We start from the raw sequence: 461,373 nt of genomic DNA on the forward strand, positions 1-461,373 counted from the left end.
CTTCAGGTAGGCTTCGGATTCGTTCAGCATTTTAATGATATCATTCCGCTCAAAATCAGGCAGGGTTTCCGCCATTTCCGCAGCGTTGTTTTTATACAGGCCGACCTGCTTGAAATAGGCGGTGTTTTCCTCGACATGTGCTTCATCCCAGTCGGCATACTCCAGAAAAACCTCTGCCACCCGAACAGTCATTTTTTCTTTCTGAATATCGATTCCTCTTTTTTCAGCAACCGTGATCAGCGATTTAAGATTGTCGATTTTGTTGCGGGCAATCTGATCCGGCATGTTTTCAGCCAGTATAATCGATGCGTTTAAAGCCGCAGTCATGATCATCCATCGTTTCATCGGTTCCCCTTGTTCAATTGACGCTGTTCCAAGAGACGCCAGACAAAGCCGAAACGGGATAGCCGATCCTCCAAAACAGTATGCTGATTTTGTCTTTTCGGGTGTGCGAACATGAACATCCGGAAGATAGTCTTTATGGGCTGGAAGTTTCTGGAGCGGGTCGGTTGCAAAACGGTCACAGAGGAGCTCTGCTGTTATCGTACGTCAACGCGTAGCAGCAACACACCTTTGGGAGCCATACTGAACTCCGGCCGGAGCGGTTTACCTGTAAACAGATCGGTAATTTTAAGCGGTCTGCCGTTCTGCAGACCGAGCGTAATCTCGGCATCGTTTTTTCCGAGATTCAGCATGCTGACGAGATAATGTCCATCCTCCTGCTTAATTGAACGCCAGTAAACGCCCTTATGTTTTGTGCCGTTGTTCTCTGTGAGAATAATCTTCGGCCGGCCGGTCTCTATTTCTGCCAATGCACGTTCCCGGATCTGATCGATAGATTCGGATCCGTTGAGCACGATCAGTTTTCCCTTGCCCGGATTCAGGTGTTTTCCATGCGGCTGCCCGTATTCGTTTTTAGACAGACTTGCTGCACTGTCAACCATCAGCGTTCCTCCCTGATCGAGATAGGCCTGAAGAGCGTCTAATTCGGATTCCGTTACAAATTCGGTTTTATAAACAAGGATGGCGTTCCACGAACTGCAGTCCTGTTTCCGGATTATCTTCTCCGTGGCAAAACCCATTGGAAAACCGTCGAAAAAGAACTTTTCATACATCGAAAACTGTTCGGACATATGCGTTTTTTTATTAATGGCCGACGTTTCGGAATGGAACAGGCGCAACGGTCGGCGCTGCCGGCGAAGTTCGATAATTTCTTCGGAAAAACTGTTCAGGTCATACATGACCTGTGTATAGGCGTTGGCAATATGCGGCTGCTGATTGACGGAGCCCGCAAAGGAACCGGCAAGCGCAAGATCGGCGAAATTCAGCTCGCCTTCCAGACGGTCCTCGGGTGAGCCGTCGGGGTCTCTTGCCCAGAACCAGGTCATATTGGCATCCATGCCCAGAAGCGTGGCCAGCCAGTAGACACTTTCCACATATTCAACCGAAGTATCGAGTTTTCTCCAGTGAGCGGAAGAGAGAAAATGCGACTCTGAATTGATGTGGATTTTTTCCGGCGATACCGATTCCATAAAATCGTAGGACATGGCCAGCTCTCCCCAGAAATAACTATAGTGCTCCTCCCATGGCTCTGCTTTTTTGGATAGGCGGGTTCGTGTTTCCCTCGCTTTGGCATCGTCGCCGATCATCGAAGTGAGTTCGGTGAGCGTTTCCAGATCAATCCCATGTGATCGGGCATTATCGGTATAGTGATGTGTGCTGTGTTTGATGTGCGTATCCGCATCCGGGTTGCCTTTCAGGAGTTCCCCCTGAATGAAGGTGAACCAATCGATGGCCCGGTCCATATTATAGCGCGCCCAGTCGTAGTACATCGGCGTACCCTGTATTTTTGCCGGAATCGGGAATTCGATTTCGATCGCATCGAATTCCTGGAAACCGGTTTTCCAGTTGCTGTTCAAGGCATCAAGGTCGCCGTCATATTTCCGCTTCAGCCATTGCCGGAATTTATCCAGCGTGTACGTCGAGAGCTGCTGCATTTCACCGGTTCTGCGGGTCCAGCCACTGGCGATGGAGTGCCAGTGCGGTTCGTTGGCGAGAATATAACCGAGCTGCGTCACTTTTCTGCCCCGGGTCAGTCTTCCGGTTTCGCGGGCAATGGTTCCCCAGACCTCCCGCACCAGCGGATTATCAACATCGAATCCGATAAACGTAGAACGGCCGTAGCAGGCCTGTGGTTCCTGTTTCTTAACCCATTCCGCCATGCCCTGGTTCCAGAACATCAGAAAGCCGACGTTGGTATCGGAAATATCAGTGACCTTGCGCAGCAGTTCCTGATCAAAGGTGCGGTCCTCCTTCAAAAGGAAGGAATTGATTGCCCGGTCATGTTCCGGTTCATACAGGTTTTCGCCGCCGTGGAAAATTGCACCGAGGTGGTCGTTGTAAACCGCGCTGTTTGTCAGCGGCTGACCGACGGATTTCGAAAAATAGTCATACAGAAAAACGGGTTTTCCGTTGCTCAGCAGCATGTTGTCGCCGACTTCAATATGCTGCCAGTCCACTTTATTCACCGGGCGCCGCCGGATCTCTCCGCGGATGACACTGGAAAGCTCTGCAATTCCGTCATCGAGAATTTTAACGACCATCCGTCGCTGAAAGTCAGGAATTTCAGCCGCAAGTTTTTCCTCTTCGCCGGCATAGATGCTGTATCTCCCGAAAAGATAGGCAATCTCTTCCGGGTGATTTTCATCCCAGTCCGCGTATTTCAGGAATTCCCCGGCAAACCAGAGCACTGTTTCCTCCCGGGTGACATCGATGTTTTCGACCTGCGCCTTCTGCATCAGGGACTTCAGCTGATCAATCTTTAACCGGGCTTCCTTGGCGATGGCATTCTCAGCGGTCGCTTCCGTATCCGGGGAAGAACCGAGCTCCGTATTTTCCGTCCCGGCAGACGCAGACCTAACGGATATAAAAACGGCGGCGGCCAATGAAATCAGCATGAGTTTCTTCATCAACATCTCCTTCGTGTGTGGTGTGGCTTATCCCGCTCCTGCATAGGAAATCACATCGAAGAAATAACTTAAACAGTCGATCTTGCATTATTATGGGTATATATTGCACTTCGGAATGATCGGGATTTATGCGAAGAGACGTCGCCGGAACGGCACAGTGAAAAGCCGATCCTGTATAATTAAATGCAGAAATTGTATGATGCAGTACTAAACGCCGTGTTCGATATACTGTTTGGTCACCGCCACCACCGTATCATAACAGCCGCCGCACAAACCGGCGGCATAGGTTTTGGCCATCACGCCTGCGGCATCCGTCAGATTATGGGTATCAATGGCTTTGCAGATATCCCCTTTGGTGACGTGATTGCAGAAACAGACCAGGTCATCGTCCTCAAGTTCGATATCGAGCTCAATGGGCCGTCCAATCGGCGCCAGCAGTTCGCGCGGATGGTCGGGCATTTCGAGCCCTTTTTCAATATATTTGCGCAGACGTTCAAATTCAGAGCATTCACCGACAAGAATGGCGCCGTAGAGTGTTTTCCAGTCTTTGGATATCAGCAGCTTTTTATACACGCCGTTTTGAATGTCCTGATCGTAGAAATAATCGACTTCGCCGTCTTCCGGGAGGTGGATATTTCCGATGCTGGCTACCTGCAGGTCGAGCAGTTTCAGTTTTGAAGCCGGTTTCTGAAGTGTAAAAATTTTATTGATTCCGCCGAGATGGGCCGCGCAGGCTTCGGCCATGGCATAGCAGGGGGCAACGAGACCGAAAAGGGTGTCCTTGTATGAAGCGCATTCCCCAATGGCATAAATGTCGGGATCGGAGGTCTGGGTGGTTTTACAGACCGAAATTCCGCCGTACGCACCACGTTCCAGTCCCGCCTCAATACCGACTTTATCATTCGGGGTAATTCCGGCCGTGACCACAACGAGATCGGCCTCGAACGCATCACCGTTTTCGAGCACCACACGCTCAACGTGCCGTTCGCCTTCCAGAGTCTGGACGTGTGCGCCGAGCTTGAGATGAATGCCTAATTCCTCGATTTTCATGTCGAGCAGCCGGCCGGCCATTTTGTCGAGCTGTTCCGGCATCAGAAATTCTTCGCGTTCAAGAATGGTGGTTTCCAGCCCCAGTTCGCGACAGGCCTCGGCGATTTCCAGTCCCAGCAGGCCGCCGCCGATCACCACTGCATTTTTGGCGTTCCGGGCTTCCTCCCGGATAGCGTTCACATCCTCAACAGTCCGGTAAACGTATACGCCGCTGAGTGCCGTATTTCCAAAAGGCGGAAGTCTGGGACGTGAACCGGTCGCGATTACCAGTTTATCATAGGGATATTCAGTACCGTCTTCCGCCGCGACGGTTTTGGCTTTACGGTCGATCGAAACGGCCCGGGTTCCGAGATTCAGGTCGATTTTATAATAGTCGTACCAGCGCTGCTCCGCAAAATACAGTTCTGTCTGCCTGCGCCCGGAAAAGAGCGTGGAAAGCGAAATGCGATCATAAGCCGGTACCGGTTCGTCTCCCAGAACGGTCAGGGTATATTGATGATGTGCATCATATTCGAGCAGTTTTTCGCAGAAGCGGTAGCCCGCCATTCCATTGCCGATCACCACAACCTGTTTTTTATCTTCCGCCATCTTCATCCTTGATTCGGTACCGAAAAAGTCCGGTATGCATACCCGAGAGAACCCGGAGTGTCCAATAGTTGTTCACTTTTTATTGTTGGCTGCTTAAAAGGGAAAGGCCATCTTCTGCGTTTATGACCGGTCTCTATATCCATGTTCCGCTGTGTGAAAAGCGATGCCGCTACTGTGATTTCTATAAACTGACCCCCGGTGAAATCGACAGCATGGATCTGTATCTCCAATGCCTGGAAATCGAACTCCGCCGGCTTCCGTCCGATTTTGCGCCCAATACGGTATTTATCGGCGGAGGAACGCCCACGGCACTCAGTCCGTCCGAATACCGGAAAATGCTCGAAGCTATCGATCGGCGCATTAATCTGTCGCAGGTTGTTGAATTCACCAGCGAGGCCAATCCCGGAACGCTGACGCCGGACAAGCTGAAGGCGATGCGCGACGGCGGTGTGAACCGGGTATCGATCGGCGTGCAGTCCTTTAACAACCGTGCCCTGCAGCTGCTCGGCCGCATCCACGATGCGAAAACCGCAATTGCCGGTTACCATATGCTGCGCGATGCCGGTTTCGACAATGTGAATATTGATCTGATTCAGAGCATCCCCGGTATGAAACCGGCGGACGTGCTGGCCGATGCCGAAAAAGCAGCCGGGCTGGAACCCGATCATATTTCCTATTACAACCTGATTTATGAGCCCGGCACGCCTCTGACCAAAGCAAAAGATGAGGGCAGGGTGGTTCCGCCGGGCGATGATGAAGAGGCGGACAACTATTTTATGGTGAAGGAATATCTGGAACATGCCGGTTACGGGCATTACGAAATTTCGAACTTTTCCAAAGAGGACCGGGAATGCCGGCATAATGTGCTCTACTGGCAGGGCGGCGAATATTTCGGGTGTGGACCGTCGGGGGCATCGCACTGGCATGGCAGGCGGTTCAGCAATATTCCGGATCTGAATACTTATACGAACCGCCTGCTGAAAGATCAGCGTCCTTTCGACGAAGTGGAACATCTGTCGAAAGAAGACAAAGCCCGCGAAACGCTGGTGATGTGGCTGCGTATGACCGCCGGGGTTGATCTGGATGGATTTAAAAAAGTCACCGGATTTGAGGTATATGATTTATGCGGAGCCGGCATTGAATCGATGCTTGAGGAAAATCTGCTCCAGCGTCAGGATAATCGGATCAGCTTATCCCGCGAGGCGTTGTTTATCAGCAATGCCGTATTCAGCGAGCTTCTGTGAGACCGCAATATGTTGTGTGTTAACATGAAAAAAGGCGGATTTAGTCTTGCAAAGCAGACGGGAATCCTTAGATTAACGCGCTCTTATTGATTAGAGGGAATTTTTGAAACCGAGCAATTGAGGTATTTGAGATGGGTAGAGAATGTGCAGTTACAGGAAAGAAGACCACGGTTGGTCGTCGCATTGTACGCAAAGGTTTATCGAAGAAAAAAGGCGGTATCGGTCTTCATGTGACCAGTGCCACGAAGCGTAAATTCAAACCGAACCTGCAGCGCGTTAAAATCCGCACCGAAAACGGAACGGTTAAACGGGTCTGGGTTTCCACCAAAGCACTGCGTTCCGGTGCTGTGAAAAAAGCCTAGTTTCCATCCAGCTGGAACCGCTGAGATAAACCGTCCTTCATGAGGACGGTTTTTTTGTGCCTATGAAGGAGACGCAATGAATAAAAGTCGGCCGCTTTTATGACAGAGCATTTGAATCTGCATGAATGCGGTTTTAGAAATACAGTCCGTTACGGGCAGCTTAAAATTATCGCCACGGATTTCGCAGTTTCTGTTTCATTTTGTTGACCAACAAAAAACGCTCTCCGGGAGGAGAGCGTTTCGTCTTTCAACAAAATGGATAAAGTTTACCAGCTGGCCTTCGTCATGCCCGGGATCTTGCCTTCGGAAGCCATTTCGCGAAGGGTGATACGGGAGAGGCCGAACTTGCGGTATACCGCGTGAGGACGTCCGGTGACGGAACAGCGGTTCATGATGCGGTTCGGGTTGGAGTCAACCGGAAGTGAGCGGAGCTTGCGTACGGCCGCCATGCGATCTGCCGGTTCAGTCGACGGATCAGCGATAATTTTTTTCAGTTCCTGACGCTTCGCGTAGTATTTGGAAGCCAACGCGATGCGTTTGTTGTTTTTCGCGACTTTGCTTTTCTTAGCCATATATATTCAGTTCCTTTTTGTTGAAAGACCCGTGGATAAAACATATTCAGGGAAGGGGGTGCAATATAAATAGTCGAAAAAATGCACTCGGCCGCACTGCTGAATCTAAGGATTATAAAAGCGGGCAGGTTTTTTAATCTTGAAAGCATATCTCCATACCGTATTTTTACGGCCAACCGAAACGAATTAAGAACGCCAAAAGGAAAATATAATGTCCAAAATTAACGATCTAGGCACAGCAACGCTGACGTACAATAACGAATCTCTTGAGCTTCCGGTTTTTGAAGGAACTGAAAAGGAGAAGGCTATTGATATCCGCGCACTGCGGGCGAAGACCGGAATGATCACATACGATCCCGGTTTTGTGAACACCGGCTGCTGTCGATCTGATGTAACTTATATTGACGGTGAAAAAGGCATTCTGCGTTATCGTGGGTACGACATCAACGAACTGGCCGAGAAGTGTGAGTTTATCGATGTGGCCTATCTGTTGGTTCATGGTGTATTGCCGAGTAAGGAGCAGCACGAGGAATTTTCAGATCATCTGAACTACCACTCACTGCTTCATGAAGACATGCGCCATTTCTTCGATGCCTATCCGGACCATGCCCACCCGATGGCTACGCTGTCGGCTATGGCGGTTTCACTTTCCACGTTCTATCCGGAACTGGAGGATGCAACGCTTCAGGAAAACATCGACTATAAGGTCACGCGCCTGCTTTCAAAAATGCGCACCGCTGCCGCTTTTGCCTATAAGAAGTCGATTGGTCATCCCATTGTTTATCCTACATCGAAACTGAAATACTGTGAAAATTTCCTGAACATGATGTTCTGGACCCCGGTGAATGATTTTGAGGTGGATCCGGTGGTTGCCCGAGCGCTTAACAAGCTGCTGATTCTGCATGCGGACCATGAACAGAACTGCTCGGCCTCCGTTGTGAAAATGGTCGGTTCCGCCGGAGCCAACCTGTACGCATCCATTTCAGCAGGAATCTGCGCGCTTTGGGGACCGCTTCATGGCGGAGCAAACCAGCATGTTATCGAAATGCTTGAACGCATTATCACCGAGGATGACGGCGACGTTAAAAGGGTAATTGCGCGGGCCAAGGATAAAAATGATCCGTTCCGTCTGATGGGCGTCGGTCATCGCGTTTACAAATCCTATGATCCGCGTGCCAAAGTGGCGAAACAGATGTGTAAAGATGTGCTGTCAGCACTGGGTGTAAATGATCCGCTTGTGGATCTTGCACAGGAACTCGAAGATGCTGTATTGGCGGATGATTATTTCGTGGAACGCAATCTTTACCCGAATATTGATTTCTATACCGGACTGACCTACCGTGCCATGGGTATCCCGACGGATATGTTCACTGTGATGTTTGCGATTGGACGTATACCGGGCTGGATTGCCCAGTGGCTTGAAATGCGTGAGGATCCGCACGGGCGCATCGGACGTCCCCGTCAGATCTATACCGGCCACACCCAGCGCCCGGTTGAATAGCAGGATATATAATGAGTAAAAACAGAAACACCTTCCGTCATCAGGCGGTCGAGTTGAGCTTTCTTGAAAAGGTCGCAGAACGTCTGCCGGAGGATGTTGAAATCCTCCAGGCGCTGGCGGATCTCTACACCAAAACCGGAAAATTTCAGGAAGGCTTGAAAATTGATGAAAAATTGAGTCATCAACGTCCGAATGACGATCTGGTCTGGTATAATCTGGGCTGTTCCTATTCGCTGACAAATCAGTCCGATCTTGCATTTGAAGCGCTTACCCGGGCGGTCGAGCTGGGCTATTCAGATTATGACTGGATGAAAACCGATCCCGACCTGAATAATCTGCACGCGGACCCGCGTTTTGAATCGTTGCTCAGCTGGCTTTATACCGCCTGCAACGAAGAGGAATGATGAAGCGAATGCGCCATGTCTGATCGGTTCTGATTCGTAAGAAGCGGGTGGAACGCCCATTCGTGACGATTAGTGATTTTAAAACTGCTCGCTTCTGAGTTACATTTGCGGCTCATTTTCCAGAGGTTGGAAAATTTGCTGCGGAGTTATTGAATGCACTCAAAATCGGATAAATTATCTCAGGGCGTTTATATCGGTGACGAGGTGGATTGTTCCCGAATTGCTTCAGATGCGGTAATTTATCCGGGTTGCCGTATTCGGGGGCCGGAAACCTCTATCGGCCCGGGATCAGTGCTTGGCGCGGAATCGCCGGTCACACTGGACAACTGTCAGTTGGGCCGAGGGGTAAAACTTAAAGGCGGCTTTTTTTCCGGTGCTGTATTTTTCGATGGCGCTAATATGGGCGATGGTGCCCATGTTCGGGCTGGCACCATTCTGGAGGAAGAGGCCGGTGGCGCGCATACAGTCGGATTGAAACAAAGTATTTTTCTGCCGTTTGTGACAGCCGGCAGTCTGATCAATTTCTGTGATGCGCTGATGGCGGGAGGCACAAGCCGAAAAGATCATTCTGAAATCGGATCGTCCTACGTTCACTTTAATTTTACTCCGCATCAGGATAAAGCTACTCCCTCACTGATCGGCGATGTGCCCGACGGCGTTTTTCTGGATCAGAAACCGATTTTTCTCGGCGGTCAGGGCGGACTGGTCGGCCCGGCGCGGATCGCTTTCGGCACAGTAATCGCCGCCGGCGGAATCTGCCGCGAAGATATTCTGAAGCCGGAAAAACTGCATATTCCTGAAGCCCCGAAATCCGGAATCCGCGATTACCGGACCGGAATATATCGCCGGGCGCAGCGAATTGTGACCAACAATCTGTGCTATATCGGCAATATTCTGGCTCTGCGGGCGTGGTATGAAAATGTGCGGTTGAAATGTATACGCGATGAATTTGATGAAGCTGTACTGGAAGGCGGCAAAAAAAATCTGGATCTGATTCTGACGGAACGTATCCGGAGGCTGGATGATCTCTGCCGGAAATTTGAGTTCTCTTTCCAATGGCTGGAAAACAACAACGGGGCGGAGCGGGAAATCAGCGTTCAGAAACGCTTTGCTCGCGAATGGCCTGAGATAAAACTGAAACTTCAGGGCTTAAGTTCTCAGCCGCCGGACGCCTTTTTTCAGGGGCTGTACATTAAAACTTCATATATCGAAACAATTCAGTCGCTGTCGCCGACGGTTCGGGAATCCGGCCGGATGTGGCTGCAGTCGATTGTAGATAAAACAACAGGGCTTTGGGCATAGTTATGGGCAGACTGTTCGGAACAGACGGTGTGCGCGACCGCGCGAACCAGGGAAATATGACCGTTGAAACAGCGGTTAAGCTGGGACGCGCTGTGGCGCTTAAATTTAAACATGAAAATGATCCGGAAGAATGGCCGGCGGTGGTCATCGGCCGCGATCCGCGACTAAGCGGAGCGATGCTGGAGTCGGCACTTGCCGCCGGCGTCTGTTCGGCGGGGGTGGATGCCCATCTGCTCGGGATTGTTCCTACGCCGGCAGTTGCGGCCATTGCGGCGCAGACCGGCGCAGTGGCCGGCCTGATGGTTTCGGCATCGCACAATCCCTATTCTGATAACGGAATCAAGGTATTCAAAGGCGATGGCTTTAAACTCTCGGATGCCGAAGAGGCGGAAATTGAAAGCCTGTTTTTTGAGGAGTCATTGGACCTTCCGGTCGATGACGGCGTCGGAACCGTTTTTCAGCTGGGGAATTCAACAAAGATTTATTCCGATTTCTGTCTCGATACTGTGAAAACGGAAAAACCGTTTGCCGGTTTAAAGCTGGTGCTCGATTGTTCCAATGGGGCTACCAGCGAATGTGCTGAGCATATTTTCACGGAACTCGGCGCGGAAGTGACGATAATTCATAATCAGCCCGACGGCATAAATATTAATGCCGCCTGCGGGTCGCAGCATACGGAAGATCTTCAACGGAAGGTGAAAAAGCTCAACGCCAATGCCGGGCTGGCTTTTGATGGCGACGGCGACCGGCTGATTGCCGTGGATGAAACCGGAAAAGAACTCACCGGCGATCAGATTATGGCTATCTGTGCCCGATCGTATAAAAAAACCGGCGATCTGAAAAACAATACGGTGATTGCCACGGTAATGAGTAATGTCGGCTTCCATGCGGCCATGAAGGCCAACGGAATTCAAACGGAATCTGCGGGCGTCGGTGACCGTAAGGTGCTTGAGCTGATGCAGAAAAAAGGGGCGGTACTCGGTGGTGAGGATTCGGGGCATATGATCTTTCTGGATTGCCATACGACCGGTGACGGGATCATTTCGGGAATCAAGCTGGTGCAGACCTTGAAGCAGTCCGGCAAAAAACTTTCGGAGCTGGCGGAAATTATGACGCCGTTTCCGCAGCAGCTGATTAATGTGGATGTAAAACAGAAACCGGAAATCAGCGAGGTGCCGGAGCTGAAAAAGGCCATTGAGGCGGCAGAGGCGGAACTGGGCGATGAAGGTCGCGTGCTGATCCGCTATTCCGGAACGCAGCCGATGTGCCGTGTGATGGTGGAGGGACCGACGGAAGAGCGGACCCGTGCACTGGCGGAAAAGCTGGCTGAAGTGGTTAAAAGTGAGCTTGGCTGATGGAAAAGGTTCTGGTTGCAAAACAGATTGAACGCACTTACCGGGTCGGGAAAACGTCACTGAATGTGCTGAAACAGGTTTCGCTTGATGTCGCGGCCGGTGAAATGCTGGCTATTATGGGGCAGAGCGGGTCCGGGAAAAGCACGCTGCTGCATGTGCTCGGCGGACTGGATCGGCCAAAATCCGGAACGGTATCATTCCGGGGACAGGATGTGTACAGCATGTCGCCCAGAAAACTGGCCAAGTTCCGTGCCGGGAATGTGGGCTATGTTTTCCAGTCATTTCACCTTCTTCCTGAGTTGGATGTTGTTGAAAATGTGGCGCTTCCGGCGATGTCTATCCGTCCGGCCAAAGAGGCGAAAGAGCGGGCGAGGGAACTGCTGGAGGAAGTCGGACTGGGCGAGCGGATCGATCATCGACCGCAGGAGCTTTCCGGCGGCGAGCAGCAGCGCGTGGCCATTGCCCGGGCGCTGATTAACGAGCCGGATATTATCTTTGCCGATGAACCTACCGGAAATCTGGATTCGACGACCGGAGAAAAAGTGTTGAATTATTTGTTTCAACTACTCGCGGCAAGGAGGCATACTCTCGTGCTCGTTACCCATTCCCAGGAAGTGGCTTCCCGCTGTTCCCGTGAACTTTTTCTAAAGGATGGGATTTTAGTATAGTAAGGATTGAGTTTTGAAATGAAGATTTTTTTGAGTGATAAGCTGGTTGATGAAAAAGATGCGGTAGTTTCTGTTTTTGACCATGGACTGTTGTACGGCGACGGGGTGTTTGAAGGGATCCGTGCGTATAACGGCAGGGTATTTCTGCTGGATGAGCATATTGAACGTCTGTACGACTCGGCTCAGGCAATTGCGCTGAAGATTCCGATGTCGCGCGAAGAGATGACGCAGGCTGTTGTGGATACCTGTAAAGCGAATGATATTTCGGACGGCTATATCCGGCTGGTGGTCACCCGCGGAAAAGGCACTCTGGGACTGAACCCGTATCTGTGCGATAAGGCCGAAGTGATCATCATTGCGGCAAAAATTCAGCTCTATCCGCAGGAGCTTTACGATAACGGGCTTAAACTTGTAACCGTTGGCACCATCCGGAATCACCCGGAGGCCATTAATCCGCGCATTAAGAGCCTGAATTATCTGAATAACATCATGGCGAAAATCGAAGCCATCAATGCCGGTTGCATGGAATGTCTGATGCTGAATCACAAAGGTGAGGTGGCCGAAGCTTCGGGCGACAATGTTTTTGTGGTTAAAAACAGTGTAATTACCACACCGCCGAGCACCTGCGGAGCGCTGGAAGGGCTGACCCGCAACAAGGTGATGCAGCTGGCGCGTGGGGCCGGTTATGAGGTTCGCGAAGCACCGCTGGCCCGGTATGATCTTTATGTGGCCGATGAGGTGTTTCTAAGCGGAACCGCCGCCGAAATTATTGCGGTGGTTGATGTAGATAAACGTGAAATCGGCAGTGGGGAACCGGGAGAAATTACCCGAAAACTTGCAGCGCTTTACCATGAGGCGGCACGATCCGAAGGAACCCCGATCGGGTAAGTTACGTTTCAGACGTACTTTGCAAAACCACGGCGTGCGGCCTTTGTTTCTGCGCGGCGTGGTTTTTACGTTCATCAAAAAGTTTGCACACCGATAATCCAACGAATTACCCTAGAGTTTGTCTTAGAGGAAAACAGGATTTTTTAATGAAATGTGAATGTTGCAATGAGAAAGAGGCCACCATCCACCTGACACAGGTGATTGACGGCGAGGTGAAAAAGCTCAACCTCTGTCAGGCGTGTGCACAGAAAAACGGAATCGATCTAAATTCTCCGATTTCGATTACAGATGTACTTCTGGGGCTCGGAAATCAGCCGAGCGGTAGTACGCCGCCCACGGACGATTCGGTTTTTGACCTGAGCTGCAGCCGCTGTCAGATGACCCGAGCTGAATTTAAAAAACGCGCCCGGTTAGGCTGTCCGGAATGTTACAACGCTTTTATGGGCGAACTCAATGCGATCACCCAGGCTATGCATCACAGCCGGCAGCATGTCGGCAAGATTCCTGCCCGCCAGGGGAATGAAGCGCGTGTTACTGCTCAGATTGCCGCTTTGCAGAAGGATATTGAAACTGCCATTGCCAAAGAAGAATACGAGGTTGCTGCCACACTGCGCGATAAAATCCGGCAGTTGAAGGAGAGCACCGGCATTGCACCCGAAGGAGGCAAATCGTGACGTTGGACGATATGGTAAAACGCCATGGAAGCTGGCTTGAGGCCGGTATTGATGAAGGACCGGTGATCAGCAGCCGTATCCGGCTTGCGCGAAATGTTGATGATTACTGTTTTCCGGGATGGGCCAGCGAAGAGGAAAATTATGCAGTATGGAAACAGGTGTCGGAAATTTTCCGGACCTTGGAACAGCCGTTTCTTTCATGGAACATGCACGACACCGATACGCTGGATAAGGAAATTCTTTTTGAACGGCACCTGATCAGTCAGGAACTGGCCCAGCAGGACGACAGTTGCGGCGTTTTTGTGACGCGTGATGAGTGTCTGTCGATTATGGTCAATGAAGAGGATCATATCCGGATTCAGTCGTTGCAGCCCGGTCTGAATCTGCAGGGAGCCTGGGCCGCGGCCGACAAAATTGACGATGAGCTGGAATCAAAACTGACGTATGCATTTTCGCCTAAACTCGGTTATCTGACTTCGTGTCCGTCTAATGTGGGTACCGGTATGCGGGCTTCAGTGATGCTTCACCTGCCGGCTTTGGTGCTGATGGAGGAAATGGACCCGGTGATTAACGGAATTTCAAAAATCGGTCTGGCGGTTCGCGGCATGTGGGGCGAGGGCACAGAAGCCGCCGGGAACATGTTTCAGGTGTCCAACCAGATTACGCTGGGGCGGCGTGAAGATGAAATAATCGGACACCTTGAGCAGATTGTTCTTGAGCTGATTGAACACGAAAACAATGCGCGGATACGCCTGATGAATGAACGCTCCATTGTGGTACAGGACCATGTGTCGCGGGCATTCGGCATCCTGTCCAACGCCAAACTGATGACCAGTGGGGAGGCGCTTAATCTGCTCTCAACACTGCGCCTCGGACTTGATCTTGGGATGCTCACGCAGTTTTCCCGGCGCGAATTGGATATGATGTTCATTTCCATCCAGCCGGCCCATCTCCAGAAGCTGGAAACAAAGGGGCTGGAGCCGGAAGAACGCGATGTTGTGCGTGCACGGATGTTGCGGGATTTTATGAAAAATGCTACGGATTCCAAATAAACTAAAGGTAGAAGAAAATGGATAATTTTACACCACGGGCGCAACAGGTGCTCCAGCTGGCTCGGAAAGAAGCGGATCGCTTTAACCACGGCTATGTTGGTACAGAGCATATTCTTCTGGGATTGATTGCATTGGGTCACGGTGTTGCCGTGAATGCACTGCAGGCACTGGGTATTGATCTCGCTTCTGTCCGACTCGAGGTTGAAAAGGCCGTCGGTACCGGACCGGAAACTAAAACCATCGGAAACATCCCGTTCACACCGCGGGCGAAGAAAGTGCTGGCACTTTCAGCCAGCGAAGCCCGCGGGCTGGGTCACAGTTATGTAGGCACTGAGCATATTCTGCTGGGGCTGCTGCGTGAAGGCGAAGGGATTGCCGCGCGTGTGCTGGAGAATCTCGGTGTGGATCTGGATGAAACCCGCTATGAAATTATGAAAACCCTCGATCCGGATTACGACCCGGCATCGGAAGGAGAATATGAAGATGATGGCGGCGAACCGGAACCGCCGCCGATGGGGAGTGGACAGGCCCGGGGCAAGGGAAAAACCAAAACGCCGGCGCTCAACACCTTCGGGCGCGATCTGACCAAACTGGCCAAGGATGGTGAACTGGACCCGGTGATTGGACGGAAAGACGAAATTGAACGGGTGATTCAGATTCTCTGCCGCCGCACGAAAAACAATCCGGTGCTGCTGGGTGAAGCCGGTGTGGGCAAAACAGCCATTGCCGAGGGACTCGCACAGATTATTCAGGAAGGCAATGTGCCGGATCTGTTGATCGATAAAAAAGTGATTACACTTGATCTTGCGCTGATGGTGGCCGGAACCAAATACCGCGGACAGTTCGAAGAGCGTATCAAGGCCGTCATGGATGAAATCCGCAAAGAAAAGAATATCATTCTGTTTCTTGATGAGTTGCATACAATTGTCGGTGCCGGCTCCGCAGAAGGTACGATGGATGCCGCAAATATCATTAAACCGGCGCTTTCACGCGGCGAGTTGCAGTGCATCGGGGCCACTACGCTGAAAGAATATCGCAAATACATTGAAAAAGACGCTGCGCTGGAACGGCGTTTCCAGACGGTGAATGTAAAAGAACCGTCTGTCGAGGATGCGGTTGAAATTCTCAAGGGGCTGCGTGGAAAATATGAAGAACACCATCATGCCAGGTTCACCGACGAAGCGATGAAGGCGGCGGTGGAATGTTCTGCCCGTTATCTGCCGGACCGTTTTCTTCCGGACAAGGCCATTGACCTGATTGATGAAGCCGGCGCACGTGCCCGCATCAACAGCATGAGTCGTCCACCGGAGCTGAAGCAACTGGAAGAGCAGATTCTTGATTTTGAAACCAAGAAGAATAATGCTATTCACGAACAGAAGTTTGAAGATGCGGCTAATTTCCGGGATCAGGAGCGGCAGAGCAAAGAGAAGCTTGAGCAGCTGCTTGAAGAATGGCGGAAAACGCGTGATGAAAACCGGTCGGTCGTGGACGATGAGGACATTATGGTTGTCGTATCCAAATGGACCGGTATCCCTGTGATGAAGATGGGCGAAAAAGAGATGGAACGCCTGCTTCGCATTGAAGAGGTCGTCGGATCTCAGGTCGTCGGTCAAGGCGAAGCGGTCAGCGCAATCTCCCGTGCACTGCGTCGCTCGCGGGCGGATCTGAAAGACCCGAAACGGCCGATCGGCTCCTTCATTTTCCTTGGACCGACCGGTGTCGGAAAAACAATGCTGGCCAAAACGCTGGCAGAATTCATGTTCGATGATCCCGAATCGTTCATTCAGATCGATATGTCGGAATACATGGAAAAATTCAATGCGTCACGTCTGGTCGGTTCGCCTCCGGGCTACGTCGGCCACGAAGAGGGCGGTCAGCTGACCGAACGCGTGCGACGTCGGCCGTATTCGGTCGTACTGTTCGACGAAGTTGAGAAGGCCCATCCGGATGTCATGCATATGCTGCTTCAGATTCTGGAAGAAGGACGCCTGACCGACAGCCTCGGCCGCAGTGTGGATTTCCGGAACACCGTCGTCATCATGACCTCCAATCTCGGTGCCCAGGAAGTTAAAAAATCCGGTTCGCTCGGATTTTCTCCTTCGAATGATGAGGCCGATTTTGCCAAGCTGAAGGAAATGATGATCGGTGTGGCGAAAAAGACCTTTAAACCGGAGCTGCTGAACCGTCTGGATGATATGATTGTGTTCCGTGAACTGACGAGAAAAGATCTGGAAACGATCATCAATCTCGAACTGGCCAATATCCAGAACCGGGTTCTTGGCCGGAACATCGAGTTGAAAATCACCAAATCGGCACGTGAGTTCCTGCTGGAAAAAGGATACGACAAAGCCTACGGTGCGCGGCAGCTTCGCCGTACCGTTGAGCGTTATCTGGAGGATCCGCTGGCCGAGGAAATTCTTCGCGGAACCATCGAAAGCAATTCGGTCGTGACGGTTAAGGCCAATAAAGAAGGGCTCACTTTTAAGGGAGTTCCGGTAGTTGAAGAAGCCGCTGCGGACGGAGAGCAGGGCTGAGACAGCCATAGCTGCGACACGACTTCGCTGAAAAATAAGAGCCACCCGCAATCGCGCTGTGGCTCTTTTGCTTTTGCAGGAAAAGCTTTGTCTCTGTTCATCATAACAGATAAATTGTGGCCTCTTTTAAATGGGAGAGAAACCGGATATGCCGACGGAAGCGGATACCAGAGCAATTCCTATGACAAGTCTGAAGGCTTTTGAAATCCCTCTTCCCCCATTGGATAAACAACAACGCATCGTAGACCTTCTCGATGCGTTATCGGCCCGCATCCAGAGGTTGGAAAAACGACGCGCGCTCGCCTCGCTCACCTCGACGCCGCCTTCCGGGGAAAGCTCTGATGTTCCAGGGGTTGGAGGGGCACACTTTGTACCGCAGGCGTCCCGCCTGCCTCGCCGTACCGCCGGCATCCTACCGGTGGCCGGATAAAAAGGAGTGGACATGAGCGATCTTGAAAAACTGAAAAAGCTGCTGACCGCCGGCAATCTCGTTGCCGCGGCGGGCAATACCTATTTCGAGCGCGGCGAGGCCTATTGTTCGGACGGGCTGGTGCATCATCTTCGTTTTGAAGAGGATGAATTATGCGCGGTGGTGGAGGGGAGCAAGCCGTACCGCACATCGCTCTATGAAATCGACGGCAAACTGGAAGGGGAGTGCGACTGCCCTTTGGGCCAGCGCATGAAGTTCTGCAAACACCTGGTTGCCACGGGGCTGGCCTTTGTCAACGGGGATTCAACGGACGGCACCAAACGTATGCCGCCGAAAAAGACGGGGCGATCAGATTCGGAAATCCTGCAGGCCTGGCTCAAAAAACAGAAGAAGGCGGATCTGGTTGCGTTGCTCTATGATCAATGCGTGGAAGATCCCGACTTTTTTGACCGTCTGCTGGTGAAAGCGGCGGCGGCGAATCCCGCGGACCTCTCAGAGATGAAGCGAATGATCCAGCAGAGTTATGCCATCCATGGCTTTGTCGATTGGCGCAACACCCGCGGATATTATTATAAGCTGAATCAGGTGGCGGATTCTCTGCGCGGTCTGCTGAAAAAAGGCGAATCGTCGGCCGTGATTGAGCTGACCGAATATGCCATGAAGCGCTGGGAGACGGCGATCAACCATATCGATGATTCGGACGGCGGCATGGGTATGGCGCGCGATGAGCTGCATGAACTGCACCTTCAGGCCTGCCGGGCCGCAAAGCCCGATCCGTTGAAGTTGGCGGAGCGTCTATTCAGAATCACGCTGAACAGCGAATGGGAAATGTTCTACACGGCGTATGAAACCTATGCACCGATCTGGGGAACCGCCGGGCGGAATCGCTATCGTGAACGGGTGGAAGCGGAATGGAACAAACTGCCGCGCCTACTTGCCGGGGATGACGATCCAAACCGATACGGAAATTCCTGCTGGCTGGAAAACCTGATGCTGACGTTTGCGCGCGAGGACGGCGATTTTGAACAGGAGCTGGAAATCCTGCAGCGCGACCTTTCACATGCTTCCAGCTATTCCAAACTAGCCCGTCGCTGTGCGGAGGAAAACCAGCTCGACCGCGCGGTCCAATGGCTGGAAAAGGGAAGGGCGGCTTCGAAAGGGGCCTGGCAGCTTGAAGAGCAGTGTGCGGAACTCTATTGGAAACAGCGGCGCTATGATGAAGCGCTGGCGTTATACTGGAAGCTGTTTGAACGCCGGCAGATGCTTGAACGCTATAAGACGCTGATCGGGCACGCAAAAAAACGTAAGGCGCTCGACACGTGGCGCGAAAAAGCGCTGTCCGCAATCCGTGCGGATATTGATGTGCGGAAAAAAGAGGGGAAAAAGCGGTACTGGGCGGTGGCCGACCATTCCTTGCTGGTAGAGATTTTTCTCTGGGAAAAGGATGTTGAGCAGGCCTGGCGCGAGGCGGTTGAGGGCGGCTGCTCACAAATGCTCTGGATGCGTGTCTGTAAAAAACGGGAAGCGGACTTTCCGGCCGAGGTCTATCCGATCTACCTCCGGCTCGCGCACAAAAACGCCGCGCAACGCAATAACGATGCCTACCGGGAAGCCGTCAAAAAAATCAAGGCCGCCGGGAAGCTGGCTCTTCAGTGTGGTGAGCGGGAAGCGTTCGATACCGCACTTGAAGCCATACGCAAAGAGCACAAACCGAAGCGCAATTTAATGAAATACCTCACTGAAGCCGGGCTTTAGATCCGATTCAGGATTGATTTTTATGTGGGCGGGAAATAATGTCCGCCTCTTTTTACGGAGTTGAAGATATGCGCGAGTTTGCCACTTTTGAAGAACGTCTGTCCGCCTGGACGGAAGAAGCCATGCAGTCGATTTTTGATCTGAGCGGTGCCGAGGTCAATCTGGGGGTTTCTCCAACCAATAATGAAAAATTCGGTGATTACCAGTGTAATGCGGCGATGGTGCTCTCAAAACAGCTGAAGAAAGCTCCTCGTGAAATTGCCCGGCAGTTTGTCGATTCGGCCGAACTTCCCGATTTTGTGGAAAAGATTGAAATCGCGGGACCGGGATTCATTAATTTTTTCCTGTCGAATCGTGCACTGGCCGATTATATCCAGGCGCTGGAAAAAGATCCGAATCTGGGTGCTGAGCAGGTGGGAGAGGGGAAGAAAGTCATTATCGACTATTCAAGCCCCAATGTTGCAAAATCGATGCACATCGGCCACATCCGTTCTACGGTGATCGGTAATGCTATTGACCGCCTTTTCCGTTTTCTGGGCTATGACGTTATTGCTGACAATCATCTTGGCGACTGGGGCACCCAGTTCGGGCTGATGCTGGTGGGATACCGTGAATTTGTGAATGAAGCAGTACTGGCGGTTTCGCCGGTTGAAGAGCTCGAACGAATTTATGTGGCCAGTTATAACCGCTCGAAAGAGGATGAATCCTGGCGTGACCGGGCTAAAGCCGAGCTGGTGAAGCTGCAGCAGGGCGATGTGGAAAACCGTAAACTGTGGGAAAAATTCATCGAACTTTCCATCGGCGAGTTCAATACCATTTACGACCGCCTGGGCGTCAAATTCGACCTGTATCGCGGCGAAAGTTTTTACAATGATCGCTTGCCCGAAATCATTCGTGCTCTAGAGGAGAAGGGGCTGGCAAAAGAGAGCGAAGGCGCACTGATTGTCGATCTTGAAGATGACGGTATGCCGGTCTGCATTGTCCGGAAAAGCGATGGAGGATACAATTATGCCACCACCGACCTTGCTACTGTAGAGTCGCGCATTGAAGAGTTCGATCCTGATCGGATTATTTATGTGACTGATGAACGCCAGCAACTGCATTTCAAGCAGTTTTTCACAATTGCGGAAAAACTTGGAATGAAGGCCAATCTGGTACACGTCTGGTTCGGGCTGATGCGCCTTCCGGAAGCCACATTTTCCACCCGAGAAGGTAATGTCATTAAATTGTCCGCCATGCTGGATGAGGCCGAGGCCCGTGCGCTGGAGATGGTTAAATCCAGCAGTCCCGAAATGCCGGAAGAACAGCAGAAAGACCTTGCAAAAGCCATCGGCATCGGGGCAGTCAAGTACACGGATCTGAGCCAGAATCCGCAGAGTCTGGTTACTTTCACCTGGGAAAAAGCGTTGAATATGGAAGGAAATTCCGCGCCGTATCTGCAATATGCGTACGCTCGAATTTCTTCGGTATATGATAAATGGAAGGACCAGTATCCCGGCATTCAGCTGGATGACTGTTCAATAAATATTGAACACGAAATCGAGCGTCGGCTTGCGGTTAAACTGACCCGTTTTCCGGCTGCTGTACGCGCTGCCGCCGACAACTATCGTCCCAATATCATGGCGGACTATCTGTACGACCTGGCGCAGATCTACAGCAGTTTTTATCAGAATGTACCTTTTCTTAAGGCAGAGGAAGGCATTCGCGAAAGCCGTATTCGGCTGTGCAGAAACACTGCACGCATTCTAAAACAGGGGCTGGAACTTCTGGGGATCGAAACCCGCGAACGAATCTGATAGAGAACGCATTTTGTGCAAACTAAACCAAACCGGTACTCGTGTGTGCCGGTTTTTTGGTTCTTCTCGGAAGAGCGTCTTTTAGAGGCTTCGCCTTGTCGATAGATTTGGCAGATCGTAGATCTTCAGATGAAGGTAGCGTTCGTCGCGGTAGCCGTAGGCCTGCCGTGTCAGCCATCCGATTTTGTTGTTGAAGCCTTCCTGGCTGGCGCTGGTGAGGCAGCCGTGGTTCCAGTAGGCCAGCAGGCCGTTCATTCGTTGCCGGATTGTTTTGGCCATGGTTTTCAGGCAGGCAATGCCGGATTCTTCGGCCATGGCGCACCATTTCTCAAATGCCAACTTTGCGATGCTTGCCCCCGGAGCCATCCGATAAATATTGCGCAGGTATTCTTTCATGGCGGAGGCGGTACCGAGGTCTTCAAAGCGTTCGCGCAGTTCACCAAGTTCCTCTTTAGCCTCTCTTTTGTGTAGGAGCTTTAGAAAGAAACGACAACCAGCTGTTTATTTCAACTCAAGACGCTCTTCCGTGAAGAGGCGGTTTTTTTGCCTTTAAATAACCCGTTACGTTTTCGCTTAATTGTCAGTAGATTCCCGCTAACGACAATCGGGGCTTTGATAATCTCGCGCAGCTATGCGCTGACACCGCTTTCGTAAGCCTATTTATGACTGAATTTCTCTGCGTCCTAAGCGCCTCTGTGAGGAATCAAATTTATACCGAAGGATAATTTTAACGTTTGGAATAAGAACGCCTAAAAAACGGGGAGGCCGGAGCATTCCGCAAGCCAGTTATCCACAGTTATGCACATTTTTATCAACAATTGCAACGTCGCATAATATATCTTATGTCTATAACGATTGTTTAAAAACATCTATATGTAGCGCTTTAACAAGTGGTTATAAAATATAGCCACTATAATGGTTCCTTGAATTCTGCAAATTTTCAATTCGAGCTGTCTTGAGAATAGCCCGGATGGTGCCTCACTCATTTCAGCTACTGTTTGTCTGGTAATAATGCATATCTTTAGTTTATCAGTTGTACACCGAAGAGCGGAATGAATCAGGAAAGGCCGCTCGAATTTATGAACCAGTTGCACAGTGAATATTTTTTATACGGTCTTTTTACGCTGAGTGCGGCCTGTCTGCTGGCCTCTGTTTACACCTCTTTGAAAGCCACGGGTGACGCCGGTCTCCCCCGTCTGATCGAGCGTGATGCCCGACACATCCAGCTGCTTAAATTCTGGCAGAATCGCTGGGATCTTCTTTGCAAGAGTTCAAGGCTGTTATTGACACTATCAGCAATCGGAACATTCACGCTCAGCTATCTTGCACTACGGGACTGTACGGCGTGGATACAGCTTGGCGGACTGTTTGTTCTTTCGCTGGTTTATATGTTTGCTGCCCGAATCGTGCCGCATGTTCTGTCGGAAAGTTATGCCGACCGGATTTCGATTGCAGTATTGCCGGTTGCCGGAGTGCTTACGCTGCTGCTTTATGTCTTTGTGTGGCCGCTTCAGTTTATTGAAGATCAACTGCTCAGACATGCCATGAAGACGTCGGATGAAGATGACCGCCCCTCAACGGAGGATGAAATCAAAAGTCTTATTGACGAAACCGACGAAGAGGCACTCGAAGAGGAAGAGCGCGAAATTATCCGAAGCGTGTTTGAATTCGGCGATACGGTTGCCCGCGAAATTATGACGCCGAGAATTGATATTCACGGCCTTAAAGACACGCTGAGTATTGATGAATGTATTGCCGAAGTACGGGAATCCCGTTTTTCCCGCTTTCCGGTATACCATGAAAATATTGACGATGTAGTCGGCATGGTGCACGTGAAAGATCTGCTCAAACTCATCTCCTCCGAACATTCCGATGAAAAAATATCCATCAGCCAGCTGGCGAAGAGAATTGAGTATATTCCGGAAACGATGCCGATTAATGACGTGCTGCAGCTGATGAAAAAAAGCCGTTCCCAGATGGTGCTTGTTGTTGATGAGTACGGTGGGACCGAGGGATTGGTGACCATGGAGGATGTCATTGAAGAACTGGTTGGAGAAATCGAGGATGAATACGACCTCCGGGAAAAAATACTTCATCGCCGTCCGGATGGATCGATTATGGTCCTGGCGCGCATGCCGATTTATGAATTGAACGAAGAGCTTTCGGCCCGACTTCCGGAAAGTGATGAATACGATTCGCTCGGCGGCTATATTTTTTCAATGCTCGGCCGTATACCCCGTACAGGCGAACGGCTGAATATTCCCGGATACGAACTCCGGATTCATTCCGCCACACAGCGGCAGATTCAGGTTGTCCATATGATCCCGGCTGAGGGCGTCTGATACTGTATAAAGAATGAGGAAACTTTCAATGAAACAGGGATTTTTTAAATATATGCCAATATTGACACTGCTGTCCGTCAGTGTGATGGCGGCAGATGACCTGAAAACCTACTACGAAAGACAGAAAGCCGAAATGATGACTCAATTCATTGCTCCACAACTCGGCTCTCAGGTTTCATTCCGTATTGCCAATGGCGAACCACGCAGCGGTATTCTGATGAAACTGGGTAGGGATTCAATCACTCTCATGTCGGAAACCGGGGCCACAATCAATTATAAACGAACGGCTCTGCACGAAAGTTCCCGGGCTCAGTTTTTTGCCGCCGATTACGCCCACGTGAAAGCACTTGAACAAACCCGGCTCTACAAAGATCAACTACGCAAAGACTACATGGAACAGCAGGCAGCCGGTGTGCACGACGGGCGGATTTCAGTAACCGCAGATACAGAGAAAAGCTCCCGGAAGGATGTGGAGAAAGAGGAGCGTGAGCTGAAAAACAGCGGTGAAAAACGGGTGTTCACCACAACAACCAGAACCTACACCGATGTAGTGAAGCTTGAAGTCGACGTCTACAATCTGGCGACACATCCGGATACCTTTTCGCTGAAATATTATTTCTTCAGTCAGCGTGTAATCAAAGGCGATGCTCAACAGAATAAACAGAAGACCGATGAGGTTCCACCAGGAACGGTGACGGTGAAAAATGACGGAGTTCGCAAAGTGACGGTTGATTCACGGGAGCGAATAACCGTTGAACTGACTTCAGAACCCTTTATTATTACCAAAACCGAAATTGATAACGGCAGCAACTATTCCTCGAACCGCGAACCGGTCGTCAAAGGCGACGAAACTGCCGGCTGGTTGGTTCTTCTGATGTACGATGGCCGTATACTTGACCGGAAAGCCAGCAGTAATACCTACCTGAGTGACGACTGGATTCGTAAATACCTCTAATCCGTGCTCGACCCGGCTTTCAGTCTCTGGAAAATACGCCCCGGTTTCCAATGAATAGAAACCGGGTTTATTTATGGATCAGTTTCAGAAAATAAAACGTGCCGTGCCGAACCGTCTGCTGCCCTGGTTTGCCGAAAACCGCCGCAGTATGCCGTGGCGCAGCAACCGCACGCCTTACCGCGTGTGGATTTCTGAGCTGATGCTGCAGCAGACGCGCGTCGATCAGGCCACGCCCTACTTTCATCGTTTTATGAAGCGCTTCCCCTCGCTTAAATCGCTTGCGGCCGCATCGCAGGAAGAGGTCCTGAAAATGTGGGAAGGTCTCGGCTATTATTCACGTGCACGCAATCTGCATAAAGCGGCCCGCATTATTGTTTCTGAATACGGAGGACGATTCCCGGCGACCGCTGAGGAGATAATTAAGCTTCCCGGTGTTGGAGGCTACACCGCCGCCGCCATCGGCTCGCTGGCTTTCAATCTTGATCTGGCGGTACTCGACGGCAATGTGATTCGTGTGCTTTCACGCCTTTTCGCCTATAAGAAGGATACCCGCTCAACCATCGCGAAAAAGGAACTGCAGGAATGGGCTGACAATCTGCTGGTACGCGGCCGCGCCGGCGATTTTAATGAAGCCATGATGGAACTCGGGGCTACGGTGTGCCAGCCGAAAAATCCGGACTGCCCTGCCTGTCCCCTCTCCCGCTGCTGTGCGGCTAAAGCAGAGGGTAATCCGCTCGATTATCCGAAAAAAGCGCCGAAAAAGAAAGTGCCGCATATTCTGGTTGGAGCTGCTGTAGTGACCAATTCGAAAGGCGAAGTTCTTATTGCCCAGCGTCGCCCAGAGGATATGCTGGGCGGTCTATGGGAATTTCCCGGCGGAAAACTTGAAGATGGCGAAACCTTTGAGGACTGCGTGGCCCGGGAGCTGAAGGAAGAACTCGGCATTGAAGTGGAAGTCGGTGATTTTCTGATTAAAGTGAAGCACGCCTACAGTCATTTTACGATGGATCTGCATGCCTATTTTGCAACCATCAAAGCGGGTCATCCTCGTGCTATCGAGTGCCAGAATTTCCAATGGCTGGATATTTCGAGTCTGCGGAATGTGCCGTATTCGAAGGCTGATCTGAAAATAATTGAAGCATTGGAAAAACAATGAAACAGCTGTTGATCATTCTATGTTTGTGCGCCTCCGCTCTGGCTGAACCGTTCGGCTTTACACTGGTAGTAACGCGGCAGGATCCGTCGTTGGACTGGTGGTATGCCGTACCGGATAATTTCGAGCCGCAGATCACAAATATTGATAGTGTTCATAAGGGTGAATATTTCAGTATTTTCCCGGTGTTCAGAAATTACGGAACAGATCCCGGCGGATCGGCCGGCATTACCTTTGATCTGAAACTCACCGGACCGGACGGTAAAACCCAACTGGATCTTGAAGCGCTGGAAGGACACGTCGGCCTGGCTTCGGCTCCCGATCCGCTGCCGGCACAGGCGGTGGTGAATCTGAATTTTGATCAGGAGGATGATTTCGGTGAATATACGATTGAAATTACGGCGGTCGATAAAGTCAGCCGCCAGACCAATGTGCAGCATCGGGTGATTACACTGAAAGAATTTGAAGTGGAAAAACTGACAAAACAGGATCGGGAAAATCTGTTTTTCTCCTATCCGACTGCTCCGGATCCCGCAAAGGCCCTGGCGTCATTTCTGCAGATTGAACGATCGTTTTTCAATGAAGAGAAGGAACCGGTCTGGTCCGCGATCTGGTTTTTTAAAACGGTGTTTGAAAGAAATGAGTTTCTGATTCCGCATCTGATGAAGGAATACGGTTTTCTGAACCCCAAACAGCAGAAGGATATTATTTTCCTGATGACGCTGCTCGGGAAGACAGAAAAGCTGCCGCGCCTTTCCGGTGATATGAAGCGGTTCGAGCGCCTGATGGCTGCTGGCCGCATTCCGGATCCGTACGACGGGATCACCATGCCGAAACAGCTGGATATGCTCTGGGCTGAATTTTTCGCCACAGGAACGGTTCGTCCCGTCCGGGAGATTGCCGGCTCACTGGCCCTGGTTGAGCATGTGGGGACGCTGGAGCGCATTCAGTCCGGCGAGCTGGACCCGAATGAGCTTGAGGTTTACCGCGAAGGGATGCTCGAGGCGGTTTTTCAGGCGGCCCTCTGGTCGCTGAAAAGTAACTGCGCACAGGTTCCGCTGGTGAAACAGTATTGCATCGGCCTGCTGCTTTCTGACGAACTTCCGAAACCGGCAGCCACCACACTTGCCCTGTTGCTCCGGTCTTTGGAAAATCCATCCTCTGTTGAAAACGAAAAGGAAACAACCAATGAAACAGATCATAAGCACAAATAATGCCCCTGAACCCATCGGCCCCTATAACCAGGCTGTACAATGTGGAAACCTGCTTTACACCTCCGGGCAGATTCCGGTGAACCCTGAAACCGGCACGAAAGTTGAGGGCGGAATCAAAGAACAGACGATTCAGGTGCTGGAAAATCTCAAGGCGGTTCTGACCGAAGCGGGAACTTCGCTCGACCGCGTCATCAAGACCACGGTTTTTCTGCAGGATATGGGTGACTTTGCTGAATTCAACAGCGTTTATGCCGCGTATTTCGATGAAGAAACTGCGCCGGCGCGTTCGACCGTACAGGTGGCTGCTCTGCCTGTCGGCGCCCGGGTTGAAATTGAACTGGTGGCTGAACTCGGATGACCCCGAAACAGGTCAGACAATCGCTGTTTGCGCTGGTCGTTATTCTGGTGCTGACGATCGGCGGCATGCTGCGTTCAGGAACCATTGAAAACCCCGCTACCGGCGGGGAGACGATGGGCACGGGATACAGCGTAAAAATTACCGGTAAGGTAAAGCAGAAAACGCTGCGGCACATCTATGAACAGATTGAGGCCCGGCTGACGGAAATCAATCGTCAGATGTCGACCTGGGACCCCGAAAGTGAAATTTCACGCTTCAATCATTACCGATCGCTGGACGCGTTTCAGTGTTCAGAAGAATTTGCGCAGGTTGTGCGTCGTGCGCTGGAGCTGAGCGAGGAATCGGGAGGAGCGTTCGACCCCACCCTGCAGCCTCTGCTGAACCTCTGGGGCTTCGGCAGTGAGGCCGACGCGCGGAATGTGCCGGACGATGAGGCCATCCGGATTGTGAAAGAGACAACAGGTGCGGACAAGCTGCGCATTGATGATTCAGCGAGACTCCGGAAAACCGAGCCGGAAATTTCGCTGGCACTCGGTGCCATTGCCAAGGGCTATGGCGTGGATGCAGTGGGCCGGATTCTCAGCGAAGCCGGACTGGAAAACTGGTTTGTTGAAATCGGCGGCGAGGTGCTGGCCCAGGGTGTAAACCCGGATGGCGTACCGTGGCGTATCGGCATTCAGTTTCCGACAACCAATCCGCTGAGCGAAAAGCTGCAGGGTATTGTCCATGTGAACGGCGGTGCCATTGCAACGTCGGGCAATTACCGTAATTACATCAAAGAAAACGGCATGGTGTATTCGCATATTCTCGATCCGCGGACCGGGCGTGCCGTGAAATCGAATACGGCCAGTGTAACGGTCAGCGCGTCGAGCTGCATGGATGCGGACGGTCTGGCAACGGCACTTTTTGTGATGGGTCCCGATGAAGGCATCGCTTGGGTGGAGACACTGGAAAATGTGGAAACCATGTTTCTGATCCGCGATGAAAACGGAAAAATTGTCGAACGATTTAGTTCGGGTTTCAGGCAGGCCACAGGCTATAGTTCTGAACTTTAATTTTGAAAAGACAGGAGTACGAATGAACAGGTTCATTCCGATATTATTGGTTGGTATCATGGCCCTAACGGGATGCGAAAAGGATGCGGGATCGATTGAAGAACGCGAAGAGCGTGATCCGAATGTTCTGTCGGGGCAGCAGTACATGGAACAAGGCAATTATGACGCGGCGATTCAGGAGTTTAAGACAGCGCTTGAACAGGAACCCCGAATGGCCCGGCCGCATCTGGATCTGGCAATCATTTATCAGCAACACAAAATCAATTATATCCATGCCATCTATCATTACGACCGCTATCTGGAATTGCGGCCCAATGCGGAGAAAGCCGACTTCATTGAAGAGCAGAAAATGAAGGTGGCGCAGGCCCTTGCCAACACGCTGGTGAATAATTCGCCGGAAGTTAAAAAAGTGATTCAGCAGCGGAATACATTGATTCAGCAGAATAACGACCTGAAACGGCAGTTGGCAGATGCCCTGAAGAAAAAAGCGGAGGAACCTGTGGTTAAAACGGTATCCGCTGACAAACCGATATCCGCTGACAAACCGGAAAATACTGCTCCGGCACCGTCTCCTGAAACGATCACAAAAACAGCCCCAAAATCAGCTTCCATTGCTCCGGCCGGAACCAGCCAGGTACCGACCAAACCGAAACATCAGATTTATCATGTGGTCGCCGGCGACACGCTCACGAAAATCGCTACAAGATATTACGGCGATTCCGGCAAGTGGGATATTATCTACGAAGCCAACAAAGGTATGATGCGCAGTCCAGGTGACCTGAGGGTGGGACAGACCTTGGTCATTCCCTCCATTCAGAACTGATTTTACCAACTTTCGAAAATTCATAAACGGAGTCCGGATGCGGACTCCGTTGTCTGTTTTCAGACTGCTTTTCCACGTGCCCGGACAATTCAGCATCCGGGTTCCGGTTTGCTGTGAATCACGACGGTCTTTTAGCTTCAACGGGCTTGCATCCCATGAGGGGCTGGGCTATCAAAGGTCTCAGTTGCAAACAAAACATGAAGGGTTAAAAATAAAATGTCACACTTCAAAGACAACATAACCGCTGAACAACTGGCCGAACGGTCCCTCTTCCACCTCAAGTACAGCCGGGGTAAAGATCTGCGCGCCGCCACCACATTCGATAAAATGATGTGTTTTTCCCATGCTGTGCGCGACATGGCTGTGGATGGGTTTATTGCAACTCAACGTCAGTATCTCGATCAGGACGTACGCCGCGTTAACTATCTTTCCATGGAATACCTGATCGGTAAAATGCTTTGTAATAATGTCTATGCATTGGGCATTGAAAATATATACGGCGAGGCCCTGAAAGCCCTCAACATCACTGCAGAGGAAATTCTTGCACTTGATGTCGAAGCCGGACTCGGAAACGGCGGTCTGGGGCGTCTTGCGGCCTGCTACCTCGATTCGCTGGCCACCATGGAGCTGCCAGCCTTCGGATACGGCATCCGTTATGAACACGGTATCTTTCGTCAGGAATTTGATCACGGCTGGCAGAAAGAACGGCCTGATGAATGGCTTGCCCTTGGATACCCCTGGGAACTCATCCGCCCTGAATACACCCTTCCGGTCTGCGTCTACGGCCGTGTAAAGAAAAACTTCAGACCCGGCCAGGGAACGGCGGATGTCTGGGAAGACTTCCAGGTTTTTGAAGCAGTACCCTACGATGTGCCGATTATCGGATATCACGTTAATACGGTAAACATGCTTCGCCTGTGGAAATCGCAGCCTGCCGAAGGATTCCGCCTCGATGTTTTTAATCAGGGCGACTACGTGCGTGCGGTTGAGGAAAAGAACTGGGCGGAGAATGTTTCGAAGGTACTTTATCCCTCCGACTATACCTATGCCGGAAAAGAGCTGCGTCTGATTCAGGAATATTTTCTGGCTTCCTGCTCTGTGCGGGACATCATCCGCCGGTATAAAAAGAACCACAGGGATTACGCAAAATTTGCCGAGAAAAACGTAATCCAGCTCAACGACACCCACCCCACCCTGGCGATCGTTGAGCTGATGCGCGTGCTGCATGATGAAGAGCATATTCCGTGGGATGATGCATGGGACATCACGGTCAATACCTTCTGCTATACCAACCATACGCTGCTGGCTGAAGCGCTGGAAAAATGGACGGTTGATCTACTGCAGCGGGTGTTGCCGCGCCATATGCAGATTATTTTCGAAATCAATCACCGCTTCCTGCAGAAAGTCGAACTCAACCACCCGGGCGACGGCGAACTGATGCGTAAGGTGTCGCTGATTGAAGAAGGGCAGCATAAGCAGGTGCGCATGGCCAATCTCTGCGTGATCGGAAGTAATAAGGTCAACGGAGTATCCGCGCTCCATTCCAACCTGCTCAAAACCAACACCATGCCGGAATTCGATAAAATCTATCCCGGTAAATTCACCAATGTGACGAACGGTATTACACATCGTCGCTGGCTGATCAAAGCCAATCCGGAACTTTCTGAACTGATATCGGAAAACATCGGTGAAGACTGGAAGCTGGATCTTGCACAACTGAAAGCATTCGAGGCTTTTGCTTCAAAACGATCCGTTCAGAAAAAATTCATGGAAATCAAGCGGCAGAAAAAAGTTGAACTGTGCCAGACCATCAGGGAGCTGACCGGCTATCTGGTGAGTCCCGATTCTGTGTTTGATGTGCAGATCAAGCGCCTGCATATGTATAAGCGCCAGCTGCTGAAGGCCATGCATATCATTCACCTCTATAACAAAATCAAGGCGAATCCGAAGACCAATGTTCAGCCGAAAACCTTTATCTTTGCCGCCAAAGCCGCTCCGGCTTATCTGATTGCCAAGTCGGTCATTAAGCTGATCAATACCATGGCTGAAGTGATCAACAATGATGTCGATGTGGCCGGCCGCCTTAAAGTGGTTTTCCTTCCGGATTACAATGTTTCACTTGCTGAAAAAATTATTCCGGCCGCGGACATTTCCGAACAGATTTCCACCGCCGGACTTGAAGCCTCGGGAACCGGTAATATGAAACTGTCGCTGAACGGTGCGCTTACCGTTGGGACCTGGGATGGTGCAAACATTGAGATCGCTCAGAATGTCGGAGAAGATAATATATTCATCTTCGGTAACCGCACTGAAGATCTTGCTGAACTTTCACGCAAGGGTTACAATCCGTGGGCCTACATGGATAAGTCCGAAGATCTGCAGGGTGTGCTGGAAGCGCTTCGGGATAACATCTTTGATCCGTCGGAGCCTGATTTGTTCAAGGATCTGTATAATGAAGTAACCGAGCACGGCGATTTCTACTACTATCTCGCCGATTACGAAGATTACATCAAATGCAACGAAGATGTGGATAAGCTCTACGCCACACCGACCAAGTGGGCGGAGAAAGCCATCCTGAACGTTGCACGCATGGGTTGGTTCTCATCCGACCGTTCCATTCAGGATTATGTCGACGATATCTGGCATCTGGAAAAAACACCGATCGATATGAACAACGATATCTTCTAGCGGAATCGTTTCATTTCATTGGCAACGCGTCCCGGTCGGGGCGCGTTGTTTTATGCATATTCTTTCAGTCGTTCCGCCAGCGTAGTGACACGGTCGCGAGATTCAGCACGGATGATCGCCAGTCCGAGGGCTTTTTTGGTGCCGAGCAGAATTACGAGTTTTCTGGCGCGGGTCAGAGCTGTGTAGATCAGGCTGCGCTGCAGCAGCACAAAATGCTGGGTATGCACCGGAATCACAACACAGGGATATTCGCTGCCCTGGCTTTTGTGGATAGTGATTGCATAGGAAAGCACAAGCTCATCAAGCTCGCGGAAATCGTACACCACCCGACGTCCTTCAAAATCAACCGCCAGCTCAGAGGTTTCATGGTCTATGGCCACAATACGGCCGATATCGCCATTATAAACATCCTTATCATAATCGTTCTCCGTCTGCATCACCTTATCACCCACACGATAGGTCATGCCGAAACGCTCCACTTCATCCCCGCTTGGATTAAGCAGTGCCTGCATGGTGATATTGAGGTTGCGGGCACCCAGTTCGCCCTTCTGCATCGGAGTCAGAATCTGAATATCATCCATCGGCCGGAACCGGAATTTTTTCGGAATATGCTGCTTCACCAGTTTTCCAATAAGATTCAGTGCCTTTTCCGGCTCATCGGCTTCAATAAAATAGCAGTCACTTTGTTCCCCTTCATCAGGAAACTCCGGTGCTTTACCCTGATTGATCAGGTGGGCAGTCGTTACAATCCGACTGCTGGCCGCCTGACGGAACACTTCATCCAGATGAGCGACCGGCAGTGTTTTTGAACCGATAATATCCTGCAGAACACGCCCCGGTCCCACACTGGGAAGCTGATCCGCATCCCCGACAATCACTACAGCGGCATGCAGCGGTACCGCATCCATCAACTGCGCCGCAAGCACTACATCAATCATGCTCGACTCATCCACAATCAGCACATCGCATTCCAGCGGATTTTCCGCATTATGAATAAAGCCGCCGGTACCCGGATTATATTGGAGCATCCGGTGAATGGTGCGCGCCTCCATGCCGGTTGTTTCAGCCATACGTTTCGCCGCCCGACCTGTAGGAGCGCAAAGCTGCACCCGCATCTTCTTGGCCTTAAGAATCATCAACACTGAATTTACCAGCGTTGTTTTCCCTACGCCCGGTCCTCCCGTGATAACCATCACTTTCGACCGTACCGACGTCCGGAGCGCATTGCGCTGAGCGTTAGCCAGTTCAATCCCGCTTTTCTGCTGTACCCACTTCAGCGCTTTTTCAAAATCAATATCCGGACAGGGGTGGCGGCCTTTTTCCAGAGCCCGGAGTTTTTTGGCGAGTTCGATTTCTGCGAAAAACAGCTTCGGCAGATAGATCAGATCCTGTCCTTTCACATTCTGCTTCTGAATCAGGCGCTTATTTTCCAGCAGATGTTCCAGAGCATTATCGATAATATCGAGATCAATATCGAGCAGTTCCGCCGCACGTGAAAGCAGGTCGTTGCGCACATACGCACAATGTCCGTTGGCTGTCAGTTCTCCGAGGCAGTATTCCAGGCCGGCACGCGCACGCAGATCGGAATCCCTGGAAATTCCCAGCTTCATGGCAATCCGGTCCGCAATCAAAAAACCAATACCCTTGATGTCGCGTGCCAGACAGTAGGGATCGCGCTGTACCCGCTCAATGGCTTTGTCGCCATAGATTTTATGGATACGAAACGCCCGCGTTGTGCTGATGCCGTGGCTGAACAGAAAGGACATAATCTGACGCACATTCCGCTGCTCATCCCACGCCTTTTTGATGTTGTCTTTCCGCTGTTTTCCAATCCCCGGAACTTTCAGCAGTTTTCCCGAGGAGTTTTCAATGACATCAAAGACATCCCGACCAAAGGCTTTCACCAGGCGTTTCGCATACTCTTTGCCGATGCCCTTCACCATATCGGAGGCCAGATATTTTTCAATGCCCTCCAGCGTATCCGGTTTAGACATCCGCAAGTGCTGTGCTTTGAACTGCCGCCCATGGCGCGGATCAACAAACCACTCCCCGTCCCCGGCCATCCATTCGCCGGGGTTCACCGCCGGTACCGTCCCCGTCACAGTCACGAGCTCTTTGTGACCACGTACTTTGACTCTTAAAACACAAAAGCCGTTTTCCTCATTCCGGAAAACGACCCGCTCAACCTGACCGTCCAGTTTATCCATTGAATCGTTGCAGCATGCTCTTAATATTTTTTTTCATACTCGCCCCTGCCGAGTTTTTTATAAGTCGTAAAACCGGCATTTTTCGCCCGGTCGTGCAGACCGCTTTCCGATGAACCGACACAGGGTGCCGACAGACTCCTGACAACTTTTCCGCCGCAACGCGGGCAGGTTTTCATTGCAGGCGCATCAATGGATTCAACCTCCTCAAAACCTTTTCTGCAATGTCGGCAGCTTTGTCCGGGATCAACTGCGGTATATTCTCGAATCGGCATGGGCTGTTTCCTTCCAATGATTGGAAAGTAGATATAGCACGGTCGTTACAGCTTGGAAAGTCTGTCACCCGCGTTTCTTTACCGGTTATGGCATCAGTTCAAAATAGGCCATGCTTTTTTGGCGTACGTCAAAAACCCGCTCAATTCTGAAACGGCTTGCGGCACTGTAACCGATCTGCGCCCCCGGATCGGCCGGATCGAGCGCATAGCACGGGCGATTATCAATGTATACGTAGGGTTCCACGTTCAGATCAGAATATTTTCCATCAAAACGTACCAATGCAAAAACATGGTCATCCGTAAATGCAATATAGGTTTTCAGGCCCACAGACTCGAGCAGTGAACAGAGCAGCAGCGTCTGGTCCTCACAGTCACCGCCCCTGAAATAAGTGTCATAATCGGATGTTTGGCATATTCCATTCCGTCATTCGGATCTGAAACATAATAGATCTCGTTGCTCACAAAACTCAGCAGGGCCTTGGCTTTTTTCAATTCGTCATCGCCGGATCCAATCACCTCACGCGTGGCCAGAATGTTAATCTGTTCATCGCGGTAATCCACCTTATTCAGGTAGTTTACATAATTCCCGGCAATCAGCATATTAGCAACATCCTGAATCGGACCAATCCGGAAAAGGGCCTGGCCGCACTGATGAATGGCATCTGTGAATTTCAGCTGGCCGTTAAGAATCATCTCGCGGTTATAGGCTGTCACAAAGATGAATGAACATAGCACAGCCAGCGAAACCACCTGCAGCAAGGCCTTGCGGAAAATTATCAGACAGAGCAGCGTTCCTCCGTACAACGTGAACAGAGCAATCCGGTTATCATCAATCAGACCGCCCACAAAACGGAAAATAAACAGCAACAGGAGCATCAGGAAAAAACTGAGCAGATACGAGCGTAAGGGATGCTTGGATTCCACTTCTTTATGATGCTCTCTGGATGTGAAAAAAGCGGCATAAAACAGAAATCCTCCGCCGAAAAAACCAATAATGCCGGCGGCTTTCAGCAGCAGGATATCCCAATAGATGAATGTGCATACAAAGAATGTGAAAAGATAAAGAGAAAGGATCAGAAAGGACGCCCGCTCATCGGTGGTCAGCGGACGCACTTCCCGGATGCGGCTTCTTTTTTTATTCTGTTTCTGGTCGGTCATGAAAATGAAGAAAAAGCCGCAATGATTGAATGAGGTCAATAGATCTGGTTACGCAGGCGAAGCTCCGTCGGCCCCGGTTTCAGATAAATCTGCTGCTTCAGGTAGGGCTCATCATACTTCCGGATATAATGATTTAGTAAAGTTACCGGCACAATGAGCGGGAAATGACCCGATTTATACGCGAAAATCGTTTCCTGAAGTTCCTGTTTTTCATCGTGGTTCAACTGCTTTTTAAAATAACCGGTCAAATGCTGCAGGACATTCACATGCTTTGCGGTCGTTGCACGCAAACGGAGCGCCGCCATCAGCATTCCAAGATATTCCTCCTGAACCGTCGCCAGCCGCCGACCCTTCATCTCCGCCACAAGTCGTCCCATGGCGCGGTAATGTTGCACACTATGTGCCATAAGCAGGTATTTATGCTGCTCATGAAATTTAACCAGACCGCCGTGCGTACTGTTTTCCTTAAGCATCCTGCGCCATCGCTGCAGCGTAAACACCTGCTCAATAAAGCGCTCGCGAAGAAACGGATCATTCAGCCGCCCTTCCTCCTCAACGGGAATCAGCGGAAACCTCCGCATCAGTTCGGCTGCATAAATCCCCTGCCCTTTGTTTGAAGGCATCCCTTTTGCGGAATAGACCTTCACCCGTTCCATGCCGCAACTCGGCGAACGGCTTTTCAGGATATACCCGCCGAGTTTCTCTTTTTCCAGCCCTGCAACCCGATTTCTGCAGAAGCGTTTCATCGTCTCTGTAAGGTCATCCCTGCTTCTGGTTTTCACCAGTCGCGGATCTTCCGGATTCCCTTCCAGCCGAATAGTCTCACGCGGAATCCCCAGGCCCGCCTCGACTTCCGGACAGACCGGAACAAATTCGAACCAGTTTGAGAGGGTTCCCGTGATATAACTGTCCTGTTTATGCTGCCCGTCAAACCGTACCTTTGCACCCAGCAGACAAGAACTGATCCCAATACGTATTTTTTCCATATACCGCCCCGCACAACGTTGTACTGCCCGATTCCTATTAGTCGGAGTTCGCCAGTCAAACGGCGATTTTACAGAATATTTGCCCGGAATAAAGCATCCACCTGTACGATATTCATCACCAACCCTTTTCCGAATCGGAGAACAGCGTTTTTACAGATCGCGCAGCATTTTCCGATAGCTCCGGGGAGAGACGCCGGTGATTTTACTGAAGAGCCGCGAAAAATAAGCAGAGCTGTGGATACCGCAATCCGCGGCTATTTCCTGAATCGTAAGATCGGTCGAGCCCAGCATCAGCTGCGCACGCTCGATGCGTTTGCGGTTAATAAACTCCACCGGCCGCACATTCATTATTCGAAAGAACAGATCTGAAAAATAGGTGGGCGTCAATCCGGTCAGATCGGCCAGTGTTTCCAGCGGAATGTCGCGTTGCATGTTTTCATCTATATATTGAAGAACCGGTGCAAAACGACCTTCCTGCTCTTTTTCCATCAGTGTTGGTTTATGAGAATACTGCAAAAAAGAAGATGCAATCTGAAGTACAATACCGCGCGACTCGATATTCACTGCAAGCGGAACTGCTGCATTGGCCAGACGTCCGTACGGCTCTGTATGCGGTTCAAGCAGTTCAATCAGGCGTTGAAACAGAAGCACATGATGTCCGGAAGCCTGCAGTGTCGGTTTGCAGCTGCGGAGGCTGAAAAGATCCGTGCCGGTTCCTGTGCGCAATGTGAATCCAACAAAGTACTGAATATGCGATTCAGGACAAAAATAGTCTGCCGTCACAAAACAGGGAACAAGGTGCAGGTCGCCTGCCTGCAGCCGATGCTCGCGGCCGGAATGCCGGATAACGGCCTCCCCCTCTGTAATGAGAAAAATACGTGAAAAAGGACTCGAAACCCGCGGATAGTTCCACTCTCTGGAAAGGCGGGAACATCCGGCTTCAAACAGACTGAGCCGGAGTGATTCGATATGTAGGTCTTCGCTTGTTTTCATGCGGATCCGTGATTAGTTCAAATTGAATAAATAATACATCCCCGAAGGTTTGATAAGGCAAATCTCAATTTTGTATTCTTTAATTGACTCGGTATATACACCGGGAAAATCTAACCACGGGGAACGGAAATGAGTATTGAACGGGCTAGAGCGGCAATCCATGGGGAATTAACAGACCGGATACCGCAATGGGATGTGCCGGACTGTCCGGCGCTGGCTGAACAGCTTTTTGACTATGATGTGCAGGCTGAACCGCATCGCGCATGCATCGATATGCTGAAATATTTTGACATTGATGTAACCATCAGCAGCATTCCGGGAGATTGTGCCGAATGGAATTTTCCACTGGTCCGCTATTATGAAGATGCCACGTTTACCGATGACGCAGAGAATGAACGCTACCGCTTTCTCCCCGCGCGCCCTCCCCACGCCCATACACCTCGATGTATGATGCTCTGGGCATGAAAGCCCACGGGGCATTCTGGGGATTTTCCCCCACACTTACAATGCAGAACCATCCCTGCTCCACACCGGAAGAGGTTCTTGACTTCAAACCACTGGAACATTTTACACAAAACCAGGAGGAGCGCATAACTTTCTTTAAAAACCACTATGCTGAAAAACAGCGGCTGCTCGGGGATTCCACCATGGTGATGGGCTGGTATTATCACACCCTCTTTATGTGGCCGGTTGAACTGTTCGGCTGGGAAAATTTTATGATGGCGGCCATGGACGATCCGAAACGTTTCGGCGAACTGATTCAGCAGTTTCTGGAGATTTCCAAGCGCGATTTTGAAGCCATCTGCTCCTCACCCGACATTGAGCTGGTGGGATGTCATGACGATCTCTGCTCCGCATCGGGACCGATGTTTCCTCCCGAATGGTATGACGAGTATATTTTCCCGCACTATAACGAGATTCTGGATATTATCCATTCAGCAGGAAAAAAGGCTTTTTACTGTTGTGACGGAAACCTGATGCCTCTGCTTGAGCGCATACGGAAATGCGACTTTGATGGTTTGGCGTGCGACGGAAACAATGATCTTGAAACCGTACTGGACGTCTGGAGCGGTAAAATTATTTTTGCCTGTATGAAAGAACCGAACATCATTAACTTCGGCTCAAAAGAAGAAATCCGGGATATGGTTCGTGAAACCGCAAAACTGGCGATTAAAGAACCCGGCTATTTTTTTTCGGCCGGCACCATGACCGGCCGAACCCCGCCCGAAAATATCCTGATTTATCAGGAAGCCGTGCGGAAGTTCGGCAGGAGATAGTTCAGGCATTAATCGGGGATCAAAGGGGAACCGACCGCTGCGAAAGTTTCGGTCGGGTGGGTGTGACCCGGTCCCCTTTTTCATTGAAGTAATGCCGCCGGCCCAGCTTATCCAGCTTATGCCGTATATCGAAGAGGAACGAATGCGATTCTGAATGCTGTACAACAACCCCTCTGGAATCGGTTACCGTGATCAGATAATTTCCGCTGTAACGGACTCCGCGAATCGGCCGATCACCGGGTTTAATGGAGTAGGCCCTTGTTTTAATCGTATCTCCCAGAACCTCGAAAATCCGGCCGGGCTGCTCTGAAGGAATAAACACCTCTTCGTGCTGGTCGAGCATCACCAGCTTATCTCCATCCGTTTCCTTTCCTATGGCATAATATTTCACGGTCAACGGATAATTGTATTCTGCCGGACTCTCCTGTTTAAGTCGTACTCCGAAAGTATTATTCACATCGGGTTCATACGTCACCGCATCCCAGTACGGGGTGACCTCAAGCGCCGGAAGGCGACGGGTTTTTGCAATGAAATCGATATTGAATCTCGGAGGCTGTGAAAGCTCAATAAAGGCCCGGTCTTCTTCGGAGAGACTGCTCATAGGTACTTTTATATTTCTACGACCTTTTACCGGCTTAATCGTTACTGTACCTGCTATATTGGCAACATATTCACCCTCGAAGGTCTTACCATCTGCGGTGCTCCACACCCGCGGTCCTTTATAACTTTCCAGCGAGGGTTCCGGGGCAGGTGCCGGCTCCTCCTCTTTGACATCAGCCAAATCCCCGGAAGAGGGTTCGGGGTCATCAGACGTTTTGTAATCACGGAAGATCGGTCCTGAATCCAGATCAAAATCGCCCTCATACGACCGGGCGATGATTTCATCTTTCAGATCCTGGCTGAGTTCCTCTGTTTTAAAGACCGGCAGACAGGGGCCTCCATCAAACGGATTTTCCGGATACTCCTTACCTTCTTCTTCTACACAGAGAATAAAACAGTTCAGTCCGCCGGAAGGAACCGCAACAATAACCTCCATATTTACAGGCTCACCGGCCTTCAGCTCAATCCAGTCCCCGGCAACTGAAAAGTTTTTATCCAGGGCATATTTGCGGTACACGGAATGGTCGGAAGGATTCCATAGAGGCAGAGTCATTTGCCAAGGCGTGCCTTCAGGATGAGCAACGACCAGGACAATCTCTTTGCCCACCCGTACAATCATCGCATTATCCCCCTGCCCCCAGAAACGGAACTTAATATCTTCCGGATAAACCAGTTCCCCTTTGTAATGCGCAAACCATCCATATCCGGGAACATCCGCTTCTCCGAAAGCCTCCGGAGCCATTGCAGCCGGCATTGTCGGGAAGGTAAAGGTCGTGGCATACAACTTCCGGGGAGACCGGTAGTATTTATTCAATACAGATGGTCTCCAGTCGTTTTTAACAAATTTAATAATGGCCTCGCAGGTCTCCTCAATGCTGATTCCCGGATTTCCAGTGCCGCTCCGCAGACGTTTTGTATCATAAAATGTACCGACAAAATCATTTCCGATACTCTGTGAGGTTCCGAAAATCGTCAGGTCACTCATATCGGGCATAATATCAAACCCGGCGACATCCCCTCCGGCAAGTCCTTCGCCAATGCCGCTCATTTCCGGAAGCTGAATATCCGGCATGCTGGCCTTCTGGACTTTCGTGACAATACGTGTAGTGGATCTCGGCTTGGCCGATTTTTTAACCTTCACCTTCGGTTTCTTCAGTTTCATTTTCGGTCGGTCAATCGGTTTCGGAGGAACAAACTTCTTTTCCTCTTTCTGAACCACAGAGAAAACAACCAGCAAACCAGCCAATGAAAAAGCGGCTGCGTGGATAATCAAACTGAGAACAAACCCACTGGGTGCGCCTTTATTTATCCGGGATACTTTTTTTCTTTTTTTCATCATCATCACCTTCCAACGAAGAGAACGTTAACATCGTCCATGAACATAAATATGTTAACAGGCATACGATGTCAAGTCAGCTGGAAGGTAATGATAAAACAGTCAAGGAAGAATCAATTCCGGTGAATTTCCGGAATTGATTCTTCCTTGCGAATTTTCTTTTGATAGTCGTAATAAATGTGAGGGTTCATCGAGGATGATTGATCTCAGGAAAAGAATATATGTGAACTATTCTTCTCCTGAAAACGGATCAATCCCAGAATTGTTTCGGTCGATCAAAATCATTCGGTCGCGGAGGAGATACCCGGTTGCCGGTTTTGTCAAAGTGCTTCCCAACCGGAAGGAGATCAAGGTAGGGTTTTATATCGATCAGCCAGGTTGGAGAACAGCGATACTGAATGATAACCCCTCGTTCGTCAGTGACCGTGATCAGGTGACCTCCGTATTCCACTCCGCGCAACGGAGCTCGGCCATCATCCCGAATCGCAATAACGCGAGTACGAACCGGTTCTCCCAGGAAAGAAAATTCATGATTTTCCAATTGGGAGGGAATCACGGTTTCCTCCCGGCGGTCCAGCAACACCCAGTTGTCACCGTCCACTTCAGCGCCGATTGCATAATATTTCACCGTTAACGGATGATCATACGGTTCGCGCCCTTTCTGTTTCATCCGGACACCGAAAATATTTTCCTTGTCCGGCGGAAGCGGATCAGCATCCCAATACGGCGTAACTTCGATGGTCGGCAGCTGTCTTGTTGTTCTCCGGAAATCAATAATGAATTCCGGAGGACTCAGCAGCTGCATTTCACTGATCGACTCCTCGGAAAGTTCTGACACCGGCACTTTGATCTGTTTACCCCGGGCCGTTTTGAATACGGCACTGTCACCCATCGTCACGGTATATTCGGCTTCCAGAACTTTGCCGTTTTTCAGCGTCCATGCGCGTATACCGTTTTCCGGAGCAACGGTGGGTTCCACCGCGTCAGGGGGAAGTTCGATTTTTTCATACCGAAGATGTTCCGGAATTTCAGGATGCTCAACTTCAACCCAACCGCCGTTGATGTCATTGAAAACCGGCCCGCCTTCCAGCAACGCATCGGTTTCGTGCAAATGGGCCCAGATCTGCTCTTTCAGATCAAGACTCAGGCGTTCAGTTTTAAACGCATGAAGTTTAGGACCCAGCCCAAACGGATTTTTATCGTATTCTTTTCCTTCCATTTCCACACAGAGCAGAAAACAGGTAATCCCGCCGCTCATTTCGGAAACGATCACTTCCATATCCTGAGGCTCACCCGCCTTAAGATCAATCCAGTCGCCGACGACAGCATAGTTGTTGCCTAACGGATACCGCCGGCTCATTGACGGATCAGGCGTATCCCAGAGACTCAGAAAATGCGATTCCACATTTTCATTATTTCCGTTCCAACCCGGCCACGAAGCCAGATTCACAATCTTTCCGTTGACCCGGACACAGATCAGATTGTCTCCCTGTGCCCAGAAGCGGATGCGCGCATCCTCCGGATAGACCAGCTGACCTTTATAGTGCGCAATCCAGCCGTATCCCGGAATATCCTTTTCCCCGAAAGCCTCAGGGCCCACGGTGGCCGGTACCTGCGGGAACATAAAGGTTGTGGTATACAGCTTTCTCGGGGATTTATAATATTTGCTGAATGCAGAAGGTTTCCATCCCCGTTTCATGAAATTCAGAATAGCCTGAATGGTTTCCTCCCGGCTGATTCCAGCATTATCCGATCCATTACGGAAACGCTTAGTATCGTAAAATGTACCGACAAAATCATTACCGATACTCTGACTCGAACCGAAAATCGAAACCTCATCCAGATCAGGCATGATGTCAAACCCGCCTATATCTCCCGCCAGCCCCGCGCCAATTCCGCTCATTTCCGGAAGCTGAATATCCGGCATACTGGCTTTCTGCACTTTGGTGACAATACGGGTGGTCGATTTGGGTCTGGCCGATTTTTTGACTTTTACCTTCGGTTTTTTCAGCTTCATTTTCGGCCGGTCAACCGGTTTCGGAGGAACGAATTTTTTCTCTTGCTTCTGAACGACATTAAAAACCACCAGCATTCCGGCAAGTAGAAAAGCCGCTGCATGAATTATAATACTGATAATAAAACCGCTCGGTGCACCTTTATTGATTTTAGCGTTTCTTTTTTTCATTTCTCTACTCTCCAGAAGGTGAACGTTAACATAGCAAAGCCGATCTTATTCAGAATCTATCCAAAAGCATAATTTCAGTTTAATGTCACCTGAACCCGATAAAACCGATTGGTGGCATCCTCTCCGTCCACTATTTCAATGGGCTCACCCGTTCCCGGTATCTTTTCCCACCATGTGCTCCAGCCCTCGGTAAGGTCTTCCGAGATATCAATGCTGTACAGCCTGTTTTCAGCGGAGCCGAAAGTCAGCCGGTTGCCACTTCCGGAATCCGGAGCAAGTGCGAGGGTTAAATTAGAGGCATGATTTGCAGGGTCAGAACCGATGATATATTCCTGTCTGCTATCAAATCCGTCATTGTCCGCATCCGCAAACATACTCATAGTCTCCTGCCCAAGCATCCAGTCCCAGAACAGTTCCGGCGGATTTCCGGTGCGAAGGCCCGATATGTCTGCCCGGAAAAATCCGGTACCATGCAGGCACATCCACAGGACATCCGGATCATGCGGATCAGGCTGAATTTTCCGTATTCCGTCCGGCTGACCATGCCGATTATTGATTTTAAACCAGTTCGCCCCGCCATCGATTGTTACGTAGGCCCCGGGATTCCGCCGACTAACCGTTGTATTGTTCTGAACACAGGCCACAATCACATCGGGATCCGCTTCAGAAGCCTCGAAATATCTGAGATACGGCATATCAAACAGTAGATGCCAGCTGGCCCCGCCGTCCTGACTCACATAGCCGCCGCCGGTTGAACCATTGTAATCTCCGCAGGCCATGTAGATATTTCCGTTGGAATGGAATTTAACATTGTTTACACTCCGGATTCCGGCCGGAATGGAAACCGGCTGCCAATTAGCTCCACCATCGACAGTTTTATACAGCCCGCCAGCCTGACCGTTGTGCGTTTCATTCAGTGCGGCAAAAACCGTCTGGGAATCCGCCGGATCCATAGCCATACGATAAACGCTGCAACCGGCCGGAAGTCCGTTGGTAATCATACTGAAACTCAACCCGCCATCGGTGGATTTATAAATACCGTGCGGAAAGTCGTCGGATCCATCACCGAACTGACGTCCGTTATTAACAAAATTACCAGACCAGCGTTCCCACTCGGAAAATGGAATACAGAAATAGATGTTGTCTGCATTCTGATGATCAATCATCAACGAGCGGAAATCCAGAACATCGTTGCTGCCCGGAAAACTCACTGGTGTTGATATTGAACTCCAGGTATCGCCTCCATCATCCGAAAAAAGCAGTTCCCCCCTATAATCCTGCCGGAAAGGAATCATATACACACGATTTCGATTCTGCGGATCGGTAGCGATGGTTGAAATGGAAAGCGCGCTGTTATCGGAAATACTCTGCCCCGTAAGCTGCTCCACCGCAATCGCACCCGGATAAACCAAATCCCCGTCATCGGTATTCCGCCACAGGCCATGCTCTCCGCTGCCCCAGAGATAGGTGCCCGGCGTACCGGTCTCCAGACAGAAGGTTTCTCCGGGCAGATTACTGTTTCCCCGTCCTACCCAATGACCGGAACCTGAATAGGTTTCATCGTCATCAATCTGCATCCAGCTTTCGCCGTGATCTGTTGAGCGCATCATCTGCTGAGCAAAACAGGTATAAACCTCGCCGAGCTGATTGCAGAACACAAAGCGCGGACCGGACTGGGTCTGATCATGTTCATAATGCTCCCGGTGCACATGGGCCATCTGAACATTGGCTCCCATCGGTTGAATAGCCCGGGCATTCCAGTAATCCGAATCCACGCCGTTCACCCAGTACTGCCCTTCACGGGCCGCAGCATACCAGTTGGTGCCTCCGTTTTGCGTCATCCAGATATTTCCCGGCGGGAACGCATAGTCGTGTTTATAGTTATGCGAGAGATAGATCCGGTTTTTATCGGTTGGGTCAACGGCAATCCGGGTGAACTGGCTGAACGTATTCGTAGGCTCATTGTATGCAGTATAAAAATCGTTGTACGACATCGTCAGTTTATTCCACCAGAGCACCGCCCTGCGGAATTTATCGCGATATCCCCAGCTGCTGATCTGCGACATATCAATGCCCAGGTCTCCGGTCAGATTTTCCCAGCTGGTCCCGCCGTCCGCACTGCGGTAAATCCCCCCTGTCGTCTGAATATCCGACCCGACAATCTCATAGCCCGTGACGGCGAGATAATAGAGCAGAAATTCATCGCCACCGTCATAATAATATTCGAGATCACGCGGCGGGTTGGTGGTCAGTCCCCCACCGCTGACCTGTGTCCAGTTCATACCGCCGTCCGAGCTTTTGAACAATCCATACTGACAGCTGGCATAAACGGTATCCGAATTCCGGGGGTCAACAATGATTTTACTGAAATCCTCATCGCCCTGCGGAAAGTTTATTTTTATCCAGCTCTGTCCGCCATCAGTGGATTTCCGGATATAGCCGGCGGAATAATTACCGTCGCTGGAATAATGCAGCCCGTCTTTGGTCCAATGAGTGGATTTGATCATCCAATGCTGACCCGCGCCGATATACCACACCTGATCATTGTTCGGATCCACCGTCAGCACACTGTGCATCTGCGAATTATCGGTTTCAATATCGAGAATAAAATCCCAGTTCAATCCCCGGTTTGTGGTGGAATAAATTCCCTCCTTCGCCATCATCAGGCCGAAATCCGGATTCTGATACGAAAATTCAATTCCGGTAATACCGCCAGGCAGCCCGTTGCCATCGGTATCTTTATACGTATGCCAGTATTCGCCACGATTTAATGTCACGTGCCCATTACCCATATCGAGCTGGTCATACATGCAGTTCGGATCCCCATTATTGATCCAGAATTTATCAATATACCCCGACATCCCCGGCCCAAAGTGCTGCCACTTCACCAACGGCGTGGATAAAACAACCTCACTTTTCAAGGTTTCAAACCAGGCCGTATCCAATGACGGCAACGGCGAAACATCTTCTGCAGCCAGTTCAAAATGAATGTTATCAATATAAAGGTAGTCATTCAGAGCCGCCGCATTCTGATCAATTCCGATAAACGGATGCGCTTCATTCACATCCGTTTCTATAAAATCGGAAATAAGGCCGGTGTATTCAATATGGTGCTGTCCGGCACTCAGCGTTGCCTGACTGAAATCCGTCGGTCCGTTCCCTCCCTCGCCATTCAGTTGAAAACGCGGCTGAATATCACCGACCGCAACCGTCAGTTCTGATGGAATATAGAGATCAAATGAAAAGATATATGCATTGGTGGACGAAAGCTGACTGAAGGTAAGTGTTGAAGAGGATCGCAGCGCAGTAAACGCATTATCCCCCGTTGATAGCCGAAGGAACCGACCCGATGCCAGCGTAAAAGCAGAGGCTGCCGCCGCATCCGTTGTTGCATCCACAATAATGCCACTACCGGTATTTGCGGTCTGCACCACCGTGCCCGCAAGCGTCTGATTATTACCCGCTGTTTCACCCAGCACTGCGCCCTCGAAATCCTCACTCCAGATAACCTGCGCATAGATCTGTGCAGTCAGTAATGTACAGCATATTCCAATCAAACCTGAATTCATCATAAACACTCTTTTCCTCTTTTATCCGCGCGTTGCAATACTGGTATTACAACCATTGTAATGTACAACAATGCTATATCGTGAATATCTATCCGAAAGGATAGATCGATGCCGCGCATTGAATGTCAGTCGGAAATTTTAAGCTCAAGTTTGAAAAACTGCTGATTCTCTATATCCGTAACCGTATTGGTGATTAACTGTATAACAGAATCAACTGTTCCGGTTCCGGAGACCGTATAGCCGGAACTGCTCCAGCTGTCGGAAGTCAGATTGGTTGAAGTCAAAAGTTCATAGTTCAACCCCGCTGTTTCCGCATCAACGCGTTTGCGGTACACATATGCCACCCCGGCTTCACTGCTTTCAACGGCCGGATAGATTTCGGGGTCATCCTCGATCGGATTTCCACCCAGCGCATATTCCGTAAGATTCTGCAGCCCATCCTGATCCGGATCGTCTTCAAAACCGGTTTCACTGCCGATATCCGGAAATGCACCGACCCATGCCGCGTAGTATGCTACCGGATTGGTGGAAAAATGATGCAGCTCCAGATACGGCGCAAACTCTCCGCCATTAAATTCCTTCGAATGGATCTGCATATTCTCCTGTGAATCCGATAGCAGACCGAAGGTAAGCTGACCGTCCCCGCTGATCGAGGAAGTGACATCAATACCATACCACAGGCCTGAACCGGCAACCCGGATACTGCCGACTTCGGCCCCCAGATCATTCTTTGAATTATACGTTACCGTAGCTTCGTCCCATCCACTGGCAGCAGTATATGCCGTAATGGTGGCATTACTGAATGTTTTGCTGTGCAACCACAACACCGCATTACTCACCATTCCGTCAATCTGAGAAAGATCAAACTGGACATAGGCATGGCGCGGAAGATCCGCATCCAGTTTCAGCGCGGTATTGCTCCCGAAGTTACCGTCCGGATCGGTACCTTTCACATCCGCATCATCCATAGCGGCAAACGTTCTCGACCACAGAACACCTGAAGGAACAGCTGCCAGATTCAGAATCGCCCGGCTGCTCTGCCCGTTTCCGTCATCGGCCTGGACCTGACACGTATACATCGTTTCTCCGTCCGCCGGTGGAGTGCCGCTGAGCGTGCCGTCTTCGGCCACATTCAGCCAGTCCGCCCCCCAGACTTTTGAATAGATGATTGCATCCCCGTTTCCATCTGAAGCTTCGCCGGCGATGGAATCCCAATAGGCCGTTCCCGGTTCCAGATTAAACCGCTCAATCACAGAATCTGCAAACTGCGGTGCCACATTGTTCGTATCAATCAGATCAGCCCGCAGCCAGCCGCATCCCTGAGTTGAAACATAATAGCGGTCGCGAACCACCTGATCGATCGCAATATCATTCACCCGGTCCGACTGCGGGTTTCCGGTGTTGATTTTACTCCAGCTCAAACCTCCGTCTTTCGAAAGATAAGTCCCCGGGTTCTGAATATCGGAAGTCCCCTTACTGTTCATCTGAACCAGAATAACATCCGGATCATACACAGCGGTTTTAGTCATACGCGCCCAATGCGTTTTAAAGATCTGCGACCAGCTTTCGCCGTCATCATCACTCATCCAGACCCCGCCTTTGTCGACATCATAATCACTGTGCTTCCCGCATGAGACATACATTTTTCCATCACTGGAAAAATGCAGATCCGACACACTGTAAATCTGTTCCGGCAGCTTTGTATACTTCGACCACGAAGCCGCATTGTCGGTCGAAATGTAGAGTCCTCCATTGTCACCATATACACAGGCATACAGGTTTGAGCTGTTTTCCGGATCCAGCCGCAGAGCAACCACATCCTCCGACGGCAACCCGTTATTGGCCCATTCCCAGCTGAGCCCGCCATCCGTACTCCGGCGTACTCCGGTTGTCAGACTGATCTGCGGATCCCAGGTATAGCCATGCACTGCAGCATCGTCCGGCACGCAGAAAAACATGTAATCGGGATCATCCGGATTTATCGTCAGACAGAGTTGATCGATACTGTCATTTTCCGACTCGCCCGGCGGCCATTCCAGCGCCACACCGTGTTCCACAAAGGTCTGTCCGCCATCGGTGGATTTAAGCAGGTCCCCGGCGGATGCCTGACGGAACTGCAAAGTATAAATAATGTTGGTATCAGTCGGATGAATCGCAACATCCGAACAGGAATATTCAGAACTGCCCATTTCCACACGCCGCGCCGCCTGGTAACCGGAACGCACGGAATCACCGCCCGGTTCAATCACCCAGAAATCATTTTCACCACTGGGCAGAAAAATCGTATCGGGAAAACGCGGGTCCTGTTTAAGTCCGTGTCCCGGCAGATTGCTGTTCTCTGCCGCCACCCAGATTTCCGAACCCGGAGTCACTTCGATTTCATCAATCTCCTCCCAGGTATCGCCGCCGTCCATTGAAACCACCAGCGTTTTCGCCCACTGAAACATCAGCATGGTGCCGTCGGCATTGAACTCAATAGCCGAACCGGCCTTGCGTTCATAGGAATCACGCTGTTCCCACTTTTTCTGGCCACGCAGAAACATATTGTGTTCGGTCGGATTTCCCCGCCCTTCCCAATAGCTTTTATGCGTTCCTTCCCAGGCGGTTCCATTGCGGAGCGTGGCATACCAGTGCGCCCCGCCGTCATCCGTCCGCCAGACCATTCCGCCTCGAAACGTTGTTGAACCGCCGTAGTGTTTATAATCGTTGAGAATAAAGATTTTATCGGCGTCGTTCGGATCAACCCGAACCATGCTGAAATTATTCAGCAGATTTGTCGGATACACAGTATAAACCGATTCCGCATCAGAAATGCCGAACCATTTTTTCAGCGCATTGAAATACGAAGTCTTAAACAGATAATCGGATTTCAGCACCGAAATATCCACACCGAGATCCCCGTTGATATTCTGCCACGATTCCCCTTCATCCAGACTCCGGAAAATGCCGCCGCCGGCATTGGTTACCGTATTTCCGGCATCCGCCCAGATCACCTGATCAACGGCATATAAGGTGATCTCCCCGGAGGATGAATCATAATGCATATCAAATGAACGGATTATATCATTATCGAGCCCGGCGCCCGTTTTATGCACCCAGACAGATCCGCCGTCCGTGGTTTTATACAGCCCATACGTGGTCGCCGCCCAGACGGTATCCGCATCTTCAGGATGAACAATAATCCGGACAATACAGGCATCCGGATTAATTCCCGCCGGGGTGATATCGCTCCAGGTCGCCCCCTGATCCTCGGTTTTCCATATTTTAGCCTCATGCCCGGAAGCGGAACCATAGCCATGAGGATTTGCTGCTGTGAAAAAATATTTATTGCGGTCATTGATGTCACCCGATCCGACATACCAGATCTGATCGTCCGTCGGCGCAACGGCAATAGTATTCAGTCGCTTACCATCCCATATGGATTCGGTCGACGTCATGCGCGTCCAGGTTTTTCCCCGATCCGTCGTTTTATACAGTTTTGATTCCGCTTCGCGGGAACAGAATCCCAGATCCGGATGCTGCCGCGAAAAATCGGGGGAATTGATTTCACTCGGTCCACGGTCATCAAAAGCATGCCCTTTTCCATCATAATCCAGAATACCCTCATACGTGGTGCCCCGGTCCACAGACCGATAGGCATTGCCCATGTTGGGTCCCAGAAAGACAACATCCGGATCGGTCGGATGCCAATAGACCCGGTAATTGTTGCCTGACATACCGGGGCCGAACTGACGCCACACAATCGAAGGATCGGACTCCACCCGCTCCGTCCGCAGCGTTTCAAACCAGGCATCATTGGGGGGCACTTCCAATGAACCGACCTCAAAACGGATATTATCCAGATATAAATAATTGGTCAAAACCGCTCCATCCTGGTCAATACCGATAAACGGACGTGCTTCATCCACATCTGTCGTAATAAAATCGGAAATCAGCCCGCTGTATTCCACATGATGCTGACCGGCACTACCTGTCGCCTGCGAATCATCAACCGGCCCGTTTTCTCCTGCACCGTTCAACCTGAAACGGGGCTGGATATCCCCCACAGGATTGACGACTGCTGAGGGTAGATAGAGATCAAATGACAAGGTATACGTATTGGTGTTTGATACCTGATCAAATTCAATCGGATTCAATGAAGGACGTATTGCAGCAAAAGCATTATCATCACAGGAAAGTCGGAAAAAATTTCCCGAAGCCAGCGAAAAAGCTGCGGCCGCCGCCGGGTCCGTTGCCGCATTCACCACGGTACCGGAGGCCCCATTGGCTGTCTGAACCACGGAACCCGCAAGTGTCTGATTATTGCCGGATACAGCGCCAACTGCGGCCGACTCGAAATCCTCTTCCCAGATCACCGCCGCCTGAATGGAAATACAGGTGGACATCATCAGAGCTGTGTTGATGTGCAATCGCATAAATCACCCTCTTTATTTATATTTATCTACTTAGAAACAAAGTAAATGTAAACGTTCACATCAACAACCTATCCAATGGTCTATAAAAAAGGCGCACAGACATGCCGTGCGCCTCATATATCTCTCCAAAAAAGCTGTTCCTAGGGGTTAAAGGTGCTTTTGGCCTTCGGTTTATAGCCTTCCTTTTTAGCGGCTTCCGGAACAGCCTGTTCGAAAAAGGCATCCCGTTTTTTATGATAATCCTTATAGCCCAGCAACCGGCAGGCAACATTGTCCTCATTCCATTTTTCCCACGCGGCACGCAGTGCTTCGGCACGTTCAGGCTGCTGTGCAAGCAGATCGTTGGATTCGGATACATCGTCGGGCAGATAGTAAAGTCGCGGTCCTTTACTGTCGCGATCCTGCATATGTTTCGTTCCGTCGGAAGCCAGAACCGACCAACTGTTTCCTCCCCGCCAGAACAGTGCTTCATGTGGAGCATCCTTTTTCCGCCCCGTCGCATACGGCAGCAGATTTACCCCCTCCATCGGTTTTCCATACAGGGGATCACCACCGGCGATTTCAACCGCCGTCCGACCGATATCCAGCGAAATGACCGGATAGCGATAGCGTTTGCCTTTCGGAAGTTTACCCGGCCAGTTTGCCATAAACGGCACATGCACACCGCCGTCGTACAAATTACCTTTCCCGCCCCGGAAAGGGCCGTTCGAAGATCCGTTCCAGCCCCCGGTTTTACCGTCCCTCGGCTGCGGACCGCCGTTATCCGCAGTGAAAAACACTAACGTGTTTTCCCGTATACCGTTTTTTTCCAAAGCCTCGATTATTTCACCGATTCCCTGATCCATTACATCAACCATAGCGCAATAAATGCGGCGCTTCCGGTCTTTAATATGTGAATAACGGGCAATATCCTCCTCCGGTGCCTGTTGCGGCGCATGCGGGCAGTTAAACGATACAAACAAGAAAAAGGGGTTGTCCCTGTTGTTTTCTACGAAACGAACCGCATCCCTGCTCAGTGCAGTCGTCAGATAACCATCAAATCCGGCCGGTTGCTTATTGCGCACCAGCCCCTGCAGATAGCCCTCTTTCACCGGAGCCGTCAGGTCAATCCGGAAATAGTCATGTCCACCGCCGAGAAAGCCGTAGAAATAGTCAAATCCACGGTTCAATGGATGAAATCCCTCTGCGGCTCCTAAATGCCATTTACCGATTACACCGGTGGTATAGCCCACTTTCTGCAGGCGCTCCGCAAAGGTAATTTCATTGGGATCGAGTCCCATGACCGTGTTAGCCGGATCATAGGCCGGATTGGTTTCAAATCCGAACCGGTGCTGATACCGACCGGTAACAAACGCCGCACGGCTCGGAGCACAGAACGGATGATTGGCATACCCCTGTTCAAACACAACGCCTTCGGAAGCCAGTTGATCCAGGTTCGGGGTCTGTATCTCTTCCGACCCCGTAAACCCTGTATCTCCGAACCCCATATCATCCGCCATAATGACAACAATATTCGGTTTGTCCGCTGCGTAAACCGCTGTTGAAAGCAACGCTAACAGCAATAATCCTTTTTTCATAATGTACTCCTTAGATTGATGGAATCAGCCGGGCCGGAATATCCAGCTTACGATCATGAGCCCCTTTGGCAAAATCAGTAATTACATAGTCATTCGGATGTTTCCAGTCGCACTCCACCCGGCCGTCACCCAGTGTGATACGCCCCAGTTTATTTCTGAACCAGTCGGCCAGTGCAGCATATTCCGGATCATAGGCTACATTGTTCTGTTCTTTCGGATCCACACGAAGATCAAACAGAACCATTTCAACTTTTTCCCGCGGTGCTTCCAGTGCCCATTTAATATTTACACCCGGTTTATCGCCCCATTTCTCGCCGGGCTTTCCGTTCTTTTCACGGTTGCGCATAGAGAAGGCAAAGTCATCGCACCGCAAATAACAGCGAGGACCGATCACATGGTTCATTTCGCCGATCACATAATCCCGGCTGCTTTTTCCGGAAAGCGTCTCATCCAGCGGAATACCGTCAAGATGCGCATAGGCTGCGTTTTTCAGATCAGCCCCTCCGACCCGCAGAAACGTCGGTGCAAAATCAACAAACTCAACCCAGTCGGTACAGATCTTTCCGGCCGGCCACTTTTTCTTATCGGAAGAAACCGCAATAACCGCACAGTGATTCGATTTATCGTACGGTGCAAATTTTGATGTTCCGCCCTGCTCGCCCAGATGCCAACCGTGGTCTCCGATCACATACAGAATCAGCCAGTCACGACCCTGATTTTCACTGTATTCTTTGAATGCTTCGACCGACTGTCCAACGAGGTGATCGCCCATGGCACAAAAAGCATAATAATCGCGAATCGACTGTTTTTTATCCTCTTCGGCCATATCCGCAAAATTGGTTTTTTTAAACCAAAGCTGCAGCTGCGGCGGGAGTTTTTCAAGTTCCTCTTTACTGAAATCCGGAACGTGATACGGGATTTCCTTCTCTTTTGCTATGAAGAGATCGCGAAACGCTTTTGAAGGAATGATCGGGGTATGAGGAAAATGGAACCCCAGATGAACAAACAGCGGCTTGTCCGAGTCCGGTCCTGTCATTTTCGTTCCATACGGTGGGGTATATTGTCTGCCGACGTTCTGCAGAAACGCCGCCATTGAACCGGCAATGTGACCATCCATCGTATGTTCAGTACTGGAAGGGCTCTGCCCTCCGATAATCAGACCTGAGGTATCCCGCTTATAGGCATAAAGAATATCCAGTTTTTCCTCAGCCTCGTTCTTAACGGCCGCGTTCGCCGCATCCATTTCACCGTTAACCGGGATGTAGTAATCAAGCACCTCATCCTCAAAACGCCAACGCACTCCCGAACCGGTCTTTTTACCCTTCGCCCATTTCGTGTATTTGCTCCAGTCAGCAAGCCCGCTGTCAGTAATATCGCGCAGACTGACGTCATGCTGATAAAAATCGATTTTATCATATTTCCGCGGACTGTTTTTAAAGACGTAGTATCCGGTCTTCCCGAATGAAGCAGTCGTATACCCGAGATCCGCCATCATCTCAGGAACAAACGGCTTACTGAATGCAGTATCACGATGCGACGTTTCAAAGCCGTAATGACCGCTGTGATGCGGATACATTCCGTAATGCATCGACGTACGGCTCGGTGCACACCCCGGCGAATTACAGTAGGCCCGCGTAAACAGAACCCCCTCTTCCGCCAGTTTATCCGTCTCCGGCGACATCACAAACCCCAGAGCGCTGTAAGGCTGCCCTGTTGTCGCCCGGTTATAGGCCTGGACGGAATCCGCCCGGTGATCGTCCGTAATGATCCAAAGTATATTAGGCTGTTCTTTCGCAGCAACAGCTCCGGCAACAGCCCATATACCCAGCGCCATTTTCAACATTGTTCTCATATCGCTCCTGATAGGTTAAACCTGTAAATAGGAAACGATCAAACTGATGGATATCAGCCCGGAAAAACACCTGTCAAAAGGGCTATGTTTTGAACGGATTCACCATCCTTTACGACACCCACCCTGACGACCCGAATAAACCAGCGCTTCTTATAAGAACCGGACTCCCATTCTATTCATTTAAAATTGCATTCAGTTTCCTGAGTTCCACAGCAGGAATTTTCAACACCTTACGATCATAAGTCATGAGACCGTTGATCTCTATCTCAACGTCCGTAGTTTGAGTATAAACCCCCGCCGCAATACCTTTTCGTTTCAGCTCACTTAAAAGCTCTATGGATTTACGATACCGCTCTTTAAATTCCACAATAGTTTTCGGCAGTCCGCCATATCCCCAGTTTTTCTTCTGCTCTTTCCAGAGATGCCCCTTAACAGGCCAGCCCCGCCCGGTCTTCAGTCGGCCACGCTTAAGCCATCTTATAAAACTCTTCCCATCCAGCACGAGCCGGGGGATTAAGCAACAGGTTGGCCTCATCATTTCCGATAAACTGTTTTTTAACAGGATCAAATTCCAGCTCGGTATTCATATATTGCCCGATCGTTCCCAGCGCAAGAACCTGCGACAATTTACCCGAAATACTGAAGGGAGAATTCGTCTGACCCTCGCCCTTACAAGCCCGAACAAAGGAAGAAAAATGTTTCCCGGAACCCTTATCCGCTTTGCTGCCTTCTTTTAACTCATCATAATATCTGATGTGCTGATCTCTTGGAATCAGACGAGGAATATCTGCATGATTTCCCCGCAGAATGGCCAGGTCACCTTCATCGCTGTACAACAGGGTTCCTCCCCCATTCAAGCGCGGCCGCAGCGGTTTCCCATTCTGATCTTTTTCCCAGAATTGTTTCGGCACTTCCGGCCAGCAGTTCGGTCCGTCGTGCCAGGTCATATCAATCGCCGGGCGATTTTTCCCCCGCGCGGGAAAATGCATGGAAAGGTAGGATTCCAGCGGATAAAATATTTTATTATGGTCTTCCATATGGATCGCTTTGATTACTGTAGGCAGTCCCATATCGAGTTTATCATGGGGAAAATCGACAATATGTGCTCCCCAGTCCCCAAGCATGCCCATACCGTATTCATAGAATCCCCGCCAATTAAATGGATGATACAAATCATTATACGGCAGTTTTCTGCGCGGACCGCACCACAGATCGTAGGTATTCAGCGATGCCGGAACCGTACCCTTAACCAGAGGCAGAGAAATACGTTCATTCTTTTTCATAAACCAGAGCCCCGGCGTCTTCCAGGCTGCCATCCGAGTGATTCCGTCGCACAGTCCCATATCCACCATTTTGCTGAACAGGTTGATTCCATTACCCGTATGACCCTGATTACCCATCTGCGTCACCACACCGTATTTTTTTTCGGCACGCATGAGGATTTCAGATTCCTCAAATGTACGCGTCAACGGTTTTTCAACATATACATGTTTACCCATCGACATCGCCAGAATGGCCGCCGGAAAATGGGAGTGATCCGGAATCGCAACACTCACCGCGTCAATATCCTTATCCATGGTTTCGAGCATCACACGGAAATCATTAAATCGCGGAACGTCGGGATAGGCCTTCACCACCGATTTAACAGCACGCGGAAGTTCAAAATCCAAATCACAGAATGCAGCCGGCTGGGCCCCACTACCAGCAAGACTCCGAATAACATTACTGCCGCGCCCGCCCACACCGACACATCCCAGATTGATCCGCTCACTCGGCGGCAGGCGGTCGCCCGGTTTCCTTGCGGCCGTGAGATAGGACGGCAGAAAGGCAATCCCTGATCCTAATGCTGACCGCTTGAGACAACTTCTTCTCGACTGTGTACCTTTGGTTCTTTTCTTCATGACTACTCTCTTTAAGTTTCCTAAATGTACTCAATACATTTGTAATGTTAGTAAATTACAGGTGACAGATGCCAACGTCTTGTAAAAACCCAGCATCCTTGTGTAATTTAAAGATTTCGGATTATCATGACTCATCTCTACAAATTCCTCCTTCAGCAAGGCATTCTATTCAACTTGCAGACCATCAAGCAGGAATGACGAAGGGCTGCGTCTATTTCCTATATAACTGCTCACCCACCGCACGACTGGCTTCGATCAGCTCCGAATAAGGCGTATCGCATACATCCGTGAAACCGATCTGATAATTTTCAAAATCCCACACCCGGCCCGTTGTGGGCGAGTTGACGTATTGAAACCAATGACAACCAATCACGTTGGGATGTTTGACGCAGTCCAAAACATACTGAGAAAACGCGTCAGCCCGTTCCATCTGGTCCGCAACAGGAACCAGACCGCCGTCAAACATACCGCGGTCCAGCGCACCGAAATGAAACTCGCCAATCAGAATCGGTTTATTGCCGGCGAGAGTAAGACGGGAAGCCTTATCAGAAAGATATCGCGCATAAATATTAAAACTCACCACGTCGGCGTATTCAATATTGGCCTGCATGACGACATCATTAATCGCCGCATGAGATCCATGACGACAGCCCAGATAAAGATGATTCGGCGCAAACTCCTCCAAAACATCATGCACCGTTTTGAAATAGGTGCGGACAAATTTTGTGTAGAAGGCTTCCAGATCCGCACGCGCCGCCTCCAGGTCAGGCGCTTCGGTATAATCGAGCAGATCATCCCATGAGGCGTGTTCAGATTTCCAGACTGAATTCAACGCATGGATGTCCCCATACTTTTTTTTCAGATCCGCAATAAAAACCTGTTTTGATTTCTGGTCCGCCGGCGAGCAGAGGGAAGCCACCGCAAGAGAAACCGTGTCGCCGAAACTGAGTTCATTATCCACAAAATACCCGATGCACAGCGGATCGTTTATGGTTTCGGCGATTGGATACCTCGACAGCTGCTTTTTCAGCTTCATCACGAAATCCTCATCAAAAACATCGCAGAATTTACCCCAGTGACCTTGCGATGCCTCCACCCGTTTTGACTGCGGACGAAGATAGGCCACATAAGGCAGCTTACCTTTCAGGTAGACATCCGGTGAGCTCCAGTTTCCCAGCGTATTGATTCCCCATGCCGGCAGTCTTCTGCAGGCGGTTTCGGCAAATTCCTCCTCATAATTTTCTCCATACTTCCTTCTGGCATTAAATTTATGAAAACGGAAAGCCCGAACATCACGATTATACCAATGCGAACGTTTAAGCCCCGGTTTATAACCGAACCAGAATTCAGCGTTTTTGGGGGTGTCCGAAGGAACACATTCGAACCAATGCTCGCGATCATCAAGAATGGTACCCGAAGAAAAACCTACGCCATCAATACCAAGGGAGAAAAAAAGATTTCCGTCGGGATCCACAAAATACCATTTTCCTTCATATTTTTCCGTACGAAACCAGCCCGTTGCTTCAAGTCGGGGGCCGTCTTTCCAGCCTCCGAAACGGTTCCATGACGCAGGACGCCCGGCTTTATTCAAAAAAAGATCTTCTTCAATTCGCGCCTGTTTCAGCTGCTTTAGCGAATGCGTTTTTCCCGGCCAGTCCGCATGCTTAAACTGGCCGAACTCATCGATCATCGGAAAAATTTTCTTGGGAATAACCGCTTTTTTGACCCCGCGGTTTTCGTCGGGCCGCTTATTTTCAAGCTGAATTTTTCCTATTTCAAAACTCCGCGAGACACCATCCTGAATAAGATAAAAAGTAAAGGACCGCAAGTGCTCCAGGTACAGAGCATGCCGGTTGGAAAACGGCTTACCCTGCATCCCGAAAAACTCATCAGGATTCACGCCGGGATAGTCAATATGCGGAAACAAAGGATAACGCATCCGCTTCGTTTCTCCGGCCGCCAGCGTAATGGATTTGCTCGCGGATCTCTGATTTTTATTCCCCTCAACTGCACGGCCTTCACTGTCGATACGCCAGTAGACCGTTAACGGGACGTCGCCCGGATTAGTGATCTGCGCGGTCGCGGTTTTATAGGCAGAAGCATCCACACCTCCTCTCAGATACAACGTAATCCCCGGCCATTTATTTACCGAACCGGTATCTACCCGCACAGCCGCACCAACATTGTTTGTCACCAGAGAAATGGAGCTGCCCTTGGCCTCGGCATTTCTAATATTGTCTGCTTCTGAAAAATCAAACAACAGTTGTTCATCCGCCGAAACCTGCAGACTTCCGACGAACAATACAGTAAAAATCCACATTCCGCATATTTTCATTCTACAGTTTCCCTTTCTGGTCAGACCGTTTAATAGCATTTATTTAAACTGATTATATTCCGGATTTACGTCAGCATGTTTAAACACCGCTTTTTCTTTCCAGAGTTCATAGGTTCCCTGCAGACTGACGGCCGGTTCCGGTTCCAGCCCTTTATCGCCATGCTGCTGCTGCCATTTCTCCAATACAGACCGGTGCTTTTTCAATATATCCGCATATGCCGGCAAAACCGCCAGATTGTTCGTTTGGTGTGGATCCGAGGCGAGTTCATACAGCTCTTCTTCCGGTCTTCTTCCGAACCAGTGTTCTTCCTGATATGCAGTCAGTCCGCCTTCTTCATGGAGACGGTGCATATCTTTTACCACCGGCTGCTTATCGCGGTATTGCGGCTGAGACATCGTACGTTCCGGATGATAGTTCCGGATATAACGGAACTTTTCAGAACGAACCGTTCGGATAGTATCAATCGTAAAGTCGCAACGATCCCGTGCTCCCAGAATATATTCCGCCGGTTTGTAGGCATTGCCGAACAGATTCTGACCGTCATAATAATCCGGTACATACAGGCCTCCCAAGGCAATTGTCGTGGCCGACACATCCAGTAATGAAACCAGTTCAGTACGTACGGTTCCCGCTTTTAACCAGGGATGATTTCCTGCAATTATCAGCGGTACATGCATCCCGCCCTCGTAGCAGAACTGTTTATGACGCAAAGAGGTATTGCTGCCATGATCGGAAAAGAAAAAGACAATCGTATTGTCCAGTTCACCATCTGCCTTCAACTGATCCAGAATCTGCTGCACGCGCACATCCGCCCCGCGGTTGGCATTGTAATGGGTTGTCCAGGCTTTGCGATGCGCCGGTGTATCCGGAAAATAGGGAGGCAGCTCCACATCATAGTCATCAAGCATTTCACCTTCGCGCACATACCGGTTATCCCAGACTTTTCCGCCGTTGATCTGCATCTGACCGAACCAAGGTTGATTTTTATCCGGCCGGTCCGACCAATTTGCAACCGTGAAGGAAATATAATCAACCGCACGGTTTCCCTGCCAGCCATTCATCCCCGCCTTATAATCTTCCATGGTTCCTACGCTGTACAATGCACGACGGTCATAATGAAAATTATAATCGTCTTTGCCCGAATTAAAGGTGAAGTATCCAGCTTCCCGCATTAATTCCGGCAGCGTTTTCATCCCTTCCGGCAGATAGATACGCACCGGTTCCGGAACAACTTCTCCCTCGTTTGCCCTGCTCGACCGGTGATTGTGTGTTCCGGTCGTGGTTTGCATGACTCCTGTAATCAACGCCGAACGACTGGCGGAGCAAACGGGTGCTGTGGCAAAGGCTCTGGTGAACAGCACACCGGAATCAGCCAGCCGATCAATACTCGGTGTGTGCCCTGTATTAACGGGATCGTTGTAACATCCCATAAAAGGAGAAAGGTCTTCCGAAATAATCCAAAGTATATTGGGCTGTTTTGCCGGCTGTTTCCCGCCGGCTAAGCCCCCCGTTGCGCTAATTATCAAAGATAATAACAAACCGATTTTCAGTACGTTCTTCATTTTTAGTTTCCCGTTCTTCTTGATTACAGACCGTTTCGATTTCTCGTTTTCACCGGATAGGATCAGTCCTCCCAGATTACCGGAAGAAACACACTCATTTCGGCGTCACCGCGGTTGCTCCAGGCATAATAAGGAATCAACTGCGTCTTAATTTTCTGCCACTCAGGTTTCTGCACGGTGTGATACAGTCCGTTGCCATGATCCTTACGAATTCCCAGTTCTCCATTGATGGTGGTCAACCCGCCCAGCATATCGGCTTTATATTCCGGATTATACGTTCCATTGTACGGCAGATAAACATCCAGAATGGAAGTCCCTTCGGGCAGATCCGGCGATTCAACACAATAGATGACCGGTCCGCGCTTGACGGCGAGTTGGTTGCGCACCTCTTCGATTCGCGGATGCCCTTCGACAAACCGGACGTCCATCGGCATGTCGATGCTGATAACATCTCCGGTTTTCCATGCGCGTTCAATCGTTGCATAGCTGCCGGCCGAAACATCAACCGCCTTTCCATTGATCTTGACCGTCGTCCCAACGGCCCATCCCGGAATACGCAACAGGATGCTGAATGCTTTTTCTCTGCACTGCTGAATGGTGATATTGACGGTACCCTCCCATGGATAGGCAGTTTCTTGTTTGAGTTTAATCGTGGATCCGTCGAGCAATGCCGTATTCAGTTCATTTCCACCATAGAGATTTACCGCTATGCCATTTTCCGTTTTGCAATAGGCCCAGGCGGATGATTTAGCAATCGTTCGCACCAGATTGGGCGGACAACAGAAACATTTCAGATAGGGCTGGCGCTGCGGAAATTCAGTAACCATCTTCTTATAATTAATGGCTCCTTTAATTTTACGGAGCGGGTTGGAATAATAATAGTGTGTGCCATCAGCACTGATGCCTGAAATACCGCTGTTATACATCACCAGCTCCATGATATCGGCATATTTGGCTTCCCCGTGAATCCCGAGCATGCGGTAACTGAACATCGCATTGCAGATGTTGGCACAGGTTTCATTATAAGCCGTTAGATTCGGCATCATATATTCATCAATGAAACCTTCCTCGATCTTATCCTTTCGCGATGAACGGCCATAATGGGCCTGACCCACCGCTCCGGTAACATACATCTTTTTCTGCGTCACATTGTTCCACAGCCGATCCAATGCATCAATGAGCGCCTGCTCTCCGGTTTCCGAATAAACATCGGCAGCACCCGCATAAAAATAAAGAGCCAGCACCGCGTGCCCGACGGCTTCTGTTTCCTTTCGTAACGGAACACGCTCCTGCACCATATCGCCAATGGGATAACCCTTCGTTGTTGGAATATCCTCCATCTTATATTTACCCCGGCGATTGATAAATATTTCCGCCAGTTCAAGGTAACGCTCATCACCGACCGTGCGGTAGAGCTCCACCAATCCCATAATCTGCGTCTGGTTAAATCCGAAACGAACCACCTCCGGCCGCTCCGGTTTAAAGGTTCTATACAGCATATCCGCATGCTTTATCGCAATATCCAGAAGATTCCGCTGACCGGTTACTCGGTAGTGAATGCAGGCGGTCGTGAAAAGATGCCCGCTGTTGTACATTTCGTGATAACGACGGTTTTCATATTTATCGATATCATCCCGAATAATAGCCGGTGTAGACAGATATCCATCAGCCTGCTGAGCCTTGCCGATCACCGCAATAATTTCATCCAACTCCTCGAGAATCTTTTGATCCCGATTGATGCCATAAATATAAACAGACGCTTCCATCCATTTAAAAAAGTCACCATCATGCCACCACCAGCCTTTGTGATCGCCCTCCATCAGGCCGGCAGCGATTTTAAAATTGTTGTAGCCATGGCCAATATCGCCTTTAAGAATTTCACCCATGTGCGGGACCATGACCGTTTCACACAAGCGCCATTTATCCCCCCAGAAACCATCCGTCCATCGGCAATCCCCGATATCGATACTTTTAAAAGCCACATATGGACTGTCGGCATTATTGAGTATGCCTTTTTGCTGTGCCTGCGTAGAAAATACGAGTGTAAAAATACTGATGGTCAACGTCTGCTTTTTCATGAATTTCCTCGTTAAACATATTGTAAAGGCATCCATGCGGATGCCTTATTCGGGGCTTGCCGGCATACGCAAGCCCGTTTTATTCCAGTGACTGGAAAAATTCTATTCCACTTCAATTTTCAGGAATTTCCGCTCTGCCGCTGTACCATTCAGGTTGGTATAAGCATACATCAACCCATCGGTCTCAGTGACCCGAACCGTTTCGTTGGTTGCCCAGGAATCGATGATCAGATTATCGGTGGACAGAACGTGTGCAACAACCGTGTCATCCCCCACCAGCGAGAAAATATATTCACCAGTTTCAGCATTGAACACCGGCAATATCCCCTGGTCTTCCGAACCATTTGGCGGTACGGGATCGCCTCCGAAAATATATTCACCATAATTATTCAGCCCATCGCCATCATCATCTTCGGTCGCCGTTCCCGTTACCCCTTTTTCGTCGGCCCACAAGGCATAGCTCCAATTAACAGCAGGGACATAGGTTCCGTTAATAATCCGGCTATAGAGATTGTCCAGTTCATAACCGGCAATACCATTAAATCCATCCCTGGATGCCAGCCCGAGATAAAGCTCAGCAGCTTCATATACAATGGCATTAGTCAGATCTTCCGAAAAAGTCCATGACATCTGATTCACCGGGTTGGAAACGGTGAGGCTGCACGCCCAGACATTAACGTTCGTTGTTTTTTCCGCTACATAGATTAAGTGCAACGTGTCACTTTCCAAATCCCCCGCCACATCTGTAATATTGGTAATACCGAGTTCATTCAGGTTGATAACCCCTGCATGTGCCTCTGCGTTAACCGGATCCAGGCGGATCTTCATTCCCCCATCCGGCCAGGCACCTCCGACCCCGGTCCAATTATCCTGTTCCAGACGAAAGCCGAGCTGATAGGCGCCAATGGCTGGATCCAGACCTTCCTCTCCCTGACCGAAACACTGTTCGGAACTGGGTGTCCCCCAATTTCCGGTATAATTATTCGTGGTTAAAATAACATCCACAAACTTCTGATCGGTCACACTGTTTTCTGCGAACATTCGATAATCCATACTGAACTCATACGTATCGGATATATCCATTTCCGGAATCGAATTGGTGAACAGCATACCCCGACGAACCTGATCTCGGTCTCCGGCCCATGCCGCATTGTTCGTTGAAAAACCGGGGCGATGTTCGAGATAGTGATCGGATGAATCCGAAACACCGTTTCCATTGGTGGTAATATGGGCATAAACCCAGGCACGCAAAGGGGCTGTATGATACTGATTCCATATCGGACCCAGCATATCCTGAAAGTCGATATCAAAAATAATATCATAATTGATATACGACCCCTCCATTGAGAAAGACTTGATCACACGGTTTGACGTACCATTCAATGCCGAGCTGACCCCTGAAGAGATACCGGCATAGAGTACTGCGGAATCGTATAGATTCGAGGTCGAAGTCATGGTTCCGCTCAACGCATAAAGAATTGAATTCGAGGTGATGTTTTCCAACGTAATTGAATAGATCCACTCATTCTGAACTCGTCCCTTGGTCAGCGAAAAACCGAAGCCGATTTCATCACTGTCAGGATCCACTGAACCGTTAACTCCAAACAGGTTTTCCGGAAAAAATTTCCACCCATTACTGCTCCCATCATCACTTTTCAGATTAAGCACATATTGCGAATAATTTGCTCTGCGTTCGAGGCTCAACCTGCACGGTGTTTCTCCACTCTTCGAATCATTAATTATTACGTTGAAAATCGAATTATCTCCGTTCGTTTCAACCTGTGTCCAGGAAACGATATTGGAAACAAAAAAACAGTTGTTCGATTCTGCATCGAACGATTCCGACGGAAAAGCGGCGATCCACTGTTGAGCGGGATCATTATCAATCATGATCGAGCCGTTGTCATTTGTATTCACTGAATATGCTTCTCCGCTCCATCCCGCCTGACCGGAAAGGACCCCGTTGGTAAACCCTTCAACTTCAGAAAATTCATAGGTAATCGCTTCCGCTGATACAGAAAACGCCAGCGCAATCCCCCACGCGGCTGTTATTAGCTGCCCCTTCATCATACTGTCTCCTTTAACTGATATTACGCATGTGGCCTATCACATGCGCTGATCCATATATCGTTCTGAAAGTTCTCACGGACCTCATAACGGCACAAGACGGCCAAACGTCCGTCTTGATGACCGAAACCGATCTCCTTAAAAAACATTGTTCTTTAATGGAATACCCTCCAAGGGCAGAATAAACGCATGATTAGTTCACCATCCAGACGGTCCGGTCTCATGCTCATGCTGCTGTCGGGAATTCTTATTCCCCAGAGTGGAACAGCTTTTATCAATTCGGCCGTCTCTGCGACTGAATACAAAATTGCCGATATTCAAAATCGGCTTGAACATCTTCCCGTAACCAGCCACAGCGCATCACCATGGACCATTGGTTATCACTATCTGGATTTCGGAAAAGCCGAGCTTCCGGTGGTGATTGAGTTAACTTTCGCCGAGACTAAACCGGTTGATCTAATCGCGCTGATGCCGGTTACCTATATCAACGAACAGGGACATCATAAACCGGCAGGATTTTCTAAACGATTTACCCTGGAACTTCTACACGCTGACGGCACATCTGAACGGGTTGCCGATTACCGAACCGAAGCCTATCAACTTGAAGGAATTGAACCCCAGCTTTTCCATCCACAGGAAACCAACCGGTGTACAGGACTGCGCTACACGGCCTATGAACTTTCCATAAACAACCGGCTCAGGCAGCTCTCCAGAATGATTGCGTTAAATGAAATACTGGTTTTTTCCGGCCAACAGAACATCGCATTGAATGCAACCGTAAAGGCCCCGGACATCTTCCGGTTCGGAAAGTCCTGGGCCCCGGAATGCCTTACCGACGGATTTATGTTCTTCTCTCATTTGGACCAGCATGAATTTCAAGCAGAATCTTTTTTTCATGCCTATGCCGAAGAGCTTGTGCTTACCATTGACCTCAAAACAGAAAAAACAATCGATGAATTCCGCATCTGGCCGATTCGTTTCAGTATTTTCATTCAACCCCCCACGGTTGACGGAACCAGTTTCCCACGAAACATCCGTCTTGAAAAACTGACTTCTCCCGACGATTCGGCCCCCGAAATCATCTATCAAAGCGGCCCCGAATTACCCCGTCCGGGCTCCACGCCTTTTGAAAAACGAATCGGCCCCGCCACCGGCCGATACTTCAGAATATCCCTATCCGAGCCCCTTCCGGATTTCAGATTATCGGATGTCACACGCATTTCATTAGCCGAAATTGAACTCTGCTCTCAAGGCGAAGTCATTACCCGTGGATTACCATTAAGCGTTGAAGTGAAAAATCCAAGTCCGAGTGAGCAGGCAAGAAACTATATAGCCGATCCCATATATCTTACCGATGGTGACAGCAATGACGGTCATATTCTTCCGCTCCGGGACTGGGTAGAACTGTTCAGGCAACGTATGATTCTGCAACGCGAACTCGCCGCGCTGGAATCGCAGCTCGATTTTGCACGCGGTCAGGACAAACGCCGAATTCAGTATCTGGCGATTGCCACATTATTTCTGATTATTTTTCTCGTCTTAATGATCTGGCTGGTCCGCTTAATTGCACATAAACGCTGGATGAAAATAAGAGATCAGATTGCTGAAGATCTGCACGATGAAGTCGGTGCCAACCTCAGCAGTATTGCTCAATCCACGGAATTAATTACCGAATCTCTTCCGGACGCTCCGCCCCGGATCAAAGAACTGCTCGGAGACACACTGAACACCGCACGTATCACAGCCGCCGAAACGCGCCAGTTTGTCCGCCTTCTGGAAAATCGCGAAACCGCAGCGGACCTTACGGAGCATATTAAAAATACGGCGCTCAGAATCCTCGGCGAAAGGACCTGTCTGTTCGATATCGACGAAACATGTTTTCTCAACCAACTGCCTCCCTCCGCAAAGTGGGACCTGATGTTTTTCATAAAGGAAACCCTGAACAACATCATTAAACACTCAGGAGCCACCCAGGTTGAAATCACATTGAAAAGTGCGGGCCCCTGTCCCCGCCTCACTATATCAGATAACGGCTGCGGCATTACCGCCGCACCCGTTTCGCTGCACCATCTCGAAAACCGGGCCAAAAGGCTGCATGCAGAACTTGATGTTCAAACCGGAAAAAACATAGGAACCACGATTTCACTAACACTAACCCGATGGAAGATGACGTGAACGAACCCGTACAGATAACAATTATTGAAGATAATCAGGCCTATGCTAAATCCCTTCAACAGGTGATTGACTGTACACCCGGTATGAAATTCAAACATCTGTTCAATAGCGCGGAATTATTTGCGGAATACCTAACCAGGAAGGAAATAGAGACGACCGACCTTATTCTGCTGGACCTCCATCTTCCCGGAAAAAACGGACTTACCCTCGTTCCTAGCATACAGAATGCCCTGCCGGATGCAAAAATACTGGTTCTGACCCAGAATGATGACTATCTCACAACGCTGGAAGCCATCCGTCTGGGCGTTCATGGATATATTCTAAAAAGCTCAGCCATTTCCGACATTCGCAGTGCCATTTATGATGTACACGATGGCGGATACATTATTGACCAGCGGCTATCCGGACTGCTGCTTCACACCTTAACCGCTGAAGACGACTGTGAAAACAGAATGCTAAGCGAACGCGAAAGCCAGGCATTAAAGCTGATGGCCATGGGCTATGTCAAAAAAGAGGTCGCTGAGCAGATGGGCGTGAGCTATCGGACTGTCGCACAATATACCGAAAGAATTTACAGTAAACTGCAGGTTCCCAATATCGCCGCGGCAATCGCCACAGCCATTCGAAAAGGTCTGATCTGATTCCGGCTCCGGCGCGTGACTCTGGAGAAAAGATCTTTTTTCTGTGGGAGTCAGCCGGAGCCCTATTTTCTTCCGGGGGTTCGTGCGTATAATTCTCAATTACGTCCCGGAGCGGTCGGCATACCGGACTCGATAATCTTTATGTATTCCCTGAACATTTTTTCAGCAGTCGGTCTGTACTCCGGATTATTCACCAGATCATTTTTTTCGCCGGGATCATCCTTCAGATTATAGAGCGACTTAATTTCATATTTTGTCCGCTTGAAATCGCTTTGAATGATCAGTTTCCAGGGCATCTTCCGATACATCACTTCATGATTGGCCCCGGCCTGATTGACAAAGTATTTCCGGGGCATAAAAGTGCCCTCTCCGGTCAGCAGCGGAAGAATATTATTGGAATCCTGCGCCTGCCCTTCGGGGATTTCCGTACCGACCAATGCAGCAAAGGTTGCAACAAAATCCTGGTTTGAAACCAGCTCATCAGAAACCCCCGGTTTTACCTTGCCCGGCCAAACCGCAAAGGTCGGCACGCGGTGCCCGCCTTCAAGCGGTGAATTTTTTGAACCGTTCCACTCCCCGCCCGGATGATAACCGATCTCTTTAGTCGCTTTTCCATCCAGCAGCCCGCCATTATCCGAAGAGAAAATAATGAGCGTATTTTCAAATTCACCGGCGGCCTTGAGCGCATCCACGATGCGCTTCACCTGCATATCCAAATCAACCACCATATCCAGATGTGCAGATACATTGCTTCCTTTCACTTTCCGTCCGTCAAACTCATCCGTCGGCACATGCGGCAGATGAACCATCGGGGTACAATAGTACAGGAAGAAAGGTTCATCTTTTGCCGCACCGGTGTTAATGAAATCGACCGCTTTTGCAGAAAGTTTTTTTCCCAGCTCCCGTGCATCCCAGTTGGAATCACCAGGGCCGGGGCCCTTGCTGGTTACATCCAGCGGATTGATGGCATTATCTTTGTTAAAAAGCACCAGCTTTGAATCCTCGGCCCACGGATACCACTTTTCATTTTCATAGAGAAGATACAATGGCCCCTGAATGCCGCAGGGCGAAATGAAATCATATTCAAATCCGCAATACTTCGGTCCACTACCGGCCCACTGCGAAACATCCACCTTATCCAGAATATCCCCGGATTTTGCACCTCGATAAATGGTTTTGGTGCCGGGCACATAAAAGTCGCCGCCCAGATGCCACTTCCCGATCATGCCGGTATAATATCCGGCATCCCGCATCACACTGCCCAGCGTCACCTCACCCGGCTTAAAACCGGTCGGAGCGAACGTGCTCCAGATCCCGCCCGGCGAATAACAGCGGTAATTGTTATTCCCGCTCATCACCGCATACCGCGTCGGCGCACACAGCGCCGTCGCGGAATGACCATCGGTAAACCAGAGTCCCTGTTCAGCCAGCGCATCGATATGCGGAGTTTCCGTAAACGGTTTCGTTTTGGTGATATGCTTTGCATAGAAACTCACATCCCCCAGCCCGAGATCATCCGCAAGGATGAACACAACATTCGGTTTATCCGATGCAAACGCGGCGGAGGCAATTAACAATAAAAGCGCGGCTGTTTTTTTCATGGTTATTTTCCCAAGGTCGAATTTACAGTTTCAGTTTTTTATCGTCGGCACCCGGCGCGAAATTGCTATGGGAAACGGCCGTTCCATCTCCTTTGGCATTCCAGAGCACTTCCACGCGGTTATCGCCGATAACAATGTTAAGCAGTTTCTCTTTCATTTTCATCGCGATTTCCTGGTATTCAGGATTAAACGCCAGATTATTCAGTTCGTCCGGATCACGTTCAAGGTCATACAGCACCGGTTCAAGATCCTTATACGAAGCGTTCATGGCCCACTTCATATCTTTTCCGCCCATTTTATTTTTCGGGCGGGACTTGATGGAGAACATGTACCGCTTTGTACGGATGGTAGCACGCGGACCGGTCACCGCATGGCTTTCACCGATGATGTAATCACGCTCCACCTTGCCGGCCGTTACCTGCGCAAGATCAAAACCGTCAAGATAGTCATATTCCTTCTTCGTCAGATCAGCACCGCCGGCCGCCATGCAGGTCGGAGCGATGTCCACAAATTCCGTCAGATCAGTAACCACTTTTCCGGCCGGAAATTTTGTTTTATCGGACGAGACCACAATAATCGGGTCGAGCGAATCGGTTTTCCAGGGCCCGAATTTATAAATCGATCCGTGCTCATTCAGGCGCCAGCCATGGTCGCCGCAGACATACACAATCATCCAGGGCTGTTTCTGTTTTTTTGAGTATTTCACAAAAGCCTCAACGGCCTGACCGATCAGATGATCGCCGTAGGCGCAGAACGCATAGTAATCCTGAACCATCTGCTGCTTATCTTCATCGGAATAGTGATCAGACGCCGCCTTTCTGATCAGCCCCTGAAGCTGCGGCGGCAGTTTGCCGAATTCATCCTTATCCACGTTCGGAATTTCATATGTTTTCTTTGCAAAACGATCCCGGAACGATTTAGGCGGCAGCACCGGGGTATGCGGAAAATCATACCCGATATTGGCAAACAGCGGTTTGTCCGGATCCACACCGGTGTAGGTCTGCGAACCGATCTTCAGCGGCTTGTCCGGATTTTCCAGAAATTTAATCAGTTCCGTCGTGTAACGCCCGTCACGGCTGTCGCCGGCCGGAACAGGACAGACCCCGCCGATGATTTCACCGTAACCGTACTGTTGCTGATCCGGTGAGCTGTACTTACGCAGAATATCATATTTTTCATCAATCATCCGGCTGTGGTTTTCAAGTCCCGGAATTTTATTCAGTGCATAACCGGTATATTCCCAGGTGCCCTCCGGAGTGCGCAGCCAGTCGCAGTGGGTCGGTTCCTCAAGTTTAATGCCGTTGACTTCCGTTACGTTCCCTTTGCTCCAGTCGGTAAAGCCTTCATCAAACATTTTATGAAAACTGATATCCTGCTGGTAAATCCGGTATGTTCCAAAACGTCCGTTCGGATTGGTTGAACGAATCCGCACCCCCAGTTTACCCACATGGAACGTCTGATATCCCAGTTTCGCCATCTGTTCCGGCAATGTCGGTTTCCAATGCTCCACATTGTTGTTAAACCATTCGAATTCATAGATTCCGGAGCGGAAAGGATAGCGCCCTGTATGCATCGACGCCCGGGACGGCGCACACCCCTGCGCATGGCAATAGGTATTGATGAACGTGGTTCCCTGCTCCGCCAGTTTATCAGTATTGGGCGATTCCACATAACCGAGAGCACTCATTTCCTCACCGGTAATCATTTTATTAAACGCCCGGATCGAGTCATACCGGTGATCATCAGTAAGTACCCAGAGAATATTCGGCTGACGCGCCGCGACGGCGGACAGCGATGACAGCACGACCAATGTGAGAACTACAGTTTTTATGATCTTCATGATTTCCTCATTATGTTGCTGAATCTACCCGGCCCCTTGACATTTCCAGGCAGCCGGCAAAACGTCAGATACTACCCGTTTCCACCGGAGCTGCTATGGCTCTAAAAGCCTACTCATGCCCGGATTTCAGGATCAGGAACCTCCGCGTTTTAAAGCTTCAGTTTTTTATCATCCGCACCCGGTGCAAAATTACTTCGGTAAACCTTCGTGCCCAACGCCTTCGGGCCGCCCCAGTCAACTTCAATCCGATTGTCACCCAGCACAATGTTCAACAGCTTCTGCTGCATCGTTTCAGCAATTGCCCTGTATTCGGGATTATGTGCCAGATTGTTAAGCTCCCCTGGATCGGAAACCATATGATACAGAGCCGGATCAAGTTCCTTCCAGGATGCCGTACGAGCCCAGTCCATATTACTGCCGCGTTTTTTATCCGGCCGGGTCTGCATTGAGAATACATACTCCTTCGTCCGGATAAAGGCGCGCGGTCCCGTAACGGCATGACTCTCGCCGATCACATAATCGCGGGGCGGAATCCGGCCGGACACCATATCCGCCAGGTTATACCCATCCAGATAATCGAACCGGTCATTTTTCAGATCCGCACCGGCGGCGGCCAGACAGGTTGGTGCAATATCCACAAACTCCATAAATTCCCGAACCACTTTCCCCGCCGGAAATTTCTTTTTATCGGAGGAGACCACGATAATCGGATTATGACTGTCGATATCCCAGGGAGTAAATTTGGATACGGAACCGTGATCGTTCAGCTTCCATCCATGGTCGCCGCAGACATACACAATCATCCAGGGCTGCTCATGTTTTTCACTGTAGGCAATAAAGTCATCCACTGCCCGCCCCACCAGGGAATCTCCATACGCGCAGAACGCATAATAGTCCTGAATCATAGCCTGCTTTTCGGCGTCGGTAAAATGATCCGAAGCTCCCATCGTAACCGCTTTCTGCAGCTGTTTCGGCATGGATTCAAATTCCTTTCTGTTGGTTTCCGGAACCTTATACATATGTTTCCGGAAACGCGCCCGGTAGTCCGCCGGCGGCAGCACCGGGGTGTGCGGAAAATCATACCCCAGATGGGTGAACAACGGTTTTGACGGATCAACCCCCTGCACCGTCTGCGATCCCACATGAAAGGTCTTGTTCTCATTTTTCAAATACTGTCCGAAAACCGTCGTGTACCAGCCGTCGCGCGTTTTTCCGGCCGGCTGCGAACTCACGCCGGACAGAATGGAACCGCTGTCCGGGCGTTTCGGTTTCTTTGCGTTATAGTGGCGCAGCAGATCATATTTTTTCATTGTTGCTTCCGCAGAACCGGCATATTCCGGAAAGCGTTTTTCCAACTCAAGCGAGGCATATTCAAACCGGCCTTCCGGAGTCACAAAAAAACGGACATTTTGAAGCGGCGGATTAATTTTTTTGCCTTCAAACTCGAAGAACCAGTCTTTCCCCCATCCGGTCAGACCGTCTTTAGCCATCGTCTTGAAATCCACATCAATCTGATAAAGCGGCGCTTTCTTCGTCCCGTTACCCGTAATGGTTTTCTGACGCACACCCAGTTTGCCCACATGAAAGGTCTGATAGCCCAGCGTTGCCATTTGTTCCGGCAGCGACGGTTTCCAGTGTTCCGCATTATTATTATGATATTCAAATTCATAAACTCCGGAACGGAACGGATAACGCCCGTAATGCATCGATGCCCGCGACGGCGCGCATCCCTGCGCCTGACAGTAGGTATTGATAAATGTCGTGCCCATTTCTGCCAGCCGGTCCGTCTGCGGCGATTCCACATAGCCCAACGGGCTCATCTCTTCACCCGTCAGCATTTTATTAAATGCACGGATCGAATCATAGCGATGATCATCCGTCAGAATCCATAATACATTCGGCTTCGCCGGTTTGGCATACCCCTGAACCGCAAATGCTCCTAAAATGACGCATATCATTATCTTCTTCATTAGACGCTCCATCCTTCCGGATTAATAAACCTTCTGATCCTTACGTTTACGGGCATAGTTCGGCCGTTTTTTCGGCTCATACTCTACACCGGGCGCATTGTATGCATCAAAATAGAGATCGTATTCGGGAAGAATCTCCAGCAGCTCTTCATATTCATCGCGATGAGCCTCAGATACCTTGCCCCAGTTTTTAATCTCATTAAAACTGATCAGATCCTCGGGATAGTCCGAAACATCCCACCATTTATCCCGGCCGTCTTTCAGCACTTTTTTACCGCGGATCAGCTGCTCCGGTCCACGCTGCGTATAGAGCCAGTCGCGGTGATCCGGCTTATCCGTAAAGAGAAACGGAACCAGGCTCTCACCATCGATTTTATAGTCGGCCGGAATTTTATATCCAACGAGGTCGGCAATGGTCGGCAGCATATCCGCCACACTCATCAGCACATCCTGCTCCCCGTGCTTTTTCATGCCCGGGGCATAGATGATCATCGGAATATGGCAGCCCTTCTGTTTTTCACCGCTGTTTTTACCATAGCCGCTGGTCCCGTTATCTGCGCAGACAATAATCACCGTATTGTCTGCAATTCCCAGTTCTTCCAGTTTCTGCTGATACAGCCAGATCTGATAGTCGATATAATTGATATGGTTATGAATGCCCGGTTCCGTGATGGTTCCATGTGCATCATACTTTCCTTTATCGCCGGTAATCCGCGGCTCTGTCCGGATATATTTTTCGCCGTCCCATTTCACAATCGGCGCATTGGGCCATTTACATTTTCCCCATTGCTTGTAATCAGGATCCAGCCAGTTGAACGCATCATGACCGAGGTGAGTCGTATGATAGATGAAGAACGGCTTTTTCTTCTGATGCTGACGCTCCAGAAAATTCAATGCAAAATCAAGCTCTACATCAGGCCCATAAGTACTGACTCCGAAGGTCTTTTTTGCTTCGGGGGTATTCGGCCACCAGACGGTTTTTCCCGGAGCACTGGGATCATTCATCAGTTTAACATGCGGATTCCAATACCAGCTGTGTTGCAGGTAGGTTTCACATGGCTCATCGGTATCTGCATTAATCAAAACCCGCTTACCATCAACCTTTTTATATTCGTGTTTAAAGTCCGCATAAGGATTATCCCGGTCGCTCAGACTCCCAGGCGTGAAGCAGCCTTCATCAAACCCGTGTTTTGCATAACTCCCGGCCATCTGCGTTTTACCGGCCCAATACGTGCCATAACCGGCATTCTGTGCCACATGGCCTATCAGCAACGGCGAACTCTGGTAGACCGGCCAGATTCCGATCCTCCCATTTTCATCCGGACCCCACCCTTTATCTTTATTGTTCCACCATTTTGTCTGATAGCCAAAGCGACCGCTCATCATCATGGCACGACTCGGGTTGCACACCGTTGCGGCCCAGGCGGTTTTAATCCAGCACCCTTCTTCCGCCAGCTTATCAATCACCGGCGTTCGAGCCCGATATTTCGGATCTGATGTATTACTGGCATCCGGAGCCGTCCAGACCGAACTTCCATACACCGGAAATTCTCGCGCACTGATATCATCCGCGAAATAGAGTATAATATTCGGTTTATCTGTTCTGGATGGCTGACTACCGAATGCCGATGAATAGGCCGCAAAAAGTGCGGCAAAAATGAAATATTTCAACATGTTCATGTTCTGTTCCTATTTAGCGTAATATGTCTGCGTTTCCTGTCGACTCACCAGCCCATCCCGATTGGTATCCATCTTATTAAAAAGCGCTTTAACCTTTATCGGGTCATACACTTTCCCTTTCTTTTCCATTTCCGCTTTTTTGTAGGCGCTGAATGCTTCCAGCGTTTTACCCCCGGCCCTTCCTCCGGAAGATTTTCGGCCGGACTGCACTTGAGGTTCCTTCGCTTTTTTCACCGGCGGTTTTCGGGAATAACGCGGCCGTTTCGCTGGCTCATGATCCACGCCCGGAGCGTTGTATTCCTCGTAATAAAGATCATATCGCGGCAGAATCTCCTGCAGTTTTTCATATTCCTCACGATGCGCCTCGGATACTCCGCCCCAGTTTTCGATTTTTTCAAAACTGATGAGGTCATCCGGATCGGAGGAAACATCGAACCATTCGTCCCGGCCGTCTTTCAGCACTCTTTTTCCGCGGATCAACTGTTCCGGACCCCGTTGAGAATAGATCCAATCGCGATGCTCCGGCTTATCTGTAAAGAGAAAAGGGATCAGGCTTTCTCCATCAATTTTATAATCCGCCGGAATTTCAAACCCGACCAGGTCGGCAATCGTGGGAAGCACATCCACCACACTCGCCAGCACATCCTGCTCGCCATGTTTTTGCATCCCCGGGGCATAAATTATGAAAGGAACATGACATCCCTTCTGTTTTTCGCCGCTGTTTTTACCGTAACCTGCACTTCCGTTATCGGCAGCAAAAATAATCACCGTATTATCCGCCACACCCATCTCCTCCAGTTTTTCACGATACTGCCAGAGCTGATAGTCGATATAATTCAGATGACTATGCATTCCCGGTTCGGTGACAGTTCCGTGGGTATCATATTTTCCTGCATCACCGGTAACCCTCGGTTCCTGCCGTGTGTAATTTTTACCGTCCCAGGAAACGATTGGTGTACCAGGCCAGCACTGGCCATTGCTTTCCGGATGAAACCAGTCCCAGGCGGCATGACCCAAATGGGTGGTATGATAGATGAAAAAGGGTTTTCCCTCGGCATGTTTGCGTTCCATGAAATCCATTGCAAATTCAATTTCCACATCAGGACCATAGGTATGAAGCCCAAAATTCTTTATCGATTCCGGCGTATTCGGCCACCACTCAATCGGCTTTTTCGATGACGGGTGATTCATCAGTTTCACATGCGGATACCAATACCATCCATGCTGCAGGTAGGTATCGCAGACTTTTCCCGTATCCAGACAGACCACCTTATTTTTTCCACCGATTTTCCGGTACTCATGTTTAAAATCGGTGAACGGATTATCTTTCTGTTCCAGATTACCCGGCGTGAAACAGCCCTCATCAAAACCATGCCGTGCCCAGCTTCCGGCCATCTGGGTTTTTCCTGCCCAGTAGGTTCCATAGCCGGCCTGCTGCGCAACATGGCCCAGCAATAATGGCGAACTCATATAAACCGGCCAGGTTCCCATCTTTCCATTTTCATCCGGGCCCCAGCCCTTGTCTTTATTATTCCACCACTTGGTCTGATAGGCATAACGTCCGCTCATCATCATCGCGCGGCTCGGATTGCAGACGCATCCGGCCCAGGCTGTTTTGACCCAGCACCCTTCGGAAGCCAGCTGATCCAATACCGGCATCTTTGCACGCAACGCAGGATCCGAAGTGTCCTCACGTAATGGCCCCGTCCAGACCGAACTTCCATAGACAGGAACTTCCCGGGCACTGATATCATCCGCGAAATAAACGATAATATTCGGTTTGTTGAGCGACCCGGTTCCGGCTTCCCCAATGGCAGCCGTCAATAACAGCGCGGTTCCAATAATCCATGATTGCTTCATACGTTATCTCCCTGTAAATGAGTCGGTTTGCAGATACATGAAGATAACGCTCTCCTGCCCGTTTTTTGGAACAGAAAAGACCTGACTAAAAGACTATAAAACCGTGCATGACCAAACGCAGAAAGAGAGGCTCCCTCCCCGAGCCCCTCCCTGAACCGCTAATCGATCACCAGCGGTTTTTTCTTTGCGGCTTCTTTATTCAGCTTCTTCCGAAGATCTGCATAAAATTTAAGCCGGGCCTGCTGATAGGCCCCGGCCTGCAGAAATTTATTCGGCTGATTTCCGGCATTCCATTCATTCCATAGCTTTGCCAGTTTCTTCCGCAGTTCCGGTTGCTCATCGACAATATTATTGCGTTCATAAGGATCCCGCTTCATATCGAAAAGCATCGGCTTATCACCGACCTCACTTCGCGGAAGAAGGTATTTAGCCTCCGGAGTACGGACCGCCCAGTACTGTCCATCCTGCATACGCCAAAAGAGGGCGTTATGCGGAGCCTCTTTCTTTTCTCCGGTGATATACGGAATAAGATTCACGCCCTCAATCTCCGGCCCTGAAGTATCGCCCTTTCCCAATGCAACAACGGTTGCTGCAATATCGAGCGAAATTACCGGCAGATCATAGGTGATGCCGCCTTTCAACCCGTTCGGCCAGTGCATAATAAACGGAACATGATTCCCACCTTCCAGCATACTGCCTTTCCCGCCGCGGAAATTACCGCTGTCTCCCCAGTCATGCGATGCCCCCCGCGGCGTTCCGTAAGGACGGGCCTTATCGACAATTCCGCCGTTGTCCGACAGAAAAAAGATCACGGTGTCCTCAAACTTTCCGGAATCTTTCAGCGCTTCAACCACCATGCCGATTCCCTGGTCCATTGCATCCACCATCGCCGCATAAATCCGCCGCTCCCGATGGTCGATGTGTGCATATTTTTCAATCAGCTCTTTCGGAGCCTCCAAAGGCGCATGCGGCGCGTTATAGGCCAGATAAAGACAAAAGGGTTTATCCGATTCGCGAACAAACTGAGCTGCTTCACGACTCAGCTGCGTCGTCAGATATTCATCAAACTCCGCCGTATTGTTGTTGCGCGACAGCGGCCAATAACCGCCTTCATTGGCCGTGTAGTGCGGCTTGCCGTTCTCAAGCTCAAGCGGAAAGGTGGTATTTACGTTTTCCGGGAAATAGGTATGGCCGCCCGACAGAAAACCGAAAAAATAATCAAATCCCCGATTGTTCGGATGGTAAACATGCGACCCGCCAAGGTGCCATTTCCCAATCATTCCGGTACGGTATCCGGACTGCTTCAACCGTTTTGCAAAGGTCACTTCGCTCAGGGGCAGACCGCTGTACTGATCAAAAAAGGCATTGGTTAAATTAATTTCCAAACCGAATCGCGCCTGATACCGCCCTGTGATCAATCCCGCACGCGACGGCCCGCAGTACGGATGCGTAACATAACCGTTCGCAAACTGTACCCCATCATGAGCCAGCTTATCCAGTGCCGGAGTTCTGATTTCCGTTGAACCGGTAAATCCCAGATCCGCATAACCCAGATCATCCGCAAGAATGATCAGAAAGTTCGGCCGCTCCGCAGCATAAACCGAAACCGCACAGACCGTTATCATCATCCATTTCAAAATATGTCTCATCATTTCCACTTTCCTTCATCACATACCGCCTTCAATAATCAGACGCGAAAATGGCAGCAGAAACACTCTGCTGCCATTCGCTTCACATTACTGAAAACAGGTGTTACACCGCAAAACGACGACGGACAACCAGGATACTTCCGCCGAACAAAGCAATCAGGCCCAAGGTCGCCGGTTCCGGAATCACAGCAATATCCACATTATCCAGATAGTATTCGCTTCCTTTGGAAGTTTCAGGAATATTCCAGTGGAACAGAACTGAATTCACAGACCCTTTATCCGTCTGGGGAGTCGTTTCCCAGACCTGGGTTTCTCCTCCGTATTCCGTCAGTGTAATTTTATACGTATCCGGATCAGCACCGTTCGGAGCATATTCACCGGTAAAACGATACCAGGTATCCTCCTTTATCGTATCTGAAAGCATAACATTACTACTGCCGTCATGATTCAGAAACTGATTGCTGTCTGTTCCTGTTTTGTTCTGAAAGAAACTCGTATTGGAACCTTTACCGGTATCCGACTGTATCTGCATATTCGCCAGAGTCGCTGCGTTTGCACTCGGGCTCATAAAATCAAATTGAACCCTCAGGGCTTCTCCGTCACCGACACTTCCGCTGTCCATGGTGAATCTGAGATTAACCTCTCCAACGTCGGATTCATCGTACATCAGAAGCGATTTCCCCGTCGGATTGGAGGCGGCTGTAAATGCGGATTCCGTTCCGGTCGCAGCGGCATACGTATCCGCATCCGCTGTGCCCTGATAGGAAATAACCCACGCGGCATCCATACCGCTGTCAAAATTATCCGTCAGTAGCGAGCCATGCGCCACAACTGCCGGAATAACCATGAGTGTGATCATCCAGTTCTTCATTATTTCTCCTTCTATTCTATGGTTAAAATAAGATCCCCGCCTTGCGGCGGGGCCACTCCGTTAAGGGTGGAGTGTGATGATGAAAATGATCCTGCGCCCGAAGGCGCAGGCCGGGGCACATCAGAGTTCATTAACCTTCAGATCAATGAACTTTGTTGCAGCGGTTGCCGGAATAAAGTTGGTTACGGCCTTCAAATAATAATCAATGTTGGCTTCACCGATTTTCACTACTTCCGCATCCGGTGCAAAACCGGCAGCGACCAGGTTTTCGGTGGTTTCGAGCGAATACTCAATGCCCGGTTCCGGATCGCGCAGCTCAACATTGACGAAGATGAATCCGTTGGTACCCATATATTCGGCTACAGACAACTCCGGCAGCATGCCGGGATTTTCCGGGTCATTCGGATCACCGAGGAAAGCATATTCCTTCAGATTGCTCACCCTATCACCATCTGTATCTTCATACAGATTGGAGATACTGTTATTGGCAGCCCAGTAGTCGAGAGACGGAACAGATCCACTGACATTGACAATCAGCTGAACCGGTTTAAAACGCAGCTGTTCGTCCGAATACCAGCCGACGGCATTGATATCGGTAAATCCAAGGTTTGCCCCCGTATCGAAAGAGGAAGGCTGCCCCATCTCCGAACCGATGGTTACCGGAAGCTCACCGAAGTTCGCCTCGGCAATGTTGGGAATATGCAGAGTTCCAGTGGTGTTCCATGCCCCGCCGGTGCCGTTTCCGGCCGAGTCCTCACTGACATACCAGGTATTGCCGTTGCGGACTGCAATCTGGAACGTTCCCGAAGAAAGCAGTTTGTTCGCAATCCGCACATCCACAGCATTGGCAATGGCATCTACCGAAGCAGTCGGTTCCGCCCAGTCGGTTGACTCCACATACCACAGCAGATCCGCACGGGGAGCCCCTCCGTTCTGTCGATACTCAAAGTTGTCTGTGGTAACGCCGTTTCCGGTATTGGCGTTGTTAAACCGATAACCAATGTCGCCCCGTCCATCTGTAATATCCGCAGCCAATGCGTCCAGCAGAGTATACGCATAGAACGTCGGTCCGTTGTATTCACTGCTGGAAATCAGCGGCGTAACGGTGTTGTCGATGTAGACAAGCGAACCGTTGGTCGTCAGCCCGTCGGTCAGCCCGAAATTAACATTCGCGCTTCCCATGTCCTCATTGACCCCGTCAAATTCCAGCACGGTCACCGATGCAAACGGCGCTCCCGGAATTTCATCTGAATCCGCAATACCCGTATCGAAATAACCGCGAACCGTGTACCAGTTGGTTACTCCGTTGAAACGTGGAGTATCAAGAACAACGGTATCCGTTACATTTGTAACTACAATCTGTGGTCCGCCTTCGGTTTCAGCCATCAATAGGTCATAACTGTTGGCTTCCAGTGCCGCATCCCAGCTGACAGTCACACTTCGATCTCCTCCAACGGCTAACACTCCGGACGGAGGGGTCGGTACCGGAGGATAATTCGTATGGGTTACGCGCAACGATTCCAGCACAACATCCGTTTTGTTGGTATATGTACTATTGCTTTTCCAGGCATTCCTGTAATGCGACATCGTGAATTTAGAGGCGGAGCTGTCATACATGCCCGTTTTTTCCGGGCTGACGACATAGTCCAGGCTCGTATTTGTTGCCGTGGATGAACTGAGCGTAGCCTTTGCCTGATAAATACCCGGTTCACGGGTTTTTCGGATGCTCCAGTCCAGCGTAATCGTTTCTGTGACCAGATCGTCTGCTGATACACCGTCACCCTCTTCATTTTCCGGATCCCAGCTGAGATCTTCACGCTGAAGTTCAGCCAGCTTTGTGGTATTATCTGCATTTTCCGTTGTGAAAAGTACAGCCACATTACCGTCTGCCGCCAGACGTACCAGCATCAGTGCTTTATCGGCATCCCAGGCAATATGCGGGGAATCTTCAGCGGCGGTCGGACCGAAAGATAAGATATCGGAATTTAACAGAGTCGCCACAGACTGACCGTCTGCGGTATATCCCTGGAGCTTGAATTGAATCGTACCTTCCAGCGTATCGTCCGGATTATTATCCATCAGTTTGTCCAGATAGACAGCATTACCGAGGTAATTCGTATCCACAAATCCGTTGCCGACCGTTGAGGCTTCACCGCTGGATGAAGCATTGACGATGTTAAAAGCATTCGGATCAGAATCGGCAGAAGCCTTCCAGCCCTGCTGACCGGCCAGATCGCCGTTGGAATATCCCTCTGCAGCAGTAAAGGACGTATCGATGATCGTTCCGGTGAAGATGGCGGTCGGCGTTACGGAAACTTCTATGGAATTGGTTGAATTTGCAAAACCGTCATAAACTGCCTGAACCGTATAGAAATACTCGGTGTTATTTACCAGACCGGTATCCACCAGATTGGTTCCGGTCAGATTGGTGAACGCAACACCGTAAGACCCGCTCACGGTCGAACGGAATACATCGTAACTGGAAGCTTCGAGCGTACCATCCCAGCTTAACGTAACCTGGGAATCATACGGAAGCGCAACAACATTAGTCGGAGCCACCAAATCCGGAGAAACAATTGATTTCTCCACTGAGAGGCTTTCTATATCCATGTCGATCATGCCATTACCGAAAACAGCGTACTGCGCCGAATACGCATCCGTGTGCCGGCCCATAGCCAGAACAGGATCGGTTGCCGCATAGACTCCGGATGCTTTATTTTTCCCGGCAGTCGATACGACACGCCCGCCCAGCCCGTTTGTGCGCACATCATCGACCCAGGCTCCGGTGTTTTTATTCGATACACTGCCCCAGGCCAGATAATTTCCGTCGGTGGTTTTGCGGATGGTCCACGACAGATGAAGCTCATCAGACTGGCAGTCGCCCGTTTGCGGATTCATACCCAGCACTTCCTGACCCGCCGGCTCTACCCAGGTATCTCCATCAGAAGGTGTCTGAAAAATACGCAGATCCGCATCCTGTTCGGAACAGAGCTGCATATCGAGCCGGTTATTGGCCCGATAGCGCAGAAACAGCACCACATCATTCTGGTCAAACTCACTCAGCCCGTTTGTGGTTGATGAAGTTAAACCGATTGTAAAAAAGTTCGCATTGGGCATGGTGCCGTTCCCAGCATACGTGCCTTGCGGAATACTGAAACTGAAATCCATCTCCCCGGTCCACTCACTGTAAAGCTCATTTCCGGCCGATGCTTCATTCAGATAGACATAACTGCCGTTCGTCGTAACCAGAAAGGCCGCATCACTGGCCGCGTCGTTGATCAGCCAGTCTGAATTATCGACAGTAAATGCATTGGTTCCCAATTGCGGGAGACTGTTCTCATCAAACTGCTGCAGAGCGGTCCAGTTGTTCTGGCCACTGAGATCCCCGGGCGAATAACTGCCGGCAGTACTGTCAAACAGGACCTGACCGTACGAAAGTGCAGCCATCCCCACTGCGCATGCGGCAAGTGTATATTTTCTCATCTTTATCCTCCATTTATGTGCTTAACACTCCCGTTTTCGAGAGCGTTAACATCATTTCTTACATGGAGAATAAATTGTGTCTATCTATCCGATAGTTTACATGGCCGAAAGAATAGGTTTCAGTCGTCCAGATGAAGAATACCGCGTTTATAGGCAAAAACAACGGCCTGAGTCCGGTCAGCCGCACCGAGTTTATCGCGTAGATTGGCAATATGCAGTTTAACGGTAGCCAGAGAAATATTGAGCACATCTCCGATTTCCTTATTGCTGTTGCCGTCTGCTAATAATTTCAGCACTTCCATTTCACGACGGGTCAGATCCGGCTGTTTCAACCGGTTGTCCAGTTTGGCCGAAATCTGAGGAGGAAAATAGGTTCCTCCGGCCGCGACCTCCTGAATCGCTGCGATGACATCGCGAACTCCTCCGGCCTTTTTGGTCAGATAGCCTTTCACCCCGGCCTGCTTGGCCAGATAAATATCCTCTTCGGAATCAAAAACCGAAAGCAGAATCACTTTGGCTTCCGGATCTTCAGCCCTGATTTTTTTTGTGCATTCAATCCCGCTTTCGCCACCGGGCATCTGATAATCCATCGTAATCACGTCCGGCTTTTCCCTACGGAAAACCTCCAGCGCTTCGACACTGTTTCCAGCCTCACCGGCCACTTCCAGCTCCGGCTCGATCCCGATCGCCTCGGTCAGGCCCAAACGCATCAATGCATTATCATCCACCACAAGAATACGAATCATATCAACTCACCAGCCATTTTCTGAGCGAAGGAATCTTCAGACAAATGGAAGTTCCCTTTCCTTTTTCACTCATTACATTCAGTTCACCGTGCAACTGTTCCGCACGTTCTCTCATACCCTGCAAACCGAAATGTCCGAGTTTTACACTGCCCGATACATCAAAACCGATGCCGTCATCCTCTACAAGAATATCCAGCGCGTCGTCCTGATATTCTATCATCACACGAATTACGGAAGGAGACGCATGCCGGGCCGCATTGCTGACAGCTTCTTTAATAAACAGCAGCAGATTCCGCTCTGCTTTCAGTTTCAGACGCACCGGATTCCCCTTGTGCTCATACTGCAGTTCCGCCCCGCATTCCCGGGCCAGCGGTTCAATACTGATCTCCACCGCCGAGAGTAAATCCATTTTTTCCAGCAGACCGCCGCGCAGTTCGAGAATCGTTGCACGCGATTCCTGACTGCAACGCATCACCATATTTTCCACCACTTCCAGCGCACGGGAATTTTTCGCCGCCGCCTTCTCCACCTCAAACCGCTGACGTTCGATCAGGGCACCCTGCCTGTCGTTTTCCATCATCGACTCAAACTGTTCCAGGAACGCCAGCTGCTGCTCCCGGTTCAGTTCGACCAGCCGCTGACAACCGCTCAGCTGAATCGATGCCCCGGCCAGTCCCTGTTCCAGATTATCATGTAGTTCGCGTGCCATACGCGAGCGTTCCTCCATAACCGCCTCCCGCTCCACCTTTTCACTGATAATCCGGGTCTGACGCTCAACCGTTTTACGCAAAGCCGCAATCCAGATCAGAAACAGGGCGGACGATGTGACTGCACTCCCTGAAAACCAGAGCAGTCGGCGGGTATTCCACCACGGAGCCGGCGACAGCACCTCAACATCCCCCGCATCCCGCACCTCCAGCCGGAAACCGACCACATCAAGATACCAACGACGGTCAGGCCGCTTCAGAATATTACACAAACCGGTCAGACGGAGTTCCGCCCCCGGTTCCAGCCGCTCATCATGCTGCATATCGGCAGGAAGCACCACATCGAAAACCTGTTCACCCGCCCGGCATCGCAGCAGCTGCATAGTGGAACCGTCTTCGCTGAAATATTCACTGCTGTAATCCACCAGTTCCGCTTCCACCTGAATCAGGTTAAAATTAAGGCGCGCATCAATAGGATCCTTCTGAAGATCTATGGTAATCGGTTCCAGCGGTCCCGAATGACCCAACACCTCCACTGAACCGGCAATAAAGGCCGGACTGACCGGCTGCGGATCCACAATACCGACCACGGCAACTTCATCACCCGGTTTAACCTGCGTTGCCGGAGGTACAGATACCCGGAGCCCGGCCTTTTCGTTGCGGATAAAGATTTCGCCTTCCGCTGCATGAATAACGGTTCCAAAGGTCCGGATCGGCCGGTTCACCACCATACGGAAACGCATCAGCTCATGAATCCGGGCCTCCATCTCCACATTCATCCGGAATTCGGTTCCCGCCTTTCTGAAATCATCGGCGGAATGTACATAAAAAATGCGATCCACCATCTGCCGGTTCAGGTTGAACACTGTCCCCGCAACGGCATTGCAGTGAACAAAACTGAAAAGATGAGATTCCAGTTTTTTCATATTCTCTTTGGAATAAGGAACCTGCAGATTGAGAATCCGAGCGTTTCGTCGGACCTCCACCTGAATAAATTTAGAATTGGCCGACCGGGTCAATGATAGTACCCGGCCGCGAACCTGAACCCAGGTTGCATCCAGGCCGGTGGAAAGAAAATCATTATTCTGCACAGGGCGCCCATCCGGAACCGGCTCATGCCCCACCACCTCAATGGATTCCGCTCGGACCGCCGGTGCAAACCCACCGGCAGTGGTAACCCCCGCAATCCGGACCAGATCACCCTGCTTCAACCCCTTAACCACAGCGGGGTCCGTCGGCCCCTCCACAAACACGCCCTCCTCTCCATCAAAAATGAAAAGTCCGTTCTGCAGAGGATTCGTACGAACCACCTGGGCCTGCAGCTCAACCGGCCGTCCTTCGGCCGCATTTTCCGGCTTCATCCGCCGCAAACGATATATCGAATCCAGCGCACCCTGTGCCGCCGCACCGAGTGCCAAAAAAAACATCAGAAAAAATCGAACCCCAGACCGTTTCATTGAAAAACTCATAACAGAACAATCTAGCAGGCCGGAATCCGAAGAACAAGGCAGGGGAGGTTCTTCCCCCTCTACTTCCGCCGAATCTTCAGAACATAGGCAAAATCGCAGGGTTTTTCTTTCGGAAATCTGACCGTCAGCGCCTCCGGCGACTGCGTCCATTCAAGAGCCTCCTCACACCCCAGAAGTTCCAGCGACTGAATATCGCCGGGATGCAGCTTTCCGGCAGAACCCAGCACCTGAACCTTAAGCTCTTCCCCGGGCCACCCCAGAACGATGGCATAGAGGATTTTTCCCTTCTGCGTGAAGCGGATATCCTCCGCGCCCCAGTGCGGAATATTTTTATCTTTCCCATCCCAGGTGCCGTGCTGATGATGCCCCGGCGAAGTTTCCTCGGTCGGCCCCTCCCCAAAATAACTCCAGGGAACCGTATCATAAACAGCCTCCCCGTTCAGCCTCAGCCAATCCCCGAGGTCCGTGAGCTGTTTCACCTGATCCTCCGAAAATGAACCATCGGCCATTGGCGGAACACTCAGCAGAAGGCGCCCGTTTTTACTCGTAAGATCGACCAGCAGATCCACCAGATGGTTCGCCGATTTCATCGGATTATCAGGGTTATAAAACCACGGGGTTCCCCATTCCAGATGATGGGCCATATTGATATCCGCCATCCACGGATCATACTGCAGACCGATCAGACTGCCGTTTTCAATATCGCGCATACCGATGCCGGGCGGAATATCAAACGATTTATAAATGAACTCCACCTCGCGCCCATCCGCTGCGGCCTGATTAAAGAAATAAGCTAAATGCTTCTGCTGCCACGGTTCGGGAATGGTACGGATTGCATTATCCTTTCCCGGAAGATGACGCCCCTGAACACTGCGTTTCTGTAATTCCGAACCCACGGTCCCGCCATAGCTTGTATCCACCCAGACCATATCCGGCTCATACTTATCGATCGCTTCCTTCATACGGGCAAACCAGCCCTCCAGCAAAATCTCCGCCCGACGCCCGGCATTTGCCGTATACAGCGGTTCATCTTTTTCTCCCGCCGGATCCAGAACCAGCTTGTTTTCCGGCGAAACCTGACCCCAGATCGACCTGTTGTTATGAAACGACATCAGTACCTTCATATCGCGTTTCCGGAGTTCGGATACCAGCTCACCGACCATATCAATTTTAGGTCCGCGCTTTGCCATCGTCCAGTCCGAGAAATCGCTGTCCCAGTTCAGAATGCCCGATCCATGCCACGCCACCGGTCCGGCAAACTGCGCCCCCGCCTTTTCAAACAGATCGACCCATGCTGCGGCATCAAACTTTTCGCCGCGCCACATCTCAAAAGCCTCAAGACGCGAAATTTCATGCCCTTTCAGCTTTTCCGCAAGCTGAATGGTCTGCGGCCCCCAATGGCAGTAGATTCCAAACTTCATGCCGTCCATCCACTCCGGCGTCTGATGTTTCCGTAACGAGCTCCAATCGGCCTTATACGTTTCTCCGCCCGCAGTCGCTGCACAGATCAGTATCGATAACACAGTTTTGATATTCATACGGTGACTTTCTTTTCAGTTTAGATGACTCAATACACTCAGTTTTAACGTAACAGATTTCACGATTTCGACATCCGGATTAACCGCATTAAAAGCAGCCCCGGTGAAATCAAACACAAACGCTCCCGAAAATAATCTTTATGATAAGCCCCCGGCACCATCAATTCTCTTTTCATTGATCCAATCCGCCATTTTTATCCTGCCCGGGCTTTAAAACACATACCGGAAGGACCTATCCCTCAGGCGACAAAATAGAGCAGGCGCCGCATATCGCACCGGTCCGGACAATCAAATACAGCCAATATCGCCCCGCCTCAGGTTCAACGTCTCATTTCAAAATACTTTTCTCTCAAATAGACGCTGCTGAATTCCGTTTTATGCTCCTTATTTACAAAAAAAACTGCCCCGGAATCCGGGGCAGGATTTCAATAAGAATTATGTTTGATGAGAATGATCCTGCGCCGTGAAGGCGCAGGATTGAATTTATGGAGTTTCTGTGATTTTCAGATCGATAAACTTCGCCGCTGCCGTAGCCGGAATGAAGTTCGTGACAGCCCGGGTATAGTAATCGATATTTCCTTCACCGATTTTCACCACTTCATCATCCGGAGCAAATCCGACACTGACCAGATTTTCGGTGGTTTCCAGCGAATAGCTAATCCCCGATTCCGGATCGCGCAGCTCGACACTCACAAAGATAAACCCGTTTGTACCCATGTATTCAGACGCCGTCAATTCCGGCAGGTTTTTCTGCCCTTCGTCGTTTACCGGATCCCGGTTGAAGGCATACTCCTTAAGATTGATGACACCGTTGGTGTTATCATCCGCCATCATATCTGAAATGCCGTTCTCATTCATCCAGTATTCCGGAGAAGGAATTGATCCTTCAGCATCATAGATAAGCGTTTCAAACCGCTGGAGATCATCTTCCATGCAGTACCAGCCGATGGCATCCACATCGGTAAACGTACTGCTGTCCGCCGTAAACGAAGAAGGTTCAACAAACGGGGTGCCCGGAATAATGGTTACGGCCGCCCAGTTTTCATCATCCACCAGATTGTCGTAGGTCACTTCGACACCGCCGTCAGACAGCGTTTCTCCGACATACCATATGCCATTGTTCCGGATCGCCAGTCGCGACTGGCCCATCAGACTTGAAAAGGTCACAGAGTGTTTCCCTTCAGTCAGATCGATCGAGGTTTTGGGCACGGTCATATCAATGGACCGCACATATTTCAGCTGATTCATGAAGGGAGCACCGTCAAGGCCCTGCAGGTACCACTGAAAATGATCTCCGTCCACGTTGTTTCTGACATTGTACCGCCAGGTATCTCCGGTGTTCATTGTCAGATTGGAATACACACCGCTGTACTGACTCAGACCATACAGAATAACATCGGCTCCGACCCCCGGATAGAGTTCCGGCGAATAGTAGGGGTTCACATCCTCGACATATTCAACCCAGGTCATCGTACCGTTGTTGGTAACGCCGGTATCCTGATCCATCACAACGCCGCTCCAGGAGGCATCCCTTCCGTCAAAGAAAATCTGACGTATGGATGCAAACGGAACCCCCGGAACTTCTTCGGAATCCGCAGACCCGTTTGCATAGTTTGCCCGAACTGTATAGTAATTGGTAATGCCGTTGAAACGCGGCGTATCCACAAAGAACTGATCCGTGATCCCTTCGGCAATAACCGTCTGCGGTCCACCTGCACTTTCTGCGAACAGAACATCATAACTTGTAGCTTCGAGTGCGGCATCCCAGAAAAGCTCAACCGCCCGGTCCCCCCCTTCGGCCACAACACTTTCCGGCGGGTTCGGTGCAGATATATTGTTGGTGGAGTGCGTAACATTCACGGCATGAATTTTAACATCAATCCGTTCATCCTCCCCTTGCTGGGCTTTGTAGTAATGGCCTATCACAAAATTAACCGACGGACTGGAATAAAGCCCTTCCTTGTCATGAATAACAGATGGGGTTACGCCTAATGTGGTGTAGTTTGTCTGTACAAATCCGGAGGTCAGATTGGAGAAGGTGGCTGTGGCCTGATAGGTTCCGATCTGCGTGGTTTTACGAATCTGCCAGTGATAGCGAATAACATCGGATTCATAATCATTTCCAGTGGGATTCGATGGCGACATCGGATTGAATCCGGATTCCTCCCCGTTTTTCAGATAGTCAAGACGGGTTTCATCCGTATCAATGCTTTCGTCTCCGAACATGGCGACCAGATTACCGAAATTGCGGACCTTCAGCGTCATAAGAGCCATATTATCATTATCTTCCAGATGCAGCGGCGCATCTTTATCGGCTGTGATACCAAAGGCCAGAACATCATAGTTTCCGATCTCACCGGTTCCGTCAGAAGTCGCCGAAATGGAGAAGTCAACATACCCTTCCCACGCATCTGCAGCGTTGTTGAGGGTATAATCCGACCAGTAAACGGCATTGCCCGTATTGGTACTGAAATTGCCTGCGGTCGCCGTATCCGCTTCGCCGGTGGACGCGGAATTAATTACGCTGAAGGCCTGGTTTGAACTGCCGGCAACCTGCTCCCAGCCGGCCTGACCGGCAAGATCCGTATCCGAATACCCTTCCGAAGAAACAAAGCCGCTATCAATAAAAGTGCCTGACACCAGATTGGCCGGAAGTTCCACCGGAATGATTTCCAGTTTGAGGTTATCGATCTGCATCACATCCGTATCAGGATCAAAGTTGGCTCCGTTACCCTCGATTTTAATTTTGAACGAAAGTGCGGATTCAAGCGCAATGGCAGCAGTCACACTGTTTGTCCACGAAACATGAACCACATCGCCGACTGAAGCACCTGTAAACTCTTCAAATGCGGATGAAACCAGCGTATTTCCGCTGCCCCCGCGAAGTTCGAGTCCGATACCCGATGTACCGGCAGGCAGGGCCTGAACATACATATCGAAGGAAAAAACAACATCGTCCCCGAGAGTCAGAGATACGGCACGCGGAGCATTATCGGCAGTAAGTTCGCCGAATCCTCCCGTCGGATTATTGGTTGCGGTGGTCAGCTGCAGGACATTTGTACCCGAAGCTGAAATAAAATTTGCGTCCGGAACAACCACTTCCCCGACAGCCATATTATTAAATCGCATACCTGCATCATAAGTTTCGTTGGTCAATGACGCATTAACGCCGAAGGCGTCCCCCTGATTGAAAGCTTCAAAATCTTCCACCAGTAATGTTACAGCAGCCGTTGCATGAACGGCCAGCCCCAGCAATGCCGAAGCCGCAATCCACATCCGTGGTATTTTCATCTCATGTCCTCCAATTAATTTATGTTCATAAAGAAGGCCTGTACCTAAGGATCTTCTTTACTGAGAGCGTGAACATAATGCATCTCATAGAACATGAAATTTGACTATCTGCCTATTTGGGTATCTACCTATATGGGTAGGATCAGAAAAGAACCCCGGAATACAAAAAAAGGCGAACGCACAGACGGCGTTCGCCAGCAAAAATAAACGCTCCCAGCTCTAGATATGCAGAATCCCCTTTTTATAGGCCAGCACAACGGCCTGGGTCCGGTCAACCGCTCCCAGTTTTTCACGAAGGTTCGACAGATGCAGCTTCACGGTTACATCGGAAATGCCCAGAATCTCAGCCATCTCCTTGTTCGTATTCCCTTCCGCCAGTAATTTGAGAATTTCCATCTCCCGCTTTGTTAAATCCGGCTGTTTCAGGCGATCCTCAAGTTTCCGCGCAATGACCGGAGGAAAATAGTCTCCTCCGAGGGCAACATTGCGAATCGCCTCCAGCAGCTCGTCTGCATCACCGGATTTCTTGGTCAGATATCCTTTAACCCCCGCACGCACGGCCTGCCAGACATCCTCCTCGGAATCGAATACGGAAAGAAGGATTATTCTGGCTTCGGGAAGCTGCTCCAGAATCTTGCGGCAGGTAACCACACCGTTATCGCCCGGCATCTGATAATCCATGGTAATTACATCGGGCGTTTCCTGCTTAATGAAATCAAGCGCTTCCTCACCACTGGCCGCCTCACCGATCACTTTCAGGTCCGGCTCGATTTCAAGACTGCCGATCAATCCTCTGCGCATCAGCTGATTGTCATCCACGACCAGAATTCTGATTATATCATTCATATCTATTTCTTCCATTCCTTCAGGGAATCGAGTCGGCCTGTAACCACTGTACCGGAACCGACCGTACTGACAATTTTCAACGTTCCCTTAATACGGCTCATTCGCTCCTGCATACCCTGCAGTCCGAAGTGTCCATATTTTCCGCCTTGTTCCACCGGGAAACCGCATCCGTCATCCGCAATAGATACAGTTAAACCGTCCGTAAAATCCAGCATGACATGAATTGTATCCGGTTCTGCGTGCCGCACTGCATTTGAAACCGCTTCCCGGATCAGCAGTAGAAGGTTGCGCTCCGCAACATGCTGCAGCCGGCACATTTCTCCTGTCACAGAGAGGTCACAGTGAATTCCCTGCTCCTCCCTGATTTTCTCCAGCGTCAACTGGACGGCTTCAACAAGATTCATTTTTTCCAGCAATCCGCCCCGAAGGTCCAGAATTGAAAGGCGGGATTCATTTGAACAGAATTTAAGAATATCCTCTACGACCTTCAGCGCCTTTTTGTTCCGTATCGAATCCGCCGCCAGTTCCAGTTCCAGTTTACGCAAATACTCCTTCTGCTCGTCAGCTCGGTCGCACTCAAGAGCCTGCCGAATCAAACCGGCATGTTTTTCAAAGCCCATTTTCTGCAGACGCCGGCAGCCGCCCAGCTGGAGAATGGAACCGGTCAATCCCTGTTCAAGATTATCATGCAACTCCCGGGCAACGCGCTGGCGCTCGTTCAGAACCGATTCCTGTTCTATTTTTTCAGCAATCACAGCGGTCTGTCTGGTCACCGTGCGCCGCAGCATATTCGTCCAGATCAGAATCAGCACAAAAGCTCCGCCCAGTATGCCCAGCACAAGAATCAGCCGCTCCGCTGTCCACCAGGGTGCCGGAGCCAGAATTTCGATATCACCGGCATTGCGCGGCTGAATCCAGAACCAGTCGACATACAATCGCCACTGCCGCTCCGTACTCCGCAGCAGATTGCATATCCCGGTCACCCTCACTTCAGCTCCGGCTTTCAGCGCATTCATATTCGGAAATTCAGACGGCAGCTTCACGGTGAACAGATGCTTATCCAGCCGGCAGACCAGTGTGTGTTCGATCAACCCGGTCGCCAGGCCAAACGACTCGGAAATATCCACCACCTCGGCCTCCAGCTGAACCAGCTCATAATTCAGATAGGCATCCGGCCACGTATCCCATCGTTGCCGCAACGCGGCATCCAGCAGCATCGGAACCGGTTCCGGCGCCTTCTCCGATTCTATTTTCCGAATCCTGCGGGCCAGAAAAGACGGACTGATCGGACCATGACGGGCAAATCCCTCCAGCTCCACCATATCACCGACCCTCACTTCCGGAATCTCCCGGACGGTCGCCTTCAGACATGCTTTCTCACCACGCAGAAAAATCTGATTCTCACCAATGGCCGTGACGGTCCCGTAGGTCATCACCGGATAACGAAGGTCTACACCGCTTCTCGCCAATTCATGTATCGGCCTCGGCACTCGTCCTTTTTCACCGTGACGATTGTCGATCACCTTAAAATCCTCTGCAGAATCGACATGCAGCGTGCGACCCACCAACTGACGATCGGTATTGTACTGGGTACCGGCCACAGCATTAAACTGCACCCGCGAAAACATCAGCTCCTTAACCCGGTTTTCCGCCGCCTCCGACCACGGAAGCAAAACGCTGAGCAGCGCATTATGAAACTCCAGGTCCAGCACCATGCAGTCATAAATCATTTCCCCGCCGGTTATCCTCCGCATCGAAACAAGACGCCCCTTAATGGAAATCCAGTCGGCATCGTTCATCGGAGAAAAAGTTTCAAATGCATAAAACGGACGGCCTTCAGGCCGTTGCGCGCGTCCTCGCACCGAAATGGTTTCAGCCAGAATCGACGGTGTAAATTCTCCTTTACGGGTAACGCCTTCGACCTCGACCAGCTGCCCCGCGGAAAAGCGGTCAGGATCCAGATTGCCGGCCGGCCGCATCACAAATATACAGCGTTCACCACTGCGCAGAAAAAAGGAGCCCTGTTCCGGATTTTTCCAGACAATCTGCCCTTCAATTTTTACCGGGAGCGCCTTTTCAGCGTGCTCAGGCGGAAGGTTCCGAATCTCCTCGATACTGGATACCGGCACATAGGACAAAGCGGAAGCAGTCACCGACAGCATCAGACTTAAAATTGCTATATACACCATTTCCCCGTTTCAGATTACCGTCTTCCAGACCGGACAGATTCTCTCTGCCGGAAAGACGTGAAACGGAAACTATGCCCAACCCCTTTGAAGTCTGCAATACATTGATGTCCGGATGCAGGAACACCGCCCGGCAATATAAATCCTAATCCGGAGTCAGTTCGCTGCGCTTCAGCGTGATCGAATAGACTTCGCGGCCCGATTCATGAATCAGACGCATTGTCACTTCGGGATCGGCTTTTGCAGTATCGAATTCGAACTCGCTGAATGCATACTCCGCAGCAATACCATACAGCTGCGTGGTCCAGGCCGGATCTCTGGCCGGCGGCCCGATGCGTCCGCCGAAACAGGCCCCGCCGAATTCATAAAACTTAAATCCGTTATTCCGCGGAATGGTAAAACCGCGCGCGCCGTGCCGGTCTCCGGAAATCAGCAGGACACCTCCGATTTTATGCGCTTCAATAAAACGGGAAAGCTCCTCGCGGCCCTCTTTATCATATCTGCCCCAGGAGTCCTTTCCGTTGGAGACATAATCGCTCCACATGGTTCCGCAGGAAAGAATGATAAACGGCGCTTTACTCTCCAGCAGCTGCTGCTTCACCCAGTCCATCTGCGCTTTACCGAGAAAGGAGTTCAGCCCTTTTCTGTGATCCCGGAAATAGCGGTTGTCGATCATAATCACATCCGCCGGACCGATCCGTGTTTTGAAAAAGATACCGCTCCGTTCTTTCTCGAAACCGTAGCCGGGATTAACCCAGGTCTGCGTCCACAGATCCCGGACATTCGACCGATCCTCCGCTGAAAACCTGCCTTCAACCAGACCACCGATATCGTTACCCGCATAATCATGATCATCCCAGGTGGCATAAACCGGGATTTCCGAACAGAATGTTGTCCACCGGGGCGTCAGATCGCGCAGCATCACATCGAAACGGGCCGCACCGGTTTTCCCCCGCCGATCCTGAACCGCGCTGTCTCCAATCATCAGCAATGCACTCGGCTTACGTTTCCGGACCAGATCCATCTGAGGATGCCCCAGCCCCCAGCGGTGCCAGCAGCTTCCCCAGGCAATGCGGGTGGTCCCGGGCTTTTCCGACGTGGTACGTATCACGGTACTTCCGTTAAAATGAATCGGCTTCCCGTCAATCAGCACCCGATATCCCGTCTCGCGGTCCGGTTCAAGCCCATCCACGCGGACCACAGCCGTCAGATCACTTTCCTCCGAACTTTTAACCGGTCCATAAACCCGGCCGGCCGCTTCAACGGTAACCGACGCCGGCTTTAACGTCCGGATCCATACCGATGCCCCCGTTTCTGAAATACACCCCAGCATCGGACCGCCGAGATGGGTCATTCCGGCATCCGCACAACGTTTAACAATTTCCGGATGCCTCATCAGTTCGGCAAACGTCTGATTTTTTTCCGCAAACAGAATAGGATGCGATGCCTTGAATAAATTCTGAATGGCTCTCGGCTGTTCTCCATGAAGGTTGAGAATTCTCAAACTGACATCCAGTGACCCCTTTCCGAGTTTCTGATGGATCGGCAGTTCTTTTCCGGCAACCCGATGCCCGAACAGACCGAACGCCACTGATGCCGTTGTAAATTTTCTCCGATTCACTGCTTCTCCTTGTTCTTTTTTTTCTTCACAGACCCGATACCCGTTTTCTCCGCCCAGTTCTTCCATTGTACCGCCATCTGCTGCAGCCGTTCAGGATAAACCGCGGAAAGATCATTCAATTCCGTCCGGTCACGGGAAAGATTAAACAGTTCCCAGTGTCCGATCTCTTTGGCATAGGAAATCTTCCAGTCGCCATCAATCATTGCACGGTTACCGACCCATTCCATAAATACCGGCTTTGCACGCTCGCGGAATTTTCCTTTCAGCACCGGCAGAACATTCTCGCCATCCAGCGGTTTCTTCCCCTCCGGAATATCATCATCCGGATCAAGTCCGGCAATCGCCATCAGCGTCGGCTGAAAATCAATCATATGCATGATGGAATCGTTCCAGACATTGGCAGGAACGTGCTCCGGCCACCGTACCACACAAGGCGTACAGATTCCGCCTTCATGACCGAAGAGTTTAAATTTGCGAAACGGTGTATTGCAGGCATTGGCCCAGTTTCGGCCGATCGCCCGATACGAACCGCGCGCTCCGATTTCAGCCCCTTCAATATGATCATAATTAAAAGATTCTTTACTAGCCTGATCTATTCACGCGCCCGGTATTGAGTTTGTTTTTTTGCGTTGGATGGATGCTGGCAGGCCGCAAACGATTGATGCCTGCTTGTTTTTTCGGAGTTTGATCGGATTTGGGCAGACCTCCCCCTTACCCCTGTATTTTATTTGCGCAGGGGACCGCCGGTCTGCCGCCTATCCTGTATTTGCGAATACGGATGTTTTCAGGGTCATGATTTCTGCAAAGGCCTGGGGCATATGCAGCTTGATGCGGGTCTTCCCTGTCTCCACCCGAACACCGATTTTGAGCAGTTTCAGGCGGAGGGTTTTAAATTCGGCACGACAGAACCGCGTGCCCTTGAGTCGCACGCTGCGCAGGTGGTGCATCACGACGTAGGCCGCGGAGTGCAGGAACAGGCGAAACTGATTGGCACTGAATCGGTGGCAGCTGGTCCGGTCCGACAGCAGGCCGTTCTTGTGATCTTTGATCATCAGCTCCATCGCGCCGCGCCCGCAGTAGACCGTTTCATAAAGATATTTCGCGCCGCTGTTTTCGAAGGAGGTAATGATAAAACGCAGATCCTCCCCGTTCGCATTGACCAGTACCCGGCAGATCACGCGGCGCGCCCGGCTCCAGGTACGGGCCTGATAAAAGGCGGATGCAAAAACACACGCTTCACGGCCGGTACATTCATGCTTTTTGCGTGCGTCAGCAAGGGCCTGTGCAAACTGTGCTTTTAAACGCGAGTTCGTCTGGAGTCCGGTGACAAAGTCCACTGATTGTGCCTCCAGCCAGTCCATGACCACGGGCTTCGTGTGGTGCGAGTCTGCACGGAAGATCAGGCGGGTGCATGGAAAGGCCGCCCGGATACGTTTTACCACCCGCTTGAGTACGCTGATAATTTCCCGGTCCGTCGGCGTCTTGCCCGGGCGAAGCACTGTGGTGATCAGCTTCCCGCTGAGTCCGTCGTACAGGTGAAACGGCATGAAGCAGTATTCATCCTCGAAGGCATTGAACAAGGCCATCTGCTGCCGGCCATGAACATGGTCGGCGGTGGGATCCAGATCAAGCACGATGGCCTCCGGCGCATGATCAAACGATGCAATGAACTGATCCACCAAGGCATACCCCATCCGGAGCAGCTCCCGGACAGACACGCGGTTTTCGAGCCGCGACATAGTGGGCTGCGAGGCGAGCGCACCGTCTTCGGGAAGACGGCCCGCCGCCATTTTGAACAGCGGATCGTCGCGCAAGGCGTCACAATCATTCGCGTCTTCGTAGCCGCAGCAGATCCGGACAACACGCTGGGTCAACAACTCCTCCATCGTATGGTCGACATACGACGGATGGCGGGGATCGTGCAACGCCCCGGCGAGCGAGCGGATGATTCCGGTCTCTTCGAGCACCTCGCGAACAAGCATCAGCCCGCCGTCCGAGCTGACCAGGGGTTCGTCAAAGACAGCGGAGACTTTACGGTTTTTAAGAGGTGAGAAAGGAAGCTGAATCTGATTATCTTTATCCATTGTCGGCCTTGGTTGTTTTTTGCCGGGAAGCAATTCGCAATGTATTCTATTTGCGTGCATTGCGGCAACCAAGGCCGTTTTTATGAATTATTCAGGCTAGCGCCATTATCAGAAAGGAAAAAGATCAGGGTATTATCTGCTGTTCCCGTTTCATCCAGCAGCTGCAGCACACGACCGATCTGCTGATCCATCCGGTCAACCATTGCCGCATGAACTTCCATCAGCCGCTCTTCCTCCGGATTCCCGGACCAGGCCTTAACTGCAGGATCCATAGGAGCCGGTTTCGTTGACGGATCAATCACCCCGATTTCCACCATCCGTTCATACCGCTCCTGGCGCAAAACCCTCCAACCTTTGGAATAACGCCCTTTATATTTTTCAATATTTTCAGGAGGAGCATGCAACGGATAATGCGGTGCCGTATAGGACAGATGAAGAAAATAGGGTTGCTGAGCATCAATCGACTTTTTCATTTCTTCAAGTGCATGGTCTGTAAACGCATCGGTTGTATAAAAATCATCAGGAAATTCGACGATCCGTTTGTCATTATGACCGAAATAACGCATACCGAAATTGGGCTTATCCGGATCGGTGGGATAAAAAAAGCTGGAGCAGCCGTCAAACAGCCCGTAGCTCTCATCAAATCCACGATCTATCGGCCGGCTTCCTTTATGATGTCCCAGATGCCATTTCCCGCTCAGGATGGTCCGGTAACCCGCCTGCTTCATGGCTTCCGGCAAAGTCAAACAATACTTCGGCACCAAGCCGCCTTTTCCACGGTTCGGATAACGCCCCGACATCAATGAGGCCCGCGTTGTCGTGCATTTTGCATTATTGTAGAAGTGCCGGAAACGCATTCCCTCTTTTGCCAGCCGGTCAATATTCGGTGTTTCTATTTCACCGCCATAACAACCGATATCGGAATACCCCATATCATCTGCCAGAATCAAAATGATATTCGGTTGAACGCCCCCTTGCGAAATACTCCCCAGAATCAATACAGCCAAACCGGTTATCAGTTGCTTCATTTGTCCACTCATTTTGTCACTCTTATAAACAAAAGAGCGGATGCCCCCCCCCTCTCTCCTGGACAGATCTTTTGGCCAGGATGCAAAAAATCCCATGATCGGAATCATGGGATTTCCAAACGTCACACTAAAAAACGCACGGATTAACGGTTCAGTTTAAAAACATACGCATGGGCCTCTGCCACATCTTCCGGCATCCGCACCGACAGACCGGCGGCAGTCTGTTTCCACTCGATATCCACACCGGAACCCAGCAGCGAAACCCCCGCGACGCCATCGGAAGCAGTAACCGATTTCATCAGGATCTGTCCCTCCGGTCGATCCAGCACAATGGCATAAACCGTTTTATGGTCCTTGCTCTGCGTATAACGGATATCCTCCGCCGTATAATGCACTTTTTTCAGGAACCCGCCTGATTTCTCAATCTCAGTCGGCCCCTCGCCGGCTGTATGCCACGGACGGGTGTCATAAATGGCCTCTCCATTCACCTTCAACCAGGCACCGACCGTGCGTAGAATCTCCTTTTCAGATTCCGGAATAACCCCGTCGGAGGTTGGCCCCACATTCAACAGCAGACAACCGTTTTTACTGACAATATCCGCCAGAATATCGATGATATCATTAGCGGTTTTCACTCCGGGACGGCTGGAATGGAACCAGCCCGGCGCAACCGTATCGTCCGTCAGCCAGGGTTTCGGTTCCAGATCTTTTACACGGCCCTTTTCATAATCGACAATGGCCCCGGGCAGATACGGCGAATAGCTCTTCACGGTAGTGGCGACTTCTTTTCCGGATTTTTCGCCGTGATTGTAGTAATCTGCAAGAAACGGATACATCAGATCATTCGGAATATCACGCGTACCCATATCCATCCAGATCATGTCAGGGTCATATTTTTCAATATATTCATCCAGCAGACCCCGCCACCATTTTTTAAAACGCGGCGACAGCGGATCGCCATAGCGGTGCGGCTCAAAATAGAGATCCACATATTCCGGATCTGTTCCGTCATGCCGATACGACGGAATAAAATAGCGCCAGGTATGGCTGTGATGAAAGGAAGCTATAAATTTCATCCCGCGCTTACGGATTTCCCGTTCCAGTTCCTTTGAAGGATCAAACCCGGCCTGCGTCTGAGCATTCCAGCGGGTGACGGAACTGTTCCACATGGCATAGCCATCATGATGGATCGCTACAGGACCGGCAAACCGTGCGCCGGCCTCTTCAAACAGATCCGCCCATTCGGCGGCATCAAACGATTTAGGCTGAAACGTCTTCAGGAGATCCTTCCAGCCGAAATCCTTCGGTTCTCCGAAACGCTTCACATGTTCAGTGTAGGCCCAGTGAGGACCCTCGTTGGTTTCCGCAGGATGACCCATCATGGGCGGATACCGGTTGATCGTCACATCGGCATACATATAGAAAGGATACCAGCCCACACCGGCAATTTCGTTGCCTACGGTCGTCGGCGTCCAGTGAGTGTAGATGCCGAATTTGGCATCCTTAAACCATTCCGGCGTCTCATGCCGATCCAGGGATTCAAACGTGGCCTCATAGGACATCCCGGCCTCTACCTGAGCGGCCAGACCGGCCCCCAGCAAAACAGTACTGATCCACAATCTCATTGTATTTATTCCTTTCTTTGGATTCATGAAATATGTGCAATACCGCCGTAACGGGGAATGTATAAAAATGCCGCATATATGTTAATTATGAACATTTGCAATTACAACACACCCATTTCCTGATAGTTTTCAATATGTTATGAATACTTCTATCACTTTACATTATGGCGTTTATCAGCATATTGCTCCCTACTGGAACGGAACCACCTATTACGGAAACACGTGGCGGCTGTATTACAATGAAACGGCTGGCGCACGGGTTATTACCCGTTATGAAACCGTCGACATGTCGCCCGGCTACATCTACCTTTCGCCTCCTCACCTCTCCTTTCAGGCTATGTCAGAAAATGATCCCAAACAGTTCGGACTCCATTTTTATGCCTCTGAACCCTACGACCGGGTGGAGACCAAAGTCTATGCGATTCCTATGAGTTCACTGCTTCAGGAACTGCTCGACGCAACACTGAACGAAATCCGGCCTTATCCACAGTTTCTGACCGATCGCGGAATGATGTATGCCACTGCTCTTACCGCAACCGCGCTTGCCGGAATACCTGCTGAATATATTCACGTGTATGCTGTGGATGTCCGGATTGCGGAAGCCATGAAATATTTTCAGGACAATATTCATAAATCCATTGATCTGGAACAGGTGGCCGGACGGGTCGGCCTGAGCAAAGGCGCCTTCATCCGTCTGTTTAAAAAAGAGACCGGTTTAACCCCCTACGCCTGGCTCATGGATTCCCGTATCGCCTGGGCGTGCGATCTACTCACCCGGAATACAATTCCCATCGATCTGATTGCGGAATATACCGGTTTCAATGATCGTTTTCATTTTTCAAAAGCATTCAAAAAAAGAATCGGTCTGGCTCCTGCGGCCTACCGCGACCGCGAACCCAGACCAAACCAGCCGGAAGAAAACCATACAATGCTACTGTCCGATGACGACATCAGCCCGGCGCGATAAAGGCGTTACCTGCTGCCGCTGCAGAGCACCATCTGAAAAAACGCATTCAACGGTCGTTCGACCCGGCGCATGCAGCTTAAAATCCACATCCCAGCCTGCAGGCCAGGCGGGCAGCATCCGGATCTCCCGGCCGTCTTTGGCAATCGTCTGCAGACACATCTCCTGCAGACCAACCATCCCGACGGCCCCCCATTCCATCGAGGGCATGCAGCCATAGCCCGGCCCCCAAAAGGCAGGAAACCGTGCTTTAAAGTTGCCGGAGCGAGGATCTCCCTTTGCATCACTCATTTTTTTCACGATATATTCTTTTGCCTCATGGCTCAGGCCCATACGGGCCAGCATAGGCACCTGCTGCCCCCAGCCCCACCACGCCTCTCGCTGAGGATAACCGTTTATACCGAACTCTTTCCCCAGATAGGTATCCCCCGCAGGATCCAGCCCATATTTCCATGTATGAACTGCAGTATCCAAACCAGGCAGCCCCAGCGCATAGATCCCATACGGAAAAACCGGATAGAGCTGAGCAAGCTCCCGGTTGCATAACCGACTCGACGACTTCTCCTCCAGAAGCGGTGAGAGCGTCCGATGTCCGTTGCGCATGCGGAAATTCAACTCAGGAACGCGGGCGGCCCAATCCCGAAACAGCTCTTTCTCCTTTTTGCTGACCCATTTATCGGGAAGCGCAAGAAGAGCCTCCAGATTTTTCCGCAATGCAGCCGCTTCCAGAATCGGATTCGTTCCCGTCTTATAGGTTTCAGTAGCCTGCATCCCTTTCATGACCAACCTGCCGTTTTCATCCCAGTCCCGGCCGGTCCGGCGGCGCTGCAGCATTCTGTGATATTCAAAATGAAAAATAACCGCATCTTTCATAAACGGAATATAGGGCGAAATATCCGCACCGGTGAACCGGTACCATTCATGCATCATGAAAGCAAACTCCAGCTGGGTATGGAAATAGTGCGTGTGATGATACTGCATACCGACCTCATGCTCCGGATTGCGCGTACCGAACGGCGGCTCCCAACCGTAGTGATAGCCGTTCGGCAGTCCTGCACTATTAATCTGTTCCGCAAAAGAACACCCTTTAATGCCGAACGATACCTCATTGCGCAACTGAGCATTACGCAGATTTTTACGATAGAACTCGAACTGAGGGCGCATCATTTCAAAATCACCGCTTTTAAGCATCGGCCAGTGAACCAGCCGCTGGTTCATTCCTGTCCACGCTCCCCCACTTCCGGTAATCCGCATTATAGAATGCGGGATTCATCCCCCGCTTCCCATCCACATAAAAATGGTCATAGATGAAAAGACCGCCATTGAAATGTGTTGGAAATTCGCCGAAGGCATTACTCGCCAGCATATAGCGCATCAGCTGATAATTCCGCCCGACCTGCCAGCCCTTATCATCCGCTCCCCGGCCCTTATTTATGATGATATGACTCCGGGTCCAGAAATCCCTCCACCACTGAACATTCCTCTCCCAGACCCCGGAAACCTCCGCGGTGCTTTTCCGGAGACCGGCCATCCATTTGTCCCTATGTTCAGTCTGGTCGGTATGCAGAACTAGCCGGATATGATGCTGCCTCGCCGGTTTGACACTCTTCAGATTCCACGCCTTATAAGGCGTAAAGACATAGCTCCCGTCCGTAACATCTGATGGCGCCAGATTATTCCCCAGCATCACCCCGCCGAAAATACGGTTCTTCGTCGGCAGATACATCTGATCGATCACCCCGTCGAGACGCTGAAGTGCGATTTCTTTTTCAATCAGATCATCACCGCAGTTCTGATGAAAAAACAATACCCCGCCCTCAGCGAAATCCACCTGATCCGGATAGGAGAATACGTCACCGTTATACGTACAGTATCCATACATCGCCCAGCGATTATAATCCCGCCCGTCTCCTTTCGGAATGAGCTGTTTCTGATTCCGCCACGACTCAAACGATGCCGTGATTTCAGACTTCTTTTCCGTCTTCAGCTCGACATGAACGACCGGGCGACACACCTCCACCCACACCCGGATATCCGCGTTGTTCTCATCTGACCTGCCGGTAATCAGAACACTGCCCGTTTTCAGATCCAACTCCTGTCTGAATGAAAGATCTTTCCCGTCAGCGGAAAAAGGGTTCGGCTCCATCTGAATCCGAACCCTGCCGGTTTTCAGCAGCTGATCGTTTTCATCAATATTGCCACTGCGCTCAATATAAAAAAGCAGATCGCCATCCTCCACCCAGACATTGAGTCCGATATCCCCGCCGCCGCACGGCATAGACTCACTCGGATTTTTACTCTGCGTTTCCCAGAGCACATTAAAATCGTCCAGCCATTGCAAATCCGCACCAGCGGATAAACGGAACAGCAGAACGGATGCAATCAACCAAATCGCTTTCATTTTTTCTTCCGGACCCGGGGTTTAACATAAGCGTTACTGCTGATCACCGTCGCATCGTCGTGTCCTCCCAGGTCATGAATACCGGCAAGGCTCGAACTTTCAAACATCGCATTATTGGCAATCACACTGCCGGAAAGATTTTTCACGATCATACCGTACTTGGGATCCGCATCTTTATAATCATGCTCTTTCCGACCAAACCAGCCCCATAGATTATTCCCGGTAACCACGGCACCCTGCGCGTCCTCCAGCCAGATCTGCGAACTGTTCAGCCCCTCAGCATCCACTCCGTTTGTCCGGATTTTACAGCCGGTGATAGTGTTGGCTGTTGAATGAATCATTTTAATACCCGGCCCGAAATTATGATCAATCGAACAGCCGTTCACCTGCATGGAATTCGAATTTTCAATCATAATTCCGCCCTCGGTATTCCATTCGATCCGGTTAGCCGTCATAGCCACCGACGCGCATCCGAAAAACCCGATCTCCTTTTTCTCCTGCTCGCTCATTCCCTCAGGGGCATCACCGCGGGCATAGAACCCCGCCCCGGTATTGGCCGTCAGCATGGTATCAATAACCCAGCCGTCGTACCCGCCGGTACAATCAATCCCGTGCTGTCCGTTCCACATAATCAGGCACCGGCGGATCGCGAAAACCCAGGCTTTTTCCAGCCGGATACCTGCGCCCGTAAAATGATTAATCCGGCAATCCTCCACCACCAGATGAAGCTCACAGCCTGTATGCCGTGCATAGATGCCATGCATCGACTCTCCCAGCTTATTACCATCCAGTGTCAGGCCGATAATCCGGGTGCCGCGCGCATCATAACAGTCGAGCAGTGCGCGGGCATCGCCCGACAGTGCCTTCAGGGTGGTGCGTCCCTCAAAATCCGAATCCGTACCGGTTTTGTTTTCATAGGCCCAGTTGGAATCGCCTTTCAGCGCAATATGTGACGGCACCTTGACCGGATGTATCATATACGTTCCAGCCGGAATATAGACCACTCCACTTCCAGCCGTCGCCGCTTTCATGGCCCGGTTGAACGCGGCGGTATCATCGTGCCGCCCATCACCGACAGCACCGAAATCTCTGACATTCAAAAATACACCTTCAGTCATGTCCACCGATCTTCCCGTCGCGGCCAGTACCACAGAAAAACCGGCCAGCATTGCGATTATTGATTTTATCATCATTTGATTTCCGCCTTAAACCAGCCGCAGCCCCACGAAGCACACCAGAGTTGGGATTCATCGTAGGGATCCGGCTTCACATCCACGATTTTATCAGGTTGCCCGAGTCCCCGGTTGATCTTCCGCCAGGTTTCGCCCGCATCTTCAGAAAGATAGATCCCGGGATTCATAAACTCATGCGACCGCCGTACAATCTGCCCGGCAGCACTGATCACAATCAGGTCCGGATTAACCGGCGAGGATTCCGCCTGCCATACAAAAGGCGCCTTGAAAATCTGTTCCCACGATTCTCCGCCATTCCTGCTGCGCCATACACCACCCTCTTCATAACTGCCGTTATTTCGACCCGTCGAAATCAGGATATAGTTCTGAGTTCGGTCAATGAAAACATTATTCACCGCCCTGATTACGTCCGGAATGGAAACCGGCTCCCAGTGCCCTCCCCGGTTCAGCGAAACATAAAGCCCGCCCCCGTCATTATTCAATGCGGCAAACAGGATTTCCGGATGATCCGGATGCATGGCAATACGCCTCACGCTCGCGTCGGCCGGAAGCCCGGAATTCATCAATGTCCATGTATAACCGCCGTCTGACGATCTATAAAATCCGTACCCGCCTTTGCTCAGCTCCACACCGGGACCATTATGCACTTCCGAAATCCGCTGATACGTTGCGCAGAAATACATATTATCCGGATCCACCGGATCAATAAGCAGAGAATTCTGTGAAGCCACATTCTGCCAGATCCCGCTGTCAGCATCGAAAATCGTGGCGATATTCTCCCAGGTCTTACCGCCGTTCGTCGTGCGGCGCAGTTTACCCCGGTGCTCCTGCCGCCAGGACAACGTATAAATGGTATCCGGATGACGGGGATGCACGGCCACCGTTGAAATCGAATGCGCCCCGTCGGGATGAACCTGCCCTTCAATCTGTTCTACGGCGACCGCGGATTGATCCCGCCAATTGCCCGAATCCGTGGTCTGCCATAATCCATGTTCACCGCTGCACAACAGCTTCCGCTCCGGAATCCCGGTTTCCAGCAACATAAAACGGCCGGGCAGATTACTGCCGCCGCGCCCGATCCATTTTTCACTTCCCGGTGCCGTTTCAAAATCATCCACCTGTTTCCAGGACTCACCTTTATCAGTCGTTTTGAGCGTCTGCTGATCCAGCCCGATAAATACTGCCCCCGCAGCATTGATACTCATCATACGGTTCCCTGAATATCCCGGATTCGTATCCATATAGGATTGCAGGTGCGCAAATGTTACATTGGTTCCAACGGGATTGTTGCGGGACTTCCAATATGCAGACCCGCGCCCGCTCTTCCAATAAGCCCCATACCGGGCAACCACGCTCCACGTACGCCCGCCATCCAGCGTGCGCCAGACATCCCCGGGACCGAATGTCCGATCATGCTTCCTGTTATAGGTCACATAAATCTCATCCGCCTTATTCGGATTTACCACAATACGGTTAAACGTCGGCAATGCCCGTTTCGGCAGCACATTGAACCGCTCCACCGCCTCCGCTTTGGATAGCCCAAGCCAATGGGCCACGGTTTTATAAAAACGGTCATTCTCCCATGGGCTGTCCACCGCATTCAAATCGAGAAACAGATTGCCGGTAATACTGACCCAGCTTTTTCCGCCATCGGTACTTTTAAAAACGCCCCCAACTGATTCAATGCAGTTTTTTTTCAGCAAATAAACCGTCTGTTCAACCAGATAAAGCACAAATGTTCCGGTAGTTTTATCATAAAAAGAGGTCAGGTCTTTCGGTAGATTATTCGGCAGCCCATCGGCTCTGTTTATCCAGGTAAGGCCACCATCCGTACTGAGCATTATTCCATGAGTCGTAGCCATAATGATGTGCTGACTGTTTTCCGGGTGCACAATAATACGGGCAACATCCAGATCCTCCGGCAAACCGTTTCGGATCTTCCGCCACGTTTTACCGCGATCCGTCGATTTGCAGATATAGCCATAGTCTGCATAATCAAATCGAGTGCCATGGAGATTTGCCGTCGATTTATGATTGGCTTTAATGTTCCAGAAATCACCGGCACCAATGTACCAGATATGATCATTTGAAGGATCCACCGCGAGCTCACTCAGCCGTGTTCCCATCTGTTCATAATACCAGCCTTTTGAAAAAGATTCCGGATCGTTCGGATCAATCCCCACCTCTTTCCAGCTGCGACTGAGTTCCGATGTTTTAGTCCAACTGCGACCACGATCGGTCGTTTCATAAACCCATCCGTTCCAGTCAATCGCCATACCGAAATCCGGATTCTGCCGGGAAAACTCAACGTCCAGAACCCGTTTCATCTCCTGTCCGGTACCATCGGAATCCTTCAGCGTATGCCACGAATCCCCGCCGTCCCACGTTCCGTAACTGACGTGCATATCGGGCCCCATAAACATGACATTGGTATCCGACGGGTGACACCAGAAATTTTCACAATAGCCCGACATTCCGGGCCCGAAGTTTTTCCAGACCACTGAAGGATCGGATTCCACCCGCTCCGTACGGATCCGTTCAAAAAAATCAGTCTCCGGAAATGCATTAGAAGCCAGCATCAGAACGATAGAAATCCACGATTTTACAGTCATATCAAATCAGCTCATTTCGGCATCGGACGATACAGCGTTTTTTTGCCCATGGTTCCCACCGGCCAGTCATCGGTCCGGAACGGTGTAACCGGCAGACTGTTCCGGTCATAAAGATTAACCACCGGATTATCCGCCCAGCCATAGCGTACCGCAACCGGTTCGGGAACTTCATCGGACCAGACCTCTACTTTATTTTTTCCGACAATCTTTGCCTCAGCCCAGTGGAATTTCCGGTCCTCACCGGCAATGGCGAATCCTTTCACTTCCGGCACATCAAAGGCGTACAGATGCGTTGCCACATGATCAAACGTCACCACCGCTTTATCTCCTTTAATTTCCAAGGATTGGAAACGCGGACTTTCGGTCGCAATATTAAATCCATAGTCTTTCCCCAGAGCATGGCGCACCAGGCGAGCCGCCGCAGTCTGCTTGTTCCGATAATGAATATCCCGCGCTTCTCCCAGATCGATCACCACCGCCTCCCCGGTATGCGGGAGTTTCAGCGTCATGGTCTGCGCCTCGCGCAGTTCAGCCCAGTAGCTTTCGCCGGGTTCCGGCTTCTCATCACTATGGTCCGCCAGCTGAATCCAGTAAAACGGCAGATCATCATTATTCCACCATTCCCGCCACTTATTGATCAGTAGCGGAAAAAGCGAACGATATTCATAAGCACGTCCGATATTGCTTTCACCCTGACACCAGATCACCCCTTTAATCCCATATCCAATGGTCGGATGGAGAACCCCATTATAAATATTTGCAGGTCTTTTCTGCCCGGTACGAACATCCCTCGGTTCAAACCGTTTCTTCCCGGGCTTTCCGTCTGCCACCCACTGTTTGTATTCAATTTTCTGTTTTTCCAGATATTCATCGGAATACAGCGACAGATATTTATTCCATTCCGCCAGATATTCATCCTGTCCGGCTTCCTCAAGTACATGGATTGGAAGCCAGGCTTCCAGATCCGAACCGCCCCAGGCATTATAAATCAGTCCGACCGGAACATTCAATGCGTGGTACAGCTTCCGACCGAAGAGAAATCCGGGCGCAGTAAAGTTCTTCACGGTTTCCGGCGTACACTCGGTCCAGACGGCCTCAATATTAAATTGCGGCTCCTGCGTTCCAACCCTTGGAACTGCCAGCAGACGGATGTTCGGATAGTTCGCCGTCGCAACCTCCATATCATAATCGTTGATCGCATTCATCGACCACGCCATATTCGATTGACCGGAACACATCCAGACCTCTCCAACCAGGATGTTGCTGATTTCTGATTGAAGCCTACCGAATGAATAAATTTTCATGCTTCTGGCCTTGAAACTGGCTTCCAAAGGATCAAGTTCAACTTTCCAATGCCCTTTTTCATCCGCCACAGCCGTTTTCTTCTGCCCGGCAAATTCAACGCTAACCCGCTCTCCCGGATCAGCCATGCCCCAGACCGGATTTTTCTTCTGCTGCTGCAGAATCATATGATCACTGAAAATATTCGGCAGCAACACCTCGGCGCCCGCCGTGGTGCAGGCCAGAACCAACAAAGATATGATTTTAAAGTTTTTCATCATCTACTTTCATTTATTGATTTAATATACGGCCAACGAACGATGATCAGCCCGAAAACAGGACATATAATTTGCCGTACAAAAGGCTAATCCATCTGAACATTTACCCGATAAAACGCATTGCTTGTGCCTTCAGGATCAGTCAGTTCAATGAGCGAACCCGTTCCGGCCACTCCATTGGTCCAAACGAACCAGTTTCCGGAAAGGTTATCCGTTTTCTCTACGCTATAGATTCGATTCAGCGCAGAGCGGAATTTAACACCGACGACGCCTGCAACAACCTCACCTGCAAAGTATTCCTGCATATTATTCGGATCTGTATCCGCAATATACTCCTCAATATTGCTCATCACATCACCATCAGCATTGCCTGTTCGATCTGCCAGACCATGCTCCTCCATCCAGTCCCAGAAAAAGGGTTTTGCCACGCCGGTCGTCAGTCCGGAGATATCCGCCTTCCAGAAGCCGGTTCCGGACAGACAACACCAGAGAATCGTCTCATCGTAGGGATCCGCCTGAAGTTCCCGTATCTTTTCCGGTTGGCCGTGACGCCGGTTGATCTTATGCCAGTTATGTCCTCCATCAACCGTCACATAGGCACCGGGATTTAAATCATTTACATCATCATCTTCACCTGCAATCACAGCAATAACCTGATCATTTGCAGCACAGGCATTCACACCCCGGACATTCGGAAAATCAAAAATAAGGACCCATGTCTCCCCGCCATCACGGCTCACATAGGCCCCTCCGATTGAACCATCTCCTTCACGTCGGCCGCATGCGATATAAAGATCTCCGGTAGTTTTATGAACCATCACATCGTTCACGCACGTTACTCCGGCCGGCACGGTCATGGGGAACCAGTTCGCTGCACCATCGACGGTTTTATACAGTCCGCCAGGCGTTCCGGTATGTGTATAGGCCAAGGCGGCATAAATGATCCGTGAATCGACCGGATCCATGAACAGTTTCCAGACACTGGAACCGGAAGGCAGGCCGCTGTTCGGATTTATCCAGGTCATCCCGCCGTCCATTGATTTATACACCCCGTAAACCTCCATATCCGCGGAACCGTTTCCCCGGTATTTACCGGCTCCTCCATACGGCTGCCAAATGCTGTACGGTATTGTAAAATAGAGGATATCGGAATTTTGATGATCCACCATCAGGGATCTGGAGCGAATGTCGATATCCGGAAACGGGCGGGAAAGAGTTATCCACGTTTCACCGCCATCGGATGAATGGCGCAAATGATTTCTTTTATCCTGCCGGAACTGGAGCGTGTAAATTTTATTGGTGTCATTCGGATCCACAGCAATCGTTGTAATAGAAGTCGGATCATCTTTATCAACACTTTGCCCCGTCAACTGCTTCACCGCAATGGCTCCCGGATAAACCAGATCTCCGTCATGCATATTGCGCCAGAGTCCATGTTCACCGCTACCCCAAAGATAGGTCCCCGGTGTCCCGGTTTGCAAACAGATCGATTCTCCCGGAAGGTTGCTATTTCCCCGACCGACCCAGTTCCCGCTTCCCGGTGAGGTTTCATCATCATCCACCTGAATCCAGGTTGCTCCGTTGTCGGTGGAGCGCATAACCTGCTGTGCAAATGCCGTGTAGACATGACCCAGCTGATTCACCTTTACAAAACGCGGTCCAACCGTAATGGCATCATATAATCGGTGGTCCCGGTCAACATGTGCCATAGTCGTATTCATCCCCAGCGGCTGAACAGCCCGGGAATTCCAATAGTCATCATCCAAACCGTTAATCCAGTATGGCCCCTCACGTGCAGCAGCAAACCAGTTGGTCCCTCCATTTTCAGTCATCCAGATATTCCCCGGAGGAAACGCATAATCATGTTTGAAATTATGAACCAGATACACCCGGTCTTTATGAGTCGGGTCCACGGCAATCTGATGAAACTGGCTGAAGGTGGATGCCGGAAGATTATAATTATTGCTGATATCCGATGCGGTTGTTTCCATCCAGAAAGCCACCGCCCGATAAAACCGGTTGTGATAATCCCATCCAAACCTGGAAATCTGTGTAAAATCAATGGCCAGATCACCCGTTAAATTTTCCCAGTAATCTCCTCCGTCGGCCGTGCGATAAACACCACCCGATGTCACAATCTCGCTCCCGACCGGATCATAGTGCGTGATTTCTACGATATAGAGCAGAAACTCCCCGGCTCCACCGTTGGCTTCCGGATCAAAATACGAATCCATATAGCGCGGCTGATTGTAAGGGAGACCATTCCCCGGAACTTTTGACCAGCTCAGCCCTCCGTCTGAACTTCTATACACTCCATGCTGACAGGAGGCATACACTTTATTGGAATCGCGCGGGTCGACAATGATCCGGCTGAAGCTCGAATCTACCGGAAAAGGAGATGAGACCTGAGTCCAGTTTGTACCGCGATCTTTCGAGTACATAATGAACCCCTCAGACATATAGGTCTTCCACGGCGAGGTATTCGTAATTCCGCTTTTCGTATAATGCGCATCTTTAATGAAGGCACCCCCACCGGCGCCGATATACCAGTTGTTATCGTTGGAAGGATCAACTGCAATAACATTATGCCGTTTATCACTGCCGGGAATCGGCTCGCATAAAAAGGTCCAGGATGCACCACGGTCAGTACTCTGGAACAGCTCGCCCCGGTTGGTTTTCACATTACGCCGAACGGCCAAACCGAAATCAGGATCAGTATAGGAAAAATCCATCGCCACGAAGTAGTCAGGATGATAACCGCAGCCATCAGAATCGCGCATGCTTCTCCAGAACGCGCCTCCGTTCAGCGTCACCTGACTGTTACCCATATCCAACGAATCATACATTGCATTCGGATCGCCGTTATTAATCCAGAACATGTCGATATAACCGGACATCCCCGGACCGAAATGCTGCCACTGCACCAACGGGCTGGACTCTATACGCTTACTTTTAAGATCGGCAAACCAAACCGGGTCAATAGGTGATGTTTCCGGCGTTGCTGCCGAAGTCCCGATTTCAAAATAGATATTATCCACATACAGATAATCACTGAGTGCTGTGCCGCCCTGATCAATACCGATAAACGGCCTTGCCGCATTCACATTCGTATTCAGGAAATCTGAAATCAATCCGGAATATTCAATATGATACTGCCCGGCAGTACGCACTGCCATACTTGCGTCGGTCAGATCTTCCGCCGCCGTACCGTTCCAGGTAAATTTCAGCCTGATATCGCCAACCGCCGTGGAAAGTGTGGAAGGAATATAGACATCAAAAGACAGCGTATAAGTCTGGGTCGGCGAAGTCTGAGTAAAAAAGATCGGGTCTGATGATGATCGCAGTGCTGTCCAGGCATTTGCACCGGTCGACAAACGAATAAATTTTCCCGAAGCATATGTAAACGAAGCGGCCGCCCCGGAATCAGTTGAAGCATCGACTATGATCCCGGAAGCCGTATTGGCGGTCTGAACCACAGTTCCTGTCAACGTCTGATTATTTCCGGAGGTTGCACCCAGCGACGCTCCCTCGAAATCCTCACTCCAGATTATCTGTGCACCACTCGCTGTAAGCAAGGTCAGTAACACTGCCCAATAAATGTAATTCCTCATCTGACGGCCTCCTCTTCGCCGGCCCATAATAGACCGACATTATAACCTGAACAGATTGGAATATTCACTGTCCCGTTTTAACTGGCTAAAAGATAACTTTCTCAGATGATACCGGACCGGCCTCACTCTACAGGGACAACATAATCCGGATTGGGCACCGGCATATTGGCATTCACATCCTTCAGCCATTTTTTAAACTTACGTTTCAGCCGCTCCGCCAGTTCCGGGTTTTCTGCCGCGATATCATTCTTTTCGCTCGGATCCGTTTTGAGATTGTAGAGCTCTACCGAATCATCGTCGTACCAGTTGAGTAATTTATAGTCGCCCTCGATAATGGCACCGCCCAGCCGGTTTTTCGCGTGCCAGGCATAATTCGGATAATGAAAATAAAGTGCATCACGTTCTATCCCGCCCGTACCGGTCAGCAACGGAACCAGACTTTCGCCGTCCAGAATAAGATCCGGATCTTTCGATATGCCGGCCACTTCCATAAAGGTAGGAAAATAATCGAGATGCGATACATATTCTTCGCTGACCGTTCCCGGCCTCACTCTGCCCGGCCATCGAACAATCATTGGAATCCGCAGTCCACCATCATATAGCCAGCTCTTGGTCTTCCGCAGCGGCGGAGCATCAGCAACCCCATAGTTAAATCCGCCATTATCTGAAGTCAGAATAACCAGCGTATTCTCCTGCAGTCCGAGCTCATCCAGTTTTTCCAGTAAACGGCCCAGCACCGCATCGGCCGCCTCCACCATCCCGGCATACACCGGATTACCGACCTTTTCACCCGCCGCCTTCCGTGCCTTATATTTTTCAGTCAGTGCATCCGTAGTTTCCAGCGGGGAATGCACCGTGTAATTCCACATAGCAATCAGGAACGGCTTATCTTTGTTTGCCTCCATATACGCCACCGCTTCATTTGCCAGGCGTTCCGGCAGGTATTCACCTTCCGGTCCGTTTGGAAGGTAAGGGTTTTTATAGGGGGAAAACCATCCGCCGGGAGGTCCGCCGTTTCCATTACCGCCCGCATTATTTTCAAATCCCTGATGATCCGGCTGGGTGCGTTCATCCTCCACCCGGTTGCTGCCGTCGGTTTTCTGGCGCGACAAATGCCATTTCCCGAAAAAGCCGCAGGCATACCCGTTATCCCGCAATACCTCAGCAAAAGTAACCACATCCGGCGGCAGTGCCGTCACTTCCGGCGCACTCAGCAAAACCGGATTTTCCGGGGCAAAATGCTGATTGGAGATATGGTTGGTCAAATGCAGCCGGGCCGGTGCCTGACCACTGATCACTCCGGCCCGCGACGGGGTACAAACCGTGGATGCCGCATACGCATGCCGGAAAAGCATGCCTTCTTCGGCCAACCGGTTCGCATGCGGGGTATCCACCGCCTTGTATCCGTAGCAGTTGAGATCATACAACCCCAAATCATCGATCATCACAAAAACAATATTCGGCGGACGCTGTTCTTCACCCGATACCGCACCGGCCAGTAAAATCACCATCGTCAGCAGCATATTCTTCATTATATCCAACTCCTCATGCATTATTCTGCAGGCAGTTTTCAATATATACTGAAGAAGCGATATTGGCCCTTTGGTTATTTATTGTCCGGCACAAAAGCATCAACCGGGCGAATCATAATATAATTATCCCGCTCGCCATGAGGAGCCCGGTCCACAACACCCACCAGCAGCGCAATAACTTCACCCTTATCATTCAGAACTACTTCCGGACGCTCAATCTGGGCCAGCTGTTCGTCAGCTACCCCGCCGGATTTCCTGATCATCGGAAACGGTTCTGAACGCCGCCATACGGCCTGCGGAGAAAACAGCTTATAGTCGATTCCGTTTTTTGACGTAAAGTAAATCACAGACTTCTGCTCACCGGTCACATTCCCCTGCCAGTCCGTCAGAATCACGTTATACTGATTATTCGCCCACCAAATCGTCGGATCTTCATGTTCAAAACCGTACGGCAGCCGGTTTTCTCCATCGCCGACTTCTGTATAAGGCCCCAGATAGGAATCGGCACGATAGGCCTTCAGCGTACGGATAACCTTGTCGCCGACCTTCATATTATCTTTTCCGACGGCATAAGCACGGCCGTCTTCATGCACCCACAACGCAGCATTGCTGCAGGGCAGCACCACGTGATCAACTACCTCCCACGGACCTGTAATGGAATCCGCCAGCGCAAAGCCCGTTGTTTTTGCCGGACCGCGGCTTCCCGACATCGCCAGAAAATGCAAAAGAAATTTATCGCCGACTTTCATAATTTTGGGGTTATGCAATCCACGTTTCCCCCACGCATAGGGGAAACCGGGACCATCCATAACAGTTTCGCGGAACTCATACGGACCGAAAAGTGATTTAGATGTTGCGCGAATGATGTGGCTCCGTCCCCAGTGCGTTCCCTTTTTCCAACGCGAACAGAACATATGCCAGGTATCACCTACCTTGATCACACTCGGGCACCACACCCCATAGCCCTCCATCTTAAAGATGGCTGATTCTGGAACAGGTAATAAAGCATCTCTCAGCGGATTCGATGTGAGATACGAAGCTTCGTACGCATTTTCCTTCCTGCCGATCACATCCTTAACCAGCAGTACCGCCTCCGGCAGCTGCGGACCGTCGGAAACCTCGCCGACACGAAATGTATATTGGCCCGGCGCAGTCAGATTCCGGTTATTTCCCCACATAATCTGAAGAAGCTGCGGATAAACCGGAACGCGAAATTCTGTTGTCGTCCCGGCTTTGCAGTACACGTCCTTCACCTGACGAAGCGGGTTGATTTCATGTTCCGGCGAAAAATCGTACCCCTCTTTCGAGATGTAGATGCCTAACTTTACGGTCTGCGCCTCAGCACCGTCGTTCAATAGCGTAATATTTAAATCCGTAGTTCCATCGCGCGCAATCTCCGGTTTTTCCAGAAAAAGTCCGGTTATCCGGATGCCTGCAGCGGCCTGATATCCCAGACAGCTTAAAATCCCCGCCACAGCCATCCATTTACTCAAACTCACTTTACCCATTATTAACCCCGTCCGAGTTCCGTTTTTTCCGGAGTTTTTCCCGGTTTATTCTGATTATTCCGAAGACCGTTTCGAGTAGCCGACAACGAGTTCGCCGCGTTTGGTCTGACCGATAAGTTTACCCACAAAATTTTTCTCGGTAAGACCGTTTTTCCCGCTGAAAACAAGCACCAGACCATCCTCATGCGGTTCCGTTTTCAAAACTTCAGCCCCGCCGCCGAAATTAACGGTTTCCGACCCGCCGTACCGAAGAGACTCCACATCCAGATCGTTCCGGGCATTGAAGCCCTCTTCAGAATGAATCAGTACACGAATCTCCTTCGTATCAGCAGTCACCTTTTCTTTGTTCAGCATGGTCAGACGCTTATAAACTGTCAGCGGAATAATCAGATGCTTTGAGCTATGGCGGTCATTCCCGTAATCATCGGCCTTCGGCACATCAATTGCGGCCAACTGGAGATGCGTGGCCCGCCCGAATTCATCCTGAATCACATTCGGCCGTTCCACTTTATACCAGAAGGTACGGGTTCCGTCTTCATAGACGGTACAGCTCGGCGTATAGGCCAGACCGTCTTCATATTTCCAGTGAATTCCATCCGGCGAACGCAGATAAATCGCCCGGTAATCCAGAAAAGCATTAATCATCATATGATACTGCACTCCGTCATACCACATAGTCGGATCTTCATAATTTGAATAACGGTATTTCTCAGGAATCGTCTCATTCTCCTGTGTAATTCCGCTTACCACCTCATAAGGTCCCAGAATTCCCTGTGTACTACGAATCATCGCCCCGGCTTTAGTGACAAAAAGAAAAGAGCCGTCAACACACTGCACACCGGAAAGATTCCGTTCCAGCCGGTAGGCATTCTTATAGTTGTCGGGAACATTCACCTTCATTTCCCCCAGCCTATTCCAGGGTCCCTCCGGAGAATCCGCAGTAAAGATGGTCGCCTTCCAATCCACAAGCGAATACATCGCATAGGTACCGTCGTTCAGCGGAATAATATTGGCGTTATGACCCAGCCCTTTTTTATAGTCATACGCCAGATCCCGAACCACCTCATACGGCCCTGTCGGATGTTCAGCCACCGCATAGGCCACCGTAGACTCCGGCCAGGCCCAGTGCCCTTTCCGATGCCCTTCCGGCCAGCGCACAATATTCAAATGATAGATCCCATTCTCCTTAACCGCTTTTCCGCCCCAGTAGCTCCAGAACGAATCCTCGATCCCGTTATCCGGGTCACGCGGACGAACCGGATCGGCACCCCATACATCATTACGCAGCCGCTTATGGATCGGCATCGGCTGAATCAGATCACTGAACGAAGCCCCGCGAACCGCCTTCACCCGTGCGGCAGAAGATGCGGACAACGGCCCTTCATTTCCGCTGTGATCCACCGCCTTCACTGCATAGCGGTTTTCAACGCCTTTCACCGGCAGCATATCTTCAAAACGCTCTCCTCCAACATGCGGCGCAATACATTGCATTCCATCGCCGGTATCACGATAAACGCGATAAAAAGCAACATCACGATCGTTTGTTTTCCAATACAGATTCACCACCCACTCTTCACCAAAGGCCTTAAGATCAAAGGGAGCGCCGGGGGGTACTGAATCTGTTTTCCGAACGCGGCAGACCTCCGAAACGGCATCCCCGTATTTCAGCGTGTAAAAGTAGGTCCGCCCATTGATAATCGAAGCATCCGTCCAGCGAGGAACCGCAATCCCTTCAGCCACCTTAACATAGCCGCTACGTTCATTTTCACTGCGGTAAATATCGACCTCAGTGGCCGAATCCCAGGTTAGTTCAATCCCGTCGGAAACCGCATTGGCCGCCAGGTGAACAGGGTCTGATTCCAGGAGCTTCAGATCCACCCAATGGACATAAACAATAATTCCGTGTGTCGATTCCAACGTGAATTTAATCCGGGGCATACCCCGCCCGACATCCGCCTGGCTCACGGTATAATATCCTTCATAGATTTCAGGTTCACTCGGCCCGTTCGGCACCTTTACGCGGTCGGCCACAACCCGTTCGTTATCCCGAATTTCAGAGCCAGCGTAACCCGGCCGTCGCAGGGATATTCCGTGTTCGAAGAAAACCGCCAGTGCAGCACATCCCCTTTATTCAGCGACTTGACCGCAGTATGATCCAGTACCCGGCTTTCAAAAGTGGCCGATGAAAGACCGCTGATCATCATCGAGCGTTCCGCAAAACCGGCCTTTCCTCCGCCCTTCACACTTTCAACGACCCAGTCGGGCGACGGCTCCGGCCGCCGCCAGTTTGCGCGAAAGGCCTCGAAATCACCATCCATCATACTTGCACAGGGAATATTACTTCCAACAATCGGAACATCTGCCACAGCACAGAGTCCCGAAACCAACAGCATCGCCGTACTGATTTTTTTCATCACCACACTCCAGCAAATTGTTCGCGTTAAAAACAAATCAGGTCATCACAGTTCACGGATCCGGATGTTCCGATACCAGACTTCACCACCATGGTCCTGAAACCAGATTTTCCCCTTCATTTTTCCAAACGTTTCAGGATTTTTAAATTTGCTCTTAGCAAAGGCTTCTTTCCATTCCGGACTATCGACTTCCACATCCACCACTTTCACACCGTTAAGCCAGTGCTGCAAACGGTTTCCTTTGGCCACAATTTTTCCGGTATTCCATTCCCCGGCAGGCTTATAGCAGCTGTCATCGGAACGGCCGAAAAGGTCATAAAGTGCCGCCGCCCGGGAGACCGGCCATTGACCGCGCACATGTTTTTCATCATCCAGAATCTGATATTCCGGGCTTTGGCCTTTCGCCCGGTAATAGACCCCGCTGTTACCTCCTTCGGAGATTTTCCATTCGAACTGCAGTTCAAAATCCAGAAAAGATTCCCGGGAAGACAGCGACCCACCCTTTACACCGGCCGGAAGATGAACCGAACCGTCCGCTTCCATCACCCATCCAGCTGACGGATTTTTCTGCCACCACTGATCGAGATTCCCGCCCTCCAAAAGATTCCTCCACTCTCCTCCGGCCAATACTCCTCCGACCAGAAAAAGGGTGGAAATCATTATACGTTTCTTCATCACAAACTCCTACTTCTTCTTATTCATTCCCCGAACCAATTCGTCATACTCAGGAATCCGCTCCGGCCGGCACCGGTCAAAAAAGTCACCGTTGCCAGACATCCTTGGATCACCCTGTTCAGTCAGGGCCTCAAAAAGTTCCTTTTTCATCCTGCTCTTCAGCTCCGCATACTCCGGATTTTCAGCCAGATTCTGCATGCATTCCGGATCGCTTTTAACATGGTAAAGTTCTTCCCGCGGACGCTTACCGAAACACAGCTCCCACGCCTCGGATCCTTTATATTTATACATGATTTCCGACTTGGTCGGGCTCCAGTCCGTATCCCGGAAACCCGCCTCTTCCGTACCGCACGGCCAGCGGTCCGGCTCGAAATTATGCATATACACAAAGTCACCCCGGTGCAGACTGCGAACCGGATAACCCCACCCGTTCGGGCGGCACATATCGTTGCGCTCCCGGCCAGTCAGCACACTATCGCGCCTCTCTACTTTATCGGCAAAGAAATCAGACAGGCTCCGCCCTTCAACCGGCTGCATCCCGCAGTGTTCCATATCAATTCCGGCAGCTTCCAGACAGGTCGGGGCAAGATCGATCAAACTGGCGAACTCCCGGCAGGTTCTTCCGGGATTTTTAATATGCCCGGGCCACTTTACAACGAAAGGAATGCGCGTAGCAAATTCGTGTGGATGCCCTTTATAGCGAGGAAAAGGCATGGCATTATCCGACGTAGCGATGATCAGCGTATTCTCTAATTCACCCGATTGTTCTAACGTTTGTAAAATTTTACCAAGATGCCGATCGAAATATTCCACTTCAACCGCATAGTCGAGAATATCATGCCGCACCGCCTCGGTATCCGGCCAGAACGCCGGAAGAAACTCCAGCGATGACAGACTTTTCCCCGCCTTTACTCCCGATTTATATTCATATCCCCGGTGCGGCTCCTTGGCGCCGTACCAGAAAAAGAAAGGCTGACCGTCCGGCCTTTCAGCCATAAAAGCCTCAAAGTTGGCAGAATAGTCATACGGAGAAACTTTCAGAGACGTTGGTTCAATACGATGCTGATTATATTCCTTTCCGGTAAGGTTCCGGCCCTTCGGATGAACCCCCGGATTCCACCCCTTTCCGGTGAAACCGGTAAAATAGCCGTTCTCTGTCAGCACCTCGACAAAGCTTATAAATTTATCCGGCCACACCGGCTTATGATTCGCCGCACCTTCAAGCTGCCATGGATTTCTGCCCGTCAGCATCACTGCACGCGATGGAGCGCACTTACTGCTAGGCGTATACATCCGCGTAAATTTAAGCCCTTCTTCTGCAATCGAATCAAAGTGCGGTGTCGAAACAAACTGATGTCCGTAACAGCTCGCATGCGACATATCATCGGCACACACAAACAAAATGTTGGGGCGTCCTGCAAATGCTGAACAGCAAAACAAACCCATGTATAAAATAAAAAGAAGCGGTTTCATTATTCCCCTTGTAAGAAGTCCGAGCTGCAGAAAATAAAAGACCGCAAGTCTGAATTTCTGTCTGAACATACGACCCTCTACCTTCCGTCAGTTCTTACATATTATAGTACTGTTCCCAACCTTTACGCGGCGTATCTTCAAGAAGACTGTTAGCGAGGTCACTGTTTTTAAACCGCTTGGTTTCGCGATCAAACTCCAGTGTTTCGCCTTCATTTCCGATCCGCTGTGCAATGGATCCGAGAATCAGGAACTGTGAAAGCGGTCCCCCGATAGAGAAGGGCGAACGAGCCTTTTCTGCTCCTTTGCAGGCCAGCAGGAAGTTGGCGTAGTGATCGGAGTTCCGTCCGAAATCCTTCGGCAGTTTCCCGGCTTTCAGCAGTTCCCGGTACCGATCGTAAGGAATCACCTGCAATGGATTGCCGTGGTGTTTGCCATAAAACACCAGATCATCGCTAAAGATAAACTTGCCGGGATCTTTATGGAAATTGTGCTCACGTCCTTCAAACTCTTCCGGAATCGGCGGCAGGTTTTTCCAGCCGTCATAATAATCCACCGTCACGGCCGGAAGGCCGTTTCGTTCCGGAAATTTAAAACCGAGCGTGGATGCTTCACAAAAAATAAGATCATGTTTCCCCTGCAGCTTTTTCACTTCGATCGATTCCGGCAGACCGAATTCCAGGAAATGATGCATCGTATCGAAAATATGCGCACCCCAGTCGCCGAAAGCACCGGTGCCATACTGCTGCCATCCACGCCACTTGTTTCGCGCGTAGAGTGTACTGTAGGGATGAACCGGTGTCGTCCCCAGCCAGACATCCCAGTTGATGTGCTCGGGCATCGGATCCCCTGCAGGCCAGCCGGTAATCGCTTTGCTCTTGTCGTAGTGATGCGGATACCAGGCAAAACCATTGTTGATGAAGGCATCCACATGACGGACGTTTTTAATAATTCCGGCCTCTTTCCAGGCCTTGAACTGAAAATAGTTATCACCCGAAAATCCCTGATTGCCCATCTGATTGACAACACCGTATTTATCGGCAGCTTTGATCATCAGGTCAATTTCCTGAAAAGTGCGTGCCAGCGGCTTTTCGGTGTAGACATGTTTGCCCAGCGCCATCGCCGCCATCGTGACCGGGAAATGCGAGTGGTCCGGAACCATCACCATCACCGCATCGAATTCATTGGCCTTTTCATCAAACAGCTTGCGCCAGTCATCATAAAGATACGCTTTGGGAAAGCGGGCCTTGGCTTCATCGACATATTTTGACTTGAGATCCACATCACACATGGCCACAACATTCATCAGCCCTGAACGCTCGAAATTACTCAGCAGCCGATTGCCGCGCCCGCCTACGCCGATCCAGGCGATATTCACCTTTTCGTTTGCGCCTAAAACTTTACCGGGAATAAGAGAAACCGCGGTTGCAGCTCCTCCCGCAAACAACCCCGTACGTCTTGAAAACTTCATCATAATCTCCTTTTAAAACAAGCACACTGAACGAACGATATAGAACGGAAACATTGTACACGGAACAAACCTATCCAATAGGTTTATGCCGCCTGCATCTCAGGCGGATTTTCCAACGCCCGGCAGTCAAAAGGCCCGGTATCCACCGGGCCTCAAACTGCACTCATTTTCTGTGCGGATTCACATCATAAAACGACGGCGGATTAAAATAATACCTCCCCCGAAAGCTGCGACCAATCCAAGCGTGGCCGGCTCCGGGACCACTTCCAGCCGGATGTTATCCATATACAGATAATCAAAGTTTTCCTGCACCAGCTTTCCGCCGTCCTGATCAATACCGATGAACGGCCGCGCTTCATTCACATCCGTGTTGATGAAGTCGGAAATCTGCCCGGTATAAACAATGTGATACTGACCGGCATCCGCCACCGTCTGACTCGCGTCTGTCGCGCCGTTTCCACCCGCTCCGTTCAGCTTAAAGCGCGGCTGAAAGTCGCCGACGGCTTTATCGAGCGTAACCGGGATATAGATATCGAAAGACATCGTATAAGTGGCATCCGCTGAAACCTGCGCAAAACTGATTGGATTGAGCGCGGAACGAACTGAAGCAAAATCATTCGAGCTGGCTGAAAGACGGATAAAGTTTCCGGATGCGAGTGTGAAGGCCGCTGCGGCAGTCGGATCAGTTGTGGAATCCACCACAATGCTTGATGCCGTATTGGCTGTCTGAAGTGTAGTTCCGGCAAGAGTCTGATTGTTCCCGGAGGTCGCACCAAGTACGGCTCCTTCGAAATCCTCAGACCAGACCACATCCGCTGTGACCTGCATAAACAGGCCGGTTGCAATTAGACCGGCAGTCAGTATTGTTTTTCTCATTTTCTTCCTTTCTTTTTTGGGGTCATCAAATCTCCCCGCCCGAAGGCGGGGAGGCTCCTGAGAGCGAGATGAAAAAGTTCTGCATCCGAAAGTGCAGGAGAATTGTCCTAAAGCTCGTTAACTTTCAGCTCGATGAATTTGGCATCAAGGTCCATCGGGATAAAATTGGTAACGGCTTTATAATAATAATTGATATTTTCTTCCCCGAGCACCTCAGCTGCTGCATCAGGTCCCCAGTTTCCAGGAATCGTCAGATTACCGGATGTTTCCAGTGAATATTCAATGCCCGGTTCGGGATCGCGCAGCTCAACACTGACCACAAGGAATCCATTGGTTCCATTGCGGTTGACCGGGATATACTGAGGGAGCGCCCCGCCATCGCTGAAGACACCTTCCGCAGTCGGGTCACCGCCGAACGCATACTCTTTGATATTGGAGACTCCGTCACCGTCGCTGTCTTCATTCAGATTGGTCACACCGCCGTACTGTTTCATCCAGTAATCCGTAGACGGGGTTTCCCCCTCAACGGTAACTTTAAACTGGCTCAGCCCCAGATAGGCGATTTTATTACCGAACCATCCCATTGCAGTGATATTGGTCAGGACGGAGTTGTCAGCCAGAGCAGATCCCGGCGCCATAAGTACATTGGGCTGAGGATTCAGTTCATTCCACGTCTCGGCCATAATATCGGCAACAGTGTAATCACCGAACCCGGTCTTAATACCCTGCAGTTTTATGCCTCCATCACCAACATACCATTGATCTCCGTTGCGGATGGCCGGATATACGTAAGCCGCACCGACTCCATCAGAGTAGGACCGGACTGCCAGATACATGGATGCATCGTCACTGGTTGCATCAATATTTTCCGGAATGGTGCCGTCCCAGTCCATATCATCGATTTCGATGTAGGCCAGTTGCTGTGGTGAATTTGCATCCCAGCCGGCGCCCGCAACCAAACGCTGTCCGGCACTCGCACTGTTTTCAATCTGGTAGCTGCGGAAGGAGTTTGTCTCCGGAAGCTGAGTGAGTCCATACAGCGTATATCCATTGTACGTTACCCCACCGCTGACTTCTCCGTTTGCGATCATTGGAGAGGAGCCTGTGCGGTCCAGATAGACCAGCGTACCGTTTGTCGCAATCCCCGCCTGACTCAGGTAGAACGTATTTGACGTAGAATCAATCCAGTCATTCCGTGTCCCATCCATATCGATTATCGTGAAAGAAGCAACTGCAGCTCCGGGAACTTCATCGGACTCGGCACTGCCGGTAGTATAGTTTGCGCGAACCGTGTACCAGTTGGTCTGTCCGTTATAACGCGGCGTATCGACATATTCGGGATCCGTCAGGCCGCTAATCAGCTCAATCCGATCACCGTTCGGCTCCTCGGCCATGAAGACATCATAACTCATGGTTTCCAGCGTCGGTTCCCAGGAAAGCGTAACCGTACGGTCTGAACCGACAGCAACAATGCCGCTCGGCGCAATCGGTGCAGACACATTGTTGGTAGAATGGGTTACAGTGAGAGCACTGAGCTCAACATCAATACGTTCCCGCAAACCGTCCCAGCCGTTAATCTGAGCCTTATAATAATGACCCATGGTAAAATGAACCAGCGGGCTGTTATACAGGGAATTCTTTGTTTTCAGTACAGAGGTTACCGTATTCAGTCCGTTGGAATGGCTGACCCCGGTGGTCAGATTGGAAAGAGATGCTGTCGCCTGATAGGTTCCGAACTCGGTTGTCTTACGGATCTTCCAATGATAACGAATCAGATCGGATTCAAAGTCGCTCTCAAAATCCCACCCCGCCTCCGTTCCGGGAAGCATCGCATCCAGCCGGCTTTCATCCGTATCATTGGCGGTGTCAGCAAACATCGCCACAATCCGACCGTCAGCACGAACTTTTACCGTCATCAATGCCATAGCATCATTGGTGGTCAGATTCAGAGTATTTGTCGTATCCGACGTAATGCCAAACGCGAAAACATCCTGATTATAAATAATTCCGGCACCGTCCTGGGACATCGTCAGTTTAAAGTCCACATAACCTTCCCAGGCATCTGCGGCATCATTAAAAGTCGCATCCGACCAGAAAACCGCATTACCGGTGTTGGTACTGTGATTACCGGCAGAGAGCGTATCCGCTTCACCGGTTGTTCCTGAATTGATCACACTGAAGGCATTCGGCGCACTCCCGGCAGTCTGCACCCAGTTGCTCTGTCCGGCCAGATCTCCATCCGTATATCCATCCGCAGCAGTAAACCCGGTATCAATAAAATCGTCTGTCACAACATTCACCGGCGGAACATAAGGAATGATCTCAAAATGAATGTTGTCCATATACATCATGTTTTCTACGGCCACACCGTCCTGATCAATGCCGATGAAAGGACGAATGGTGTCTGCCGGAGGGTTCCCGTTGATGATGTCGGCGCAAGAGCCTGTATATTCAATATGGAATTGCCCGGGCCCGGTTTGAACCATCGTTTCCAGCGTCACTCCGTTGCCGGCAGTCCCCGAAGCTTCCAGACGCGGATTGAGATCGCCTACCGCTTTTGAGAGGGCTGTTGGAATATAAATGTCAAATGAAAATTTGTATGAATCAGCCGCATTCGCCGAAAAGCCACTGATGGTGGAAGATGACCGCACTGAACAGTATTTGTTTTCTCCGACCGACAGCAGAATACAATTGGTCCCTCCATCAGCTGTGGAAAGTGTGAATTCCGGTGGTGCACTGGTTACCACGCAGGATGCGGCATTGGCCGTTTGAACAACGGTATTATACAGAGTCGCATTGTTTCCCGATGTCGCACCATTTGTAGTGCTTTCAAAATCCTCCTGCCAGATCACCTGAGCGGAAGACGTAAGCGCTGAAACCAGAACAGCACCTATGTATACTGAACTCCATTTTTTCATCTCTGTTTCTCCTCGATGTTCTTTTTACCGCCGCACGCTGCCCAAAGAGATGGGCACAGACCATGCGAGACAGTTAACATAAGGAGATATATCAAAACCTGAAATTACGCATATCTATCCAAAAGATAGACTAAAGAATAGGTTGCCTCAATTCCGGCTTTTCAATCAGAAAAAACGCCCGATCTTAATTAATCCAGATGAAGAATGCCCTGTTTAAAGGCATGCACTACCGCCTGGGTCCGGTCAGCTGCTTTAAGCTTTTCACGAAGATTGATAATGTGCAGCTTCACCGTCGGCAATGAAATACCCAGCCGATTCACAATCTCCTTATTACTGCAGCCTTCAGCAAGCAATTGAAGCACTTCCATTTCGCGCGGCGTCAGATCATCCTTTTCTTTACGACCTTCCAGTTTCGCTGCAATAGCCGCCGGGAAATAGGTCCCTCCCTTGGCCACTTCCTGGACGGCTTCAATGACCTCTTCCACTTCACCGGCTTTTTTTGTGAGATAGCCGCGTACTCCGGCCTTATACGCTTTGAAAATATCCTCTTCCGAATCAAATACCGAGAGCAGCACCACTTTGATATATGGGAACTCGGCCAAAATCTTCCGGGTGGTTTCAATACCGTCATCCCCGGGCATCTGATAATCCATCGTAATCACATCGGGCTTCAGACTCCTCACCAGCTCAATCGCTTCGGCTCCGTTGGCGGCCTGACCCACCGGTTCCAGTCCCGGTTCAATGTTGAAGGTCTCGGTCAAACCCAGCCGCAGCAGTGCATTATCATCCACCACAAGAATTCTGGTATTCTCTTCCATGCTTACACAGGCTCCCATTCCGCCGTTGATGAAATACGTATCTTCACACATGTACCTTCTCCGGGTCGACTTTCAATTTCCAGCGTTCCTTTCAACTGATTCACCCGTTCCCGCATACCGAGGAGACCGAAGTGTCCAGCTTTAGAAGCAGATGCTGGATCAAACCCGGAGCCATCGTCCATTATCCTTATGATCAGCCCGCCATTACGATAATCCAGAATCAGATCAATTTTATCCGGCTCCGCATGCTTCGAGGCATTGGCCACCGCCTCTTTAATGATCAGCAGCAGATTACGCTCCGTCGCCTGGTTCAGTTTTCTGACCTCTCCCTCCACCTTCAGTTCAAACGACGCCCCGCAGGCGCGGACCATGGGTTCCAGCGTCTCCCGTAATGCCGGTATAAAATCAAGCCGCTCCAGAATGCCCCCACGCAGATCCATAATCGATGTGCGCGATTCCTGACTGCAATGGGCCAGCATCCCCTGCACCACCTCAATAGCATGGCGGTTTCGGTCGGAATCGGAAATGACCTCCTTGGCTTCCTTCTCGAGATGTGCTTTCACCGCCTTGTTTTCCGAACCGATCCGGTCCATCAGAGAACGAATGGAGGAGAGCCTTTTTTCCCGGTTCAACTCCAGCACACGTTGCGCTCCCCGCAGCTGAATCGCCATACCGGCCAGACCCTGCTCCAGATTATCATGCAGCTCCCGGGCAATGCGCTGCCGTTCCTCCGAAATACTTTCCCGCGCCACCTGATCCGCAATAACCCCCGTCTGTTTGCGCACAGTTCGCCGCAATGCAGCCACCCAGATCAGAATCAGTGTAATCAGACCGCTGCTGATCCCCAGCACCCAAAGCAGCCTGCCTGCGGTCCACCAGGGCGCCGGAACAAGCACCGTGACATCTGATGCCCAGCGCAACTGAATCCAGAACCAGTCCACATACAGCCGCCAGCGCCGTTCTTCACTGCGTGTCAGATTACAGATGCCCTCCAGGCGAATAATCGCTCCCGGTTTCAGATCTTCACTCAGACCGGCATAATGCGGGATCTTCGCTTCAAAAAGATAGGAGCCCTGACGACAGAGCAGAATTTTTTCCTTGTACCCGGTCGTCAGGCCAAACGATTCCGTAATATCCACCAGCTCGGCATCCAGCTGCACCAGCTCATAATTCAGCGACGCTTCCGGAAAATTGTCCCACCGGGCTCTCAGTTCATCATTCAGAATCAGCGGAACCGGCTCCGGTAAAATCCCGGTCCGCTCAACCACCCGCACTTCACGGGCGGCAAAATCAGGACTGATCGGCTTCGGGAGAACCACCCCCTCAACTTCGACGCGGTCACCGGCTTCAACGGCTGGTTCGCCGCGCAGCTTCACCTTGATACAAGCCTTTTCCCCTCGCAGATAAAGGTGAGTATCAGCAACATACGTCACAATACCTTTGGTACCGGTCGATAAACGGTGATGCGCACTGCCACTGCGCAATAACTCATGAATTTCCTTAATTTCAACCCCTGTACCGGGCCGGTAATTATCCACCAGTTCAAATTCATCCGGGGAACTCACAAAAAAAGTGCGCCCCACCACCTGCCGGTTCATGTTGAACTTTGTACCGGCTACTGCTCTGAATTTCACTCGGCTGAACATCAGGTCATCCACCTGCTTTTCCGCTGTTTCCGTCCAGGGCAGCTGAACATCCACCGGAACACTGTTCACAATGAGCCCCAGCGTCAGACTGGCTCCCGAATTGCCGTCCAGCTGAACCGATTTGGAAATAATCCGGCCCGCCAACCACACCCAGTCACAGTCAATCTGGCTGGAATAGAGCTCAAACGTGTAAAAAGGGCGCGCCTCGGGCAGCGGTTTATTTCCAAGCCGCTCGATACGGTCCGCAAAAATCGACGTAGAGAAAAAACCTTCATTGGTTTTACCTTCCACCCGAACAATGTCTCCCGGAACAAAACGGCTTAACGCACCGGCTTCCCGCGGTTTCTGGGCATAAATTCCATGTTTCCCATCATTCAGAAAAAAACCGCTTCCCGTGGGATGAATCCACATCACCTGGGCTACAACCCGGACCGGAAGTTCCTGCGCAGCCCGCTCTGGCGGCAGGGAACGCAACACGGTAAGATTGGTATAGACCAGCTCTGCACGAACAGTCGTAATGCAGCTCAACAGCAACAGAAAGCATTTAAATACAGTTACGAATCGGCGCATGCGTAGAATTATAGCCTAAACAGATGGATATTCCAAGAACAGGAAGCTATTCCCCATTGTTCATCCAGATCAGGTCATCCCGGTATTCACTTTCAAAATACGGCTGATATTTATAATCAAGCCCCGGCGTTTTCGGATTCCGGAAACGATAGTTCAGATTGAAATACTTCAGATCCTTCAAATGATCGAGATAATGCTCCAGTAACAACTCAATATGCCACGTTCTCGCCGTTTCGTCGTGATCGTACCATCCCTCGAACCGCCCCCAGCCGGATTGCTCAATCCATTCCTCCGCCTTCAACGCTTCACGCACATGCAGCAAAGCCTGATAGGCATCCAGCTGGGCCTTATGCCACTCCTTATTAAGATAATGTTCAAGCGATGCCGTAAAATCAACGGCCATCCCCGTCAGATGGCGCATTTTCAGCGTGGGATACACCAGATCCGCTTCATAGAAATCCAGCACATTACCGCTCAGGAAACGCCGGCAGTCATAAGCCCGTTCCAGTGCAACCTCCCAACGGCCTTCCGATGAACTAAAAAGATCCGGTCTCATCAGTTTCCGGTCCACCTCGTTCTGATAGGCGGCGTTGAGCATCTGCTCCACATAGTAGAAAAAATATTCATCCCCGGAGTTTTTCCGATCCTCCGAAAAGACGAATTGGCTCTCAAAAAAATCGCGATACGAATCAGCAACCGCAGAAACCTTTGCTCCCAGCACACGCTCCGCATACCAGTCAAAATACCAGTCGCCGTTTTCACAGGACTTAAAATCCTCAAACCGATTCATGTAATTCACCATCTGGCGAATGCCGAATATCTTCTCCTTGAAATTCCCCACATTCAGCACAATCGCATTGGTCATTCCATATTCAACCGCACGGCCCATTTCACGTTGGAATGTATCCGGATGAATCGCATTAATACGCATATGCGTTTTTCGGTTGTGATACGAAACATGCTGATAGATTCCCATCTTCAGATCGCACTTTCCCGCCAGTTTCCAGTTCCAGTCGCCCATCACACCGTGCCCTGAATCGGAAAACAGCAGTATCGTATCCTCAGGATATTCCAGCAAACCGGAACTGTACAGCCGGCTCAACTCGCCCCACAGATAGCCGCAGATCACCGGATGCTCTTCGCCGGTAAGCTCCTTCAGCAGTTCATACTGCGTGCGGATCACATCATTCACCACCCGGGCTTTCTCTTCCATCGAACTCTCGCGTGACATCGTCGGATCATCATCCCAGAACGCACGATCCAGCAGTCCGCGGAAATTCAGCGTCCATATGACTTTTTTCCCCTTCTGCCGCTTAATCGCATCTGACCAGAAATCAATAAAATGCTCCCGGTGCGTCGACCACGAATAAGGAATATTCTTCGGCCAATATAACGGCACACTGCCCAGCGGTTCCGCATGGTGCTGGTTGATATAAAGACCCATATCCGAAGCAAGTACCAGATGCGGCTCATCCGGCAGAAGCAGTGTCGATGGAATCACTCCGGTCATTTTCAGACGAAGCATGGTTTCAAAAAGTTTTTCCATGAACTCCATGTTCATCCCATACGACTGCTTCTCCATACGAAAACCGATAATCAGGTCTTCGTCATTCACAAACATCGCACGATGTTTAAAGGTATACGGCTTCGACTCCGTCACCCCGTTCGGAACATCCAGAGATCGAACCCGCTCCGGGACAATCCCCGTAAAATAAATGCACGGATCAATCCCCAGCACCTCTTCCGAAAACGAATAAATTCCGTGAATCAGACCCAGCTCATCCGACCCCGTAATAACAACACCCGAATCCGACACCTCAATGCGGTGCCGGTCAGATACCTTCCAGTTCTCGGAAATCCGGAATGTAAAACGGGCCGCAGCCACTCCCCGAGCCGGGAACCCGAATTTCCGCTGCAGATCTTTTTCAAATGCCTTTACCGCATAAACCACAGCCTCCGAGCCGGACTCATCGCGAAGCTCCACATTCGCAGTAAGCGTCAGCCCGAAAACCTGCGATGCCGCAAGCATTCCAAGAACCGGAAGAATCTTTTTCATCGGACGTTTCTCTGATTTTCGTAAAGTTCCTTCTGGTGTTTCTTATGGTCCGGATAATCCCAGAACTGATAGCGAATATTATCCTTATTCCATTCATCCCAGTCCTGCTGAAGCTGGTTCACCATCTCAGCCTGCTCCGGAGAATGATACAGATCGTTCTGTTCGCCGGCATCCTTCCCCAGGTTAAAGAATTCTTTCACATCATTCGTCCAGTCGGCCTTCACCAGCTTTCTGCCGTCTTTATGAATAATGGCCCAGGCGGCTCCGTCACGGCGGCGAAAATAAATATTTTCATGCGGCGCATCCGTTTGTTCTCCTGTCATAAACGGAAATAGATTTTCTCCCTCCATATTCCCTTTTTCCACACCCGCCAGTGCCGCAATAGTCGGAGCAATATCAATTGAGATCACCGGCCAGGTAAACGTAGAACCGGCCGGAAGTTTGCCGGGCCAGTACGCCACAAACGGTACATGTATACCACCTTCATAAACCGCACCTTTGCCATCGCGGAACGGACCGTTGTCTGTCACCCGTCCCGGTTGCGGACCGCCATTATCACTCAGGAAAAAGACCAGTGTATTCTTCTGCAGCCCCTGCGATTCCAGCGCATGCAGAACCCGCCCGATCCCCTTGTCCATTTCAGTCACCATCGCCGCATAAATCTGCCGCTGTTTGTTTTCAATATGGGAAAACTTTGCAACCGCTTCTTTCGGGCCTGCCATGGTGCATGCGGTGCATTGTAGGCTAGATACAGAAAAAACGGATCATCCTTGCTCTGCTCAATAAACTTCAGGGCCTGCTCCGTCAGCTGATCCGTCAGATAGCCTTCCACATTGGCGAATTTTTTATTATCAATCAGCGGCAGTTTATAGCTGTCCGCCAGATCAAGGGAATTCACCTCAAAATAATCATGTCCACCGCCCGGAATGCCGAAAAAGAAATCAAAACCGCGATTCAACGGATGCTGCACCTTACTCATCCCCAGGTGCCATTTGCCCACCAAACCAGTTTTATATCCCGCCTTTTTAAGCCGCGTGGCAATCGTGGTCTCCGAAGCCGGCAATCCCGATTTTTCATCCAGCGGCGCATAAGCCGGATTCGTCTCGAAACCGAAACGCTGCTGATAACGCCCCGTCATCAATCCCGCCCGCGTCGGCGCACAGAATGAATGGCTGGCATAGCCGTTTTCAAAACGAACCCCTTCACTCGCCAGCCGGTCGATATTCGGCGTCCGGAAATCCGTACAGCCGTTAAAACTAACATCCGCAAACCCCAGATCATCCGCCAGAATCAGAACAATATTGGGTTTCTCAGCCGCAAAACATGAAGCCGCAGCCAATCCCAGCAATACAGCTGTTTTTCTCATCATTTTCTCCATTCGTGTCCTATCTTTCCACATTAATACGCGCCTCTATTTTTTGACCGCTACCCGCAGTACAGCAGAACCGACCGCACCATCGTCTCCATCCGGAAAACTCACTTTCACGGAATTAATGGATTTCAACATCGTCGGATCCACATAAACCAGTTTGGTCGACGCATATTCCTTATCCGTATACCGCCCGGCCGAATCCTCCAGCGGAACCGCAAGCGCGCGACCGTTCAGCTCAATAACCGGCTCCACGCTTTTTTCCGGCGAACGGGTTACTGCCACCCGCAATTGGGCATAATCGATTTCCCCAAGGTCCGGAATTATAATTTTAAACGTCGCGTCCGAAACCGGAACCGTCACTTTGTCCCCATAACAGACCACTTCATTCACCGCCCGCGTCGGTTTAATCGCTTCACCGTAATCCGCAACCAGCATCACCGATTCCCGGCCCGCAATTTCCAGCACATCAGGGGTAGCGATTTTCTTTTCCACATACGACATCGTGAAATCCGGATTCCGCCCAAGGCGCCGCACTTCAACCGATCCCGTTTCAATACCGTAGAGATCAATCTTTTCCGGCTTAAAACTCTGATTATTGATGGCCAGATACAGCTTATTCTCATGCACAAAAGCACGGGTCTGCAGATCCGGATCGGAACACAGCGCCTTCACGCGGTGCCCATCAACACCCCGGAAAAACCGGTAAAAATTCAGGGTATCCTGCTCCACCCATTCACTCTTATCCGTATAATTTTTCGCTACATAAAGCTGGGCATAATATTTCGGCCCCCAATTCCAGGTCGTGGAAAGAATAAACGGCACCGCTTTCTGTACCGTATGGGGATGGTCGATAAATGCCAGCGTGTTGGCGATAATGGAACTCACATGCCCGAAGCTGACAATCGACCGCTTCTTCATCTCCATTTCCCACGAATCATGATCGGCATGCGGATACGCATTGCTCAGAATCTGTGAAGCCACCAGCTCACCGTCAAAATCGCCCTTCGGCGCTTCCCCGTTATAACCGCCCTGCTCACTCACCACAATATGGGCGGATTTACCAAATTCATTCATAGTATAATTGGGCACAAGGTCCAGCGTACCTTCCAGCGGCAACCCCGACTGCAGACGCCCCTTATACTCCCCGTCCCGCCAGCGCAGATAGTCATAAACATGGAAGGAATAAAAATCCATTTCACCATTAGTATGGTCGATAAACTGTTTCATTCCCTGAAAACTTCGATAGTTGTTGCGATAAAAATAACAAACCGACATACACAAACCGCCCACCTGTACTTCCGGTGTCGCCTTCTTCACCATCTCATGAGTTTTCAGGTGCCAGTCCGCCAGATGCTGATCGTTGAAAAACGACCAGTGCGGTTCATTCACCAGTTCATAATACCGCGGCCGGGTAAAATCCGTATAATTAAACTTCAGCACTGCCGCCGCCAACAAAGCTGCGGCATCGATGTTTTCCGGAATATACTGCGGATGCTTGGCATCCCGGACTGAATCCGCCGTTTCATGGCGTCCCATATATTCCGGATAGGCGTTATGCGCCCCATGCATCGCCACATCCAGATTATCCCCGAAATCGGCTTTCATTCGGTCTGACCCATCCTGTGGCTTACCAGCCATCAACGGCTTCAAATCAGCAAACCCCGGTTTCTCCGGATCCTCCTTCAGCTTTGATGCCGGATATTTCACAAGCCCCAGCGACCGACCGAAATTAATCCCCAGCTCATGCACCAGATAATCATATTTATCCTCCGGTACACGCCGGTCAAAATTAACTCCGCCGTCCGCAATGCTGAAATACCGCTTCCGATCCACCCGGGTCACGCCCTCAATCGCCCGCGCCGTGCGTGGCTCAACCACAATGTACGGTTTATTCCAATCTATGGAACGAGGCTTCTTTACAGCTGGGAAGGATACCGTTGCATTTCGATCTTCACCATCCGCAGCCAGCTCCGGAACGGCATTATCTTCACGTCCCCCAGAACCGACACCTCGTCTACGGCACTGACTTTTTCCGGAATATCTGCCGTCCGCTCAGGCCCTGACGTTTCCGTTTTCTGCTCAACCGGATTTTCTTCCGGCACACATCCCGCACACAACAATATCACCGCCAACATCGGGCCGGCATTCAGAATCTTCATACAACAACTCCTCCATGAGAACCTAAACATTTAGATAAAGAACGCTGCCGAAGCAAGAAAAGGACACATTAGATGCATGATAACGCGTTTTTTGATCAGAAAAACCGAAGAATAAAACAGGAGATTTCCTATACCGGAAAATCTCCTCTCTGTTTTTGAAACCTGTTGCTTACAGTTGCTCTACAACAATGCGCAGGTATCGCTGTTCCGGCGAATCGCTCCCGGCCCGGAATCGGTACTGGATCAGGTCATGTTCCGGTTTTTCCGGAAGGTCGTTGGTGAACATGCCATCCGCAAGCAGTGGAACCCATACATCTTCTGTAATGTCGGTGCAGACTTCAACCATGTACTGCATACCGAATCGTTCAGAACCTTTCAACTGCGGCACAAACAGATGGCCGTTTCCATCGGCAGTAAAATCCAGATAGAAAAGACCGGTGTCTGCCGGATTGGTGGGATTCGACCCCAAGGCAAATTCAAGGAAATTTTCCTGTCCGTCGCCGTCATCGTCACCCTCCATACCGCCCGTCAGACCGTATTGCGCCTCAAAGTTCGAAAAGGCATCCGCAACCGGCAGATTCACGGTCACGGAATTGACCTGAAAGGCATTAAGCCCGGAATTGTTGGCGGCCGGATTGATTCGCTGAAAAAACAGATAGGCTCCCGAGCCGGCCAGGGCATTGTACACATCGGTACCGATTCCCGCGTAATCGACTCCCGACACTCTATAACCGGATACCGTACCGGTTCCTGTGTCCGTGCCGTCAGTCAGGTTCTGCAGCCGCACAGTATAGAAAGTGTCAGCCGCTGTAGAACCCATGGTGAGTTCATAATCAAGTTGCATCCGGTCGCCACCGTCCGGATCGCCGCTGGAAACAGAACCCGCACCGGAAGGTATCGCATAATTATTGAGAAGCCGGTATTTCCCGTCAGTCTGCAGCTGAACATTCACGTCCGGCTCATGTCCGCCGGTGGACACACTCCCGGACGAGGCATCGGCTTTCAGTCCGGAGAGCACCGTATAGACAAAACCGGTGGGAACAGCATAGGTTCCGCTGAATTCAAAATCCATGCTGTAGGCAAACGTCTCTCCCGGTGCCAGCCTGATCGGAAGGTTCAGCACCGCCAGGCTGTTGTTTGCCGTGGTGACAGCAGAGCCGCCGTCGTTCGTATTCACAATCCAGCCGTCTTCGGCGTTCCATCCCACCTGACCGTCAAGTTCACCATTGGCAAATCCGCCATCGGCCTCGAACCCTATTATCGAAATATGAACAACCTCCACTGTAACCTCGTCATAAGCGGTATTGTTTTCGTCGTCCATGACGGTCAGACGGAAAACATAGGAACCCTGCACCAGCCCGGCGCCGGAAAGCACAGCGCTCGACGCGCCGGAAAGCACAGCGGTGTTAGGCCCCGATTGCTGGGTCCAGCTGTAGGTGGAAATCGTGCCGTCATCCGTAGCACTGCCGGTCAGAGTCACCTGATTTTCCGGCAGATTGATCACCTGATCCGTACCGGCATTCACAAAAGGTCCACCGAAAAGAATCGATTCCGGCTGATTTACAAATACGGAATCGTTGGGCCAGTTACCCAGATCACTGTGGGCAAACATAATGCGATCCAGATTGAATTGATTCGAACGCCCTGAAACCGTGAAAGTATAAATCCCCCCGCTTTGAATTCATAATAAACCGGCACATGGTCGGCACCAGGTGCATCCATATTGGTTGCACGCGACCACTCCGTTGCACTGCCGCCATAGAGCTTGGAATCGGTCAGCAACGCACTCAGCGCAACATCGTCTGAACCGCTTTGAAAATCTCCCTCCATTCGAACAAAACAGTCGTTGTGCTGATCACTCCCGTCCCCCGGATTCAACCGTTTGTGGGCACGCAGAAATACCCGGTAAACCCCGGCCTTGTTGATTTTAAAGGTATAGACCAGCGGTGAAGACGGAACGCCCCATCCGTCGGGCCCATACCGCTTATATTCCAGATGTCCTGTACCGGTGGCTCCGGCCGGATATCCGGCTGCACCGACAGTATAAAAATCCCATCCATCGTACGGTGATTCAGTATTTTCCGCCTCCATAATAACGAGGCCGTTGGCTTCGTTATAAATCCGTTCTGCAAAACTGCTGACCGTTATCAGCAGTGAAGTACCGCATATGCACAGCCATGTTACTTTTTCCATCATTGTCCTCCTTATTATAGGTCCCTCACTTGACGACCTATATGCAGGAGCTATATCGATATTAGGCAGAATAAATTATCTGTTGTTACGTCGGATCAGGACAACCCAGTCGGACGTCGGTTTTGACGGGGCCTCACCCAGCGAAACAGAGGAACCGCCGCTCACAGTTGCTATACTGCCGCGGACCAAATCCCCACCGTTTATCGGATCAAACCAATAGACTTCATACGCACCGTTCATCTGCTTCAGATTCAGCGAAGCACGGCCTCCTTCCGGCAGATAGACGACAAACACGTTTTTCCCATCCGACAGACAGTGTCCGGTTCCGCCGGAGAGCAGTTCATCGTGATTTTTCATGGTCCAGAACGGGATATGCTGATCCTGGAAAAATTCATTAACGGCAATATCCGACCAACGGAGCAGCTTCTCGAAATGGGCGTAGTTATCCAGCCTGAGATCAGAACCGCCGGAATAGTATTCCACCCCTCCGCCGCCGGCCATGAGGTTGCCCCACAACACATTTTTTCGGCTCAGTTCAAAACTCTGGTTCACGCCCAGATTCCCCGGCCCCTGCTCATCGCACGCCACGACCCACGGCCGGCCGGCTTCAGCTGAACGATCAACCCACAGCTTTGTTTCATTAAAAACATTTTCCGTATCAACGGCTTCCGGGGTCTGAAGCGAAATACCGGTCAACTCTGAGGCCCCGAGATGCGGAGCGTAAAATTTACTTTTATCCTTCGAAGGCCCCGTATGAAAAACACGGGGATGCTGCCACGGATCAATCTTTTCCATATACTTCAGCCATTCCGTCCGCGTTTCCGCCCCGACCGGAATCTCTTCCGACATATTCCAGTTCAGTGCCAGATGATGACCGAACCGGGCAACCATTTCCCGATAGAAGAGCTTACGCTCCGGTCCCAGCTGCCCGCCATCAAGATCGCGCGCATTTTCCAGTTCCATCAATTTAAAATGCAGGTGAAGTCCCTTTTTCTCCGCATGGTCAAAAACCCGTTCCCACTGCGCCAGTTTGGAGCAGTCAAAACGCAACCGTTCATTTTTATCCACATACGGAAAAACGCGGTCGCCATCACCGGGACCGGAATAGGGACGTTTACCGTTGTTCGGATCAGGGACCAGCCGACCGACATTATTGAGCAGCATCGAAACCGAATTCGCTCCGGTACCCGAAATATAATTCAACGCACCGTATATATTTTTTCCCTTGCCGTTCCCCCACAGTTCACCGTCGCCGTTATAGTGTTTCGCGTGTGAGGCGAAGGTATGGCGAATGCCCTTGTTTCCTTTTTCGGGGGTATTGTCGAATTCATAATATTCGAGAAAATTTTCCGGCGAATCAGGACCGAATTTCAGAAAATATTTTCCGCTGCCCTCAAACTGAAGGTGGTGTTTTCCAACATAGCGCAATCGGCCTTCTGCCCTTAGATCCGGTGCTTCTGCCGGGTTGTCTCCGGAAATCTCAAATGAACCGGAGATTCCATTATACAGGTCCAGCGCATATCCCTTTCCCCCCGTCGCCACCTGATGCCCCTGAATAAATGAAACCTCATAATTCCAGACTCCGGAAACATCCGGTCGAAAATGACAGAACCATAAACTTCCCGAATCAGCGCCACTGTCTGCGGCATTTCCATCCGCCGCGAAATAACCGGGAACCACCATCGTTTTTCCGGATACCGGATGGGTAAACCTGACATCCATCCGGTAGTCCGTAAACGGATTCGGTATTGCCCGTTCCGATGAAAACGGACCGTTAAGTTTAAGGGTGATCTTATGCCAAAGAAACCGTTCTCCATAAATTTCAACTGAAGCGGTCTGAGTGCCGACCGGTGTAAACGCCACAGACGTCCAGCGTCCACGGGCGTAGGCCGTGCTGTCTCCTTCCGGAACCCTACCGTTTGTCACGCAGTCCGACTCCACCGCAATCGTTGCACCGTCCGGAATTTCAACTTTCCGGAAGCAATGTTTCTGTGGCGCATAATCTACATCGGTTTCCGCATTCTGCACCGTACCGATAATCTTTCCATTCACCAGAAACCGATAGGTGCACTCCCCGTCCAGCTCGCGCAGTGTTGTCAAAATAACATCATATGTTCCGCCCGCCTCAGCGAACGGAGTTTCGGCCCGTGCAAACCGGTTTCGGAACTTCGGGTTCCCCGCATTGATGGCCAGTGCCTTTTTCCACTTATGCACATAATACGGCACTTCGCCGGCTTCCGTTTTTGAAAAATCCGCAATCGCGGAATACACCACAGTATCGGCGTTTTCTTCGGCAAAACCGGCATAGCCGGGAAGAAATACGGCGATGATGCATGACCATTTCACAAATTGTTTCCGCTTCATTGATGCTCCATTGGTTTCATTTTCAAAATCAGTTCCGGCGCTTCACCGGCTTCAGTGGATCCCATCCAGATATCATCGCCCCACAGTTTATCGAGGGTGACTACCCACGTATTCAGCCCTGCCCTCAGATCCCTCGGGTTAATTTCAAATTCCAGAAATTCACCCAGGTCGATTTTTCCCCGAAATTCAGAAATCTGTTTCTCCAGCCGGTCCAATGCATTTTCCGGCGTTGATCCCGGAGATGCAGCATGCAGACGGACCACCCCTCCACCACCGTCGGGCCGGCGACTGGAAACCTGCAGCCGCAGACGGGCCTGCGCAATCCGCTCCGGCGCTTCAGCCACATCAAATTTAAGGAAAACCTGGTGATTCCGCTTCGGATCAATATGCAGGATATTGTGGTTATCCAGACCGATATTATCATCCTGCACCGGCAGCAGTACCCGGTGCAAAACGCGCCCGCCCTTTTCAGTTATACTTCGGCTGTCGGTAACCATGCCGGCTCCCACTTCCACACTCTGATCGTCGGAGCGGGTTGCAAACCGAACCCTCCCCTCCTGCACTGACAGGCGGGTAAACTGATCCACCAAAACCTCAAATGAAGTTCCCAGCACCACGACCTCGGCATCGTGCGTCGTAATTTTCATCGGCATCCCGGGCTTCTGCTTATCCACGTCTGCATGCAGATGACCTGATGTAAGGTGAATCCGCTTAGCACCGTCCTGATCCGAAACCGCGAACAGCGATCCGCCGGCTATGAAAATGAACGTCCGCTCACCGATATAACTGAACATGAGCGATCCGCCCACGGGAACCACAATCCGGTCACCGGTATATACCGGATCACCGTACCCGAGAGCGCGCACCTCGCCCTGATTTATCGCAGAAACAGAGCCCCCTCCGGCCGGAAGAGCAAGCTCAACCACCGTGGCCACCGGCTGATAGTCTATGCTTCCGTCAGAAACAAAATTATTAATCCGCGTGTGCTGCGCCAGATAGATTCCGGAAAAGGTCAGCAACAGGGCCGCAGCTGCGGCAATACGGCGCACCTTCTGTACCCGTGTTTTCCGGACCGGAAACAGAATGGTTTTCGCTTTCCGATACGCCTGATAATCGCTCATAAGCCACTCATCGCGGGCGGTCTCGATAAAATAATTTCCAAGCTGCGGATCATTCCGAAGTGCTGTTTGCAGCTCCTCAAGTTCTTCCTCGCTCAAATCACGTAGAAAATATTCGGCCGCCAGATTTTTCAGATAATCCTCCGTATTGGCCATCAGAACACCTCAGGACGCTGCAGCTGGAATTCAATGCACTTTCGCAGTTCGGCCTTCAGCCGCTTCAATAAGGAATAAATACTCTGCACCGATTTACCCAGCGCCACGGCAATCTGCGTGCAATTGCAGTTATCAACATATTTCAGCTCAACAATCCGCCGCTGTTTTGCCGGCAGTTTCTGCATACACCTGTCGAGTGCATCCCGGCGCGGCGTCATCTGCTCAGCACTGAACACCGCCATTTTCGGGAGATATTCATCGATCACCTCGAAACTGATATGCCGTGCATCCCGTCGGTTTTTCTGATACCATTGCTTAATCTGGTTTTTGGTGATGCCCATAATCCAGGGCAGCGCCGGACGCTCCCCGTCAAACGTCGCTCCGGCCTGTGCGATTTTGATCGCCACGGACTGCAACACCTCTTCACTTCCGTGATAGCTGCGCGTTGAAGCGAAAACATACCCCCGCAGATTTCCGTGGTTTTCATAAAAAACGGTCAGCAGATTTTCAATCTTTTCCGAATCGGTCATTTACGGATTCCTTTAAATATGACCTACATACGGTGCAGTCTTCCGGATTAGGCAGAAAAAATAAACTTCCACGCCTCGGTCCACCATCCCGGTATATACAAAAAACCTGTTCTGACGTCACACACGGACGAAAAAACAGGTCGTTTAACCATTCTTATTTATCCGGCCGGAACCGGCATCAGGCAGGCTGAAGGCCCCGTTGCATATCGTTAAGGCGCCGAGCCTGATTCTTAGCTACCTGCGAAAGCGTAAGGCGCGGAATCTTCCACAGCGGCTCTTCGTTCGGCGTATAGGAACAATGTTCGTGTACAACCTGATAGAGCAGTTTAAAGGCATCGCGAGGCTGCTGCATTTGTCCCAGCGCATCAAGTACATCCTGAAGCGATACATCTTCATCAAAGAAATCACTCAGCACCGGCGCATCCGCGTTATTATCGCAGCACGCTTTAAGGCGCATGTTGGCGAGATCGTACAGAGCGGAGCCCGACCAGGCAAGGCGGTCAATCATGCACTGCTTATCAAGCCGCGCTTTCATATAGAAGTCTTCAGATTCCCGGTGAACAAGATAGCGCAGTTCAATCGGCAGCAGCAACTTGATGCCGATATGCTGCTGCTGGAGAAATTTGTTATTGAGCATCGGCCAGACCAGCTCCTTCATCTTCTGTGCATCACCATTGATCATGGCCGGCTCATCCACGCGATCAACAAGAACCACCATTCCGCTGTAGCCGAACTCCCCGAGAATCGCCAGCAGGAACCGGTTGAGTTCATAGCGGCTGTCATGATCGCCGGGCATGGGCAGTGCTATTCCGGCCGTCCGGGTACGCCCGATCTTCCGCAACTTCCGGGCAAGTTCGCCGGTAACATGTCCAACCGTCCGGATTTCGCGGCGAAGGCGCGCCGCCAAAGTATGCGTCCGTAAAAATTCCACACCCTGCAGCAATACCAGCAGAAGCGCCCCCCCAGCCCGATGCCGCCGCCAGCCAGAGAAACCCAGCGAGGCAGTTCCAGCGTATCGCCGAAAAGCAGCAGCGTGGCACCGATCAGAGCAAACAAGGCCGCCGCAATCCATTCAGCAAACTGCATTGTGCCGATGCGTACAAGTGCCCGAAGCCGTTCAAAACGCTGATCATTCAAACTGTTAGGCTGATCATACAATGCAGCAAGCAGACACAATCCCATCCGTTTACGGCGACTCATGCGCTTTACGCTGCGCCGCATACCGCTGAATCCCGGCAGTTCCGGCCGCTCGCCCATGAGGGTATCCACCAGTTTGGTCACGGCAAGTGCAAGCATAGCATCCTGATGATCTTCAAGCCGCATGTGCCGCAACGGATTCTCTTCTTTGAAACGGCTTGCAAAAGTATCCAGCGCGGCATTCTGATCGTCATACCGAACCACCCAGACACGCTGATCTTCTGAATTTTCATTATGAAGCGCGTACTGCTTTTCCATCGTCAGGCGCAATGCCGTTTTTCCACTGCCCTTTTCTCCGAACACAATGGCCGAGGAGGGATGCTCGGGGGTGCCGTAGATTTTGGCAAAATCAGGATGGGTGGATTCTTCCGAAAGTAATCGCAGAAACACCGGATCATCGGTCGCCTCTTCGGCGCTGAATGGATTTTCCAGTACGTTCCAGTGCCGCCAGAAATCAAAAACCCGCATCGTTAACCCCTATCTTCTTCCGTCTCGTTATCTGTCTTTTCTGAATCGGAGGCACCGGTATCCGCCGCACCCGTATCCATGTTATTATCACCCGCCGAGTCGTTTGCAATCTCCGAATCATCTTCCGCAGACTCCTCCTGAACCTCCCCGGATTCCACCCCCTGCTGCGTCGAACCTTCCAGCGCCGTCTGCATCGCGGACAGACGGCCGTCAAAATCCTCAACTGCCGCCGCCATTCCATCGGTCAGAGTCAGCATATGTTCAAGTTCAGCAATCTCTTTTTCCAGTTTTTCAAGTTCATCTGTGAGTGCCGTTTCATCCGCTTCGAGTTTCGATAACACCGTATCCCGCAATGTTTCCGTATGCCGGTCCGCCAGCAGCTCCGCTTCTTTTTCCATGGCGTCCGCCAGACTGTTTTTCACGAAAGCCTGGACCTGAACAATCAGATATTCGCGGGCTTCATCCCCCAGACGGCGTTCCTTCTGCACAACGGGTATCGTCCGGCTGCCGTAGTCTCCGAACAGCTTTCTCCGGATTCTCACAGGGCTGCGGAAAAACAGATAATCAAAAAAGCGGCGACGAACCGGTATCGTGGCCGGATCCAGCTCAAATTTTTTAATGGCAAACGCCTCTTCCGACCCCATATGCTGAACGGAATCACCACTGATTTCAGCCAGGTCAATCTCCAGCAACCGCAGTGCTTCGCGGGCACCGCTTTCCAGTTCCGCTCCGGCAAAAGCGCCGCCCAGATGGCGTTTCATAATCCGGCGGGCCTGTTCTCCAAGACGCTCAGCCTCGGCTTCTATCCTTTCGCCAAATCCCTTTTCGCCCAGCGTTTTCAAACTGTTTTCCGACTGAAACCATTCATCAAGCACTTTGCTGAGCCCACCGCGCAACTGTACAACAGCATCTCCGACCATCGTGCCGATTTCAGAAATCGTCATCCGTCGTGTTGCGGAAAAAACGGCATTCCAGTCGAGATCCGTTATACAGCGTACCGCTTCCCGTCGTTTCAGAAGTTCTTCACGTTTTTCCCGGTCGCCCTCGCAGGCCGACCGCAACCGTTCAATAGCCACTCCCGTAACCGCATCCCTCAGCTCTTTGGCCAGGATGCCGCCCTGATTGATACTGTCGCGGCGGAATTCAAACAGATAATCACTGCTGTTGAGATAATCACTGAGATCCGCAAGAAAATCATCAAAGGCCGAAGTGCCCTCTTCCGTATTTTCCTGACCGGATCCTAAACGCCCGGCAGCGGCACTGAGCAGATCAATCGGATAGATATTAAGCCGGCCTTCATCAAACGCTTTACGAAGCGGAGCCTCCATCGAGAGCGATTCAAACGCTTCCACCACACGCTGCGGTGCTTCGCTTTCAACACTGGGTCTCAGCGAACCGTCCGGCGCAAGATCCTTCTTGTTGCCGTCAATATTGACAACCAGAAAAACCCGGCTGAAAATATCCAGCAGTTTGTTGAATTCAGCAAAAACCTGTTCCAGGAAAAGGTTTTCCGTTTTTACAACGAAAACCGCACACGCAGCGGCATCACGGAAATCCCGCGTCATCAGGTCATAGCCGAACTTCATACGGGTGTACAGGCCGGGGGTATCCACCAGTACCACACCGGATTTGGCCAGATCGGCCGCCGGAAGGCTGATGTCAATCCGGCGCAATGCATCGGGATAATCGGTAGCGGGATCAAATGTCCGGCCGGCTTCCTCGGCTTTTTTCAATTCCTCGGCAAGTTCGCCATGCTTCGTATCCACCAGCTGCTCGAGCTCTTCGCGACTGCCGATTCCGCGGCACTGCCCTCCATAGGACGTGGTTGAAAACGCCTGCTGTTCTCCATCCCGGACATAAACCAGACACGGATAGGCCGGAAGACTGCTGACTTCGCTGACATAACTTCCGCTGATGGCATTCATCAAGGTTGACTTACCGCTTTTCAGCGGACCGAAAATAATCAGATAGGCCTGTTGCGCCTCCAGTTTATCAACCAGAATCTTAAGGCGGTGCTGCACATCGGCCAGTTTCGGGCGGGCATCGCCGAGCATTTCTGCCCGGCCGGCATCATCCATTCTGGACAGTGATTCATCCAGAGTCCGCAGGAGCGGTGATGCGAATGCGGAATAGTCTACGCAAAAATCACGAAGTTCAGTTTTCACTTAAAAAAACATCCTTATTTTAAAGCCGGAATCGAGAATTTCATCCTGCAACTATACCCGAAACAGCCTATCTTAACAGCCTCTGTTGTAAAGCCAAATGGCTGCAAATGGCGTTTTGATCATGTTAAAGCCCGTTTCAGCAGAATTTCGGCACAGCCTACTTCAGCTCTTTATTTTCAACGATATAGACTTTTCCGGCAGCGGTTTGTGTGCGGATGATTTTGCTGCCCATGCGCACAACAAGCGGGTTGCCCTTCAGCGATTTTATCTCAGCTAGAATCAGCGTTCCGGCTTTCCAGCGAATGGAAACCTCAAAACCTCCACGCGCGCGCAGCCCCGTTACTGAACCATCGGGCCAGGCGGATGGAAGCGCCGGCAGCAAATCAATAATCCAGTGCCCGTTTGCATCACGCAGATGCGACTGCACCAGCGCTTCGGCAATCCCCGCCGTCAGGCCGAAATTGCCGTCAATCTGAAACGGCGGATGCGCATCGAACAGATTGTTATAAAACCCCGCGCCCCTTTCACACTCGTATTATTGAAAAACCCATAAAGAATCCGGTTCATCCGCTCCCCGTCGCGCAGACGCGCCCAGAAATTGACCTTCCAGCCCCTGGACCATCCGGTTCCTGCATCGCCGCGCAGTTCCAGCGTTCGTTTACAGGCCTCATAAAGAGCCGGCGTTTCCGGTGTGATTTCAGCCCCGGGATGCAGCCCCCACAGGTGCGAAACATGGCGGTGATCCGTAAAAGGATCCTCTTTATACAGCCACTCCTTCAACTGTCCCGCTTCGCCGATCTGATTAGGAGCAATACGCGCAGCAGTTTCACGGAACTGCCGGACCAGCTGCGGATCTTTTCCAAGAATTTCCGCGGCTTCCGCCGTACTGTTCAGCAGAGCCCGGATAATCTGATGATCCATCGTCGGAGCCATCACCAGCCCCCGCGTTCCGGGGAATTGCTTGGGCCGCTCACCAGCCAGCCTTTTCCGAACACCGGATCTTCAACAAGATAGTCTACAAAAAATTCCGAAGCCCCTTTCATCAGCGGATACGCCGTTTCAGCTAGAAATTCTTCATCCCCGCTGAAGAGATAGTGTTCCCAGAGGTGCGTACACATCCACGCTCCGCCCACCGGCCAGATTCCGTGGTTCGAAGCATTGATCGGTGCCGCACCGCGCCATGCATCGGTGTTATGATGTGCCACCCAGCCGCGTGCACCGTAATGCTTTTCCGCAACTTCAGCCCCCGTAATCTGCAGATCCCGGATCAGATCAAAAAACGGTTCATGGCATTCCGAAAGATTACAAAGCTCGGCCGGCCAGTAATTCATCTCGGCATTGATATTCAATGTGTATTTTGAATCCCACGCCGGTGTCCGGGATTCATTCCACAGTCCCTGAAGGTTGGCGGCCTGACTTCCCGGACGGGAAGAGGCTATTAAAAGATAACGTCCATATTGAAAAAGAAGTGCAACCAGATCGGGATCCGGATCGAACTGATACCGATTCAACCGTTCATCAGTCGGTAAACCTGCTGAATGCCCGCCGGCAAGATTCAAGGCGGTTCGCCGAAACAGCGTTCGATAATCCGCCTGATGACGAGCAAGCAGTTGCGCATAAGATTTCCCCTCAATTCTAGCCAGAACATCCTCACACTGTTCAGAGGGGTCCGCCTCCAAAGACCGGAAATTCCCATACCCGGTCGCGGCCACCAGATAAAGCGTTGCCGAATCCGCGTCATTGACCGAAATGCCTTCAGAAGATACCTGCACACTACCGCCTTCGGTCCTTACTTTTAACCGGGCCTCGAACTTCGTTACACCCTCAAACGAAATCGCACTTCCTTTTTTTTCAACGTCAACAACATCTACTTTCCCTGTTAATTTCAGTGTAGATGCATCCAGGGCCGTCACCTGAGCTGCCGATTGATGTACAGATGAAAGACCGGCTCTAAACGAAACTTTTCCGGATTTTCCGGATTCGATCCGAACGGCAATCAACTGATCCGGATAACTTGCAAAAACAGTCCGTTTGTACAACACCCCGTCAACAGCATATTCCGTCTTAACAACAGCTCCGTCCAGATCCAGTTCACGACGGTAGTTTTCAACCCTTCCCGGTTTTGAGAAATTCAGTCGGAGATCCCCGAAGGGCTGATACGGGGCCTGACGCAACGGCACCGACATAAACCGCTCTCCGCCCAGGTTCTGTGCCTCCTGCTGTTTTCCCTCAAACAGCAGCTTCCGCATTTCCGGAAGCACCCCGGCAGCACCGTCGCGGGCATAGGACCGGGGTTTGCCGGCCCAGAGCGTATCATGATTAAACTGGATGCGCTCCTTTTCGATCCCCCGAAAATCATCGCACCTAGGGAACCGTTCCCTACTGGCAATGCATCAGTCCATTTCTCTGCCGGTTCATCGTACCTCAGGACCAGGTCACCGGCCCGGACCAAACCGACGGCGCTGTAGGCTACCAGTGCAAACAGTATACCTTTCTTCATTCACTCATCCTCCTTGTCCGTTTAAGATTTAAACGGAATCAGGAAGAGAAGTCTGTACGAAAACCTCAGACTTTATGTCAGAATCCGCAGTGCGGATCCGGTATTCAGAAAATCTCTATTCCACAACCGTTTCACTGAAAAAGATTTCCTTGCGCTCCAGTTTACGAACCGGACCGCTCATCTCCACCACAGAACTCAGCCTGATATCGGTTGAAGACGCTCCGATTTTGAAGGTGTATTGCCCGGGCTCAATCACGAGCTCCATATCCTTGTTGTAGAAAGCAAACTGCTGTGGCGAAACCGCAAATGTAATCCGCCGGGTTTCACCCTGTTTCAGCTCCACGCGCCGGAACCCCTGCAGCTTAATCGGCGGGCGGGGCATGGAAAGACCTTCTGCGGAAACATAGAGCTGTGTAATTTCGGCACCGTCCATGCTGCCCGTATTGCCGACATCGAACGAAACCCGGATCCAGTCGTCTGTTGTCCGCGCCGTTTTTTTGATGTCCAGATTGCTGTATTGGTACGTGGTGTAGGAAAGGCCGTGTCCGAAAGGATAAAGCGGCATATCGTCGGGATTATACCCGCCACTATGCCAGATCGGACACTGCCTGTTGCTGCGCGGCACGGTTACCGTCATTTTTGCTGATGGATTCACATTCCCCAGCAGAATATCCGCCACCGCATTTCCTCCCTCTTCCCCGGATACCACCCCTGTATAATCGCCGCACAACCGTCGGCGACAGCCGTAAGCACATGCGGTCGACCACCGAAAATAATCAGAACCACCGGCTTTCCGGTGGCAATCAACTGCTGAACAAAAGCCTCCTGCTCCCCCGCAAGACGGATATCACCACGACTGCGGCCTTCACCGCACAGATAGCGGTTTTCACCCATTGCTGCAATGATGACATCACTCTGCCGGGCGATCTCAAAGGCCCGCTCCGGATTCGGGGTTCCGAAGTCCTTCGAAGAAATTTCAACGACCTTTTTTTCACGTTCGTCGCCGATATTGCCGACCTTCTTCACTGCGTCCTTATACGAAGTTGTCCATTCGCAGCCGCGTTCATACAGCAGCTCCACATCAGAACCGAGCTTATCGGTCAACCCTTCACGCAAGGTGACCAGTTTCGGGTTGAGCCCAGTCAACGGCTTTTTACCCCAGTAAAGCGAGAGCGTCTGATGCGTGTAATCACCCAAAAGCGATTCCACGGCATCGGCGTTCGGCCCCACGAGCGCAATTCGTTTCACCTTTTTCTTCAGCGGCAGAATCCCGTTGTTTTTCAGCAGCACCACCGACTGACAGGCCGAAATATAGGCGCGACGTCGGTATTCCGGCGGATCCATTTCTATATTCTTTTCTTTTTCCGCCGGGTGGTCGAGCAAACCCAGCCGACCCTTCAGCACCAGCACACGTTTTACAGAACGGTTAATATCCTCTTCCGAAATCAGCCCATCCTCCAGGGCCTTTTTTAACTGCTTATAACAATCTCCGGCAGGCAGCTCGATATCCACACCGGTTTTCAGTGCCCGCACAGCGGCATGCAGCTTGTCTTTCTCATAGTTATGCGCCGTATGAATCTGCTTCACGGCAAAATAGTCCGAAACCACAACCCCGTCGAACCCCCACTTATCGCGCAGAATCTCCTGAAGCAGAAACGCATTTGCATGCGCCGGGCGGCCATCATACGCATGATAGCCCGGCATCAGGCTCTGCGAGTTTCCCAACCGAACAGCCACTTCGTGCGGCATCAGAATTTCCTCCAGAAATTCACGCAAATCATTATTCGGATTCCCGTAACCCGCAAAATGCTTCGTCGTCGCGGCAACACCGTTGCGTAAATCATCTGTCTGCATACCCTGTACAAACGCCAGCCCCATGCGCGAGGTCAGATAGGCTGATTCGCCGAAACTCTCTTCCATCCGGCCCCAATGCGCGTTCCGGCTGACGTCAAGCATCGGCGAAAGCGCCAGTGTCATCCCCAGCTTCCGCATCAGTTTCGATGTATACGATGTGTTGATCCTCACCAGCTCGGGATTCCACGAACACGAAATTCCGATCTGTTGCGGCAGTGTTGTTGCGCCCTTTACATTAATCCCCGAAATCGCTTCGCCACGCGCCAGAACCGGCTGATCCGCAGTACCCATCAGCTGAGCGATCTTCTGATCAAGCGTCATTGTTGACATCATGATTTTCACACGTTCCTGAATCCGCGCCTCCCGCTCCGGAGAGATCCCCGAATCCAGTTTTTTATTCGGACTGTCCGCCAGAGCCGTCAGAGCAAACAGACATATCATACCGCACATTATTCTTTTCATCCTTTTCACCTTTCCTGATCGCGATCACAGAAAATACATCCGCCCGGCAGATGCTGTACATGGAAAGCAGAACCAAAGACATGGATAATATTTTCATAAAAATTATCCACCAATGCTTTCATTTCTGAATCAGGACAGTAAACATGGACAATTATTGCACGACACAACGCCATTAAAAACGAAGCATTCAACCGGAATTGAGAACACGAATGATCAGCTTTTTTGAGCAGAATACGTTCTGGATGAAAAATCTGGAAAACCGGAAACGATCCTTTCCGTCCGGCCTTCCCCTCACCAACGTGGGCTACTGTCCGCAGAAAACCGGGCGGCTCGTCGCCTCATTCCTGACCTGCAACTTTTCTTTTATTCTCAGTGGAGGCGGAAGCTACCGCAACCGCTCCGGCGAATGGACGGTAAAAGCGCCGTGCGTGCTGATGCAGTGGCCCGGTGAAGAATTCAGCTATGGTCCCGGCTCATCCGCCACCGATCAGCCTGCCGCAAACTGGGAAGAGTTTTACCTGATGTATGACGCAACCTGCATCCCCCGCTTAAAAGCACTCGGTTTCTACCGAACCGACAACCCGGTATGGCGGATGAACCATGCGTCAACGGTACGGCACGGAATCGGCGAACTCTACACCCTCTGCGAAAAGGATTCCGGTTACGGCCTTGCCGACCGCGCCGACCGCATCGGTGAATCGCTCATTCTGGAAAGTCTTCTGAACGAACCGGTCCGGGAACGCAACAACTCTGAAAAAGCCTTTCTGGCCCTGCTCAACGAACTTGAATCCAGGCTGCCGGAACCTGTCGATTTCATGCAGCTTGCCCGTCGCCACGGTTTTTCGCAGTCAACATTCCGCCGACAGTGGAAAAAACAGATCGCCGTTTCTCCTGCACGGTATGTAATGGAACACCGCCTTCAGCATGCCGGCCGCCTGTTAACCGACACCGCTCTTTCCATCAGTGAAATTGCCGGCCGGATCCATTTTGAAGATCCGCTCTATTTTTCACGCAGGTTCCGTGCATTTTCCGGACTCTCCCCCACCGAGTTCAGACGGCGCTACCGCAACCCGGCTTAATTCAGGTCGCGGATCCAGATATTGCGGAACTCCACTGCACTGCCATGCCCCTGCAGGAAGAACGGCAACCGTGCCGGATGCGGAACATAGGCTGTTGTTTTATTATGCCGCGTCGGACCTTTAATTTCAGTATTCACATGAATAAACACCCCATTGTGCAGCACAGTGATCCGGGCGGGGGAAATCAGCTTTTCGCCCTCGAAAACCGGTGCTTTAAACCAGATATCATAGGTCTGCCATTCGCCCGGCTTACGGCATACATTCACCATTGGAGGCGTCTGCCCATATATCGCACCCGCCGATCCATCCGCATAGATGCAGCAGGAATAGGAGTCGAAAATCTGCAGCTCATAGCGCCCCATGATATAGATCCCGCTGTTTCCCATACTGCCGGGCTTTTCCGGCTCCGGCGGATTCGGAGTGCGCCACTCAATATGCATCTGCATATCGCCATAGGTCCTGCCGGAACTCAGGCCGCCTTTTCCAGCCACAATATTGCCATCTTTAACGGACCAGCTGTTTTTCCGGAATTTATCCAGTGCGGTTCCATCGAACAAAACATCGGCATCCGACGGCGGGGCAGCCGGGCCGTGCAGGGCAGTTGTCAACATTGCGCATGTTTTTGGCTGATCGCCTTATTTCATCATTTCTCCAGTCTGATAGGTTTCGGGGTTTAAGTCGGAGATTGTATTATGAAATGCCTGTTTACTTTATTCACATTGTTTTCGCTTCTGCTTTTCGCGGGCGCCAGGGAGCGGATGCCCTTTAATGACGACTGGAAGTTTGCCCGGTTCGGTCCGATGCCGGATGGATCTGAGCGGGCGGAGCCGAAGGGGCTGGAAAATCCGGAATTTAATGATACCGACTGGCGCACGCTGGATCTTCCGCACGACTGGGGTATTGAGGGCCCTTTTCGCTCCGATCTGCCGAACCGCACCGGGAAACTGCCGTGGGCGGGCATCGGCTGGTACCGCAAAACCTTTCAATCTCCGGAAGCGGACCGGGGAAAAAGGATCTTTCTGGATATCGATGGCGCGATGTCCGGCACACAGATCTGGCTCAACGGCGAATACATTGGCGAATGGCCGTACGGTTATTCTTCATTCCGCATGGATCTGACCGGCAGAATCCGAATCGGCAAGAAAAATACCGTAGCCATCCGGTTGGATAATAAACCGGAGTCGTCGCGCTGGTATCCCGGCGGCGGCATCTATCGCAACGTCTGGCTGGTTAAAACCGAGCCGACCCATGTAGCGCATTGGGGCGTTTACATCACGACACCGATCGTGAATGACGACCATGCCATGGTCAAAGTCGTTACCGAGCTCGAAAATGAACAGCCGGATACTGCTGTTTCCCACGAAATTATGGAAGCGGGTTCCTCTAAGATTCTCGCCACGGGAAAAGGCAAAACGGCGTTCATTCGTCTGGAGCAGCCGAAACGCTGGGATCTGGAACTGCCGAATCTGTATCAGGTCAGAACCACGGTTTCCATTTCCGGAAAAACGGTTGATACCGTAACCAGCACTTTCGGCGTGCGGACCATTGAATACACGGCCGATGAAGGGTTTTTCCTGAACGGAAAACGCATAAAAATGAACGGCGTCTGTCAGCATCATGATCTCGGGCCGCTGGGAACCGCCGTCAATGTGCGTGCGATGGAACGGCAGATTGAAATCCTGAAAAGCTTCGGCGTGAATGCCATCCGTACGGCGCACAATCCCCCGGCTCCGGAATTTCTCGATCTCTGTGATCGTATGGGCATACTGGTTCAGGTCGAATCGTTCGACTGCTGGGGACGCAAAAAAGCAGACAACGATTATGCCCGTCACTTCTGGGAATGGTGGGAACGCGACACCGTCAACATGGTCCGCCGCGACCGGAACCATCCTTCCGTCGTGATGTGGAGCACCGGCAACGAAATCCTGGAAATGAACTATGCCGAAGAAGCCTGGATTTCGCAGATGCAGACCGATGTGATTCATCGCGAAGATCCAACCCGTCCGGTTTCATTCGGCGGCAGCCGGCCCGTTGCCGCGTTTAACGGGTTTCAGCATACCGTGGATGTCTACGGCTTCAATTATAAGCCGCACCTCTATGCCGAGTTTCGCGAAAAAAATCCGAACATTCCACTCTACGGCAGTGAAACCGCTTCCACCATTTCCTCACGCGGCGAATATTTTTTTCCGGTGCTGAACGATAAAGCCAAAGGCCAGGGCGGCTATTTCCAGGTCAGCAGCTATGATCTTTACGCGCCGAACTGGGCCTACCCTGCCGACGTGGAGTTTGAGGCGCAGGCAAAATATCCCTGGGTTTTCGGAGAATTTGTCTGGACCGGGTTTGACTATATCGGCGAGCCGACACCATATAATAAAGACAAAACCAATCTGCTCAATTTTACCGATCCCGAGGAACGTGCGCGCATGGAAAAAGAGCTGGAAAAACTCGGCGGTGATATTCCGGCGCGCAGTTCCTATTTCGGCATCGTCGATCTCTGCGGTTTTCCGAAAGACCGCTACTACATGTATCAGTCCAAATGGCGGCCCGATCTGCCGATGGTTCATATTCTGCCGCATTGGAACTGGCCGGAGCGCATCGGAAAAATCACCCCCGTACATATCTATACTTCGGGTGATGAAGTCGAACTGTTTCTAAACGGGAAATCGCTGGGCCGGAAATACAAGGGAAAATTTGAATCACGCCTGCGCTGGGACGATGTGGTGTATGAACCCGGCGAACTGGTGGCGGTGGCTTACCGCAATGGAAAACCATGGGCCGAAACCGCTATGCAGACCACCGGTCCGGCCGAAAAACTCGCCCTTTCCGTGGACCGGAATGTCATTAAAAACGATGGCAAAGACCTGGCATTCATCACAGTGGATGTGGTCGATTCTCGCGGTCGCGTCGTCCCGCGCTCCCATAATCCGGTCAAATATTCCATTCAGGGTCCGGGTCGCATTATCGCCACAGGAAACGGTAATCCGGCAGATCTGACCGATTTCCAGTCGCTCGAACGCAGGGTTTTCAACGGTAAAGCGCTGGTGATTGTACAGTCCGAAAAAGGAAAAAAGGGGCGCATAACCGTTACGGCGGAATCGGAAGGATTGGAAGCGGCGGAAACGATCATTGTCACAAGAAAATAAGCGATGAACTCCGCGCATCTTCCGCCGTTTAAAGAAACCGCATTCCCACATAAATCTACGTACCGAAAAATGAGAGATCGATATGCATACTCAAAAAATACTGTTGATGCTGATGCTGTTCTGTTCTCCGATTTTTACCGTAGCAGAACCGCTCAATGTTTTGATGATTTCGATCGACGATCTGAACGACTGGATCGGTCCGCTGGGCGGTCACCCGCAGGCTAAAACACCGAATCTGGACAAATTCTGCGAAGGCGGGGCGATGGTGTTCCGTAATGCAGTCTGCGCGGCGCCGCTCTGCGGGCCGTCGCGCTCGGCCGTCCTTTCCGGATTTCTTCCGAGTACGACCGGTATTTATGGAAATGAGCATAATATGATCTTTTCGGATATGGTGAAACACCATGCCACCCTCCCGGAATATTTTTCAAAGCATGGCTATTATACGCTCTCGAACGGCAAGATTTTCCACAAACACGGTATTGACGGTAAATACACGGACTTCGGCCACTGGGCCTTCGATGAGCATGCCCGGGCCCGCCGTTATACCAACAACAATCCGGACAGACAGAAAGTAACCGCCTGTAAATCCGGAACAATCAACGGCATTACGAAACCGGAATTTAAAGGAAAAGGAAAACTCAGCTGGGGGCCGACCTCCTGCAGCTTCGAGGAGATGGTCGACTATAAAGTTGCTGCCTGGACCGATGCGATGCTTCAGCGAGATTTTGACCGACCGTTCTTTATCGCTTCCGGGATTATCAAACCGCACCTTCCGTGGTTTGTTCCTCAGGAATTTTTTGATCTGTATCCGCTTGAAACCATTCAGCCTCCGGAAGTCAACGCGGATGATCTGACCGACATCCGCACACCGCAGGGCAAACCGGCCTTTAAACCATCTCCTGAATATCTGTGGGTGAAAAAGCACGGACTGGAAAAAGAAGCCACCCATGCCTATCTGGCCAGTATCAGTTTTGCCGATGCCTGTCTCGGAAAGATCTTCCAGGCTCTGGAAAACAGCAGATATGCCGACAACACCATCGTCATCATCTGGGGCGACCACGGGTGGCATCTCGGAGAAAAGCAACGTTTCCTCAAAAACACTACCTGGAACGAATCAGCCAAAACACCTTTAATTATTAAAATGCCGGGCATGGAAAAACCGGCAATCTGCAACCGCACGGTCAGTCTGATCGATATCTACCCTACCCTCATCCGTCTCTGCGGCCTGCCGGAAAAGGAACTCGACGGCATCGATTTTTCACCGTTGCTGAAGGATCCGAATGCCGCATGGACACGGCCGGGCATTACTGTTTCCAATGCCGGAACCTCTGTGATGGGGGAACGCTGGCACTATATACAACAGCTTGACGGCACCGAAGAATTCTACGATCTTCAGAAAGACCCGATGGAATGGACGAATCTGATCAGCAGCCCGGAACATGCAGAACGGATTGATGCGATGAGAAAGTGGATTCCGTCAAAACGGGCTGAATTTACGGGACCGATCCTCAGAAAACCTAAAAATTATGTAAATGCCGATGCAGCACCGAATATGAAAAGGGTTCTCAATGCACTTCAATAAAATGAGCGGTATTAACGCGTTTTTAGAAAATGCAGCCCGGACAAGCTCATTGATTGCAGTGACGCTGTTGCTGCCGATGGTACTCTACGCGGAAGAACCGCTGATTGAATCCATCGACATCAACCGGCTCTCTTTTGAAGGAACCCTGGCGTTCTCTCCCGGTAACGGCAGTCTGCTGCGAATCGAATCCACGGAAGCCAATGCTTTTCCTTCTGTTTTAATCCACGCTCCCGATACCCCCTGGAATCTCACCGGACATCGTTTTGTTGAAACATCGTTTACCAACACCGGCGATGTACCGGTTAACGTTGCCTTCTGGGCCGTGGGCCGGCCGGGCTGGGATGCGGCGGTCGAAACCGTTAAACTCGAACCCGGACACAGCGGTCTCTGTTCCATCGATCTTTCCCAGCGCTGGAAAGGCGGACGGGTGCCTAAACTCGATCCATCACACATTGAATATCTGCGTATTTCGTTTCTGCGCCCCGCAACCGGTGCCTCTGTTGAAATGACTGCCGTCCGGCTGAAAGGACATGCTGAACCGCTCCGGTACCCGGCCGGTTACGAACGGCTTGAAGTTCCTGCCATGATGAATGTTCCGCCGGTCCCGGGGAAACGGGTGAAGCATCAGCTGAAGACCTATGAAGACCGGGAAGCCTATCATGTGCTCTACCTGCCTCCGAACTGGAAACCGGGAAAACGCTTTCCGGTGATTGTGGAATATTCCGGAAACCGCTGGCTCAATCCGCCCTGCCATTCGCCGGGCCGGCCGGAGAGTGGCCGCATGGGATTCGGCATGTCGGAGGGTAAAGGATTTATCTGGGTCAATGCCCCCTTTGTGAACCGGGACGGATCTCTGGCGCTGAACGGCTGGGGCGATGCCGATGTCACCGCGGATTATGCAATCGATCTGGTGGAAATGATCTGCACGGATTTCGGTGGCGATCCGGATAACGTGATCCTCACCGGTTTTTCCCGCGGTGCCGTGGCCTGCGGATATATCGGACTGCGGAACGATAAGATTGCCGGACTATGGAAGGCTTTTCACCCGTGCCAGCATTATGACGGCGACGGCGTACACGGAGCGACCTTTGAAAGTGCGCTGAAGGAACGGATGCCGCGCCTCAACGGACGCCCCACCTTCCACACCGACAACGGGCGGCATGCCGAACTGCACGAACTTTTTGAACGGACCGGGCAGCCGGTCACCTTTGCTGAATCGGGTATCGGTGCACATACCGATTCGATGCTGCTGGAAAACCGGCCGTCAACGCTTCAGCTGCGCACGTGGCTGGCGGGTGTGGTAAAGCCGAAGCGATAGGTTGCCCGCCTGTCCTGTTTATTCCCTTTAAAACGTTTTTCATAAACTGTTAAGGGGATTCCCTGAAACAACTCATGATTACTGTTTCACCGACCACCTGTCCGGCATTGCATCCACAACTGATCCTTTCCGGTGCTCAGGAGTCGGCCGGTACAGAACGTCTCTCAAAAATGCCCGAAGCACAGATCCGTCGGCACTCCCCTCCCCGGAAATAAGCCTGAATTATGCGTCCAGATCTCGATCCGGCATTCGTTAAAAGGATAATGTTATCTGTAACAATCGTTTTAATGAGAGGATCAATCCATGAAAACCGCCCTGATCGGCCTGACACTTTTTTGCAGCTGTTCCGCATTTTCCGCTGACTGGAAACCGGAGTGGGAAAATCTGAAACGGCACAAGGCAGTACCGCAGTGGTTTGCGGATGCTAAGCTCGGTGTCTATTTCCACTGGGGTGTCTATTCCGTTCCGGCATGGGGAACGGAATGGTATCCGCGCTGGATGTATGTGCCGGACCGTCCGGATAACCTCTGGGGCGGCGATGTGTATGAATATCACCGCAGGACCTACGGTGCTGACGTGCATTATCACGATTACATCGATAAATGGACCGGCGAAAATTTTAACGCTGCGGAATGGGTGGATATGTTTGAAAACATGGGCGCAAAATTCATCGGTTCCATTGCCGAGCATCACGATGGTGTTTCCCTCTGGGACAGTCAGACGAATGAATGGAATTCTGTAAAGATGGGCCCCGGCATTGATGTGGTAAAAGCTATCGCGGATGAAACCTATAAACGAAACCTGAAGTTTATGGCCACGTTTCATCACGGTTTTCACATGATGTTCTATCCGAAAATTAAAGGTAAATGGCCCCGGCCTAATTATGATGACTATTATTATGATGAGGTCGATGTACCGCAGGATCCGAAATACGCGAAACTTTACGGGAATATGTCCTACGACGATGCCAACGATCTGTGGCTGGGTAAACTCAACGAAGTGATTGAAGCCCACTGCCCGGATTATATCTGGATGGATTTCGGTCAACGCTATGTGAAAGAATCGCACCGAAAACAGTTTCTGGCAAATTATTTCAACAAGGCGGACGAAGTCGGCAAAGAAGTGGTCGTAAATACGAAGGGCGATTTCTTTCCCACTGAACTGGCCGTGGTGAATGTTGAACGCGCCACGATGCAGGATATTACGCCCGAAGTCTGGATCACCGATTTTATTCTCGGGTCATCATGGTGTTTCAATCGGGAAAAACGTACCGCCATAAAACCTGCGGAAGCAATTCGCGTGCTGGCCGATGTGGTCAGTAAAAACGGCGTGATGCTGCTCTCCGCCGGCCCTATGGCCGACGGCACCATCCCGGAAGAACAGGTGAAGGCCATGGAGGGTATCGGTGCATGGATGAAGCTCTACGGTGAAGCGATTTACGGTACCCGCCCCTTCCATATGTTCGGCCATGGACCAACCGTGCTCAAACGCGATGAGAAGGATGCCTGGAATGAATACGGGAAAATCAAGGACGGCATCTGGGATTTAATGGAGGACGACATCCGCTACACTACCAAAGGAAAAACCGTTTATGCCATCCAGCTCGGCTGGCCCGGAAAAAACAGGGAAATCCTGCTAGAGGGATTCAAAGACCCGGTTCTGCGTATGCGCGTGAAATCGGTATCGGTTCTGGGCAGCAGACAGCGCATTAAATGGAAAAAATCCAGTAAAGGACTGAGGGTCCGCTCACCGAAAGAAAAGCCGGCCGAAGCCGATTCCGCTCTGGTATATAAAATCGAACTGAGATAAGTCGTTCCCGGATCAGTTTATCGGCAGCTGTACGCTCTGTGTATGCTTTTCGACAGGAAGCCCTTCACTTTCAATCAGCACAGTAAATTCTCCTTTACTGCCTTTGGGAAGGGCTTTCTTAACCGGAAGCCGAACCATTGATTTTTCAAAGGGTTTCAGTCCCCGAACCGTTCTTTTGGAAAGCAGCTCACGGCCTTTCAGAACGTTTACCGTCGAAGGTTTTGAAGGCACGGTTCCGAAATTGGTTACTTCCACATATGCATCAAGTCCTGTTGCGGTAAACTCAAACTTCGGTGCGAGTGCGGAAAGAACCGGTACTTCGTAGACGACTCCCGGGAGACGGCTCCAGCCATAAAGAATTGCTCCGTCCTTTGTTTCCCCAGAAGTTTTCCGGCGAAGTTCTCTTCTGTCAGTCCCGACTCTTTTCCGGAAAAAATCAGAATCAGATCTTCTCCGTCCTTTTCCAAAGACTGAAACTTTGCTCCGCGGCCGTAATTCACTGCTGCGGAATCGCCGAAACGAATGGAATCGAAATCGATATCCTCTATCGGATTAAAGTCGCTTTCGGCCCGGATTTTCACCCGGATATCCGCCGAGGAAGTAAAAAAAGGCTCTTTATTAAGCACCTCGATCAGACGCGGCTTCTGCACCGGAATCACGATACTTTTTGAATTATGAATGTCATTCGGCAGATCGGAGTGCTTGTCTGTATCGATGACCGCAAAGAAACTGAGATACGGCCGTCCATATTCATCCTGCAGAAAACGAATGCGTTCATATTTATACCAATCCAGCGAAGAACCGTCCGTATATTCCGCAATACCCGGCACATAGGCCTCGCCTGCTTCCGTTTTCCAATGGAACCCGTCTTTAGAACGCAGATAGTAGGCAATCCGTCCCTTCCAGTCATTCACGATGATATGATACTGAATATCATCTTTCCACATGACCGGATCTTCGAAAATACCGGGAACCCGGGGATAAACCGATTCTGAACTCACCTCATACCAGCGATCCTTACCATCCGGACTGGCCCAGATATAACCGCGGCGCGAGACGGCAATCATCGAGCGGTCCGCTCGTTCCGCAAACGAAAAGTTTACAAAGTTTTTAAAAGCGTAACGCTCACGCCGGTCGAAAATATAGGTTCCCGCCTTCCAGGGGCCATCCAGACTTTCAGACGAATAGAAACGGCCGTGCGTGGAATAGATCATCCATTCATCGTGTGCATTCCGATAAAGCTCCGGATTATGCCCCGGTCCGATCCGGTCCTTGAAAACATACGGTCCCACCGGGTCATCCGCCACGGCATGAACAATTTCGGAGTCAAAATAACCGAAATGGCCGCGCGGCTCGTTTTCCGGCCAGCGGGCGGTATAAAGGTGATATTTTCCGTTTTCGTTATGAGGAAAAGCACACCAGTAGGACCACTTCGGATCTTCTATGCCATTAGTAATATCACGCGGTTTAACATTTTCGCCACCCCAAGTATCAGACGTCATGCCGTCCCGCATCGGCATAGGAAGAAACAGATCCTTAAACTGCCCTCCGCGAACCAGCTTCTTCCATTCTTCCGGCCGCTCCCGGACCACACTGTCCGCAATGGAAAACAGACACAGCCCCGCACAGGCCATTCCCAGCACCAGTCGTTTCATCAACAGCTCCTTCAGCAATTCCTCGATAAATATACGTCTTTTACTCCGCAGCGATAGGGGTGTTTACGCTAAAGACATATTGAATTCCGTCAGCGATTCATTCCGTCCGGAGCGCAGCGGCATCCTCGGGTCAAGAACAGTAAAGGTCCGTCGGATGCTCGGAAGTTATGATGATTTCCGGGCTTTATAAAGCATCCAGGCGGCGAGTGTTTTGGCATCGGCAACTCCGCCGCTGCGAATCAGAGCATCCATCTCCTCTTCGGTCAGCAGAACGGTTTCAATGCGTTCATCATCATCAAAAGAAACCGCACCGGGTTCAGCAGCTACGCGGGCGAAAAATACATCGATGCGTTCCGTGCAGTATCCGACACTCGGGAACACGGGACCAAGCAGTTCGAGCGTTTCAGCCCTGTAACCGGTCTCCTCCTGCAGTTCGCGCTCGGCGGAAACAATCTCTTTTTCCCCGGGATCGCAGTTTCCGGCCACCACCTCAAAACAAATCCGCTCCATCGGCTTGCGGAACTGTCGGATGAATATAAACCGGCCGTCGGGCCGCTGCGGAATAACGGCAACAGCGACCCCATGGTGTACAATTTCACGTTTGGATTTCCGTCCGTTCTCGAGCTCGACGTCGAGCACATCGACATTAAGAATGAGACCTTCATAAACGGTCCTGCGGGAAAGCGTTTTTTCGTACATTTTTCATCTCCGGTTTGAACAGCTGAATCCTCTCCTTTATAGTCCGCCGCCATGAACCACGCGAGAAAAGATTGGGAAAGGGCCGAAGCGGCTTACCTTGCCTCCTATGCATCAAAGAGTTTCGAAAGTCTGGGCCGCCGGCACCCGGAACAGCCGCATCCGCGCCGCAGCTGCTTTGCGCGCGACCGCGACCGTATTCTGCACAGCCGCTGTTTCCGAAGACTGGAATATAAAACCCAGGTTTTTGTGAACGGAACAGCGGATCACTACCGCACGCGCCTGACCCATACCATGGAAATGTCGGCCACCGGCCGGACGCTGGCGCGTATTCTGAGAGCCAATGAGGATCTGACGGAGTGCATCTGCCTGGCCCACGATCTCGGCCACAGCCCGTTCGGGCACGAAGGCGAGCATGTGCTTGATGAGCTGATGAAAGATTACGGCGGATTTGATCATAACCTGCAAAGTCTGCGTAATGTGGAACTGGTCGAGTCACCCTATCCTGACTTCAAAGGACTCAACCTGACCTGGGAAGTACGTGCCGGTCTGCTGAAACACGAGGCACATCGCGAACATGCAGAACTGGACGGACACCCCATCGGACCGTTCCAGTCGCTGGAAGCACAGATTGCCGATATTGCCGATGACATGACCTATCACGCCCACGATGTGGACGACGGACTTGAAGCAGGCATTGTAACCCAGGAACAGCTCGAAACAACGGAGTTCTGGAAAATGGCCGCATCAATGACAAAGGAACGATACCCGAATCTTTCAGCGTTTCAGTTCCAGCGCGCAACCATCCGGGCCATGCTTGAGCTGCAGGTGGTCGATGTGACGGACCACGCACTCCAACGGCTGGAAAAAATCAATCCGCAGTCAGTGCGCGATGTGATGACCGCCCCGGAACGGATCGTGGAGTTCAGTCCGGAAATGAAGGAAATACTCAGCCAGTTTTCGGCCTTCATGTTCAAAAATATGTATTACCATCGCAGCGTTGCCGATGCGGCCCGGCAGGCGGTCTCAATGATGCGCAAACTGTTTCTGTATTATATTGCGCACCCGGAATCGATGGGCGAAAAAGCCCGGGAGCGGCTGGATGAGGAAGGTCTTTGGCGCACAGTATGCGACTATGTGGCCGGCTGTACCGACCGCTATGCCATTGAAGAATTCCAAAAATACGGCCTGCAGCAGATTTAAATGAGTACCGTGGAGATTAAGAATGGATGATTATATTCCGCTTTTACGGTTTGCATCGGATATCGGAATGGTCGTCCTGATCTGGCTTGTTCAGCTGATCATTTATCCATCGTTCTTTCTGATCGATGCCGGCAAATTCACCGCCTGGCACGCACGTTACACCCGGCGGATTTCTGTTGTGGTGATGCCCCTGATGATCGCGCAGGCCGTCAGCACTGCGGTGTTACTCACCCGGAACGCCGATCCGGGACTGAAGCTGGAAACTGTCGGTCTCATAGCCGCCTGGACCGTAACCTTCAGTCTGTCGGTCCCCTGCCATAAAAAACTTCAGCAATCAGGAAAAAATGATGACGTCATCCGGCGCCTGATCTTCACCAACTGGTTTCGAACAGCCGCCTGGACGCTGGTTTTACTATCGGGATTACTCACGGAATAAGCGCTCGTTTTCACGAAGCCCGCTGCAAAGCGGCTTGACGGAGCGGTGAGCAGATGCCATATATGTCATCTTTATTAACAAATAGTGTAATGAACTAACCGGTCGGAGACTTAAAATGAGTGATGAGCAGAAATCAAGCGGGCTTCCGATGGCCAGCAAATGGGATCCGGAAAAGATCCGCAAAGAAGAGGAATACCTCAAGGATCTGAACACCAAACCCTTTGGCCAGAAGGTAAAAGGATATTTCAAACTGACCGGACCGGCCTGGATGCAGAGCGCCATGACTCTGGGGGCCGGTTCTGCTGCGGCGTCGGTGGTGGCCGGCGCGTTTTTCGGATATCAGCTGTTGTGGGTTCAGCCGATTGCAATGTTCCTGGGCGTCTTCATGATGGCGGCACTGTCGAATATCACACTGACCAAGGGTGAACGCGGATACGAAGTGGTAAAACGTGAGCTGCATCCGTCCATTGCATTTTTCTGGGCATTAGCCACTGTGGTTTCGACCGTGATCTGGCACTTCGGCCAGTATGCCCTGCTCGGCGGGGCCTTCTGGGATATTGCCAACGTGGCCGGTATTGAAAACGCAGGAGATTCAAAAACCATCGAAACGGTGGTGCGTTTTGCCGGCGGATTCCTGATTCTCGGCATTAACATTGCCCTGACCTGGAACTATGGCGGAAAATCCAAGGGCATCAAAATCTATGAAGGTTTTCTCAGCTGGACCATTCGCGCGGTAATGGCCGCCTTCCTGATTGTGGTTGTTGTGCAGGCCGTGAAAATGGAAGTCGACTGGGGCGGAGTCTTTAAAGGCTTCTTTGCGTTCTCTGTGCCCGGCGAAGGTTCCATAACCACCATTCTCGGCGCCATCGGTGCCGCAGTAGGCATTAATATGACCTTTCTCTACCCCTACTCTATTCTGGCAAAAGGCTGGGGAAAACACCATAAAGGACTGGCCCGCTTCGATTTGGTGATGTCGCTGTTTGTGCCCTACATCATTCTCACATCGCTGATCATCATCGGTATGGCTTCCACCGTGCACGGAAACCTCGGCGAAGGCGTAACACAGGCGAACTTCAAACCGATTGATGCCGCACAGGCGCTGGCCAGCGTATTGGGCAGCGGTCTCGGACGTATTGTATTCGACCTCGGTTTTGCCGGTATGGCCTGCGGCGCCATCAGTGCCCATATGGTCTGCTGCGGGTTCACCGTCTGCGAAATGTTCGGCCTCGAATACACCACTAAACGTTACCGCATGTTCACGCTGGTTCCGGCCATTGGGATTCTGGGCGTAATGATCCAGAGTCCGATCTGGCTGCCGGTGATTGCTTCCGCGCTCGCTTTCACTATGCTTCCGATCGCCTATGTCAGCTTCTTTATTCTGAACAACAAGCGGTCTTATCTGGGTGATGCGGTTGGAAAAGGCTGGAAGCGCATTGCCGTGAATACCGTTCTGCTGATTGCGGTAATTCTGTCACTGATCGGAGCCGGTATTAAAATCAAAAGCGGTGTTATTGATAAAATCGCCAATATGGCGAACAAAGAAGCTGCGAAACAGCCGTAAACCTACGGCACTTCGTCAATCCAGCCCCCGCCGAGCACTTCTCCGTTTCTGTAAAAAACGGCGGCCTGACCGGGGGTCAGTGCAAACTGGGGCTCGTCAAATATGACGCGCCCCTTTTTCCGGTCACCCGAAACCTCAACTGTTGCCTGCGCCCCGTTACTCCGGTAGCGCGGACGTACTTCGCAAACGAAATCGTCCTGCGGCGGTTCGCCGGCAATCCAGTGAATATCGTCGAGCAGGCATTCGGATTTCATCACTCCCGGCCGTGGAGCAATTTCAACAATGTTATTCTCTGTATCCAGACGTTTGACATACATCCGCTCACCCAGGGCAATCCCGAGCTTCCCCCGCTGGCCTACCGTGAAATTATGCAGTCCGTCATGCTCGCCGACCACTTTTCCGGTGTGATCAACAATGTGTCCCTTCTGAACAACCGACGGATCGCGCTTCTCGACAAATTCCGCCAGCTTGCCCTCTTCAATAAAGCAGAGATCCTGACTGTCCCCGCGGGAAACAACGGGCAGTCCGCGCTCGGCGGAATAAGCCTTCACTTCCGGCTTTTCGATTCCGGCCAGCGGAAACAGCAGCATCGCGAGCTGTTTCTGGCCAAGACGATGCAGAAAGTACGACTGATCCTTATTCGGATCGGCTGCGGCTAACAGATGGTAGATCCCGCTTTCATCCTTTTCGACGCGGGCATAATGACCTGTAGCCACAAAATTACAGTTGAGCTGCACGGCACGATCAACCAGAAAACCGAACTTCACAAATGAATTACAATAGATACAGGGTGAAGGTGTACGCCCTGCGGCATACGATTTTACAAAAGGATCAACAATTTTATCAGTGAAAATGTCCTGTGCATTGACAACATAGTGACGGATATCCAGATAGGAACAGACGCGGCGTGCGCGCTCCACGTCCTCAAGAGAACAGCACCGCGAACCGTCTTTCCACATATGCGCCGTCAGGCCGATAACTTCATATCCCTGATCCACCAGCATCGCGGCAGCGGCCGAACTGTCGGTTCCACCGCTCATACCGACCGCAACACGACCTTTTGAAGGGTTCTGTTCTGAATTTGACATGCGCGGAAGATAGACACGACACTGCAACTTGGCAAGTTAAGCAGACATTTATTTGAACAGTGTTTAAAATCACTTGTCGAAAGTACATAAATCATCAATAAAGAATCACAAACTCGAAAACAAGAGGGAGGAGCAATGTGTTTTTCTAGTATTTTTTACTAGACCACCGCGCCGGCGTTTACTACAAACGAAAAGAACTTTAATAAACAACGAGGTATAACACATGGCTACTAACCCTATCGGTAAAAATACGAAAACCATCGGAATCAATATGTCAAAGAAGATGGCTGATGAACTTGAAAAACGTGCAGATTCCATGCACCTGTCTACGAGCAAATACTGCAAAGTGATCCTGACTGAATGGTTGGAATCCGGTCGTAAGCTGACCCTGCAGGAAAAAAAATAAGGCTCCGTGATTTTTAAGCGGACTGATCAGAACAGGGTTCTTAACAGAACCCTGTTTTGTTTGGCTTTTCCAGTCATTGGAATCCCTGTTTTTTATAAGAAAAAACAGCCGGTTAGTCTTTGACAGGCCGCGCTTTAAGGGGTATGGTCCGCGATCATTTTTTGAGAAAATAACGACGGAGAGTTTATCATGTCCATGCACAGCAGCTTGAAAGGCGCGGCTAAAATCCGCACGAAACGTAATGTACTGAAGCGCTTTGAGCGCGTTGAAAAACTGAAGGCCGAAGGCCGCTGGGCTGAGGGCGATCGCGCGCACGGTCTGCCGAAGACCAAGCCGGAAGCTTAATTCAGCGCTTACGCATTTGCAAAGCACTCCAGGCTGCAGCCGGGGGTGCTTTTTTATTGAATCATGCCTGCAAACGAATCCATTCGACTCCAGAAACACCTGGCCGACTGCGGTCTGGGCTCCCGGCGCTTCTGTGAAAAACTGATTTCCGCCGGACGGGTTAAGGTGGACGGTAAAATTGTTACCGAGCTGGGAACCAAAGTGGTTCCCGGCCGGCAGAAAGTGGAATGCAACGGAAAACCGGTTATTCAGGAACCCCCGGTTACCCTGCTGCTGAACAAACCGCCCAAAGTGATCTGCACCTCGGATGATCCACAGGGCCGGACCACTGTACTTGACCTGCTTGACGATCTGCCGGAACGCGTTTACACCGTCGGCCGCCTTGATTTCATGAGCGAAGGGCTGATTGTAGTGACCAACGATGGCGATCTTGCCCATGCCCTGATGCACCCGAGGTATCATATTCCCAAGGTCTATAAGGTCTGGATTGATACGCCGCTGGGCTTTCACCAGCGGCCGAAAATGATGCGCGGAATTCCCAACCGGGGCGAAACCCTGCGTGTGCTCCATATTGATGAGGGCAAACATACGAAACAAGGGGTTGAATATACCATCACTCTGGGCGAAGGCCGTAACCGCCATATTCGCCGGCTGATGGAACATTTTGATAAAAAAGTTTTCCGGCTGCAGCGTACTGCTATCGGACCGATCCGACTGGACGACCTGAAAACCGGCGAATGGCGCCGCGTCAAACCCGCCGAGTTGAAACTGCTGCGCATTGCCATCCGGGAAGCAAAAGCGCAGGCAAAATAGCGCAAAGCCGCTTGACGTCAGCAGATGATAAATAATACCGTATTTGTCATATATAAATTGCATTAAGAGCGGCGTGAGGGAACTGGCCCGGCGAGCGTCCGGCAACCTGAAAAGAACGCAGGTGCCAAGGCCAGGCTTTGCAGCGCAAAGCAACGATGTGTTCCAGCAGATGGAAAAAGATCGCTGTCTTTTCGCAAAGTTTTTCCCGGCGGCGTGAATATCAACCCGAAGGAGAAACCTAATGAGTAAACTGGAAACCCAATGTCTGCACGCCGGATACGAATCCGTCGAAGGAAGTACTAAATCCCAGGCTGTTCCGCTGTACCGCACGGCATCCTACCGTTTTGACAGCACCGAACACGCGGCCAATCTGTTCACCCTCAAAGAACTGGGCAATATCTACACCCGCCTGATGAATCCCACCTCCGATATTCTGGAACAGCGCGTGGCTGCTCTGGAAGGCGGAGCCGCAGCGCTCGCACTGGCCTCCGGTACCAGCGCGGTATTTTACAGCATCATCAATCTGGCGAAGTCGGGTGATGAGATTGTGTCCTCCAGCAATCTCTATGGCGGCACCTACACGCAGTTCAACGACATTCTGCCGGGCATGGGCATCAAGGTGAACTTTGTGGATTCGTCCGACCCGAAAAATTTTGAAGCCGCCATCAATGAAAAAACCAAAGCGGTATTCTGCGAAACCATCGGCAACCCCGCTCTGGGACTGACCGATATCCAGGGCGTTGCCGATATCGCACACGCGCACGGGCTTCCGCTGATTGTCGATTCCACTTTCACCACTCCAGCCCTGCTGCGTCCGCTGGACCACGGGGCCGACATTGTCGTCCACTCGCTGACCAAATGGATGGGCGGTCACGGAACCGGCATCGGCGGCATTGTTGTAGACTCCGGAAAATTTGACTGGACCACCGGCAAGCACCCGCTGCTGTCCGACCCGGAGCCAAGCTACTGGAACGTCAGTTTCGCTAACGATCTCGGCGATCTGGCTCCCCTCGCCTACATTCTGCGTATGCGTCTGATTCCGCTTCGCAATCTCGGAGCCTGCATCGCTCCGGACAACGCCTGGATGGCTCTGCAGGGCATTGAAACACTGGCTCTGCGTATGGAGCGCCACTCCGAAAACGGTCGCGCCGTGGCCGAACACCTGAAAAAAAGCAGCTCCGTCGAGTGGGTTAAATATGCCGGAGACGACAAACTGGCATCGAAATATCTCCCGAACGGAGCCGGCGGCATGGTCGTCTTTGAAATCAAAGGCGGCGAAGAGGCCGGCCGTAAATTCATCGAAGCCCTCAGTATGTTCTCACACGTAGCCAATGTGGGCGATGCGCGCAGTCTGGCCATTCATCCGGCAAGTACGACGCATTCCCAGCTGACACCGGAACAGCAGGCTGCCGGCGGTATTACGCCCGGTCTGATCCGTCTATCGATCGGTATCGAACATATCGACGATATTCTGGCCGATATCGACCAGGCACTGGCTCGGTCATAAAAAACGGAAACAGGCCGTCCCGTTCCGGGGCGGTCTTAAAATTCAGCCTCATCGATTTTTCAAACTCAAATGCGGAGCAATAAACAGTATCAGCAGCCCTGCCAGAATACCCGGCATACCTTCATAGATCATATTGTGCCAGCCGGCCCCGCGCCAAAGCATAGCGACGGCCAAACCGCCCAGCATCGCAAATACAGCCGTTTTATGACCGGGCTTTCCGCCGAAGCACAGATACATCAGCAGCGGAGCAAAGGCACTTGCCAGTCCTGACCACGCCATAATCACCAGACTGAATACACTCTGTTTATTCAGAATGGCCCAGCCCAGCGCAAATACGGTGATCAGAACAGTCGTCACTTTCAGCATCCAGGTTTTTTCAATCTTCTGCGGAATCAGATCGTGGGTAACCGCCGAAGAACAGCTCAGCACCACGGAATCCGCTGTGGACATCGTTGCCGCAAAAACACCGGCAAGAATCAGCCCGACCAGAAACGGCGGCAACAGCTCCTGTGCCATCATCGGCAACGCCAGTTCGGCATCAAAAGCACCCGTGTCGGACAGGTAGATTCTCGACAGCATGTAGCGGCGGCATAAAACGCGATAAACCAGAGATAATACCAGAACTTTGCCCGCACCATTTTGGTTTTACAGTCGAGCGTCATAAACCGCACCATGACATGCGGCTGCCCGGCAACCGACAATCCGGCAAATCCCCAGCTGACAGCAAAAAAAAGGCCGCCGAACAGCCCCGGAAAAACCAGTCCCTTGGGAAACAGGTCAAGAAATCCTTCCACCCGGCCCATCTGCTCAATTGCACCGGACACGCCACCAACCGAAGAGGTAGCCACAATCAGCAGCAGACTCATCGCCAGCATCATCACGACCGACTGCGCCGCATCGGTCCAGATGGACGCCCGGATGCCGCCGGAAAAACAATAGACCGCTACCAGCACCGCACCGATCACCGCACCGGTCCATTCCGGCCAGTCAAACAGCACATGCAGTGCCTTGCTTCCCGCCACAAGCTGTGCTCCGGCGTAGGCCATCAGAAAGATCAGCGTCACTGCGGCGGCCAGACGCTGCAGCACCACGTTCCGATTTCCGTTCCATGCGCTGAGCACTCCGGCATAACTGACTTCACCGGTACGCTCTGTCGCAATGCGCAGCCGCCGATGAACCAGACTGGAGGCCACCATATCACCCAGAATCCAGCCGGTCATCAGCCAGATCGAAGCCAGCCCGGTCACATAGGTGTAGCCGATGACTCCGATAAACATGTATCCGCTGTTGTTGGTCGCAACGGCGGAAAGTCCAACGAGTGACGGCGGGATTGAACTGCTGGCCAGATAATAATCTTTTTTGGTTCCCCGACTGTGCAGCACCGAACTGATACCGATGACCGCAAACAGACTGAGAAATAAAAGAAATCCGAAAACCATCATGCGTTCATCCCCGCCCTTGCGATCAATCTACAACGGCTTCCGCTTCCAGCGAATAGGAGCCGTCTTCCCGGTGCACCTCTTTACCGTGCAAAGGCGGATTGAAAACACAGGCCATCTGCATTTCCTCAAAGGCACGAAGCATATGATCGTCATTTTTATCGAGGATATAAATAGTGCCCGGTTCAATGGGATACTTTATACCGTCACTGAGCGTCTCTACTTCGCCACGCCCGGAGATGCAATAGACGGACTCCAGATGTTTTTTGTAATGAAGATGAAAATCGGCATCTTTATAAATCGTCGTGATATGAAATGAAAATCCCATTCCGTCATCACGAAGAAGCAGACGCGTGCTCTCCCAGTTTCCATCCGGCGAGACAACACGACGCGCAGAGGCATTGGCCTCCTTGAGGTTTCTGACAATCATTTTACTTTTTCCTCCACATGGTTCTTCTCAACAATGACATCATCGAAATAATCGGTCTCCTCTGGAATTTCATCCACTCGTCGGCACACCAGCCGGACAGCATTCTCCAGAATATCAATACCCCGCTTCAGGTTTTCGTCCGTAATAACCAACGGACACAGCAGCTTAATCACCTGATCATCCGCGCCGCTGGTTTCAATAATCAGCCCCTGACGGAATGCCGCCTGGGTAATCTGTCCGGCAATATCCCCATTGACACAGTTAATGCCCTGAAACATGCCGCGGCCGCGGGTGGTAAAATGGCCTTCACCATATTCGTCCACGATTTTATTCAGCCGTTTCTCAATATATTTCCCTTTTCGCTGTACCTCTTTTTCGAAAGTGTCATCACTCCAGAATTCATCAATCGCCGCCTTTGCCGTAACAAAAGCCATGTTGTTTCCACGGAATGTGCCGTTGTGTTCACCGGGTTTCCAATTGTCGTATTTCGGTTTGATCAGCACCACAGCAAACGGCAGACCGTAACCGCTGAGGGATTTTGAGAGCGTAATGATATCGGGTTTGATCCCCGCTTCTTCAAAACTGAAAAAGTTTCCGGACCGGCCGTTGCCTGCCTGAATGTCATCAACAATCAACAGCATTTCATGTTTTCTGCACACCGCTTCCAGCTTTCTCAGCCACTCCACGGTGCAGGCGTTAATGCCGCCTTCGCCCTGAATACATTCAACAATGGCCGCCGCCGGCTTATCAATGCCGCTGCTCGAATCCGAAAGGATCTTGTCCATATATTCAATGGTATCGAGATCGTCACCCATGTAGCCGTCGTAGGGCATCCGGCTGCTGCCGGCCAGTGTCAGTCCCGCCGCGCCGCGATGATGCGAGTTGCCCGTACAGGCCAGCGAACCCATACTCACCCCGTGAAAGCCGTTGGTGAACGAAATGATGTTACTGCGGCCCGTGTAGCTTCGGGCCGCTTTCAGTGCTGCCTCGACCGCATTGGTTCCGGTAGGACCGGTGAACATGACCATATAATCGAGCTCACGAGGCTGAAGAATTTTTTTCTGAAAGGTTTCCAGAAACTCGCGTTTGGCTTCGGTATGCAGGTCCAGACTGTGCGAGATACCGTCGTTGGCAATATATTCCAACAGCTTTTCTTTGAATACCGGATGGTTGTGGCCGTAGTTCAGCGAACCGGCACCCGCCAGAAAATCGAGATATTCATTACCATCGGTGTCATAAACATACTCCCCTTTTGCACGTTCAAAAATGCGGGGGAAATTTCGAGCATAACTCTGAACTTCTGATTCTATTTCATCGAAGATCTTCATCTATTTTTCCTCGCTTTGCTGTTTGGTTATCGGGCCGATATGCCACAGTTCTTCCGATTCGTGGATACCTTCAAAATGTGTGTCACGATCAAATCCTGCAGAAACCTTTACAGGGGCATGCAGCGCGGCGGCCAATTTAGAGAATACCGCCTGCGAAGCCTTATTGGTCGGGGTGATGGTGGTTTCCAGTGCCTGAATATTCCGGCAGGCCGGGCGTTTCAGCAGTTCGAGCAGCATCCGGCCGGCCAATCCCTGACCACGGGCCGGTTCCGCTACGGCAACCTGCCAGATAAAAAGCGTGTCAGGTCGATCCGGAATCAGATAGCCGCTGATAAAGCCGACCAGATTCCCCTGCTCTTTTGCACAGATTGCCGTTTCATTAAAATGGGAACATTGCAATAGATTACAGTATACGGAGTTCGGATCCAGCGGAGGACATGCTGCAACCAGCCGGTGCAGCGCATAACCGTCGGTGGATACCGGCGGATGAAAATCAATGGTTGTTTTTTGCAAAATACCTCGCTTTGCAGTCGGTTGCTGTTGCTTTAAATTGAAATCAAGGCAAGCTGACTGTGTGTTGTATTCGAATATCGTTTTTTATTTACGGACAGTTTCTACCGCCCTGAGTACGGGAAAGCGCAAGCACCGTAGAAAAGGATGAATTTGCATGCAAACTATTTCGTGTTAGAATTATTCGTCTAGATATCTTATCAGGTATAAAGAAAGAGCTCATCATGACCGAACAAAGTAATATTACGCTGGAGCAACGGAACGAATTTTTCGAAACCTATGGCATCCGTGTGCTGAAATCGCTGCGCCGCATTATCCGCGCCGTTGATATCCACTCCAAAAAACTGAGCCATGATTATAAAATCACGGCACCGCAGATGATCTGCCTTTACAGCCTTCAGAAAAACGGACCGATGACGCAGTCCGAGCTGGCCCAGGATGTCGATCTCGGTATGAGCACGGTGAACGGCATAATTGACCGTTTACATGCAAAAGGCTGGATTCACCGACAGCGTGACGAGGTGGACCGCCGCAAAGTTTTTCTTGAACTGACGGAAAGCGGAACAGTTCAGGCCAATGAAGCCCCTGCTCTGCTGCAGGATAAACTCTCTGAAGCCCTGCAGGCCCTGCCGGAACTGGAACAGGCCGCCATTGCATTGTCGCTCGAACGTATCGTTGAACTTATGGGTGTCGGTCATCTGGAAGCTTCAAGCAACCTGATTCCTACCGAACAGATTCCGGAAAATCCGTCTTCGTCCGCTCGCGGTTGATAGATCAGACATCCAGCCGGGATGTCCCATAATACGGTGGCGACGGCGTGAACGAGTCGCATTTAAGCATCGCCGTTCGCATTCCGATATGCTTGTTTATTTCCGGCAGCGCGCAGATGAAGACTGCGTTGCATGGTTTGCCGGAAATAAACATCGGATGGAAAGAAAATGATCTGTTTATTATCCCCCTCGAAAAGTATGGATATGGAGCCGGTGAATCTGAAGGATTTCACCGAACCGCTTTTTCTCGAAAAATCGCAGCAGCTGATTTCCAGAGCCCGGAAGTTCAGTACGGCCGAGCTGATGGAATTCATGGAGATCAGTGAAAAACTCGCGGAGCTGAACCGGCAGCGTTTCAACGACTGGAACCTGCCGTTCACTCTTGAAAATGCTAAACAGGCGGTTTTCGCGTTTACCGGCGATGTCTATGACGGACTCGATGCCGGTTCACTGAAAAAAGCCGATCTGAATTTTGCACAGGAGCATCTACGGATACTCTCCGGGCTTTACGGATTACTGAAACCGCTCGACCTGATCCAGCCCTATCGCCTGGAAATGAGCCGTCCGCTGGAAACACGCGGGGCAAAAAATCTGTATCAATTCTGGAGCACACTGATTACCGAAGAACTGAATCAGACACCGGGCGATGCGATAATCAACCTGGCCTCGAATGAATACTTTAAAGCCATCGATAAAAAGACGCTGAAAAAGGATATTATATCGCCGGTGTTCAAGGACGGAAAAAACGGAACCTTTAAAATCATCAGCTTTTTCGCCAAAAAGGCGCGTGGCGCGATGGCCCGTTTTATTATCGAAAACCGCGTAACATCACCTGAAGAACTGCTGAAGTTCAATGAATCGGGATATGCATTCAACCCCGAATTATCCACACCGGCCACGCCGGTCTTTACTCGCCCGGAAAAACGAGCATAAAAGGTTATGCCTTACAGCAGCACGAACAGCTGTTTGCTCGGCGGTAGATTTTCCGAGCTTCCGACATTGCTTTCAATGCCGTTGAAAAAGCACCGAGTGCTTTCAGCTGTTTCTTTTCAGGCATCAGTACACAGCCTGCCGCGTGCATCTGTCTCACACCGCTCCAGGACTGCGGCTGAGTCTCAAGGTAGTATCTTACTTTAGCCATTATGCGCTCCATATTTTTTACAGGATCAATGGTAACTTTTAATATTGGGATAAGATAAACAGCAGGTTAAATGATCGTGTTCACTCGAATGAATACCGCCTGTTTTTTCAAGGTTTGGAACTTTTCCGCCGCTGATGAGATGCGGTATAAACAATGACATGAGTTCGGACCATGGCAGAAAGCAGTTGCATGCGTTTTTTTCCGGGCGGGTTCAAGGTGTCGGATTTCGTTACACCGTCTGCGAACTGGCGTCGTCGTTCGCTGTCACCGGGTTTGTGAAAAATCTATGGGACGGCGATGTAGAACTTGTGGCGGAAGGCGCGCATCAGGAGCTGGTCGATTTCCTGAACAGGATCAGAACCTCGCGGCTGGGCCGCGGAATCGTACAGGTCCGGGTTGGCTGGAATGAAGCCTCAGACCGATTTAAACAGTTTGGAATCGAATTTTAATGAAGTACGCAATTTTAGGAGATATTCATGCCAACCTCGAAGCACTGACCGCTGTGCTGGAGGATGCCGGAAAACAGGGCGTCACCCATTATGCCTGCACCGGGGATGTGGTGGGCTATAATGCTGACCCGAAAAACTGCCTGCAGATCATCCGCAACCTGAAATGCAGTGTGGTACAGGGCAATCATGACTATTATGCCGCCTGCAACGAGAACATGGAACTGTTCACGCCCATGGCTCAGAAAAGTATCCGCTGGACCCGGAAACATCTATCGCCCTTCGAACGGAAATATCTGCGGCATCTTCCGCTGATTATCGACATCGAAAACTTCACGATTGTGCACAGCTCCCTGAGTAATCCGCACCGCTGGAACTATATTTTCAAACGCCGCGCCGCCGATGCCAATTTCCGGAACCAGTTTAATAATGTCTGCTTTTTCGGACATACCCACGTCCCGCTCGCCTTTGTGAAAGGGGAAAGCATTGAAAAAGGGTTTTATGAGACACTGCAGATTAAACCGGGTTTTCAGTATCTGATCAATGTGGGCAGTGTCGGACAACCGCGCGACCGGAATCCTAAAGCGGCCTATGTAATCTACGACCTGGAGACGCAGACGATTACGATGCGCCGGGTTGAATATGATCTTACAGCAACTCAGAAAAAAATAAGGGCAGCCGGGCTGCCCTTCAGAAATGCTCTGCGTCTGGCCAGCGGGCGTTAAACTGCACCTGCGGAAGCCTGCTGTTTCCGGGCGATCTCACCGGCCGCACCGCCTTCCCCCACCAGTTTTGCATGCAGCAGAGCGGCTGCAATTTCGAGATCACTGCGGCTACGGATTTTCATATTTTCAAAACCGGCTTCAACCAGATGTATTTCTGAAGAAGACGATACCAATGATGACTCATCATCAATCAGCTTAGTTCCTTTGTTTTTTGTACTGATGATCTCTTTAATTACAGCTGTTTTGAATGCCTGCGGCGTTTGAGCACTCCAGATCGTATTCCGATCCAGTGTTTCAACCACACGATTTCCTTTCGGTGCAAATTTAGTCGCATCCTTAATCTTATGTGCCGCAATAGCGCAACCATAACGCTTAGCACGTTTCACCGTTTCAGACAGAACGCTTCGGGTGAGAAACGGACGTGAAGCTTCGTGAATCACAACGACCCCCGGATCCGTCTTAATTTTACTGAAAACAGTCCGCAGTGAACTCATCCGGTTAACCCCGCCGACAACCACACCGCGTACTTTCGTACATCCGAAGCGTTTAATTGCATGAATCGTTGGGTCCACCCGCTCCTTCCTTACCACCACCACAATACTGTCAATACAGTCGGCATTCTCCAGTGTCTTCAGGGAGTGCGATAAAATCGGACCGCTACCCAGCGGCAGAAATGCCGCCTCAGTCCCCGAAGCGATTTCCTCCTCTTTCCCGCAGGCAATAACAATGGCCATAACACTCATATTTTCTCCTTAACCCCGATGCAAATAACTTGAGCTCATTAAGTTACACCCTTAAAAAGAACACGTCAAGATTTGATCAAAAACGGTTTTGCTTTCCTTCCGAAGAACAACCCTCCATGATCCCGTCATGGATTCGGTGAGTTCTATGCTTATTCTTTATGACGGCAACTGCCCGCTCTGCTGTGCCAAACGTGATTTTCTGATGAGAAGAGATCGCAGAGGCGCACTTGAATTTGCCGATATTCGCGATCCGGATTTTTGCCTTCCTCTGGACGGAATCCCCCTTGATATGCTCGCCGCTGAAATTCATGCCATCACAAATGAACGCCAGGTATTGCACGGTATGGAGGTCATCCGAGCCGCTTATCGCGCCATCGGTATCGGGTGGATTGCGGCTCCGACCGGCTGGCCGCTGCTTCGTCCATTCTTCGACCTCCTGTATACACATATCGCCAGAAACCGGCTGAAAATCAGTCACCGACTTTTTCGTCCCTCTCGCTAATCACTTTAATACAACATGTTGCGCAGCCCCAACACAACACCCATAATTTGTTCATTGACTTGTTTTCCAGGCTTGGACAAAATTTATTTATGAAAGGCGGATATACGATACAACAGACCTTCAAGGGCTGGAAAGGAGACCAATCGATACCCTTGACTCATCCATACCCTAACCCGACCCCGAAAGGCCCCAGGCAATATGACCACCCCCCAGAAGAAAATCTTCGTTCTTGATACCAATGTAATCCTTCACGACAGCAGCTGCATTCATCAGTTCGGCGAACATGATATCGTCATACCTATCACCGTACTGGAAGAACTCGATCACTTTAAGAAAGGAAATGATTCGCTCAATTTTCACGCCCGCGAATTTGCCCGTACACTCGACTCACTGGCCGAAGACAAGCTGTTTAACGGTGGTGTATCCATTGGCACCGGTCGTGGTAAAATAAGCATTAAACTCGACAGTGAATTTCATGAAAATATTGCAGCCAATTTTGCCGACCGGAAAAAACCGGATCACCGGATTCTGAACAGCGGCTATTCGGTGGCCAAAGAATATCCGGACAGGATCGTTACGCTGGTAACCAAAGACGTCAACCTGCGGATGAAGGCCAAAGCCGTCGGGCTGCTGGCAGCCGACTATAAAAACGACCATGTCTCCGACATTCAGCGGCTCTATACCGGAACACGCATGGAAGAAAACGTGGATCCGGAACTGATCAACCTGATGTATACCCCGCCGTATGAATTCGCTTCAGACCGGTTGAAGGTGGATCACCCTCTCATTCCCAATGAATATCTTATCCTGCGCGGTGAACGAAAGTCCGCTCTGGCGGTTTATGACGATGAAATGAACCTCATCAAACATGTGGATAAAGTGCCGGCCTTTGGAATTACACCGCGAAATTCCGAACAGACCTATGCCCTCGATGCCATCCTGAACGATAACGTCCGGCTTGTTACACTCACCGGAAAAGCCGGCACAGGAAAAACGCTGATTGCACTCGCCGGGGCATTGAAACGGAAAAAAAGTTACCGCCAGATTCTGATGGCCCGACCTATTGTTGCGCTCAGCAATAAGGATATCGGCTTTCTTCCGGGCGATATTCATTCCAAGCTTGATCCCTACATGAAACCGCTTTTTGATAATCTCGCAGTTATTGAACATGCTCAGGGCGACTCCAAGAAAAGCCAGGTCACCAAACTTGTGGATGATAAAAAACTGATTATCGAGCCGCTTTCCTATATTCGCGGCCGAAGTCTGGTGAACACCTTCTTCATCATTGATGAAGCCCAGAATTTAACGCCGCACGAAATCAAAACCATTATCACCCGTGCAGGGGAAGGCACAAAAATTGTGTTTACCGGCGATGTGTTTCAGATCGACCATCCTTATCTCGACAGCCATTCAAACGGCCTGAGTTATCTGATTGAAAAGATGACCGGACAGCGGCTCTACGCACACGTCAACCTGACCAAAGGCGAGCGCTCGGAACTGGCCGACCTGGCCGGGTCGCTACTCTGAAATCAGCCGTGCTTTAACTCAAAGCGAAGGTGACGGATCTGCATGCCGGTGAAGTTCGACTGGAGTTTAAACAGGAGCGGACGCTTCATCCGCTCCAGTTCCGGAACCCATCCCGGATGATCGACAAACACCGTCAACGCATGATCTTTTATAAATCCCGGTTCACTGTGACTGGCTATCTGCGGCCCCGCCAGTTTTTCCCAGGCATTCCGCAACACAACCACACTTTCCTGTACCGGCTGATCAAAATCCGAGACCACATCCTTCAGAATCTCCGCCACACTTTTCATGTCGCGCCGGGGTGCCATCGGTTTGTTCAGATGATACCGAACGCGATCAAGCTCCCACCGGCTGTTATTTTTTCTGCTGTGACGTGGTTGCTCCATGCGGCGATTGAGCCAGATAGACGTCCCTCAATACAAGGTTATTGACGACAGAAAAACAGCTTTCTCCGCCACAACCTGCACTTCTAAAAGAGGATGGACGGTCAGTTTCCGTTGATAAAGTTTACCGCATTCCGGAACAGTTCCAGGCCGAGCCCCTGCTCCGGAAGTTTACCGTCCAGTTTCTGCTTGTCCCAGTTCGGATGATTTTCCGGGAACAGATAGGCTTCCGGGTGCGGCATCATACCGAAAATACGTCCGGTCGGATCCGTCAGTCCGGCAATCGCATGCAGCGAACCATTTGGATTTGCCGGAAAATCCTGTGTCGGATTGTTTTCGGTATCCACATAACGTGCCGCCACGCAACCTTGAGCTTCCAGCTTTTCAAGCAGTTCATTATCCAGCGTGAAAACCTTGCCTTCGCCGTGCCGGATCGGAAGCGGCATGGTGCCCAGACCTTTTGTGAATACACACGCGGTATCTTCAAAACGTATGTTGCACCAGAAATTCTGGAAGGAGCCGCAGTCATTCTGCATCAGAGCAACTGTCGGTTCAAAATACGTTCCGTCGAGTCCGGGCAGCAGCCCCATTTTGGTCATCACCTGAAAACCGTTGCAAATGCCCATGATCAGCTTGCCGTCATCAATAAACTGCTGAATCTGCGCCTGCATATGGTGTTTTACGCGCAGAGCAAAAACGTGTCCGCTGGTCATATGGTCGCCATAGGAAAATCCACCGATAAACATCATCGCCTGAAAATCTTCCAGCTGATCCGGATGATCCAGCAGATCGTTCAGGTGAACCAGCTTAGGTTCCGCTCCGGCCAGTTTCCATGCATGGGCGCTCTCCGCTTCGCAGTTCACCCCGTATCCTGTAATAATCAAAACCTTTGGCTTACTCATTCTTTCCTCTATTTGTTCATGTCTTCAAGCATCGCCGTTGCTGCGGCAACCGGATCTTCGGCATGCATGATCGGGCGGCCGATTACCAGATGCGTCGCCCCCTGCTCCACGGCAAACGACGGTGAAGCCACACGCTTCTGATCGCCGATATCTCCGTTCGGCATGCGGATGCCCGGTGTAACCAGAATCGCTTCCGGAAACGCATCGCGCAGTACTTTGGCTTCGTGCGCACTGGTAACCATCCCGTCGATCCCCGACGAAACAGCCAGTTCTCCCAGTTTCACGGCCTGTTCGGAAACCGTACGATTAATCCCTAAATCTGTAAAATCATCTGCACTCAGGCTGGTCAGCGTGGTGACCGCCACAATTTTCGGCGGGTTTGCGCATTCCGCTGCCGCTTTGGCCGCATACTCGAGCATGGCGCGTCCACCGATTGCATGAACAGTCATGAGGTTCACACCGTGGCTCGCTGCGGTTTTTACGGCGTTGGCTACGGTCTGCGGAATATCGTGCAGTTTCAAATCGAGAAAGATTTTCTTGCCGCGTTTTTTCAACGGTTCCAGTACGGAAGGTCCTTCGGCACAGAAGAGTTCGAGCCCTACTTTATACCACTCAATAAAATCGGGTAATTCCTGAAGTTTGGCCTCCATTGCCTCGGTATTCGGCACATCGAGCGCCACGATCAAATCTGCTTTATTCATCCGAAAATCCTTTCTGCGTTCCAAAGTCTGGAAAGCTAGCAGAAAAGTTCCGGACGCTGGAACTTTTAAGCGTGCGTTTTTTTCGGAATCGGAATTTCAGGAGGATGCGGCTACTGTTGCCAACCCAATCCGGGCACTTAAATTTTCAGCCAGACCGTCTGATAGGGCTCAAACGGAATGACTTTTCCATCACCCATATACCGGCGGCCGGTCAGCAGATCCGAACAGGAATCTGCACGGTTCAGCCGGTAGAGGCGGTCATCGACGGTCAGCTCCTGATAATCGGCGGTAAAGTTACTGATGCACACCACACGCTCTTCTTTCCACTCACGCTCGATCACAAACCACTCGGAACCCAGGTTGATAATCTGCTGGCCTGCATCCGGATGGAATACTTTATGTTGTGCCCGGCAGTTCAGGCGTCGGGTATATTCTTTGAGAACCTTAGCGGCAGGAGACGCCTTATCGGTGATCTGTTTTTCCAGTTCACTCTCATCCCATTTCAGGCGGTTGATGGTACGCGCCCGTCCGGTTTCCTCAACCCCGGCATAGTTATTCCGTGTGGCGGTCAGGCTGTGGAAATACACGGCCGGCACACCGCGCAGCGACATGGCCACCGTCTGTGAGCAGAGGAAACGCGCCAGATGATGATCGGTTACCTGCTCAGGATCATCACCCATGGCATCAAAATAGGTAATATTCAGTTCGTATGGACTTTCCGTACCATCGGGGTTGGCCTTCATGGAAACATGCCCGCCCTGCGACTTCACACGGGCCGCCAGTTTCTGCAGTTCCTCATCCGGAACAATACCCTGCAGAGGCCGGACCCCGATGCCATCGTGCGATGCCGTAAAGTTAAAATAAGTACACTTTGGCGGAAGATCATTGAGCGATGCCGCCCAGTTGGTCAGATAGCTCGAATCTCCGTTCAGCAGACCATGCAGCAGCAGTGGCGGCAGACTGAACTGATAAACCATGTGGGCTTCATCGCCGTCACCGAAATAGGAGATATTCTCTTCATGCGGCACATTCGTTTCGGTCAGCAGCACCACATTCGGCGCTACCATATCCAGCAGATCGCGCATGAGCTTCACCACTTCATGCGTCTGTTTAAGGTGAATACAACTGGTGCCCACCTGCTTCCACAGATAGGCAATGGCATCCAGACGAATAATCGTTGCTCCATTGGCGACATAAAAAAGAAGAATATCCAGAAATTCAAAAAGCACATCCGGATTGGCAAAATTGAGATCCATCTGATCGTCGCTGAACGTTGTCCAGACATGGGTATCACCGTGCTGCGTGTGTACCGGGGTCAGCAGCGGAAGCGCGCGCGGCCGCGTTACCGCACTTAGATCGACATTCGGATCCTCCTCGATAAAATAGTTCCGATACGGAGCAATGTTGTTTACATAATCAATAAACCATTTACAGCTCCGCGAACAGTGATTGAGCACCAGATCAAACATCAGCCGGAATTCCCGGCCCAGGTCTTCAACATCCGCCCACTTTCCGAGCTTCCGGTCCACGGCGCGATAGTCGACCACCGAAAATCCGTCGTCCGAAGTGTAGGGATAAAACGGCAGAATATGCACCGTATTGATGGATCCGCTCAGATACCGGTCTGCAAAACGTTTAAGTACCTTCAGCGGGGGCTCATCACCGTTCTGAATCATATCGCCATAGGTAATAAGAACGGCAGAGGTTTCGTCCCAGAGATCCGCCTCGCTGAAGCCTTCAAGACCGATGCCGTACCGCCCGATCAGCTGCACCATACGCTCGAGCAGCTGCTCCACTTTCTGCGGACCGTAAAGCCGGTTAAACCGCGTGCGCATCCGCTCCAGCGCCTGGATATCGAGATTTTTGATCATGGTTCTAAACCTTTGATGTTGGTAATGAGCGTACGCAGACTTCTGCGCAGAACAGAATAACTGAAGAAACGGTTGGCCACTGCATAGTTATGCTCAACCGTGGTCTTTCGATACCCCTCATCCGCCAGCAGACGGCGGACATCATCCACCACCTCTTTCGTCAGATAGCCGTCCATCAGAGGCACACGAAATCCTTTCGGTTCAATATCACGCGCAAAAATAGAATACCGGTTGATCAGGATCGGCAGTTTGAAATAGACGGCTTCAAGAAAGGCGTTTCCGAAACCTTCATACAGACTCGGATAGGTTACAAAATCAACAAAAGGATACAGATCCCACAGGGTATAGATTTTCTGACCTTTCGAATTTTTCTGACGGAATTCACCGATACGGTCATCAATAATCCGCAGGTCCACTCCCGAATCATGTGCCAGCTCTTCGAGCATATGCTGATATTCATATCCCTCATCCCCGCCGGCATGGGAAATGACCAGCTTCATTTTCGGATCGCCCAGCGTTTCCAGCAGTTTGATCGAATGCTCAATGCCTTTCCGCGGCACAATCCGGGTCGGCTGAAGAATCAGGATATCATCTTCTGCAAAACCGAGATCAGCCCGCAGCCCTTTGGTATATTCATCGGGTTGAGGCGGCGGCGTTTCAAAATCGAATACATTCGGTATCAGCTCCGATGAGAGCCCCTTGCGCCACGACAGTTCTTCGCGGGCGGCCTGATTAATCACGACATGCTGCAGTTCATCGTCCCGTGGCGGAAACGCCATATCCAGAAAATCCGGAACCCCGTTGACAGAAAACCGCACACGCTCCCAGTAAAAATCATGATGGTGCGCAATGGAAGGAATCCGGGTTTCGGCCAGAAATTCAGTAATGGCGACACCAAGCGGAACATGCATGGGAATGGTGAGCGCATTCTGAAAAATTAAAATGCGCAGATCATACCGATTCACAAATTCATACAGCGTGGTTTTCAGGTATTCCGCCATATCACGAATCCGGCGGCTGACAATCGGATCGCGGAACGTCTTTCCCCAGATCCGCTCATTGATCCAGACATTCTCCGGATGTTCAAAATGCGCCTCCGGAACGCAATAACTCACTTCAGGCGCCCGGTCCAGCCGTCCCGCATACCAGAAGCTCCTGAACTCATGATCCCATAAAACCTTTGCCCATTTTGCACTTTCCAGGGAGACCCCGTCGGTGCCGGCAAAACGCGTTGAAACAAATCCGATATTTTCGCTCATTTCCGCCTCTGAATTGTTATCGAAAGCATAGACACGCCAATGAACATGAAAAGCATTTTTGTCGTTTTATTAATTTCTGACACAAAAAAGTGTATGGCGGGTTGCCAACACCGAACTACTTTCATTAGACTCAATGAATATCATTAAACAAGGATCTATATGGAAATCAAATTTGGAAGCATTGACGAAATACTCGAACTGCTCCCCGCTCTTCCTGACAAACTTAGAGGCATTCAGGAAACCCTAATAGCCAATCTGATCATGCTCAGCGAAATTCCTTCGCCGACGTTTGAGGAAGAAGCCCGGGTAAAACTTCTCCTCCAGCGCATGCTTGAAAGTGAGCTGGATAACATCTCAACAGACGAAGCCGGCAACGGTGTCGGTATCATTCCCGGAAAAGATCCATCCCGTAATATACTGCTTGTTGCCCACGCGGATTCGGTATATTCCGAAAAAGTCGATCATGCCATCAGTGTCCTGGCCGAAGAAATTGTCGGTCCCGGCATTGCTGATAACAGTCTCGGTATGGCGGTACTCGCCACGCTCCCGAACATTCTCGAAATGCTCGGCATTCAGCTCAACGCCAATCTGGTGCTGCTGTCGAGCACCAAAGGCCTCGGCAGCGGCAACCTCGACGGGCTTCGCTTTTTTATGGATAATAATAAAATTCCGTTTGAGGCAGGTATCTGCATTGAAGGAGAAAAACTCGGCCGCCTCAGCTACACCGCCGAAGGCATGTTCCGCGGACACATCACCTGCAGTATTCCGGAAGAACTTGACTGGCAGCGTGTCGGACAGAACAGTGCCATTATCGCGTTGAATGAAGTCATCAACCGTATTCTGGAAATTCCGATTCCCAAACGCCCGCGAACCTCTATTGTTTTGGGAGCCATCCGCGGCGGTAAGAGTTATAATGTTATGGCCACACACTCGAGCCTTCGGTTTGAAGTTCGAAGCGAAGATGCGGAAATGGTTCAGACCATTCGGGAGCGTATTGAAGATATCATTGCCCATGCATCATCCCCCTATAATGCTGAATTCAAATTCGATATTGTTTCCTCCCGTGAGCCGGGCGGAATCGATGTAAGTCATCCGCTCGTAAAAAGCTGCCGGATGGTGATGGAGAAACTCGGTGTACAGCCGACCATCCGGCCAAGCATGTCGGAGGTCTCCGAGCTCATTGCCCGGGGCCTTCCTGCCGTCACCCTCGGCATTACGGAAGCCAGCAACCTGCACGATCTCAACGAAACCATTCGTATTAAACCCATATACACCGGTCTGGCACAGCTGCTTGCCGTGCTGCTCGCTATCGATGGAGGCTTCTGCAATGAACCTGAATGATTGGATTAAAAACAACACCATGCATCACTCCCAGTTCTGGGACCTCAAAAAACTGGTGGAGGAAAAAGAAAAACAGAATCTGAAAATCTCGCTCTGTCTGCCGACCCTCAACGAAGAAAAGACCATCGGTAAAGAGATTGTCATGTTCAAATCCGAACTGATGGATCGCTATCCCCTGCTTGATGAGATTGCAGTGATTGACTCCGGCTCGACTGATGCCACCCGCGAAATTTCCGCAAATTTCGGTGCCGAGGTTCATCTTTCCTCCGACATTCTGCCACAGTACGGTGAGAAAAAAGGAAAAGGCGAAAACCTCTGGAAAGCGGTCTATCAGCTCAACGGAGATGTCATTGTCTATGTCGATGCTGATATCAAAAACATCCACCCGCGTTTTGTCTACGGACTGGTCGCACCGCTGATTTACCGACCGGAAGTGCACTATGTCAAAGCATTCTACGACCGGCCACTGGCCTTCTCTCAAGGCATCCGTCCGTCCGGAGGAGGACGCGTCACAGAAATTCTGACCCGTCCGCTCTTTTCGCTCTTCTTCCCCGAACTGACCGGACTCGTACAGCCGCTCTCCGGCGAATATGCCGTGCGCCGCGAAGTGCTTGAAGCCATTCCGTTTCCCATCGGTTACGGCGTGGAAACCTCACACCTGATCGACGTCTATGAAAAATGGGGTATGGAAGCCATCGCCCAGGTCGATCTCGATCAGCGTGTGCACCGCAACCAGGAAACCCGCGATCTCGGTAAAATGGCCTTCGGCATTCTGAGAGCTTTTCTCTACCGCGCCGAAGCGCTGGGGGTCATCGGAACGCTGCCCGAACTCAGTACCGAGCTTAAGCAGTTCCAGGCCCACGACGAAGAATTCGAACAGGTTACCCACACCATCGTTGAAGAAGAGCGTCCGCCGATGATCGAGCTGCCCGAATACCGTGAAAAATTCGGCATTAAATAGCCTCGCTGAATAATCCGGTTTATTCCTGTATTCCATGGTTTAATATGAACAGGTTAGCTGTAGCTGTCATTCATTATCACCTGCGTCCCGGCGGCGTGACGCGGGTGATCGAGCGCACCGTTGAATCACTCCGTGATCAGATGGATTTTTTCTGTATCAGCGGCGAAACGCCGGCAGAAGATGCTCAGCTTTTCCCCATATCCGAAACCTTTAAGCCTCTGGAATATTCTGACGCCGCCGATTTTCCGGACCTTGAAACATCGGTTAAGGAACTCCAGCAACTGGCCCGGAATCATTTCGGGCGCGCCCCCGACATCTGGCACATTCACAATCACTCGCTGGGTAAAAACAGCTTTATGCCGCAACTGGTCCGGGCGCTGGCCAATTCCGGCTGCCGGCTGCTCCTGCAACCCCATGATTTTGCGGAAGACGGCCGTGCGGCAAACTATGCCCTGCTCACCCGGGCCCTTGGTGAAAACCTGAACCGGATACTGTATCCCGATGCGGATCATATTGTGTATGCTCCCATCAATTTCCGGGATAAATCCTTCCTCGAAAACATCGGACTTTCCAAGGTCCGAGAGTTGCCCAATTCAGTAACAGCCCACGGAAAATCCAGCATCGAAAGTTCTTCTTCAGCCCGCACCATCGTCTATCCCGCCCGGGCCATTCGTCGGAAAAACCTCGGTGAATTTCTGCTTTGGAGCCTGCTGGCTCCCGAAGGGTATCTTTTCCAGAGCACCCTCGCGCCGCAGAATCCCAAATGGCAGGTTTACTACGATGAATGGGTCCAGTTTGCCGAAGAGCTGAATCTTCCGGTTGAATTCGATGCCGGTCGGAAACATGATTTTGCGGAACTTGTGCAGCAGGCGGAAGCTTTGATGACGACCAGTATTCAGGAGGGATTCGGCCTCGCATTTCTTGAGCCCTGGCTGGAAGGTAAACATCTGATCGGCAGAAAGCTTCCGGAAATCACCACCGACTTTGAAGCCGAAGGTCTTAATCTTTCAGGGCTCTATGAAACCCTGCCGGTTCCGCTGGAGTGGGCCGGCGAAGAACGGTTTTTCCAGACGCTGGAAAAGAAAATGCGCGAAATGTACGCCGCCTATTCCCGGTCCTGGAAACCGGATCTGCTTGACGAAGCTCAATCGACACTGGTGAAAGACGGGACCGTCGATTTCGGCATTCTCGATGAAACGCTGCAGCGTAGCGTGATCCGTCATCTGGTGGAGCATCCGGAAGATCAATCCCTTCTCCCCCCTCTCCCCCTGACCCCCTCTCCCCCGGTCATTGATCACAATCGCGCTGTAATCGAATCCAATTACAGCCAGAAAGCCTATGCGAATCGGTTAATGGGCATTTACAGCGATCTCGCACAGGCGGATATCAGTGCCGTTTCTTCTGCCGACGCACCCTGCCTGCTGAATCAGTTCCTGAAAGCGGATCGGTTCAATCTGCTCAGAACGTAGATAACGTTTTCGCTATAGCGGCAGATCTGCAGATCAAAAAAGCGCACTTCCGTTTCCGGAAGTACGCTTCGTTCAGGAGGTATTTTTTCGGGATCAAATCAGTTCGCATGCCCCGCCTGCACAGGCAATTTCACCCTGCAGGTTGGTTTCATCAGACTCTTCCTTCATCTGCGTATAGTCGACCGTGCGGAACTTGGAGATCAGTTCATTCCACAGTGTTTCGTCCTGCGCAGTAACCACCTCTTCATGCGGCGCCTGCTGATAGATCTTGTCACCGGTGGCGGCCAGCATGCTGATGCCGGTAAAGTCGGCGCGGTTTTCCCAGATGTAGTCCGCCACATCATCCCATTCGTCATCGCGAACGGTCAGGGTGTTGGACACATTGTGATACAGGCCGGGGTTCAGCTCCGGACGGGCGGTTCCGGGCACCACCCAGTTCTGCTGTGTGGAGTGTACATATTTAAGCAGATCCAGCGCGGACATTTCTGAGCGCAGAATCGCTTCTTCCGGGGCTTCAACACAGAAAGTGATGACATCGTCGGTTTTATTGGCACTCCACACCGACTCTTCACACATGTGCGGGTTGGTCTCATTGAAATATTTGTAGACCGGATCGGTTTTGTTGGCCTGTACCCGGCGGAAGTATCGGCGTGCATGACGCGGATGGATCCCCGAGGCCGTACCCAGCAGCAGTGATGTTGAACCTGCAGGTTTTACACAGGTCAGACGTGCAGCCGGTTCGGTCCCTATTTTCAGCGTGATCTCGCGGTTCACCTCAATGGCATATTTGGCCATTTTCCGCTGCATTTCCGGATCCAGCGTAATTGCCGGAGAGTCCATCATGCCGGTAATCGACACACCGAGCAGTGCTTCACGGCGACACAGCTTTTCGGTGGTTTCGCCGAGATAAGGGAAACTGGTATAGGCCGCCTGCAGCGAACCGATAATGGTTGCGGCGCGCACTGCAATACGGAAATCCTCTTCGGAAAGAAGTTTAGCTCCGTTGATTTCCGTCAGGTTGCAGAACTGCCAGCCCGATTCCACGGTCACATTGCCGTCCTCATCTTTCACCTCCAGATGCGGATTCAGTCCGATTTCACAGCAGGGGTTGCAGCCATGAGACTGGTCATTGGCAAAATAGAAGCCGGGTTCACCCCACTCTTTCTGTTTCTGGAAAATACGCAGGAACTGCGCTTTCGAAGTTTCGCCGCGAATCAGTTTTACAGAGTTGTTGGAACGGCCGCGCTGCGGGTTGGTTTCAAACCAGTTTCCGCGCTTGGCGTTCATCATTTCACCGTCATCCGGAGAAAACAGACAGATGGTGGCGGAGCGGCGCACACCGCCGGCAATTACCGCATCGGCCGCATGCATCATAATGTCGTAGGCTTCGATCGGTTTCAGTTTGCGGCCAAGAGCACCGTCGAGCACATTGCGGGCGCGTTCCAGTGCACGACGCAGCGGCACATGGCCCGGTGCGCGACCGCCGGAAGTGGTCAGTTTGGCACCGCGCGGACGAATCTGGGAATAGTTGAACTCCACCAGATAACCTTCAATATAGCTGTCCATGAGTGCCTGCATGGCATCCGCCCATCCTTCGATGGTGTCCGGAATCGTGAAGTGCACCACGGAACCTTCATCAATCGCAGGAGCCAGCGCCGGAAGTTTTTCGACATGTTCAAACTCAACACTGAAGCCGACCCCGGTGCCGCAGAGCAGCAGAAAAAGACCTTCTGCAAAAAATTCCACACGATCACAGATACCGAAGGTGCAGTTGTACATGCGGGCATGATTGGATTCAATGGCCTTTCCGCCGAACTGCATCGAGCGCATGGACGGTAGACAGCGTTTTTCAAGCACCCGGTCAAAGGCCCAGTTGATATCCTCTTCAGCGGCCGGAAACTGGCGCAAATGCATCTCGCGGACGCGGTTTACCGCTTCCGTAAAGGTTTCTCGGCGGCCGAGCTCCGGAAGAAAACGGGCATAACGGCTGGCAAGCATGTAGTCCTGGATGGCCGATGCATCAGGCCGCAGGCGCTGATTACGGGCCTGCTTATGCTCTTCACGATAAAGGATGTAAGCTTTGGCCACATCGTACAGACCGGCTCCCATCAGCTGCTGCTCCACCAGATCCTGAATGTGTTCGACATCGACTTCCTCGGTCCCGCGGCTCTTATATCCGGTAATGATATTATCAATTTTTGTGGTGATATCCTTGATGATGGTCACAAGATGTTGTGGTACCTCTTCAACCTCTTTGAGGGTTCCCCGAACCGCTTTTTCGATCGCGGCGAAGATCTTTTTATGATCGTAATCGACCGTCGCAAAGTCGCGTTTTTTAACTTTTATTGCCATTTTTGACCCTTTCTGAAATGAGCGATTACCGTGAATACTGAACGTTTCCGGAAGTATTTGAGGGCACACAGTAATATACTATATATGGTAGTCGCCGAAAACAAATGCACAATATCTATGTATTCGTAGATATTGAAGGAAAAAAAATAAAAAACGGAAACAGGCAGTCCACGGTCAGGATTTAACCCTTTTTAGTCAGCCGGTTTACACCGGATGATGAAGAAAAATGTTAGGACTGCGTAAGTATTGGGAGAACAGAAAAAGACGGGGCTGCATGCGACTCCACCCAAACCCTGGACCACAACATATATGCGGATCCGTTTGTCATGTATTCAAACGTGAATCCACGTATTGACAACGGTCTGCAAAGGTTCACTATACCGCGAAAATGAAAATGCGCGTCACATACAATGAAGAGCAGCGCTTCATTGAGACATCCATCATTGGACTTCTTGATATGGAGGCCGTGGAACGGGGATTAGTGGAAATGAATACCGTCATGGACCGCTATGACTGCCGGCAGGTGCTCTACGATCTCACACAGGCCGAACTCGGCCTTGAAACGCATGAAATCTATTTCATTCCCAAGCTCCTCAAAGAATCCGGAAATATGATTGTTAAGCGAGCGGTCATCTTTTCTCCGGACGATGAGCAGGATATGGCCTTTTTTGAAACGGTTGCCGCCAATCAGGGACTCACGGTTCAGATCTTCACAGAACGGAAGGCGGCCCTTGACTGGTTGCTGGCATGAAGGTTTCTGTGATCATGCCTGTCTGGAATGCAGCCGATACGGTATTGCAGACTTTGGAAACGCTTCGTTCCCAGACCTACGAATCGATGGAAATCATCGTCGTGGACGACGGATCGACGGACGGCACCACCGAACTGCTGCGGAAGCAGAAGGATATTCTACTGATCGAACGACCGCATCGAGGCATTGTTCCGGCCCTGAATGATGGCCTTCAGGCTGCGGGCGGAACCTTTATTGCCCGGATGGATGCTGACGATTTATGCCACCCGAAGCGCATCGAAAAACAGGTGGAGTATCTTAAAAAACATCCGGAAATCGGACTGGTGGGCTGCTGTGTTCAGTTTGGAGGAGACCGGGAACAGCAGGCAGGCTACGCCGCTTACGTGGGCTGGATCAATTTGCTGACGGAACCGGACGACATTGCGCTCAACCGGTTTGTGGAGTCTCCGTTCGCCCACCCTTCCGTTATGTTCCGGCGCGCACTGCTTCAGGAATGCGGGACCTATCGCGATGGCTGTTTTCCAGAGGATTACGAGCTCTGGCTCCGCTGGATGGCCGATGGAGTCCGTATGGGAAAGGTCAAAGAGACACTCCTTACATGGAATGATCCTCCGTCACGTCTGTCACGTACGGATAATCGGTATTCCGTTGATGCCTTCTATCGTATAAAAGCCGGTTATCTCTGCCGATGGCTGGAAACAAACAACCCGCATTATCCGGAGGTGCTGATCTGGGGTGCCGGCCGGGTAACCCGTAAACGCGCTGCAATTCTGGAAGAATGCGGCCTTCGCATTACGCATTATATTGACATTAAATCACGACGCCTTAACTGCGGTACTCCGGTCATCCGTCCGGAGGAAATTCCGACTCCTGATTCCTGCATGGTTCTTTCCATGGTCGGGAACCGCGGTGCCCGGCATCAGATTCATAATTATCTGGCAGAATGCGGATTCGTAACCGGAAAAAGTATGATCGCCTGCTAGTCACAATAATGTATTCAAAATTAAAATAAATACATATGTGTGCATACAAAGCCAAAATTAACATTACTCATTTGTATATTTATAAATTTTATATCTAAGCCTTTTATAAAGCGTTACACCGTTTTTATCCCGCAGCCATACAGTCCGCCGGCCTGCGGTGGCACACCTGATGCGATTAGTGTTCCCAAGGATGCATAAACATGAATTTTGAAGCGTATGAAACGGAAGCTTTTTTTGATGAGCTGTTTGACAACCAGGGACATTCGCGAGAATCAGCGAAGTTGCTTGTAAACGCCATCGAATCACTGGCCGAAGGCGATCTGCTCAAACGTCAGGAAGCCAGCGAACGGGCCATGCACAGCATGGGAATAACGTTCAATGTTTATGGTTCCGGTGAAGGTACCGAGCGGACGATTCCGTTCGATATCGTGCCGCGAATCATCGACGGAAAAGAATGGGATGTAGTCGAGGCCGGATTGAAACAGCGGATCAAGGCCGTTAACCGGTTTATCGACGACATTTATCACGACCGGAATATCATTGCCGACGGCGTGATTCCCGAATGGATTTTCACCTCGTCCAAAGGCTACCTGCCCCAATGTCAGGGACTGAATCCGCCCAAAGGGGTCTGGGCACACGTTACCGGCACGGATCTGGTGCGTGACAATAAAGGGACATTCTATGTTCTTGAAGACAATCTCAGGGTGCCCTCAGGTGTATCTTATGTTCTGCTGAACCGGACCCTGATGAAACGAAATTTTCCGGAGGTTTTCCATAAAAGCCGGGTACGCCGTGTCGTGGATTATCCCGATCAGTTCATGAAAATGCTTCATCATGTTGCGCCGGAGGGGATCGACCGTCCAAACGTTGCGGTGCTGACGCCGGGCATATACAACTCGGCCTATTTTGAGCACGCCTTTCTCGCCCAGCAGATGGGAGCCCTGCTGGTGGAAGGTCATGATCTGGTTTATGACGGAAAATATGTGTGTGCACGGACAGTCGAAGGCCTGGTTCGCATCGATATCATCTACCGGCGGATCGACGATGAATTTCTGGATCCCGAAGTATTCAGGGAGGATTCCTATCTCGGCTGTGCCGGTATGATGAAGGCTTTCCGAGAAGGAACGCTGACGCTGGCCAACGCCCCCGGCACCGGCGTGGCCGATGACAAGGTGGTTTATGCCTTTGTTCCGGACATGATTAAATATTATCTGGGAGAGGATCCGCTGCTGCCCAGTGTTCCCACTCATCTTTGCTGCGATGATGAATCGCTGGAATACACATTGGATAATCTCGATAAACTGGTCGTCAAACCGGCCAGTGAATCCGGCGGATACGGGATGCTGATCGGCCCGAAAGCTTCGCAGAAAGAACGTGATAATTTCGCCCGCGCACTGCGTAAAGATCCGCGCAATTATATTTCACAGCCAACCCTCTCTCTCTCCAGAGCCCCTGTTGTGGTCAATGACCACTTCGAGGGGCGGCATGTCGATTTACGCCCCTTCATTCTGCACCGGGGTGATGATTCCTATGTCCTTCCCGGAGGTCTGACACGAGTGGCCCTCAAGAAGGGTTCACTGGTCGTGAACTCCTCACAGGGCGGAGGAACAAAAGACACCTGGGTTGTGGACCAGGGAACCGGACAGGAGGTGGCCTGATGCTTCTCAGCCGCGTAGCCGATAATATTTACTGGATGAGCCGCTACATTGAACGCGCTTCGAATATAGCCCGTTTCCTTGAAGTAAGCTATCAGCTCAACCTCGATCAGTCGTCCGGGGATCAGGAACAGTGGGGCCCGCTCATTGAAATTACCGGTGATATGGCCATTTTTAAAGCACGCTACGGCGCGCCGACCCGCGATAATGTCATGCATTTTCTGATGTTTAATCCGGAATATCCAAACTCCATCTCGCGCTGTCTCAGCACAGCACGCTCTATTGCCAAAGGAATGCGGGAAACCGTTTCGGATGACATGTTCCGGGAGATTAACGCGCTGGGAAAACGGGTACCCGAAACCAGTCGCGAAAAAGCCCAGTTTCACACCCGGGTCTTCCAGCTCTGTCGCGAAATTAAACGCGATGCCATGCTGATCGAGGCCATGGCGTCGGAAACCATAGAACGCGGTCAGGGCTACCATTTCTGGCGCGTCGGACGCTATCTGGAACGCGCCGACAAAACCTCTCGGCTGCTGCACGTCAAATACTTTCATCTCCTGCCCGACCTCGATGCCGTCGGAACACCGATGGATGATCTGCAGTGGAGTGCTGTACTTGATTCAATGGATGCCAGAGAAACCTATATTCGAACCCGCGGACTGATTGTTCCCGATAAGGTTGTCGATCTGATGGTACTTGATCAGGGACATCCCCGGGCAATTCTGTTCTGCCTGAACGCCGTGGTGGAGAGTTTATACCGCATCACGCGTGACAAACCGGGAGAGCCCCATAGGATCGTCGAACAACTGTGTGAAAAACTGCTGGCGATGTCGGCCAAAGAGATCATTAAGTTTGGCATGAATGAGTTTATCGATGATCTTCAGTTGAGTTTTAATGAAGTGAATAATGCCATTCACACGCATTTTATTTCCCCTAAAGCCGTGACGGGCGGAGTTTAAACATCATGGCTATACGCATTGCACTGAACCATAAAACCCAGTATTTCTATGATCGTCCCGCAACACTCGGAGCCCAGATCATCCGCCTTCGCCCGACCCCGCACTGCCGCACACCGATCGTCAGCTATTCACTCAATGTGCTTCCGGAAGATCATTTTATCAACTGGCAGCAGGATCCGCAGAACAACTACCTCGCCCGTCTGCTGATTAATGAGCCGACTGAACGTTTCGAGATTGAAGTCGATCTCATTGCAGAACTCAAACCGATCAATCCATTCGATTTCTTCCTCGAAAAATACGCCGAGGACTACCCGTTTGAATACCCGCCGGCTTTGAGACGGGAACTGCGCCCTTTTTTCCAGAAACAGCGGATGCGGCCTCTTTTTCAGGAGTTTGTTGAATCCATCGACACTTCGGAAATCCGGACCATCGATTTCCTGGCGATGGTTAACCAGAAAGTTTATGAGCGGCTGGAATACACCCTGCGCATGGACCCCGGCATTTACACGCCGGAACGGACCCTGAAGGAAGGGAAAGGCAGCTGCCGCGATTTTGCCTGGCTACTGGTGCACGTGTTCCGCCGCCTCGGCCTCGCTTCGCGCTTTGTATCCGGCTACTCCATCCAGTTGGTTGCCGATGAAAAACCGGTGGACCCTAACGCGCCGGCCGGTGTCAACCAGGATATCTGCGACCTGCATGCCTGGTGCGAAGTCTATCTGCCCGGAGCCGGCTGGGTCGGACTGGATGCCACCAGCGGCCTCTTCTGCGGCGAAGGACATATCCCGCTTACCGCCTCCGCCGATGCGCGCCACGCTTCGCCGGTTGAGGGGGCGATCTCCTTGTGCGAAACCACCTTCAATGTGGAGATGTCGGTTACGCGCATTCACGAAGATCCGCGCGTCACCAAGCCCTACACCGAAGGACAGTGGCAATCGATTCTGGATCTGGGCGATGTTGTGGACGAAAAACTGAATGCCGGTGATGTCCGGTTGAGCATGGGCGGCGAACCCACTTTTGTTTCCGCAACCGATCTTGAAGGCGAAGAATGGAATACCGAGGCGGTGGGCCCCACGAAAAAACCGCTGTCGGAAGAATTGATCCGTCGATTGCGAAAACGTTTCGGCCCCGGCGGCATGCTGCATTTCGGACAGGGCAAATGGTATCCGGGCGAACCGCTGCCCCGCTGGGCACTGGGCCTCTACTGGCGCAAAGACGGCGTTCCCATGTGGGAACGTGAGGATCTGCTGGGAACCGAAGCCACGGATTACGGTTTCACCCATGAAGATGCCCGCGAACTTTCGGAGGAACTGACCCGCCAGCTGGGTGTAGACCGGAAATATATAAATCCGGCCTACGAAGATCCGGTAAAATATGCACTGCGCGAACGAGACCTGCCCGTCAATGTTGACCCGCTGGACAGCAAACTGGATGATCCGCAGGAGCGCGAACAGCTGTTGCGCGTGTTTAACCGCGGCCTGAATAATCCGGTCGGCTTCGTTCTCCCGTTGGAGAAACAGCCCTGGGGATGGCAGAGCGGACTGTGGATGCTGCGCGGGAAACAGCTGTTTCTGATTCCCGGGGATTCCCCGCTCGGGCTGCGTCTGCCGCTCGAAAGTCTGCCCTGGGCCAAACAGGAGGATCTCGATCCAACCCTGCCGCCCGACCCTTCCTGGCGGCATCCGCCGCTTCCCGGCCGGCGTTCAATCGTGGTGCCTCAGCATCCGGAAGACGGACGCGAACTTCCGAACCTTGGGAAAAATTCCGTGGAGGAAATGATCGGCGAACCTCCGCCCCGTCATGATGTACTGCCGGAACCGGGCCAGTCGGCAGACTGGATACTCCGAACGGCGCTCTGTGTTGAAGCGCGCGATGGCCGGCTCTGCATTTTCATGCCGCCGACCTACACCATTGAAGACTATCTTGATCTGCTCAATGCCGTGGAACATGCCGCAGCGATTGTAAACAAACCGGTGCTGATCGAAGGGTACACTCCGCCGCACGATCCGCGCATTGATTACATGAAAGTCACGCCCGACCCCGGAGTTATTGAGGTCAATATCCAGCCGGCCTATTCATGGCGTGAAATGGTGCATAACACCACAGTACTTTATGAGGAAGCCCGTCAGACACTGGTGCGGACCGACAAGTTTCAGCTCGACGGAAAACATACCGGAACCGGCGGCGGCAATCACGTGGTAGTCGGCGGTGCAACGCCTGCTGATTCCCCCTTTCTTCGCCGCCCCGATGTGCTGAAGTCGCTGATCGGCTTCTGGATGAACCACCCGTCGCTCAGTTATCTGTTCAGCGGACTGTTTATCGGACCCACCTCACAGGCACCGCGTGTGGATGAAGGCCGTCCGGACGCTGCTTATGAAATGGAGCTGGCATTTAAACAGATTCCGAAGATGGGCGATCCCAATATCCCACCATGGCTGATAGACCGCGTGCTTCGGCACCTGCTTACCGACCTGACCGGAAATACGCACCGCGCGGAATTCTGCATCGATAAACTCTATTCCCCGGACAGCCCGACCGGCCGGCTCGGACTGGTGGAATTCCGCGGGTTCGAAATGCCGCCGCATGCCCGCATGAGCCTTACCCAGCAGCTTCTGATTCGAGCTTTGATCGCCCACTTCTGGGAAACCCCCTATGAAGCACCGCTTACCCGCTGGCTCACCCATTTGCACGACCGGTTCCTGCTGCCGCACTTTGTCCGCGAAGATTTCGGCAAAGTCATCGACACCCTGAACCAGGCCGGTTTTCCCTTCCAGCAGGACTGGTTTACCACCCACTTTGAATTCCGTTTTCCAGTCATTGGAACGGTCAATTATGACGGCGTGAATATCGAACTGCGGCAGGCCATCGAACCCTGGCTGGTACTGGGAGAAGAAGCCGGCGGAGGCGGTACGGCACGCTATGTGGACTCCTCTCTGGAACGGCTTCAGATAAAAATCTCCGGTCTCATCGAACAGCGCCATGCGGTTTCGGTGAACGGCCTTGAAGTTCCGTTGAGCCCGACCGGGACACCGGGCGAATTTGTGGCCGGACTGCGCTATCGTGCATGGCAGCCGCCGAGTTGCCTGCATCCGACGATTCCGGTGCATACGCCGCTTGTCTTCGACCTGGTGGACAGGCACAATGATCATGCCGTCGGAGGATGCACCTATTATGTCAGCCACCCCGGCGGAAGAAGCCATGAACATTTTCCCATCAATGCCCTGGAAGCGGAAACGCGGCGCGGCGAACGGTTTAAACCGTTCGGCCACACGCCGGGACCTCTGCATATCCGCCGCATTGAGCGGAGTCCGGAAGCGCCCGTTACACTCGACCTGCGTCGGCAGTATTGAGGATTGGCGTTGATGGACAATTTAATAAGCAATTATCATCCCATCAGCGAAACCTATTCGGAGATGGCGGATCAGGATGGTGGTTTGCGACCGCACTGGGAACCCATGATCAACCGCCTGAATGCCTACGGTGCGGAAAATATTTCCAAACGCTGGAACCGGGCGCGGCGAATCATTCAGCAAAACGGAATTACCTATAATGTGGCGGAAAGCGATACCCGGGTCAGCCGACCCTGGGAACTCGACCCGGTTCCGCTGATGATCTCCCCCGATGAGTGGACCGCTATTTCTGCCGGCCTGATACAGCGCATGCAGCTGCTGAACCGAATGCTGGCCGACCTTTACGGGGAACAGGAACTGCTCAAAAGCGGAACCCTTCCCAGCGAACTGATTCTGGCAAATAGGGCCTTTCTACGCTCCTGCTGCCCCATCAGGCCTCCGCAGAATCAGTTTCTGACCATGCTGGCGGTTGATCTGGCGCGGGCACCTAACGGCGAATGGCGCGTGGTGAAAGACCGGACTCAGGCTCCTTCAGGCGCGGGTTATGCGCTGGAAAACCGCATCATTGTTTCACGTACCTTTCCAACCATGTATCGTGAGTGCCGGATAGAGCGGCTGGCCGGTTTCTTTTCCACCCTTCGAAACCGGCTGGCGGAACTCTCTCCGCGAAAGATCGATAATCCACGTATCGTCATCCTTACACCGGGCATGATGAGCGACTCCTATTTTGAACACGCCTACCTCTCGCGCTATCTCGGTTTTCCGCTGGTGCAGGGCAATGATCTGACGGTCCGTGAAAATCAGGTTTTTCTGAAAACACTGGGCGGATTGCGACAGGTTGATGTGATTCTTCGCCGACAGAATGATTCCGACTGCGATCCGCTGGAACTGAACCAGGCGTCCTCCCTCGGAATTCCCGGCCTCGTACAGGCCGCAGTTTCAGGTGAAGTGGTCATTACCAATGCCCTGGGCAGCGGACTGGCCGAAACACCGGCACTGCTCCCCTTCTACCCCATGCTCTGCCGTCATCTGCTTAAGGAGGAACCCCTGCTCTGGACCGTACCGACATGGTGGTGCGGACAGAATCTGGAAATGAATCAGGTCATTGATAATCTGGATGATTTTGTCATTAAACGCTCATTCTGCGGTTCGCATGAACATCCGATCTTTCCACGGCACCTGCTCCCTGAAGCACGCAAAAAACTGATCGCCCGAATCAAAGATGATCCCAAACGTTTTATCGCTCAGGAAAATACATCCCTTTCGGCCGCCCCCTGCTGGCGAGATGGTCATCTGACTCCCCGCCACTCTATGCTGCGTGCCTTCGTGGTTGCCACACGCACCGGTTGGAAGGTCATGCCCGGCGGACTTACGCGTATCTCTTCGAAAAGTGATTCCACCGTAGTGAGTATGGAACGGGGCGGCGGATCGAAAGACACCTGGGTACCGGCGCGGGGTCATGTTGAAAAAATCACCCTGCTCCCGAAGTCCGGAAACGAGGTGGAACTTTCCCGCGGCGAAGACAACCTCTCCAGCCGGGTGGCTGACAACCTGTTCTGGCTGGGCCGTTATATTCAACGCGCTGAACTTCAGACCCGTACGCTGCGCACCGTACTGCGCCGGATGACGGAGGAAACGCTTCCGGACGGTACCCCCGAACTTCCGGAACTTATCCGGACACTCGGTGTTCTCACGGATCTTACGCAGAAAAATGCAGCGACCAATCCGATTGCTGAAATGGACCAAACACGTGCGTTCCTCTGTTCGGTCATCTTTGCAGACAATCAACCGAACAATCTGTATGCCGCACTCAACAATGCCGGAAAGATCGGCGCCATAGTACGCGACCGGATAAGCATGGATGCCTGGCGGATTCTCGACCGGCTTACCCGGGAGCTGCAGGCCACCTCCTGCGAAGATGAACTGACCGATATTGCCGACATGCTGGATAACCTCATTGTTCCGCTTTCCGCATTTTCGGGAATGGGCTTCGAAAGTATGACCCATGGATACGCCTGGCGTTTTATGGATATGGGATTCCGGCTCGAACGGGCAGTAATGAGTGCCATGCTGCTCAAAGAACTGCTTACATCGCCCGATCCCTATGAAGCCCCGATGCTGGATGCCATTCTTGAAATCGGCAGCAGTTCAATCACGTATCGTACGCGTTATCAAAGCAATGTAGCGGTTCTTCCGCTGCTTGACCTGCTCATTTCCGATCACTCCAATCCACGCAGTATAGCTTTCCAGCTGGAACTGTTGAATGAACACATCCGCGAACTTTCCAATCTGCCAAGAACCGGACAGCTGACGGAACAGATTCAGAGCGAAGAACTGGTTCGTTTCGTGGAAAATTTTGATCTCTCCACGATCACCGCATTTGATGCAGAGGGACGTCGGCCGAGACTGGCGGAATATCTTCAGTGCATAATCGATAAAGTTCAGGAACTCAGTATTCTGATTAACGAACGTTATCTTTCGCACGTGCAGTCCACCAGCAAGCTCTCCACGCTGGTAGGAGGTGGATCATGATTTACCACCTCCGCCACCGCACCACATTTGAGTACTCCAACCCCGTCACCTTCGTCTACAATGTGCTGCGGCTCAAACCGCGCACACTTCCGTGGCAGCAGGTGCATTCTACCAGACTCTCTATTCTTCCGGAACCGGCTGTGCTGGCAGAACGAACCGATTATTTCGGGAATACGGTGACGTTCTGCAACATTGAAATGAAACACGACACCATGCAGATTCTCATGGAAAGTGTTGTCGAGGTTCAACCCCGCTCCCTGGTCGGCACCCTCAAAGGCATTTCCTGGGACACCGTGCGCGAACGACTCCGCGGAGCACGTTCAGCCGAAGGACTGGATGCATTCCAGTTCTGTTTTGATTCGGCCGCCGTTTCTCGTCTTCCGGAAAGTGAGGCCTACTGCAGACCTTCCTGTAAACCGGGTGCGTCAGCCCATGATGTTGCGATGGACCTTATGCACCGCATTCATTCGGATTTTATTTTCGATTCCACCGCCACAACCGTTTCAACTCCGGTTGCGGAAGTCCTGAAAAACCGTCGGGGTGTCTGTCAGGATTTTGCACATTTAATGATCAGCTGTCTGCGCAGCGTCGGCATACCCACACGCTACAACAGCGGCTATATCCAGACGACGCCGCCACCCGGCCGTCCCCGACTGGAAGGAGCGGATGCCTCCCACGCCTGGGTCGGCGTCTACTGCCCGGTGAACGGCTGGCTGGATCTCGACCCTACGAATAATAAAATAGCTGACGATCAATTTATCACCATCGGCTGGGGCAGAGACTATCAGGATATCAGTCCCGTTTCCGGCGTGATGCTCGGCGGAGGCCGGCATCAGGTCCGGGCGGAGGTCGATATGATTCCCGAATCAGAACTTCAGCAGCTCCAGCAGCAACAGCAGTAACTCATTTATTACACCAGGGCCCGGATTTCCTGCAGCAGTTCATCCTGCGATTTTCCGGAACAGGCCATCACATGATCCGCGTATTTAAGATAGAGCGGCCGACGTTCTTCATAGAGATCCGCCAGAGTCATTCCCGGTTTAATCACCACACCGCGCTTCGAAAAATCACCGATACGCCGGATAATTTCATCCAGAGGAACATCCAGAAAAATCACGGTCGCCATCGACTTCAGATGCGCCATCGCGCTATCGCAATAGACCGCACTTCCGCCGGTGGAAATTACGCAGTTTTCACAGACAACGGACTGAACCGTAGCACATTCCAGTTCCTGATATTCGGCGAGGCCGTCACGGTCCTGAAACGCCTGCATACTTTCACCGGCCCGCGCCTGTACCAACAGATCGGTATCAATAAACCCTTTTGACAGCCATTTCGCCAGTTGCACGCCCAGCGTGCTCTTCCCGCTGGCCGGCATACCGATTAAAACCAGATTCGTTTTTTCCATCAGACTTCGAAATCGACCGCATGGCGTTCACAAACCCGCAGCTTGATAAATTCGCCCACCTTCACATGCTCCGGGTGTTCGGCATACGCCTTGAGATCCTCAAGCGATGCAAATTCGGAATACAGCACAATATCCTTAGACTGATCCGTTCCCAGCACATCCAGCCCGACCTCAATATCCAGCAGGGTCGGCGCAACGCCCTTCAGCGCTTCCAGTCTGGCTTTCATTTCAACCCGCTCCTCCAGCGGCACGTCATCTTTAAATTTCCACATCACAATATGTTTTATCATGTCTTTACCTCAACTCAGAGTTAACGGAGGTGTAATCCTCTAAGAAGATTCAATCAAATCTATTCAGTTCCAAATCTATCAGAAGGTGATAAAACAGGATTTAAACTGAATACAGAATATGATATATGAAGGTCGTATTAAACAGAAAGCTTCAGGACATCCTTATGCGTTTACCCCGAACCCTTTTATTTCTACTGATGACATCAGCAACGCTGATCAGCACCGCCGAAAAGCCCTTGATATCGGCGGCTGATGAACTGGCGGGGATTTTAGACACGATACGTTCCGATTCGATCACGGTCGACTATCCGGAAAATAATTCTGTTTTCCCTCCGGATATCGTGGCCCCGACATTTATGTGGCATGATCCCACACCGGCAACAAACTGGGCGATCTTTGTCAAAGATGCTGATGGATATGTTTCCGTTTTTTATTCCGATGGCGCACAACACCCGCTTGAAATTGATCCGGACGCAGTCAGTGAAGCCAATGCACACTATCGTCCCTCCGCCTATGCTGAATCATCCAGACACTGGACTCCGGATGAAACGATATGGGAAAATATAAAAAGAATTTCCACCGGAAAAGCTGTCGATATCTATATTGCAGGACTACCGAAATCAGCAAATGGAGATCCCATATCGTTGGGCCATGTCCGGATTTCCACATCAACGATACCGGTCGGAGCTCCAATTTTTTACCGGGATGTCCCTCTTATGCCTTCAAGGAACACCTCCGGAAAAATCAGTCCCTTATCCAAAGACCTGATGCATCTTATGAAATGGCGGCTTCGGGATATATCAAAACCTGAAGCCCCGGTTGTTCTTCAGGATATGCCGACCTGTGCAAACTGCCACTCATTTTCAACCGACGGTAAAACACTGGGTATGGATATGGATGGACCCAATGGAGATAAAGGAGCTTACGGTATTGTTCCGGTTGAAAAAAATATCGTCATTGAAAACCAGGACATTCTTTCATGGAATACATATGAAGATACGCCGGATGGTCATATGAATTTCGGACTCTTCTCACAGATCTCTCCAGACGGACGGTATGTGATCAGCACACTCAACGAAGATACTTTTGTGGCTAACTACCCGAATTTCGGATTCCTGCAGTCCTTTTATCCGACGCGAGGAATCCTCGTCGTCTACGACCGGACCACCGGTCGCATGTTTCCTTTGCCGGGAGCGGACGATCCCCGTTTTGTTCAAACCAATGCAGTATGGAGTCCCGATGGCAAAGAACTGGTTTTTTCCAGAGCACCGGCACAGGACGCTTTTGCCAGTCTGAAAGTCCCTACATATGCTGGAGATGACGGAGAACCTGACATTCAGTATGACCTGTACCGCATTCCTTTCAATCAAGGAAAAGGAGGAAAAGCTCTTCCCGTTGAAGGCGCTTCGAACAACGGAAAAAGTAACTCGTTCGCAAAATTTTCTCCCGATGGAAAATGGATTGTCTACGTGCAGGCTGCCCGCGGCCAGTTAATGCGTCCGGACAGTAAACTGTACATCATTCCGGCCAGTGGAGGAACCGCCCGCGAAATGAACTGCAACCTTACCCCGATGAATTCATGGCACAGCTGGTCCCCCAACAGCCGCTGGCTTGTTTTTTCCTCTAAAGGTATGGGACCATTTACCAAAATGTTTCTTACTCATATCGATGAAAACGGCGTAGACACCCCTGCAATCCTGATTCCTAATTCCACAGCAGCAAACCGTGCTGTAAACATCCCTGAATTTGTAAATGGAGAAGTTGACGCTATCGAAAAAATAAGTGCCCCATCGCAAGAATCCTACAAACTATACAAACAAAGTAAACTCTTCGCAGATCAAGACCAACTCGACAGAGCACTTGAAATAATTAATCAATCACTCGCTCTGAACCCGTATTATGCAAAGGGTCATTATCGAAAAGGCACCATTCTTTTGCAGATGAATCAAACCAATGAAGCGTTGTCCTGCTTCATCGACGCGAATAAATATGATCCGGAAATGGCTGAAGCGTATGATTTTGTCATTTATTATTACATGCAGAATGAAGGCATTGACAAAGCCATTGACTATATGATCGGCCTCCTGAACAGAATCCCTGTAAATCCGTTAGCCGAAAAAACGCTCGCCGATCTTTACCTCCGGAGAGGTGATCATTCTCTTGCAATACAACATTATATAAACGCAGCTCAAAGCAAACGGTACCCCGCTGACTTCTACGGACATATTGGTAGTTCTTTACTTAAATTGGGGGCTTATAAAGAAGCGCGAATTTGTTTCGAAAGAGCTCTTGAAATTGACCCCGATAACGCAAATGTAATTTACAGCCTGGGTATCTACTATCAAAAAACCGGATACTTTGAAAAAGCCACAGCGCTGTTCAGACAGGCTGTGGAGTTGGACAGCAATTCAGGTGCTCATTATGACCTCGGTGTTCTGGCCATGAATGAAAATCACCTGGACGCAGCCGTCTTTCATTTCAAAAAGTTCCTGCAGAAAAGACCAAAGGTTACAGTCGCAAGAAATAAGCTGGCATCCATCTACTATATGCAGGGAAAGCTGCATGAAAGTGCCGTCCAATATGAAATGATTCTGGATGAGGATCCCGAAAACATCAGCGCCCTGCTGTTGCTGTCTAAAATATATGCAACCAGCGCAAATCCTCAGATTGCACACCCGGAGCGTGCAATTACCCTATCCGAACGCGGCTGTGAATTGACCGGCTACAAACAGCCTGTTTATCTCGACAGTCTGGCGGTGGCTTATGCTTCTGCCGGCCGTTATTCCGACGCGGTCGCCATGTCGGAAAAAGCCCTCCATCATATCCATATCTCGGCAACCAATAATCCATCATTGTTACATCACATCGAAAGCAATCTGTCATTATTTAAAAGCAGACTGGAGCAATGATCCAACGCGACCAGCCATCATCATACCGTTTGTTAAAACGTATCCCACATTTTACCCGATCAAGCCGTAAGCGGGAAAGAAGGACATAATAACGCAACAACTCGGCGCATTGGAATTTCATTTCGTCGTAATCAACCGTATCGCCTTAATGCTGCGGTGGATAAAGGCGGTCCCGCTCCTCCTGCGGCAGGACGGTATAATAGTAGAGCTGACGCATCTGATATAACTGCAACTCCTCTTTCAGTCGGGATAAAACATCCGGATACCCGGAGGAAAGATCGGTCCACTCCGTCGGATCCTCCTCCAGGTTCAGCAACCATTCTCCATCGCGCGCGCTGAAGATATATTTCCATGGATAATCGACAATGCCATGCGCCTTAATGACGCCGTGCGAAAGCAGATATACCGGGGCACTCCGCGGTTGCTTCAGCACCGGCCGCCCCTGGAAATTCGGATGATTCGGCATGCCCAGAATTTCCAGCACGGTCGGATTGATATCGATAAGCGATATGGGATCCTCGCGAACGCCGGTTTCTGCCGCGCCGGGTAGTTTAAACAGCACAGCTGTGCGAACCTGATCTTCGAACAACGAAGTACCATGGGTCGGATAGCCGCGCTGATAAAACGCTTCACCGTGATCAGATGCCACGACAATCAGACTGTTTTCGTACAGCCCCTGCTCCTTCAGATAATCCACAAAAGCGCCGACCTGTGCGTCTACATAATGCAACGCATTGTCGAAACGGTTGATCACCGTATCGATATGCGCTTGGTCAAAGTTGAAAAAGGAAAATTCAAACTCATCCGTATTCCACGGCGCATAAGGCCGAGCAGCATCTTCGGGCAGGTCATACGGAAAATGGGTAGCCTGAAAATTCAGATACATAAAAACCGGCTGCCCGCCATCCGCCGCATCCAGGAACTCGACCGCGCGCCGGCGAACCGTTTCATCCTTGATCTTCGATTCGATTCCGATGTTTTCGCCGAGCTCATCCTTCGAATGGTAGAAGTGCTGCAGACGGGTGCGGGCATGGATAAACGTTTTCATGCCCTGCCAGTCTTCATTCTGCGCCGAGAAAAAGGCCGTCCGGTATCCGGCATATGAAAGAATATCCATGAGCAGTGTTTTCGGATAATTCACCTCTTCAAACTGATCGAGTTTTTTGCGGCGCAGCGGATACTGCGAAGCATGCGTGCTTGTCTGCGAATAATTGGAATGACAGGCCGCCGCATAAGCGCGGTTGAACACCAGCGCCTCCTCTGCCAGCCGGTCGAGGTTAGGCGTGATTCTCTTTCGCGAATAGCCGGTGAATCCATAGTGATCCCACGAAACCGATTCGAGCATGATAAAAAACACATGCGGTTTTTCGGTCAGCGGTTCCGCTATTGATTGGAAATACTCCTCCATAGAAACCTGTTCCTCCATCACCAGCCCGCGCAGAAAATCAACGGACGGCGAGGCCGTCGGCAGCAGATTATCGATGATCGCAAAGGTCAGATACGTCGTCGGCAGCAGTCCCTGTCGAATATGTACAGCGCGATCGTCGTCCATAGAATAAACCGCCACAAATCCGCCGGCTCCGGAAGTGATAAACAGCACGCAGAGCAGTGCAAAACGCTGCGGCGAGTGGCTGAACGAATGATGGTGATACTGCCTGGTGTACAGCAGACTGATCAGGAGCGACAACGCCGCCACACCGAGCAGCTCCCCGCCCATTCCGCTGATGATTTCCGGAAGAATCTGCGGCGCATTCGAAAGCCCTGTCTGAAAAGCATCCCACGAAATAAACGAGTTCACCTGCAGATACATCAGTTGCGACGCCGTGTACATGCCCATGAAAAAAAACGTCGCCAATGCACACAGCGCAAAACGTACCGGCTTTTTTCCACGCTCCGGAAGAAAAATAAACAGATGATTGATACCGTGGTGCATCAGCGTCAGCACCGCAACCAGCGGCAGCTGCAGTGTCCACGCCAACAGCACCGGAACCGCACCGGTCTCCGGCCACCGCCCCCGCGCCAGCAGCCCTAAGAGCGAAATCACGTTGCAGAACGTGAACAGCCCCAGCCAGAGATAAAAGGTTTTTATGAATTTGTGCATGATAATGTTAGAAATGCGTTAGTCGCAGAACCTAGGCAAACCGTCCCCGACGTTCAACGGCAAAGTACATCGGTGTGGAAGCGGCTCTTCTTCCTTGATCTCCCCGTTTGGCTGTGTCCTTATTTCCGGCTCCCATGAATACGGCTGAAACAAAGGAAATACTGCAAACGGTGAAGCGCTCACTCGACGACGTGCTGCTCCGCGATCGTTCACACCTGAATGCGCTGATGCGGCGTATCCGCCAGCGTATTCATGACAACAAACCGGTCGATAACCTGATCGGGAAGCTGAAAGACGCGCATTTTCAGGCTCTCGAACGTGCACACCGGCGCGCGCGGGTCAGCCTGAAACTGGATTATCCCGAAATTCTTCCCGTCTCCGGGAAAAAAGATGAAATCCGAAAACTCATCGAAGAAAACCAGATTGTAATTGTCTGCGGCACCACCGGCTCAGGAAAAACCACGCAGTTGCCTAAAATTGCTTACGAAGCCGGTGCCGGAAAAACCGGCCGGATCGGCGTCACCCAGCCCCGCCGACTGGCCGCCACCGGCATGGCGCGGCGTGTCGCCGAAGAAATGGGGGCGGATTACGGGAAAGGCGTCGGCTGTCAGGTCCGCTTCGATGATCAGACCTGCGACGAAACCATCATTAAATTTATGACCGATGGCATTCTGCTGGCTGAAACCCAGCACGACCGCCATCTGCTGCAATATGACTGCCTCATCATCGACGAGGCCCACGAGCGCAGCCTGAATATCGATTTTATTCTCGGCTATCTCAAAAATCTGCTCAGAATCCGCCCCGACCTTAAAATCGTCATCAGCTCGGCCACGCTGGATGCCGAAAGTTTTTCGGACTTTTTTGATCAGGCCCCAGTAATTGAAGTCGAGGGCCGCACCTATCCGGTAGAGGATTTCTTTCTTCCGCCGGGCAAAGATGAAGAACTCTCCAATCATATCCTGCGCGCCATGCGCTGGATTTCGGACGTCGATGACCGGGGCGATGTGCTGATCTTTCTTCCCGGCGAGCGCGAGATCCGCGATGCCGCGAAAAAACTGGAAGGCCAGCACTGGAAAAGCACCGAAATTCTTCCTCTTTTCGGAAGACTCTCCATGGGAGAACAGCAGCGCGTTTTTAAAGTGGGCGGGCGTCGGCGGATTATTCTGGCAACGAATGTGGCCGAAACGTCGATCACTATTCCGGGCATTCATTATGTCATTGATTCCGGGCTGGTACGACTCAGCCGCTACAATCCGCGCACGCAGGTGCAGGGCCTCCAGATTGAACAGGTTTCACAGGCCAGTGCCCGCCAGCGGCGTGGACGCTGCGGCCGTGTGACCGACGGTATCTGCGTCTATCTCTACGACAAGGAAGTACTCGAAAACAGTGCCGAATATACCGACCCCGAAATCCGCCGCACTTCGCTGGCCGGCGTGATCCTGCAGATGGATATGCTGAATCTGCCGCCGATCGACCGCTTCCCGCTGATCGATCCGCCGCAGACTGCGCTGGTGAACGAAGGCTATAAAACGCTTTATGATATCGGCGCAATTGACAAAGACCGAAAACTGACCCCCATCGGCAAACAGATTGTCCGATTCCCGCTGGATCCGCATCTGGCGCGCATGATTCTGCAGGCCAAAGAGGAAGACGTTCTGCCTGAGGTGCTGATTATTGTGGCGTTTCTCTCGATTCAGGATGTCCGGGAACGCCCGACGGAAAAAGCGGAGGCGGCCGATCAGGCCCACGCCAAATGGAAAGACCCGCGATCTGACTTCATCACCATCCTTAATCTCTGGAACGATATTGAAGACGCGCGCCGCGAATCCCACGGCAGACTCCGTAAATTCTGTAAAACCAATTTTGTGAATTACCGCCGCGTCATGGAATGGCGCAACCTCTGGAAGGATCTGAAAAACACCGATGGAATTTCCGGCTCCATTAAGCGCGCGAAAAAACAGGAGGTTCCGACGGCGCTGTATGACGGCATTCACCGCAGCCTGCTGGCGGGACTGCCGGCGAATATCGGACTGAAGGGTGAAGACCGCGAATTTACGGCAGCCCGCAACCGTAAGTTTTTTATCTTCCCCGGATCCGGCCTGTTTAAAAAACCGCCGGAATGGGTCATGACGTTTTCGCTGGTGGAAACTACAAAGCTCTATGCGCGCATCGTTGCCGAAATTGAACCCCAATGGGTTGCCGAGATTGCGCCGCATCTTTGTAAAGAAATCTATAAACAACCCGAATGGAATCCGGATAAAGGCTTCGTTTATGCCAAAGAGTCCGTCCTCTCCGGCGGACTGACGCTGACCCATGGAAAACCGGTACACTTCGGCCCCATCCATCCGGAAAAAGCCCGCGAAATTTTTATCCGTGAAGGCATGGTGCCGGGTAATCTGAAAACGCGCGGCGGCTGGCTGAAAATCCATCAGCGCATGCTCGATGATATTCAGGCATTGGAAGAAAAAATCCGTCGTCCCGGTGCCCTGCTCGACACCGACGCCATTTTCCACCATTTTGACCGCCTGCTGCCGGCGGACGTCTATTCCGTCCAGACGCTGGAACAATGGATCCGTAAAACCAAAGCCCGTATTGCGATGAAGGCCGAGGAGGCCATGTTCCCGCAGACTTCACCCCTTCGAATGGAGGATTATCCGGAATACCTGACCTTCCATCACGAGGACTTTCACCTCATCTATACCTTCGAACCCGGCGATGAACTGGACGGAATTGCGCTGGTCTGCCCTACCGACAAACTGGCTTTTCTACCGGACTGGGCCCCCGACTGGCTTGTTCCCGGCTGGCTTGAAGAAAAGGTCAACCGCCTCCTGCGCACGCTGCCGAAAAATCTGCGCACCACCCTTGCCCCTATCGATCAGACGGCCCGCACTTTTGCCCATACCTGCACGGGTGAGCACCAGGAACCCCTGCTCACAGCATTGGCCCGCTGGCTGCAGCTGGAATTTAAACTGCCGGTGGATGCGTCTGATTTTGATGAAAAATCGCTGCCCGGATTTTTACGCATGAAGGTGATCGAAACAAAGGGGGATGAAATTGTTAAAATCCATACTTCGATTTCGGAAGAGCATCGCAGTAACGTCTATTTGAACGGCGCAGAAACCGCCTTTGCCAAATGGTCACTGCCGCCGGGCAAAGACTGGCCCGGCAAAGAACTGCCGGAATTCATTACGTCGGATGACCGTGGAAAAACACGGGGTTATCCGGCACTGACGGCCGAAGCAGGAGGCGTCGGGCGTGCGGTATTTATGAATCAGCCGCAGGCGAGGCATGCCCATCTGGCCGGCCTGGCGCAGCTTTTCCGGCTGAAGCATCCGGACCAGGTGAAATACATTGAAAAACGCCCGCCGCTGAGTACCGGTATGCAGCTGACCCTTTCCGCCATCGACAGCGATTTTCTGACCGATCTGATGAATGCGTCTATCGTGGATGCACTGACCGATGATCTGCGCTGCGAAATCCGGGATCCTGAAACCTTTGAAAAGCGTGCGGTTATTGCTCGCAGCGAAGTATTTGAAAAATTCGAAAAAAATGCCCGGATTCTGGAAAAGCTGCTCGATCAGCGCGAAGCGATCGTGAAAGCCATTGCCGAACTTCGGGCGGATTTCGACATTCTTCACGATCTGGAGATGCAGCTCGAATTCCTGTTCCGCCCCGGCTTTATTCAGACCCTGGATATGTTCAGTCGATACCCGCGCTATCTCAAAGCCATGCAGGTGCGTATTCAGCGTGCCCGGAATAATTCCGATGCCGACGCCAGAAAGCTGCTCGAAATTGAACCCTTTCAAAACCGGCTGAATGAAAAGCTGCTCGACTGTGAAAATATTGCGGGGGCGATTGATCTGATTGAGTTTGCGATGCAGCTCGAGGAATTCCGTGTAAACCGCTTTGCGCCGGAAATTAAAACACCGGTTAAGGTTTCTGCACAACGGCTTGAGGAAGCCTGGAATAACCTGTTATAAATTTGATTTAACGTATTTTCAAGAAATGAGGATGAACATGCTTTCCGCAGTGATTTTTGATTTTGACGGCATTATTGTCGACAGCGAACCGATGCACTTCCGGGCTTTCAATGAAGTCCTGAACCCTTTGGAAATTGAGATCTCCTGGAAGGAATACTGCGAAGTATACATCGGTTTCGATGACCGGGATGCTTTTCGTGAAGCCTTCAAACTCAAACGAAAAAAAGTCAGCTCGCGCGACATCAAACATCTGATCAAACAGAAGGCGGAAGTTTTCCAGCACTATATTCACTCCGGCGAAGTTACGCCGCTGCCCGGAGCCGTAGAACTGATTAAAAGTATTCCCGTCCGACTGCCGCTGGCGCTCTGCAGCGGAGCGCTGCGCGAGGACATTGACCCCATCATTAAAAATCTGGGGATCGACGGCTGCTTCGACCAGATTATCACGGCGGAGGACACCCCCAAAAGCAAGCCTGATCCGGCTCCGTATATTCTCACCTGCAAAAAACTGAATATTGGGGATCCGTCCACGGCCGTCGCGATTGAAGACACCCCCGCCGGAATCATGTCAGCCAAAGGAGCCGGGCTGAAAGTCCTGGCTGTAACCAACAGCTATGACCGGGGTTATCTGATGGAAGCGGATGCGGTAACCGACTCCTTGGAAAAAGTGAGCCGTCCGCAGCTTGAAAATCTGATCGTGTAGTTTGCTGTACAAATGCCGGCGGAAGCACTCTCCGCCAGTCTAATCCAATCAACAAACAGATTCCTGCGAACCGGCAATATAGGTTTCGAGATTCCGGATTTTGAAATCCTTTTCCAGCAGCAGATATTTTACAACGTCGCCGATCGATACAATACCGCACAGCTGCTTGTCGCGCAGAACCGGAAGATGACGAATTCGCTTATCCGTCATAATCTGCATGCATTCATCAAGCGACGTATCCGGCGAAACGGTCGTTAATGTTTTCGACATAATATCGCCCACCGTCACATCTTCGACGCACAAACGCGGCAGTACCACTTTTCGAAAAACATCACGCTCCGAAAGAATGCCCTTCACTTCACCTTCATCCATCACCAGTGCTGTACCTGCCGAACGCGTGCACATCAGATCCACCACATCATGCAGCGGCTGCTCCGGTTTAACCGTTAAAACATCATGCCCTTTGGAATCCAGCAGGTTGGAAACATTACTCATTGCGACCTCCATATACTTTTTCGCTCTTGCTCAAAGACCAGTATAGTCCGTAAACGGAAATCAACAAGCAGTTGTTGACTCAGATCATATGCAAGGTTTTGTCAGCCACCTTTTCGCCGTCCAGCCAGGTAATCAACCGCCACGTCCCTTTTTTATCCTCAACCGGTGCCCAGATGGTATCCCCAGAAAAAAACGGAAGTCGTTGGTCTTTACATAAAGCTCCCCATCAAACGGCGCCGCAGTTTTTCCATCGGCATCTTTAAACGGCGGGTGCTCAATGCGGAACGTAATTCTGCTGTTGCGGGCATTCTGTATCCGGAGAATATAACCGAACTCAATGTCCAGTTCGGTTTTAATCTCCGCCGTGATTTTTACAAGGTTCGGAAGATCCCTGCTGTTGCGGTCCCACCCATCGTACAGCCCGTAACTGTGCATCGTCACTTCCGGTTTTTTCTTTGCCATATGTCCGTCCTTCCAGCGCTACCCCTTCTTTTTGAACGAACATCTGCCGATTTTCTTATAGGAAAAAATCAGTTCAAAATCGGTCGTCTCATCGGCATCCGGCACAAAAGCCTCAACCTCCTCAAACCGGACATCAGCTTTCAGCAGCGAATAAATCTCATCAAAATACGGAAGATGGTCTGAAGAAACATGCAGACAGCCTCCGCTTTCCAGTGTCCGGTACAGCGCATCCATGAACGGCGGATTGAACAGGCGATTATCATGGTGCCGCTCTTTCGGCCAAGGATCCGGAAAGAAAAAATAATAATTCGCCACATAGTCGGAAGGCATCAGATAATTGATCGCATAATAGCCCTCCATGCGGAACAGCCGGCAGTTTTCTCTGCCTGCACGCTCGCAGCGCCGGCCGCTGCTGTTGATGCGGCCCAGCTGGCGCTCGATACCCAGGAAATTAATCTCCGGGAATTTGCCGGAACGCGCCACCAGAAAACGCCCTTTTCCTGATCCGATATCCACTTCAAGCGGATGTTCAGGATGAGGAAACTCCGCCTTGAAATCGATCAGGTCCAGCCAGTTGTCCGGCATAATCCGTAATACGGTCTTCTTTTTTCTGCTCATAGGCGGCATACTTTTTCCGAATTAGTGAGCGGAGGGCAAGTAAATCCAAATGGGAATCGCTGATAGAGACTATATGCGCGAACCGCAGAAAGAACCCAGACTGCGGAAACCGAAAGCAAAAATACCGAAAGCGGGCAATAAACCGCCTTTTCTCAAACGTCTCCGGTTCTGGATATGGAACCTTAAAAACCGCTGATCAAATTCTATCCCACGCGTTATAAACAGGTAACGCAATCCCCTCCGATTTATTTAAAAAAAGTTGATTTAAGGGCCTTGACGAAGGTCCGTCGGATGGGTACCTTATGCGCTCGTTTCTACGAAAAACTGCGGGCGTAGTTCAATGGTAGAACCCCAGCCTTCCAAGCTGGTTACGACAGTTCGAATCTGTTCGCCCGCTCCATTTTAAAGGACCTTCCTTAACCGGAAGGTCCTTTTTCGTTGCTGAAGTAGCTAGGTCGCAAGAACTGACTGCGGCGAATTCAGGCCTCTCCGAATCCTTTCGGCATCGGAATATTCGCATCAATTTCGCGTTGCACTTTTTCCGCAGCGGCTCGAATGCCTTCTTTACGCAGAATCTCGACATAGAATGAAGTCAGCCCACGTTGCTCCGCATCGTTGATGTACGGGTCGATTTCCGCCGGATGAATCACTTTCGCCTCTGCTTCGGTATCCCCGAACCGGCAGTCGAAATCCCAGAAATCCACGCCTGCAGGCAGTTCCCTGCGGCGCTCCCGTTTGATGTATTTGCGGATCTCATGCTTCACCGCTTCAATCATACGCGGATATTTTATTTTCGAATGAGTCAGATTAAATGTCTTTTTCATAATAACGTCCCATGGTCAGCCGAAGAGATCATCTCCGGGCAGTGCGCCGTTCTCAAAGCCCGCATCCGCGGGCAGGTTCTTTGGGTTCGATGCCGCAACGGCCAGCGCATCGCACCGTTCATTTTCCGGATGGTGGTTATGCCCTTTCACCCATGTAAACTCGACCTGATGCACCGCACACAGATCCAGCAGTTCAGCCCATAGATCGGGGTTTTTCGCCGGTTTTGACGGTGAAAGTTTCCATCCCCTGGACCGCCATTTTTCAGCCCAGCCTTTTACCATGGCGTTAACCACATATTTTGAATCACTGGTCAGCACCACGCGGCACGGTTTCTTCAGAGCCTTCAGCCCCTCAATACAGGCCAGCAGTTCCATCCGGTTATTGGTCGTTTTTCGAAATCCGCCGGACAGCTCTTTCTTCCGGTCGCGGGAAACCAGCACCACACCGTACCCGCCCGGGCCCGGATTTCCGCGGCACGCCCCATCCGTATACATTTCAATCACATCAGACATGATTTTCATCCACAGATTGCACGGATTATTCGGATTAAAAAACCGGAGTAATCCGTGTAATCAGTGGATTTAACAATCAGGCAATTTCCCGGAACTGAATCTTCAAATCCCGCGCAAGTTTGATGATGCGCTTTTCATCACTCGGAGTTATCAGCACCAGCGAAATGCCCGATTTGCCCGCCCGGCCGGTGCGGCCGCTGCGGTGCGTGTAATATTCATTTTTTTCCGGCAGCTGATGATGGATCACAAAAGAGAGATTATCCACATCGATGCCGCGCGCCGATACATCGGTCGAAACCAGCAGGCGCACGCGCCCCTTTTTGAACATCCGCATAATCTTGTCGCGCTCGCTCTGCATCAGATCACCGTGCAGCACGGCATGAGTGATGCCCGCCTTTTCGAGCGATTGACCGAAATCAATCGTATCCTGCCGCGTACGGCAGAAAATCACCCCCTGCTGCTGGCCGCGCTCCTTCAGAAAGTCGAGGATCTGCTCCAGCTTTTCCCCCTCTTTGCAACGAATCAGCAGATGCCGGATATCCGGATTCACAATGTGCTGTTTATCGACTTTCAGAAACGGCGACTCATCACCGAGATGTTTGCTGATCATTTTTTTTATGCCCGCCGGCATCGTCGCTGAAAACAGCCAGACATTCCGCTGCCCCGCGGTCAGTTTCAGCACGGCATCAATATCCTCGCGAAAGCCGAGCTTCAGCATTTCATCGGCTTCGTCCAGCACCACGGTCCGAACTCCGGAGAGATCGACCGCCTTGCGCCGCACCAAGTCCATTAGGCGCCCCGGCGTCGCCACCAGCACCTGCGTCGGACGCTTCAGCGCCTCAATCTGCACATCAATTTTATCCCCGCCACACACGACATAGGAAAACATGCGCTCGGTATATTTCGTAAAACGGAACAGCTGCTTCTGCACCTGCTTCGCCAGCTCCCGCGTCGGTGCCAGCACCAGACCCTGAATCTGCGGATTTTTCGGATCCATCGACGCCAGCAACGGCAGCCCGAACGCCGCGGTCTTCCCGGTACCCGTCTGCGCCTGGGCAATGAAATCGGTCTGTTTCCCGAGAATCATCGGAATCGTTTTCGCCTGAATGCCTGTAGGATGCTTAATCCCCAGCTCATTCAGTCCTTTAATATAATCGTCGGTTATTCCGAGCGCTTCAAATGATTTCATAGCCATTGGTCCTATCCTGAAAATTTGTGCAAGCGGGGGAACCTGAACGTTTAACCCTGCCAATACGAGCTAAATGCTCGAAAAAGGCTATCCAAACTCTTCAAAAAGATACATACCCCGTTTCCGAAGAATCCCAAGACTTATACCACTTGCTGAAACATACGGGTATATTTTTACCACCCGCTCCGCTGGAGGACCTCGGAGAACTCAGAATCCTTCCTCCGTGTTCCTCTGGGTCCCTCGTGGTGAAACTTCGGAGATTCCGGACGACGAGGTTTATACCGAGAAGGTATCAAGCAGGGTATTATGTACCGCAGGCGGCCCGCCTGCTCCCGACAATCAACGGCCCTGAAAAAATCATTGAAAACCGATCTCACGCAAAGGCACAGAGAACGCGGAGCACTGGCCTGAATGATTCACGCGACAGATGCGGTACAGATACGAAACGTCGAAAAGTATAGTGTAGCTGCCTACCCCGAGCCCCCGCCTTAAATCCGAGGACCGACCCTTTTTCCGGAGAAGTAATCAATATACTCACCCATACCAAAAAAGACTCGAGAGGGGTCTCGTGAACCCCGCTCAAAATCAAGAGTGATTTCAAATTCATACGAACTCATCCATTCGCCCCCTCAACAATTTTATTACATTCGGTAACAACATACTCCGGAATGGTGTCGAATTTGGCAGGATCAAGCTGACAGACAAATTCATTTTCGATGTGATATGTCTGCTTAATGAATTTTTCGATAACAGCATCATTTTCGTCATGATCAATAAGCCGACACACCTGGAGCTTCTCATACCCATTCGTACATGAAGCGTACAAGAGCTTCATTTGATTGACATTAGTAATACGGTTCAAAAGTGAAGGATATGAAAAACCTGCTAGATAATTTAATACTTCAGCACATCCGTTATCAAACTTGGCCTGTTCCATTTCTGGGTGATGGCCGTCTGCATCTCTCGGCTCACGGGTGTCAACTCCACGATCTTTGTTGTTCCTTTTGTGCAATAAGTTCGATAATATTTGATATGCATCACCTTTTTCATCTGTAATCTCGAAGTGCCGCCTCAAGTAGATCAACTTAATAATATCATCTTTCTCTGAATTAAGTGCATTCTTACAAATTTCAGCAAATGTTTGAACATCGTGTTTCTCGATAGATAGTTCCTCAATGATGCCAGCTTTCAGCTTGAGAAATGATGCTGTTGTTTGGTTGCGGAACCTGTGGGATAAGGCTTTGACTGTATCGATGATGGGCTCTACATCGTGTGTAAGCATTAATACGGTTTTATTCTTTAAGCATGAGTTCGCATCACGCCGGAAAAGCATCTCGAGAATAGCGTATTTCTTGTTTTTATCAAACGACGATATTGGATCATCCAGAATGATCAAATCCGGTTTTTTTGATAAACATTCGTACATAAACAATACGATCGAAAATGCATTTCTCTCTCCGAAACTAAGGTGCTGATTTCCACCACTGAGATGAGTGTCATGATCCAAATGCCGAAGCTTAAGCTGCGCCTGCTCTCCCTCGCCGGAAATATTAACCGCATACCGATATCCTGCATAGGCAAGGAAGGTATTGATGTCTTTTTCATGCTTTTCAACAACTCTTTGCATCTCTCGGCGCTGTTGAGCAACTTTCCCTTGAAGCAAACCGGCCTTTTCTATCATGGCATCGATAGATGTATTAATAGGTGTTATGGCCTCTTGGGTCTTTTGGGAGTTGAGCTTTTCAATAAAAGATAGGTCAATTTTATATGAAGGGAGCACTTCGGCGACTTTGTCACCATCCTTGAACTGAAAACCGGAAAGAGTCCGGAGTTTCTCAAGCTTACCGACAAATGAGTCGATTTGGTTTTTAACATCAATCAGGAAATCAACATGTTCTTTCTCAATTCCATCTTTCAATGTTGTGATTATCGACAAACTGGACCGTGCAGTATCCGAAAAATAATCGCCGAGGCGGTCTATTACACCGATAATGGCAACCAAATTTTTAATAGTGTTCTTGTCGTATTCCTGACCGACCCTCTTTATCTGTTCCTTCTTATCGGCAGCATGTGAACTACAGAAAGGACAATTGTCGGACAGTTCTGCAAAATCATAACCTTTTGTTTGCCAGTCAACCCACCCAACGCTCTGCTGACTTTGGATAAAGGGTTTATACGATTCGAGACCAGCCGGGATATGTTCAATTTTATTTCCTCCAGCCAAACCTTTCATACCAGAGGATGCCTTGGAAATTCCCGTTTTGGTTAGCTTGAAAGCATTTCCCATCTCTTTGAGGGTGGCAATTAATGCCTCCAACTCATCATTATTTACGAACAGTTGCTTGATTTCGGCAACAAGTTCTTCGATTTCCTGCTCCTTCTTCCTGTAAGCATCCGTCTTAATGAAAATCTCAAAGCTATTGCTGAGCAATTCATCCGGCTTGAAAACGAACTGGCTCACATATTCTTCGTTGAAGCACATGACTTGCTGAAGCGTATCCAGTCCATTTACTTCCGGCCGTTTATCTTCGGGATTTCCTGCCTTCAACTTAAACGGCAAAAGCTTACCCAGATCCGAACCAGAAGCTCCAAGAACAATACCCTGCGCTATCGTGCTCTTTCCGGTTCCGTTGGGAGCAAACTTAATATTTAGTTTATTCTCAGCCAGTGTAATGTTCGCTAAATCAATATTATTGCAGTTCTTAATTTCGATGTTCATAACTCATCCTTCGCAACCAGCTTACCCCACCATTTTTCAGCATCCGCAATGCTGTATTTGGTGAGAAAGTCTGCCTCGCTTTGCGCACCTTCACCTTCAGCAACATTGGCTCCAACCGATGTTCCAGCGCGTAACAACTGGTTGCTGAGTGTTCGATTGATGCCCGGCTTCTCATCCAGAACCTGACAGACTCGAATGATTCGTAATGCAAAATCTTTGGTTCTATCCGGCAGGTCCCTTTTCATTCTTTCACCTTTCAACGTTCACCCTTCACCCTTTGTATTTTTCACCCCTCACCCTTTACACTTCACCCTTTAACACCCTGCCTAGGATTGCTGCATAAACGCCCGCACCACCCGCAGGTCGGCATAGGTGACTTTGTTGCCGGACGCTTCGATGATCGACCGCAGTGAAGCACCGCCCATTCGCCCGAAAAGCTCTTCGCAGAGCTGACGGGTTTCGGCCGGAAGCAGCTTTTCGATTTCCAGCGTCTCCCCATCGGCCAGCAACGTTTCGATGTGCTGGGCCACCGTTGATTCCGTCAGATCGCGCACGGCGGCAATGCCCTCCAGCGAATGCCCCGCCTTCGCCATCTTCAGCGTTTCACGCACCGTCTGGCCGGGGCGTTTTTTCTTCTTTTTGATTTTAATCGGCACCTGCAAAACCGCGCGCTGTTCCGCCTCCTCCGGGAAACGGATTTTAAACATCTCGATAATGGTCATGAAGGTGTCGCCGTATTTATCCAGTTTGGCCGCACCGACGCCGGAAATACCCGCCATCTGCTCCGGCGTATCGGGAAAATAAAGCGCCATTTCGCGCAGCGTACGATCCGAGAAAATCACAAACGGCGGAACGCCTTCCTCCTGCGCCAGCCGCTGACGCTCCGCCCGCAGCTGATCAAACAGCTTTCTGGAATAGTCGCCTGCCACTTGCGTTTTGTCCGAGGCCTGGAACGCTTTCTGACGAATCACCTCAAATTTCTTTTTGCCGAACAGCACTTGTTTGCCTTTGGGCGTCAGCGCCAGCGCGGAAAACCGCTCCGCATCCTGCACCAGGCATTCCTGTGCGAGCAGATCGTCGATCATCCGCCGCCAGTATTTCTTGGTTTCGTCTTTGCCCACGCCGTAGGTTTTCAACTGATCGTGCCCCAGCTCGCGAATCCGCGCAGTGTTTGCTCCAACCACAATATCGGCAATATGCGCGGCGCCGAACCGTTCACCGGAACGATAGACCGCCGACATCACCTTCTGCGCCGGCACGGTTGCATCCATCCGCTCCACATCGCCCACGCAGATATCGCATGTTTCGCAGTTTTCTTTTTCGTAGTCTTCACCGAAATAACCCAGAATCGTTTTGCGGCGGCAGACATTCGCCTCGGCAAACCGGACCATTTGAAACAACTGATGCTCCGCGATTTTTCGTTCATCGGGATCCTCGGTCTGCTCGATAAAATAGCGCAGCTTCACAATGTCTGCGCGGCTGAAATAGAGGACACAGCGCGACGGCTCGCCATCGCGCCCGGCGCGGCCGGTTTCCTGATAGTAGCCCTCCATATTTTTCGGCAGATCACCGTGCAGCACAAAGCGCACATTCGACTTATCAATCCCCATACCGAACGCAATCGTGGCCACCACCACCTCGACCTCATCACGGTTGAATTTATCCTGATTGTCCTTCCGCTGCTTCGGCGTCAGTCCGGCGTGATACGCCAGTGCCTTGATCCCCTGCCCCTGCAGAAATTCCGCCGTGGATTCCACACTCTTGCGCGACGTGCGATAAATGATCCCCGATTCGCCGGGATGCTTCCGCAGAAATTCCAGCAACTGGATTTCCAGATTATCCTTCGGTACCACCTGATAAAACAGGTTCGGACGATCAAACGATGCCCGGGTCAGATGCGGATTACGCAGGCCGAGTTTGCGGATAATGTCTTCCGAAACCTTATGCGTCGCCGTCGCCGTGAACGCCGCAATGCCGGCCTTTGGAAAATGCTTTACGATGTTGGAAAGGGAAAGGTAATCCGGCCGGAAATCATGTCCCCATTCGGAAATACAGTGTGCTTCATCAATCGCAAAAAAACGGACTTCCGCCTTTTTCAGGGTGTCAATGAAGTCCGGCATCGCAAACCGCTCGGGCGAAACATAGAGCAGATCGAGCTGAAAATTTTCCAGGGCCTGAAAAACGCGGGCACGCTCTTTCATGCCCAGCGAGCTGTTCAGGAATTCCGCATCCAGTCCGTTGGCCTTGGCGGCATCCACCTGGTCCTTCATCAGCGAAATCAGCGGACTGATCACCACGCACAGGCCGTCGAGCATGTGGGCGGGCAGCTGATAACAGAGCGACTTTCCGCCGCCGGTCGGCATAACCGCAAACACATCCCGCTGTTCCAGAATGCGGGCAACAATCTCCTCCTGATTCGGCCGGAACTGCTGAAACCCGAATACCCGGTGCAACGCTTCATGCATGGTTTCGCTCATTCCTATACCGCCTTCACGTTCGAGCTTCCCGGAATCGCCCGACACTTCGTCCCTCCTGAAAAACAGTTGGTCAACTCAATCCCTTTCATCACCGCGCTCCTTTTCGGAAGCCGGCTCAATCCTCATCAGGAAGGTCGTAAAACCCGGTGCCGGGTTTCAGCAGTTCCGCCTCTTTAATCAAACGGCAGAATTCCTTTTTCGACACATCATGCATAGTGCCCTCGCCGGATACCGGATCGGCCATGACCTTATATTTCACCGTCAGACGCTCCCGCTCGACGAGCCGGATATATTCGCCGTCTTTTTCCCAGATCTGTCCCTGAACCAGTTTCATTAAACATCCTTCCCGTCGCGGAGATCCGCAATCCGCTGCATGATCAGCTTGGCATAATCATCGTATGCCGCCCGACCGGTTCCCAGCGCTTTGAATTCCTCCTGCGTAATCGGTTTTCCATACGTAACCGTCAGTTTGCGCGGCTTAATAAACCGCGCCCCTTTCGGATATGCCTCAAACGTACCGTCAATATAAGCCGGCACCACAACGCAACCCGATTTTTCAATAATAAATCCGATGCCGCCCTTCGCTTCCTGCAGCTCGCCGTCTTCCGTACGCGTCCCCTCCGGAAACATCGAAACCGCCTTGCCCTCTTTCAGCGCTTTAATCGTCAGCTTCAGTGCCTTGATATCTCCGGTGCCACGCGAAACCGGAATGCAGCCGACATGGTCCATCCACCAGGAACCGAATTTGGAATTCCACAGCGTGTCACGCGCCATAAAATGCACCGGGCGGCCGCGATAGCCGACCCCCACCACCGGCGGGTCCAGAAAACTTGCATGGTTCGAAGCCAGCAGCACCCCGCCACGATCCGGAATATTCTCCGCACCGCGAATACGCAGACGGTGCCAGATCAGCAGAAACAGTTTGAACACGCGCGTCGATGCCTGATACACGCGCATATCGGCCATTACTTCCTGTTTGTCGGAATCAATCATTCAGCTCACTCCTTTACCGCATCGATTACAGTCCGGATCACATCTTCAAGAGTCATCGATGTGCTGTCAATCACCTGGGCGCCCGGAGCCACGGTCAACGGATCCGTCTTTCGGGTTGAATCAATCCGGTCCCGCTTTCTGAGGCTCTCCATCACCTCTTCGGCCTTTTCATTTTCACCGGCCGCCACCAGCTCGCGATAGCGCCGCATCGCCCGTTCCTCCGGATCGGCATCCAGATAAAATTTATACGGCGAATCCGGGAAAACCTTTGTTCCGATATCGCGGCCTTCCATTACCAGCGGTCCGAAGTTTTCCAGCGCCCGCAGACTCTCCACCACAAACTGCCGAACCTCCGGAATTGCAGCAACAAATGACACATTTTCCCGGACATCCTTTTCACGCAGCTCCTGCACCGGAACATCGCCATCCACGGAAAACGTCGCCGCGCCGTCCTGCACAAAAAAGTCCCATTCGGCATTTTCCATAGACGCGATCACCGCCGCGGAATCCCTGATGTCCACTCCCTTGCGGAGCACCTGCCAGGTAATCCCGCGGTACAGCGCGCCTGAATCCACATAGATAAAACCCAGTTCCTTCGCCACACCTCGGGATACCGATGATTTGCCGGAGGCCGACGGCCCGTCTATTGCAATTGTTTTGCCCATTCTCTCTCCAATCAGATTATTCGTCCACAGATTGCACGGATTAAGAGGATTAAAATCAGAGAAATCCGCGTAATCTGTGGATCAAATTTATACTACTCGACTTTTCCGCCAAGCTGTTCAAGATGCTGCCAGAATTCAGGATATGAAGTATCCACACAGTCCACCTTATCAATCGTAATCGGTTCCGTTGCAAAACTGTTCAGAATCGCCACCGACATCGCAATACGATGGTCTCCGTGGCTGTCGATCACAACGTCGGGCGTCTTCAACCCGGTCGGCCCCGTCATCACCATACCATCCTCTTTTTCTTCAACGTTCACGCCGAAAAGCTTCAGATTCTTCACCATCTCGGCAATACGATCCGATTCCTTCACCCGCAGCTCCGCCGCGTCGCGCACATCGGTTTCGCCTTCCGCCAGCGCACCGGCGACACAGATAATCGGAATTTCATCAATCAGGTTGGGAATCTCGTCGCCTTCAATCACAGTCCCTTTCAACTGTGCCCCGCGAACCCGGAGATTACCGATCGGATCTCCCTTCGCTTCGGTTACCGTCACTTCGATATCTGCGCCCATCCGTTTCATGACATCCAGCAGTGCTGTACGCCGCAGATTCAAGCCCACGTTTTCAATGGTCAGCTCCGCTCCCGGACGTGCCGCCACGGCCACTATCCAGAATGCGGCCGACGAAAAATCGCCCGGCACCACAAAATCGCGTGCCTTGAAATGCACCCCGTCTTTGCCCAGCCCTTCAACGGTGATTTCAAGACCGTTGATTTCAATCGGAATATCCAGCGCCTCAAACAGTTTTTCGGTATGGTCACGCGTCGGACGCGGCTCAACAACCGTCGTTTTCCCTTCGGCAAAGAGCCCGGCCAGCAGCACACAGGATTTTACCTGGGCCGATGCCATCGGCAGCAGATAGCCGATGCCTTTCAGATTACCGCCGGCAATCATCATCGGCAGCGTACCGCGTTTTCCGGTCAGTCCGATGCTCGCTCCCATGAGCTCCAGCGGATGACGGATCCGTCCCATCGGGCGGGAAGAAAGCGAATCGTCGCCAATCATTGCCGCTTCAATTCCGGCACCCGCCACAATTCCGGCCAGCAGGCGCGTACCCGTTCCGGAATTGCCCATATTCAACGGTTCTGTCGGCGGCTGCAGTTTGCCGGCCACACCGGTAATATAGAGTGCATCGTCTTTAAATTCCGCCTTGGCACCCATCTGCTCCATGGCCGAGAGGGTGCTTTTGGCATCCTCGCCCATCAGATACCCCGTCACTTTCGACGTTCCGTCTGCCAGCGAAGCCAGCATGGCTACGCGCTGCGAAATACTCTTGTCCCCGGGAACGCGAACGCTCCCCTCCAGCTTTGCCGGATATACTGTTTTACTGCTCATAACTATTTTCTTACCACCGAGCTCACAGCGTACACAGATTTTTCCTCGGTGCTCTCTGAGTCCTCTGTGGTGAATTATTATTTTAGGAACCTATTTAATTTTAAAATCTCGTCGCGGCCGTTGCGCGCTTCTTCCAGCCATTTCCGGATATCGTTGCCGTTGCCACTGCGCAGAATTTTAATCAGCCCCTGCAGCTCGTCGTGAAAACGGTCAATCTCCTCCACCAGTGCATCGCGGTTGGTGTCGATAATATCCACCCACATATCGGCCGATCCCGAAGCAACACGAGTCGTATCCTTGAACCCTGTGCCGCAATAGTCCGCTTTTTTCGCAGGATCACCACCGGCCACCGACCGTGCCAGTGCGGCGGCAATCATATGCGGAAGATGACTCGTCGAAGCCAGCAGCGCATCATGTTCGCATGGAGACATTGCAACCACTTCCGATCCCGCCGTTTTCCAAAGGTTGGAAACCCGTTCATCCGCTTCGGCCGGAGTGGACTCCACCGGACAGACAATACAGAGCCGTCCGTCGTACAGATCCGGATTCCCCGCTTCGATCCCGGTCTTTTCGGAACCGGCAATCGGGTGCGAACCGACAAAATATGCATCCGAAGCCTTAAAAAGCGGACACATCAGTTTCAGCAGCTCGGACTTCGTGCTTCCCACATCCGTAACCACCGCTCCGGGCTTCAGCGCCGGAACAATCTGTTCCGCCAGTTTGGCAATCGTCCAGATCGGCACACAGATCACCACAAGATCCGCATCGCGGACCGCCTCCTCCGGATCGGCAAACACTTCATCCGCCACACCGGATTCCAGGGCCTGAACGCGGGTTATCTCCCTCCGGGCATATCCTTTAATGCAGCCCCTGAAGCCGCGCTTTTTCAAACCGAGTGCGAGCGAAGCGCCCATCAGGCCGAGTCCGAGAATCGCTATATTTGTCTTACTGTTCATGTATCCTTCATTACTTGAAAAGAGGTGCATTCTCCAAGGTTTGGAAATTAATTCAACCCTAAAGCCCCTGCCGCATGACCGCGGCAATTATATATGACCATTTTTGTACTGTTTAAATTTGACTCCAGCGCCAATCCTTCCATTATGAGTGCAGTTCAAAACGAAACTTAACGGAGGTTTATTATGGCTTATGAATTACCGGCACTCCCCTACGCATATGACGCGCTCGAACCCTATATTGATGCGCGCACGATGGAAATCCATCATACGAAACACCATCAGGCCTACATCACGAAAGTGAATGCCGCCCTCGAAGGTACCGGTCTTGAAGACACCCCGCTGAGTGAACTCTGTGCAAATCTGGACAAAGTTCCGGAAGATAAACGCGGCGCGGTTCGCAACAATGGCGGCGGTCATGCCAACCACACCTTCTTCTGGGAAATTATGATCGGTGAAAAGCAGGAGCCCACCGGCGAACTGCTCGCCGCCCTCAATGACTCCTTCGGCAGTTATGACGGCTTCAAAGAGGCCTTCAGCAACGCCGCAGCAACGCGCTTCGGCTCCGGATGGGCCTGGCTCTGCAAGCATGATGGCGGAAAACTGTCCGTCTGCTCTACGCCGAACCAGGATAATCCGCTGATGAAAGATGTGGCCTGTGACGGTGCGCCGATTCTCGGCCTTGATGTATGGGAGCACGCGTATTATCTGAATTATCAGAACCGACGTCCCGACTACATCAATGCCTTCTTCAATGTGATCAACTGGGATCTCGTCGGACAGTATTACGCCAAAGGGCCCAGCTGTGGATAACGTCTGACTGACCCCGCAGAACAAACGGCGCTTTGAATCCTCAAGGCGCCGTTTTTTTATAAATTTATGGAGTTTCTGCAGGACGGTATTCCGGATTCGGCTGATCGGGAACCGGTGCACCGGTGGCTTTTCGCCATTCAACCAGCGCGTTGTGCAGTTTTTTAGTGGTTTTGACGTGCAGATGCTGAAAGTTCATCCGTTCAGCCGGATCGGCCGCCAGATCGTACAGTTCAATCCGGCCGTCTTCAAAATATTCATGCAGCTTCCAGCGGCCCATCCGGACAGCCGATCCGGGGCGTGTGAGAAAATATTCATCGTGCGCATCGTCTGCTTTTCCGGCAAGGCTTTCCTGATAAACCGGGAAATGCCAGAAAATGGGACGTTCCGGAATGCTGCCGTGTTTTTTCAGCAACGGAATCAGACTCACTCCATCCAGCACTTTTCCTTTAGGAGCTTTCACTCCGGCGGCCTCCAGAAACGTGGGGTAGAAATCGACCCCTGTCACCGGAACTTCACACAGAGCAGCCTGAGCCGAATGACCCGGCCAGCTGATCACCAGCGGCACTCGAATTCCTCCATCAAAATAGGATCCTTTCCCAGAACGGAACGGGGTCTGGTCCGAAACCGCTTTCACGCCGCCGTTATCCGAAGTGAATACAATCATTGTATTATTTTTCAGGCCCAGATCCCGAACCGCATCCAGAATACGCCCGATTCCCATGTCCACCATTTCAACCATGGAGGCATACACAGGATCCACCGTAGAGGGGTCATATTTTTCAACCAGTCCGGGAACAGGCTCCCTTTCAGCATGCACGGAATAGAACTGAAGACTCATGAAGAAAGGATTCTCCTGGTTGATCTGCATAAATTTAACCGCCTGATCGGTCAGCACATCAACCAGATGCGTACCCCTTTTATATCTTTCGTTATATTCGACCATCGGTCCCTTCCGGAACGGTACAAAATATCCCCCTCCGGAGCGCCGGACGCATCCCCGCCGATGTTGACATCAAACCCCTGCTCTGTCGGATCTTCGCCGATCTGCCATTTTCCGAGATGTATCGTTTTATAGCCCGCCGTCTTCAGTGCCTCGGCAATCGTTACATTTTCCAGAGGCAGAAACCGTCTGCTCTTCACCGGAATGATTTTCTGCTCATTCTTTTTTCCGGTGCCGGCTCCCGCCGTGATGTAGAGTCCGTGCCGCGGCGTATACTGACCGCTCATCACACTGGCCCGACTGGGGCCCCCGCAGGCTGCAGCCGAATAGGCATCGCCGAAAACCATGCCGTCTTTACAGATTCGCCGTATATTGGGCGTAATGTAGTGTTCGTTGTGGTAATCCACATCCATCATACCGAGGTCGTCGACATTAATGAAAATGATATTGGGTTTGGCCGAAACCATTCCGGCAAGCATGCATAGTAAAAGTATTGTTTTTTTCATTTTCCAACTCCGGGTACAGCCATTATTTCAGCCGCGGTTTTGCCATGAGAGATTTTCTGGATGCTTAAATTTACAGTATTCTGTTCACCGGGATCAACCTCCGGATTACAAAGTTCCTGAAACGGCACCAGCTCGGCACATGCCGTCAGCAACCCGGCGCCATTAACCCCACATCAATTCGTCGGCTCCCGCTTACGAAACGAATTGCGGAACGTAGCAGATTGCTGAACCGACATTCAATAGACAGGGCCGCATCTTTCAGATGCAGGCAATATAATTTTCAACTCGGGTGAAGCGGATGAATTTGAGTCGGTATTAAGTTGAATCCGTCGCCCAAGTAGATTGTAAATACGCGCCATGCCGAAACTTCGATTAGACCAGCTGCTTGTACAGCGTGAACTTGCCGACAGCCGGGAGCAGGCCCAGCGCCTGATCCGTGCCGGCATGGTTTGCGTGGGGGAACAACCGGCCTCCAAACCGGGCCATCAGTATAAAGATGATGTTATAGTAACACTGAAAGAAAAGGAAAAATATGTCAGTCGCGGCGGTCTCAAGATCGAGGGGGCACATAAACAGTTCGGCTTCGATCTGACCGGAGCGATCTGTCTCGATATCGGCTCCTCCACCGGTGGCTTCACCGATTTTATGCTCCAGAACGGTGCTTCGAAAGTCTATGCCATCGACTGCGGAACCAATCAGCTGCACTACAAACTGAGGGTGGATGACCGCGTAGTTGTAATGGAAAACACCAATGCGCGCTACATTACTACCGATGAGGTTCCTGAACCGGCAGATTTCTGCTCTATCGACACCTCGTTCATTTCGCTAACCAACATTCTCCCTCCGCTTAAACAGCTGATCCGGCCGGGAGGTCATATTGTTTCGCTAATCAAGCCTCAGTTTGAAGCCGGCAAAAAACAGGTCGGCAAGGGCGGCGTTGTGCGTGATCCTGCCATTCATGAAGAAGTTATTGAAAAAGTTCGTAAATTCGGCACCGAAGAACTGGGATTCCAATGGCTGGATCTCTGTACCTCTCCGATAAAAGGTCCGGCCGGGAATGTGGAATTTCTGGCCTATTGGCAGGTGTAACGGAAAATGATGAATTCACAGCACACTCTGTCCCCCGGGATCTGGATACCTCACTGCGGAACAGCACCATTGCCGGTGCAATCGGTATGTTTTTTTTCATGACGATACAGAACGGGCCGATTCCGCTGATGCTCGAAAAACTCGGCGCCGGCGGCATCGCCATCGGCCTGACGACCACGCTGTTTCAGCTCGGCATGATTATACAGGTTCCGGCAACCTTCTACACCGAGCGCCTCACCCGTCGGAAAACCTTCTTTTCGATCACCCACGGCCTGGCGCGCTCATTTCTGGCCATTCCCGGCATTTATATGCTTACAGCCAAAGAACCCCTCTCCCCGGCCATCCTCTTAACGCTGGCCGCCATCGGTTTATTCGGTCTCGTTGCCCAGTCCAGCTCCCCGATCTGGTTCAGCTGGATGGCCGACCTCGTGCCGGGTAAGCGGAGTTCCGCGTTCTGGGCCCAGCGCCAGGGCTGGGTTATGGTCACCTCACTGACCACTGTAGCCGTCACCGGCTGGTTTCTGGATCTTTTCCCTGAACAGAGTCTGGATGGATTTGCCTGGATTCTGATCATTGCTTCCGTCTTCGGCATTCTGGATATTGTGATCCACTGGTTTGTCTTCGAACCCGAACCGCATCCTGTCAACCGCTCGCTTTCGGCCGTCAAACGAATATTCCAACCTCTGGAAAATCCGGATTTCCGCTATTTCACACTGGCCATGTGTATCTGGTTTTTCGGGCTCGGTTTTTTCGCCCCCTTCATGAATGTGTACCTGAAGACAGAATTCGCCCTCAGCTACACACACCTTTCATCCATTCAGATGGCCGGAATGATCAGTGGTGTTGTAGCCAGCTTTGTCAGCGGACACCTGATCAACCGTATGGGATTGCGTACCTATGGCCTGGCCATGGTACTCACTGTTCCGCTTTTTTCCATTGCCTGGTTTATCCTCGACGGCCAAAGCAACGGTCTGCTTCCCATTCTTGGAAAAGTTCCCCAACCCGTGGTGGTTCTGTGCTGCAGCTCCATTATTGCCGGAGGCGTGTATGCCGCAGTCGGACTGCTGCAGTTTAATCTGCTCGGCACGCTTTCCCCTCCAAACGGCCGCACCATGGCCATGGCCGTGCACTGGTCGTTGATCGGCGCAATCTCCGCTCTGGGACCGGTCGCCGGCGGCTGGGTTAAAGACTGGTTTACCGCTCACCCGCCAAACCTTACCCTGATTACCGGCACTCCCGTCAGCTGGTTTCAGGTCATCATTCTGATCCACGATGCAATCGTCTGGCTGGTGATGTTTCCTCTACTGCTGAAAATCAGCCGGAAAGAGGGTGAATGGCCCATTCAGAAAGGCGTTGCCCACATCTTTTTTCTTGCTCCGTTGCGGGCAGCGAGAAACCTGTATACCTTCAACCCGTTGCTCATGAGAGCAAAACAAAATAAACAAAATAAATCGTCCTAACCCACCGGTTCATCCGAATTCAGCAGATCTTTCTCTTCCGGCCCGCTCGCAGGAATAACAACCGGCACCTCCTCAACCGGTTCAGTTTCAACCGGTTGTACATCCTCAATTGTAACGGAAAGTTCTTCCGGATTGATGCCCGAAACCGCTTCAATGGCCAGATTCCGGCCGCGCTCCCCGGAAACACCGGCCGAATCCGGCCGCGTATCCGGATGTTCGCCGACAAACCGGCGGAAGGGATCATAGAGCCACGGCACCGTTTTTTTGACGGTCGAGGCCGGAAGACTGTAGCCGCCCGCCAGCATAACCAACTGAAAAATCCCCAGTAAACCTAGGCATATCCGTGCAATTGTGGCAACCGGCACACGGCGTCTGAATTCATCATCCTTCATAACCAATTGGATTTATTAGAGTTTTCCCTGTTTGTACACGCTTTTCTTACCGTTCTTCTGCTTGACCGCCCATCGGCGCTTCGGCATTCTCGCCCGTCTTATGAAAGCAAACGACTACGAAGTAACTATGGACGCACTTGTGAGTCTCTGCAAGCGGCGTGGGTTTATTTTCCAGACATCGGAAATTTACGGGGAATCAACGGCTTCTGGGACTACGGTCCGCTGGGCGTGGAAATGAAACGCAATATCAAGGCCTGCTGGTGGAAATCCATGACACAGCTGCGCGAAGATATTGTCGGCCTCGACTCTTCCATCATCATGCACCCGAAAGTATGGGAAGCCTCCGGCCATGTCGGCAATTTTAAAGACCCTATGCTCGACTGCCGCGAAACCAAAGGCCGCTACCGTGCCGACCAGATTTTTGTACTGAAACATAAATCCGACGATAACGCGCTGATGTTTGCCTATCACGAAGGCGCACCGGCCCCGGCGGAAAAAAAGATCAAGAAAATCGCTAAAGGCGATGCGGCGGATTATGCCGAAGTCGCTCTGCTCGACATTCCGCTCGAAGCCTACGACAGACTCGTCGGTCCCGATACCGACGAACCCGGCACACTCACCGAACCGCGCGCCTTCAACCTGATGTTTAAAACCTATGTCGGTCCGGTTGAAGAAAGCTCCAACGTGGCCTACCTCCGTCCGGAAACCGCCCAGGGCATTTTCGCCCAGTTCAGCAATGTGCTTTCCACGGTCCGCAACAAAGTACCGTTCGGTATTGCGCAGATCGGCAAAGCCTTCCGTAATGAAATCAACCCGCGTAACTACACCTTCCGTTCGCGCGAGTTCGAACAGATGGAACTCGAATATTTCATTAAACCGGGCACCGACGCCGAACAGCACGAGTACTGGGTGGCGGAACGCCTCAAATGGTACGAAAAAGTCGGACTTCCCGAAGGCCGCATGCACCGCGACATTCACGAAGGCGATGCACTCGCCCACTACGCTTCGGCCTGCACCGACATCATGTACGACTTCCCGTTCGGCACACAGGAGCTCGAAGGAATCGCCGCCCGCGGTAATTTCGACCTGACCCAGCACCAGAATACCAGCGGCAAGAAAATGGAATACCGCGACGAAGCGACCGGCGAGACCTATATCCCGCACGTGATCGAACCGTCAGCCGGTGTTGACCGTATTGCTCTTGCCCTGCTCTGCGAAGCCTACCGCGAAGAGTGGATCAACAAGGAAACCGGAGAAATTAAAACCGCAGAAGTCGGAGTCCGCCGTGCACCGGAAGGCCACGAGGCCCGTACTGTTCTGCGTTTTGCACCCTGTATCGCTCCGTATAAAGTGGCCGTACTTCCGCTGGTCAAAAACAAGGAAGAGCTCGTCGCCAAAGCCCGCGAACTCTACGAACAGCTTTCCAAACGCTGGAAAGTGTTCTACGATCAGACCGGTGCCATCGGCCGCCGCTATCGTCGTCAGGACGAAATCGGAACCCCGCTCTGCGTGACCGTCGACTTTGAAACCATCGAAGACGACAATGCCGTCACGGTCCGCGACCGCGACACCATGGAGCAGATCCGCCTGCCGATCGACGAACTGGAAGCCTATATTTCCAACATCGTTGATTTTTAATCGGCAATACACGACAGCGATAAAGACGGGTGCTGAACAGCATCCGTCTTTTTTATTGCTCCCCCGTATACCCATCCTCTTAATATATTCGGGAAAGGATTGATCCGCCGACCGGTATCCGCGACGGTTGCCCTGTTCCCGGTTAGAACACTAACCTGATCTATTCACGCGCCCGGTATTGAGTTTGTTTTTTTGCGTTGGATGGGTGCTGGCAGGCCGCAAACGATTGATGCCTGCTTGTTTTTTCGGAGTTTGATCGGATTTGGGCAAACCTCCCCCTTACCCCTGTATTTTATTTGCGCAGGGGACCGCCGGTCTGCCGCCTATCCTGTATTTGCGAATACGGATGTTTTCAGGGTCATGATTTCTGCAAAGGCCTGGGGCATATGCAGCTTGATGCGGGTCTTCCCTGTCTCCACCCGAACACCGATTTTGAGCAGTTTCAGGCGGAGGGTTTTAAATTCGGCACGACAGAACCGCGTGCCCTTGAGTCGCACGCTGCGCAGGTGGTGCATCACGACGTAGGCCGCGGAGTGCAGGAACAGGCGAAACTGATTGGCACTGAATCGGTGGCAGCTGGTCCGGTCCGACAGCAGGCCGTTCTTGTGATCTTTGATCATCAGCTCCATCGCGCCGCGCCCGCAGTAGACCGTTTCATAAAGATATTTCGCGCCGCTGTTTTCGAAGGAGGTAATGATAAAACGCAGATCCTCCCCGTTCGCATTGACCAGTACCCGGCAGATCACGCGGCGCGCCCGGCTCCAGGTACGGGCCTGATAAAAGGCGGATGCAAAAACACACGCTTCACGGCCGGTACATTCATGCTTTTTGCGTGCGTCAGCAAGGGCCTGTGCAAACTGTGCTTTTAAACGCGAGTTCGTCTGGAGTCCGGTGACAAAGTCCACTGATTGTGCCTCCAGCCAGTCCATGACCACGGGCTTCGTGTGGTGCGAGTCTGCACGGAAGATCAGGCGGGTGCATGGAAAGGCCGCCCGGATACGTTTTACCACCCGCTTGAGTACGCTGATAATTTCCCGGTCCGTCGGCGTCTTGCCCGGGCGAAGCACTGTGGTGATCAGCTTCCCGCTGAGTCCGTCGTACAGGTGAAACGGCATGAAGCAGTATTCATCCTCGAAGGCATTGAACAAGGCCATCTGCTGCCGGCCATGAACATGGTCGGCGGTGGGATCCAGATCAAGCACGATGGCCGCCGGCGCATGATCAAACGATGCAATGAACTGATCCGCCAAGGCATACCCCATCCGGAGCAGCTCCCGGACAGACACGCGGTTTTCGAGCCGCGACATAGTAGGCTGCGAGGCGAGCGCACCGTCTTCGGGAAGACGGCCCGCCGCCATTTTGAACAGCGGATCGTCGCGCAAGGCGTCACAATCATTCGCGTCTTCGTAGCCGCAGCAGATCTGGGCAACACGCTGGGTCAACAACTCCTCCATCGTATGGTCGACATACGACGGATGGCGGGGATCGTGCAACGCCCCGGCGAGCGAGCGGATGATTCCGGTCTCTTCGAGCACCTCGCGAACAAGCATCAGCCCGCCGTCCGAGCTGACCAGGGGTTCGTCAAAGACAGCGGAGACTTTACGGTTTTTAAGAGGTGAGAAAGGAAGCTGAATCTGATTATCTTTATCCATTGTCGGCCTTGGTTGTTTTTTGCCGGGAAGCAATTCGCAATGTATTCTATTTGCGTGCATTGCGGCAACCAAGGCCGTTTTTATGAATTATTCAGGCTAAGCCTGATCAATGAACAAAAACTTTGAAGGGTTCCCATGTGGTTACACGCATCCACTCATCTTGAATTTCAGATTCCGGTTCCAACGCCCCTGCTGCTGATGCTCCGCCCGCGTAGCGGCGGACAGCAGTGGATCGCCCGCGAAGAGTACGTGCTGTCGCCCAGCGTTCCCGTCATAGAGTTTACCGACTGGTTCGGCAACCTCTGCCAGCGTCTGGTGGCTCCGGCCGGATATTTTTCCATTCATACTTCAGTTGATGTTGAAACGGCGGAAGCCTGTGATGCGGCCCCCGGGGCTCCGTTTATTGAAGTGCAGCAACTCCCGGACGAAACACTGCCCTATCTATATCCCAGCCGCTTCTGCGAATCGGACCGGTTCAGCGAAATGGCCGCTTCGATCACTGCGGGCAGTCTGTGCGGATATGACCAGTGCCGTGCGATTGTTGATTATATCCGCAATACCATTGCATACACTCCGGGAATGGGACAGCAGATCATCAGCGCCACAGAGGTCCATCAGGCGGGCCACGGCGTCTGCCGCGACCTGGCCCACCTGGGTATTGCCTGCTGTCGCGCACTGTCAATTCCCGCCCGCTTTGTCGTCGGCTATCTCGAAGGCCTGCACCCCATGGATCTGCATGCCTGGTTCGAGGCGTATGTCGGTAACCGCTGGTATACGTTTGATGCCACACAATCCAACCTGCAGGGCGGTCGCATTGCCATTGCTTTCGGACGCGACGCCGCAGACGTAGCGATCTATACCCAGTTCGGCGATCCGATTGATCTGCTCCGTATGGATATCCGGGTCGGACAGATGCCCGAACCGACCAGCTGAACCGATTGAAAGGAAAAAAATGGAACTTGATTTTGATCTCCCGGAATTGAAAACCCGCGCTTATTACATTCTTTCATCGCTGGTGACGCCGCGGCCGATTGCCCTGGTGACGACGGTGGATAATGACGGAAATATTAACGCCGCGCCCTTCAGCTTTTTCAATCTGATGGGATCCCGCCCGCCGATCTGCGTATTCGCGCCGGGTAACCGCGATGAGGGAACCCCTAAAGATACTGTGCTGAACATTCAGATGAACAACCAGTTTGTGGTCAATCTGGTCGATGAACCGATCGCCGAAGCCATGAATGCCTGTGCAGCATCGGTTCCCTATGGCGAAAATGAGCTGCAGTTGAGCGGTCTAACGCCCGCCGCTAGCTCCATGGTTCTTCCGCCGCGAATTGCAGAAGCTCCGGCGAGTCTGGAATGCGAGGCGTATGACACACTCGAAATCGGGAAAAACCGGATGGTGATCGGACTGATTAAGCGGGTTCATGTCCGCGACGAAATTTATGATGAAGAAACCCGGCGAATCAATACCGATCAACTGAAGATCATCGGCCGGATGTCTGCGCCGCATTGGTACTGCAAAACCACCGACCGCTTTGAAATGATCCGGCCGGACTGAGAACCGATCATTTAAGATTCCGGAGTTCTTTGATTCAGACGGCAGAAACGAAACGCCTGTCAGGACCATTTTACGGGTTCCAGAATCCGGAAAATTTCACCCGTATTTTTTTCTTCGGTTTCATCAAAAAGTTCACCCAGTACCGCGATCGACTGTTCCGACTTCCAGGTTTTGAAGCGGTCGAGCGTCACGCCCTGATCATTCAGCCATCGGCCCACGGGGTTCGCGGACATATCAAAGTCGGCCTCATGAATGGCGCGTTCAACCAGTCCTTCCAACGGACCGGCACTGCCGTGGAGAAAGTTGTCGCGTCCGGGAAACTGAACCGGATATTCAGAATAGAGCTGACCGCGGAAACTTTCGTGTACAGCATTGCCGGCATTGGTCGCTCCAAGTATTTTTTTCCGGAAATCAGACCAGGAGGTTTCATCGGAATCAAACTCGACCACATAGTAGGTCATGACGGTATCCGGATGATAAAAGTTGGCTTCCATGGACGGGTAGAATCCGTTTATGCAATACGCATCCAGTTCTGCGACATACCCCATGATGAATCCATCCTGAAGTTTGACGGTTTTGCCTGCGGAAAAGATGACATTCCAGAAATTGAAAAGCTGATGCGCATCGATCTTTTTTCGTTTCAGCAATTCCGCTGTCGGCAGAATCCGCCCCACAGAGACCTCTTCATCCCAGCTGCTGTCAAAGGCTTCGGCAAACCGTTCTTTACCGGCATCCGACAGGGAAATGTCTTCCGTCCATGCGGCGGTACTGTAGAGGATATAATGCTGGCGAATCACATCCCGTTCGGCCAGTTGCAGGCCGCTAACCTTTTTCGAGCAGGATATCGTAAATCCTTTATCACCAAAAAACTGTCGGGTCAGTTCGTCCAGTTTTTCCGGCGTCAGATCGATTCCAAGGTGATGCAACGGTTTTGTAAAAAGTACTGCCTGATTCACCGACATGATTTCCCTTTCCATTAACTGTATAAACGTATGCGGGCCTACAGTGTCTTTCAATGTCTATTTAGCGGAGATCGCGCTGACCACATCTTTTTCGCACTGAATAAGAATTTTTTCAACGGCCTGATTATAGGCCCGGATATAATCCTCCGCCGCATTGGAGGCAGCGTGCACCCGCTGAGCATAATCCTTATGCAGTAGTACTTCCCGATTTTCCCCGAACAATGAAATTTTAATGCGTAATACCGCCTCCGTCGATTTCCGGTCGCCGTAAAACTCCATAACCGAGGCCACCAAACGGTAATTCATTTCCCGCTGATCGGAAATCGACACCTCGTTAAAACAACCGCTCTTCGAAAACCAGTCATAGAACAGGTTGCGGAAATTTTCCGCCGGCGACATTAATAATTCGGAATAATAGGTCGTGGAAAATTCGACATCGCTTTCGCGAACGGTCAGACTCCGGACGTTATAGGGCGGCAGCACATGCACATCCTCAATCCACAGTTTCCCATAGTCCGCAACGGCTTCCCTTCCGCCGGGGCGTTCCGCCTGAAGCATGAAGGTTCTGATGTCCAGATTGTCCTGCCAGATTTTCACACACCCGTTTACAGCAAGCAGTGCAAACAAAACGCTTACCCATTTCAGCATCTTCATTCGAGACCTCCTTATCGGCTCATTTTCTGTTCCGGCGGCTCGGAAAGCAGCATGCCGGGATAGCGTTTCAGCATCCGGATCAGTTCCCCGGCTTCATCCGTGATATAACGCAGATTATCCAGAATCTGATCAATATCCTGATCGGATGAATGAATCATAGCTTCCAGCTGATCCGTCGTTGTCTTCAGATGGGCTGTAATCTCCGGGAGATCATGTGAAGCCACCCGAATATTCTCCGTGATATCTTCAGAGGCATCCGATGCATTCGCCATCAGCTTTTGTACATGCACAACGGTTTCGTTCAGATTTCCGGTCATCTCCTCAATATTATCCCCGATAACATCCAGATTTAATGTATTCAACTGCCCGGCCATGCGTTCCAGAGAGCGGCTCAGCAAATTCAGCGTCGAGGGAATAGACGGCACGTACAGCACCTCCGGCTCCCAGTCGATTTCCAGCGGTGGCTGGAGCGCATCCGGGAATAGATCGGCCTCCACAAAAGAGAGTCCGGTGATGCCCTGCGGCACCAGATGCAACCGCAGCCCATTGCTGATCTGCCGCTTCAGCTCTTCTTCAAATTCAACATTCTTCAGATCCATATGCCGTTTATCCAGAGCAATCCGAATCAGCACATACATTTTACTCGTTTCATATACGGACGAAACCAGCGACACCTGGCTCACACTGCCCACTTTCACCCCACGCAGTTTAAACGGCGTTCCGACATCGATACCCTGCACCGACTCGTCCACATAGGTTTCAATAAAACGGTCCGGAGCCTGCAGCGCATCGGAACTCAGCAGTACCAGACCGGCCAGACCTAGCAGTACTGAAATAATGACAAACATTCCAATGGCAAAATAATGGGGTTTCGTACGCATCGTATTCTCCGTTTAAGCAGCTCCGCCCTTGCGGTTGAAAAAATTTCTGACCCACTCATCCTTATGATTCTTCCGCAGCTCTTCGGGCTTCCCCTCAGCGGCAATTTTTTTGGTGCGGGCGTCCAGCATAATCACCCGGTCTGCAATTTTATAAATACTTGGAAGCTCGTGCGTGACCACAACAAACGTAATATTCAGAGATCGGGACAGCTGAAGAATCAGATCATCCAGCTCATCTGCTGTCACCGGATCCAGACCGGCGGAGGGTTCATCCAGAAAAAGGATTTCAGGATCCAGCGCCATAGCCCGCGCAATGGCCGCCCGCTTTTTCATCCCCCCGCTGATTTCCGACGGCATATGATGCGCAAACCCGGCCAGGCCGACCAGGCTCAGCTTCATACAGGCAATCAGTTCCCGAGCCTCTTTGCCAAGGTCTGTAAATTCCTCAAGCGGCAGACAGACATTTTCCAGCAGCGTCATCGAACCGAACAACGCCCCGCTCTGATACATTACCCCGAACCGGCGAATCAGAGCATCGCGTTCTGTACCCTCAGAATGCACCATACTGACATTACCGATACGGATATCCCCCGCCGCCGGTTTATACAGCCCGATCATATGTTTCAGCAGCGTTGATTTTCCACACCCCGATCCACCGAGAATCACAAAAATCTCCCCTCGGCGCACACTGAAAGACAGTTCATCGAGAACGAGCTGATCGCCATAGCGCGCCGTCATCTTCTCCACCGTTATGATATGCTTCGTTTCCATCAGATCCCCAGAAAGAAAAAGAGCACCGCAAAAATACCGTCTGTCAAAACAATCAGCAGAATAGAGCTCACCACAGCACGCGTCGCCGAATGCCCGACCGCACTGGCGCCCTCGCCCGTTTTAAGTCCGCACAGACAACCTGCCGAAGCAATCAGAATACCGAACACCAGAGCTTTAAGCAGACCGCTGAGATAGTCCACCGGACCGAGAACATCCAACAGACGGTTCACATAAGTAACCAAAGGATAATCCATACCCAGCATCACCACTGCTCCGCCTGCAATACCGGCGAGATCGGCAAAAATCGTCAAAAGCGGCGTCATGAGCGAAGCGGCAAGAACACGCGGAATCACCAGAAAGCGAACCGGATCCAGCCCCATCGTAGTCAGCGCATCAAGCTCCTCATTCACCTTCATGGTTCCGAGCTCCGCCGCAAAGGCCGAACCCGTTCTTCCCGCCACCAGAATGGCCGTAATCAGCGGGCCAAGTTCACGCGCCATCAGCAGCCCCGCAGAATCGGCAATATAAATCTCCGCACCGAACTGACGCATGAGATTCGCCCCCTGAAACGCAATAATCAGGCCAATCAGAAAACCCAGAGTTCCGACAATCGGAAGCGCCTGCGGACCGCTCGCCTCCACCACGAGAAAAAAATCCTTCAGCCGGACCGACCCCGGACGAAGCAACGCCCGGAAAAGGGCCACCGTCAGTTCGCCGATAAATGCGATATGCTCCCGAAGCCCAATCAATGTCTCACAGAAAGCCCGGCCGATCTGCTCAACCAGATGCCCGATGTGTTTCGGCGGTTTCTCTTCAACCTGTGAAACCGTTTCCTGCGGATAGAGCGCCAACAGAGCTGAAACATTTTCAGATAAACCGGCGAACGTCACGGCGAGATCTCGCTTCACCCCTTCGCGTCGAACAGCCACCAGCAAAGCCGAGCCCGCTCCATCACAATAGGAAATTCCGTGGCCATCCACCGTAATTTCACGAAGTGTATCCGTCCGCAGTACATCGAGCATTTTCGGCCATAGTATCGAAACAGCGCGCACATCAAGTCGACCGGAGAGGGTTAACTTCAGCCGCCCGTTTTCAACGGACGTTTCCAATCCACCCTGGAGGTCATTGCTCGACATGGCCGCTTAATGTTTGTGTGTGTTGATGTGCTCCTCGCAATAACACGCACCATCCGAGGAAGAATATCTGAACTCCAGTTCCGGATGGCTTAATTCCGTTTTTCCGCAAATCGTACAGACATGCATCGGTTCTTCAGCCGTTTTTGTTTGCTGCGCCACAAAGGCGTTTTTCCGCTGTCCGGCCTTAAATCCCCGAAGCAGATCTTTTCCGAAAAACAGGCCATAGTTAATGAATGCGGCAGTCACACCCAGACGGGCCCCGATATCGCTCGAAAACAGATTCAGAATATAAAAACCCACCGTAATCCAGGCCAGCCACTTCACCTTTACCGGAAGAATAAAATAGATCCGGAATTCCATATTCGGAAACAGCGTTGCAAACGCCAGAAAAACGCAGCCCAGAAAATAGGTATTTGTGATGATGACGCCGGGATTGATAAACGCCATCGCGACGGTTAAAAGATAGCCCGACAGAATGAACAGGTTAAAGCGGAATGCGCCCCACTGCTGCTCCAGTGAATTGCCGATGAGATAGAAAACAAAAAATGCAAAAAACAGCCAGATCGGATTCAGCGTTTTCGGCAGCATCATGAACGAAAGCAGCCGCCACCACTGACCCCGATCCATCACTGAACTTCCATGCAGCAGCAGATCCATAAAGTCAGCCCGATCGGACATCAACAGAACCACACCGATCGCCTGAATCGCGATAATGTAGAGGGTCAGATGCGGGATGGCCCAGGAGCCAAAGCGTTTTTCCAGTTTTGAAATCAAATCCATTTGAAGGAAGGTAATCAAAACTTCCAATAGTTGGAAGTTTTAGTCCTATAGAAATTCAGCCATAAAAGAAAAAAACATCGAAAGGAACGTTATGAGTGCATATGACGAACGGCCGATGACGACAGGATCCTGGTTTTTAACCCTGCTGGTTCTTTCGATCCCGGTCGTAAATGTAATCTGCCTGATCATCTGGGCCTGCGGTGCAGGCAACCGAAGTCGTGTCACCTACTGCCGTGCAACCATACTCTGGGTGCTGCTGGCCGGCGCGCTCTATTTTATTTTCTTCGTGCTGGCCGCAGGCTCAGCTGCATTTTAACTTTTACAACCGCACGGGCCCGAACCGCATTCGCCGCCTTTTCCCGGGGCGCCGGTTGCCTGATTCATACTTTTATTGTGCCGCGCGTTCTTTTCGATATCCCGGAATACGGAATACGGGAAAAAGCCGGTGTTATGCCCGTCAGACCAATCAACCATCACCGCATAGTTTCCAATGAGCTCCACCTTTTCCGCGTGAATATCCATTGGAATCGTCGACGGATCAAGCAACGGCTTGCGCGTCATTTCATCAACACACAGCGCACAGTTGCAGGCCCGACGCAAAGCGGCATTGGAAACCGTCACGGTTTCGTCCGGCCATTTCAGTGTAATGGTTTTGGCATCATGAATCACCTCCGGACGTTCAACCTTTTCCATCAGCTTTTTACCCAGCGTCCGAATAACGATATCCGTAGTTTCATTCGCAATACCGCTGGCCGTCAGATCATCAAGCGAACCGCTTAGATTTCCAGTGATCGGAAGTTCGGCAATCGTTTCCAATCCGAAACGTTCCTGCAGTTCTTTACCGCCGGATTTCCCGAAGATGTAGTGGCGTTTATCGCAGCCGTCGCAGATGAAATAAGCCATGTTTTCCACCACGCCCAGAACCGGCACATTCACTTTATCAAACATCATAATGCCCTTGCGCACATCGGTCAGCGAAAGCTGGTGCGGCGTGGTCACAATCACAGAAGCGTCGATCTGTACCGACTGAGAAATCGTCAGCTGAATATCACCGGTTCCCGGAGGCATATCGATGATCAGATAATCCAGTTCGCCCCACAGCACATTGTGCAGCAGCTGCTGCATATACTGCGAAACCATCGGCCCGCGAATAACCGCCGGCCCGTCCCCCATCAGAAAACCGAACGACATCACCTTCAGGCCGTCAGCTTCATTGGGCATAAAATGTTTCTGATCTTCGGTCGCCCGGACGCCCTGCCGATGAAGATTGAACAGCGTCGGCACAGACGGCCCGTAAATATCCGCATCCAGCAGGCCGACTTTGGCCCCGCGTGCCGCCAGTGTTTTCGCCAGCATGGCGGATACGGTTGATTTACCAACGCCGCCTTTGCAGGAACTGACAGCCAGAATATATTTCACATCTTTCAATCCGCTCTGTTCGGCATTCATCTGCCGATGCCCGCGTCTCTGTGCGGTCATTTTGACCTTAACCGTCTCCACTCCCGGAAGATCGCCGACCAGATCAATCGCCTGTTTCTGAAATACCGGACTCAGCGGACAGGCCGGTGTGGTCAGTTCAATCGTAAAAGAAACGGCTGAACCGTTAATGGTCATATCCTGTACAAATCCCAGCGTAACAATGTCACGCTGGAAGTCCGGGTCGATAATATTACTCAGTGCGTCGAGTACCTGCTGTTCTGTAACCATGGTTATTCCTAATATAGACAAAGCATTCTGCTTCGTGTGGCTCTTAAGGAGAAAACGAAGCACAGCGGCTTCGTCGGTTATTCGTTAAATCAAACCTAACGCAAGCAATGCAGCGGTCGACATATTGTCGCGCGTCCAGGGCGGATCAAATACCAGTTCAATATCCGCTTCTTCAACACCCTCCGCTTCCAGGATTGCCCGCTGAATATTACCGGGAATCCGCTCGGCTTCCGGGCAGTTCGGGGCCGTCAGCGTGATCCGCGCATAGACTTTGTTATCTTCATCGATGTCCAGATTATAGATCAGTCCCAGATCCCAGACATTCACCGGAATCTCCGGATCGAATACCATACGCAACTGCCGGACCACCTGCTTGTACAGTTCCGGATTATGCTCTTCGAGCTTGAAACGCTCTTTCTTCTTTTTTCCGAACATAGAAAACTACTCCGTACTTACTTCACCGTTAAGTTTTTTAAGAGCGGCATCAAATGTATGCCACGCCAGCGTGGCACATTTCACACGAATCGGATAATCCTTTACCCCCTTGAGCACCTCCAGCTTACCCAGCGGAACATCCTCCGGATGGGCGGCATCTTCAGTCAGCGCATGATGGAAACTGTTGAACAGCGCGTCGGCCTCTTCCTCGGTTTTTCCTTTCAGCGCGGTCGTCATCATCGAAGCCGATGACGTACAGATGGCACAGCCGGCACCGTCAAACGAAATATCCTCAACAATGCCGTCTTTGATTTTGATGTAGACATCAATCTGGTCGCCGCAGAGCGGATTATTGCCGTGTGCAAACCCGTCGGGATCCTCCATTTTACGGAAGTTTCTCGGGTTTTTATTATGGTCGAGAATGACCTGCTGATAAAGCTCTCTTAAATTCTGCATTGCATACCTTTCATGCACACATCATTGCCCCGAAAAAACGTAACGGACGCCCGCCCGGCTTTTGCTTCTATTTTTCCGCGGTCAGTACTTCTGATCATTTGAACATATTAATCGTCTTCTTAATGGCATCCGTCAACACATCGATTTCCTGATAGGTGTTGTACATGGCAAACGACGCCCGGGCTGTGGCCGGTACGCCATAGCGTTCCATCACCGGCTGCGCACAATGATGACCGGCACGAACCGCCACCCCTTCCGCATCCAGCATCTGACCGATATCGTGCGGATGAACATCGTCCAATACAAATGAAATCAGTCCTGCTTTCTGCTCCGCTTCACCGATAATGCGCAGACCATCGATTTCTTTGAGTTTTGATGTGGCATACATCAGCAGGCCGTGTTCATGCGCCGCGATGGCGCCCACCCCGATTTTATTGACATAATCAATGGCCGCACCGAGGCCGACAACACCGGCGATGTTCGGCGTTCCCGCTTCGAATTTATAAGGCAGATCATTATAGGTTGTACCCTCAAAACTGACCGAGAGAATCATATCGCCGCCGCCCTGATACGGAGGCATGGCATTCAGCAGTTTTTCTTTTCCGTACAGAATCCCCACACCGGTCGGCCCATAGATCTTGTGCCCGGAAAAAACATAAAAATCCGCATCCAGTTCCCGGACATCCACCCGGATATGCGGCACCGCCTGGGCGCCGTCCACCAGCACCGGAACATCCAGTTCATGCGCGGCCTGAATCAGTTCTTTAACCGGATTCACGGAACCCAGCGCATTGGAAACATGGGTAACGCCCAGCAGTACGGTTTTTTCTGAAAGCAGTTTCCGAAACTGCTCCATATCGAGCTCACCCCGGTCGGAAATCGGAACAACCTTCAACGACGCCCCGGTCTGCTCACAGACCATCTGCCATGGCACAATATTGGAATGATGCTCCATATGCGTGATCAGAATTTCATCGCCGGCTTTCAGACGGGGCCGCGCATAGCTCTGAGCAACCAGATTGATAGACTCCGTGGCTCCCCGGGTAAAAATGATTTCATGGACACAGGCTGCATTCAGGAAAGTGCGTATTTTTGCGCGCGCATCATCATACAGATCCGTGGATTCCTGACTCAGCCGGTGTACGCCGCGATGCACATTCGAATAATGGTATTCATACAACTTTTTAACCGCATTGATCACTGCAGCCGGGCGCTGCGCGGAGGCCGCATTGTCGAGATACACCAGCGGTTTGTCCCACACCGTTCTTCCAAGGATCGGAAAATCATTGCGGATCGAAGCAATGTCATACTGTGCTGAGTTGGTCATACCTGAACTTTCTCGAGCCAGGCATAAACCAGCTCTTCAATGTAGGCTTTGGCTTTTTTACACTTCACTTCATCAAGCACTCCGTTGGCAAACGCCAGCACAAGCATGGCATGCCCTTTTTTCGGATCGATGCCGCGGGTCTGCAGATAATAAAGGGCCTGCTCATCCAGTTCACCGACCGTTGCTCCGTGCGTACACTTGACATCGTCGGCATAAATTTCGAGCTGCGGCAGCGTATTGACTTTAGCCTTTCGACTGAGCAGCAGATTGCCGTTATTCTGCACCGCATCCGTTTCCTGAGCATCTTGCTGCACCAGAATCCGGCCGCAGAAAACTCCGCGCGACTGATCATCCAGAATTCCTTTATACAACTGATGACTGTTACACTTCGGCACCGCATGATCCATGAACATATGGGTATCGAAAACCTGGCTGTCTTTCAGCAGATAAAGGCCGTTGCAGATTGCCTCGCCCCCTTCGCCCATCAGTTTTCCGCGAATATCATTCCGTCCCAGGGCGGCCCCGAACGTGACCGCATGGTTGCTGAAAACGGATTCCGTGCCGAGGTGACTTTCCAGCGTCTGAAAATGAAAGGAGGCCTCGCTTTCGCGCTGCACTTTATAGTGATCCACAAATGCCCGGTCCGCAGCAAAGACTTCCGTCACCACGTTGCTCCAGTACTGTTTTCCGGAGCGTCCGATGTATTCCTCAATCACCGTCACCTCTGCATCCTCTCCCGCTGAAATAAAATTGCGCAGGTGAAACGCCGCCCCGTCCACATCCGCCAGATGAACCACATGAATGGCCGCATCAAGCTTGGTGCCGTCTGTGACTTCTATAAAACAGCCGTCTGAAAAATACGCGGTGTTGGATGAAACAAAGGCATTCTTCTGATTCGCCAGCGTGCCGATACGCGAATCAACCAGATCAAGAATCGAACCGATGCAGACGCCATTCGGCAACTCATCAAAATTTGATTTTTCACGGCACAGTTTTCCGTTTTCAAAAACAACCGTGATTTTATCCAGAGCCTGAAATTCGAGATCCGACGGTTTCCAATCACTGGAAAACTCAGCATTCGCGACGCGCGAAACATCGGTGAAACGCCAGAGTTCTTCTTTGGTCGTCGGAAAACCGACTTCCTTAAAGTCCGCCTCGGCTTTTTGTCTAAGTGTTGCGAGGTCCATCATTTCTATTCCTCAACCCAGGATGCATAACCTTCGTTTTCGAGCTCAAACGCAAGGCTTTTATCACCCGATTTCACGATTTTCCCATCAACCAGCACATGCACAAAATCAGGAATAATATAATCAAGCAGACGCTGATAGTGGGTAATTACCAGAAAACCGCGTTCTTCCGAGCGCAGAGCATTCACACCGTCGGAAACAACCCGCAGGGCATCAATATCCAGCCCCGAATCCGTCTCGTCCAGAATACAGAGTTTCGGCTCCAGCATGGCCATCTGGAAAATTTCGTTCCGTTTTTTTTCACCGCCTGAAAAACCGGAGTTGACCGCGCGTTCCAGCAGGTCGCCCCGGATTTTAACCATTTTCTTTTTCTCTTCCACCAGATCAAGGAAATCCATGGCATCCAGCTGGTCCCTGCCCTGGAATTCACGCACGGCATTCACTGCGGCCTTCAGGAAATACATGTTGCTGATACCGGGAATTTCCACCGGATACTGAAACGCCAGAAACATTCCGGCGCGAGCTCGTTCGTGGGCGGAGAGGTCATCAATATCGACGCCGTCGAGCAGTACCGTCCCCGCGGTTTTTTCATAGGCCTCATTGCCGGCAAGCACGTTGGATAACGTGCTTTTCCCGGCACCGTTGGGCCCCATGATGGCGTGAACTTCGCCGGGATTAATGGTAAGATTAAGCCCTTTAATGATCGGCTTTTCGGCAACACTTGCGTGCAGGTCTTTTATTTCGAGTAGTGGCATTGGTTAGTTTTCTCCGTATTGAATCTCTGAATCAGCCGACGGATCCCTCGAGACTGATTCCAAGTAGTTTCTGTGCTTCCACTGCAAATTCCATCGGCAGTTCGCGGAACACCTCTTTACAGAATCCGTTCACAATCATGTTTACAGCTTCTTCGGTATCAAGGCCGCGCTGGTTGCAGTAAAAAATCTGATCTTCCCCGATCTTGGTGGTGGTGGCCTCGTGCTCAACCTGGGCACTCGGATTATTCACATCGATATACGGGAAGGTATGCGCACCGCAACGGTCACCGATCAGCATCGAATCGCACTGCGAAAAGTTGCGTGCATTTTCAGCAGTTTCCTGAATCCTGACCAGACCCCGATAGCTGTTCTGTGCTTTGCCGGCCGAGATCCCTTTAGAGATAATCGTGCTTTTGGTGTTTTTACCGATGTGGATCATTTTGGTGCCGGTATCCGCCTGCTGCATATTATTGGTCACTGCCACCGAATAGAATTCGCCGACGGAATTATCGCCTTTAAGAATACAGCTCGGATATTTCCAGGTGATGGCGGAACCGGTTTCCACCTGCGTCCACGAAATTTTAGAATTGTCACCGCGGCAATGTCCGCGCTTGGTCACAAAGTTATAAATGCCGCCTTTGCCGTCCTTATCGCCCGGATACCAGTTCTGCACGGTCGAATATTTAATGTTGGCATCTTTATGCGCAATGAGCTCAACCACGGCGGCATGCAGCTGATTTTCATCGCGCTGCGGCGCCGTACACCCTTCCAGATAACTGACCGATGCGCCTTCGTCAGCAATCAGCAGTGTACGTTCAAACTGCCCGGTATTGGCCGCATTGATCCGAAAATAGGTGGAAAGTTCCATCGGACATTTCACGCCCGGCGGAACATAGCAGAATGAACCGTCGGAAAATACCGCCGAATTCAGTGTGGCATAATAGTTGTCTTTGTACGGCACCACAGTACCCAGATATTTTTTCACCAGTTCCGGATGCTCGGCCACCGCTTCGGAGAAGGAACAGAAAATAATCCCCATCTCTTCGAGTTTACCTTTAAAGGTCGTCGCCACGGAAACAGAGTCAAAAACAGCATCCACCGCCACAACACCGGCAAGAACCTCCTGCTCTCTCAAAGGAATTCCCAGTTTTTCATAGGTTTCCAGCAATTCCGGATCCACTTCATCAAGACTCTTGGGACCTTCGATTTTCTGTTTCGGCGCGGAATAATAACTCAGCGCCTGGTAGTCGATCGGCGGGAAATCCACTTTTGCCCAGCTCGGCTCTTCCAGCGTCGTCCAGTGATGATAAGCCTTCACGCGCCAGTCCGTCAGCCACTCCGGTTCTTTTTTACGTTTTGAAATTTCGCGCACGATTTCCTCGCTCAGTCCGGGGGGCAGACTGTCGGACTCAATGTCCGTCACGAAACCGTATTTGTAATCCTTGTCGGTCAGCTCATCAAAAGATTTTTCGTCTTCAATTTTCATATCGGCCTAATTTCGTACTATTTTAAACTCAGTCTAAATAAGAGGGTGAATTTATGGAAGTTATTTACATCCGCCGTCGGCCATATCGCCAAGCGTCAATCCGTTCAGCGCACCGAGCACGGCATCGTTAACCCGCTGCCAGCTTGGACTGATCGGACAGTTCCGCTCGCAGCCTTCAGCACTCGAACAGTCTGTGATGGCCACGGGACCTTCAACGGCTTCTATAATTTCAGCGGCGGTAATCTCATCGGCGGATTTGGACAGCGAATAGCCACCCTTACTTCCCTGATGGGATTTCAGAATATGACCCTGCGTCAGAATTTTAAGCACTTTACTTACGGTGGGCAGCGGAATTCCGATTGCGGCGGAAAGATCCTTGGCATTGTGCAGTTGATCTTTCTCCGCTTTGGCCATATGAGCCAGCAGAATAAACCCGTAATCCGTAATTTTCGTAATGCGTAACATGCTAATAAACCTCAAATAGGAGACCTAATTGGTCTTAATTGCCTCGTAACGTAACAGAAGGCCTAAACCGCGCAAGCCTTTATTAACGATAATGGTACTATTTAGACCGGATTTAATTTACGAACCGTAGTCAGAAAACTTCAAACCGCTCAGACGGCACACCAGTCAGGCATCCGGTTTTCACCTTCAGATTTTCTTTAATTTCGCTTCATCCCAGAATCCATCCAGTTGTTTTAAACTGAAATCCCTGAATTCCCTGCCCGCTTCATGAACCCTATCTTCCACATACTGGAAACGGGCAACAAACTTATCAATATTGTGCCGCAGCAGCTCTTCCGGGTTATGGCCCAGATGACGGCTCACATTCACAACCGAAAAAAGCAGATCACCGAGTTCCTCCCGAATACCGGTTTCATTCTCAAGACGGATGGCCTCTTTCAGTTCATCAATCTCTTCATGGAGTTTGGCGAAAACATCGTCCAGCTTATCCCAGTCGAACCCCGCCCGCGCCGCGCGCTTCTGCACCTGATGTGCCTTCTGCAGTGCCGGAAGATGCTTCGGGATACCGGAAACAATCGACACTTTTTTATTTGCATCTTTCTTTTCCTGCTTTTTGATAGCATCCCAGTTTTCAAGCACTTCCCCGGAATCCGACACCGTCACCTCACCGAAAACATGCGGATGTCGACGGATCAGTTTTTCAGAAATCCCGTCCGCTACCTGATGAAACTCAAACTCACCTTCCTCCACAGCAATCTGCGAATGAAATACCACCTGCAGCAACAGGTCGCCCAGCTCTTCTTCGAGCATGGAGGCATCACCGCTCTCAATGGCGTCAAGCACTTCATACGCCTCTTCAATCAGATCGCCTTTGATCGATTCATGCGTCTGTTCCCGATCCCACGGACACCCGTCCGGCGCCCGCAGCTTCCGCATCACCTCAAGTAATCGTTCCAGCGAATCGCCCGCTTTAGCCATCGTACAATCTCCCATTCAAAAAAAAGGCGTTCCAAACACAGGAACGCCTTCAGAATAAATCCGGCTGCTTACATCCGCAGCGTAAGATCAAGCATCACATCCGGCTCTTCATCCGCAAGCGAATCAAGCACCATTTTAGCACCGCTGAAGTCCTGATAAGACGTGAACTCATCCGGAACAGCAATGCAGGCAGCACCGGCAGTCAGCGCGCCTTTGCAGGCCACCTGCGAAGAAACCACGGCCACGAGCGTGGCATGTTCTTTGCCGCACTGCTTCAGCATTTTCAGCCAGTCATCGGCGCGCGGGAATGAATCCTTAACCTCTTCCGGAATCAGCAGCTCAACACCCATTTCATCAAGACCGAGCCGCGCCATCAGGGCTTTTGCATCGGATTCAGGCAGCGCCGTAAAAGCAACCACCGGAATTCCGCGGGCCATGGTGGCCAGGATCAGCTTTTCAAGCCCGGTATCCAGCTCCGCTTCGTTCGCGCAGAAAGCGGACACCTTCTTATCCACTTCAGCAACAGCCTTTTCAATGGCGTCGGCTTTTTTGCCGGCCTGCAGCAGCACAGCCGTAACCGCCGGGCGGTGTAAAGGGGACATCCCCGAACGGGCAAAAGCAATCGGTGTAAGCTCAACACCTTTGGTTCCGACCGCACTCTTGATGGATTCAAATTCAACTTTGCGCGTGGCGGTGGCTACATATTCCAGCTCGAATATAAGGGCGTGTGTCGTGCTGGCTGCTTTTTCTTCGCTCATGAAAGAAACTCCGTTTCGTTTTTAATTATCCGTTTATGGGCTGCGGCGTTCCGGTTGCGAGATCAACGAACCGAAAACCGGTAACCGGCTCCCCCAGGGAGCTTTTTGTAAAAATGAGCGCGTAGTGTATGGAGCTTCACCCCTGGCGTCAACCCCCTATTTTCGGGCCTAAAACCCCCGATCCGCAACAGCCCGGACAATTCCCTTACAATAAGGGTTGCATGCCATGCATCGGACATGGATGATATGCCGAATTTTGGAAAAACAAGATCTCTAAAAGGCGGAATTTCACAGGAAAAACCATGAAAAAAGCGATTATTGCACTTGAGGACGGAACGTGCTTTGAAGGCCGTGCCTTTGCCGGCTCCGGCGAATTTTACGGCGAGCTGGTCTTCAACACCTCCATGACCGGCTACCAGGAAATCCTGACCGATCCCTCCTATCACGGACAGATTATCACCATGACCTACCCGCTGATCGGTAACTACGGCATCAACGATGAAGACGTGGAGTCCCGGGCCATTTTTGCGCAGGGCCTTATCGTCAGTGAATGCTCACGGATTTATTCCAACTGGCGCGCTTCCAAATCCCTCAAGGAATATCTCGAGGAAAACGGAAAAATCGGTATCGATGATGTCGATACCCGCGCCATTACTCTGCACATCCGCGATAAAGGGGCTATGAAGTGCGTCGTTTCCACCGAGGATCTCGATAGAACCAGTCTCATTGAAAAAGCGAAAAAATCCGAAGGTCTGATCGGCCGCGACCTTGCCTCCGAAGTTACCATCGATTCAAAATATGTCTGGCCCGAAGGCGGGAAACCCGATGCCGTTTATAAAGTGGCCGTTATCGACTGCGGCATCAAACGTAACCAGCTGCGCATCCTTGACGACCTCGGTTGCGAATGCACCGTCTATCCGAACAACTGCGATGCCGAAGAAATTCTTTCCGCTAAACCGGACGGCATCTTTGTTTCCAACGGCCCCGGCGATCCTGCCGGCGCACCGGAAACCACCGAACTGGTCGGCAGACTGATCGAATCCAGAGTTCCGATGTTCGGAATCTGCTTCGGCCACCAGATGCTCGGCCGGGCGCTCGGTGCCGATACCTTTAAACTTAAATTCGGCCACCGCGGCGGAAACCAGCCGATTCAGGATCTGCGCACCACCAAAGTGGAAATCGCCTCCCACAACCACGGCTTCTGCATCGATGCCGATACCGTCAATCCAGAGGTCGCCGAAATCACCCACCTCAATCTGAACGATAACACTGTGGCCGGTCTGAAACATAAGCAGCAGCCGCTCTTCTGTGTACAGTATCACCCGGAAGCTGCTCCCGGCCCGCACGACCCGTTCTACCTCTTCGAGGAATTCATCGAATTAATGAAGGAAAATAAATAATGAATCATCCCGAATGGATCGCCATCCTCGATTACGGCTCTCAGGTCACTCAGCTGATTGCCCGCCGCCTGCGCGAGCAGAAAATCTACTGCGAAATTGTCCGCTTCGATACCCCTGCGGAAGAGCTGAAAAAACGCTCGCCTAAAGGCATTATTCTCTCCGGCGGCCCCTGCAGTGTGCCGGATGAAGATTCGCCTAAATGCGACCCCGCGATTTTTGAGCTCGGACTTCCAATCCTCGGAATCTGCTACGGCATGCAGCTCACAGCGCTGACGCTCGGCGGCTCGGTGCACCGCGGCACCAAAGCCGAATACGGCAAGGCTATGATGAACATCACCAAAGACTCGCCGCTCTTTAAAGGACTCGCACCGGACATTCAGGTCTGGATGAGCCACGGCGACAAAGTCGAGTCCATGCCGGAAGGTTTTGAAGTGGTGGCACAGTCCGACAACTGCCCGCTGGCCGCCATCCAGAACCTGGACCGTAAAATCTTCGGGGTGCAGTTCCATCCGGAGGTAGTGCACACCCCGCAGGGCAGAGAGATGCTCTGGAACTTCGCCTTCAAGATCTGCGGATGTTCCGGCGACTGGGAAATGTCGCGGTTTATCGAAAGTACAGTAAAAAGCATTCAGGATCAGGTCGGCGAAGACCATGTTCTGCTCGGCCTTTCCGGCGGTGTGGATTCCTCGGTCGTAGCCGCCCTGCTTCATAAAGCCATTGGCGACCAACTGCACTGCGTGTATGTCGACAACGGCCTGATGCGCTACCGTGAAACCGAAGAAATCGAGGAACTCTTCGGTAACGCCTTCGGTATCGACCTGATTATCGCCCACGCCGGCGATCTGTTCCTCAGCAAACTTAAAGGCGTTTCCGATCCGGAAGAAAAACGGAAAATCATCGGCAATACATTCATTGATGTCTTTGCCGAAAAAGCGCGCGGCCTGAGCGACAAAGTTAAATTTCTCGGCCAGGGTACGCTCTACCCGGACGTCATCGAATCCGTCTCACCGATCGGCGGTCCGTCAGCCACCATTAAGAGCCACCACAATGTGGGCGGTCTGCCGGACGATCTCCAGTTCGAACTGGTGGAACCGCTGCGCGAACTCTTTAAAGATGAAGTCCGCGAAGTCGGCCGGGAACTCGGCCTGCCGAGCTATGTGGTGGACCGTCAGCCCTTCCCGGGCCCGGGCCTTGCTGTTCGCATCATCGGCGACATTACCCCCGAACGCATTGAAATCCTCCAGCAGGCCGACCTTCGCGTCCGCGAAGAAATCATGAAAATGCCGAACCACCTTGATGTCTGGCAGTATTTTGCTGTGCTTCTTCCGATCCAGTCTGTCGGCGTCATGGGCGATGACCGCACCTACGAAAACGTGGTTGCCGTCCGTGCCGTGGAAAGCCGCGACGGCATGACGGCCGACTGGTACAAACTGCCATACGACGTGATGGATTCCATTTCCAACCGAATCATCAACGAAGTGCGTGGCGTGAATCGGGTCTGCTACGACATCAGTTCAAAGCCTCCGTCCACCATTGAATGGGAATAAACCAGAAATGACTTTTTACCTCGCAGAGCCGCAGAGAACGAAGAGTAATGTATTCTGTTTGCCTCAGCGCACTCTGCGCCTCTGCGAGGAATCCTTATTTTAAGCTGTTGAGGAAAATAAAATGCCTAAGAGAGAAGACATCCACCACATTCTGATTATCGGCTCCGGCCCCATCGTCATCGGCCAGGCGTGTGAATTTGACTATTCAGGGACGCAGGCGTGTAAAGCACTCCGCGAAGAGGGATACACCATCTCCCTCATCAATTCCAACCCGGCGACCATTATGACCGATCCGTCGACAGCGGACCGAACCTATATCGAACCGATTACGCCCGAAGCAATCGAAAAAATCATCATCAAAGAAAAACCGGATGCCATTCTTCCAACCCTTGGAGGCCAGACCGCACTGAACGCCGCCATGGAGCTGGTAGAACAGGGTATTCTGGAAAAATACGGCGTGGAAATGATCGGCGCCAAATACGATGCGATCATGCGCGGTGAAGAGCGCGACCTCTTTAAACAGGCCATGGCCGAAGTCGGCATCGAAACCCTGCGCAGCTACGAAGTCCATAATCTTGAAGAAGCCAGAAGAATCGCGACCGAAGAGCTTGATTTTCCGATCATCGTCCGTCCGTCGTTCACGCTGGGCGGAACCGGCGGCGGTTTTGCCAATAATATGGAAGAACTGCTGGCCATTGCTGAAGGCGGACTCAAAGCCTCGCTGACCACCGAAGTCCTGCTCGAAGAGTCGGTGCTCGGCTGGAAAGAGTATGAAATGGAGGTGATGCGTGATAACAAAGACAACTGCGTCATCATCTGTGCGATTGAAAACATGGACCCGATGGGCATTCATACCGGCGACTCGATTACCGTTGCTCCGGCCCAGACACTGACCGACCGCGAATACCAGATGATGCGCGATGCCTCACTGGCTGTGCTGCGCGTGGTCGGCGTTGAAACCGGCGGTTCCAACGTTCAGTTCTGCGTCCATCCGGAAACCGGCCGTCTGGCCGTCATCGAAATGAATCCGCGTGTTTCGCGCTCTTCCGCCCTTGCCTCCAAAGCCACCGGTTTCCCGATTGCCAAACTGGCGGCTAAACTGGCCTGCGGCTACACGCTCGATGAACTGCCGAACGATATCACCAAAGAAACACCGGCCTGCTTCGAGCCATCCATCGACTACGTCGTAACTAAAATTCCGCGCTTTACCTTTGAAAAATTCCCGGCAGCCAACCCGAAACTGGGTCCGAGTATGAAGTCGGTGGGCGAAACCATGGCCATTGGGCGCAACTTCAAAGAGTCGCTTCAAAAAGCGTTCCGATCACTGGAAATCGGTGTCGACGGACTCGACCTCAAAGCCGAAGCCAAGATTGACCAGAGCCGCCTCGACGACTATCTCAATACCACCTGTACCGAACGTACAATTGCCATTAAATCAGGGCTTAAAAAAGGATACTCGATTGAAAAAATCCAGCAAATGACCAAACTCGACCCCTGGTTCATTGATCAGATTCTACAGCTGGTTGAAATTGAAAAACAGTTGCAGAATGCCGAAGAGCTGGATTACGATCTGATGAAAACCGCAAAGAAAAACGGCTTCTCCGATGAGCAGATCGGCGCCCTGCGCGGCGTCTCCGGAAATGAGATCCGTGCCCTGCGCAAAGAGCTGGGCCTGATTCCGGTGTACAGTCTGGTGGATACCTGCGCCGGGGAATTTGCGGCGTCTACCCCCTATTTTTATTCGACCTATGGCGGTCAACTGGATGAAACCCGTAAAACCGATAAGAAAAGCGTAATCGTACTCGGCTCCGGTCCGAACCGGATCGGCCAGGGAATTGAGTTCGACTATTCCTGCGTTCACACCGTCAAGGCACTGCGCGAAATGGGCTATGAAGCGATCATGGTCAACTCCAACCCGGAGACCGTTTCAACCGACTACGATACCTCCGACAAGCTCTACTTCGAACCGCTCACTTTCGAGGATGTCATGAACATCTACGAAGCGGAACAGCCGATCGGCATGATTGTACAGATGGGCGGTCAGACACCGCTCAACCTCGCGGACCGTTTGCTGGAAGCCGGCGTTCCGATCCTTGGAACATCACCGAAGTCTATCGCGGCGGCTGAAGATCGCGAACAGTTCCGTCAGCTGCTGGACAAGCTTGAGCTTAAACAGCCGGAATCCGCGACGGCAACCACTCTGGAAGAGGCCAAAGCTATTGCCGAAAAAATCGGTCTTCCGGTTATGATCCGTCCCTCCTTCGTACTCGGCGGCCGCGCCATGATGGTGGCTTATGAGGAAGAGGAACTTGAACCCTTCGTTCAGGCTGCTTTTGATGCCAGTCCCGACTTCCCGGTATTGATTGACCGTTTCCTTGAACATGCGATCGAGGTGGATGTTGATCTGGTTTGCGACGGCACTGATGTGTATGTCGGTGGCGTAATGGAACATGTGGAAGAAGCGGGGATTCACTCCGGCGACTCAGCCTGCTCAATCCCTCCATATACGCTTTCTGACGAGATGGTTGCCCGCATTAAAGAGGCGTGTACCGCCATGGCTATGGAGATCGGTGTCAAAGGCCTGATGAATGCGCAGATTGCAGTAAAAGACAATGAATTCTACATCATCGAAGTCAACCCGCGTGCATCCCGTACGGTGCCGTATGTGTCGAAAGCGACCAACGTTCCGATGGCAAAGCTGGCAACACAAATCGCGATGGGGAAAACGCTCAAGGAACTCGGCATGGTCGGTTTTGAACCTAAAGTTGAATGGTATGCCGTGAAGGAAGCCGTATTCCCATTCAACCGTTTTGCCGGCGTCGATCCTATTCTCGGCCCGGAAATGAAATCCACCGGCGAAGTGATGGGCATTGATTCCAACTTCGAACTGGCCTTCTGGAAGGCGCAGGTAGCCGCCGGACAGGTACTTCCTGCAGAAGGAGCGGTTTTCCTGAGTGCCAAAGATCGCGACAAAGACTGGATCGTTGCCGTGGGTCGGGAATTTTCCGAACTCGGCTTCAGCCTTGTGGCCACCGAAGGTACCGCACAGGCACTTCACAATGCCGGCCTGGAAGTAAAACTGACACACAAGCTCAGTGAAGACGGGAAAAATGTCATCGATCTGATGAAAGAAAACGGGGTGCAGCTCCTGATTAATACACCTAGCGGACCGGTTGCACGGGTAGACGAAATCAATATTCGTTCCGAAGCCATTCTGCGCGGCCTGCCGATCGTCACCACCCGCTCCGGCGCGGAAGCCTCCGTCAAGGCGATTAAATACATCAAGGAAAATGACTGGGATGTGCGGTCCATTCAGGATTACCACACCTGATCCTACACCTTTTTATTTGATCGCAGTTCCCGCATAACAGCGGGAAGCTATTTTCAAAAGGATAGTTTTGAACACGAGACTCCGGAACCGGGTCGGAAATAATAACAAAAGCAGAGGGTTTTCTTTCTCCTTTTCCCTCTGTTGAAGGCGATCGCTAACCACGGTCGCCTCTTTTGTCCCCACAGATCCGGAAAAGACCGCACTCAGATCAGTGACAGGGCTGCTTTCATAACCTGCTCGGGGGTGATGGAGGCGAGCGCTTCCATTGCCGCTTCGGAATTCCGGGCAATATCGCGGGATCTGACACTGCTGTTCTGAACCACCCTGAACTTCCGGGCCAACGGACCGGTTTTTTCCGGATCGGTGATGCCGTAAATGCCCACTACCGGGGTGTCGACCGCTGCGGCGAGATGCATGCCGCCGCTGTCGTTTGCCACGGCCAGCGTCGCGTTTTTCAACAAGGCTGCCCATTCTTTAAGGCTGGTTTTTCCTGCCACGCTTATGGTTCGGTCCCCCAGTTTTTCAACCAGTTCTTCACAGGCATCGGCATCACCGCCGCCGCCGGCAAAAACAATCCTGAAGCGGGTTTCATTAAGAAACCGTCGCGCAAGTTCTTCGAAATGCTCCAACGGCCACATTTTGGACGCTCCCCGCGCGGCTCCCGGCATAAGCACCACATAGTTTCCACGTTCCGGAAATTTATTTTCCAGGGACAGGAATGCTTCTTCGGGGATGTTGAGCTGCGGAAGCTCCTTCACCAAATCAACCGAATCCGGTGCAACAATCGGGAAATATTCATTCGACTGATGGCCGCCGGGCACCGGCACCACCTGAGTGAGCATTAACCGCCGATGATCCCCCCGAAATCCGATTCGTTGAGGCACTCCCGCGAGCATAGGAAGAAGTGCCGATCGGAATGAATTCGGCAGAATACAAGCCTTTTCAAATCCGTAGTCCCGTATAGCCCGAATGGTCCCACTCATTGAATCGAGTGTTAAAATCTGATCCGGAACCGCGTGCATCTCCCAGAACGGTTTCAGATAAGGCTTCACGAGAATTCCGATGTGCGCATCCGGATGTTCCTGCCTGCACGCCTGTATTGCCGGCATACTCATAATGGCATCGCCGATCCAGTTCAGTCCGACAATAAGAATGCGTTCAGCCATTAGTCATCCCGCGGAGTTTTAAAACAGATACGCATAATCCAGTCCATAAACTCTTCTTCGCCCGAAAGCATCTCAATCTCAACGCGCATATAATGGATCGGAATATCGCGGCGTTCCACAAACGGAAAACGCACCGCATCTTTTTCGGTCGTCAAAATAGCTTCTGCGCCGTGTTTTGCACTCCAGTTGATCGTATTGATAATTTCCTGCTGCGAAAAACGATGGTGGTCGGCAAACCGGCGGGTATAAACAATCTCCGCCCCGAATGCCTCCAGAGCACTCTCAAAACTTTCCGGAACCGCAATGGCCGAAACCGCCGCCACTTTCAGCCCTTTAAGTCGTTCCAGCGGATAAGTGGTATCGCCGAAAACATCCTTCAGGTATTTGGCCGCATGACGACATTCCGAAATTTCAGCAACCGGATTAAGACGGCGCAGCTGCTCTTTAAGTTCGGGAGCGCCGCCGTCATTACATTTGGTAATGAAAATAAAACCCGCGCGTTTGATATTACGCATCGGTTCACGGAGAAGACCGCGCGGCAGCAAATGACCGTAGCCGAACGGATTGGTACTGTCGACCAGCGCAATATCCAGCCGATGCCCGACCTTCAGATACTGGAAACCGTCATCGAGAATCAAGGTATCACAGCCCAGCTCACGGATAGCATATTTACCGGCTTTTACACGGTCCTTATCCACCACCACCGCCACTTCCGGAAGATTTGTTGCCAGCATGTATGGCTCATCCCCGGCCGTCCAGGAATCGAGCAGGAGGCGTTTTCCGTCGGAAACAACCCGCGGCGGTGTTTCAATTTTTCCGGTCGTGATCCGCTGGATCATCTTATCCCTGAACGAAGCTTCCTTACTTTTATAACCGCGGCTCAGAATCGCCACTTTGCGTCCCTGCTGCTGCAGATTACGGGCAAACACCTCCACCACCGGCGTTTTGCCGGTTCCGCCCACGGTTAAATTGCCCACAGAAATCACCTGACATCCCAGCGTATTCCCACGAATAATCCGGTGTTTGTAAAGCAGAATCCGCGTCTGAACAATCAAGGCAAACAGCCACGAAAACGTCGCCATGATAACACGAAGAAGTGCTGGCCATTTGCCCACGGCCGAACCATCAATTACCGATAGTAGATACGTTTCGAGCTGTTCAGATTTTCGCTTATGCGCCATGAAAAAGAAAATGGGTTAAAAAAAATAGAGGTTCACTATACCTTTACCAATATTTTCTTCAAGACCGGACACAAAAAACCACACCCGTACTTCCGCTTGAATATGTACAATCGTTCAGTTTAAATTCGGATCACAGAAATAAAAAATGACTGCTGAATCCCCCATCATAAACCGATCTTTTCCGCAAGCCCTTCTCCATGTGGATGCCGATGCCTTTTTTACGTCGGTGGAACAGGCCATGCATCCCCATCTGAAAGGCCGGCCGGTCGTCACCGGAAAAGAACGCGGAATTATCGCCTGCGCCAGCTACGAAGCCAAGGCTCTCGGCATTCGCCGCGGAATCAGTCTCGGCGAAGCCCGTAAAATATATCCCGATCTCGTCATACTGCCGAGCGACTATGAAAGCTACAGCATCTATTCCAAGCGTCTTTTTGAAATCATGCGGCGTTTCACGCCGGAAGTTGAGGAATACTCTATTGATGAAGCTTTTGCCGACATCACCGGGCTGAGGCGCTACCACCGCATGTCCTATCCCGAAATTGCCCGGAAAATGCAGCACAGCATTCAGACCGAACTCGACCTTGGCATCTCCGTTGGCCTCAGCCTTTCCAAAGGGTTATGCAAAATCGCCTCGGACTACAGAAAACCGAAGGGCCTTACCGTAGTGCAGGGACGGCATATCCATATTTTCCTAAAACGTATTCCGCTTGAAGAAGTCTGGGGATTCGGCCGGAATACAGTGCAACTGCTGCGGAAACACGGTCTGAAAACCGCCTATGATTTTGTTCAACGGCCGGAAAACTGGGCTAAGAAAATGCTCGGAAAACCCGGAGTCGAAATCTGGCACGAACTGCGCGGCGTTAATCTGCTGCCGGTAACCCCCCACCCCAAACCAGCCAATGTGAGTCTCGGAAAAGGAAAAACCTTCACCGTTCCGTCAGCCGACAAAGCCTTCATCTATGCCAAACTTGTACGCAATGCGGAATCGGCCCTGATCCGGCTGCGGCGCCACAAACAGCGTACCAAAGTAATTCACATTACCCTTCGCCTGAAAAACTTCCATGAATTCAGCCTCGGTGCCCGGCTCAACCGTGCAACCGATTCCACTCAGGAAGTCCTGCCCATGGTTAAACAGCTGTTCGAAAAAATCTACCGCCCCGGCTATGAATACCGAAGCACTCAGATCTGTCTGACTCACCTCGAATCCGCCGAAAACACCCAGTTCGATCTGTTTGAAAACCGCCTCGAAATTGACCGCTTTGAAAAACTCTCTAAAACCATCGATGAAATAAACGCGCGTTTCGGAAAACACAAGGTGCACACCGGAACAGCATTAAAACTCAACGATGCGCCGAAAAACGACCGTGCCGAGCTCCCCTGGCGCAAAATGCATCTGCTTCCCGGAGAAACCGCACGCCAGCGTCTGTACCTTCCACTGCTCAACATCAAGGTATAACAGCAGAAAACGCGCACCCGAAACGGGCACGCGTTTTGTACAGCATCTGGAAATCCGCTTAAATATTCAGCGCTTTTTTCAGCGCATCCACCTTGTCGGTTTTCTCCCAGGGGAACTGGCCTCGTCCGAAATGCCCGTAGGCCGCCGATTCACGATAACTCCAGCCCTTCGGATACATCAGATCCAGATCCGCAATCAGCGCACTCGGGCGGAAATCAAAAATCTCGCCGCTTTTGAGCACCGTTTCAATTTTATGATCATCCACCCTTCCGGTTCCATAGGTATCCACATTGATACTCAGCGGTTCCGGAACACCGATGGCATAGGCGACCTGAATTTCACATTTTTCAGCCAGTCCGGCCGCCACAATATTTTTCGCGGCATAGCGGGAATAATAGGCTGCTGAACGGTCCACCTTGGATGGATCTTTACCGGAAAAAGCACCGCCGCCATGACTGCCGACACCACCATAGGTATCCACAATGATCTTACGACCGGTCAACCCGGCATCACCGTGCGGTCCGCCGATTACAAATTTTCCGGTCGGATTGATAAAATATTCCGTATCTTCTTTGAGCAGTCCTGTCGGTTCCAGCACTGCTTTGCAAACCTTGATCAGATCGTCACGAATCGTTTCCAACGGCACATCGTCGGTCTGATGCGAAATTACCACCGTTTCAATGGAAACCGGCTTCCCTCCCTGATACTGAACAGAAACCTGCGATTTGGAATCGGGACGCAGATAGGGAATCGTTCCCGCCTTACGGATTTTCTGCAATTCGTCGAGCAGACGATGACTGAACGCAATCGGCGCAGGCATCAGTTCATCCGTTTCATTGCAGGCATAGCCGAACATCATGCCCTGGTCGCCGGCACCCTGCTCGGAAAAAAGACCTTCGCCTTCAGTTACCCCTTGGGAAATATCGGGCGACTGACCGTGCAGCCGGTTGATGTATTCAAACGTTTTATCACAGAATTCAAGCTCTTCGCGATCGTAACCGATTTCACGGCACACTTCGCGGGCAATCGCCTCCGGATCGACATTATCCCATCCCGCACACGTAATTTCGCCGGCATTGACTACCAGATTCGTGGTTGTGAGTGTTTCGCAGGCTACGCGGCTTTTGGCGTCCTGCGCAAGGCATGCATCAAGAATGGCATCTGAAATCTGGTCACATACTTTGTCCGGATGTCCCTCGGAAACGGACTCGGATGTAAAAACGTGATCTACGCGGATTTTACTCATTTTCTAAACCTCTATTCGTTTATTCGGATTAATGAATATAGTTGCCGAATTTAGCGGAGCTCCTGCGGGATATCGATATAATTTTATAGGAAATCCCCTTTTGCCGTAGAAAGCTTGATCCCCGTCGCTTCCCCTCCTACTCTTCAGTACTGGAAAACAACTATGCACGAATTTACAGAAAACGACCTCATCAACTTTCTGCCTCAGTTCGAAACCTTCGTCGGGATTGACTCCGACGGATGTGTTTTTGACACCATGGATACCAAACAGAAGGATTTCTTCCATCCCCACATCATCAGAAACTGGGGTCTGGAAGCCATCGAGACCGAAGTGCGTGCCGCAGCGGAATTCACCTTTCTCTATTCCTGCTACCGCGGACTGAACCGCTTCCTCGGACTCTGCAGAACCTTCGAACTGCTGCTCGACTGGCCGCAGGCCTGCAATAAAGCCGCCATTCCCGATCCCGCCGATCTGCGCGCCTACTGCGACTCCGGCCTGCCGCTCAGCAACGCCACCTGTAAAGCGGAAGCGGAACGGACCGGCAGCGAACTGCTCGCCCAGGCGCATCGCTGGAGCATTGAATTAAATAAAGATATTGATGCCAACATGCCTGATCCGCCTGCATTCGAAGGAGCGGAAGATGCACTCAAACAGATTCAGAAAAATTCCGATGCCGTGGTCATGTCCCAGACCCAGGCCGTTGCACTCCTCAAGGACTGGCACCGCGATAACCTGGCCCGATATGTCCGGGTAATTGCCGGACCGGAAATCGGATCCAAAGTGGACTGCTTCACCATGGCCGCCGCCGAACGCTATCCTGAAAAAGCCATTCTGATGATCGGCGACGCCACCGGCGACCTGACCACCGCGCAGACCCTCGGCTGCTGTTTTTATCCGATTATTCCCGGTCAGGAGATCGAAAGCTGGCAGCGGTTTATCAACGAAGCGTACGCCCGTTTTCTCGACGGGAGTTTTTCCGACGACTATCAGAAACAGCTCATTCACGAATTCAAAGCGAAACTTCCGGAAACACCGCCATGGAAATAGATAAACTCGAATCCCTGCTTACCCGGTTTAAAAACGGCGAAACGGATATGGCCTCCATCCTGTCCTCGCTGAAAGACCTTCCGTTCGAGGATATGGGTTTTGCCAAAATCGACCATCACCGTGCGCTCCGCACCGGCTACCCGGAAGTGGTGTTCTGCCAGGGAAAAACCCACGAACAGGTGGAACAGATTTTTCAGTCCCTGGAAAAACGTAATGACAATATTCTGCTGACCCGTGCCGAACCGGAGCTTTTCCAACGCCTGGAAAAAATCAATCCGCATCTGCGTTACAACGAACTCGGACGAACCATCGTTCTGGAAAATACAGAAAAAGAAAAAACCGGCAGTGTGCTGATCATTTCAGCCGGAACCGCGGACATCCCGGTGGCGGAAGAAGCCTATGAAACCGCCTCCATTTCCGGAGCCTGCGTGGAACGGATCTACGACGCCGGCGTGGCGGGCATTCACCGCCTGCTGGCCCACAACGGAAAAATCCAGCAGGCCCGCGCCATCGTCTGCGTGGCCGGCATGGAAGGCGCGCTGCCCTCCGTCGTCGGCGGTCTCGCCCCCTGTCCGGTCATTGCCGTCCCCACCTCCGTCGGCTACGGCTCCCACCTTAACGGCCTTGCACCGCTCTTTACGATGCTCAATTCCTGCGCACCCAACATAACCGTCGTTAACATCGACAACGGCTTCGGTGCAGGCTTTAATGCCGCCATGGTCAATGCCTTGAAATAGCGATCTGTCTTGATTGTTGCTCCCGGTTTGGAGATATTGCGCCCTTTCTAAAATAAGGAGCAATTTATGATTAAGGCATGTGACCTCAAAAAACAGCACGTAATCGACATCGACGGCGCACCGCACACCGTCGAAAATATCGCCCAGCAATCGCCCACAGCCCGCGGCGGCGGCACCATTTATAAAGTTCGGTTCCGCAACGTCTCCACCAAAAACAAGGTCGACATGACCTATCGCGCCGACGATGCCCTGCAGGAAACATCCTTCGAGACCCAGGAAGTTTCCTACGACTATAAAAACGGCGACCGCTACGCCTTCATGGACCTGGAAACCTACGAATCCTTCGAACTGACTGAAGAGGATATTGAAGACATTCTTCCCTTCCTCATTGAAGGCATGGAAGGCATCACCGCCCTCATTTCCGAAGGCCGTATTCTGACCCTGCGCATGCCCGACACCATCGAAATGGAAATTGTCGAATGCCCCCCGGCCATGAAAGGCGCCTCCGCCACCTCACGCACCAAACCGGCAACCATGCCGACCGGTCTCGTTATCCAGGTGCCGGAATACATCGAACCCGGTGAAGTCATCAAGATTGACACCAAAGAACGCAAATTCCTCTCCCGTGCTTAACCTGTAATTTCCCGCAGAGCGCACAGAGAATAATGAAAAAAGCTGTGCGCTCTGTCTCTCAGCACAGCGGGCGGTAAAAAATGTCCTCTCCCAGTCCCACTTTAATTCTGGCCCCGATGCGCGGCATCACCACCATGCACTACCGTCGCGCATTTGTCCGCCATTTCCGGGGACTGGATATCGAGATGGCTCCATTCATCCCGACGGTTAACGCCGAACGCATCAATCCGAAACTGCTCAAAGATGTTCTTCCCGAAAACCAGTCCGGACTGCCCATGATCCCGCAGGTCATCGGCAACAATGCCGACGATTTTGTGCAGATGAATATCGCCCTGGCCGACCTCGGCTACACCGAAGTCAACTGGAATCTGGGCTGCCCCCACAAACCCATACGCAAAAAACGCCGGGGCTCCGGCCTTCTGCCTCATCCTGATACCGTCGACATCATTCTCAACGAAGTTTGCGAACGCAGCCCGGTAAGCGTATCAGTGAAAGTACGGCTCGGCGTTTCCGATAAATCAGAACTGCTGCAACTGATTCCCGTACTCAATCAATTTCCGCTCAATGAAGTCATTATCCATCCCCGCACGGCCGAACAGATGTACGAGGGCCACGTCGACCTCGACGCCTTCGAACAGGCTTTCCAGGCGCTGGAACACCCCGTTTGCTACAACGGCGACATCAACGATCCGGCGTTTTTCCAATCCCTGAAAAAACGATTTCCGACGATTCAGCGCTATATGCTCGGCCGCGGACTGCTCGCCAATCCCTTCCTCTGCGAACAGATTAAAGAAGATCCGATTTCACACATTATAATGTATGAAAAACATATTTCCAGAATCCGGGATTTTCATGATGACCTTGTTTCACAATACGAATCCGCATTGCATGGTGATCATCCTGTACTTGGAAAAATGAAAGAATTCTGGAGCTATCAGGCCACCCATCTCTCCAACGGCCGAAAGATGTTCAAAAAGCTTAAAAAAGCACAGAAGCTCAATACCTATAAAGCGATCGTTTCCGAATTCCTCGCCGATGCGGAATGGCAGGCCTGAAAAACCGGTATTGAGAGAGGCACGCGGCTCTCCTCCAAATATGGAGAAGAAGGCAAATTTATTTCCCGACTTTCGCGCGCTCTTCAGCAATAACCTGATTGCAGATTTCGACGCATTCATCGCAGATCGCCACATTCTGTTCTGTGGCCGCCACAATAACATCGGCCTCATCTTCAGACCTTCCGCAGAATGAACAGTTCATAACAATCTCCAGCAACAAAAAAAGCCGCATATGCGGCTTGAAAATGGTGGCTGAGGAGGGACTTGAACCCCCGACACGCGGATTATGATTCCGCTGCTCTGACCAACTGAGCTACTCAGCCATCGGCGATAAGAGGTGAGGAAGATAGTTAAACACCCCGGCCTTGGCAAGGCCATTTCTCAAACTTTTTTTCGGCGGGTTTACTGCGTCTTAAAATCGATGGAAAAAAGAAGAAAACACCTCAATACCGGAACCTCTGCACACGTGCTTAAACAGTCCGGGCAGCCGGCCGGTTCATCCCGCTGAACCACAGCCGATGCCCGGACGGCACACAGGACGGTTGGAATAAAAATGTACATTTCACACCCCCTGCCTATGGTTATTTTTCTTTCGACCAAAAGCTCTTCTTTTCCGCTCCGCTGATAACGCCGTCTCCGTTTACATCGATTTGCCGGAACGTATCGATCACAGCGTCCTGATTCCATACCCAGCCATTGGATTCCCATTTGATTTTTTCGCGGGCAATATACTGCTCCAGAGTGGAATCGCCTTTTTTGAGTTTAACGCCAGGCGATGCTGATTCAGCAGTATTCGGCAGATCCGTAATATGCGTCGGAGGTACGAGAAGCGGGGCGCCGACAGCAGGCACAAAATCACGATCAAAATTCGGCATATTGAACTTTGCCCATGCATCGCGCTGACCGGCAGCATGGAAAAAGAGCGGTTCCGCATGTGAATCCCCCCACTTCTCCGCCATTTTCACCATTTCCTGTACCCGTTCCGGATACTGCGACGCCAGATCGTTGGTTTCACCCGGATCTTCCGTGATGTTGTAAAGACGCCACGGCTGATTGCCGTATTTTGTAACCTTCCAGTCATCGCGGCGGGCCGCAATATCGGTGTAGGAACTGCGATGCCGGGCTGCAAAAATCATTTCCCCTTTTCTGGGATTTTCATTGGTTTTCAATGCCTGGAAAATATTTTCCCCATCCAGCTCCTTGCCCGCCGGAATCCGCCCGCCGGCCAGGGCCGCAAAGGTGGGATAGAAATCCAGCGACGAAACCGGAAAGTCCACTTTCCCTGCCGGAATTTTACCGGGCCAATGCCACATCATCGGCACACGGTAACCACCCTCCCAGGTATCCCCCTTGCGTCCGCGCAACGGTTTGTTCGAAGCACCTAACGACGGTTTCCCACCGTTATCGCTCAGAAAAATAATCAGTGTATCTTCAAACTGATCATTTTTTTTAAGCGTTTCCACAATGCGTTCAATTCCCCGGTCAACGGCATACACCATGGCCGCATAGGTCCGCCGTTTCGGATTTAAGATATCCGAAAAAACAGCGAGATCCTCCGGCGTGGCTTCCATTGGCGCATGCGGTGCGTTATAGGCCAGATAGAGAAAGAAAGGTTCTTTTTTATCGGCGGCTTCATTGAGAAAGCGGACAGCTTCCCCGGTCAGTTCATCGGTGAGATACCCTTTTCCTTGTACCGCTTTTCCATTGTGTTCCAACGGATGAAGATATTCATTAATCCGTTCAACGCCTCTTTTTTTCTGCCGCTGGTACGCCGGTTCATATTTTTCAGGAAAATACTGATGTCCACCGCCGACAAATCCATAAAAATCATCAAAACCGCGTGCGTTCGGATGCGCATAGTCGGCCGTACCCAGATGCCACTTTCCAATTGCTCCGGTAAAGTAACCCGCCTTCCGGAGCACTTCACTGATCAACGTCTCCTCGATCGGAACACCGAGATCGTCATATTCCGTCAGTCCCTCCTGATACGGCGGATGATTGAACTGGCCGCCATATTCATGCGGATAACGACCGGTCATCAATCCCATACGGCTCGGGCCGCAGAACGGATGAGCAACATAGGCCGAAGTGCAGATTGTACCGGCGTCGGCAAGCCGGTCAAGATGCGGAGTTTTGATGTCTTCGGCCCCGTTGAATCCGACGTCGGCATAACCCAGATCATCGCACATGATCACCAGAATATTCGGGCGCGGTGCAGCCCATGCGGTTCCTGTAAACAGCAGACAGATAAACAATACTTTGAGATTCATGGCGTTCCTTAAAGTGCGGCGTTGAACTGACGGATAAGCGCGTTGACCGTTTCCGGATTCTGCTGTGCAACATTGACGGTTTCATGCGGATCGGTTTCGTGATCGTAGAGTTCCACAAAAACCGGTTCCGCTTCGGGATGCCGCACATCTTTCCACAGGATAATGCGATAACGATCGGTGCGCATGGCATAGCCCATCAGATGATTTTCAAAGAGATCACGATCCCATTTATCGCCCTGCTGTTTAATAATGCGCTGTTCGACCTCTTCAATCAGCGGACCGAAAAAGGTTTCGCGCATCTGCGGCATCAACGGATTGGCCGCCCATTCACGAAGTGCCGGATTCGGAAACTGACTGAATGCGACCTGATCCCACGGCCGTTCCGGATCATCCAGCAACGGAACAAAACTTTCGCCATCCAGATGTTTCGGCAGTTCAAGACCTGCCAGTTCGCAGAGTGTCGGATACATATCCACCAGCTCCACCAGTGCATCGGTGGTTTTTCCCCGACTTCCGGCCGGCATATCCGGTGTCCAGATCAGCAGCGGAACGCGTGTGGCAATTTCATAGTTGGTTGCTTTGCCCCAGATGCCCATATCGCCGAGGTGCCAGCCGTGATCCCCCCAGACCATAATAATGGTATTATCGCGCACACCGGCTTCGTCCAGAGCCTGAAGCACTTTACCAATCTGCGCATCGATATAACTGACGCAGCCGAGATAAGCATGTTTCAAATTCCGGGCCAGTTCGTCATCGATATCGCCGGATTTCGGAATATCGGAACGGACTCGCAGTTCAAACGAGGCATGCAGTCCCATGGCAGCACCGTCTTTCGGTGCTGTGGTGTGCCCGGCCAGCGGAATGGCGTTGTGATCATACAGATCCCAGTATTTTTTCGGTGCGATAAATTCAAGGTGCGGCTTATAAAAACCGACCCCCAGGAAAAACGGTTTATCACCTTCAGCCAGCTGTTTAATTTCCGCGACAGCGACGTCAGCGTTGTACCCATCGCGATAGGCATTATCCGGCACATCGGCAAATTCATAGGCCGGGCCGTGAACCAGACCGGTTTTTCCAACGCCCACCCAGTATTTCTTCTCCAGATAATCTTTGGTTTCCTTGAAAATTTTACGATTTTCCGGCTCGGCATACGGATTGCCGACCACCGGCCGTTTTACATTGAGCTTCATTGGACGGCGGCTCCAGGAATGCTCCCAGTCGGCAAATTTTTCGCTATGGAAAATCTTGCCGATCTGCGTGGTTTCATAGCCGTTGTTCATAAAGTGCTGTGAAAGCGTTACGATGTCGGGATTCAGCTCACGGAAATGAGCATAGTTTTCCACCACACCGATGGAGTCCGGCCGCGCTCCGCACATCAGACTGGCCCGCGATGGACCGCAGATCGGTTCCTGGCAGTAGGCCCGGTTGAACAGCAGTCCCTCTGAGGCAAGCCGGTCCAGATTCGGACTGATGGCGATTTCCGAACCGTAGCATCCCAGCTCCGGCCGCAGATCATCAACGGCGATAAAAAGAATATTGGGTTTTTCGGCCGCTCCGGCCCCACAGGCCAGAGACAAAAGAAGTGTTCCGATCACAGTACGTCTGTTCATATTCATCCTCTACGGGTTAAAGTACGATTGAACAGGTCTACCGAAACAGCAGTCGGTCTGTCTCGGCCGATACTGCATTTGTCCCATCATTCATTCTACTTTGCCAGAGAAGGTTTCCAGTACTTTCCGCGCCCGCGGCACACTTCGCGCCGGAATTCAACCGGGGATTGGCCGGTATTCTTTTTGAACTGCCGCGAAAAACGCGGATAGTTGCTGTAGCCCACCTGATAACAGATTTCCAGTGCATTATCGGAACTGTCGCGCAACAGTTCACAGGCCTTACGAATGCGCAGACCGTTAAGATAATTCATGAACGTGGAACCGGTTTCATTTTTAAACAATCTGCAGAAATAAGGTTCCGCCGTACCGCACATACGGGCCATGGCTTCCAACGTCAGTTCCTCATCATAATGATCGTGAATATAGTTGAGCACCGCCCGCAGTCCCTGCATGCATTTCGATACCGAAACACTGACCTCCTGTTTCACCGTTCGCCGGCTCTCCAGCGCACGGTCATGCTGTTCCGACATCAGCGCCATCAGTTCCAGAAAATAAAAACGGCACAGGGCGTGGCTCTTTTCCGAGGAAGTATGCGAATGGACTTTGAGCAGTTCAAGAACGTGTTCCATGGATTGCCGCACTTCCCGCGCAAGCTCCATTTTCACGGCCGCTGATTCTTTCTCCACCAGCGACATCAGTGATTTAAAGTAGTAGACATTCGGAGACTCCGACTGCTGAAGCATTTCCAATGACTGGATATTCAGATCCACCGCCTGCGGCAGGAAGCTGCAGAAATAGGAACAGCAGACCGCCTTTTCCTGATCGTCCAGCCTATGGAGCACATAGGGCTTGATAATGAGAATCTCTCCCTGCTTCAGGATTTCCGTCCGGCTTTTAAACCGACAGACCAGCGATCCTTTTTTCACGTAAAGGAACTCGAAATATTCATGGCGGTGCAGCTCGTCGATCCGCAGTTCACGGTCTTCCACCCGGTCCACGTGCACCGGGAAAGACAACGCATCGAATATCGCACCTGATTGTACCAGACTCATTATACACTCCTTAGGTCCAACACTGCACCCCTCATCCGGCAGGATGAAAACAGAGGATAATCCCAAAAGGCGCTACTCGTCAGCTGAATAGGCAGATATTTTTTTGAAATCCGCTGAACACCGGTTTATTCCGTAGAAAAAACCTCGCAGGATTTCGCTCCCCGGCACATGAATTTTCCGACCCAACCTCTGATACCATTTACTAAAAAATTCCGGTCTTAACGACAGCGTTATTCCGCGCAGCGACGCAGAGCAACTGTGTCATAACTCAACCTTTATTTCTGCTTTTCTAAGTTCGGACTGCATGTGGATGAGCATTTTCCTCATCCCTGCGACCATTGCACATTTATAGGGTTTCCCGCGCGATTGGAGTCCATCGGTATAGGCTTTGATTACAGGATTATACATCGCTGCAGTTCCGGTCGCCATATACAGCGCTTTTCTGACCTTCGCACGCCCGCTTTTGATTTTTCGCTTTCCTTTAAATCTGCCGCTGTCTCTGTTGTAGGGGGCAACGCCGGCGAGAGCAACGAGTTCATTTCTGCTGAGCATCGTGATTTCACCGAGGAAGGCCATGATCATCCATGCGCTAACTTCGCCAACGCCTTTGATGGCAGTGAGACAGGATAAACAGGCCGACAGACTCTCATCGGAGTTGATCAGTTCCCGGATGCGCTTCTCAATGGCTGTGATTTCTTTTTTCAGGACATCCAGCGATTCTTTGCTAACGTCAACCGCAATCAGGGTTAATTCATGTTTCATGGTTTTTCTCCGTCTTGTAGAGGTGAGCTCAAAAGGCTCTGTCAACTGTTTGAGATAAAACCGGAGCAGCTTCGGAGGATCCCTGCTCTGCGATGAACGCTGCCTCCGGCAGGTTCTGGACGCAGAATGATCTCTTCCGAAACCCCGCCGAGCTTTTCGTCAAAAGCCCGGCGGTTCCCTGGTGCTCCTGAGCTTACTTAACTGAGGAGCTTTTTTCCTCCCCTTTCTCCGACGAGTAATGGTTCCCATTCTCGAAAGGGGAAAAAGCTCAAATGATGTCGGGAGAAACCTACAAGGCGCAGCCGTTTATGACTGAATTTCTCTGCGTCCTCGGCGCCTCTGCGCGGGATCAAATTTATACCGGATAGTTTTAACGTTTGGTATGAAACGTTCCGCTTTTGCGGACAAGTACAATAAGCGCATATTAAATTACAAGATCAGCTATGTTTCCTTCTTTTTCTGTGTGCAAACGTAAATCTGTCAATCTGCTGGAGAAACAATGAGTGAACTGATGCTACCCATTTTTATAATTATTCTGGCCAGTATTTTCCAGGGTACCTTCGGCCTCGGAATGAAATACGTTAAACCGCTGTCCTGGGAGGCATGGTGGATCGTGCATGCCACAGTTGCCATGGTATTCTTCCCGCTCATCTGGGCATTAATGGTTGTTCCTGATCTGGGAACCGTGCTTGCCCAAGCCCCTGCCAATGAAATTTTCTCCGGCGCGGCTCTGGGATTCGGCTGGGGAATCGGCGGAATCATGTTCGGTGTTTCCGTTGGCTATATTGGGATGTCACTCACCTACGGCATTGTCATGGGACTCTGTTCTATTGCCGGAGCACTGGTTCCGTTTTTTCTCCGTTTTGATTCCATTAACAAAGACGGTATTCCTTTCATTCTCGCGGGCCTTACTTTGCTGGCAGTTGCGGTCTTCATTGTGACCCTCGCCGGTCTGAAACGCGATAAAGCGTTGGCCGAAGCCGGTGGCGAAATACGGGGAATTAAGAAAGGGAAAGAATTCAAACTCGGCCTGCTCATCGCATCTGTCAGTGGAATCCTCTCTGCGATGCTGGCCATCGGTTTTGACAATACCATGGAAATCGGGAAACTGGCTGAAAAAGCCGGTGCACTGCAGCGCAACACCGCTCTGGCCCGCTGGGTGGTTGTACTGGCCGGAGCCTATCTTATGAATGCCGGCTATGCTCTGTTCCTTCTGTTCAAAAACAAATCCTTTTCCTCTTTTAAATCGCCCGGCATGTTTAAAGCCCTTAAATGGTCTGTTATCGCCGGTCTACTCTGGTTTGCCGCTCTCGGAACCTATGGTCAGGGTGTTGCTCTAATGGGAAAAATCGGAACGATGATCTGCTGGCCTGTGATGCTCGGCCTTTCTTTAATCGTCAGCAATATTGCTGCAATTATTACCGGCGAATGGAAAGGCATGAAAGGGCCGTTTCAAATCATGCTCGGCGGCGTCATGGTCATTATTGCAGCTACCGTGGTTATGACCTATGCATCGACTCTTTAAATAACGGAAAATCCATGATTGAATGTATTAGAACGTATCGACTTCAGCACAAACTGGATGAATCCTTCGGATTCTCGCAGTGGCATTACGACACCCGCAACCAGCTGCTCGTTGAGATCATCGACGAATCGGGAGCGGTCGGATGGGGCGAATGCTACGGTCCGGCTACCATCACCCAGAACGCCATCGATACTTTTTACGCTCCGCTACTACTGGGATGGGATCCGCTGAAAAATGAGGCCGCCTGGCAGCACTGCTGGAGGTCTTCGCTCGATTTCGCCATGAAAGGCCCCATGATGGGCGCCATCTCCGGCATCGATATGGCACTGATTGACCTTAAAGGAAAACTCCTCAAAGTTTCTGTTTCCGAACTGATGGGCGGTCGTTTACGTGATACTGTTGAATGTTATGCAACAGGCATGTATTTCCGACGGCAGCCTGAGGAGCAGCTGCTCGAAACCATTCTTCAGGAAGCCGGCATCTATGTCCGCAACGGCTACAAAGCCATGAAAATAAAAGTCGGTAAAAATATGGCTTTCGATAAAAGAATGGCGATCGCCTTTCGCGAAACCTTTCCCGAAATCCGCCTGATGGCCGACTCCAACCACGCCTACGATCTGCCGGAAGCCATCGAAATCGGGCATGTGCTCGAGGAGCACGACTACAAATGGTTCGAAGAACCGCTTTCCCCGATTCATCCGGAACTCTTTCGCCAGCTGTCAGACAAAGTGAATATTCCCATCGCAACCGGAGAATGTGAACAGACCCGTTACGGTTTTCAGAACCTGCTGAAACACGGTGGTGTTCAGATTGCCCAGCCCGACCTTGCCTACTGCGGCGGCCCCACCGAAGCGCTTAAAATCCGCAGTATTGCCGCTTCAATGGGCATCAACACCATTGCCCACTGCTGGGGCACACAGCTCAACCTGGCCAGTGCGGTTCATTTTCTGGCCACCACCTATATTGAACCGGGACGAGCTGAAATAACACAGCCTCTGCTTGAACGAGATTTAACCCCCAACCCGATGCGTGACGAAATGTATGCCGTGGAAGTGGAGATCGAAAACGGAACTGCAAAGGTTCCTGCCGTTCCCGGTCTCGGCGTCGAACCCGACCGCATTGTGCTGGATCATTATTGTGTACAGAAAACGGAGAAAACCCATGTCGGAAACAATGTATCCCATGCTGATCAACGGAGAAAAGATCACCACACGAAAATCGTTTGATGTCCTCAATCCGGCCACCGGCCAGATTCTCGGGCAGGCTCCGGAAATTGATGCAGACAACATTCAGTATGTGCTGAAGTCGGCGAAGGCCGGCTTTCAAATCTGGTCGGCTAAAACCCCGGCGGAACGTAAAAGCCTTATCCTGAACTATGCCGATTTGCTGGCTGCGAACAGTGAGCGTATTATCGAACTGCTTATCGCCGAAACCGGAAAACCGCGTGATAATGCGGAATACGATTTCGGTATGCTGAACAACTGCCTCCGCTTTTTCGTCGAAGAATATGAGCGTCTCGATCAGCCTGTTCTTCACGATCCCGACGGCCGGTTTCTGCACTACATCCAGCGTCAGCCGCTCGGCGTAGCCGTCGGTATGCTGGCCTGGAACTTTCCCCTGCTGAACGTCGCCTACAAAATCGGCCCCGTTCTGGCGGCCGGCTGTTCCGCCATTCTCAAACCGTCCAGCTATACTCCGCTCGCCTCCCTGGAAGTCGCTTATCTGGCCAAAGAAGCGGGCATTCCGGACGGCGTCATCAACATGATCACCGGTACCGACCACAACATCACTAAAGGGCTGCTCAGCAGCGATATCCCATCCATGGTCACGATGATCGGTTCCACCCGTGCCGGACTGGAAGTCATGAATTCCTCCACCACCAGTATCAAACATTTTTCGGTCGAACTCGGCGGCAACGCACCGGTAGTCGTTTATCCGGATGCCGACGTTGTTGATGCGGCAAACAAAACCGTGGATCTGAAATTCGCCAACTGCGGACAGGTCTGCGTATCCCCGAACCGCTGTTTCGTGCACGAATCGGTTTACGATGAATTTGTGTCCGCTGCGCGGGAACGCGCCTCCTCCATCGAAATGGGTCCGCTCGTTTCCGATAAAGCACGCCGGTATGTTCTCGGCCTCGTGGAATCTGCGGTGGCTGACGGAGCGGAAATCGTCTGCGGTGGAAAAGCCGTGGAAGGCGGCGGCTTCTTTATGGAACCAACCATTCTTTCCAACGTCGTTCCCAAAATGAAAGTGGCTTACGAAGAAATTTTCGGTCCCGTTCTGCCAATCATAAAATATACGGATGCCGATGACGAAATCGCTTTGGCCAATGACACCGTTTACGGGCTCGCCGCCTACGTGTTCACCTCCAGCCTTTCCAATGGACTGCGTGCCGCGCGCGATATCCAGACCGGCAGCGTTTGTGTAAACGAACCGCACTATTCCGTTCAGCTCCCGCACGGGGGACTGAAACAGAGCGGTCTCGGCAAAGACTGTTCGCGCTACAGTCTGGAGGAATATCTCACTCTCAAACGCGTATCGGTACTGATCGATAAATAACCGGAGAAAATAATCCATGATCTTTCCTGAAGATATGATCCGGAGACTGGAAAAAACCGGCATCGTGGCCGGTTTCTCCATCGAAAAAACCGAACATGCCGTACCGTTGGCCAATGCCCTGCTGGAAGGAGGCATCGAAGCCATTGAACTGACTTTCCGTACTCCGACGGCACTGGATGCATTGAAAGCGATTGCCGATCAGGTTCCGGAAATGCTGATCGGTGTCGGAACCATTCTGACCCCGGAACAGGTGCAGCAGGTCAAAGAAGCCGGGGCACATTTTGCCGTTTCGCCGGGGATGAATCCGCGTGTAATCCTGACGGCCATCGATGCCGGCGTTCCCTTTGCTCCCGGCATTGCCACTCCGTCCGATCTCGAAGCCGCCATTGAACTGGGCTGCCGGTTTGTAAAATTTTTCCCGGCCGAAGCTTCCGGTGGAATCCCCTACCTGCGCAGCATGAGCGCGCCCTACAAACACCTCGGTATGCAGTATTTTCCGCTGGGCGGAATGAATTCCGTAAATATGACGGACTATCTCAAAGAGCCTAACGTTCCAGCCATTGGTGGTTCATGGATTGTTAAACAGGATCTCGTAAATGCCGGTGATTGGGAGACCATCACAGCCCGCGCCGCAGAAGTGATTGAAACCGCACAAAAAGGATTGAAACAGGAATGAGCAAAACCGTTGTAACCTTTGGAGAAATCATGGCCCGCCTGGCAGCACCGCAGAACCTGCGGTTGCGGCAGACCCGCGAACTGGAAGTTACCTATGCCGGAGCCGAGGCCAGTGTTGCGGCTTCCATCTGCAACTTCGGCGGCAAAGCCCGCTATGTTACGGCCCTGCCGAAACATGCGCTGGCCGAAGCCACTGTAGACTCCGTCCGCGCCGTCGGCATTGATACCGAATTTGTGTTGCGGACCGATGACGGCCGGCTGGGTCTCTACTTTCTCGAAACCGGCGCAAATCAGCGGCCGAGCAATGTGATTTATGACCGCACCGACTCCTCGGTTTCCATCACCTCCGCAGATCAGTATGACTGGGACGGAATTTTTGAAAATGCCGGATGGCTGCATCTCAGCGGTATTACACCGGCCCTCTCGGAAAATGCGGCCGAAGCCACGCTCGCGGCCGCACAGAAGGCCAAGACCGCCGGGGCGCTGGTATCCATCGATCTCAATTTCCGCGGCAAGCTCTGGAAATGGGATGCCTCGAAAACCGCCCGCGAACTGGCGCAGGAAACCATGTGTAAAATTCTGCCGTTTACGGATGTGGTGATTGCCAACGAAGAGGACTGCCACGATGTGCTCGGCATTCGGGCGGGCGATACCGATGTCCATGCCGGCGCGCTCGACACCGCCCGCTATCCCGATGTTGCTAAACAGGTGATCAGTCAGTTTCCCAATGTTTCTAAAGTGGCTATCACACTGCGCGAAAGCTACTCGGCCAACCACAACAACTGGGGGGCTATGCTTTATGATGCCGAAAGCGGAATCGCGCATTTTGCTCCGCTGGATGCCGACGGAAATTACCGTCCCTATCCGATTAAAAACATTGTTGACCGGGTCGGCGGCGGTGATTCATTTGCCGGTGGTTTGATTTTCGCGCTCACAACACCGGAACTCAGCCATCCGGCTGATGCGATCCGCTATGCCGTGGCTGCTTCGTGCCTGAAGCATTCCATCAAAGGAGACTTCAACTTTTCAACCCGTGCCGAAGTCGAAGCCCTTATGAGCGGATCGGCCTCCGGCCGCGTAGTGCGATGACTTCCGATTGTCCGGCCGTTTTCCTCAGACCGGGAAACGGCCGTATTTGTTAGGGCGCAAACCGGCATAGTTTTTACGGAATCCCGCATTACCGGGAATCTTTATTCTGTTACCCTCCGTTTTTTGGAGGTTAACCATGTTAAGATTATTTGTTGTACTTCTGCTCTGCGGTATCGTCGGCGGAACTTCCGCCAAACCGGCAGTCTGGATTATCAGTGACGGGGCCGATAAAACCCTTGAACGTGCACCGGGAAAACACATTACCGATCCGGATGACATTTCGGCCATTGCGGCGTATCTGCTGATGGCCAATGAGTTTGACACCCGTGCCATCGTCGTAGGCGGCAATCTCAATTCGCAGCCGCATCAGCGTGAACTCAGCATGAAAAAATGGGCGGAGGATCTTTTTCTGAAAGCCTATCTCGCCGATCTTCCGAAACTGAATGCGGCCCTTGGCGGTTATCCGGACCGTATCCGTTTCATTGAATCCTACACCTGGAAAAACCCGGAAAAATACAATCCTCAAAAACGCTATCTTTCGCTGGAAAACTATCCCTCCGTAATGGCCCTCTTTCAGGAACTGGAAAAGACGGAAGGAAAGCTGTATATCCTCTGCTGGGGTACGCAGTCGGAACCGGCGCTGCTGATCAGCCACTGCCTGACCGCCGGCCGCAAAGATCTGTTGAAGAAAGCGGTCTTTATCTCGCACTGGACCAACTCCTATTTTCACGTCGGCACCATGGATAAACCGTGGCGCACTCATAATGCCTGGGCCGACGAAGATGCAACCGCCTATGTAAAAAAAAGGGCGGAAGCCGGTGATATCGTTTTTTACGAATGCGCCGCCATCGGACAGGCAGGCATTGTGGAAGGCAGCCCGCGCGGCGCCGCATTTTACGATCAATTTAAAGCCTCACATCTCGGGAGAGTTTACCGACACGGCAAATATGCACCCTGGCTGAAAACCGTCGATGATTCTGACTCTGCAACCTTCTGGGTGCTGCTGGGAACCTACGGAGTAACACTGAACGACATCGCCGCCGACGGTACCAATTCACCGGATACCGAAAAGCGGAACGAAGCAGCTTTTTTCAAAGCGGCTCCGGAAATGCGCAAAGAGCTGCTTCGCCGTTCCAATGCCGCAGCAGGAATCAAATAAGCTCAGTCGGAATTTGACATCCGTCCGCTGATTCCCCCAAATCCCCCGCATGAAAAAACGCATTATCTTCATTCTTATGTTTGTTATCATCGTCGGAATTATCTATTTCCGTCCGACAACCGAATGGACTCAGTGCAGCAAATGCGGCGTCCAGCAGATTGAACGCGGCATCGCGCGGCGGGTCATCCCGTCGTGGTCGGTTTATGAGTTCGATGAATTCGGCACCTATGCCGAATGGAAACAGCTTCATCCTGGCGAAAACTGCAGCCATGATTTCCGGAAAGTGAAACATAAAACGCCGGCCACTACGCTCAAGGAACTGCATCAGGCGGAAGATTGAAATAAACCGCCTCCGGCTTCAGTGCTCCAGCTTTCGGAACTCCCGCGGAGACATCCCCTTGTGTTTCAGAAACTGGCGGTTAAAATTCGACAGATTCCGGAACCCCACGGAAAATGCGATTTCCGTGACCGACATATCGGTTTCAAGCAACAGCCGGCAGGCTTCACTCAAACGGAGCCGAATAACATATTCAATGAACGGAATTCCCATATATTTTTTAAAAAAACGACTGAACGCTTCGGGAGATAAATATGCAGCTGCTGCAATTTCGTTCAGACGTATGCTTTCTGTAAATTTACGATGAATAAAATCGATGGCTTTGTTCAGCCGTTCACTTTCATGGTGCACCTCGGCGCGCAGATACTGTTTTGTGGCCAGCATCCGGTTTCGGCAGCAGGAGATCTGATCCAGAAATCCGATTAGACACGCCACACGAATTGCGGGCCGAGCCTGTAGTATCTGATCAAAAAGCGTTTGAATCCGGTCGGAATCAAAACCTATAAATTTCAGTCCCTGCGCGGATTTTCTTAAAATATTTCTTATTTCCTCCATTTCGGGCAAATCGAAAAAAGCGGCTCCGAGACAGGTCGGGCGGAACTGTACATACAGCGAACAGACACGGTGCGACGCCGCGTCCTGCAGCGTATCGCTGAAAAAGGCGTGAGGAAGATTGGCCCCGAACAGAAAAAGTTCTCCGGCTTCGAACCGTCCGGAATAGTCCCCGGCGACCAGTCGTCCCCGCCCCTCTTTTATATAAATCAGCTCTGCTTCCTCATGAACGTGATAGGAATGCACAAAATTCCGATCTTCAAATTTATGCGCGTAGAAGGAGGATCCAACGTTTTTTCTGATATGTTCATAGGCCACTTTCATAGCGGAATACCCCGTCTGTTAACCGGTTCTTTACAGGTCTACCGGTAATTTATAAATAAATCAATATAGTATCATTATTGATCATTCCCGGCGTAGTCTTCTGTATTCATCTCCGTATTATGGATGACTCTAATTCAATACATACAGGTAAGAATTATGAATCCGAAAAATACACCCGACTTTCTGCAGCTCCCTGAAAACGGTATTGCACATCATGCGATCCGCGAATTGATCCCTCCTTTTACCAAACCCCGTAAAACCCGTTTAATTGTGCTGGGCTGCGGCGTAAGAGCTCATTTTCCGTGGGATGAGGCATGCCGCCGTTACAACGAAGCAACCGCCCGGATTGAGGCTGCGGTTGACACCCGGCTTTTCGAAATTGTCCGCGCGGAAGCTCCTTATGAAGATGCCGATCTGATGACGGCTTTTCTCAACTGTCAGTTGCATGAAGGAATTGACGGACTGATACTTTTTCACGCCTCCTATACTACAGGTGAGCTTGGCGCCATTCTGGGACGCTGGCTCACCATAAACCATGTCCCGCTGCTGAGCTGGTCGTTCCCGGATGACCGCGGCGAACGCCTATCGGCCAACAGCATGTGCTGCCAGAATTTCCTGCTTGGAATTTTCAATACCCTGGGGGTGAAATATGCCTGGTTCCAGCAGGCGGTCGAAGCGGATATTCACCCGATGATTCCGCGTTTCGCCCGCAGTGTCCGGGCGGTATCCCGCTTTAAAACCGGGAAACTGCTGACCCTAGGAGCAGCACGCGTCCCCGGTTTCTATGACTGCGAACTCGATGAACTAAATGTGATGAAACGGTACGGCATTCGTGTAGACCGCGTCGGAATTGATGCGGTTTTCGACCGCGCACAAAAATTCAGCGACGCCGCTTTAAAAACGGTTCGTGATGCCCTTATAAGATCTCCGGAGTGCGCTTCCAATACTGTTCCGGATGAACAGATTTTCCAAACGCTGCGCCTGGCCTTGGGCACACTGGACCTGGCCTCCGAAAACAACTATATCGGATGCGCCGTTAAGAGCTGGCCGGAAATGTTTGATGTTTACGGCTGTGCATCGGACGGTGCGGTTTCTCTGATGAATGACTTCGGCCTGTGCACCACGGAAGAAGGTGATATGAATGGTCTGATGTCCTCCATGGCTCTCTTTCTGATTTCAGAAGGCCGGGCGATTCCGACCATGATGGATATTTCCATCGCGGATACCGAAAACAACCGCCTGGGAATCTGGCACTGTGGATCAAGTGCCACCCGCCTGCTGCGCAAAGGCACCCGGTTTGATATCCGGCAGCACTCCATCCTCGAAAATGCCGATCCGGAAACGGCTGTTGGGATGATGCTTGAGTTTCTGCTGGAACTGGGCGAAGTGACTATGGTGCGCTATCAAAGTCCGGATTCGTCCCGCATGTATGGATGGGAAGGCGATCTGCGGGAATGCGAAGCCGCTTTCCGTGGATCCTATGGAGAACTCGAACCGAAAGCCCCGCTCACGGTGGATACCATTATGGGTACTATTTTTGATCGCGGTCTGGATCATCATTGGTCGCTGGGTTACGGCAGCTGGATGGAGGATCTCCGCATGATGAATCACTGGCTCGGTGTGGAGGAAATTCCGCATTCAAATCCAGGCGGTATGTGCGGCTTCAGCTCCTGCTGATTTCAGAAAGCCTTTATGATGAACACAACAACCTATGACGCTATTGTTGTCGGACTTAATGTCGTCGACATTCTCTTCGAACTGCCTGAAAAAGTGACCGAAGGCGAAAAGCACGAAGTGTCCCGTCTTCTGATTCAAGGCGGTGCACCCGCCGGAAATGCCGCCTGCGGTCTGGCCTCCATGGGCTGGAAAACCGGCTTTGTCGGCAAACTGGGCCGGAATACACTGAGTACGGTTTCCCGCACAGAACTCCGCCGATACGGTGTTTCGGAAAGCCTGTTGCAGGAAACGCCCGAAGCACAGCCCGCAGTAGCCGTAGTTGCCATTGATCAGCAGGGAGAGCGCACCGTCTATTACAGCCTGACCGGATATAAAAAGTTAACCCCTCAGGAAATACCGGCAGAGGCCGTTAAAAACTGCCGGTTGGTACTGGTAGACGGATACGAAACGGAAGGTGCTCTGGAAACCCTCAGGATTGCCCATGAACACGGCATTCCCTCAGTACTCGATATTGAAACCGGCGATGCGGAACTGATGCGCAAAGCGATGACACTCGGCACAGACACGATTCTTCCGCTCGCCGGTGCCCTGGAGCTCGCCGGCTGTGAAAGTATGGAGGAAACACTGCGTAAACTTTCCCGGTGGACCCCCGGCAGGGTCATAATCACTGATGGCGTAAACGGAAGCTGGGCACTGATTGAAAATGACCTTTTTCATCAGCCGGCATTCAAGGTCGAGGCCGTGGATACCACCGGGTGCGGCGATGCCTATCACGCCGGTTATGCCTCGGCCCTGCTCGATGCTCTTCCTCTGAAACTCCGTATGGAATTTGCCGCCTTTTTTGCTTCGCGTGTCGCTCTGCAGTTCGGCGGACGGACACAGCTGCCGAATGCCGCATCACTCAAAACCGAAGATTTATCCGGTTTATCTGCAGAACTTAAAAATTATATCCGAAACAAGGAGTAAATCATGCCGCTGGTTACAATGACTGAACTGCTGGAATTAAACAAAAATGGAAACTGGGCCGTCGGCGCTGTCGATGTCATGAACCAGGATATGGTACGCGGAGTAATCGCCGGAGCCGAAAAAGTGAAGGCCCCGGTCATTCTTATGCTGGCCGAGGTGCATGAATCGCTGGTCAGCATTGAAGAACTCGGAACCATCATGATCGACTGTGCCCGACGGGCCTCAGTTCCGGTCTGTGTACATTTCGATCACGGCGAAACCTACAGCTCGATTATCCGAGCGATGAAAGCCGGATTTACATCGGTAATGTACGACGGCTCTCATCTTCCCCTCGAAGAGAATATTCAAACGACAAAAGAGATTGTCCGGGTGGCCAAAGCGCTGGGGATATCCGTGGAAGCGGAGCTGGGACAGCTGACCCGGCCCGAGGGATGTGATGACGAAGGTATTGAAGAGAATCCCGACCTCTATACCGACCCCGAAGAAGCGGTCCGGTTTTATCATGAAACCGGGATTGATGCGCTGGCCGTTGCTTTCGGCACAGCACATGGCGTCTACGCCAGACAGCCGGTACTCGACTTCAACCGCCTGCAGGAAATCCGAAAAAAAACCGGCGCACCGCTGGTAATGCACGGCGGCTCCGGACTGAAAGCATCCGATTTTCATACCGCAATTGACTGCGGCGTAAAGAAGATCAACTATTACAGCAACATGGTTTTCTCTGTGGCCCAGACCATCAGAAAAAAACTGAATGAGGCCGAAGGGAAAACCTACTACCACGATATCTCCAGCTGGGCCATCGAAGCCATCTCTGATGACATTGCCGACACCCTGACCCGCTTCCGCAGCAACGGAAAAATCTGAGCGGAAAAACAAAAAGGAGCTGCGCTTCCACGCGGCTCCTTCGAATTTTATCCACTTTAGCAATGCAAACTTTTACTCCGCACTGAACGTCAGCTCCCCTTTCAGATCACCGGAGGAAGCACTCAGAGTAATTTTCCCATCATCTCTACCGATCTGCAGCAGGGCCGTGGCAATGCCCGCTTCCGCTGTGATGGCCTCGGTGTTCAGCACTTCGGCATCCCCGTCGATTTCAACCTTAACTTTATCAGCATACGTCGGAACCACTGTTCCGTTTTCGTCAACAGCCCGGATATAGGCAAATACCGTATCATTCACTCCGGCCTGCGGTTTCACGCCGCTTTCATCGATATCAATTTCCAGTTTAACCGGTTTTCCCGGGGTGCGGACCACATGCTCCGCCATCGGTTTTCCATCGATATATCCGACCGCTTTCAGTGTGCCCGACTTAAACTTTTCAAAGGTAAAGGTGAACGGCGGATGCCCCAGGTTTTCAGTATTTTTTCCGGTATCCGGCTTCTGTTTCCCGAGCGATGCACCATTCAGAAAGAGTTCAACTTCGTCGCAGTTACTGAAAACTTTGACCTTCAACGGCGAATCCTTGGTCCACCAGCTTGCAATGTGTGCCATGGCCCCCTGTGCCGGATCTCGCTGGCTCTGATAGAAATAATACGCAAACTTCGGAATACGGAAAATATCCACCACACCGGAATACTCGATATCTTCAGCATAACCGCGGTTATAATCGTTAAATACCCAGTAGCCGTCACCAAAAGCGTGGGTATTGAGATTGTCGTTATACGCTTCCTGCAGGTTGTACGCCTGCTGAAGCAGACGGGCTTCACCGAAACCGCGGGACTGACGGCTGCTCATTTCCAGCCGGCGGTTTTTATCCAGCTTGTCCTGATTCAGCCCGGCGTTGTTCGAGAAATATTCCCAGTCGCCGTATTCCGACACAAAATACGGCTTATCGGGATTTCTATGATAACCGTGCATAATCCGATGCTGCCGCGCCTGGAGAAAAATATCCCAGGCATGATCAATCCAGCCGGCGGTAAAGGTATTATCGCCCGGATATTCCGCATGCGCCAGCCGGTGCAGTTCTTCAATGAAATAATCCGGCATATCTTTAGTTTCGTTCAGCGAAACCTCCCAGGCAAGCACACTCGGATGATTACGGTCGCGGCGGACCAGCTCACGCGAAGAGCGGTAGCAGTATTCACGAAACCGGTCGTCGTCGAGATAATACTGCCAGCCCATAATCGCATCCAGCGTCAGCAGACCCAGTTCGTCGCAGGCATCCATAAATGCCGGTGAATGCGGATAGTGTGAAAGGCGGACAACATTGAACCCGGCATCCTTTATTTTCTTTGCATCCCGATATTGTGCCGCATCCGACATCGCGTACCCGATGAACGGATAATCCTGATGACGGTTGGTTCCTCGCAGGTACATCTTTTCGCCGTTCAGGTAAAACTCGTGCCCATTGCGGAACTCCAGTTTACGGATACCGAAACGTGTCGTTTCCGAATCCACCCTCATTCCGTTAATCAGCACCGTGGTTTCCAGAGTATGCAGATTCGGTTCATCCGGAGACCATAACGGTGCTTCCAGAAGCTCTATATTTTCCACCAGTTCAATATCATTTCCGGCATCCAGAACAACAGGATTGGATCTTTTTTCCGCTACCGTTTTTCCATTGTACAATACGGTCTGCACAATCTGAATGGTCTGGGGCTCGGTCCTTTCATTGACCACATGTGTTTTTACATTTACCGTGGATTTTGCTTCAGACACTTCGGGATACGTAATAAAGATTCCACCGCCGGCTTCTTTATCCGCCAGCACCGGATGAGAAATGTAAACCTTTTCCTTCATCGTCACCAGTACGTTACGGTAAAGCCCGCTGTACATGCAGAAATCGAGGCGTTTCACCGGCTTCGGACCGGTGTATGGATTATCACGATTATCCAGGCGGATCGCGACGGTATTCTCCTGCCCCGGTTTCACAAATTCAGTGGCATCAATCACCACCGGCAGATAGCCGCCTTCGCGTTCCTTCGCCAGCCGGCCGTTGATCCAGATTTTCGACTGGCTCATCGCGCCTTCCAGAGTCAGCCAGATTTTTTTATCGGCCAGACTTTCATCAACCGCAAAGTTTTTCCGGTACCAGACCACACCCTGCCATTGGTCGGTAATCACCAGCGGTTCAAGATAAGCCGAATGAGGCAGATCCACAGTGTCCCACCCGGAATCATCAAATTCCGAAGACTCGAAACCGACTGAGGGATCATCCGGATTTTCCAGACGCAGGAATTTCCAATCCTGGTTTACAGTAACCGTAGTTTCATTCACTTCCTTACAACCGGCCACCAGACCGGCTACGGTCAGCAGACTCATCCATAAAACACTTTTTTTCATAAGACTCCTCTAATTCTTAATCGGCTGTCCCGCCATGGGATAATGCGGTGTTACCGTTGTTTCCTTTTCCAGAATCGCTTTCATCCGCTCCAGAATTTCAGGATACTTATTCGCGACATTCTCGGTTTCATACAGATCCTTTTCGAGATCATAGAGCTCCACTTTTCCGGAAACTCCGTAACGCACAGCTTTCCATTTGCCCATACGGGTTGCCTGACGAAACGCTTTTTCAGTGGGACTTTCGATGATCTCAAAATAGATATAATCATGCTTTTTCTGCTCTTTTCCCAGCACCTCGGGGAGAAAAGAAATTCCGTCGGTCTGTTCAGGCGGCTGAATACCGGCAATTTCAGCAAACGTCGGCATCACATCGTAAAAGGTCGCCTGATGATCCGTCACTTTGCCTTTCAGCCCTTTGGCCGGCCATACGGCAATTGCGGGGACACGGACTCCGCCTTCATACATATCACGTTTGTACCCCCTCAGCCCGCCGGAACTTTTAAAGAAAAAACGGTCGTGATGATTTTCCGCTGTCGGTCCGTTATCGGAAGTAAACAGAATGAAGGTGTTGTCCAGCTCACCCATAGCCTCGAGTTTATCCAGCAGCCGTTTAATCTGCTGATCGAGCATGGTAATACGCGAGGCATGCCTCCGTTCAATTTCGGGCCAGCGGTACCCGTTGCGCATTTCATCCTTATAATTTTCGTACTCGCTCAGAAAAAACTCATGCGCGTGCGGACTGCGGTAGGACATAAACAGGAAAAGCGGTTTTTCGGCATCGTATTCTGTATCCAGATAATCCAATGCAATCTCAGTACGGAACTCATCCAGACAGCTCCACTTTGTATAATCATGAAAGATCTCTTCGGTATTGCCGTTTTTCAGATGATAGCGCTCATCATAGACTCCGCCATCCGGCTTCGGTCCCCACTGCTCCTGCACCGCAAAATCAAATCCGCGACTGCACGCCCAGGTGGAAACATCCTCCGGAATTCCCAGATGCCATTTGCCGATAAACGCCGTCTGATAACCGGCCCCTTTCAGCATTTCCGCGAGCGTAACCTCAGACTTCTTCAAGGCGATACGGTCCCATCTTCCACCGACCGTCACGAAGGCCTTGTTCCCTCGAATTGTGGCTTTCCCGGCGTGAATCCCCGTCATCAGAACACCGCGTGACGGAGAACACACCGAACAGCCCGCATAAAAATCAGTAAAGCGGACACCTTGTTCAGCCAGCCCATCAATCGTCGGCGTTTTAATGATCTCCTGACCGTAACACCCGAGTTCACCATACCCCATATCATCGGCCAGCAGGATCACGATATTCGGTTTTTTCGCCTGTGCCGTACTCAGAAACCAGGCACTCAGAAACAGCAGTATTATTTTTTTCATCTTTACCTCACCCTAAAATAAAAAAGGTATAAAGTTTCCCGGAAAGCAGGCCGGACACCTTCATACCTTTGTTGCTGAAATGATTATTTTTTCTGCGCTTCCGGAAAATTCCACTTATCGAAATGTGACGGCTTCCGACTCTTCTGAATCAGTGTCGTCAGTTCGGCCGCCACTTCCGGATATTCTTTTGCAAGGTTTCTGGTTTCACCGGGATCCTTTTCCAGATCGTACAGTTCAAGCGGCTGTTTCGGGTTTTTATTGATGTTGTACATTACCCCCTTCCATTTGCCTTTCCGGATGGCCTTACGCCCGCCCTTCATCGTGAATTCCCAGTAAAGATATTCATGCTCCTTCTGCCCCGCTTTGCCCAGCAGCGTCGGAAGATAGGAAATACCATCCACTTTCTTATCCAGCGGAACACCGGTCAGCTCCGCCACCGTCGGCAGAAAATCCCAGAAAGCGGATAGATGATCGTTCACCACCCCTTCCTGAATTCTGCCCGGCCACATCGCAATGAACGGCACATGAATTCCACCTTCATACAGATCGCGCTTAAACCCTTTCCAGGTTCCGTTGGAATCAAAATATTCCGGGTCCGCTCCGCCTTCCTCATGGGGTCCGTTGTCCGATGTGAAAATCACCAGCGTGTTGTCCGCTACTCCGAGTTTTTCCAGTTCGGCCATCACTTCACCGACATAATCATCCAGCACATTCACCATCGCAGCAAAAGCCGCATGCCCCTCCGGCTGACCTCTGTAATAATCCTCTTCATAGTTCAGCTCCGGCAGATATTTCCCCCGGTATTTTTCCATATATCTTTCCGGGGCAATCATATCGGCGTGCGGCTGAACAGCGGCATAGTACATGAAAAACGGTTCGTCTGTATTTTCCCGCAGAAACTTCAGGGCCTCTTCATGAATAAGATCCGGTGCATAATCCCTGCTGAACGAACCGACATTCCCCCACAGAAATTCCCGCTCGTTATCGCTCCAGAGCCATGCCGGATAATAGCAGTGCGCCATACGCTGACAGTTATAGCCGTAAAAACGGTCAAAACCCATGCGCTGCGGATCACTCGTCGATCCGGCCATGCCCAGCCCCCATTTTCCGAATACGCCTGTTTTATAGCCCGCCTTCTTAAAATGATGTGCCACGGTATACGTATCCGCCGGCATCGGCTGCTGCCCTTCCGGCTTTAATTCTGCATTCCCCCTCACCGCCGCATGGCCCATGTGATAGCCCGTCAGCAGCGAACAGCGCGACGGTGCGCAAACGGTTGAACCCGAATAATGGTTCGTAAACCGCATGCCCTTTTTCGCCAGTGCATCAATATTCGGTGTTTCAAACTTCGTCTGGCCATAACAGCTCAGATCGCCATACCCCAGGTCATCCGCCAGAATAAAAACCACGTTCGGCTTTTTCGCCAGAACCTGTATTCCTGCAAGAAAAACAACTCCGACCATCATCCATTTTTTCATCATATACTCACTCCTGCTCACAGTTTACCCCCCTCGGTTTTCAACCGTAAAATGAACAGTAGATGTAATCAGTTATGCCTCGAACTGATAGGCAATAATTTGTTTTAAACATACAAAAATTCGCCAGCGGCTCATCCTCCTCATATTTTTTTTGCGGATAATTCTTATCATACATATATTATATACTATTATCTTTCTTGCCAGATGTGCCGCAGAAGAACCCTGCAGTACTGGACCTTCTTTCTGTCACACCATTAAAAAAGGAGAAAAAATGAGGATATTGAAAAGAGGAATATATTTCAGCTGCACCGCACTCAGCCTGACCTTCGCGGAAACCGGGGAAATTCGCACCTGGTCTTCGGCCAATGGACAGGCCACGTTTTCAGGTTCCGTGGTACAAATTGTTTCCGGAAAAGTGATTCTCGATAACGGGCAAGGCAAAGAAGTTACGGTGCCCATCGCAAAACTTTCACAAGCAGACCGCGACTATCTATCCGCTTATCAGCAGGAACGCAAATCGGAACAGCGCGCAGCGGAACGGAAAGTGGACCTGCCCTACAAGCAGGGCGAAGTGGTGGGACCGATCCGCGCCAAATCGAGCTCACATTATTATCTCTATTTACCCGAATCGCTGACCAGTACACGCAAGGCGCCTTTGCTATTTTATACACACTCCTCCCGCCCGCAGGATGCACGCCTGATCGAAGAGCTGATTACAGCCGCGGAAATCAACGGCTGGGTGATGGCCCTGTCGGTTGAATCCTGCAACGATAACGGCACCAGTGCCAACCTCGATACCGCAAACAAAGCCGTTGACCATATTCTCGATACACTTCCCGTGGATAAAAAACGGCTCTACTTTACCGGGAATTCCGGTGGCGGGGCCATGTGCATGATTAATGGAGCGGATATGCGCGCCTGCGGGTTAATGCCGAATGTCGGATATCTGCCCTCATCAGCGGGCAAACCGAAATGCGATGTTTTTGTGATCAACGGAGGCACCGACTACAACCGCTATACCTCTGCAGACATGAGGAAAAAAATCGGTAAAACAGCCGTTCATCGATTTCACGGAGGCGGACATGGCAAAGCGCCCGCATGGCTTTTTCAGGATGGCATGCTCTGGCTCGAAGGCCGGTATCTCGCAGAAAAAGGCGATAAAGCGGCCGGAGAACGGGATGATTATATCGAGGCATTAACCGCCTGGATCAATGCCAATACAATCCGCGAGCCCCACCGGGCCTATTACTGGGCGGTCTTTATGAAAAAACAGCTGAACTGCTCTCCCGCCCAAAACGCCGCGCTTGATGCCGTCATCAGCGAACTCGGCCAGGCCCCTGAAAACGCACTCTATGTCGAAGGGCTTGCCGATATTGACAATCTGTCTCTCAATAAACTCTCTAAATATGGCCAGGGGTCGCTGTATGACCATTCCAACGGAGCCGTGGAATCAGAATGTGAAAAACTGCTCCGGAAATACGAAGGCGTACCCGTCATAGAGGATGCCCTCAAAGCCATCGGTTCCCCCACGCCCCCCAAACCATCCTATGCCTACTGATCCCCTGTATGCCTCTGCCGGCACGCACCGTCGAATGTATTGTTCAATAAAGGAAAAATATGAAAATCAAATATGTCCTGTTCATCTGCTGCTTCATCCACTCATTATCTGCCCGGGGAGATCAATACCGCGTTTTTACCGATGCGAATGGCCGGTCCATTGAAGCTAAAATTGTTCAATTAGATCCTTCCGGGAAGAAGGTGACGCTTGAGCGGAAAAACAGAAAAACAGCCACCATTCCCGTCAACATGCTCTCCGAAGAGGATCAGAATTACATTCTTTCATGGGAAAAGAAGTCGGCTACCACGCAGCTTGCTGCCAAACAGGAATCTGTTGTTTTATCAAAGAAGGAGCTCAAGTTAATCGGAGAGCAATACATTGAAGCCTTGGAAACTGGCGATTTTGAAAAATTCCGGTCTCTTTATCTCAACCCGGATCAAATAGATCTATCGATGTTTGAAAAACTCAAGGCCGTGGTTAACGAGATGGAATATGAGGGTGTGGATGACGGCAACATAGAACTGTCCGTAGAATTCAACAGCAACTCCGCTGAACCTGATTTTTACTGGGTTTATGATCCGAATATAAACTTGGCAATCTATGCAAATCACTGTGAACGATGGCTGCTTCTTACATCTGATGGAAAGATCAAATATGATATGATGCTGTTTCACCATCCTATGACATTTGCCATCCTTAAAGTATATCATATCAATACTATATGCGGTCCGCGCAAGGGCGCATTCGTCAATGAAATACATCAGAGAAATGCCGCGATCGCCTATGAGGAGTTAAAGAGCTTAGACATTCCGATGTTCGGTCTCGACCTGAACAGTAATCCGAATACCATCGGAACTTCATTGAAAAAGATTCAGCGCTGGATGCAGGATGAAGGAGATCAATGGGACACATCGGAACCCAAAGCGTTCTATCCTCAGGATTGTATTAAATCTGAGTCTGCCCTGATTGTAAATTAGCCGCTCATAAAAGAGCAGATGAATCTTCTGCGGAACACAGGGTGCCCGACATAACGGTTGGACAGCCCCGGATGTGCGTAACGATTCGCACATTATCGCCGGAATGCGGGCAGCCCCGGATGTTCAGTTTTTTATATCCTGCCAAGGACGGGAGGGATCGGTATCGAATGAACCGTCGTGGAAGGTGCCGAACCATTTATCGAACGGGATCAGACATTCGCCGAAATTATAACGATAATAACGGTGATGCAGATAGTGGAAGTAGGAACCGGTCGGCACCTTGCCGTCGAGAATCGGCCCTTCAAATCCATGATGACCGCCCGCTGGTGTCAACGCCGTGAGCTGCGCATTAAACAGCATATGTAATGGATGTGACGGAACAATCCAGTGAATCATGATGACACTGAAATATCCGAAACATTCCACCGGATGCATCGCCAGACCGGCCCATGGCCCGGGATTGACGTTGAGATGATGCAGCGAGTGGTACCGCTTAAACATCGGCTTCCAATGCAGAAAACGGTGCACCCAGTAAAAATGAAATTCGCGCCAGACGGGAATCAGGAAAAACCAGGCGACAAACCAGACCGGATGCATCGCCCATTCGAGAAAAGGAATTTTACCATTGGCGTAGGCCCACATAAACAGCACTTCATAGGCCGTCCAGAACGGTACCGCACTCACGCACGTCCAGAAAATATTGTCGAGCACCTGGTTTTTGAAGAGAAACTTTTTATTCCCTTTGTTCTGCCAGCGGGGATCATATTTCTGCTTTGTGCCCTGAAGCTTCAGCATATAGAGCACCAGATGCCACGCCCCGCAGACCATCCAGATCAGAATTTCATTCCGCACCAGCATATAAAGAATCCAGTTCCAGCTGAACGAACGGCACTGCTCCAGCGGCGGCTGAAACCAGTACCATGTTGCAGCGGTCACTCCGAAAAAAAGAAGGTGCCACGGCCAGATATAACCCGGCCATCCAAAAAGCCATTTCAGTATTGCACCGATGTTCTGCGGCGTTTGAAAAAGAGGAGCATATTTCACCGGATACGGCGGACGCCATTCCCCTTGCTGTTGTATTCTCCGAATTCACATGACTTCTTCTCTTTTGCATTCATGATGATCACCTTACTCATAATTCAATTTAAAATAAGAGCCGCAGCAGAATTCGAATGAACAGCGACGCCGCTCATCCGTGACATACTGCGGCCTGAAACTACCGCCGGTTGAACTCCCTCACTGCATCAAAGGCCGCAATGATATTTTCGGCAGGGACCTCCGGCAGAATATTATGAATGGTATTAAAGATAAATCCGCCGCCCGGACTGAACAGTTCGCATCGTTCCAGCACATGTTCCCGAACGGCGGCGGGCGTGGCCTTATTCAGAACCGAAGCCGTATCGCATCCCCCTCCCCAAAAGGTGATCTGATCGCCGAATTCTTTTTTCAGGCGCTCCGGCTCCATTTCGAAGCAGTTGGTCTGTACCGGATTGATGATGTCATATCCCGCTTCAATGAGATCAGGCATAATACGGTAAATCGAACCGCAGGAATGCAGAAAGGTTTTCATCTGCGAATTTTCGTGCACAAAGGCATTCAGCCGGGTGTGATGCGGTTTAAACAGTTCACGATACGTATCCGGCGGCATAAACAGTCCGCCGGTTGTGCCCAGATCGTCGCCGAAACGCAGAATATCACAGCAGTCGCCCACCGCCTCACACACCTTTTCCAGTGTTTGAAGATGACGCTTCATCAGTTCTTCCAGCAGCCCCGTTACCGCCTCGGGCTCTGTCAGCAGATCCACCAGAAAGTTATCAAGTTTTCTCAGAAACGTGCCCCACTCAAACAGATTGCAACCGCAGACGATCATTAATGCTTTATCGCTCTCTTCCCGCAACCGCAGGGTATTTTCACGCAACGTGGTCCAGAACTTCGGATCGTCGGCATGATCCCACGGGCTGTGCGCCATCGCCTGCCAGAGCACCATATCCATAGCGTCATCAAGACCGTCGTAGTTTTCCGGATAATCCTTTTCATAAGGGAAATAGGTCTGGTCGAAAAAGGCACCGTCCGGTGGCATACGGGCAATCACTTTTCCGTTGCGCTCCACCTCCCAGGCACCATCTTCACGTTTCTGCGGCCTGAACCATTCGGGATACTGCGCCGGCGTTCCGTCCGGCAGCGTAATGTCATACCAGTCATCATCCGCCGTATTAAAAGTCCGGCCGATATCCAGCACATCACAACCCAGTGCATCCAGTACCTCCGTTTCTGGCTGTGCCAGCTGCTGCACCACATCATAAATCCGGGTGTGACCACCATGGAAGCCCAGTGCTTTCTTGAGCTTATTGTAGCCCATGGCCGAAATGCCGGAACTTGGGTTCGACCCCAGATCAACCGGAATCTGATCGACGGCCTGATGATTGATTGCTGCAAGTACGCGTTCTTTTGAAGTCATATCTTCTTTCCAAAGTTAAAATGAATATTACAGTGAAAGATGTTTTTCATCACAATCTCTCATCACCAATGAACAGATCGGCGTCTATAATGTATGATCGCGTATCTATTCCGGGAAATTCGGGCTCCATACCGGCAAAACATAAACTGTACACCTCTCACATCAATGACACCCTGTTCATATGCGTCCCGATCAATGAAAAACGGCATATAGAGTCAACATGACAATAAAGAGAACAGCCGCGAGCAACTTGTAGTTTCTGATCCCGGGAAGACCGGGTTCACGTATCGCATCCAAGGGATGATTCCATATGAGGCCTCTTTTTTCCTCCGTCAATGCTTCGGGTTTGAACAACGATGCCGTGATCATAATGACTGCGCAGATACAGAAGAGATAAAAACCAGACATCATGAACGGAACATTCCATCCGGTTTGCTCTTTAAAAAAATCGAGACCGAACACAACAAATCCAAGTGCTGAACCCGTAATAAGCGTTGCGATTGATCCAAACGATGAAGCCCCTTTCCAGAACACACCAAAAACAAATACCGAGGTAATGGGCGGAGAAATATAACTTATAGCAGCATTGATACCCTGAAAAATCGTAGGGTAACGTCCGAGAAACGGTGCAACACCAATAGCCAGAACCATACCCGCAACAGTTACCATACGACCGATGGTAATCAGTCTTTTTTCCGTGGCATCGGGCTGCCATTGTTTATAAAGATCATATGAAAAAAGAGTCGCGGCAGAATTCAATGCTCCGGAAACCGTACTCATCAGTGCCGCCATCAACGCCGCTGCAATCAGCCCTTTCAACCCGACCGGAAGTAGATGCGCAATCATTGCAGAGTAAATGTCAGACGATCTTTCCACATCAGGCAGTTTACCCTGCATAATCAGCGCTTTGGCAATAAGACCGGGAAGAACAAAAATAAAGACCGGAAGAATTTTCAGAAATCCGGCAAACAACGGACCCAGGCGGGCGTGCTGTTCATCTTTGGCACCAAGAACACGCTGCACAATTGTCTGATCAGTACACCAGTACCAAATTCCAATGATGGGATAACCCAGCAAAATAGAATACCACGGAAGACCGGAAGGATCACCCTTCGGGCGAAGCACGCTGAACAGATGAGGATCAACGGTTTCGGTCAGCCCGCCCCATCCTCCCACTTTGACCAAAGCCACCCCTGTCAGAACAATTGCACCGATCAGAAGAACAATGGTCTGAACGGATTCGGTCAAAACCACTGCCATCAGCCCTCCAACCATCGTATAAATCCCGGTTAGAACCGCAATACTGATAATACTGGTCATCAGAGGAATACCAAACAACCCCTCAAGTACCACAGCCCCGGCATAGAGGCTGAAACCGATATGGATAAAAACAGCGGAAATAATCGATAATCCGGAAAGCCAGTTGCGACTGGCCTTACTATACCGACGCTCCAAAAAATCCGGCAGTGTAGCAACTCTTGACCGGATATAAAACGGAGCAAAAAAGAGGGACAGAACGATCAGCGTAAATGGTGCCATCCACTCAAAGTTACCGTAGGCCAAACCGTTCTTATACCCCTCCTCGGCAAGGCTCACAAGATGGACCGTGGAGATATTGGTGGAAAATAACGCCAGACCTATCACCGGCCATTTCAACGATCCGCCCGCCAGAAAATAACTCGTACCCTCGCCGGAAGTACCATCCTTTTTCCTCCAGAGTCCGGCCCAACAGCCCAGCGCAACAATACCTCCAAGATAAGCCAGTAATATAACCAGGTCTGCACCTGCAATCTGTATCTGCATAAATCTCCCCGCATCAAACCTGCATACCACGCACAGTGAAATAGATATATCGTAAGCTTCGACTGCTTGCTTCCACATCTTTCCAGTGGTAAATTTCCGACATGAGCAATTTTAAGGAGATCATCAGTTACGGGCACATTGAGAACAAAATGATGTATCCGCACAAGAATCCCGGTATGGAACTCGTACTTGTGGAACAGGGCCGCCTTGACTGGGCCGTCGAGGGCGTGCCTGAAGCCCTGAAACCCGGCACTCTGTTTTTCACCCTGCCCTGGCAGACACACGGCAGCATGCAGATCCGGGAACCGAAAAATCGGATCTACTTTATTCTGTTCGATCTGCCCGGATCAGGCTTCCTACCCCGGAAAAAAATCACGATGGCCGAACGATTCGGCTTCACTGCAGCCGAACAGAAGTTTATCAGCACGGCCCTGGTCCATGCCCGACGTCATGCCTGGCCCGCCTCAAAACTGGCGCAGCATAACTTTCCCGAAATGATCCGGCGGCTGGAGACGGGTGCAGAAGCGGATCAGTCCATTGCCATCTCCATGCTCCGCACTTTACTGTTGGAACTGGCCTTCATCATCACCAACGATCTCGAAACCGCGGCCGGCACCTCCCCGACTTCCGAAACCATCGAAACCTTTCTGAAGTCGCTTCATCATAAACTCGAACATCCCTGGAGATTGGATGAAATGGCTGCGGCCTGCGGCGTGAAGCGCACCTATTTCACGAATGTTACCCGCAAGCTGACCGGCTATGCGCCCCTGCAGTATCTGAGCCGCCTGCGGTTTGAGCAGGCCTGCCGCCTTTTGCGCGAAACGGAGTGGTCAATAACCGACATCGGATTCGAATGCGGATACAGCACCAGCCAGTATTTTACTGAATCCTTTAAAAAGGCTGCACGTATGACCCCTTCCGAATACCGGAAAAGTCTCCCGGAACTTGAACAGATCCTGCAGGCGAACTGGAAACATCCCGAACTGCGCAGCATTGATGACGAACGCAGGCGGCAGCGCATTTTCACTTAACAGAAGGCGCTTCAACCGGAATAAGCAGTTCCGCCGGTGCAAGATTCTCCGACTCTATGCGGATCAGAACTTCATCGGCATTCCCGGCTTTGACAATCGCGAGACACCGACCCTGATCCGTCCGCCGCCTTCTCTTTTCGGTAAAAGGATCCTCTGCCCCATGGTTCCGAAATCCAGCCCCAGGATTTCGCCGCCGGCAATCGAATAAACCAGCAGCCGATCTTCATGTTTAACCGGAATGCCCTCGATGTCCGTTAACTGAACCTCAACATGCACAACACCGCCAGGCCGCACGGTTTCTGCATCGGCCACCGCTTCAATACGCGCCGGATCACCGGCGGTTTGCAGCACGAATTCGCAGACCGGTTTTCCATCGCTGATTCCCACCGCTTTCAGTTCGCCCGGTTCGAATTCAATATCGTACCAGTTCATGATCCGGTTGGAGAAATCGCTGAGTTTCTGTTTCCCGATTTTACGGCCGTTCAGATAGAGCTCAACAAACTCACAGTTTGTAAAGGTCACCAGATTGAGCGTTTCCCCGGTTTTGAAATTCCACATCATTCGGCGTTCCGGAGAACCCCAGCACCGGAAAGATTCAATCGGCTTCATCTCATCATAAACCGCCACACTGACCACCGGTTTTTCCGACCAGAGCGCTTCATAAAAATAACCGTTAACGGTTTTGAAACTGGCCATATCCAGCAATGCACTGCTGCCGCCATTGATGCGTGGCCAGTCTTTGTTTTTACTGACTTCTCCCAGATAACGTGTACCGCTCCAGAGAAACAGACCTGCATTAAATTCATTGTCCAGCACATCCAGCCACGGAGCACGCTCCACCAGATCCCATCGTTTGAACTCCGTACTGCTGTAGTAAACATAGCTTTCCGTACTCACAAACGCTTTACCGGGATTGCGGTGCCCGATTCGTTTCACCCATTGTTCGCCGTAATTCATGCCGATCAGATCCATGTACTGCGTCGATTCAAGAATATCATCCACCTTCTCTGAAGGATCTTTATCCAGTCCCCGCTCCATGCCGGAAACAACCGGGCGGGTCGGATCGATGGACCGCACAAAGTTGCAGTATTCCGCCAGCCCCTCATTCTGTTTTTCACTGCCGGCCGGATAGTTTTCATTCCCCACACTCCAGATGATGACGGACGGATGATTGCGGTCGCGCCGGATGGTCTGCCTGAAATTCTTCTTCCATTCTTTGCGGAAATTCGGTTCGGCAAATTTCGGATCATTCAGCGGGTCGGCATTCGGACGAATCTGATGTTCCCATTTATCGACAAACTCATCCATCACGAGAAAACCCATGCGATCACACAGATCCATAAATTCCGGCGCCATTGGATTATGTGCCGTACGGATGGCATTGCAGCCCAGTTCTTTCAGATTCTGCAGACGCCGCTCCCACATTTCCACCGGCACGGCCGCACCAACTGTTCCCATATCGTGATGCAGACAGACTCCCTTCAATTTCATATTTTCCCCGTTCAGGAAAAAGCCCTTTTTCCCATCGAACCGGATCGACCGAATTCCGAATGTGCTGCGATACACATCGACTGTTTTTTCACCGACCTTCACCCGGCTTTCTGCAGAATAAAGCACTGGTGAATCCACCGACCAACGCTGCGGATTTTCGACAGTGAGTGTCTGCTCCACATCAAATGCCTCCGCGATTTTTCCGGAGGACGCCGAACGCGCCACTTCCCGGCCCGCCGGATCGAACACGACGGTTTCAAGTTCGAACTCTGCCGGATTCCCCTTATTCTCCAGCTCGGTCCTGAAATGGATTTCCGCCGCCCAGTCTGTAATTTCCGGGGTCGTGATATACGTACCCCAGTTCTTCACATGCACCGGATCTTTTTTCGTAAACCAGACCTGCCGATAGATTCCCGAACCGGAATACCAGCGACAGTTCGGCACATCGTGATTATCCACCCGAACCGCAATCACATTTTTCTGTCCAGGCCTGATGAGTCCGGTGATATCAAAATAAAAACTGGTATATCCGTCGAACTGCTGCCCGGCAAACTCCCCGTTCACAAACACACGGGCATGACGATAGACCCCGTCGAACTGGATTTCGAAAATCTTTCCTGCATCTTCCGCTGGCACCTCGAACGACTTCCGATACCAGGCAATCCCGCCCGGCAGCCAGGCGTTGCGTCCGGGGTTATCCCGACTGAACGCAAACTCCACACTCCAGTCATGCGGCACATCCAGCCTCCGCCACCCCGAATCATCAAAACCGGCCTGCTCCGCTCCGGCCGGATCGCTGAGTGAAAATCTCCAGTCTTTGGAAAAACTGATTCTTCCGGCCTGGAGATTCATTGCACAGACCAAACCAACCAACAGTAAAAACAAATGTTTCATCGTTTATCCTACGGATTGAATGTACGAACAAGAACAACACCATGCGCTGGAACCTTTGCCGAAAAACTTCCCGTATAGGTTCCGATATCCCGCTGTCGCCAAACATCGCGTAATGTTTTACGCCCGCGGATGCCTGCCGTTTTCCAGTCAATGGAAAGGGTCCGCACCTTATCGTCTTTATTCACCAATCCGATGGCCTTTTCCCCGTCAGCCAGGTCCTTCACAAGAATTTCATAGTCATCCTTCACCACCACGGATACCGCAGGAATCGCTTTTTCATCCTGATGAATGGCCAGTACCTCATGGTTGCAGAGCAGGTTCTTTGTAAAATCATCCATCATTTCAATCGGACAGCCGATCAGCATCGGTGCGCTCCAGAGTGTCCACAGCGAAATATGGGCATACTGCTCATCCGGGGTTAGACGCGATGGACGCGGTTTCTGCCCCTTATTTCCTTCCACCACATGACCGACCACCAACATATCCGGATCCGGAAAATGACCCGGCCCGCCGCGCTCGCCCTCTTCAATCCAATGACGATGCAGCTCCCACTGATCAATAATATTCAGATGTGCTCCATCCTGATCCCAGCGGTCTTTCAGATCGCCCGCTGTGCGCCAGCAGTTTACTTCCTTCGCGTAAAGCGCCGCATGTTCGAGCGGCGCCGTATTGGACAGCGAATAGACAATATCCCGGCCACTGTTTTTCAATGCGCGGGCCATACGCAGCGTGCTTTCCGGATCGTTCGGATTCCAGTCGTATTTCAGATAGTCGATGCCCCATGCCGCCCACTGTTTTGCATCATTTTCATCAAATTTATATTTCTCTACCACCTGATTCGCTTTTTTAACCGCTTTGGATGCTGCATATTTTCCGGCACTCCAGAAGCCGTCCTCATTCTCACTTGATCCCCCGACAAAACCGGCATAGGTGGTAACCCACGGCGAGGAATAAATGCCGATTTTCAATCCCAGTGCATGCACTTCATCACACAGCGATTTCATATCAGGAAACTTTTCCGGATGCCCCTGTATCGCATTGAATTTTCCGCCGCGTTTCCCCTGCCAGGCATCATCGATATTAATGTATGTCCAGCCATAATCTTTCAGGCCCTTTTCCGCCATAGCACGGGCAGAAGCGAGTACCTTTTCCTGATCGACCTGATGTCCCCAGCAGTTCCAGCTGTTCCAGCCCAACGGCGGCGTAAGACAGATTTCATCACCGACTTTAATGAGCAGTTTTTTTTCATCCTGGCCCCTCTTATTTTCCGCCTGAAGCGTCCCCGTATAATCACGTTTTTCCAGCGATTTGATTTTTCCGGAAATGATGCCGGAACGGGGATCCACCGTCAGCCCTTCGGGCAGATTTTTCACTGAATAGGTTAACGGTTCTTTTCCGGTGGCCGGAATCGTATAACGAAAAGGAGACCCCGGACGCACCCCGAACACCGCCGGCCCGTGAATCATCGGTTCCGGTCGTTCCTCCGGGGTCAGAATATACCGGCCTTCGCCGAACTCCGGAGCATAAATCCCCCGGCCATTCCATTCAGCGCAGCATTTGCAACAAAAACACACAGTATTGCTTTCCAGAAAACCTTCATAAGCTACTCTCCATTAAATCAGCTTTTCATGATGGGAGAAGCTACGATGATTCGGTATCCGGAACTATCGGCGATTTTGTAAATAATATACGAATTCTTGCAATCAGCACATCACATCATCGATTTACGATATTTCAACGGGGGAAGACCATAGCGGGCTTTGAATAAACGGCTGAGATGCTGGGCATGGCAGAAGCCGCATTGTGCGGAGATATCCTCAACCGTATCTCCGGACGTTCGCAGCAGATGTTCCGCAGCAGAAAGCTTAAACTCAACCATCTTTTCATGCACGGTCTGCCGCACAAGCGTTCTGAACCGGATCTCCAGCACACGACGTGTCAGTCCGACGTAATCTGCAATCTGCTCGGTTCCGATGGAACGGGAAAGGTTGCTCTTCATATAAATCAAGGCATCACGGATCTGCTCATCAATCACGGCGAAACTGTCCGTGCTTGCACGCGTTGTCACTCCCTGTGGCGGAATCATCCGTGTGGTTTTCGGCGGATGTTTTCCGTCCATGAGCTGATTCAGCAGCTGGGCGGCTTCATAGCCCAGCAATTCAAGGTTGTGGTTTACACTGGAAAGCGGAATCTGGAGATATTCGCAGATCAGCGGATTATTATCCACACCCAGCACGGCTATCTCGCCGGGCACATCATACCCCTCCTCAATACACAGGCTCAACAGCCAGGCCGCATCGGAATCCCTCCGCGCAAAAACCGCACAGGGCCGGGGAAGCTCCTTGAGTTTTTCCGCCATCCGCACCCGGTTCCGGGCAAACACGCCATCGAGCCGGATCACCGGTTCATTCAGCTTTTCCTGAAATCCTTCAAGTCGCGCCAGACTGACGGCATCCCGTTCAAACGAAAACCAGGCAAAATTACGATGCCCGTATTTCAGCAGATGCTCTGCCGCGGTCTGCCCGATCCCCCGGTTATCCGCAACGACACGAGGCAGTTTTAAATCCGTCCGGTTCATCGAAATATCGACCACCGGCACCCGCGACTCTTTTACGAGCTGCTCCATTTTCGGTTCATCCGTCAATGCACAGAGAATACCGTCCCCCGGAACCGATCCGGCATTCTGGATCCCTCGATATAGCCCAGATCAAGATACCATCCGAAATCCCGCGCCGCCCGTGCAATCCCGTGGTGGGATGCAATATTCAGACCGCCGATGAGTACCAGTACATTTTTATTGCCCATCGAAGACACTATATCCTTCTGCGCACATATGCATTTTTTAATTTCATATATGCATTTCACAAAATACCCGTCTTTATGTCAAACCTTCGGATGCTTGGTGATATATGGATATAGAATAGCGGATATCTTACGACTGTGGTCCGTCCGTTCCATGCGTGTTGAAATACAACGGAACCCCGGAAGAATCCGGTCCCATGTTTGATAAAGGAAGTATAAGAATGACAAAACGCTGTACTCTACTGTTTCTGCTGATTCTCACGCTGACCTCATGGGCTCAGGAGTGGAATGCCCCGGTTCGCGGGTCGTGGATCGCCGACACCGGTCTTACGCTGGTCGGCAAAGACCGTGTTGCCGATATTGTCGTATCGCCGGATGCCCACTCCTGTGTGAAGCAGGCGGCAAAATTTCTGGCCTCCGACATCGAAAAGATTACCGGACAGAAACCGGATATTGTTCCGAAGGTACGGAACAATAAACCGTTTATCCGGCTGGCCACGGCGGGCAGCGACCGCGTGCCGGCCGACTTCCGGTCGCTGAGCGGAAAATGGGAGGCGCATAAGATTCAGACCGTTGAAAACGGAGTCTGGCTGGTCGGTTCCAATCCGCGCGGAACAGCGTTTGCCGTATATACATTTTCGGAACGCATCGGCATTGATCCGCTGTATTGCTGGACCGGATACACCCCGGAAAAACATGAGATACTGCGGGTGAAGCCGATCGATTATACCGCCGGGGAACCGACCTTTAAATATCGCGGACTGTTCCATGATGATGAAGACACGCTGCCGCAGGAACTGGATGAGCGCGGACTGCCTCAGGCGGGCGGCACCATTGATCCGGCCTGGTATAAGCGTTATTTTGAAACCGCACTGCGGCTGCGTATGAATCAGGTTGCACCGTATACCCGCGCCAAGCGGACAATGGAGGTGCAGCAAATGGCCAGTGACTGGGGCCTGTTCTATACCTCGCATCATTACGATATTCTGCTCTCCAACCCGTGGGGATACAGCCGGGAAGGTCTGGCGGAAAAACGTGGTGTCGACGGCCGGTATGACTGGGCTGAAAATCGCGAGGGTATCACGAAATACTGGAAAGCCGGAGTGGAGGAGAATAAGGATCTGGACTGCATCTGGCCGGTCGGTCTGCGGGGCACACACGACGGACATTATGAATTCCCGGAAGGCACGACTCAGGAGGAAAAAAACCGTGTATTCACCAAGGCCATGACCGAACAGGTGGAAATGACCAAAGCGATTCTTTCGGAAACGAAGAATCCCGTCTTTCATTTCACGCTTTATGCGGAAATGCTGAAAGCTTTTCAGGCGGGGACACTCAATCTGCCGGAAGACGTCATTCTGGTCTGGAACGACGACGGTGATGGTATTATGCGCGCATTACCGGAACCGGAGGAACTCGGAAAATGGAAACACGGCATCTATTACCATCTTGCCTATTATGGACACACCACGAAACAGACGGCACACACCATCACTCCGATGCGGATTGAGGAACAATTCCGTAATATCGTCAAGGCCGGAGCAACGGAATACATGCTCTGCAATGTATCCGAAATGCGCGAACACACTATGAATACGCGGTTCATAGCCGGAATCTGCTGGGATGCGGAAACCGCCTTCAGTAGAGAAGACGCCGCCGACCGCTTCTCCCGGTGGTGGAGCCGGGAATATTTCGGCAATGGTGCCGACGGCGCTTATTCCGCCTACATGGATTATTTCAGGATCTATCATGCCCATGATCAGATCTGGCAGGGAGCCCGTTCGCTGGAACGGGCACTGCACGATGTTTATTCCCGGCTGGCGGGCGACCATCATGCAGGCCGTTGGAACGACCCGGAAAAACAGGCGGAATATAACCGTATGAAAACGCGGGCCTCGGTATATGAAAAAACACTGGCATCAGCGCGCGAAGCTCAGTCGAAAATGAACGCTCAGGAAGCTCGTTTTTTCTATGAGCATGTCATTTTCCCGCTACTGATCGATTACCGCCCGACCAAAGCCGCGGAATATGTCTGGCAGTCAACCTGGTCATGGCCGCAGGATCGGATTTTTGCGCTAATCAATCAGGCCGAAGAACAGCTTCAGCTGCTCGAAGACGAGGTCGATCAGGCGGAACGCCCTCCTTTTCAGGACTGGTACAAAGACACCTGGATCCGCCGTTACGACAGCTATACCAACGTGCATTATTCCAACTACCGTATGCAGGATTTCCGCGAACGGTATAAACAGAGAAACGAATCTTATAAACACCGATATTCAAAATGATTTTACTTAAAGAATCCATGCGCTGGTTTGGGCCGAACGATCCGATTTCGCTGCGCGACATCCGGCAATGCGGCTGTGAGGGTGTTATGTCATCACTGCATCATCTGGACTATGGCGAATTGTGGAGCCGGAAAGAAATCGCCAGGCGAAAAGCAGAAATTGAGGCAGAAGCGTTGAAATGGCTGGCGGTCGAATCCGTGCCGGTCTCGGAAGCAATCAAAACCCGCACCGGCGATTTTGAACAGCATATCGAAAATTATAAACAGACCATACGTAATCTGGGTGCGGAAGGCATTGATACGGTCATTTACAACTTTATGCCGGTGCTCGACTGGATCCGCACCGACATGGCCCATACGCTGCCGGACGGAACACAGACCCTGTTGTTTGATCCCGTCAGATTTGCGGTCTTCGACATTCATCTGCTTCAACGCCCCGGAGCGGAACATGATTTTGCCGCTCCGGTCCGGAAAAAAGCCGCAGCACTTTTTAAGTCGATGTCCACCGAAGAGCGCAGGAATTTTGAAAAAACCATTATTGATGTTTTTCCCGGCATGGATTTCAGCTTCACGCTGGATAACATCCGGGCCATGCTGGCGACATATAACGATATTGACCATTTCCAACTTTTGGAAAACCTGAAGCTGTTTCTTGAGGAAATCATTCCGGTCTGCGAAGAAGCCGGCGTCAGAATGGCCATCCATGCCGATGACCCGCCCTTCCCCGTACTCGGTCTGCCGCGTATCGTCTCCACCGAATCCGATTTAAAGGCGATTATCCGCCTCGTTGACAGCCCGGCCAACGGGATCTGCTTCTGCACCGGATCGTTGAGTCCCCGCGAAGACAACGACCTGCCCGGCATGGTTGAACGGCTGGGGCACCGGATTAATGCCTTTCATTTCCGAAGCACCCAACGCAATCCGGACGGTTCCTTCTATGAAGCCAATCACCTGGAGGGATCGGTCGATATGCCGGCCGTTTTAAAAGCCGCACTTCGTGAAATGAAAAAACGTAAAGACGCAGGACGTACAGATTGGCAGCTTACCTTCCGCCCCGATCACGGCCGCACCATGCTCGACGATCTTCAGAAACCGCCGCTCAAAACCCCCGGCTATACCTGCATCGGCCGCCTGCGCGGTCTTGCGGAACTCCGCGGCCTGCAGACCGGATTACAATCTGCTGAATAGCAGCGTATTTTCCTGATTCACAGACGGTCGGTGACTTTTATTACTTCTTGTCAGACTCCCAACCATAAAACTCCACAATGGAAAGCTTTTCCGGCAGTGCAAAATGATCCGCTTTTAGCCGATGATGCCTTAATAACTGTTTATACGAGGTTTGTAAGGCAAGACTCCGCCACTTTTAAGGAGCGGCTTTTTCTGCACCAGCCTGCGCTTAAGCATTTCAAGAAAATCATGAACAAATGCATCTGTTTCCGCAAGCATCGCGGCATCTTAGGCATATAACAACGGTTCCAGCACCATATGCTTTATCGAATGATTTGAGCGGGTGGACTTTGTTGAGTAGGGTTTGGATTCGCACCGGGCATACTCCCTCTGTGTTGTGTTGTTGTGGTAAACCACACATTACAGATAAGTTGCCCGGTGCGTTAATCATTTGTTTTTACCCACAGATTCAGCGAAAGACCTTTAAAAATGGACAAGGAGCAGGGATCATCGGATCAAGGAGTCCGAGAGTAAAGCGGGACGACGGACAGATGCGGTCCTGAACCATTTCCGGAAAACCCCGCCAAAATGACGGGGTTAATCAACTGTCGAAAAGGTGTCCTTACGAACACCTCACTGTTTCAGTTGCTGAAAAAATTACATCATGAAACGACGTCGGACAAACAGTACAGCACCACCGAAAAAGGCAATCATACCCATCGTTGCCGGTTCAGGAATCGCAACAAGAGAAATATTCTCAATCGTTGCTCCGACATTGCCCGCATCACCTACGGAATTAATGGTGAAGCGAACTCCGATATAGTCATAATCACTCAGGTCGGTTAATCCACCAATGGCAACACTGTTCGTTGTACTTACCGACAGTGTTGTTCCTGCTGTCGATGTTGCCTGTCTGATAGAAGGATATGCAGTTCCATTCGCATGAACCCAGGGAATATCTCCATCGAGAAAATCATATGCAGTTGAAGTTCCTCCGGCAATATTATTTCCAGCAACCACATCATTGTAAAAATTAATACCCGAGAACATAATATCACTGGGATCAGGGGTCTGTTCCACCGTCCATCCGACCAGCTGATAGTCAACGGCCAGGGAGGCATTGGAAAGGGCCGTTGCAGCCGGCGTCCAGTCAAAGCTCAACACTAAATCCGATCCCGTGTTGGCTCCGACCGAAATGACCTGCATAACACCGAAATCGTTCGCTCCATCAGTATCCCAGACCGGAACTTTGCTTTCCAGGCCACCGAACGCACTTTGCTGCCAGTATTCTTTGGCTCCCCAACCGATGTCGGTCAGAGAAAAAGTATGGTTATTCTCATTATGATCCGTAAACGTGTTATTCAACAGGTTCGCCTGAACCACTCCCGCAACAGCAAGTGCTATTACAATTAATGTATTTTGCTTCATTTTAACCTTTCTTTTTTAATGTTCATTATCAGAGATTCTTCAGTTCTATTTTCTTTTTAATCTTTACCATGCGAATTTGAATATATGTATCCGCGTATTAAACATGCGTTTATTACGCTTCCCGGACCCCATCAGGGTTGCGACAGATTTAACCTGAAAAAAGTTCTGACTTATCTGCTCCCCGGACGCGGTGCCGGGCCTCGCTATTGACCAGGTATATTCGTTTCAAGATTAAAACTGTCGCTCCAGGGACCTGTAACCAGATTCATTGTCCATTCAACAGAGTAAGTTATACCGGGATCCGGTATTACAGTTTCGAGATTATATAGAGTGTGTCCCGTTTAATCGGGTTTTCAAAGCGATCCAGCCTCTATCTTTAAAAGAGCAACTACCGGTGTGCATAATGCTGCGGTGGCGAACGCGAAGTGCCTTGATTTCGCTTGGTTAGTATCGGATTTGGACACACCTCCGTCTTTGAGGAGCGCAGGTTTTGGATGAATTATGCCGCTTCGGCCAGTTAAGCTTCGAGCTCGGCGCGTTTTTGGGCGACCATCGTGGCGAGCTTCCATAGGTTGTGACCGAGAATACACCACTCGATCCGCGTCTTGCGATTCGTAAAGCCTTTGCTCCGAAGGGCGGTCGAGGTAGGCGTTCTTGAAGATGCCAATGCGCCCTTCGGTGACGCCCCGGCGTTTCTGCAGCAGGCAAAGACCTTCGTCCCGGAGTTTTTCCTGTCACGCAGGCACGGAGCGCGGGCAGGTCCCGTTGATGAGGGAGAGTTATTCGAGGGCGAGGTCGTTGACCGCGACATCGAATCCGCGGTCGCCGGTGTAGCTTCCGGGGGTGGCGTAATTCGCGGTGATGCACTTGAGGCCGGGCTTTACGAATTTGCTGTCGGCGACGGGCTGCTCTTGCATCAAGTCCAGCCGTCGGCCTGCTCGGCGTAGAGCCCGTTCCCGAACTCGACCTCAGCACCGGTCCTGCCGCGCACGAGCACATGGATGTCGGGTTCGTGGAGGCTGAGAATTTTACCGACGTTGAAGACGCGGCGTTCGGCGATGAATACGTTCGTTCGCTTGATGGATGGCTTGGGGAAGCGGATCAAGCAAACGGTTGCGCCAGGTAATTGCCTTTATGAAAGAGCATGCCTATGAACCTATCACACCATCGGAGATGTTCTTAAAGCGGTCCCCATGGCCCGCAGCTCACTGGAACATAAATTCAAAAAAGTATTCGGTCGCACTCCGGCAGAAGAAATCCGGCGACTGCGCATCAATAAAGCGCGGAAACTGCTCAGTGAAACCGATATGAGCATGCAGGAAATCGCCGAAGCCTGCGGGTACTCCAGCTACAATTACCTGAGTCTTTCCTTCAAACAGATCACCGGTATGCCCCCCGGGAATACCGGAAAAACGCGCGCATCATATAGGACTATTCCAGTTCAAGCCGGAGCACCGTGGCGATTTCATCCATTTCCACCTCCGGCAGAAAAAACTTCAGATAATAGGTGTCATCATCCCATTTCACCTCGGTATCCGTACCCATCAAAGTAACCCGCCTGATCGCAGAATGCGGAGCATAGCGGTGCCGTCCAAGCGCCTTGATTTTCACCTCCGCCCCGGGTTCCGGCCGTCCCAGGAAAAAGATGTACATGGTTTTATCATCTTTCGAGACCGTAAAACGGATATCCTCAGCAGTATACTGCACTTTCGCGGACTGACCGTCGTGCGAACTGTCTTTGCTTTTAGCCGTACCGGTACCGTATGTATCAAACGGACGGGTCCCGTAAACCGCTTCGCCATAGACGGCAAGCCATTCGCCGATTTTCTTTAAAACAGCCCGCTGCTGCTCATTAATGACACCATCCGCCCTTGGCGAAACATTCAGGAGCACAATCCCGTTCTTGCTCCAGACATCGATCATATTGCGTACGACCAGCGCAGCATCCTTATATTTATGCCCTTCAACATAGGACCAGCGGCTCTCACCCAGCGTGATATCAGTCATCCACGGCATAGGATGGATTTCACGCCGCCCTCCCTGCTCAAAATCAAGTACACTGAAACTCATCGGCATGTCATTGTGTTTATGACAGGTCACCACTTCCTGCCCGGTTTTTTCGGCATGGTTGAAGTAGTACGCGGCATATTCCATACGATATTTTTCCGGAATCATATTCATCCAGGAATCAAACCAGATGATATCCGGCGAATAGCCATCGATCACTTCAACCAGCTGATCGATCCAGTACTGATTGAATTCTTCAATGGTTTCAAAATTACCGAAAAGCATCCGCAGTTTCGGATCCGTTGTTGCCGTCGGCAGATCCGGATCATACGGATAATGACTGTTAAAGCCCCTTTCCCGGTCTTTCAGGTTATCGCGGTTTCGCTGGCCGTTACGCGCATGATGAAACGTGGCAATTGTTTTCATATCGCGTTTTCTCAACTCCGTAAAGAGCTCTCCCAGAACATCCCGCTTCGGTCCCATGTCACCGGCATTCCAGGGATTCACCTTACTCGCCCACATGGCAAAGCCGTCATGATGTTCAGCAACCGGCCCGGCAAACCGGGCACCTGCAGCTTTGAACAGATCCGCCCATTCAGCCGGGTCAAAGTGTTCCGCAGTAAACATCGGAATAAAATCTTCATAGCCGAATTCATCAATCGGACCGTAGGTTTTCGTATGATGCTTATTCACCCAGCTTCCAACGCGATACATTTCGCCGGGGTACCAGGCACTTCCAAAGGCCGGAACACTGTACGGTCCCCAATGGAAATAGATTCCCAGTTTAGCATCCTGAAACCACTCCGGGGCCGCCTCATGTTTCGCCAGCGACTCCCAGGACGGCCCATACTTCCCCGCCGAAGCGGAAAGTACGGCCAGCCCGAAAAAAACAACTGCAAACTTCTTCACCATATAATCCCGTCAGAATCTACTTGTTATCGCCGGGGCGCAGCTCAAGCAGTTTCCCATATTCAACAATACCCTGTTCCCTGATCCAGGCATTGCATTTTTTCTCCAGCATCGCCACGATTTCCGGCCGGACATCCGCAAGATTGTTCTGTTCCGACGGATCGTTTTCAAGATCGTAGAGTTCATATGCAATACCAGGCACATCACGGGTCATGGTGAACCAGCCCGGCTCAATCAGCAGTTTCCATCGGCCCTGCCAGATAACACTCTGCTGTCCCTTGTCATTAAAGAACAGATACTCAGCAGGCTTACGTTTTTTACCTTCCAGCACCGGCAGCATGCTGCGACTGGGCAGTTTTTCCGTTTTCCTGCCCCGGAAGGTTTCCGGATATTCCGTTCCGGCAAGCTCCAGACAGGTCGGCAGAATATCCGCCACCCAGACCTGTTCATGAGAAATGGTTCCCGGTTTAATTCGGCCCGGCCATGAGGCAATGAAGTGCGTTTTACATCCCCCTTCCCACAACAGGGCTTTAACCCCCCGATACGGCGTATTGAACATGCTGTCCAGATGCGCCGCATTCCCGTTATCGGAAAAATAGAGAATCAGCGTGTTGTTCAGCTCGCCCTTTTCCTTCAGCGATTCAACCAGACGCCCTACATTTTCATCCACCTTTTCAATCATCGCCGCATGAATGGCCATCTGCAGACGGAATTCGTCTTCCTTTTTCGGATCATACCAGGCTTTTTTATATTCGATATCCGGCGGACAGAGCTTCTGCGCTTTCAAACCTTCAGCACGGGCGGCTTCAACCGCACGGATATCCTCATACTTTTTGAGATATTTCTGCACCAGTTCCTCCGGAGCCTGGAGCGGTTTGTGCGGAGCCCGATAGGCCACATACAGGAAAAAAGGTTCCTTATCTTTACCGGATGCATCCGAAATCATTTCAATCGCCCTATCCGTTACCCCATCGGTGTCATACCACGCCTTTCCGGTTTTTCCATGATTCACCGTATAAGGCAGATCTTTGCGTTTGGAAAAGCAGTGCATCGTGTATTCCCGGTCATAATTCAGTTTGGCAATTTCATTACCTTCCATGATCACATGATGCTGACCCGGCACATAAAAGAGATTATCCTGAGCTCCGTAGAGACCGAAATATTCATCAAACCCACGCTGAAGCGGGAGTCCGAGGAAATCCTGTTCAATCTCCTCCTCAGTCAATTCCCAGCCTTCATGGTACTGTTTCCAGACTTCCTGCCGCTGCGGTTTCAGCTTCATCAGACTTCCGCCCAAATGCCACTTACCGGACATCAGCGTACGGTAACCGGCCTCTTTCAGCAGCTCAGGAAGCAGCGGCGTATCATACGGAAGCCGACCTCGATGTGCCGGATACGGCATTTCGCGAACCCAGTCACCCACCACACCGCCGCCGAAACCGACTTTGGCGCAATCCAGCCCGGAAAGCAGCGAAGCACGCGTCGGACTGCAGCGGCCATTCGTATAAAAATTACTCAGCCGAATACCTGAATCAGCCAGCTTATCGATATTCGGCGTATCAATTTCACTACCGAAACATCCCAGATCCGTGTACCCCGAATCATCGGTCATGATCACCACGATATTCGGACGCGTATCCGAAGCAAGTACACTCCAGCTGATTGCCAGAGATAACGTCATTAACAGGCCGGTTTTCATCCCATCACTCCTTTAATTAAATTTCTTTCGGTTCCATTCGAAATGATTCACAAATGCGGGACACATTCAATGAGCCCATCATCCAACTTGACAGAACTCCATTCATTTGTACTACCCTGAATGGTCCGGTTCCGGAATTTATGCATCGCTCATCATCCGGGTTCCGATGCTTCCGACACGAACGGTTTATTCGAAGCTGAAAAGATAATCATTTCAGACCGCGTCGTCCCCTGTTCCATAGGCCAGTTTCCGGCCGGCCTGTCCAGATTCCTCCCGGACTAATTCCGGCTTTCCCCGGACAATATCCGGCGGTTCTCTGTTTCAATTCTTTCACGCTGCCGTCCGGATAGCCCATGCTTGTAATGATATTCCGGACTGTATCTCAGAAAATGACCTTTCATCTCCGGATCATGCACATCCCGGCTCAGGTCGCAGTCGAAACGCACCAGAATGGAATGATTTTTACCCTCCCCCACACCCACATGGGTAAAATGGGAAATCCCCCACGTAATACCTCGACCGTCCTTTGTGTCGGAAAAAGCATCCGGCACAAACGGTCCGGCCGCCACCGGCATCATTTCCACATGTGCAACCACCTTAAAATTCACCCAATCCTCTGCATACTGAATGGTATTCCGTTCCATACCATCTTTAATCACCAGCGCGGCAACCCCTTCCTTAAAGGGAAACAGCGTCGTTTCATGCCCCGAATTAATCACCGGATTCAGCGGATGTTTTTTAAACGGTCCCAGTGGATGCTCTGCAATCGCCAGCCCCTGCATGCGTACTTTGGATGGGGAAAACTCCGGACGCTTATCGAAATCGCTTTTGTAATACAGATAAATTTTCCCGTCATGCACCAGCGGATAGGGGTCGTGAATGGAAAACTGATCCCACTCGCCTTCTCCTCCGTTCGGAATCACCACCCTGCCATACGGTGTCCAGGGTCCATCCGGCGAATCGGCCCAGGATACCGCGACCGGGCAGAAATCGCCACGGGTTCCACTCGCCTCCATAAAAGCCTGATAATAAAGATAATATTTTCCTTCCCATTCGAGAATATCGGTCGTCGTAACTGACCGCCAGCCGGGTTGCGGTTTCGGCGGCCGCGGCACAGCTACCCCCTGCTCCTCCCAGACAAAACCATCCTCCGAAACGGCATAATAAATATCCGCCAGATCCCAGTCAGCCGACGGAATAACATCCGTGGCCTCCCGGGCCCGCGCCATGCCCACAGGTCTGTGACCCGTTGCGCGGCGCGTATACCAGACATAGTATTTTCCATTGGCAAAAATCACCTTGGACGGATCGCGTCGGGATACTGTCCCGTCGCCGCCGTTGTAATCAAAGCCCTTCAGCTCGGTATATCTGAACTGAGAATAGAGCTCCTGCGCTTCCGGACGGAATCCTCCGTATTCATCATAAGCCCGTTCCACAGCCGCACTTAGCGGCCGTTCCGGCTTTTCCTCCGGAATAAGAAAAGGAAAAGCGTTCATCTGATCTGCAGCCTTCGTCACGAAACCTGCCGCCAGAAACAGCAGCAATAATCCAGTATCATTTTTTAAAGTCATCATTCAGTCCTCATATGTTCCTGTCCGGAAGAATTGCGCTCTGTTTATACGTCCGGGATGAACTCCCGGACCGAATGAAAACGGCACAGCCCCCGATACTTTCTAATCAGGACGAATGTCAGCACTGAATTCAAACACCTGCATGGCCAAACTTGACACATGTCCTCCATCATCAGGAAAGATCAATTCGACCGTGTTATTCTTTTCCAGCAGCGCATACTTAACCGGAATTTCCACAACACCGAAAAACTGACCGCGGGTCGCCTGATCATAGCCCCGCCAATCGGTCGGAACCTCAACCGACGTTCCGTTCACCCGAACGACCGGATGAAGCGAACGCCCGTGTTTCCGGCCCATACCCACGCGCAAAACCGCCTCACCGAATGCTGAAGCCCGCCTCACGCCCTCAATCCTGAAACGGATCGGCTCATCAGCCTTTATCGGCTGCAAATAGGTCGTTGCGTAATATTTCTTTTCCACAGAAACTTCATTCGTTTTCAGCGGAGCCCGATAAGAGAATTTCAACATCGCAGTTGCAGAGGCCCCAACGTGATCCGTTCCAGCGAAGCGCGTTCAAATTCATCAATAACCGGCTCAAGATTTTCATCCGCATGCGCATGCTTAACCTCGACTCTCAGCAGATCTTCGGAAGCCCCCGGCATACTGAGTTCCACCGTTTGCGGTCCCGTATGGTCCAGACTGCTGACAACCACAAACACATCTGCACCGTTCACATAGGCATCAACCTGAATATCCGGATCAGAGGCGATAGTATCAACACGCGTCCCCTTGACCCCTTTCCACAACTCCCAGAAATTAAGACGCGGTGTATAGGCCCAGGGACCGTCATTATCCTTCGGGCGACCTTTCAGTTCATCCACATCATACAAAAGCCGTTTCGGATACGGATACCCGTCTTTACGCCCCCACTCCGCTTTCAGAACCATAAAGGGGATAGCCTGGATAATCCGGTCCGGACGTTCCAGCAACTGCATCAGGATGGTGTTGTAGGATCGGGTGCAGCGCCATGCCTCGTCCGGACTGTAGGGAAATCCGTTGCCCACACGCAGACATCCGTATTCCGAAATATTGAGCGGTTTCACCTCACCCAGTTTAAGGAAACTGTAGTGCTCCACCATATCCAGAATGGCTTCCACATTGCTTCCGCTGCGGTAGATACTGTTCAGCGGATCTTTGTTTTTGAGCGGATTGTCATAGAGATGCAGCGAAAAGAAATCCATATTCCCGCCGGCAATATCAATAAACTGCCGCCAGTTTTTATCCCAGTGTCCAAAATCATGATCTTCAAACCCCGGATGGGCAGCAGTATATCCGCCGATCAGAATATCAGGATGCGACCGCTTAACACGCTCTGCCACCTTGTTGTGAAATTCGGAAATTTCCGCATAGGTTGTGTTATGCTCACGGGCATGAACAAAGGGTTCATTCACCACTTCAAGCATCGCCGGTTTCGGCGGACCGTCCGTTCCTCCGCTACCGGTAAAATGCGTCAGATACTGCTCATAAAAATCGGCCAGCGCATCATAACTTCCAATCGCAAATCCATTCGCGTTTGTACTGCCGTCCGGAAACATTTTCGGCTGACCGCCGATGGTCATTTTTCTGCTGCGGTACTCCAGCGCATGTACCGCAGTGTTCTGCGCATACCGCTTCCGCTCCCGCTTTCCGAGCTGCTCAATACAGGCATGATCACACCAGCCCGGTTTATCCGGATCCTCCGTAGTCCACGACAGCGCCTCCGGCAAAGCCCCGCAGTCGCGCCCCAGATAAACATCGTATTCATTCAGAAACGTTTCCCGCTGTTCCTCGGAATCCCAGTCATGCTCGGTCGCCCGCGCATGCAGTACCATCCACTTTTCACGATCGAAAGCATCCACCCCGCCGACAGAATGTCGGACATTCAGGTTGACCGTCACCGAAACCGACTGTTCTTCCGCCATCCCGTTTTGATTCACCGTAATAACCGCCGCAAAAAGACCGATCCACTTCATCTTCATCATTAACTCCGTATTTTTATTTAACATGCAGCAGATTCCGCCCCTCAGTAATAACCGCTTCCTTAAACAGATTTAATGCAACCTCATTCCCCCATTCTTCCGGAGTCCGGACTCTGGCGACTTCATGCCGGACATTCTCCCGGATTTCCACAGTGGCCGGTTTCCCGTTCCCCGAACCGTCGGGCGAGAGAGCAAGCATCCCGGCCGATAGTAAAACCCGTATAATCGTCATGATTCCCCCGGTCACTTCCGGCCGTTCAGTCCGGCATCACCGTCTTCAGCGTCACACTGCTGATTCGACCGCCACTATCCGGGAACATGATTTCCACACTATTGTTCTTTTTGATCAGTTCAACGGGAACCGGAATTTCAAGCAGACCGAAAAAGGCCGGACGCGTCGGCTGGTCACTGCCGCTGTAATTATCCGGAACCTCCAGCGCGGTTCCGTTGAAAACGACTTCAGGCCAACGGGAACGATCCGGTTCTCTCCCGAATCCGACACGCAGCACGGCCTCACCCGACGATAGCGGCTGAACCTCATTCAGCGCAAACTGAACCGGGCGCCCGCCTGTAATCGGTCGGTTATAATCCGACGCATAAAATTTGTATTCCTCAACCGTTTCAGTAATGGCAATGGATTCGGCAAACCTGCACTCAATAACAGCACTGGCCTCCGGCTTTAAGGTGAACGACTTCAATTCCTTCTTAACCGTTTTCTCCTCCAGTACCGGACCGTCCGCCACGCGGTACAGATGCTTAATCCGTGCGGATGTCATGTTGCAGGAAAGATTCAGATCAACCGTCTCCTCCACCGGATTCAGATTACTCAGAATCACATAGGCTTTTTTTCCATCCACATAGCTGTCGAGCAGCACATCGGGATTATCGGAAGCTGTCTTCACCCGCGTTCCGTTCACATCCGACCACAGCTCATAAAACAGCACCAGATCGGTGAAGATCCAGTCCTCGCCGAACCGGCCCGGACGTTCTTTCCTCTGATGCATCAGACGGCGGTTATACGGCACCCCGTTTTTTCGGCCCCATTCCGCCTTGGCGGTAATGAAAGGAATCGATTTAAGAATCAGATTCGGTCGATCCAGAAACTGCAGTGTCAACGGCGTTGCCGCCTTAAGGAAATGCCAGTCGCGCAACGCGGTCCAGGCCCGGTTTTCCAGTTTATGATCCCGTCCGCCGTATTCCGAAATGATAAACGGCTTAACCTCCCCCAGCCGGATCAGACTGTACTGTTCGATCATATCCAGCGTAGCTTCCAGGCGGGACCCTTTATAATCATCACGCCCGCGATCCCCCCGGTTATTGAAATCATAGAAATGAAGCGAATAAAAATCCATCTGCTCGCCACAGGTATCGATAAACAGCTTCATCCGCTCATTCCACCGTGCGAAATCCCGTTCTTCAAATATCGGAAACGCCATCGTCGGACCGCCGATTAAAACCTCGGAATCAAACCGGCGAATTGCCTTCACCGCGCCGTTATGAAATTCGAAAATGGATTTTGCGCTACGGGTATCCCCGCGACGACCGTCGATAAAATGATACAGCGGTTCATTCAGAATTTCGATAAACCTGGGACGCGACTGTCCCGCCGTCGGAGGCTCACCCGGGTTCCGGTAAAATTCCTGCAGAAAACGACCCATATATTCGCCGACAGCGTCGGCACCGCCCAGCTCCCAATCCGTTTTCTCTTCCCCGGGACTCGGCAGAAACGCATGGGGCTGTCCGCCGATCATAACATCGTTAACAGCGTCATATTTATGCAGATAGGCTTTGTGACTTCCATAGATGATTTTACGATGAATCCGCCCTGCGTTTTTCAGATATTCCGGATCCACATAACCCGGCCGGTCCGGGTCTTCCGGAGCCTGCCGCAGATATTCAATCATTGTTCCGTTATCGCGGCCGAAAGAAACATTCAGATCCGAGACCAGTATATCCAGCAGTTCATCCTCACCCACCCAGTCAGGTTCCGAGAGATGTGAATGTGCATTGATATACTTATGGCGATCAAAGGATGAAATCCCGCCCACTGAATATTTCATATTAAGCTGAATATCGACGGTCGTTCGGGCGTGGCTCATCAGCCCCATAAACAGCACACTCAGAACAACGTTTTTTTCACTGATTATTTTCATGCGGTTATCCTTTAAGAGGTTCATACGTACTGGAGGTGAAAATCCGCTCATGCTGATGCCCGTCGAACCGGCGGATATACTGATCATTGCTGTTCATATATTCATGCGTCAGCCCCCATTCGAAAATTTTGAAAGGGATCGCTGAATCATCATTTTTACGCAGTAGCCCCATGGCATGCGGTGCATTCTGTATATACGCCAGAATTTCAAAATTAATGCCGTCAGGCGCCCACTGAATCGTATTGCGCTCCGGTCCGTCGGTGGTAATCAGCGACCCGATACCGCCGTTATAGTGCCAGACCGCCACTTCATGACCGCTATTGGAAATCGGATTGAACGGCGATTTTTCATAGGGCCCGAACGGCGAATCAGCCATCGCAACACCGTGCCGGATCTCGCGCCCGCCGAAGTTGATCTCCCAGCCCATCTGTTCCCCTTTATAATACAGATGAAACCTGCCGTTATAAACGGTGAGATAGGGATCGTGTACCTTATGGCTGTCGAAATCACCTTTTTTAATCACACTGAACCGGTCGTGCGGATCATTCCCCTTCCATATGCCGTTGTCCGCCGGACTCAGAATCGGTTCGGGATGCTTTATCCAGGGGCCATACGGCGATGCAGCCGACGCAATTCCGATCTGCTCTTTTGCACGCTGGATGTAGGGCGACTTTACCGTCTGGTAAACCAGATAGTAGGTTCCTTCATGGTTTAACACCTCCGGGGTAAACACGGAGCGATCATCAAAAGCCCCGGCTTCTCCCCGGCCCACGGCACATTGATCTTCGTTCCACGTAATGCCGTCCTCCGACGTCGCATGCCAGATTTCGGCATAATCCCAGGGCCACACTTTATCATCGAAATTATCGGTAAAACCGGCACTCGGTCCCTCCGACTTCGTATACCAGACATGATACAGTCCGTTCTCAAACAGGACAGAACTCGGATCACGCCGCGTGACGCCTTCCTCATAAGCCAGATCCCCCTTCAGGTCACTGACCGAAAAGGTTCCGTACCAGTTGTTGCTGCGCTCCGGCCAGGCCAGCGCCCGTTTCGAGGCGGCACTTAAACAGTCCGGGTTGGTGATTCCCAGACGTTCCATTTTTTCATCGGTATATTCTGAAGACATAAGCATACTCACACGGTTTATATTCTGGCAGGATAATTTCGAGACCTTCGCCTTCCTGCCCCCACTTCAACGGCCCTTCATGGCCGATCAGTTCAATTTCGGAAATACGGCCGTTGTAATGATGGCTGCCCAGTGAACGGATCGGCAGCACGCCGGATTCCGGCCAGCCCAGCGCAATCGCATAAAGCTGTCCGCCACGGGTGGTATAACGGATGTCACGATCCGTATACCCATCAAACGCCATATCCGCCAGATGCCCCTCCCGGGCTTTTGAAGGTCCTTCACCATAGATGATCCACGGCCGGGTTCTATAGATCGCCTCACCATTCAGCTTCAGCCACCGGCCCATATTCTTCAGGCGCTGTTGCTGTTCTTCCGGAATCGTTCCATCCGGGTGAGGAGCAAGATTGAGCAGCAGACAGCCGTTCTTACTGACAATATCCACAAGATCGCCGATGAGCCGGTTTTCGTCATAGCACTCCAGATCCAGCGCCCAGCTCCATGAAGTTCGCGAAATCGATGTGTCCGTCAGCCAGGGTTCCGGATAAATCTCCGGCATCCGTGCCCGTTCCAGATCAACGGTACCGACACCCAGCGGAAAATCCGGCCGCTTAAAGGTCATCACCACCTCCCGGTTCCGCTCTGCCGCATGATTGTAATAATGGGCCAGCATTTTCTGACGGATATTCTCGGAAAGAATCTCCACCCGGTTGTCAAACCAGAGCAGATCCGGCGAATAACCCTCGACCACTTCCTTCACTTTCTCCAGCCAGACCTGTTCAAATTCAGGACTCGGCATCGGATCACACGACTTCGTTTGAATGCCTTCAATATGGCGTGCCGTTTTCGGCAGTCGGGGTCCGTACAGCGAGGCATTCACCGGATCTGCACAGTCCGTATTCTCCAGCCAGGTCGGGAACCAGCCCCACAGCCAGGAATGATGCATACTCACCAGAAACTTCATTCCCCGGTTGCGGACCGCCCGTTCCATTTCGGCCACCACATCGCGGCACGGCCCCTTTTTCGCGGCGTTCCAGGGATTCACGCTTGAATCCCACATGGAAAAACCATCGGCGTGTTCACCGACCGGTCCGGCAAACTGAGCCCCGGCTTCCGCAAACAGGTCCGCCCAGGCATCTGCATTGAAATGCTCTCCGGTAAAACGCGGCACAAAATCCTTGTAGCCAAACTGATCCACCGGTCCGTAGGTTTCACGATGGAACACATTATTCGGATGTCCCTCTTCATACATGCCGCACCCATACCAGTCCGTATTCCCCGGCGCTCTGGTCGCGGAATAGACCCCCCAGTGTGTATAGATGCCGAATTTGGCATCATGAAACCATTCCGGACATTGATAGGCCGACAGTGACTCCCAGTCCGGTTTAAAACGTTGATCATTCTTCATGAACAAATTCCTTTACCGTCGGCATTTTTTCATCAGCCGTTTTCACCCCCGGCGTATGGTTCAGACCGTCGAAATAGCGAAGATAGTTGCAATTGCCGAATTGTACTTTCCGTGTAATCGCCTCCGCACCGATCTCCTTCAGTCTCGGAAGGTCAACCCGTTCATCAGCAACCAGCAGCAGATATTTATTTTCCGAAACAACCGCACCTGCGGCATCCGTCATTTCCACTTCGATATGAAAACGGTCGCCCAGCTTTCCCGGAACTTTGCACTTCACCGTTGCAAATTCTGCCGAACTGTCCGGTTCAATTTCGCCGAGTTCAATCTCTTCCACAAACACATCTTCACAGCCTGATGAACGGAAGCAGACTTTCGCTTTACACCCGGGGAACGGTTCATAGCGATCATTCACCACCCACAGCCGACCTTCGAAATCCTCCCCGGGCAGCCAGCGTCGTTTCTCATAATCCAGTGAAATCAGCAGCGGCTGATAGGCCAGACGCAGATATTCATACGACCGCTTCGGCTGCTGATAATAATCAACCACGCCCCACTTCATATCCGGAGCGAAGGTAATGTAGTGACAGATGCAGAGTGCACTGGTTTTCGGTTTTCTCCGCCGGAAAAGTTCAAGGGCATACTGAAAATGAACCCCCTGCGTAATCTGTGTGGCCTCCACAAACTCCTGCAGTCCTCCCGTTGCCTGGGTACCGAGCACTTCAAAGTTCAGTGTCCGGAAAACATCAAAGTCGGTCCAGTGATGCCCCCAGCTCGGTCCGGGCGGCCACAGTTCTTCTTCCGGAATAAACTTTTTAATACTCTCCACATTCGGGCACGAGGAAATCGCCAGCTCAGGAACCGCCGCAAAATCCAGCTTACGGTAATACCGTTCAATGGTGTTGCGTCCTTCGCCGTAAAACAGTCCGTTGGCATGCACACTTTCTTTCGGTTTAAATCCCAGCGAAACCCCGACATCATCACTCAGCGGTGAAACCGGAATATAGTGCAGATCCGTATAGGGTTTAATGGCTTCACCCAGCTCATTCATCAGCCGAAGGTTGTGGGCCGGATCGGAGGCACTCATCAGTATTTCCTCACCGCCTTCGATGATCACCATACACGGATGATTCCGAAGCTGCTTCACCACATCAACCGCATCCGAGAAAATCGCCTCTTTATAGGCTTCTTCTTCCGGCAGCGACAGACTCGCTATCGGCAGAATATCCTGCCAGACGGTGATTCCTTCGCGATTACACAACTCATAGAAATACGGTATTTCCGTCGGGTGCCACCCGAAAATCCGCAGGTTGTTCATATTGGCCGCTTTTGCCAGCCGAATCAGCTCCTCATACTTTTCATCCGTTGCCCGGCCGAAAAAGATATCCGGCGGGCCGCCCCAGGTTCCGGAACGGATAAAATGACGTTTGCCGTTGATCATCACCGTCCAGGGATATTCAACCTCATCCTCCGTGAAGCCCGGGTTCATTTTCATTTCCAGCTCGCGAATCCCGAACAGCTGCTGCCGGGCATCCAGCGGCTTACCGCATTCGTTCAGACAGACTTCCGTTATATACAGATTCTGCTCCCCCAGGTCCCAGGGATACCACAGTTTCGCATCCTCAACCCGGACCGGAATACGGTACGTATTACGGCCGGGCCGCAACGTCTGCGGTACAGCAACCTCAACCTTCTCCGTTCGGACATTTTCGCCCTGAACCGTAACTTCCACATCAACCGTACGCTCCGTTTTCCCGTGATGCTCAATTTCAATCTCAAGAACAACATCGGCAGCCCCGTCATCCTTCACGGTGGTTTTCACATAAATGTCTTCAATCCGGGCTTCGTCATAAGCCTCCAGATACACCGGTTTCCAGATCCCGGCCGGAACCACGCTCGTCCAGTAATCCCCATGCCAGGCGGGTTTTCTTCCGGCCACCCGGCTGTAACGCCGGGGCGCCGGATGCAGCCGGACCGCCAGAAGGTTACGACCGCGGGCAAGCTGTTCAAAACTCACAAGATCCGTAATATCAAATGAAAAGGCGGTGAACATCCCTTCATGCGAACCCATTGGCGTTCCATTCACAAATACGTCACAGGCATAGTCGACCCCTTCAAAGGTCACCTCAATCCGCTTTCCTTCCATTTCCGGAGGAACATTAAAATGGCGCATATACCACCATTCATATTCATTCACCCATTTGGCTTTAAGACTGTTCCGGGCATAATGCGGATCCTCGATACGTCCGATGCGCCACAGGTCGGTAAAAACATCACCCGGAACATGCGCATGCGACCAGTCCAGCATATCGCCCATATGATCATGGTTGATTTCCGGAAACTTCTGCTCCATGCCCCGGCCCGGCAGACACCCTTCCAGCTTCCACAGAAAACCGCTCAGATCATGCTTCAGCCTTCCTCCGGCATGCCCGGAGCGGGATACCGCATTTTCCTCCGTCATCACCTGCTTATCATTCATCACACTTTTCATCATCGTTCTCCAATTTCTCCCGAACCGTTTAATCAGGAAGCCACAGCCTTTCCACGGCGCTCTTCCAGCTCCGCGCGGATCTCCATCATCTTTTCATGCGACAGCTTGTACTTCTGCAAAAGCAGGTATGCGACAGCCAGTGCGATGAACTTCGGCAGTACAAAGAAAAAACGCATCCGGAAAAGCATGCCGTCATCCTGCTGTTCCATGATGACCTCCTGCTCCATCTGACTTCTGAGCAGATTCACGGTGACTTCCGGAACATCCCCCTCATGGAACATGGCATCGGTCACCCGCATCTCCAGACTTCGACCGCTTCCGTCATCCGGAAAAGCTTTAAACATGCGGACAAAGACATTGTGCTCCGCCTTCTTTCCGGCCCGCTCCTCTTCAGACATGGCCTCAAACTGTTCCTGTGCTTTTTCCTCAATGCGGGTGAGCACTGTCTTGTCTTCAATTTTATTATCCAGCCCGACCGCAAACTGAATCAGGAGTCCACTCAGTACAGCCGCAAAGGTCATGGCGGATTTTGTAAACCAGTTGGTCGTTGCCGAAATGATCCCTTCCCGCCGACGGCCGGTCTGGTATTCATCCCAATCACACACATCAGCCCGCATGGAAATAATCAGAATCCAGAACCCGACCTCACCTATCGCCCAGAGCGGCTTGGTGACCAGCGCCAGCAGCGGACGCCCCGGAATCAGGGTGAAATACAGGCCCACCAGCGAAATCAGCATCGTGATCACACACCAGCTCATCAAACGATGTTTATCAAATTTATCCGCCATGCGTTTGATCGCATAGGCCGCAAACAGCGAATACACAACACGGAGCGTGCCCTCCACACCACCGAGTACGGTTCCGGCAAACCGGTCACCGTCAAAAATATAATAGACGTTCACATAATAGCCCAACGCACCGGCCGACATAATCGCCAGCAGATAGGTGCAGATGATCCCGATCACGATCATCAGCTGGGTATTTTTGAGCAGCGCCATAAACCCTTCCCTGAAGGTGGCTTTTTTCTTCTTCTGTTCCTCCTGTGCAATTTTGCGGTAGCGCTCTTTGCAGAAGATGCCGGGCAGCACTCCGGTGCTGATAACGATGACGGCAACCAGAATGCTGACCAGCCGTACGCCGTTGATATCACCGCCGACCCAGGGCTGCAGTGCCAGCCAGGTGGCCAGCGGGAAAAGCCAGCTCAGACCGATATTGCCGAACTGGTTCATATAGGAGCGAACCACAAAAATATTGGTACGTTCATTATAGTCGGCCGTCAGCTCTGTACCCAGCGATTCATACGGCACCGAAAAAATGGAATAGAACGTAAAAAACAGCAGCAGCGCACCCACCAGATAGGCGACAACCACCGTCTGGTTCCAGTCGGGAGAAGCCAGCCAGATGACGGGATAAAACAGACCGGTCAGTATCGCCCCGGTAATAACAAACGGTTTCCGTCGGCCGAATTTAGACGTCCACTTATCGGATATGGATCCCACCAGCGGATCGCTGACCGCATCCCACAGACGGGCCAGGGCCAGCGCCCCGGTCACAATACTTGCCGGCACCTTCAGGAAGTCATTGAAGAAGGGCAGAAAAAACAGATAGACAATCGAAACGTTTGCAAAATGGTCGGAAACAACACCCAGGCCATATGCAATTTTCTGATGCAGCAGCACCCGGTCTTCCGATTGGATCGAAGCTTCCCTGCCCTGTTTTTTTTCATGTTCCGGTTTTTCTGACATGCCGTTCTCCCTTATCGCACTGCATTGACTTCAACCGGTCCGGCTGAAAGTTTTAATTCATCCACCAGAGCCCTGACACTTACGGCCCCTTCTAGCACCAGCAGACATCGCCCCTGATCCGTAACCACACGATCCGACTGGAAGGGCTGTGTGCTGTAACAGGACCCGTTATCGATTCCCAGAATGCGACCGCTCCCCTCAACCTCGAAACGGATCTCGTACTCCTCCGCTTTGACCGGAATACCCTGTGCATCCACCAATTGGGCAATCACATGACAGCCGTCGACCTCCAGCATAACCGCCGAAGGTGCTCCGGCGGTTTTCAAACTATCCGATGCATCGGCCGCACGAGCCTCCAGCGTTCCGGCGGTATACGGCACCGCCCACTTATAGATATGATCTTCAAAATCCTTCAGGTGTTTAACACCGAGCGATTCCCCGTTCAGAAACAGTTCCACCGACGCACAGTTGGAATACACCTCTACCGCAATCATCTCACCGTCGGCATAGTTCCAATGGGTGTTAACGTCATGCCAGAACCAGGTTTTGGTTTTCCAGGCCTCGGAATCCTCTTCCCCGATAAACCCGGTCGATGCATCAAAAATATAAGGCGATTTTTCCAGCGTCTGGGTTGTCAGGTGTACATGCGGCTCATCACACCACAGCGTTTTCATCATGTGATACGATCCCTTTTCAAAACCGGCACTGTTGAGCAGTCCCGACCGCTTGGAACGCATGGGCCAACGCCCGGCACACTCTCCCAGATAATCAATCCCGATCCACAGAAACGTCCCGGCCACAAACGGGCGTTCCATAATGGCTTTCCACTCATGCCACTGACCCAGATTTTCGCAGCCCATCAAGGGAAGGTCCGGATAGTTTTCATGCCCATAATCATACAGCACCCGGCGGTAGCTGAATCCGATGATATCCAGCGCATCCGCATAGCCGGAACGGTAGCTGGCCGACGGCAGAATGCAGTTGGCAATCACCGGACGCGTGGTATCCATTTCCTTCGTCCATTTTGAGAGCTTCTGCGCCGTTTCACCGATGTCATATTTCCCGCGCGGAAGCGTCGCCAGCTCGTGATCAATCTCCTCCAGGCTGTTCGGCGGTGTGGTCCAGAAATAATTGCCCGTCGCCTTCATTCCGAAAAAACCGGTCGCTTCGGCATTACGCGGATACGTCCATTCAATCTCGTTACCGATACTCCACTGAATAATCGAAGGATGGTTCCGGTGCGCACGGATCACATCTTTCAGATCCCGCTCCGCCCACTCCTGAAAATGTTCCGTGTAACCGCGCGTAATATAATCATCATGCCGTTCATTCTGATTCAGCCGCTTATCTTTCGGATAATCCCATTCATCGAAAAACTCCTCCTGAACCAGCAGCCCCATTTCATCACACAGCGTAATAAACTCTTCGGAACCTGGGTTGTGAGCAATCCGGACCGCATTGCATCCGCCTTTTTTCAGGATTTCAAAGCGCCTGCGCCAGACATCCTTCGGTACGGCTGCGCCGACACATCCCGCATCATGATGAAGACAGACCCCCTTGATTTTCAGATTCCGCCCGTTCAGAAAAAAACCTTCGTTCACATCAAAGCGGAATGTGCGAATGCCGAACATGGTGGTGTATTCATCCAGCGTCACCCCGCCTCTTGAAACCGTCATCTCTGCCCGATACAGCATAGGCGAATCAAGATCCCAACACTGCGGTGAAGCAACCTCCAGCTGCTGAATCGTCTTTTCCGACGCCCGGACCGATTCCTCCGCGACCCGGTTCCCCGACGGATCATAAATCGCCGTGGTCAGTTCGGCTTCTTCCGGATGGCAGACCTCAACCTGCACCTGGACAACCGCTTTTTTATCCGTCACTTCCGGGGTCGAAATAAAGGTGCCCCATACCGGAATATGTGTTTTTGAAGTGCCGACCAGTTCCACATTGCGGTAGATGCCCGACCCGGTGTACCAGCGGCTGTCGCAGTAACGCGAATGATCCACTCGCACCGCAATCAGATTCTCCCCCTCAACCACCTGCTCTGAAATATCATAATAGAACGGTGAATATCCATAGGGATGAAAACCGATCTTCTGCCCGTTCACATACACCGTCGCATTGTTATAAATCCCGTCAAAATGCAGATAGGTCACGTCGGTTTTCAGCGCTTCAAAGGTTTTCCGGTACCAGCCTTCTCCACCGGGAAGCCAGCCGGTGGCCCCGTCGAAATCCTGACTGAACGGTGATTCCACGCTCCAGTCATGCGGCACCTGCACCGTGCGCCACGCCACACGTTCGTCGGACTCGTCCAGTTCTATCGCCGCGCCTCCTGCAAACCCCTGTTTTACAAATTTCCAAGCTCCGTTCAGTGATACCTTTTTTCTACTGCTCATTGAATATACCCCGTTGAAGTTGATCTATCCGTACCGACCTTTAAAACGGCAACCGACGATGTTCTGTATTTTCCCCCGCGAATGGCTGCGAAAAGATATTCCGGATGCCCGTTCCACATCAGCAGCTGCGGCCGCTCAAAACGATCATCCAGTTTGTTGCCCGTCGGCGGTTCCTTCAGATAGTGATGAGCCTGCAGATAACCGACCTGCGGTTCGTCCCAGTGGATCCCGTCAGCCGATTCAAAATAGAGTCCATACTGGTGATTCCAGTACCCCATATCACGCATCAGCATTTTAAACGTTCCGTCTTCAAACCAGACATAGGCATCCTCGCTCTGGGCATCTTCAACCACACGGCGAAGATCAAGAATCGGACCGCCCTGTTTTTCCCACGGACCGTCCAGGCTTTTGGCGATAGCCAGTCCATACTGGCGATAGGTGTTGCGCCAGTCATTTTCCCGGATATCCTTTTCCCGGTCGGCTACACACCACGATTTATAATACAGCCAATACTGGCCGTTTGGATGGCGTAGAAAAGCCGGATTTGACGTAATCATGGAATTCCAGGCTCCGGGGTCCGGATCCGGCTCAATAATCGGTTGATCCGACCGTTTCCAAGGACCGTCCAGCGAATCGGACGTCGCCATCCCGACGCGTTTCGTGGCCGCTGTTCCATCCGAATTCCCCATATAAAAAAGCACATATTTTCCGTCGACTTCATGAACGGTCGGATTGTGACAGGTCATGGCATCCCACCAGTCACCGCCGCGCCCCGTCACGGCAACATCCACGGTTTTATAGGGCCCGGCCGGATGATCTGCAACCGCATGGGCAATCTCACTGCAGCTGATCCAGCCCTGATGCGCCGCTTCGTTTTTCCAGCGCGAATAGAATACGTGCACCTTTCCATCCGGCCCGTAAATCGGCGAACAGCCCCAGACATTATAATCCGGATCATCAAGAATACGCCCGACGCCGAACAGACGTTTACTGAAATCTGAAAAGATCTCTTCAATCATGTTGTTTATCTCTGCTCACCATTACCTTCCCGACCGCCGGCGCACCGGCTGTCCCTCAGGATTCAGCCGGAAAGATAGGATGGATCTGAGATAAACACATATTGCATTATTTTCTATTTATTGCATAAATGCGCAGCATGCCTTCCATTAAAAAAGTGATGATGATCCAGAGTAATTACGACACCGAAACCCATAAGGGAATCGCGCGGGCGGCACAGGAACTTGGATGGCACCTTAATGTCAGCATGATGAATGCATTCCAGATTCCGAAACACTGGAAAGGCGACGGTATTATCTGTTCAATGGATAACAACCGGCAGCTCGAGGAATTTATCCGAAATGCCGGCCTGCCCTGTGTGGATCTCTCTGAATGGCGGTCCGATCTTCACCTGCCGCGGGTTTCGGCCGATAACAAACGCATCGGTCAGATGGCGGCCGAACACTTCCGGGCTTTCGGTCACCGCTCATTCGCCTACATCAGTTATCGGCAGCATCCCGTTTCGGAAGCACGCTATCACGGGTTTAAAAAGGAACTGGCGGCCCACGGTATGCCCCCTCCGTCCCGATTGGTCGGCCGCCACTCCCAGGACGAAATTATGCAGTGGCTTGACACCCTGGCCAAACCGAGCTCCATCCTCGCCTATAACGACGTGGACGCCGCATGGCTGTTGAGCAACTGCATGGAAGCCGGCTACCGCGTACCCGAAGATTTTGCCATTCTCGGAGTCGACAACAATCTGCTCATCTGCGAACACCAGCCCGTTCCGCTTTCCAGTATCAACCACGATCACGAACGTATCGGCTACGAAGGCGCCCAACTGCTTGCACAGATCATGAACGGCATCCCGCCCAAACAGGGCATCATCTATATCGAACCCGCCGGAATCACCCAGCGCGCCAGCACCAATGCACTCGCGACCAACGATCCCCTGGTCCGGCAGACCATGATCTACCTGCAGCAGAACCTGCGCCACCCCATCGGAACCCCTGAAATTGCCCATGAACTCGGTATATCCCGACGGAATCTGGAAAAACGTTTTCAGAGAGAACTCGGCAGCAGCATCCATAAAAAGCTGACCGAACTACGCCTTAAACGGGCCGAAAACCTGCTCTGCCACGGCACCCGAAGTGTCGAAGAAATTGCAGCCCTATGCGGCTTCTGCCACGCACCGCATCTCTGCCGCGTATTTAAAAAGGAATACGGCCTCTCTCCGCTCGCTTACCGTAAAGCCAATACCGGCACATAAGCTGTCCACAGAAACAGAACTGCGCGCCGGAATCCCAGCCGATTCCGGTTCATCCGTTAAAAGATGTTCAATTCAACGGGACAATGATCCGAACCGGTAATTTCAGTCAGAATGTCAGCAGACTGGATATGCTCCTGCAACGGGGCACTGATAAGAAAATAATCGATTCTCCACCCGACATTGTTGGCGCGGGCTTTTCCGCGATAGCTCCACCAGGAATATTTTACGGTTTCGGGATGCTGTAACCGGAAGGTGTCGATGAGACCTGCTTCAATGTAGTTGGTCATGCCCGCCCGCTCTTCCGGCGTATAGCCGGCGTTACCTTCGTTGGGTTTGGGCCGCGCCAGATCGATCGGATTGTGCGCCACATTCATATCTCCGCAGAGAATCACCGGTTTTGTTTTTTCCAACGATTGGATTTTCTGCAGCAGCAGGGCATCAAATTCCTGACGTTCGGCCAGACGGGAGAGATCATTTTTAACATTCGGAACATAAGTATTGATCAGGAAAAAGGATTCAAATTCCAGAATCTGAAACCGTCCTTCGGCATCGAACCGCTGATCGCCGATCGCGGTTTCAATGGATAGCGGCTCGAATTTGGAATAGATTCCGGTACCGCTGTACCCTTTCCGCTCGGCTCCGTTCCAATAGCTGAAATAGCCATCGTCCGAACCGGCAAGGCGGATCGGTTCCGGAAGATCGTCGTTATGCACCTTCGTTTCCTGCAGACAGAGCATATCCGGTTGATGGGCGCTCAGAAAATCTTCGAACCCTTTTTTCATTACCGCGCGAATACCATTCACATTCCAGGAGATCAGTTTCATACGTTTATACTGCTTTCGTTAAAATTAAGTCCTAATAATGACTCCAGACTGAAGAGCGTGCTTAATATTTGCAATCTTCTATATCTGACGATATGCGATCCGTTGTAGGCTGACTGTCAATTCAACCCGAACCCCACGCGAAAATTTTATGTCTAAACCGATTCCCTTTACCAATACCTATGCCCGTTTACCCGAACGTTTTTATGCCCGACAACGCGGAACTGCGGTGCCGGCGCCTCAACGAATCCGCACCAATCCCGCACTGGCACAGGAGCTGGGTATTGATCCCGCGTGGCTGGAAACTCAGGAAGCCCTCAACATCTTTTCAGGAAACCGGATTGCCGCGGGCTCCGAACCGTTGGCACAGGCATATGCCGGACATCAGTTCGGCGGTTTTGTGCCGCAGCTGGGCGATGGCCGGGCCCTGCTGCTCGGCGAAGTGATCGATCAAAACGGCAATCGGCGCGATATCCAGCTTAAAGGCTCCGGCCGCACGCCGTTCTCGCGCGGCGGTGACGGCAAATCGGCATTGGGTCCGGTGCTGCGCGAATATATCGTCAGTGAGGCGATGTATGCGCTGGGTGTACCGACGACACGTGCGCTGGCGGCGGTTGCCTCCGGAGAAGCAGTGATGCGGCAGGAGGGCCCATTGCCCGGCGGCGTTTTCACCCGGGTGGCGGCCAGTCATATTCGGGTCGGTACCTTTCAGTATTTTTATGCACGTAACGATGAAGATGCCCTGCGTGAACTGGCGGATTATACCATCGCTCGCCATTATCCCGATGCAGCCGAAGCGGAGAACCCGTATATTGCCTTACTGGACGGTATAGTTGCAGCACAGGCAAAACTGATTCCGCACTGGATGTCGCTCGGATTTATCCATGGTGTAATGAATACCGATAACACCGCGGTATCAGGCGAAACCATCGATTACGGCCCCTGTGCATTCATGGACGAATTTCATCCGAACTGTGTGTTCAGTTCGATTGACCACGGTGGGCGCTATGCATGGGGAAGCCAGCCGGATATGGCACGCTGGAACCTGAACCGTTTTGCCGAAACACTGCTGCCTCTGATCGATGGCGACAGCGGCACCGCGCTGGATAAAGCGAAAAAAGCGCTTATGAATTTTATGATCATTTTCCGCGCCGAATATGACCGCCGGTTCCGTGCAAAATTCGGTCTGCCCGCTGATGCCCCATTGGACATCGTGCGTAGCGGGCTCTCGCTGCTGACTAAACACCAAATTGATTTCACGCTGTTTTTCCGTCACCTCACCTACGAGAACCCGGACGAACTGCGCACCTTTTTTACGGATCCCAGTCCATTCGAAAGCTGGCATGCATCATGGAAAACAGCCACCCGTTCCAAACCGGAAACGGAAGCGATGCAGAAAGCAAATCCGGTTCTGATTCCGCGCAACCACCGTATCGAACAGGCCATTCAGGCGGCGTATGCCGGAAACTATGCTCCCTTCCACCGGCTCGTTGATGCACTGGCCAAACCCTATGAGCTCCGAAGCGAATATTCAGAATATGAAAAGGCTCCGATGCCCGATGAACTCGTTCATCAGACCTTCTGCGGAACGTAGCGTCCGGCTCAATACACCTCGGGGTAGAAATAATCCTTCCCCAGATAATTTTTAAAGGTAACGCCCTTGTCGGTTCGCGTCAGCTGCGCTTTATCAAGAATCGGAACTTTTCCGCCGCCGCCGGGAGCATCAATAACATATTGCGGAACGGCGAGGCCGCAGATATGACCATGCAGAGATTGAACGAGCTCAATCCCCTTTTCCACCGTGGTGCGGAAATGCTCGGAACCCCTGACGGGATCGCACTGCAGTAAATAATAGGGTTTCACGTTGATTTCGAGCAGGCCGTAAAACAGATCCACAAGCGATTGGGTGTCGTCGTTCACTCCTTTTAACAGAACCGTTTGACTGACCATTCCGATTCCATGGTCGGAAAGTTTACGGCAGGCTGTTTTTGTTTCGGGCGAAAGCTCGGCTTCGTGAATAAAGTGCAGACTGAGCCAGACCCGGTGTTTCCGAAGCACGTAACAAAGTCCGTCGGTAATCCGCTGCGGCAGAACCACCGGCACTTTGGAGCCGATACGTACCATGCGGACATGCGGAATGTTCCGGACGCGGGAAAGCAGCTCATCAAGCACGGAATCGGTCATTGTGAGCGGATCACCGCCGGAAATCAGAACATCGCGGATTTCAGTGTGCTCCTCAATATACCGAAATGTCTCATCAAATGTGGAAACATCGAACGCCAGCGGTTTTCCGACCATGCGGGAGCGGGTGCAGTAGCGGCAGTAGGTGGAACAAAAGGTTGTGGCCAGAAAGAGCACTTTGTCAGGATAGGTATGAATGAGGTGCGGTGTGGCGCGGTGATCCTCTTCTCCCAGCGGATCCGCCAGCTCTCCGGTGCCTACGTTGTTTTCGGCTGCAGTCGGAATGACGGTTTTGCGCAAAGCATCATTTTTGAGCAATGCGGCATAGTGCGGGGTTACGGCAAAGGAGAGCGGGATGTCGCCTTCAAACGCTGCGCGCTCATCGACGGAGAGGTTGATATATTCTTCCAGCTGTTCCCGCGTGACGATGCGATTGGCAATCTGCCACTTCCAATCATTGTAAAATTCATTATGGTTCATGTTTTTTTCAGACCGGATGAACAGGATGAGCTGTTATTAAATCAGGATTAATCTGTTTAGCCGGTCACAATACCTTTCATGTTGCGGACGGTTGACATGATAAAAACGGTCGGCATTATAGGCGGATGTCTACAGATAAAAACCAGATCGAAGTGCAATTAAAAAAGGTTCAGGCGGCTATGCTTGAAAGCCTGAACGATACCAACCTTAATCAGCTGATTTCCGATAATAAGAATATTCTCGGTAGCGGAAAAATGCTCCGTTCGCAACTGGTGCTCGCGCTGGGCGCGGCCAACGGAATTCCGGAGCGGGATCTGATCAACGCTGCGGCGGCTGTGGACATGATTCACGGGGCGAGTCTGCTGCACGACGATGTGATCGACGGCGGTATCATTCGCCGGGGCGCTCCGACCTTTTGGAAAAAATACGGTATAAACGGAGCCATTCTGTTCGGTGATGTACTGATGTTTAAGGCGCTGTCGCTGCTCGTAGAGGTCAACCGTGTGGATCTGCTGAGCGAACTGATCGACCGCACCGGCGAAGTCTGCCGGTCGGAAGTGGAACAGGAGCTGATTCTGCGCGGCTCACCCGGAACCTGGGAAGAATGTGAACTGGTCGGCCGTTATAAAACCGGATCGCTGTTTGCTTTTGCGGCCGTCGCCGGCGGAAACCGGGAAAAAGAGCAGACGGATGCGCTGCGCGAAGCGGGGTATATTCTTGGCACGGCCTACCAGCTGGCAGACGATGTGCTGGATGCTTCCGGAAATGAGGAAATTTCCGGAAAAACACTCGGAACGGATGATCAACGCGGCAAAACAACCGCTATTACCGCCACGAAAAACGCTCCGGAGGATCCGATTTCCTACCTTTTCCAACTGCTGGAAAAATCGTCCGATCTGCTGAAAATATGGCCGGAAATACATGCAGCATGGAATACGTTTTTAAAGATAACCATGATCCCTGTTTTGGAAAAACACGTAAGCGCATCCGTTGAATAGCAACGATTAACGCTTTCCAAACGAATCATGAGCGTATTTGTAATAATTTTGACTTTCCGCAACAGATCCAAATCGGTATAGAGATACCCATTACGCGGTTTTCCCCCTTTTTTCCGGGGGACTTCTGCGGGTAGAAATAGCATTCGATGTATTTTTATCTAATTTGTCTCATGACATTTTGTCTGAATAGCGATAGGTTTCTGCGCTTTTCAGCAACAAGGTGCGATTTTTCGTACAAGAAATCCGAGGAGTGAAAATAGCGTGGCTAACTTCAAAATTAAAAAAGGCTTCGATGTCAAGGTGGTCGGCAAGCCGTCCACGAACGTCGAAGAATATGCGAGCCAGCAGCTTTTCACGGTCTACCCTTCCGAGTTTGAAGGGCTGAAAGTTCGCCTTAAGGTTAAGGCGGGCGAGACCGTAAAGCGCGGTGACGTATTGTTTGAAAACAAGAAAAACGAAAAAATGGTTTTTCGTTCGCCCTGCGCCGGAACGGTCAAGGCTATCAACCTGGGCGCACGGCGTTTCCCGGTTGAAATCCAGATCGAGAAGGATGCGCAGAGCCAGGACAACGTTACGTTCGAGACCTATACCCGCGACAGTGTGGGACAGCTCTCCCGTGAACAGGTGGCGGATCATCTGCTGAACACCGGCGTCTGGCCGCTGATCAAGCAGCGTCCCTTTAATAAAATCGCTGATCCGGACGCTGCGCCGAAAGCGGTCTTTATCAATGCCTGCAACTCCGCACCGTATCAGGCGGATTTCAGCCTTATCCTTAAAGGAGACGAAGAGGCGTTTCAGACCGGGATCAATGCCCTGGCGAAACTGACCGAAGGCAAAGTGCATCTTTGCAAATCGGCCGGTTCCGACATACCGGACTTTAAAAATGCTGAAAGCCACACGTTTTCCGGAAAACATCCATCCGGAAACACCAGCGTACACATCAACCGGATCAGCCCGATTCTTCCGCACGATACAGTTTACACAATTACAGCCCAGAATGTGATCCTGATCGGGAAAACCCTGCTGACCGGCGAACTTCCGAAAACCAAAATCATCGCACTTGCGGGACCGGCGGTTAAGGAAGAATTCCGCAAATATTATAAGGTGGAGATTGGCGGATCACTGGAATCCCTGCTGAGCAAAGCGATTCAGGGCGACGACGTCCGGCTGATTAACGGCAATGTTCTCTGGGGCAGCCAGATAAAGGCCGATGCCTGCGTTCCGTATTATGGATCGGAAATATTCGCACTGGAAGAAGACCGCTCGCGTCACCTGCTGGGCTGGACAACACCGGGCCTGTTCCAGTACAGCGCGCACCGCGTGAATATCTCCTCTTTCTTCGGTTTTTCCCACGACTGGAAACTCGGCACTAATCTGCACGGTTCACACCGCGCCATGGTGGTTACCGGATGGATGGATAAATTCCAGCCGTTGAATATTATGACCGATTTCCTGATCCGTGCCGCGCTGGCACATGACACCGATGAGATGATTCAGCTCGGTATCCTTGAAACCGATCCGGAAGATTTTGCACTGGCTTCTTTTGTCGACCCGCACAAGACCGATGTCTGCGGCATCATCAAACGCGGCCTGGAAGAGATCGAGGAGGAAGGAATTTAATGAAAGCCCTATTCGACTTTATGGATAAGAACATTGCCCCGTTGTTTGAAAAAGGCGGCAAGTTCGAACGCCTCTACCCCCTGTGGGAAGCGGGCGACACCTTTAACCGCACACCGGCCGATGTCACCCCGAGTGCTCCGCACGTTCGGGACTCTATTGACCAGAAGCGGTTGATGATCTTTGTAATCTACGCCCTGATTCCATGTATTCTTTTCGGAATCTGGAACGCCGGTAACCAGTTTAATCTGGCAAACGGTATTGAGTCGACCTTCGGGGCCGACATGGCCCGCGGAGCACTGATGGTTCTTCCGATCATTTTTGTTTCGTATGCCGTCGGCGGCCTCTGGGAAGTGCTCTTCGCCGTCATACGACGACACGAAATCAACGAAGGCTTCCTGGTCACCGGCATGCTATTCCCGTTGACCCTGGCTCCGACGATTCCGCTCTGGCAGGTTGCGATCGGTATTTCGTTCGGCATCGTAATCGGCAAGGAAATCTTCGGCGGTGTGGGCTACAACATCCTGAACCCTGCTCTGACCGCCCGTGCATTTCTCTTCTTCGCCTATCCGGCGCAGATTTCGGGCGATAAAGTCTGGGTGGGCTCACTTGCGGAATCCCCCTCCATCGTCAACAGCATCCTCGGTCATTCCGGTGAATATGTTGACGGGGTAACTCAGGCCACGCCGCTTGCTGTTGCTGCGGCGGCTAAAGGAAGCGGAATGGCAGCGGTTGATGCCCTCAACCATGCCGGCTATACCCTGCAGAATATGACGGTCGGAAATATTCCGGGATCAATCGGCTCCACCTCCGTAATTGCAATTCTGATCGGTATGGGCTTCCTGATGCTGACCGGCATCGCCTCCTGGCGCGTTATGGTCAGCGGGATTATCGGATGCGCTATGATGGGCCTGCTGTTCAATGCGCTTCCGCTCGACAATGAGTTTGCATCATTGCCCTGGTTTTACCATCTGGTTATGGGCGGCTTCCTTTTCGGTATTGTCTTTATGGCCACCGATCCGGTTTCCGCATCAGCTACGAACGTAGGTAAGTTTATCTACGGCTTCCTGATCGGTGCTCTTACTGTATTGATCCGCGTCGCCAACCCGGCCTATCCGGAAGGCGCCATGCTGGCGATTCTGTTCATGAACGTGATGGCCCCGCTGGTTGACCACTTCGTGGTTCAGGGACACATTAAAAAACGTACTGCTTATGCGAGGGCTTTGAACAATGCGTGAAGATACTAGAACCTTAGTTTTTGCAGCAGGCACCTGCCTGGTGGTGAGCCTGCTGCTCTCCGTGACTGCCGCGGCCCTCAAGCCGGCGCAGGTGGCCAATGAAAAACTGGATGTGAAGAAAAACATCATCAAAGCATTCGGTATTGACCTTTCAAATAAAGCGGAATGGACCCCGGAAAAAATCGAGGAAACATTTGCAACCTATATTGCTGATGCGTCTTCCGATGGACTGCTGGTCTATACCTGGACGGATGAGGGTTCGGATACCCCCTCCAAATATGCCTTCCCGATTTCGGGCAAAGGTCTCTGGGGTGATATCTATGGATACCTCGCCCTGCAGAGCGACCTCGAAACGATCGCGGGTATCAGTTTCTACAAACACGTCGAGACTCCCGGCCTCGGCGCGGAAATTGAAAAACCGTGGTTCCAGAACGACTTCAAAGGTAAAAAACTTTACGACGACGGCGTACCGACCGAATTCAAGGTTGTGAAACCCGGGGCCGAAAAAGATGACTCATCTGTAGACGGCATTTCCGGTGCAACACTGACCGGTAAAGGGGTGCAGGCCTTCATTCGTAAGGATGCAGCCACATACGCAGAATACTTCAACACGCTTAAGGAGGGCAAATAATGGCTTCCGCTGCTAAAAAAATATTAATGGATCCGTTTTCGGATAATAACCCGATTACCGTTCAGGTACTGGGCATCTGCTCGGCACTTGCGGTAACCGTTAAACTTGATACCGCAATCGTCATGACGTTGGCCCTGACCTCGGTGGTCTCGCTTTCGAACCTGGTGATCTCGTTGTTGCGGAATGTAATCCCGGCCGGCATCCGGATGATTGTCGAAATGGCCGTGATTGCCTCGCTGGTAATTATTGCCGACCAGTTACTGAAAGCCTACCTGTTTGATATTTCCAAACAGCTTTCGGTTTTCGTGGGTCTGATTATTACCAACTGTATCGTAATGGGACGCGCCGAAGCATTCGCCCTGCAGAACGGTCCCAAGGAGTCACTCCTTGACGGTCTTGGAAACGGTCTTGGTTACGGGATCATCCTGATCACGGTGGCCGCACTTCGTGAGCTTATCGGTTTCGGTACCCTGTATAATTTTCCGATTCTTCCCGAAAACTATATGGGCAACGGCCTGGTGCTTCTCGCACCAGGAGCATTTATCATCCTGGGGCTGCTCATCTGGCTGCAGCGCACCATTACCAAATATGTGGAGGAGTAAGCCATGGATCTGCTAAGTTTAGCCGTTGAATCAATCTTTATTCAGAACATCCTGCTGGCCTCGTTCCTCGGGATGTGCTCCTTCCTTGCCTGTTCGAAGAAGGTGGACACGGCCATCGGTCTCGGTTTTGCGGTCATTTTCGTTCTGACCATTACCGTGCCGGCCAACTGGGCCATTTACACCTTTCTGCTGAAACCGGGCGCTTTGGCCTGGGCAGGACTGCCCGATCTGGATCTGAGCTTCCTGAACTTTATCTGCTTTATTGCAACGATTGCCTCCATGGTACAGCTCGTTGAAATGATTCTCGATAAGTTCTTTCCGGCTCTCTACCACGCACTGGGTATCTTCCTGCCGCTCATCACCGTGAACTGTGCAATCCTCGGCGGCTCGCTCTTTATGGTGGAACGAAGCTATGGATTTGCAGAATCCGTGGTGTACGGCGCAAGTTCCGGTACCGGCTGGCTGCTGGCGATTGCCGCCATGGCCGCGATTCGGAAAAAGCTGCGTTACTCTCACCTGCCGGACGGCCTTAAAGGGCTGGGAATCACTATGATCATGACCGGCCTGATGGCAATGGCCTTTATGTGCTTCGCCGGCATCAGTCTCTAAGGGAATAAAGACTATGGAAAACATAACGTATATTATTTCAAGTGTGATCGTCTTCACTGCAGTGATTATGACGCTGGTCATTCTGCTGATGATCGCAGCAAAAAAACTGGTACCTCAGGGACTGGTAAAACTGGAAATCAACGAAGGGAACCGGGAAGTTGAAGTCAAACCGGGATCGTCTTTGCTGACCGCCCTTTCCACGGATAAAATCTTCCTTCCGTCAGCCTGCGGCGGTGGTGGCACCTGCGGCATGTGCAAATGTAAAGTGCTCGAAGGCGGCGGGGAGCTGCTGCCGACTGAAGCCGGTCAGGTCACAAAAGCCGAAGCCAAGGAAGGCGTGCGTCTGGCCTGTCAGCTGAAGGTCAAGGAAGATATGAAGCTCGATATCGAGCCGTCTATCCTCGACATCAAGAAGTACGAATGCACCGTTCGTTCCAACGACAATGTGGCTACCTTTATTAAAGAGCTCGTCGTTGAACTACCGAAAGGCGAAAAGCTCGACTTCCGAGCCGGCGGTTACATTCAGATCGACGTTCCTGCCTATAAGGATCTTTCATACAAGACGTTTGATATCGCCGAAGAATATCGCAGCGACTGGGATAAATTCAATGTGTGGGACAACGTTGCCTCAAACGATGAACCCTGCTTCCGGGCATATTCGATGGCCAACTATCCGCTCGAGGATGACATCATCATGCTCAACATTCGTATCGCGTCGCCGCCGCCGGGCACCAGCTATCCGCCGGGCATCTGCTCCAGTTACGTATTCAGCCTGAAACCGGGCGACAAAATTACCATCTCCGGTCCGTACGGTGAATTCTTTGCCAAGGAAACCGATCGCGAAATGTGTTTCATCGGCGGTGGTGCCGGTATGGCGCCGATGCGCTCGCATATCTACGATCAGCTCAAACGGATCGGCACAGATCGTAAAATCACCTTCTGGTATGGCGGCCGCTCGCTGAGAGAGCTGTTCTATGTGGAAGAATTCCGCGAATTGGAAAAACAGTTCCCGAACTTTGAATTCCATATTGCACTCAGTGATCCGCTTCCGGAAGACAACTGGGACGGACCGACCGGATTCATCCACCAGGTTGTATATGACAACTACCTCGATCAGCATGAAGACCCGACAGAGATTGAGTACTATCTCTGTGGACCGCCGATCATGCTCAAATGCGTGAAGGATATGTGCTACGATCTCGGTGTTGAACCCGAAATGATCATGGCCGACGACTTCGGCATCTGATTCCCGGCGATTGGGATGGCCCAAATCCCCTGGAATATACAAAGCCCGCCCTGAATTACAGGACGGGCTTTTTTCATACCCCACTATTCCCTGCTCTGCGCGCTTTGATTTGACCTGCCGGCCCGTACCCCATAAACTGCTTTGAAATAAAGCGCATTCAAGAGGAGGAAATGGTGTCTGATCTGAAAAAACGGAAGAAAGGCTACAAAAAGAACGGCAAACTCGAACGCGAATACTATGAATCCGAACTGAGACGTCTTCAGGTTGAACTGGTTAAAATGCAGGAATGGATTAAACACAAGGGTCTGAAAGTCGTCGTACTGTTCGAAGGGCGCGATGCCGCCGGCAAAGGCGGAGCCATCAAACGCATTACCGAATGCCTCAACCCGCGCGTCTGCAGCGTGGTTGCAAAAGGGAAACCGACCGAACGCGAAGAGAAACAATGGTATTTTCAGCGCTATGTGCCCCACCTTCCCGCTGAAGGTGAAATGGTGCTCTTTGACCGCTCCTGGTATAACTGCCCCGTGGTCGACCGTGTGATGGGCTTTGTGAGCGAAAAAGAGGTTGAGGAATTTTTCATTGCCTGCCCCCAGTTCGAAAAAATGCTGATCCGCGCCAATACCTATCTCGTTAAATACTGGTTTTCAGTCAGTGACGAGGAACAGGAACGCCGTTTCAAAGATCGTATGGAAGATCCCACTAAACGCTGGAAAATCAGCCCCATCGATATGAAATCGCGTAAAAAATGGGTGGAATATTCCAAGGCCAAAGACGAGATGTTCGAAAAAACCGACATTCCCGAGAGTCCCTGGTGGGTGGTGGAAGCCGACGATAAGAAAAAAGCACGGCTGAACTGTATTTCCCACCTGCTCAGCCAGATTCCGTATGAAGATCTGACCCCGGAACAGATTGAATTACCTCCACGACAGGATTACGGCGACTACAAACGGCCGCCCCATGCTGAACAGAACTTCATTCCGCATATTTACTAACGCAGATATAACGCCGCCGTAACGCCCCAGATCAGGCCAGGCGGTCGTCCGCAACATGCTGCCAGTTCAGATCCTCGATCACACTAAGCTCTACAATATTTTCCGCTTTATTCAGCAGCTCCCGACATTCCGGACTCAGGTTGAGCAGATGCAGAAATTTGCCCTGATCCGCATACCGTTCCGTAATGTTGTTGATGGCCTCAATCCCGGAATGGTCATACACACGCGCATTTTCAAAATCGATCACCACATCCTGCGGATCGTTCAGCGGATCAAACAGATCTTTAAAGGACTGGGCGGAACCGAAAAACAGCGCACTTTCCAGATGATAGATCTTCGTGCCGTTTGCATCGGTACTGATTCCGGCATGAATCTTTTTTCCGTGTTCCCAGGCAAATGCCAATGCGGAAACAATGATGCCGACGAGCACGGCAACCGCGAGGTCGTGCAGCACCGTCACAACCGAGACGAGAATAATAATAAAAATATCCATTTTCGGCACACTGCCGAACAGGCGCAGACTCGACCATTCAAACGTGCCGATAACCACCATGAACATGACGCCGACAAGTGCTGCGAGTGGAATAATTTCCACCAGCGGTGCGGCCACCAGCAGAATCAGCAGCAGGAAAACCGCCGCCGAAACACCGGAAAGCCGCCCTCGTCCGCCGCCGCGGATATTGATCATACTCTGACCGATCATGGCGCAGCCGCCCATTCCGCCGAAAAATCCGTTCATCAGATTGGCGAGGCCCTGACCGATACACTCTTTATTTCCTCGTCCCCGGGTTTCCGTAATTTCATCCACCAGCGTCAGCGTCATCAGCGATTCAATCAGGCCAACCGCAGCCGCAAGGGCTGAAAAAGGAAGAATCATTTTAAGATTCGCCCAGGTAAACGGAATCTCCGGAATTCCAAAGGTTGGAAATCCGGCCGCAATAGTTTCCTTGGTCGGGTCCATGCCCTGCACAAAATCGAGTACATTGCGGGCGGTGTGAATCCCCGTTTTATCAAGCACCAGAGAAAGAACCGTTACCACAACAATCCCCGCCAGCGTGGCCGGAACGGCTTTGGTGAGTTTCGGCAGAAAAAAGCTGATGGCCATGGTCAGTGCAATCATACCGCCCATAAAGGCCAGATCCACGCCCGGCAGCAGATGCGCTTCCTCGCCATGGCCAACATAGAACATCTCGAACTGCGATTTAAAAATTATAATGGCCAGCCCGTTCACAAAGCCGAGCATCACCGGATGCGGTACCATGCGGATAAATTTGCCGAGTTTGAAAAAACCGAACAGCATCTGAATAATCCCCATCAGAATCACCGCAGCAAACAGATAGCTTTCTTTGGTCACCCCCTCAGGCAGTATACCCGGCCGGGACAGCTCGATCATTAATGGTGCAAAAATAACCGCAACTGCGCCGGTCGCACCGGAAATCATACCCGGACGCCCCCCGAAAATCGCGGTAATCAGCCCCATCATGAATGCGGCATACAGACCGATCACCGGATCCACTTTAGCTACAAACGAAAACGCCACCGCTTCGGGCACCAAGGCCAGGGCAACGGTCAGACCGGAGAGCAGATCATTTTTCACATTGCGCGGGCGTTCGATCTTCAGTTTGAACAGTTTATTGGTTTTCGTCATAAAATTTTCCGGTTTGTAATATGGTGTTCGTACTTCTGTAAAAGCGCGCGACTATCCCAGAATAAAAAGTCATGGCGAGTTTTTTTAAGGGACTTTTCAACCGGCGGCAGAAGTATTTTTTCCGAGGATTGACTGCCGGTGGCGTTGACACCTCTTAAGCGTTTGAATACATTGCGCCCTTTACTTGCGAACCTGAAGCACAAGACGAAGGAGACTCCAGCATGGCCGCAAAGAAAGACACTCCGAAAGATCCCGCATCCGCACTCAGTGCCGTTGTTTCCCAGATTCAGAAACAGTACGGCGAAGGGGCCATTGTTAAACTGGGGGAAGCCAGTGCAAATACACAGATTGATTCCATTTCGACCGGTGCACTGACCGTTGACCTCGCCCTGGGCGTAGGCGGACTTCCACGTGGCCGGATTATTGAAATCTACGGTCCGGAATCCTCCGGTAAAACCACGCTGGTTTCCCATGTGATTGCCAATGCGCAGAAAGAAGGCGGATCGGCGGCCTTTATTGATACCGAACACGCACTCGACCCCGGCTATGCCAAAAAAATCGGTGTCGACATCGACAACCTGCTGGTCTCACAGCCCGATTCCGGCGAAGAGGCACTGAATATCTGCGAAGCCCTCGTAAAGAGCGGATCGCTCGATGTTGTTGTGGTCGACTCCGTGGCCGCCCTTGCTCCTCAGGCCGAACTGGACGGCGAAATGGGGCAGTCCCACGTCGGCCTCCAGGCGCGTCTGATGTCGCAGGCGCTGCGAAAACTGGTCTCGGCCATCAACCATTCGAGATGCATCTGTATCTTCACCAACCAGATTCGTGAAAAAGTCGGAGTCATGTTCGGCAGCCCGGAAACTACGCCTGGCGGCAGAGCCCTGAAGTTCTACTCTTCGGTGCGCCTCGATATCCGCCGTATCGGCCAGCTGAAAGATTCTTCCGGCACCGTCTACGGAAACCGTACCCGCGTTAAAGTGGTGAAAAACAAAGTGGCCCCGCCCTTCACTCAGGCGGAATTCGATATTCTCTACGCCGAAGGTATTTCCTACACCGGCTCAGTGATCGATGCCGCGATTGACGCCGGGATTATCGATAAAAAAGGATCCTGGCTCTCGATGGACGGTACGCAGTTGGGACAAGGCCGGGATGCCGCGGTCCGGGCGCTGAAGGAAGACAAGGAACTCTGTGATTCGGTAATCGAACGGATCTATAAAAGCCGCGAAGAAGTGACCGGGAAATAAACCATGCTCACCATTTCGAACCGCAAAGACACTGCCGCCGCCACGGTGAACTTTGTGGTTCTGCTTCGTATTCTTTGTGTCGCTGCGATGGCGGGCCTGTCCGGATGCGGTGCGGAAAAGTCCTCCCTCGACCTTCCTGCATTTGACGGACAGAAGGCCTATGCCGAGGTCGAGCAGCTCGTACAGTATTCCCCGCGCGATGCGGGTACGTCCGGAGGCTGGAAAGCGGCAAAGCATATTTTCCGGCGCCTCGAACAGTTCGGCGTCGAGGCCGAAATGGATGAATTCACCGATATGACTCCGGAAGGTAGAAAAACGATGATCAATGTCATCGGCATGATTCCCGGAAAAACAAAAGAGTGGATTATTCTGGGATCACACTTTGATACCATGCCCGGTATTGATCATTTCCAGGGCGCAAATGATTCGGGCTCGAGTACCGGTGTCCTGCTGGAGCTTGCACGGATGATCCGCAGTTCAGAAACCGTTCCGGAGATCGGAATACTCTTTGCTTTTTTTGACGGTGAAGAAGGTATTGCAGACTATATTCCCGGTGATGGACTGCACGGAAGCCGTTATATGGCCCGCCAGCTGGTCCAGCGGGGTGACCATCTGAAAATCCGGGCGATGATCCTGCTGGATATGGTCGGAGACAAAGATCTGAAATTTACGCTGCCTTACAACAGCTCCAGGGATCTGGTACAGGAAACATTCAAAGCAGCTCACACGCTGGGCTGTCGCGAGCGTTTCACTCTTACAAGATCGATTATCACCGACGACCATGTCCCCTTCCTGGATATCGGAATCCCGGCTATCGATCTGATCGACTTCAAGTTCGGCTCGGCACCGGGGCTGAACGATTACTGGCATACGGAGGCCGACAATATGCAGAACATCAGTGCGGAAAGTCTCGAAATTACAGGCAATATAACCTTACAGCTTATCAGGCAGATTTTTCAGCAGTCCAAATCCTTATAATAACGTGCGTTTTAAAAACCCGGATAAAAGCCAATTGAATTATTCCGGAAATCACTATTGACACTTTTAATCAAATGATTAATTTTGATCGAGTGATTAAATCATGAACCCCGCAACGTATAAAACATTAGTACCGAGAGCCTTGAAATTACGGGTAGTATCACCCTACAATCGTTTAATTAAACGATATACATATAAAACAGGGAGTATTCGCATCATCATTTAAATATTTTCTTAATGAAGGGGCTTGTAACGCCCATTCAAACCATTTATATCGATAGCTCTTTTACCAAAAAATCGGAGACGGAGAGAACCATGGCAGAAGAATTGAAGCACCTGATCGAGCAGATCCAGAAAGAAGGAGTGGAAAAAGCCAATACCGAGGCGGATTCCATTATTTCACAGGCCAAAGAGAAAGCCGCCAAAATTGTCGCCGACGCGGAAGCGAAAGCAAAAGAAACCCTCAAGCAGGCTGAAACGGAAGCGGCTGCTTTTGCCGACCGGTCCGTAAAAACTCTCGAACAGGCTGCGCGTGATCTGCTGATTACCGTCGGCCAGGGCTGCGAAAAAGTGGTTACCGAAACGCTGGGCCGGGAAGTCGAAAACGCACTCAGCGGTGAACTGCTGCAGAAAATGATTGCTGATGTGGTGGCACAGGATGAAAGCAACGCCACAATAACCGTGAATGAAGCCGATAAGGCCGCCCTCGCGTCCTACTGCTCGAGTCTGGCTTCCTCTTCCGGAAAAAGCATCGAGCTGGTTTCCGACAACGAAGTGCTCAACGGCTTTAAAGTGGTTTTCGAAGGCAAAAGCGTCTCCCTCGAGTATACCGGAGAAGCGGTGGCCGATGCTCTTGCGGCCTATCTTCGTCCTGAACTGGCAAAAATTGTGAGCGGCATCGCCCGTGAACAGATTTCCAACTAACGGAAGCAGACGATGGCCTACTATTCACTCGTAGCCAGTCTGCCGAGTCTCCGCATCGGAGATGAGCCCCCGGTATCGGTCGAACAGTATATTGAAAACTGTTCGCAATGGATTACGGAACGCGAAACGGGCATTCTGAAAGCGGTCCTGCTCAACGAGCCGGTCGCCTCCCCCTGCCCGCTCTGTAAAACCTGGCATAATCTGGAAACGCAGCTGCGCAATGCCGTAGCCAGACATCGCGGCCAGAAACTCGGCATCGATTTCAAGGAACACCTCCAGCCGCACGAAGGATTCAACGGAACCGTTGAAGTGCTCGTGAATGAAGCATTCACCCGCAATGATCCGCTTGAACTCGAACAGGAACTTGACCGCGCCCGCTGGCAGCTGGCGGAAGAGCTGATCGGCGAAGATACATTTGGATTCAGCAAAGTGCTGGCCTACGGGATTCAACTTAAAATTGTTGAACGTTGGAATAATATGGATGTTTCCGTCGGCAAGGAGAAGATCGAAGCCGTCATTACAGCAAATACAGAAAAAGAAGAGGTCGCGGAATCGGAATAATCCGCGGCGGTTGCTTTTATTGGGATAGAGGACAAAGATTATGAGCGAAAACATCGGTAAAGTTATCGGGGTGAACGGCAACCTGCTGAAGGTTGAATTCAATAAACCCGTGATCCAGAACGAAGTGGCCTATGCCAGCGTCGGCTCCGGCGACCTGAAACTTAAGGCGGAGGTCATTCGTGTACGCGGCAACAGTGCCGAACTTCAGGTTTTTGAAGATACGGTCGGCCTCAAAGTCGGCGATCCGGTTGAATTCACCGGTGCTCTGCTTTCTGTAGAGCTCGGCCCGGGGCTGCTGACTCAGGTTTTTGACGGTCTGCAGAATCCTCTCCCCCGTCTTGCCGAGGAATCGGGCTTCTTCCTGCAGCGGGGTAAATACCTTGATCCGCTTCCGCGCGATAAAAAATGGAATTATACCCCTGCAGTAAAAGTCGGCGATACCGTCATTGCCGGCGACACCCTGGGCACGGTTCCGGAAGGTCTGTACGACCATAAAATCATGACCCCTTTCAACCTTCGCGGAAAATGGAAAGTAAAAGAAGCGGCTCCGGCCGGTGAGTATACCGTTGAACAGGTGATCGCAACGTTGGAAGATAACAAAGGCAACACCCGCGACTGTAAAATCATGCAGATCTGGCCGGTGAAAATGCCGATCAAATGTTACGCCGAACGGCTTCGCCCCACCGAGTCCATGGCCTCAGGCATGCGCACCATCGACACCTTTTTCCCCGTCGCCAAAGGTGGAACATTCTGTATTCCGGGTCCGTTCGGCGCCGGAAAAACAGTACTGCAGCAGATTATGTCGCGTAATGCCGAGGTGGATATTGTAATTATTGCGGCTTGCGGCGAACGGGCCGGCGAGGTGGTGGAAACGCTCCGCGAATTCCCGGAACTGACCGACCCGCGTACCGGGAAATCGCTGATGGAACGTACGCTGATCATCTGCAACACCTCATCCATGCCGGTAGCCGCCCGTGAAGCATCGGTATACACCGGCGTCACACTGGCTGAATATTACCGTCAGATGGGCCTCGACGTTCTCCTGCTGGCCGATTCCACCTCCCGCTGGGCACAGGCGCTGCGCGAAATGTCGGGTCGTCTGGAGGAAATCCCCGGCGAGGAAGCGTTCCCGGCCTATCTCGAATCCGTGATCGCTTCGTTCTACGAACGGGGCGGCGTGGTTAGGCTTAATAATGGAAAAACCGGATCGGTCACGATCGGCGGTACAGTATCCCCGGCCGGTGGTAACTTCGAAGAGCCGGTAACCCAGGCGACGCTTAAAGTGGTGGGTGCTTTCCACGGTCTTTCCCGGGCACGTTCCGATGCCCGCCGCTATCCGGCGATCGACCCGCTCGATTCATGGAGCAAATACCCTTCGGTGGTACCGCTCGAAAAAGTTTCAAAAGCCCGTAAAATCCTGCGCGACGGCGCGGAAGTCGGTCAGATGATGAAAGTCGTCGGGGAAGAAGGCACCTCCATTGAGGACTTTATTCTCTACCTGAAATCGGAATACATTGACGCCACCTATCTGCAGCAGAACGCGTTCAACGAAACCGACGCCGCCAATACGGTTGAGCGCCAGGAATATGTTTTCGAACGGCTGCTGAAGATACTCGATACTAAAATGAAATTTAAGGACAAGGGGGCTGCACGTTCGTTCTTCCAGCAGCTCACCCAGACCTGCCGCGACTGGAACAACAGCGAATTCCAGTCCGATGACTTTAAGAGAATTGAAGAGGAAATGAGTAAAGCGCTCGCGGAGGTTTCTGACTATGCAGAATAAAGTGTATCACCGTATTGAACAGATCACCGGCAATGTGATCGTGGTTAAAGCTGATGGCATCATCAATGGCGAGCTGGCTCTGGTTGATTCTGATCACGGCGTATCCATGGCACAGGTCATCCGTCTCGATAGAGAAGATGTTTATCTGCAGGTTTTCGCCGGCGGGCGCGGTATCAGTACCGACTCCAAAGTGCGCTTCCTCGGGCGTACCATGCAGATTCCGTTTTCCGACAACCTGCTCGGCCGCGTATTCTCCGGATCCGGTGAACCGCGCGACAACGGCCCCGAGATTAAAGAAAACATGATTGAAATCGGCGGCCCGTCCGTCAATCCGGCCAAACGTATTATTCCGCGGAATATGGTGCGTACCGGCATTCCGATGATCGACGTGTTCAACACCCTCGTTGAATCGCAGAAACTCCCGATTTTCTCGGTAGCCGGCGAGCCATATAACGAGTTGCTGGCGCAGATCGCATTGCAGGCTGAAGTGGATGTGATCATTCTCGGCGGCATGGGGCTGAAACATGATGACTACCTTTTCTTCCGCGACAAACTGGACGAAAGCGGCGCACTTTCCCGCACCGTGATGTTCGTACACACCGCTTCTGATCCGACCGTTGAATGTCTGCTTGTTCCCGATGTTTCTCTGGCGGTTGCGGAACAGTATGCTCAGGAAGACAAACGGGTCCTGGTACTGCTGACCGACATGACCAACTTTGCAGATTCCATGAAGGAAGTAGCCATTACCATGGAGCAGATTCCGTCGAACCGCGGATATCCCGGCGATCTTTATTCCCAGCTGGCCGCCCGCTACGAAAAAGCGGTGGACTTTGAAGGCAGCGGATCCATCACGATTCTGGCCGTAACCACCATGCCGGGGGATGACGTTACCCACCCGGTTCCGGACAACACCGGTTATATTACCGAAGGACAGTTCTATCTGAAAAACGGTCGTATCGAACCGTTCGGTTCATTGTCCCGCCTGAAACAGCAGGTCAACGACCGTACCCGCGAAGACCATCGCGTGATTATGGATACCATGATTCAGCTCTATGCAAACTATAAAGAAACGCTGGAAAAACAGTCCATGGGCTTCCGCATGTCGGATTGGGACACCAAACTGCTCAAATACGGTGAAAAGTTCGAAAGCAGCATGATGGACATCACGGTAAATACCCCGCTGGAAGAAGCGCTGGATAACGGCTGGAAAATTCTGGCCGAATGTTTCGAACCTTCCGAGACCGGCATTCAGTCGAAATATACCGACAAATTCTGGCCGAAGGCTTAATTGGAGATCAGGCAGATCCGACAAAGGACTGATTCATGGCAAAAATTAAGTTAACCAAAAACGAATTGAAAACGCAGCGCGATGCGCTCAAGCGGTTTCAACGCTATCTGCCGACGCTCCAGCTTAAGAAGCAGCAGCTTCAGATGGAAATGCGCCGTCTCGATCAGGAAATCGAGGAAAAGCGTGATGAAGAACAGGAAGCCCGCGCACAGCTCAGCTCCTGGATTCAGCTCTTCTCGGAACCGATTGATCTCGGACCGTATGCAGAACTTGAAACGCTTAAAACATCTCATGGCAATATTGCCGGCGTGACTATTCCGATTCTCGACGACCTGGTTTTCAAAGAGGTCCCGATGAACCTCTTCGAAACCGAAGCCTGGACGGATGAAGGGGTCAATACCCTGAAACAGCTCACCCGCCTGCGGGTCGAGCGGCAGATTCTGGAAGAGCAGCACCGGCTTCTGGGTGAAGAACTGCGCACAACCACACAGCGCGTTAACCTGTTTGAAAAAGTGAAAATTCCCGAAGCCAAGGAAAACATCCGGGTCATCCGCATTTTCATGGGTGACCAGCAGACCGCTGCGGTGGCCCGCTCCAAGATCGCGAAAGGAAAAAGCGCATGATCGTAAAAATGAAAAAACTTACGCTTCTGTGCACCCGTTCGCAGCAGGAAGCTACGCTGGAAAAACTGCGTGACCTCAAAGTGGTACATGTTGAGCACGTACAGGCACCGTCCAGCGGAAAACTGGAAGAAGCCCGGAATCATCTTCAATATGTTCAGCGTGCACAGGAAATACTGAAGGCCCGCCCCGATGCTGACCCGACCGGTAAAGATGGCGATCAGGTGGTGGATGCCGTATGGAAATTGCTGGATTCAGAAAAACAGCTTCAGGAACAGCGCCAGGGGCTCAAACATGAAATCGAACGCATTTCCCCCTTTGGAGAATTTGACCCGCGCGATTTGAAACAGCTTCAGACTGAAGGGGTGTATGCCAAACTGTATGAGCTCCCGATAAAAGGAACCCCCCAAATTCCGGAAGGGATTGCCATTGAGGAAATCAGCCGCGACAAAACCAGCATTTATGTTCTGGCGGTTTCGCGGGAAGCATTCACCCTGCCGGCTCACGAAGTCCGCCTGCCGGACCGTTCGTTGAGTCATCTGCAGCGCCATCTTGACAACACGGAAAAAGAGCTGGAAAAAATCGAAGCCGAACTGCAGAAATATGCGGGCGACAAAGCGCTCGTCGATGAAATTGCAGATGCCGCCGCCGACAGAGTGACCTATCTGGAGACGCAGGCCGGCATGGGCGCCGATGCCTCCGTTGTCTACCTCAGAGGATTTTATCCGGCCGACCGGGAACACGACATCGAGGCGGCGGCCGCGCAATATGGCTGGGGCTTTACGTTCGAAGAGGTCACAGGCGAAGACGAAGTTCCGACCCTTCTGCGGAACCCCAAATGGGTTAAACCGATTCAGGCTGTGCTGGATGTGATCGGTGTTGTTCCGGGCTATAAAGAGCTGGACGTCAGTGCCCTGTTCCTGATTTTCCTGAGCATCTTCTTTGCGTTTCTGATCGGCGACGCCGGTTATGGTCTCCTGTTTATTGGCGTCACACTGTTTGGTAAAGTGAAAACCAAAGGCAAAGAGGCCGCTCAGCCGGGACTGAATCTGCTACTGATTATGAGCACCTGCTGCGTAATCTTCGGAGCCCTCACCGGAAACTATTTCGGCATTCCGACGGAAAGTCTTCCCGGACCGCTTCAGGCGATAACCAATGACTTCATGACCGGACTCTCCTCAGATACCGGACTCCGCGATCCGGATGTGGCGGCCAATAACATCATGTTCATCTGTTTCGCCATAGGTGCCATTCATATCACAATTGCCCATGTCTGGAACTTCATCCGCAAGATCAACAGCGTTTCATGTCTGGCTGATCTGGGATGGATTCTCTCCACCTGGGGGTTGTTCTTCCTAGTGCTGGAAATGGTCATCGGCGTTGACGCCATTCCGGTTCCCATGATGCCGAAAAACATCCTCGGCGGCATGGTCGGTACCGGCGCACTCCTGATCCTGATCAGTCTACTGGCCAAAAAAGAGTTCTTCGGCCTGGTTACGCTGGCGCTGGATCTGATCAACAACTTTGTGGATATCATTTCATATGTACGTCTCTATGCCGTAGGTGCAGCCTCGCTCGCCATTGCAGTCGCGTTCAATGAAATGGCGCTGGGCATGGGATTCAAGGGACTTGCGTCGCTCGGCGCGGCACTCATCCTGTTCCTGGGTCACGGACTGAATATTATTCTTTGTGCAATGGGCATCCTGGTACACGGCATCCGCCTGAACACCTTGGAATTCTCGGGACACGCAGGTGTGGAATGGGGCGGTATTCACTACAACCCGTTCAAGAAGAAAAACGAAACTTTAAATAATTAGAATCGACAATAGGAGGTAATACAATGGACGCAACACAAATCGAAGCATACGCCAAAATGGGCGCATCTATGGCATTGGGATTCGGCGCAATCGGATCGGCACTGGGCACAGGAACCGCAGGTATGGCCGGCATCGGCGCATGGAAGAAATGCTATCTGCAGGGCAAGGCTGCTCCCTTCATCCTGCTCGTTTTCATTGGTGCCCCGCTGTCGCAGACCATTTACGGCATGCTGCTCATGAATTTTATCCTTAAAGCCGACGCGAGCTTTGCACACTTCGGTGCCGGTATCATTGGCGGAATTGCCATGGGCTTCTCGGCCTGGTATCAGGGTAAAGCCGGAGCGGCAGGCTCTGACGCTCTCGCTGAAACCGGCCAGGGATTCGGCAACTACCTTACGGTACTCGGTATCGTGGAAACGGTTGCCCTCTTTGTGATGATCTTCATTCAGAAGACCCTTTAAGTTTCCTTCGTCTCGTCTGCCACTGCCCTGGCGGAGGAGAACGGAAAATGAAAAACGCCCGTCGCACCAGCGACCGGGTGTTTTTTCATTTCAGCTTTCGCTGTTTGCTAACCCCACTTACCTTTGCCCATATGACCCTGCATTTCGGTCATGGCCAGTTTCATCTGGAGATAAGACATTTTAAGGCACTGTTCGAACACCTTCACGCAGCCCGGATCCAGCGCATCTTCAATCCCGTCTTCACAAACCCGTTCAATCTGACGGGCCAGATCAATCAGCTGTGCGTGCAGGGCATTGGTATGACGGGAACGTTCAATCAGCCCCGCCGCCTTTTCATCCAGCTCCGTGAATTTTTCCGCCGGTGCCCCGCATTTCGGGCAGGTATCGCAGACTTCATCTCCATCATGAATATAACCGCATACTTCGCACTTCCATTTCTTCATTGCGTCTCCTTGGTTAGTGTAGGGAAATCCTAAAACGAAAAGGAAAATTTACAAGGTGACACCGGCATATTTCACTTTTTAAGACAAAATCTCATGTGCATACTGCGCACTATGAAACTACAACATGTTATTCAGACCCTGGAAAGTATCGCCCCGCCGGAGCTGGCGGAAGAATGGGACAACGTCGGCCTGCTGATCCATCCGCTCCGGCCGCGCAGTGTAAAAAAGATCCTGCTGACGATCGATCTGACCGAAGCGGTGGCCGATGAAGCCCTCGCCGGAAAATTTGACCTGATCATCGCCTATCATCCCATTCTCTTTCATGGTGCAAAACGGCTGTCTGCCGGAAATCCCTACGACCGCGCAGTCATGAAACTGGTTCAGCAGAATATTGCCGTCTATTCCCCGCATACCGCGCTGGATGCAGTGATCGGTGGCGTAAACGACTGGCTGGCCGACGGCGTCGGTGAGGGCGAGGTTTCCGTACTCCATCCGATTCCGAATTCCGATGCCGGCCAGGGGCGGCTGGTTGCGCTTAAAAAACCGGTAAAACTGAAGACGCTGACCTCCCGCATCAAAAAACATCTCGGACTGAAATCGGTCCGGATCGCCTCCGCGGCTGAAGATACCCCCGTTTCCACCGTCGCTCTGTGTGCCGGTGCCGGGACTGAAGCATTTAAGGGAGTGCACGCCGACTGCTATCTCACGGGGGAAATGAGCCACCACAATGTACTCGCGGCCACCCTGAGCGGCTCGCATGTCATTCTGTGCGAACACACCAATACCGAACGGGGCTATCTGCCGGTCTTTGGAAAGCTCCTTAAAAAAGCCCTCGGTTCCGGCGTAACCATCCATTGCTCGGAAATGGATGCCGACCCGATCCGCTTCGGCTGATTTTCACCTAACGGGCTTGTTTGAAGCGGCATATGCCTGTTTAATCGCGCGCGTTATTTTCCAGAAAGGGATGCTTTAATGAGTGAAGAAAAGAAAAAATCCGCCTACGCCGAAGCCGGCGTAGACATTGATGTCATGATGGGCTCGCTGCAGAACATCAAAAAAGACGTAGCCTCCACCAACACGGACGGCGTCGTCAGCGAAATCGGCTCCTTTGGCGGCCTGTTTAAATCACCCGGCGAAGGCAGCCTGCTGGTAAGCTCGGTCGATGGCGTCGGCACCAAACTGAAAGTTGCCAATATGGCCGGCATTCATAACACCGTGGGTCAGGACCTCGTCAACCACTGCACGAACGACATTCTCGTGCAGGGCGCACGTCCCCTCTTCTTCCTCGATTATCTCGGTACCGCATCCCTCGCGCCCGAAGTATTTGAAGCCGTCGTAGCCGGTTTCTGCAAAGCCTGCCGCGAAAACGGTGCGGCACTGCTTGGCGGAGAAACCGCCGAAATGCCCGGCCTTTATCCCCAGGGCGAATACGACCTCGTCGGCACAATCGTGGGCACCGTTGAGCGCGATAAAGTAATCACCGGCGAAAAAATTACCGAAGGCGACGTACTGATCGGTCTGCCTTCCACCGGGCTGCAGACCAACGGCTATTCGCTGGCCCGCAAAGTCATCTTTGAAACCGCCGGTAAAAAGCTGGACGATATTGTTCCCGGCACCGACGTCACCTTCCAGGATGCGCTGCTGGCCATTCATTCCTCTTTCCTGCATCCGGTAATGGCTCTGCTCGAAAAAGTGGATGTACACGGCATGGCCCACATCACCGGCGGCGGTCTCTACGACAACGTACCGCGCGTACTGCCGAAAAACCTGGATGCCTGCTTCGACCGCTCTACCTGGGAAATTCCGGCCATCTACCACTTTATCGAGGAACAGGGCGGCGTTGACCACGAGGAAATGTTCCGCGTCTTCAATATGGGTATCGGCTATGTGATCATGGTTGCCAAAGAAGATGCCGAAACCACCCTCGAAATCCTGAAAAACAACAACCAGGATGCCCTCATCATTGGTGAAGTGGTTCCCGGCTCCGGAAAATCCGTCCTGGTTAACTGAACCCCTGCATTTGATTTCCGCAGGGAACCGGTGGATTGTCCCCTCTTCCCTGCGGTGTTTTCAGATAGATGCGTTTGCATTATTCTGCGTACGCTTCCCCGGATATGACGCTATAATTCCGGCTGTTGAAACCGACATACTGCGGTGTGTCCATCGTTTCACACAATGATCGTCATTTAATAAACGAAGGGGAAATGAATAATGAAAAAACATCTGCTTGCCGGACTGCTGATGGCCGGAACCGCCTGGGCGGCTGAACATAATATCCTGCTGATCTGTATCGACGATCTCCGTCCGGAACTCAAATCGTTTGGCGCAGAATATATTGAATCGCCGAACATCGATGCACTCGCCGCCGCCGGTCGTGCTTTTCACCACCATTATGTCAATGCTCCGAGCTGCGGCCCCTCCCGCCGCACCATGCTCACCGGCCGCTATGGCGCACCGGGAAACGACGCCCTGTTCCTGCGCGCCGCACAGATCGAAAAAGATCCTGAATCCGTTCCGCCCAGTATGCCGGAATGGTTCCGGAAGCATGGCTATACCACCGTCTCTGTCGGTAAAGTCTCCCACCATCCCGGTGGACGCGGCGGTCCCGACTGGGACGACGATTCAAAAATTGAAATACCCAATGCCTGGGACCGCCATCTCATGCCCTGCGGCGAATGGCAGCACCCGCGCGGTGCCATGCACGGACTCGCCCACGGCGAAATCCGTGAAAATGCCCGGAAGATGGATGTTTTTCAATTAGCAGAAGGGCCCGACACCATCTATCCCGACGGCCTCATTGCCCAGGAAGGGATCAGACAGCTGAAACAGCTGGCAGCAACCGATAAACCCTTTTTTCTGGCCATCGGTCTCATCAAACCCCATCTCCCGTTCGGTGCGCCCGCTGAATATATGAAACCCTACGAAGACGTCACCCTTCCCCCGATCCCCCATCCCGAAAAACCCCGCGGCAAAACCACCTGGCACGGTTCCGGTGAATTTATGAAATACAATCGCTGGAACAGAAATCCGAACACCGATGCGGCTTTTGCCGAAGAAGTGCGCCGCCACTACGCCGCCTGCGTTACCTATGCCGATAAACATGTCGGCGACATCATCGCCGCCCTCAAAGAAACCGGCGAGGACCAAGATACGGTGATCATCGTCTGGGGGGACCACGGCTGGCACCTCGGCGAACATGCCATCTGGGGAAAACATTCACTGTTCGAAGAAGCCCTGCGCTCTCCGCTCATCATCACATTTCCAGGTATTGAAAAACCCGGCATGGCAACCGATGCCGTCGTCTCCACACTCGACCTTTTTCCGACCCTCTGCGATCTGGCCGGAATCGAGTCCCCCGGTTTCGTCCAGGGTCAGTCCCTGCTGCCTATTCTTAAAAACCCCGATACGCCCGGCCACGGAGCCATCAGCTACAAAGCCAATGCCCGCACCCTGAGAACGGCAACCTATCGCATTACCGTGCACAACAACGGATTTGCTGAACTCTACGACCACACTACGCCGGAAAAGGAAACCGTGAATATTGCCCCTCGGCATCCAAAACTGGTCAAACAGCTGAAACAGCAGATGGCCGCGATGAATAAATAAGCGGGTTAAAAAGAACCCAGCAGTTTGATCTCCCGTTCGAGATCAAAATTAAATTTTTCACGGACAGCGGCGATCATTTTTTCCGTCAGCTGATAGACATCGGTCGCCGTGGCTCCAGGATCGGCAACAATAATATTGGCGTGCTTTTCAAAGAGACGTGCGCCGCCGACCCGGAACGCTTTGGCCCCGGCCTCTTCAAGAAACCAGCCCGCCGCCTGCCGGCGTTCCGCCGCCGATGAAGGTTCAATATTCCGGAAAACACTGCCCGCACACGGATTAACTCTCCAGTCCGGGTGCTTGGTGCGCCGCAGCTCCAGAATACGATCACGTTCTTTCTGCATCACTTCCGCATCGCACGGTTTCAGTTTCAGTACCGCATCCAGCACAATCGCACCGGACTGCTTCAGCGCAGAGGAACGATACTGAAAATCCAGAGCCGCCGCCTCCACTTCCGCAATATGCCCTTTACGGCTCATTAAACGAACGCGCTGAACCACATCTCCGATCTGCTGCCCGAAAGCCCCCGCATTACCCGCAATGGCCCCGCCGACAGTTCCGGGAATCCCGCTGCAGAACGAGATATCACCCAGCCCCTTTTCTATCGCAATCCGCGCCAGATCATCCAGCAGCGTATTTCCGGAAACCGTTAACCGACAGCCCTCAGCTTCCACCGCCGGATGCTCTTCCGAACAGTAACGCAGCACCACATAATCCAGCCCTGAATCCGATACCAGCAGGTTCGATCCCTGACCGATTACCAGCCCGGGCACACCGTGTTCCGCTAAACATGCCGCCGCTTCAGATAACGTCTCCGCATCCGGACAATCAATTAATGCCGGACAGGTTCCGCCCAGTTTAAAGGTGGTATAATCCCGCATTGCCGGATTTAAAATCACACGCGCCGTCGACGGCATCTGTTTGAGTACATCATCCATTATCGTTTCTTCCGCAAAATTCTCGTAAAGGTAATCCCCCCTCCGCTAATTTTCAAAGCAAACCATGACGAAAGAAATTACATCAACCGCAAATCCCCTGATCAAACAGCTGCGCGCCCTGGCCACCTCCAAAAAGGCACGACAGGAATCGGGTCTGTTCATCATCGAAGGCTGGCGCGGCATTCAAACGCTGCTGGAACATGAAAGCGAACTGTATACCCTCGAACAGATTGTGGTTTCCACCGGCTGGAACCGGGGGCCTCTCCCCGCCGAAATCGACACAGTCAAAGTACCGGATCACGTTTTTGATAAAATTTCCGATGTCCGGAACGCCCAGGGCATTCTCGGGGTCATCTCCAGAAAACCGCATACCCCCGAACTTCCGGCACAGGGACATTTTCTACTGCTCGACAACCTGCGTGATCCCGGCAACCTCGGCACGCTCATCCGCTCTGCGGTCGGAGCCGGATTCGACGGCATTCTGCTTTATGGCGACTGCGTAGAATCCACCAATCCCAAAGTGATCCGCTCCACCATGGGCACTTTTGCTTTTGCACACCTGCAGCCCGTTTCCGATTCTGAACTAGCCCAATGGATGGAGAACGGGTTCGAACTCTGCGTCACCACCGGACTCGGCGGCAGTAATCTATACGACACCGATTTCAGTAATAAAACGATTCTGGTAATCGGCTCCGAAGCCCATGGGGTCTCCGACCGGCTGTTCACAAAAGCCACGCAGAAAATCACCATTCCCCTGCAGCCCGAATGCGAATCTCTCAACGCCGCCATCGCCGGCAGCATCTGCATGTTCCAGATCACCGCGAAAAGAAAACCTGCGGCTTCGCAATAACGACCGCAGTAATGCAGATAGCGGCGAGAAAGAAGGTGGGGACGGGTTGACTACCTGTTGCTCTTTCGCTACCGGCCATGTTACCGGCATTTCGAAGATCTTTTTCAGTGATCCTGTGCAACAAAAACTGAAACCGAAGTTTCAGCCTTGAAAATGGTGGGCGATGACGGACTCGAACCGCCGACCCTCTGGGTGTAAACCAGATGCTCTAGCCAACTGAGCTAATCGCCCGGAAAAGGTGCTCCTGAAAGAAAAATGGTGGGCGACGACGGACTCGAACCGCCGACCCTCTGGGTGTAAACCAGATGCTCTAGCCAACTGAGCTAGTCGCCCGTTTTCTCGAAGGAGCGGACATAGTACCCATTCCGGTTTTTGAGTCAAGGTGCGATGAGAAAAAAGTTAACTTTTATCCCCGACAACCGATTTCAGGGCTTCCAGTATGACCCGGTTCTGCTCCGGAGTGCCGATGGTGATACGGATATGATCCGGCAGTCCATAGGCATCCATCGGGCGTACAATCACCTTGCGCTTCTGTAATTCCTGAAAAACCGCGCGCCCGGTTCCGGTTCGGACGAGGATGAAGTTGGCCCCGGATGGAACGGTTTCCAGCCCCAGCTTCGGCAGTTCGGCTTCGAAAAATTCCAATCCGCGGGAAACCATTTTGCGGGTGTTCGCCAGATGATCGGTATCGTCGAGCGCGGCCATGGCGGCAATCTGCGCCATCAGATTGACGTTAAAGGGCTGCCGCACCTTGTTGAGCAGGTTGATCAGCTCCGGATGCGCAACGCCGTAGCCGATACGCAGTCCGGCGAGTCCGTGGGCTTTGGAAAAGGTGCGCAGTACGATGATATTCTTTTTGCCGGCGCGGATATGTTTGAGCACATCGGGTTTCATGCTTTCGGGCATGACTTCGAAATAGGCTTCGTCAAAAACGGCAACAACGTGATCCGGCAGTTTTTCAATAAAGGCATCGATGGCTTCGGGCGAAAGTACGGTTCCGGTCGGGTTGTTGGGATTGCAGATGCAAACCAGACGGGTTTCAGGGGTGATGGCACCGAGCATGGCATCGAGATCGTGCACATGCTCCGGCATGGGAACGCGGATGGTTTCGCCGCCGTATAAGGCATTGGCCAGAAAATAGACCGCAAAGGCTTCGGCGCCCATGATCAGATTTTTACCGGGTTCCATAAAGACATGGCAGAGAAACACGATCAATTCGTTGCTGCCGCAGCCGAAAAGCAGATTTTCCGCGTTGACGTCCAGCTGTTCGGCAAGCTTCTGTTTCAGGTAAAATGCACCGCCGTCGGGATAACGATGCATATCGGTCATGGCGTTCTGCATGGCTTCCACCGCCAGCGGCGAAGGACCCAGTTCATTTTCGTTGGAAGCCACTTTGATGATCTCGGCGATATCATCGAATCCCAGTTCGCGTGCCACTTCCTCCATGGGTTTTCCAGGTTCATAGACCCGCAGGTCGGCAATATATTTTTTGGGTTTCATCCCCCTGCTCCTTGCATTATTGATGATAAAAAATGTAAAGCGAGTATGTTATCATGCACCCTCTGCGGAGCAATGCTCAACCGTGATAATTCATTCCGAAAATCCCCGAAAACCCGATTATGTTATGCCCGGAAAAACGCAGGCCCCGTTTACAGAAAGGTGAGGAATTACACCTATTCGCTGTCAGGCAACGGTGTGCTGGTTTTATACACGGTTGCGTTGTAAACCGCAATTTGATCACCGGCCTGATTGGTTACTTTAATCCGGTAGTGCGCCAGCTTGCGGCTGGCGGAAATCTCTTTGGCTTTTGCAGTCAGGGTATCGCCTTCCGGTGTGGCGTGGAAAACCTGAATATTACCGTTGGTCAGCAGCGCGACCTTTCCATAGGAGTTCGATGCCGCCGCCAGGGCAATATCGGCCAGCGCAAAGATGGATGCGCCATGGGTAACGCCCGCCGCGTTCAGATGGCGCTTTTCAATCTTCAATTCGGCGTACGCCCGCCCTTCACTCACTTCCGTTAATCTGACGCCGAGATGGTTTCCCAGATTATCGTTTTTCCGAATCAGCTCTTTGATTCTATCGGCACTCATTTCAAAATCTCCAGGTTTTAAATCTCTAATTTCTAAATGCTGAATTCTAAACAAATTCCAAAGATTGGAAATTTAAATTTACCCATTGCAGAATTTATCCTGATTCGGATCAATTCTGTTTGCCATTTGGATCCTGGGATTTAGAATTTCCGCCGCTAGGCGGCTTCCCCTCTGCCCAGCATGAACGCTTTTTCGTTCACTTCGTGCAGTCGTTCCGGCAACTGAGCGCGGATGGCCTTCATCCACAGTTCCACCGGAAACTCCAGATGCCGGCTCAACGCACCCAGGAGCGCCACGTTCAGCGTCCGCTTATTGGTCAGTTTATCCACCTCAAAATCGGACGGTTTCACGAGGATCCCTCCGTCCTTCAGAAAATGCTGATTCGCTTCAATCTGATCCTCGCCCATCACAACCAGAAAATCGGCCTGTCCGGCCGAAATCATCGGGCTGAGTACTTTATCGCCAAAACGGAGATCGGAGGTGATTGATCCGCCGCGCTGGCTCATGCCGTGCACTTCGGCTTTTTTGACATCGATGCCCTGATCAAACACAACGCGCCCGAGAATATCGGTACAGGTTAAAATCCCCTGCCCGCCCAGTCCTGCAAATTTTACATTCGTAACTTTATTCATGTTAAATCCTTTCAGAAGGCCAAATCCTAAATTGCTAAACGCTGCACCCGAAGCCATCCCGAATGCTGAATTTCAAAACCGCGGAACCGGTTTCGGATCCGGGGAGCCGGATCCCGAAACAGACGTGCGCTAACGCACCTTTTCACCCCGGGCCATTTTTGCATCGCGCGCAACGGCAAGAATACAGGGACGGCGGGCAATAATCACGGTCAGATCGTTGGAGGCCAGGGCATCGCGAACAGCCTGTTCGAACGCTTCCATTTCCCGGGAGGGATCGAGCACAACCACCTTGTCAACCCCCATGGCTTCGCAGGTGGCCTCAATCGAGACCGCTTTACCTGCCGGTTGATGATCCAGCGTTTTCCCAGTGCCCGGATGTTCCTGCAGACCGGTCATGGCGGTGGTTCCATTGTCGAGAATCACAATCACGTGACCGTATTTCGGGCGGTTGCAGATCATATCGGCAACGCCGGTCAAACCGCTGTGAATAAAGGTTCCGTCGCCGATTACACTGACCACTTTACGCGCCTGCTCTTCCGGCAGCACGTGGCGCATCCCCAGACCGATTCCGATGGAACCGCCCATACAGATACAGGTATCCATGGTTTCAAAGGGCGGCAGTACACTCAAGGTATAGCAGCCAATATCACCGGCGACAATACATCCAATACGTTTCAGCAGCTGGAAGCTGGCCCGATGCGGACAGCCCTCGCAGAGCTGCGGCGGTCTGCCGCGCGGCGGAACCGCTTCTTCGGAGTCGTCGCCGGCAATGATGCGTTTTACACGGGTCACATCGAGCTCGCCGTAACGATAACGTTCCAGACGCGGGCGGACCTTTCCGCCGGCAGCCTGCACTTCGGTTTGAATGAAAGGATCGGATTCCTCGATAATAATACACTCATCTACGGAATCGATGAATTCGAGAATCGCTTTCATGGGCAGCGGATAGACCATGCCCAGCTTCATCACTTTCGCATCCGGCGCCGCTTCCTGCGCATGCAGCGCGGAAACCCCATTGGCAATGATGCCGAGTCTGCTGCTGTTCCCAATGATTGGATTCGGCCCTTCGGTGTTGTTCCATTCTTCAATTTCAGCCAGCTTGGCGCGCATTCTTTTGTGTGCCGGACGTGCATAGGCCGGAATCATCACACGACCGGAAATATCACGCACATAATCGGCCTGCGGCACCGCTTCCGAACCGAAGGGCACCACGACGCTTTTGGAATGACAGACCCGCGTGCTGAGTCGCAGAATCACAGGCTGGCTCCATCGTTCGGAAATTTCGAACGCCAATTTAGTCATATCATAGGCTTCCTGCGAATCGGCCGGTTCGAGCAACGGAACACCCGCAGCCCGGGCATAGTTGCGCGAATCCTGTTCATTCTGGGAGGACGCCATGCCCGGATCATCGGCAACGGCCAGCACCATCCCTCCGGCAACCCCGGTATAGGCCACCGTAAAAAGCGGATCAGCGGCCACATTGAGACCGACGTGTTTCATTGTGATGATCGTTCGGGTTCCGGCAAAGGCCACGCCGATACCGACTTCTACGGCGACTTTTTCATTCGGGGCCCACTGGGCTTTACCGTCTTCGAGCCTGGCATAGTTTTCGAGAATTTCGGTGGATGGAGTTCCGGGATACCCGACGCCCAGCGCACAGCCGGCATGTTTTGCCCCCAGAGCAACGGCTTCGTTGCCACTCATCAGCTTACGTTCACTGCTCATGTTCCTCTCCGTTTAGTAAATGATTGATCCAGTCCGGAATACGGATGGGCCTTCCTTCGGGGTCGGTCAGCGCATGAACGGTAAACCCTTCCGCTACCGGTTTACCGGTTTCAGCCAGCGTAATGACGGTATTAAACCTGATCCGCGCCCGCCCTGCCCGCTCACATGTGGTTTCCAGACTCAGCAGGTCGTCATAACCGGCCCGTCCTTTAAACTTCAGGTTCGCTTCTACAATCGGAGCCATCACCCCTTCGGCTTCCCATTCCGCATAGGCTTTTCCGGCGGCGCGGGTCAGCTCCGAACGGCCCACTTCCATCCACTCCAGCAGACGAGAATTATAGAATGTCCCCATGCGGTCCGATTCACTATAGCGCACTCTCAGTTGACAGGTATGACTGAACATAAAAACCCCTGAATAAAAATAAACGTATTTTTTACCCGTATATTCAGCAAATTTCAATGAAAAGGACCGGGGTTCTTCCTGTGCAATACTGCATATTTGATGATCCGCTTATAAGCCTTACGTTTTTCCGCCCTTCCCTTAAACATCCCATCTTATTCATTTTAAATATGTTATAACGTTATAACCAGCAGCGCATATCCCATCCGCTTTTATTCCGGAAGAACCGATCGAGAGACGGTTGTATCGCGCATTTAAATACGTATAAATTTCAAGTATTTCAATGAGTCGCCTTGATTTAAATACTGATATTCAGTATACCTTTTAAATTCATATAATCTTACTGAAAGGCATGCCATGCACACACAATGGAATGATCGGGAGAGTCTGATCCATCCTGCGTCCGCGCCGGATTATCTGCGCGAAGAACAACTCCGGAAACTGCAGCTTCAACGACTTAGAGCCATTACCAGACACGCCTATGACCATCAGGCGCTCTTCCGGGAACGCATGGAGGCCGCCGGAGTAACCCCCGACGATGTCCAGACCCTGGAGGATATCCGCAAACTGCCGTTCACAGAGAAATCAGATCTTCGGGACACCTACCCTTACGGACTCTTCGCCGTTCCGATGAACGAAGTGGTCCGTTTACATGCTTCCTCCGGAACCACGGGAAAACCCATTGTTGTGGCCTATACCAACGAAGATATCGAGGTCTGGAAAGAGGTTATGGTTCGGGCCTTTGCCTGTGCGGGATTGCATAGCGGAGACATCGTCCAGAATGCCTACGGCTACGGACTCTTTACCGGCGGACTCGGCGCACACTACGGTGCTGAAGCCTTAAATGCCACGGTTATTCCCATCTCCGGCGGAAATTCCGAACGGCAGATCATGGTGATGCGCGATTTCGGCACAACGGCCATCTGTTCCACACCGAGCTATTTTCTGCATCTGATTGAGTATGCCGAAAAGATGAGCATTCAGTGGGCCGATCTCCCGCTGCGGGCAGGGATCTTCGGTGCCGAGCCGTGGACCGATGAGATGCGCGAATACATTGAAGGGAAAACCGGAATTAAAGCCTACGATATTTACGGACTCTCCGAAATTATAGGCCCCGGCGTCGGTATGGCCTGCTCCGAACAGAACGGCCTGCATGTTTTTGAAGATCATTTCATGATCGAAATTGTTGATCCCGTCACCGATGAACCCATGCCCGACGGAGAAGAAGGCGAACTGATCATTACAACACTAAGCAAAAAGGCGATGCCGGTGATGCGCTACCGCACCCACGACATCACCAGCATCATCACGGAAAAATGCGGATGCGGACGCACCATCCGCCGGATCAACCGCATTGCCCGCCGTTCCGATGACATGTTCATTATCCGCGGCGTAAACGTTTTCCCGTCACAGGTCGAAGCCGCGCTGCTGAAGGTGGAGGAAACGCTGCCGCATTATCAGATTCTGCTTTCGCGCTCCGGCGGCATGGACCAGATGGAGGTGCAGGTGGAAGTCACGGCGGAAACCTTCACCGATACCGTCCGCGGGGTGGAGGCCGTGCACAAACAACTGTCCGATGCCATCGCTCACATCCTCGGCATTCGCGTAAAGCTCACGCTGGTTGAACCCAACATGATCGAACGATCCATGGGAAAAGCAAAACGAGTCATCGACAATCGGTAAACCGCTGGCCGAAAATTCTAAACCCTAAACAAATTCAAACAGGAAAAAGACCGATGGACAAAAAGTTCGATCTCGAAGAACGGACCGATGATTTCGCCAAAACGGTGAGCGCTTTTGTTCGTGCGGCATATAAAGACATTCCCAATATTGAAGATTCGAAACAAGTCATTTGCTCTTCCGGATCGGTTGCCGCAAACGATATCGAAGCCGATGAAGCCTTGAGCAAAAAGGATCTCCTGATGCGAACCGGAATCTTTCGAAAAGAAGCCAGGAAATCCAAACTGTGGCTGAAACGAAGCAAAGCGGAACCTTTAGAAAAGGAACGACTCCACCCTGAACAAGAAGTGTATGAATTAACCTGCATCTTCGGGGCAATCCTTACGGAATCGAGTGGTTAGTTTTAGGTTTCGGCATTGTGTTTTTTGATTCGTTTAGGATTTAGAGATTAGAATTCAGAGTTTAATAAATATCAACAGAAGGGTCTCATTATGAAACTGAAACAGTTATCGGTATTCCTGGAAAACAAACCCGGCCGGTTGCGTGAACTCTGTGCTTTGCTTGCGGATAATGGCATTAATATCATTACGATCTCACTGGCCGACACGGAGCAGTTCGGCATTCTCCGTCTGATCGTCAGTGACTGCGAGGCGGCAAAATACCTCCTGGAGAAAAAAGGATTCGTCGCCAAAATCACCGAAGTCATTGCGGTGGAGGTGAGTGATAATCCCGGAGGATTACGGGATGTGCTTCAGGTGGAGGAAGCGGCGGAAATCAGTGTGGAGTATATGTATGCCTTCACAATCAAGAGCGGCGAGAATGCCGTACTTCTGTTCCGGTTCGACGATATGGATAAAGCCGTCACGGCGTTGCAGAGTGCAGGCTTTAAAGTGTTGGACCGCGTTGCCCTTCTTCCTGAACCGGGAAATTAAATGAGCGCCTTTGTGGTTGAAAACCGAATCCGGGATAAGGCGGAATCACTGCCCCGATCCGACCTTCAATCGTTGCAGTGTTCCAGGCTTCGGAAAACGGTCGAACAGGTTCAGCGGATTCCCTTTTATAAACGGAAGTTTGCAGAAGCCGGCATCGCGCCGGAAAAAATCCGGACGCTGGATGATCTGCAACGCCTCCCTTTCACCACCAAGGCGGATCTGCGGGAGGAATATCCACTGGGCATGCTGGCGGTCGATCGGAAAGAGGTCGTCCGGTATCACGGTTCATCCGGCACCACCGGCCGGCCGACCATGGTGGCCTATACCCAAAAGGATTTAAAAACGTGGTCCGGTTTATGTGCCCGTTTTCTGACCGCCGGCGGACTGCTACCTGAGCACTGCGTCCAGATCGCATTCGGCTACGGCCTTTTTACCGGAGGATTCGGTCTGCACTACGGCGTGGAGCAGGTAGGTGCTTCGGTCATTCCTGCCGCGGCCGGAAATACCTCAAAACAACTGATGCTGATGAAGGATATGCAGGTTGATGCGCTGGTCTGCACCCCCAGTTATGCCCTGACGATTTCTGAATTCATCCTCCGGAACAGGATTTCGAGAGAGACCCTGAACCTGAAATACGCCCATTTCGGCGGCGAACCGTGGACGGAGGATATGCGCACGCGGATCGAAGATGAATTGGGCATTCTCTGCTTTAACAACTACGGTCTCAGCGAAGTCATCGGGCCCGGAGTCAGCGGCGAATGTGCCGTACGTGACGGCATGCATATTTCAGAAGATGCGTTTATCGTTGAATGCATCAATCCGAATACCCTCGAACCCGTCGATCCCGGTGAGGAAGGCGAGCTGGTCTTTACCTCTCTATGCAAAGAAGCCATGCCGATTATCCGCTACCGCACGCGCGACATTGCGTCGCTGAACCCGGAACCCTGCGCCTGCGGACGTACAACAATACGCATGAGTCGTATCAAAGGCCGCAGCGACGATATGCTCATCATCAAAGGCGTGAACGTCTATCCATCACAAATTGAGCAGGCCCTGCTGCGCGTCGAAGGAACAGCACCGCATTATCAGATTGAGGTGGACCGCCCGGATCGCAGAGACATCGTTTCCGTAAAAGTGGAGATGACCGAAAAAACATTCAGTTCCAGCATGAAAGAGATGCAGGAACTGAAAGAGCGGATTGGAAGCGCTATTCAGACCATCACAGGACTCCGGATGAATATTGAACTGGCCTCCCCCAATTCTCTCGAACGCTTTACCGGAAAAGCACGGCATGTCATCGACCGAAGGCCGAAATAATGTTTTTCAGACGGCCCGGACTGCAAAAGCCGCCTGAAAAACAGCATTGTGGATTGCGCTCAGTCGTTGGCAAAAGGAGACAGCTCGCGTAAACGACTGATAATGACCGGCAGTTTTTCGAGCACAGTATCAATATCCTCTTCCGTATTATAGCGACTGAGACTGAGCCGGATGGAACCGTGCAGACTGGAGCGCGGCACATCCATGGCGCGGAGTACATGCGACGGTTCCAACGATCCTGAAGCACAGGCAGAACCGGTTGAAGCGCAGATCCCCTGATCATCCATCATAAGCAGAATCGCCTCACCTTCTACATATTCGAAACTGATATTGGTTGTATTCGGCAGCCGGTTTTCTGTATCGCCATTCACCCGCGCTCCTTTACAGGTCGCCAGAATGCCCTTTTCCAGACGATCGCGCAGTTTACGTTCATGCGCCACATCCTGCTCCATACGTTCCCGGGCCAGCTCACAGGCTTTTCCTAACCCCACAATATACGGCACATTTTCCGTTCCGGCGCGCCGACCCCGCTCCTGATGTCCGCCCATAATCTGCGGGGTAATTTTTGTTCCGCGGCGGACATACAGCGCTCCGATTCCTTTGGGAGCATGCAGCTTATGCCCGGATATTGAAAGCATATCCACCGGGATATCCTTTACGGAAACCGGAAGCTTACCGGCAATCTGCACGGCATCCGTATGAAAGATTCCGCCCCCCTCCTTGATGATTTCCGCAATTTCAGGAATGGGAAAAACCACACCGGTCTCATTATTCGCCCACATGATGGAGGCCATCGTCTTTTTCCCGGACTCCGACTTTTCGCGGATCTCATCCAGATCCAGCCGGCCTTTGTCATCGACATCCAGCGTTGTAAGACGGAATCCTTTGTCTTCCAGATAATGACACGGCCCCAGCACTGCGGCATGCTCCACCCGGGTGGTCATAATATGCGGATGCCCGCCCATGGCATCAACAGCCCCTTTGATCGCAAGGTTGTCGGATTCAGACCCGCAACTGGTAAAAATAATTTCATTCGGATGCTCGGCGCCAATCAGAGCCGCCACCTGTTCACGCGCTGTATCCAGCGCACGTTTCACTTTTCCTCCGAAATTATGCATCGAAGACGGATTACCCCAGTGTTCGGTAAAATAAGGGAGAATAGCCTCTGTGACTTCCGGCGCAATTTGTGTCGTAGCGTTGTTATCGATATAAACCGGCTGTTTCATGTTTTTATTCCTATCGTTCAAAAAGATCGTAAAACGGATTCCAGATCACCTCCCGGCTCAACGGCTCCTCAAAATGGAAACCTTATATTCAGCCGGAAGACCTTTGCGTTCCTGCTCGTGCATCAGACCGTTTCTGCACGGCACTTCGAGCAGGCCGCTCTGAACTATACCGCCTCCACGACAATGTCCTGAGAAACGGCATCGCGCAACTGGGTTTCCACTACATCTTTAAGGGTCACGGCGGATACCGGACAGCTGATGCAGGCCCCGACAAATTTGACGAGCACTTTATCCCCGTCCACATCATGCAATTCCAGATCGCCGTTATCGCGGCGCAGAATCGGACGCACCTGCCGATCAATCGTCTCTTCAATCAATCGGATTTTCTGAAGCTGCGTCAATTTCGGTTTCGGCTCTTCTTTCGCCTTTTCCTCACCGATCACGCGGTTGATGATCGCCTCAATCTCCGGAATGCACTGACCGCAACCCCCGCCTGCTTTGCAGGCATCGGTCACATCCTCAGTCGTTGTAAGCTTCTGCTCGCGGGTGATCTTTTCAATCTCTTTATCGGTGGCTCCGAAACAATGGCAGACCACCTCGCCGTCGATATGCTTATCGAGTTTTTTCCCGGTACGGTAATTATAGATTGCCGCTTCAAGAGCCTCGCGCCCCATCACAGAGCAGTGCACCTTCTGTTTCGGCAAATCCCCGAGATAGGCAATGATGTCCGCGTTGGTAATCTCCTCGGCCTCTTCAACCGTCTTGCCGATCAGCATTTCGGTCAGCGCCGAAGAGGAAGCTATGGCTGAAGCACAGCCGAAGGTCTGGAATTTGGCTTCGCAGATGCGCTTTTCATCATCAAGTTTAAACGTAAGCCGCAACGCATCGCCGCAGGCCAGCGAGCCGGCCAATCCGTCCCCATCCGGATTTTCAACCGCCCCTACGTTTCGCGGATTTTTAAAGTGGTCGGTTACTGTATCTGTATATTCCCACATTCTGGTTATTTACCCCTGGTCTTTCCGATCAGCTCAATTCGAGCATTCGTTCGATCGAGAGACGGGCTTTATCAGCGGTTTCCCTGGGGACGGTAACGCGATGCTGCATGTCCTCAAGAGACCAGAGCACCTTCTCCAGATCGATCTTTTTCATATTCGGACAAAGAGCACGGTCGCTGACGGAATAAAATTTCTTTTCCGGATTTTCATTACGAAGGCGGTACAGCAGCCCCATTTCTGTGGCCACAATAAATTCCGTTTCGTCCGACTCTTTGGCGTGAGTTATCATCTGCCCGGTCGATAGCAGGTAGTCTGCCAAGTCGCGAATCGGGAGCGGACACTCCGGGTGCGCCATAACTTTTGCATTCGGATGATCCTCAAGCTCGCGCTTAACATCCACATCGCGGATCCGGGCATGTGTCGGGCAGTAGCCATCCCAGATAATCATATCGCGTCCGAGCTCCTCCTGAATGTAATGCCCCAGATGCGTATCCGGCACAAAGATAATCTCTTTGTCGGCCGGAACAGAGTCCACAATTTTCATGGCATTGGATGACGTCACACAGAGATCACATTCCGCTTTTACCGCAGCCGAACTGTTTACATAGGCGATGACCACCGCATCCGGATGCTCGGCCTTTTTAGCCCGAAGTGCTTCGGCGGTAATCATATCAGCCATCGGGCATCCCGCAAACTGGTCCGGCAAAAGGATCTGCTTTTCCGGGCTCAGTATGGCGGCGGTCTCGGCCATAAAATGCACTCCGCAGAAGACAATAACCTCTTCATCCAGCTCGGCGGCCTTGCGGCTCAGCTCCAGCGAGTCACCGGTGAAATCGGCAATAGCCTGCACCTCATCGGGCTGGTAGTTATGGGCAATGATGATCGCCCCGCGTTCATGCTTCAGTTTCTGAATTTTCTCTTCGATTGTCTGCATAGTTTGTCCTCGGCAAAGCGGCGTATATAAAACGAAGACCGCAGCAAAAACAAAACAAAAAGGATGACAGTTCCCGGTAATCCCCGACTGCAAAACCTACATTGTTGTATTAGTTTTGTTGATTCCGGAAATTTTTGACGTAAAAATTAAACGGAATGTACAAAGACCGGAGATCAGTCTTTCAGCCGTTTCGGCTTACAGACCTTGCTTTTGTTTTTCACCACAGCACCACATTTCCGGCACTCAAAATGGTCTTTTTTCCGTTTATGGGTCGATTGGCCTTTTTTGCATCCCATGGATCTGTCCCGGTTGAAATATGCGGCGGTTCTAACGCCCCGCCGCCACAGCCGTCCACCGAAATCAACAGAAAATAAGCCCGGCTAGAAATCGAGCTTATCTCCCAGACAGGTATCCACCAGGACTGCAGTTTTGAGCCATGGATGACCGGCAGGCACCACTTTCGTGCGACCGGCAACATCCTCAAGCGGAACGGCCACACACCGCTCCCCCTTCAGGCCCACCATCACATTGTACACCCCATCGTGCAGCAGCTCGCCTGCTTTGGTGCCCAGCCGGGTGGAAAGCAGCCGGTCGGTCGCCGTCGGCGATCCGCCGCGCTGAACGTGCCCCAGCGAAGTAAAGCGCACCTCGATTCCCGCCGCCTGCTGAATCTGCCGCGCAATCCGGCTGGCCACAGGCTCTTCGATCAGCATCATGCCGTTTTCTTTTTTCCGAACCGGCTTTTTCTTTTTTCGTCCCTCAGCCGCTTCCTCTTTGGAAATGGCCCCTTCTGCAATGGCAATAATTGAAAACCGTTTACTGTGATGACGCCGTGCCATCAGGTGCTCAACGATATAGTCCAGATCATAAGGAATTTCCGGCAGCAGAATCACATCCGCTCCGCCCGCGATTCCGGCACCCAGAGCCAGCCATCCGGCCTTATGCCCCATGATTTCGCAGACAATCGCACGGTGATGACTGCTGGCCGTAGTATGCAGACGGTCAATAGCTTCAGTTGCAATCGCCATGGAAGAATCGAAGCCGAAAGTGATATCAGTGCCGGCCACATCGTTATCAATGGTTTTCGGCAGCGTCAGCACATCCAGCCCCGCCTCATGCAGCCGCATAGCATTTTTCTGGGTTCCGTTGCCTCCCAGACAGACCAGACAGTCAATATGGTTTTTCCGGGCATTGGAAACCGCCACCTCGGTCATATCCAGCACTTTTTCACCCATAGGCATTTTATGCGGTTTGTCGCGGCTCGATCCCAGAAACGTTCCGCCATGCGTCAGAATGCCGCTGACATCTTTATCTTCCAGCGTCATCGTCCGGTTTTCCACCAGTCCCCGGAATCCATCCAGAATCCCGATTACTTTGGTTCCCTGCGCCAGAGCCGCTTTCGCGACGCCGCGAATCGCAGCGTTAAGTCCCGGACAATCACCGCCCGACGTTAAAATTCCGATAGTTTTAGTTTTAGTTGCCATTTCTGAAATCTATTCCGCCCGGCAGGGGTTCCGCCAGTCCAAACCTCGGAAACCTGTCCACAAAAAGAAAACCGCCGCAGGTTCTGAAACCGCCCGCACCGCACCGATGATCCCGACGACGGAATGGATTTCCCGGATGTGACCGAAAATGAACAACCCATTCGGTCGCCGAGCCAAAAAGTAAAGGCAGGCCCGAAAAAGCCTGCCCCGATGAATGACTTCTTTTCAGACTATTCAGCCTGCCTGATGGTGTAGAAGCCTTCCGGACCACGATCCACGGCATCATAGATGCCCAGGGTGCTGTTGGAGGCGGTCACACTGCCTCCGACATCCATCCAGATTTCCTGGGTCAGGTTGGTGGCAAACAGCACCTGATAGGCCGCACCCGGCACCACATCCCAGCTCACCATCCGCTCACCGGTCACGGCATCGACTCCAATGCGGCCGCCCGCTGGATCGAACAGCGTATCGTCCTGAGCGGAGAGGTAGATGATACGCATATCTTCCGATACCGGAGCTTCTACGGTGGCATATGCCGCACCGTTGGTGGGATAGAAGGTTGCGAGATATTCCGCCAGCGCATCCTGCTCGCTGCCAGCATTCGCAAAGAGCGCCAGACCGTCCGGCAGACCGGCATCGGACAGATCCACACGATCCGCAAAGTTGGAATCCGCAGCGTAGTAGCTCGGAAAGTCGTAGCCATCGCCCCCGCTCTTTGCCAGGAAGTCCAGCGTAACGATACGGATTGGCTGCACGGAGTCCGCCACCAGCGATCCACCGACCACCAGCGCATTGGTTGGGTTCCCAGAAGCGTCTGTCAGGGCCAGCGACTGCACCCGACTGTAGGCCGGAGCCTCCGGATCGAAAGTAAACGAGAGTCCGGAAAACTGACCGAACTGTCCGGGGGTGGCCCCCTCTTCCGTTGCAGCGACTGCATGCTCAACCACTTCAAACAGCTGAGCCGCCGTCAGAGTCATCAGCGTCAGGCCGTTATTGAAACGCAGAGAGTTTTCAATATCCAGCTGCGAGATCTGCCCCTCCATTTTACCGGAAAGCGCGTTGGCCTGCGGCGGAAGGAGTTCACCGGTATACCCGTCAACCGCCCCGATTCCCGCACGGATACCTCCGCCGTTTTTGTGCGAAACCACCACTGTCGGATCCGCCATCTGCGCCATCCAAAGGTTGGCATCCGCGCTGAGATCACCCAGCGTGGTTTCCTCTTTGCGAACAAATTCGCGACGGCCTTCGATAAAGACCGACGTATGACCGAAAATGTTGCCGTCTTTGGCAATCACGACCCCTTCAACACCATCCGTCACTTCCGAAACACGGTCCGCTTTACCGTCGGCATAATAAGCTGCAGCCACCGATCCCCAGAGGTTGCTCACCCCCTGATCATCCGTTGCATATACACCGTTAACCGTATGGTCCAGGTTATCAACCACCACCTGTCCGGCGGCGGTGAAGTCCACAACCAGGCGACCGACATAACTGTATTCACCATCGGTGCTCACAATCAGAGCCGGTTCCCCGTCTTTGCCGAAAGCCACGCGCGGATACATGTCTTCCGCCGTATCCCCGAAGCGAAGTCGATCCGTTCCATCCGCAAGCAGCGTATCGGAACCTCCCGCAATCACAATATCCACTCCGCTCAGCAGAGGAAGCAGCTCGGTTTCGAGCGCCAGCTGCTGCAGATGCGTTACCAATACAATCTTGTTTACGCCGGCAAACGTCAGACGATCAATTTCCGGTTGCAGGATTTCCGCAAGATCTTCCATATCGTTGGAGCCGGCTCCCGGATTTTTAACCGCCACATCGCCGGGCGATGAGATGTTTTCCAGCATCGGGGTGGTTCCACCTACCACACCGATACGTTCGCCGCCCGCATTGATGATGGTCAGCGGCGCAATTTTCGGAACGGGATTCGTCAGGTTTGCAGCATCGGTGGAAAATGCAGTACTTTCCAGCAGCGCATTGGTGAAGAGTCCGCTCATGTCGGTGTCTCCGCTGAAGTCCAGATTGGCACTCAGATACGGGAACTGGGCTCCCGGCCAGCGGACATCATTCAGCGTACCGCCCCGCAGATCCTGACCGACAATTTCAGCCACGGCACCGGCACCGGCATCAAATTCGTGGTTGCCGAAGCAGGAGGCATCGAAACCGATCAGATTCATGATGGTGATGTCGGCACGTCCGCCGCCTTCCCGCACATTGTCCAGACCGAATTCACCGTAAAAGTTCTGATAAACCGACTGGAATACAGAGCGCATGCTGCCGTCACCGGCCGCCGAGAAAAACGGACCCGGAATATAATTATCGCCGGCAGAGAGCAGCACACTTTCAACGCCCATTCCAGCGGCTTCATTTTCAAGCGCTTCAACCACAGCGGCAAAATTCGGCGCGTTTTCAATGGCGTCCACACTTCCTTCAAGGTCGGACGCGTGAAGGAACTGCATACTCACACCGCCTTCAGTTCCGTTTACGATTTCATAAACGGTAAGAGTGCTGCTTCCTTCATTAGCCACCAGCAGCAACGGGCTGGCCGTCGGGCTGGAAGCGGCCGGCACAAAGTCCAACCCTTCCGGCGCATCGTCCGTGTAGAGGCGGGCGAAATCAACAAACATCGGATTCAGCGGATCGCTGACGTTATACACCATGATACCGCCAACGCGTTCCAGCCCGATAAAGGCGTAGGTTTCGCCGCCGACAACACCGACTTCAACCGCTTCCGGCTCACACCCCTTGTCATCGGAACGTTTATCAAACTCTTCCGGATCACCGTCATTGATATTAAACAGCGCCGGGCGTTCCGTCGCCAGATAGCTTTCAAAATCATCCGCCGAGTCGTAAACCATGACCCCGTTTTCATCCAGAATGGAAAAAGAACGTCCGCCGTAGGCATAGACCACATCCAGATCGCCGTCGTTATCCGTGTCAGCATCCAGCAGCGAAATTTTCAGCCGGCCGGCGGTGTCATCCGTCTGCAGCCCGGCGGCATTCGGGAAGACCGTGGAATCAAGGATTTCATCTTCCAGACGGGTTTCATCATCGGCGGCATCACGGGAATCCCCTTCGTTGGCGATGACATAATAGGCCTTACCGCCTGCTTCGTAAGAAACAATAGTGTCAGGCATATACATGCCGAAAAACGGATAATTGGTCATGTTTATACCGTCGTCTTTATCGCCAGCATCCAGCGTATTTTCCGGAAGGCTCCAGTCTTTCAGGCCGAGCGGAACGATTTCTGTAATTTCCGGAACCGTGAGATCCACCACGGCCATTGCATTGTTTTCCTGCAGAGTGACAAACGCTTTGGTGTTATCCGGAGAAACCGAAACAAATTCCGGTTCAAAATCAACGGACGGCAGGCGGACCGGAAAAATGCGCACGCCAGCAGCACGCAAGGCGTTGGTCTGACTGTCGAATGCCGCAAAACCGAGATTGGTCACTGTCGCTGATGCCACGCCGGCGGACAGATCAATCACACTGATCGAACCCTCGCCGAAATCTTCATGGTCTGCGGTTTCCGCTTCGTTGGCGGTCAATACCATCATACCGTTCGGCGAAAAAACCACATTGTCCGGCAGAATACCGACAGCTACGCGATTGCTTTCAGCACCGGTTGCGGCGTCCAGAAAGACCACTTCGCCAACTGCGCCGGAACCGCTTTCTACAGCAACAGCAACCAGTCCGTTGTACACTGCAACACTGTTGATCAATTCATTGGTCAGCAGCAAACCGGTCTGTACCGGATTGGCCGGATCCGACAGATCCACGATCACCAGTCCATCTTCCGGAGTAGTAACAAACGCGGATTGGGTTCCCTTATCAAAGGCCACGATTTCCGCACCGTCAGCCAGTTCAACGGTGCCGACAGGCACCAGTGCAATAGGGTCGGCAACCGCCGCAGCAGCGTACTCCGCTGTAATGCTGCGGCTATATGAACCCACATCCGGTTTACCGGGCAGCTCTTCCTCACCGTATGAATGGGTCATTTGAGCCTGTACACCCGCAACGGCGGATGCCAGCAACAGGCCGGTCAGTAGTCTTTTCATTCGTTCATGCTCCTTTTGTTGATGATGTTTATGCACAGTTTTGGTCTCCGTAAGGTGCAGACCGTTGTTAAGTGATGGAAAAAATACCTTCCGGAACGCGGTCACCGACCGGGAGTTCAATCCCCCTCTCCCGGTTTCACTTTTAGTATCTGCGATTTACGTGTTTGATGCTGCAGAAACAGCTATCCGCGAAACCAGCCGGAGTGGTCGAACAGAAAAACGGCCGTCCCGACGGAAATAACGTCCGGATCCGCACCTATGCCGCAGATTCATAATCATGGATTCCCCGCTCATGAACACAGCCCTCTCCGACTGAGGAAAAGAATGCCGTGATGAATAGCGGATATAAAAGAGTGGATTTCTGATCATCAAGCTCCCCGAATTTAATGGAGCCCATAATTCCGACCCAATGTTAGGAAAAAATCGGGCTCCAACTAGACACCGGTTGGCATCCTGCTAAAGCCCGTTAGAACAACGTTAAAGAACGGTTATATGCTTTGAGATTCCGGCCGGTGCGGTTCAAAACGCGTCCGACGCTTTTTTTCAGCATCGGCAAGTGCCGCGCAGGCGTTTTTATACAGCAGCTCCTGGCTCCGGATCTTTTTCGCACCGCGCTTAATAACCCGCTCATAGATTCCGGATGGCTTAAGCTCCCATGCACTCTGGTTGTCCGACCTGTGAATATCTAGAATCCTAATCAGCCGGTCCCGGCAGTCCGGATCCTCCACCGGCACCATCAGCTCCAGACGTTTATCCAGATTACGCGGCATCCAGTCCGCACTGGAAATATAGACCCGCGGTTTTCCTCCGTGATGAAAATGAATGATGCGCGCATGTTCCAGATAGCGGTCAATAATGCTCGTGACCGTAATATTAGGAATCGGTTTCAGGCAGCAGATTCCACGAATGTTCAGGCTGATTTTCACCCCCGCATTAGCCGCTTCATAGAGTTTTTCCGACAGCGTCACATCCACCAGCGAATTCACCTTGGCATTCACCAACGCCTTTTTTCCTTTTTTGGCACGCTCGATTTCGAAGTCAATCAGCTCCAGCAGTTTATCGCGCATGCTGATCGGTGCCATGCTGATGAGACTGAAATCGCGCGGCTGTGCATATCCGCAAAGCGCATTGAAGAAGCCGGAAGCATCATTTCCAAGATCCGGATTACAGGTCATATAACTGATATCGCTATAAAGCCGGGCAGTGGATTCGTTATAGTTCCCGGTGCCGAAATGGCAGTAGCGCACCACACCCGCCGGCTCGCGCCGCACCACCATACAGATTTTAGCGTGTGTTTTATATCCTTTCACGCCATAGATAACCTGCACGCCGCACTGCTCCAGCGTGCGTGACCAGGAAATATTCTGAGCCTCATCGAACCGAGCTTTGAGCTCCATCAGCACCGTCACATTCACCCCGTGTTCCGCCGCACGTTTCAATGCCGCAATAATGGCACTGTCGGAACTGGTACGATAGAGCACCATCTTGATCGCCATGGTATCCGGATCAATCGCGGCCTCTTCGATAAAACGAACCACCGGATCAAATGTTTCGTAGGGGTGATAAAACAGCAGATCCTTTTTCGCAATCTGACCGGACATCGGTTCATTCGGAATCACATCCGGCGACGCCTGAGGCGGCCACGGTTCCACCTTGAGTTCATCATATCCGGGAATAAAAGCCAGCGACATGAAATCCTTCATATTCAGCACGCCGTCAACCGGGAACGTGGCCTCAGCGGCCACCTGAAGACTTGTTGAAAGAAAATTCAGCAGCCCTTTGGAGACGGAAGATTCCACTTCAAGCCGGATACAGTCGCCGGTTTTCCGTTCCTCCAGCACATCCTCCATACCCCGCATCAGGTCCGGTGCTTCATTTTCAGCGACCGCGAAATCAGCGTTACGGGTAATACGGAAAACAGCACTTTCGCGAATATCATAGCCCGGAAACCAGTCGGCCGCATATTTTTTGACCACTTCTTCGCGCAGCACATAAACATAGCCCTCATCGGACGGAAGCTGCACCATCCGTGAACCGACCCGGTCCAGCGACATCACCGCATAAAGATTTTTCCGATCCCGGGAACCTCTACGCTGCATCCGCACCAGTACATTCAGCGCAAGATTCTGAATCATCGGAACACTCTGCCCGTCGCGCAGCGCCACCGGCGTAATCACCGGGAACAGCTCTTCTTTGAAAAGTTCGAATAGAAATGTGTCCTGCTCCGCCGTCATTGCGTGTAAATCCGCATGCCGGATTCCGCCCTCCTGCAGTGCAGGCGAAACCGCATCGTTAAAACAGCGGTGCAGTTCCCCCATCATTTTGCGCGAACGCGGATAGATCTCCTTCAACTGCGCAAGCGGGGTCATGCCCGCCGGATCCTTTTTGCGCAGTCCCGCTTTACGGGCCATGGACAAACCTCCGACGCGAACCATAAAAAACTCATCCAGATTAGAGGCCGTGATGGCCAGAAACTTCAGCCGCTCCAGCACCGGACTGCCCGGATCTTTCGCCTGTTCGAGTACCCGCTGATTAAACTCAAGCCAGCTCAGTTCCCGGTTAAAATATTCTGGTATCGGTGCCGTTTTCGCCATTCTTCATTTACCCGCTTTTTTCCGTCCGCAGATTCAGTCTTCTACATTCCGGATTCTTCAGTATCCTTCTATCCCCGTCTTCTTCGGGCTCTTAAAATCATCGTGCGGCCGTAAACCCGCTCAAACAGTTTGGCCTTACCCGCAAGCGCCCGTTTTTCCGCCGTAAAATCACCGGTCTGAGTGGTTTCAACCACCACCTCTTCTTCGGCGACAATGACCTTAACATTTCGGATTGCCTGCGTGTGCGAACGGTCAAACGCATCGGCGGCCCGAAGAATCGCAGCCAGCTTATTCACCGTCAGCCGGTTTTTGCGGGAGAGTGTTCCGTAACCCGGATGCCCTGGCCGCGGGTTCGCCCGGCGATGATACCGCGCCACGAGCGCCACCAGCTGAATATCCTCTTCGCCGAGCCCGAAAATGTCACTGTTTTCAATAATATACTGACTGTGTTTATGATGACTGCTGCTTCCGATAAACATGCCGACATCATGAAGTTGGGCAGCCACCGTCAGAATCACTTCATGCCGAAAACCCAGTTTATGTACACTTTTCAATGCCCGGAAAATCGCACGCGCAATTTCCGTCACACAGTCGGCATGATTCTGATCCAGCTGATAGCGCCGTCCGACCTCGTGCACCGAATGCAGCACCTGCTCCACGAAATCCTCGCTCCAGGTTTCTCCACTCGCGGCTTCCGTCAACAGACCGTCGCGCAATGACGCGCCGCAGATGAACACTTTTTTCAATCCGAAGGCCTGGGCCAGTTTCACATAGGTTAAAAGTGCAGGTGCCAGCGTCTGCGCCTCTTCCAAAGTCATATGGTATTTGCGGACCACTTTTTCCACATCCATCGGAAGAATCCGGTCGGCCAGCTTTTCAAGATCACCCACTTTGATTTCAATGACCGTCTGTTCGTCCCAATCCTCCTCCACCATCTGCGCCGTAAAGCGGGCCTCGCCGCCCATCAGGAGCAGCGAAAGCGGCACTCCATCGCGCGGTACCGCATCGCGGCACTGGCGGATATTGGAATCAATCTCCATCTGCAGCACTTCGCGTTTCCGTGCATCGGAACCTTCCTGATCATCCATGGCTTCGCGCAGCCGATAGGCCCCCATGCGGTAAATATGGGCAAACGAAACGCGCCCCTCATCCAGCCCCAGCAGTTCCGTACTTCCGCCGCCGACTTCCGCGACCAGCAGTCTGTTTTTCCGAAGACTGGAATATTTGTTCAATATCGGCCGGATCGCCAGAAAAGTCAGGCGGTTGACTTCGGTTCCCTCAATCACCTGCACCTCGAAATCCGTTGCCATGGAAACACGGTCAATGAACTCATCGCGATTACGTGCCTCGCGTACCGCGCTGGTGGCCACTGCCGAGACATCCTTCTGCGGATCAATGTTATACTCTTTGAGTACGCTCGCGAAATTACGCAACACTTTGACAGCATCCGCAATCGTTGACCGGGAAATGCGGCCGCGGGTAAAGGTGTCGCTGCCGATCGAAACACTCTGATTGAGGGTATCCAGAGTCCGGAAAGTTCCGTTCCGGAAAACCTCCGCCACAACCATACGAATAGAGGTGGAGCCGATATCGATCACCGCTTTGAGCTGATAGGCTGTGGAATTCTTTGCTTTTTCTGCCATCTTATGAGGTCCTCATGCGTACACTACGATAGAAACTGTTCCGGCCAAACGCAATGAATGTTAATGTTTTGTTAACGCACGACCTCCGTTCTTTACTCTTCTTTTCCGATTCCGGTTGATCAGCGGCCTTTCTGGATTGATTCATACAACGCGGCGGCTACACTGTGTCCTCTGATTTTCATGGGAGAACGAATGGCAGATAAAAAAGAAACACCGATGATGCAGCAATACCGGACCATCCGGCGCGAGCTGCCGGAAGATACCATTCTCTTTTTCCGACTGGGTGACTTTTACGAAATGTTTTTCGATGATGCAAAAACCGCCTCGGACATTCTCGGTATCACACTGACCAAGCGCCACAACACCCCCATGTGCGGTGTGCCCTACCACTCCGCCGGCGGCTATCTGGAACGGCTCGTCAAAGCCGGCGTAAAGGTCGCCATCTGTGAGCAGGTCGAAGATCCGGCCACGGCCAAAGGCGTGGTTAAACGCGATGTGACCCGCATTGTCACCCCCGGAACAATTCTCGACGAAGTGGTTCTGGAAGGAAACCAGAACAATTTTCTGGCGGGTCTTTTTAAGGGGAAAAACCGGTTCGGTATGGCTATGCTGGACCTTTCCACCGGCGAATTCTGGATCGAGGAATCCAACGATGTACAGAGCGTGCAGTCGAATCTCTCACGCTATGCCCCGGCCGAATGCGTTGTGGCCGAAGAGCAGATGAATACACCGGAATTCACTGAACTGACGCTCGAAGCCACCAACACCCTTTTGACCGCCTGCGAAGACTGGACCTTCGAGGCCGCCACAGCCAATGACATTCTGTTGCGCCATTTTGATGTACATTCGCTGGAAGGTTTCGGTTGCTCCGGAATGAGCGCCGCCCTCGGAGCCGCCGGTGCCGTGCTTTATTATTGCAAAACCGAGTTGCGCCGCAACCTGGATCACGTCCGCAGTATCCGTGTAAAAAATCCGGCGGACTACATGCTGCTGGATGAAACCACCGTGACCAATCTGGAACTGGTTGCCCCGATCAACTCCAACCGACAGGCCTATAAAGCCACGCTCCTGAATGTACTCGATTCCACCTGCACGGCCATGGGTGGCCGTCTACTGCGCGAATGGGTCCTGCGACCGCTGAATAATCTCAAGCAGATCAACGCCCGGCACGATGCCGTCGAACTGATGGTCAACAACCAGACCTACCTTCGCTCGCTCCGTGACGTACTGAGCGATATCAAGGATGTTGAGCGTCTGATTTCCCGTATCGGTTCCACCTCCGGCAATCCGCGCGATGTGCGGGCCATGGGCGTATCGCTGCAGCAGATGCCTCTGGTAAAATCGCTTCTGCTCAATAAGGGAACCATGCTCGAAACGCTCGGAGAACAGATCACCACTCTGCCCGAAGTGGTGGCGCTGATCGAATCGGCCATTGTTGATGAACCTCCGACCACCCTCAAAGACGGCGGTGTGATTCGTGAAGGCTACCATCCCGAACTGGACGAACTGCGCGATGCGGCTACCCAGGGCCGCAAATGGCTGGCCGATTTCCAGGCCTCGGAAATGGAGCGCACCGGCATCAAAAATCTGAAGGTGCGCCACAACAAGGTCTTCGGCTACTATATCGAGGTTAGCAAAGCCAATGTTTCTCTGGTGCCGGAGGACTACATCCGCAAACAGACTCTCGTCAATGCCGAACGCTACATCACGCCGGAACTGAAAGAATACGAAAATAAAATCTTCGGGGCGCAGGAGCGCTCAGTGGCCCTGGAACAGGAAATCTTCAATGAAGTCAGGCGCCAGGTGGTCGAGCATCTTGAAACCATTCAGCAAAATGCACTGGCCATCGGCCAGGTGGACGTACTCTCCACTTTTGCAGAGCGGGCACTGGCCAATAATTATACCCGCCCGCTGATGAATGACCACGGGCGGCTGGATATTAAAGATGGACGCCATGCCGTGGTGGAACAGATGCCAGAGGCTGAACGCTTTGTTCCGAACGATACCCGACTGGACCGGGAAACCCATCAGCTGATTATCATTACCGGTCCTAATATGGCCGGTAAATCAACGTATATCCGGCAGGTGGCGCTGATCACCATTATGGCCCACATGGGCGGTTTTGTGCCGGCAGCGAAAGCCGAGATCGGAATCGTAGACCGCGTCTTCACCCGCGTGGGAGCGAGTGATGACCTGGCGCGCGGACGTTCCACTTTTATGGTGGAGATGCAGGAGACCGCCAACATTCTGAACAACGCCACCCCGAAAAGCCTCATCGTACTCGATGAAATCGGACGCGGCACCTCGACATTCGACGGCATCAGCATTGCGTGGTCGGTTGCGGAATTTCTTTGCAAAAATGAAGCCATGAAAGCCAAAACGCTTTTTGCCACGCATTATCACGAGCTGACCGACCTCGCACTTACGCTGAAAAATGTGCAGAACTTCAGTGTACTGGTGAAAGAAAAAGGTGATTCAATCACCTTCCTGCGAAAAATCGTTCCCGGTGCGGCAGACAAGAGTTACGGCATTCAGGTAGCCCGGCTGGCCGGTCTGCCGGATGCGGTGATTGAAAGAGCCAGCGATATACTGACCAATCTCGAAGAGGGAGAATTCGGTGATACGGGTCAACCGAAACTCGCGAAGAAGCGGCCCCACAAACTTAAAGCGAATATTTCGCAGCTGGATCTGTTCTGATTTCAAAGAATTAGCAACTTGCATTCATATTCCGGTTCGCATTAGCCTGTTTTACGTTTAACACGGGAGTATAGTCATGAGTAAGAAGTCGTTCGGTGCATCCACCCTTTATATGATTCTGGGTCTGGTGTTCATTGCCGTCATCGGCCTGCGCACCATAAGCACTCCGGAACTCTGGACGCACCTTGCGCTCGGCCGAAGCAACGGACCGATCTCTTTTATTGAGGGCGACTCCTTTGTCAACACCACCTGGCTCTATGACAAACTGCTGTACATGGCATGGAACCTGGGCGGGGCTCCCCTGGTCATTATCCTGAATGCGGTCGGACTCGTTGCCGTATTCTATCTACTTGTTCAGGTTTCAAAAAAATGGGGCGGCGGCCTGGCTCAGGGCTTTGCCCTGCTCATTTGCGGACATCTGATTTTCCAGACTGTGGATGTCGGTCCGCGCACCGTCATGATGCTGTTCATTGCCCTTTTCCTGTTTATCCTGAATGCACGCCGTTCACCTGCTGTTCTTTTCGGCAGCCTGATACCGCTCCAGATTCTCTGGACCAATATGCACAGCTCCTTTATCTATGGTCCGATTATTGCGGCACTGGCCGCCGTACAGGCCGGTCAGGCCGCAAAAGCTCCGGGAGGACGCAAAAAAAATCAGGAAAATCAGTCCGGACTCTTCGGCATACTGGCGGCAGCACTGCTGGTCTGCACCGTGGTTAATCCCTATTTCTTCAATATGCACGGCCAGATGATCGCCAACATCAAATCACCCGCTCCGACATACTGGTCATCCCTGTTCATTGAATATTATCAGATTCCGGAACTGAAGCCGCTGATCTTCTTCACCATGATCCTCGGGGCCGCCGGTCTGATCACCCTCAAAAAACGTCTGCCGATCGTACTGACCACGCTGGCGATCTACAGTGCCTTCCTGGTCTGGACCTCACCGGCAACCGCCATGCTATTCGCGGCCATGGCCTTTCCCTTTATTGTACTCAGCCTTACATCGATCAGCGAATACCTCAATCACTCTTTTAAATCCTTCCTCGGCGATAATGCCAAAGGGCTTGCCCCACTGACCGGAGGCGTTCTGGTGGTACTGATAATACTCTCCATCATTCCAATCATTGGGAACAAGGCTTATGTCAGAGCCGGCAGTGCCTCCACCTTCGGCCTCGGAGTTCAGGAAAATCTGTTCCCGAACGACCTCGAAACGCTGTTCAACCATCCGGCCTTCCCCGAAACCGCCATCAACCTGGCAGCAGACGGCGGATATCTTGCCTTCACATACGGCCGCAAATGTTTTATTGATTACCGTTCCGGCATCTACGACAAAGAAATACTTAAAACCCTCAACAACACATTGCTGGGCAGCCGTGAAGCATACAATACCATTCAGGATAAATACCGCCCTGAAGCCTATATCATCAATACCCTTACACCGGCATCCGCACAGGGAGTTGCCACGCTGCTGCACAATCCGATCTGGAAGCTGGCGTATTTCGACGGCACAACCGCCATTGTCCTGCAGAACAAGAGTCAATTTAAAGACCTGTTGAACAACACCGCGCTGCAGCAGGCCGGCCTGGCCAAACTGGAATCCGCCCGCAAGGCCTATGCCGCCCGCAATAGTAAAGGCGGGAATCCTGCTGAACTGATCGGAGCCGGAAAAATCTACCTCGCTTTCAACCGTCCGGCGGAAGCAAAATCCATCTTCTCGCTCATCCTTCAGGGCAACACCGCGGCACCGGGGGCCTGGATCGGCCTTGGAAGCAGTCAGCTGATGCTGAAGGAATTTAACGATTCCGTGGCTTCGCTGAGAATCGCCACCCGGCAGATGCCCGAAAGCCTGCGGGCCTGGGCAACCTATGCATCAGCCTGCCGACATGCCGGACTTACCGAAGAAGCTCAGGCTGCCACGGAAAAAGCCCGTAAGCTGGCGGAGCAGAACCGCGCCGCAAACGAACAAGAGAAACAAGCGGAACAGGCACAAAAGCCGAAACAAGCGGAATCCCTTCAGGACATCGCCATTCCCGAATAATTTTGAACACCGATCAAGGCCGGATTGCTCTCAGGACACTCCGGCCTTTTTCTGTAATCTGATGATTTTTCCCGTAAAGGAACTCATAGGAAAACAGCGCCAATCCTCTGCAGCCTGACTTCCTCACCGCATCAATCTGATACAGAATACGTTCTTCGTCATGCTTCAGATAAATTCCGACCACAACCGATGATCGGAACCCCTTTCGACCGGCCGCTTTTCGCATGCTTTTCATATAGCGGTCAAACGAGCGGGTTGCATAGTTCATCTGCACCGCCCAGTCTATGAGTCCGGAACGGATCCAATGCCCGGAATCCTGATAGGCATGCAGTCTCCCTTCAACCGGATCCCCCATCACACTGGCGGAAAGAATGCACGTACCGGGACGCTCCACCTGCATTACATAGGCAAGATCGCGAACAACCTTGGTCACGGAATCACGGCGAAAATCTTCAATCTGTTTTTTCGTGACATCCCAGCCGTATCGCTCATACAGCGCAGACTGCGATGCCGAGTCATAGGAAAAATCAGCGCGGCGCATCAGTTCTTCCTGTGAAGCGTCGGGATAATGCTGTTTTGCGACAAGATGATAATCGTGCGGATAGCGAATGTAATCGAGATGAATGCCGGCGACATCATAGGCACACAGTTCTTTAACGATTCCTTTGAGGTGCTGACGCACCTCAGGCACCACCGGATTAACAAATGCATACCATCCCGACGTAGGGCGCATTCTTTCCCCGAAGGAATCGACCATGAACCAGTCGGGATGTGCTGTCCAGAGCAGCCCTGCTGATTCCGGCGGCTCTGTATTCCCCTTCCAACCGGGCAGCACATTCATATAGGCATGAACCCGGAGTCCATACGGTTTGGCACAATCAATCGCCCGCTGCAGCGGATCCCAGCCGGGATCCTTTCCCAGATTCTGAACCCGGTTGCCGGAAAGTTCGTACGCCCAAGGCTCAAGCGAGCTGTTATAATATACTGTGCCGTTTCCGCGGATCTGAAAAAAGATATCCGTAAACCCCGCTTCACCGACATTCCGGATAATGCGGTCGACGTCTTCAGGGCTGTCATAATCGAACCGCGTAACCCACAGTGCACGGATCGGCGGCAGCGGCGGTGCGGAGGGCTGTACCCACACAAACAACACAGCCACCACAGCGGTGACTGCAATCAGGATGGCCAGTAACACTCGAAATTGCTTCATTTTCAATTTCCGGGTGCAGTTTCCAGACATTGGAAATTTACACTACGGTGTGCAATGTTCTACCCTCTAGGTGTTGTTACATGAAAGGAATTTATGAAGTATAAACGTATCCTCCTCAAGATCAGCGGTGAAGCGCTTCAGAATAAAGAAAAAGCCCTGAACCACGACCCGGAAATCATGGCCATGCTGGCCGCCCAGTTTAAATCCATGCTCGAAATGGGGGCCGAAATTGCCGTCGTGGTCGGAGGAGGAAACATCTTCCGCGGCCTGGCCGGAGCGCAGTCAGGAACCAACCGTATCACCGGTGACTACATGGGTATGCTGGCCACCGTCATCAACTCTCTTGCCATTCAGAATGCACTGGAAAATGAGGGAATTGACACCCGCGTAATGACCGCAATCACCATGCGCTCCATTGCCGAACCCTTCATCCGCCGCAAAGCGGTACGCCACCTTGAAAAAGGCCGTGTGGTTATTTTTGGCGCCGGCACGGGCAATCCCTATTTCACGACCGATTCCGCTGCAGCACTGCGCGCCTCGGAAATCAACGCGGATGTACTGATGAAAGCCACCAAAGTCGACGGTATTTATACCGCGGATCCGGTCAAAGATCCGGACGCCACAAAGTTTGAAACCATCACCTATCAGGATGCACTTAACAAACAGCTTAAGGTGATGGATGCTGCGGCATTCTCGCTCTGTATGGAGAACGACATTCCTATTGTCGTGTTTGACTTTTTCAAGGAAAACGGGATGGTAGATGTGCTGACCGGCGTAGAGTCCGGCACACTGGTAACACATACATAATCGAGGAATAACAATGACAGACGAAATACTTTTGGAAACCGAAGACAAAATGGATAAAACCGTACAGTTCCTGCAACAGGAGCTCAGCGGTTTGCGCACCGGGAAAGCCAATCCGGCACTGGTTGACACCATTACTGTGGATTATTACGGAACCCCCACCCGTCTGCGCGATCTGGCCAACATCTCCACCCCGGAGCCGCGTCTCATCGTCATCAATCCCTTCGATCCCTCCTCTCTCGGCCTCATTGAAAAGGCCATCGTTGCCGCAAACATCGGTATTACCCCGATGAACGACGGGCGCCTGATCCGGGTTCCCATTCCGGAACTCTCTGAAGAACGCCGTAAAGAAATGGTTAAAATGGCCGGCCGCACTACAGAAGAACAGCGCGTCTCTGTCCGTAATATCCGTCGAGATGCCAATGACCGGATCAAGGCCCTTCAGAAAAACGGCGATATTACAGAAGATGAACGAGACGCTGCCTTGGAGCAGATTCAGAAATCCACCAATGAACACATCAAACAGATGGATGAAATGCTCGAAGCCAAAGAAAAAGACATTATGGAAGTATAGTGGATACATTCTTCATGAATGAGAATCCATTCCCTGCTGCCGAAGATCGAACAAGCAGAAATTGGAGTATAACGACACAATGAAACCGAAAGTTCTCGTTGGCGTTTCAGGAGGTGTCGCCGCCTACAAGGCGGCCGACGTCGTGAGCCAGCTGGTAAAAGCCGGCTGCGACGTCCGTGTGGTGATGACCGAATCCGCCACCAAATTCGTGGGGCCGGCAAGCTTTGCCGCCCTGACCCAGGAAAAAGTACTGATGTCCATGTTCCCGGAAAGTAACTCCGGCGGAATGGATATCATCTACCCCCATCTCTACCCGGCAACGGAAGCAGACGCATTTCTTGTTATCCCGGCAACGGCCAATACCATTGCAAAAATTGCACACGGTCTTGGCGACGACCTCGTTTCATGCAGCGCCCTTTCGCTGAAAGCCGACTGCAAGCGCATTTTTTGTCCGGCCATGAATTTCCAGATGTGGGAAAACCCGGTTGTTCAGGACAATGTAAAAAAACTGCTGCATTATGGCTGGCACCAGGTAGGCCCCGAAAAAGGGCGACTGGCCTGCGGGACCTCCGGCTACGGTCGGCTGTCGTCCCAGACGGCCATCACACAGATCGTTCTGAACTCGGTCTTCTGATGCACCGAAGCCTGCTTATTCTTTCCGGACCAACACACGAATATATTGACCCCGTCCGTTTCATCGGTAATGCCAGTAGCGGACGGATGGGCAAAGCCCTTGCCGAAGAAGCCCGGCGCCGCAACTACAGGATCACTTACATTTCCGGCCCCGTTGCTCCGGCCAATCTACCGGAGCTGGGGACTTCCGGTCGGATTATTCAGATAACGGAGGCCGAAGAAATGCTCGCCGCAGCACAGGAGCACTTCCAAACTGCGGATGCGGTTATCTTCGCCGCCGCTGTAGCCGATTATACCCCGGCAGAAAAGAAAACCGAGAAAATGGCCAAGTCGGAGGAAGAACTTGTGTTGCACCTTCGACCGACTCCGGATATTGCTAAAACACTCTGCACCTCAAAAAGCCGCAATCAGATTGCTATCGGTTTTGCGCTGCAGACCACTGAGGGAGAAAAAAACGCCCGCCGGAAACTGAAATCCAAAAATCTGGATGGCATCGTGCTGAACACCCCGGCCACATTGGGTGCGGACTCCGGTTCCTTCAGTTTTCTGTCAGCGGCGTCCTCCGGTTTTGAGCCTTGGGGAAAAATCAGCAAAGCCGAATGCGCTGAACACATCCTCCGGGCTTTGGAAAAAATCAGCCGTGAAAAATGAAAAACTTCCGGCCGGTATAATTGAACAGCGTGGCAAAAATAATCGCGGTCAGGTTGGATACCGTAGTCTGAACCCCGAAAAACCGGATCAGGGCATCCCCGGACCAGGTACTGAGTAAAAACGCAGCAAATGAAACCCCGAGAAACAGAGCGATCTCGTGCAGTATCCTGTGTTTTCCGCCCTTGAATACAAAAAGCACGTTCGTGACATAGGCCACAATGTTTCCACCGACAAACCCGGAAGCCTTGCACAACCAGAAATGCTTCAGCCGTAGCGACTCTGAAATCGGTTCGATCTCGAGCCCGAGCAGCTGCGCAAAATAATCATCCGGCGTCAGTGCAGGAAAAACAAACAGAGCCGTCAGATAGAAAATCGTAATATCCGTCGCAAACGCCAGACCGCCGCAAAATGCATATTTGAGGAACTGAATGCCCGGGTGATCCTTTTCCAGCAGAATTTTTTTAATGAACTCCATCATCATAAAGTATCTGAGCTTGTTTGAATTAGCAATTTTTCATCCCGGATAAATGGCCGGAACACCTATTTTTTAATGGAGCAGACACGCCCGAAATGCTAGGGTAACTGCAGAAGTTAAGGAAAGGAATAAACGCCCTACGTGGTTCGAGTAATAGGTAACTCCTCTTACCCAATGATACATTAAAGGGAGCTTAACTTTCGGCCCGGTGCCTACATGCCGCTGAATAAGTGGTGGTTCTGGAATCCGGATTGATTCGCGCCCACATCTATTACCACGGTGATAGAGGTTCTCCTAGTAGACGGCCAACGCGGGGTTCCTTTCCCTTACTTCTGTTTTTTCTTCTGATTCGGGACATACCACCTCTTGCAACCTCATTCCTGCATCCTGTAGCTTTACTTCATGGATCTTTTCAATAATCCATCTGAAAAACCGAAACCGAAAGCCGGGGCGGGCACCGCACCGCTGGCCGCACGCATGCGTCCGCAGAAACTTGAGGATATTGTCGGACAGGAACATATCCTGGCCGATGACAAACTGCTTCGCCGAGCAATTGAGGCCGACCGGATCAGCTCTATTATTCTTTACGGCCCGCCCGGATGCGGAAAAACCACGCTTGCGGAAGTCATCGCCAAAACCACCAACCGCCGGTTCGAGCGGACCAGCGGCGTACTGGCCAATGTATCCATCCTCCGGAAAATTCTTGAGGCTTCCAGTCATTGGAAGAAAATGAACGGGCAGGACACCATCCTGTTTATCGACGAAATCCACCGCTTCAATAAATCGCAGCAGGATGTACTCCTGCCCTATGTGGAAAACGGCGACATCATTATGATCGGCGCCACTACGCATAATCCGTTCTTTTTCATCAACACTCCGCTCAACTCACGATCGCAGATCTTTCAACTCCGGCCGCTTTCCGTAGAATCGATCTTAAAGGTTTTAACGCGTGCGCTTGAGGCCCCTCAGGGACTTAACGGTCTGGTTACGGCCAACGATGAAGCCCTGCAGCATCTGGCCTCCGTCTGCGAAGGCGATGCCCGCCGATCGCTGAACGCACTGGAAATTGCCGCGCTGACCACCCCGCCGGGAGATGACGGAATCGTTCATCTGACCAAACATGAGATCGAGGAATCCGTTCAGAAAAAGGCGGTCAACTACGATCACGACGAAGATGAGCACTACGATACGATTTCGGCTTTCATAAAAAGTGTGCGCGGTTCCGATCCCAATGCGGCGGTCTACTGGCTGGCCAAAATGCTCTACGCCGGCGAAGATCCGCGGTTTATTGCCCGGCGCCTGATTATTCTGGCCTCCGAGGATATCGGCAATGCCGACCCGCGCGGCATCACACTGGCTGTATCCTGTATGCAGGCCGTGGAGTTTATCGGCATGCCCGAAGCGCGCATCACCCTCGCCCAATGCACGACCTATCTGGCCTGTGCGCCCAAAAGCAATGCCGCCTATACCGCCGTGAATGCCGCCCTGCACGACGTCGAAAACGGTCGTACCCTCCCCGTCCCGAAGCACCTGCAGAGCGGGCCAAAACCGGATAAGGGCGACGTAAAATATCAATATGCTCACAACGGCGAAAACCACTTCGTCGATCAGGAATATGTGCCTACCGATAAAATTTACTATGAACCGACCCGGCAGGGCTACGAAGACACTATCCGTAAGCGCATCGAATACTGGAACACTCTGAGGCGTAAAAACCATGACCACCAAGCATGAACTCCGTAGACAGGTCGGAAAAAAACGTGCGGCGCTCGATGCCGAATGGCTGAAAACGGCCAGTGCGTCATTGATTCGGCAGTTCCGGTCTTTGGATATTTTTAAAACCTCAAAAACCGTAGCGCTGTATAAGGCTATTGGCGGCGAGGTAAATCTGGAGCCGCTTTTTGAGCACTGCTGGTCGCTGGGTAAACGAACGGCGATTCCTGTTTTTAATGCAAACAGCCGCGTGTATGAAATGGCGGAGATTTCAAGTTCGACACAGTTCAGAACCGGGAATTACGGTATACCGGAGCCGGTTTCTCCGGAACGGCTTCCGCTTTCCGCCATTAATCTGATAATTGTCCCCGGCGTTGCATTCGACCTCGCCGGAAACCGGCTCGGCCGAGGCGGAGGATATTATGACCGCATGCTTTCCGTTTTTTCCGGTTCGACGGTCGGCGTCTGTTTTGATTTCCAATGGCTGGAAACCGTTCCGGTTGATCCTCATGATCAGCCGGTCGATTTCGTTGTGACCGAAACAAAATGCGGGAAAGTGCCAAACGAACATTAGACAAAATCCGCCTGCTCAGGTTACTCTGCCTTCCCACATAAAGACAAGGGGATCGTGCTGCCCGTATGGTGCCATTGAATGCATCGGGTTTTCCATGGAGTGCGGTCTATCGTGAAACGGAGGTTACCGTGGAATTTGCAAGTTACACAGGTTTTGAATTTATCCTGAGCATCGGCTTTCTGGTGCTGGGGTTCTTCTTTCATGCCTATATTACTAAAACCAATGCCATTGCCGCGAGCAAACAGGCCAAGGCGATTCTGAACGAAGCTCAGAAGGAAGCCGAAGTCGTACGCCGCGAGGCCAAGGTGCAGGCGAAAGATGCCATCCTTCGTGCACGCGAAAACTCCCAGCGGGAGTTTGCCAAGCAAAGGACCGATATTCTTGATCTGGAAAAAAGGGTCGTCAATCGGGAAAAAAATCTGACCAGCAAACTGGAGATGCTTAATAATAAGGAGCTTCAGCTGACCGGACGGATGGCGGAGATCAGCGAGCAGAAAGATGCATTACGGGCGAAGGAAAGCGAACTGAACCGGTTGATCCGCGAAGAAACCCGCCGGATCGAGGATGTTGCCAGCCTGTCCCGTGAGGAGGCACGGAAAATTATTATGGCCCGCATGGAGGAGGAACTGCAGGCGGAAGCCGACAGCCTGATCCGGCGTTACCAGAAAGAGGCCAAAGAAGAAGCCCGGAAACGGGCCCGCGAAATTGTGGTGACCGCTATCCAGCGTTATTCTGCCGAAACGGTCAATGATGTGACCACCAGCCAGGTCAGCCTGGAAAGCGATGATATAAAAGGACGCATCATCGGCAAGGAAGGCCGAAATATTAAATCATTTGAAGCCGAAACCGGAGTCAATGTTCTCATTGATGAAACCCCGGAAGTTGTTGTGCTCTCGTGCTATGACCCGATCCGCCGTGAAATTGCGCGTGTGGCTTTGGAACGCCTGATTGAAGACGGTCGTATTCATCCTGCCCGTATTGAGGAAACCGTGGAAAAAGTTAAAGAAGAGATCGACGACACCATCCGCCGCGCCGGCGAGGAAGCCCTGTTCGGTCTGGGTATTTCCGGCGTCGCTCCGGAACTGGTGCATATTCTCGGCAAGCTTAAATTCCGGACCAGCTATAATCAGAACGTCCTGGATCATTCCGTGGAAGCCGCACACCTGATTGCCATGATGGCCGCCGACCTCGGACTGGATCCGAAAATCGCCAAACGTTGCGGTATTTTTCACGACATCGGCAAAGCGCTGGATCATGAAATGGAAGGTGGCCACGCGGAAATCGGCGCGAAAATTCTGCGGAAATACGGCGAAGAACAGGTGGTTTGGGAAGCCGTCGCTTCACAGCACGAAGGCCTTGATGTCCACAATATCTATGGGGTACTTTGCGATGCCGCCGATGCGCTGACCGCCGCCCGTCCCGGCGCCCGTATGGAAACCACGGACATCTATATTGAACGACTGGAAAAAATCGAGCTGATTTGCAATCAGTATGCCGGTGTTAAAAGCAGTTATGCCGTTCAGGCGGGACGTGAAATACGTATTATGGTCGAGCCCGAAAAGTTCAATGACCACGGAGCCTCATTGCTCGCGAAAAATATTGCCAAGCAGATCGGTAAGGAAGTTAAAATCCCCGGAACAGTTCGCGTGACGGTAATCCGCGAAACACGATGCGTTGAATACGCAAAATAAAAATAAGATCAAACGGCCCGGTCAGGGGTTTAAATCCCATACCATCGGGCCGTCGATAAATCGATGAAACGGAGTTTATGATGAGCAGAGTTGTTGAGCTGAAGCACCCCCTGGTAAAACACCATATGGCGATGCTGCGGGATAAAAATACCCCCACCTATATTTTCCGGGACCAGATCCGCCGGCTGACCCTGCTACTGGCCTACGAAGCCACCGCAACATTACCTGTTGAGGAGGTTTCTGTGGAAACGCCGTTATGCACCACAACCTGTAAACATATACAAACCCGTATCGGGCTCGTTCCGATTCTGCGCGCCGGTCTCGGGATGTGCGAAGCGGTTCAGGAACTGATTCCTCAGGCCGAAGTCTGGCATCTGGGGTTTTACCGCGATGAATCGACGCTGAAACCGGTTGAATATTATCAGAAATTTTCGGACCATCCTCCCGAAATCGCATTTGTTCTTGATCCCATGCTGGCCACCGGCGGTTCCGCAGTCGAAGCGGTGAATATGGTAAAAAACTGGGGCGCGGAAAATGTTTCCATGCTCTGCACCATCGCCTCTCCGGAAGGTATTGAAAAAGTTCAGAAAGCTCATCCGGATGTTTCCATTTTCGCCTGTGCCATCGATGAATGTCTGAACGAAAATGCCTATATTCTTCCCGGCCTCGGTGATGCCGGCGACCGAATTTTCAACACCCTTTAAGCGATAACCCCAAACGAAGGAGTAAACCCATGAAAAAAACAGCCAAATATCTGACTATTATGGTCCTGTTCGGAGCCATTACTACCGCATCGGTCATGGCACACTGCCAGGTTCCCTGCGGCATTTATGATGATGAAATGCGTGTTAAAATGATGTATGAACACGTCACCACCATCACCAAAGCCATGAAGCAGATCGAAGCCGGTCAGAATGCCAACCAGACCACGCGCTGGATCATGAATAAAGAAAAGCATGCCGATGAAATTATGGAAATTGTTTCAGACTACTTCCTTGCCCAGCGCATCAAAGAAGGCATGGACCACTACGAAGAAAACCTGAAAATACTTCACCGTATTATCGTCTATTCAATGAAATGCAAACAAACCACCGACGTAGCCAACGCCCAGAAACTGAGTGAAGCCATTCACACACTGGAACACACCTACTTCGGCGAAAAACACCAGCACTGAGTGCTACCACCAGAGTGAATAGGCCGGGTCCAGAGGAAAGGCATTTTCAATATGCCGGATCTCAGGATCTCCTCCGGGCCGGCCGATCACTTCAATAACGTCAAACCGGATGTAATCGGGTTTGGCGTTTTTCTTTTTCAGGTAATTTACTGCGGCTCGGGATAAACGCCTGCGCTTCTCTTTGTTAACAGCGGAAAACGGCCGGCCGAAATCTTCATTTTTCCGGGTTTTGACTTCGACAAAAACCAGCGCGTTCCCATCATCGGCGATGATATCAAGTTCATCGTGTTTTCCCGAACGGACCCGTTTACCGATGATTTTCCACTTTCTGGCTTTCAGAAAACGCACAGCCTGTTTTTCGCCCCACTTTCCGGCCTGCAGATGGGCGGTTTCAGTTTTATGCCGAAACAGCCTTTCAATCCACTTCCGCATTGTAGGTGATGATTTTTTTATAGAGTGTAATATAATCGTTGGCCATGTGCGTAACGGAAAAATCCTGCCGCATAGCGCGTTTCATCAGCGTTTTCCAGCGACTGGAATTTTTAAAGATGTTCAGAGCGCGCTCCAGACATTGGGAAAAAGCTTCAGCTGAATACTCCCGGAACTTGAAACCGGTTCCTCCCTTTTCCGAATAATCGATTACGGAATCCTCCAGTCCCCCGACCGCACGTACAACAGGGATGGTTCCGTAACGCATGGAATAGAGCTGATTCTGCCCGCACGGCTCAAATTCGGACGGCATTAGAAAAATGTCCGCGCCGGCTTCAATCCGATGCGCTTTGGTATTGGAAAATTCAATCCAGGCACACACATTTTCAGGCCAGCGTTCCGCCCAGTTTCTGCAGGCGACTTCATAATGCTCATCGCCGGTGCCGAGAATCACCAGCTGCGCACCGCTTTCCACAATCGGCTGTATGGCATCAAACAGCAGGTCGATCCCTTTCTGCGGAACCATGCGCGAGATCATACCGAGCAGCGGAATATCCGGATCCACATTAAACCCGCAGACTTTCTGCAGTGCAGCTTTGCACTCGGCCTTTCCCGAGAGATCGTTCACGGAATAGTTTGCCGGAATATGCGTATCGGTTTCCGGATTCCATCGTTTATAATCGATGCCGTTCAGAATCCCGTGCAGCACATTCCGCCGGTGATAAAGCACCCCGTTGAGTCTGCAGCCGAACTCTGCGGTTTTCACCTCCTCGGCATACGTCGGACTGACCGCATTAATCGCGCTGGCCGCAACGAGTCCACCCTTAAGCATGTTAATCTCACCGTAAAATTCCAGCGTATCCATCGTATAGCAGCTTTCCGGCAGTTGCGTCATATAAAACTTCTCCGCCGGAGCCCAGCCCTGATGTGCCAGATTATGAATGGTCATCAGTGTTTTTTCTCGGCCGTTACGGAAGTTTCCATCGATGCCGTGATACAGCAGCAGTGGAACCAGACCCGCCTGCCAGTCATTGCAGTGAACAATGTCGGGCTTCAGCTGCCATTCATCAATCAGTTTCACCACCGCTTTCTGGAAAAACAGAAAACGCTCGAAATTATCGCCGTAACCATGATTCGGCACACCGTAAATACCCGGCCGCTCAAAAAAAGCATCACTCTGGATAAAGATGGTCGTCACACCCTTCCATATATTTTTCCAGACCGTGCCGTGGAACCAGCTGTTGCCCAGCGGAATATGGATATCATAATTGCAGGGTCTGATGCCGAACTTTTCGCGGTCAATCGACTGATAAAGCGGAAGGAAGCGTATCACCTCCACCTCCTGCTCCATCAGAGCCATGGGTAAAGCCGCCAAAACATCTCCTAGACCCCCCGTCGATGCGAATGGTACTATCTCACTACTAACAAAAATTACCTTCATGCAAACCTATAAGTAAATTCCGTGACACAATAGAGGAACCCCCAATGAGCTTCGATACCCAAATTCTTCAATTTATGGCCGCTCCCGGTTACCGTCCGATGAAACAGCACGAACTGGCGCGGGCACTCCATATTGTTTCAAAAGGACAGCGCGTGGATTTCCGGCACGACCTCTACCGTCTTGCTGACGAGGGTAAAATTGTCAAACTCCGTAAAAACCGCTGGGGACTTCCTGATGCCGGAAACCAAATGATCGGAACCCTTAAAATAATGGCCAAAGGCGGCGCAATTTTCATCCCGGATAATGAAAATGAATCCGAGATCTATATCTCCGACCGGAACCAGGGCGTGGCCCTGCCCGACGATAAAGTGGCCATTGAGGTCTTTCACTCTGAATATGCGGCCCGTCAGCGCGAACGCCGCGGCCAGACCGACTTACGTGCCGAAGGCCGCGTGGTATCTGTAATTAAACGTCACTCCGGGACTACCGTCGGTCTGCTGAAACATACGCCCTACTATTCCTATGTCATTCCTGATGCTCCGGGTTTCCGGCATGATGTCCGGATTGAAGATACACAGCAGATTCCGGAAAATCACAAGGTACTGGTGAAGCTCAACGAATGGAACGATCCCTATCAGCCGCTCAGCGGTGAAATTATCGAAGATCTCGGAAATATGAATGATCCAGGCGTTGATGTGGACAGCCTGCTGCGCGAAGCCGGAATCCGCGAGGATTTCCCTCAGGAGGTCATCGACGAAGCCAACCGTCTTTCCGGCGAAGTGACCCCCGCAAAAATGGAAGGCCGCACCGATCTGCGCGATGCCGTCACATTCACCATCGACCCCGAAACCGCAAAGGATTACGACGATGCAGTTTCTATCGAACCGCACCCGGATGGCGGCTGGATTCTCGGCGTACACATCGCCGATGTTTCTACCTACGTCACGCCCGGCTCGAAAATCGATAAAGAGGCCTATCTTCGCGGCAACTCCATCTATCTCGTCGATCGCGCCGTCATGATGCTGCCCAAAGAACTGACGACCAAGGTATGCAGCCTCAATCCTGAAAACGATCATCTTTCACACACTGTTGAAATTCATTTAAGTAACGACGGTGAAATGCTGGACTACAAAACCTATCCTTCGGTAATTCATTCGAAATGCCGGATGACCTACACGCAGGTGCAGAAGTTCATTGACGGAAAACCGGACCACGGCATACCCGAACAGATTGTCCAGCGGCTGGAAAACCTCTGGCCGCTGATACAAAACGTCCGTGCGCGACGTATTGCCCACGGCTCGGTGGAAATCAATACACCCGAAATTGAAATTAAACTCAATGAACAGGGAAAAGTTGAAAAAATGATGCCGCGTTCGGAATCGAAACAGGCATACGGACTGGTTGAAGACTGCATGCTGCTGGCAAACCGGGCCGTAGCCGAAACCCTGATCAAAGCCGAGCACCCCGCCATCTACCGCGTACATGAAGAACCGGATGAGGAACAGTGGGCCGCCATGGGCATGGAGCTTCAGGCACTGGGAATACCCATGCTACCGCAGACGCGCGCCGACATCAATAAAGCCATTAAAATGGCCGCCGGAACACCGGTCGAATACACCGCCAACCGGGCCATTCTGCGCAACTTCAAGCGTGCTCAATATTCAAATACACAGATCGGTCATTTCGGCCTGGCCTTTGAGGATTACACCCACTTCACCTCTCCGATCCGTCGCTATCCGGATCTGCTGGTGCACCGGCTCCTGAAAGCCGTAGAACAGGGAAAACAGTTTCCCATCTCCGGAGAACAGATTGCGGAAATCGCTCTGCACTGTACCGAAACCGAGAAAAAGGCCGACGAGCTGGAAAAGAAAAGTACGGAGAAAAAACGGCTCGAATATTACAACCAGCTGATGAATTCATCACAAACGCAAACCTTCAAAGGGTATATCGTGGCGATTAAAGGCAAAGGCATGATTGTCGAACTGCCCGATTCGCTGCAACGCGGTATGATCACTTTTGCATCCATCACATCCGACTGGATCGAAGCCAACAATGAGATGACCCAGGCTCAGACAAAAAGCGGGAAAACCGTCTATACCATCGGACAGCAGGTAGAGGTCGTTCTGGCCAAAGTCGATACCGCCCGCGGCTTTATCGATTTTGTACTCGCTGATCAGGTCGCCCGCCCGCCCCGTCGGGAGCGCCGGCCGAAAATTGAACCGGATCTGCGAACCGGGAAACCCCGTCAGAAAATTAAACGCCGCCGACGGCGGCGATAAGCCTGCTCCCGGCTCAGTGAACCGCTGCATGGTTTTGCTGCCCATTCAGGGCACAGAAAATTCGGCGCTGATTCCTGCTCACCCTAACCGACCGAAGCCGGTCCGGTGTTTTTCTTGTGCAGGAAGTTCAGTGCCGGAATTATGCAGCAACCTGACCGGACCTTTCAGACAACTCCGCCGAAACCTCCCGCTCAGCTTCAGGCCAGGTAACTACCCGCCCTTCAACAATCGACATTTCCAGACGGCGATACCCTACAACCTTACGGTATTCGAGAATCTGTTGATCCAGCATTTCGTGGAAATCAAGTTCACCGGAACCGCTTTCCACCTCTCCCATTGGTGCAGCATTTTTGTTCATCTTTTTCTCCCATTGATGACAGGAGAATTAAAGCAGGTTTAATGCCAATAAATATTTACGGCATCTTTTACTTGGAATCTTCGGTCGGAACAATTGTTAGCGTCAATTCGGCCGGATTTCCCGACTCCTTGGAATCAATCTTATAAACCGCATCTCCTTTTGTTCCCCAAAGGCCAAAAGTAATGATCGGCACTTCCATATTCCGGACCGTTTCCAGCAAAGCGGGATCAAGCCTGACACGGATGATCTCTCCGGCCTTCCACTCTATATCCGAAAGATGCTCTATCTCATTCCACAGTCTGGAATCCATCAGATTCTTCACCGAACGACCGTCTGCATTCACCCAGTCTTCATCGCGGAAACTGCGCCACTGAAACGTCGCTTCCCCCACCTTTGCATTCCGACCCTGAACACCGAGGTCACCATCGCCCTCAACCCAAAGTCCATTGTTTTCATTCAGGGCCATCGTTGCAATGGTGAGAGAAAGCGGCTCGTTCTGATCTTCCTGAATACGGAATGAAAACTCAGCAGACACAACCTCGTTGGTCACATCGCTCAGATCAAATCCGACCAGCGAAGTCACCCCCGGCAACGCACTTAAGAGCAGAAACTTCGATCCTCCGCTGTTTTGGGACCGGTAATTACTGCGAAAAAACCCATCTTTTGATGCGGTCAGTTCAACGACATTCTCCTCTCCGAATACGGCACCCGCAGCCATACCCAGCACCAGAATCATACTCAGAATTTTCATCAATACCTCGCTCTCTAAAAACAGTTATTTAAAGCAGGATTAAGACCAGTCACCCACCAAATTCCATTTCAAACTGTTCGAGACAATCCCGCAAACCATCCGATGTGATCAGCGCTTTCGCCTCCTCAACGGAAACCACGCGGCGTTTTCTGCGGTAATCCTCATCCCAGTTATCGTGCATAACATCCACTTTTAATGCAAAAAGGGTAAGCCGGACCAGCTCTCCGCTGTTAATCAGCACCTTGGCCCGGAAAGCATGCTTCTTTTCCACACATCCTTCAACACCCGCCTCTTCCAGCGCCTCCAGCGCAGCCGTTCCATACTTCCCCAGCTTTTCCTCGAACCGGCCTTTTGGAAAAATCCAGTACCCGCGGGCACTGGTAATCATCACCACTTTAAGCCGCCCCTTATCATATAAAAAAGGAATCGCACCATACTGCTTCCGCATCGCTTCGCCCTAAATCAAATGTTCAATTTCGTGCCAGATGGCTTCATAGGCCCAGGCCGCCGAACGCTGTCCAGCATATGAAAGCGCCGGAGCACGGTATATACCCATTTTTTCAATATCGCTCGAAAACGGAATCGTATGCTGTAGAAAACGCTTATACGTTACCCGCATGCGTTCCATCGACTCCGCATGCAGCTTTTTGCTTTTCTGCACCATCGAAAATACCGGAATGATTTTTTTCTTCCGGAACCCCTCCTCATCAAAAAACTCATAGAGCTGATCCAGCGTCCGTTCTGAAAGCGTCGTCGGAATGACCGGAACAACAATACGGTCCGCCACCCTGAAAACATTTTCCGACAGTCTCGAAATATTCGGCGGACAGTCCAGCAACAGCAGATCATATTCATTATCTGCTGCTTTCAGCGCCTTCTTCAGCCGCGACCGGCTGTGCTTCATCCGCGAAAGAAAAATATCAAAATCACGAAAATCACGATTGGCCGGAAGCAGATCCAGATGTTCAAAATCGCTTGCCCGAATCGCCTTGGTAAACCGCTCCACATCCTCGAAGAAGCGTTCATCCCTCAGTTTTTTCGACGGTTTCACCCGGAAATAAAATCCCGACGCCCCCTGCGGATCAAGGTCGCACAACAGCACCCGTTTTCCGCCCAGCGCCGCCGCATAGGCCAGATTCACCGCCGCAGCCGTTTTGCCTACCCCCCCTTTATTGCTGTAACACGCCAGAATCTTCATACTGTTTATTCCTTTAAGTACGGCTTCAAATGTTCGGCCCATCCCCGAATTTACAAAATCCGCCCATCCCTATTTTCATTTCATTCAGGAGGCTTCAACGGCAACCGATACCGCGTGACCACAAGCGCCCGGCACGCTCCGCCAGCAACCGGCCTTTTTCCCGCGCAAAGGATGCCTTTTCACAAAACCGATCATGCTTCACGCTGAACCGAATAATCATTAAACCGCCAGACAGCAGCTTTACAACAATACAGGGACGGAATGCTCCTTTTCTTTAGACTCCGGATCTGCGGCCAATGGACATACGATACAGTATAAACCTGTGCCAGACCGGGGTTCAAGCACGGACAGTCTGCCGCCCTTAATTCAAACTTTTCGGTAACGGCGGGAGACAGACCGTGAGCAGAAGATTGTGGTACAGCGGAATACTGCGATGCACTTATACGTACCACATACTCCTTTATGCATACCATTCAGCACATCAAAGAAACCGGAAGATACCCCCTGTTTTCCAACGGAAACCGGTGATACTCCATTACCATGAAAAAAATGGCGCACTCTGAGGGAGTCGAACCCCCAATCGACTGGTTCGAAGCCAGTTGCCTTATCCATTAGGCCAAGAGTGCGCTTTGCAGGTTTTAGAAATACTGATTTTGCAGACAGACCTCAAGGGGTTTCACCCTTCTTCCAATCTCTGGAAATTTTTCGCAATCAGGTATTGGACGCCCGGATTTGTTCCTCTATATTCCCCGCTTTCCCAAACCAACAAAGGAAAAGGATTTATGAAAAAACTGGTAATCGGACTGCCCAAAGGCAGCTTGCAGGAATCGACGTATGCGCTTTTCAAAAAAGCCGGATTCACAATTAAGGGCGGATCACGTTCTTATTTCCCGTCGATTGACGACGACGAAATTGAAATCCGCATTCTGCGTTCGCAGGAAATGAGCCGCTATGTCGAACATGGCATGCTCGACGCCGGCATTACCGGGCTGGACTGGATCGCTGCCAACGGTTCCGACGTGGTTGAACTCTGCTCCCTCGTCTACTCCAAGCAAAGCAAACGCCCCGTCCGCTGGGTTCTCGCTGTTCCAAACGATTCTGATATCGCCTCCGTAAAAGATCTCGAAGGCAAAAAAATAGCTACCGAAGGTGTCGGCATTGTTGAACACTACCTCAAAGAAAACGGCGTTAAAGCTGAAGTTGAGTTTTCCTGGGGAGCCACCGAAGTTAAGGTGCCTGATTTCGTCGACGCCATTGTCGACATCACCGAAACCGGCTCCTCCCTTCGGGCTAACAACCTGAAAATCATCGACACCATCATGGAGTCCTACACCAAATTCTTCTGCTCAAAGGAAGCCTGGGCTGACGAATGGAAAAAAGAAAAACTCGAAAAGATCGCTCTTCTGCTCAAAGCCGCCCTCGATGCCGCGGATAAGGTTCTCCTTAAACTCAACGTGGAAGAAAAGAACCTCGAAGCAGTTAAAAAACTGCTTCCGGCGCTCCACTCCCCGACCGTTAATAAACTGACAGACGATGGCTGGTACGCTGTCGAAACGGTTGTTGACGAATCCGTCGTCCGCGAAATCATTCCGGAACTGAAAACCAACGGTGCTGAAGGAATTATCGAAATTAGCTTGAATAAAGTTGTGGCGTAAGTAATTTACTTGCCCTTTTTAGAACGAATCAGGAGAAATCATGGGTACCATCAAAAAATGGCGTAAGAAAAAAATGTCGAATCACAAACGTCGCAAACGCAGACGTGCAGATCGTCATAAAAAGAAATAAGCCTTAACAGCTTAGATCCATTTCAAGGCTGGGAACATTCCCGGCCTTGCTTTGTTTCAAATCTCTGGAAATCCTACGGAGGATGCGGTTTCCAGAGATTTTTTTATCGAACAGTTTTCACACATTTAAATGTATGAAATTATAAATAATGCTGATTCAAATGCTGATCACTTAAACTATACATTCGAATGTATGAAATACTAATTTTTCGGTCTGTCATAAAAACGGCGAGATTAAGTTAGAATCCGGCCTTTTTCCAAGAGAAACCCGTTCAAAAAAGATGCCGCAGGCATACGCTTTTTTCCGGGAGGCTGAACTTCCTTAAGTCGCAGCGCATTCTCTCCGGTTTGCACCAGCAGATGATTATCGAGCAACGTGCCGGGCTCTCCTCCGCCCCCCTCCTCCAAATCAGCCCGCCATACTTTCAGCGGGTCCCCGTTCGGCAGCGTGCAGAAACTGCCGGGCCAGGGATCGAATGCCCGGATTCGGTTCCGAATTTCGGAAGCGGACAGTGACCAGTCTATTTTCCCATCATCTTTCGTAAGCTTCCGGACTTCAACCGCTTCCGCTTCATTCTGAACGGTCCGCCTGACTGCTCCGGTACGAATGTCGTTTATCGCTTCAAGCAGCAGTTCAGCACCGACTCCGGCCAGTTTATCGTGAAGAGTCGCCGAAGTTTCGTTGCCGTCCAACGGATATTTTTGCTGCCGCAGAATATCGCCGGCATCCATTTTTTCAGCCAGATAAATGATGCTGACGCCCGTTTCGCTGTCGCCATTCAGGATCGCCCATTGGATGGGAGCGGATCCACGGTATTTCGGCAGAAGCGACGGATGAACATTGATGGCTTCATACCGGGCCAGCCGGATTACACGCTGAGGAATATACTGGCCATAGGCCACTACAACCAGCAGGTCTGGTTTCATTTTTTCCAGAGCCTCTACCGCTACTGGATCGCCGATCTTTTCAGGCGTCATTACATTTAAACACTGTTCATCGGCATAAGCCTTAAGCGGGCACGGCGTCAGAACCCGTTTTCGGCCGGCAGGTCTATCGGGCTGGGAGACCACACCAACCACCTCATCCTGCCCGGAGTTGAGAATAGCTTTAAGCGAAGGAACCGCCAATGCAGCGGAACCCATGAACACAATACGCATCAACCCGTCTCCTATTCAGCTGTTTCGGCATTCCGAACCGACCAGCGGTCGCGATCGGACAGGAAAATCTGATCCTGGCGGTGAAGAGACACCCCCTGTTTAAGCGGAAAATCGGGAGGAGTCCGACCGCTCATGATCGGCAGCCAGCTTTTCTCCGGACCGTCCAGAAGTTCTCTTACAAACGGTTTATTTTTGGTGATCGTCGTAAAATACATTCCCGAAATATACTGTTTGTAGTCGTTGATTTCGTAGAACTGATCCAGATCCTGCGGAAGCAGAATGGAAACCCGGTCACCATACCAGGCCGTTGCCCACGGCATATCAGTGCAAAGCACCTCACGCTCATTAAGCATCGCGGCAACTCGTGAAATGATGTAGGTGTTGTACGGCGGATACGGATGAACTTCATGGGGCGGCATCAACGTAAGTCCGAACGGAATGAATGCCAGAAAGACGATCAGACATTTAAGTGCCAGATTATACAGCCGTACGCCCAGATCGAGCCGATCAATCAGAATGTAGAAAAACGCCAGACCGTAAAGTATGACAAAAGGCCAGAACAGATGAAGCATCCGGATGGACGATTCCGAAAAAAAGCCGGCAACAAATACCATCAGCAACAAAGAAAGCCCCAGCCCCCAGCGCAGATAATTCACCTGAGGACGGACAAAGTGATAGAAGAAAGTGACGAGGAAAAGCGACATCAGAATACCGCCGCCCATACCAGGAATCACTTCCGCATACTCGCCGGAATAGTTGAGCACCCATTTTTTCTTCATCGTATCGATAATCTGCCCGGCGGTGATTTCCGGATGGTAATCGCGTTCCACTGAATGATCGGGAAAACGCGGCGATTCATTCAGCATGGCATACGCCGCCATGCCCATGGGATTTCCACAGATCCGGTAATTCCGCACAAACCACGGCGTAATCAGCAGCAGATAAAGAATGGTAAAAATAAATACAAAGCGCGTTCCACCACGGAAGCGCCCGGCCATCAGCCATGCAAACAAACAGATCCCGGCACAATGGCTGCGGTGATAAAACGGGTGTAAAATGCAATGACAGCGGAAACAATCGAAAGAAGAAACGGAAGAATCCACCGGTGCTTCCTATCCCCATCGCGCTTGTTCAGCATAGAAACGACCATCTGATGGAAGGACAGCACCGAGAAAAATACCGCCATGGAGATATTCAGTCCGGAAACGGAATCGAGCCATACCAGATTACTTAAATAGTAAATGGTCATGCCCAGAAAACCGATCTCGCGCGAAAACATACGCTTGCCCAGCAGAAAAACCAGCACCCCCGTCAGAATAGAAAACAGATGATTAACCGGAAGCACGACCCACTGTTCCGCAGGCAGCAATGCCGCCTGATTTCCCTCCGGCACCTCAAAAGGATCAACTCCGATCAGTTCAAAAAAGTTAAACCCCAGCGAAAGCACTGCCGGATAAGCCGGTGCATTGTACAGATCCGGATGCAGTTTAATCATTGGATTTTCATCCGGTGTCTGCTGCTCCATGATATGCATGCTTAACGGACGCACATTTTTTGTGACCAAACCGTTTTCCAGAGAAATATTCCGGCCCAGCTGGCACAGATCCATAGCTTCAGCTGACTTAAGACCACGGAACTGCGTAGCGGTAAACACCATCACAATTACAAGCAGAAGAAGAATATAGAGCGAGACACGGATGATTTTAAGACCGGTACCCGTGTCGATACTGTAAACGATATCGTGAAGTGTCGATTCAAACGACCTGTTGTCTGCCATTACTGCTCCGTATTTTTCGAAATTCGCTTTGCAAAATGAACGGCTAAGTATCCATGAAACCCGGGGGAATACAAGTTTCCAGCCATTGGAAAACAACGTACGGAATCAATCCTAATCACCGGCAAAATGCTCGAATGCCTTTGCCTTCAGAATCCGACCATCCAGTTTCAGAGTTCCGGGCTCCGCCGTGATTTTTCCAATAACCGGCAACGAGGTTCCGAATTGTTCCTGCCATTTGGACTGAAGCCGATCCGGATCGGCAGAAGTCAACAGCAATTCAAAATCCTCGCCGTCGAACAGGGCCTGCTCCAGCGTTCCTGTTTTTGGAATCGCCGCCCCTTCCAGCGCCGCTCCGACTCCGCTCTGTGCCAGGATATGCCGAAGATCCGTTGCCAGACCGTCGCTGATATCCATCATTGCATGCACCAGACCGCTTTCGCGCAAAAAACAGCCTTCCGCCACACGCGGAGTAAAATCCAGATGTCTTCCCGATTCAAAACTTCCGCCCAGGGGACCTGTCACCAAAATCGAATCCCCGGCCTTCGCTCCGGAACGCAGCAACGCGGAGTTTTCCGGAAGCAGGCCGGTACCGAAAACGTGCAGCTCCAGCGAACTTCCTTTAGCCATATCGCCGCCGATAATCAGGGTACCGAACTGCTCGCAGAGTCGGGTCATTCCGGTATAGATTCTCTCCAGATACTGAAACTCCAGAGCCGGCGGGGCAACCACATTGACCAGTATCCACTGCGGCCGCCCCCCCATTGCAGCTATATCACTAAGTACGCGGCCTACCGCTTTGTTACCCACCCTTTCCGGAGACTCCTCAGAACGGAAATGAACCTGTTCGATGATGGGATCGGTGGTGAAGACCTGATCCAGCCCGCCTCCCGGCAGGCGGCAGACCGCACAGTCATCACCGGCTCCAACCCGCAATTCCGGATCTTTTCCAAGCGCAGGCAGAATCCGACGGATAGCCTCATGTTCCCCGATTTCACTCAATATTGACATGCCGGAGAAGGTAGCGTTACACCGGAGCTTTCGCATCCAAAAAAACTCGATACCTTTGAAAGCAGTCTGGTAGAAGCTTTACATGCTTAAAAAACTTCTGACCGCTTTAAGTCTCTGCATCGCGCTATCCACCTTCTCCCAGACCGCAACCCACCGTCCGACAATCGGCCTGGTGCTGGGGGGGGCGGTGCTCTGGGATTTGCCCATGTCGGCGTAATTCAAGAACTGGAAAAACTCCGGATTCCTATCGACTACATCGGCGGCACCAGCATGGGGGCCATTGTGGCGGGTATGTATGCCTCCGGCATGTCGCCGGAAGAGATGGAACAGGCATTCACTCAGCTCGATTGGTGGGACGTCCTCAAGGATCAGTCACCCCATCAGTATCTGGTCTACCGGCGAAAAGAAGATGATAAACGCTATATGGGCACAGAACTCGGATTCAACAACTGGTCCTTCCAATACCGACCCGGCATGGCCTACGGACAGAAACTGAATAATGTGCTCGAAACCTTCACCCTGAACAGTACCGGCATCATCGATTTTGACGACCTGAATATTCCCTATCGTGCAGTGGCAACCGACCTGCGCAAAGGCGAATCCGTGGTCCTCGAAAACGGTGACCTCGCACTGGCCATGCGGGCCAGTATGGCGGTCCCCGGTGTTTTCACGCCGGTACGGATCGGCGACCGTATTTTTGTGGACGGCGGCATTTTCAACAATATGCCGGTCGATGTGGTAAAATCGATGGGAGCCGATATTATCATCGCTGTTGACGTAGGTGCCTCCGGAGCACGGAAGAGTGCACAGAGCAATTATCAGTCTCTTCCGGAAGTCATTGGACGTACCTACACTATTATGCAGCGCCCCGGACAGGAAAAACAGCTTGAGCAGGCCGACCTTGTAATCCAGCCGGATCTTGAAGATTTTTCATCCTCTCACTTTCACCGCTCGGCGGAAATCATCCCTGCAGGCCGTATCGCCGCCGAACAGAAAAAGGAACAGTTGAAAGCACTGGGGGTCAGCCAGACCGAATACACCGATTATCTCTCCCGGCAGCGCACTCAGCATGAAAAAAATATCACGGTTAATGAAATCCGGATCGAAGGGAACAGCACGGTTTCGGATGACCTGATTCAATACAGAATCCAAGCGCAAAAGGGGCCGCTCGATCTGGAAACGGTCAATCACGACCTGAGGCGTATTTACGGCATGGGCAATTTCCAGACAGTCACCTATGAGCTCGAACGTGAAAATGGTGGATATGCACTGATTTACAAAGCACATGAAAAATACTGGGGACCTGCATTTCTTCATTTCGGCATGAAATTCGAGCTGGCATCCGACACCTCCATGCTCTGGAGTTTTCTGCTGAACTATACACAAAGCGATCTCAACCAACTGGGCGGAGAGCTGAAATTCGATTTTGAAGGCGGCGGCCAACGGCGCGGAATTGCTGTGGAATGGTACCAGCCGTTTACGCATTCCGGCCGTTTCTTCATTACCCCGGAGCTCATCGCGCTTGATGAGGATATTGATCTTTATCAGAAAAACGATGTCTACGCGGAGGTTGAGCAACAACGTGTTTTCGGTAATCTGGATGCCGGGATCTCCGCATTTGAATTCGGGGAAATACGGGTCGGCTTTCGCGGAGGACATGTCTGGGATCAGGGCCGGAGCGGCATTGTCTCTCTCGGGAAAATGAACGACTGGGTTGTGGGCTTAACCACCCGCATCGTACTCGATCAGCTCGACGACAACTATTTCCCCAATAAAGGATATCGACTCTCACTGGACGGATGTTTTACCGACACAAAAATCGGATCAGAGCATACCTTTGACCGCATCGAAGCCAAAGCCATGGCTCCACTGACTTTCGGCCGGCATACACTGACCCCCGCACTGTCCGGCGGAAGCAGTTTCGGAACAGATCTCCCCCTCTATTCCACCTTTTTTCTCGGCGGCCTGGACAGCTTTGCCGGTTACGCTCCCTATCAGCTTTTTGGAAATTACTACGGTTTACTTAATCTGGGCTACCGCTACCGGCTCGGCCGGCTGCCACCGACATTCGGAAACGGCATTTTTGCTCTGGCCCGTTTCGACGTCGGAAATGTCTGGATCGATAAAGACGATGTAGATATCAAAGATCTTGAATACGGAGCACTGATCGGCATCGGTGCCGATACCATGATCGGACGTGTCGTACTCTCCATCGGTCAGGCCGCCGAACTCAACAGCCCCCGTTTTTATATGACCATCGGCAATGAATTCTGATGTCTGTTTCCAGACTCGGAACCCGGCAGTTTATTCATGCCGAAGCGCCTCAATCGGATCCATCAAGGCCGCACGCCGGGCCGGATAGATCCCGAATATCACTGACACCGTCACCGACACAGAAAACGCCACGGCAAATGCCGGGAACGTCAGAACGGTTTTAACGCTGGTTGTGGCCGTAATCACCAGAGGAATAACAGCCCCGAAGACCAGACCGATCACCCCCCCGGAAATGGAGAGGATCAGCGTTTCCATCAGAAACTGTAGCACAATATCGATCCGGGTTGCCCCCAGCGCCCGCCGAATACCGATTTCCCGCGTACGTTCGCTGACCGTTGCCAGCATGATATTCATAATGCCGATACCGCCGACGATCAGCGAAATAGCCGCTATCGAACCAAGGACAATGTTGAAAAGCTTACGGGTTTCACGGGCCTGACGGATCAGCTCCAGCGGCACCACAATGCTGTAATCCTCTTTTTTATGCGTTTTTTTAAGCTGCCGGCGCACGGCATCCACTGCACGGACAACATGTTCCTGCTTATCGATTGAAAGAATCAGTTCGTAGAGTTCAATTTTTTCAAAGGTACTGCCCCCTTCCGACCACTGAGCAAAAAGATCGCCCCGTTTCTGCTGATAGGTCCGCAACGGGATATAAACACTCTGATTTTCACCCTCAAGCCAGAGTTCGTTCTGTGCGGCAGCCACCTCGGTCTGAGCAATATCACCTACAATACCGACCACCGTATAGGCATCGCGGTCGATAGTAAGGGTCTGACCAATAGGATCATACCCGGCAAAAAGCATTCGGGCCAGACGGGTCCCAATCACACAAACCGGTGTTCCGAAGGACTGATCCGCCATACTGAGAAACCGTCCCCGAACCATGCGGTAGTTCTGAACCCGGATAAACGCGGGAACAGTCGCCACGACATCCGTCTGCAGTTTGCGTTCTTTAAACTGAACATCGTACCGCAGCCGTTTGATGGGAATGGAAGCTTCAAGGTTCGGCACAAAACGCGCAAGATCATCCGCATCATCATAGGTCAGACCGTACGAAGCGATAAAATTACGCGTTCCCCCGCTGTTGTTTTCCTCATTCGGCACCTTCACACTTTTAATCAGAATATTACGGCTGCCCATCCGCTGAATCTTTTCCTGAATCTCCTGATTGGCTCCCTCACCCACACTGAGCATGGCCACCACAGAACAGACCCCGAAAATGATCCCCAGCATCGTCAGTCCGGCACGTAGTTTATATTGGCCGAGGTTTTTCACCGCCAGTTTCACCATCCGCTCTGGTCGCATGGTATTCATGACTTAGGCGCTCCGTTCCACTCATTGGAAATGATGTTTCCATCCAGAAACCGGACAACCCGCTGAGCCCGATGCGCAATCTCATCATCATGCGTCACCATAACAATGGTTTTACCTTCGGCATGCAGCTCATCCAGCAGTTCCAGAATTTCATTACCGGTTTTGGAATCAAGATTACCGGTCGGTTCGTCCGCAAGCATCAGAAGTGGATCGCACACGAGCGACCGGGCAATAGCCACACGCTGCTGCTGACCGCCGGAAAGCTCCATAGGCTTGTGTCCCAGGCGTTTTTCAAGGCCCATCCTTTTTGCCAGTTTCTTAGCCTGCACACGCGCTTCAGCTTCATGCACACCCTGATAAAACAACGGCACCTCGATATTCTCCAGCACGTTGAGCTGCGGAATCAGATTATACGACTGAAAAATGAAACCCAGCCGCTTCGAACGGATCTCGGAAAGTTCATCATCGTCAAGATCCGAAACATCCTGCCCTCCCAGCTGATAGGTTCCCGAGCTCAGGCGGTCCAGACAGCCCAGTACATTGAGACAGGTGGATTTTCCCGAACCGGATGCTCCCATGATGACGGCATATTCGCCGCGGTCAATGCGCAGATTGATCCCCTTCATGGCCGTCACGCGCAATGCGCCGTTAACATATTCCTTAACGGCGTTTTTCAGCTCGACGATCGCCTCGCTCATTGCTCTTCCTTAGCCTTCTTCTCTACGGTTTCACCGCCGTTTTCATCCTCTGCATCAAGCGGGCTTTTTTTCATCTGTGCATCCGCCTCCAGTTCCACTTCAGCATAAAGAAGCAGTTCTTCATCGAGTTCCAGTCCGGAAACAATCTCTATCGAATGCGTATTGAATTTTCCGATTTCAACTTCACGCAGTTCTTTACGGCCGCGCTTAACCACATACACGTAATGTTTTCCATCGCGCGAAACCACAGCCTGAATCGGCACATAAAGCACGTTTTTAAGCTCATCCGTAATAATCTCGACCGTGGCCGACATCCCCGGCTTGAGCTGCGCTTCAGTCTCGGTTGTGACATCCACCATAATCGTATAGGTCTTTACGCCCGAATTAAACCAGTTCTGCGAATCCGGCACGGCACTCACTTTTTCAATATTACCCTCCAGAACGAGCCCCGGAAGCGCATCCAGAGTCGCCACGGCATGCTGCCCTACCGACACTTTATCGATCATTGCCTCCGGAACACCCACTTTCAGATTCCAGGCCGAAAGGTCCGGATAAGAAAGAATTTTCTGCCGCATCTGAACCGTTGCGCCTTTTTCAATTTTCGGCCGATGCCGCTCCTTGGGATAAAATACCTGACCGTCAAAATCGGCATACACTTTGGTATTGGCAAATTCCTTTTCCTTCGTCGCCAGCTGATTCCGCTCAATCTCCAGGCGGGTCTTCTTCGATTCAATGCCGGCGATCTTACTCTGAATATCCGCTGCCTGGGATTTTTTCATGCGTTCCAGTGCCGACACAGCGTTGGATACCGCATTTTCAAGCTCCATTTTCCGTTTGATATGCGTGTAGTTTTTCAGAATTTCGAGATCGGCTTTTTTATTTTTAACCTCAATTTCCTTCCGTTCCACTCCCAGCAGATCGGCCTCCAGCTCAGTGCGGTTAGAGTAGCCTTTGTCATAGAGCTCCTGAGTGCCGGCCAGTTCGTTTCTTGCTTTTTTCAGTTCCTGCTCTGCCAGATAAATGTCCGACTGCGCCTTATCCACCTGCTGCTGATATTCCACATCTTCGTATTTCCTCAAATCCATCCGGGCCAGTTCCGCTTTCATTTTGGCCGTTTCCAGATCGGTGGCATTTTTCAGCTTCGCAATTTCCAGGTTTTCGATCGCCAGCTTCAGATTCGCTTCCGCCTCGGCCACATCGGACTGCTGGTCCAGATACCGTTCCTGCAGCTGTGCGGATTCCAGCTCAAAAAGCAGCTGTCCGTTCGTTACAAACGCCCCGTCGTCCACAATGCTCGTAATCTTGGCATCACGAAAGGCTTCGTTCTGAATATCCCGGCTTTGTTTTGCAAGCAGTTCACCCGACTGCAGAATACTCACCACCAGATCCCCTGCTGAACACGACAGAGGTTGGCCTCATCCATATCGATTTTATCCGGATCCGTTGCCGGACTCAGCAACAGTACCGCCACAACGGCGACCGCCACAACAAGCCCGATCTGTACCGGGCGTTTACTCAGTAGGTTCTTCTTTGGATTGCTCATACCACATTCCCTTAGGGTCAATTTCAAATCGTTCAATTGCATCCCAGAAACGCAGGCGGTTAATCGTATAATCCACCAGCGCACTGGTTGCTTCATTCCGGGAACTCAGCAGATCGTCCTGCGCATCCAGCAGATCCCGCGTCTGCACCTTCCCCTGTTGAAGCAGAAGCTCGGTATTCTCCACCCGCCGTTCAGACAACCGTACGGACAACAGACGGTTCTTATACACGGATCGGTTTCGCTCCAGTTTACGCCACAGGTCCCGCACATCGCGCCGGATATCATCCTCTTCCGCCTCCAGACTTCTGATCGCCTGGTCCAGCCGGATCTGTGCAATCCGGTAATCATTCCGTTTTTCCGTCCAGTCAAACGGAATATCCAGCGACACCGTCAAATCCTGACTGACCTGATCACTGCTTTCAAATCCCGGATCAGCCGTCACATTATAACTCGCGTCCAGATCCGGAAGAAAATCGCGGCGGGCAATTTCCACCAAACGTTTTCTGTCCTCAACGGCATCACGCTGATTAATGAGATCCAGCCGGTTGGAAAGAGCACTGTCCAGAGCAGTTTCCAGATCGATATCAAACTGAACCAGACCGCGCTCCTCCAGCAGTGTCAACTCCTGAGGGTCAGGTTCCACATTCAGATCAATAGGAATACCAAGTGTGTAACGAAAATCGTCCAGCGCCGCTTGATAGTTCGAGATCGCCAACGTCAGGCTGTCCGCCGCATTCAGTTCACTCTGTTTTGCCTGCGCAGCCTCAAACTCCTTAATGCGGCCGGCTTTCGCCATTGCTTCCGTCTGCTCACGGTTGGCAACCGCACTTTCATAGTTCCTCCGCTGGTTGATCAATTTATCACGAGTCTCCAGCGCGGAATAATACTGATCTGCAATATCAATCACAAAATCCTGTTGATAGCGTTTGAACTCCCGCACAGCATACACCATATCCCGCTCAGCCTGCCTGAGCTGCTCTTTCGCCACAAGCGGTCCGAATCCGTTCAGAAGGGGCTGAACAATATTCAAAGAAATGGCATTTCCTTCCGACGATGTGTCCGGCGAGGAAAATGCATTCAGAAACGCATGAGTAAATCCCAGCGAAACCTTCGCTCCGGAAACCAGTGTCCGCGAAATACCCAGCGTCAGATTTCCATCCACCCCGTTTTCACCGAACGTTTCAACGTTACCGTTCTCCTTGGAAATCCCGGTACTGGCCGCAACACTGGACGCACTGGTATCCCAGTTGAAGTCCTTCTGCGTTTCCGTCAGGTTCAATGCTTCAATGAAAAGGTTTTCTTTTGCGGCCTGATAGGAACGGCTGTTGGCCATGGCCAGAGCAATCGTATCAGCAAGACTGATCAACTGCACTTCTTCCTGCTTCCGGTCCATTTCCAACAACTGTTGAAGCAGTTCGTTTTCCTTTTCCCCAATGGAAAAAGTATCGGTCTCCCCAAAGGCGGACAGCTGCGCTCCGGCAATATTTCCGTAAGCCGCTTTATTCGCCCTCTTCTCCGCATAATTCCCGATTTTTGTACAAGAGGCCAGCAACAGAAATAACACTGCCCCGCCCGTCAACCTGAATGTTCTTAAATCCATAGCTCCCATAGACAATAGTAGACGCTCTTATCCGCAAATCCCGGACACCGGAAGCGAAAAAGTTATCGCGCGGATAATCTGTTACAGGCGGTTCACAACAGAGGCATTCTGTGCTACACATCTTCAGAAAAGAGGAAAACGGACGAAAAAAAATGGAACAGGTTCTCGTACTCATCAACCCCAAATCCGGCGTAGGCGGCCCATACCGTTACATTACGGCAGTGCAGGAAGCCTGGGATGATCCCTGGCACGACGTATATTATCAGTTCAGCCAGTCTGCCGCAGACGGTGCCGAAAAAGTAAGCCGCGCCGTAGAGCACGGTATCAACACCGTACTTGTTGTAGGCGGAGACGGCATGGTGAACACCATCGGTTCCGAACTGGTCGGAACCGATGTGCGGCTCGGCGTTCTTCCGGCCGGCAGCGGAAACGGCTTTGCCCGCCATTTCAAAACACCGCTTCAGCCTGTTCCCGCCGCTAAAGCCCTGCTTAACGGTCAAACCGCAAAAATCGATGTAGGGAAAGTCAACGACCGGCTATTCTTCGTGACCTGCTCCATGGCCTGGGACGCCGCACTTGTGGAAGCGTTCGAAAAATATCCGTTCCGCGGTATTGTTCCCTATGTTCTGGCCGGAGCTCAGCAGCTGCTCGAATACCGCGCACAGCCGTTTCATGTAAAAATCGATAATGAGGAACTGGAGCTTAAACATCCGCTGATTTTCACCATCGCCAACCTTTCCCAATTCGGCAGCGATGTCCTGGTGGCCCCTGACGCCAAAGCCGATGACGGCAATCTGGAACTGGTTGCCATCGAAACCAAAGACGTTCCGCTGGTCCTTGCACAGGTTCACCGCTTCATCGAAAAAACGTTCCACCAGCATCATCTGGTAACCAACCGTAATTTCAAAAAAATGACAGTCCGACGCGAAAATGACACCCCGATCCAGGTTGACGGCGAACTGTATCATGCCGAAGGCGATGTTCATATCGAAGTTCTTCCATCCGCACTGAATGTAATCGTTCCCTCTATATAGTTTCCCCTGATCCCCGACACACAATAAGCAGAATAGTTATGGATGATTTTTCAGAAGACGAGTTCTACATGCGTATGGCCCTGCGTGAAGCACAACAGGCCGCCGACGAAGGCGAAGTCCCCTGCGGAGCCGTAATTGTGCTCAACGGCGAAGTAATCGGCAAAGCACACAACCAGACCGAAATGCTCAACGACCCCACCGCACACGCCGAAGTACTCGCCATCACCCAGGCCACACAGACCGTCGGAAACTGGCGGCTCATCGATGCCGTCATGTATGTCACCAAAGAACCCTGTCCGATGTGCGCCGGCGCCCTGGTTCTTTCGCGCATGAAAAAAGTGGTCTGGGGCATGACCGATCCGGTTCGCGGCGGTGCAACGTCAAAATTCAATATTCTCAACGAAGCCGACCTGAATCATGCAGTAGAAACAGAAGCCGGTCTGCTCGAAGGAGAATGCCGTTTTGTGATGCAGGAATTTTTTCACAACCTGCGCAAAAAATCCAAAGACCGGAAAAAGCAGCGCCGGCTTAACGAAGATTCACCTGCAGATTAAGCAACCAGTCTGCCTGTCAGCGACAACTCGGAAGCCCGGGTAATTTCAACCGCCTGAAATGTGCCGACCAGATCGGCCGGCGCATCAGTAATCCGTACCGGAAGCTTACCTTCAGTCCGCCCCTGCAGCGCCCCTTCAGAGCGGGGATCAACACGTTCAACCAGCACTTTATAGGTTTTGCCGATCATCGCTTCATTATGCTCCAGCGATGTGCGCTTAAGCACTTCCGTCAGACGCGCCAGACGTTCACTTTTCTGCTTCGGCGTAACATCGTCCTCCCATCGGGCGGAACGGGCACCGACACGCGGGGAATACTTGGCAATGTAAGCCATATTGAATTTCACATCCTCCATCAGCTTTGCCGTATTCTCCAGCTGCTCATCGGTCTCGCCGGTAAAACCGACAATGATATCAGTGAAAATGGTAGCCGTCGGCAGCAGCTCCCGAATATCGCGTACAATCTTCATATAGGCTTCAATGCTGTAATTACGGTTCATCCTGCGCAGCAGTTTTTCATCGCCGCTCTGCACCGGCAGATGAATCTGCTTGGCCAGACACTCATAATCAGCAATCGCTTCAATCACATCCCGCGTCATATCCCGCGGATGCGGAGAAGTAAAGTATACCCAGAAATCCCTGCCGCTGGCATTCCCCAGTTCGCCGATTTTCCGCAGCAGTTCTGCAAACGAAATCTCTTCGCCCTTTTTATCCAGCCCGTAGGAATTGACATTCTGGCCCAGCAACGTAATCGATTTCACATCGCGCTCAATCAGTTTTTGGACTTCTTCAAGAATATCACCGCTCAGGCGCGATACTTCCCGCCCGCGGGTATAAGGCACCGCACAGAACGAGCAGAATTTATCGCACCCATTCTGAATCGGGACAAAAGCTTCAAAATCCGAACTGTAGGTCGGGTCCACCTGCCAGAAATCAGTACGCTCGTCATGCCGCTCAATATCGGCAACCGGATTACGGACCGAAAACTCCGTAGCCACACCGCACTGCTGCAGCATCTTCGGCAGATCCGGCAGCTCGTTCATCCGGAACACCAGATCGAACAATTTCAGAAATTTCACCTCATCGGCCGGCAGGATACAGCCGGAAACAAACGTTACCAACGGACGCTCATTCTTCCATTTATTCCACTTTGAGATTTTGCTGTAGACTTTATCAATGGCTTTCTGCCGCACCGAGCACGCCACAATGCCGATCAGATCCGCCTCCTCCTCGGAAGCGGTCATTTCAAAACCGTATTTTTCAATCACACTGCGGATCCGCTCGGAATCCGACTGGTTCATCTGACAGCCTAAAGTGACAACGCAACATTTCATGAGTACATCCGATCGGACCACAGGATCTTATCCTGCACATCCTGAAATCCTATCTGAAATTAAAAGTAGACCTCGGTATGAATCTGAGCCGTGGGCAGCCCTTTATCCTGCAGCATATCGAAGACTTCATAGATCATATCGCAATTACCGCACAGAAACGCATTGGTTTCCGGGGCGATCTCCAGATCCCGCAGATAGTCCGTCACACGCCCTTTAAAATCACCGCCCTCTTCGCGCGACACACAATGGAAATAATGATCCCCGTAGAAATCGGATTCGTAGGATTCATCCACCCGGGCTGTACCATGAATCAGGCGATAGCTGAGCCCTTCATACGATTCGGCAAAACTGTGAAACGGTGAAATCCCGGTGCCGGTGGAAATCAGCAGCAGCGGTTTTTTCCGTATCTCATCCAGCAGTTTAAAATGGCCGTACGGACCGCCGACACTCACCGTTTCACCCACCTCGAGGTCACACAGCTGTTTCGAAACCAGACCGTCTTCCACCCGGCGAACGAGAACTTCAAGATAATCCGTTTTGTTAGCTCCGGAATAAACAGAATAGTCACGAATCTCCGGATCACCTTCCAGCCCGACCCGGATATACTGTCCCGGCTCGAACTCAAGCCCCTGGCGCTCAAAACGCACCACAGTGGTTTCCGGTGTCAAACGGCGGACCTCAAGAACCCTGCACGTATTTCTTTTCTTTGTTGTTGAAAGCATCTCTAACCTCGCTCTGCAAACAGTCCACATTTAGTGCTGTATCGATAAAGGCGGGTGTTTATAGTTCCCTGTCGTTGGAAAGTCAAACTGAACCGCCCGTATTTCCAGACACAGGAAAGCGGGCTTGCAAAAACCATATAAGCCGATACCTTGTGTCATCCTTGAAAGGATTTTCATCATCAACAGACAACCCGCCAGTTTAACCGCCTATTTCCGGCCGCTCCGCCTCGACATTGCAGGAACCATTCTCTTCGGCCTGCTCACCGTCGGATGCAGCCTGAGTATGCCGATCATCGTCCGCTGGATCATCGACGGCCTCCAGGAAGGCACCCTGACCACGCCGCTGCTGACCCGCTATTTTCTCTATTTTTTCGCCATCGGTTCGGTTTCGGTTGTTTTTTCGCGTTATCTGCGAAAAATCCCCATGCGCATGTCACACAAGGTCGAATGTGCACTGCGACACGATCTCTTCACCCACCTCACCGCCATGGATCAGGAATTTTTCCGCTCTGAACGCACCGGCGATCTGATGACCCGTCTCTCTTCCGATATCACCATCATCCGCGATTCCATCGGGCAGGGTTTCCTCCAGGGCTCGCGCACCATCCTGATGGCCGTAATGGCATCCGGCATCATGCTGACGACCGACTGGCAGCTCGCCCTGATCATCATCGGCCTGTTCACCCCGCTTGTACTCGCCTTTTTTATAGTGCTGCGGAAAATGCGCGTCTACCAGCAGGAACTGCAGGAACATGTCTCCGAGGTTTCGAACTATTCCCAGGAAACCTTTTCCGGCATTCGCTGCATCAAAGGCTTCGCCCTCGAAAAAAGGCGGAATGCCGAATTCGAAGAGCTGAATTCCGGCCTCATCACCAAAAACATGAAAGTAGCCACCACCCGCCACTTCCTCTTTTCCTTCATGGCGTTCGGTTTTACTATCGGCACCATTCTCATTCTCATTTTCGGCGGAAAAAAAGTCATCAATGGCGAGCTGACCATCGGAACCATCCAGCAGTTCATCTCCTACATCGCCATTCTCCAATGGCCGCTCCTGGCCATCAGCTGGGTGCTTTCCATGTTTGAACGCGGTCGCGTCAGCTGGAAGCGCGTAAAACAGATTCTCGACCGCGAACCCGGAATCCAAAATCCTGCCGAAATCCCGGACACCGGGAAAACGCCGGCACCGACTATTGTGTTCCGCGATCTCGACCTCGAAATTGACGGCCGAACCTTCCTTAAAAACATCAACCTTGAAATTCCGTGTGGCCAGACACTGGGGATTACCGGGCCGACCGGCAGCGGCAAAACCCTGCTTACTTCGCTCGTCGCACGCCTTTCCGATCCGACGCGCGGCAGTATCACCATCGGCGGAACCGATATACGGGAAATGCCACTAACCCGCCTGCGCGGAATGATAGGCTATGCCGCTCAGGAACCCGTACTCTTTTCCCGCACCCTGGAACACAATATCGGTTTCGGCCTGGAAGACCCCGATTTTTCAACCATTGGATGGGCCGCCGACATCGCCCACCTGCACGACGATGTTGCCGGATTCCCCGAACAGTACCAGACCATGCTGGGCGAACGCGGAGTAACCCTTTCCGGAGGCCAGCGGCAGCGCACCTCCATCAGCCGCGCCATTGCCCGCAAACCCGAAATTCTGATTCTCGACGATGTACTTTCCGCCGTCGACACCCAGACCGAAGCCGCCATCATGTCCAAACTTCAGCCGGTCATGAACGAGCGCACCACGTTGTTTGTCAGTCACCGCATTTCCACCTTGCGTTATGCCGACACCATCATTGTGATTGAAGACGGAAAAATCACACAGCGCGGCACCCACGAGGAACTGATTGCACAACCCGGCTATTACGCCGAGCTCAACACCATGCAACAGCTGCAGGAAAAACTGGAGGAAGAGCGATGAACAAATTCCGCCGCTTCCTCTCCTACGCTAAACCCTACGCCGGCTGGCTGATACTGGCATTCATCCTGATCATGGCCACAACCATTACCATCAACTACCTGCCGGTACTGGTGCAGAAAATCATGGATGAAGTGCTGCGTGCAGACGGCACTCACACAGACAGACGTTTGGCCCTGCTGATGAAATACGGGAAAATCTATGCCCTGCTCGCGGCAGCGGGCTACGGCGTTCGCTATCTACAGACACTGCTCACCGCCTGGATCGGCCAGAAAATTGTCTACGACCTGCGGCTCTCGGTGTACCGCAAAGTGCTGCGGCTGCATCAGGGCTATTTCGACAGAACACCCGTCGGAACCCTGCTCACACGCGTCACCTCCGACATCGAACGCCTCCAGCACTTTGTAACCGAAGGCGTCGTCGGTTCCATCGCCGATCTGTTCATGATCTTCGGCATTATGGGCTATATGATCTGGTTCAGCCCACGGCTCTCCATTTCCATTTTCGCAACACTGCCCTTCCTCTTCGGGATCATGTATTTCGTCAATACCAAACTCCGCAATGCTAACCGCGATATCCGCGACCGGCAATCCAAACTGAATGCCCTGATTCAGGAGGACCTCACCGGGATGACCACCATTCAGCTCTTCAACCGGGAAGCCAGTGCCATTGAAGATTTCGATGAACGCAACAAACACCTCCGGGCAGCCCAGTTTGATGAAGTCCGCTGGTTCAGCCTTTATTTCCCGACCATGGAAAGCGGCCAGATTATGGCACAGCTCATCACACTGACCATTGGCGGACTCGCCATTATGGGCAGCTCCGACGCGATCACTCTCGGTACGCTGATCGCTTTTCTGGCTTATCTCAAAGGTTTCTTCCAGCCGCTGGGGTCCCTCTCCGACAAAGCCGGTTCCTTTCAGGTCGCCATGGCCTCTCTGGAACGGATTTTTGATCTCCTCGATGAAAAGGAGCTGATCCAGGATCCGGAAAATCCGGAAAACCCGGACAAACTGGCAGGAACTATCGCATTTAATCAGGTCTCCTTCGCCTATGTTGAAAACAACTGGGTCATCAAAAACCTGTCCTTCGAAGTACAGCCCGGACAGGTACTCGCCGTCGTCGGTGCAACCGGTGCGGGTAAAAGCACCATTATCAATCTGATCGGACGCTTCTACGATGTGCAGCAGGGATCGGTAACCATCGACGGTACCGATATACGGAACTTCTCAAAACATGATTTACGCAAGCGACTGGGCTATGTTTTCCAGGATCCGTTTATTTTCACCGGTTCCGTCGCGGACAATATCAGCCTAGGCCAGCCCGGCATTACCCGCGCCGACATCGAACACGCCGCAAAAACCGTGAATGCCCACGATTTTGTCCAGGCTATGCCGCAGGGCTACGACACCATACTGAATGAACGAGGCGCCGGTCTCTCGCTCGGTCAGAAACAGCTGCTGGCCATGGCCCGTGCACTGGCGCAGAATCCGGAACTCCTTTTTGTGCTCGACGAGGCAACCGCCAGTGTCGATACCGGAACCGAAATCCTGATTCAGGACGCCCTGACCAAACTGATGGCCAACCGCACCTCCATCGTGATTGCCCACCGCCTTTCCACCATCCGCAATGCCGACCGCATTCTCGTGATGCGCCACGGCGAACTCATTGATCAGGGAACGCACGATGAACTGATGGCGAACGACGGCTATTACCGCCAGCTCTACGAACTGCTGGAACACGCCCCCGCCTGACCGCAGGAAAATCCGGTTTCTTTGTGTGCCCACCGATCCGGCCGTTCCCGGCCTGGTCGCACGGTCGGATTACATTTTCATTTTCTTGAAAACGAATTCCGGAATGCAGCGGATAATCAGCATAATCCAGCGCCACATCCACAGGATATAAATCACGTTCTTTTTCTTTTCCAATCCCTGAAAAACCGCTTCAGCAATCTGTTCAGGGCTCGCGGTTAACGCCGCAGGAAGCTCCAGATTCTCCGTCATTTTCGTGCGTGCAAATCCCGGTTTCACCGTCATGACGTGAACCCCTTTTTCAGCCAGCCGGTTTCTCAGCCCGCCCAGAAAAGCCGACAGGCCGGCTTTGGCACTGCCGTAAATATAATTGCTCTGCCGGCCGCGGTCTCCTGCAACCGAGCTGATCGCCGCAATGGCCCCTCGGCCGCGCTGCTCAAAATCCTCGGCAATCACACTGAGTATCGTCGCCATACCCGTAAAATTGATATCAATCGTCTGCCGGATATCCTCAACGTCATTGCGCACCTTTTCCTGATCGCTCATATATCCGAAGCAGGCAATCACCGCATCGGGTTTCACCGGTAGCGATTCATAGCATTTCCGATGGCCGGAAAAATCGGTTGCGTCAAATTTAAATGTCAGCACCTCCGTACCCGACCGCACCTTCAGATCGCTTGCAATCGGTTCCAGCAGATCGGCCTCCAGCGCTCCTAGCGTCAGACTCCATCCCTCCGCCGCATACTTCTTTGCAATCGCCTGAGCCATATCCGACGTCGCACCCAAAATTAAAACATTCTTCATGAACAGTCTCCTATCCTGTAATTCCGATCCGTTTGGACTGCAGCGAGGCGAATCTGGTTCCGCCTTCGTTCAGCAGGGCAATCGCCTGGCGGAACTCATCAGCATTGGGATAGGTTTTTTCAAACATTTCCGCGTCCATCCGCGAATCTTTAGCCAGATAAAGCCGCCCCCCGTAATCGGCCACCATCGCATCCAGTTCCTTAAACAGACTCATCGCTTTTACCGAAATGGGGAAATCGAGCGCCAGCGTGTATCCGGCCATGGGAAATGACATAAAACTCTCCTGCTCGCCAAAGAGTTTGAGCACGGCAAGGAACGACCCGAGTCCGCTGTCAGTAATGCGTTTCAGAATGGTTCGCATACCTTCGCGACCGGCGGCTTTGGGGATCACAAACTGGTATTGTGTAAATCCGCGTTTGCCGTAAATCCGGTTCCAGTCGGCAATCGCGTCGAGCGGATAAAAGAAACTGTTGTAATCTACAACATGCTCATGTTTCCCGGGCCGCGTCTTGTTGTAATACACAAAATTAAACGCCTTCATACTCAGCGGATTCAGCACAAAGTTCGGAAAATTCACCGGAATGCCCAGATGCATTCCTTTTTTGACGGTCAGCGGATCATTTTTATGCACCTGATTCACCAGATCGGTCGTCGTGGCATGTTCACCCCGCATCAGAATACTCCGCCCCATTGCATCGCCCCTGGCCAGACAGTCAATCCAGGCCACCGAATAGGTCCAGTCCTCCGACATTTCGAACCCGTCCATAATCTCTTCCAGATTCGCCGCCCGGACAGTTTCCTCTTTAATGTAGGCCGTCTCGATTTTCCGCAACCTGAACGTTGCATTCAGAATAATTCCGCTCAGCCCCATGCCCCCGACGGTGATATTGAAAAACTCCGCATTCTCTGTCGGCGAACAGGAAATCACCGATCCGTCGTTACGCATGATATCCATCCGGAGAACATGCTGCCCGAACGATCCGTCCACATGATGATTTTTCCCGTGTACATCGGCGGCAATCGCACCGCCCACCGTAATCAGTTTCGTTCCCGGTGTTACCGGAAGAAACCAGCCGTGCGGCACAAAGACATCCAGAATTTCCGACAGCAGCACACCGGCCTGGCAGCACAGTTCACCGGTCGACTCATCAAATGACAGAAATTTATTAAACCGGCGCGTAAGAATAACCCTATCCTGCAGCGATGCATCTCCATACGACCGGCCGTTGCCGAAAGCAATAACGTCCCCCGGCAGCTCCAGCTGCCGTTTTAACTGCTCCGTTGTATCAAAACCGTTTACCTCAGCCTCGATAACCGGATAATTCCCCCAATCAGAAATCTTTCGCATGGACACCTCACTCACGACTTGTTCAATGACCCGACACCATATACATATTTATAGTATGAAAACAGTAGAAATCATTTGTAGGAATTGCGGAGCCGACGCACTGCTCACACGTGAACCCATCTACGAAGGTTTTACTAAAACCGGGGAAAAACTCACCTGCTCGGCATGCGGTTTTGAGTTTCCCTCTGAAACCGACGTACCGTTCAAACATAAAAAAGCGGAACCTGAAATTTTCACCGATGCCGACCGTCCGGAAACAGTCAAAGTTTTTAAAGAAGATGAAAACGCCGCGCTCTGCCGCTACTGTGCAAACTATATCGTAAATCCTTTCACGCAGTTCTGCTCCGTCCACAAAAAGGAAGTGGAGTCTACCGACTCCTGCCCGCAGTTTGAAAAAGCACAAACCAAAAAGGCCTCGGACGATCTGTTCTAGGCATCCGGTTCTTCCAATGCCTGGAAGTCTTCGTCTTCCAGCTCCACCTTTTCAATCCTGCTAAAACGGGTGCTGATTTTTTTCGCGGACGTCTGCACCAGCCCCACATCCTTGTTGGCCTGGCCGATATGCGTCGCCAGCTTATCCATCCTGCTCTGAAAGCGCTCAAAGTCCTTCGAAAGCGCCACAAGGTGCTCCTGAATAATATGCACCTGTTTGCGGGTGGCCGCATCTTTCAGCACGGCACGCGAAGTCGTCAGCACCGCCATCATCGTCGTCGGCGACGTCAGCCAGACCCGCGCCCGCTGCGCCTCCTCCACCAGCTCCGGATAGCGCGCATGAATTTCTGCAAAAATCGCCTCGGCCGGAATAAACATCATTGCACCGTCTGAGGTCTCCCCGGGAATAATGTATTTCGAGGCAATATCTTTGATGTGTTTTCTGATATCCTGACGGAACTGCTGCTCCGCCGCTTTCCGATCCGCATCACCCAGATTGAAATCAACCATTTTCTGGAAACTCTCCAGCGGAAATTTCGAATCAATGCAGATCGTCCCGGTCGGTTCCGGCAGAAAAAGCACACAGTCCGCACGTACACCGTTACTGAACGTATGCTGCAGCGAAAAGCTGTTTTCCGGCATGATATTGGCAATCAGCGCATTCAACTGCACTTCACCGAATGCACCGCGCGACCGTTTATCAGAAAGCACTTCCTGCAGTGAAACCACATTCCCCGAAAGCTCCGCGATTTTCTCCTGCGCCTTATCAATCTCCACCAGACGTTTCAGCACATCCTCAAAAACCCTGCTGGTTTTTTCGAACCCTTTATCCAGACGCTCCTCAACCTTGCCGCTGATTTCCCCCAGCCGCTTTTCGTTAGTTTCGACCAGCTCTCTCATCCGCTCACCGAACTGCCGCGCATTTTTCTCCAGCGATTCATCCACCCGCACACGAACCGACTCCACATCGCCCCGCAGGTCCTTTTCCAGTCCCCGGAAAATATCCTCAAGTTTTTTAATCCGCTCCGTCCCCTGATCATTCTGAACCCCGATCTGCCGGGCAAACTCATCAAGACGCGTATTCACCTTGGTATTTCCGGTAAGTATCAGCATCAGCATCACCGCGAGAACGACCAGAACCAGAATCAATAAAACCGTTGTAATCATCAAAAGCCTCCAAAGACCGGAGCACTATGCAAAAACTTCCAATCCGTGGAAAGCGTTGAAAACGCCCGCCCACCGGAATGCGACGTACACCGATTCGAAAGAGTTACTGTACCGTGCGCTTGCGATAGTGGAGAGAATCCCCGCGCTCGTTAAACCCGATGGTCTCCCCGATGCCTTTGATTCGCCCACTCAGGCATCCCCGGCACATCGACGAATTTTCATCGATGCAGGGTTTATTATCATACAGCTGATATTTCGGCCGGAATTCCGTTTCCGTCAGATTCGGCATAATCACGTTGGCCCCGCATTTAAGGCCCTGTTCGCGACCGGTATATTCCAATGCCTGAAGCGCTGTGGCGGCCGCAATATTAACGTCACGCAGAACCAGACGCGTAACAGCAATCATTTTAAGCCCCAACTGCAGCGCCGCTTTTTTTTCTTCGTCGGTATAAGCCGGAATTTCTTTTCCCATCGGCGTATCGGAATGCGGGATATACGGTCCCATGCCGATCATATCAATATCGATTTCTTTCAGAAAAAGGATGTCATTGGCCAGATCCTCCATGGTCTGCCCCGGCAGGCCTATCATCACCCCGGTGCCTACCTGATATCCGGTGCGGCGCAGAGCTTTCAGACACTCCCTGCGCACATCCATCGAATGATCTTCCGGGTGTATTTTGGCATAAAGCTCCGGATTGGTGGTTTCAATGCGCAGGAGGTAGCGATGTGCACCGGCCTCTTTCCAGCGCGTATAAACATCTTCGGTCTGCTCGCCCAGCGAAAGCGTAATCCCCAATGTTCCACCCGTTGCATCGGCAATACGTTTCACCACACGCTCGATCATGGCAATATATTCTTCGTCCTGCCGTTCGCCCGACTGAATAACACAGGACCCGTATTCGGCATCATAAGCCCACATCGCCTCTTTGAAGATCTCCTCTTCATCCATCAGAAACCGTTCAACCTGTTTATTACTGCGCCGGATCCCGCAATAGTAGCAGTCCTTAATGCAGATATTACTGCACTCGATCAATCCCCGGAAATAAGCCACCCGGCCCACCTGCTCCGCCTTTACCGCATAAGCCGTATCAAACAGCATCTGAAGCATCGTCTCGTCAGTGATCGACAAAAGCGCAGCAATCTCCGCACGCGTCAGATTTCCCGTTAAGCAGGCCTTCTCTAAAATGGGTTCTATCATTTTACTTCCTTCTATTGATCCACAGATCACCGGATGAACAGGATTATAAATCAGTGAGTATCCGTGTAATCAGTGGATTAGAAATATAGGTCACGAGCCCCTTCGCGTACCTGCTGCATACGGTTTCTTAACTCATCTTTGGCTTTGCTTTCCGGCATCGCCTCCAGTTCCCGGTCAATCTGCTTCAACCCCGCCGCCAGTGTTTCGCCTGAAGCATAGTCGTTCAGATATTCCAGAAACGTAAGCACCGCATTCGGTGTACAGAACCGTTTCACAAATCCGGGAATGGCAAATTCCATGAAATGCTCTCCGGTCCGCCCCTTCCGATAGCAGCCGGTGCAGAACGACGGAATAAAGCCGGCATTGCATAGTTCGCGGATAATTTCATCCAGACTGCGGTTATCCCCCAATAGAAACTGACTTTTTTTATACGACTCCGAATCTCTATTCGAATACGACCCCACGCCGATACTTGATCCGCCGTCAATCTGACTCACCCCGAACGCCAGCATTTCATTCCGCAGCTCCGTCGGCTCACGGCATGTCAGAATGAGTCCGGTATACGGCACCGCCAGTCGCAGAATCGCCACCAACCGTTTAAAGTCCGAATCCGACACCGCATGTTTTTTCGTCAGCGCCTCAATATCCGTCCCGATCGCCGGCTCCAGCCGCGGAAATGAAATCGTATGCGGACCGACATTAAATTTTTCTTCGAGATGTATCGTATGATAAAGCAGAGCCATCGTTTCAAAACGCCAGTCATACAGTCCCAGCAGCGCGCCGATGCCGAGGTCATCAATACCCGCTTTCATCGCCCGGTCCAGACCGTGCAGCCGCCAGAGAAAATCCGACTTCGGACCGCCCTGATGAACCTGCGCATAGGTTTCACGATGATACGTTTCCTGAAAAATCTGATAGGTCCCGATGCCGGCGGATTTCACAGTTTTAAAACCGTCCACATCCAGCGGCGCCGCATTAATATTCACCCGCCGGATTTCGCCCGGCTCTTTTTTCACGGCATAGACCGCCTTCACGGTATCATGAATATACTGCGCATCGTATTTCGGGTGCTCACCGTAAACCATAATCAGACGTTTATGACCGAGATCCTCCAGCGCCTCGACTTCCGCCACCAGCTCATCATTCAGAAGCGTTTTCCGGTGCACCTCTTCATTATCCGCCCGGAAACCGCAATAGGCACAACGGTTCACACATTCGTTCCCCACATACAGAGGAGCGAAAAGTACAATGCGATTTCCGTAAATCCGGCGCTTCAGCTCGCGCGCCCCTTCGAAGATCTCCTCAACCAACTCCGGAGAATCCGCATTGATCAGCGTCGCCATTTCCTCCGGATCAAGCCGGTTTTTATCCAGCGATTTTTCAATAATTTCCCGCACCCGTTCCGCATCCGGATGCTTTGTTTTTTCCAACCATTGGAAAATCTCGTCATCGGGGATAAAGCTCTTCAGCCCTTCGGTATCAATCTTCGGTAATCCACTCATTTCATCACCTCATCATAAGCCGTCAACGCTGCCGGAAACGGGGACAGCACCCGTCGCAACACACCTTGCGTCTGCGCAATACACAGGCCGTAGTTTGTAATCGGCACCCCCGCCGCCTCACACTTTTCAATCCGGCTGAGCACTTCCCGCCGGTTCTGCATACAGCCGCCGCACTGCACCGCCAGTTTATATTCCGACAGGTTATCGGGAAAATCGTGCCCGGCATACACATCAACCTCCAGATCGATGCCTACATACTGACGCAGCCACCGCGGAATCTTCACCCGCCCGATATCATCCTCCAGCGCATGATGCGAACACGACTCCGCAATCAGCACCTTATCGCCCGGTTCCAACCGGTCAATCGCCGCCGCGCCCATCGCAAATTTTCGAAGATCGCCCTTCAGCCGCGCAAACAGAATTGAAAACGTCGTGCACGGAATTTCCGGCGGCGTATCCGCCACCATCTTCAGCACCATCTGCGAATCACAGACCGCCACATCCGGTTTCCGATTCAGCATCAAAAGCATATGCGCATATTCCCGCTCTTTGCAGACCAGCGTCGCCGCATCATTATCCAGCGCATCACGGATCGTCGAAACCTGCGGCAGAATCAGCCGTCCCTTCGGGGCCTGCAGATCAATCGGAACAATCAGCATCGCCAGCCCGCCCGGCTTCACCAGATCCCCGATCAGCGGCGGCGGTTGCAGAAACTCATCCGGACAAACTTTAATCAGTTCCGCTTTAAGCTCCGAAAGCACCCGTTCTCTCGAAGCGGAATCCGTGGAGTTGCAGGAAATACCGGACCACCCGGACAGATCCGACACATCGGACTTATTGGCAATACGGATAACCGGAATCCTGCGCTCCTCTGCCTTCGCCGCCACCCGGTCTTCAAATTCGGTAACTTCGGTCCCTTCGTGCAGCAGCAGAATCACATCCGCCCGATCAAACACCCGTTCAGTTCGGTCAATCCGTTTTTCTCCCAGCGCCGTCGTATCATCGATCCCCGCTGTATCCATAAAAACCACCGGACCGATCGGCAGCAGCTCCATCGGTTTCTCCACCACATCCGTCGTCGTACCCGCCTGCTCCGAAACAATCGAAACATCCTGCCCGGCAATCAGATTCAGAAACGACGATTTACCCACGTTTGTTCGCCCGAACAACGCAATATGAAGCCTTAAACTTTTCGGTGCTGTTTTCATAATAATTTAACCACGGAACACACTGAATACACGAATCAGTTCGCGATCCTCTCAATTTGGACTTTCGGGTAATGCCCGAAGTTAACAATGAGCCCAAGCTTATAGCCTGTAGCCTTCAGATAATTCTGAACCTGTGCCCGATGTTCATTGGCAATCTGCTGAACCGCTTTAACTTCAACAATAATATTTCCGTAACAGACAAAGTCGGGAATATATTTCTTCTTCAGCGACCGCCCTTTGTAATCAAGTGTTAACGGATGCCGGGCCTCAAAGGGAATGTCCTGCAACTCAAATTCAATTTCCAGGCATTCCTGGTATACGTCTTCTAAAAACCCGCATCCTTTCTCTTTATAAACCTCAAAACATGCACCGTTGATCTGATACCCTTCTTTTTCAAAAATAATACTCATCGGTGCCCTTTCGTGTGTTTCGTGTATTTCGTGGTCTTAATCCCGATGCCCCAGTGCCATCAGATTCTGCGGCGAGAGTGTTTTTTCCACGATCTCTTCACCCAGCTCTTCCGTTAGATAATTTTTAAAATCACTCCGACCGGTCTTCTTGAACTGCTCTACCAGTTCCGTCGCTTTTTCGTATCCAATGGTTGGAAGAAAAGCGGTCACAATTTCGACCGATGCATTAAAGTGCCGTTCACATGCCGCTTCATCGGCCTCGATCCCTTCCGCATGCTTTGCCAGCATCAGACAGGCATCTCCGAGCAGCTCCAGTGATTCCAGCAACGCATCCGCCAGCAAAGGCATGAATTCATTAATCTGCAGCGAACCGCGGGAAGCGCATTCGGTGATGATCAAATCATTGGACTGCACCTTGATGCCGACCTGCATCACACTTTCAAGAATCACCGGATTCACTTTCCCCGGCATAATCGAGGATCCCGCCTGCACCGCCGGAAGTTTTATTTTCCCGCACATATGCAACAGACGCAGATCTCCGCAGATCTTCAACAGATTCGCCGCACAGGCCTTCATAATCCCCGAAACTTCAACAAATGCATCCGCATTCGCCGTCTGATCCACCAGGTTTTCACCCCGGCTGATCCCCACCCCGGTAATCTCACGCAGTTTATCGGTAACCAGAAAAATATAATCACGCGGTGCCGTCAGACCGGTACCGACTGCAGTCCCGCCGAGATTCACCACCCGCAGACGCTCCTCAGACTTGAACGTACGCCAGCGGTCTCGCGCAAACGCTTCAGCAAAAGCACCGAACTCCGCACCGAGCGTCAGCGGAACGGCATCCATCAGCTCCGTTTTCCCCAGCGTTGGAATATGAGCGAATCGATGTTCCAAACGCTGAAAAACACCCTGCAGTTTTTCGATTTTTTCAGCCAGATCGCGAAGACCGTAAATCGCCGCCAACTTAACCGCCGTAGAATACACATCATTCGTCGACTGATGCAGATTCACCTCTTCAATGGGATGAACGTTTGCTTGGTTTGCAACCACCTCATTGATAAACATGTTGGTCGAAGTCCCCGCCCCGCCCTGCAGCGCAGGAAGAGGGCACTCGGGATGTTCCACGATCTGCTCACAGACATGAATAATGGAATCCGCTTTTACAGCATCAAGATAGCCGAGCTCTTTATTCGCCAGAGCACACGCTTTTTTCACCCGTGCCAGCGCGGCGATCAGCCCCGGAGCAACACGACGCCCTACCAAAGAAAAATTCTCCAGCGCACGCGCAGTATGAATGCCCCACGGCACGTTCCCGGGAAGGGTCTTTTCGCCCAGACAATCCTTTTCTTTTTTCAGTTCCATTCTTCAATCACCGCGAAAAAGCAAAACTTCCGCTATGCTGCGTATTTCATGGGGTCTGTCCCCTGATTACGATCCGGCACTTGATGTTTTACTGAGCATCGATTTAACGGAAACTCCGGGAAGGCGCCCGAGCTTTCCGGTAAGCGAACCCAGCTGATCCGTATCCGCGTCAATCACCAGCGTAATGGCAGAGCAGTTGCGATCCCGACACGGCACTCCGGTGCGCGCAAGAATGAGGTCACCGTAATCCGACAACACCTTATTCACCGCCGCCGCATTTTTTTCGCGCTCTTCAACAATCAGGCCCACAAAGCCCAGACGTCTATTCATGATCTCCTCCGTTCCGCACATCGAAACTGTCAGATTCTGTTTCAGATCCCTCGCCACCCGCCGCAGCCGGCCCCTCAGGAAAACTGCACCCTATTTAAATCCCTACTTCCGGCAAGGGTTAAGTGGAACTACAGGCTAATATAGACAAGGTATAAACAAAAAACGTCCGCATGGAACCATGTCTGTCTGAATCCCGGAAAAAGGTTTGAAGAAGACTGCTCCACAGCTACCGCCCGCCAACCTCTTTTTAAGAGCCGGGCTTTTATCTTTTTGTCCGAACTGTTTTTGCAACGGGTCATAATCTGCTATTGGTCTGCCATGCCTTATCTGGAAAAACTGATTGAAGAGTATGCCGCGCTGGAGTGCGATATCCGCGAGGTAATGACGCACCTGTTCAGTGGAATCTGCGCAATGTGCACGGCGTGCTGCTGTCGGGCCGATATCTGCGAAGAGGCACTTGAAAGTGCATTTCTTGCCCACCTACTGGAAAAACAGGACCTCGGGGAAAAGGATATGGATGACCGCTTCGGCTGGCTCGATCTCACCGGCTGCTCTCTCGATTATGGCCGCCCGCCGGTCTGTTATGCCTATTACTGCGATCAGCTGCTGGCCCGTCTCCCTGACGATACCTCCCGCTATGCAGCAAACGTTCTTGGCAAACTGATTCACCACATCGGTCAACGCGCTCTGAACAGCCGGCATCTCGTTGAAATCATGGATCCGGACGACCTGGAAAAAATTAATCTTAACCGCCTGTCCCTGCGGCTGGAAGAAGCGCGTTCAGCGTTCGAAGTGATTAAATCCTTTCTGTCCACCGGAATGCTCAATAAAGCAGACCGCGATGTACTCGCCGTCATTACCACCGAAGAACCATAAGACGAATATGCAGTACACCGGCAGCACGTAGACGTACTATGAAGTTCTGAAACCTCATGCTATGAGAACGGGTGGATTACCCGAAAAGGTCTTCAACGCATCCGCAACTTTCTCAGCGGAATTTTTGCGCTCAGCGTTTTCCGTAAACGTCAAAAACGACGGTGTGAATCAGAAGATAAAAACATTTTTTTCAACTGTATGATTTACAAGCATTAGCTAAGTATATAGTTCTAGCCGCAGCACGTAGGAAAAACGTAGGAAGAAGAAAATCAGGAGAAAAAATAATGGCTGCAAAGAAAGCTGCTAAAAAGAAAGCAACAAAGAAAACAACGGCAAAAAAAGCCCCTGCTAAAAAGACGGCTAAAAAAGCTGTCAAAAAAGCTCCGGCTAAAAAAGCCGTTGCAAAAAAAGTCCCGGCTAAAAAGGCTCCGGCTAAAAAGAAAAAAGCTGCTGCTAAAAAAGCCGCCAAAGTGAACTACACTGCTGAACAGGTTTATACCATGATTCAGCAGGCCGCTTACTTTGCCGCTGAGAACGACGGTTTCTCCAAAGACCCGGCTGAATACTGGGCGCATGCAGAAGCTTCTATCAACGCGATGATCAAAGGCTGATTCCCAAGGTCTGAATGCGTTGAAAAGGCGATCCCATCGGGATCGCCTTTTTCATTCATCATTTCCAGAGACTGGAAATTGGGCTGAACTCATTTTGATACTCTCAGCTTCACACTGTGCTGAATTCCGTCGGTTCTGAATTCCTCGCTTTTATGATCAGCCAGCGGCATGGCGTCATCCCAGGAATACGCGGTAATTTCAACGTTCCCTTTTCTGTGTCCGGTCACGACACCGAATTTGTCAACCGAAGCAATGGAAGGATCACTGGACTGCCAGATAATTCCACGGCGCGTGGCATTAGCGGGATAGATCCGGCATTCGAGCTGTTTAGTACCTCCGACACGGAGCGGAACCTCGCCCCTGACAATCTGCAGCCGTTTAACCGGAACATAGGCATTCTGTTCCAGAATTTTCCCGAGTCCGTCATAGGCACGCTTCTGTTCAGGCGTCAGCTTACTGACATCCAACCCACTGTAATGCCACTTGTTCCAAACCTTGGGGACTTTTTTCTTTTCCGTACCGGCCTCTTCAAAAAGATCGGTACGCAGATCAAAAAAGCGTCCTTCAGGATAGAGTTTGCTGGGAGCATACCGCTTGAACTCTTTGGTAAAAGCATACTCGATTACGTTATCCAGATCGGTGGATTTATTGTTGCCGTTATACCAGGTGTAAATCCATTTACGATGTTCCCCGGACGCCCGTCCTGTGGCCTGCGGCCAGAAGCTGATCCCATCCAGAGAATCTTTGTTCGGCGGTTCAATACCGACAGCATCGCACAGCGTCGGAAGAATATCGGTCACATTAACCATCCCGGCATACGATTTCCCTGCCGGGATTTTTCCGGGAGCGCGAAGCAGCAGCGGAACATGCAGTCCGCCCTCTTTATTGCTGCCCTTATTCCCACGAAAGACGCTGCCGTCGGGAAGAACATGTTCAAAACACTCTTTGGTTCCGTTATCCCCCATGACAACAACCAGCGTATTCTCATCCAGATCCAGCTCTTCCAGTTTATCAAGAACCCGGCCGACCATTTTATCCATATAGGCCAGCATATCCGGGAAATACCGCCGGTCATCCCCTTTCATAAAACCATATTTTGTAGGTTTCGAAATGTCATGTTCATCAAAGATACTTGCGGGTTTTGTGTCCGGAGTCGGGGTGTGCTCATCATGCATCAGCACCATCGAATAATACAGGAAGAACGGCTTTTCCTGATTGCGCTCAATAAAATCGAGCGCATAGCGGTTGAAAATATCCGGACCGTAATAGCGCCGCCCGGTCACCGGATCAATCCCCTTGTAATTCATGATCTTTCCGTTTTCCACAATATCGGGATCAATCATCCGGTACCCTTCGGTCACCACATCAAAACAGCAGAATTCATCCCAGCCGAACTCGGAAATATAATCTTTCCCGGGAATACTTTTCGTACCACGGGTCTGCTTCCATTTTCCGACAATACAGGTTTCATACCCCTCGTGCTGAAACAGATCGCCGAACGTAATATCCGAAGCATGCTGCGATTTGCACTGATGATAATTGCGGATATTGTTCATTCCGCTCATCAGCGCAATTCGCGTGGGTTCACAGAGCGGATAGGCATAGGCATAGTCGCACTTCATGCCGTCTTTCGCCAGACTGTCAATGCGCGGTGTTTCAAACTCCACATTTTTAAAAAATCCCTGCGTCGAACTGATCCTGTTGGCTCCGTAGGCCGTTATGCCGTAATGGCTCAGATCATCGATCAGAATAAAAACAACATTGGGTTTAGATGAGGCAAAGGTCGATACTCCGGCCAGCAACAGCGCCGGTAGCAGATAGGTGGTTAAACGTTTCATATTTACTCCATTCATAAATGAACAGAATAACCGGAAAACACATAGACTCAACCTATCCTATCGGTTGATTGTTCAACATTCGGGAATCTATTTCGACGAAGTAATCGTCAGATTGTCGACACACACCAGACCCAGCTGATTTTCCGCCGCATAAAAACCGAGGTGCGCGCGCGATGTATTCCACATTTCCTTCGCAATCTTATCCTTGTTGTTATCCGTAAATTCAATTTCCGCAATCAGCTCGCCACTCTCAGCAGCGAGAATTTCCACCCGGGTTTCAAACGAGTCCGGCTCCGTCAGTTTTTTAGAAACCAGCCGCATTTTATACCACTGCGAAATCGATACCGCGTTGTTTTCACGGATAAGGAAATTTTCACCGTAAATCCGTTTCGACGATCCGTCCGGCATAGCACCGATCAGCACCCAGTCGCCGGTCGGCGAAGCCTCCAGCTTAATTTCCCAACGTGCTTTCGGGCTTAGCAGCGAATTCCCGAACATCACTGTCATCACCGGTTTTGCCAGAACCATTTCGCGGGGATCAACCGCAATTTTAAAATCGAAATCCGCCGTAAACGTATAGCCCGGAAGCCAGCGGACCGGCTCTCCGGTCACGCAGCGGATAGATGTTTTAGCCTGTCTGACCACCAGAGCTTTATCCCCGTCGGCTTCGCTGGTACCCAGTTGATCCATGATCGATAAGGCCGACGTATCGGGAACTTTATCGTATGTATCCCACTCATACTGACCGCTGATCGGCCCGACCTCAAAATCATTAAAGTTATATTTCAGGGTTTCACCCTGAACCCCTGCACCCATGCAGATAAGTGCCGCGAATGTCAGCCAGTTTTTTTCCATCAAAATCTACCCCATGACTTCATTATTAAAATACGGCTACTTAAAAGCAGGAGACTTGCCAACTTTTTAAAAACCGGATGATTTATCTCAGAAAAAAAACACGAAGGGTTTTCGCCCTTCGTGTTTGCAGTATCTTCAGGAAAAAATCCTGCTCTATTTTTTCACGGCAGCACGGATCACAGCAGTCCCCACAAATCCTTCATCGCTGTCCGCAAAGGAAACCTTCACCGTATTCTCCGCCTTCAGCTTGGCAGGATCCAGATAAACCTGCTTAGTAACCCCATACTCTCCTTTGCTCAGGCGATCCGCTGAATCTTCAAGCGGAACATCCAGCACTTCACCATTCAACGTAATGATCGCTTTTTTATCCGCATCCGTTTTACGTGTCAGACCGACGCGTAACTGTGCATATTCAATGTCCTGTTCCACGGGAACCTTAATGGTGAACTCCGCTTTTTTCAGCGGGACCATCGTTTTATCGCCATAGCAGACAATTTCATTCACTACAGCTTTCTCCGGAATATCGGATCCCATATCCGCAACAATCATCACCGCTTCACGGCCACGCAAGGTGAGCGTTTCCGGAGTCCTGATCGTTTCTTCAGTATAATACGCCGTGTAATCATCATTACGGCCAAACCGGCGGATTTGAACCTGATCGGATTCAATGCCGTAGAGATTGACGGATTCCGGCCGCCAGCTCTGGTTGTTCACCGCCAGATAAAGTGTGGACCCATCCACAAAAGCACGGGTCTGCAAATCCGGATCACTCGTCAACGCTTTCACGCGCCGACCATTCACACCCCGGAAAAATTTATAGAAATCAAGCATGTGCGTTTCAACCCACGTATCCTTGTCGGTATAGTTTTTCGGCACATAGAGACTTGCATAATATTTTGTATCCCATGCCCAGGTGTTCGGCAGTAGAAACGGAACCGACTTCTGCACCGTATGCGGATGATCAATAAAGGCCATGGTATTTGCCAGAATACTGCTCACATGCACAAAGGCCACAATCGAGCGTTTCTTCAGCTCCCTTTCCCACGGCTCAACATCATTGAAATATTTTTTGGCCAGTTCTTCCGCAAGCAGCTCACCGTCATAAGCACCCTTAGGCTGAACATTGATGTATCCCCCCTGCTCACTGACCACGACATCAACTTCCTTACCGTAGTTATTCATAGTGAAATTCTGCATCAGATCCAGCGAACCCTCGAGTGCAAGGCCAGACTGTACACGACCGCGGAAATCATCGTCCTCCCATTTAAAATAGTCATAGGAATGGAAGGAGTAGAAATCCATATTGCAGCCGGTATTTTTAATAAAGCCTTTAAACCCGTTAAAGTTCTGATAGTTATCCCGGAAGAAATAGGAAACCGACTGGCACATACCGCCCACTTTCACTTCGGGCGTCACTTCATGCAGTTTTTCCTTCACCGCCAGATGCCAGTCCGCCATGTGCTGATCCACAAAATATTTCCAGTGCGGTTCATTCAACGGCTCAAAATATTTCGGGCGGTCGAAATCCGTGTAGTTATACAGGAACACATCGGCTGCCAGCTGAGCCGCCGCATCAATATTTTCCGGAATCCACTCCGGAGTACCGTGATAATCCGCGCCCTCCTGAAAATGCTGCCCCATGTATTTCGGATATGCATTATGATTGCCGTGCGCCGCCACATCCAGATTCGGCCCGAAATCCTCTACAAACTGTTTTCCCGGTACCGGCAGTTTCTGCTGTTTGAGCTTTGTGGTATCCGCATACCCCGGACGATTCGGATCTTCCGGAAGCATTGAAGCAGTATATTTCACAGGGCCCAGACTGCGGCCGAAACTGATGCCCAGATCGTGCACCAGATAATCATAAATATCTTCCGGCATACGCTTATCAAAACCGGTTCCGTTATCGCTCACCGCAAAATAGGCCTTACGGTTCACCTCGGAGACGCCCCCGATTTCACGGGTCGTATGGGCATCAACCACAATATGCGGCTCATCCCAGTTCACAGCACGGACCGCAACCGTTCCTTCACCGGAAATACATCCCGAGGCGAGTGCAGATAATGCAACCAGACTTCCATAATAAAACTTCATATTCATCTCTCCGTTACTTCTTTTTCAATAGATTCACAAATTTGCGTGGATGACGTTTTCTCGGCTTCTTCACCGTTACACGCAATTCCCCGATCGAAGCTTTGTTTTTATCCGCCGCCACCCGGGCCACGATACGCTCCATACCATTCCCCAGCGAACGCCGGGTGTGCTGCTGGATCACCCCATCCGTGGTCCAGTTTTTTCCATCGGCCGAACCCTCGATCAGGAACCAGTAATCAGGACCCAGCTCTTCCCGGCGCTGAAATTCGATGCCCACATATTCCCCCTGAGCATCGGCAAGCTCCACATAATGCGGCAGTTGTTCCGCTGACGGCAGTGCCGGATCCAGCGGATCTCCCCCATGGATATATTCATGGAAATTATCAACACCATCGCCATCAGTATCCGCCCTCGGATCAAGTGCTCCATACTTTTCCTCAAACCAGTCGGCAATCCCGTCTTTATCCGCATCCGGAGGCGGCAAAGGCGCCTCCGAATCGATATTATACAGATCATACTTTTTCAGCTTCGGCTCCAGCTTCGCTTTCTCGGCCAGCAGCATGTTTTTATATTCACCGTTCGGCAGATCATCCAGCCGGGTAAAGGAATGATAATCTCCCGGGCGCTTATTGACGTCATACCACGTTCCCTCCCCGTCCTTCATCACCTTGTCGTTACGAATCATCTGCGCATCAATACGCATGGCATAAATATAATCACGATGCTTCTTCGATTTTCCCGTCAGATAGGGCCACAGACTTTTTCCATCCAGTCGGTCGTATTCTTCCGGAAACTCAAAGCCCATCACCTCCGCCAGCGTCGGAAGAATATCCGTAAAGTCCGCACAAACCGGCAGGCGTCCCTGACGCAGATTTTCAACTCCCGGCGCATACACCAGCAAAGGTACCTGCTGTCCCTGCTGCTGGGTAATCCGGGCCTTCCCGAAGTTTCCGGCATTATCCTGCGTTCCATTATCCGCAAAGAAAAGAATGAGCGTATTCTCCAGCTCACCCATCTCCTTAAGCTTCTCGACATACTGCCACATGTGATAATCGAGATACTCCACATGATAGCTCAAACCCGCCGGGGTAATATTAATCCGTTCATACGTGCCGTCATCGTTTTTGATATGCTTCGGATCCTTGCGCACATATTTTCCGTTTTTCCACTCAATAACCGGTGTGCCCGGCCAGATCGTCGGCGTTCCTGGAATGGCGCAATCCTTGGCCAGATGTCCCAGATGCGGATGATGCATCACAAAAAAAGGATTACCGGAGGCCTTGGAACGCTCCATGAAATCGAAGATATATTCCATTTCAAGATCCGGTGCATAATCATTGATCTCCGTTTTTACAAATTTAAACGGTTCATCCGGGTAGTCGGGATGATTGATCAGCTGAATTTCCGGCCACCAGAAAAAGGATTCGTGATCCCAGTCATCCGGATTCGCGGTCCTGAAAATCGGATACGGATTGGTATTCGGCGTTCCGAACGGATTCCACCCCATATGACGCGCCGGTTCCGCCGGATCAAAAATACATTCATTGAATCCGAAACTCAGCGCATCGCCGCCGGCCCCGATATGATTTTTTGAAACCCAGATGTTCGCATACCCCGCATCCCGGCTCATATTGCCCAGTGTAATCGGTGCACTTTCATAAGCGGAATAGACATTCCAGCAGTCCGATCCGATGTGTTTATTATCCCAGTATTTATTCTGATAGGCATACGTGCCCGTCATCAACTGCACCCGGCTCGGTTTACAGATGGTTGATCCCCAGAACGTCTCCACAAAACAGCCGCCTCCATCGATCATCCGATCCATCATCGGGGTTTTTGCCCGGCGGTCCCCGGTCCATGTGGTCGATTCATAAAACGGAAATTCGCGCGCACTGATATCGTCAGCCATCACAAGAATCACATTCATCTTTTTTTCAGCCGCACCAGCACTCAACGCACCGACCGCCAGCAGAACGCCGGCCACCGGGAACCACTTCATTTTCATCATCGCTCTATCTACCTTTCAAATGAGAACTGAAACAAGGTAAGGAATTAAAAAACCCAGTCAATGCTGTCCGACCGGGTCTTTAGATCTACTTTACCGTGAACGGCCGGCGCGAAACCACATCCGCCGTCGGAAAATCATCCGGAACCGGAATCGTCACCTTGCCTGTGGCAGCCCACTCGCAGCCCCGCTGGAAAGTCGTGATGAAACCGACACCTTCAAATGCCGGGGTATCATGTCCCAGCGTCGTATGGAAACAACGGCCTTTGCCGTAATCAATCGCCATCAGCATCGGCTGATGTTTACCTTTGCGCTTTTCAACACCCTGATCCTCACCCGTTGCCAGAACCGTCATATTCAGAGCCGGACCACGCATATTGGCATAACATTCATCTTTAGAAGTCAGCCATACTTTCGGCAGTCCCTTCATCACCGGATGCTCCGGAGCACGCACGACAATGGGAAACTCATGTGCGGGACCATGGGCACCGGCTCCACCGGGCGAAGTATCACGCACTTCTTTACCCTGATCATTGTAGTAGACGATCGGCCCGCTCTTTTCATTCCGGCCGCCCCAACCACCAACTCCGATCATTTTATTGAATTCAATCCACTGCGGCCAGGCATTATCTGCCGCATGCACCGACACAAAACCGCCGCCGTTAAGCATATATTCCTCCAGCGCCTTTTCGGTCTCCCTGCTCAGGTTGGCCGCCTTCCAGCCAAAATTGGAAATGATGACATCATACTCCGCAAAATTCGGTTTGAAATCAGGATCGCTCTTCGGCTGCTTCACCGCCTCCGTCTCGAAATCTCCGGCCAGCGGAAGATATTTTGCTTCGCGCTCCGATTTCCAGATATAGCGTACCCGGTCCACATCCACTTCAAAAAGCCCGGTTTCCTCCAGATACTGTTTCATCATAACCGTCGATTTCGGCCAAACCGCGTGATTATTCTGGCCATCAATAATCAAGGCCTTCAGCTTGGCCTCTGCACCGGCAACCGACAAACCCACACACAATGCACTCAATACAAACTTTTTCATACCCTTGTTCCTTTCACGGATTTTTGAGGTGTACAACATAAGACGCCTCCCGAACAGAATCTTGTACGGAATCCGCATCCTTTTGTATTTCCAAATCCGGAATTCACCCGGATAAAGCTACTTTTCAAGGAATTCCGGCGCCGTATAGGAAAAATCAGGATCAAGATTTTTAATCACATTTTTTCCAATCGCTGGCGGAATTTCCAGAAATGCAACGGTTTCAACCATCGTGACATCCGTTGAATTCGTAGTTTTTATGATTTCCGGCATATCAAACTTACGAATAAGAGACAGATATTTTTCGGGCTGCAGATCCGGCTCCAGCACAACCACCTCTTCAAACTTCAGCGGAGAATCCTCCCAGTCCAGCTCCAGCGTATTTGTACCAGCCGGAAGGCTCATCGTCACAAACGATTCATTCCCGATCGCGGCAGCCAGCTGACCTCCAATATGAATCAGCACCTCCGGCGGTGCCGGTTCCGGCTCAATCCGAATCAGCGTCAGCGTTCCGAAAACCGGCAATTCCTCCACCGGTTTCTCCGGTTCCCCAACAGGATCCGGTACCGGCGGCGCAATTGGCTTTTCAACGTTCGATGCACAACCGCTCAGCAAAATGAACAGACTGAATATGGACCGATTAAATTTCACGCATTCTCCATTCCGGTAAAAAAGCGTGACATGGACTTCCCCTCATTGAAAGAAATAATCCATCTGTTCCGCACCTTCCTTTCCGGAAATCATCGAACCAGAATCACCCAGTCCTCGTCCGGTTCAGACGGCGGGTTCCCGAGATCCACTTTACCGCCCCCCTTAACCTGCGCAACGGATCCGGTCTGTAACGCACCGCCCTTACGCGGATTAAACCACTGCACCTGAAGATGATCCGGAAGACCGCTGAGATCAAGCCCGACCCGTACCGATTCGGGCACATAAACCACATAGACTCCGGGCTTTGAAAAACAGAAACCGGCTGACACATCATTTTTCGGATTCCCGATCAGCCCGTTGGTGTTTTCCATTTCCCAGAACGGGATTTTATTTTCACTAAAAAATTCAAGCGCATAACGGCAATAGTCCCAGAAACCGTCTCGTGACCGCCAGTCCGTGCAACTCAGATCGGAATGCGGCATTTTATACCCGAAATACCATTCCACGCCCCAGCCGCCTGCGAGCAGCGTGCCCCAGAGCGCATTCTTACGGGCGTTATAGTGATTTATCCCATCGGGATCATTTGCATCCGGCAGCAACGAAAAAGAAGCATCGCCCGGTTCATCACACGCAACCGCCCACGGCTTTCCGTGCTCAGCCGACTGTCTGCGCAGGTTCAGCACACTGCGATGCACATTGCTGAAATCCCTTTTCCCCGTCTGGAGCGACGGACCGGTATATTTACTCTCCGGCCCGAGAATATCATCAAACCATTTCCCGTTATGAATCACACGATGGTGCTGATAGGGATCCTGCAGATAAAGACGTTCCGCACAGGCCAGACGTTCAGCCGTTTCTGCCGGCGGCGTTTTCAGATTACCCCATTCACCGCTTTCTTCGCAGACATTCCAGTTCAGCGCCAGATGGTGGCCGAAGCGGGCAATGATTTCCCGGTAGTACAGTTTGGTCAACGCTCCGACAGCACCGCCGTCCAGCAGCCCCTGATTTTCGTGTTCCATCAGTTTAAAATGCAGGAAAAGTCCGCGCTGCTGCGCATGCTCAAACACCATTTCCCACTGATCCAGTTTGGAACAGTCGAATCGGTCCCACGTATCATAATCAACATACGGAAATACATTCTGATCATCCCCGCCGATATTCATCGTGAGAAAGGAGACCGAATTCAGCCCTTCGGAGGCAAGATAGTTCAATGCACCGATAATGCCTTTACCTTTTCCGCCCTGCCAGGACGGATCGCCGGCAGCCCAGTCTTTGACATGCGGCTCCCATCTTTTCACCAGATTATCTTTATGTCCGTCGTCATTCTGTGTGCCGTCAAACTCGGCATACGCCAGAAAATTTTCCGGCGCATCGGGGCCCATTTTCAGAAAATATTCCCCGCTACCCGCAAATTGCAGATAATGCCCGCCCACATAATCCAACCGGCCTTTGGACCGGAAGTCGCGCCCGCTTTTATCCGTTGCAGCAATTTCGAATGAACCGGTTTCCTGATCCATAAAACCGCCGGATTTGCCCGTATCCTTCTTGGTGCTGACCGCCGCATAATTACCTTTACGGAAATCCACCTTATATTCCCAGATTCCAGTCCGGTCCGGAGAAAAATGTACCCGCCACTTATTGCCTTTAACCGCCGAGCTTTCTGCCGCATTTCCATCGGCCGCAAAGTAACCGGGCACCACATAGGATTTTCCGGAGGCCGGATGCCTGAAGGTAACGTTGAGCCGATAGTTCATGAACGGATTGAATGCTGCATTCTCCGCAGTTTCCGGACCCTGAAAGGTCAGTGTGACTTTATGCCACGTTTTAAGTTCTCCCGAAATTTCGGCTTCACCGAACACATTTATGCACGAAAAGCACAGCAATACCGCCCATATTCTCTTCATTTCCAACTCCTTGAAAAATGGAGGTCAAAGCGCCGGGCACCCTTCAGCTCCGCCGAACGTCGTCCTCCGAGTCAATTATTCTGTTTCCGTCACCGTTTTAATCCGGGCGGCAGACATTGTAATGCCCTGCTCTTCACTGGAAATCTTCAGAAGATTATCCGCTTTGATCCAGTCCGGATTTACAGAGAGTTCAACATAATCGAAGAAATTAGGCGTACCTTTTGAATAAGAAAAATCCGCTGTACCCACTTTGTTTCCATTGAGTTCAAACGTAACCGGCTTTTCAATGCCGCCTTTACGGTAGAAACCGACCCGCAGCACCGCCGACACAGCGTTCTCTACATCTACCGGAACCGGCACTTCAATGGAACCGTTGAGCTTGATAGCCGTTCCGCGGGCATAGTGAATACGCTCTTCCAATGTGCCTCTGATTTCCGGCGCCTTTTCCAGTTCAATCTCAAAAACAGCCGTCACATCAACGCCCATCGGAATGCTCCGCAAACTTCCAAGGGTCTCATAACTGAACCGGGTTTCTCCTTTTTCAAAATAGGCCATGCGGCGTTTCACCGATTTTACGCCTACCCCTTTCGGCACCACCGTATCAATATCCAGCTCAACACGGTGACCGGTATGGTTATTCACGGCCAGACGAATCAGGCTGCCATCAATTACCGCCTGCGTACGCACCTTATGTTCGGAATCGGAAACCGGAATCCGTGTGCCCCGGAACCCTTTCCACATTTCAAGAATATAGGTGTTTTTGGTTTTCACAAATTCACCGTCCGGCGTCTGATGAATGAAGGTTTCAAGCGAATCCGGTGCCCAGTGCATAAAGGTCAGCATAAACGGAACCGTAATCTCAAAATCATTCGGACGGTCGAGAAATTTAACCATCAGCGAATTGATATTCTTGATGTGCATCCAGAAACCGCGTTCATCACGCACGAAACTGAGTGAACCATATTCCGAGCACACCATCGGCTTGTTATTATCCGTTTCCGCCATATGCGCACGCAGCATATCCACGGTATTCTCCAGTCCGCCCTGCACATAGCTGTTCCCTTCGCGCTGCACCCGCTCGAGCGAATCCATTGCTCCGACTTCGTAAAAATGGTGCGAATAGAAATCAAGTTTGTCCCGGGTCAGATCCATAAAGCGGGCCTGATCGCGCCAAACCCGGAAATCACCGGCATACGGAACAAACCAGGCCGAAACCGGACCACCGATTTTCACATCCGGAAGCTCCGCATGAATGGTATCCGCCATCGTATTATGGAAATCAGCCAGCAGTTTCCAACCGTCGTATCCCGCTTCATGATGATAAATCCATTCCGACTTCACATCCGATTCGTTCTTCACTTCCCAATAGTTGGCCGTGCGGCCGCTATCGCGAATCTGCGCTTTCAGGAACTGCAGACAGAGATCCGCTGCGGCGTGGAATTTATCCACCGCCGGCGTACCTCGCTGATTCGGCACACCCGGAAAATTGGTCGGATGCATAAAACGGGGCCAGGAATCGAAGCCCATAATGAAATCCAGATCAGGATCTACGCCTTCAAACTGCCAGCACTCCTCCTGTTCAAAAAAGGAGGGGTCCGCATACCCGGAACCCGGGCGCGCCGGATCCTCTTTCAGCGTCGTCATCGAACCGGCGGCCCCGTAGCGGTCTTCATAGGCCGGCCCCAGTTCAGCCAGCTGACGGCCGGGCAGAAAACCCATTCCTTTAAAATAGGGTTCCTTTCCCGAACGGTCTGCATTCGGCATAGCGTAATACCGGAAATAACGCTCCGGCTTGAGTTTTGAGATCCCCTCGATTGAACGATAATGTGTGGCATCCACAGACACCTGCACACTTTTTACCGGTTTATCCAGGCCGGGTTCGCGGTAAATCGAGGCATCAAACTCCATAGCGATACCTTCACGATGCACAAACTCCACCTTTTCCACCGTACCGCTGCCCTCAATCTCCAGCGTCAGCGGAACATTCAGCGCACACATAAATGAAGTCACTTTAATCTGTATCAGCTTTTCACGCTGGGCCGTAATTCCAAGCACCGGATTTCCGGAACCGACACTGATCACCTTCACCTTTGTAACACCATCCAGGTTCTTGCCCAGAATCTCGACCTGTTTAAAATCGAAAATATGCTCATTCAGCTCCTGGGGAATCGGCACCTGAAGCACTCCGTTGATTTCTGTCGGTCCCTCATAAAAAGGCAGATGCGTCAACGCTTTGACCCCGGAATTTACCTGGATTTTAGTCGTCACATCATACTTCGGAACCACATCTTTAAAGAGGCGCCGGTGTTTTTCATAGGCCGCTTTGCCTGCCGGGCCCAGTTGTTCGAGATCAATTTCCGCCGCACCGGCAGAAACCGTCGCGAGCAAAATTAGTGTCATAAAAAATCGCATGAGAACCATAACATAATCCTTTCAAAAAATATCCAACGACTGACAAGCCAACCGTTGGACAACTGAATTAACCTTTCGGTGCGGCCGTGGACTCCCGAACCAGCAGATGCGGCTCAAAACGGAGCTGACGAACCGGTACCTGACGCTCTTTATTCTCAACACGATCGATCACCAGTTGAGCAGCCTGCACCCCGATTTCATAAGCATCCTGATGCAGCGTCGTCGCCGGCGGAATCATGTATTCCGAAAACTCCTCATCTCCGAATCCGATCACGGAAAGATCCTCAGGAATCGTCATATCCAGCGTATGAGCCGCTTTGTACACGCTCGGCAGCATAAAGTCGCCCCCGCAAAAATAGCGGTCGGCGCATCAGCCCCCTGCAGCATTTCGCGGATTCGGGCCTGGTTGTTCTCGTCGTTCTTAAAATCCCAACCTTCAAGCATCAGCGGCTTATCCGCATCCGACACACGGGAAACAGCATATTCAAAACCGCGACGGCGCAGCTGCAGACTTTCCGTTTCAGTAAAAAGCATAGCCAGTCTGCGATGTCCCAGCTCCAGAAGATGTTCGCCCGCCAACTGTCCGCCATGCTCATCAGCCGTGCCCACAAAATCAAATTTTTTCTCGCTGGTCAGTGCATAGTCCACCGAAACCACAGGCATATGATGCTGTTCTATGGCGGCCGAAACCTCATCCATACGCTCCGGATACGGCCGGATGATCAACCCTTCCACCCGCCGTTCGGCGAGACGCTGCACCAGCTGCTCATCTTCACCATCCTGATTATGCATCAGCAGAATCGGCAGATAATTCCGCTTCATGAGTTCATCATGAGCCCCGCGAAAAATCTCCTCGGTGAAATTATCCACAAACGGATCAATAATCAGACCGACTGAATAGGTTTTTCCGCTCTGCATGCCCTTGGCGAAAAGGTTGGGCACATACCCCATTTCGCCTGCCACTTTTTCTATTTTCCGCACAGTGGCGGCTTTATGAAGATGGGCCTTGCCGTTCAGCACGCGGCTGACCGTCTGAAATGAGAACCCCGTCTTCTCTGCGATGTCGCGAATCGTGATTTGTTTACTCATAGTGGTCAGTTGTTACCATAAACATTTAACTTCAGGCAATATTTAAAAGCCTTTCTCCATTTTAAGCCTTTTGGAATTATGAGAATTAACATGTTTGTCTCAAATGGAGAAGCCTGCGGCATGACAAAGACCCTCTTTTTTTCAGCCCCGGCAGTGCTTCTTCACCGTAGAAAGCCCACTCTTTCCCGCATTGGCACAGGATTCAAATCCATTTGCAGACCAGCCCCTGACCTGCCTGTTGACGACCATCCCTTTTCCGGGCCTGGATATAAAAGGTCCGGCTCATAGCAAGTTCTTTCGTGCTCCCCGGCCCATTCATGGAAGCGTTGCCAAATGAAGCCGGATTCATTCCATCAAAAGCCAACCCAATTTCGTTTAATACTTTATATGAACCGACATCCATGCTTAATCTTTCTCGCGTCGTTTTCTTCCTGAACAGTTCATAACGACTGTTTTTGAATCAGTCCTCCGGCGGGAACTCCCTCCCCCGGACTCCGGAGAAAGGAAATAATATGATCGTTAATACATTGTCAGCATGCATCGCCACAGAAAAGGTTAAAGAATCACGTGATTTCTACGTGAAGTATTTCGATGCCAAAGTCACATTTGATTGCGGTTGGTATGTGAATTTACAGTTTGGAAAAGAAACATCGGAGCTACAGTTTATGACCCCTCAAGACCCCGTTCCACCCGCCTGTAATCCTGCCGGGCTGATTTACAATTTCGCAGTAGGTGATGTTGATTCAGAATATCAACGTCTCACAGAGGCCGGCCTAACTCCTGTTATGCCTCTCAAAAACCATCCATGGGGTGATCGAGGTTTCTCAATCCTCGATCCCAATGGAGTTAGTCTCTACATTTTCTCTGAGAGAGAACCGTCTGAGGAATTCAAGCAACATTATAAAAACTAACCGGCCCAGCCGTCTGAGGATGGGGCCGATGTAAAACCGTCCGCATTTTTAACGTTTCAGTGTATACATCCTGTCATCCTCCAGCCCCTGCGGAGCTCTCCATAACGTATGACGGCGGATATAATCAGCAGATAAACACACAATGAAAACCCAATATTACACAGCTGCGAGTCTTGATGGATTTCTCGCGACCGAAGATGATTCTCTGGATTGGCTTTTCCCGCTTGGGGATATTAATAACTCCAGCTATCCGGAATTCATAGCCGAAGTAGGTGCCTTGGCTATGGGGTCAGTAACTTATGAATGGATGGTGCGTAATGCAAATCAGGTCGCGAAAGAGACCGGTTCACCATGGCCTTATAGCCAGCCGGCCTGGGTATTTTCAAGTCGTAAGCTACCCATTATTGATGATACAGATATCCATTTTGTTAATGGGGATGTACATCAGGTTCATAAAGAAATGAGAGTAGCCGCTAAAGACAAAAATATTTGGATTGTGGGCGGTGGAGATCTGGCCGGTCAGTTCTACGATGCAGGGTTGCTGGATGAACTTATTGTTCAAGTTGGTTCTGCCACTCTTGGTAAAGGTAAACCACTTTTTCCACGCTGTGTGTTAAGCCCGGCTCTCCAACTGATATCTGTTCGCCAAATGGGATCGGGGATGGCCGAGTTACGTTATGAGATTCATAAGATCGACTAGATACTGACATGTAGTGATAAGAGGCGGATTTAGAATTCAGGACCACGGGATAAGTTAGGTTATGGCGCATGGCTCCTCAAATAAGAAGGTAAAGGAGTTATGAAAAAGCAGAGACGAAAACATACGGCTGAGTTTAAGGCCCAGGTTGCTCTTAGGGCGATCCGGGGCGCAGAGACGATCTGTGAGACCGCCGCAAAGTAGACGTGCCCGGTGCAGGACGGCAACGGGAAAAAGAGCTGCCCGACCGGGTAGCTGAAGTTTTTGAACGCAGCAATGCAGCCAAGAACAAGGACTCCGAATCAAAACAAAAGTCATGACGGATTAATTAACAGAAAGGTATTGAGGGTTAAATCCTACTCAGAAAGTAAAAGCGGAAAGAGTTACTTAATAGCATTACCAATCACGCTTACAGTTGACATTCCGACACGTACAATTTAAGACTTTTTTATCCTGTTTGAAATAGAAATAAAAAATAAGCGGTTTGGGTAAAAAAAAATAATGATCAGAATAATTGCCAGCCTGTTGAGCTTAATTACCGTAACAATACTCCTGTCCGGTTGCGGAACGGTTCTTCGCTATGACAATGGTGGTCATTATACGATTTATCCGGGGACACAAACTGACTTCCAATTAATAGATACATGGTCTAAGGACTCTGGAATTTTTGAAGCAGAACCTGTTTTCGTCCTGTTATCAGCGGTTGACATTCCGATCTCACTGATTACCGACACCGGCTTACTTCCAGTCGATATCTATTTCATTTTCAGCAGAAATAAAAAATGTCTCCAACCAGCAGATGAAATTTATAATGACAACGCCCGTTAAGTCAGACACCGAATACGCTCAGACAAATGTATTAGCAAGTCCGTCGATAACAACCATGGCGAGCGGAAGTGCGATTAACCTCGATTTTAGGACCACGAGCTTAAGTGGAATCTGTATCCTTAAAATAACAGCAAATCGAGGGTCTCTACCTAACGTTAAAACGCCGGTCGATCAAACTGAAGCTTATAGGTACGATGACTCATTTTTAACGTTCGAGCCGATAGAATGAAAAATATAATAACCCCCTTTGTCTTTTTATGGATCCTGGCGATCTCCATTTTTGCAGAGTCCGACTTTTCAATTGTGCTTTATCAGCCTGAACACATCATCAGCGAACGGGTTGGCGGAGGTGTTCAGGAAGTTGCCTCATTTATTGATGTTGTCAAAAAGATTTGGAAACAGGAAATTCCATCTGATGCGGAACGAACAAAAACATCCATCGTCCTTGGATTGGGTTACGGGCGTCAAGTTAAGGCCTGGGTGATGAATTCAAAAACGAATATAAATGAAAAAGTAACATCCGAGCTGCGAAAACATAAATCACCCTGGATTAGAGAGGGTTATTTTGCTTTTGCCCTATCAGGTGTCGATTATAACTCAGAGCAAAAAGACTCTTTTCCCCTGCCAATACCCAAAGCGTGGAAAGCTGTTGCTGAAAAACAATCCTCTCCTGTTCCTGTAGATGACATCCTTGCTGTTTTACTACCGAAGAATCCTTACCCGGAAAAAAATGTTCCGGAAGGTTATGTAATACAGTTGCTGGAGCCGCTTGGGGGAAAAATACTGAGACCTGAAGGCTGGTACTACTCAGAAAATCACGGTGGCCCTCAGTTTTGCTGGATTATATCCCAAGAAGACAGCTCTTCTGCACCTTATAAAACGGGAATGAAAATCCAGATGTTTGCCGGGATTGAAAAAGGTACAGGGAAGTCGCCTGAGGAGTTTTGCACCTCATTCCTGAAAGCAAAGGCGGATTCAACCAAAGTAATCACCGAATTTCCTAAAGAAAAACAGGGCAAGTTTACTCGCCAGGGAATTGAGGTAGAAGAGGGCCCTTATCATATCATTTATTCCACGTTCTGGATGAATTCAGACATTGCAGTTATTTCCATATCCGGAACCCCAAAGGAACGATGGGAAGAGTACAAGGATACGTTTCAGATCATGGGTGGATTTGAATTAATCGACATGGAAAGATTTGCAAATGGATCTGAACCGGAACATTGAGCCTGTCTGGACATTGTCCGGTAATTTGAGCTAAACCGGCTTACCAAGCGGCACACTCGTAATGCCCCCATCATTGAAACGCTTTGGAGGGCGGAATGCCACGGTGTTTTTTGTAGGCACGGGAAAAATAAAGCGGATCTTCAAAACCGCAGTGCTCGGCAATCCGGGCCATTCGCCAGTCAGGATTGGCTTTCATAAGCCGATCGGCGAGATCAAGCCGAAGCGACATCTGATACTGCTTGAAGCTGACGCCGATCATGGTGGTGAACAGATGCGAAAGCCGCGAGGCACTCAACCCGACGATTCCGGCGGCATCTTTCAGGCTGAGTTTTTCCTCGGGGTGTCGCCGCATCCGCTGGACCAGCGGATCCAGCAGGTCGTAGTCGCGCCGTCCAACCAATGCATGACTGGTAATGTGCTGAATCAGCACCTCAAACATACTCAGCAGGTCCTCGGCTTTCTGCCGTGTAAATACCGGCATTTTCTCGATCGCGGCCGCTTCATGTGCATCACGGACTTTTTCCTGCGAACCGGCCACCCGGAACTGGCCGACCATGGCGAAACCAATCGGAACCTCTCCCACACAAACCGGCATCACCGCCTCGTAAAGCCCGGCATGGCACTGATAAAAACAGACGTCCATCATCTCCAGCGCCGCTCGGCGGCCGGCGGCATCGTTGGCCAGACAGGCCTTATCAAACCCTTTCTCCCGCCGGCGCATAGCGCAGTAGTCGCAAATGCTTCGGTCCTGCCCGATACAGAGTTCCTCCCCCTTCAGCGAAAAAAAGGCAATCCGCACTTCGGTCAGCGAGGTAAAATGATCCAGCAGCTTCAGCATGCGGTCACTGAAAATATATTCCATATCCCGATTCATGGACTGGTTTTAGTCAACTCCGGCAATTCTGTCCATAACTATAGCATCTGCGTCTATGGATAAAAACACGTACATACTATTACGTATTAAAAACGTGACAACGTTGATGTGATACGTGGCAGATTGTTACGGACAGGGAATCGCAGGTCAACTGTCACAATTCAATCGGGTGTTAACGAAGGAGACAAAAAAATGACTAAACGCGAAGTGGTTCGAATGGTTTTAAACGGCGAAAAGCCGCCGTATGTTCCGTGGTCCTATAAATTCACCGAGGAACCGGAGCGCGCACTGGCCGAATATCTCGGCACGGATGATCTGGAACGAGCCGTAGGCAACCACATTGTCCGGGTCGGCAGTGATATCGGTTTTTTCGAAGATCTCGGTAACGACCGGCTGCAGGATGTATTCGGCGTAATCTGGGACCGCAGCGTCGATAAAGATATCGGAGTATGTGAAAATATCCTGATTCCGGAACCGACGATGGAAGGCTTCGAATTCCCGGATCCGCTCGACAAACGTTTCTTTGAAAATATTGAATCGAAACTGAACAGCTATTCCGACTGCTTCCGTGTATTCGAACTCGGCTTCTCGCTCTATGAACGAGCCTGGACCCTGCGCGGTATGGAAAATCTGATGATCGATATGATCGAAGAGCCGGAGTTTGTCCACGAACTGATGACCGCTATTGCCGACTACAACCTGGCTCAGGTGGAGGAAGCGCTTAAATATGACATTGATGCGGTCTACTTCGGCGACGACTGGGGTCAGCAGAGCGGTCTGATTATGGGCCCGACCTTCTGGAGGGAATATATTCTCCCGCAACTTAAACGGATGTACGGAAAAGTCCGGGACGCGGGAAAATTTGTAATGATCCACTCCTGCGGCGACGTCGACGAACTGTTCGATGATCTGGTCGATGCCGGCCTCAACTGCTTCAACCCGTTCCAGCCGGAAGTCATGGATATCCATGAAATTCTTCCCGCGTACCGGGGCCGTCTGGCCTTCCACGGCGGACTCAGCATGCAGAAAACACTTCCGTTCGGCACCGTGGAAGATGTGCGGAACGAATCGCGCGATCTACTTAAACTCGGAGCCGACGGCGGCTACATCTTTTCGCCGTCGCACGCAGTTGAAGGAGACACCTCAATTGAAAATATGATCGCCTTCATCGAGGAAGCCTTTGCACAGGAAGGCTATCAGGCCTTGTATCCGGGCGACGGACTGAAGCTGCCCGCCACCGTATAAAACTTCAGAAAAAGGGTCCCCGATCGGGGACCCTGAATACGCTGCCGCCCGGTTCTCAACGCTCCTTTACTATGCGAATCCGATGCGTCATAGGCTCGGCGGTTTCGTACATCCTGCTGACCGTATTGTCCAGCATCCGGAAAAGATCCGCATAATCGTCGATATAACGGACATAACCTTCCAGCACGCTTTTTTCATAAGCCCCCGGTGGAGCCCACAGACCTTCCGGCTCGAAACCGTCATTGATCCGCCTGATCATCTCCAGGTTCGCATCTTTGTCTGAAGCATCGTGCCCTTTGATTTTGGAAAGATAGCCCACCGACCAGACCACGTTTCGAATATCGGCCATGATTTTTTTCTGTTTCAGACATAGCAGATAAACCACACGGCTCTGTTCCATCTGCGGCGTATCCAGCAACGCCAGATTGATGCCCTGTTCGAGTTCTTCATGACTGAACCGTCCTGCGGTTTTATCGCCGATCTGCACACGATACATTCCCGCTTCCAAACCGATTACACACAGCATTTCCCGGTTAAACTCCGTTTCAAACGGAATCAGCCCTTCCGCTTTTTCATAACTCTGCCGCACCAGCGGCAAAGCCTTTGCGGTATAGTCGAACTGAATCAGTCCCGCTCCTGTTTGCAATGAGGAAACCGCAGCATTTTTCACCGCCCATTTTTCCGCCGGATCCTTCAAACGCAGCACAACTTCTGCCACCGGTCCTTCCACGCCCTGGAATTTCAGAAAAGTATACCCCATCACCGTATGCCCCGCATCACCCGGATGAATCCGGTCGAGCCCGACAATCGAAAAGGACGGATCGCGCTTTTGCTGCCGGGCATTGATTTCCAGCATAACCGTATTGAAATCGCAGACCGGATAGCCGCGTTTTTCCGCTTCCTCATCAATCACTTTTTTACCGAAATCAACAAGGGCGTCATTTTTACCGAAACCGAATTTAAGCAGATTGGGCCGCGCATTGGCATTCACCATGGTCTGATCATACGGCGATGATTTGATTAATGAAATCCGATCGACATCCAGAGCTTCCAGATGATCCAGCAGTGTTGCATAATTGGCGGTATACCATCCCAGCTGCTTTTCATGAAACGTCATCAGTTCTTCTTTACTGGAGGCCGATTCAAACTGCCATCCCCCCACATCATTCATCCCCAGCATGACGGCGGCCGCCGTCGGCCGATAGCTCCGGACATCACGTTCCCAGATTCCATCCCCGTCAGCCGAAGTCCGCTGCGCACCGCCATGCGCATTATCTCCACTGATCCCCGCATTGAAGCAGGCCACCCGCAAATGCGGAAAATGCGTGGCATAAAAATACTGCACCAGCGTATGGTAACTCCCTCCATGTGTAATGCTGTCGCCCACAAACACCACCCGCTCATTTTCGCGAAACGGTTCTGCACACAGTACCCCTGTTATAAACAGCATCGCCATCAACATCTTCAGTCTCATCTTTTCCGCTCCTTCCAGACTCCGGAATTTCCAAAATCGGAAAGTATACCGTAGAACCGGAACAGATCGAGAGGATTGGTTTGCAGAAATCGCAGTTTTTGCATTGGGTAACGCTCAGCGAATACGCCATAGTTTTCTTCGGTTTAAACAACAAGGATGCTGCTATGGGAATAACGGTGAATGTGAAGGGCGTAAAATTCGGCGGAAAGAATCCGCTGGCCATGATTGCGGGGCCGTGTGTGATTGAAAGCCGCGAAGGCTGTATGGCTATTGCCGACAGACTGGTCAGACTGTCAAAAAAACAGAACATTCCCTTCGTTTTCAAAGCCTCCTACGACAAAGCCAACCGGACCTCCATCGACTCCTTCCGCGGTCCGGGCATTGAAAAGGGCCTCGAAATCCTCTCCGAAATCAAAGCAAAATATGATATCCCGGTCCTTACCGATGTGCATAGCGTGGAAGAAGTTAAAATTGCCGCCCAGGTGGTCGATATAATACAGCTCCCGGCCTTTATGATCCGCCAGACCGATTTTGTGGTGGCCGCCGGAGAAAGCGGCGCGGTAGTGAATGTTAAAAAAGCCCAGTTTGCCGCACCGTGGGATATGGTGAATGTCGTGAAAAAAATCGAATCCACCGGAAACCGAAAAATCCTGCTGACCGAGCGCGGCGCGTCTTTCGGGTACAACACCCTTGTTGCCGATATGCGCAGTCTGATCATTATGCGGGAATTCGGTTATCCCGTCATTTTCGACGCCACCCATTCTGTACAATCCCCCGGCGGACAGGGCGACACCTCGGGCGGTGACGGGCGTTTTGCGCCCTATCTCGCCAAAGCCGCGGCCGCCGTCGGCGTTGACGGCATGTTTATTGAAACCCACCCCAATCCGGCAGAAGCACTCTCCGACGGCCCCAATATGATTCCCACCAAAGACCTTCCCGGACTCTGGAAAAAACTGGATGCGATCGACCGGATTAAATAAACGCAGATTCTCCACAGCCGAAACCGTATGACCGCCGCAGAAAAACATCTGGCCAAAGTCGATCCCATCATGGCGGAACTGATCCGAATTCACGGTCCCTGTCCGATACCGGCCCGGAAAACCGCTTCTCTCTTTCACATGCTGGCATCAAGCATAATGGCTCAGCAGCTTTCCGTAAAAGCCGCATCAACCATTCAAGGCCGCGTACAGAAACTTTGCGGAAAACCGCTGACCCCCGGATCGGTTACCAGCGTGACCGATGACCAGCTTCGCGCCGCCGGACTTTCCAGATCAAAAGCGGTTTACATCCGCAACATTGCCGAAGCGGTTCAGAATGGACTGACAAAAAAGAAACTCCAGACCTTAACCGATAAAGAAGCAATTGAACGGCTTACAGCGATCAAGGGAATTGGCGTATGGACGGCGGAAATGTACCTGATATTCGGCCTCAAACGGCCCGATATTTTATCACTGGGCGACGCCGGCCTGCAACGGGCCGCCCGCGAACTCTACAATCAGGGACAGATACAGAACGATCTTCTTCCGACTCTGGGGAAAAAGTGGAAGCCCTATCGTTCCACCGCCAGCTGGTATCTCTGGCAGGCCCTGAATAACAAACCGTTATAAACTCAGCAGTTCCTGAACGTCCTCCCAGGTGAGTTTCTGCATCACCTGTTCGTCGGTCGTAAGGGTGGAATCGATAATTCCTTTTTTGTGTTCCTGCATCGCGAGTACCTTTTCTTCGACCGTACCTTTGGTGATCAGCTTAACCGAATATACCGTTCGCTTCTGACCGATACGGTGCGCGCGGTCAGTAGCCTGATCTTCGACAGCCGGGTTCCACCACGGATCAAAATGAATCACCATATCAGCACCGGTCAGATTCAATCCGGTGCCTCCGGCTTTAAGACTCATCAGAAAGACCGGAATCGTGTGGTCTTTATTGAATTTACGGACTACATCCTGACGATCTTTTGTACTGCCGTCGAGATAACAGAACTTGATACCGCGCTCTTGCATCTCTTCCTTCAGAATCGCCAGCATACTGGTGAACTGGCTGAACACAAGTACACGGTGTTTGCTGTCAATGGCCTCATTCAGCAGTTCAAAAAACAGCTCCATCTTGGCCGACGGATGTTTGCTTTTCACTCCGTCAAGTTTAAGCAGATCGATATGATTGCAGGTCTGGCGCAGGCGCAGCAGGGTTTTAAGAATTTCCATCCGGCTCTTATTGAAGCCCTCTTTCTCAACCATCTCATTAATCCGGGCCTTGGAATCCGCCAGCAGCTGCTTATAAACCCTGTGCTGATCCTGAGTAAGTTTACACGGAGCCACTCGGACAATTTTTTCGGGAAGATCTTTGGCCACGTGCTTTTTCAGACGGCGCAACAGGAAGGGGTGCAGCTTACGGCGCAATTTGATCTGCGCAAGATCGCCTTCGGCACCGCCATTGAGAATCGGCAGTTCATAATTCTCCCGGAAATCCTTATGATCTCCAAGATAACCCGGCATCAGATAATCCATTATGGACCACAGATCCGTCACCCCGTTTTCAATCGGCGTTCCGGTCAGCACCAGTTTATGATCCGCCTTAATCCTCTTCGCAGCCAGCGCATTCTGCGTGGTGCGGTTTTTGATGTGCTGAGCTTCATCCAGAATTGCAATGGAATAAGTGTGTTCAAGATGTTTCTCAATATCCCGCCGCATCAGCGCATAGGACGTGATCACCAGATCCGATTTGGGAATATTTTTCCACTTCCGGTGCCGATCCGTGCCATGCAGAATCAATGCTTTGAGATTGGGCGTAAATTTAGCGGCTTCCTCTTTCCAGTTTTCCACCAGACTGGTCGGACAGATAATCAGCGCCGGTTTTCCCTGTTGCGAATCATCCTCGCGCCCCATCTGAATCCAGGCCAGCGTCTGCAACGTTTTACCCAGCCCCATTTCATCAGCCAGAATACCGCAGAAACCCCGACGCTCCAGAAACCGCAGCCAGTTGACTCCTTCCTTCTGGTAGGAACGCAAAGTGGCTTTAAGCTCAGGATGCAGCTCAACCTCCTCCACCGACACCTGTTCATTCTGGATTTTTGCATTTTCCATCCAGGAGGGCGTGGCTTCGATATTAATCCCATCAAGCGCATTCAGCGATGCTTCGACATAACTTCCGTAGATTCCACTCATCCGGAACGAACCGGGCTGTTCACCGGTTCCTACGGCGCAGTCCTCAAACACTTCACGGGCCTGCATGATGGCATCACCGTCGAGCAGAATAGTCCGGCCGTTGCGTTCAATGAATGAATCCCCCTTCATCAATGCCCGCTGAATATCGCGCTCCGAAACACTGCCGGTGCCTACTTCGTATTCATAACTGACGTCGAAATAGTTTCCATCTTCCGTTTCATCCACGTGGACAACCGGAGTGACATAATCCGCTTTTTCAGCAAAAGGCTTAACACGCCCTTCCAGCTCGACCTGCCATCCGAACCGACGGATCTGCGGCACACCCGTCCCCAGAAAATTCAGCACTTCGCGCGGGCCGACAATATTTTTAAGTGTGTCCCCGGCACGGCCGTCAAAACCGACCCTATGCAGCTTTTCCACGGCCGCTTTTTCTGCAGCCATGTTGCGGATCCGGTATTTCAACAGATCGCGCGGATCGGGAATGGCAAAATTCCCTTTCATATCGGCGCGTCCAGCCACCAGTTCCACTTCTTCGTTATAGCGCGCATACAGCGTGGCCGCCAGCGAGGCCGGACTGCCTTTCACCACCAGACGGAAAGTCGGCTTAGCCGGTTTCATAAAAAAGAGATCGGGGGTGATTTCTGTACGTACCTTGCAGAACTTTTCAGCCTGTGGCAGTTCCGTCATGAGAAAAGCCGGAACACTTTCGCGCGGAATCAGCAACTCCGAACGATATACTTCGTGCAGCGATTTCGGCAGAATACTGCTCAGCGGATAAAACTCACCTGCAGCGAAAATCCAGCCACTGTTCTGACCGATGATATACTGCGGAAACAGATCCCGTTCACCATTGAGCAGTTCGGTCACCACATTCAGAATCAGCTCGCCGTTTTCACGGTCCATATCCATCTCGAGAACGCTGTCCAGCGTCTCATTATTAACCTTGTAGCCTTTTTTCCGACCTTTATGATGAATGGTCTTTCCCTGATGGAGTCGAAGAATATTGATAAAATCATAGACGGAAATTTCGATTTCGTTCTTCAACGCACCGTTGCAGACGTCCTCAAGTACATAGAGCAGATTTTCATCGCGTCGGGGAAAAGCAAACGGAAGATCCACCGGAACATCCATAGCTTTACACCGTTTTTTCTCATACTCCACTGAGATGTGAATTTTAACCTTTTCCGCTTCAAGCTGTTTTTCCCAGTCTTTATCAAGCTCAATATAAAGACCGGCTTCTATCGCTCCGGGCGCATCCTGCCGTACACGATTGATGCGCGTGCCCTCCGCCGCCTTAACGATGCGGTCAATCCGTTTTTTCTCCGCCACAGCCCGTTCATTTCTGGTGGACTCAGAATGCTGTTTGAGGACCTCAAGCCCCATCGCAACCAGATGAGAACAGATCAGCCCCCGCTCCTGGTTATCTCGGCAAGGGCAGTGATTTTCCACCAGACCGTTCTTCAGAATCTCGAATTTACTCCGCATTCCACGGGGACCGAGATTGAGCTGACCGGTGACAAAGGGAGGTTCATAGGTCACTTTTTCGACCACGCCGCGCTCAAAAAGCGCCTTCCCATCACGAAATGCACGCCAGCCGGCCCAGTCTTTCAGCTTTTTTTCAGTATATGAAATTTCATCATTCATACGGTATCCGCAACCTTCTCCCTGCAGGAAATAGGGGCCATTTTCTCCACTTCAGCAGATAAATCGATAAAAAATTCGGCTTTTTATCCTAATCGAATCCCAATTCCGAAAATTCCACCCCCAGGAACTCAACATTTCAACGGAAATACGCTCAAAACAGATATTGACGCGAACGCGGCCCGAGAACATTATGCGCGCCTTTGAAACGGGGAAACGCCATGCAGCGCATCATGAAAAAATCGAAAATACACACCGCCACCATTACCGGACTGGAACTGTATTATGAAGGCAGCATCACGATCGACCGGGATCTGATGGATGCCGCAGACATGCTGCCCGGCGAACAGGTCCAGATCGTTAACCTGAACAACGGCGAACGGTTCGTCACTTACACCATAAGCGGCGAACGCGGATCCGGCGCCATCGAACTTAACGGCCCCGCCGCCCGGCTGGCGGCCAAAGGCGACAAAGTGATCATTATTTCCTACGGCAACTACGACGAAGAAGAAGCCCGCGCTCTCGATCCCATCGTTGTTTTTGTGAATGACCGGAATCGAATCGTTCAGAAATGAGCGACTACCTCTATCAGAACACCCGGCAGTTTTTCGGTCAGCTTGCCGGCGGTTCCGAATCCTGCGGCGAAGCGGAACTCAAAACCCTCGGTGCCACCAGAATCCGAAAAGGCTACCTCGGCTGCTATTTCTGCGCCGACCCGACAGCGATGTATAACATCGTCTACAAAACACGCATCTTTTCACGTATCCTCGCACCGCTGATCGTCTTCGACTGCCATTCCGAAAAATATCTCTACAAAACCGCGCAGAACATTGACTGGACCGATTTTCTTACACTCCACAAAACATTTGCCATCACCTCCAACGTGGCCAAAAGCAACATCCGGAATTCCCAGTACGCCGGACAGATCCTCAAAGATGCCATCGTCGATCAGTTCCGCGAAAAAACGGCTCAGCGCCCGAACGTCGACACCCGCTTCCCCGATCTGCTGCTGAATCTTTATATTCATGAAAACAAGGCCCGTATCAGTGTCGATCTCGGAGGAGGATCATTGCACAAACGCGGTTACCGCACCGAATCGGTCGAAGCTCCGATGCAGGAAACGCTCGCCGCCGCCATTCTCCAGCTTGCGGAATGGAACGGCGAACGTCCGCTGTACGACCCGTTCTGCGGATCCGGAACCCTTCTCTGTGAAGCCTTCATGCGAGCCGGCAACGTTCCCGCGTCCTATCTTCGGAAAAAATTCGGCTTCCTTCGCCTGCCCGATTTTGATGCCACCCACTGGAATCAGATCAAAACCCAGGCAAACCACGAAACCAAAGATATTGCGGATGGTCTGATTCGCGGTTCCGACCTCAATGCCGACGCTGTCAAAGCAGTTCGCGCCAACCGGGCGGAACTTCCTGAAATCGGAACCATTAAAGTACGCCGTGCCGATTTCCAGGATCTGGAAGGCTTTGAAAACACCGTTATCGTCACCAATCCACCCTACGGCATCCGTCTCGGGAACTCCGAACAGGTGGGCGGGCTACTGAAAACATTCGGTGATTTCCTGAAACAGAAATGTACCGGCTCCACCGCCTTTATTTATTACGGCGACAAAACGCTCGTAAAAAAACTCGGCCTCAAACCCGAATGGCGACACGAACTCCGCGCCGGCGGCCTCGACGGCGTCCTCTGCAAATACAAGCTGTATTAAAAATGCTCACCATCTTATCTTTTTTGAGAATATCAAGTTAGAGCAATCACGGCTCTTCCTGCATTTTTTCGTATTTCTATTTTTACACACCCCTTTTTTTCATTGAAAAAATCACTTTTTCCACAATATTAACCCCCTGATGATCGCATCGAACTTTCAAATTCTTTTTCAAAACAAGACTTGCGGATAATCGAAAAACTTTACCAAATACTGGCATACCATCTGCTGTATATGTAACACTGGAATTTTGTAATTACAGAAAGAGTGAGAGAAATAATGCAAAAAACCGAATCCATCCAATTATTAAGTTTGATATGTCTTCTTTAACTATCATTATTCAATCAAATGAAAAATCCATATCGCTGATATAGTGATAATACTCCTCCGCAAAAAACATAAGTATATGAGCAGAATAATTACAGGATTATCCGGGCACCACCGACTGCAGTGTAGGTCTACCCGGCATATTACACAGACTGCAACAGCATCTATTCAAAAAAAAGCTGCATTTACCTTAACCGAAGTATTGGTCGCTCTGTTTCTGGCAGTTCTCGCGGTTACTTCCACATACAAACTATTAAACTATTCCAGAAATGTTTTACGGTCCTCATCCGGTCAGCTGGATGCATTGAATCGAGCCCGATCCTGCCTGGAATATCTACGCACGCTGGATTTCGATCATGCCTATCTCAACGTCGGAGAACAACTTCTGAACAGGAACGGAGAAACGTTCGAATATGAGGTTGAACTTTACAACGGAAATTCAGATATCAAGCAAATTACCGTTAAAGCCGAGTGGACAAGCGTTGCTTCCGGCAAAACCCGCGAAACTGAACTTGTAACCCTTCTCTCTCGTTCGCTGCATTCGGGTTCGGATTAAGGACTTTACTGTGAAAACTAATCTTAAATGCAAACAGGGCCTTACCTTAATTGAAATCATGGTTTCGCTGGCGCTTGGCATGATGGCGATGGCCGGTTTTCTGATGATATATATAAACTTTTTGAATCATTCAGAATCTGCAGTCATATGGAGAGATGCCGACAATAACGCCAGCATGGCTATCGAGCGTATAATCCGCGGAGACGACACTTTAAAAGGGTTACGGGAATTTGACCGGAATCAAATTTTCAACAGTTCTTCGGGAGGCAACTGGACTATCCAGGATAATGGTTCCAATGACGGTTTTACTTACTCGGCCGAGGATCAGACCATTTACGACCAGGATGGCAATATCGTCATCGAAAATGTGGCAGCCTCCACGCTCGTTCGTACCAACAACTGTATTAATTTGTCCATAAGCATTGTTTCCCGGCAGGGACAGATCATCTCGACTCAAGAATATCACACAACGGTTCAACCTAGAAACAAGTGAGAATTCCAATGAAAACAAAATCAACCCCAAATAAGTATCATCACCGGAACGGCTCCATCCTGATCACCATCCTCGTGATCCTGTTTGTACTTTCATCCATTCTGGGAGGAGTGCTGACTCTGAGCACCCAGTATTTCTCCCTGGCCGTAAACAGAGTTGATTTCGAACAGGCTCTCTATCTAGCCGAAGCAGGGATTGAGCGAGCCTGTAACTATATTGAACGAAATGGAATCAGAAATTATAGAGGAAACGGCACGATCGGCGATGGGACATTCACGTACAATATCAGTAAAGACGGTTTTTATGAAGGTACCATAGAAGCGGAAGGTGAAGTAAACGGCAAAAAACGGAAAATTAGACTTACCGGAGTCCGTAACGCAACTTTTGCCTCATATTCTTTCTGGGTCGACGATAACGGAAGAGTTAATTTTGCAACTGGAGACTATTTTGACGGAAGAGTTCATACCGGAACTGCACCCTATTTTTCAGGGAGTCCGATATTTGACGGAAGATTCACCAGCACGGCATCTTCATACGCTCGCGATTCCGGACCTACAAATTCCGTACAATTCAATGCCGGCTATGAATACGGCGTAGACCAGCCGGATATGTCGGAAATCAGTTTTGATGATATGCATAGCTTTGCCCAAACCAATATTACCTCTGACACGCTGTTGCTGACCGGCGAAACAGAAATCACGTTTGCCGACACCGAAATCGTGATCACCAACCCCGGAAACGGGTGGAAGAATTACTACTATACCATCAGTGATGAACAACTTGTTTACATTCAGAGTGGTTACATCACTGTAACAACCGTAACCACCAATGAAGAAGAGTCAGCCACTTCAAACTACGTTAAAGTCGGACACCCGAATGGCGATTATTACCGCCTAAATAACGGGACTTATGTTAAAGCAGAAAAAGACAAAGGTGAATATAATCATAGAGGTAATTACAAAGGCTATCCAAATGGCAAATATGTTTACCTAACGAACGGGTCCCTCGTTAAAGCAAAAAATGGCCAAGGCGAGTTTGACGTTGAAATGGAAACAACAACAACCATATCTACAAATGTAGCCACCGTATATTCGGAAGGAACGTTGCAACTGAACGGCGGCACGCTGGACGGGCGGATTACGATTATTACAGAAGACGATATCTACATTAACAACCACATTGATTATGCACTGGATCCGCTTGACACAAATGCATGTGATGCAGCTATCGCGGAAGCCGCTGCCAATGGTGAGGATCACGATTATGATGACGTTGTCAACGATGCTCTGGGCCTTGTTAGCGGAAGCGATGTCGTCGTCACCACTTCTGCACCGGATGATCTACGTATAGACGCTTCGATTATGGCTACCGGTGATGGTAGCGGCGTAAAATATGGTCATTCTTATAACGACTCTTATGACGGCTGTTTCGTTGTGGATGATTTTGACTACTACGCACATCGCGGAAATATATACCTGCTTGGAGGAATTATTCAGAAAGACCGTGGTCCGGTAGGACTCGTTTCAGGAAACGGTTATTCCAAAAACTATACCTTCGACCAACGCTTTTCAGCATATCCGCCGCCCTATTTTCCGCCACTGGGAGATGAACTCACTTATCAATCCTGGGAAGAAGTAGTAACGAACTAAAATGGATACATCGGACAAAATTATATTGGGAGTTTGTTCGGGCTGTCTCCTTATCGGTCTGTTACAACATAGAGCAACAACCCGCCGGGAAACAGTCCCTCCCCAAACCGAAATGGATGAACAGTCGGCATCAACCGGAAAGCAACAGCCTACCGGGAGAAAAGCAAACGACGGAAAGACTTATCATATCGTAAACGACATGCCAGAGCCCGGTGCGGTTATTGCTCAGAAAAGCCGGAACAGACAGAAACTGGAAACTGCACTGGAAAGACGGGAAAAATGGGGGAAAGAGAAATGGGACCCACGCGATAGTCCTGACTATTTTCAAATTCGGGAGGGATATAAAAACATGATTCTTAACGATCCATCCAGTACACTTACAGAAGCTGAAAGATGGGAAATCATCGAGTCGCGAGCTATTCCCTGGTAATAAAACAGGAATTTTGCATTTTTTCCATTTGTGCCAACCTCGAATTTTCTGTCAGATCGACAAAAAACATCATCCCATAACTCATCAGTGATGTATGGATAATGTAAACGCCTCTTCCTTCATCTCGTAGGCAACCCTGCCAAAGCCTGATAATTTGTCAGGCATGGATACGAATGAAAACACGACGCCGGGGCGGGCTTCCTATACCGAGGAGGAACGCCGGGAACTGATTGAGGAGTTTAAATCGTCGGATTTGACGCAGGCGGCGCTCTGCCGGGAATGGAGCATCAACCCGAAAACGCTGGCCCGTTGGCTGCGGATTGAACGACAGGAAGCGGAGGTTTCGTTCTGCGAGGTGGACATTCAGTCAGAATCTCCTCCGGTGGATGATCTGAGGATCTGCCTGCCGAACGGGATTGAGGTGCAGCTTCGAATTTCCTGTCTCAGCAACTGGGCACAGTTCTACAGAAGGCGGCCGAATGTTGAACCGGGCTCTGCACGGGAAGGTAAACTGCCTGCTCAAGAAACTGTTCGGACGCAGCAGCGAAAAGTTCAATCCCGATCAGATGGAACTGTTGTTCGAGGAGCTTCGCGAGATGCAGGATGCACTTGATGAAGCGGAAGAAAAACTCGAAGAGCCTGAAAGCAAGCCCTCACGTCGCGGCAAACGCAAGCCGCTCAAAGAACGCATTCCTGAAGACCTCCCGACGGAACGCGTCGTTATCGTTCCGGATGAAGTAAAAGCTGCTCCTGAGAGCTATAAAAAGATCGGAGAGGAAACCGTTGAGGAGCTCGACGTCACGCCGACCCAATACTTCCGCCGCATCATCGTTCGTGAAAAATATGTTAAAATGGACGACCGTAGCGTAGCACCGCTAATTGCTCCGGCTCCGAAGCGGTTGATCCCGAACAGCTATGCATCGGCCGGGCTGATCCAAAGCATCATTCTGAACAAATACTGTGACCACCTTCCGCTCTACCGGCAGGAAATGACTTTAAAATATCGTCACGACATTGAAATCAGCCGCAAAACGATGGGCAACTGGATGTATCTGATCGCCGACTGGCTGACGCTGATTTATGAAGCGCTCCGCAATGAAATCAGACAAAGCGGATATATGCAGATTGATGAAACCATGCCTATCCGGTTGACACAGGTTAATGCTTGGGCATAAATTGACGCATGCCAAATTACCCACGAACTTTGCTTGAATTTCAAAATCTTTTCCCGGAGGAGGCTGCCTGTTTGCGCTATTTAGAACATATCAGATGGCCAGAAGGATTCGAATGCCCATCCTGCAACCAGAAGGGAGTCCCATGGCACCACAAGACCCGACCTCGTGTTTTAGAATGTCGAAAGTGCAATCATCAGGTTAGTCTCACTGCTGGAACGATTATGCACAGAACACAGCAACCTCTCCAGATTTGGTTTTGGGCTGCATATCTAACGACAACACAAACCACTGGGCTGAGTGCCTTGCAGTTTCAACGGCAACTTGGCATCAAACGATATGAAACTGCATTCCTGATCCTGCATAAACTACGGGCTGCCATGGTGCGACCCGATCGAGATCAAATTGGTGTCGAGTGGCCAGTTGAGGTGGACGAAACGTACGTCGGAGGTAAGACGCAGGGAGAGGGGAAAGGTCGACATCACAAATCGCTTGTTCTTGGGATGGTGGAGGTTATACCTCGAAACAAAATGACCGAACCTGATCCAAACCTTCCATCAGGGCAACGTCCACAACATCAGGGAGGCCATGGACGCGGTTTTATTGCGGGAAGATTACGTCTTGAGCTTATACCCAACCGAAAACAGGAAACATTGGAGGCGATAGTTTCAGCCAACGTACATAAAAAAGCCAAAGTGAGAACCGATGGTTGGGTTGGCTATAATAGCCTGCATAAACTGAAATATGACCATAAGGCGGTAGCTATCTGTGGTGACCAAGTGAAGACAGATCAGCATCTCCCCATGATTCATATTGTGTTTGGAAATCTTGATGCGTGGCTTTTGGGAACGCACCATGGCGTAAGTTCAGCACACTTGCAGGGTTATCTCAATGAATACGTGTTCCGGTTCAACCGCAGATACTGGCCCATGGTGGGTTTTGAGAGTGTGCTAAAAATTGCCGTCCAAGCGAAACCGGAGACTGAACAAAAATTTTATGAAAATGCGCGCATACGGGCGTCTTCATCGAACATGTCTTAACCGGATAGGCACGGATGAAACCTTCATAAAATATCAGGATCGGAAAAAGGACCACTGTCCTAACGGATACCTGTGGGCTTATCACAGTCCCGGGGCCGGAGTGCTGTTTGAATGGTTTCCGAGCCGGACCGCCGATTGCCTTGATCCGATGCTTGAGGGTTATGAAGGATGCATCCAGACCGACGGCTATGGAGCCTATACGTCCTGGCTGAACAATCCGAATCATCAAAAAGAAAAAGACGCAGTCATTCACGCCGCCTGCTGGGCGCACACCCGCGGCAACTTCGTGGAGGTTCCGGAAAACTCAACCGCCCGAAAGGTTGTAAAGCTGATCGCCAAACTCTACCGCACCGAAACAGATCTTCGGAATAATCCGGAGCTTGAGCGCGCGGATTACCGGGAGGAACATGCTTCCCCCGTTCTGGATAAAATCAAAAAAGATCCTTGATAAAGAGCAGATCCGCCAGTTGCCGAAGAGCAACTTTGGAAAGACTATCGCTTATGCGCTTGATCGTTGGGAGGCGCTTAATCTCTATCTCAAACACGGAACGCTCGAGATCGACAACAACCTGGTTGAAAACGCCATCCGTCCAACCGCACTGGGTAAAAAGAACTTCCTGTTTTTCGGCAGCCCGAACTCTGGTCAGACGAGCGCCGTCATCTACAGCCTCGTCGAAACCTTCCGGAAGCTCGACATCAATCCATCTGAGTACTTCAAAGAGCTACTCGATGCCCTGCCGACCATGCAGCAATCAGAAGCGGTCCACTGGACCCCAGTGCGCTGGTCGGCTACCTGAAATCAAACGATATAGTCGTTGTCAATGGGGTGATCGAAAAGGCGCATACGGTTCAAATGCCCTCCTTCATGCGTTCAAGTTCGTAGAGTCATTCTATACTGAGTAGCGTTTGTAGCCTCACTTATTCTGGTGATGTGACGGAGCTGAACCGCGGCCTGCATCAGGGCCAAACGGCCGTCTCCCGAAGCACGGAAAATCCGTGTTATTTAAGCTCTACGTTCAATCTATAGAATCCTTCATTACCGGTATTGTGGACGGTGTCGGTGTAGTTCGACTGAGGATACGGGATACCGTTGGTCAGCGGGGTCAATCCATTGGTCAGACCATCAATCCAGCTTACGCCGTAGACGCGGCCGGAT

The 461,373-nt window shown here is 51.5% G+C and carries 370 protein-coding genes, 5 tRNA genes, 5 pseudogenes and 1 riboswitch (2 of these 381 cut by a window edge); of the genes and pseudogenes, 156 read left to right on the plus strand and 224 right to left on the minus strand.

Annotated elements, in window-relative coordinates; all coding sequences use genetic code 11:
* From EGM51_05055 to EGM51_05065, 3 genes are all read right to left on the minus strand, one after another.
* Nucleotides 1-345, minus strand: the start of a protein-coding gene (locus EGM51_05055) for a hypothetical protein (GenBank protein QBG46792.1). The gene continues 1,950 nt to the left of window position 1, outside the view; the window shows 345 of its 2,295 coding nt (coding positions 1-345); its start codon is at nucleotides 343-345; the stop codon falls past the left edge of the window.
* A 194-nt stretch (nucleotides 346-539) separates the two neighbouring features.
* Complete coding sequence (locus EGM51_05060; GenBank protein QBG46793.1) at nucleotides 540-2,969, minus strand: glycoside hydrolase family 42; 2,430 nt, start codon at nucleotides 2,967-2,969, stop codon at nucleotides 540-542.
* Between the two features lie 207 nt (nucleotides 2,970-3,176).
* Entirely contained in the window at nucleotides 3,177-4,613 is a 1,437-nt protein-coding gene (locus EGM51_05065) for an NAD(P)/FAD-dependent oxidoreductase (protein ID QBG46794.1), read from the minus strand.
* Between the two features lie 116 nt (nucleotides 4,614-4,729).
* Here EGM51_05065 and hemW point away from each other — a divergent pair, with 116 nt between their 5' ends.
* Nucleotides 4,730-5,851, plus strand: coding sequence for a radical SAM family heme chaperone HemW (hemW, locus tag EGM51_05070; protein QBG46795.1), 1,122 nt, complete (start codon nucleotides 4,730-4,732; stop codon nucleotides 5,849-5,851).
* A gap of 131 nt (nucleotides 5,852-5,982) precedes the next feature.
* The gene (gene rpmB, locus EGM51_05075; GenBank protein ID QBG46796.1) at nucleotides 5,983-6,213 is read left to right on the plus strand and encodes a 50S ribosomal protein L28; all 231 of its coding nucleotides are present in this window, start codon (nucleotides 5,983-5,985) and stop codon (nucleotides 6,211-6,213) included.
* Nucleotides 6,214-6,479: 266 nt separating this feature from the next.
* Here rpmB and EGM51_05080 read toward each other — a convergent pair whose 3' ends face one another.
* A complete protein-coding gene (locus EGM51_05080) occupies nucleotides 6,480-6,785 on the minus strand; it encodes a 30S ribosomal protein S14 (GenBank protein ID QBG46797.1) in 306 nt (101 codons plus the stop codon).
* Nucleotides 6,786-6,996: 211 nt separating this feature from the next.
* Here EGM51_05080 and EGM51_05085 point away from each other — a divergent pair, with 211 nt between their 5' ends.
* From EGM51_05085 to EGM51_05140, 12 genes are all read left to right on the plus strand, one after another.
* Nucleotides 6,997-8,286 carry a citrate synthase gene (locus EGM51_05085; GenBank protein QBG46798.1) on the plus strand — a complete coding sequence of 430 codons (1,290 nt, stop codon included), beginning with the start codon at nucleotides 6,997-6,999 and terminating at the stop codon, nucleotides 8,284-8,286.
* Nucleotides 8,287-8,297: 11 nt separating this feature from the next.
* Complete coding sequence (locus tag EGM51_05090) at nucleotides 8,298-8,690, plus strand: hypothetical protein (GenBank protein ID QBG46799.1); 393 nt, start codon at nucleotides 8,298-8,300, stop codon at nucleotides 8,688-8,690.
* 153 nt (nucleotides 8,691-8,843) lie between these two features.
* Entirely contained in the window at nucleotides 8,844-9,992 is a 1,149-nt protein-coding gene (locus EGM51_05095) for a UDP-N-acetylglucosamine pyrophosphorylase (protein ID QBG46800.1), read from the plus strand.
* 2 nt (nucleotides 9,993-9,994) lie between these two features.
* Complete coding sequence (glmM, locus tag EGM51_05100) at nucleotides 9,995-11,347, plus strand: phosphoglucosamine mutase (GenBank protein ID QBG46801.1); 1,353 nt, start codon at nucleotides 9,995-9,997, stop codon at nucleotides 11,345-11,347.
* Nucleotides 11,347-12,015, plus strand: coding sequence for an ABC transporter ATP-binding protein (locus EGM51_05105; GenBank protein ID QBG46802.1), 669 nt, complete (start codon nucleotides 11,347-11,349; stop codon nucleotides 12,013-12,015). Before glmM ends, EGM51_05105 begins: the two co-directional genes overlap by 1 nt.
* Nucleotides 12,016-12,033: 18 nt before the next feature.
* Nucleotides 12,034-12,903 carry a branched-chain-amino-acid transaminase gene (ilvE, locus tag EGM51_05110; GenBank protein ID QBG46803.1) on the plus strand — a complete coding sequence of 290 codons (870 nt, stop codon included), beginning with the start codon at nucleotides 12,034-12,036 and terminating at the stop codon, nucleotides 12,901-12,903.
* A 146-nt stretch (nucleotides 12,904-13,049) separates the two neighbouring features.
* Nucleotides 13,050-13,577: an excinuclease ABC subunit B gene (locus tag EGM51_05115; protein ID QBG46804.1), complete on the plus strand. Its 528-nt coding sequence runs from the start codon at nucleotides 13,050-13,052 to the stop codon at nucleotides 13,575-13,577.
* Entirely contained in the window at nucleotides 13,574-14,629 is a 1,056-nt protein-coding gene (locus EGM51_05120) for a protein arginine kinase (protein QBG46805.1), read from the plus strand. The genes EGM51_05115 and EGM51_05120 overlap by 4 nt, the downstream gene beginning before the upstream one ends.
* Nucleotides 14,630-14,646: 17 nt before the next feature.
* On the plus strand, nucleotides 14,647-17,163 hold the full coding sequence (locus EGM51_05125; protein ID QBG46806.1) for an ATP-dependent Clp protease ATP-binding subunit: 2,517 nt from the start codon (nucleotides 14,647-14,649) through the stop codon (nucleotides 17,161-17,163).
* Nucleotides 17,164-17,293: 130 nt separating this feature from the next.
* Nucleotides 17,294-17,593: a hypothetical protein gene (locus EGM51_05130; GenBank protein QBG46807.1), complete on the plus strand. Its 300-nt coding sequence runs from the start codon at nucleotides 17,294-17,296 to the stop codon at nucleotides 17,591-17,593.
* Between the two features lie 12 nt (nucleotides 17,594-17,605).
* Nucleotides 17,606-19,348 (plus strand): hypothetical protein, encoded by a 1,743-nt coding sequence (locus EGM51_05135; GenBank protein ID QBG46808.1) that lies wholly within the window; start codon nucleotides 17,606-17,608, stop codon nucleotides 19,346-19,348.
* 38 nt (nucleotides 19,349-19,386) lie between these two features.
* A complete protein-coding gene (locus tag EGM51_05140; protein QBG46809.1) occupies nucleotides 19,387-21,144 on the plus strand; it encodes an arginine--tRNA ligase in 1,758 nt (585 codons plus the stop codon).
* Nucleotides 21,145-21,225: 81 nt separating this feature from the next.
* Here EGM51_05140 and EGM51_05145 read toward each other — a convergent pair whose 3' ends face one another.
* On the minus strand, nucleotides 21,226-21,579 hold the full coding sequence (locus EGM51_05145; protein ID QBG46810.1) for a hypothetical protein: 354 nt from the start codon (nucleotides 21,577-21,579) through the stop codon (nucleotides 21,226-21,228).
* A gap of 617 nt (nucleotides 21,580-22,196) precedes the next feature.
* Between EGM51_05145 and EGM51_05150 the strand changes: the two genes are divergently transcribed.
* The 8 genes from EGM51_05150 to EGM51_05185 all read left to right on the plus strand — a co-directional run bounded on the left by EGM51_05150 (nucleotide 22,197) and on the right by EGM51_05185 (nucleotide 31,732).
* A complete protein-coding gene (locus tag EGM51_05150; GenBank protein ID QBG46811.1) occupies nucleotides 22,197-23,486 on the plus strand; it encodes an HlyC/CorC family transporter in 1,290 nt (429 codons plus the stop codon).
* Nucleotides 23,487-23,514: 28 nt separating this feature from the next.
* On the plus strand, nucleotides 23,515-24,441 hold the full coding sequence (locus EGM51_05155; protein QBG46812.1) for a hypothetical protein: 927 nt from the start codon (nucleotides 23,515-23,517) through the stop codon (nucleotides 24,439-24,441).
* Between the two features lie 73 nt (nucleotides 24,442-24,514).
* On the plus strand, nucleotides 24,515-25,597 hold the full coding sequence (mutY, locus tag EGM51_05160; protein ID QBG46813.1) for an A/G-specific adenine glycosylase: 1,083 nt from the start codon (nucleotides 24,515-24,517) through the stop codon (nucleotides 25,595-25,597).
* Nucleotides 25,594-26,808: a hypothetical protein gene (locus tag EGM51_05165; protein QBG46814.1), complete on the plus strand. Its 1,215-nt coding sequence runs from the start codon at nucleotides 25,594-25,596 to the stop codon at nucleotides 26,806-26,808. The genes mutY and EGM51_05165 overlap by 4 nt, the downstream gene beginning before the upstream one ends.
* Nucleotides 26,783-27,166 (plus strand): RidA family protein, encoded by a 384-nt coding sequence (locus EGM51_05170; GenBank protein ID QBG46815.1) that lies wholly within the window; start codon nucleotides 26,783-26,785, stop codon nucleotides 27,164-27,166. The genes EGM51_05165 and EGM51_05170 overlap by 26 nt, the downstream gene beginning before the upstream one ends.
* The gene (locus EGM51_05175; protein QBG46816.1) at nucleotides 27,163-28,221 is read left to right on the plus strand and encodes an FAD:protein FMN transferase; all 1,059 of its coding nucleotides are present in this window, start codon (nucleotides 27,163-27,165) and stop codon (nucleotides 28,219-28,221) included. Before EGM51_05170 ends, EGM51_05175 begins: the two co-directional genes overlap by 4 nt.
* Entirely contained in the window at nucleotides 28,148-29,044 is an 897-nt protein-coding gene (locus tag EGM51_05180) for a LysM peptidoglycan-binding domain-containing protein (protein QBG46817.1), read from the plus strand. Before EGM51_05175 ends, EGM51_05180 begins: the two co-directional genes overlap by 74 nt.
* A gap of 216 nt (nucleotides 29,045-29,260) precedes the next feature.
* A complete protein-coding gene (locus EGM51_05185; protein QBG46818.1) occupies nucleotides 29,261-31,732 on the plus strand; it encodes a glycogen/starch/alpha-glucan phosphorylase in 2,472 nt (823 codons plus the stop codon).
* 50 nt (nucleotides 31,733-31,782) lie between these two features.
* Here the strand turns inward: EGM51_05185 and EGM51_05190 are convergent, their stop codons facing one another.
* From EGM51_05190 to EGM51_05215, 6 genes are all read right to left on the minus strand, one after another.
* On the minus strand, nucleotides 31,783-33,939 hold the full coding sequence (locus tag EGM51_05190) for an ATP-dependent RecD-like DNA helicase (GenBank protein QBG46819.1): 2,157 nt from the start codon (nucleotides 33,937-33,939) through the stop codon (nucleotides 31,783-31,785).
* Nucleotides 33,940-33,959: 20 nt separating this feature from the next.
* Complete coding sequence (locus tag EGM51_05195) at nucleotides 33,960-34,211, minus strand: zinc ribbon domain-containing protein (GenBank protein QBG46820.1); 252 nt, start codon at nucleotides 34,209-34,211, stop codon at nucleotides 33,960-33,962.
* A gap of 85 nt (nucleotides 34,212-34,296) precedes the next feature.
* The gene (locus EGM51_05200) at nucleotides 34,297-34,539 is read right to left on the minus strand and encodes a hypothetical protein (protein QBG46821.1); all 243 of its coding nucleotides are present in this window, start codon (nucleotides 34,537-34,539) and stop codon (nucleotides 34,297-34,299) included.
* Nucleotides 34,530-35,369 carry a hypothetical protein gene (locus tag EGM51_05205; GenBank protein QBG46822.1) on the minus strand — a complete coding sequence of 280 codons (840 nt, stop codon included), beginning with the start codon at nucleotides 35,367-35,369 and terminating at the stop codon, nucleotides 34,530-34,532. Before EGM51_05205 ends, EGM51_05200 begins: the two co-directional genes overlap by 10 nt.
* Nucleotides 35,370-35,404: 35 nt before the next feature.
* Nucleotides 35,405-36,355, minus strand: coding sequence for a DUF1722 domain-containing protein (locus EGM51_05210; GenBank protein QBG46823.1), 951 nt, complete (start codon nucleotides 36,353-36,355; stop codon nucleotides 35,405-35,407).
* 150 nt (nucleotides 36,356-36,505) lie between these two features.
* On the minus strand, nucleotides 36,506-37,348 hold the full coding sequence (locus tag EGM51_05215) for an AraC family transcriptional regulator (protein QBG46824.1): 843 nt from the start codon (nucleotides 37,346-37,348) through the stop codon (nucleotides 36,506-36,508).
* 129 nt (nucleotides 37,349-37,477) lie between these two features.
* Here EGM51_05215 and EGM51_05220 point away from each other — a divergent pair, with 129 nt between their 5' ends.
* Entirely contained in the window at nucleotides 37,478-37,813 is a 336-nt protein-coding gene (locus tag EGM51_05220) for a hypothetical protein (GenBank protein ID QBG46825.1), read from the plus strand.
* A complete protein-coding gene (locus EGM51_05225) occupies nucleotides 37,792-38,625 on the plus strand; it encodes a hypothetical protein (protein ID QBG46826.1) in 834 nt (277 codons plus the stop codon). Before EGM51_05220 ends, EGM51_05225 begins: the two co-directional genes overlap by 22 nt.
* A gap of 19 nt (nucleotides 38,626-38,644) precedes the next feature.
* Here the strand turns inward: EGM51_05225 and EGM51_05230 are convergent, their stop codons facing one another.
* From EGM51_05230 to EGM51_05285, 12 genes and pseudogenes are all read right to left on the minus strand, one after another.
* On the minus strand, nucleotides 38,645-40,471 hold the full coding sequence (locus EGM51_05230; protein ID QBG46827.1) for a hypothetical protein: 1,827 nt from the start codon (nucleotides 40,469-40,471) through the stop codon (nucleotides 38,645-38,647).
* 340 nt (nucleotides 40,472-40,811) lie between these two features.
* The gene (locus EGM51_05235) at nucleotides 40,812-42,746 is read right to left on the minus strand and encodes a hypothetical protein (protein ID QBG46828.1); all 1,935 of its coding nucleotides are present in this window, start codon (nucleotides 42,744-42,746) and stop codon (nucleotides 40,812-40,814) included.
* Between the two features lie 74 nt (nucleotides 42,747-42,820).
* Complete coding sequence (locus EGM51_05240) at nucleotides 42,821-46,318, minus strand: hypothetical protein (GenBank protein ID QBG46829.1); 3,498 nt, start codon at nucleotides 46,316-46,318, stop codon at nucleotides 42,821-42,823.
* 122 nt (nucleotides 46,319-46,440) lie between these two features.
* Nucleotides 46,441-50,730, minus strand: coding sequence for a DNRLRE domain-containing protein (locus tag EGM51_05245; GenBank protein QBG46830.1), 4,290 nt, complete (start codon nucleotides 50,728-50,730; stop codon nucleotides 46,441-46,443).
* 140 nt (nucleotides 50,731-50,870) lie between these two features.
* Complete coding sequence (locus EGM51_05250; GenBank protein QBG46831.1) at nucleotides 50,871-52,307, minus strand: sulfatase; 1,437 nt, start codon at nucleotides 52,305-52,307, stop codon at nucleotides 50,871-50,873.
* 10 nt (nucleotides 52,308-52,317) lie between these two features.
* On the minus strand, nucleotides 52,318-54,141 hold the full coding sequence (locus EGM51_05255; GenBank protein QBG49249.1) for a sulfatase: 1,824 nt from the start codon (nucleotides 54,139-54,141) through the stop codon (nucleotides 52,318-52,320).
* Between the two features lie 190 nt (nucleotides 54,142-54,331).
* A pseudogene (locus EGM51_05260) lies at nucleotides 54,332-54,607 on the minus strand (glycoside hydrolase family 2).
* Between the two features lie 19 nt (nucleotides 54,608-54,626).
* On the minus strand, nucleotides 54,627-56,060 hold the full coding sequence (locus tag EGM51_05265) for a Gfo/Idh/MocA family oxidoreductase (protein ID QBG46832.1): 1,434 nt from the start codon (nucleotides 56,058-56,060) through the stop codon (nucleotides 54,627-54,629).
* A 211-nt stretch (nucleotides 56,061-56,271) separates the two neighbouring features.
* Nucleotides 56,272-58,395 carry a hypothetical protein gene (locus EGM51_05270; protein QBG46833.1) on the minus strand — a complete coding sequence of 708 codons (2,124 nt, stop codon included), beginning with the start codon at nucleotides 58,393-58,395 and terminating at the stop codon, nucleotides 56,272-56,274.
* A 39-nt stretch (nucleotides 58,396-58,434) separates the two neighbouring features.
* The gene (locus EGM51_05275) at nucleotides 58,435-59,958 is read right to left on the minus strand and encodes a DUF229 domain-containing protein (GenBank protein QBG46834.1); all 1,524 of its coding nucleotides are present in this window, start codon (nucleotides 59,956-59,958) and stop codon (nucleotides 58,435-58,437) included.
* Nucleotides 59,959-60,020: 62 nt separating this feature from the next.
* The gene (locus EGM51_05280) at nucleotides 60,021-62,036 is read right to left on the minus strand and encodes a glycoside hydrolase family 127 protein (protein ID QBG46835.1); all 2,016 of its coding nucleotides are present in this window, start codon (nucleotides 62,034-62,036) and stop codon (nucleotides 60,021-60,023) included.
* A gap of 102 nt (nucleotides 62,037-62,138) precedes the next feature.
* Nucleotides 62,139-64,106 carry a hypothetical protein gene (locus tag EGM51_05285; GenBank protein ID QBG46836.1) on the minus strand — a complete coding sequence of 656 codons (1,968 nt, stop codon included), beginning with the start codon at nucleotides 64,104-64,106 and terminating at the stop codon, nucleotides 62,139-62,141.
* A 186-nt stretch (nucleotides 64,107-64,292) separates the two neighbouring features.
* Here EGM51_05285 and EGM51_05290 point away from each other — a divergent pair, with 186 nt between their 5' ends.
* Nucleotides 64,293-66,278, plus strand: a complete 1,986-nt coding sequence (locus EGM51_05290) for a hypothetical protein (protein QBG46837.1) — start codon at nucleotides 64,293-64,295, stop codon at nucleotides 66,276-66,278.
* Entirely contained in the window at nucleotides 66,263-66,919 is a 657-nt protein-coding gene (locus EGM51_05295; GenBank protein ID QBG46838.1) for a response regulator transcription factor, read from the plus strand. Before EGM51_05290 ends, EGM51_05295 begins: the two co-directional genes overlap by 16 nt.
* Before the next feature lie 95 nt (nucleotides 66,920-67,014).
* Here EGM51_05295 and EGM51_05300 read toward each other — a convergent pair whose 3' ends face one another.
* From EGM51_05300 to EGM51_05390, 19 genes are all read right to left on the minus strand, one after another.
* Nucleotides 67,015-68,520, minus strand: a complete 1,506-nt coding sequence (locus tag EGM51_05300) for a sulfatase (protein QBG46839.1) — start codon at nucleotides 68,518-68,520, stop codon at nucleotides 67,015-67,017.
* Between the two features lie 22 nt (nucleotides 68,521-68,542).
* Nucleotides 68,543-70,360 carry a sulfatase gene (locus EGM51_05305; protein ID QBG46840.1) on the minus strand — a complete coding sequence of 606 codons (1,818 nt, stop codon included), beginning with the start codon at nucleotides 70,358-70,360 and terminating at the stop codon, nucleotides 68,543-68,545.
* Between the two features lie 149 nt (nucleotides 70,361-70,509).
* A complete protein-coding gene (locus tag EGM51_05310) occupies nucleotides 70,510-72,330 on the minus strand; it encodes a sulfatase (GenBank protein QBG46841.1) in 1,821 nt (606 codons plus the stop codon).
* A 21-nt stretch (nucleotides 72,331-72,351) separates the two neighbouring features.
* Nucleotides 72,352-74,010: a sulfatase gene (locus tag EGM51_05315; GenBank protein ID QBG46842.1), complete on the minus strand. Its 1,659-nt coding sequence runs from the start codon at nucleotides 74,008-74,010 to the stop codon at nucleotides 72,352-72,354.
* A gap of 9 nt (nucleotides 74,011-74,019) precedes the next feature.
* The gene (locus EGM51_05320; GenBank protein QBG46843.1) at nucleotides 74,020-75,870 is read right to left on the minus strand and encodes a sulfatase; all 1,851 of its coding nucleotides are present in this window, start codon (nucleotides 75,868-75,870) and stop codon (nucleotides 74,020-74,022) included.
* Between the two features lie 158 nt (nucleotides 75,871-76,028).
* On the minus strand, nucleotides 76,029-77,519 hold the full coding sequence (locus EGM51_05325; protein ID QBG49250.1) for a sulfatase: 1,491 nt from the start codon (nucleotides 77,517-77,519) through the stop codon (nucleotides 76,029-76,031).
* Nucleotides 77,520-77,622: 103 nt separating this feature from the next.
* Nucleotides 77,623-78,390, minus strand: a complete 768-nt coding sequence (locus EGM51_05330; GenBank protein QBG46844.1) for a PEP-CTERM sorting domain-containing protein — start codon at nucleotides 78,388-78,390, stop codon at nucleotides 77,623-77,625.
* A gap of 120 nt (nucleotides 78,391-78,510) precedes the next feature.
* A complete protein-coding gene (locus tag EGM51_05335; GenBank protein ID QBG46845.1) occupies nucleotides 78,511-81,873 on the minus strand; it encodes a hypothetical protein in 3,363 nt (1,120 codons plus the stop codon).
* A gap of 119 nt (nucleotides 81,874-81,992) precedes the next feature.
* Entirely contained in the window at nucleotides 81,993-82,619 is a 627-nt protein-coding gene (locus EGM51_05340; GenBank protein QBG46846.1) for a response regulator transcription factor, read from the minus strand.
* Between the two features lies 1 nt (nucleotide 82,620).
* Nucleotides 82,621-84,945, minus strand: a complete 2,325-nt coding sequence (locus EGM51_05345) for a sensor histidine kinase (GenBank protein ID QBG46847.1) — start codon at nucleotides 84,943-84,945, stop codon at nucleotides 82,621-82,623.
* Nucleotides 84,855-86,333: a hypothetical protein gene (locus EGM51_05350; protein ID QBG46848.1), complete on the minus strand. Its 1,479-nt coding sequence runs from the start codon at nucleotides 86,331-86,333 to the stop codon at nucleotides 84,855-84,857. The genes EGM51_05345 and EGM51_05350 overlap by 91 nt, the downstream gene beginning before the upstream one ends.
* A 483-nt stretch (nucleotides 86,334-86,816) precedes the next feature.
* Nucleotides 86,817-89,624 carry a hypothetical protein gene (locus tag EGM51_05355; GenBank protein ID QBG46849.1) on the minus strand — a complete coding sequence of 936 codons (2,808 nt, stop codon included), beginning with the start codon at nucleotides 89,622-89,624 and terminating at the stop codon, nucleotides 86,817-86,819.
* Nucleotides 89,625-89,843: 219 nt separating this feature from the next.
* On the minus strand, nucleotides 89,844-90,470 hold the full coding sequence (locus EGM51_05360) for a response regulator transcription factor (GenBank protein QBG46850.1): 627 nt from the start codon (nucleotides 90,468-90,470) through the stop codon (nucleotides 89,844-89,846).
* A gap of 2 nt (nucleotides 90,471-90,472) precedes the next feature.
* A complete protein-coding gene (locus EGM51_05365) occupies nucleotides 90,473-92,659 on the minus strand; it encodes a sensor histidine kinase (protein ID QBG46851.1) in 2,187 nt (728 codons plus the stop codon).
* Between the two features lie 142 nt (nucleotides 92,660-92,801).
* Nucleotides 92,802-94,343 (minus strand): alkaline phosphatase family protein, encoded by a 1,542-nt coding sequence (locus EGM51_05370; protein QBG46852.1) that lies wholly within the window; start codon nucleotides 94,341-94,343, stop codon nucleotides 92,802-92,804.
* The gene (locus tag EGM51_05375; protein ID QBG46853.1) at nucleotides 94,274-94,873 is read right to left on the minus strand and encodes a hypothetical protein; all 600 of its coding nucleotides are present in this window, start codon (nucleotides 94,871-94,873) and stop codon (nucleotides 94,274-94,276) included. Before EGM51_05375 ends, EGM51_05370 begins: the two co-directional genes overlap by 70 nt.
* A gap of 159 nt (nucleotides 94,874-95,032) precedes the next feature.
* Nucleotides 95,033-96,421, minus strand: a complete 1,389-nt coding sequence (locus EGM51_05380; protein ID QBG46854.1) for an IS1380 family transposase — start codon at nucleotides 96,419-96,421, stop codon at nucleotides 95,033-95,035.
* 20 nt (nucleotides 96,422-96,441) lie between these two features.
* Nucleotides 96,442-97,389 carry a hypothetical protein gene (locus tag EGM51_05385; GenBank protein QBG46855.1) on the minus strand — a complete coding sequence of 316 codons (948 nt, stop codon included), beginning with the start codon at nucleotides 97,387-97,389 and terminating at the stop codon, nucleotides 96,442-96,444.
* A 143-nt stretch (nucleotides 97,390-97,532) separates the two neighbouring features.
* Complete coding sequence (locus EGM51_05390; GenBank protein ID QBG46856.1) at nucleotides 97,533-99,014, minus strand: alpha-L-fucosidase; 1,482 nt, start codon at nucleotides 99,012-99,014, stop codon at nucleotides 97,533-97,535.
* Nucleotides 99,015-99,153: 139 nt separating this feature from the next.
* Between EGM51_05390 and EGM51_05395 the strand changes: the two genes are divergently transcribed.
* Complete coding sequence (locus EGM51_05395) at nucleotides 99,154-99,981, plus strand: AraC family transcriptional regulator (GenBank protein ID QBG46857.1); 828 nt, start codon at nucleotides 99,154-99,156, stop codon at nucleotides 99,979-99,981.
* Here the strand turns inward: EGM51_05395 and EGM51_05400 are convergent.
* The 32 genes and pseudogenes from EGM51_05400 to EGM51_05555 form a co-directional block, all read right to left on the minus strand.
* A complete protein-coding gene (locus EGM51_05400; GenBank protein QBG46858.1) occupies nucleotides 99,946-101,196 on the minus strand; it encodes a hypothetical protein in 1,251 nt (416 codons plus the stop codon). The two genes, EGM51_05395 and EGM51_05400, sit on opposite strands and share 36 nt — an antisense overlap.
* The gene (locus tag EGM51_05405) at nucleotides 101,162-102,379 is read right to left on the minus strand and encodes a hypothetical protein (protein ID QBG46859.1); all 1,218 of its coding nucleotides are present in this window, start codon (nucleotides 102,377-102,379) and stop codon (nucleotides 101,162-101,164) included. The genes EGM51_05400 and EGM51_05405 overlap by 35 nt, the downstream gene beginning before the upstream one ends.
* Nucleotides 102,376-103,572, minus strand: coding sequence for a hypothetical protein (locus EGM51_05410; GenBank protein ID QBG46860.1), 1,197 nt, complete (start codon nucleotides 103,570-103,572; stop codon nucleotides 102,376-102,378). Before EGM51_05410 ends, EGM51_05405 begins: the two co-directional genes overlap by 4 nt.
* The gene (locus tag EGM51_05415; GenBank protein ID QBG46861.1) at nucleotides 103,569-106,184 is read right to left on the minus strand and encodes a hypothetical protein; all 2,616 of its coding nucleotides are present in this window, start codon (nucleotides 106,182-106,184) and stop codon (nucleotides 103,569-103,571) included. The genes EGM51_05410 and EGM51_05415 overlap by 4 nt, the downstream gene beginning before the upstream one ends.
* 11 nt (nucleotides 106,185-106,195) lie before the next feature.
* Nucleotides 106,196-107,746 (minus strand): sialate O-acetylesterase, encoded by a 1,551-nt coding sequence (locus tag EGM51_05420; GenBank protein QBG46862.1) that lies wholly within the window; start codon nucleotides 107,744-107,746, stop codon nucleotides 106,196-106,198.
* An 83-nt stretch (nucleotides 107,747-107,829) separates the two neighbouring features.
* The gene (locus EGM51_05425; GenBank protein QBG46863.1) at nucleotides 107,830-111,354 is read right to left on the minus strand and encodes a hypothetical protein; all 3,525 of its coding nucleotides are present in this window, start codon (nucleotides 111,352-111,354) and stop codon (nucleotides 107,830-107,832) included.
* Between the two features lie 122 nt (nucleotides 111,355-111,476).
* Complete coding sequence (locus EGM51_05430) at nucleotides 111,477-112,907, minus strand: DUF4976 domain-containing protein (protein QBG46864.1); 1,431 nt, start codon at nucleotides 112,905-112,907, stop codon at nucleotides 111,477-111,479.
* Nucleotides 112,908-112,960: 53 nt separating this feature from the next.
* Entirely contained in the window at nucleotides 112,961-114,394 is a 1,434-nt protein-coding gene (locus EGM51_05435; GenBank protein ID QBG46865.1) for a hypothetical protein, read from the minus strand.
* Between the two features lie 54 nt (nucleotides 114,395-114,448).
* Nucleotides 114,449-116,808: pseudogene (locus EGM51_05440) on the minus strand (hypothetical protein).
* Between the two features lie 45 nt (nucleotides 116,809-116,853).
* The gene (locus EGM51_05445) at nucleotides 116,854-117,483 is read right to left on the minus strand and encodes a DUF1080 domain-containing protein (protein QBG46866.1); all 630 of its coding nucleotides are present in this window, start codon (nucleotides 117,481-117,483) and stop codon (nucleotides 116,854-116,856) included.
* 9 nt (nucleotides 117,484-117,492) lie between these two features.
* The gene (locus tag EGM51_05450) at nucleotides 117,493-118,929 is read right to left on the minus strand and encodes a heparan N-sulfatase (GenBank protein ID QBG49251.1); all 1,437 of its coding nucleotides are present in this window, start codon (nucleotides 118,927-118,929) and stop codon (nucleotides 117,493-117,495) included.
* A 121-nt stretch (nucleotides 118,930-119,050) separates the two neighbouring features.
* A complete protein-coding gene (locus EGM51_05455; protein ID QBG49252.1) occupies nucleotides 119,051-120,424 on the minus strand; it encodes a Gfo/Idh/MocA family oxidoreductase in 1,374 nt (457 codons plus the stop codon).
* A gap of 180 nt (nucleotides 120,425-120,604) precedes the next feature.
* A complete protein-coding gene (locus EGM51_05460) occupies nucleotides 120,605-121,300 on the minus strand; it encodes a PEP-CTERM sorting domain-containing protein (protein QBG46867.1) in 696 nt (231 codons plus the stop codon).
* Nucleotides 121,301-121,407: 107 nt separating this feature from the next.
* Nucleotides 121,408-124,218, minus strand: coding sequence for a hypothetical protein (locus EGM51_05465; protein QBG46868.1), 2,811 nt, complete (start codon nucleotides 124,216-124,218; stop codon nucleotides 121,408-121,410).
* Nucleotides 124,219-124,406: 188 nt separating this feature from the next.
* A complete protein-coding gene (locus EGM51_05470; protein ID QBG49253.1) occupies nucleotides 124,407-125,036 on the minus strand; it encodes a response regulator transcription factor in 630 nt (209 codons plus the stop codon).
* A gap of 2 nt (nucleotides 125,037-125,038) precedes the next feature.
* The gene (locus tag EGM51_05475; GenBank protein ID QBG46869.1) at nucleotides 125,039-127,252 is read right to left on the minus strand and encodes a sensor histidine kinase; all 2,214 of its coding nucleotides are present in this window, start codon (nucleotides 127,250-127,252) and stop codon (nucleotides 125,039-125,041) included.
* Between the two features lie 46 nt (nucleotides 127,253-127,298).
* Nucleotides 127,299-129,308, minus strand: coding sequence for a hypothetical protein (locus EGM51_05480; protein ID QBG46870.1), 2,010 nt, complete (start codon nucleotides 129,306-129,308; stop codon nucleotides 127,299-127,301).
* Complete coding sequence (locus tag EGM51_05485; protein QBG46871.1) at nucleotides 129,305-130,030, minus strand: hypothetical protein; 726 nt, start codon at nucleotides 130,028-130,030, stop codon at nucleotides 129,305-129,307. Before EGM51_05485 ends, EGM51_05480 begins: the two co-directional genes overlap by 4 nt.
* Nucleotides 129,952-130,707 carry a hypothetical protein gene (locus tag EGM51_05490; protein ID QBG46872.1) on the minus strand — a complete coding sequence of 252 codons (756 nt, stop codon included), beginning with the start codon at nucleotides 130,705-130,707 and terminating at the stop codon, nucleotides 129,952-129,954. Before EGM51_05490 ends, EGM51_05485 begins: the two co-directional genes overlap by 79 nt.
* Nucleotides 130,708-130,719: 12 nt before the next feature.
* Nucleotides 130,720-132,648: a beta-agarase gene (locus EGM51_05495; GenBank protein ID QBG46873.1), complete on the minus strand. Its 1,929-nt coding sequence runs from the start codon at nucleotides 132,646-132,648 to the stop codon at nucleotides 130,720-130,722.
* On the minus strand, nucleotides 132,597-132,839 hold the full coding sequence (locus tag EGM51_05500; protein ID QBG46874.1) for a hypothetical protein: 243 nt from the start codon (nucleotides 132,837-132,839) through the stop codon (nucleotides 132,597-132,599). Before EGM51_05500 ends, EGM51_05495 begins: the two co-directional genes overlap by 52 nt.
* Before the next feature lie 169 nt (nucleotides 132,840-133,008).
* A complete protein-coding gene (locus EGM51_05505) occupies nucleotides 133,009-134,451 on the minus strand; it encodes a hypothetical protein (GenBank protein QBG46875.1) in 1,443 nt (480 codons plus the stop codon).
* Nucleotides 134,400-135,035 (minus strand): hypothetical protein, encoded by a 636-nt coding sequence (locus tag EGM51_05510; protein QBG46876.1) that lies wholly within the window; start codon nucleotides 135,033-135,035, stop codon nucleotides 134,400-134,402. The genes EGM51_05505 and EGM51_05510 overlap by 52 nt, the downstream gene beginning before the upstream one ends.
* A 72-nt stretch (nucleotides 135,036-135,107) precedes the next feature.
* Nucleotides 135,108-137,396, minus strand: a complete 2,289-nt coding sequence (locus EGM51_05515; protein QBG46877.1) for a DUF5060 domain-containing protein — start codon at nucleotides 137,394-137,396, stop codon at nucleotides 135,108-135,110.
* Nucleotides 137,393-138,670 carry a hypothetical protein gene (locus EGM51_05520; GenBank protein ID QBG46878.1) on the minus strand — a complete coding sequence of 426 codons (1,278 nt, stop codon included), beginning with the start codon at nucleotides 138,668-138,670 and terminating at the stop codon, nucleotides 137,393-137,395. Before EGM51_05520 ends, EGM51_05515 begins: the two co-directional genes overlap by 4 nt.
* Nucleotides 138,670-139,200, minus strand: a complete 531-nt coding sequence (locus tag EGM51_05525) for a sigma-70 family RNA polymerase sigma factor (GenBank protein ID QBG46879.1) — start codon at nucleotides 139,198-139,200, stop codon at nucleotides 138,670-138,672. Before EGM51_05525 ends, EGM51_05520 begins: the two co-directional genes overlap by 1 nt.
* Before the next feature lie 178 nt (nucleotides 139,201-139,378).
* A complete protein-coding gene (locus EGM51_05530) occupies nucleotides 139,379-140,107 on the minus strand; it encodes a hypothetical protein (protein QBG46880.1) in 729 nt (242 codons plus the stop codon).
* A complete protein-coding gene (locus tag EGM51_05535; protein QBG46881.1) occupies nucleotides 140,005-140,865 on the minus strand; it encodes a hypothetical protein in 861 nt (286 codons plus the stop codon). The genes EGM51_05530 and EGM51_05535 overlap by 103 nt, the downstream gene beginning before the upstream one ends.
* A gap of 2 nt (nucleotides 140,866-140,867) precedes the next feature.
* Entirely contained in the window at nucleotides 140,868-143,030 is a 2,163-nt protein-coding gene (locus EGM51_05540; GenBank protein QBG46882.1) for a hypothetical protein, read from the minus strand.
* A gap of 157 nt (nucleotides 143,031-143,187) precedes the next feature.
* Nucleotides 143,188-145,530: pseudogene (locus EGM51_05545) on the minus strand (glycoside hydrolase family 95 protein).
* 115 nt (nucleotides 145,531-145,645) lie between these two features.
* Nucleotides 145,646-146,260 (minus strand): hypothetical protein, encoded by a 615-nt coding sequence (locus EGM51_05550; GenBank protein QBG46883.1) that lies wholly within the window; start codon nucleotides 146,258-146,260, stop codon nucleotides 145,646-145,648.
* On the minus strand, nucleotides 146,182-147,846 hold the full coding sequence (locus EGM51_05555) for a hypothetical protein (GenBank protein QBG46884.1): 1,665 nt from the start codon (nucleotides 147,844-147,846) through the stop codon (nucleotides 146,182-146,184). The genes EGM51_05550 and EGM51_05555 overlap by 79 nt, the downstream gene beginning before the upstream one ends.
* 209 nt (nucleotides 147,847-148,055) lie before the next feature.
* Between EGM51_05555 and EGM51_05560 the strand changes: the two genes are divergently transcribed.
* Nucleotides 148,056-148,925, plus strand: a complete 870-nt coding sequence (locus EGM51_05560) for a helix-turn-helix domain-containing protein (GenBank protein ID QBG46885.1) — start codon at nucleotides 148,056-148,058, stop codon at nucleotides 148,923-148,925.
* On the opposite strand, the gene EGM51_05565 is transcribed toward EGM51_05560, so the two are convergent.
* A complete protein-coding gene (locus EGM51_05565; protein ID QBG46886.1) occupies nucleotides 148,922-149,536 on the minus strand; it encodes a DUF1080 domain-containing protein in 615 nt (204 codons plus the stop codon). The genes EGM51_05560 and EGM51_05565 overlap by 4 nt on opposite strands.
* Nucleotides 149,537-149,617: 81 nt before the next feature.
* Here EGM51_05565 and EGM51_05570 point away from each other — a divergent pair, with 81 nt between their 5' ends.
* The 4 genes from EGM51_05570 (at nucleotide 149,618) to EGM51_05585 (ending at nucleotide 156,777) form a co-directional block, all read left to right on the plus strand.
* Nucleotides 149,618-152,068 carry a DUF4982 domain-containing protein gene (locus tag EGM51_05570; GenBank protein ID QBG46887.1) on the plus strand — a complete coding sequence of 817 codons (2,451 nt, stop codon included), beginning with the start codon at nucleotides 149,618-149,620 and terminating at the stop codon, nucleotides 152,066-152,068.
* Nucleotides 152,069-152,150: 82 nt separating this feature from the next.
* Entirely contained in the window at nucleotides 152,151-153,650 is a 1,500-nt protein-coding gene (locus EGM51_05575) for a DUF229 domain-containing protein (protein ID QBG46888.1), read from the plus strand.
* Nucleotides 153,637-154,968 carry a hypothetical protein gene (locus EGM51_05580; GenBank protein ID QBG46889.1) on the plus strand — a complete coding sequence of 444 codons (1,332 nt, stop codon included), beginning with the start codon at nucleotides 153,637-153,639 and terminating at the stop codon, nucleotides 154,966-154,968. The genes EGM51_05575 and EGM51_05580 overlap by 14 nt, the downstream gene beginning before the upstream one ends.
* Before the next feature lie 303 nt (nucleotides 154,969-155,271).
* Entirely contained in the window at nucleotides 155,272-156,777 is a 1,506-nt protein-coding gene (locus tag EGM51_05585) for an alpha-L-fucosidase (protein QBG46890.1), read from the plus strand.
* A gap of 12 nt (nucleotides 156,778-156,789) precedes the next feature.
* Here the strand turns inward: EGM51_05585 and EGM51_05590 are convergent, their stop codons facing one another.
* The 3 genes from EGM51_05590 to EGM51_05600 all read right to left on the minus strand — a co-directional run bounded on the left by EGM51_05590 (nucleotide 156,790) and on the right by EGM51_05600 (nucleotide 159,131).
* Entirely contained in the window at nucleotides 156,790-157,032 is a 243-nt protein-coding gene (locus tag EGM51_05590; GenBank protein ID QBG46891.1) for a hypothetical protein, read from the minus strand.
* Nucleotides 157,023-158,432 carry a hypothetical protein gene (locus tag EGM51_05595; protein ID QBG46892.1) on the minus strand — a complete coding sequence of 470 codons (1,410 nt, stop codon included), beginning with the start codon at nucleotides 158,430-158,432 and terminating at the stop codon, nucleotides 157,023-157,025. Before EGM51_05595 ends, EGM51_05590 begins: the two co-directional genes overlap by 10 nt.
* A 165-nt stretch (nucleotides 158,433-158,597) precedes the next feature.
* Complete coding sequence (locus EGM51_05600) at nucleotides 158,598-159,131, minus strand: NUDIX hydrolase (GenBank protein QBG46893.1); 534 nt, start codon at nucleotides 159,129-159,131, stop codon at nucleotides 158,598-158,600.
* 51 nt (nucleotides 159,132-159,182) lie between these two features.
* Here EGM51_05600 and EGM51_05605 point away from each other — a divergent pair, with 51 nt between their 5' ends.
* From EGM51_05605 to EGM51_05615, 3 genes are all read left to right on the plus strand, one after another.
* On the plus strand, nucleotides 159,183-160,331 hold the full coding sequence (locus EGM51_05605) for a deoxyguanosinetriphosphate triphosphohydrolase (protein ID QBG46894.1): 1,149 nt from the start codon (nucleotides 159,183-159,185) through the stop codon (nucleotides 160,329-160,331).
* Between the two features lie 22 nt (nucleotides 160,332-160,353).
* The gene (locus EGM51_05610; GenBank protein QBG46895.1) at nucleotides 160,354-160,767 is read left to right on the plus strand and encodes a hypothetical protein; all 414 of its coding nucleotides are present in this window, start codon (nucleotides 160,354-160,356) and stop codon (nucleotides 160,765-160,767) included.
* Nucleotides 160,768-160,882: 115 nt separating this feature from the next.
* A complete protein-coding gene (locus EGM51_05615) occupies nucleotides 160,883-162,328 on the plus strand; it encodes a hypothetical protein (GenBank protein QBG46896.1) in 1,446 nt (481 codons plus the stop codon).
* A gap of 2 nt (nucleotides 162,329-162,330) precedes the next feature.
* Here EGM51_05615 and mnmA read toward each other — a convergent pair whose 3' ends face one another.
* A complete protein-coding gene (gene mnmA, locus EGM51_05620) occupies nucleotides 162,331-163,416 on the minus strand; it encodes a tRNA 2-thiouridine(34) synthase MnmA (GenBank protein QBG46897.1) in 1,086 nt (361 codons plus the stop codon).
* 223 nt (nucleotides 163,417-163,639) lie between these two features.
* Here mnmA and EGM51_05625 point away from each other — a divergent pair, with 223 nt between their 5' ends.
* From EGM51_05625 to EGM51_05640, 4 genes are all read left to right on the plus strand, one after another.
* Nucleotides 163,640-163,822 carry a hypothetical protein gene (locus EGM51_05625; GenBank protein ID QBG46898.1) on the plus strand — a complete coding sequence of 61 codons (183 nt, stop codon included), beginning with the start codon at nucleotides 163,640-163,642 and terminating at the stop codon, nucleotides 163,820-163,822.
* A 189-nt stretch (nucleotides 163,823-164,011) separates the two neighbouring features.
* Nucleotides 164,012-164,167, plus strand: a complete 156-nt coding sequence (locus EGM51_05630; protein ID QBG46899.1) for a small basic protein — start codon at nucleotides 164,012-164,014, stop codon at nucleotides 164,165-164,167.
* A gap of 63 nt (nucleotides 164,168-164,230) precedes the next feature.
* The gene (locus EGM51_05635; protein QBG46900.1) at nucleotides 164,231-164,980 is read left to right on the plus strand and encodes an rRNA pseudouridine synthase; all 750 of its coding nucleotides are present in this window, start codon (nucleotides 164,231-164,233) and stop codon (nucleotides 164,978-164,980) included.
* A gap of 56 nt (nucleotides 164,981-165,036) precedes the next feature.
* Nucleotides 165,037-165,142: riboswitch (SAM riboswitch) on the plus strand.
* A gap of 79 nt (nucleotides 165,143-165,221) precedes the next feature.
* On the plus strand, nucleotides 165,222-166,487 hold the full coding sequence (locus EGM51_05640; protein QBG46901.1) for an O-acetylhomoserine aminocarboxypropyltransferase/cysteine synthase: 1,266 nt from the start codon (nucleotides 165,222-165,224) through the stop codon (nucleotides 166,485-166,487).
* A 48-nt stretch (nucleotides 166,488-166,535) separates the two neighbouring features.
* On the opposite strand, the pseudogene EGM51_05645 reads toward EGM51_05640, so the two are convergent.
* From EGM51_05645 to ectA, 4 genes and pseudogenes are all read right to left on the minus strand, one after another.
* Nucleotides 166,536-167,926 (minus strand): annotated as a pseudogene (locus tag EGM51_05645) (sodium/proline symporter).
* Nucleotides 167,927-167,951: 25 nt separating this feature from the next.
* A complete protein-coding gene (locus tag EGM51_05650) occupies nucleotides 167,952-168,356 on the minus strand; it encodes an ectoine synthase (protein ID QBG46902.1) in 405 nt (134 codons plus the stop codon).
* Nucleotides 168,353-169,684, minus strand: coding sequence for a diaminobutyrate--2-oxoglutarate transaminase (gene ectB / locus EGM51_05655; GenBank protein QBG46903.1), 1,332 nt, complete (start codon nucleotides 169,682-169,684; stop codon nucleotides 168,353-168,355). Before ectB ends, EGM51_05650 begins: the two co-directional genes overlap by 4 nt.
* The gene (ectA, locus tag EGM51_05660; GenBank protein QBG46904.1) at nucleotides 169,685-170,200 is read right to left on the minus strand and encodes a diaminobutyrate acetyltransferase; all 516 of its coding nucleotides are present in this window, start codon (nucleotides 170,198-170,200) and stop codon (nucleotides 169,685-169,687) included.
* Nucleotides 170,201-170,418: 218 nt separating this feature from the next.
* On the opposite strand from ectA, the gene EGM51_05665 reads away from it, so the two are divergent.
* Both EGM51_05665 and yaaA read left to right on the plus strand, forming a co-directional pair.
* Nucleotides 170,419-170,964, plus strand: coding sequence for a MarR family transcriptional regulator (locus EGM51_05665; GenBank protein QBG46905.1), 546 nt, complete (start codon nucleotides 170,419-170,421; stop codon nucleotides 170,962-170,964).
* Between the two features lie 168 nt (nucleotides 170,965-171,132).
* Nucleotides 171,133-171,897 carry a peroxide stress protein YaaA gene (gene yaaA / locus EGM51_05670; protein ID QBG46906.1) on the plus strand — a complete coding sequence of 255 codons (765 nt, stop codon included), beginning with the start codon at nucleotides 171,133-171,135 and terminating at the stop codon, nucleotides 171,895-171,897.
* Between the two features lie 4 nt (nucleotides 171,898-171,901).
* On the opposite strand, the gene EGM51_05675 is transcribed toward yaaA, so the two are convergent.
* Entirely contained in the window at nucleotides 171,902-172,105 is a 204-nt protein-coding gene (locus EGM51_05675) for a hypothetical protein (GenBank protein ID QBG46907.1), read from the minus strand.
* Nucleotides 172,106-172,263: 158 nt separating this feature from the next.
* On the opposite strand from EGM51_05675, the gene EGM51_05680 reads away from it, so the two are divergent.
* Nucleotides 172,264-172,554, plus strand: coding sequence for an acylphosphatase (locus tag EGM51_05680; protein ID QBG46908.1), 291 nt, complete (start codon nucleotides 172,264-172,266; stop codon nucleotides 172,552-172,554).
* A complete protein-coding gene (locus tag EGM51_05685) occupies nucleotides 172,554-173,276 on the plus strand; it encodes a metallophosphoesterase (GenBank protein QBG46909.1) in 723 nt (240 codons plus the stop codon). The genes EGM51_05680 and EGM51_05685 overlap by 1 nt, the downstream gene beginning before the upstream one ends.
* Here the strand turns inward: EGM51_05685 and EGM51_05690 are convergent.
* Entirely contained in the window at nucleotides 173,273-174,019 is a 747-nt protein-coding gene (locus EGM51_05690; protein ID QBG46910.1) for a hypothetical protein, read from the minus strand. The genes EGM51_05685 and EGM51_05690 overlap by 4 nt on opposite strands.
* Nucleotides 174,020-174,146: 127 nt before the next feature.
* Between EGM51_05690 and EGM51_05695 the strand changes: the two genes are divergently transcribed.
* Entirely contained in the window at nucleotides 174,147-174,521 is a 375-nt protein-coding gene (locus EGM51_05695) for a DUF393 domain-containing protein (protein QBG46911.1), read from the plus strand.
* A 198-nt stretch (nucleotides 174,522-174,719) separates the two neighbouring features.
* Entirely contained in the window at nucleotides 174,720-176,048 is a 1,329-nt protein-coding gene (locus EGM51_05700; protein QBG46912.1) for a PhoH family protein, read from the plus strand.
* 2 nt (nucleotides 176,049-176,050) lie between these two features.
* On the opposite strand, the gene EGM51_05705 is transcribed toward EGM51_05700, so the two are convergent.
* From EGM51_05705 to EGM51_05725, 5 genes are all read right to left on the minus strand, one after another.
* The gene (locus tag EGM51_05705; GenBank protein QBG46913.1) at nucleotides 176,051-176,434 is read right to left on the minus strand and encodes a DUF721 domain-containing protein; all 384 of its coding nucleotides are present in this window, start codon (nucleotides 176,432-176,434) and stop codon (nucleotides 176,051-176,053) included.
* A gap of 101 nt (nucleotides 176,435-176,535) precedes the next feature.
* On the minus strand, nucleotides 176,536-177,333 hold the full coding sequence (locus tag EGM51_05710; GenBank protein ID QBG46914.1) for a phosphoribosylformylglycinamidine synthase subunit PurQ: 798 nt from the start codon (nucleotides 177,331-177,333) through the stop codon (nucleotides 176,536-176,538).
* An 8-nt stretch (nucleotides 177,334-177,341) separates the two neighbouring features.
* Nucleotides 177,342-178,034: an orotidine-5'-phosphate decarboxylase gene (locus tag EGM51_05715; GenBank protein QBG46915.1), complete on the minus strand. Its 693-nt coding sequence runs from the start codon at nucleotides 178,032-178,034 to the stop codon at nucleotides 177,342-177,344.
* A 137-nt stretch (nucleotides 178,035-178,171) separates the two neighbouring features.
* Nucleotides 178,172-179,905: an alpha-amylase gene (locus EGM51_05720; GenBank protein ID QBG46916.1), complete on the minus strand. Its 1,734-nt coding sequence runs from the start codon at nucleotides 179,903-179,905 to the stop codon at nucleotides 178,172-178,174.
* Nucleotides 179,902-181,164 carry a glycosyltransferase gene (locus EGM51_05725; protein QBG46917.1) on the minus strand — a complete coding sequence of 421 codons (1,263 nt, stop codon included), beginning with the start codon at nucleotides 181,162-181,164 and terminating at the stop codon, nucleotides 179,902-179,904. Before EGM51_05725 ends, EGM51_05720 begins: the two co-directional genes overlap by 4 nt.
* Before the next feature lie 159 nt (nucleotides 181,165-181,323).
* On the opposite strand from EGM51_05725, the gene EGM51_05730 reads away from it, so the two are divergent.
* The 3 genes from EGM51_05730 to EGM51_05740 are packed head-to-tail and all read left to right on the plus strand — an operon-like array spanning nucleotide 181,324 to nucleotide 184,935.
* Nucleotides 181,324-182,505, plus strand: a complete 1,182-nt coding sequence (locus tag EGM51_05730; protein QBG46918.1) for a M20/M25/M40 family metallo-hydrolase — start codon at nucleotides 181,324-181,326, stop codon at nucleotides 182,503-182,505.
* The gene (locus tag EGM51_05735) at nucleotides 182,492-183,466 is read left to right on the plus strand and encodes a glucosyl-3-phosphoglycerate synthase (protein QBG46919.1); all 975 of its coding nucleotides are present in this window, start codon (nucleotides 182,492-182,494) and stop codon (nucleotides 183,464-183,466) included. Before EGM51_05730 ends, EGM51_05735 begins: the two co-directional genes overlap by 14 nt.
* 44 nt (nucleotides 183,467-183,510) lie before the next feature.
* Entirely contained in the window at nucleotides 183,511-184,935 is a 1,425-nt protein-coding gene (locus EGM51_05740) for a glycosyltransferase family 1 protein (GenBank protein QBG46920.1), read from the plus strand.
* A 93-nt stretch (nucleotides 184,936-185,028) separates the two neighbouring features.
* Here EGM51_05740 and EGM51_05745 read toward each other — a convergent pair whose 3' ends face one another.
* Nucleotides 185,029-187,287 (minus strand): recombinase, encoded by a 2,259-nt coding sequence (locus tag EGM51_05745; protein ID QBG46921.1) that lies wholly within the window; start codon nucleotides 187,285-187,287, stop codon nucleotides 185,029-185,031.
* A gap of 394 nt (nucleotides 187,288-187,681) precedes the next feature.
* On the opposite strand from EGM51_05745, the gene EGM51_05750 reads away from it, so the two are divergent.
* From EGM51_05750 to EGM51_05780, 7 genes are all read left to right on the plus strand, one after another.
* On the plus strand, nucleotides 187,682-188,038 hold the full coding sequence (locus tag EGM51_05750) for a hypothetical protein (protein QBG46922.1): 357 nt from the start codon (nucleotides 187,682-187,684) through the stop codon (nucleotides 188,036-188,038).
* Nucleotides 188,035-189,021: a glycosyltransferase gene (locus tag EGM51_05755; protein QBG46923.1), complete on the plus strand. Its 987-nt coding sequence runs from the start codon at nucleotides 188,035-188,037 to the stop codon at nucleotides 189,019-189,021. The genes EGM51_05750 and EGM51_05755 overlap by 4 nt, the downstream gene beginning before the upstream one ends.
* A 200-nt stretch (nucleotides 189,022-189,221) precedes the next feature.
* Nucleotides 189,222-190,679: a circularly permuted type 2 ATP-grasp protein gene (locus EGM51_05760; protein QBG46924.1), complete on the plus strand. Its 1,458-nt coding sequence runs from the start codon at nucleotides 189,222-189,224 to the stop codon at nucleotides 190,677-190,679.
* Nucleotides 190,679-191,635 carry an alpha-E domain-containing protein gene (locus EGM51_05765; protein ID QBG46925.1) on the plus strand — a complete coding sequence of 319 codons (957 nt, stop codon included), beginning with the start codon at nucleotides 190,679-190,681 and terminating at the stop codon, nucleotides 191,633-191,635. Before EGM51_05760 ends, EGM51_05765 begins: the two co-directional genes overlap by 1 nt.
* Nucleotides 191,636-191,640: 5 nt before the next feature.
* Complete coding sequence (locus tag EGM51_05770) at nucleotides 191,641-194,982, plus strand: transglutaminase family protein (GenBank protein QBG46926.1); 3,342 nt, start codon at nucleotides 191,641-191,643, stop codon at nucleotides 194,980-194,982.
* Between the two features lie 12 nt (nucleotides 194,983-194,994).
* Nucleotides 194,995-197,514, plus strand: coding sequence for a hypothetical protein (locus EGM51_05775; GenBank protein QBG46927.1), 2,520 nt, complete (start codon nucleotides 194,995-194,997; stop codon nucleotides 197,512-197,514).
* On the plus strand, nucleotides 197,511-198,416 hold the full coding sequence (locus EGM51_05780) for a transglutaminase family protein (GenBank protein ID QBG46928.1): 906 nt from the start codon (nucleotides 197,511-197,513) through the stop codon (nucleotides 198,414-198,416). The genes EGM51_05775 and EGM51_05780 overlap by 4 nt, the downstream gene beginning before the upstream one ends.
* Nucleotides 198,417-198,424: 8 nt before the next feature.
* On the opposite strand, the gene EGM51_05785 is transcribed toward EGM51_05780, so the two are convergent.
* Both EGM51_05785 and EGM51_05790 read right to left on the minus strand, forming a co-directional pair.
* Nucleotides 198,425-198,922, minus strand: coding sequence for a shikimate kinase (locus EGM51_05785; protein QBG46929.1), 498 nt, complete (start codon nucleotides 198,920-198,922; stop codon nucleotides 198,425-198,427).
* Complete coding sequence (locus tag EGM51_05790) at nucleotides 198,922-199,212, minus strand: Dabb family protein (GenBank protein ID QBG46930.1); 291 nt, start codon at nucleotides 199,210-199,212, stop codon at nucleotides 198,922-198,924. Before EGM51_05790 ends, EGM51_05785 begins: the two co-directional genes overlap by 1 nt.
* A 125-nt stretch (nucleotides 199,213-199,337) precedes the next feature.
* Between EGM51_05790 and EGM51_05795 the strand changes: the two genes are divergently transcribed.
* Nucleotides 199,338-202,121 (plus strand): tetratricopeptide repeat protein, encoded by a 2,784-nt coding sequence (locus EGM51_05795; protein QBG46931.1) that lies wholly within the window; start codon nucleotides 199,338-199,340, stop codon nucleotides 202,119-202,121.
* 145 nt (nucleotides 202,122-202,266) lie between these two features.
* Here the strand turns inward: EGM51_05795 and EGM51_05800 are convergent, their stop codons facing one another.
* The gene (locus EGM51_05800) at nucleotides 202,267-204,222 is read right to left on the minus strand and encodes a hypothetical protein (protein QBG46932.1); all 1,956 of its coding nucleotides are present in this window, start codon (nucleotides 204,220-204,222) and stop codon (nucleotides 202,267-202,269) included.
* 134 nt (nucleotides 204,223-204,356) lie between these two features.
* Between EGM51_05800 and hrpA the strand changes: the two genes are divergently transcribed.
* On the plus strand, nucleotides 204,357-208,202 hold the full coding sequence (gene hrpA / locus EGM51_05805) for an ATP-dependent RNA helicase HrpA (protein QBG46933.1): 3,846 nt from the start codon (nucleotides 204,357-204,359) through the stop codon (nucleotides 208,200-208,202).
* 37 nt (nucleotides 208,203-208,239) lie between these two features.
* On the plus strand, nucleotides 208,240-208,905 hold the full coding sequence (locus tag EGM51_05810) for an HAD family phosphatase (protein ID QBG49254.1): 666 nt from the start codon (nucleotides 208,240-208,242) through the stop codon (nucleotides 208,903-208,905).
* Nucleotides 208,906-208,953: 48 nt separating this feature from the next.
* Here EGM51_05810 and EGM51_05815 read toward each other — a convergent pair whose 3' ends face one another.
* The 3 genes and pseudogenes from EGM51_05815 to EGM51_05825 all read right to left on the minus strand — a co-directional run bounded on the left by EGM51_05815 (nucleotide 208,954) and on the right by EGM51_05825 (nucleotide 210,489).
* Nucleotides 208,954-209,412, minus strand: a complete 459-nt coding sequence (locus tag EGM51_05815; protein ID QBG46934.1) for a CBS domain-containing protein — start codon at nucleotides 209,410-209,412, stop codon at nucleotides 208,954-208,956.
* Between the two features lie 67 nt (nucleotides 209,413-209,479).
* A pseudogene (locus EGM51_05820) lies at nucleotides 209,480-209,862 on the minus strand (DUF3859 domain-containing protein).
* Nucleotides 209,863-209,880: 18 nt separating this feature from the next.
* Nucleotides 209,881-210,489: a tRNA (guanosine(46)-N7)-methyltransferase TrmB gene (locus EGM51_05825; protein ID QBG46935.1), complete on the minus strand. Its 609-nt coding sequence runs from the start codon at nucleotides 210,487-210,489 to the stop codon at nucleotides 209,881-209,883.
* 317 nt (nucleotides 210,490-210,806) lie between these two features.
* Here EGM51_05825 and EGM51_05830 point away from each other — a divergent pair.
* A tRNA-Gly gene (locus EGM51_05830) sits at nucleotides 210,807-210,880 on the plus strand.
* A 79-nt stretch (nucleotides 210,881-210,959) separates the two neighbouring features.
* On the opposite strand, the gene EGM51_05835 is transcribed toward EGM51_05830, so the two are convergent.
* From EGM51_05835 to EGM51_05885, 11 genes are all read right to left on the minus strand, one after another.
* The gene (locus tag EGM51_05835) at nucleotides 210,960-211,304 is read right to left on the minus strand and encodes a hypothetical protein (GenBank protein ID QBG46936.1); all 345 of its coding nucleotides are present in this window, start codon (nucleotides 211,302-211,304) and stop codon (nucleotides 210,960-210,962) included.
* Nucleotides 211,305-211,319: 15 nt separating this feature from the next.
* Complete coding sequence (locus tag EGM51_05840; GenBank protein QBG46937.1) at nucleotides 211,320-211,817, minus strand: ribonuclease HI; 498 nt, start codon at nucleotides 211,815-211,817, stop codon at nucleotides 211,320-211,322.
* Between the two features lie 76 nt (nucleotides 211,818-211,893).
* Nucleotides 211,894-213,006: a DEAD/DEAH box helicase gene (locus EGM51_05845; GenBank protein ID QBG49255.1), complete on the minus strand. Its 1,113-nt coding sequence runs from the start codon at nucleotides 213,004-213,006 to the stop codon at nucleotides 211,894-211,896.
* Nucleotides 213,007-213,619: 613 nt separating this feature from the next.
* Nucleotides 213,620-215,725, minus strand: coding sequence for an AAA family ATPase (locus EGM51_05850; protein ID QBG46938.1), 2,106 nt, complete (start codon nucleotides 215,723-215,725; stop codon nucleotides 213,620-213,622).
* Nucleotides 215,722-215,970, minus strand: coding sequence for a four helix bundle protein (locus tag EGM51_05855; GenBank protein ID QBG46939.1), 249 nt, complete (start codon nucleotides 215,968-215,970; stop codon nucleotides 215,722-215,724). The genes EGM51_05850 and EGM51_05855 overlap by 4 nt, the downstream gene beginning before the upstream one ends.
* Before the next feature lie 81 nt (nucleotides 215,971-216,051).
* Complete coding sequence (recQ, locus tag EGM51_05860; GenBank protein ID QBG46940.1) at nucleotides 216,052-218,247, minus strand: DNA helicase RecQ; 2,196 nt, start codon at nucleotides 218,245-218,247, stop codon at nucleotides 216,052-216,054.
* Nucleotides 218,248-218,317: 70 nt separating this feature from the next.
* A complete protein-coding gene (locus EGM51_05865) occupies nucleotides 218,318-218,536 on the minus strand; it encodes a hypothetical protein (GenBank protein QBG46941.1) in 219 nt (72 codons plus the stop codon).
* Complete coding sequence (locus tag EGM51_05870) at nucleotides 218,536-219,195, minus strand: 1-acyl-sn-glycerol-3-phosphate acyltransferase (GenBank protein ID QBG46942.1); 660 nt, start codon at nucleotides 219,193-219,195, stop codon at nucleotides 218,536-218,538. The genes EGM51_05865 and EGM51_05870 overlap by 1 nt, the downstream gene beginning before the upstream one ends.
* A 5-nt stretch (nucleotides 219,196-219,200) precedes the next feature.
* Nucleotides 219,201-219,860 (minus strand): (d)CMP kinase, encoded by a 660-nt coding sequence (locus tag EGM51_05875; GenBank protein QBG46943.1) that lies wholly within the window; start codon nucleotides 219,858-219,860, stop codon nucleotides 219,201-219,203.
* A 92-nt stretch (nucleotides 219,861-219,952) separates the two neighbouring features.
* On the minus strand, nucleotides 219,953-221,257 hold the full coding sequence (gene aroA, locus EGM51_05880; protein ID QBG46944.1) for a 3-phosphoshikimate 1-carboxyvinyltransferase: 1,305 nt from the start codon (nucleotides 221,255-221,257) through the stop codon (nucleotides 219,953-219,955).
* 77 nt (nucleotides 221,258-221,334) lie between these two features.
* Complete coding sequence (locus tag EGM51_05885; GenBank protein QBG46945.1) at nucleotides 221,335-222,243, minus strand: prephenate dehydrogenase/arogenate dehydrogenase family protein; 909 nt, start codon at nucleotides 222,241-222,243, stop codon at nucleotides 221,335-221,337.
* Between the two features lie 150 nt (nucleotides 222,244-222,393).
* On the opposite strand from EGM51_05885, the gene EGM51_05890 reads away from it, so the two are divergent.
* Nucleotides 222,394-223,023: a superoxide dismutase gene (locus EGM51_05890; GenBank protein QBG46946.1), complete on the plus strand. Its 630-nt coding sequence runs from the start codon at nucleotides 222,394-222,396 to the stop codon at nucleotides 223,021-223,023.
* A gap of 64 nt (nucleotides 223,024-223,087) precedes the next feature.
* Here the strand turns inward: EGM51_05890 and EGM51_05895 are convergent, their stop codons facing one another.
* Together EGM51_05895 and EGM51_05900 are read right to left on the minus strand one after the other, a co-directional pair.
* Nucleotides 223,088-223,966: a hypothetical protein gene (locus tag EGM51_05895; protein ID QBG46947.1), complete on the minus strand. Its 879-nt coding sequence runs from the start codon at nucleotides 223,964-223,966 to the stop codon at nucleotides 223,088-223,090.
* Nucleotides 223,912-224,469: a hypothetical protein gene (locus tag EGM51_05900; protein ID QBG46948.1), complete on the minus strand. Its 558-nt coding sequence runs from the start codon at nucleotides 224,467-224,469 to the stop codon at nucleotides 223,912-223,914. The genes EGM51_05895 and EGM51_05900 overlap by 55 nt, the downstream gene beginning before the upstream one ends.
* Nucleotides 224,470-224,826: 357 nt before the next feature.
* Between EGM51_05900 and EGM51_05905 the strand changes: the two genes are divergently transcribed.
* Together EGM51_05905 and EGM51_05910 are read left to right on the plus strand one after the other, a co-directional pair.
* Nucleotides 224,827-225,558 (plus strand): TlyA family RNA methyltransferase, encoded by a 732-nt coding sequence (locus EGM51_05905; GenBank protein QBG46949.1) that lies wholly within the window; start codon nucleotides 224,827-224,829, stop codon nucleotides 225,556-225,558.
* Nucleotides 225,483-227,018, plus strand: coding sequence for an MFS transporter (locus EGM51_05910; protein ID QBG46950.1), 1,536 nt, complete (start codon nucleotides 225,483-225,485; stop codon nucleotides 227,016-227,018). The genes EGM51_05905 and EGM51_05910 overlap by 76 nt, the downstream gene beginning before the upstream one ends.
* Here the strand turns inward: EGM51_05910 and EGM51_05915 are convergent.
* The gene (locus EGM51_05915) at nucleotides 227,015-227,410 is read right to left on the minus strand and encodes a hypothetical protein (protein ID QBG46951.1); all 396 of its coding nucleotides are present in this window, start codon (nucleotides 227,408-227,410) and stop codon (nucleotides 227,015-227,017) included. The genes EGM51_05910 and EGM51_05915 overlap by 4 nt on opposite strands.
* A 195-nt stretch (nucleotides 227,411-227,605) precedes the next feature.
* Here EGM51_05915 and EGM51_05920 point away from each other — a divergent pair, with 195 nt between their 5' ends.
* Nucleotides 227,606-229,048, plus strand: a complete 1,443-nt coding sequence (locus EGM51_05920) for a glycine--tRNA ligase (protein ID QBG49256.1) — start codon at nucleotides 227,606-227,608, stop codon at nucleotides 229,046-229,048.
* A 323-nt stretch (nucleotides 229,049-229,371) separates the two neighbouring features.
* Here EGM51_05920 and EGM51_05925 read toward each other — a convergent pair whose 3' ends face one another.
* Nucleotides 229,372-230,760 carry an IS1380 family transposase gene (locus EGM51_05925; protein QBG46952.1) on the minus strand — a complete coding sequence of 463 codons (1,389 nt, stop codon included), beginning with the start codon at nucleotides 230,758-230,760 and terminating at the stop codon, nucleotides 229,372-229,374.
* A gap of 75 nt (nucleotides 230,761-230,835) precedes the next feature.
* Here EGM51_05925 and EGM51_05930 point away from each other — a divergent pair, with 75 nt between their 5' ends.
* Both EGM51_05930 and EGM51_05935 read left to right on the plus strand, forming a co-directional pair.
* Nucleotides 230,836-231,633 carry a transglutaminase family protein gene (locus EGM51_05930; protein QBG46953.1) on the plus strand — a complete coding sequence of 266 codons (798 nt, stop codon included), beginning with the start codon at nucleotides 230,836-230,838 and terminating at the stop codon, nucleotides 231,631-231,633.
* Between the two features lie 19 nt (nucleotides 231,634-231,652).
* Complete coding sequence (locus EGM51_05935) at nucleotides 231,653-232,258, plus strand: flavin reductase family protein (GenBank protein ID QBG46954.1); 606 nt, start codon at nucleotides 231,653-231,655, stop codon at nucleotides 232,256-232,258.
* A gap of 59 nt (nucleotides 232,259-232,317) precedes the next feature.
* Here EGM51_05935 and EGM51_05940 read toward each other — a convergent pair whose 3' ends face one another.
* Genes EGM51_05940 through EGM51_05965 form a run of 6 tightly spaced genes read right to left on the minus strand, consistent with a single transcriptional unit; the run spans nucleotide 232,318 to nucleotide 237,442 of the window.
* A complete protein-coding gene (locus EGM51_05940) occupies nucleotides 232,318-233,220 on the minus strand; it encodes a hypothetical protein (GenBank protein QBG46955.1) in 903 nt (300 codons plus the stop codon).
* 57 nt (nucleotides 233,221-233,277) lie between these two features.
* Complete coding sequence (locus tag EGM51_05945) at nucleotides 233,278-233,874, minus strand: hypothetical protein (GenBank protein ID QBG46956.1); 597 nt, start codon at nucleotides 233,872-233,874, stop codon at nucleotides 233,278-233,280.
* 11 nt (nucleotides 233,875-233,885) lie between these two features.
* Nucleotides 233,886-234,755, minus strand: a complete 870-nt coding sequence (locus EGM51_05950; protein QBG46957.1) for an MCE family protein — start codon at nucleotides 234,753-234,755, stop codon at nucleotides 233,886-233,888.
* A 12-nt stretch (nucleotides 234,756-234,767) separates the two neighbouring features.
* The gene (locus tag EGM51_05955; GenBank protein ID QBG46958.1) at nucleotides 234,768-235,526 is read right to left on the minus strand and encodes an ATP-binding cassette domain-containing protein; all 759 of its coding nucleotides are present in this window, start codon (nucleotides 235,524-235,526) and stop codon (nucleotides 234,768-234,770) included.
* Complete coding sequence (locus EGM51_05960; GenBank protein ID QBG46959.1) at nucleotides 235,526-236,662, minus strand: MlaE family lipid ABC transporter permease subunit; 1,137 nt, start codon at nucleotides 236,660-236,662, stop codon at nucleotides 235,526-235,528. The genes EGM51_05955 and EGM51_05960 overlap by 1 nt, the downstream gene beginning before the upstream one ends.
* A gap of 6 nt (nucleotides 236,663-236,668) precedes the next feature.
* Complete coding sequence (locus tag EGM51_05965; protein QBG46960.1) at nucleotides 236,669-237,442, minus strand: hypothetical protein; 774 nt, start codon at nucleotides 237,440-237,442, stop codon at nucleotides 236,669-236,671.
* 91 nt (nucleotides 237,443-237,533) lie between these two features.
* Here EGM51_05965 and EGM51_05970 point away from each other — a divergent pair, with 91 nt between their 5' ends.
* Complete coding sequence (locus EGM51_05970; protein ID QBG46961.1) at nucleotides 237,534-237,758, plus strand: hypothetical protein; 225 nt, start codon at nucleotides 237,534-237,536, stop codon at nucleotides 237,756-237,758.
* Here EGM51_05970 and EGM51_05975 read toward each other — a convergent pair.
* From EGM51_05975 to EGM51_06020, 10 genes are all read right to left on the minus strand, one after another.
* Entirely contained in the window at nucleotides 237,755-239,149 is a 1,395-nt protein-coding gene (locus EGM51_05975) for a DUF59 domain-containing protein (GenBank protein ID QBG46962.1), read from the minus strand. The genes EGM51_05970 and EGM51_05975 overlap by 4 nt on opposite strands.
* Nucleotides 239,150-239,233: 84 nt before the next feature.
* Nucleotides 239,234-239,584 carry a DUF59 domain-containing protein gene (locus EGM51_05980; GenBank protein QBG46963.1) on the minus strand — a complete coding sequence of 117 codons (351 nt, stop codon included), beginning with the start codon at nucleotides 239,582-239,584 and terminating at the stop codon, nucleotides 239,234-239,236.
* 6 nt (nucleotides 239,585-239,590) lie between these two features.
* Nucleotides 239,591-240,040, minus strand: coding sequence for an SUF system NifU family Fe-S cluster assembly protein (locus EGM51_05985; GenBank protein ID QBG46964.1), 450 nt, complete (start codon nucleotides 240,038-240,040; stop codon nucleotides 239,591-239,593).
* Between the two features lie 94 nt (nucleotides 240,041-240,134).
* The gene (locus EGM51_05990; protein ID QBG46965.1) at nucleotides 240,135-241,367 is read right to left on the minus strand and encodes a cysteine desulfurase; all 1,233 of its coding nucleotides are present in this window, start codon (nucleotides 241,365-241,367) and stop codon (nucleotides 240,135-240,137) included.
* Nucleotides 241,364-242,557 (minus strand): Fe-S cluster assembly protein SufD, encoded by a 1,194-nt coding sequence (sufD, locus tag EGM51_05995; GenBank protein ID QBG46966.1) that lies wholly within the window; start codon nucleotides 242,555-242,557, stop codon nucleotides 241,364-241,366. Before sufD ends, EGM51_05990 begins: the two co-directional genes overlap by 4 nt.
* 2 nt (nucleotides 242,558-242,559) lie before the next feature.
* Nucleotides 242,560-243,309 carry a Fe-S cluster assembly ATPase SufC gene (sufC, locus tag EGM51_06000; protein ID QBG46967.1) on the minus strand — a complete coding sequence of 250 codons (750 nt, stop codon included), beginning with the start codon at nucleotides 243,307-243,309 and terminating at the stop codon, nucleotides 242,560-242,562.
* A 31-nt stretch (nucleotides 243,310-243,340) separates the two neighbouring features.
* Entirely contained in the window at nucleotides 243,341-244,795 is a 1,455-nt protein-coding gene (gene sufB, locus EGM51_06005; GenBank protein ID QBG46968.1) for a Fe-S cluster assembly protein SufB, read from the minus strand.
* Nucleotides 244,796-244,855: 60 nt separating this feature from the next.
* Nucleotides 244,856-245,260 carry an SUF system Fe-S cluster assembly regulator gene (locus EGM51_06010; protein QBG46969.1) on the minus strand — a complete coding sequence of 135 codons (405 nt, stop codon included), beginning with the start codon at nucleotides 245,258-245,260 and terminating at the stop codon, nucleotides 244,856-244,858.
* A 186-nt stretch (nucleotides 245,261-245,446) separates the two neighbouring features.
* The gene (locus EGM51_06015) at nucleotides 245,447-246,238 is read right to left on the minus strand and encodes a nucleoside triphosphate pyrophosphohydrolase (protein QBG46970.1); all 792 of its coding nucleotides are present in this window, start codon (nucleotides 246,236-246,238) and stop codon (nucleotides 245,447-245,449) included.
* Between the two features lie 68 nt (nucleotides 246,239-246,306).
* A complete protein-coding gene (locus EGM51_06020; GenBank protein QBG46971.1) occupies nucleotides 246,307-246,996 on the minus strand; it encodes a hypothetical protein in 690 nt (229 codons plus the stop codon).
* A 302-nt stretch (nucleotides 246,997-247,298) separates the two neighbouring features.
* Here EGM51_06020 and carA point away from each other — a divergent pair, with 302 nt between their 5' ends.
* The 3 genes from carA (at nucleotide 247,299) to carB (ending at nucleotide 253,274) form a co-directional block, all read left to right on the plus strand.
* Nucleotides 247,299-248,396 (plus strand): carbamoyl-phosphate synthase small subunit, encoded by a 1,098-nt coding sequence (carA, locus tag EGM51_06025; protein QBG46972.1) that lies wholly within the window; start codon nucleotides 247,299-247,301, stop codon nucleotides 248,394-248,396.
* Complete coding sequence (gene guaA / locus EGM51_06030; protein QBG46973.1) at nucleotides 248,396-249,943, plus strand: glutamine-hydrolyzing GMP synthase; 1,548 nt, start codon at nucleotides 248,396-248,398, stop codon at nucleotides 249,941-249,943. Before carA ends, guaA begins: the two co-directional genes overlap by 1 nt.
* A 121-nt stretch (nucleotides 249,944-250,064) precedes the next feature.
* The gene (carB, locus tag EGM51_06035) at nucleotides 250,065-253,274 is read left to right on the plus strand and encodes a carbamoyl-phosphate synthase large subunit (GenBank protein ID QBG46974.1); all 3,210 of its coding nucleotides are present in this window, start codon (nucleotides 250,065-250,067) and stop codon (nucleotides 253,272-253,274) included.
* 203 nt (nucleotides 253,275-253,477) lie between these two features.
* On the opposite strand, the gene waaF is transcribed toward carB, so the two are convergent.
* Nucleotides 253,478-254,440, minus strand: a complete 963-nt coding sequence (gene waaF, locus EGM51_06040; protein QBG46975.1) for a lipopolysaccharide heptosyltransferase II — start codon at nucleotides 254,438-254,440, stop codon at nucleotides 253,478-253,480.
* A complete protein-coding gene (gene lpxK, locus EGM51_06045; protein QBG46976.1) occupies nucleotides 254,440-255,621 on the minus strand; it encodes a tetraacyldisaccharide 4'-kinase in 1,182 nt (393 codons plus the stop codon). Before lpxK ends, waaF begins: the two co-directional genes overlap by 1 nt.
* 145 nt (nucleotides 255,622-255,766) lie before the next feature.
* Between lpxK and EGM51_06050 the strand changes: the two genes are divergently transcribed.
* Nucleotides 255,767-257,077, plus strand: a complete 1,311-nt coding sequence (locus EGM51_06050; protein QBG46977.1) for a DNA polymerase IV — start codon at nucleotides 255,767-255,769, stop codon at nucleotides 257,075-257,077.
* A 58-nt stretch (nucleotides 257,078-257,135) separates the two neighbouring features.
* On the opposite strand, the gene EGM51_06055 is transcribed toward EGM51_06050, so the two are convergent.
* On the minus strand, nucleotides 257,136-258,323 hold the full coding sequence (locus EGM51_06055; GenBank protein QBG46978.1) for a methionine adenosyltransferase: 1,188 nt from the start codon (nucleotides 258,321-258,323) through the stop codon (nucleotides 257,136-257,138).
* Nucleotides 258,324-258,485: 162 nt separating this feature from the next.
* Here EGM51_06055 and EGM51_06060 point away from each other — a divergent pair, with 162 nt between their 5' ends.
* The 4 genes from EGM51_06060 to EGM51_06075 all read left to right on the plus strand — a co-directional run bounded on the left by EGM51_06060 (nucleotide 258,486) and on the right by EGM51_06075 (nucleotide 261,795).
* Nucleotides 258,486-259,370: an HAD family hydrolase gene (locus tag EGM51_06060; protein QBG46979.1), complete on the plus strand. Its 885-nt coding sequence runs from the start codon at nucleotides 258,486-258,488 to the stop codon at nucleotides 259,368-259,370.
* Nucleotides 259,361-260,107, plus strand: a complete 747-nt coding sequence (gene larB / locus EGM51_06065; protein QBG46980.1) for a nickel pincer cofactor biosynthesis protein LarB — start codon at nucleotides 259,361-259,363, stop codon at nucleotides 260,105-260,107. Before EGM51_06060 ends, larB begins: the two co-directional genes overlap by 10 nt.
* 66 nt (nucleotides 260,108-260,173) lie before the next feature.
* Nucleotides 260,174-260,740, plus strand: a complete 567-nt coding sequence (gene yeiP / locus EGM51_06070) for an elongation factor P-like protein YeiP (GenBank protein QBG46981.1) — start codon at nucleotides 260,174-260,176, stop codon at nucleotides 260,738-260,740.
* 80 nt (nucleotides 260,741-260,820) lie between these two features.
* Complete coding sequence (locus tag EGM51_06075; protein ID QBG46982.1) at nucleotides 260,821-261,795, plus strand: tRNA-dihydrouridine synthase family protein; 975 nt, start codon at nucleotides 260,821-260,823, stop codon at nucleotides 261,793-261,795.
* Between the two features lie 58 nt (nucleotides 261,796-261,853).
* On the opposite strand, the gene EGM51_06080 is transcribed toward EGM51_06075, so the two are convergent.
* The 6 genes from EGM51_06080 to EGM51_06105 all read right to left on the minus strand — a co-directional run bounded on the left by EGM51_06080 (nucleotide 261,854) and on the right by EGM51_06105 (nucleotide 267,489).
* Nucleotides 261,854-262,027 (minus strand): hypothetical protein, encoded by a 174-nt coding sequence (locus EGM51_06080; protein ID QBG46983.1) that lies wholly within the window; start codon nucleotides 262,025-262,027, stop codon nucleotides 261,854-261,856.
* A 14-nt stretch (nucleotides 262,028-262,041) separates the two neighbouring features.
* Nucleotides 262,042-262,118: transfer RNA gene (locus EGM51_06085), tRNA-Met, on the minus strand.
* 258 nt (nucleotides 262,119-262,376) lie between these two features.
* On the minus strand, nucleotides 262,377-264,065 hold the full coding sequence (locus tag EGM51_06090) for a sulfatase (protein QBG46984.1): 1,689 nt from the start codon (nucleotides 264,063-264,065) through the stop codon (nucleotides 262,377-262,379).
* Between the two features lie 8 nt (nucleotides 264,066-264,073).
* Nucleotides 264,074-265,681 carry an iduronate-2-sulfatase gene (locus EGM51_06095; GenBank protein ID QBG46985.1) on the minus strand — a complete coding sequence of 536 codons (1,608 nt, stop codon included), beginning with the start codon at nucleotides 265,679-265,681 and terminating at the stop codon, nucleotides 264,074-264,076.
* Nucleotides 265,682-265,770: 89 nt separating this feature from the next.
* On the minus strand, nucleotides 265,771-266,727 hold the full coding sequence (locus tag EGM51_06100; protein QBG46986.1) for an AraC family transcriptional regulator: 957 nt from the start codon (nucleotides 266,725-266,727) through the stop codon (nucleotides 265,771-265,773).
* A gap of 261 nt (nucleotides 266,728-266,988) precedes the next feature.
* On the minus strand, nucleotides 266,989-267,489 hold the full coding sequence (locus EGM51_06105; protein ID QBG46987.1) for an IS110 family transposase: 501 nt from the start codon (nucleotides 267,487-267,489) through the stop codon (nucleotides 266,989-266,991).
* A 511-nt stretch (nucleotides 267,490-268,000) separates the two neighbouring features.
* On the opposite strand from EGM51_06105, the gene EGM51_06110 reads away from it, so the two are divergent.
* The 7 genes from EGM51_06110 (at nucleotide 268,001) to EGM51_06140 (ending at nucleotide 274,839) form a co-directional block, all read left to right on the plus strand.
* The gene (locus EGM51_06110; protein QBG49257.1) at nucleotides 268,001-269,014 is read left to right on the plus strand and encodes a rhamnose/proton symporter RhaT; all 1,014 of its coding nucleotides are present in this window, start codon (nucleotides 268,001-268,003) and stop codon (nucleotides 269,012-269,014) included.
* 14 nt (nucleotides 269,015-269,028) lie between these two features.
* Nucleotides 269,029-270,240: a mandelate racemase/muconate lactonizing enzyme family protein gene (locus EGM51_06115; GenBank protein QBG46988.1), complete on the plus strand. Its 1,212-nt coding sequence runs from the start codon at nucleotides 269,029-269,031 to the stop codon at nucleotides 270,238-270,240.
* Complete coding sequence (locus tag EGM51_06120; protein QBG46989.1) at nucleotides 270,176-271,576, plus strand: aldehyde dehydrogenase family protein; 1,401 nt, start codon at nucleotides 270,176-270,178, stop codon at nucleotides 271,574-271,576. The genes EGM51_06115 and EGM51_06120 overlap by 65 nt, the downstream gene beginning before the upstream one ends.
* A gap of 16 nt (nucleotides 271,577-271,592) precedes the next feature.
* The gene (eda, locus tag EGM51_06125; GenBank protein ID QBG46990.1) at nucleotides 271,593-272,252 is read left to right on the plus strand and encodes a bifunctional 4-hydroxy-2-oxoglutarate aldolase/2-dehydro-3-deoxy-phosphogluconate aldolase; all 660 of its coding nucleotides are present in this window, start codon (nucleotides 271,593-271,595) and stop codon (nucleotides 272,250-272,252) included.
* Entirely contained in the window at nucleotides 272,249-273,340 is a 1,092-nt protein-coding gene (locus EGM51_06130; protein ID QBG46991.1) for a sugar kinase, read from the plus strand. The genes eda and EGM51_06130 overlap by 4 nt, the downstream gene beginning before the upstream one ends.
* Nucleotides 273,341-273,476: 136 nt before the next feature.
* A complete protein-coding gene (locus EGM51_06135) occupies nucleotides 273,477-274,499 on the plus strand; it encodes a hypothetical protein (GenBank protein ID QBG46992.1) in 1,023 nt (340 codons plus the stop codon).
* 49 nt (nucleotides 274,500-274,548) lie between these two features.
* Complete coding sequence (locus EGM51_06140; GenBank protein ID QBG46993.1) at nucleotides 274,549-274,839, plus strand: hypothetical protein; 291 nt, start codon at nucleotides 274,549-274,551, stop codon at nucleotides 274,837-274,839.
* Nucleotides 274,840-274,857: 18 nt separating this feature from the next.
* Here the strand turns inward: EGM51_06140 and EGM51_06145 are convergent, their stop codons facing one another.
* Nucleotides 274,858-275,712 carry an AraC family transcriptional regulator gene (locus EGM51_06145; GenBank protein QBG46994.1) on the minus strand — a complete coding sequence of 285 codons (855 nt, stop codon included), beginning with the start codon at nucleotides 275,710-275,712 and terminating at the stop codon, nucleotides 274,858-274,860.
* A 156-nt stretch (nucleotides 275,713-275,868) separates the two neighbouring features.
* Between EGM51_06145 and EGM51_06150 the strand changes: the two genes are divergently transcribed.
* The 3 genes from EGM51_06150 to EGM51_06160 are packed head-to-tail and all read left to right on the plus strand — an operon-like array spanning nucleotide 275,869 to nucleotide 279,219.
* Nucleotides 275,869-277,389: a fucose isomerase gene (locus EGM51_06150; GenBank protein ID QBG46995.1), complete on the plus strand. Its 1,521-nt coding sequence runs from the start codon at nucleotides 275,869-275,871 to the stop codon at nucleotides 277,387-277,389.
* Nucleotides 277,390-277,404: 15 nt separating this feature from the next.
* Entirely contained in the window at nucleotides 277,405-278,355 is a 951-nt protein-coding gene (locus EGM51_06155; GenBank protein ID QBG46996.1) for a ribokinase, read from the plus strand.
* 3 nt (nucleotides 278,356-278,358) lie between these two features.
* Nucleotides 278,359-279,219 carry a class II fructose-bisphosphate aldolase gene (locus EGM51_06160; protein QBG46997.1) on the plus strand — a complete coding sequence of 287 codons (861 nt, stop codon included), beginning with the start codon at nucleotides 278,359-278,361 and terminating at the stop codon, nucleotides 279,217-279,219.
* Between the two features lie 72 nt (nucleotides 279,220-279,291).
* Here the strand turns inward: EGM51_06160 and EGM51_06165 are convergent, their stop codons facing one another.
* The 3 genes from EGM51_06165 to EGM51_06175 all read right to left on the minus strand — a co-directional run bounded on the left by EGM51_06165 (nucleotide 279,292) and on the right by EGM51_06175 (nucleotide 284,507).
* Nucleotides 279,292-281,637: a glycoside hydrolase family 2 protein gene (locus EGM51_06165; protein QBG46998.1), complete on the minus strand. Its 2,346-nt coding sequence runs from the start codon at nucleotides 281,635-281,637 to the stop codon at nucleotides 279,292-279,294.
* 9 nt (nucleotides 281,638-281,646) lie between these two features.
* Complete coding sequence (locus EGM51_06170; GenBank protein QBG46999.1) at nucleotides 281,647-283,029, minus strand: DUF4976 domain-containing protein; 1,383 nt, start codon at nucleotides 283,027-283,029, stop codon at nucleotides 281,647-281,649.
* 83 nt (nucleotides 283,030-283,112) lie between these two features.
* On the minus strand, nucleotides 283,113-284,507 hold the full coding sequence (locus EGM51_06175) for an arylsulfatase (GenBank protein QBG49258.1): 1,395 nt from the start codon (nucleotides 284,505-284,507) through the stop codon (nucleotides 283,113-283,115).
* A gap of 271 nt (nucleotides 284,508-284,778) precedes the next feature.
* Here EGM51_06175 and EGM51_06180 point away from each other — a divergent pair, with 271 nt between their 5' ends.
* Both EGM51_06180 and EGM51_06185 read left to right on the plus strand, forming a co-directional pair.
* Entirely contained in the window at nucleotides 284,779-286,065 is a 1,287-nt protein-coding gene (locus tag EGM51_06180; protein ID QBG47000.1) for a hypothetical protein, read from the plus strand.
* A 59-nt stretch (nucleotides 286,066-286,124) separates the two neighbouring features.
* On the plus strand, nucleotides 286,125-287,042 hold the full coding sequence (locus EGM51_06185) for a hypothetical protein (protein ID QBG47001.1): 918 nt from the start codon (nucleotides 286,125-286,127) through the stop codon (nucleotides 287,040-287,042).
* A gap of 123 nt (nucleotides 287,043-287,165) precedes the next feature.
* Here EGM51_06185 and EGM51_06190 read toward each other — a convergent pair whose 3' ends face one another.
* The 3 genes from EGM51_06190 to EGM51_06200 all read right to left on the minus strand — a co-directional run bounded on the left by EGM51_06190 (nucleotide 287,166) and on the right by EGM51_06200 (nucleotide 291,303).
* Nucleotides 287,166-288,131, minus strand: coding sequence for a sterol desaturase family protein (locus EGM51_06190; GenBank protein ID QBG47002.1), 966 nt, complete (start codon nucleotides 288,129-288,131; stop codon nucleotides 287,166-287,168).
* Nucleotides 288,132-288,258: 127 nt separating this feature from the next.
* Nucleotides 288,259-289,500, minus strand: a complete 1,242-nt coding sequence (locus EGM51_06195; GenBank protein ID QBG47003.1) for a methyltransferase — start codon at nucleotides 289,498-289,500, stop codon at nucleotides 288,259-288,261.
* A 192-nt stretch (nucleotides 289,501-289,692) separates the two neighbouring features.
* The gene (locus EGM51_06200) at nucleotides 289,693-291,303 is read right to left on the minus strand and encodes a sodium:solute symporter (GenBank protein ID QBG47004.1); all 1,611 of its coding nucleotides are present in this window, start codon (nucleotides 291,301-291,303) and stop codon (nucleotides 289,693-289,695) included.
* A gap of 101 nt (nucleotides 291,304-291,404) precedes the next feature.
* Between EGM51_06200 and EGM51_06205 the strand changes: the two genes are divergently transcribed.
* Complete coding sequence (locus tag EGM51_06205; GenBank protein ID QBG47005.1) at nucleotides 291,405-292,334, plus strand: AraC family transcriptional regulator; 930 nt, start codon at nucleotides 291,405-291,407, stop codon at nucleotides 292,332-292,334.
* Between the two features lie 63 nt (nucleotides 292,335-292,397).
* Here the strand turns inward: EGM51_06205 and EGM51_06210 are convergent, their stop codons facing one another.
* The 3 genes from EGM51_06210 to EGM51_06220 all read right to left on the minus strand — a co-directional run bounded on the left by EGM51_06210 (nucleotide 292,398) and on the right by EGM51_06220 (nucleotide 297,345).
* Complete coding sequence (locus EGM51_06210) at nucleotides 292,398-294,719, minus strand: glycoside hydrolase family 2 protein (protein ID QBG47006.1); 2,322 nt, start codon at nucleotides 294,717-294,719, stop codon at nucleotides 292,398-292,400.
* An 8-nt stretch (nucleotides 294,720-294,727) separates the two neighbouring features.
* Nucleotides 294,728-296,293 (minus strand): alpha-galactosidase, encoded by a 1,566-nt coding sequence (locus EGM51_06215; GenBank protein ID QBG47007.1) that lies wholly within the window; start codon nucleotides 296,291-296,293, stop codon nucleotides 294,728-294,730.
* A gap of 137 nt (nucleotides 296,294-296,430) precedes the next feature.
* Complete coding sequence (locus tag EGM51_06220; GenBank protein QBG47008.1) at nucleotides 296,431-297,345, minus strand: helix-turn-helix domain-containing protein; 915 nt, start codon at nucleotides 297,343-297,345, stop codon at nucleotides 296,431-296,433.
* Nucleotides 297,346-297,718: 373 nt separating this feature from the next.
* Here EGM51_06220 and EGM51_06225 point away from each other — a divergent pair, with 373 nt between their 5' ends.
* Nucleotides 297,719-299,806, plus strand: coding sequence for a hypothetical protein (locus EGM51_06225; protein QBG47009.1), 2,088 nt, complete (start codon nucleotides 297,719-297,721; stop codon nucleotides 299,804-299,806).
* A 17-nt stretch (nucleotides 299,807-299,823) separates the two neighbouring features.
* Nucleotides 299,824-300,993: a mannonate dehydratase gene (gene uxuA / locus EGM51_06230; protein QBG49259.1), complete on the plus strand. Its 1,170-nt coding sequence runs from the start codon at nucleotides 299,824-299,826 to the stop codon at nucleotides 300,991-300,993.
* A 636-nt stretch (nucleotides 300,994-301,629) separates the two neighbouring features.
* Here uxuA and EGM51_06235 read toward each other — a convergent pair.
* Together EGM51_06235 and EGM51_06240 are read right to left on the minus strand one after the other, a co-directional pair.
* Nucleotides 301,630-302,400: a PEP-CTERM sorting domain-containing protein gene (locus tag EGM51_06235; GenBank protein ID QBG47010.1), complete on the minus strand. Its 771-nt coding sequence runs from the start codon at nucleotides 302,398-302,400 to the stop codon at nucleotides 301,630-301,632.
* Nucleotides 302,401-303,316: 916 nt separating this feature from the next.
* Nucleotides 303,317-303,505 (minus strand): hypothetical protein, encoded by a 189-nt coding sequence (locus tag EGM51_06240; protein QBG47011.1) that lies wholly within the window; start codon nucleotides 303,503-303,505, stop codon nucleotides 303,317-303,319.
* An 88-nt stretch (nucleotides 303,506-303,593) separates the two neighbouring features.
* Here EGM51_06240 and EGM51_06245 point away from each other — a divergent pair, with 88 nt between their 5' ends.
* Complete coding sequence (locus EGM51_06245) at nucleotides 303,594-303,953, plus strand: AraC family transcriptional regulator (protein QBG47012.1); 360 nt, start codon at nucleotides 303,594-303,596, stop codon at nucleotides 303,951-303,953.
* Here EGM51_06245 and EGM51_06250 read toward each other — a convergent pair.
* The 13 genes from EGM51_06250 to EGM51_06310 form a co-directional block, all read right to left on the minus strand.
* Nucleotides 303,832-305,319: an alpha-L-fucosidase gene (locus EGM51_06250; protein ID QBG47013.1), complete on the minus strand. Its 1,488-nt coding sequence runs from the start codon at nucleotides 305,317-305,319 to the stop codon at nucleotides 303,832-303,834. The genes EGM51_06245 and EGM51_06250 overlap by 122 nt on opposite strands.
* Nucleotides 305,320-305,335: 16 nt before the next feature.
* Nucleotides 305,336-307,015 (minus strand): sulfatase, encoded by a 1,680-nt coding sequence (locus tag EGM51_06255; GenBank protein QBG47014.1) that lies wholly within the window; start codon nucleotides 307,013-307,015, stop codon nucleotides 305,336-305,338.
* A 278-nt stretch (nucleotides 307,016-307,293) separates the two neighbouring features.
* Nucleotides 307,294-308,586, minus strand: a complete 1,293-nt coding sequence (locus EGM51_06260; protein QBG49260.1) for a glycoside hydrolase — start codon at nucleotides 308,584-308,586, stop codon at nucleotides 307,294-307,296.
* Between the two features lie 102 nt (nucleotides 308,587-308,688).
* Nucleotides 308,689-309,114, minus strand: a complete 426-nt coding sequence (locus tag EGM51_06265) for a hypothetical protein (protein ID QBG47015.1) — start codon at nucleotides 309,112-309,114, stop codon at nucleotides 308,689-308,691.
* Entirely contained in the window at nucleotides 309,108-310,607 is a 1,500-nt protein-coding gene (locus tag EGM51_06270) for a hypothetical protein (GenBank protein ID QBG47016.1), read from the minus strand. Before EGM51_06270 ends, EGM51_06265 begins: the two co-directional genes overlap by 7 nt.
* Nucleotides 310,608-310,620: 13 nt before the next feature.
* The gene (locus EGM51_06275) at nucleotides 310,621-310,836 is read right to left on the minus strand and encodes a hypothetical protein (GenBank protein ID QBG47017.1); all 216 of its coding nucleotides are present in this window, start codon (nucleotides 310,834-310,836) and stop codon (nucleotides 310,621-310,623) included.
* Between the two features lie 25 nt (nucleotides 310,837-310,861).
* Nucleotides 310,862-312,757 (minus strand): beta-agarase, encoded by a 1,896-nt coding sequence (locus EGM51_06280; protein ID QBG47018.1) that lies wholly within the window; start codon nucleotides 312,755-312,757, stop codon nucleotides 310,862-310,864.
* 4 nt (nucleotides 312,758-312,761) lie between these two features.
* A complete protein-coding gene (locus EGM51_06285) occupies nucleotides 312,762-313,892 on the minus strand; it encodes a glycosyl hydrolase (GenBank protein QBG49261.1) in 1,131 nt (376 codons plus the stop codon).
* Entirely contained in the window at nucleotides 313,864-315,294 is a 1,431-nt protein-coding gene (locus EGM51_06290) for an alpha-L-fucosidase (protein ID QBG47019.1), read from the minus strand. The genes EGM51_06285 and EGM51_06290 overlap by 29 nt, the downstream gene beginning before the upstream one ends.
* Complete coding sequence (locus EGM51_06295) at nucleotides 315,284-317,785, minus strand: beta-galactosidase (GenBank protein ID QBG47020.1); 2,502 nt, start codon at nucleotides 317,783-317,785, stop codon at nucleotides 315,284-315,286. Before EGM51_06295 ends, EGM51_06290 begins: the two co-directional genes overlap by 11 nt.
* 29 nt (nucleotides 317,786-317,814) lie before the next feature.
* Entirely contained in the window at nucleotides 317,815-319,527 is a 1,713-nt protein-coding gene (locus EGM51_06300) for an MFS transporter (GenBank protein ID QBG47021.1), read from the minus strand.
* An 11-nt stretch (nucleotides 319,528-319,538) separates the two neighbouring features.
* A complete protein-coding gene (locus tag EGM51_06305) occupies nucleotides 319,539-321,923 on the minus strand; it encodes a DUF4982 domain-containing protein (GenBank protein ID QBG47022.1) in 2,385 nt (794 codons plus the stop codon).
* Entirely contained in the window at nucleotides 321,920-322,942 is a 1,023-nt protein-coding gene (locus EGM51_06310) for a glycosyl hydrolase family 43 (protein QBG47023.1), read from the minus strand. Before EGM51_06310 ends, EGM51_06305 begins: the two co-directional genes overlap by 4 nt.
* 128 nt (nucleotides 322,943-323,070) lie before the next feature.
* On the opposite strand from EGM51_06310, the gene EGM51_06315 reads away from it, so the two are divergent.
* On the plus strand, nucleotides 323,071-324,189 hold the full coding sequence (locus EGM51_06315; protein QBG47024.1) for a helix-turn-helix domain-containing protein: 1,119 nt from the start codon (nucleotides 323,071-323,073) through the stop codon (nucleotides 324,187-324,189).
* Between the two features lie 56 nt (nucleotides 324,190-324,245).
* Here EGM51_06315 and xth read toward each other — a convergent pair whose 3' ends face one another.
* A complete protein-coding gene (gene xth / locus EGM51_06320) occupies nucleotides 324,246-325,013 on the minus strand; it encodes an exodeoxyribonuclease III (protein QBG47025.1) in 768 nt (255 codons plus the stop codon).
* Nucleotides 325,014-325,161: 148 nt separating this feature from the next.
* On the opposite strand from xth, the gene EGM51_06325 reads away from it, so the two are divergent.
* The gene (locus EGM51_06325) at nucleotides 325,162-326,604 is read left to right on the plus strand and encodes a YdiU family protein (protein ID QBG47026.1); all 1,443 of its coding nucleotides are present in this window, start codon (nucleotides 325,162-325,164) and stop codon (nucleotides 326,602-326,604) included.
* Nucleotides 326,605-326,612: 8 nt separating this feature from the next.
* On the opposite strand, the gene EGM51_06330 is transcribed toward EGM51_06325, so the two are convergent.
* Nucleotides 326,613-327,671: a KamA family radical SAM protein gene (locus tag EGM51_06330; protein ID QBG47027.1), complete on the minus strand. Its 1,059-nt coding sequence runs from the start codon at nucleotides 327,669-327,671 to the stop codon at nucleotides 326,613-326,615.
* A gap of 125 nt (nucleotides 327,672-327,796) precedes the next feature.
* On the opposite strand from EGM51_06330, the gene EGM51_06335 reads away from it, so the two are divergent.
* The 8 genes from EGM51_06335 (at nucleotide 327,797) to ppk2 (ending at nucleotide 335,604) form a co-directional block, all read left to right on the plus strand.
* Nucleotides 327,797-328,669 carry a polyprenyl synthetase family protein gene (locus tag EGM51_06335; GenBank protein ID QBG47028.1) on the plus strand — a complete coding sequence of 291 codons (873 nt, stop codon included), beginning with the start codon at nucleotides 327,797-327,799 and terminating at the stop codon, nucleotides 328,667-328,669.
* A 186-nt stretch (nucleotides 328,670-328,855) separates the two neighbouring features.
* The gene (locus EGM51_06340; protein ID QBG47029.1) at nucleotides 328,856-330,289 is read left to right on the plus strand and encodes a Na(+)-translocating NADH-quinone reductase subunit A; all 1,434 of its coding nucleotides are present in this window, start codon (nucleotides 328,856-328,858) and stop codon (nucleotides 330,287-330,289) included.
* On the plus strand, nucleotides 330,289-331,524 hold the full coding sequence (locus EGM51_06345) for an NADH:ubiquinone reductase (Na(+)-transporting) subunit B (protein ID QBG47030.1): 1,236 nt from the start codon (nucleotides 330,289-330,291) through the stop codon (nucleotides 331,522-331,524). The genes EGM51_06340 and EGM51_06345 overlap by 1 nt, the downstream gene beginning before the upstream one ends.
* Complete coding sequence (nqrC, locus tag EGM51_06350; GenBank protein QBG47031.1) at nucleotides 331,517-332,155, plus strand: NADH:ubiquinone reductase (Na(+)-transporting) subunit C; 639 nt, start codon at nucleotides 331,517-331,519, stop codon at nucleotides 332,153-332,155. Before EGM51_06345 ends, nqrC begins: the two co-directional genes overlap by 8 nt.
* Entirely contained in the window at nucleotides 332,155-332,757 is a 603-nt protein-coding gene (locus EGM51_06355; GenBank protein ID QBG47032.1) for an NADH:ubiquinone reductase (Na(+)-transporting) subunit D, read from the plus strand. The genes nqrC and EGM51_06355 overlap by 1 nt, the downstream gene beginning before the upstream one ends.
* Nucleotides 332,758-332,760: 3 nt before the next feature.
* On the plus strand, nucleotides 332,761-333,366 hold the full coding sequence (gene nqrE, locus EGM51_06360) for an NADH:ubiquinone reductase (Na(+)-transporting) subunit E (GenBank protein ID QBG47033.1): 606 nt from the start codon (nucleotides 332,761-332,763) through the stop codon (nucleotides 333,364-333,366).
* A 13-nt stretch (nucleotides 333,367-333,379) separates the two neighbouring features.
* A complete protein-coding gene (locus EGM51_06365; protein ID QBG47034.1) occupies nucleotides 333,380-334,612 on the plus strand; it encodes an NADH:ubiquinone reductase (Na(+)-transporting) subunit F in 1,233 nt (410 codons plus the stop codon).
* A gap of 170 nt (nucleotides 334,613-334,782) precedes the next feature.
* Complete coding sequence (gene ppk2 / locus EGM51_06370) at nucleotides 334,783-335,604, plus strand: polyphosphate kinase 2 (protein QBG47035.1); 822 nt, start codon at nucleotides 334,783-334,785, stop codon at nucleotides 335,602-335,604.
* Nucleotides 335,605-335,635: 31 nt separating this feature from the next.
* Here ppk2 and EGM51_06375 read toward each other — a convergent pair whose 3' ends face one another.
* Nucleotides 335,636-337,252: a SulP family inorganic anion transporter gene (locus EGM51_06375; protein QBG47036.1), complete on the minus strand. Its 1,617-nt coding sequence runs from the start codon at nucleotides 337,250-337,252 to the stop codon at nucleotides 335,636-335,638.
* Between the two features lie 221 nt (nucleotides 337,253-337,473).
* Here EGM51_06375 and recA point away from each other — a divergent pair, with 221 nt between their 5' ends.
* The 9 genes from recA (at nucleotide 337,474) to EGM51_06420 (ending at nucleotide 346,928) form a co-directional block, all read left to right on the plus strand.
* Complete coding sequence (gene recA, locus EGM51_06380) at nucleotides 337,474-338,496, plus strand: recombinase RecA (GenBank protein ID QBG47037.1); 1,023 nt, start codon at nucleotides 337,474-337,476, stop codon at nucleotides 338,494-338,496.
* Between the two features lie 3 nt (nucleotides 338,497-338,499).
* Nucleotides 338,500-339,474, plus strand: a complete 975-nt coding sequence (locus EGM51_06385) for a M28 family peptidase (GenBank protein ID QBG47038.1) — start codon at nucleotides 338,500-338,502, stop codon at nucleotides 339,472-339,474.
* A gap of 315 nt (nucleotides 339,475-339,789) precedes the next feature.
* Nucleotides 339,790-340,398 (plus strand): ATPase, encoded by a 609-nt coding sequence (locus EGM51_06390; protein QBG47039.1) that lies wholly within the window; start codon nucleotides 339,790-339,792, stop codon nucleotides 340,396-340,398.
* 12 nt (nucleotides 340,399-340,410) lie between these two features.
* The gene (locus tag EGM51_06395) at nucleotides 340,411-340,959 is read left to right on the plus strand and encodes a DUF2764 family protein (GenBank protein QBG47040.1); all 549 of its coding nucleotides are present in this window, start codon (nucleotides 340,411-340,413) and stop codon (nucleotides 340,957-340,959) included.
* A 40-nt stretch (nucleotides 340,960-340,999) separates the two neighbouring features.
* The gene (locus tag EGM51_06400; protein ID QBG47041.1) at nucleotides 341,000-342,742 is read left to right on the plus strand and encodes a V-type ATP synthase subunit A; all 1,743 of its coding nucleotides are present in this window, start codon (nucleotides 341,000-341,002) and stop codon (nucleotides 342,740-342,742) included.
* On the plus strand, nucleotides 342,732-344,030 hold the full coding sequence (locus EGM51_06405) for a V-type ATP synthase subunit B (protein QBG47042.1): 1,299 nt from the start codon (nucleotides 342,732-342,734) through the stop codon (nucleotides 344,028-344,030). The genes EGM51_06400 and EGM51_06405 overlap by 11 nt, the downstream gene beginning before the upstream one ends.
* 35 nt (nucleotides 344,031-344,065) lie before the next feature.
* Nucleotides 344,066-344,653 (plus strand): V-type ATP synthase subunit D, encoded by a 588-nt coding sequence (locus EGM51_06410; protein ID QBG47043.1) that lies wholly within the window; start codon nucleotides 344,066-344,068, stop codon nucleotides 344,651-344,653.
* Nucleotides 344,650-346,467: a hypothetical protein gene (locus EGM51_06415; GenBank protein ID QBG47044.1), complete on the plus strand. Its 1,818-nt coding sequence runs from the start codon at nucleotides 344,650-344,652 to the stop codon at nucleotides 346,465-346,467. Before EGM51_06410 ends, EGM51_06415 begins: the two co-directional genes overlap by 4 nt.
* Nucleotides 346,468-346,490: 23 nt before the next feature.
* Nucleotides 346,491-346,928 carry a V-type ATP synthase subunit K gene (locus EGM51_06420; GenBank protein QBG47045.1) on the plus strand — a complete coding sequence of 146 codons (438 nt, stop codon included), beginning with the start codon at nucleotides 346,491-346,493 and terminating at the stop codon, nucleotides 346,926-346,928.
* 107 nt (nucleotides 346,929-347,035) lie between these two features.
* On the opposite strand, the gene EGM51_06425 is transcribed toward EGM51_06420, so the two are convergent.
* Entirely contained in the window at nucleotides 347,036-347,371 is a 336-nt protein-coding gene (locus tag EGM51_06425) for a rubredoxin (GenBank protein ID QBG47046.1), read from the minus strand.
* Nucleotides 347,372-347,464: 93 nt separating this feature from the next.
* Here EGM51_06425 and EGM51_06430 point away from each other — a divergent pair, with 93 nt between their 5' ends.
* The 3 genes from EGM51_06430 (at nucleotide 347,465) to EGM51_06440 (ending at nucleotide 350,977) form a co-directional block, all read left to right on the plus strand.
* Entirely contained in the window at nucleotides 347,465-348,265 is an 801-nt protein-coding gene (locus EGM51_06430) for a Nif3-like dinuclear metal center hexameric protein (GenBank protein QBG47047.1), read from the plus strand.
* A gap of 78 nt (nucleotides 348,266-348,343) precedes the next feature.
* Complete coding sequence (locus EGM51_06435) at nucleotides 348,344-349,381, plus strand: phosphoribosylformylglycinamidine cyclo-ligase (GenBank protein ID QBG47048.1); 1,038 nt, start codon at nucleotides 348,344-348,346, stop codon at nucleotides 349,379-349,381.
* 201 nt (nucleotides 349,382-349,582) lie between these two features.
* The gene (locus EGM51_06440) at nucleotides 349,583-350,977 is read left to right on the plus strand and encodes an iduronate-2-sulfatase (protein ID QBG47049.1); all 1,395 of its coding nucleotides are present in this window, start codon (nucleotides 349,583-349,585) and stop codon (nucleotides 350,975-350,977) included.
* A gap of 5 nt (nucleotides 350,978-350,982) precedes the next feature.
* Here EGM51_06440 and murB read toward each other — a convergent pair whose 3' ends face one another.
* Nucleotides 350,983-351,912 (minus strand): UDP-N-acetylmuramate dehydrogenase, encoded by a 930-nt coding sequence (murB, locus tag EGM51_06445; protein QBG47050.1) that lies wholly within the window; start codon nucleotides 351,910-351,912, stop codon nucleotides 350,983-350,985.
* Nucleotides 351,913-351,976: 64 nt separating this feature from the next.
* On the opposite strand from murB, the gene EGM51_06450 reads away from it, so the two are divergent.
* Nucleotides 351,977-352,762, plus strand: a complete 786-nt coding sequence (locus EGM51_06450) for an RNA methyltransferase (protein QBG47051.1) — start codon at nucleotides 351,977-351,979, stop codon at nucleotides 352,760-352,762.
* A gap of 154 nt (nucleotides 352,763-352,916) precedes the next feature.
* On the opposite strand, the gene EGM51_06455 is transcribed toward EGM51_06450, so the two are convergent.
* The 7 genes from EGM51_06455 to EGM51_06485 all read right to left on the minus strand — a co-directional run bounded on the left by EGM51_06455 (nucleotide 352,917) and on the right by EGM51_06485 (nucleotide 357,612).
* Nucleotides 352,917-352,993 (minus strand) — tRNA-Val (locus EGM51_06455).
* A 25-nt stretch (nucleotides 352,994-353,018) separates the two neighbouring features.
* Nucleotides 353,019-353,095, minus strand: a tRNA-Val gene (locus EGM51_06460).
* A 66-nt stretch (nucleotides 353,096-353,161) separates the two neighbouring features.
* Nucleotides 353,162-354,262, minus strand: a complete 1,101-nt coding sequence (locus EGM51_06465; protein QBG47052.1) for a histidinol-phosphate transaminase — start codon at nucleotides 354,260-354,262, stop codon at nucleotides 353,162-353,164.
* 173 nt (nucleotides 354,263-354,435) lie between these two features.
* Nucleotides 354,436-354,852: a hotdog fold thioesterase gene (locus EGM51_06470; GenBank protein ID QBG47053.1), complete on the minus strand. Its 417-nt coding sequence runs from the start codon at nucleotides 354,850-354,852 to the stop codon at nucleotides 354,436-354,438.
* A gap of 155 nt (nucleotides 354,853-355,007) precedes the next feature.
* Nucleotides 355,008-355,484, minus strand: coding sequence for a pyruvate ferredoxin oxidoreductase (locus EGM51_06475; protein QBG47054.1), 477 nt, complete (start codon nucleotides 355,482-355,484; stop codon nucleotides 355,008-355,010).
* Nucleotides 355,485-355,613: 129 nt separating this feature from the next.
* Nucleotides 355,614-357,209: a thiamine pyrophosphate-binding protein gene (locus tag EGM51_06480; protein QBG47055.1), complete on the minus strand. Its 1,596-nt coding sequence runs from the start codon at nucleotides 357,207-357,209 to the stop codon at nucleotides 355,614-355,616.
* Complete coding sequence (locus EGM51_06485) at nucleotides 357,199-357,612, minus strand: acyl-CoA thioesterase (GenBank protein ID QBG47056.1); 414 nt, start codon at nucleotides 357,610-357,612, stop codon at nucleotides 357,199-357,201. The genes EGM51_06480 and EGM51_06485 overlap by 11 nt, the downstream gene beginning before the upstream one ends.
* Nucleotides 357,613-357,966: 354 nt before the next feature.
* On the opposite strand from EGM51_06485, the gene EGM51_06490 reads away from it, so the two are divergent.
* From EGM51_06490 to EGM51_06505, 4 genes are all read left to right on the plus strand, one after another.
* Nucleotides 357,967-359,292 (plus strand): phenylacetate--CoA ligase family protein, encoded by a 1,326-nt coding sequence (locus EGM51_06490; protein ID QBG47057.1) that lies wholly within the window; start codon nucleotides 357,967-357,969, stop codon nucleotides 359,290-359,292.
* Between the two features lie 53 nt (nucleotides 359,293-359,345).
* The gene (locus EGM51_06495; GenBank protein QBG47058.1) at nucleotides 359,346-359,690 is read left to right on the plus strand and encodes a four helix bundle protein; all 345 of its coding nucleotides are present in this window, start codon (nucleotides 359,346-359,348) and stop codon (nucleotides 359,688-359,690) included.
* 90 nt (nucleotides 359,691-359,780) lie between these two features.
* Nucleotides 359,781-360,221 (plus strand): ACT domain-containing protein, encoded by a 441-nt coding sequence (locus EGM51_06500; protein ID QBG47059.1) that lies wholly within the window; start codon nucleotides 359,781-359,783, stop codon nucleotides 360,219-360,221.
* Entirely contained in the window at nucleotides 360,222-361,538 is a 1,317-nt protein-coding gene (locus EGM51_06505; protein QBG47060.1) for a phenylacetate--CoA ligase family protein, read from the plus strand. It abuts the gene before it with no gap.
* 59 nt (nucleotides 361,539-361,597) lie between these two features.
* On the opposite strand, the gene nifS is transcribed toward EGM51_06505, so the two are convergent.
* The 7 genes from nifS to EGM51_06540 form a co-directional block, all read right to left on the minus strand.
* Nucleotides 361,598-362,764 carry a cysteine desulfurase NifS gene (nifS, locus tag EGM51_06510; protein ID QBG47061.1) on the minus strand — a complete coding sequence of 389 codons (1,167 nt, stop codon included), beginning with the start codon at nucleotides 362,762-362,764 and terminating at the stop codon, nucleotides 361,598-361,600.
* A 164-nt stretch (nucleotides 362,765-362,928) separates the two neighbouring features.
* Nucleotides 362,929-363,759, minus strand: a complete 831-nt coding sequence (gene nifU / locus EGM51_06515) for a Fe-S cluster assembly protein NifU (protein QBG47062.1) — start codon at nucleotides 363,757-363,759, stop codon at nucleotides 362,929-362,931.
* A 28-nt stretch (nucleotides 363,760-363,787) separates the two neighbouring features.
* Nucleotides 363,788-364,693 (minus strand): quinolinate synthase NadA, encoded by a 906-nt coding sequence (gene nadA, locus EGM51_06520; protein ID QBG47063.1) that lies wholly within the window; start codon nucleotides 364,691-364,693, stop codon nucleotides 363,788-363,790.
* A gap of 380 nt (nucleotides 364,694-365,073) precedes the next feature.
* Nucleotides 365,074-366,177: a 6-phosphofructokinase gene (locus EGM51_06525; GenBank protein QBG47064.1), complete on the minus strand. Its 1,104-nt coding sequence runs from the start codon at nucleotides 366,175-366,177 to the stop codon at nucleotides 365,074-365,076.
* A gap of 230 nt (nucleotides 366,178-366,407) precedes the next feature.
* Nucleotides 366,408-370,232: a bifunctional metallophosphatase/5'-nucleotidase gene (locus EGM51_06530; protein QBG47065.1), complete on the minus strand. Its 3,825-nt coding sequence runs from the start codon at nucleotides 370,230-370,232 to the stop codon at nucleotides 366,408-366,410.
* Between the two features lie 488 nt (nucleotides 370,233-370,720).
* Nucleotides 370,721-372,826: a polyphosphate kinase 1 gene (ppk1, locus tag EGM51_06535; GenBank protein QBG47066.1), complete on the minus strand. Its 2,106-nt coding sequence runs from the start codon at nucleotides 372,824-372,826 to the stop codon at nucleotides 370,721-370,723.
* Nucleotides 372,827-372,894: 68 nt separating this feature from the next.
* The gene (locus tag EGM51_06540; protein QBG47067.1) at nucleotides 372,895-374,469 is read right to left on the minus strand and encodes a Ppx/GppA family phosphatase; all 1,575 of its coding nucleotides are present in this window, start codon (nucleotides 374,467-374,469) and stop codon (nucleotides 372,895-372,897) included.
* Nucleotides 374,470-374,661: 192 nt separating this feature from the next.
* Between EGM51_06540 and mutS the strand changes: the two genes are divergently transcribed.
* A complete protein-coding gene (gene mutS / locus EGM51_06545; GenBank protein ID QBG47068.1) occupies nucleotides 374,662-377,166 on the plus strand; it encodes a DNA mismatch repair protein MutS in 2,505 nt (834 codons plus the stop codon).
* A gap of 76 nt (nucleotides 377,167-377,242) precedes the next feature.
* A complete protein-coding gene (locus EGM51_06550; GenBank protein ID QBG47069.1) occupies nucleotides 377,243-379,207 on the plus strand; it encodes a hypothetical protein in 1,965 nt (654 codons plus the stop codon).
* 13 nt (nucleotides 379,208-379,220) lie between these two features.
* Here EGM51_06550 and EGM51_06555 read toward each other — a convergent pair whose 3' ends face one another.
* The gene (locus tag EGM51_06555) at nucleotides 379,221-380,447 is read right to left on the minus strand and encodes a hypothetical protein (GenBank protein ID QBG47070.1); all 1,227 of its coding nucleotides are present in this window, start codon (nucleotides 380,445-380,447) and stop codon (nucleotides 379,221-379,223) included.
* Nucleotides 380,448-380,510: 63 nt separating this feature from the next.
* Between EGM51_06555 and EGM51_06560 the strand changes: the two genes are divergently transcribed.
* From EGM51_06560 to EGM51_06575, 4 genes are all read left to right on the plus strand, one after another.
* The gene (locus EGM51_06560) at nucleotides 380,511-381,224 is read left to right on the plus strand and encodes a UMP kinase (protein ID QBG47071.1); all 714 of its coding nucleotides are present in this window, start codon (nucleotides 380,511-380,513) and stop codon (nucleotides 381,222-381,224) included.
* Between the two features lie 13 nt (nucleotides 381,225-381,237).
* Complete coding sequence (locus EGM51_06565; protein ID QBG47072.1) at nucleotides 381,238-381,795, plus strand: ribosome recycling factor; 558 nt, start codon at nucleotides 381,238-381,240, stop codon at nucleotides 381,793-381,795.
* A gap of 79 nt (nucleotides 381,796-381,874) precedes the next feature.
* Nucleotides 381,875-382,429 carry a hypothetical protein gene (locus tag EGM51_06570; protein ID QBG47073.1) on the plus strand — a complete coding sequence of 185 codons (555 nt, stop codon included), beginning with the start codon at nucleotides 381,875-381,877 and terminating at the stop codon, nucleotides 382,427-382,429.
* A complete protein-coding gene (locus tag EGM51_06575; protein ID QBG47074.1) occupies nucleotides 382,429-383,079 on the plus strand; it encodes a phosphopantothenoylcysteine decarboxylase in 651 nt (216 codons plus the stop codon). The genes EGM51_06570 and EGM51_06575 overlap by 1 nt, the downstream gene beginning before the upstream one ends.
* Here the strand turns inward: EGM51_06575 and EGM51_06580 are convergent.
* Entirely contained in the window at nucleotides 383,063-383,560 is a 498-nt protein-coding gene (locus tag EGM51_06580) for a GtrA family protein (protein ID QBG47075.1), read from the minus strand. The two genes, EGM51_06575 and EGM51_06580, sit on opposite strands and share 17 nt — an antisense overlap.
* 396 nt (nucleotides 383,561-383,956) lie before the next feature.
* On the opposite strand from EGM51_06580, the gene EGM51_06585 reads away from it, so the two are divergent.
* From EGM51_06585 to EGM51_06605, 5 genes are all read left to right on the plus strand, one after another.
* Nucleotides 383,957-385,288 (plus strand): replication-associated recombination protein A, encoded by a 1,332-nt coding sequence (locus tag EGM51_06585; protein QBG47076.1) that lies wholly within the window; start codon nucleotides 383,957-383,959, stop codon nucleotides 385,286-385,288.
* A complete protein-coding gene (locus EGM51_06590) occupies nucleotides 385,272-385,841 on the plus strand; it encodes a 5-formyltetrahydrofolate cyclo-ligase (protein ID QBG47077.1) in 570 nt (189 codons plus the stop codon). Before EGM51_06585 ends, EGM51_06590 begins: the two co-directional genes overlap by 17 nt.
* A gap of 65 nt (nucleotides 385,842-385,906) precedes the next feature.
* A complete protein-coding gene (gene rny, locus EGM51_06595; protein QBG47078.1) occupies nucleotides 385,907-387,532 on the plus strand; it encodes a ribonuclease Y in 1,626 nt (541 codons plus the stop codon).
* Between the two features lie 80 nt (nucleotides 387,533-387,612).
* Entirely contained in the window at nucleotides 387,613-388,236 is a 624-nt protein-coding gene (locus EGM51_06600; GenBank protein QBG49262.1) for a uracil phosphoribosyltransferase, read from the plus strand.
* 29 nt (nucleotides 388,237-388,265) lie between these two features.
* Nucleotides 388,266-388,706, plus strand: a complete 441-nt coding sequence (locus EGM51_06605; protein QBG47079.1) for a superoxide dismutase — start codon at nucleotides 388,266-388,268, stop codon at nucleotides 388,704-388,706.
* A 3-nt stretch (nucleotides 388,707-388,709) separates the two neighbouring features.
* Here EGM51_06605 and EGM51_06610 read toward each other — a convergent pair whose 3' ends face one another.
* Entirely contained in the window at nucleotides 388,710-389,138 is a 429-nt protein-coding gene (locus EGM51_06610) for a YraN family protein (GenBank protein QBG47080.1), read from the minus strand.
* Entirely contained in the window at nucleotides 389,122-390,576 is a 1,455-nt protein-coding gene (glgA, locus tag EGM51_06615; protein QBG47081.1) for a glycogen synthase GlgA, read from the minus strand. The genes EGM51_06610 and glgA overlap by 17 nt, the downstream gene beginning before the upstream one ends.
* A gap of 44 nt (nucleotides 390,577-390,620) precedes the next feature.
* Between glgA and rnr the strand changes: the two genes are divergently transcribed.
* Nucleotides 390,621-392,855 carry a ribonuclease R gene (gene rnr, locus EGM51_06620; protein ID QBG47082.1) on the plus strand — a complete coding sequence of 745 codons (2,235 nt, stop codon included), beginning with the start codon at nucleotides 390,621-390,623 and terminating at the stop codon, nucleotides 392,853-392,855.
* Nucleotides 392,856-392,994: 139 nt separating this feature from the next.
* On the opposite strand, the gene EGM51_06625 is transcribed toward rnr, so the two are convergent.
* The 5 genes from EGM51_06625 to EGM51_06645 form a co-directional block, all read right to left on the minus strand.
* Nucleotides 392,995-393,213, minus strand: coding sequence for a hypothetical protein (locus tag EGM51_06625; GenBank protein ID QBG47083.1), 219 nt, complete (start codon nucleotides 393,211-393,213; stop codon nucleotides 392,995-392,997).
* Between the two features lie 67 nt (nucleotides 393,214-393,280).
* Nucleotides 393,281-393,964 carry a hypothetical protein gene (locus EGM51_06630; protein ID QBG47084.1) on the minus strand — a complete coding sequence of 228 codons (684 nt, stop codon included), beginning with the start codon at nucleotides 393,962-393,964 and terminating at the stop codon, nucleotides 393,281-393,283.
* Nucleotides 393,965-394,013: 49 nt separating this feature from the next.
* Nucleotides 394,014-394,412 carry a hydroxylase gene (locus tag EGM51_06635; GenBank protein QBG47085.1) on the minus strand — a complete coding sequence of 133 codons (399 nt, stop codon included), beginning with the start codon at nucleotides 394,410-394,412 and terminating at the stop codon, nucleotides 394,014-394,016.
* A gap of 9 nt (nucleotides 394,413-394,421) precedes the next feature.
* Entirely contained in the window at nucleotides 394,422-395,162 is a 741-nt protein-coding gene (locus tag EGM51_06640; protein ID QBG47086.1) for a ParA family protein, read from the minus strand.
* A gap of 550 nt (nucleotides 395,163-395,712) precedes the next feature.
* Nucleotides 395,713-395,788: transfer RNA gene (locus tag EGM51_06645), tRNA-Arg, on the minus strand.
* Between the two features lie 156 nt (nucleotides 395,789-395,944).
* Here EGM51_06645 and EGM51_06650 point away from each other — a divergent pair.
* Complete coding sequence (locus EGM51_06650; protein QBG47087.1) at nucleotides 395,945-396,817, plus strand: ATP phosphoribosyltransferase; 873 nt, start codon at nucleotides 395,945-395,947, stop codon at nucleotides 396,815-396,817.
* A 40-nt stretch (nucleotides 396,818-396,857) separates the two neighbouring features.
* Nucleotides 396,858-396,947: an AURKAIP1/COX24 domain-containing protein gene (locus tag EGM51_06655; protein ID QBG47088.1), complete on the plus strand. Its 90-nt coding sequence runs from the start codon at nucleotides 396,858-396,860 to the stop codon at nucleotides 396,945-396,947.
* A gap of 233 nt (nucleotides 396,948-397,180) precedes the next feature.
* Here EGM51_06655 and EGM51_06660 read toward each other — a convergent pair whose 3' ends face one another.
* From EGM51_06660 to EGM51_06675, 4 genes are all read right to left on the minus strand, one after another.
* On the minus strand, nucleotides 397,181-398,104 hold the full coding sequence (locus EGM51_06660; protein QBG47089.1) for a methionyl-tRNA formyltransferase: 924 nt from the start codon (nucleotides 398,102-398,104) through the stop codon (nucleotides 397,181-397,183).
* Between the two features lie 11 nt (nucleotides 398,105-398,115).
* Entirely contained in the window at nucleotides 398,116-399,117 is a 1,002-nt protein-coding gene (locus tag EGM51_06665) for a hypothetical protein (GenBank protein QBG47090.1), read from the minus strand.
* The gene (locus tag EGM51_06670) at nucleotides 399,102-399,881 is read right to left on the minus strand and encodes a phospholipid carrier-dependent glycosyltransferase (GenBank protein QBG47091.1); all 780 of its coding nucleotides are present in this window, start codon (nucleotides 399,879-399,881) and stop codon (nucleotides 399,102-399,104) included. Before EGM51_06670 ends, EGM51_06665 begins: the two co-directional genes overlap by 16 nt.
* Before the next feature lie 111 nt (nucleotides 399,882-399,992).
* Entirely contained in the window at nucleotides 399,993-400,925 is a 933-nt protein-coding gene (locus EGM51_06675) for a thiamine-monophosphate kinase (GenBank protein QBG47092.1), read from the minus strand.
* A 234-nt stretch (nucleotides 400,926-401,159) separates the two neighbouring features.
* Here EGM51_06675 and EGM51_06680 point away from each other — a divergent pair, with 234 nt between their 5' ends.
* Entirely contained in the window at nucleotides 401,160-403,163 is a 2,004-nt protein-coding gene (locus tag EGM51_06680; protein QBG47093.1) for a hypothetical protein, read from the plus strand.
* Nucleotides 403,164-403,193: 30 nt separating this feature from the next.
* Here EGM51_06680 and EGM51_06685 read toward each other — a convergent pair whose 3' ends face one another.
* The 4 genes from EGM51_06685 to EGM51_06700 all read right to left on the minus strand — a co-directional run bounded on the left by EGM51_06685 (nucleotide 403,194) and on the right by EGM51_06700 (nucleotide 408,336).
* Complete coding sequence (locus EGM51_06685; GenBank protein QBG47094.1) at nucleotides 403,194-404,480, minus strand: ABC transporter permease; 1,287 nt, start codon at nucleotides 404,478-404,480, stop codon at nucleotides 403,194-403,196.
* Complete coding sequence (locus EGM51_06690) at nucleotides 404,477-405,178, minus strand: ABC transporter ATP-binding protein (GenBank protein ID QBG47095.1); 702 nt, start codon at nucleotides 405,176-405,178, stop codon at nucleotides 404,477-404,479. The genes EGM51_06685 and EGM51_06690 overlap by 4 nt, the downstream gene beginning before the upstream one ends.
* On the minus strand, nucleotides 405,175-406,557 hold the full coding sequence (locus EGM51_06695; GenBank protein ID QBG47096.1) for an efflux RND transporter periplasmic adaptor subunit: 1,383 nt from the start codon (nucleotides 406,555-406,557) through the stop codon (nucleotides 405,175-405,177). The genes EGM51_06690 and EGM51_06695 overlap by 4 nt, the downstream gene beginning before the upstream one ends.
* Nucleotides 406,558-406,689: 132 nt before the next feature.
* Entirely contained in the window at nucleotides 406,690-408,336 is a 1,647-nt protein-coding gene (locus EGM51_06700) for a TolC family protein (GenBank protein QBG47097.1), read from the minus strand.
* A 137-nt stretch (nucleotides 408,337-408,473) separates the two neighbouring features.
* Between EGM51_06700 and EGM51_06705 the strand changes: the two genes are divergently transcribed.
* Nucleotides 408,474-409,355, plus strand: coding sequence for a diacylglycerol kinase family lipid kinase (locus EGM51_06705; GenBank protein ID QBG47098.1), 882 nt, complete (start codon nucleotides 408,474-408,476; stop codon nucleotides 409,353-409,355).
* A 38-nt stretch (nucleotides 409,356-409,393) separates the two neighbouring features.
* A complete protein-coding gene (locus EGM51_06710; protein ID QBG47099.1) occupies nucleotides 409,394-409,909 on the plus strand; it encodes a nucleoside deaminase in 516 nt (171 codons plus the stop codon).
* Here the strand turns inward: EGM51_06710 and miaB are convergent.
* Nucleotides 409,906-411,240: a tRNA (N6-isopentenyl adenosine(37)-C2)-methylthiotransferase MiaB gene (gene miaB / locus EGM51_06715; GenBank protein QBG47100.1), complete on the minus strand. Its 1,335-nt coding sequence runs from the start codon at nucleotides 411,238-411,240 to the stop codon at nucleotides 409,906-409,908. The two genes, EGM51_06710 and miaB, sit on opposite strands and share 4 nt — an antisense overlap.
* Before the next feature lie 59 nt (nucleotides 411,241-411,299).
* Nucleotides 411,300-411,992 (minus strand): oxidoreductase, encoded by a 693-nt coding sequence (locus tag EGM51_06720; protein QBG47101.1) that lies wholly within the window; start codon nucleotides 411,990-411,992, stop codon nucleotides 411,300-411,302.
* A gap of 94 nt (nucleotides 411,993-412,086) precedes the next feature.
* Between EGM51_06720 and EGM51_06725 the strand changes: the two genes are divergently transcribed.
* Nucleotides 412,087-413,889: an ABC transporter ATP-binding protein gene (locus EGM51_06725; GenBank protein ID QBG47102.1), complete on the plus strand. Its 1,803-nt coding sequence runs from the start codon at nucleotides 412,087-412,089 to the stop codon at nucleotides 413,887-413,889.
* Nucleotides 413,886-415,640 (plus strand): ABC transporter ATP-binding protein, encoded by a 1,755-nt coding sequence (locus EGM51_06730; GenBank protein ID QBG47103.1) that lies wholly within the window; start codon nucleotides 413,886-413,888, stop codon nucleotides 415,638-415,640. The genes EGM51_06725 and EGM51_06730 overlap by 4 nt, the downstream gene beginning before the upstream one ends.
* A 69-nt stretch (nucleotides 415,641-415,709) precedes the next feature.
* On the opposite strand, the gene EGM51_06735 is transcribed toward EGM51_06730, so the two are convergent.
* Complete coding sequence (locus tag EGM51_06735) at nucleotides 415,710-416,441, minus strand: SDR family oxidoreductase (GenBank protein ID QBG47104.1); 732 nt, start codon at nucleotides 416,439-416,441, stop codon at nucleotides 415,710-415,712.
* Nucleotides 416,442-416,451: 10 nt separating this feature from the next.
* The gene (locus EGM51_06740; GenBank protein ID QBG47105.1) at nucleotides 416,452-417,789 is read right to left on the minus strand and encodes an FAD-binding oxidoreductase; all 1,338 of its coding nucleotides are present in this window, start codon (nucleotides 417,787-417,789) and stop codon (nucleotides 416,452-416,454) included.
* Between the two features lie 55 nt (nucleotides 417,790-417,844).
* Between EGM51_06740 and EGM51_06745 the strand changes: the two genes are divergently transcribed.
* A complete protein-coding gene (locus EGM51_06745) occupies nucleotides 417,845-418,222 on the plus strand; it encodes a hypothetical protein (GenBank protein ID QBG47106.1) in 378 nt (125 codons plus the stop codon).
* Here EGM51_06745 and EGM51_06750 read toward each other — a convergent pair.
* From EGM51_06750 to EGM51_06780, 7 genes are all read right to left on the minus strand, one after another.
* The gene (locus tag EGM51_06750) at nucleotides 418,219-419,388 is read right to left on the minus strand and encodes a DNA recombination protein RmuC (protein ID QBG47107.1); all 1,170 of its coding nucleotides are present in this window, start codon (nucleotides 419,386-419,388) and stop codon (nucleotides 418,219-418,221) included. The two genes, EGM51_06745 and EGM51_06750, sit on opposite strands and share 4 nt — an antisense overlap.
* A gap of 103 nt (nucleotides 419,389-419,491) precedes the next feature.
* Complete coding sequence (gene hydE / locus EGM51_06755) at nucleotides 419,492-420,586, minus strand: [FeFe] hydrogenase H-cluster radical SAM maturase HydE (GenBank protein QBG47108.1); 1,095 nt, start codon at nucleotides 420,584-420,586, stop codon at nucleotides 419,492-419,494.
* 77 nt (nucleotides 420,587-420,663) lie between these two features.
* On the minus strand, nucleotides 420,664-422,088 hold the full coding sequence (hydG, locus tag EGM51_06760) for a [FeFe] hydrogenase H-cluster radical SAM maturase HydG (protein ID QBG47109.1): 1,425 nt from the start codon (nucleotides 422,086-422,088) through the stop codon (nucleotides 420,664-420,666).
* Entirely contained in the window at nucleotides 422,085-423,296 is a 1,212-nt protein-coding gene (gene hydF, locus EGM51_06765) for a [FeFe] hydrogenase H-cluster maturation GTPase HydF (GenBank protein ID QBG47110.1), read from the minus strand. The genes hydG and hydF overlap by 4 nt, the downstream gene beginning before the upstream one ends.
* Nucleotides 423,297-423,331: 35 nt before the next feature.
* Nucleotides 423,332-423,706 (minus strand): GxxExxY protein, encoded by a 375-nt coding sequence (locus tag EGM51_06770; protein ID QBG47111.1) that lies wholly within the window; start codon nucleotides 423,704-423,706, stop codon nucleotides 423,332-423,334.
* 36 nt (nucleotides 423,707-423,742) lie between these two features.
* On the minus strand, nucleotides 423,743-425,071 hold the full coding sequence (locus EGM51_06775; GenBank protein QBG47112.1) for an aspartate ammonia-lyase: 1,329 nt from the start codon (nucleotides 425,069-425,071) through the stop codon (nucleotides 423,743-423,745).
* A 66-nt stretch (nucleotides 425,072-425,137) separates the two neighbouring features.
* Nucleotides 425,138-425,401 (minus strand): CopG family transcriptional regulator, encoded by a 264-nt coding sequence (locus EGM51_06780; protein ID QBG47113.1) that lies wholly within the window; start codon nucleotides 425,399-425,401, stop codon nucleotides 425,138-425,140.
* A 318-nt stretch (nucleotides 425,402-425,719) separates the two neighbouring features.
* On the opposite strand from EGM51_06780, the gene EGM51_06785 reads away from it, so the two are divergent.
* Nucleotides 425,720-426,277, plus strand: coding sequence for a hypothetical protein (locus tag EGM51_06785; protein QBG47114.1), 558 nt, complete (start codon nucleotides 425,720-425,722; stop codon nucleotides 426,275-426,277).
* A gap of 284 nt (nucleotides 426,278-426,561) precedes the next feature.
* Nucleotides 426,562-426,888: a DUF2934 domain-containing protein gene (locus EGM51_06790; protein ID QBG47115.1), complete on the plus strand. Its 327-nt coding sequence runs from the start codon at nucleotides 426,562-426,564 to the stop codon at nucleotides 426,886-426,888.
* Between the two features lie 89 nt (nucleotides 426,889-426,977).
* On the opposite strand, the gene EGM51_06795 is transcribed toward EGM51_06790, so the two are convergent.
* The 11 genes from EGM51_06795 to EGM51_06845 form a co-directional block, all read right to left on the minus strand.
* Nucleotides 426,978-428,726 carry a sulfatase gene (locus EGM51_06795; GenBank protein QBG47116.1) on the minus strand — a complete coding sequence of 583 codons (1,749 nt, stop codon included), beginning with the start codon at nucleotides 428,724-428,726 and terminating at the stop codon, nucleotides 426,978-426,980.
* 87 nt (nucleotides 428,727-428,813) lie between these two features.
* Nucleotides 428,814-429,581, minus strand: a complete 768-nt coding sequence (locus EGM51_06800) for a hypothetical protein (protein ID QBG47117.1) — start codon at nucleotides 429,579-429,581, stop codon at nucleotides 428,814-428,816.
* Between the two features lie 153 nt (nucleotides 429,582-429,734).
* Nucleotides 429,735-431,681 carry a beta-agarase gene (locus tag EGM51_06805; protein QBG47118.1) on the minus strand — a complete coding sequence of 649 codons (1,947 nt, stop codon included), beginning with the start codon at nucleotides 431,679-431,681 and terminating at the stop codon, nucleotides 429,735-429,737.
* Between the two features lie 7 nt (nucleotides 431,682-431,688).
* Nucleotides 431,689-433,683 (minus strand): sulfatase, encoded by a 1,995-nt coding sequence (locus tag EGM51_06810; GenBank protein QBG47119.1) that lies wholly within the window; start codon nucleotides 433,681-433,683, stop codon nucleotides 431,689-431,691.
* Nucleotides 433,684-433,768: 85 nt separating this feature from the next.
* Nucleotides 433,769-434,725, minus strand: coding sequence for a ThuA domain-containing protein (locus tag EGM51_06815; protein QBG47120.1), 957 nt, complete (start codon nucleotides 434,723-434,725; stop codon nucleotides 433,769-433,771).
* Nucleotides 434,726-434,842: 117 nt separating this feature from the next.
* Complete coding sequence (locus tag EGM51_06820; protein QBG47121.1) at nucleotides 434,843-435,373, minus strand: hypothetical protein; 531 nt, start codon at nucleotides 435,371-435,373, stop codon at nucleotides 434,843-434,845.
* Nucleotides 435,374-435,462: 89 nt separating this feature from the next.
* The gene (locus EGM51_06825; GenBank protein QBG47122.1) at nucleotides 435,463-437,277 is read right to left on the minus strand and encodes a DUF5060 domain-containing protein; all 1,815 of its coding nucleotides are present in this window, start codon (nucleotides 437,275-437,277) and stop codon (nucleotides 435,463-435,465) included.
* Nucleotides 437,278-437,352: 75 nt separating this feature from the next.
* A complete protein-coding gene (locus EGM51_06830) occupies nucleotides 437,353-439,677 on the minus strand; it encodes a hypothetical protein (GenBank protein QBG47123.1) in 2,325 nt (774 codons plus the stop codon).
* Nucleotides 439,678-439,756: 79 nt separating this feature from the next.
* Nucleotides 439,757-440,026 (minus strand): LacI family transcriptional regulator, encoded by a 270-nt coding sequence (locus tag EGM51_06835; GenBank protein ID QBG47124.1) that lies wholly within the window; start codon nucleotides 440,024-440,026, stop codon nucleotides 439,757-439,759.
* Complete coding sequence (locus EGM51_06840; protein QBG47125.1) at nucleotides 439,984-440,778, minus strand: LacI family transcriptional regulator; 795 nt, start codon at nucleotides 440,776-440,778, stop codon at nucleotides 439,984-439,986. The genes EGM51_06835 and EGM51_06840 overlap by 43 nt, the downstream gene beginning before the upstream one ends.
* Nucleotides 440,779-440,980: 202 nt before the next feature.
* The gene (locus EGM51_06845; protein ID QBG47126.1) at nucleotides 440,981-441,181 is read right to left on the minus strand and encodes a hypothetical protein; all 201 of its coding nucleotides are present in this window, start codon (nucleotides 441,179-441,181) and stop codon (nucleotides 440,981-440,983) included.
* Nucleotides 441,182-441,290: 109 nt separating this feature from the next.
* On the opposite strand from EGM51_06845, the gene EGM51_06850 reads away from it, so the two are divergent.
* From EGM51_06850 to EGM51_06865, 4 genes are all read left to right on the plus strand, one after another.
* Nucleotides 441,291-441,689 carry a glyoxalase gene (locus EGM51_06850; GenBank protein QBG47127.1) on the plus strand — a complete coding sequence of 133 codons (399 nt, stop codon included), beginning with the start codon at nucleotides 441,291-441,293 and terminating at the stop codon, nucleotides 441,687-441,689.
* Nucleotides 441,690-441,831: 142 nt separating this feature from the next.
* On the plus strand, nucleotides 441,832-442,389 hold the full coding sequence (locus EGM51_06855) for a dihydrofolate reductase (GenBank protein QBG47128.1): 558 nt from the start codon (nucleotides 441,832-441,834) through the stop codon (nucleotides 442,387-442,389).
* Nucleotides 442,390-442,887: 498 nt separating this feature from the next.
* Nucleotides 442,888-443,214, plus strand: a complete 327-nt coding sequence (locus EGM51_06860) for a YceK/YidQ family lipoprotein (GenBank protein QBG47129.1) — start codon at nucleotides 442,888-442,890, stop codon at nucleotides 443,212-443,214.
* A gap of 225 nt (nucleotides 443,215-443,439) precedes the next feature.
* The gene (locus EGM51_06865) at nucleotides 443,440-444,441 is read left to right on the plus strand and encodes a hypothetical protein (GenBank protein QBG47130.1); all 1,002 of its coding nucleotides are present in this window, start codon (nucleotides 443,440-443,442) and stop codon (nucleotides 444,439-444,441) included.
* Between the two features lie 70 nt (nucleotides 444,442-444,511).
* Here the strand turns inward: EGM51_06865 and EGM51_06870 are convergent, their stop codons facing one another.
* Nucleotides 444,512-445,315, minus strand: a complete 804-nt coding sequence (locus EGM51_06870) for a helix-turn-helix domain-containing protein (protein ID QBG47131.1) — start codon at nucleotides 445,313-445,315, stop codon at nucleotides 444,512-444,514.
* A 192-nt stretch (nucleotides 445,316-445,507) separates the two neighbouring features.
* Between EGM51_06870 and EGM51_06875 the strand changes: the two genes are divergently transcribed.
* Nucleotides 445,508-446,560, plus strand: coding sequence for a uroporphyrinogen-III decarboxylase-like protein (locus tag EGM51_06875; protein QBG47132.1), 1,053 nt, complete (start codon nucleotides 445,508-445,510; stop codon nucleotides 446,558-446,560).
* Between the two features lie 55 nt (nucleotides 446,561-446,615).
* Here EGM51_06875 and EGM51_06880 read toward each other — a convergent pair whose 3' ends face one another.
* Complete coding sequence (locus EGM51_06880; GenBank protein ID QBG47133.1) at nucleotides 446,616-448,034, minus strand: hypothetical protein; 1,419 nt, start codon at nucleotides 448,032-448,034, stop codon at nucleotides 446,616-446,618.
* A 164-nt stretch (nucleotides 448,035-448,198) separates the two neighbouring features.
* Between EGM51_06880 and EGM51_06885 the strand changes: the two genes are divergently transcribed.
* Complete coding sequence (locus EGM51_06885) at nucleotides 448,199-449,014, plus strand: 3-deoxy-8-phosphooctulonate synthase (protein ID QBG47134.1); 816 nt, start codon at nucleotides 448,199-448,201, stop codon at nucleotides 449,012-449,014.
* Between the two features lie 27 nt (nucleotides 449,015-449,041).
* Nucleotides 449,042-449,641 (plus strand): DNA-3-methyladenine glycosylase 2 family protein, encoded by a 600-nt coding sequence (locus EGM51_06890; GenBank protein QBG47135.1) that lies wholly within the window; start codon nucleotides 449,042-449,044, stop codon nucleotides 449,639-449,641.
* On the opposite strand, the gene EGM51_06895 is transcribed toward EGM51_06890, so the two are convergent.
* On the minus strand, nucleotides 449,636-452,839 hold the full coding sequence (locus EGM51_06895) for a hypothetical protein (GenBank protein QBG47136.1): 3,204 nt from the start codon (nucleotides 452,837-452,839) through the stop codon (nucleotides 449,636-449,638). The genes EGM51_06890 and EGM51_06895 overlap by 6 nt on opposite strands.
* Nucleotides 452,840-453,057: 218 nt before the next feature.
* Here EGM51_06895 and EGM51_06900 point away from each other — a divergent pair, with 218 nt between their 5' ends.
* The 10 genes from EGM51_06900 to EGM51_06945 all read left to right on the plus strand — a co-directional run bounded on the left by EGM51_06900 (nucleotide 453,058) and on the right by EGM51_06945 (nucleotide 461,014).
* Nucleotides 453,058-453,411: an aspartate 1-decarboxylase gene (locus tag EGM51_06900; protein QBG47137.1), complete on the plus strand. Its 354-nt coding sequence runs from the start codon at nucleotides 453,058-453,060 to the stop codon at nucleotides 453,409-453,411.
* Nucleotides 453,408-454,553, plus strand: a complete 1,146-nt coding sequence (locus EGM51_06905) for a class I SAM-dependent RNA methyltransferase (GenBank protein ID QBG47138.1) — start codon at nucleotides 453,408-453,410, stop codon at nucleotides 454,551-454,553. The genes EGM51_06900 and EGM51_06905 overlap by 4 nt, the downstream gene beginning before the upstream one ends.
* Nucleotides 454,554-454,956: 403 nt before the next feature.
* The gene (locus tag EGM51_06910; GenBank protein ID QBG47139.1) at nucleotides 454,957-455,433 is read left to right on the plus strand and encodes a hypothetical protein; all 477 of its coding nucleotides are present in this window, start codon (nucleotides 454,957-454,959) and stop codon (nucleotides 455,431-455,433) included.
* Nucleotides 455,417-455,926, plus strand: a complete 510-nt coding sequence (locus EGM51_06915) for a hypothetical protein (GenBank protein QBG47140.1) — start codon at nucleotides 455,417-455,419, stop codon at nucleotides 455,924-455,926. The genes EGM51_06910 and EGM51_06915 overlap by 17 nt, the downstream gene beginning before the upstream one ends.
* Before the next feature lie 8 nt (nucleotides 455,927-455,934).
* Entirely contained in the window at nucleotides 455,935-457,575 is a 1,641-nt protein-coding gene (locus EGM51_06920; GenBank protein QBG47141.1) for a hypothetical protein, read from the plus strand.
* 1 nt (nucleotide 457,576) lies between these two features.
* On the plus strand, nucleotides 457,577-458,005 hold the full coding sequence (locus tag EGM51_06925) for a hypothetical protein (GenBank protein ID QBG47142.1): 429 nt from the start codon (nucleotides 457,577-457,579) through the stop codon (nucleotides 458,003-458,005).
* Between the two features lie 479 nt (nucleotides 458,006-458,484).
* A complete protein-coding gene (locus tag EGM51_06930; protein QBG47143.1) occupies nucleotides 458,485-459,180 on the plus strand; it encodes a hypothetical protein in 696 nt (231 codons plus the stop codon).
* A gap of 8 nt (nucleotides 459,181-459,188) precedes the next feature.
* A complete protein-coding gene (locus EGM51_06935) occupies nucleotides 459,189-460,217 on the plus strand; it encodes an IS1595 family transposase (protein ID QBG47144.1) in 1,029 nt (342 codons plus the stop codon).
* Nucleotides 460,174-460,665: a hypothetical protein gene (locus EGM51_06940; protein ID QBG47145.1), complete on the plus strand. Its 492-nt coding sequence runs from the start codon at nucleotides 460,174-460,176 to the stop codon at nucleotides 460,663-460,665. The genes EGM51_06935 and EGM51_06940 overlap by 44 nt, the downstream gene beginning before the upstream one ends.
* Complete coding sequence (locus tag EGM51_06945) at nucleotides 460,625-461,014, plus strand: transposase (protein QBG47146.1); 390 nt, start codon at nucleotides 460,625-460,627, stop codon at nucleotides 461,012-461,014. Before EGM51_06940 ends, EGM51_06945 begins: the two co-directional genes overlap by 41 nt.
* A 202-nt stretch (nucleotides 461,015-461,216) precedes the next feature.
* On the opposite strand, the gene EGM51_06950 is transcribed toward EGM51_06945, so the two are convergent.
* A protein-coding gene (locus tag EGM51_06950) for a hypothetical protein (protein ID QBG47147.1) crosses the window boundary here: on the minus strand, nucleotides 461,217-461,373 show its 3' portion. It continues 7,874 nt past the right edge of the window; the window shows 157 of its 8,031 coding nt (coding positions 7,875-8,031); its start codon lies beyond the right edge, outside the window; it ends in the stop codon at nucleotides 461,217-461,219.

It is taken from the genome of Verrucomicrobia bacterium S94 (assembly GCA_004299845.1).
In the GTDB taxonomy this organism is placed as follows: domain Bacteria; phylum Verrucomicrobiota; class Kiritimatiellia; order Kiritimatiellales; family Pontiellaceae; genus Pontiella.

Bases quoted from the DNA above. Each gene is read 5' to 3' on its own strand.
- EGM51_05060 (QBG46793.1), bottom strand. From the start codon at position 2,969: ATGAAGAAACTCATGCTGATTTCATTGGCCGCCGCCGTTTTTATATCC.
- EGM51_05065 (QBG46794.1), bottom strand. From the start codon at position 4,613: ATGAAGATGGCGGAAGATAAAAAACAGGTTGTGGTGATCGGCAATGGA.
- hemW (QBG46795.1), top strand. From the start codon at position 4,730: ATGACCGGTCTCTATATCCATGTTCCGCTGTGTGAAAAGCGATGCCGC.
- rpmB (QBG46796.1), top strand. From the start codon at position 5,983: ATGGGTAGAGAATGTGCAGTTACAGGAAAGAAGACCACGGTTGGTCGT.
- EGM51_05080 (QBG46797.1), bottom strand. From the start codon at position 6,785: ATGGCTAAGAAAAGCAAAGTCGCGAAAAACAACAAACGCATCGCGTTG.
- EGM51_05085 (QBG46798.1), top strand. From the start codon at position 6,997: ATGTCCAAAATTAACGATCTAGGCACAGCAACGCTGACGTACAATAAC.
- EGM51_05090 (QBG46799.1), top strand. From the start codon at position 8,298: ATGAGTAAAAACAGAAACACCTTCCGTCATCAGGCGGTCGAGTTGAGC.
- EGM51_05095 (QBG46800.1), top strand. From the start codon at position 8,844: ATGCACTCAAAATCGGATAAATTATCTCAGGGCGTTTATATCGGTGAC.
- glmM (QBG46801.1), top strand. From the start codon at position 9,995: ATGGGCAGACTGTTCGGAACAGACGGTGTGCGCGACCGCGCGAACCAG.
- EGM51_05105 (QBG46802.1), top strand. From the start codon at position 11,347: ATGGAAAAGGTTCTGGTTGCAAAACAGATTGAACGCACTTACCGGGTC.
- ilvE (QBG46803.1), top strand. From the start codon at position 12,034: ATGAAGATTTTTTTGAGTGATAAGCTGGTTGATGAAAAAGATGCGGTA.
- EGM51_05115 (QBG46804.1), top strand. From the start codon at position 13,050: ATGAAATGTGAATGTTGCAATGAGAAAGAGGCCACCATCCACCTGACA.
- EGM51_05125 (QBG46806.1), top strand. From the start codon at position 14,647: ATGGATAATTTTACACCACGGGCGCAACAGGTGCTCCAGCTGGCTCGG.
- EGM51_05130 (QBG46807.1), top strand. From the start codon at position 17,294: ATGGGAGAGAAACCGGATATGCCGACGGAAGCGGATACCAGAGCAATT.
- EGM51_05135 (QBG46808.1), top strand. From the start codon at position 17,606: ATGAGCGATCTTGAAAAACTGAAAAAGCTGCTGACCGCCGGCAATCTC.
- EGM51_05140 (QBG46809.1), top strand. From the start codon at position 19,387: ATGTCCGCCTCTTTTTACGGAGTTGAAGATATGCGCGAGTTTGCCACT.
- EGM51_05150 (QBG46811.1), top strand. From the start codon at position 22,197: ATGAATCAGGAAAGGCCGCTCGAATTTATGAACCAGTTGCACAGTGAA.
- EGM51_05155 (QBG46812.1), top strand. From the start codon at position 23,515: ATGAAACAGGGATTTTTTAAATATATGCCAATATTGACACTGCTGTCC.
- mutY (QBG46813.1), top strand. From the start codon at position 24,515: ATGGATCAGTTTCAGAAAATAAAACGTGCCGTGCCGAACCGTCTGCTG.
- EGM51_05165 (QBG46814.1), top strand. From the start codon at position 25,594: ATGAAACAGCTGTTGATCATTCTATGTTTGTGCGCCTCCGCTCTGGCT.
- EGM51_05170 (QBG46815.1), top strand. From the start codon at position 26,783: ATGAAACAGATCATAAGCACAAATAATGCCCCTGAACCCATCGGCCCC.
- EGM51_05175 (QBG46816.1), top strand. From the start codon at position 27,163: ATGACCCCGAAACAGGTCAGACAATCGCTGTTTGCGCTGGTCGTTATT.
- EGM51_05180 (QBG46817.1), top strand. From the start codon at position 28,148: ATGAAAACGGAAAAATTGTCGAACGATTTAGTTCGGGTTTCAGGCAGG.
- EGM51_05185 (QBG46818.1), top strand. From the start codon at position 29,261: ATGTCACACTTCAAAGACAACATAACCGCTGAACAACTGGCCGAACGG.
- EGM51_05190 (QBG46819.1), bottom strand. From the start codon at position 33,939: ATGGATAAACTGGACGGTCAGGTTGAGCGGGTCGTTTTCCGGAATGAG.
- EGM51_05195 (QBG46820.1), bottom strand. From the start codon at position 34,211: ATGCCGATTCGAGAATATACCGCAGTTGATCCCGGACAAAGCTGCCGA.
- EGM51_05205 (QBG46822.1), bottom strand. From the start codon at position 35,369: ATGACCGACCAGAAACAGAATAAAAAAAGAAGCCGCATCCGGGAAGTG.
- EGM51_05210 (QBG46823.1), bottom strand. From the start codon at position 36,355: ATGGAAAAAATACGTATTGGGATCAGTTCTTGTCTGCTGGGTGCAAAG.
- EGM51_05215 (QBG46824.1), bottom strand. From the start codon at position 37,348: ATGAAAACAAGCGAAGACCTACATATCGAATCACTCCGGCTCAGTCTG.
- EGM51_05220 (QBG46825.1), top strand. From the start codon at position 37,478: ATGAGTATTGAACGGGCTAGAGCGGCAATCCATGGGGAATTAACAGAC.
- EGM51_05225 (QBG46826.1), top strand. From the start codon at position 37,792: ATGTATGATGCTCTGGGCATGAAAGCCCACGGGGCATTCTGGGGATTT.
- EGM51_05235 (QBG46828.1), bottom strand. From the start codon at position 42,746: ATGAAAAAAAGAAACGCTAAAATCAATAAAGGTGCACCGAGCGGTTTT.
- EGM51_05240 (QBG46829.1), bottom strand. From the start codon at position 46,318: ATGATGAATTCAGGTTTGATTGGAATATGCTGTACATTACTGACTGCA.
- EGM51_05245 (QBG46830.1), bottom strand. From the start codon at position 50,730: ATGCGATTGCACATCAACACAGCTCTGATGATGTCCACCTGTATTTCC.
- EGM51_05250 (QBG46831.1), bottom strand. From the start codon at position 52,307: ATGAAAAAAGGATTATTGCTGTTAGCGTTGCTTTCAACAGCGGTTTAC.
- EGM51_05255 (QBG49249.1), bottom strand. From the start codon at position 54,141: ATGGCGCTGGGTATATGGGCTGTTGCCGGAGCTGTTGCTGCGAAAGAA.
- EGM51_05265 (QBG46832.1), bottom strand. From the start codon at position 56,060: ATGAAGAAAAGAACCAAAGGTACACAGTCGAGAAGAAGTTGTCTCAAG.
- EGM51_05270 (QBG46833.1), bottom strand. From the start codon at position 58,395: ATGAAAATATGCGGAATGTGGATTTTTACTGTATTGTTCGTCGGAAGT.
- EGM51_05275 (QBG46834.1), bottom strand. From the start codon at position 59,958: ATGAAGAACGTACTGAAAATCGGTTTGTTATTATCTTTGATAATTAGC.
- EGM51_05280 (QBG46835.1), bottom strand. From the start codon at position 62,036: ATGAAAAAGCAGACGTTGACCATCAGTATTTTTACACTCGTATTTTCT.
- EGM51_05285 (QBG46836.1), bottom strand. From the start codon at position 64,106: ATGATGAAGGGGCAGCTAATAACAGCCGCGTGGGGGATTGCGCTGGCG.
- EGM51_05290 (QBG46837.1), top strand. From the start codon at position 64,293: ATGATTAGTTCACCATCCAGACGGTCCGGTCTCATGCTCATGCTGCTG.
- EGM51_05295 (QBG46838.1), top strand. From the start codon at position 66,263: ATGGAAGATGACGTGAACGAACCCGTACAGATAACAATTATTGAAGAT.
- EGM51_05300 (QBG46839.1), bottom strand. From the start codon at position 68,520: ATGAAAAAAACAGCCGCGCTTTTATTGTTAATTGCCTCCGCCGCGTTT.
- EGM51_05305 (QBG46840.1), bottom strand. From the start codon at position 70,360: ATGAAGATCATAAAAACTGTAGTTCTCACATTGGTCGTGCTGTCATCG.
- EGM51_05310 (QBG46841.1), bottom strand. From the start codon at position 72,330: ATGAAGAAGATAATGATATGCGTCATTTTAGGAGCATTTGCGGTTCAG.
- EGM51_05315 (QBG46842.1), bottom strand. From the start codon at position 74,010: ATGAACATGTTGAAATATTTCATTTTTGCCGCACTTTTTGCGGCCTAT.
- EGM51_05320 (QBG46843.1), bottom strand. From the start codon at position 75,870: ATGAAGCAATCATGGATTATTGGAACCGCGCTGTTATTGACGGCTGCC.
- EGM51_05325 (QBG49250.1), bottom strand. From the start codon at position 77,519: ATGAGACATATTTTGAAATGGATGATGATAACGGTCTGTGCGGTTTCG.
- EGM51_05330 (QBG46844.1), bottom strand. From the start codon at position 78,390: ATGAAGAACTGGATGATCACACTCATGGTTATTCCGGCAGTTGTGGCG.
- EGM51_05335 (QBG46845.1), bottom strand. From the start codon at position 81,873: ATGAGAAAATATACACTTGCCGCATGCGCAGTGGGGATGGCTGCACTT.
- EGM51_05340 (QBG46846.1), bottom strand. From the start codon at position 82,619: ATGATTCGTATTCTTGTGGTGGATGATAATGCATTGATGCGTTTGGGC.
- EGM51_05345 (QBG46847.1), bottom strand. From the start codon at position 84,945: ATGGACGCAGTCGCCGGAGGCGCTGACGGTCAGATTTCCGAAAGAAAA.
- EGM51_05350 (QBG46848.1), bottom strand. From the start codon at position 86,333: ATGAATATCAAAACTGTGTTATCGATACTGATCTGTGCAGCGACTGCG.
- EGM51_05355 (QBG46849.1), bottom strand. From the start codon at position 89,624: ATGAAAATACCACGGATGTGGATTGCGGCTTCGGCATTGCTGGGGCTG.
- EGM51_05360 (QBG46850.1), bottom strand. From the start codon at position 90,470: ATGAATGATATAATCAGAATTCTGGTCGTGGATGACAATCAGCTGATG.
- EGM51_05365 (QBG46851.1), bottom strand. From the start codon at position 92,659: ATGGTGTATATAGCAATTTTAAGTCTGATGCTGTCGGTGACTGCTTCC.
- EGM51_05370 (QBG46852.1), bottom strand. From the start codon at position 94,343: ATGGAAGAACTGGGCGGAGAAAACGGGTATCGGGTCTGTGAAGAAAAA.
- EGM51_05380 (QBG46854.1), bottom strand. From the start codon at position 96,421: ATGCACGCAAATAGAATACATTGCGAATTGCTTCCCGGCAAAAAACAA.
- EGM51_05385 (QBG46855.1), bottom strand. From the start codon at position 97,389: ATGAAGCAACTGATAACCGGTTTGGCTGTATTGATTCTGGGGAGTATT.
- EGM51_05390 (QBG46856.1), bottom strand. From the start codon at position 99,014: ATGAGATTGTGGATCAGTACTGTTTTGCTGGGGGCCGGTCTGGCCGCT.
- EGM51_05395 (QBG46857.1), top strand. From the start codon at position 99,154: ATGAATACTTCTATCACTTTACATTATGGCGTTTATCAGCATATTGCT.
- EGM51_05400 (QBG46858.1), bottom strand. From the start codon at position 101,196: ATGAACCAGCGGCTGGTTCACTGGCCGATGCTTAAAAGCGGTGATTTT.
- EGM51_05405 (QBG46859.1), bottom strand. From the start codon at position 102,379: ATGAAAGCGATTTGGTTGATTGCATCCGTTCTGCTGTTCCGTTTATCC.
- EGM51_05410 (QBG46860.1), bottom strand. From the start codon at position 103,572: ATGATGATAAAATCAATAATCGCAATGCTGGCCGGTTTTTCTGTGGTA.
- EGM51_05415 (QBG46861.1), bottom strand. From the start codon at position 106,184: ATGACTGTAAAATCGTGGATTTCTATCGTTCTGATGCTGGCTTCTAAT.
- EGM51_05420 (QBG46862.1), bottom strand. From the start codon at position 107,746: ATGATGAAAAACTTTAAAATCATATCTTTGTTGGTTCTGGCCTGCACC.
- EGM51_05425 (QBG46863.1), bottom strand. From the start codon at position 111,354: ATGAGGAATTACATTTATTGGGCAGTGTTACTGACCTTGCTTACAGCG.
- EGM51_05430 (QBG46864.1), bottom strand. From the start codon at position 112,907: ATGCATGAGGAGTTGGATATAATGAAGAATATGCTGCTGACGATGGTG.
- EGM51_05435 (QBG46865.1), bottom strand. From the start codon at position 114,394: ATGGGTAAAGTGAGTTTGAGTAAATGGATGGCTGTGGCGGGGATTTTA.
- EGM51_05445 (QBG46866.1), bottom strand. From the start codon at position 117,483: ATGAAGAAACGTATAATGATTTCCACCCTTTTTCTGGTCGGAGGAGTA.
- EGM51_05450 (QBG49251.1), bottom strand. From the start codon at position 118,929: ATGGGTTTGTTTTGCTGTTCAGCATTTGCAGGACGCCCCAACATTTTG.
- EGM51_05455 (QBG49252.1), bottom strand. From the start codon at position 120,424: ATGAAGTTTTCAAGACGTACGGGGTTGTTTGCGGGAGGAGCTGCAACC.
- EGM51_05460 (QBG46867.1), bottom strand. From the start codon at position 121,300: ATGAGAAAAACAATACTGACTGCCGGTCTAATTGCAACCGGCCTGTTT.
- EGM51_05465 (QBG46868.1), bottom strand. From the start codon at position 124,218: ATGAAAAAATGGAGTTCAGTATACATAGGTGCTGTTCTGGTTTCAGCG.
- EGM51_05470 (QBG49253.1), bottom strand. From the start codon at position 125,036: ATGGAAGAGAATACCAGAATTCTTGTGGTGGATGATAATGCACTGCTG.
- EGM51_05475 (QBG46869.1), bottom strand. From the start codon at position 127,252: ATGCGCCGATTCGTAACTGTATTTAAATGCTTTCTGTTGCTGTTGAGC.
- EGM51_05480 (QBG46870.1), bottom strand. From the start codon at position 129,308: ATGAAAAAGATTCTTCCGGTTCTTGGAATGCTTGCGGCATCGCAGGTT.
- EGM51_05485 (QBG46871.1), bottom strand. From the start codon at position 130,030: ATGGCAGGCCCGAAAGAAGCGGTTGCAAAGTTTTCCCATATTGAAAAC.
- EGM51_05490 (QBG46872.1), bottom strand. From the start codon at position 130,707: ATGTGGAAAGATAGGACACGAATGGAGAAAATGATGAGAAAAACAGCT.
- EGM51_05500 (QBG46874.1), bottom strand. From the start codon at position 132,839: ATGAAGATTCTGAATGCCGGCCCGATGTTGGCGGTGATATTGTTGTGT.
- EGM51_05505 (QBG46875.1), bottom strand. From the start codon at position 134,451: ATGTTTGCCCACAGTGATCTGGGTAACTGGCCCAACGATTCCGTATTT.
- EGM51_05510 (QBG46876.1), bottom strand. From the start codon at position 135,035: ATGATGGAAAAAGTAACATGGCTGTGCATATGCGGTACTTCACTGCTG.
- EGM51_05515 (QBG46877.1), bottom strand. From the start codon at position 137,396: ATGAAGCGGAAACAATTTGTGAAATGGTCATGCATCATCGCCGTATTT.
- EGM51_05520 (QBG46878.1), bottom strand. From the start codon at position 138,670: ATGGCCAATACGGAGGATTATCTGAAAAATCTGGCGGCCGAATATTTT.
- EGM51_05525 (QBG46879.1), bottom strand. From the start codon at position 139,200: ATGACCGATTCGGAAAAGATTGAAAATCTGCTGACCGTTTTTTATGAA.
- EGM51_05535 (QBG46881.1), bottom strand. From the start codon at position 140,865: ATGCGGGTTTTTGATTTCTGGCGGCACTGGAACGTACTGGAAAATCCA.
- EGM51_05555 (QBG46884.1), bottom strand. From the start codon at position 147,846: ATGAAAAGAATAATGTGCGGTATGATATGTCTGTTTGCTCTGACGGCT.
- EGM51_05560 (QBG46885.1), top strand. From the start codon at position 148,056: ATGATCAGCTTTTTTGAGCAGAATACGTTCTGGATGAAAAATCTGGAA.
- EGM51_05565 (QBG46886.1), bottom strand. From the start codon at position 149,536: ATGTTGACAACTGCCCTGCACGGCCCGGCTGCCCCGCCGTCGGATGCC.
- EGM51_05570 (QBG46887.1), top strand. From the start codon at position 149,618: ATGAAATGCCTGTTTACTTTATTCACATTGTTTTCGCTTCTGCTTTTC.
- EGM51_05575 (QBG46888.1), top strand. From the start codon at position 152,151: ATGCATACTCAAAAAATACTGTTGATGCTGATGCTGTTCTGTTCTCCG.
- EGM51_05580 (QBG46889.1), top strand. From the start codon at position 153,637: ATGCACTTCAATAAAATGAGCGGTATTAACGCGTTTTTAGAAAATGCA.
- EGM51_05585 (QBG46890.1), top strand. From the start codon at position 155,272: ATGAAAACCGCCCTGATCGGCCTGACACTTTTTTGCAGCTGTTCCGCA.
- EGM51_05595 (QBG46892.1), bottom strand. From the start codon at position 158,432: ATGAAACGACTGGTGCTGGGAATGGCCTGTGCGGGGCTGTGTCTGTTT.
- EGM51_05600 (QBG46893.1), bottom strand. From the start codon at position 159,131: ATGTACGAAAAAACGCTTTCCCGCAGGACCGTTTATGAAGGTCTCATT.
- EGM51_05605 (QBG46894.1), top strand. From the start codon at position 159,183: ATGAACCACGCGAGAAAAGATTGGGAAAGGGCCGAAGCGGCTTACCTT.
- EGM51_05610 (QBG46895.1), top strand. From the start codon at position 160,354: ATGGATGATTATATTCCGCTTTTACGGTTTGCATCGGATATCGGAATG.
- EGM51_05615 (QBG46896.1), top strand. From the start codon at position 160,883: ATGAGTGATGAGCAGAAATCAAGCGGGCTTCCGATGGCCAGCAAATGG.
- mnmA (QBG46897.1), bottom strand. From the start codon at position 163,416: ATGTCAAATTCAGAACAGAACCCTTCAAAAGGTCGTGTTGCGGTCGGT.
- EGM51_05625 (QBG46898.1), top strand. From the start codon at position 163,640: ATGGCTACTAACCCTATCGGTAAAAATACGAAAACCATCGGAATCAAT.
- EGM51_05630 (QBG46899.1), top strand. From the start codon at position 164,012: ATGTCCATGCACAGCAGCTTGAAAGGCGCGGCTAAAATCCGCACGAAA.
- EGM51_05635 (QBG46900.1), top strand. From the start codon at position 164,231: ATGCCTGCAAACGAATCCATTCGACTCCAGAAACACCTGGCCGACTGC.
- EGM51_05640 (QBG46901.1), top strand. From the start codon at position 165,222: ATGAGTAAACTGGAAACCCAATGTCTGCACGCCGGATACGAATCCGTC.
- EGM51_05650 (QBG46902.1), bottom strand. From the start codon at position 168,356: ATGATTGTCAGAAACCTCAAGGAGGCCAATGCCTCTGCGCGTCGTGTT.
- ectB (QBG46903.1), bottom strand. From the start codon at position 169,684: ATGAAGATCTTCGATGAAATAGAATCAGAAGTTCAGAGTTATGCTCGA.
- EGM51_05665 (QBG46905.1), top strand. From the start codon at position 170,419: ATGACCGAACAAAGTAATATTACGCTGGAGCAACGGAACGAATTTTTC.
- yaaA (QBG46906.1), top strand. From the start codon at position 171,133: ATGATCTGTTTATTATCCCCCTCGAAAAGTATGGATATGGAGCCGGTG.
- EGM51_05675 (QBG46907.1), bottom strand. From the start codon at position 172,105: ATGGCTAAAGTAAGATACTACCTTGAGACTCAGCCGCAGTCCTGGAGC.
- EGM51_05680 (QBG46908.1), top strand. From the start codon at position 172,264: ATGAGTTCGGACCATGGCAGAAAGCAGTTGCATGCGTTTTTTTCCGGG.
- EGM51_05685 (QBG46909.1), top strand. From the start codon at position 172,554: ATGAAGTACGCAATTTTAGGAGATATTCATGCCAACCTCGAAGCACTG.
- EGM51_05690 (QBG46910.1), bottom strand. From the start codon at position 174,019: ATGAGTGTTATGGCCATTGTTATTGCCTGCGGGAAAGAGGAGGAAATC.
- EGM51_05695 (QBG46911.1), top strand. From the start codon at position 174,147: ATGGATTCGGTGAGTTCTATGCTTATTCTTTATGACGGCAACTGCCCG.
- EGM51_05700 (QBG46912.1), top strand. From the start codon at position 174,720: ATGACCACCCCCCAGAAGAAAATCTTCGTTCTTGATACCAATGTAATC.
- EGM51_05705 (QBG46913.1), bottom strand. From the start codon at position 176,434: ATGGAGCAACCACGTCACAGCAGAAAAAATAACAGCCGGTGGGAGCTT.
- EGM51_05710 (QBG46914.1), bottom strand. From the start codon at position 177,333: ATGAGTAAGCCAAAGGTTTTGATTATTACAGGATACGGGGTGAACTGC.
- EGM51_05715 (QBG46915.1), bottom strand. From the start codon at position 178,034: ATGAATAAAGCAGATTTGATCGTGGCGCTCGATGTGCCGAATACCGAG.
- EGM51_05720 (QBG46916.1), bottom strand. From the start codon at position 179,905: ATGATCAAAAATCTCGATATCCAGGCGCTGGAGCGGATGCGCACGCGG.
- EGM51_05725 (QBG46917.1), bottom strand. From the start codon at position 181,164: ATGAGCGAAAATATCGGATTTGTTTCAACGCGTTTTGCCGGCACCGAC.
- EGM51_05730 (QBG46918.1), top strand. From the start codon at position 181,324: ATGGAAATCAAATTTGGAAGCATTGACGAAATACTCGAACTGCTCCCC.
- EGM51_05735 (QBG46919.1), top strand. From the start codon at position 182,492: ATGAACCTGAATGATTGGATTAAAAACAACACCATGCATCACTCCCAG.
- EGM51_05740 (QBG46920.1), top strand. From the start codon at position 183,511: ATGAACAGGTTAGCTGTAGCTGTCATTCATTATCACCTGCGTCCCGGC.
- EGM51_05745 (QBG46921.1), bottom strand. From the start codon at position 187,287: ATGGCAATAAAAGTTAAAAAACGCGACTTTGCGACGGTCGATTACGAT.
- EGM51_05750 (QBG46922.1), top strand. From the start codon at position 187,682: ATGCGCGTCACATACAATGAAGAGCAGCGCTTCATTGAGACATCCATC.
- EGM51_05755 (QBG46923.1), top strand. From the start codon at position 188,035: ATGAAGGTTTCTGTGATCATGCCTGTCTGGAATGCAGCCGATACGGTA.
- EGM51_05760 (QBG46924.1), top strand. From the start codon at position 189,222: ATGAATTTTGAAGCGTATGAAACGGAAGCTTTTTTTGATGAGCTGTTT.
- EGM51_05765 (QBG46925.1), top strand. From the start codon at position 190,679: ATGCTTCTCAGCCGCGTAGCCGATAATATTTACTGGATGAGCCGCTAC.
- EGM51_05770 (QBG46926.1), top strand. From the start codon at position 191,641: ATGGCTATACGCATTGCACTGAACCATAAAACCCAGTATTTCTATGAT.
- EGM51_05775 (QBG46927.1), top strand. From the start codon at position 194,995: ATGGACAATTTAATAAGCAATTATCATCCCATCAGCGAAACCTATTCG.
- EGM51_05780 (QBG46928.1), top strand. From the start codon at position 197,511: ATGATTTACCACCTCCGCCACCGCACCACATTTGAGTACTCCAACCCC.
- EGM51_05785 (QBG46929.1), bottom strand. From the start codon at position 198,922: ATGGAAAAAACGAATCTGGTTTTAATCGGTATGCCGGCCAGCGGGAAG.
- EGM51_05790 (QBG46930.1), bottom strand. From the start codon at position 199,212: ATGATAAAACATATTGTGATGTGGAAATTTAAAGATGACGTGCCGCTG.
- EGM51_05795 (QBG46931.1), top strand. From the start codon at position 199,338: ATGAAGGTCGTATTAAACAGAAAGCTTCAGGACATCCTTATGCGTTTA.
- EGM51_05800 (QBG46932.1), bottom strand. From the start codon at position 204,222: ATGCACAAATTCATAAAAACCTTTTATCTCTGGCTGGGGCTGTTCACG.
- hrpA (QBG46933.1), top strand. From the start codon at position 204,357: ATGAATACGGCTGAAACAAAGGAAATACTGCAAACGGTGAAGCGCTCA.
- EGM51_05810 (QBG49254.1), top strand. From the start codon at position 208,240: ATGCTTTCCGCAGTGATTTTTGATTTTGACGGCATTATTGTCGACAGC.
- EGM51_05815 (QBG46934.1), bottom strand. From the start codon at position 209,412: ATGGAGGTCGCAATGAGTAATGTTTCCAACCTGCTGGATTCCAAAGGG.
- EGM51_05825 (QBG46935.1), bottom strand. From the start codon at position 210,489: ATGCCGCCTATGAGCAGAAAAAAGAAGACCGTATTACGGATTATGCCG.
- EGM51_05835 (QBG46936.1), bottom strand. From the start codon at position 211,304: ATGAAAAAGACATTTAATCTGACTCATTCGAAAATAAAATATCCGCGT.
- EGM51_05840 (QBG46937.1), bottom strand. From the start codon at position 211,817: ATGTCTGATGTGATTGAAATGTATACGGATGGGGCGTGCCGCGGAAAT.
- EGM51_05845 (QBG49255.1), bottom strand. From the start codon at position 213,006: ATGAAATCATTTGAAGCGCTCGGAATAACCGACGATTATATTAAAGGA.
- EGM51_05850 (QBG46938.1), bottom strand. From the start codon at position 215,725: ATGAACATCGAAATTAAGAACTGCAATAATATTGATTTAGCGAACATT.
- EGM51_05855 (QBG46939.1), bottom strand. From the start codon at position 215,970: ATGAAAAGGGACCTGCCGGATAGAACCAAAGATTTTGCATTACGAATC.
- EGM51_05865 (QBG46941.1), bottom strand. From the start codon at position 218,536: ATGAAACTGGTTCAGGGACAGATCTGGGAAAAAGACGGCGAATATATC.
- EGM51_05870 (QBG46942.1), bottom strand. From the start codon at position 219,195: ATGATTGATTCCGACAAACAGGAAGTAATGGCCGATATGCGCGTGTAT.
- EGM51_05875 (QBG46943.1), bottom strand. From the start codon at position 219,860: ATGGGCAAAACAATTGCAATAGACGGGCCGTCGGCCTCCGGCAAATCA.
- aroA (QBG46944.1), bottom strand. From the start codon at position 221,257: ATGAGCAGTAAAACAGTATATCCGGCAAAGCTGGAGGGGAGCGTTCGC.
- EGM51_05885 (QBG46945.1), bottom strand. From the start codon at position 222,243: ATGCACCTCTTTTCAAGTAATGAAGGATACATGAACAGTAAGACAAAT.
- EGM51_05895 (QBG46947.1), bottom strand. From the start codon at position 223,966: ATGGTCGAATATAACGAAAGATATAAAAGGGGTACGCATCTGGTTGAT.
- EGM51_05900 (QBG46948.1), bottom strand. From the start codon at position 224,469: ATGAAAAAAACAATACTTTTACTATGCATGCTTGCCGGAATGGTTTCG.
- EGM51_05905 (QBG46949.1), top strand. From the start codon at position 224,827: ATGCCGAAACTTCGATTAGACCAGCTGCTTGTACAGCGTGAACTTGCC.
- EGM51_05910 (QBG46950.1), top strand. From the start codon at position 225,483: ATGGCTGGATCTCTGTACCTCTCCGATAAAAGGTCCGGCCGGGAATGT.
- EGM51_05915 (QBG46951.1), bottom strand. From the start codon at position 227,410: ATGAAGGATGATGAATTCAGACGCCGTGTGCCGGTTGCCACAATTGCA.
- EGM51_05925 (QBG46952.1), bottom strand. From the start codon at position 230,760: ATGCACGCAAATAGAATACATTGCGAATTGCTTCCCGGCAAAAAACAA.
- EGM51_05930 (QBG46953.1), top strand. From the start codon at position 230,836: ATGTGGTTACACGCATCCACTCATCTTGAATTTCAGATTCCGGTTCCA.
- EGM51_05935 (QBG46954.1), top strand. From the start codon at position 231,653: ATGGAACTTGATTTTGATCTCCCGGAATTGAAAACCCGCGCTTATTAC.
- EGM51_05940 (QBG46955.1), bottom strand. From the start codon at position 233,220: ATGTCGGTGAATCAGGCAGTACTTTTTACAAAACCGTTGCATCACCTT.
- EGM51_05945 (QBG46956.1), bottom strand. From the start codon at position 233,874: ATGAAGATGCTGAAATGGGTAAGCGTTTTGTTTGCACTGCTTGCTGTA.
- EGM51_05950 (QBG46957.1), bottom strand. From the start codon at position 234,755: ATGCGTACGAAACCCCATTATTTTGCCATTGGAATGTTTGTCATTATT.
- EGM51_05955 (QBG46958.1), bottom strand. From the start codon at position 235,526: ATGGAAACGAAGCATATCATAACGGTGGAGAAGATGACGGCGCGCTAT.
- EGM51_05960 (QBG46959.1), bottom strand. From the start codon at position 236,662: ATGTCGAGCAATGACCTCCAGGGTGGATTGGAAACGTCCGTTGAAAAC.
- EGM51_05965 (QBG46960.1), bottom strand. From the start codon at position 237,442: ATGGATTTGATTTCAAAACTGGAAAAACGCTTTGGCTCCTGGGCCATC.
- EGM51_05970 (QBG46961.1), top strand. From the start codon at position 237,534: ATGAGTGCATATGACGAACGGCCGATGACGACAGGATCCTGGTTTTTA.
- EGM51_05975 (QBG46962.1), bottom strand. From the start codon at position 239,149: ATGGTTACAGAACAGCAGGTACTCGACGCACTGAGTAATATTATCGAC.
- EGM51_05980 (QBG46963.1), bottom strand. From the start codon at position 239,584: ATGTTCGGAAAAAAGAAGAAAGAGCGTTTCAAGCTCGAAGAGCATAAT.
- EGM51_05985 (QBG46964.1), bottom strand. From the start codon at position 240,040: ATGCAGAATTTAAGAGAGCTTTATCAGCAGGTCATTCTCGACCATAAT.
- EGM51_05990 (QBG46965.1), bottom strand. From the start codon at position 241,367: ATGACCAACTCAGCACAGTATGACATTGCTTCGATCCGCAATGATTTT.
- sufD (QBG46966.1), bottom strand. From the start codon at position 242,557: ATGATGGACCTCGCAACACTTAGACAAAAAGCCGAGGCGGACTTTAAG.
- sufC (QBG46967.1), bottom strand. From the start codon at position 243,309: ATGCCACTACTCGAAATAAAAGACCTGCACGCAAGTGTTGCCGAAAAG.
- sufB (QBG46968.1), bottom strand. From the start codon at position 244,795: ATGAAAATTGAAGACGAAAAATCTTTTGATGAGCTGACCGACAAGGAT.
- EGM51_06010 (QBG46969.1), bottom strand. From the start codon at position 245,260: ATGTTACGCATTACGAAAATTACGGATTACGGGTTTATTCTGCTGGCT.
- EGM51_06015 (QBG46970.1), bottom strand. From the start codon at position 246,238: ATGGCTAAAGCGGGCGATTCGCTGGAACGATTACTTGAGGTGATGCGG.
- EGM51_06020 (QBG46971.1), bottom strand. From the start codon at position 246,996: ATGAGCGAAGAAAAAGCAGCCAGCACGACACACGCCCTTATATTCGAG.
- carA (QBG46972.1), top strand. From the start codon at position 247,299: ATGAAAAAAGCGATTATTGCACTTGAGGACGGAACGTGCTTTGAAGGC.
- guaA (QBG46973.1), top strand. From the start codon at position 248,396: ATGAATCATCCCGAATGGATCGCCATCCTCGATTACGGCTCTCAGGTC.
- carB (QBG46974.1), top strand. From the start codon at position 250,065: ATGCCTAAGAGAGAAGACATCCACCACATTCTGATTATCGGCTCCGGC.
- waaF (QBG46975.1), bottom strand. From the start codon at position 254,440: ATGGCTGAACGCATTCTTATTGTCGGACTGAACTGGATCGGCGATGCC.
- lpxK (QBG46976.1), bottom strand. From the start codon at position 255,621: ATGGCGCATAAGCGAAAATCTGAACAGCTCGAAACGTATCTACTATCG.
- EGM51_06050 (QBG46977.1), top strand. From the start codon at position 255,767: ATGACTGCTGAATCCCCCATCATAAACCGATCTTTTCCGCAAGCCCTT.
- EGM51_06055 (QBG46978.1), bottom strand. From the start codon at position 258,323: ATGAGTAAAATCCGCGTAGATCACGTTTTTACATCCGAGTCCGTTTCC.
- EGM51_06060 (QBG46979.1), top strand. From the start codon at position 258,486: ATGCACGAATTTACAGAAAACGACCTCATCAACTTTCTGCCTCAGTTC.
- larB (QBG46980.1), top strand. From the start codon at position 259,361: ATGGAAATAGATAAACTCGAATCCCTGCTTACCCGGTTTAAAAACGGC.
- yeiP (QBG46981.1), top strand. From the start codon at position 260,174: ATGATTAAGGCATGTGACCTCAAAAAACAGCACGTAATCGACATCGAC.
- EGM51_06075 (QBG46982.1), top strand. From the start codon at position 260,821: ATGTCCTCTCCCAGTCCCACTTTAATTCTGGCCCCGATGCGCGGCATC.
- EGM51_06080 (QBG46983.1), bottom strand. From the start codon at position 262,027: ATGCGGCTTTTTTTGTTGCTGGAGATTGTTATGAACTGTTCATTCTGC.
- EGM51_06090 (QBG46984.1), bottom strand. From the start codon at position 264,065: ATGAATCTCAAAGTATTGTTTATCTGTCTGCTGTTTACAGGAACCGCA.
- EGM51_06095 (QBG46985.1), bottom strand. From the start codon at position 265,681: ATGAATATGAACAGACGTACTGTGATCGGAACACTTCTTTTGTCTCTG.
- EGM51_06100 (QBG46986.1), bottom strand. From the start codon at position 266,727: ATGAGTCTGGTACAATCAGGTGCGATATTCGATGCGTTGTCTTTCCCG.
- EGM51_06105 (QBG46987.1), bottom strand. From the start codon at position 267,489: ATGAAACATGAATTAACCCTGATTGCGGTTGACGTTAGCAAAGAATCG.
- EGM51_06110 (QBG49257.1), top strand. From the start codon at position 268,001: ATGCTACCCATTTTTATAATTATTCTGGCCAGTATTTTCCAGGGTACC.
- EGM51_06115 (QBG46988.1), top strand. From the start codon at position 269,029: ATGATTGAATGTATTAGAACGTATCGACTTCAGCACAAACTGGATGAA.
- EGM51_06120 (QBG46989.1), top strand. From the start codon at position 270,176: ATGTCGGAAACAATGTATCCCATGCTGATCAACGGAGAAAAGATCACC.
- eda (QBG46990.1), top strand. From the start codon at position 271,593: ATGATCTTTCCTGAAGATATGATCCGGAGACTGGAAAAAACCGGCATC.
- EGM51_06130 (QBG46991.1), top strand. From the start codon at position 272,249: ATGAGCAAAACCGTTGTAACCTTTGGAGAAATCATGGCCCGCCTGGCA.
- EGM51_06135 (QBG46992.1), top strand. From the start codon at position 273,477: ATGTTAAGATTATTTGTTGTACTTCTGCTCTGCGGTATCGTCGGCGGA.
- EGM51_06140 (QBG46993.1), top strand. From the start codon at position 274,549: ATGAAAAAACGCATTATCTTCATTCTTATGTTTGTTATCATCGTCGGA.
- EGM51_06145 (QBG46994.1), bottom strand. From the start codon at position 275,712: ATGAAAGTGGCCTATGAACATATCAGAAAAAACGTTGGATCCTCCTTC.
- EGM51_06150 (QBG46995.1), top strand. From the start codon at position 275,869: ATGAATCCGAAAAATACACCCGACTTTCTGCAGCTCCCTGAAAACGGT.
- EGM51_06155 (QBG46996.1), top strand. From the start codon at position 277,405: ATGATGAACACAACAACCTATGACGCTATTGTTGTCGGACTTAATGTC.
- EGM51_06160 (QBG46997.1), top strand. From the start codon at position 278,359: ATGCCGCTGGTTACAATGACTGAACTGCTGGAATTAAACAAAAATGGA.
- EGM51_06165 (QBG46998.1), bottom strand. From the start codon at position 281,637: ATGAAAAAAAGTGTTTTATGGATGAGTCTGCTGACCGTAGCCGGTCTG.
- EGM51_06170 (QBG46999.1), bottom strand. From the start codon at position 283,029: ATGAAAAAAATAATACTGCTGTTTCTGAGTGCCTGGTTTCTGAGTACG.
- EGM51_06175 (QBG49258.1), bottom strand. From the start codon at position 284,507: ATGAAAAAATGGATGATGGTCGGAGTTGTTTTTCTTGCAGGAATACAG.
- EGM51_06180 (QBG47000.1), top strand. From the start codon at position 284,779: ATGAGGATATTGAAAAGAGGAATATATTTCAGCTGCACCGCACTCAGC.
- EGM51_06185 (QBG47001.1), top strand. From the start codon at position 286,125: ATGAAAATCAAATATGTCCTGTTCATCTGCTGCTTCATCCACTCATTA.
- EGM51_06195 (QBG47003.1), bottom strand. From the start codon at position 289,500: ATGACTTCAAAAGAACGCGTACTTGCAGCAATCAATCATCAGGCCGTC.
- EGM51_06200 (QBG47004.1), bottom strand. From the start codon at position 291,303: ATGCAGATACAGATTGCAGGTGCAGACCTGGTTATATTACTGGCTTAT.
- EGM51_06205 (QBG47005.1), top strand. From the start codon at position 291,405: ATGAGCAATTTTAAGGAGATCATCAGTTACGGGCACATTGAGAACAAA.
- EGM51_06210 (QBG47006.1), bottom strand. From the start codon at position 294,719: ATGAAACATTTGTTTTTACTGTTGGTTGGTTTGGTCTGTGCAATGAAT.
- EGM51_06220 (QBG47008.1), bottom strand. From the start codon at position 297,345: ATGGAGCAGCTCGTAAAAGAGTCGCGGGTGCCGGTGGTCGATATTTCG.
- EGM51_06225 (QBG47009.1), top strand. From the start codon at position 297,719: ATGTTTGATAAAGGAAGTATAAGAATGACAAAACGCTGTACTCTACTG.
- uxuA (QBG49259.1), top strand. From the start codon at position 299,824: ATGCGCTGGTTTGGGCCGAACGATCCGATTTCGCTGCGCGACATCCGG.
- EGM51_06235 (QBG47010.1), bottom strand. From the start codon at position 302,400: ATGAAGCAAAATACATTAATTGTAATAGCACTTGCTGTTGCGGGAGTG.
- EGM51_06245 (QBG47012.1), top strand. From the start codon at position 303,594: ATGGCCCGCAGCTCACTGGAACATAAATTCAAAAAAGTATTCGGTCGC.
- EGM51_06250 (QBG47013.1), bottom strand. From the start codon at position 305,319: ATGGTGAAGAAGTTTGCAGTTGTTTTTTTCGGGCTGGCCGTACTTTCC.
- EGM51_06255 (QBG47014.1), bottom strand. From the start codon at position 307,015: ATGAAAACCGGCCTGTTAATGACGTTATCTCTGGCAATCAGCTGGAGT.
- EGM51_06260 (QBG49260.1), bottom strand. From the start codon at position 308,586: ATGACTTTAAAAAATGATACTGGATTATTGCTGCTGTTTCTGGCGGCA.
- EGM51_06265 (QBG47015.1), bottom strand. From the start codon at position 309,114: ATGTTGAAATTCTCTTATCGGGCTCCGCTGAAAACGAATGAAGTTTCT.
- EGM51_06270 (QBG47016.1), bottom strand. From the start codon at position 310,607: ATGATGAAGATGAAGTGGATCGGTCTTTTTGCGGCGGTTATTACGGTG.
- EGM51_06275 (QBG47017.1), bottom strand. From the start codon at position 310,836: ATGACGATTATACGGGTTTTACTATCGGCCGGGATGCTTGCTCTCTCG.
- EGM51_06280 (QBG47018.1), bottom strand. From the start codon at position 312,757: ATGAAAATAATCAGTGAAAAAAACGTTGTTCTGAGTGTGCTGTTTATG.
- EGM51_06285 (QBG49261.1), bottom strand. From the start codon at position 313,892: ATGCTTATGTCTTCAGAATATACCGATGAAAAAATGGAACGTCTGGGA.
- EGM51_06290 (QBG47019.1), bottom strand. From the start codon at position 315,294: ATGAAGAATGATCAACGTTTTAAACCGGACTGGGAGTCACTGTCGGCC.
- EGM51_06295 (QBG47020.1), bottom strand. From the start codon at position 317,785: ATGATGAAAAGTGTGATGAATGATAAGCAGGTGATGACGGAGGAAAAT.
- EGM51_06300 (QBG47021.1), bottom strand. From the start codon at position 319,527: ATGTCAGAAAAACCGGAACATGAAAAAAAACAGGGCAGGGAAGCTTCG.
- EGM51_06305 (QBG47022.1), bottom strand. From the start codon at position 321,923: ATGAGCAGTAGAAAAAAGGTATCACTGAACGGAGCTTGGAAATTTGTA.
- EGM51_06310 (QBG47023.1), bottom strand. From the start codon at position 322,942: ATGATTGAAGAGATCTTTTCAGATTTCAGTAAACGTCTGTTCGGCGTC.
- EGM51_06315 (QBG47024.1), top strand. From the start codon at position 323,071: ATGCGCAGCATGCCTTCCATTAAAAAAGTGATGATGATCCAGAGTAAT.
- xth (QBG47025.1), bottom strand. From the start codon at position 325,013: ATGAAACTGATCTCCTGGAATGTGAATGGTATTCGCGCGGTAATGAAA.
- EGM51_06325 (QBG47026.1), top strand. From the start codon at position 325,162: ATGTCTAAACCGATTCCCTTTACCAATACCTATGCCCGTTTACCCGAA.
- EGM51_06330 (QBG47027.1), bottom strand. From the start codon at position 327,671: ATGAACCATAATGAATTTTACAATGATTGGAAGTGGCAGATTGCCAAT.
- EGM51_06335 (QBG47028.1), top strand. From the start codon at position 327,797: ATGTCTACAGATAAAAACCAGATCGAAGTGCAATTAAAAAAGGTTCAG.
- EGM51_06345 (QBG47030.1), top strand. From the start codon at position 330,289: ATGAAAGCCCTATTCGACTTTATGGATAAGAACATTGCCCCGTTGTTT.
- nqrC (QBG47031.1), top strand. From the start codon at position 331,517: ATGCGTGAAGATACTAGAACCTTAGTTTTTGCAGCAGGCACCTGCCTG.
- EGM51_06355 (QBG47032.1), top strand. From the start codon at position 332,155: ATGGCTTCCGCTGCTAAAAAAATATTAATGGATCCGTTTTCGGATAAT.
- nqrE (QBG47033.1), top strand. From the start codon at position 332,761: ATGGATCTGCTAAGTTTAGCCGTTGAATCAATCTTTATTCAGAACATC.
- EGM51_06365 (QBG47034.1), top strand. From the start codon at position 333,380: ATGGAAAACATAACGTATATTATTTCAAGTGTGATCGTCTTCACTGCA.
- ppk2 (QBG47035.1), top strand. From the start codon at position 334,783: ATGGTGTCTGATCTGAAAAAACGGAAGAAAGGCTACAAAAAGAACGGC.
- EGM51_06375 (QBG47036.1), bottom strand. From the start codon at position 337,252: ATGACGAAAACCAATAAACTGTTCAAACTGAAGATCGAACGCCCGCGC.
- recA (QBG47037.1), top strand. From the start codon at position 337,474: ATGGCCGCAAAGAAAGACACTCCGAAAGATCCCGCATCCGCACTCAGT.
- EGM51_06385 (QBG47038.1), top strand. From the start codon at position 338,500: ATGCTCACCATTTCGAACCGCAAAGACACTGCCGCCGCCACGGTGAAC.
- EGM51_06390 (QBG47039.1), top strand. From the start codon at position 339,790: ATGGCAGAAGAATTGAAGCACCTGATCGAGCAGATCCAGAAAGAAGGA.
- EGM51_06395 (QBG47040.1), top strand. From the start codon at position 340,411: ATGGCCTACTATTCACTCGTAGCCAGTCTGCCGAGTCTCCGCATCGGA.
- EGM51_06400 (QBG47041.1), top strand. From the start codon at position 341,000: ATGAGCGAAAACATCGGTAAAGTTATCGGGGTGAACGGCAACCTGCTG.
- EGM51_06405 (QBG47042.1), top strand. From the start codon at position 342,732: ATGCAGAATAAAGTGTATCACCGTATTGAACAGATCACCGGCAATGTG.
- EGM51_06410 (QBG47043.1), top strand. From the start codon at position 344,066: ATGGCAAAAATTAAGTTAACCAAAAACGAATTGAAAACGCAGCGCGAT.
- EGM51_06415 (QBG47044.1), top strand. From the start codon at position 344,650: ATGATCGTAAAAATGAAAAAACTTACGCTTCTGTGCACCCGTTCGCAG.
- EGM51_06420 (QBG47045.1), top strand. From the start codon at position 346,491: ATGGACGCAACACAAATCGAAGCATACGCCAAAATGGGCGCATCTATG.
- EGM51_06425 (QBG47046.1), bottom strand. From the start codon at position 347,371: ATGAAGAAATGGAAGTGCGAAGTATGCGGTTATATTCATGATGGAGAT.
- EGM51_06430 (QBG47047.1), top strand. From the start codon at position 347,465: ATGTGCATACTGCGCACTATGAAACTACAACATGTTATTCAGACCCTG.
- EGM51_06435 (QBG47048.1), top strand. From the start codon at position 348,344: ATGAGTGAAGAAAAGAAAAAATCCGCCTACGCCGAAGCCGGCGTAGAC.
- EGM51_06440 (QBG47049.1), top strand. From the start codon at position 349,583: ATGAAAAAACATCTGCTTGCCGGACTGCTGATGGCCGGAACCGCCTGG.
- murB (QBG47050.1), bottom strand. From the start codon at position 351,912: ATGGATGATGTACTCAAACAGATGCCGTCGACGGCGCGTGTGATTTTA.
- EGM51_06450 (QBG47051.1), top strand. From the start codon at position 351,977: ATGACGAAAGAAATTACATCAACCGCAAATCCCCTGATCAAACAGCTG.
- EGM51_06465 (QBG47052.1), bottom strand. From the start codon at position 354,262: ATGAAACCCAAAAAATATATTGCCGACCTGCGGGTCTATGAACCTGGA.
- EGM51_06470 (QBG47053.1), bottom strand. From the start codon at position 354,852: ATGAGTGCCGATAGAATCAAAGAGCTGATTCGGAAAAACGATAATCTG.
- EGM51_06475 (QBG47054.1), bottom strand. From the start codon at position 355,484: ATGAATAAAGTTACGAATGTAAAATTTGCAGGACTGGGCGGGCAGGGG.
- EGM51_06480 (QBG47055.1), bottom strand. From the start codon at position 357,209: ATGAGCAGTGAACGTAAGCTGATGAGTGGCAACGAAGCCGTTGCTCTG.
- EGM51_06485 (QBG47056.1), bottom strand. From the start codon at position 357,612: ATGTTCAGTCATACCTGTCAACTGAGAGTGCGCTATAGTGAATCGGAC.
- EGM51_06490 (QBG47057.1), top strand. From the start codon at position 357,967: ATGCACACACAATGGAATGATCGGGAGAGTCTGATCCATCCTGCGTCC.
- EGM51_06495 (QBG47058.1), top strand. From the start codon at position 359,346: ATGGACAAAAAGTTCGATCTCGAAGAACGGACCGATGATTTCGCCAAA.
- EGM51_06500 (QBG47059.1), top strand. From the start codon at position 359,781: ATGAAACTGAAACAGTTATCGGTATTCCTGGAAAACAAACCCGGCCGG.
- EGM51_06505 (QBG47060.1), top strand. From the start codon at position 360,222: ATGAGCGCCTTTGTGGTTGAAAACCGAATCCGGGATAAGGCGGAATCA.
- nifS (QBG47061.1), bottom strand. From the start codon at position 362,764: ATGAAACAGCCGGTTTATATCGATAACAACGCTACGACACAAATTGCG.
- nifU (QBG47062.1), bottom strand. From the start codon at position 363,759: ATGTGGGAATATACAGATACAGTAACCGACCACTTTAAAAATCCGCGA.
- nadA (QBG47063.1), bottom strand. From the start codon at position 364,693: ATGCAGACAATCGAAGAGAAAATTCAGAAACTGAAGCATGAACGCGGG.
- EGM51_06525 (QBG47064.1), bottom strand. From the start codon at position 366,177: ATGGCAACTAAAACTAAAACTATCGGAATTTTAACGTCGGGCGGTGAT.
- EGM51_06530 (QBG47065.1), bottom strand. From the start codon at position 370,232: ATGAAAAGACTACTGACCGGCCTGTTGCTGGCATCCGCCGTTGCGGGT.
- ppk1 (QBG47066.1), bottom strand. From the start codon at position 372,826: ATGGCGAAAACGGCACCGATACCAGAATATTTTAACCGGGAACTGAGC.
- EGM51_06540 (QBG47067.1), bottom strand. From the start codon at position 374,469: ATGGCAGAAAAAGCAAAGAATTCCACAGCCTATCAGCTCAAAGCGGTG.
- mutS (QBG47068.1), top strand. From the start codon at position 374,662: ATGGCAGATAAAAAAGAAACACCGATGATGCAGCAATACCGGACCATC.
- EGM51_06550 (QBG47069.1), top strand. From the start codon at position 377,243: ATGAGTAAGAAGTCGTTCGGTGCATCCACCCTTTATATGATTCTGGGT.
- EGM51_06555 (QBG47070.1), bottom strand. From the start codon at position 380,447: ATGTCTGGAAACTGCACCCGGAAATTGAAAATGAAGCAATTTCGAGTG.
- EGM51_06560 (QBG47071.1), top strand. From the start codon at position 380,511: ATGAAGTATAAACGTATCCTCCTCAAGATCAGCGGTGAAGCGCTTCAG.
- EGM51_06565 (QBG47072.1), top strand. From the start codon at position 381,238: ATGACAGACGAAATACTTTTGGAAACCGAAGACAAAATGGATAAAACC.
- EGM51_06570 (QBG47073.1), top strand. From the start codon at position 381,875: ATGAAACCGAAAGTTCTCGTTGGCGTTTCAGGAGGTGTCGCCGCCTAC.
- EGM51_06575 (QBG47074.1), top strand. From the start codon at position 382,429: ATGCACCGAAGCCTGCTTATTCTTTCCGGACCAACACACGAATATATT.
- EGM51_06580 (QBG47075.1), bottom strand. From the start codon at position 383,560: ATGATGATGGAGTTCATTAAAAAAATTCTGCTGGAAAAGGATCACCCG.
- EGM51_06585 (QBG47076.1), top strand. From the start codon at position 383,957: ATGGATCTTTTCAATAATCCATCTGAAAAACCGAAACCGAAAGCCGGG.
- EGM51_06590 (QBG47077.1), top strand. From the start codon at position 385,272: ATGACCACCAAGCATGAACTCCGTAGACAGGTCGGAAAAAAACGTGCG.
- rny (QBG47078.1), top strand. From the start codon at position 385,907: ATGGTGCCATTGAATGCATCGGGTTTTCCATGGAGTGCGGTCTATCGT.
- EGM51_06600 (QBG49262.1), top strand. From the start codon at position 387,613: ATGAGCAGAGTTGTTGAGCTGAAGCACCCCCTGGTAAAACACCATATG.
- EGM51_06605 (QBG47079.1), top strand. From the start codon at position 388,266: ATGAAAAAAACAGCCAAATATCTGACTATTATGGTCCTGTTCGGAGCC.
- EGM51_06610 (QBG47080.1), bottom strand. From the start codon at position 389,138: ATGCGGAAGTGGATTGAAAGGCTGTTTCGGCATAAAACTGAAACCGCC.
- glgA (QBG47081.1), bottom strand. From the start codon at position 390,576: ATGAAGGTAATTTTTGTTAGTAGTGAGATAGTACCATTCGCATCGACG.
- rnr (QBG47082.1), top strand. From the start codon at position 390,621: ATGAGCTTCGATACCCAAATTCTTCAATTTATGGCCGCTCCCGGTTAC.
- EGM51_06625 (QBG47083.1), bottom strand. From the start codon at position 393,213: ATGAACAAAAATGCTGCACCAATGGGAGAGGTGGAAAGCGGTTCCGGT.
- EGM51_06630 (QBG47084.1), bottom strand. From the start codon at position 393,964: ATGAAAATTCTGAGTATGATTCTGGTGCTGGGTATGGCTGCGGGTGCC.
- EGM51_06635 (QBG47085.1), bottom strand. From the start codon at position 394,412: ATGCGGAAGCAGTATGGTGCGATTCCTTTTTTATATGATAAGGGGCGG.
- EGM51_06640 (QBG47086.1), bottom strand. From the start codon at position 395,162: ATGAAGATTCTGGCGTGTTACAGCAATAAAGGGGGGGTAGGCAAAACG.
- EGM51_06650 (QBG47087.1), top strand. From the start codon at position 395,945: ATGAAAAAACTGGTAATCGGACTGCCCAAAGGCAGCTTGCAGGAATCG.
- EGM51_06655 (QBG47088.1), top strand. From the start codon at position 396,858: ATGGGTACCATCAAAAAATGGCGTAAGAAAAAAATGTCGAATCACAAA.
- EGM51_06660 (QBG47089.1), bottom strand. From the start codon at position 398,104: ATGCGTATTGTGTTCATGGGTTCCGCTGCATTGGCGGTTCCTTCGCTT.
- EGM51_06670 (QBG47091.1), bottom strand. From the start codon at position 399,881: ATGGCAGACAACAGGTCGTTTGAATCGACACTTCACGATATCGTTTAC.
- EGM51_06675 (QBG47092.1), bottom strand. From the start codon at position 400,925: ATGCGAAAGCTCCGGTGTAACGCTACCTTCTCCGGCATGTCAATATTG.
- EGM51_06680 (QBG47093.1), top strand. From the start codon at position 401,160: ATGGGGGCCATTGTGGCGGGTATGTATGCCTCCGGCATGTCGCCGGAA.
- EGM51_06685 (QBG47094.1), bottom strand. From the start codon at position 404,480: ATGAATACCATGCGACCAGAGCGGATGGTGAAACTGGCGGTGAAAAAC.
- EGM51_06690 (QBG47095.1), bottom strand. From the start codon at position 405,178: ATGAGCGAGGCGATCGTCGAGCTGAAAAACGCCGTTAAGGAATATGTT.
- EGM51_06705 (QBG47098.1), top strand. From the start codon at position 408,474: ATGGAACAGGTTCTCGTACTCATCAACCCCAAATCCGGCGTAGGCGGC.
- EGM51_06710 (QBG47099.1), top strand. From the start codon at position 409,394: ATGGATGATTTTTCAGAAGACGAGTTCTACATGCGTATGGCCCTGCGT.
- miaB (QBG47100.1), bottom strand. From the start codon at position 411,240: ATGAAATGTTGCGTTGTCACTTTAGGCTGTCAGATGAACCAGTCGGAT.
- EGM51_06720 (QBG47101.1), bottom strand. From the start codon at position 411,992: ATGTGGACTGTTTGCAGAGCGAGGTTAGAGATGCTTTCAACAACAAAG.
- EGM51_06730 (QBG47103.1), top strand. From the start codon at position 413,886: ATGAACAAATTCCGCCGCTTCCTCTCCTACGCTAAACCCTACGCCGGC.
- EGM51_06735 (QBG47104.1), bottom strand. From the start codon at position 416,441: ATGAAGAATGTTTTAATTTTGGGTGCGACGTCGGATATGGCTCAGGCG.
- EGM51_06740 (QBG47105.1), bottom strand. From the start codon at position 417,789: ATGCGAAAGATTTCTGATTGGGGGAATTATCCGGTTATCGAGGCTGAG.
- EGM51_06745 (QBG47106.1), top strand. From the start codon at position 417,845: ATGAAAACAGTAGAAATCATTTGTAGGAATTGCGGAGCCGACGCACTG.
- EGM51_06750 (QBG47107.1), bottom strand. From the start codon at position 419,388: ATGATTACAACGGTTTTATTGATTCTGGTTCTGGTCGTTCTCGCGGTG.
- hydE (QBG47108.1), bottom strand. From the start codon at position 420,586: ATGATAGAACCCATTTTAGAGAAGGCCTGCTTAACGGGAAATCTGACG.
- hydG (QBG47109.1), bottom strand. From the start codon at position 422,088: ATGAGTGGATTACCGAAGATTGATACCGAAGGGCTGAAGAGCTTTATC.
- hydF (QBG47110.1), bottom strand. From the start codon at position 423,296: ATGAAAACAGCACCGAAAAGTTTAAGGCTTCATATTGCGTTGTTCGGG.
- EGM51_06770 (QBG47111.1), bottom strand. From the start codon at position 423,706: ATGAGTATTATTTTTGAAAAAGAAGGGTATCAGATCAACGGTGCATGT.
- EGM51_06775 (QBG47112.1), bottom strand. From the start codon at position 425,071: ATGGAACTGAAAAAAGAAAAGGATTGTCTGGGCGAAAAGACCCTTCCC.
- EGM51_06780 (QBG47113.1), bottom strand. From the start codon at position 425,401: ATGAATAGACGTCTGGGCTTTGTGGGCCTGATTGTTGAAGAGCGCGAA.
- EGM51_06785 (QBG47114.1), top strand. From the start codon at position 425,720: ATGCCTTATCTGGAAAAACTGATTGAAGAGTATGCCGCGCTGGAGTGC.
- EGM51_06790 (QBG47115.1), top strand. From the start codon at position 426,562: ATGGCTGCAAAGAAAGCTGCTAAAAAGAAAGCAACAAAGAAAACAACG.
- EGM51_06795 (QBG47116.1), bottom strand. From the start codon at position 428,726: ATGAAACGTTTAACCACCTATCTGCTACCGGCGCTGTTGCTGGCCGGA.
- EGM51_06800 (QBG47117.1), bottom strand. From the start codon at position 429,581: ATGGAAAAAAACTGGCTGACATTCGCGGCACTTATCTGCATGGGTGCA.
- EGM51_06805 (QBG47118.1), bottom strand. From the start codon at position 431,681: ATGAATATGAAGTTTTATTATGGAAGTCTGGTTGCATTATCTGCACTC.
- EGM51_06810 (QBG47119.1), bottom strand. From the start codon at position 433,683: ATGATGAAAATGAAGTGGTTCCCGGTGGCCGGCGTTCTGCTGGCGGTC.
- EGM51_06815 (QBG47120.1), bottom strand. From the start codon at position 434,725: ATGAAAAAGTTTGTATTGAGTGCATTGTGTGTGGGTTTGTCGGTTGCC.
- EGM51_06825 (QBG47122.1), bottom strand. From the start codon at position 437,277: ATGAAGAGAATATGGGCGGTATTGCTGTGCTTTTCGTGCATAAATGTG.
- EGM51_06830 (QBG47123.1), bottom strand. From the start codon at position 439,677: ATGACACTAATTTTGCTCGCGACGGTTTCTGCCGGTGCGGCGGAAATT.
- EGM51_06835 (QBG47124.1), bottom strand. From the start codon at position 440,026: ATGCTGCCGAGCGTGTACAAAGCGGCTCATACGCTGGATATGACGATT.
- EGM51_06840 (QBG47125.1), bottom strand. From the start codon at position 440,778: ATGAGTAAACAAATCACGATTCGCGACATCGCAGAGAAGACGGGGTTC.
- EGM51_06845 (QBG47126.1), bottom strand. From the start codon at position 441,181: ATGGATGTCGGTTCATATAAAGTATTAAACGAAATTGGGTTGGCTTTT.
- EGM51_06850 (QBG47127.1), top strand. From the start codon at position 441,291: ATGATCGTTAATACATTGTCAGCATGCATCGCCACAGAAAAGGTTAAA.
- EGM51_06855 (QBG47128.1), top strand. From the start codon at position 441,832: ATGAAAACCCAATATTACACAGCTGCGAGTCTTGATGGATTTCTCGCG.
- EGM51_06860 (QBG47129.1), top strand. From the start codon at position 442,888: ATGATCAGAATAATTGCCAGCCTGTTGAGCTTAATTACCGTAACAATA.
- EGM51_06865 (QBG47130.1), top strand. From the start codon at position 443,440: ATGAAAAATATAATAACCCCCTTTGTCTTTTTATGGATCCTGGCGATC.
- EGM51_06870 (QBG47131.1), bottom strand. From the start codon at position 445,315: ATGAATCGGGATATGGAATATATTTTCAGTGACCGCATGCTGAAGCTG.
- EGM51_06875 (QBG47132.1), top strand. From the start codon at position 445,508: ATGACTAAACGCGAAGTGGTTCGAATGGTTTTAAACGGCGAAAAGCCG.
- EGM51_06880 (QBG47133.1), bottom strand. From the start codon at position 448,034: ATGAGACTGAAGATGTTGATGGCGATGCTGTTTATAACAGGGGTACTG.
- EGM51_06885 (QBG47134.1), top strand. From the start codon at position 448,199: ATGGGAATAACGGTGAATGTGAAGGGCGTAAAATTCGGCGGAAAGAAT.
- EGM51_06890 (QBG47135.1), top strand. From the start codon at position 449,042: ATGACCGCCGCAGAAAAACATCTGGCCAAAGTCGATCCCATCATGGCG.
- EGM51_06895 (QBG47136.1), bottom strand. From the start codon at position 452,839: ATGAATGATGAAATTTCATATACTGAAAAAAAGCTGAAAGACTGGGCC.
- EGM51_06900 (QBG47137.1), top strand. From the start codon at position 453,058: ATGCAGCGCATCATGAAAAAATCGAAAATACACACCGCCACCATTACC.
- EGM51_06905 (QBG47138.1), top strand. From the start codon at position 453,408: ATGAGCGACTACCTCTATCAGAACACCCGGCAGTTTTTCGGTCAGCTT.
- EGM51_06910 (QBG47139.1), top strand. From the start codon at position 454,957: ATGAGCAGAATAATTACAGGATTATCCGGGCACCACCGACTGCAGTGT.
- EGM51_06920 (QBG47141.1), top strand. From the start codon at position 455,935: ATGAAAACAAAATCAACCCCAAATAAGTATCATCACCGGAACGGCTCC.
- EGM51_06925 (QBG47142.1), top strand. From the start codon at position 457,577: ATGGATACATCGGACAAAATTATATTGGGAGTTTGTTCGGGCTGTCTC.
- EGM51_06930 (QBG47143.1), top strand. From the start codon at position 458,485: ATGTTGAACCGGGCTCTGCACGGGAAGGTAAACTGCCTGCTCAAGAAA.
- EGM51_06935 (QBG47144.1), top strand. From the start codon at position 459,189: ATGCCAAATTACCCACGAACTTTGCTTGAATTTCAAAATCTTTTCCCG.
- EGM51_06940 (QBG47145.1), top strand. From the start codon at position 460,174: ATGAAAATGCGCGCATACGGGCGTCTTCATCGAACATGTCTTAACCGG.
- EGM51_06945 (QBG47146.1), top strand. From the start codon at position 460,625: ATGCTTCCCCCGTTCTGGATAAAATCAAAAAAGATCCTTGATAAAGAG.